The organism is Sediminibacterium sp. FW305-C-49 (assembly GCF_058231085.1).
Window position 1 is genome coordinate 288,358 of the sequence record NZ_JBIQXS010000002.1, and the last position, 461,373, is coordinate 749,730.

The following is a 461,373-nucleotide window of genomic DNA, read 5'->3' on the forward strand; positions in this document are numbered from 1 at the left end:
TGGCACAGTTACAGGCCCCCGCCGCTGAGCTGATCCGTAACCCCGACAGTTGGTACACCCACGCTTATGTGCGCCAGGGTTACACCAACAGAGGGCGATCGATAGGAGCAGGCATTGGTCCGGGTAGTAATAGTCAGACCATAGAACTAAGTTGGGTGAAGGGTCTGAGAAGGATAGGGATTCAATTCGAAAGGGTACGTTATAACAGTGATTTTTATTACCAGGCTTTTGAATACCTCCAGGATTTTCGCCGTCATTGGATTGATCTTGCAGGTATGGTGAAAGCCGACTGGCCCCTGGGTAGGGTATTTTTATCCGGTCAGATGGGTCTGATCCGGTCCTATAATTACCAGTGGCTCATCATTCAGGTTGATCCCAATAATTTCTTTGCTCCCGGAAATGAGTTTTTGAATTTTAGCGGGAAGTTGCAGGTCACGTATAGGTTTTAGCGATTAGCAGTTAGGTATTAGCAATTAGTGGTTGGGAAGAAGGGTATAGTGAAACATATCGGAAAGCCGAAGGCCTTTCTTTTTCCTCCTAGCCCCTAATTGCTAATACCTAACTGCTAATCCCACGATATTGTATTTTTTTATAATTTTACCCTTCAAGCATCGGTAAGATCCTGAATAGGGTCTTAGCTTTGAAATCCATATCCGTATGCGAAAATCGTTTAACCGGTATACTTTAATTCGCTATATCATCGATGCTCCTTTGGTTGGGATCAGTTATATACTGTCGTACCAACTAGATTCCGGTAACCGTTTACTCAGTAACAATATTCCCTCCTATTTACCCATTCTGCTGGCACTTTTAGTGTGGTACCTTTCTGCCTCTGTTTCTAAATTATACCGCGACCGACGTTCCAATAAATACTCTGAGGAGATTGTTTTTGTCATTTATACGCTGATCATCTATACCATTCTGTTAAGTTCTGTACTGTTTTTTTTACAGCAACAGGTTCAACACAGCAGGGTCTTTCTGGTATGGCATGCAGGTATGTTATTTCTATTCCTGTTTTTTACCAAGTATATCATCCGCAAATACCTGCACTCGGCACTTTTCCAGGGGCGTTTATATGATAATCTCCTGATTGTGGGGGTTACGCCTGCAGCATATGAGTTTTATGAAACCATCAATAAATACTATTACTATGGATACAAGTGTATAGGATTTATTGATGATCAGAAAAAAGCCATGAATGGTTGTATGTATTATGGTGGAATACAACAACTTTCAGGTGTATTACAAAAAGAAAAAGTAGATGAGGTTATTGTTGCGCTACCCAACCAGCAAAAAGAACAGATACAGGATTGCATAGAAGTATGTGATTATCATAAAGTACGTGTTCGTATTTTACCCGATATTCACCAGTACAGTTCCTCTTCTGTTCAGGTGAACAATATCGGGCAGCTTTCAGTCATCAGTATTCGCGAACTGCCACTTGATAAATGGGAGAATAAGTTATTAAAACAAAGTTTTGATGTACTGTTCGCTTTATTGTTTTTTTTACTGATCGGTTGGTGGTTATTACCACTGATTGCTACGATGATCAAAATAAGTTCGAAGGGGCCTGTATTTTTTAAACAGGAAAGATGGGGATTGAACAACCAAAAGATTACCTGTTATAAATTCAGAACCATGGTTGAAGAGAGTAGCGACACAGATGCTGATGGACGTTACCTGCAGGCCAGGAAAGACGATCCCCGTGTAACTAAAATTGGTGCACTGTTGCGCAAATCGAACCTCGATGAGTTGCCGCAGTTCTGGAATGTACTACTTGGCAATATGTCGGTGGTTGGACCAAGGCCGCACCCAACACCTCTTAATATTGAAGCCATGCATACTATTGATAATTATATGCAGCGTCATCTGGTGAAGCCGGGTATTACCGGGTGGGCCCAGGTGAATGGATGTCGTGGTGAAACACGTGAACCCGGATCCATGCAAAGAAGAGTAAATTTCGATCTATACTATATTCACCGTTGGACCTTCTGGCTCGATTGCCAGATTATTTTACAAACGATTATTAATATTTTCAGAGGTGATCAGAATGCTTATTAGGGGTTAGGACATTAGAGAAGCCTTCGGCTTTTTAATATATTTTTTATTACGCCTTTCTCCCTCACACCTAATACCTGGCATCTAACCCCAGCCCCCTCCATTTACTATGAAACATATTCTCGTTACTTTCTTCCTTCTCTTTTTTATCGTTACAGGAAACACGCAGGCTGTGTATGAGCAGCACAGGAGTGATATTTATGAATACCTGTATCGGATGGCGCAGAAAGGACTGGTTAAGTTTGACGACCAGATCAGGCCCTTAACAAGGGTGTACCTGGCAGGTTGTCTGGATTCACTGGCGCAGAAAACTAATTTGTTGACCAGGGTAGAGCGGGAGGAACTGTTATTTTATCAACGTGATTTTTCTGATCAGCAGGCCATCATGGGTACTGATACTGCAAAGGCACAGTTTTTCAAGACCGATTCATGGAAACGCTGGCGGGCATTGGTCGTTTCAGGAAAAGATTTTTTGATGCGTGTTGATCCGATTCTGAGTGGCGGGGGTATACTCGGTGGCGGAAGGTCTGTAAAAACCTATGGTTCGGGTGCACGATTATATGGGTATGCAGGGAAACACTGGGCCTGGCATCTTTCATTTCATGACATCACCGAAGAGGGTAAGGGAATTGATACATTACGTAATGAAAGTTCATTAACGGGTATTGTTGGAAAGATAGCAGCCAATAAAAAAAGTCACAATTTCAGCGAACTGCGGGGCGCTGTTTCTTACGCCTGGAAGCAAGGTGCCATTGCTTTTGGCCAGGATTATTTATTATGGGGTTATGGACAAAACGGAAGGGTTGTATTGTCTGATAAAGCACCCACTTACCCCTATCTGCGCTTCGATTTTCAACCGCTTCCCTGGCTCAAATTTAACTATACACATGCCTGGTTAAATTCTAACCTGATTGATTCGAACCGTAGTTATAATACCGGTAACTCGCCTTTTGGGGGAAGAAGAGATGTATTCGTTCCTAAATTTATGGCTTCACATAGTTTGCAGTTTACGCCGGTTAAAGGATTGGATATTCACCTGGGAGAGTCGGTAGTGTACAGTGAGCGTTTACAGGCCGGCTATTTAATTCCTGTTGTTTTTTTCAAAGCATATGATCTGCTCAATAATAACGATAATATCAATGCAGGATCAAACGGTCAGTTGTTTTTACAATTGAGTTCCAGGAATCACCTGAAAAATACACACTTGTATGGTTCTGTTTTTGTGGATGAAATAAGGGTGGGCAGCTTATTCAACCGAACCAAAAGTAGAAACCAGTTGGGTTATACTCTAGGCTTCAATACAACGGATGTAGGATTGTCTTACCTTACCGTTGGTGTTGAATACACAAAGATTCGTCCGTTTGTGTACCGTAATTTACAACCAGCTCAAAATTATACCAATCATGATTATGTGATGGGCGACTGGATGGGTAGCAATGCGGATCGTTTATTGTTGTTTGCCAAATACACCCCCATTCCCCGTTTGAAATGGCTATTACGATATGAGTATGTTCGCAAGGGAGGTGCAGGTTCACTGGATCAGCAATATTTTCAGACCCCTCAGCCTGATTTTTTATTCAATCCAATATACAATGCTGCTTCCTGGTATATAGAAGCTAATTACCAATGGATACCAGGTTTTTATTTTTATACATCATACAGCAACAAAAGAAGAGAAGATCTCGTTTCCGGTAGCAGAAGCAATACTGCCTGGTGGAACCTTGGTTTTCAGTTTGGGCTTTAGGATAGGGTAGCTTTTAGCTATTAGGGGTTAGCTGTTAGGTATTAGGTGTTGGGAGGGGAGTAGAAAAATTTCATCTTTTTGATATGATGTACTTTAGCCATTCTTTCCCAAACCCCTAATACCTAACAGCTAATACCTAACCCCTAACAGCTAACTCCTGTCCCTATATAATTATTTAAACCGATATTTGCCATTATACCTAATATCAAGATGAAACAAATCATTCTTTTATTGTTTGTGTGCATGAGTGGTGTTTACCAGCAGGAACTATTGGCTCAACGAAGAATCGATAGAGTTGACCAGTTGTCTGATCAGCAGATTACCCAACTATGGCAACAGAGCCAGAAAGCGGGTATGACTGAAAATGATGCCATAAAAGAGCTTGTGAGAAGAGGGCTTGATCCCACGCAGGTGGATGCTTTGAAAAAGCGGTTGGTTAAATTACAGTCTTCTGGTAAAACTTCCTTTAACAAAGACAACCTTATTTCGGATACGGCTCGTTTTGTTCGCGACTCAACATGGAAATTTGAGATGCCGGATATACGTATTCCTTCACCCTATTATGGGTTCGATTTTTTTAATAACCCACTTTCCAGTTTTACACCCAATATTAATATGGCTACACCTGCCAATTATATTTTGGGACCGGGTGATGAACTGATTCTTAGTATTACGGGTTTAAATGAGCTGACTCATACACAGAAGATAAGCAGGGAAGGTAATTTTGAATTGCCACATGCCGGACTTATACAGTTAAACGGCCTGAGTATAGAGCAGGCCACTACCCGCATCAAAAACAAACTCCGTCTGCCTTATCCGGCACTTGCAAGCGGGCAATCACAATTATTGGTTACACTGGGTAATGTAAGAAGTGTAAGGGTTACGGTGATTGGAGAAGCCGAACGTCCGGGCGATTATACAGTATCATCATTGGCGGGTTTCTTCAATGTATTGTATTTGTCGGGAGGTCCGGCCAAAAATGGTTCGCTAAGGGCCATTGAATTGATTCGTAATAATAAACTGTTAGCAGTTATTGACTTTTATAAATTTCTACAGGAGGGGATATTGGATCAGGACATCCGTTTACAGGATCGGGATGTGATTCGTTTTCCTCTTTATGCCAAACATGTAACCATGAGTGGTGCAGTGAAAAGACCTTTTGTGTATGAATTGCTGGATAAAGAAACTATGGCAGATCTGTTTAAATATGCGGGGGGCTGGAGTGATAAGGCGGTGAGAGAGGTTGTAAAAGTAGCTCAGACAGATCCGAAGGGTATTGTATTCAGAGATGTTGCTGAACGTGATTTCAGTTATTTTATTCCCCGCAATGGCGACTCAGTTTTTGTAGAGCAGGTAAGCAATCGTTTTGTGAATCGGGTAATGATTTCAGGTGGGGTACAAAAACCAGGCAATTATGAACTCACCAGTGGGCTATCGCTTTTACAACTGATACAAAAAGCAAATGGCCTCAGAGAAGATGCATTTTTAAATCGCGGATATATACGTCGGCAGGCACCGGGTACTACAGAGCCTTTACTGGTTTCCTTTAGTGTGAAAGAGCTCTTGGCCGGAACTGAAAAAGACATACCCCTTTTCAGAGAAGATTCGGTGGTGATTCATACGCGTGGCGATCTTGAATCGGTGGTGTACATCACCGTTAATGGAAATGTGCAGAAACCCGGCACAATTGCTTTTCGTAAAGGGATGACACTGGAAGATGCTATCTTAATGTCGGGCGGTTTTACCAACGATGCAGCCACGCATAAAGTGGAAATTTCACGCCTTTCAAAGAATCGTGCAGATACACTTGCCAACCGTTTACTGAACATGATTACGGTGGCGGTTGATTCTGCCTTGTCTAAAAATACTTCCTCCTATTTACTGGAACCACTGGATTATATTTTTGTACCTAAGCTGCTCAACTATCAATCACTGGGTAGTGTTAAAATGAGAGGTGAAGTGCTGTATGAAGGCGACTATGTGCTCGAAAGAAGAGATGAAACCATCCAGGATGTGTTAAAGCGGGCAGGTGGTATTTCTCCTTTTGCTGCATTAAGTGATGTACAGGTATATAGAAACCAGCTAAGAGTAGCGACCAATAACCTGCTGGAAGGAAAAGAATCGCAGTTCGACAAATTTATATTGTTGCCCAATGACAGCATTTATATTCCACGCAGTGTTCCTTTTGTAGAGATTAAAGGAGCGGTATTTAATCCGCAAATTGTTAATCATTCGGATGCCAATTTCATGAGTTATATTTCAAGTGCAGGTGGTGTAACCGATAGTGGTAACCTGAAAAAAGCATACGTTCAGTACAGTAATGGGATGAATAAAAAAATTGGCAGATTTTTGTTTTTCAGAAGATATCCGAAAGTAACACCTGGTAGTAAAATTATTGTACCCGCAAGAACAGGCTCGGAGAGACGTGGACTTTCTGTTCTCGAAATATCTACCCTTGCAGGCACCTTGGCAACTGTGATTAGTTTAATTGCGGTGTTGAGGAGGTAGGAGTTAGGAGTTGGCTATGAGCTATTAGGGATTAGGAAGAGAGGCAGAATAAAATATATCCTTAAGCCAAAGGCTTTTCTATTATCCTCCTAATACGTAACTCCCAATAGCTAATTCCAAAAAAATCATAAATTAACATCAGCATGACGCAGGACCAACAGATAACAAGTACAGAAATGGAAGAAGAATCGTTTTCCTTATGGGGGCAATTCAAACAACTCTGGCATTGGATGCTGTATGCTTTGCAACAATGGAAATTATTATTGCTGGCGGCTCTTATAGGCGGATCAGCAGGACTTGCTTATACCTGGTGGAAACCAGTTTCATACAGGGCTAGTATTACTTTTGTAGTAGAAGAGTCGAAAGTGGGCGGGGGTGGATCTCTGATGTCTGCACTCGCAGGTCAGTTTGGGGTTGATATAGGTAATCTTTCAGGTGGAAACGGTGTTTTGTCTGGAGATAATGTTTTACAACTTTTAAAGAGTCCTTCATTAATTCGAAAAACTTTATTGTTGCCCATTGATCGTACAGGAAAAAAGTCGCTGGCAGATGAATATGTTGCGGTTTACGGGTTAAATAAAAAATGGGCGAAGAATAGCAAAATCGGGAAACCAATTTTCTTTGTGCCAAATAGTCTTACAAGGAGCAGGGTAGAAGATAGTTTGTTGCAGCAGGGCATCATTAAAAATATCCTTGAAAAGGAACTGGTTATTGCGAAACCGGATAAAAAACTTGGTTTTTTTGAACTGGCAGTATCAACCAGAAGTGAGATGCTGAGTGTGATTTTCTGTGAGCAATTATTAAAAGTGGCGACAGATTTTTATATCGATACCAAAACAAAAAGGCTTTCTACCAATGTGAAAAGACTCCAGGATAAAGCCGATAGTTTGTTATATGCATTAAACCGTAAAACATATTCTGCAGCAGATGCCAATCGTCAGTTGTTAGATTTAAATCCGGTATATGCTATACCCGAGGTGTCAGCAGAGATATCATCAAGAGATAAAGTAATTCAGGGAACGATTTATGCAGAAATAGTCAAAAACCTGGAAATCAGTAAAACCTCACTTATCCAGGAAACACCAACTGTGCAGATTGTGGATGCCCCGATATTACCGTTGAAAGATAATAAAACAGACTGGTGGAAAGGAGTATTAACCGGAGCTGCCTTGTTGGTATTTGTGAGTGGGGTATTGGTAGTGGCTTTGAAAGCAGGAGGGTAGGGCTTAGTTATTAGGGACTGAGAAGAGAGGCTGAATAAATATATCGTAAAGCCAAAGGTTTTTCTATTTTCCTCCTAATAGCTAATACCTAATCCCCAACCTTCTCCCCATCTTCTGCCGGATAATAATCGGGAAAAATGCCGGAGCTTCAATGAAATAACGTTTGAATAATCGGCGTGGTTCTTTGTAAAACCGGTAAAGCCATTCAAGACCATTCTTTTGCATAAAAGCAGGTGCACGATCAATTAAACCAGCTGCTACTTCAAAAGCACCACCTACACCAACTGCAACTTTTACATCAAGTCTGTGTAAGTGTTCCTGAATCCAAAAGTCTTGTTTGGGTGCAGTAAGACTCACCCACAAAATGTCAGGTTTTGCTTCATTAATCAGGCGAATTATTTTTTCATTTTCTTCTACAGAAAATCTTTCAGCAAAGGGTGGTGAGTACACCCCGCTAATGCGAATGCCCGGATATTTTTCTTCACTCTGTTTTCTGAGTTCTTCTGCTACTCCTTCTTTAGCCCCTAAAAAAAACTGGCTATGCTCTTGCTCATGGCAACGGGCAATATAGCGCGGCAACAAATCGAGCCCCGTTACCCTGCTTTTTAAAACCCCTTTCCCCAAAAACCTGGAGGCCCATATCAGTGGTACTCCATCGCATAAAGTGAGATCGGCGCTATTGTATAATTGTTGGAGCGACTGATTTCTATGTGCCCATACCACACAATTGACAGGTGTAACACAAACTCTTCTTTTTTCTCCTCTTACAATCCACTGATCAAATAAATGCATGGTCTCATCCAGCGACACCTGGCTGATACCGGTACCACCAATGTTTATTTTAGGTGCAACGGATTGATTCATGCAGGTTTGTTTTCGTCTTGTTTTTTCCACCATATTTCCAGCCACTCAGTTGTTTCTCTGATACCATCCGCTAATTGATAAGGAGGTTCTCCCAATATAGTGAAGGTTTTGTCCATTGGAGCAGGATTGTCTGTTGTCATGCTTTTATATCTCGACAAAGTGATCGGAAATCCAATGCCCATTTTTCTTAATGCCGAACCCGCCAAAGCCAACAGGTATACAAACCATGTTGGTACCACACGAACCGGTTTTTTAAGTATAGCTATTGAAAATGCATTGGTCCACTCATACATGTTCATAGGTCTGTCTCCTACATAAAATACCTGTCTTGCTATTGCGGTTTCATTTCTTCGCTCTATCAGCTGAATCATCTGCCAACAAATATTTCCCACATAGCCATATGACCGGATGACTTTTTTTCTTCCGGGATGTAAGTATTTCCCCTCTTTTAATACTTTCCAAAACTCATAAGGATATCTTAAATGAAATGGCCCCCAAATATTGGTGGGACGTATGATAGACCAATTGAAATGAAATCTTTCTTCCCTCAGTAATTGCTCTGATATTACTTTTGAAGTGCCATAAATAGTATGTGGTGCATAGTCTGTATCCGACGATGGATAACCCGGCGCCTGATTGACAAATTGGGTAGACGTGTGTAGGAGAAAGTCAACCTTGTTTTTTTCGCAGGCTTCAAAAATAATTTCTGCACCCCGGGTATTGGCTTTATAATCTTCCAATACATATTCAGGGTCGGTGCTGGTAAAAGACGCAAGATGAACAACAATTTCGGGCTGCCATTGGGTAAATAATGCATGTATAGCTTCTTCTTCCAGTAAATCGATTTTTGTCCAGATTTCGTTTGAATACAGGGGTATCTTAGGTGCAGCGGTATCTACCAGCATTACACTGTAAGGTGTTTTAATAGTAGTACGAAAGGAAAGAATCAGGTTGGTGCCAATAAAACCATTCGCTCCTGTTACAAGGAATTTGGTCATGCATTTGTTTTAAAGAAAGACAAAATTGAAGCTTCAAAAGTACTTATCGTGTACTTAGTTTCAAAATTGCTTCTGGCATTGGCTGCAAGTTGCTGATATAAGAGAGGATTAGCTACCAGTGTGAGGATGCTGTCGGCCATTTTATTGGTGTCGTGTATATCTGTCAGGTAGCCATTTAATCCGTTTGTTACCTGATCTGGTATACCTCTCCAGTTGGTGGCAATAACAGGTAGAGAAGCTGAGAAAGCTTCCAGTATAACAGTAGGGAAACTCTCTGACTCAAAATAACTGGGGAAAAGAAATACATGGGCCGATGCAAAAATTTCTTTTTTTACTTCCCCTGTTTGGATGCCTTCGTGTGTGAGTATTCCCTCCCGACAGGCAATGGCAATGGCTTCTTCTTCTTCTTCACCAAATATTTTTCCCATGATACGGCCGGTGATAGCTGGATTGATAGCGTGACATTGTCTGACAGTTGTAATAAAATCAAAAATACCCTTACTCTCACTGCATAAACCAGCAAATAAAACAATGAACTTATTTTGTTTTACTGGGTAAGCGGTTCTCCTGATATCTTCGACTCCGGATGGAATAATATGAATTTGTTTTGCTTTCAATGCCTTCGGGTCTTTTGTTCCTCTTTGGCTCAGACATATGGCATGTGCAGCGTGGTAGTAAACATACCGATAGATAGGTTGTAATAAAGGAGGAAAGCTTTCGTAGGTATCAGATAAACCACCTGCATGAAAATGAAATACCAGTTTCCGCTGCAATACCCGAATGGGAAGCAGCAAAATCATATCTCTATAGATTGCATTACGGGTAGGTCCGGCAGGAGGATAATAAACAATATGTGGCCGGTAGGTGATGAGGTAAAAAACTATCCTGATAAAAGTTGTAAATAAACGCCATGCTTTTGTGATATTGAACCTTCCCATATCATTGAGCTGGTCGCTGAAATGCAGACGTATGAAGCGGTGATTTACTTCCTGCTTCTGCAGTGTGGAGATGATTTTTTGAATATTGATGGCCTGTCCTCCAAAGGGAGGTGGTGTTTGTCCGATGATCAGTATTCTTTTATTCCAATGACTCAAACCTTGTTTATTTTTTAATTTTTCAAAGGTAGGGGTTAGGCGTTAGCTATTAGCTATCAGTTGTGAGGAGAACATTGAAAGCCTTAGGCTTCCAGATATGGTGTATGATACTATATTTCCTTTCCCATACCCAATCCCTAACGCATAATCCCCAACCCTTAACCCTAATAGCTAACTGCTAACTCCTTTCCTCACAGCCATCTCAAATACCTCAAGCAAAGAAGCTGCTGTTTTTTCCCAGGAAAAATCTTTCAATCTTTGATATCCTTTTTCTATCAGCATTGTCTGGAGTGAGGTGTCGTGAACCAATGTTTGCATTTTCAGGGCCATTTCTTCTACATTATAAGGGTCGAATGTAAGCACTGCATCTGCCCCTACTTCGGGTAAGCAGGTGTTGTTGGCTACCATTACAGGAACGCCAAATTGGAATGCTTCCAGCACAGGAATACCGAATCCTTCATTTACGGAAGGGAATACATAACAGGTAGCATTGCTGTATACGATATGTAATAACTCATCGGGTAAATAGCCGGGCATGATGACTTCATCCTGTAACTGAAGATCCTGTATGGTTTGTAAAATGTGGGCCGTATCATCTGAATGCATCTTGCCATTTCCTTTGCCAGCCAGAACCAACTTGAAAGCTGTATTACCTGCCTGTTTAAACAATTGAAATGCTTTGATAAGGGTAGTGAGGTTCTTTCTTTTCTCGAGTACACCTACATGTAATATATAAGGTGATCCCTTTTGTGTAGGCAGCCATTGTGGTATGGGGGTGTTGTCCTGTATAACGGGAATGGTTTTCGGACCCTGGTGTATGGCGATGATTTTATCGGGTGCAATACCTGTAAAATGCAGAACCCGCTCCCTGGCATAAGCTGTGGGTGTGATGATGAATGCTGAACGCTTAGCAGCGGGAATAGCAATGCGTTTAAAAAGTTGTAGCCAAATTCGATTACAATATTCAGGGTATTCAAAAAAGAAAGCATCATGAAATAACTGAACAGTAGTATAGTTGAGGTGGATATAGGGGGCGAAATAATCATTACAATAAACGATGTCACATTTTTTTCGCCAGGCTTTATAAGGCAATACAATTTGTTTCCATATTTGCTGGCGTACATGTTCTGTGATGAGCATGAACTTATTCCTGCCGGTGTAAACAGGAATGGAAGTATCAAAGAAATGAAATGTATGCGATGCTGTGTTGCCCAACAGTTTAAACTGTCGGCAAAGCTCTTCCAGTGTTGTTTTCTGTCCTGTTCTCGCCAGTCTGAGGTCGCGAATATCTATTCCTATCACCATCTGAATTGTATTTGATATTGATCATGATACCAGAGAAAAAAGCAGTAACATAACCAATGTAAAGATAAGATTCTGCTTCCGCTGTGAGCAATGGGATAATCATACCCAGTTTCAGCAAAGCTATAAATATGGCTATTTTTCTTGCCCTTCCTTTTCTTTGTCTGGCCATTTGCAAGGCTGTTTTTGTGAGTACTATGTAAATAGCTATATACAAAGCCATAGCTACCATACCCGCCTGAACAGCAATAATGATCAGCTGGTTTTCTCCTCCGATATTCTCTCCTGCAAAACCGGATATTCTTCCGGCCGATCCCATGCCATATCCCAAAGGATTTTTAAAAATGGCTTCTATGCCTTCAACCCATTGTAAAATATGATAAACACTGGATGAGTTGGTGAAATTGAGTGTGCCGATGATAAACTGGTATATATCATCACTGATGATGGTTAATGCGATGGCTACCATGAGCAGGCCCCCATAATGAATATAGGCAAGCCATTGTTTTCGTTTGGTAATGTAGGTGTATGCGTAAATAATAAAAAGATAACTGGCGAAGGACGCACGGGACAGCGCAAATACAATCGAACATACAGATGCCAGAAAAGCAATCAACAGGAAATTAGAAAGTTTTATTTTTTGTGTATTCGTGGTGGCGAGCGCAAGAATGGCACCAATACTTACCAGTGTACCGGCTGCATGGTCTAAAGGGTTGGCAAAGAAACTCGCAAATCGTTTGGGACCATCATTTTCCGCTTCGAAAGTCCAGTTGAGTCCATGATGCCCTGAAGGTTCCTGGTTCAGGAAATAGAACATATAATCTGCGTAGCCGGTAAATGTTTGAAAATGTGTATAAGTAAAAGCTTCCCAGATGACCAACAGGGCAGCCGGGATGGCTAATAAACAGCAATAGTGAAAATACTTGCTGAGGTTTATACGGGTCAGCTCAAAAAAACGACCTATGAAATAGAGGGTGGTAAAAAAAGCCATGTTTTTCATGGCTATCATTTTATCCTTGATACCATATTCCCCGATTGGTAAAATAACATATAGAAAGAGCCATGCAAGGTAGGCCAGAATTAACCAGTCGATAAAATACAGCTTAGGCTTTTTTTTCATGGAAAAGAGAACACTGGTGAGTGTAATCAGCACAATCAGTTCCTTGCAGGCCTGTAGAATCGGCACCCAACTTTTCAGGTTATATATGGTAAGGACGGATAGTGTGGTAATGTATACCGGAAGTGCAAAAATGATAAAGAGCAAAACATTTTCTGGTTTGCCTTTGATGATTCTCACCAGGGCAATGCAAAAAAGCAGAATATATATAACAGGGAATACAAACATGATTTATCGGGTGGGCTTAGCAGTAATGCTATAAGATAACCAGTTTTATAATGGCTGGTGTTGAATAGCACCCAGCAGACCATCTTTTACAGCGCTTACCACAGCTTTGAGTTTGTTGAATCTTCCTCTTATGGCAAAATACCCTATTATCATTGAAATGTAAAAAAAATTAGCCATGGCAGTTGTAATGATGGCATATGCTGGTGTATATTTCTTTAATATCCAGATCCTGTTTCGTTGATTATAATAATGGACCAGGGGATGTACATATCCTTCTTTTCCTTTGGTAGCAGTTTTATTCGACATCCCTGCAATATGATATATCAATGCATTTGGATGATATATCAGCCTGTATCCTCTTTTTGCAATCCTGAACGACAAATCCACATCTTCACTGTACATAAACATATTTTCAGCGAGTAAGCCAGTTTGTTGTAAAATGCTTGTCCGTGTGAGAAATGCACAACCGGTAATCCAGTCAACCTGTTTTATTTTCAAATCTGAATCGATGGGCGCACGTCCAACTCTTTTTGTGTATAAGAATCCCCACCATTTCGCATAAAATGAGCCGCTGTTCCAGATGTATGTTTTATTGTGTTCAAAATGGATGCGTGGCTGGATGGCGCCTGTTTCCGGGTGCTCTTCCATATAGGATACCAGGTGAGAAAGAAAATCGGGTTCAACAATGGTATCGTTATTCAGCATGAGGAGGTACCTGAATTCTTTTTGTAAAACATACCTGCAACCAATATTATTGCCTCCTGAGAAACCGGTATTGATGGGAGATCTGATTACTGTTATGTGTGGATATGCTTTCTCCAGAATATCGGCAGAGCCATCGGTTGAACCATTATCAACCAAGATTACTGAATGCTGTTCATAATCTAATGATTGGAGTGATTCAATACAATTTCTGGTCACTTCTAATCCATTCCAGTTAACTAGTATGATGGCTACAGTTGGGTGCATAAAAATTTACAATACGATGGTTGTGGTGTCGGTAATTACGATTTGTGTCCATGGTAACCTTGTAATAACTCCTGGTCAGTTAGTGTATAACCAGGCTCTTTTTTTCCCAGGAAAAACAAACCGCATGCAGCATCGTATGAACCTCCTTTACGGAAGTTATACAGATAGTCAACATATTTCAGCCAGAATACAAGAAAGCTACCTGCGAAGCTGAGTATTTTATCTGTTTTTTTGTTGCTGGCAAAAGCGGTAATAAAATAAAGTGCAGACCATGCCATGGCAGAACCTGCACCGGCAATAACACCACTGTATTCTTCCCGAAAAGATCTGAATAAACGTCTGTGCCCTAAATGTGTGAAACGATGAAAGTCGTATTTACCTCCATGTACCTGTTGCATAAAAGGTGTTTCGGCATAAATCATTCCTCCGGGTTTTAGTACACGTTGAATTTCTCTTACACATTGGAACGGATCAAGTACATGTTCCAGTACGGCCTGTGCAATTACCAGATCGAAACTCTCATCTTTAAATGGTATGGCATGGGCATCTAAAATAATATTGGTATTGGGGCCATGGGCTACATCGGATTCTACTAAAACGGTATCCGGGGGTAAGTGGTTTTTAAGTGAACCAATACCTTGTCCGTCAATACTCCCGCCAATGATCAATATTTTAGGTTGTTTTATGCCAGCGATTCGACTAGCCAGGTCAGCATAATTTTTTGTACTAACCCTGTTGAGGGTGATATCTGGTTTTAGTTTTTTGAGGAAACGTAAAACAGGGTTCTGATAGGTTTTAAAAAAAATATCCGGCGCACGCTGTATGGCAAAATCATTTACTTGAAATACAGGATTTTTGCAACTGATCATGATGGGAATATCGAAAAAAACCGGGAATTCACATCCGCATGATCCATTGCATTTTAATTGTTGGTTATTGATTTGTAAAGGTATTCTGCACTCAGGACATACCAGTATATCTTCAAATGCCCTATATCTCATTAGCTGGATGTTTGAAAGGATTTTGGGTGCAAAATAAGTTATTCTGCTTTTGGAACCACAGGAACGCCTGATCGACTGATAAAGTAGAGATAAAGTGGGATGCTGAATATCTCGCTGAGTATGGGGAAATAGCCAAATAAATTAGGATGCCCCCATTGGGCCAGTATTACAGATATGATAACTGATAAGCCCAAAAGAATCAGCGCAATCTTGAAAATATCATGGTACCTGTTTCGCAACAAGAGATCTGTAACATTGAGTGAATTAAGTGCAGCAACCAATGGTACGAGACAGATGGCCTGTAAAAAAGACGCACTTAATGCATCATTGGTGCCAGTTACCAGCCATACGAGTTGATTTGCGAATAGCACAAGCAGTAAGGCTACGATGAGAAATATAACCCATAGCAGCTTGCTTAATTTTTTTCTGAGCTGTAACCATGCAAGTGGGTTCTCCCGAAATATAATAGAGGCCCTGGGATACACCACATTAAAAAAAGAAATGATCAGCATTCGGAATGACCATACAAACTTGTCACACAGCGAATAAGCACCCAATAATATGGGGTTATCCATGGCTGATACGGTGAACAGAAAAAAAGACTGCTGCAGTTGTACGCAGATATTGTTGCCAGTAAGATAGAAATTCTCTCGTACATATTGCTTTAAAAAACCTGCGGATAAACTTGTATCAACTAACCGGTATTTTTTAATCAATACTAAACACAGGATAAAATAGCCGAGAGTACTTGTTAAACCCATTAAAAAATTTACCCAGATACTATCTTCAGGTACCTGTATGAAAAGAATAATCAAGAGAATAGACAATATTCTTGTAACCAGTGTGGTTATATTATACAATAATAATTTCTGCAACCCGACAAAAAAGAAAAAAGGATTGAGCATTTCACTTACAATGAGCATATGGGCGAAAAGTAAGTGATTGAAACTTTCCGTAATTAACCCGGTTTGTTTCAATGCGAACAGGCCCAACAGGCTTAGTAGAAAAAGACTGATTCTAACCAAATAAATACTATAAAAAACCTGAGAAAGTTTTGCTGGCTGATCTTTGTATAGCGCAATATCTTTTACACCCGATTGGTTGCTGCCATAATTAATAATGATAGATACCAAAGCCGCATATGATGCGGCTACCATGATTTGTCCGAATGCGGAAAGACCAACGATTCTTGTAATAACAGGTATGAGGATAATCTGGGTGAGTACATTGGCACCCTGTATAAAACTCAGGTGCATGAAACTGGATATAGCAGAAAAATTCCTCTTGATGAGGGATGCATATGTATTGTTGACTGACATGTAACGGTTCGCTGCTATTTATATGTAATGGCTGTGATACGAATATTATCGATCGACCAGCTTTTCAAACATAGGCTGTTTACCGGATTGGGTATATCGTTAAGCGCCAGTTGTAAGGCACCCTGGTGGGCGGTGGTATGTTCTATTTTATAATGAGCCGTTCCCTTCGCTGATCCGGCTCCTGAACAAACACCTGGCAGTGTGGCCCAGGAATTACTGAAAGCTTTATTACCCGTTATTCCTGTTGTATAGTTTGCTGGGAAAGACTGGTTGTGAGTCCCATTGGAGAAACTGGTGAGGTATATCTGGAAATTATTCAGTGTCATTTGCCATAAGTCGGGATAGGTTGCGCCAGGAGGTACATAATTACCTTCCCATTGATCGTGTATATAGAGATCGAATTCAATTTTAACAGCATTGTGTTCAGGAACCTGATCCAGTTGCAATACAATATAATTACTATTGAACCTGCCCAGCACTTTGGATTGATTAAAGGACATGATCTTGGAGGAATCGATTAATCCACTGGTGCCATAAATCATGATATTGTTCTTTTGACTGGTTTCAAAATCATTCAGGTAGATCACCTGTTTATCGGGAAGATTTTTAAAACAGGCACTAAAAAGGCAAGATGCCACCAATATTAAACAGCTTTGCCGGAGGAAAGAATTGCTGATCGTATACCTGTGCAAAATATGCTGTTGACCCTTCATGACTTGAAATTACGTAATCTGTAATGGTTTAACTGTTTTTATGTAAAATGAAGTCTCCTGCTAGTATTCGGGTGCTTCGATTTTCCAAGGCTTCGATTTGTCTACCGTTACTACAACTTCCAGTGCATCGCGAAAGAATGGGATTGAGTTGCCTGCCTTCATCAGCAGTTCCCTGATACGGCTTTTGAAGCCTGTATGGCCTTCGGGTAGTTTATAATAGAATTTACTGATGGATAGACTGAATCCGTCGCTCAGGGTATGGAAATAAGACCTGATTTCGCTGGAAGAGTACTCTTTCCAGTGATGTCCATACGTGACGGTTTTGAAAACAGCGTTTACGTCCATCCCAATGCCCCTTAACCTTAGCAGGTTGAAAAGCGTTTTTGCGATTGCATAGAGTGTGAGCGAGTTGGGTGTTGTTATATAAATCCTTCCATGATCTTTTACCAGTGTATGCACCCGCTTCCAGAAATTGATGGGGTTAAAAGTGATGTGTTCAAAAATTTCTGTGAATAAAATAAGGTCATATGCATCTTGTTCATTCGAAAGTGCATATAACTGCTCGAGGTTATTTTCTATCACTGGTTTCAGGTTGAACGCTTCAGCTCTTTCCTTTACATAAGAAAGATCCCAGAATTCTTTCACATCCATAGACACTACCTGGTATCCGAGGAGTGAAAGCAGGGCTGATGAATGTAAAAAATGACTGCCGATATCGAGTATCCTGCTTCCGGGCGCACAGATACGGGTTACCGTTTCGGCCATTTTTTTAAACCTGGATTGATGATAGTTGAAATAAATAAGATCATTGGCGTTTCCGGATTTGAAGGCCGCTTCTTTTATTTTGTTCAATGCCTCGTCAATCTGCATCATATTAGTGATTTTCATTCTGGGCGTGAAGGTAAGCGATATGAAACAAATGAACCCCCGGTGGTACTTTGTTAATTCATGCTGGAAAGTATGACGACTAAGGTGGTCTGCCCTTACCTTTGCAAAATATGGGAATTGGAATTCGAATTGTCAATAAGTCATCAAACAGCCATCCCGAATATGCTACTTCAGGGTCATCCGGAATGGATATCAGGGCTGCTATCGGAGAACCGGTTGTATTGCAACCATTGGAGCGCTTGCTGGTACCAACCGGACTTTTTGTAGCCATTCCTGAAGGTTATGAAATACAGATCCGTCCACGCAGCGGCCTGGCCATCAAACAGGGCATCACCTGTCTCAATACACCAGGAACCATTGATGCAGATTACAGGGGAGAAATTAAAGTGATACTCATTAACCTCTCTGCCGAAGAACAAACCATTCAACCAGGCGATCGTATTGCCCAGATGGTATTACAAAAAGTAGAAAAAATAGAATGGGTGGTAACAGATACATTGGATGAAACAGAAAGGGGGATAGGTGGGTTTGGCAGCACGGGGAAGATCTGATGATGCAGGATACAGGATCGCAGATGTCAGATGTCTGATGTCTGATTTAATGTTGGGTTTCGAATGGAACTATTTGTTGAGTTGAGGAATTTGGCTGTTAACAATTTTGTTGATTTATGAATGCTGTGTTTTTATGATGGTAAAACAAAATCAAGTAAGAAGAATGAATGGTAATATATCAACTGTGATTAAAAAACTTGCAGCTTGTAGCTTGAAGCTTGCAGCTTGCAGCTTCCTACTCTTCTCCTGCAAAACGGTTAAAAAAGTAGAACAGATCCAGGAAGCTATTACCAAAAAAGATACAGCCCAGGTAGTGGTGATCAAAGAAACACCTGTGGTAGATTCTGCCGCTATTGTTGCTGATATCATGAGCAAAGTGGCCAAGAATAAAATAGATTTTACCACTTTCAATGCCAAAATAAAAGTAGATTATGAAGGGGCCGAGAAAAACGATAATTACACCGTTTATCTCAGCATGAAAAAAGATAGTGTAATCATTATCAGGGTGAAAGGGTCTTTTTTAGGGATTTCTGCGGAAGGACTTCAGCTGAAAATCAATAAAGACAGTTTGATACTGGTGCGGAAAGTGGGTGAAAAATACGTCATGAACCGTTCTATCAGCTATTTACAGGAAGTAACGGAAATACCATTTGATTTTGCTACACTACAGGATATGCTTATCGGAAACCCTGTTTTCATGAGTAATAACCTTATTTCCTATAAAAACAGCAATACCCAGCTATTGGTTGTGATGGTGGGTGAATTGTTCAAACACCTGATTAACCTCGATAAAACAGATAACAGGGTACTATACAGTAAACTGGATGATGTAGATGTACAGCGCAACAGAACCTGCGATATTACATTCAGTAATTACCAGCCCCTGGGTAATTATCTCTTTGCCGCCAACCGGAAAATATCCATGGCTGAGAAGTCAAAATTGGATATTTCCCTTGATTTCAAGGAATTTACGTTAAATGATCCGTTAAAATACAATTTCGATCCACCGAAAAACTACAAGCGTAAGTAATTTACCACTAATTTATTCGTTATAAAGCTTGTTCATCTGACCCTGGTCCAAAATTGTCATCATGTTTAAATCTCTTTTTTGTTTTCTTGTTTCCTGTATCCTGGTAATTGGTGGCTATGCGCAACAAACCCGTGAGGAGTTGCAGAAGCAGGAGCAGGAGCTCAAAAAAGAACTGGCCGAACTGAACCAGTTGCTTTCCCAAACCCAGAAAAACAAGAAACTTTCATTGAGTCAGCTTGCGCTGATCAAACGCAAAGTGGCCATGCGCGAACAACTGGTGAACTCTATCAACAGGCAGATCAGGGATCTGGATAATACCATTTTTCTGAATGAAAGAGATATCTATCGCCTGAGAAGAGAGCTAGATACCCTTCGGGTGAAATATGCCAAAAGCATTGTATTTGCCTATAAAAACCGAAGCAGTTACGAGTATCTCAATTTCATCTTTTCTTCGAAGAGTTTTAATGATGCGATCAAGAGAATCACTTATCTGAAAAGCTATCGCCAGAACAGGGAAACACAGGCGGAAGCCATCATACAGTCTGAACAGTTACTCAAAACAAAGATCGAAGTATTGAGTAGCAACAAAAAAGAACGGATCACCACCCTAGAAAAACAGAGTGAACAACTGAAAGTGTTGCAGGACGATAAAAAAGCCCAGGATCAGGTAGTGGCCCAGTTAAAAGGGAAGGAGAAAGAATTATCTACACAGATTCAGAACAAGGAAAGACAGCGTCAGAAAATGCAACAGGCAGTTATGGCCATCATCAGAAGGGAAGCCGATGAAGCTGCAAAAAGAGCCAAACAAAAAGCGGCGGACGATGCTAAAAAAGCAGCGGCCAACAATACCAAACCTGCTGACGCATCTGCAAAAAACAATACAACAACCGGTACAACCAAAAACCCTGTTGTAAACGAGCCACTCGAAGCACGACCCGTTACAGACCGTCCTTATACACCTTTTGAATCTACGCCGGAAGGAAGGGAAACATCGATCCAGTTTGAGCAGAATAAAGGCCGTTTACCCTGGCCGGTAGACAAAGGGAATGTGTATGTGCCTTTTGGTATTTCTACAGTTCCCGGAACGAAAATCACACAGAAAAGTGATGGTATACAGATTGCGTTACCCGAAGGCTCTCCCGTTAAAAGTGTAGCCGATGGAGAAGTGGTTTATGCGAGTGAGATCAATGGCGATCTGGTTGTATTCGTTCGACATGGTAAATACTTCACATCCTATAACCAGTTATCTGGTATCTCGGTATCTGTTGGCCAGCAGGTAAAAGCAGGCTCCGTCATCGGCCGCTCCGGTAAGAGTATTGATGGCGAAGGCGCTATCATCTTCATGATCAACAATGAAAAAGGAACGTTGATGAATCCGGAGCATTGGCTCAAGCCGAGGAGATAATTTGGAAATTTGAGAATTTGGAAATTTGGAAATGGATGTTTCCCGAAATATGTTATCGCACCTTCAAGATGGATATTCATGTTTCATGCCCTGATAGGGCAATAAAACATTTCAAAATTTCCAAATTCTCAAATTTTCAAATTACTACTATCTTACAGCATGCAACAATACATCCTTTCCTTCGACCAGGGTACTACCAGTAGCCGGGCTATTGTGTTCGACCGTGCAGGTGCCATTTGTGCAGTGGCGCAGAAAGAGTTCAGACAAATTTTTCCGCAGCCGGGCTGGGTAGAACATGATGCCAATGAAATCTGGAGTACACAATTGGGCGTTGCCGCAGAAGCCATTACCAAAGCCGGACTTTCCGTACAACATATTGCAGCCATCGGTATCACCAACCAGCGTGAGACAACGGTTGTATGGGATAAGGCTACCGGGCAGCCTGTTCATCATGCCATTGTTTGGCAGGACAGGAGAACGGCTTCTATTTGCGATGAGTTGAAAGCCGCAGGTAAAGCTTCACTCATTCAGGAAAAGACAGGATTGATTATTGATGCTTATTTCTCCGCTACGAAAATCAGGTGGATACTCGATCATGTTCCCGGTGCAAGAGAAAAAGCGGAAAAAGGCGAACTCTGTTTTGGTACCATCGATACCTGGCTGGTATGGAAGCTGACCAATGGAAAAGTGCATGTAACCGATGTGTCGAATGCATCGCGTACTATGTTGTTTAATATTCATTCGCTTTCCTGGGATAACGATCTGCTCGAACTTTTTAATATTCCTAAAGCCATTCTTCCTGAAGTGAAAAGCAGCAGTGAAGTGTATGGCTATACACAGCATATTCTTACAGCTCATAATATTCCCATTGCAGGTATTGCCGGTGATCAGCAGGCTGCTTTATTTGGTCAGTTGTGTACACAGCCCGGCATGGTGAAGAACACCTATGGTACCGGCTGTTTTATGCTGATGAATACGGGCGAAAAAGCCGTGCCTTCTTCCAATCACCTGCTTACTACCATTGCATGGAAAATAAAAGGTGTTACGCATTATGCATTAGAAGGTAGCGTATTTATTGCAGGTGCAGTTGTGCAATGGCTTAGAGATGGGTTGGGTATCATCAGACAATCAAGCGAGGTTGAAACATTGGCCGCAACAGTAAAAGACAGTGAAGGTGTTTATGTGGTTCCCGCATTTGCAGGATTAGGTGCTCCTTACTGGAACCAACATGCACGTGGAACCATTACCGGTATTACCCGTGGCACTACTGCAGCTCACCTTGCAAGGGCTTCACTGGATAGTATTGCCTATCAAACGATGGATGTATTAAAAGCGATGGAAGCAGATGCCGGTATCGCCATAAAGGAACTGAGGGTAGACGGCGGCGCCACTGCTAACAATTTATTAATGCAGTTTCAGAGTGATTTATTGAATACAAAAGTGGTTCGTCCTACTATTGTGGAAACAACCGCTTTGGGAGCCGCTTATCTTGCCGGATTAGCAGTGGGCTATTGGACAAGTGTAGAAGATATTCAAGAACAATGGCAGGTTGACCGTTCTTTTTCTCCCGAAATGCCCGCAGCAGAAAGAGAACAGTTGGCAAGTGGATGGAAAAGAGCAGTAGGTGCAGCAGAATATGGAACAGAGGGGTAAGGTTAAGCTGCAAGCCACAAGCTACAAGGTTTTAAAATCCGACATCTGCGATCAGACATCTGACATCATATTTTCTCCTTTATGAACCGAGTCACACAATTGCAACAACTAAGAGAAGATATCCGCTGGGATATGGTAGTGATTGGTGGTGGGGCTACGGGTTTGGGTATAGCGGTGGATGCAGCATCGCGCGGATATAAAATTTTATTGGTTGAGCAATATGATTTTGGAAAGGGCACTTCCAGCAGATCAACCAAACTGGTACATGGCGGGGTACGCTACCTGGAGCATGGCAATATTAAACTGGTAAAAGAAGCCTTACGAGAGAGAGGGTGGTTGCTGAAAAATGCGCCTCATCTTACCTCTGTTCAACCCTTTGTGATACCTGTTAGAAACTGGTGGCAAAAATGGTATTATGGTCTGGGTTTAAGACTTTATGATCTGTTGTCGGGTAAACTTTCACTCGGACAAACAAAACTATTATCTGGGAAAGAAACGATGGCGTTATTGCCGGCACTTGATACAAAAAAAGTGAAGGGTGGTATACTGTATTACGATGGTCAGTTTGACGACAGCAGGTTATGTATTGATCTTGCTTCAACAGCCGTATTACATGGAGCCACATTGGTTAACTATTGCAAGGTGACCAGCCTGGTGAAAGAGAAGAAAAAAATAGTGGCAGTAAAAGTACAACTGCACAATAGTGAGGAAGAGCTGGAGATTAAAACCAAATCCGTTATTAATGCAACTGGTGTTTTCACCGATTATATTCTCCGGATGGATGATCCTGCTGCCGAGCAGATGGTGGATCCATCGCAGGGAATTCACCTGGTGGTAGATAAAATTCATTTTCCCGGAATACATGCATTGATGATTCCGAAAACAGATGATAAACGGGTTTTATTTGCTGTACCCTGGCATAATAAAGTGGTGATAGGTACTACTGATACACCTGTTGAAGATGTTACAGAAGAGCCGTTGGTGCTGGAAGAGGAAGTGGATTATATTCTTGAACACATCAACCGATACATTGATCCGGCCATTGATCGCTCTTCTATTTTATCTGTTTTTGCAGGGCTACGCCCATTGGTGCGTTCCAAAGAAGGAACCAGCACAGCACTGTTATCACGTGATCATACGATTATTGTATCTGTGAGTGGCCTGGTAACCATTACAGGAGGTAAGTGGACCACTTACCGGAAAATGGCACAGGATGCAGTTGACAATGCAGTGTTTATTTCAAAACAGGATAAACGTTTATGCATCACTACAAACCTGCCGATTGGTGATCCGATAGCAACCCAACAGAAAAAAGAAAACCTGGTGCATGAGCAACCAGAACTTGATCAGTTACTACATCCCGATTTTGCGTACAAATGGGTGGATGTGATATATGCAGTGCAACATGAAATGGCCATCACTGTTGAAGATGTACTGGCGAGAAGAACAAGGATACTTTTTTTGGATGCAAAAGCCGCCATGAATTGTATGGATATTGTCATTAACTTGATGCGTGAAACTTTAGGTGAATCGGAAGCCTGGGCCAGTGATCAGCGGAGTAGATTTCTCGATTTAGCAGAAGGATATTTATAGAAGGATGTTGGATTGCAGATGTCAGATGTCGGATGTCTGATTTGATAGAAGGGCTTATTAAAACTTGTGGCTTGCAGCTTAAAGCTTGTAGCTTAACTTTCTAATAGTAAACGATTGAAACTAACTATATGACAACATTTGTAGCTGAGTTGATTGGTACATCTCTTTTAGTTGTGATTGGAAATGGTGTGGTAGCCAATGTGGTGTTACCTAAAACGAAAGGACATGGAGGTGGATTGCTGGCCATCTGTTTTGGCTGGGGACTGGCAGTCTTTATTGGCGTATATGCCACCGCTTCGGTAAGCGGGGCGCATTTGAATCCGGCTGTTACTATTGCAATGGCCACAGCAGGAAAATTTTCATGGAATGATGTACCCATGTATTTAGCAGCCCAGTTATTAGGTGCTATGTTGGGCGCATTTTTAGTATGGGCTAGTTATCGCGAACATTTTAATGCATCCGATGATGCATCATTAAAGCTGGCCTCTTTTAGTACAGGTCCGTCTATCAGTAATCCTTTGCAAAATCTGTTTACAGAAATACTGGCAACGGCTGTATTTATTTTAGCGATTCTTTTCATGACCAAAGCCGACCATAGTCTTGGTTCATTAGATGCTTTGCCGGTAGCCCTGCTAGTAATGGGTATCGGACTCGGGTTGGGTGGTCCAACCGGATGGGCTATTAATCCTGCACGAGATCTTGGGCCACGAATTATGCACGCCATTCTTCCCATTAAAAATAAAGGTGCCAGTAACTGGAGCTATAGCTGGATACCGATGCTTGGGCCTATCATAGGAGCATTGATTGCAGTAATGCTGTATGAGGCTGTTAGTTGAGAGCTGCAAGCTTCAAGCTGCAAGCCACAAGTTTTTATAAGCCCTTCTATCAAATCAAACATCAGACATCAGACATCCGACATCAAACATTCGACATCTCACATCTGACATCTGCGATCTGCCATCAAACATTTCTCCTGAACGGCAGGTTGAAATAACTACTTTGGGTTTTACGCTTTCTTTGTTTGGCGGGGCGCTGGTATTCGTAGTAGTAAATTTTGAGTAGAATAATAAAATACGAGATCAGTAAAGGGCCGAAAATTAAACCGGTAATACCAAAATAATGAAGCCCCATAATAACACCCAATACGGTAATGATAGGATGTACATCGGCCATTTTTTTAGCCAGGAGAAATCGGACCACATTATCTAAGGTGCTCAGTAAGATGCCTCCCCATAAAAGTATAAAAATCCCCTGCCAGTTTTGTCCCATCACCAGCATATAAGCACCTATGGGTATCCATACAAGTCCTGTACCCACAATAGGAATAATAGATGCAAAACCAGTTACGACAGACCAAAAACCTGGGTCACTCATGCCGGTGATGAGAAAAGCAATGTAGGCAAATAAGCCTTGTATGACTGCTATCAATGGCAATCCTACCGCATTGCTGAATGTCTGAGACCGTAACTCGCTTCCAAAAAGAGCAATCTGGCTTCTTTTAAAAGGTAAAAACAGAAAAAGGGCTGCTTCCATCCGGTTGGCATTCATAATCATGAAGTATAAAAAGAAATACATCATGATAATTGAACTGAACAAATTAACGCTCTGGGTTAATGCGGAAGAAACAAAATTGGTTACATATACCTGCAGTTTGGCCATATTCTCAGCAGACAATAAACTAAACTGAAATTCTTTGAGGAGAAATTGATCGAGCTGAGAAAGCGGTTCCATCACCACGGAAAAATTTTTGGCAACCAGTGCAATCTCCTGGTACATCATGGTGCCCAGTACAGTGATGGGGAGTAAAATGATAAAAAATGAACTCAGTATCACGAGAATGGCTGCCCATGATCTCCGCCAGTTTTTGTTTTTTACGAGCCATTCAACGGGCTTTTTACTTAATACATAAAACATGATAGCTGCCAGGAAAGCGGTAAAAAATGCCATCAGGCTATACATCAGAAATACCCCTATGAAAAGGATGAATCCAAGGAAAATATACCGGTTGACCTTATGTTCAGGAGTATTTTGCATAGTGCTAAATTATAATATATTATTCCTTTTCTCAGTTAAAATACAGTTTTATCAGTGAAAGTAGAAAGCAGGGTTTGAGTTTTAAGCTTCAAGCTACAGGCTGCAAGCTTCAAGCTCAAGCCGCGGCAAAGAATGACCAATCGCCACATTTTCGGGTATGTCTGGCTTGAAGCTTGGAGCCTGGAGCTTGTGGCTTGCATCCACAGCCTTTTGTGGGTAAAATTTAGTTGATGGATTTGCCATTTTTTAGGGCTCATCCCCTTACCTTTGCCGCCAAATCGGAAAACCTGTTTTCCTTGCCCGTAAGGGTACATTTTTAAACCTAATTATATCTCCTGATATGGCTACAAAAGGTAAGATCAAACAGATCATCGGTGCGGTGGTTGACGTTCATTTTCCTGATAAAACTTTGCCTGAAATCTACAATGCACTTGAGATTTCGAAAGAAAGTGGTGAAAAACTGGTTCTCGAAGTGCAGCAGCACCTTGGTGAAGACAGTGTTCGTACCATCGCAATGGATGGTACCGAAGGCCTGGTACGTGGCATGGAAGTGATCGATACCGGTAAAGCAATTGCCATGCCTACAGGGGATGGCATTAACGGACGTTTATTCAATGTAACGGGTGATGCCATCGATGGTTTACCGCAGGTAAGCAAGGCCAATGGTCGTCCTATACATAATAAACCACCATTGTTTGAAAACCTGAGTACAGCTACAGAAGTACTGTTCACTGGTATCAAAGTAATTGACCTGATTGAACCTTATGCAAAAGGGGGGAAAATTGGTCTGTTTGGTGGTGCGGGTGTAGGTAAAACCGTATTGATCCAGGAGTTGATCAACAACATCGCGAAAGGTTATGGTGGTTTGTCGGTATTTGCCGGTGTGGGTGAGCGTACGCGTGAGGGGAACGATCTGCTGCGTGAAATGATTGAAGCAGGTATTATGAAATATGGTGATGCCTTTAAACATAGTATGGAAGAAGGTGGATGGGATCTGAGCAAAGTGGATATGGAAGGATTGAAAGATTCTAAAGCCACATTTGTGTTCGGTCAGATGAACGAACCTCCAGGAGCCCGCGCCCGTGTGGCTTTGTCTGGACTGACCATTGCCGAATATTTCCGTGATGGAGATGGTACAGGTAAAGGAAAAGACATCCTGTTCTTCGTAGATAATATCTTCCGTTTCACCCAGGCAGGTTCCGAGGTATCAGCTCTGTTGGGTCGTATGCCATCTGCGGTAGGTTACCAGCCTACACTGGCCACTGAAATGGGATTGATGCAGGAACGTATCACTTCAACCAAAAATGGTTCTATTACCTCTGTACAGGCGGTATATGTACCTGCGGATGACTTGACTGACCCTGCTCCTGCAACAACATTTGCCCACCTTGATGCCACTACGGTATTGAGCCGTAAGATTGCTGACTTAGGTATCTATCCTGCGGTGGATCCATTGGATTCAACTTCAAGGATCCTTACTCCGGCTATCGTTGGAGAAGCACATTATGAAACTGCTAACCGTGTAAAACTGATTTTGCAGCGTTACAAGGAACTACAGGATATCATCGCCATCCTTGGTATGGATGAGTTGAGTGAAGAAGATAAAATGACTGTACAGCGTGCACGTAAAGTACAGCGTTTCCTGAGCCAGCCATTCCACGTAGCTGAACAGTTTACAGGTCTGAAAGGAGTATTTGTAAGTATTGAAGATACCATCCGTGGTTTCAATGCCATCATGGATGGTGAAGTAGACGAATATCCTGAAGCAGCATTTAACCTGGTAGGTACACTGGAAGATGCGATGGAAAAAGGTAAGAAACTGTTGGAAGCAGCAAAGGGATAATTAATCAATTTGAAAATTTGAAGATTTGAAAATTCAGTTCACGTAATCTCAAAAGAGATTGTTCTACTGAGTAATTAAGTTCTTCATTTTCAAATTTTCAAATTCACAAATTTTCAAATTAATATGACCCTCGAAATATTAACACCCGAAAAAAAGCTGTATAGCGGAGAAGTTTACGGTATTCAATTACCCGGCATTACCGGATTATTTGAAGTACTCGATCAGCATGCTCCATTGGTAAGTGCTTTGGGGAAAGGAAATGTGAAAATTCTGAAAGACAAAAACAATACGGAACTCTATAGTATTCAGAGTGGATTTGTAGAAGTTTTGAACAATAAAGTTACCGTATTGGTTGAAGGTGCTGCTGCCTTATAAACAGCAATATTTTCAGTACAGCATTAAAAAAGTAAAGCTCCGGAAAACCGGAGCTTTTTTGTTTCCTGTAAAGGAAACGATCGGGGGTAATTACATTTCAATGGCCTGGGCCTTATACACAATATCCTTTATGATATTATCCAGCTCTTTGGACGACTGTTGCAGACATTGGTGAACATGAAGCTGGTATTCATTCATTTTTGATGTTTCAAATAAGGACAATAACCCAATGATATTGGCCAGCGGTTTCCTTACTTTATGCGACTGGGTCCAGGCAATGTTTTTTAATTGTTGATTTTGATCCTTTAACTTTTGTTCCGCTCTCTTCTTATCTGTGATGTCGTTACCGGCGGCCAACACACCTTGGATCTGACCATGCTGATCTCTCAACAATGTATTCCGCCAGGCAATGATTCTTTCGTTTCCATTTTTTTCAACGATGGTACGCTCATAATAATCCATGTACACGGCATCGCCAACCATGATCTTTTCAAAACTTTCCTTGTGTTCTTTTTGATTGGCTGCAGAAGAAAAAGTATCATACCAGTTTACTCCAATCAACTCTTCTTTTGTATACCCCGTAATTTTACAGCCATACTGATTGATTAAACGGATGTTTCCCTGCTGGTCGATTACAACAATGAGTGACTCTACCGCATCAATATATAATTCGGCGCGGTCACGTTCCTGTTTTAACCTGTTTTTTGTGAGCTGGTTCTCTGTAACATTCACACAGGTGCCAACCAGTTTTATCGCTTCTTTTTTCGAATTATAAATAACCTTATAATTCCCTTCTATATGATTGATTTTGTTATCCTCCGTAATAATTCTGAAATGAAACCTGCTTGATAAATCATGACTACTTTGAACAGGGTTGCTCACTATTTTTTCTATTGTATGCCAGTCATCAGGGTGAACAAGTTGAATAAAAGATAAAAGATTATACTTAAATGTACCCTCGCATATGCCCAGCAGAGTGTGCATGTTTTCATTCCAGATGATTTCACCACTGTTCAAATTGTATTCCCAGATGCCGTACGGAATTAATTCAGCCGACATGCTTAACTGTTCAGATTCATTGAAAGAAAACGGGTTTCTTTCTTCACGATATTGCTGACTATTTTTCTGTTTCATGTGCAATGAATGGGCAGTTTAAGTATTGGGAGACATCATGAGTTTAATCATCCGGGTAAAAGCCAGTTCATTGGCCCTTACATCTAAAAAGCAGGTAAAACGACCGTCTCTCTGTATCAGTTTTGAAGCAGTTACGATGTCGTCAGCCACAATTAATAGTTTCATCTGAGGGCCAATATGTGCCTGTAAAGTTTCGAAATGAATATAATCCTCTTCCCGCATCTCCAGTTGATGTATAATAAGTGGGGGGGTAGGGTATTCTCGCAGGGCCTGGATTAATTGTATTTCATCAACAATTGTTATGGCCGATAATGCAGGTACCTGTTCAGCCAGTAACTGGTGAAGACCTTTGGCAAAAAGTAAATGTTTGCTACAAATAAATACTGGTTCCATATGCATACAAAACTATTCTGTTGAATCGTTTTACATGGTAGAACCGCTTGTTATAGTCTTGTCGTTGCGGGTAAACTGTTTTTGTAGAACAAACCATGACAACATCAGATCAGTTGATGATCAATCGCATAGCGTATCAGGTCTGCATTATTGTTCATCTGCAATTTGGCAAGCACCCTGGTACGGTAAGTGCTGATGGTGGTAACACCCAATGATAACTGCTCGGCAATGTCTGAAACCTGGTTTCCCTTGGCAAGCAGAATAAAAATTTCATATTCTCTGTTCGATAAAAGTTCGTGTAAGGGAATGGAAGGATCGATACTTACCGTTTCTGCGAGCTTATCGGCAATGGCGGGAGAAATATATTTTTTACCGGTTAATACTTTTTTAATCGCTACCACCAGCTCATCTGTTGCTACGTCTTTGCTCATATATCCGGCTGCACCACTTTTCAGTGCCCTGATGGCATACTGTTCCTCAGGATGGATGCTGAGTATTAAAACGGGTGTTTTGGGATGACGTTGTTTAATATCCTGCACCACATCCAAACCACTTCTGCCCGGCATGGATAAATCTGAAATGATGATGTCCCATTCATCAGCGAGTGTTTTGGTGAGTACATCTTCGGCATCAATAGCTTCACCAATCAGTACATCAGGAAAAGCTTCAAGCAATATCTGTTTAAGCCCTTTTCTGATGACAGCATGGTCGTCAACTATTAATATCTTTAACATAAGAATCAGATATGGGGATGACAATTTTTAATGTGGTGCCCTTCTCTTTTTCACTTAACAAGGAAAAACTTCCTCCTAATATATAAGTTCTTTCTCTAATACCCAAAAGACCATATCCGCTCGATTTAATTGCCTGATCATCAATTCCTTTTCCATTGTCTTCAATCAGCAGTTCAATAAAAATACCGTCAGAAGATATGGTGCCGGTAATTTCTCCCGCATTCGCATGTTTAACAGCATTGTGAATGGCTTCCTGATAAATCCTGAAGAGACTTGTCGATTTTTCCGGACTTAAGTTGATCGTTCCAGTATGTGTAACCAGTTTTAATTGAATGGAAGGATACCGTTTCATCGTCTCCTGATTCAACCATTCTATAGCAGCAATCATGCCAAGGTCATCTAAAATGGCAGGTCTGAGATTGGATAATATTTTTCTAACCGAAATGATGGCGAGATCAATGGAATGACTGATTTCATTGATTTTTTCAATTAATGTTTGATCTGCCTCTGACATTTTTTTCCGAAGCCAATGCGCATCCATTTGTAAGCCGGTGAGTTGCTGGCCCAGGTCATCATGAATATCGCGGGCAATACTTTTTCGTTCTTCTTCTCTTACCTGTTGCAGATAGCCCGATAACCTTCTTAATTCTTCATTCGCTTCCTGCATTTGTTTTTCCTGCATTTTTCTTGCAGTAATGTCTTTCGTATAAATGGTTATGCCTTCTGATGAGGGGTAAACAGCATGAAGTACCCACTGGTTAAGGATTGCATCAAACTCTTCAAAACTTTTTTGCAACCGGCTCAACATACAGCCGTTGATTTCAGAAAAGAATTCAGCATTTTTTAACTCAGGCAAAACTTCCCAGATAACATTTCCTAAAAGATCAGTCACTTTTCGTTGAAACCTGTTGGCAGCACTTTGATTGATATAAATAAAACGAAAGCTGTTGTCTAGTGCAATGAAAGCATCTGAAATACTTTCAAGTATATCTGTAATCTGTGCTGTTTGGGTATCAACTTTTTCAGCGAGCTGTTTGTTTAACTGTTGTAGTTTCAGGTTGATCTCTTTTCGTTCGGTAATATCCCTGATGGATGCTGAAACAACAACCCCCATGGATGTTTTTACAGGAGCCAGACTTATTTCAACCGGTATAACCTGTTTAAGCTTCGTTAGGGCAAATAATTCAAGACCTTCACCCATCATACGGGCATGGGGCTGTTTGCTGTAATTCTCTCTGTGTTGTTTATGCTGATGCCTGTTTATTTCCGGTAATAAAATTTCAACAGATTGATTTAATAATTCAGCTTTACTATAACCGAATAATTTCTCAGCCTGTTTATTCATGATAATAATGAAACCGTTAGTATTTACAATAATATTGGCATCTGGAGCAGCATCAACAAGTGACTCAAAGTTCTCATAGTCGGTTTTTATCTGTTTTAACTCATTCCTGAAACGGCCTGCAAGTAAAATCAACAATACAACAGTACTTCCGATGATACTATATTGAATGATATTCAGTTTTTTGAAGGATGCCAGGTAATCTGCACGAAGTTGTTTAATATAAGCAGTCTGCTCATTTTGTATGGAAGCTGCAAAAAACCGGATCCGATCTGTGTATACCTTCCCTTCAGTAGCATTGTATCGTTGAATGGCTTCTGTTAATGGCAATGATTTTCTTAATTGCACCATCCGTGTAGAAAACTCCAGCCTTCTTATGGTAAAATGACAGATGGAATCAACAGAGGATTTAATTTTTTTCGGTGTAATGCGTCGCAGACTGTCCATGGCAGGATATATATTTATTTTGGCCTGCTCAAAGGGAGAGAGAAATATAGTGTCACCGGTAAGCATATAACCTCTGGCACCTGTTTCGTTATTCAGGGAAAGTGTTAGCAGATGCTCTGTTTGAGTAACTACCTGACTCGCTTCATCAATATGAAGAGAGAGCTGCTTCAGGTATTGTGTTTGTTTGATGGAAACAACAATAATGGTGGTAATAATGATGATCAGCAGCAGGAATCCCGTGAAAACTGTTTTAATGTTTTGTAGATTCATGATAGGCGACAAATGGTAGTGCCTGAAAATAGTAAATGAAACAAAAAATAAAAACTATAATTCTGCAGATTTTGTGCGTGCAATAATGGATTTAATCATGTCGTCCAGTTCTGTTGCAGATGTTTTGAGATATGGCAGCCATTGTTGTTCAGGTAACTCATTCTTTTTCAACTCATAAAGTTGTATCAGTCCCATAATATTGGCCACAGGTTTGCGGATTTCATGAGACTGCATCCAGGCAATTTTTTTTAATTGACTGTTCTGCTGTTCAAGCTTTTCCTGTAGAATCTGTTTTTCAGTGATGTCGTGATTGATGCCAATTAAACGAATAGGTTTATGGTTGGCGTTGCGGATACATTTTACATTCCCTGCAATAATTCTGATTTCTCCATTGGGTCTTACAATACGGAACTGTGCGAATAATGGGGAAGGCGAATGAATAATTTCCTGCATGGTATTGTCAACATCAACTACATCTTCCGGATGAACTCTTTTCTTAAAATCTTCTATCTGATTACTGAAATCCGTTTTGCTTACACCATAGATATCGAACATTTTATCGTCCCAGACTAGCCGGGTATTGGCAAAATCAAATTCCCAGACACCAAAGTTTAGTAAATGCGAAGCCAGCAAAAGCCGCTCGGCTTCTGAAAAAAAGAAGTGGTGGGGGTATTGCTCAGGTCTGGTCAACGCACTAATTCACCATAAGATAGCGTTTCTTATTGGTAAAGAAGCTTTAGTTTACCTTAAAAAAACAGTTTTTAATTGAGTTGTGGATCGATGGGGTAGTGTATCATCTGACTGTATTCACCTCCCAGATCAGCCAGTGCATGCTTCCAGATAGATGTAATTTCAGTATGAAAAACCAGGCTTTTGCTGGCGGGTCTGATGATCCAGCTTTTTTCATCCAGTTCACCCTGTAACTGTTGCTCGCCCCAGCCGCTATAACCTACAAAAAGTCGAAGCTCGTCAGGCGAAATTTCTTTATTCTGTAACAAGGTTAGTACTGCTGAAAAATCACCACCCCAAAATACATGATCAATAATCTCTATACTGCCTGGAATAAGATCGGGTCTGCGATGAAGAAAATGCAGGGTATCTTTTTGTACAGGCCCGCCTTCGAGTAGTGGTATGCGAAGTCCTTCTGCAGCTGGCATTACATCTTCCAATGTAACCTGAAGCTGTTTATTCAATACAAAGCCAAAACTGCCTTCATCCTGGTGCTCACAAAGGAGTACAACAGTACGCAGAAAATTGGGGTCCTTCAGGAAAGGATCGGATATCAGTAATATTCCGGGCTGTAATATATCCATAATGAAAAGTTAAGCTAAACATTTTATTCGGGCAAGCGCTAGGCAGGGCGTTAAAAAGCTGATAAACATTTAGATTGCCTGTTTGCCACTTGCCACAGACCATTATATTTGTGAGAATGAAGAAAACTTTCCCCGTTATCGTCATACTGATTACCCTTTCACTGTTTGGACTTTTTATTATTCAAAGTTCATGGCTCAATAATTTACTGGAAATCAGAAATACAGAGTTTAGGAGTAAGGTAGATAATGCAGGAGGAAGGGTGGCTTTAAAATTGAATGGAGCCGCAAAAAGTACACAATCGCTGCGTTTACCTAAAAGGGGTGGACTCTCTTTTAATTCAGATTTTCATCTGCACGTTTTAAAACCACCCACCATTGATCAGCGGTACAGCGTGCAGGATATTTCACGTATGATCCGCACCGAACTCGATACGGAAGGAATAAAAGACATCAATTTTGAATACGCCATCATTGCGCCCTCAGAAGATATAGAAATGTCGACCCGGAATTTTTCCAAAGAATACTGGGATACAGTGGTGAATCGCCGACATTATTTTGGGATTGTTCCGGAAAGCGGGTCGGATTTCGAAGGAATCAGTAGCATTGAAACTTTAGTGATTGTTGTGCCCGATTTCAAGAAACAGGTATGGGCTTCTCTTAAATGGGAACTGATAGGAGCTGCTGTCTTTATGCTCATTATCATAGCAGCTTTTTATGTAACAATACGCTCATTGCTGAACCAGAAAAAGTTGAGTGAAATCAAGAGTGATTTCATCAATAACATGACGCATGAATTCAAAACACCACTGGCAACCATATCTCTGGCGGTGGATGCGATCAGGAATGAAAAAGTACAGGCCGATGCTACAAAAATGAAATATTTCAGTGGCATCATTAAAGAAGAAAATATCCGCATGAACAAACATGTGGAAACCATTCTTCAGGCAGCTCTGATGGAGAAACAGGAATTAACATTAAATGTGATTCCGCTTCATGTTCATGAGGTGATACAACATGCACTCGACAACCATCAGCTACAGTTGCAGGATAAAGAAGGAGTGGTAGAATTGTACCTCAATGCCGCTCATGATCTGATTGAGGGCGATGAAGTGCATTTTACCAATATGATATCCAATCTGGTAGATAATGCAATCAAATACTCGAAAGACAAACCTGTTATTCGTATTACCACACACAGCACTGCTAAAAATATTTTGATTCGTGTGGAAGATAATGGTATTGGTATGAATAAAGAGTCGCTGAAACGCATTTTTGAAAAATTTTACCGGGCGCATACCGGCAACCTGCATAATGTAAAAGGGTTTGGCTTGGGTATGAGTTATGTAAAAACGGTGATTGATGCGCACAAAGGCAAAATAAAAGTAGACAGTACTTTGGGAAAGGGCAGCAGCTTTACACTTGAAGTGTCTTTAAAGAAGGGAAACGCGTAGGCGATGAGTGTTAGCTGCTAACTACTAGCTGCTAGCTGTAAGCTTTTTAGGAGAGGCTTCTCTTTAATCATTCCGCTATCAGCTAGTTGCTAGCAGCTAGTGGCTGGAAGCTGGTAGCTACTGCTCCACCCACAATAAACACCCATCACCATAACTCAGAAACCTGAAATCGTTACGGAGAGCGTAGTCATAAATTTTTCTCCAATCTGATCCTGTAATAGCAGCAACAAGTAATAACAAAGTAGATTGAGGTTGATGAAAATTAGTGATCAATCCACGAATGATCCTGAATCTGTAACCGGGGGCAATAATGATGCTCGTTTTGGTGATGACTCTTTCTATTTTTTTTACATTCATCCAGTCAAGCAGTGCAGTAAGTGCAGTTGTGGCATCTGTTTTAACATCGGCCTCATATGGATCCCATTGTCCCACGGTTAAATCGGATAAGCTGATACCTGGTTGTTGAATAATTTTTATGCCCAGCCAATACAAACTTTCAAGTGTACGAAGTGAAGTTGTGCCTACTGAAATGATGTTTTCCGTTAAGTGTGCAATAATCTCATGAATGGTTTCAACTGATACATCTATAAACTCAGCATGCATGGCATGTTCCTGCATTAGCGCTGCCTTAACAGGTTTGAATGTACCTGCACCCACGTGCAGGGTAACAAACGCAGTATGAATTGGTACTGCTTTTAGTGATTCAAGTAAGGATTCAGTAAAGTGTAAACCTGCGGTTGGGGCTGCCACTGAGCCATCATATTTTGCATAAACAGTCTGGTATCTTTCATGATCTGCTGTTTCAGCAGAACGGTTCATATAAGGAGGTAGTGGCAGATTCCCTGCAGCATGTAATACATCAGCAAAGGAAATGTCGGGATGGTCCCAGCTAAAAGAAATAATATAGGAGTCGTGCAACTGTTCAACTCTTTCTGCTGTAAGTAATACTGGAGAACCGTTGTATAAAAAAGATAAAGAGAGTGTAGGCTCTTTCCATTTTTTAGCACCACCTATCAGACATTTCCAGTAAACCCGATTCTTTTGCAACATGGCTGTGGTGATATCGGAATAGCGATCATCAGGTTCCAGACAAAATATTTCGATAACAGCACCGGTTTCTTTTTTGAAATACAAACGCGCTTCCACTACTTTGGTATTATTGAATACGAGCAAACTGTTGGGTGGAAGTACTGCAGGAAGTTTATTGTAAACGGAATCTGCTATTGCATGGTTTCGATAAACCAGTAATTTGCCCTGGTCTCTTTCCGCCAGCGGATAGCGGGCAATTTTTTCATCCGGTAAATCGTAAGTAAAATCCTTTATAGATAAATCTTTGGGATGCTTCATTGCAAGAAATTGAAACGGCAAAGTTAATGTTGAAGCGGCTTTAACGATACATCATTTCTTTCTTCGTACCATTTTTAAACCACTCCATTGTTCACTTACTGCACAAACTTTTACATCCACCCAACCGCTCGGTAATATGATTTCCCTGATGCGGTCTTCGGTGATATCAGTTGGAATGCCGGCCGATTTTTTGTACCAGGAAATCCAGATACAGCCTCCTTCCGCTATTTCTTTGCTGAGTTCCGGAAAAAGGAGTTTCAATTCATCCTGGTTTTTGACAAAACAATGGGTCAAGTCAACTGCCCCACTTTTTACCACCCGAAGGGGGAATGGACTCTCAATGATTCTTGTGTAGTCAGTAGGCGCCGCCACCAGCCTGATCCGGGTCTCAGCCCTTATTCCCAGCTTTTGCCATACCGGTTTACCGGAGTAACCAACTGCAACCATGTCGTATTTTTTAATGATTGATAGTCAGCCAAATAGATAGCTGATAAGTGTTTTATTTGGTTATCCACTCTTAATTCACACTAATCCACATTTCATTCACACCTCTTTTTTGTAAAAATTGCTGAAAATCAATGCTGTATTGGCGTGTAGCGAATTAAATTCTGTGGATAAATACAATCGCTCCAAATTCGGGTAGAAAGTGGGAAAAAGTGTTATTTTGTGTCAACAAGTGGTAATCTTAAAAATATTTATTCACCAATGACCGGATTTCACGGAGAATACGAAGCTACAGTTGACGCGAAAGGGCGTTTCCTGCTTCCGGGAGGACTGAAAAAACAGTTGCCGGAAGGGGAGAGCCGTTTCATACTCAGCCGTGGCTTTGAGAAATGTCTCACGTTGTATCCTTTAAAAAGTTGGGAAATAATTATTGCAAAGATCAGCCAGTTGAATGATTTCGACCCCAAGGTACGCCAATTCCGTCGTCAGTTTTTGGGTGGTGCAACAGAAATAGAGCTGGATAATGCCGGCCGTATGTTGTTACCTGCCTCACTGAAGGAATTCGCAGGCTTAAGCAAGGACATTATCCTCGCTGCAGCCCTTGACCGTTTCGAGATCTGGGATGCCGGTAAGTACAAACAGCTCTTTGAGGATTTCTCACCAGAAGCTTTCAGTAGCCTGGCGCAGGAAGTGATGACCGATAAAATTTGAAAATGAACGCAATTTGAAAATGAGGCAATTTGAAAATTTGAAAATGAATCATGTTGCTTTCAAACTCAACATTTGTTTCGTCCGTTTTCTTTCTCGGTCATTTCAATTTTCAAATTTTCAAATTTTCAAATTTCCAAATTGAATAAAGGTTATCACATCCCCGTCCTCTACAATGAAACACTGGAAGCATTGTCTATTCAGCCCGATGGTGTATATGTGGATTGCACTTTTGGGGGCGGTGGACATAGCAGGGGTATATTATCGCAGCTCGGCGAAAAAGGAAAACTTATTGCCTTCGATCAGGATGCCGATGCGCAACAAAATATTCCCGACGATCATCGAGTGGTATTTGTGCCACAGAATTTTCGTCACCTGCAACGCTTCCTTCGCTTGCATGAGATCACAACTGTAGATGGTATTCTCGCCGACCTGGGCGTAAGCAGTCACCAGTTCGACGAAGGTGACCGCGGCTTCTCTATTCGTTTCTCCGGCCCGCTGGATATGCGGATGGACAGACGACAGGCGGTCAGCGCAGCAGATATTGTGCGCAGCTATACCGAACAGCAATTGCACAAGCTGTTTGAACAATATGGCGAAGTCAGTAATTCAAAAACGCTGGCGCGACATATTACACAGCAACGTACCCATTTGCAGGTGCAGACCATTGAACAGTTTAAGGCACTGATCAGCCCAGTGGTGAAAGGAAATCCGAATAAGTATTTGGCTCAGGTATTCCAGGCGCTTCGTATGGAAGTAAACGATGAAATGGGGGCTTTGAAAGAAATGCTGCAGCAGGTTCCTGCTGTGCTTAAAACCGGTGGCCGTGTTGCCATCATCACCTTTCATTCCATAGAAGACAGGCTGGTAAAAAACTTTTTCCGGCAGGGGAGTTTCGACGAAACACCCGATAACCCCTTATTGTCTGTGGAGAAGGAACAAATATTAAAGCTGGTTACGAAAAAACCAATCACAGCAGCAGAAGAAGAGTTAAAACAAAATACAAGAAGCAGAAGTGCAAAACTAAGAGTGGCAGAAAGGGTGTGAAAGTGAATAGTGAGTAGTCGGTGGTGAGTTGTGGTTTCTCTTTTCGTCGAGGAATATTGGATCTGAAGGAATTGCGTAGAAGTGGTTGCAAAGAAATATAAATGTCAGAAACAGAAAAGATACAACAAGGTAAAAACCCGCTGAAAGGTTTATTCAATTATCAGTGGATACTGAAGAATATTCCATTCTTCCTTTTTTTATCTGTGTTGGCGGTGTTGTATATCGCAAATGGACATCTGGCAGACAAAACAATCAGGAATATCAATAATACAACCAAGGATCTGAAAGAACTACAATACCAATACAAGACGTTGAAGAGTGAAGTGATGTTTAAGAGTGAGGAACAGCAGGTGATAAAAGCAACCGAACCACTGGGGCTTAAAGTGATAAAGGAAACGCCTGTTAGGTTGAAGAGTGAGAGATAAAAGAGTGAATAGTGAGTGGTGAGTAGTCAGTAGTTGAAAAATATATAACCGTACCAGCTTGGAAGTAAAACGCGACATATTATGGAGAGTATACCTCAGTTATATACTGGTGGTGCTGGTATGCGTGGCCATTTTCGGTAAAGCGGTTTATATACAGCAGGTTGAGGGAAGTTACTGGAGAAGCATGAGCGACAGTCTGCACCAGCGTATCGATGAAATTGAAGCTGAACGTGGCACCATATATAGTGAAGATGGTCAGATGTTAAGTACCAGCATTCCGCAGTTTGATATCTATATGGACTTCCGTGTGGAATCGCTGAGGGCTAAAAACGGATTATTGTTCAGAGAAAATGTTGACTCGCTCAGTTATTACCTGGCTAACTTATTTGGCGATCAGAGCAAAGAAGATTACAAAGCATTACTCAAACAAGGATATAAAAACAATGACGCGTATTTCCTGCTGAAGAAAAAAATATCCTTCAGGGAATACGAGGAACTGCGCAGGTTTCCCCTTTTCAAATTGGGCAGGTATAAAAGTGGATTGATTGCCAATGAAAAAACGATTCGGCTCAATCCATATAAAATGCTGGCTTTCAGAACCATCGGCCTCGCAAGAGATGCTAATAAAGTAGGTCTGGAAATGACATACGACAGTATTCTCAAAGGCAGGAATGGAAAACAGTTGGTGCGTTCAATAGCAGGAGGTGTTTATGTGCCAGTAGATGCCGATACATATGAAATAGAACCGGAAACGGGAAAAGATATTGTGAGCACCATCGATGTGTTTATTCAGGAAGTAACAGAAAATGCTTTGATGAAAATGATGGTGAAGAATGAAGCTGAGTATGGAACGGCTATTGTGATGGAAACAAAAACCGGGAAAGTGAAGGCAGTGGCCAACCTCGGTAAAAGAAGTAACGGAGAATACTGGGAAGATTTCAATTATGCCATCAGTCCTTCAGAGCCAGGATCTACTTTCAAACTGGCTACTATGATCGCATTGCTGGAAGACAAGAAAGTAAATCTGAACCAGGGTGTTGACCTGGAAGGAGGTACATGGAAAGTAGCAGGGCAGGTAGTGTATGACAGTGAAAAGCATGGTCGCAATGTGGTTTCTGTAAAACAGGCATTTGAACTGAGTTCAAATGTAGGTATGGCAAAACTGGCAGTTGCGCATTATTCATCTAATCCATCACGCTTTATCAGTCACCTGAAAAAAATGCGGATGGATACATTGACCGGTATTGATTTAACCGGTGAACGTAAGTCTACTATTTTCAAGCCGGGACATAAACTCTGGGGTCCAACAACACTTCCATGGATGGCATTTGGTTATAACCTTTCTGTAAGTCCGTTACAAACACTGTCACTTTATAACGCCGTTGCAAACAATGGTAAAATGATGAAGCCATATCTCGTAAGTGCTGTGAAGGAAGAAGGTGTGTTACAGAAGGCTTTTTCACCTGTTGTGGTAGATGAAAAAATATGCAGTGATGAAACGCTTCGGCAATTACGCGAATGTCTGGAAGGAGTTTGTATAGCTGGTACTGCAGCCGGACTCTTCAAAGAAACACCTTATAAAGTAGCAGGTAAAACAGGAACAGCACTTGTGGCCAATGGTAACAGGGGTTATGCTGATAAAGTGTATCAATCTTCATTTGCAGGATATTTCCCAGCCGATGATCCTCAGTATACCTGTATTGTAGTGATCAAAAATAAACCACATGCAGCCGTTTACTATGGTGGTTCGGTTGCGGGTCCTGTGTTCAAAGAAATAGCCGACCGCTTGTACAGTACTTATGTGCGGGTGAATAATCTCGCCAAAAGATCAGTAGGAATTGATAGCAGCTATTTCGCGTATGCTGGTTTTAAAACAGACCTGACTACCGTGACCAAAAGACTAAATATTCCTTTTAAAGATTCCACCAGCAGGATTGATGAGTGGGTGGCAGTGAGTGGCAGAAATAAGATGATTACGCTGAATACAAAAGCGGTTACTAACAAATCAATGCCACAATTAACAGGTATGGGATTGAAAGATGTGGTATACCTGTGTGAAAACCTTGGACTAAAAGTACAGGTGCAGGGCAAAGGAAAAGTAGTGGCACAGTCGGTGCAGGCTGGACAACTAATTGCTAAAGGACAACTGATCAATATAGCACTCAATTAATATGACGAAACTACAGGACATATTATATAGGGTACACCTGAAACAGGTGCATGGCAGTACAGATATTACTGTTACAGGTATACAGATCGACTCCAGGAAATTGGAGGCGGGAAATGTATTTGTTGCCATAAAAGGTGCTTTGTCTGATGGACATGTGTTTATTGAAAAAGCCATTGCGGCAGGTGCAGTAGTTATTGTTTGTGAAAACATGCCACCATCATTACAGGATGGAGTAACATACCTGGAAGTAGTCGATTCACAGGAAGCGGTTGCTTATATGGCACACCAGTTTTATGATGAGCCTTCTGCAAAAATGAAACTCGTTGGTGTAACAGGAACGAATGGAAAGACAACTATTGCTACTGTGCTGTTTAAACTCTTTACAAGATTGGGTTATAAATGTGGATTAGTGAGTACGGTACAAAACCAGATTGGAGAAGAAATCATTCCATCCACACATACCACGCCTGATGCGGTGAGTTTGAATGCCTTGTTGAAACTGATGGCCGATGCCGGATGCAGTCATGTGTTTATGGAATGTAGCAGTCATGCCATACACCAGCATCGTATTACCGGTTTACAATTTGCAGGTGCATTGTTCAGTAATATCACACATGATCACCTAGATTATCATAAAACATTTGACGAGTATATCCGCGTAAAGAAATCATTTTTCGATCATTTGCCAGCATCAGCTTTTGCCATTTCGAACGCAGATGATAAACGTGGGGAAGTGATGCTACAGAATACCCAGGCCGCAAAATATATGTATAGCCTGAAAACAATGGCAGCCTTCAAGGGAAAGATACTGGAGAATGCACTCACCGGATTGATCATGACAGTAAATGAGAAAGAAGTTCATTTCAGGTTGATTGGAGAATTCAACGCTTACAACCTTTTAGCTGTATATGGTGCGGCAGTTTGTCTGGGTGAAGACAGCGAAGAAGTGCTGACCGCATTAAGTATGTTAAGCGGGGCTGAAGGAAGATTTGATTATGTCATCAGTAGCGGATTGGTCATTGGTATTGTTGACTATGCTCATACACCTGATGCATTGGAGAACGTATTAATGACCATTAAAAAATTAAGAAAGGGACATGAGCAGGTGATTACAGTGGTAGGATGTGGTGGTGACAGAGATAAAACCAAACGTCCTGTAATGGCCCAAACCGCATGTGACCTGAGTGACAGAGTGATTCTTACCAGCGATAATCCAAGAACAGAAGATCCTGAAGCGATACTGAAAGACATGGAAGCAGGATTGAGCAGTTCGGCAAGAAGAAAATATATCAGTATCACAGACAGGAAAGAAGCAATAAGAACAGCAGTAAGTTATGCAGGACCGGAAGATATTATTCTGGTAGCAGGTAAAGGGCATGAAAAATACCAGGATATAAAAGGGGTGAAATATCCTTTTGATGATAAACAGGTTTTACTAGAAATGTTTGCAGCACTTAATAAATAACAACAAAAACTAAACAACCTTATGCTGTACCAATTATTTACATGGCTGAAACAGGAGTTTAATGTGCCGGGTGCAGGTATGTTTCAGTTCCTGACATTCAGGATAGCCATGGCTGTATTGTTATCGCTGGTGATTGCAACAGTATACGGTAAACGTTTGATCCTGTTTTTACAGAAGAAACAAATTGGTGAAACAGTGAGAGAGCTCGGACTTCAAGGGGAGCACCTGAAAAAAGGTACACCAACCATGGGAGGTGTCATTATCCTCCTAAGCATATTAATACCCACTTTATTATTTGCCAATCTAGATAAAGTATATATCCGCTTAATGGTATTGTGTACTGTATGGCTCGGTATCATTGGATTTCTGGATGATTATTTTAAAATCAGGGCAAGAAAAGCTGCGCTGCAAAAAGGAGAATCGTACAAGAAAAAAGACAGTGACGGTCTGGCAGGGATCTCAAAAATTATTGGCCAGGTGGGTCTGGGTATTATTATTGGAACCACATTGTATTTCAGTAACGCCGTAACAGTAGAAAGAGAAATTATTTCAACGAATGTTCAGTTGCAGCAGGGTGAGCGGTTGGCTAAAGACACGAATGTGATTATAAGAACCATCAATGGCGTTGAAAGAAAGTATGTAAAAGTGAAAACGCCGATCACGACTATTCCATTTGTGAAAAATCATGAGTTTAATTACAGCAAATTAATCAGTTGGATGGGGGAAGGTGCAGAAAAGTATACATGGATCATTTATATACTGATCGTGACTTTTATTATCACTGCGGTGTCGAACGGAGCCAATATCACTGATGGATTAGATGGCCTGGCTGCGGGTGTAAGTGCCATCATCGGAGTGGCGTTGGGTGTGTTTATTTATGTAAGTGGGAACTACGTATTGGCCGATTACCTCAATGTAATGTATATACCCAACCTTGGTGAGCTATCCATATTTGTAGGTGCCTTTGTGGGAGCCTGTATCGGCTTTCTATGGTACAATGTATATCCAGCCCAGGTATTCATGGGTGACACCGGAAGTCTTGCATTAGGTGGAATCATCGCTTCATTAGCCATAATTGTTAGAAAAGAATTACTCATTCCTATTTTCTGTGGTGTATTCCTGGTAGAGCTGGTGAGTGTAATGCTCCAGGTAAGTTATTTCAAATACACCAAGAAAAAATTTGGTGAAGGAAAGAGAATATTTCTGATGAGTCCCTTACATCATCATTACCAGAAGAAAGGATTTCATGAAAATAAAATAGCTATCAGGTTCTGGATCGTAACAGTATTGTGTGTGGTGATGTCGATCCTGACCCTGAAAATGAGATAAAGAAATGAAGAAGCACAGACTGGTCATATTAGGTGGTGGGGAAAGTGGTGTAGGTGCAGCGTTGCTGGGTAAACAAAAAGGATATGAAGTGTTCCTGAGCGACGGAGGCCCCATCAAACCTAAATATGAAAAAGAGCTCCTTGACAATAAGATTGATTTTGAATCGGCGAAACATAGCCTTGATCTGATACTGAATGCAGACGAAGTGATGAAAAGCCCGGGCATACCCGAAAAAAACGAAGTGGTAAAAGCCATTCGTGCAAAAGGTATACCAGTGATCAGTGAAATAGAACTTGCCTATCGCTATAAAGGCGATAGCAAAATTGTAGCGATCACTGGAAGTAACGGCAAAAGTACTACGACTGCACTGATTTATCATATCTGTCAGACAGCAGGTTTGGATTGCGCCCTGGTAGGCAATATCGGGTATTCATTTGCCAAACAGGTAGCAGAAGATCCTAAAACGCTGTATGTAGCCGAGATCAGTTCATTTCAACTGGATGATATAAAAGATTTCCGTGCCGATGTAAGTGTGTTATTGAATATCACGGAAGATCACCTCGACAGGTATGAGTACAAGTTCGAGAACTATATCAACAGCAAGTTCAGGATCATTCAAAACCAGACTATGAATGATTATTTCATCTACTGTGAAGATGATGAAGTGATCATGGAAAAATTGAGACTACTAACCATCCATACTAACCCATTACCATTCTCTATGAAACACGAAGTAAAAAAAGGCGGCTACATCAAGGGCGACCAGATGATGCTAAGAATCCAGGAAGAAAGAGTAAGCATGAGTATTTACGATTTTGCCCTTAAGGGGAAACACAACAACTACAACACTATGGCTGCAGGAATTGCCGCTACCACTTTGGGTATCAGAAAAGAGAAGATCAGAGAAGCTGTGAAAAATTTCCACAGCCTCGAACATCGGATGGAATTTGTAGCCATGGTTCGTGGTGTTGAGTTTATCAACGACAGTAAAGCAACCAACGTGAACAGTACCTGGTATGCGCTGGAAAGTATGACAAAGCCAACCGTACTGATACTGGGCGGAACTGACAAGGGGAATGACTATTCGCTGATAGCCGAATTGGTAAAGGAAAAAGTGAAAGCTATTGTATGTATGGGTGTAGATAACAGTAAGATCATAGAAGCATTTAAAGATATAGTACCAGTAATTGTGGAAACCGATAGCGCAAAGAAAGCTGTAAACACATCATTCAAGTTGTCTGCAAAAGGCGATGTGGTGTTGTTGAGTCCGGCTTGTGCCAGTTTCGATCTGTTTAAAAACTACGAAGACCGTGGTGCGCAATTTAAGGATGCTGTGAAAGAATTGTAATAATGTGATGCAGGGTAATAAAATTGTTGCCCGAAAGGAATAATATATTATGCCAGAAGTAACCGATAGACTATTTTCTCAGATACCCAGTGTGGAAGGTGTACGCAGCCAGCTTGTTGACAGGGCAAGAGGCGATAAGTATATCTGGGGAATCGTATTGCTGTTATCGCTCATCTCAATACTGGTTGTCTATAGTGCAACAGGCTCGCTGGCTTATAAGATGTACAAGGGTAACACTAATATTTATTTATTTAAACAGGTTTCGTTTACAGTAGTAGGATTATTGTTGATCTATTTCCTGCATCGCATCAATTATTCTTTGTTTTCAAGGATTGCAACCATCTTGTTTTTATTGTCTATTCCTTTATTGATTTACACATTGTTCTTTGGTGCAAAAATAAATGAAGGTAGCAGGTGGATCAAATTACCCATCATTCACCTCACGGTGCAGACCAGCGATCTGGCAAAGCTTGCCTTATTTATGTATATCTCGAAACTGTTGAGTAAAAAACAGGAAGTAATCAAGGACTTCAAAAAAGGGTTTATTCCTGTTGTTACGCCGGTATTGATTATCTGTGCATTGATCATGCCGGCTAACCTGTCCAATGCGTTATTAACAGGAGCTACTTCTCTATTGCTGATGTTTATTGGAAGGGTAAGTCTTAAACATATTTTACTTACGATTGGTGTGGCATTGATACCAGTTGCTTTTATTGTTTCCGTAGCAGTAATGACGCATAAAAGCAAGGCAGCCAACAGTGATGTTGTAGTAGCAGAAAAAGCAAAATCAATTGGCCGTTTTGGAACATGGGTAAAACGTGTACAGGATTTTATTTATGCAAAAGAAGCGGAAGTGCCCTATCAGGTACAACAGGCGAAAATTGCGATAGCCAATGGAAGCGTGTTAATGGGGCTTGGTCCGGGTAACAGTCAGCAAAGAAATTTTCTTCCACAGGCATATAACGATTTCATTTATTCCATCATCATAGAAGAATATGGATTAATTGGTGGGGCCTTCATGATATTTATTTATCTCGTTTTTCTTTTCCGTTGTATACGCATCTTCCGTAAATGTCCATATGCATTTGGCGCATTTCTTGCGTTGGGACTGAGTTTTACATTAGTCATACAGGCAGTAGCGAATATGGCAGTAAATGTTAACCTGGTACCGGTAACAGGTGTAACACTTCCCCTGGTGAGTATGGGAGGAAGTTCTTTTTTGTTTACTTGTTGTGCGATTGGAATTGTATTGAGTGTGGCCCGCAATGTGGAGCAGATAGAAGGTAAGCCAGAGCCGGCACCATTAACAACACCCTTAACCACAACCGTAGCATAAAAATGGCAAAAAAGATCATCATAGCCGGAGGGGGAACGGGAGGACATATATTTCCTGCCATTGCCATTGCCAATGCCATAAAAAAGCTGGCGCCAGATACAGCATTCCTGTTTATTGGTGCATTAGGTAAAATGGAAATGGAAAAAGTGCCACAGGCTGGTTATACCATTGAGGGATTGGATATTGCAGGATTTAATCGTTCGAATATTTTTAAAAACATTTCACTTCCATTAAAACTCATCAGGAGTTTCTGGAAAGTAAAGAAACTGGTAAACCAGTTTCAACCGGATGCTGTGATTGGTGTTGGAGGTTATTCCACATTTCCGGTACTACGTTATGCGCAACAGAAAGGCATTCCTACGTTCATTCATGAAGCCAATTCATTTGCTGGCAAGAGTAATATGCTGTTAGGTGCAAGGGCTACCAAAATATTCGTGGCAACCGCGGGAATGGAAAAATTCTTTCCGGCAGATAAGCTGATGATTACCGGTAACCCGGTACGAAAAGCGATCGCCGGTATTGCCATATCGAAAGAAAAGGCGCTGGAAAGTTTTGGACTAGAAAATAATAAGACAACAATTCTGGTGATGGGCGGTAGTCTTGGTGCCAAAAGTATCAATGATGTGATTGCGGCACATGTACATGAATTCATTTCACTCGATATCCAGCTGATCTGGCAAACAGGAAAAAATAATGCTATTGCATATAAAGAAAGAGGGAAAGTTTTTTCAAATATATGGGTAGATGCATTCATTACAGAAATGGAGAAAGCATATGCGGCGGCCGATATTGTTGTGTCAAGAGCCGGAGCGATGTCCGTGGCAGAAATATGTGTAGTAAAAAAGCCGGCCATATTTGTTCCCTACCCGCATGCGGCAGAAGATCACCAGACGGTGAATGCCATGCACCTGGTAAATAAAGGAGCAGCTTTTATTGTAAAAGATCAGGACGCAGTAAAAGAACTTTTTTCAAAAATGGTAGCATTGGCAAAAGATAGTAACCAGCAGAACCAACTAAAAGAAAAAATAGCATCACTCGGAATAGCCAATGCCGATGAAGTGGTGGCAACAGAAATATTAAATACAATCGGTGGTTAAGTTAAACGACATACAGAAAATATATTTTATCGGTATCGGCGGTATCGGTATGAGTGCGCTTGCCCGTTATTTTAAAGCAAGAGGAACGCAAGTAAGCGGATATGACAAAACCAGTACCCCGCTTACGCGTGAACTGGAAGAGCAGGATATTGCTATTCATTATGAAGAAAGGGTAGACCTTATTCCCAAAGATGTAGATGCTGTTGTATACACACCTGCCATTCCTGCTGCTCATGCAGAATTGCAGTATTACCGTGATAACGGATACACCGTTGTAAAGCGTAGTGATGTGTTGCAATGGATTACAGAAGGATCATTTAATATCTGTGTAGGAGGAACGCATGGTAAAACAACAGTAACATCCATGATCGCACACCTCTTGCGTCATTCGGGTTATGGCTGTAATGCATTCCTGGGCGGAATAGCAGCCAACTACAATACCAATTTCTGGAGCAGTGAAAGAAATGTAGTAGTGGTAGAAGCAGATGAGTACGACAGAAGTTTCTTAAAACTGGTACCCGATATCGCAGTGGTAACAGCTATTGACCCTGATCACCTTGATATTTATGGTACCCCGCAGGAAGTAGAAAATGCTTTTGTGCAATTTGCGGGTAAAGTGAAACCTGGCGGTTGTCTGGTAACAAAAAAAGGATTGAGCAGAGAAACTGACCTGCAGGCAAGTCATAATTACAGGTACAGTTACAACGAGCCGGGTGCAGATGTAAAAGCGATTAACCTGCTGGTACAGAATGGTAGTTACAATTTTGATGTAAGTGGTCCGGGTTGGGTCATCAATGATATAACCCTTCATATGGGGGGATTGCACAATATTGAAAATGTGATTGCTGCCATAACGGTTGCTAAATATTTAAACATCGAAGACAATGCCATACGCGCGGCTGTAGCTGATTTCAAAGGTGTAAGAAGAAGGTTTGAATATGTGTTAAAAAATGAGGAGCATGTACTCATTGATGATTATGCACATCACCCTGAGGAACTACGTGCGCTGATCAGTGGTGTAAGAAGCATTTTCAGCGAACGGAAACTGACACTAATTTTTCAACCACACCTGTTCAGTCGCACCAACGATCTCGCCGATGGATTTGCGGAAAGCCTTGATATGGCCGATGAAGTCATACTGCTCCCTATCTACCCTGCACGTGAATTGCCTATGCCTGGAGTAACCAGTGCGTTGCTGACCGGTAAGATGAAACTGGCAGACAAACAATTGTTAGAAAAAGAGCAGATGCTTGACTGGATAAAAACAAACCGCCCATCATTGGTAGTCATGGCAGGTGCGGGCGATATAGATGCATTGGTGAAACCGGTGAAAACAATATTGGAACAATAAAAGAGATGAAGAAGGTTGAGTGGAAGAAAAGATTGATTCAGGCTGCATGGATACTGGCAGGAATTGGCACCGTGGTGCTGATGGGCGCAGCTATGCAGAAAAAGAACAAGAAAACCTGTACTGATATAAAGATTGAGATAACGGGTATTGAGGAGAATATGTTCATTGATGAGAAAGATATTCTAGAGTTGGTGAACCAAAAAAGGAAGGTAATCGGGGCACCTGTATCTATGTTGAATCTGCGATCCATGGAGACAGCATTGGAAAAGAATGCATGGGTAAAGAATGCTGAAATGTTTCTGGACAATCAACAGGTATTACAGATTCAGATAGATGAAAGGCAGCCGGTAGCAAGGGTGTTTACCATGCAGGGCGGATCATTCTACCTCGATAGTGCAGGAGTAAGACTTCCTTTAAGCGACAAGCTCAGTGCAAGGGTTCCCATGTTTACAGGCTTTCCGTCCGATAACCTAAAATTGTCGAAACCTGATAGTGCTTTGTTAAAAGATGTTGTAAAACTGGGTAGGTACATTCTCGCAGATTCTTTCTGGACCGCACAGGTGGCCCAGATTGATATTGAACCAGGAAGGCAGTTTGAACTGGTGCCCGTTTTCGGAGACCATGTAGTGAGTATTGGTAAAGCAGAAGACCTGGAAGCTAAATTCAATCGTTTATATACCTTCTATAAACAGGCCTGGTTGCAGCATGGTATACATTACTATGAGAAGATCAATGTGCAGTTCGATAAACAGGTAGTAGCTGTAAAGAAGGGCATGGGTGGTATAAAGCAGGATTCGTCTGCAGCACTGGAATTGATCAGGCAGATGACAGCACCGGCAGAAGATCTGTCAACAGTACTGGCAGAAAAAAATCAATCTATAAAGACTGATAGTGTTGCCAGACCTGCAGCGATTGTGCAAAAACCTGTTAAAGAAACTGTACCAACCAAAACTGTTACTAACATCAACAATAAAATAAATACGAAACCGTTATCGAAGAAGGCTGAGCAGAAAACAGTGTCGAAGCCTAAAGCGGTGATGAAGAAAACTGAGTAGATGTAGGTGAATAGTGAATGGTCAATGAGTAATATTTCCCATTCACCATTCACCATTCACGATCAACCATTGAGAAACAACTAAAACACATACCTTATGAATCACAATGAATCACCCATCATTGTTGGTCTGGACATCGGAACTACCAAAATCGCGGCCATAGCAGGTCGTAAAAATGAGTATGGCAAACTTGAAATACTCGGTTTTGGTCGTGCCAATAGCAGTGGTGTTCAACACGGACAGGTGTTGAACATCGATCAGACCATCAAAGCCATTCAACAGGCTTTGTTAAACTGTTATGAGAGTAATCCCGATCTTGAGATCAACGAAGTATATGTTGGTATTGCCGGGCATCATATCAAGAGCCTGCAAACCCGTGGCGACATGGTTCGTCAGGACCCTGAAACCGAAATCCAGCGTTGGGAAATTGATCAGTTGCTGAATAACCAGCGTAAGACTTTTATCCCCGCAGGTGATCAGATCATTGATGTGATTCCTCAGGATTTTCATGTGGATAATATCCAGAATATAAAAGATCCTGTTGGATATAATGGCGTGAAAGTGGGCGCAAATTTCCACATCATTACCGGCGACAGAAATGCCATCAGGAATATTCACCGTGCGGTAGACAGAAGTGGACTGAGCACCAAAGACTTGGTATTACAGCCGCTCGCATCTGCCAGTGCGGTAATGAGTGATATTGATATGGAAGCAGGTGTGGCTATCCTCGATATTGGTGGTGGTACCAGTGACCTGGCTGTTTTTTATGAAGGTATACTGAAACATACAGCGGTGATTCCATTTGGTGGTGAAAATATTACCAACGATATCCGTATGGGCTTGGGTGTACTGAAAAGTCAGGCAGAAGCGATGAAAGTACAGTTTGGTAGTGCATTGGCTGACGAAGCAAAAACAAATGCTTATATCACCATTCCCGGACTGAAAGGAATGCCGGCAAAAGAAATCAGCGTGAAAAACCTGGCGGCTATTATCCAGGCAAGAATGAGTGAGATACTGGATTTTGTAACCTATCACATTAAAACTGTAGGCCTAGACAGCCGTGCATTGAATGGTGGTATCATTCTTACCGGTGGTGGTTCACAGTTAAAACACCTGATACAGTTAACAGAATATACAACCGGCCTCAATGCAAGAATAGGATTGCCAAATGAGCACCTGGCGCCCAACCATATTGAGGAGCTGAAAAAACCTATGTACGCTACCTGTCTGGGTCTGATACTGAAAGGTTACAGCGATTACGACCACAAACACAAACAGTTTACTGAACAGTTTAAGAAAGTGGAAGTGCCAAGAAACCTGAAAGTGGAGACGCCGGAAATCGAAATTCCTGTAATGCAGGCTGTATCGGAAGTTGACGGCAATGCAAGAAAACAGAAGTTCTGGGATAAGTTTAAGAATAACCTGATCGATCTGTTTAAGGAAGAGGAAGACCAGGTAATAAAATAAAACACAGTTAACATACGTTTCCTATATACCGTCCCATTGAAAACTAAGTAATCTACTAACCCAACAAAAATGTTCTCTATGATTCACTTTGATCTTCCCAAACAGAAATCCTCCATCATCAAGGTACTTGGTGTGGGAGGCGGTGGAAGCAACGCCGTTAACTTCATGTTTGATCAGAATATCGAAGGTGTTGATTTTATTATCTGTAATACCGACGCCAAAGCCATCGAACAAAGCAAGATTCCCAATAAAATACAATTAGGTCCACACCTTACACAAGGACTTGGTGCCGGAGCCAATCCCGAAGTAGGAAAGAAAGCTACCGAAGAGTCGCTGGAAGAAATCAAACGCATACTCGAAGTGAATACCAAAATGGCATTCATTACAGTAGGTATGGGTGGTGGTACCGGAACAGGTGGTGCTCCTATTATTGCACAGATCTGTAAAGAACTGGGTATTCTTACGGTTGGTATTGTAACCACTCCTTTCGGATTTGAAGGTCCGCGCAGACAGTTACAGGCTGACGAAGGTATTCGTCAACTGAAACCATATGTAGATACTTTGCTGGTCATCAGTAACGATAAACTGCGTATCCAGTATGGCAACCTGAAAATGAAAGAAGCATTTTCTAAAGCAGATAATGTACTGGCAACTGCAGCAAAATGTATTACGGATGTAATCAATAGCCGTGGGCACATTATAGTTGACTTTGCCGATGTGTGCACTGTTATGAAAAATGGTGGTGTGGCCATATTGGGTAAAGCTGAGGTAGAAGGCGAAAACCGTGCACAATTGGCCATTGAAGAAGCATTGTCGTCTCCATTGCTGAATGATAATGATATCAGGGGTGCAAAATGGATACTCATTAATATCAATAGCGCAGAAGGTGATCATGAGTGTACAATGGATGAACTGGAGACCATCAATAATTTCCTGCGTATGCAGGCCGGAGAAGATACGGATGTAATTGTGGGTATGGGATATGATAATACACTGGATAAAAAAATCGGTATCACATTAATTGCTACCGGATTTGAACATAAAGACCCTTTTGCTAAGCCTGTTGAACAAAAAAAGCCTGAGCCCAAACAGGAGAAAATTGTTATGACCCTGGATGTTGAGCAGGCAGAAGTAAAACCCGTTCAGCAACCTGTGCAACAAACATTACCCCTGGAAGATAAAGATCCATTTGCTCCCAGAATGGAAGAAGTGCAGGAAGAGGCTCCGGTACTGAATTTCTTTGCCAGCACCGCTGTTGTTGAAGAAACAAAAATAGAAGAGGAGCCAGCAGAGAATTTCACCCTGCAGTTTGAATTAAGTACGGAAATAACAGAGGAAGTAGTAGTACCCGAATTACCTGAAGAGGAAGTACACGTAGTAAAAACAGTGGTGCAGGAAGAGTTGCTGCAGTTTAAAGTAAACGAACAGCCACAACAGCCTGTAACAACCATGTTCAGTAAACCCATGAATATTTATGCAGAGCCTGAAAAAACGGCACCTGCACCTGTTCAGGAATTAACGCCTGTTGCGCCGCCTGTAGTAGAAGAAAAACCTGTTGCACAGGAAGAAGAAATGATGATGCAACTGGTAGAAAAAGAAGAAAAACCAGTGCCGGTAGCGGTTGCACCACAAGCCAGCTTTATTGATGATTCGGTATTGGATGATGCGGAGGAGCAGAAAAGAAGAGCGGCTGAGCGTATCCAGAAACTGCGCAACCTTTCTTTTAACATGAACAATAATGCAGAAGCAAACAGTGAATTCGACAATGTACCTGCATATGTGAGAAGAAATATGGAACTCTTTGGAAATACCCTTACATCTGTAGAAGACTTTTACAGTAAATACACAGTAGGTAAGGATGAAAATAATCAGACACAGATTTCTACCATTAATACGTTTTTGGATGGAAAAAAGCCTGATTAGCGATTGCTTATCATAGATGTTTTAGCCTGGTGATTTTAGTTGTTGACCCCGACCCTTGTGTCGGGGTTCTTTTTTCAACTTTTATTGTCGGATATTTGTTGTATCAATAAACGACAATGGAAACAGTGCTCATTACCGGAGGAACAGGAATGCTGGGCCAGTACCTGACCCGTTTATTGATCGGCAAAGGGTATCGTGTATGCTGGCTAAGCCGGCGTGCAGGCGAAACAACAATACAGGGAAACAGGATCCAGTTATTTCAATGGGATATTGATGAACAACGGATTGATGAAAAAGCCATATCATCCGCAGATCATATCATACATCTTGCTGGGGCGGGTGTAGCAGAACAACGCTGGACCAACAAGAGAAAACAGGAGATACTGGATAGCAGAACCAAGACCAGTGCACTCATCGTAAAGGCATTACGCGAAATCCCCAATAAAGTCCAAACAGTGGTGAGTGCCTCCGCCATTGGCTGGTATGGCCCAGACCGTGCAGACAGTAAGAACCCATTTACAGAAGATATGCCATCATACCCTGGTTTTCTGGGCGATACCTGTAAAGCATGGGAAGAAAGTATTGCGCCGGTAACAGCATTAGGTAAAAGACTTGTAAGATTGAGAATTGGTATTGTATTAAGCGGAACAGGTGGTGCCATCACCGAATTTAAAAAGCCGATCAGACTAGGCATCATGCCCATATTCAGCTCTGGTAAACAAATGGTAAGCTGGATACATATTTATGACCTGTGCAACCTTTTCCTGTATGCAACAGAAAACAAAGCAATAGAAGGTGTGTACAATGCTGTAAGCCCTAATCCTGTATCCAGCAGGGGTTTGATGATGTCGTTAACACGAAGCATGGGTAAATCATGGGCGCTGCCTATACCCATTCCGGCATTTATGCTGAAAATATTATTGGGTGAGATGAGCATCGAAATACTCAAAAGTGCAACAGTCAGCAGCGGGAAAATAGATGCGGCAGGGTTTCAGTTTGCTTATCCTACCATTGATGAAGCCCTGGTGAATCTCTGATGTAGGATGTAGGATGTCTGATTTGTTTGTGTATCTCGTAACTAATAAAATCAGACATCCTACATCAGAAATCAAAGATCCCTCTTACTATGTACTCTGTAACAAATGATCCAGATAATAGCTGTAATGGCCAGCGTAAGGCCAATATGCATGGGAACGGCGTCTAATGCTTTCTGGTATTCTGCTTTCAGATCTTTGCCAAAATTGCCGATGAAGGCAGGAACAGGAATTAATCTGTCTGAAGCCTCGAATGGGAAAAATTTACCAATATCATTTTCCACCTGGTACTTAAACCATGATACAGCTATATTTTCAAGAATAAGGTAATGAAAAAAGAAAATGCCCAGTGCAATGAATGCTTTTTTGATCAGGTATCCAAGCAGGAAAGCAATAGAAAGCTGTGAAAATGTTTGTAGAAAAAATAGTGGGATGTATTCCAGTTGTTCATTCCAGCGGTAAAAATTTTTACTGTCTGTGTAAGAACCATACCCGATAGCTACTATGGCATAGGATAATGTGATAATACCGGTAACAATGAGTACATCACATAATTTGCTGGTAATAAAATTTTTCCTGCTCCATCCGTCAATGATATTCTGTCTGTGCGTACGGTAATTGTATTCATTGGTAACCAGCATGATCACCAGTATGGCGGGTAATACAATAAAAAATGAAGAGAAAAACGCTACGGTATGCCAGGTTTCCGGGAATGCATATGGATTGCCGAGGAACATCTTGGCAATAGCACCTGTTTCTTTTCCTTTGGTAATATCTTCATATACTTCAAGGAACATCAGGTTGATGCTCGGATAGGTTAATGCTACAATACCGAGCATCCACCAGAAAGCAGGGTATTTTTTAATTTTTAGCCATTCTATTTTTATAAGGGAAAGCATAATATCTTTTTTAGGATGAATTAGTCGTTGGTTAATTCAAAGAATTTGGTTTCAAGACTCTTCTTCTTTAATAACAATTGATTGAGTGTAACACCATGTTCAAAACAATGACGGTTCAGGTCTTCCATGCGGGCAGTACCCAACGGGAAGTACAACTCAAACAATTTACCATCCTGTTTCAAATGTGAGTGACCACGGAATCCTTCTAAAACAGATTTGAGTTTATCGGTGTCAGTAGCAGATATTTCAACAATATCTTCATTGGCCAATACCTCATCTACCTGTCCGGCAGTAAGCAATGTGCCTTTTTTAAGAATGGCCACATGGGTACAAACTTTCTCCACTTCATCGAGCAGGTGACTGGCCATGATGATGGTTTTACCTTCTCTTGCCAATTGTTTGATGAGTTCACGTATCTCAGCAATACCAACCGGATCGAGACCGTTGGTAGGTTCATCAAACACCAATACTTCAGGATTGCCAAGTAGAGCAGCACCAATCGCCAGCCTTTGTTTCATACCCAGACTATAGGTTTTGAACTTGCTTTTTTTCCTGGCAGATAATTTTACAATTTCCAAAACCCTGTCAATATCTGCTGCATCGCCACGGCCACTGATGGCCTGGGTAATATTCAGGTTATCTACCGCGGAGAGATAATGATAAAAATTAGGTGTTTCCAACAGTGAGCCAATCTGTTTTCTGGTTTCCGGAGAACCGGGTTTTCCAAACCAGGCATAATTGCCGGAGTTAGCTTGTAAAATATCGAGGATGATACTCAGCATGGTTGTCTTACCACTACCGTTTGGACCCAGGATACCAAAAACACAGCCCTGGGGAACATCAAACGATACATTGTTCAATGCCTGGATAGCACCATACCTTTTTGATATTCCCTGGATGGAGAGAACAGGTTGCATAAGCAGTTGTTAACGATGAATAATAATGATGCATTATTTGCACCAGCTTACCGAAGATACTCAGAATAGCATGAGAATGAAAGAAAAGGGATGATCAGTTTTTTACATGTACCAGCGGTAGTTGGGAGGGGCGGAATATTTTCCCTGCCCGGGATTTAGATTCTGGGCAGGGAAAGAAAGGATGGTTTAGTTTCTCAATGGTCTGCCACTTTTGAGCACACTTTGAATGCGTTCGAGTGTTTTTCTTTCGCCGCAAAGACTCAGGAAAGCTTCTCTTTCAAGATCAAGGAGGTATTGCTCTGTAACCAATGTGGGTTCGCTTAAATCGCCACCACACATCACATAAGCTAATTTCTTTGCAACCAGTGCATCATGATCTGTGGCATAATTACCTCTCCACATACCGTTGATACCTGCATACAAAGCGCCTAATGCTGAACGGCCCAGTACTTTAATATCGTTGCGTTGTACAGGTGTTGTGTATCCACTATCGGATAGTTCTATGACAGATTTTTTGGCTTCCGCCAGTCTTCTTCCCAGGTTCATTACAATTTCATCTGCGCCTTTTCTCAGGATACCCATTTCCACCGCTTCTAGTGCTGAAGTGGCCACTTTGGCTGTAGCAATCGATAAAAACCTGTTCTTTAATGTGATTGTTTCGGGTTCATCTTCATGCATGTCATCAGCGGCACGCAATACAAATTCTTTGGTACCACCACCACCGGGTATCAGTCCCACACCTAGTTCAACCAGGCCAATATAGGTTTCTGCTGCGGCACAGATTTTATCGGCATGCAGGTTCATTTCGCAACCACCGCCTAATGTAAGTCCATGAGGAGCGGTAACTACAGGTACAGAAGAATAGCGCACACGCATCATGGTATTTTGGAACATGCGTATGGCCATATCCAGTTCATCGTATTCCTGTTCAATGGCCAGCATAAATATCATACCCACATTGGCGCCTGCACTGAAATTGGCACCTTCATTACCAATGATCAATCCTTTGAATTTTTCTTCGGCAATGCCAATCGATTTATTAATACCTTCCAACACTTCACCACCTATACTGTTCATTTTGGTGCTCCATTCCAATCCTGCTACACCATCGCCAATATCATACAATCTGCAGGCACTGTTTTTCCAAACCAGTTTATCGCGGTGGTTATTCAGTACGAGGAAAGATTCTCCACCCGGAATGGCTTTGTATGTTTTGGATGACTGGTCATAAAACATCCTGCGGCCATTTTCTACTTTGTAGAAGCTTGTCGCGCCGGAGGCGAGCATGTCATCAATCCATTTGGCAACTTTATAACCAGCGGCTTTCATGGCTTTCACAGTGGCTTCAACACCAACTGTATCCCAGGATTCAAAAGCGCCAATCTCCCAGCCAAAACCAGCCATCATAGCATCGTCTACACGATAGATTTCATCACTGATTTCAGGAACACGGTGTGAGATATATGAAAACAGCGAAAAATGAAATGCACGGTAAAATTCACCTGCTTTATCAGGTGCTGCCGACAACATTTTAATTCTTTGTTTCAGGTCATCAACCGGTTTGGCAGCTTCAATACTTGCAAACTTGGGTTTATTGCGTGCACCATATTCCATGGTAGACAGGTTCAGTGTTTGAATCTCTTTACCTTCAGCCGATTTTATTTTTTTGAAGAAACCCTGTCCTGTTTTATCGCCCAGCCAGTTATTGGCAACAATTTTATCCAGCCATGCGGGGATATTGAAAATGTCTTTTGCTTCGTCATTCGGACAATTATCTGCAACACCTTTGGCCACTTTCACCAATGTATCAATACCCACTACATCGGCAGTTCGAAAAGTAGCTGATTTGGGTCGGCCGATGATGGGGCCTGTTAATGCATCAATCTCATCAATGCTTAGCCCCAGTTTATCCATGATATGAAAAATGCTCATGATACTGAATACGCCAATCCGGTTGGCAATAAATGCGGGTGTGTCTTTGCACAACACTGTCGTCTTACCAAGATAGAGATCGCCATACTGCATTAAGAAATCAACAATCTCAGGATCGGTATGGGGTGTAGGAATAATTTCAAGTAAACGCAGGTAACGGGGTGGATTGAAAAAGTGTGAGCCACAGAAATGTTTTTTGAAATCGTCACTTCTTCCTTCCGCCATCATATGAATGGGAATACCCGAAGTGTTGGAAGTAACCAATGTGCCGGGTTTACGAAACTGTTCAACTTTAGTATAAATCAGTTGTTTGATATCGAGTCTTTCCACCACCACTTCAATGATCCAGTCGCAAGTGGCAATATCTTTCATATTATCATCAAAGTTGCCGGTGGTAATTCTTTTTACCACCGCCTTTGAATAAACGGGTGATGGGTTGCTTTTGATGGCAGCCTGTAATGCATCGTTTACCAGTTTATTCCGTTCAGCGGGTTTGGTACTTTCTTCGGCGCCTTTTGCCACCATATCTAACAAAAGTACTTGTACACCAATGCCTGCAAAATGACAGGCTATACGTGAGCCCATAACACCACTACCCAATACTGCCACTTTTTTGATGGAACGTTTCATGTGTGTCTATTTATTGATTTTGGTCGCATAACATTCGCCGGTAAATACTTCAACTTATAACAGCTTTTGTTATGATTGATTTTCTGCTGGACGCCTAACCGTAAAATTAGTTAGTTATGCAACTATTTATATCGAAGGTAAGGGAATTTATTTTTATCCGGGAGGGTAGGGAGAGGGCAAAAAAATATCAAACAGCAGCGATACTGTTTGATATTGTGGCTCTTCAGTAGGATTACTTTGATTTGGGTATTTATTCTTCCGAAGGAGCCGCACCCTTGTATGCCATATACAGGCATCCGAGGTAAACAATTAAGAGTACGTAAACTAACATAATCGGGGGGGATTTTGTTTCTACAATTTATGATGAAAACCGCTAATTTATGTGAGGTTTAACAGTCCTTTTATTCACTATATGTGGATACCGGATGTAAAATACCTGATTTTTAGTGCCTTAGATGAATGTTAAGCTTCCCATCTTCCCGCCTGCTGTACCTGTAGCTTGTTGTATTATTACAACACTCAAATTTTATTATTGTTCTTAAAATCCTGCCACTTAACAATAATCGATTGAATTTGACCTGCTTTCAGTTATTTTTGTTTACATGGAACTCACGTCTGAATTGGTTGATCATCTGGCACATTTATCGAGACTGCATTTTGCAGACGAGGCTAAAAAAGAGATACAAAATGACCTTCAGAAAATGCTGGCATTTGTAGAGAAACTCTCTGAATTGAACACAGAGGGTATAGAGCCTATGTTGCATATGGGGCAGTCGTTTAATGTGTTGAGAGAAGATGAGGTGAAAGGATCAGTCGACAGACAAACCGCATTAAAAAATGCACCCGGTGCCAGTGACAGTTTTTTCAGGGTTCCCACAGTTATTCGAAAATAGATCGTTTAAATACAAAGTCAGCACATGTCAAACCAGGTGATCATCCGACTCGAAAACATCCAGAAAAGTTATTTTATGGGTAACCAGGCCATTCCTGTTCTGAAAGGAATTACACTGGATATACGTAAAAATGAATATGTAGCGTTGATGGGCCCTTCCGGCAGTGGTAAGAGTACATTGATGAATATACTGGGTTGTCTTGATTCACCTACCGGTGGTAAATATATATTGAACGAAAAAGACGTGAGTAAGATGGCCGATGATGACCTGGCCGAAGTACGCAATTCAGAAATTGGGTTTGTCTTTCAGCAATTCAATTTATTACCCAGACTGAGTGCCGCCGAAAATGTGGCACTTCCGTTGATTTATGCAGGGATCAGTAAAAAAGAGCGAATGGAACGATCACTGGCTGCACTGGAGAAAGTAGGACTTGCAGACAGAAGTCATCACAAATCAAACGAGCTCAGTGGTGGTCAGATACAGCGTGTGGCGATTGCGCGGGCATTGGTAAATAATCCATCCATACTACTCGCAGATGAACCTACCGGTAACCTCGATTCAAAAACATCGGTGGAAGTAATGGAAATATTTGGCAAGATTCAACAGGCCGGTAATACAGTTGTACTGGTAACCCATGAAGAAGATATTGCAGCCTATGCTCACCGGGTAGTGCGTTTGCGCGATGGATTGGTTGAAACAGATAAAACACGCAGCACGGCCATGGCACATTTGTCGTAACGGATGTTGATGGGTGCAGATTTTGTGGAGAGCTTTAACCGGCTCTCTTTTAGTAACTGAACCAATCAAATCTATTTTTGTTTTCACTTAGAACACAGTAACAATGGCACTAAAAATATATACCAAAACAGGTGATCTGGGTAAGACTTCTCTTATCGGGGGAACCAAAGTACCCAAAAGTCATATTCGTATAGAAACTTATGGTACGGTTGATGAACTGAACTCGCATATTGGTTTGGTAGGTGATTATTTTGATGAGCCACATACCCGTTCCATTCTCAAAGAAATACAGGATCGTTTATTTACCATCGGTTCTTCACTTGCCTGTGATCCGGAGAAAGAACCATTGATGAAAATGCCCGATCTGAAAGAAGCAGACATTACGGTGCTGGAAAAAGAGATTGATAAAATGAATGAAGTGCTACCACCGATGAAATTTTTTATTCTTCCCGGTGGACATATTGCTGTTTCTTCCACACATATAGCGCGTTGTGTTTGCAGAAGGGCAGAGCGTTGTTGTGTGAATATGCAGGAGCAGGATATTTTTGTTGATCCTTTAGTAATTAAATACCTCAACCGTTTAAGTGATTATCTCTTTGTCTTGTCCCGGTTTATGGCCCATCATTTAGGTGTGGCTGAAATAGCGTGGAAGCCAAGGGTGTAGACTGCTTTGAATTATGAAGCGTAATATAAGAATTCGATTTATTCACGATTGATCATTCATCCATTCACCTCCAAAGGAATCCTTCAGATATTCAGGAAATCACACAATTCTCCCGTCTTTCATATGCAGAATGCGATCGCTTAATGCAGCCAATTCCTCATTATGTGTTACGATCAAAAAAGTTTGCTGAAACTCTTGTCTCAGGGTACCAAAAAGTGCATGTAATTCGCGTGCATTGCTACTGTCGAGGTTGCCGGTAGGTTCATCCGCAAAAATAATATCAGGTTGATTGATGAGTGCCCTTGCCACCGCCACCCGTTGCTGTTCTCCGCCGGATAACTGGTTCGGTTTATTCTCCATCCGGTCACTTAACCCTAAAAGATCGAGTAATTCAGCGGCTCTTTTTTCCACATTTTTTTTGGGGGTACCGGCAATCCATCCGGGGATACATACATTCTCTATGGCCGAAAATTCGGGCAGGAGGTGGTGAAACTGAAACACAAAACCGATATGACGGTTCCGGAAGGCAGATAGTTTTTCGCCCTTTAAAAGGTCAACCTGCTGGTTACTGAGCCAGATGGAGCCGGTATCGGCCTTGTCCAGCGTCCCCAGAATATGCAATAAAGTACTTTTCCCGGCACCCGAAGAGCCCACAATACTCACCATTTCGCCTTTGGAGATGTCAATATCGACCCCTTTCAGTACTTCGAGTTGACCATATTTCCGGGTAATATTAACCGCTTTGAGCATGATTATCGCCTGTTTATCGCTCAAACTTAGCCTATATCAACCTTTTTTTAAACATTTCTTTACACAGGAAGTCGAACCACATTTGGTGGTATCGTATATACGGTTACATTTGCAAAAAATTAAAAGGTAAGTTATGTTCTGGACATTAGAATTGGCAAGTTACCTGGAAGAAGCTCCCTGGCCGGCCACAAAAGATGAATTGATCGATTATTCCATCCGTAGTGGTGCGCCTATTGAAGTGGTAGAAAACCTCCAGGAACTGGAAGACGAGGGTGAAGTGTACGAGAGCATAGAAGATATCTGGCCTGATTATCCAAGTCAGGAAGACTTCATGTTCAATGAAGATGAATATTAAGACCCGCTTTCAGGTTGAATAGATTAAAAAAAAATCCCGCCTCATAGTTAGAGGCGGGATTTTTTGTGCCATTAGCGATTAGCTATTAGCCTTTCTTCTTAAAAGTAAGTTTGAAATAAAACAGTACCAGCGTCAGCGCCAGCACTACCAGATTTGCTACGATTACCGGACCGCTTTCTATGGCAAAACCATATACCAGCCATACAATGGTGCTGGTAACAACAATGGTAATCATCCAGATACTCAGGTCTCCTACACTTTTCGATTGCCAGGATTTATATACCTGTGGAATAAAAGTTATGGAGGTGAGAAAGGAGCCAAGATAACCCACGATTTCGATCCAGCTCATAAACAATTTTTTGATGTAAGATGTCAGATCGCAGATGTAATCAAATCTGACATCTGCGATCTGACATCATAAAATTTTATTCTACTCCTAGTTTCGTCATCACATCCATACTCACCCCTGTGGTAGAATAGCCACCATCGTGGAAGAGATTTTGCATGGTTACCATGCGTGTGAGATCGGAGAAGAGGGTGATACAGTAGTTGGCACAATCTTCTGCACTGGCATTGCCCAAGGGTGCAATGGCATTGGCATAATCGAAGAAATCGCCAAAACCTTTGATACCTGAACCTGCTGTGGTTTTGGTAGGAGACTGCGATACGGTATTGATACGTACTTTTTTCTCCAGTCCGTAATGGTAACCAAAACTACGTGCAATAGATTCGAGCATGGCTTTAATATCGGCCATATCGGTATAGAAAGGATAGGTACGTTGCGCAGCAGCATAAGATAGCGCTACCACACTGCCCCATTCATTGATAGCATCTAATTTTTTTGCCACAGCCAGCATTTTATGAAGCGACATGGCTGATACATCAATGCCTTTCATGAAATACTCATAATTGGATTCAGTGTAAGGAATTTTTTTACGGATGTTCACACTCATGCCGATCGAGTGGAGTACAAAATCTATTTTACCACCCAATACTTCCTGCGACTGTGTAAACAGGGTAGTGAGTTCTTCAACGCTGGTAGCATCCGCAGGGATGATCTGTGAGTTGGTTTTCTCGGCCAGTTTATTGATTTCTCCCATACGCATGGCGATGGGGGCATTGGTTAATACAAAAGTTGCACCTTCTTCGTGTGCTTTTTCAGCCACTTTCCAGGCAATTGAATTTTCATCGAGGGCGCCGGTTATGATACCGCGTTTTCCTTTGAGCAGGTTATAAGCCATAATAATGCGTTTAAAAATGGTTTAGTAGGGGTAAAAGTATAGAATATCGGTTAAACCCTAATTCATCATCATTTCCCGGGCATTTTCCAGAGCGGCGGCAGTTGGCTTTTCTCCACTCAGCATACGGGCAATGGCAGTAATACGTTCGTCTGTATCCAATAAACGGATATTGGTCTTTACTGCATTTTCAACGATCTCCTTGTACACAAAGAAATGTGCATCGGCCTTGCCAGCTATCTGTGGCTGGTGGGTAATGCAGATGATCTGTCTTTTAGCAGCCATATTTTTCATGATCAGTCCCACCTGTTTGGCGGCTTCGCCGGAAATACCGGTATCAATTTCATCAAAAATCATGGTGGGCAGGTCGATGGATGCAGCTACCAGCGATTTAATACACAACATCAAACGACTCAATTCACCACCACTGGCCACTTTGCGAATGGGTTCAAAACGGTTGCTTTTGTTGGCATCGAAAAGAAAATCAATCTGGTCTTTTCCGTACTGCTGTAATGCGCTATCCTTTAAGTCTACTTTCAGTTTGGCATTGGGCATACCCACTTGTGTAAGTAGGCGGTTGACTTCCCCTTCAAGGGGTTTGATCTGCTGATGCCTTGCTTTTGACAGTTGTTCTGCAAGTTGTTCAGCCTGCTTGTATAAAGCCGCTACTTCTTTTTCTTTTGAAATAATGGTATCGTCAATATGTAAAACAGCTTCCAGCTTTTTTGACAATTCCTGTTGCAGTGCCAGCAATTCATTGGTATGTTGAAGTGCATGTTTTTTGAGTAATTTATACCCATCAGTGAGTCGCTGATTGATCCATTCAATTCTTTTTTCATCAAACTGAATATGGTCGTTTACATGGTCAATTTCACCCGCAATATCCTGTAACTCCACCTGTGTACTTTGTAAACGTACAATTACTGCTGCCAGGTCTTTGTGCATGTCTGCAAAAGGCTGTAATTGCTGGATCAATTGTTTGATGTTGGTAACAACCGGCAGTTCGCTTTCGCGTAACTCGTAAAATACTTTATTCAGGGCCGACTTAATACCTTCGGCGCTGCTCAATACTTTCAGTTCCTGGTCCAGTTCTTCCAGCTCATTTTCTTTGAATGATAATTCACTCAACTCATCAAATAAAAACTGGTGATAATCTGCTTCTTTAGTAAAAGCATTTTTCTGATTCTTCAACTGCTCCAGCTCTTTTGAGATCAACTGCCACTGCTGAAATATTTTTTTAAACTCGTTCAATACAGGTTCATTGCCCGCAAGTGCATCAAGTACTTTACGTTGAAAATCGCTGTCGCCCAATTCCAGTGTATCAAATTGCTGGTGAAGATCGACAAGCAGAGAAGCTAGTTGTTTTAATTGCTGAACGGTGGCAGGTGTATCGTTGATGAAAGCCCTTGATTTTCCATTGGCAGCAATTTCCCTGCGCAGTACCAGTTCATCATCAGCATCAAGTTCATGCTGTTGCAGAAATGACAATACTTCGGGTTTATGGTTTGTATGAAACACGCCCTCAATAAAACATTTTTTTGTGTTGTTCACTAAAACAGAACTGTCGGCTCTTTCGCCCAGTATCAGACTCAGTGCACCCATCAGGATACTTTTACCGGCACCAGTTTCGCCCGTAATAATATTCAGGTTATCGGAGAAATGAATCTCGATCTCATCAATGATGGCGTAGTTCTGTATGTGGAGCTTTGTAAGCATTGGTTTGGTCAATCGTGAATGGTCAATAGTGAATGGTGAATAGTGAGTGGTCAGTAATCATTTTTCACATCCCAACTCCTAATATCCGACATCCGACATCCGACATCCGACATCCTCCTTTCCCGCTGCAATTTATACAAAAGACTATTCCCCTTTACATCTCAATATCCCCGATTTGGCACGTTGATCGAGGGAATTTTTGTATTCATGGTCGCCCATATCGAGACAACGCTGGTAATACTGTATGGCCAGCGATTTTTGTCCCTTTGCTTCATATATCTGCGCTAATTGAACCGCGGCACGTGCACCATAATACTCTTTTCTGAATTCGCCCAGTCTTATAGCAGCGAGATAAGCATTGATGGCATCATTTTCACGCCCCAGATCGTCATAAATACGCGCTGCACGATAAACATATTCTAACCTGTCTTCTTCTTTATCAAAATCGGTTTCTGCTTTACCGTGTAATAATGCCAGTGCTTCACGATGATAGCCTCCATCATTGAGCAGACGGGCTTTTAATAAGAGCATATTGGGCCAGTAATTGGCTTTGGCATCTTTCAAGGCTTTTTTATCGGCATCAGAATCGGTGTTGCCCTTTGTTAACACCAGTTGTCTTGCTTTTTCTGCGGCGGCTGTATTTCCCTGTAAATAATAGCAAAGCCTTATTTTATCGTACACATCTTTTACATAAAAGTTGCCTTTGAATTTTTGTAAAAAACGTTCGAAATAGGGGATGGCTTCTTCAGGTTTAAGCTGGAACATTTTTACAAAACCCATTTCAAAATCCCAGATGGGAATATCGAGGTATTCATTTGAATGATTGCGGTTTTGAACTATTTGCTGGGTGAATGACGATTGTTTGTGGTTGAGACTGAGATTGGCCGCCATCCAGCCATATAAATGATTGTTGACGAGGTCGAGTTTTTTTTGCTGGATAAAACTGAGGGCCTCATCTTTTTTGTTATCCATGTAAAACAACAGGTATGGATAAATAAAGTATGCCTCATTGGTAAAAATTTTTGCAGAAGGGTCGCTACTGTTTACAAATGCCTGTACGGTTTTCAAACCTTCTGTAACAGAGCCCCGCATACCCAATACACCGGCCAGCCATTTATATCCTTTTGGAACGGTACCAATCATGGTTTGCAGGGTGCCATACATCAGGTCATCCGGAATAAAACGGGGAAAAGATTTTTTATTGTCTTTTAGCAATATCCAGGCCCGGCGTATATCCCAGCCTGCTTCCCACATTTTCCCGAACTTGATAGCCGAAGCAGCTTTGTGAACCCGAACAGTACTTAATGCGAAACGATAGTAGGGAGAATTGGTTGGTCCCTCTTCCAATATATCTATTCTCTCACTGAAACGGGGATATCTTATTTTGTAGTCGGCAGGGTTTTCATTTAGAAACAATATCAGGAAATCAATATAACTCTCCAGTACAACAGGAATCAGGTTTTCTGGATTTTGCAATCTTGCTTTTTGGATCAACTCCTGTCCATGTTCAATTTTTAACCTGGTTATCTCATAATATGCCTGCTGACAGAGCGCATTAAAATCGTACACTTTCTGGCTGATACTTGAAAGCGATAACAATATAAATATAACAAGTGTACTGGCCTGCTTCATGCAGCCCGAAAATAAGAAAGGACAGCCATATAGCTGTCCTTTCAAAGTATTTTAACGCAAGAGTATTTATTTAACCTCTACGCTGTCGTTCAGATCTGCATCTACCAGGATACGACCACAGTTTTCGCAAACAATGATCTTCTTGTGTAAACGAATTTCACTCTGACGCTGAGGCGGAATAGAGTTAAAGCAACCACCACATGCATCGCGCTCAACAGGCACTACAGACAAACCATTACGATAGCTTTTGCGGATGCGATCGTAGCTGTACAGAAGGCGATCATCAATATGACTGCGTGCTTCTGCACTTTGTTTGTTGAAATGTGTTTCTTCTTTCTCTGTATCGGCGATGATTTTTTCCAGTTCACCTTTTTTATGGTTCAGTACACCATCTTTAACGGCGATCTGTTTTTTAGCCGCTTCTAGCGCTTTTACTTTATCGGCCAGCTCTTCATTGGCATCACGGATATGTTTTTCAGCCAGTTTAATTTCCAACTGCTGCATTTCAATTTCCTTGTTGATGGCTTCAAATTCGCGGTTGTTCTTCACGTTTTCGCTCTGCTTCTCATATTTCGCAATCAGCGCTTCACTTTCTTTCATCGCAGTTTTTTTGCTTTCGATGAATTCAGTGATACCGTTGATCTCTTCTTCAACGCGGGTCTGGCGACTCTGTAAACCCTGGATCTCATCTTCCAGATCGCTTACTTCCATGGGAAGTTCACCCTTCAGAATCTGGATCTCATCCAGCTTGCTGTCGATCTTCTGCAGTTTGAGCAGATTAACCAGTTTTTCTTCAACCGAAAAGTCTTTAACGGAAGCCATATTGTATAAGTGGTTTATTGTATAATACTTGATTCCTGTGCCTTGATCCTTGAATCTTGTTAGTTTTCCCTTGTTTCCTCCCCGGTGAAGTAGTTCACCACATTGGTTTTTACCCCGGATTTGAGGACGGCAAAGGTAGGGAATTTAGCCTGTAAAACATCAATCAGCAGGTCGGTAGTATATTGTTCACTTTCCCAATGGCCAATATCGGCAATCAGTATCCGGTCATTGGCATCAAAAAACTCATGGTATTTGAAATCGGCTGAAATATAGATATCTGCCCCTTTTGCCACTGCTTTTCCGGTTAAAAAGCTGCCGGAACCACCACAAAGGGCCACTTTTTTGATTTTTTTGCCCAAAAATGGGGTGTGTCGTATGATTTTGAGACCAAAAGCCGTTTTCAGCATCTGAAAGAAGAAAATCTCATCCATGGCTTCGGGTAGTTCTCCTATGAGCCCGCTTCCAACCTCCTGATAATCATTCGATAAGCTAATTAAATCGTAAGCCACTTCTTCATAAGGATGGGCCTCGAAAAGTGCCGTAAGTACCTGCTGCTGACGCCAGGCAGGAAAAATGACCTCGACTTTTGTCTCAGGTTCAAAATGGGTTTTTCCGATCTCTCCAACATGTGGGTTACTGCCCTGTCCGGCCTGAAAACTGCCTGTTCCTTCAGCAGAAAAACTACAGTGACTATAGTTTCCAATATCTCCCGCACCAGCAGCAAACAAAGCGGTTCTCAGTTTTTCTGCCTGTGCATGCGGAACAAAACTGTATAATTTCATCAGTAAACCAGCTTTTGGGGCCAGTATTTTACGGTTGATGAGCCCCAGCTTATCTGCAATCCTGTTATTCACGCCATGAATCACATTGTCGAGGTTGGTATGAATGGCATAAATGGCAATATCCTGTTTAATAGCGGCGATCACCGCTTTTTCTACATAGTTTTTGCCATTCAGTTTTTTGAGTCCACCAAAAACGATGGGGTGATGAGCCACAACAAGATTACACCCCTTCTCCCTGGCTTCCAGTATAACGGCTTCAGTGGCATCAAGTGTACAAACAATACCCGTGCATTCCCATGAAGGGGAGCCGGTAATCAGTCCAGCATTATCGTAGCTTTCCTGTAATACGGGAGGGGCCAGTTGTTCGAGTACTTGTATGATATTATTAATCTTCATATTTGCTGATTGCTGACAGCAAGTTACCTTCATTCTATAATTGATGGTATGCAGGAAGGCGATTTTCTTTTTTATGACGGACAAATATTACGTTCAGACAGACTACTGATTTCACCCAATAACAGGTCGTACAGGTATGGCGATGGTTGTTTTGAAACCATTAAACTCCTCAATGGAAAAATACAATTGGCGAATTATCATTTTGAGCGACTGATTACTTCACTCGAACTGCTGCATTTTAAAAAGTCGGGCTATTTTACGGCAGCATGGCTGGAAAAACAGGTATTGGCTGTGGCCGAAAAAAACGGACACCTGGAAAATGCGAGAATACGACTTACCGTTACAAGAGGTGAGGGAGGGGTATATGATGAGCAGAATCAGTTTCCTTACCTGCTGATTCAAAGTTGGCCACTTTCTCCTACAACAGGTGAATTGAATGAAAATGGGTTGGTGATTGATATTTATAAAGATGCGCGGAAAGTAATTGATCGTTTCTCTGTGGTAAAAAGCAATAGTTACCTTCCTTATGTGATGGGCGCATTGTGGGCAAAGGAACAACAACTCAATGATGCCATTTTGTTGAATCCATTTGATCGTGTAGCTGATGCCACCATTGCCAATGTGTTTATCGTGAAAGATGGTCAAATAAAAACACCGGCACTAACGGAAGGGCCTGTGAATGGTGTAATGCGTCGTCATTTATTACAATTATTTCGGAAAGAAAATATTCCGGTAGAAGAAACAGCATTGACCGTGGATGATCTGCTGGAGGCTTCTGAAATCTTTTTAACCAATGTAATACATGGCATCAGGTGGGTAAAACAGTTGGGCAACAACAATTATAGCAACCTGCTCACACAAAAACTCTACCAACAACTCATCAAAACACCGGGCTAAAGATTTCTCCTTTATCTATTGAACCATTTGTTCCCGGGGGTGTTACAAACCTAAAACCTAACTCATGAAACCTCGTATACAGGTAATGTGGTTCCGCAGAGATCTTCGGTTGACTGACAATGCCGCACTCTATTATGCTTTGCGTACCGGTATTCCTGTATTACCCGTTTTTATTTTCGATAAAAATATCCTCGACCGGTTGGATGACAAAGCCGACAGAAGAGTGGAATTTATTCATGCAGCCATAACAGAAATGCAGGTACAGCTTTTGGGTATGGGAAGTACCATGGAAGTGTACCATGATTATCCGGTACCCGTTTTCAAGAAGTTACTTGAACGATACGATATAGTAACTGTTTTTACCAATCATGATTATGAACCCTATGCCAAAGAAAGAGATGCTGAAATGGCAGCATTACTCAAAGAACATGGTGTAGGTTTTACAACATACAAGGATCAGGTAATTTTTGAAAAAAGTGAGGTAGTAAAGGATGATACCAAACCTTATACGGTCTTCTCTCCCTATGCCAGAAAATGGCGGGCCAAACTCAACGACTTCTACCTGAAAGCCTATCCAACCGAAAAATATTTTACTAATTTTTACCAACAGAAATCAGTTGCCATTCCATCTTTGTTATCAATAGGTTTTACACCTGTGGATCTTCCATTTCCTTCCCGCCAACTGAAAGAAGCTGTTATCAGGCATTATGGTGAGAACAGGAATTTTCCCTCACTGGAAAATGGAACATCCAGAATGGGTGTACACCTGCGTTTTGGTACGGTAAGCATTCGTTACCTCGCACGCAAAGCGATGGAATGGAATGATGTATACCTGAACGAGTTGATCTGGAGGGATTTTTACCACGCCATCTTGTGGCATTTTCCACAGGTAGGCAAAGGCGCTTCATTTAAACCGGAATACGACAGGATTGAATGGAGAAACGATGAAACAGAATTTGCACACTGGTGTAACGGCACTACCGGATACCCGATTGTAGATGCAGGCATGCGTGAACTCAATACAACTGGTTATATGCACAACAGGGTACGTATGATTGTTGCTTCTTTTCTCACCAAACATTTACTCATCGACTGGCGATGGGGTGAAGCTTATTTCGCACAAAAACTACTCGATTTCGATCTGGCTGCTAATAATGGTGGATGGCAATGGGCCAGCAGCAGTGGTTGCGATGCAGCTCCCTATTTCCGTGTGTTCAATCCATCTTTGCAAACAGAAAAATTTGATAAAGACCTGCGTTATATCCGCAAATGGATTCCTGAACTGAATGAATTCAATTATCCTCAACCCATTGTACAGCATGAACTGGCGAGAAAGAGAGTGCTGGAAGTTTATGCCAAAGCGCTGAAAGGGCTATGAGCTTTAAGCTGCTAGCTATTAACCGCTAGCTTCCAGCCATTAATGAATAATTATTTAAAACGACGAAGCCGTGAACATGACCTGTTCACGGCTTCGTCATTTTTTGCTAGCAGCTAGTAGCTAACAGCTAGCAGCTTTCTACCGAAAGCTGATCAGCTCCACATCAAATATCAAAGTACAATTTGGTCCAATCTGCGCGCTTACCTGGCGATCGCCATAGGCAAGATGAGGTGGAATGAAGAAACGCCATTTACTGCCTGTTGGCATTAACTGTAAACCTTCTGTCCAGCCTTTGATAACCATGTTTAATGGGAAGGCTGCGGGGCGCCCACGTTGAACGGAACTGTCGAATATGGTCCCGTCAATGAGGGTGCCATGGTAATGACAGGTAACTTCATTGTGTGCTTTTGGTTTTTCGCCGGTACCTGAAGTAAGTACTTCGTATTGAAGACCACTTTCCAATGAGGTTACTTCAGGTCTTTGTTTATTAAGCTCGAGAAAATCCTGACCTGCTTTTAAATTAGCGGCGGCTTTTTCTGCTTTTAATTGTGCCAGTTGATCTGCTACTCCCATATACATTTTTTTGCGAAAATAACAAAGAGTTTCTAACCTGATCAATGTTATCTTATTGTAAACTTAGTATTAAGTTTTGCCATGGTGCTGGTGATTGCTGTTCTAAACTTTTAACATTGCCATCCCACAAACCAATTGCCATGACTCCCATCAATAATCAATACGGACAACCCGTTGCATACCTGCATTTGAATATTATTCTCAACATAGAGCAGGATCAGGTTCTTGGACTTATCCTGGGTAACTGTGTATTCGGCGAGGCGGAAGTGCCTGTCGGAAAATTTTTCAAAGACAGTTTCAGGAAAAAAAACGGAAAAATCATAGCCGAATTGGGAGAAGAAACATCTCCTGTGCGACCTTCCAATGAACCGGCCATACTAAAACAGGCCTGGGAAAAACTGGCAGCCGTAAAAAATCATCTTTGTATGTGGGTAGATGAAAAAGAGGAGTGGTCTGAAGAAGGGTTTACCGATTTTCTGCAAGTACAGGAACGGAGAGCTGTAGCAGTTTGATCATAGCACTATTCCATTTTCCGTCACTCCTAAAAAATAGTCAGGCAAGGTTATCCTTATGTTAGTAATACTTTATGTTAGTATGAACAAATATTCATCGAATCATTAAGTTTATGCTGAACTGTTTTTTCTGGTAATGAAAACAGAAACATTTGCAGTCTTAAAAACTGTTTATGAAATCTGTTTGTACCCGAATCCCCCCAAAACTATTGCTGCTGTTATGTTTTATGACAATAGCAGCTTTCTCTCAAGCACAAATTATAAGAGGTGTCATCAAAGACAGTGCATCAAATCCACTGGCTGGCGCAACTGTTCAACTCAAAGGTGCTGCACTTAAAACTGCTACCCTAACAGATGGATCTTTCTCATTGAACCTGAATGGTACTTCTCTCACAAGTGCTGTTTTATTGATTAGTTATACAGGTTACCAGGACAGGGAGATACCTGTGAAAGGACTTGATAACTTATCTATTCAATTAACAGAACAAAAAGAAGTGCTGCAGGAAGTAGTGGTAACTGCATTAGGTATCCGGAGGGAAGAAAAATCGCTGGGTTATGCAGCACAAACGGTAAAAGAAAATGCGGTAAAAGATGCCAAAACCAATAACTGGGTAAATACCTTGTCTGGAAAAGTAGCAGGATTAAATATACAGGGAACTGGATCGGGGCCAATGGGATCAGCAAGGGTAACCCTTCGCGGAGAGAATTCATTGAACCTCGATAATAACCAGGCGCTGATTATTATTGATGGTGTTCCTGTCAGCAGCAGAATTACGGGAACCGGATACAATGCTCACCTTGCAGCAGATGGTCCGGTTGATTTTGGTTCAGGTTTATCCGATATGAATCCTGATGATATTGATAAAATAACAGTATTGAAAGGCCCGGGAGCAACAGCATTGTATGGCAGCCGCGCAGCAGGTGGTGCCATCATCATTACTACTAAAACAGGTCAGCGTTCAGACAAAGGCATTGGTGTTACATTTAACAGCAACATAAGTGTTGACCAGGTAAATCGTTGGCCCGATTACCAGTTTGAATATGGTGAAGGAAGAACAAGTGCTTACTATTCTTATCTCGATGGTGCTGATGGTCCTAACACAAGTACCGGTGTGGCTGCAGGCAGAGCCTGGGGACCACGGTTTAATGGCCAGCAATATTTTCAATACAATCCCGATGCGCCAGATGGAAGACCGACTGTAAGAACACCATGGGTAGCACATAAAGATTATATCTCAGGGTTTTTCAAAACAGGTGTTACGATATCTAATAGTATTTCGATGGAAGGTGGTAATGATAAAGGATCGGCACGTTTATCGGTTACACATCTAAAAAATGACTGGATACTTCCCAATACAGGATTTGAAAGAATTAATGCAGCTTTATCTGTTTCGCAAAAAATATCAGATCGGTTGAAAATTACCGGTAAAGTAAATTATACCAATAAGCACAGCGACAATCTTCCTACAGCCGGATATAATAACCAGACAGTTATGTACTTCCTGATTATTGGCACAGCACCCAATATCAGACCGGAATGGTTCAAGCCTTATTGGGAACCCGGACTCGTGGGTGTTAAACAAAGAAATCCATTTAATCCCGGTCCGGATAATCCTTACCTCGATTTATATGAAATGCTGAATAAGATGAATAAACATGGTGTGATCGGCAATATAGCCGCTACCTACACCATCAACAAGAAGCTTGAACTGATGCTTCGTGCCGGTACTGATATGTCTTTTGAATTCCGTTCACAGCAGCGACCATTCAGTATGACAAAATACCCGCGCGGTATGTACCGCGAGCAAAACGTATTTAATTATGAAATGAATGCTGACTTCCTGTTGACTTATAAAGACAGGATTAATGATGACATTAATTATACGGTTTCAGGCGGTGGTAATGCCATGCGACAGACCTATGATTTTTCTGGTGCCTATGCAGACCAGCTTTCGCAACCCGGTATTTACCAGGTGTCGAATAGTCTTGATCCCGCAGTAGTAGATGCAGTGAAAACCAAGAAAGCCATCAATAGTGTGTATGGTTCAGCGCAGTTTTCATATAAAGAACAAATATTTCTGGATTTAACCGGAAGGAATGACTGGTCGAGTACATTGCCATTCAAAAACAATTCATTCTTCTATCCATCTGTAAGCACAAGTTTTTTACTGAGTGATATGTTTTCATTGCCTGCGCAGATTTCATTTGCCAAATTCAGGGCATCATGGGCACAGGTTGGTAATGATACCAGACCCTACCAGACCGATAAATATTATGACCGTATTTACGGTAACAGTTTTACCAATCCATCAACCTTATTTAACACTGACCTGAAGCCGGAAATCACCACCAGCTACGAAGCTGGTTTAGACCTGCGTTTCTTCAAAGGAAGATTAGGTATTGATGTAGCGATGTATGATAATAAAAGCCGTAACCAGATATTGGCCATTCCTTTAGATCCTGTATCGGGCTATTCAAGTGCATTGGTAAATGCTGGTCTGATCAACAGCAAGGGCATTGAACTTACTTTAACAGGGAAACCGATTATTCGTAAAAATTTTGCGTGGACTACTACACTTACCTGGAGCCGTAACAGAAGTTATGTACGTGAACTGGCTGCAGGTATTACCAACCAGATTATTTATAGCCATGGTGGTAATGTAAGTATTGAAGCGAGGGTAGGTGGCCGAATGGGCGATTTATATGGCAGGGGTTTTCAGCGAACAGCAGATGGACAGATTATTTATTCAACGAATGGCTTGCCTGCACCGCTTGATCCGGTTGCAAAAAAATGGGGTAATGCTTTTGCGGACTGGAAAGCAGGATTGATGAATGAGTTTACCCTTGGCGATTTCAGAATCAGCATATTACTGGATGGCCAGAAAGGTGGTAGTATGTATTCTCAAACCAATCACAAAAATAACACACTTGGTAAAACAAAAGTAACATTACCCGGAAGAGACAATGGTATTGTAGGTGATGGAGTTGTATTCAACAGTGGAACGGGTAAATATGAAAAGAATACAGTGAATGTAGCGGCCAGTTCTTATTACGATAATATTTATGCCATCAGCAATGCAGAGATGAACATTTTTGATGCTTCTTTTCTCAAACTCAGAGAAGCAAGAGTAGAATTCAACTTGCCCAAGAGGGCCCTCGCTAAAATTGGCATCAGGCAAACAAGTGTGGCTGTTTACGGCCGCGATCTGTTTAATATTAACAGTTTCCCTGGTTTTGATCCGGAGGGAGGTAACCTCAACAGTGGTACACTTACGCCAGGTGTTGAATTGACACAGTTTCCATCAACCAGAAACATGGGTATCAACCTCACTTTTAAATTCTAATCTGAAAAAATATTCGTTATGAAAAAATATTCATTCAATTATTATATAATGCTGCTCATGCTGGTGCTGATGAGTAGCTGTGCCAAAAATTTTGAATCACTGAATACAGATCCCAACAGACCAAAAGAAGTGAATCCGGGGGTAATGCTGGCACAACTTCAATACAGAATTGTGAGTTCGTCTATTACCGCTTCAAGAAACTTTACGCATGAACTGATGCAGGTAGATGCTCCCCGCTCAAGTCCCGGCGGAACTGGATTGCATCGTTATGTGGTAAATCCCGGAGCAGGGGTGTGGAGTAATTTTTATTCCTATTTAACAGATATAGAAGACATCTACCGAATCGCGGACGAATTAAATGAACCTAATTATAAAGCCATTGCCCTGATCTATAAAGCATGGTCCTATTCTATTTTAACAGATCTGTATGGTGATGTTCCTTTTAGTGAAGCAACCAAAGCTACTGAGGGAAATTTTCAGCCCGCATTCGATAAACAGAAAGATATCTACACCAAAATATTAGCTGAACTCGAAACAGCAAATGAGCTTATTAATACCGGTAAGGCATTAACATACGGCGGCGACATGTTATACAATGCCAATGCTTTATCGGGAACGGTTAATCCGGGTATGGTAAAATGGAAACGTTTTTGTAATTCATTAAAACTTCGGTTGCTGCTAAGAATATCGAAGCGAAATGATGAGATTAATGTAAACAACCAGATTACTACAATGCTGGCAGATGCTGTAAAGTATCCCATGTTTGCTGCGAATGCAGACGAAGCAATATTTAAGTTCACAGGGTCTTTTCCTTATTTCAATCCATATTATAATGCAAGGCAGCTAGACTGGCGTGATGGTACTTATTTCACAAAATTCTTTATGGATAAAATGAATGCAGATAATGATCCGAGAAGAACGCTGTGGAGTACAACGGTAACCGTTGCTGGTGTTCCGTCATATGTTGGTATTGAAAGTGGCTATCCGGTAACGACTGAATACCAGGTAGGACGTAATTCGAGTTATAATGATGTATTGAAAACCTATATACCTATGGGTATTATGATGACATTGGCTGAGCTTGAATTTATCAAAGCTGAACTGGCAGTAAAAGGCTTTGTAACAGGCAGAACTGCAAAACAACATTATGATGCAGGTATAACAGCTTCTATGACTCAATGGGGTCTTGCCTTACCGGCAGGTTACCTTAACCAGCCAGGTGTAGCATATGATGCAACAGCAACAGCAGAGCAACAGATGGAAAGGATTATGCTGCAAAAATATTATGCCTATTTCTTTGTAGACTATCAGTCATGGTTTGAAAAAAGAAGAACAGGTTATCCCGTACTTCCGCGAGGTACTGGTATTCCATCTGAAAATAAATTTCCTAACAGAGTACCTTATCCAACTTATTTACAATCACTCAATGCGGCAAATCTTGCCAAAGCGGTTACGGCGATAGGAGGAGATAACAGTGATATCAAAGTGTGGTGGAATAAATAACCAGTCAAATGATAAATATGAAAAAGAACAGTTTATTAATAATGATATTACTTGTTTGCCTGCATGTTTCGGCACAGGTAGATACTTCGGTAAAAACCCTGATCGTTTTTTTTGATGGGTTAAGACCCGATTATATTACTCCTGAGTTGATGCCTAATGTTTATGCATTCAGCAAAAGAGGGTCGTATGGAAAACAACACCATAGTGTATTTCCTACCGTTACAAGGGTGAACTCTTCATCTTATTCAACCGGAAGTTACCCGGGTACAAATGGTATTATGGGTAATACGGTTTATTTCCCGCAGGTAAACCCTGTTAAAGGACTGAACACAGGAGATGCCAGTGAATTGAATAAAATTTCAGCAGCTACCAATGACCGGTTGTTAACGGCTGTTTCATTGGGTGAAGCATTGGAGTCTGTTGGTCAAAGAATGATGGTATTCAGTTCAGGCTCTACCGGACAGGCATTATTACAGAATCATAAAGTAGGTAATGGGGCGATTGTGAATACGTCAATGATATTGCCAGCTTCTTTTAAAGATCAGTTGACAAATGTATTGGGCCCTATTCCTGCACATGCTAAACCCAATAGCGCACAGCATAAATGGATTACTGATGCATTGATACAATTTGGTTTTGCTAACAACGGTCCATTGGTAAATGCTATCTGGTATTCAGACCCTGACGGTGCTGCACATAGTGATGGTATTGGTTCTGCAGCAGCGAATGCATCTATCAAATCTGTTGATGAACAATTTGGAAGAATCATCACTGCATTGGATGAGAAAGGACTACGTAACAAGGTAAATATTATCATTTCAACAGATCATGGATTTGTGACCAAGGCAGGTAAAATGGGTGTTGCAGAATTCCTGATTCAAAAGGGGTTAAAAAAAGACCGAGACTCTGATGATATCGTAGCGGCGGAAGGCGCCTTATACATCAAAAATCATGATGCTGAATTAATCCGTAAAGTAGTAGCTGCACTGCAACAGGAAGAATGGGTAGGTGCCATATTTACCAAAGCAGACAAAACGGGTGGCATGAAAGGTTGGGTACCTGGTACACTTTCATTTGATGCCATCCATTGGAATCATCCGGAAAGAGCCGCCGATATTCTGGTAGATGAAAACTGGAACGATGCAAAAAACAGTACAGGCTATGCAGGTACCAGTTATGCCCGTGGTGTTGCAGGTCATGGAGGATTTAGCCCATATGAAGTGCATATCGCTTTACTGGCAGATGGCCCATCATTTAAAAAAGCATTTGAGGGTAACCTGCCAACATCGAATGTTGACATAGCTCCAACGGTTTTATCAATTCACCATATTCCTGCACCTGCAACTATGCAGGGGAGAGCGTTTACTGAATTATTTGCCCGCTCAAAAACACAAACGGCAAATGCAAAAAAAGAACGTGTTGAAACCAGTACAGTTGTAAATGGGGTTACTTATAAATTGATGCTTGATATAAGTACAATTGGTAAATACAGGTATATCAACTATGCCAAAACAGAAAGAGTATTACAGTAGTTTTATAAGTGGACAGAAATGAAAAATGCGCCTGTAAAAATTGCAGGCGCATTTTTATTATAATGAATGGTATGATTTATTTGAGGGATGCCAAATCAATCACAAACCTGTATCGTACATCAGCTTTAATCATTCTTTCATAAGCTTCATTGATTTTTTGCATCGGAATTACTTCTACATCGGATACTATATTGTGTTCTGCACAGAAATCGAGCATCTCCTGGGTTTCTTTGATACCACCGATCATGGAGCCAAGAATACTTCTGCGTTTGGGTACCAAATCAAATGCAGGTACTTTGGAAGGCGATTCCGGAAGCCCAACAATAATCATGGTTCCATTTGTTTTCAACAGGTTCAGGTAAGTACTATATTCATGGTCAGCCGAAACAGTGTTGAGAATAAAATCAAAAGAGTTTTCCAGGCTCTTCATGGTATCCTTATTCGTAATAAGTGCAAAATGATGAGCACCTAATCTTTTGGCATCGGCTTCTTTGGAAGGAGACGTGCTGAGCATGGTTACTTCTGCACCAAAAGCAGCTGCGAATTTTACACCCATATGTCCAAGTCCGCCCAAACCAAATACGGCCACTTTATGTCCTTTCTTCACGCCCACATAACGCAGTGGTGAGTAGGTAGTAATACCTGCACAAAGCAGTGGCGCTACGCCCTCGAGCGGGAGTTTGTCGGAAATTTGAAGGGTATAATTTTCATCTACCACGATATTGGTGGAATAACCTCCGTAAGTAGGTGCATTGGTCACTCTTTCACGGCCGTTATAAGTACCCACCATACCTCCATCACAATACTGTTCCAGATCGTTTTTGCAGTTGTCGCAGGTGCGGCATGAATCAACAAAACAACCTACACCGGCAAGATCGCCTACTTTAAATTTGGTTACTTTATCTCCTACGCCAATAACCCTTCCCACAATTTCATGTCCCGGAACCATCGGGAAAATGGCTTTACCCCATTCTTCGCGTGCCTGGTGGATGTCTGAATGACAAACCCCGCAGTATAAAATATCAATATGTACATCATGTGGCCCGGGTTCTCTTCTTTCAAGTTGAAAGGGGGCGAGGGCCGCTTTGGGTGTTTCTGCTGCGTAAGCTTTGGTTGCTATCATGGGATTAATCTTTGTACGAAGTTAACAGCTTAAAAATGTTATCGTTCGCGCTTTGTTTTACTATAATGGGAAATAAATAGGGTTATTTCATATGGGCTGCCCAAAAATCAAGTGTTCTTTTCCAGGCAAGTTTTGCGGCTGCTTCATTGTACCTGGCACCTGAAGTGTCGTTATGGAAAGCATGGTTTACACCTTCATAAATATAAACCTCATACTTTATGTTATTTTTTTTCAATGCGTCTTCATAAGCTGGTATGCCCGCATTGATACGCTCATCCAAACCTCCATAATGCAACTGCAACGCTGCTTTTATTTTGGGAACATCAGCAGCATCGGCCTGTCTGCCATAAAAAGCAACGGCAGCTTTCAGGTCAGGTACATGCACAGCTAACTGGTTGACCAATGCGCCACCCCAGCAGAAACCTACACAACCAGTAAAGCCATTACAGTCTTTGCGGCTTTTTAAATAATCGAAACCTTTTACGAAGTTGATCAGGTTTTGTTTTGCATCAATTTTGCTGAATAGGTCTCTTGCCTGATCCTGATCTGTTGGTGTGCCGCCTGCAGCCGACAATGCATCGGGCGCTATGGCAACATAGCCTGCTTTTGCAGCACGGCGTGCCACATCACGAATATGATCATTCAGTCCCCGGTTTTCATGTATCACAATTACACCACCATATTTACCCTCTTTTTTTGGTCTGGCCAGGTAGGCTTTCATGGTTACACCACCTGCATCATATGTAATATCTTCTGTGATGAGTTCAATATCCTGTTCAGGAATGGTAGCAGCTACTGCGTAGTTGTTTTCAAGCATGGGTAGGATGGCCATGGCCGCAGTGGTGCTACCTGCAAGCAGGGCCAGTCGCTTTAAAAATACTTCGCGTGGTAAAGGTTTATGCGTGTACTCATCGTACAGATTAATGATTTCCTGCTTCATATGGGTATGGTTTGTATAAATATACCGATTGCCATTGGGCAGGCAAAACAGTTTACCGAATAAAAAAAGCTATCTGCCGAACCGGACAGATAGCTTATACGATATTGCTTGCTAAATAAGTTTATTGAACCAGGCTCGCCATTTTTGCAACGGGTAACTGTGCCGCAAGAGCCAACAGTTCAGCTTCGGTACTGTTGTTTATTTTCAAACTGAGCAATGCATTACTCATCGGAATTTCAAGACGATAAGCATTTTGTTCATCATCTTCTTTGGTTAACCTGGCTTTGTAATTACTCACTTTTACAATTTTTGTATTCGGATCGCCACCAAACCCCGCCAGCATAGGTGAGTTGATATAGGCATTGAGTGCATTGAGTAAAGGAGAATTGATCACCACATTCAAAGTGGCTTTTTTGGTAAACAATCCATATTTTTTCTCAATGGTAACGCCGGTAAACTGGCTGCTTCCTGACACATTTTCTTCTTTTGCAATAGCTTGAAGACTATCCATCGAAGCTGGAAACAATTTTAAAACTTCTTTGCCAATGGTAATATCAAGATCCTGCATCATTTGCAATAAAGCAAAATGTGCATCTTGTAATTTACCTGTATTGTAGCTGGTTTGTGCTGTAGTGATATTTTTTTTAAAATCCTGTGCATGCACCAGTGAAGTAACCAGTAATGCCAGGATGATTGTATAAGTCTTTTTCATTTGTATATGTTTACTATTGTTCACCCATTGTTTTTTTGATCGAGTCGATATCGAATTGCTGAACAGCGTCCATCATATCTTTTTCTGTAGTAAAATTGATTCCTTTCCAGGTAATCATACCAGCAGTACCCATTTGCATGAGGATGGTATAACCTTCTCTGTTTTCAAACTGTATAATGGCTTTGTTGCCTTTAAGCCTGATTTGTTTGGTGTTCTGTGTATCACCATTTGACTGAGTGGATGCAAAGCCAAAATACATGTCCAGTGCACCTGCATACATGGCATTGTTACCAATAAGAATGGACAATTGCTTATCGTCTTTCTGATAAATACGCTGTATGGTAAGGTTGGCCCAGCCATAACGGGCGCTCATTACCCTGTCTTCTGTAGAATCTTTTGGTAAACCGGCAATTTCGGCAGGAAGAGATTGTAATAGTTGCTTGCCGATTTGTAATTCCACACCCAGTAAAGCCTGCTGAACAGAAAAACGGGCTTCGCCAAACTGTTGTTTGTTATAGGCAAGATCGGCATCTGTTATCTGTTGTAAAACATCAGGTACTGTTGAATTCTTTAAGCCTTCGCCTGAGGTATTCACGGGTCTGCCATTTTTTGATGTAGCAATGGGGTTTGTGTTACCGGTATTGTTCCCAGTTGTATTGCCGGTACCTGTTTTGTCTGCCACTTTTTTGTCTAATACTTCCTCTGCTTTCTTTTCTACTTTGTCTTTGAGTTTTTTCAGAAAGCCTTGTGCGTTCGATTCAGTTTGTATGGCAAAAGCTGCACACACAAAAAGAATGGGTAATGATTTTTGTTTCATGTTGAAAATTTCGAAACACAAAACTATCATCGCATTTAGGCGAATGCAAACCATTCATGACGGTATATAACCGACTGTATCATCGCTTAACGTTGATATACAACAGATTAGAAATTTCATCACATAAATATGTGATACCAATCTGTTAGAAAAAATGTTTTTGGTCATCCATCTTTTTTGCATCTTTTTTTTGCTGTTCGATGTGCAGCAAATGATTTGCCTCAAGAAGTTTTTCCATGTACTCATATAATAAAAGGATAGAAGCTTTTTCTCTCTTGCTGAGTGTTTTGTTATAGCTACCAGTAACTGTGGCTTTCAGCCATTCCCATAACATTAGTTTCAGGTCGGGTAGATGGGCAAAATCAAATAATTCAGCAAGTACCAGTGTTGGTTTGGTCATTTCTTCTTTGGTTAAAGTCGAGAGTGCCGGCTCTTCCTGACGAATTTCCTGTTGCATAGTATTTTTTTAGAAAACTTTCAATACTTCTAACGCGAAGTGTTGCGGCAGATCACTTGCTTACGACATGGCGTTTTTCACTATTGACCTGTATTATGTTTATTTCTGCGGGTTTTCCCAGGCCAAATCAGGTATAAATACGTATTGCAGCATTTATATTTTGTTTTTTTCTTCGTAAGTATTCAATACCATAAAATTAAAAAATCATTTTCTATACACTTCTATCAGAATTCGTTCATTTTCTAAACATTTATTCACAATGACAGCACCTGAAAGATTCTATCAATTTATGGAACATAAACGTTTTCGTCCGAGATGGGTAGAAATGGAATGTGGGTTATCAAATGGCTATTTAGGTAAACAACGCAAAAACAAAGGCTCTTTTGGCGGAGCCATTTTACTCAGAATCGAAAAACGTTTTCCTGAATTAAATATCACCTGGTTACTTTCTGGTGAAGGCGAAATGCTCAACCCAATTTATCGCGAAGTGAAAATACAACCATTCAATACAGTTGAGGAGGAGTCCGCCACATACGGTTTAGTAATGCGCGAACTGGTACCATTATTGAAAAAACAGATCACCCAACTCGAAGCTGCCTTGCTTGATAAGCAGAAACTAATTGACATACTTGAGCAACGGTTAAAGTTGAACGAGCAATAAAATGTTATAAAAAAGTTGCCCGATCGGGCAACTTAAATTACTTTTGTATGAAAGACAACCAAAAAGTAAGACAGGTAGTTTTTTACCAGGATTATTTCGAACATTTTTTTCTTTTACAAAAACCGAAAGTGAAAGAAAAAATACTTTGGATCCTTGAGTTAATAGAAGATTTGTTGATGGTTCCCAAAACCTATTTAAAACACATTGAAAATACAGACGGGTTATATGAAGTAAGGGTTCAATCTTCAACAAATATTTTCAGGATATTTTGTTTTTTTGATGAAGACAGGGTGGTAGTGATAATAAACGGGTTTCAAAAGAAACAAAAAAAAAACGCCCGCAAAAGAAATGAATAAAGCACTTGAAATAAAAGAAGCATATGAAAGCGAAAAATAAACAGATGCTTACTTTAGAAAGACTTAAAGAAAAGCATTACGGAAAAAAAGGAACAGCGAAACGGGATCTGCTGGAAGCTGGGTATAAAAATTTCAAAACAGGAGTTCTCCTTCAGGAAGCACGTTTACGAAAAGGGTTAACCCAGGAAGAACTGGCTAACCGCGTAGGAACAACCAAATCCTATATTTCTAAAATTGAAAACGATGTAAAGGAAGTGCGGCTCTCAACCCTGCAAAGAATTGTGGAAGAAGGTTTTGGTGGAAAGCTATTACTGTCTATCCAGTTATAAAAAAGCCCTTCCATTTTGGAAGGGCTTTTTTATTGATGATCTTTCTTTTATTCTGTTACATAAGAGGAAACAGGCTCACAGGTACAGATCAGGTTTCTGTCACCATGTGTATTGTTTACCCTTGCCACACTTGGCCAGAATTTATTCTGGGTTACATAATACAGCGGGAATGCAGCCTGCTGGCGGCTGTATGCATGCTTCCATTCATCACTGCAAATAACAGCCTGTGTATGGGGCGCATTTTTAAGCGGGTTATCTGTTTTATCAGCTTTGCCTTCTTCAATGGCTTTTATTTCTTCATAAATAGAAATCAATGCATCACAGAAACGATCTAATTCGGCTTTGTCTTCACTTTCTGTGGGCTCAATCATAATGGTACCCGGAACAGGGAAGCTCATGGTAGGCGCATGGAAACCATAATCAATCAATCGTTTCGCTACATCTTCTGCTTCGATACCAGCACTTTGTTTGAAAGGACGTAAGTCAACAATAAATTCATGTGCACAAGTGCCATTTGTTCCGGTATACAATATTTTATAGTACTTCTTCAAACGCGCTTTCATGTAATTGGCATTCAATATCGCATATTCTGTAGAACGTCTGATACCCTCTTCGCCTAACATTTTAATGTAGCCATAGCTAATGAGGAGAATACTTGCAGAGCCATATTGAGCGGCACTCACAGCCAGTGCAGCATTACCCAGCACTGTATGGCCCGGTAAATAGGGCGCCAGTTTATCGTTTACACAAATAGGTCCCATACCAGGGCCACCACCACCATGTGGAATAGCAAATGTTTTATGGAGGTTGAGGTGACATACATCGGCACCAATCATACCCGGACTTGTTAATCCAACCTGTGCGTTCATATTTGCACCATCCATATATACCAGACCGCCATTCTCATGAATGATCTGGCAGATATCTTTGATGGTTTCTTCGAATACACCATGTGTAGATGGGTAAGTAACCATCAGGGCACCAAGACTGTCTTTGTATTGTTCTGCTTTTGCTTTCAGATCTGCTACATCAATATTTCCGGCATCATCACATTTTACGACTACTACTTTAAAGCCAGCCATTACAGCACTGGCTGGGTTGGTGCCGTGTGCACTGATAGGAATAAGTACCACATTTCTATGCGCTTCATTTCTTGCGGCATGATAGGCCCGAATGGTTAATAAACCAGCATACTCGCCCTGTGCACCACTATTGGGTTGCAGGCTGCAGGCAGTAAAGCCGGTTATTTTACACAAATAATCATTCAGTTCATTGACGATTTGCTGATAACCTTCTGTTTGTGAAGCAGGTGCAAAAGGGTGTAATCCTCCAAACTCAGGCCAGCTTACCGGAATCATCTCTGATGCTGCATTCAGTTTCATGGTACAGCTTCCGAGACTGATCATACTGGTATTCAAAGAAAGGTCTTTGTTTTCCAGTTGTTTGATATAACGCATCATCTGGCTCTCGCTACGATGTGTATTGAAAACAGGGTGCGTAAGATAGGCGGAAGTACGTGTAAGACCTGCAGCTAGCTGGTAACTATTATCGGATAATGAATTGTCAGCAACTGTTACTGCCGTTTTTCCCGTTGCTTTTGCAAAAATGCTGAGTATAGTATTGATATCACTTACACCAGTAGTTTCATCGATACTGATGATTACCCTATTCTTTTGGTAGAAGAAATTGGTTTCTGCAGCTTCTGCTGTTTTCCTGAGTACATCCACATCAACACCTGTAACAGATAGCGTATCGAAGTAACTTTTATTTACCTGTTCAATTCCCATCTGGGCAAGTCCATTCGACAAAGCTTTTGTGAGCAGGTGAACACGGGTAGCTATTTGCTGCAGACCTGTTGGGCCATGAAATACAGCATACATCGCTGCCATATTCGCCAGTAAAGCCTGAGCCGTACAAATATTTGAAGTGGCTTTTTCTCTTTTAATGTGTTGCTCTCTTGTCTGAAGCGCCATGCGTAATGCACGGTTACCCTGTGCATCAATACTTACACCAATCAGTCGGCCAGGCATTCCTCTTTTGAAATCGTCCTGGGTTGCAAAGAATGCAGCATGTGGTCCGCCATAACCCATCGGAACACCAAAACGTTGTGCGCTACCTACTGCAACATCGGCACCCAGTTCACCCGGAGGGGTGAGTAAGGTTAGTGCCAGCAGATCGGTAGCCATAATAACCAGACCATCAACACTGTGAACTTTTTCAATAAAGTTTCTATGGTCTTCTGCCGAACCTATGCTGTTGGGGTATTGTAATAAAGCACCGAAATAGGTTTCGTCAATATTTGCATGGTTGTAGTCACCGATAACAATTTCAATTCCTATTGGCTCTGCTCTTGTAACAAGCACATCGATGGTTTGCTGGAAAGTATGTTGATCAACAAAAAGTTTTGGTTTGCTGATAACATCGGTTTTGTTCACATGGTGAAAAATCATGGCCATGGCTTCGGCAGCAGCAGTGGCTTCATCCAGTAATGATGCATTGGAAATAGGAAGACCGGTCAAATCAGACACCATAGTCTGGAAATTGAGCAGGCTTTCAAGACGACCTTGCGAAATTTCAGCCTGGTATGGTGTGTATTGAGTGTACCATCCCGGATTTTCAAAAACATTGCGCAGAATTACGCTGGGAGTGATGGTGCCATAATATCCCTGACCAATATAGTTTTTGAATACTTTATTTTTTGAAGCTGTCTTTTTGAGTTCGCTGAGGTATTGGAATTCACTGATCGCAGCAGGCACACCCAAAGGCTTTTTAATACGAATGCTGTCAGGAACTGTTTTACTGATGAGTTCGTCCAGTGAACCTGTGCCAATAACTTCTAACATTTTACGTGTATCGGCTTCATTGGGTCCGATATGACGTGTTTGAAACTCTGCTGATTGTTGTTCAAAAAGATTCATATTCAGGAATGGCTTAAAATGGTGGTAAAAAACCGGTTTTAGAAGGCCGGGGTTTTAAACGCCGCAAAGGTAAGCTTCCACAACGGGAAAATTCATGTTTTGTTCACCCGGTTAATAAGCTGTGAATCAAATTGTTTCAATATTTTTAAAATCATAATATTGCACATGGAATCAACACATTGCGCTAACTGTGGAAGGGAACTGGCCCCGGATTTTAGCATTTGTCCGGGATGTGGTCAGAAAACCAGTATTCATCGGTTTACAATCCCTCATTTCCTTCATGAGTTTTTGCATGCATTTACACATGCCGATCGGGGAGCATTTGTATTACTGAAAGAATTAGCCATACGACCTGGAGTAGTACTACAGGAATATATCGTAGAAGGAAAAAGAAAAAAATACTTCAATCCATTTACTTTGTTGCTCATCATACTTGGTTTCTCAGTATTCATGAACTCTATTTTCCATCCTTTTCAGAAGAACCAATACATAACGCAGGCACAGATGGCAAACGCAAAGACGGAGGAAGCAAAAGCTATCTATCAGCGTATAACAGAAGGACAGGCAAAAGTGAATGCCTTTATGGAGAAAAAAACGAATATCATGACCTTTATAACCGCTCCGATTATGGCATTTGCTTTCTGGCTGGTTTTTAAGGGTAAAAAATTGAATTATGCAGAACACCTGGTGTCATATCTGATGTTAACCTCTGTGCTTTCATTGATCAGTACTCTTACATTTGTACCATTGCTGACTACTATACATAAGGATTGGATTCCGCTTTTGTTAGGCGCGAATTTATTGATACAAATAGTGTACACAACTTTTGCCTATACCAAACTTTTAAGACTGAAAGGATTCGTCAACATTCTCATGGTAGCGGCGGCAAATATATTAGGTATGTTTTTTACCATGCTAATGGTAGTGATCGCTACCATCGCATACTTTCTGCTAACCTGGTAAGCGTCTGAAACATACTATTATCTTTGCATAAATTCTTTTCATGCAGCAATGGGAAAAAATAAGTGCGGATCATCAAAAACAATACAAACAATTTCTGCAGCGTGCAGATAAGAATAAAGTATTGAAACAACTTCCCGATCTGCACGAAAAAGCTTTTGCAGAGATTGACTGTCTTACCTGCGCCAATTGCTGTAAAAACTATTCACCACGGTTTAAAACACCTGATATAAAACGGATCAGTAAGCTGTTGAAATTAAAGGAGAGTGCTTTTATCGACACTTACCTGGTGCTTGATACAGATGGCGATTATGTTACCAATACCAAACCCTGTCCATTTCTCGGTGCTGATAACTATTGTAGTATTTATGAAGATCGCCCATCAGACTGTAAACGTTTTCCATACACCAATGAAGATGTATTGATAAAGAGACCCGTTATCACACTAAAAAATTCAACTTTTTGTCCGGCAGTACACCATGTGTTAGAACATTTACTGAAGTCATAAACAGTTCCGGATTTTTTTGTATATTCTGGCCATTCCCTGAGCGCATTATTTATTTTAAAGATTGGACTATGGCACATTTACCGGTTTTAATTAAAGACCTGGCCCTTATTCTTGGAGCGGCAGCGGTAATTACATTGCTTTTTAAAAAATTTAAACAACCTGTTGTTCTGGGATATATAATAGCAGGTTTGATTGTAGGGCCCAATTTCAAACTCTTTCCCACCATTGGCGATGTCGAAGGCATAAAAATATGGGCTGAAATCGGTGTGGTGTTTCTTTTGTTTGCATTAGGACTTGAATTCAGTTTTAAAAAACTGGTAAAAGTGGGCGGCTCTGCTGCTATTACCGGAATCACTGAATTGTTGTGTATGATGTCGTTGGGTTATGGCATGGGTCAATTATTGGGTTGGTCAGCAATGGATAGTATGTTTTTAGGCGGTATTATAGCCATTTCCTCCACCACCATCATTTTTCGTGCTTTTGATGAACTCGGATTGAAAACAAAACAGTTTACCGGGCTGGTATTGGGTGTACTTGTTATTGAAGACCTGGTAGCTATTTTATTGATGGTATTATTATCAACCGTAGCAGTCAGTAAACAGTTTGAAGGAACACAAATGTTTTTATCGATTGGCAAACTGCTTTTTTTTCTTTGCCTCTGGTTCCTGATGGGTATTTTTTTGTTGCCTACTTTTTTCAAAAAGGTACAGAAATGGTTGAGTAGTGAAACGCTTTTGGTGATCTCACTCGCCCTTTGTCTGGGTATGGTAGTGTTAGCAGACCAGGTAGGTTTTTCTGCAGCGCTCGGCGCATTTATTATGGGCTCTATTCTGGCGGAAACAACACAGGCGCATAAGATTGAACACCTGGTTACTTCTGTAAAAGATTTATTCGGTGCTATTTTCTTTGTATCGGTTGGGATGTTGATTGACCCGGATATTCTGGTAGAATATGCATTACCGGTATTTCTGTTAACGATGGCTGTTATGCTGGGTAAGACCATATTTGTAACGACTGGTGCATTACTAGCTGCCCGCCCGTTGAAACAGGCAGTACAGGCTGGTACCAGCATGTCTCAAATTGGTGAGTTTTCATTTATTATTGCTACGCTTGGGGTATCGTTGAATGTAACCAGTTCTTATCTCTATCCGATTGCAGTAGGGGTATCGGTTATTACAACATTCACAACACCTTATATGATTAAACTGGCAGAACCACTGCATCAGTTTTTATTACGTGTGTTACCATCCAGGTGGATTACTGCTTTAGAAAAATACAGCAGCAGTTCGCAGATCATTGAAAGTGAAAGCAACTGGAAAAGATTGTTGCGTTTTTATATTCAGATCATCATTCTGAATGGTGTGATGATGATTGCACTCACTTTACTCATTGCTTATTTTCTTCAACCTTTTCTGTTGAAATATATACAGGAACCCATCACGGCAAAAATCATCAGCGCTTTGATCGGATTGATTGCCATGGCGCCTTTTATCTGGGCACTCACCGTAAAAAAAATGAACAAAAGTGCATACGCAGCTTTATGGCTCGATCGTAAGTACAGCCACGGCCCATTGGTGATGCTGGAAATTGCCCGCAATGCCATTGCAGTAGTGCTGGTAGGTTTTCTTTTACGTCAGCTTTTCGATTTCTGGATAACGGTTGGTGGTACACTTGCTGTTATGCTGATTATTGGTATTTTATTTCGCCAGCGATTACAAAGTTTTTACCAGCGGCTGGAAGATCGTTTTCTGCAAAACCTTCATGAAAAGGAATTACTGGAACAAAACAAAACACAGAGCCATTTATCACCCTGGGATGCACACCTTACCCAATACCGTATCAGCCCTCACGCTGCTTATATAGGTAAAACATTGGAAGAATTGCAATGGAGAGAATCTTACGGCATCAATGTGGCTTTTATTGAAAGGGGCAACAAAGTAATGTTTGCACCTGCAAGAACAGAAAAGATTTTCCCTTTTGATACGATTGGCGTGATTGGAACCGATCAGCAGATGCTGGAGTTTGGTAAAATTATGCTGGCCTATTCCGAAGAAGCCGATACGGAAAAAGAACTGGTAGAACTGGAAAAAATTGTGGTGGATGAACATACCCGCCTGAAAGGATTAACGATCCGTGAATCTGGTATCAGGGAAAAAACCAATGGACTGGTGGTAGGTATTGAAAGAAAAGGTGAACGTATTCTCAACCCATCTTCGTTTACACAATTAGAGTGGGATGATATTGTTTGGATTGTGGGGAATAGAAAGAAGATACAGCAGTTATATCATCCTTAATATGATTAGATTTTAAAACTATTGATTAACTCTTTAAAAAGATTTGATTTAATAGGACCTAAATCCTTTAATTTTTTTGAAGCGATAGCTTTTAGCTCTTGATAATTAGAGTGATAAAACTCAGTAACAGCAAAATAACGTTTGTTGTTTTTGATAAAGAAGAGATGTTCATATGTACCACTTTTGTAGTGTATGTTCACGGTGTAAAAGCCATCAAATTCTGTAAGATTTATCTCTTTCTCGCTTGTTAAACCTAATATTCTAGAGATTTTTATTGTATTGTCAAGAAAAGTGATAGAGTTGGTTTTTACATACACCTCAACTATCAAGATCCATATAAAAGATAGAAGAAGTAGTGGAATCCAAATAAGCTCAATGTCTAAAAAAAGGTCTATAGATTTTATAATTACAATAAAAAAGGTACAAAAACAGAAAACTACAGTAATTGATAAAAGGATTGCAGTAAACAAGCAAAATTTTGACTTTACTGGATCACTGTTTGTGTACATGTAGAATGTATTTTTCTTCAAAATAGGATTCAGGGAAAATCTTATCAACCGGCATCATCCTAGGCCTCAGACCGCTTTCAAAAATTTCCTGGGCAAGGTCGCCGCCCTTTAAACAGATAAGGCCATTGGCAATTTCCTGCTGGTGCCCTTTCTTCAATAAAGGTCCGGCCCATTGCCAAAGGTCTTTCAGAGGAGCAACAGCACGGGATACAGCAAAATCGAATTTCCTGTTTTTGATTTCTTCGGCCCTGCTGTGTTGGGTAGTAATATTTTTAATGCCCGCGCCTTCAGCAACGGCATCTACTACCTTTAATTTTTTAGCTATACTATCAACGAGGTGAAATTTTACTTCAGGAAAAAAAATGGCCAGTGGTACACCGGGGAAACCTCCACCACAGCCAATATCAATTACTTGGGTACCGGGTTCAAAATTTGCAATGGCGGCTATACTCAGTGAATGCAACACATGGTGCAGATAAATGCTGTCGATATCTTTTCTCGATATTACATTGATCTTAGCGTTCCATTCTTTGTATAATTCTTCCAGTGCCTCAAACTGCTGAATCTGATGCGGTGTAAAATCGCTGAAATATTTCAGGACTAATCCCAGTTTTTGCGGGGTGCTTTCCATATGGCAGGAACGGTAAAGATGAAATAAAAGAACATCCAGATATCAAAGAAAAGAAACCAGGGCCAGAGATCCTTCTCATTTAACTTCTTCATTGACTTATAAAGAACGACTGCCTGTAATAAAAAACGAACGCCAAATACAGCCAATGCCATCCACCAGTTGTAAAAAATGATGCTTACGGCCAGCAAGGGGTAGATCCAGAATAAAGAGAAGGAATACAACCCCAGTAAAAACTTATGAGACCCTTTGTAATAATTGCTGGTGGTATAGTGGCGATATTTCTGCGTCATCCAGTCACTCCATCTTGTTTTAGGTTCACTCAGGGTATGCGCATCTTTATCAATACAAATAGTGGTATTGTCGGGTCGTGCTACCTGGTTAATAAACAAATCATCATCGCCACTGGGTATCTGATTAATCGATGAAAATCCTTTGTTGCGAAGAAAAACATCTTTTTTATAACTCAGGTTCCTGCCCACACCCATATACGGGACACCGGCAAGGGCATATGATAAATATTGAATGGCCGTATGAAAGGTTTCAAAACGAATCAGTTTGTTGAGTAAACCTGGTTTTTTATGATAGGCGCCATAACCCAGTACAATTTCGGTTCCGTCTGTATAACATTCCTGCATTCTTTGAATCCAGTGTTCAGAAGCGGGTACGCAATCTGCATCGGTGAGCAAAAGAATTTCATGCCGGGCACTTTTAATACCCATTGATAAGGGGAATTTTTTTCCGCTGATCATTTTTGCTTCCTGTGTGAGTTCAATATAGTTGATGTTTTTGAACATTTTCTTGAACTCATCTACCAGGTATTTGGTATCGTCAGTAGAATTATCGTTTACCAAAACCACTTCATGCGTGGTTTTATATTGCTGAACCAATACACCGGGTAATGTTTTTACCAGGTTATGGGCCTCATCTCTTGCACAGATAACCACCGAAACAGCATGTTCAATAGATGTTTCTTTTTGTGGAGAATGAAAGAAGGCAAGGCGCTGGAAAAAGTACAGGTAATAAAACAACTGAATGGCAATAACAGCACAAAAGGCATAAAAGCAAATATCCCAGAGCAGAGTTGGTATGGTCATTTGGCAAAAATAAGGTTTGAATGAGCTATGTGTGAATGGAGTGTGGAGATGTGGAAAAGTCCGGAGGGAGTCCGAAAGACGGAAAGTCTGAAAGACCGAAAGAAAATTTTCACTGATTCGGGTTTCTACCGGACTTTCAGACTTTCCGTCTTTCCGACTTTCAACTACTTTTGCCGAATGGCGGCACTTATATTTGAACTGGAAACAACTTCGGCCAATAGCAGGGCAAGGGCAGGCAAGATCAAAACCGATCATGGCGAGATCCAGACACCCATTTTTATGCCCGTTGGTACAGTAGGCACGGTAAAAGCGGTTACGCAACAGCAGTTAAAAGATGATGTGGAGGCGCAGATCATTCTCGGTAATACCTATCATTTATACCTGCGTCCGGGTACAGAAGTATTGGAAGCTGCGGGTGGATTGCATCGTTTTAATGGATGGGACCGGCCAATATTAACGGATAGCGGAGGTTACCAGGTATTTTCTCTGGCCGCCAACCGAAAGATCAAGGAAGAAGGCGTCATGTTTCAATCGCATATTGATGGCAGCAAGCATTTGTTTTCACCCGAATCGGTCATGGATATCCAGCGAAGTATCGGAGCTGATATCATCATGGCATTTGATGAATGTCCGCCATACCCGAGTGAATATGCCTATGCCAAAAAAAGTATGGAGCTTACGCATCGCTGGCTTGACCGATGTGTACAAAGACTGGCTGAAACACCTGATAAATATGGGTACACGCAAAATCTTTTTCCCATTGTACAGGGTAGTACCTATAAAGACCTGCGTAAAGCATCCTGTGAATACATTGCATCAAAAGGCGCTGCAGGAAATGCCATTGGTGGATTGAGTGTAGGTGAGCCGGAAGAAATGATGTATGAGTTTACCGCGTTGTGTACAGAGCATCTGCCGCTTGATAAACCCCGTTACCTGATGGGTGTAGGAACCCCCTGGAACATACTGGAATGTATTGACAGAGGTATTGACATGTTTGATTGTGTAATGCCCACCCGCAATGGAAGGAATGGAATGATTTTTACAACAGAGGGGGTGGTGAATATCAAAAATAAAAAATGGGCTACTGATTTTTCTCCCATTGATCCGGGGCTGGATAATGAGATGAGCCGGTTTTATACAAAAGCCTACCTGCGCCATTTATTTGTGGCCGATGAAATATTGGGTATGCAATTGGCCAGTATTCAAAACCTGTCATTTTATCTGTGGCTGGTGGGCGAAGCCCGCCAACATATTCTTGCAGGCGATTTTGCTTCCTGGAAAGCCGGAATGGTTGAGCAGGTGAAAACAAGGAGGTGAGTTAATAGTCCATAGCTAATAGCCATTAACTATGGACTATGTCCTGCTTTAACATCCTTTTTTCTTCTCCAACACATCAACCCTGTATCTTTGACGGCATAAGCCGCTATGAAGAAATTAGACTGGTACATACTGAAGAAATTTTTGACCACTTTCTTTTTTGCTATTTTCCTTTTTGCGGTGATTGCTATTGTGGTTGATGTGAGTGAAAAAACAGATGATTTTGTGCGGTCGGGTTTATCGGTACAAAACATTATTACACAATATTATTACGGTTTTGTCCCCCATATTATTGCACTTCTGCTCCCGTTATTTGTATTTATTGCAGTCATATTTTTTACATCCAAAATGGCTGGCAGGAGTGAAATTATCGCCATATTAGCCAGCGGAACCAGTTACAACCGATGGTTAAGACCTTACTGGGTAGGTGGTGTTATTCTTGCATCAATATTATGGTTCGCCAATCAGTATGTGGTGCCAAGGGCCAACCAGATTCGCGGAAGTTTCGAGGCCAATTATATCGATAAAAACAGTAGCTATAATGCCCTGATCAGTACAAGCAGCTATATTTATTTGCGTATTGATTCTTTTACTTATGCAGGCATCTATGCATATGATACCCTTACAAAAAGAGGGGGGCCTTATTTTTCATTCACAGTAAAGAAAAACAAAGTAGTGGAAAACCTGCGGGCCGATCAGATTGTTTGGGATACAGCTACACGTAAGTGGAAGCTGGAATCATTACTGCAAAGAAAGATTACAGATAAAGGAGAAGAAGTTTCGCTGACAACGGAAAAGATAATGGCTTTTAATTTTAATCCACTAGACCTCAGTCGTGATAAATACACCAAGGATAAATTGACAACCCCTGAACTCGACCGGTTTATTGAACTGGAAGAATTAAGGGGCTCGGAGGGATTGAATGGTTTGAAAGTTGAGCGATACAGAAGAGATGCCACCTGTGTAACTGTCATTTTACTGACCCTGATCGGGGCCATTGTTGCGGGGAGAAAAGTGAGAGGCGGAAGTGGGGTACACCTGGCTGTAGGTTTTGTAACCGCGGCACTGTTTATTCTTACCGATCGTTTTTCAACCATCTTCTCCACGAAAGGTGATTTGCCGCCCCTGCTGGCCGCCTGGATACCCAATTTCATCTTCATTTTTGTGGTGATTTTCCTATATCGAAAGGCTCCCAAATGATTTTAACGGAGTTTACACAAGCTTCATGCTTTTTGTTTTGCTGAGCAGGCTAACAAGTGTTACCTTTAGCGGCCTGAAAAGCACCCTGAGCAAGACTTTTAATCATTTTTTTATAACGAACGCCATAGCTAAAATTTTACGAAATGGGAATCATTAAAGATCGATTCAAGGAAAAAGCAGATGCTGCCAATGCCGAGATCAAAGACATCCTGAAAACACACGGAAATAAAAAGATCGGAGAAGTTACCCTTGCACAGGCCTACCAGGGAATGAGAGGTATTACAGGGCTGGTAACTGAAACCAGTTTATTAGATGCACAGGAAGGTATTCGCTTCAGAGGTTATTCTATTCCAGAATTACAGCAACATTTACCAAAAGCACCGGGAGGAGGTGAACCTTTGCCGGAAGGATTATTCTACCTGATGCTGGTTGGCGAAATGCCGACCGAAGAAGATGCCAATCATATTACCAGCGTATGGCAGCGCCGCAGCCATGTGCCTACGCATGTATTTCAAACCATTGATGCATTACCCATCAGTACACACCCAATGACCATGTTTGTAACGGGTGTAATGGCTTTGCAGACAGAAAGTAATTTCGCTAAAGAGTATGCAAAGGGCATCAATAAAAAAGATTATTGGAATCCGGTGTACGACGATGCAATGGATCTGATTGCACGTTTACCTCGCATTGCAGCCTATATCTATCGCCGTAAATACAAAAACAACGAACATATTCACCCCAATGGTTTATTAGACTGGGCAGGTAACCTGGCCCATATGATGGGATATGATGATGAGAGCTTTAAAGAACTGATGCGTTTGTATATGACCATTCATGCTGATCATGAAGGTGGTAACGTATCGGCACATACCACCCACCTGGTGGGTTCAGCATTGAGCGATCCTTACCTGAGTTATGCTGCAGGTATGAACGGACTGGCAGGTCCTTTACACGGTCTGGCCAACCAGGAAGTGATTAAATGGATATTTGAAATGCAGGAACAACTGGGAACAGATGATCCAAGCAAGGAGCAGATTGCAGATTATGTACAGAAAACACTGTCTTCGGGGAAAGTGGTACCTGGTTATGGTCATGCAGTATTACGTAAAACCGATCCTCGTTTTACTGCCCAGATGGAGTTTGGTAAAAAACATATGGCCGATGACAAACTGGTCAACACCGTTTGGAAAGTATATGAAACCGTGCCACCCATTTTAGAATCATTAGGTAAAGTAAAAAATCCATGGCCCAATGTAGATGCACACAGCGGTGCATTATTGGTACACTACGGATTAGTGGAGTATGAATTCTATACCGTATTATTTGCCGTAAGCCGAGCGCTCGGCGTATTGGCAAGTCTTTGTTGGGACAGGGCTCTGGGTCTGCCCATCGAGCGTCCAAAATCTGTTACCACCGACGCCGTTAAGCAATGGCTGGATGGTAAGGGAGAGATTTGGGAATAAAGAATTTCAATATAAAAAAGAGAAAGTCCATAGCCAACTATGGACTTTCTCTTTTTTATCCCGTTTTGATTTTCTATTTTGAGGGAACTGAAACGAATTACCTATGGCAAAAGCAATAGCATCAAAAACAGCCACAAAAAAACCGGCAAAAAAAACTGCTACCAAAACGACAGTAAAAAAAACAGTTGCAAAAGCACCCGCTAAAAAAGCGGCGCCGGAAAAAAAGAAAAAGGAAATTAAGATCAAGTACGCCGATAAGTCGGCCGGGCAACCAGAACTGGTTCCCATTTTTGAGAACATCAGACAAATGCTGTTAACCTACCAGAAAGGTAGTCTGGAACTCGTAGGAGGGTATGGGGGTATGATGTGTCTGGTAAGTCAGAAGCCAGCCGTTATTCACGGACGCCAGCGCGATGAAGTCTGGTTTGCAGGCATCCTGGTGCAGAAAGGATATGTAGGCTTTTATTATATGCCCGTCTATGCACAACCGGAAATGAAAAGCGTATTCAAGCCTGAATTGCTCAAATGTCTGAAAGGCAAGAGTTGTTTTCATATTAAAAAGAATGATCCGGTTATAATGGCACAGATTAAGGAGTCGCTGAAAATTGGGTATGCGATGTATAAAGAGAGGGGGTGGTTGTAAACGGATTAAAAATTTTGCAGGAAACAGGTCAGCCCATACATTTGCAGTCCTGTAACGGGGAATTAGTTCAGTTGGCTAGAGCGTCCCGATGGTAATCGGGAAGGCCATATGTTTGGAAATTAAGGGGAATTAGCTCAGTTGGCTAGAGCGCTTGCATGGCATGCAAGAGGCCACCGGTTCGAATCCGGTATTCTCCACAATACAAAAGTCAGTCTTTAGGACTGACTTTTTTTATGCAACGAATGATTGCCTCTTTATAACACTTACTGATTGCAAGTTTCAAAGGTTTTCAACACATCGTGTATAATAGTTCCTTTATCTCTCACCATACCATACTACTTTAGAACCCGTATTTGGTTCCCGCATTGCGGGATTAAAAGGGAATCCCGTGTAATTCCGGAACTATCCCCGTAGCTGTAAGCTTCAATAACCTGTTTCATCTACAAGTCACTGCCCCGTTATCAGCGGGATGGGAAGGCAGACAACAGGGAAGTAAGTCAGAAGACCTGCCAACATCAAATTTAATTAGTAACGTAAGCTTTCGGAGGAAAAGCCGGTACTGAAATGACTGTTGCACATTGTGTACTTTTTTTCAGCTATCAGTATTTGCACTGCCGTGAGCATACAAAAAAAAGTATGCTATGGAACAAAACAATGAAATTCTCCTGAGGGAGAATAAGGATCGCTTTGTGATCCTGCCCATTAATTATCCCGCTATCTGGGAACAGTACAAAAGACATGAAGCCAGTTTCTGGACCGCAGAAGAAATTGACCTCAGTAATGATCTCAAAGACTGGGCATCTTTAAATGATGGGGAGCGTCATTTTATCAGCCATGTACTTGCTTTTTTTGCAGCCAGTGATGGTATTGTCAATGAAAATCTCGCCGTGAACTTCATGAGTGAAGTGCAGTTGCCCGAAGCCCGCTGTTTTTATGGGTTTCAGATCATGATGGAAAATATTCACAGCGAAACATATGCTTTGCTGATTGATACTTATGTAAAGGACCCTGTTGAAAAAGATAAACTCTTCCATGCAATCGAAACGGTTCCTGCTGTAAAAATGAAAGCAGAATGGGCACTTCGCTGGATTGAGAACGGAAATTTTGCTGAGCGTCTGGTCGCATTCGCAGCAGTAGAAGGTATTTTCTTCAGCGGCAGTTTCTGTTCCATCTTCTGGCTAAAAAAACGGGGACTCATGCCGGGACTAACTTTCAGCAATGAACTGATCAGCCGCGATGAAGGCCTGCATTGCGAGTTTGCCTGTTTATTGTACAGCATGCTGCAAAACAAACTCACACAGGAAGCAGTGTATGCCATCATTACCGATGCGGTAACTATCGAAAAACAATTCATCACAGAAGCGCTTCCTGTAAACCTGATAGGCATGAACGCGCAGTTGATGCAGCAATACATTGAATTTGTAGCCGATCGCTGGATCAGTGAACTCGGATATCCCAAACTCTATCATACCCATAACCCTTTCGATTTTATGGAAATGATTTCTCTGCAGGGTAAAACCAACTTTTTTGAAAAACGTGTGGGAGACTATCAGAAAGCAGGGGTAATGAGTGGCAAAGACAACCAGGTTTTTTCTACAGAAGAAGATTTCTAAAATATTTAAATCATCATCCTAAAAAATATTCTATGTATGTAATAAAAAGAAACGGAAAAAAAGAATCCGTCAAATTCGATAAAGTAACCGCACGTATTGAAAAACTATCGTACAGTTTGAGTCCGATCGTCAACGTGATTGATGTGGCAAAAAAAACCATTGAAGGTATTTTTGAAGGTGTGGCCACTACCGATCTTGATAACCTGGCCGCTGAAACAGCAGCATCATTAACCATTACGCACCCTGATTATGCGATACTGGCATCACGTATAGCAGTGAGTAACCTGCATAAGAATACCGTGAAATCTTTTTCAGCCACCATGCGCAAGCTGTATCATTATACAGATGAAGCTACCGGAAAAAAACTTCCGCTCATAGCAGATGATGTTATGCAGGTGATTGAAGAAAATGCAGACCTGTTAGACAGTACGATTATTTACGACAGGGATTATGGGTTTGACTATTTCGGATTTAAAACGCTGGAGAAATCATATCTCTTACGTATCAATGGGAAAGTGGCCGAACGACCACAGCATATGTATATGCGGGTAGCTGTGGGAATTCATAAAAATGATATTGATTCTGTCATTAAAACCTATCATTTAATGAGCGAACGCTGGTTCACCCATGCAACACCTACTCTGTTTAACGCAGGAACGCCAAAGCCACAGATGAGTAGTTGTTTCCTGCTTACCATGAAAGAAGACAGTATTGATGGTATTTATGATACGCTGAAACAAACGGCCAAAATTTCACAAAGTGCCGGAGGTATTGGCCTGTCAATTCATAATATAAGAGCAACAGGAAGTTATATCGGCGGTACCAACGGAACCAGTAATGGAATCATTCCGATGCTGCGTGTATTTAATGATACGGCCAGATATGTAGACCAGGGCGGTGGTAAACGTAAAGGTGCATTTGCCATTTACCTCGAACCCTGGCATGCAGATATTTTTGAGTTCCTGGATTTACGTAAAAACCATGGCAAAGAAGAATTGAGGGCCCGCGATTTGTTTTTTGCTTTGTGGATATCAGACCTTTTTATGAAACGTGTGGAAGCCAATGAGGAATGGAGTCTCTTCTGTCCAAATGAAGCACCCGGCTTGAGTGATTGCTGGGGTAGTGCATTCGATGAGTTATATACCCGCTATGAAACAGAAGGTAAAGCCAGAAAAAAAGTAAAGGCACAGGAACTCTGGTTTAAAATACTCGAATCACAGATTGAAACAGGAACACCTTATATGCTGTATAAAGATGCCGCCAACAGCAAAAGCAACCAGCAGAATATAGGCGCCATCAAAAGCAGCAATCTTTGTACGGAAATATTGGAATACACATCTCCCGAAGAAGTAGCCGTTTGTAACCTGGCATCGATTGCCTTGCCAAGATTTATAACAGAAGGGAAATTCGATCATCAGAAATTATATGAAGTCACATACCAGGTTACAAAAAACCTGAATGCGGTTATCGATGGAAATTATTATCCGGTAGAAGAAGCAAAATATTCCAATATGCGGCATCGGCCTATAGGACTTGGAGTGCAGGGATTAGCAGATACCTTTATTCTGCTTCGGCTTCCATTTGAAAGTGATCTGGCAAAACTGCTCAACAAAAATATATTTGAAACCATCTATTTCGCTGCCATGACGGCCAGCAAAGACCTGGCAAAAGAACAGGGCGCTTATGAAACATTTGCAGGCTCGCCATTGTCAAAGGGTATTTTTCAGTTCGATATGTGGAATGAAACACCCAGTGATCGTTGGGACTGGGAAACCCTTCGAAAAGAAGTGATACAGTATGGCACCCGCAACTCTTTGCTGGTAGCACCCATGCCAACGGCATCAACCTCACAGATATTTGGTAACAATGAATGTTTTGAACCATATACATCCAATATCTACACACGCAGGGTATTGAGTGGCGAGTTCATCATTGTAAATAAGCACTTGCTCAAAGACCTTGTTCAGCTTGGCTTGTGGAACAATAGCATGAAGAATAAAATAATTGCCGCAAACGGATCTATTCAGCATATTGAAGAAATACCGGCAGATATCAAAGAATTGTACAAAACAGTCTGGGAAATCAAACAACGCAGTATCATTGATATGGCGGCAGACAGGGGAGCCTATATATGCCAGTCGCAATCATTGAACCTGTTTATTGATAGTCCTACCATTTCAAAACTTACATCCATGCATTTTTATGGATGGAAAAAGGGATTAAAAACAGGCATGTATTATTTGCGCACACAGGCAGCAACACAGGCAGTTCAGTTTACGGTCGACAAACAAAAAGAAGCAGTTATAGAAGATCGGAGAATCCCGCTAACAGGTGTCTCTCCTGTAACGGGCAGTGATGTTGAACCAACAGTAGCTAATGGATCTTCCTGTTCAATGCAGGATGGATGTATCAGTTGTGGATCATAAAAGAAAGAGTGGAACATATATCTTGTTACATTTGAAACAAACCTGATTTATGAAATATATATTGATATTGTTCTGTTTTTTATCAGCCGGGTTTTCATATCCCGTTCAGCAATGCAGAACAGGGATTGATGGTACACATGTTGCTGATACCATTCCGGTAACGATGCCCGCCGTTTTTTTAGATGATTATGGTATCAGGTACACGATCAGCGACTCACTATGGATACAACATCCATCATCGCGATACCATATTTTACGTTGGGATAAGGAGAAGCAATACATCATTGCAAGGAATGATGCCCAGAACAAATCAGATGCAGGTCTTTATACAAGAATTGACTATATGAAGTTTACAGGAATGGAACCCTACACATGGGGGTTCTGTCTGAGTGTATATAAGGCAGTTTCTGATTCAATAGCAGAATTCGGCCCCAATAAAACTGACAGGTCTAACCCACGGAAAGGCTGTAACGGATTCCCGTTTTCAAGAATGAAAAAATCAGAGTAATAAGAAGAGCCTCGAAATGAGGCGGGATCAATAAAAAACATGCAGTCACAAACTGCATGTTTTTTATTGGATATAGGTATCCGGAAGGTTTTTTCCTGGATTTGTTAAAATACTGTTAATCGCTTTTAGCCTACCCAACGCTTTTTGATTGCTGGAGGGTATTCATAGTAATCAAGTAATCAAAAAAGCAAAAAATGAAACAGAATCGTATAGCCCGTGTATGGATGATTGTACTGATGATCGCTGCACTCGCTTCATGTACCAAAAAAGACCTGCCTGTACCTGTAACCAATCCCAACCAGCCACAGCATGGTGGCGGACACCAGCAGCCACAGCGGCTGACAATTAAAGTACAGGCCATCATCAGAATTGGTGATATTATTTACGATAATATTCCAGCCAGTTTTACCCTTACCAGCTACGACAGCAGTATGCAGCCACATATGCTTAATGTGAGACTGAAACCCGGCGTAAATGAAATCAGCATACCTGCTAATCATGTTCGCTACCATTTGTTGGTAAAAGAATGGAACCAGACCGATGAAATGACACTGGACCGTAACAATATCCGGGAAAATATTATTTACACCCTTGGTGGTGGCAGAGCAGCAAAGAAATTAAAGTATGAATTGCATGCTGTATTGGCGAATGGCACTTATCGAGCCGAGAGTAAAACAGAATACCAGTACGATGCCCAGGGAAAGCTGGTGAAAGTGCTACTCTTCAAGAAAAGAACAAATGGAGACATATATGTTGCCGTTACTGAAGACCTGATCTATAAGCAGGAAAAAGTAGCCGAAACAATTAAAAAAGATGAGAGTGGTAATGAAATCAGTAAACTCTATATCAGCTACGACCAGCAGGGAAAAATAAAATCTTTCAGACAAGTGAGGGCAGGTGAGGAAACAAATGCCACCGTTACTTATACCATGAAAACCGATGGCGTTGAAACCCAGATCAAGCATATCAACAGTAATGGTTGGGAAGATTATTACATGTTATCGCAGAAAGGCAACCAGATCAGACGGTCATCTGTTGCATCCAATAATATCAATGAATGGTCTGATTATGGTTATGATACAAATATTAATCCTTATATCCATATGAACTGGCCCGATATACGGATGTCGCGTCATTCAAAAAACAATATTAGCTGGACAGGAAAAGAATATTATTCAGGTAACCTCACACTGGATCCGGTTAAATACAGCTATGCTTATGATGGGGAAGGTTATCCTGTAAGTCTGGTAAAAGAATTCAGATCAGCGCAAACAGGCACTGTTTTAAACACTACGAAGACCACTTATCACTATTAATAACCCATGAACAGGGAAGAAGTTCCCTGTTCTTATGTCTCTTGATAATTTTGCAAACTGAAAAAAAATGAAAACATATATAACGATACTAACAGGCCTGGTTTTACTGGCCTCCTGCACAGCAGTTAAAATTGCCGTTCCAGAACAATTCAGCTCACAGGCAACTGCCATGAAAGTAGAAGGTTTGAACGGATGGAAGTTCAACGAACAACTGAGTTTTGGCAATTATGTTACCTCGTCTGTAAAAAGAGGATGGGATATTTCTAATGGTAGTCGCTTTTCAAGGTTCAGTCTGAAGGCAGAAGATATTATACTCAGCGGCTTCAATATTTATTCTGACAGGGAGAAATACAATGAGAAAAATCGCTTTCAGTATTCCATCCAGGATGCAAGTCTTGTAACAGAAGTGCTGGCGCAGGAAAGATTTTCAGAAAGTCAGATTGTGTATAAGTCGAATATGGATTGGCTGAATAACCTGAAAAGAACAGATAAATACGAATATGCATTTTCGGCAACTATTGTTCCATTGAATTTCAATAAAGGTGAAGTATGGTCGCTCACCATGCTGAATGAATTCGATGCAAAGAAAACCAAACAGAATGCATTTGAACGTCCGCAAACAAAAGACCTGGGTTATGTAACCAATGGTAAGGAGAAGATTGAAATAAAACCATTGTTTCTTACCAAACGGGTAACGGCATCTGGCAAAGAAGGCAAAGTATTGGGTGGTCCTATTCATACAGGTTATGAACTGCGTTGGGACGATGGTGTTGTAGGATTGATAGATATTATGGATAATAAAGTATGGATTGTAAATGACCTTGAACCAAAAGAAAAAATGATACTCTCTGCTGTAGCTTCAGCGATCCTTTTAAAAAGAAAACAGGATGTGTATACTGAAAGGTCTGATGGGATATAATTTATAACAAATGGAAAATAGTGTAATGGGTTAATGACAGAGGTTGGCTACGATACAGCATTATTGGTGCAGGATTGCATTGCAAACAAAAGAAAAGCGCAGGAAGCACTTTACCGTGAATTTTATGCTTTTGCAATGCATATTGCACTCCGTTATTCACGTGATGAATCTGATGCCGCCGATATCCTGAGTAATGCTTTCGTAAAAGTCTTCAAATACATTCATCATTTCGATCCAAAGAAAGGTTCATTGCATGGGTGGGTCAAAAAAATAGTTGTTAATGAAGGACTCGATCAGATAAAATCAAGAGAAAGGTTTAGTGAAAATGTTGAGTTGGAAACAGTGGAGGAGCCGGCAATAGACAACCGTGCTCTGCAGAAAATGGGTGCGGATGAATTGATGGAGCTGATCCAGAAATTACCCCCTGCTACACATGCTGTATTTGTGTTGTATGCTGTGGACGGATATACCCACAGAGAAATAGCCGAACAATTACAAATCAGCGAGGGTACATCGAAATGGCATTTAAGTGAAGCCAGAAAAAAATTACAACAAGCACTTTTAAAAACATGAATCATTTAACCACATACGAGCAACTGGTTGCAGAAAAACTGCAACAATTGCCTGTGCCCGATATGGCCGATGCCATCTGGGCGAGGATTGAGCAACAGCTCGATGTGGAAATGCCTGTAGACAAAACAGGCGACTCTCATAATGGGAACAGTTCATTGCCAGGTTTCCGGTTTCCCGGGAATATTATTTTTTATATTTTTCTTGCTGCATTGGTGAGTATTATTTTTTACCTCAATCGCCCCGATGAGCATAAAGAAACTTCCATCATTCCTTCTTCAAATCCAATAACTGTCCCCAAGGCTGATGATCAAATGCAAAAGAAATATTCCTCACCCGCAAAGCAGACAGAGAGTATTTATACAGATAAGGCCGATCTGCCTGTAGATCATATAATAGAGAATACTGCAACTGAAAAAGAACAACCCGTGATCACAAATCAGGTTGTTGAAGCAAAAGAAAATGAAACAGTAAAGAAGCAGGAATTACCTCCGTTGATAGAAACGGTTCAGAAAAAAACAAAGGCATCTATCCAGGATTCTTTTCCCAGGAAAACAAGGGGTGTAAAAGGAATTACATCTAATGATTACCGCATTGCACCAGTGCGGAAGGATAGTTTGTAATCGTTATTAACTTTTATGTGGGAATGATGATTTCTTAATCTGTCCGCTCCTGAAAAATAAATACCTTTCTGTTTCAATCTGATGGATATGAACAGAAAATATTTGTTGATGATTCTTTTTTTCGTTCAGTTATATGCGGTAAAAGCGCAAACGCTGATCACAGGTACGTTTAATGTTCGGTTAGAAACACCAAGAGATACCGGTAACCTCTGGACAGACAGGAAAGTGTATGTTGCTAACCTCGTACGTTTTCACGGGTTTGATCTTTTTGGGACACAGGAAGGGTTTAAAAATCAGTTAGACGATATTCAACAGCAACTACCAGAATATGCACGTTATGGTATTGGCAGGGATGACGGACAGTCGAAAGGAGAGCATTCAGCTATCTTTTACAAAAAAGACAGGTTTGAGTTATTAAAAAGCGGTGATTTCTGGTTGTCGGAAACACCGGAAAAACCAGGTTTTGGCTGGGATGCACGTATTAATCGGATCTGTTCCTGGGTGCAGCTAAAAGAAAAGAAAAGCGGAAAAACATTTTACTGTTTTAATGTACACTACGATCACCAGGCGATGGTGGCAAGAAGAGAAAGCAGCAAGCTAATACTGGCAAAAATAAAGCTGATAGCGGGTGATGCCCCAGTACTGTTAACAGGCGATTTTAATGGTAACCACGCAACTGAATGGTACCAGCTAATTGCCAATTCGGGAATATTGCGGGATACCTACAAAGAAGTGAAACATCCGTATGTAAACAATGGAACCTTTCAAAACTTCGGACGTAATTACACAACAGGCGATATCATTGATCATATTTTTGTTACGAGGCATTTTTCCGTAAAAAGATGGGGTGTTTTAACGGATTCTTACAATGGTAAGTTTCCATCCGATCATTTTCCCGTACTGGCTGAAATTCAGCTGGGGAAATAATTGACATCTTTCCTGTAAGAAATCGGGTATTGCCCCTACTAATCATTAAATTAGAAGCAGGTATCTGTCGATGCCTGCTTAAACATAAAACTGCATACCATGAGCTTTCTAATCGATTATGGCTGGATCATTGTAGTCATACTATTTATTTTCCTTTCGCTTGTAACTGTTAACCAGGGTACCATCGATGTAATTACCATGTTTGGTAAATACAGAAGAATACTTCGCCCCGGTTTGAATCTTAAAATACCTATTCTTGAACAGGTGTTTAAAACAGTAAGTATACAAAACCGATCAGTTGAACTGGAGTTTCAGGCGGTGACAATTGATCAGGCCAATGTGAATTTCAAAAGCATGTTGCTTTATTCTGTGATTAACCAGGATGAAGAAACCATCAAAAATGTAGCATTCAAATTCATCAGCGATAAAGATTTGATGCAGGCCCTGATCAGAACGGTTGAGGGTAGCATTCGTTCCTATGTAGCAACAAAACGTCAGGCTGAAATATTATTGCTGCGCAGAGAGATTGTTGAATTCGTAAAAGAACAGATTGATATATCACTGGAAGAATGGGGTTATCATTTACAGGATCTCCAGATCAACGACATCACATTTGATGCACGTATCATGGAAAGCATGAGTAAAGTGGTGGCCAGTAATAACCTGAAAGCCGCTGCTGAAAACGAAGGACAAGCTTTGCTGATCACCAAAACCAAAGCAGCAGAAGCCGAAGGTAATGCCATTAAAATTGCTGCAGAAGCAGAGCGTGAAGCTGCAAGATTGCGTGGTCAGGGTGTGGCATTGTTCCGCCAGGAAGTAGCAAGAGGTATGAGTCAGGCTGCAGAACAAATGAAACAGGCCAATCTGGATACCAATGTGATCCTTTTCAGTATGTGGACAGAAGCAGTGAAGAATTTTGCCGAATACGGAAAGGGCAATGTTATCTTTTTAGATGGCAGCGCACAGGGTATGGACAGAACCATGCAACAGATCATGGCCATGATGAAAGCAAAAGATATACCACCTGCATCTTAATTTTTATAGCCTTCTCTTTCCTTTACCTGCCCCGGATGTAAATCAGGGGCAGGTAAAGGAGAGAAAGGAGGTTCTTGTTAATGGTTCGTGAAAGCAGGCCTTTATGTGCAAAAGCTTTCCTAAAAAGCGCTCCCCGGGTAATTTTATTCACATGCACACCTTTCTTTTGCGTTAGGGTCTAATTTTAGCCTAACCCAAATTACCAGGTATGTTTCAATTATTGCAGACAGATACTTTACAACAGGTAACAAGTTCTGTTGCCGCAGCCGCTGAAAAGATTTCGATGTGGGACCTGCTTCAGAAAGGTGGCTGGATCATGTATCCCTTGTATGCATTGCTGGTAGTAGCCATATTTGTATTTGTAGAAAGACTGATGGCCATACGCCGTGCTTCCCGTATTGAACCTAATTTTATGAATATTATCCGCGACAATATTATGTCGGGTAATGTGCAGGCAGCAAGAAACCTTGCTAAAAATACCAATAACCCTGTTGCAAGAATGATCGACAAAGGGATCCAGCGTATTGGTAAACCACTTGATGCCATTGAAAAAAGTATGGAGAATGTAGGTAAACTGGAAATGTACAGCATGGAAAGAAACCTCAATATTCTTTCATTAATTGCCGGTATTGCTCCTATGTTTGGTTTCCTCGGTACTATTGTAGGTATGGTGCAATTGTTTTATGGCATTGCTTCAACAGGTGAATACACGCTGAATACGATTGCAGGTGGTATCTATACGAAAATGATTACATCGGCCACAGGTCTGATTATTGGGTTGATTGCCTATGTAGGTCACAATTTCCTGAGTACGCAGATCGATAAAACAGCCAATAAGATGGAGGCAGCGAGCGCTGAATTTATTGATATCCTCCAGGAACCCACCCGTTAATCAGGTCACCACAGTAAACAGATTGTATGAACATCAGAAAGCGATTAAGAACACATCCCGAAATGCATACAGGAGCTTTGAACGACATCCTGTTCATTCTGTTATTGTTCTTTCTGATTGTTTCTACACTAGCCAACCCGAATGTCATCAAGGTGTCGAACCCCAAAGCAAAAAGTGATACCCGGGCCAAACAAACGGTGGTCATTACAGTAGATAAAGACCAAAACCTTTATATCGGCTCTCAGCGTACAACAATCGAACAATTAGAAGCTGAATTGAAAGCTTACCTGTCGAAAGAAACAGAAAAACCTTCTGTCGTTATAAATGGAGACAGTACTTCTCATTTAGGCACTGCTATTAAAGTAATGCAGGTGATCAAGAAACTCGGAGCCACCCCGGTAATGGCTGTGGATAATTCGGGGCAGTAATAGGCTATACTAACTCAGCCAACACCATCCTGTCATTGTCATGCAGGTCTTGTCGGAGTATGGCTGTATAGCCGGCATTTTCAAAAACAGTACATACTTCAGTGCCTGATTGCTGGTTGATTTCGAGAAATACCAACCCCTTTTTTTTCAGGTGCGTTCTTCCGAATGCAGCTATTTTTCTGTAAAAAATCAAGGCATCATCATCAGGTACAAACAAAGCCAGATGCGGTTCATGGTTCAACACATGTGTTGCCATGGTTGCGCTTTCAGAATTTTTGATATAAGGAGGATTGCTCACAATGATATCAAATTGTGCAAGCGCTGACCAGTTTTGTTCATCGAGAAAATCCATTTGAATAAAATCAATCTCAGCCCCGAGTAATTTTGCATTTTCTTGAGCTACTTGTATGGCACCCGGGCTCAGGTCGGCCGCCTGTATATTCCAGAGCGGGAAATTTTTTTTGAGTGAAATGGGGATACAGCCCGATCCGGTTCCGATATCAAGTACAGATTTTGTTTCCGGATAGGCAACAGCTTTTATCCATTCAACCAATTCTTCTGTTTCAGGTCTGGGAATCAAAGTGTGTTCATTTACCAGAAAACGCAAACCTGCAAACCAGGCTTCTCCCAATACATACTGAACAGGCTTACCTGAAGCCAATTCCCTATTATAAACTGTGACTTGGCGAACTTGTTCGCTGGAAAGTTCTTGTTGCTTATGAATAGCCCTTTCCGTTCTGCTCATGCCGGTTATATGCTCCAATACCATATGGGTAATCTGTTCTGATTCCCTGTTATCATAGAACTGAACAAGGTTTTGTAACAAGTGCTCTTTGGCTTGTAAAAGGGTCATGCTGCAATGTTAAGCAGCATTTGGCTATTTTTGCCCTTTCGCATGACCGATCTTCATGAAGCATATATGTTCCGTTGTATTGAGCTGGCCCAACTGGGAGCAGGCTCTGTAGCACCAAACCCGATGGTAGGGGCAGTGCTGGTACACGATAACAGGATCATTGGTGAAGGCTGGCACCAGCAGTATGGAGGCCCACATGCAGAAGTAAACTGCATAAAAAGTGTTACAGAAGCTGATCGGGCATTTATTCCTTTTTCAACTTTGTATGTTTCACTGGAGCCATGTGCACATTATGGTAAAACACCACCCTGCACGAAACTGATCATCGAACAGCAAATTAAAAAACTAGTGATTGGTTGCAGGGACCCTTTTGAGGCGGTCAATGGAAAGGGTATTGAGCAATTGCAAAATGCAGGAATAGCATTAATGGTAAATGTGCTGGAAAAAGAATGCAAACAACTCAACCGTCGTTTTTTCAGTTTTCATCAATTGAACAGACCTTATATCGTACTGAAATGGGCGCAAACGGCTGATGGATATATCGCTTCAAATACATCGGAGAGATTACTGATTACACATGCTGATACCAATCGTATTGTGCATCAATGGAGAGCAGAAGAATCGGCCATACTTGTTGGAACAGCAACAGTATTAAAAGATAATCCATCACTTACCAACCGTTTATGGAGTGGTAAAAACCCTTTGCGAATGGTAATTGACAGAGAACTGCGCTTACCATTATCGCTGAATATGTTTCATGATGAATATCCTGTTATTGTATTTAACGAAGAAAAGGAAGGGCAGGAAGGAACAATTACATATGTACGGGTAGAGAAAGTATCATCAATCATTCATCAGATACTCTTGTATTGTTATCAAAAGCAGATACAAAGTATACTTGTTGAAGGAGGTGCAGCTTTATTACAGTCCTTTTTACAGGAAGGATATTGGGATGAACTTCGAACCATTACCAACCTGCAATTAAATACAGGTGTAGGGTTGAGGGCGCCTGCATTACCTGCTGCACAAATGTCAAACACCATGCATATAGGATATGATGAAATCAGATTTTATCATAACGATCAATCTCTTGCCCTATGATGATCTATTTAATTGGCAGTATTGTCTTAACCAGTTATCTCACTTTATCTTTTAAAGCCTGTCAGAAATATCGTGTAAATGTTTTCCAGGCTATTGTGTTCAATTATATTACCTGTGTCGTTACCGGTTCGCTGGTAAATGGTTCTTTTCCTGTTCATGCTACTAATATTGATATGCCCTGGTTTAAATGGGCCTGTATCATGGGAGCCATGTTTGTAAGCATCTTTAATGTAGTGGCATTAACAGCACAAAAAAACGGTGTGGCGGTTGCATCCGTGGCCAATAAATTATCTTTGATTATTCCGGTTATACTATCGGTCTATCTATACAATGAAACGGTAGCAGGCTGGAAAGCAGCAGGTGTTGTATTGGCATTGGCGGCAGTTGTGTTTACCTGTTATACGCCACGCTCAAATTCAACTGGTCAGGGTAAGCAAGGGCTTATGCTGTATATGTTGCCACTGGTCCTGTTTCTGAGTAGTGGACTTCTTGACGCGTTAATTAACCATGTTCAACTAACATATGTAACAGCAGAGAATAACAATGATTACCTGGTAAGCTCATTTTTCTCTGCAGCAACCATTGGTTCAGTATTATTATTGATACAGCTTCTAAGAAAGAAGCAGCAGTTTCAATGGAAAAGTCTTTTTGCAGGAGTGTTGATTGGTATTCCTAATTATTTCTCCATCTGGTGTCTTGTTCATTTCCTGAAAGAAAGCCCATGGCAAACCAGTGCGAGCATTCCTGTAAATAATATGGGAATAGTGTTGTTCAGTGCAATAGCTGCAGGGATATTATTTAAAGAACGTTTATCAAAAATCAATTGGCTGGGCATACTCTTATCGCTGCTGGCTATTTACCTGATTGCATTTGGAGATCAATTATGACTGAACAAGATTATTATCAGACCATAGATAAACCCGGATTTGCTGAATTCAAGGACAGGGGTAGCCGTTTTCTGGCTTATGCTTTTCCATTGAATGCTGTAGAAGATTTTAAGTTGCAGTTACAAAACCTGAAGAAAGAGCATCCCAAAGCCGTACACCACTGTTTTGCATACAGGATTGGACTCGATGGTAACCAGTTCAGGGTTAGTGATGATGGAGAACCTTCGGGTTCAGCAGGCAGGCCCATTCTGGGACAAATTGACAGCAAGGAATTGACCAATCTGTGTATCGTTGTGGTCAGATATTTTGGCGGAACATTGTTGGGCGTACCGGGATTGATTAACGCATATAAATCAGCAGCATCCATGGCTCTGCAACTGGTACCCGTAATACAGAAACCAGTTGAGGTTTTGTATGATCTGCAGTTTGACTATACAAAAATGAATGAAGTGATGATATTGGTAAAACAATATAACTGTTCAGTGTTGCTGCAGGAAATACAACTATTTTGTCACCTAAGAATTGGCATACCCAAAGCCAGATTGGAAGACATTTTATACAAGCTGAAAGACCTGCATACGGTTGAAATATCAAAAACTAAGCTTTCCCTGTAATCTTGTAAACGGCCAGACCGATTATTTCCTTTAATAACTCAGACCAGTTGCTTAGCAGCTTAGCGTCAGGGATAAGTAAGTCATCAAACGAAAATTTGCCTTCAATTACTTTGTAATCGCAGGGATAAGTTTCAAATGCAATCCCCGCTTTCTTAAATACTGCACTGGATCTTCGCATATGGAATGCGGATGTAATGACCAGAAAAGGAGGTTTGAGTTGTAATGAATCAATAATTTTTTTACTGAATATGGCATTCTCATAAGTATTCCTCGAAAGAGGTTCTACAATAATGTCTTTTTCAGGAACGGCATTGCTTACTAAAGCGTTTTTTAGGTATTCAGCTTCGGCCGGATAGTCGTATAATAAAGATCCACTTCCTCCCGTAAGCAATATTTTTTTAATTTTTCCTGTATGGTATAAAGTAGCTGTTTGAATAAACCTGTCTGATGAACTTCCGAAAAAACCTTCATTATACTTGTCGAACAGTACCATGCCCGTTAATAAAATGCCCACTTCATATTGTTCCTGTGCAGCTAATGTTTTTTTAGGGAACTGCCATGCAAGTGTAGCTTTTTTATATAACCATGGACTCGAAAAAATGATGGTAATACCAATCGTAAGAATTGTGAGCCTTCTTTTAAGTTTCGCAGATTTGGTAAAATATATCCAAATCAATAAAACCATGATCCATGTAAATGGAATCAATAAAAAAAACAATAGCTTGGAAAGAATAAAAAACATAAGCAGAAGTTAACAACAAAGGGATGAATAAAATTTCATCCCTTTGTCTTTTATTTTTTAAAACGTGCACCAACAACCAATTCTTTACTGCCAGGCGTATAAGTATAAAAACCTTCGCCTGATTTTACCCCAAGCTTACCTGCTGTTACCATATTTACCAGTAAAGGGCAGGGGGCATATTTGGGATTGCCGAAACCATCATGCAATACCTGGAGAATGCTCAAACATACATCCAGCCCAATAAAATCAGCCAATTGTAAAGGTCCCATCGGGTGAGCCATGCCCAATTTCATAATGGTATCGATGGCTTCTACATCGGCAATACCTTCGTATAAACTACAGATGGCTTCATTAATCATGGGCATCAGTATTTTATTGGCAATAAAACCGGGGTAGTCATTCACTACACATGGTACTTTACCCAATGCCTTACTGAGTTCAACAATCGTGTTACTTACTTCTGTTGTAGTGGCATACCCATTGATGATCTCCACCAGTTTCATAACTGGTACAGGATTCATGAAATGCATGCCAATTACTTTTTCAGGTCTTTTAGTAACTGCTGCAATTTTAGTGATGGAAATAGAAGAAGTATTGGAAGCAAGTATCGTATGCTCAGGAGCTGCTGCATCTAACTGACGAAAAATATTGAGCTTAAGTTCTGCATTTTCTGTGGCCGCTTCAACTACCAGATCGGCATTGGCTACCCCTTTTTTAATATCTGTTTCTGTAATCAGTCTTGCAATAGTAGCCGTTTTCTCTTCCTCTGTAATGATGGCTTTGGCAACCTGTCTGTCAAGATTTTTTGAAATAGTCTGTAATGCTTTTTCAAGCTGAGCTGCATTCACATCAATCAACTGAACCGAAAAGCCGTTCTGGGCAAATACATGCGCAATACCGTTACCCATGGTACCTGCTCCAATAACACTTACATTTTTAATTGGCATATATCAATCGTTTAGTATGCGCAAATGTAAAGCTGTGTGGTGTAACACAGTGAGCCTTGTGAGTCAAAATCAGTAAAATAGTCCCGGAAACTTAGTCTTTTCGCTTAAAATCACCTCTTTTCCAGGCTTTGATGAAGTCTGCCCAGGCAGCAGGGTTAAGGATATTCATAGGTGGTAACTGACCCGAATAGTAGTATTTATTGGCTTGTTGGCGAAGCTGGTAGTTAATAGCTTCCCTGCCATCAGCGGGCAAGCTGTTGATCAGGATTCTTCGTTGGGCCTCATCGGTATTTTTACGGGCAATTTCGTAAGCGTCATCAGAAATTTTGTTATTAACAAAATCACGCTCAAACTGCTCCCTTGTAGGTCTGGGTTTTAGAATGGTTGCCGGCAGATAAGCAGTGTCGCTTACCAATAATTGAATAACACTGTATTGATTATCAGTAAGATTTAAAGGGATTTCAATACTCCTATTCTTGAATCCAATACAGGAAAAAGTAATTCTGTCACCTTTCAAAACGGCGATGGAGAATACGCCGTCAGGGTTGGTAATGGTACCACGTCCCTTTCCTTCCACAATAATGCTGGCAGAGGGAATGGCGCGAAGGCTGTCGGCAGTCATCACTACACCATACAATTGCACCACCGAATCCCTGTACACATTCGCAGATTGCTGCGCAGTTGTTTTAACACAGGTCAGCAGTACGATAAGGCAGAAAAAAGAAATGCGTACAAATAATTTCATTGTTGTAAAAATACAAATGGTTTTCCCAAAATCGACAACAACCGGCTTAAGAGATTGTTGAAAACAAAATGAATTCTGACAAAGTAAGGCTGCGAGCGGTTAACTTTGCACCCTCATTGACTTTTTTAACAAAAACTTGCGTGATGACTGAAGCTGCAATATTAAATGCCCTGAGTAATGTGCAGGAGCCCGATTTGGGAAAGGATCTTGTGACGCTGAATATGATAAAAGATATTCAGATAAAAGATAATAATGTAAGTTTTACAATTGTCCTTACCACACCAGCCTGCCCCATGAAAGATATGATGCGGACAGCCAGCGAAAATGCGGTGAAATTACTGGTGAACAAAGAAGCTAAGGTCACGGTGAATTTCACTTCAAATACATCTACCACCCGAAAAGATAACCAGCAGGTATTATCGGGGGTGAAAAATATTATTGCAGTCGTGAGTGGAAAAGGTGGTGTAGGTAAGAGCACTGTCTCTGCAAACCTTGCACTGGCACTGGCAGAAGGTGGTGCCACTGTTGGATTAATGGATGCAGATATCTATGGACCTAGTGTCCCTATAATGTTTGGTGTACGGGGTGAGCGTCCGATGATGAAAGAAGTGAATGGTAAAGGAATGATTGTTCCCTTGGAAAAGTTTGGCATTAAGTTGATGAGTATAGGATTACTTGTAGATGAGAAGAATGCAGTAGTCTGGAGAGGTCCAATGGCCAGCAGCGCCATCAGACAGTTTGTAACCGATGTTGACTGGGGAGAACTGGATTATCTTGTTATCGACATGCCTCCGGGAACAGGTGATATTCACCTCACATTAATGCAAACGGTACCAGTTACCGGTGTTGTCATTGTTACTACACCACAGAATGTGGCGCTGGCCGATGCAAAAAAGGGAATAGCCATGTTTGGTCAGGCACAGATTAACGTACCTATTATAGGACTGGTGGAGAATATGGCTTATTTCACACCTGCGGAATTGCCCAATAATAAATACTATCTGTTTGGAAAAGATGGGGGCAAAAACCTGGCTGAGGAATACGATCTGCCATTTTTAGGACAGGTTCCATTGGTGCAGGATATCAGGGAAGGTGGAGACATCGGCGTACCAGCCATGGTTGGTAAAGATGAATTGAGTAAAGAAGCACTTCGCCATTTTGCTGCAAATGCGGTAAGAAATATAGCCATCAGGAATGCCAGCGTACCTCAAACAAAACCTGTACAGATAACAACTTAATAGCGGTCAGGAATTGGTATAAACGGTGAAGTAATTCAGATCAGACTTTGATAGTTTTGATGCTTCAAATTATTCACTACATGTACCATTTGCCAGATTATCAGGAAAAAGACAAGCAGCGTGTCTATGAATTCATACAGCAATATCCTTTTGCAACATTAATTGGAGTGGCCACAGATCAACAACCAGTGGCAACGCAAATACCAGTATTACCCAAAGAAAAAAACGGGAAACTATTTTTGCTAGGTCACATCATGAAACAGACCGATCACCACAAGGCATTTTTAGAAAATAATCAAGCACTCGTATTGTTTACAGGGCCACATGCTTATGTAAGTGCAAGTTGGTATGAAAATAAACAACAAGCTTCTACATGGAATTACATGACGGTACATGCAAAGGGAACAATACGTTATCTGCCCGACACAGATTTGCCAGCTATGCTTGATGAGCTGACTTCTTATTTTGAGAATAACCCATCTTCACCCTCTCTGTACAAAAATTTACCGGAAGCTTATCTTCAAAGACTGATGAAAGCTATTGTCGCTTTCGAAATAGAAGTGGAGCAAACCAACGCTGTTTTTAAGCTAAGCCAGAACAGGGACGAAAAAAGTTTTCAGCATATTCTCGAAAAACTGGAGACCGGTGATGCTAATGCACAAAGCATAGCAGCCGAAATGCGGAAAATACAGGTGGGTCTGTATAAACAATAATTTTAATTGGGGATTTAGCTGTAAAAAATTATTTTCAGATGGTAAAACCTTTTATCATGAGAAAAATAATAGGGATTGTTTTTGCTATATGTATTGTTCTGGGCAGCGATGCACAAATGGTTTCCATGTTGGGTGGAGGAGGAAATGAAAGAGCAGTGAAATCAAAGTCTGGATCATATTCCATGTCTCCACAGAAAAATATTGTTGAGAATACGGCAGGTTCAACAGAGCATTCAACATTATTAATGTTATTACAGTCAGCCGATCTGATTGAGACCCTGTCAGGCCCGGGCCCCTACACAGTATTTGCCCCAACAAATGAAGCATTTTCCAAAATTCCACAACCTGTTTTATCATCATTGTCAGATTCTGAAAACAAAAAGCAATTGGCTAAAACACTGGGTTTTCATGTTGTAGCCGGTAAACTGGATGCCGATGCTTTATCGAAAATGATAAAAGAAGCCGATGGAGCAGCTACACTTACAACATTGGCTGGTTTAACTTTGACCATCAGCAAAAAAGGCAAGAGGATAATATTGTCTGATGGTAAAACGGTACAGGCAACAATTATTGCGGCAGACATTACACAGACAAATGGAGTAATGCATGTAGTTGACAAAGTATTGCTTGTTCAATAATGACGGACATTGAATGAAATATAAAAACCTGGCCGCAAAGCCAGGTTTTTATATTTCATTCAAAAAATATGGGCAGAAAAAAACTGTAGTTGTTCCTCTCTCGTATGTGTATGGGTAAACAAATCAACCCAATACAATAAAAATTACAGTATGAAAAAGTTAGTTATTATGATCTGCGCTGCAGTTTCATTTAATGCTGCCATTGCACAGGAAAAAACAGTAGAAGTAGGTGGTGCACCTATGTATCCATCTAAAAATATTGTCGAGAATGCAGTGAATTCAAAAGATCACACAACGCTCGTGGCAGCAGTTAAAGCAGCCGGGCTGGTGGAGACATTGCAAGGGGCAGGGCCATTTACTGTTTTTGCACCTACCAATACCGCATTTGGAAAATTGCCAGCCGGTACTGTTGAGACACTGGTAAAACCAGAGAATAAAGCTACGCTTACAAAAATTCTCACTTACCATGTTGTAGCGGGAAAATATGATGCGGCAGCTATTGCTCAATTAATTAAAGAGGGTGGTGGTACAGCTACTTTAAAAACCGTTTCCGGAGGCAACCTGAAAGCATCAATGAAAGGCAAGAAGTTAATACTTACAGATGAGAAAGGAGCTGTGTCAACTGTAACCATTAGTAATGTGTACCAGAGCAATGGGGTGATTCACGTAATTGACAGTGTAGTATTACCTGGTTAGAGCATACAAATATTTTAAGCATATTAAAAGCCGGCAGATTTGCCGGCTTTTATGTTTGTAAGTCGGCTATTTTACTGCAACTTTGCCGCCAGCACCGGTATGAAAAAAATCATCATCACATTAGACGGGTTTTCCTCCTGCGGAAAAAGTACACTCGCAAGGCAATTAGCCAAAGAGTTGAACTATGTGTTTATCGACAGTGGGGCTATGTACAGGGCCATCACGCTGTATTTTATACGTGAACATATTGATTGCAGTGATACAGAGGAGGTAAAAAAAGCTTTGGCAGATATCAATCTCTCCTTTGAATACAACCCTATAACAGGTCAGAGTGATATGTACCTGAATGATGAAAATGTAGAGTTATTAATTCGTGAAATGATCGTAAGTGAGCGGGTGAGTGAAGTGGCAGCATTAAAAGAAGTGCGTGAATTTGGTGTAGCGCAACAGCAGCAGATGGGCACCAGGAAAGGCATTGTAATGGATGGTCGTGATATTGGCACTACCGTATTTCCTGATGCTGAACTGAAAATATTTGTTACGGCAGATCCTGCAGTAAGGGTAGAACGGAGATTTAAAGAGTTGTACGAGAAAAATCCGGCTATTACCATTGAAGAAGTAAAGCGAAACCTCGAAATGCGTGATTATGTAGATAGTAACCGGGAATTCAGTCCATTAAGACAGGCGGCCGATGCCATTGTATTGGATAACAGTGATCTTACAAGAGAAGAGCAGTTGGAGGTAGCTTTAAACTGGGCAAGAGAGAAAATAGCGCAGTAGTTTACACAGATAATTTTGGCCTTGAAAAGGCTTTATTAAGTATATTGCAAAAAAAAAGGGTCCCTCCGTGGAAACGGAACGACCTCTACGATTGCTTGCCATACGAAAATTCTTGAAGGGTTTTATCCCCGATATTTTAAACGCTTAATGCGTTGATTGCGATTGTTTGTTGTCTCTCTTCGATTGCCTTGCCGTATGAAATACGATTGCTTTCTGATGTAAAAGTAGAACACAGAATAAATGTAAAAAAGACAAGTTTAACCTGTTTTTCTTACGCTAAAAATGGATTCTATTGTCTGAAACCCTTTATTTTATTGGGTTTCTGGTTAAAATTGATATGATGCCCAACCGTACGCAGGACCCCTTATTTCAACTCATAAAGTCGCTCCAGAAATCGGAAAAACGACATTTCAAGCTCTATATCAAGAGAAATTCGGCCAAAGACGACCTTAAAATCATACAACTCTTTGATGCACTGGAGAAAATGAGCGATTTCGACGAGAAAAACCTGCTTAAAAAACTCGCTGGAATTGAAAAGCCACAATTGGCCAATCTCAAAACCCATTTATATAAACAACTTTTGTCGAGTCTCAGGCTGTTGAAGAGTACGGAGAGTATTGATATGCAGTTGCACGAACAACTCGATCATGCCCGTATACTTTACAACAAAGGATTGTATCACCAGAGCCTGAAAATACTGGATCGTGCAAAAGATATGGCACACCAATATCACCAGGACAGTTTTCTGATCCAGATTATTTCACTGGAGAAAAAAATTGAAACCTTACACATCACCAGGAGTATGCAGGACAGGGCAGAACAATTGACTCTGGAAGCCAATCTGGTGAATGATAAAAGAAAAATGATTACCCAACTTTCTAATCTTGCGTTACAATTGTATAGCTGGTATGTGAAAAATGGTCATGCTCGAAATGAGGCGGATGAAAAAGGCATCAAAGATTTTTTTAAATCACAATTACCGGTAAATGCTGATAAACTCCAGGGTTTTTATGAAAGACTTTATTTATACCAGAGTTATTGCTGGTATGCTTTTATCAGACAGGATTTCCTGATGTATTACCGTTACAGCCAGCAATGGCTGAATCTCTTCGAGGCTGAGCCGGCAATGATTGAAGTAGAGACCGGACATTATATCAAAGGTTTGCATAATTTATTGAATGCGCATTTCGATTTGCGTAACTTCAAAAAATTCGGAGAAGTGCTGACAAAGTTTGAATTGTTTGCGGCAACTGATCTTCCCAATAGACATGATATTTTCAGGGTACACAGCTTTATTTATATTACCAGTGCGAGACTGAATCAACACCTTATGCAGGGAATGTTTCAGGAAGGGTTGAAACTGGTGTCGCATATTGAGGCACAGCTTGCAGAAAACGCACTGTATATTGACCAGCACAGGGTACTCGTCTTTAATTATAAAATTGCCACCCTCTATTTTGGTAGCGGCGATTATAATACCTGTATTGATTACCTGAGAAGAATCATCAACGATCATGTGGACCTGCGTAATGATCTCCAGTGTTATGCACGATTACTTCACCTCATGGCGCACTATGAATTAGGTAATGCAGAGTTGATTGAAACATCGCTGATCAAATCGGTATACCGATTTATGGCCAAGATGGAGAACCTGACTGTGGTGGAAGAAGAAATGTTTCGCTTTCTTAGAAACTCTTTCCAGATGCCGGCTAAAGAAGTGAAAACGGCACTGAAAGATTTCCTGCAGAAGATAAAACACTATGAAAAGAACCGTTTTGAAACAAGAGCTTTTGCATACCTGGATGTGATTTCATGGGTAGAAAGTAAAGTATATGGTAAAACCATGAGTACCATTATTCATGATAAATACCTGGAGAGTAAAAGAAAATAAATGTAGCATTATATTATTCTTCGAAATAAACAAGACTTCCGCCGACCCATTCTTTGTCTTTGTTGTAGCGAACGCCAATCATTTTTCCTTTGCTTAACCTGGCCAGGTTATTGGTGGCAACGGGTCTTGCTTCACCATCTTTCCAGAAATAAAAAATACGTATCTCTACTTTAGCAGGTATATCAGGGGTTTGAATGATATCTGCATATTTCACTTTTCGCTGTAAAATCCAGTTTTCAGGATCCGTTACTTTAGTAATATCTTCTTTTGTTACATCAATCACCACCCCTTGTCCGGCAAAAGAGAATAGAGGTTTTAACACATACTGATCAAGGTCTTCCGGAATGGTATCAATTTCATTCAGGAAATAGGTTTTGGGAACATAGGGATGATCAATAAAAGGCAATGTGTATTTGCTGATACGGTAAAACCAGTTGGGATGCGGCACCCATTCAACATCAAGATCTTCCAGCAATAGTTTCCCTTTTTCCTGTATGGCTTCAGATTGCTGTTGCAGGTCATCAAAAATGATGCGGTTGTAGATTCTTTTTACCTGTATTTTTTTCCCTTCAGCATTGACATAAAATAATTGCTTTCCTTCCTGTATCAGTTCTGTTAAACATACCACCGGGATACCTGTGTACATACTGGTACAGTAAAAATCGATTTTTGTTTTTTGTTGATGCGGTAATATTTCCAGCAGTATCACATTTTCGGCTGCATGGTTACCAAGCAGGATTTCCCTTAACAAAGAAGTGTAGCTGTCGCGATGATAGCCATTCAGGTATGTACTGTATCCTTTAGGAACATTGAAATGACGGCGTGTTACTTCATCCTGCCAAACCTGGTAGCCAAACAAGGTAGGGAAGCCCTGCATTTCTATGAGTTGTGGTTCATATTCTCCGTTTTCGTTTTCACAGATGCCAAAATCGAAAGCAATAAAATGAGAATGTGCATTTTCATTCGGTACCCTTACATCGTTAGGAATGGCATGTGAAGTGAGTACATTAAAGTTGAATTGTGTGATGACATCCACAATACTTTCACAGGCACCAAGCACTTTTTCTTTAAAAGATCGATCTATGAATACAGGTGTTTCTGCTACACGGAACTCTATGGCACCCGGAAATAAACTGTTGAGGTCGGCTAAATATGCCTGGTATTGTTCAGCACTGAATTGCTGATTAAAATCCGCTCTGATGGAAGGAACCATAATTCTTCTTTAGGTCTCTGAAAATATAAAAACCTTTTGATAAGAAGAAGATATTTGCCCGGTGTAGCTATTAATTTATTATTTCTCAACAGCCAGCTCCTGTGTAGCAAGCTGAAGGAAATTGGGCAATACGGTTTTATAAGTGGTGAGAATTTTACCGGGATCCTGTAGCTGTTCCACCATACTTTGCCATTTTTCGGCACCGTGGTTCTCAATCACCGTTTGTTTTTTATCTTCTCTCATCAGGTACATGTGCATACCTGAGGCATCGGCTTCGGGATGAAACTGGGTGCCGATAAAATGATCATTAAATCGGATAGCCATAACGGCTCTTTCATAAGGTACATGGGGTCTGTTCTTTTCAATAGCAAGAATAGTAGCACCCATTTGGTGTAGTTTGTGAATATCGGGCTCAATTACCTGGTAGTCGCGGCTGTCTACACTATAAAAAGGATCGTTTAACCCATCAAAAATGGGCTCAGTGGTGCCGCCATCAAGCATATGAATGGGGAAAACTCCAAAAGCAGTGGATTTTCTTTTACAAACATTGCCAATGGCATAATGCCGGCAAATCAGTTGAAAACTATGACAGATAAAGAAAACATGTTTTTTGTCTGACTCTTGTGCAGAAAAATTCCAGGATTCGATATCGGCAAACCATTTGAAATAGGCGGTTTCCCATTTGCTGCCCTCCGATTCAAGTGGTGAGCCCGGACCGCCACTTGAAATATAAAGATCAAAACTAGTATCGGGAACAGCCAGTTGCTGGCGCACATCAAACTCTTCGTAGTAAAGATCAAAACCTCTCTGGTTACACCAGTCATGAATGATTTCTCTGATACAACGCATACCCTGATTAGCCTGACCTTCATACAGATCAAGAACGGCTATACGTATATGTTTTTGCTCACTCCATATATTCATCGGGACAAACTTAGGAATCTTTTTAAAATTGCTGATCTAAGATCTCTGATGTCGGATTTGTGAAACGCATAAAAAATCAGACATCAGACATCAGCCATCAGAGATAACTAAGATTCGTTTTTGGTGTCAGCGCCAGCAAACTGTGGTACATCAGTTTAATGGTTTCTTCAATATCACTTTTGTGTAACATTTCTACCGTGGTATGCATATAACGCAAAGGAATGGAAATCAGTACCGAAGGGCATCCGTCATTGGCATAGGCAAAACTATCCGTATCGGTACCGGTACTTCTGCTCAGTGTTCTGAACTGAACAGGTATTTTATTTTTTTCAGCTACATCTTCCACCAGTTTCAGGAGTTTGTTGTGAATGGCGGGTGCGTAAGCCAGTGAAGGTCCTTTACCACACTGGATATCGCCTTCAATGATTTTACTGATCATGGGTGTACTGGTATCATGTGTTACATCGGTAATGATGGCTACATCGGGTTTAATCCTGCGGGCAATCATTTCAGCACCTCTTAGTCCGATTTCTTCCTGAACGGCGTTTACCACATAGAGGGCAAAGGGTAATTTCTTTTTATTTTCTTTCAGCAGTCTTGCTACTTCAGCAATCATAAAACCGCCAACGCGGTTATCAAAAGCACGACCGATATAAAAATCATTTGCCAGCTCATCAAAGCCTTCCTGGTACGTAACAACCGCACCAATATGAATACCCAATGCTTCAACTTCTTTGCGGTTACGGGCACCGCAATCAAGACAAAGATTATCCACTTTTGGTTGTGGTTCTTTTGCATCGGGGTTGCTTAGTCTTGTGTGAATGGCCGGCCAGCCAAATACCGCTTTAACCGGTCCTTTTTTTCCATGAATCCAAACACGCATAGCCGGTGCGATCTGGTGATCAACTCCACCGTTTCTTTTCAGATAAATCAAACCCTGGTCGTTGATATAATTAACAAACCAGCTGATTTCGTCAGCGTGTGCTTCAATCACAACTTTAAAGGGTGCGGTTGGATTGATGACGCCTACTGCTGTGCCGTAGGGATCTGAGAAAAAACTGTCTGTATAAGGTTTTACGTATTCCATCCATATTTTCTGACCACTACTTTCAAAGCCTACCGGGGATGGCGTATTGATATAATTCTTCAAAAAATCGAGTGACTGACTGGTTAAAATAGACTTTGACTTTGTTTTTGTTACGGTCTTGGACTTGGCCATGCTGTATGATTTGAATGAATACTAAATGATGATGCAAACGGTTACCTGATGCCAATAAAGCTGCCTGTGATGCCACATAAGGCTTTAACAAGCATCAATCCGTCGATGATTGCAAGATAATAGAGAATGCTTTTACGACGGTGCATATGATAGGTTACAATTATCAACAAAATAAAGGGGAGGGTGTTGATGAGGATTCGTAAGGGAGGAAAAGTATGCGTAAAACCATAAGTGAGAAAAGTGCCCAGTCCGACCAAAGTCAGCGGTATGATGATAAAAAAAAGTGTTTTCCTGAGTCCGTACCGGACTACAAAAGTTTTCAATTCCTGGTTATGATCGGCCGCGTAATCCTTGATATCGAATAAAATACATAACATGGTAATAAACATGCCGTTTTTAATAAACAGCAGGGAGTGAAACATTTCAGGTTGGAAGGGGCGATTGTTTTCCAGGGCAGCAAAGAAGGCCGGGTAAATGGTAACAATACCTGCCCAGATAAATCCAATGACAAAAGGTTTGATCCAGCCAAGGGAGCGAAGACTTGAACCCCGGATAAACGGAATTCTGTCACCATAATACCAGATGGCCAGCAAAGGAAATACAGATAGCAATAACCAATGTCTGGTGGTAACCTGACTTATATGGTCTTTCCATTCTATCAATAAATAAAGCCCGATGAACATTGTTATCACTGTTAATACCCATTGCGATGTGTAGACCCACTTCTGCTGTTGTCTGTACCATTGATGGCGTGGGTTGATATTGGGCTGGTTGTTCTCACTGAGGTATGCATGTGTGTAGTAAAGCACTGTCGTACTAAAAAGAAGAAGGTAGAACAATGCATTATTCAACGGATAACCCTGTTGAAGATTGGCTTCAATGGCAAGTGCCACTACACAGCAGCCATAGAAATAGTTGCCAAAAAACAAATGATGAAAAAAACGTTCCGCAGATTTCAATAACAGCTTTTTAATGCTTTATTGCCGGGTTAGGAGAGAAAACAAATTATTTTAAAATAACAATATCGGGTGATACCACAGTATCACTTACGTTTTTGGCCTTGTCTCTTGTCCAGAAACGGAAAAAGCAGGTATCGTTTTTCGAGCAGGTAGGAATAACGGTATAATTACTGCCCGGAATGAAACCAGTACTATAACCCAATTCGAATACACCCTTCAGGTTACTGGTTGCTGTAAATGTTGGAATTTTGGCCCTGTCATTGAAGCTATTACACCCGTTTACTTTTGATATTTTCTGTACCCAGATACTATCCTGTACATCTCCTTCCTTGTCGGTAAATTCGATGGAAAAGATGATGGCAGAACCGCTGCCAAAGACTTTTCCGTTCACACTCTTAAACTCAAGCTGTGGGCGGGTAGTATAAGTATCTTTTTTACAGGCTGTAATGCCGAGTATAATTGCACTGAATATCAATAATTTTGCCTTCATTCGTTCTGCTTTCATTTCAAATTTAGTTAAAACATTACAATAGATGACCGGGTTACCGTTTGATGTTAACAATATTTTCTCTGTTTCGACCGGTCAGTTCGACACAGCCTGCATGGCTGTTTTCCGTTATCAGTATCAATTCAACCCTATTTATCAGAAATGGTGTGATATAATCGGTAAAACACCTGCTACTGTGGAGACACCCGGAGAGATTCCATCGTTGCCTGTATCATTTTTTAAGCAGGAGACGATTCTCACACAATATCCGGCTACCCATTATTTTGAAAGCAGTGGTACCACCCAAACCCAGAACAGCCGCCACTGGGTGCCAGACCTGGATTTGTACCGTCGAAGTTTTAACAAAGCTTTCGAACGCTTTTACGGTTCTGTTACCGACTGGTGTATACTGGCTTTGTTACCGGCTTACCTGGAGCGCCGGCATTCATCGCTGGTGATGATGGCAGATGAACTGATTAGGGATAGTAAACACCCACAAAGCGGTTTTTACCTGTACGATCATGAAAGGTTAAACAATACGCTGGCCCTGCTTGAAAAAAGTGGACAGAAAACACTTTTGCTGGGTGTAACATTTGCCCTGCTCGATTTTGCTGAAAGCTTTCCTCAGCAGTTGAAGCATACCATCGTCATGGAAACCGGGGGGATGAAGGGAAGACGAAAAGAAATGACGCGTAACGAAGTACACGGTATACTGAGCAACAAACTGGGCGTACATGCAGTACACTCAGAATACGGGATGACCGAATTATTGAGTCAGGCCTATTCAAAGGGAGAGGGGTTGTTTGAATGTCCGCCCTGGATGAAAATACTGGTTCGTGATGAAGAGGATCCACTGAGTCCGGGTACGATTGGAAGAGGGGTTATACAGGTAATCGATCTGGCCAATGTGTATAGCTGTTCTTTTATTACTACGGAAGATCTGGGGCAGGTTTATCCGGATGGCTGTTTTGAGGTATGGGGCCGACTGGATAACAGTGATATCAGGGGTTGCAGCCTCATGGTCGTATAGAATATTGCTATGTAAAATTTACTTTGGCAAATAGGGGTGTTTGCCATTATATTTGCAGCCCTGAAACCAGTAACCCATATTAAATTGGGTTCAAGATCACTGCCCAGGTGGCGAAATTGGTAGACGCACTGTGTTCAGGTCGCAGCGCCTTCACGGGTGTGCTGGTTCGAATCCAGTCCTGGGCACTTTTTAGAGACGGTCTTGGCCGTCTCTTTTTTTTGATCTTGTATAAAGATTGCCATTGCTTGTTCAGCATTCCAAAAGAGCAAAAAAACAACTATCTTGATAGAGCAATCATACAAGTTGTAAAAGGGTCAATGAAAATAGCCAGATACCTTTTTATTATTCTCCTGTTAACCGGCAATAGCTGGTCAGCTTGTGCTGCGGGCGATACTTTGCGTGTACAACTGAAATGGTGGCATCAGTTTCAGTTTGCTGGTTATTATGCGGCTGAAATCAAAGGTTATTATCAGCAGGAAGGTTTGAAAGTGAAACTGATACCCGGAGATCCTCAACATGCACCGGTTCCGGAAGTGTTATCCGGGAGAGCTGATTTTGGTATTACCGGCTCCGATTTGGTAGTAAATTATGCGAAAGGTGATCCGCTGATTGCTTTGGGGGCTATTTTCCAGCACTCACCTTATACCATTCTTTCTTTAAAAGAGAAAAATATTCATGTACCATCAGATCTTGTTGGCAAGAAACTAATGGCTTCACAGGACCAGGGTTGGACGGAGCTGAAAGCCGTATTTCTCAAAGAAGGTATTGATCCCGATTCTTTAAAACTGATTTCACATTCATGGAATAATTCAGATTTGGTGGATGGAAAGGCAGATGCTATTTCAGCATATATATCAGTTGAGATCAACCAATTGAGGAAAATGGGCGTGGAACCATCCTATATTCTACCCATTAATTATGGGATTGATTTTTACGGTGATATATTGTTTACCCGAAAAGTGATGGCCGATGCTGATCCTGTATCAATCAGCAAATTCAGGAAGGCAAGCTTTGCAGGTTGGGAATATGCTTTATCGCACACCGCAGAATTAGCTGATTTTATTTTAACACTTCCAGGTGTAAAAGAAAGAGGGGTAACCAAAGATGACCTCCTTGTGGAAGCGGAAGCCATGCGTAAACTGATTCTTCCCGATCTGGTTGAAATTGGTCACATGAACGAAGGCAGGTGGCGACATATTACCGATGTTCATCAAAAACTCGGCATCATCGAAAAACAACCCGATCTGACAGGTTTTTTATACGACGGAACAAAAAAAGTGTCTTCCAAATACCTAAGAAATGCAGCGTATGTATTGATAGCAATCTTGATGTTGTTACTGGTTTCCGTTCTGTATGGATTTTCATTGCGTAAAGCTGTAAGAAAAAGAACAGAAGAACTGGAGAGAGAAATAGCTGAAAGGGCAAACGCACAGCGTTTACTCATTATCAGTGAGCAGCGGCTTGAGATGGCTACAGTGGCAGCAGGTTTGGGTATCTGGGACTGGGATATCAAAACTGGGCAGGTATATTTTAATGATCAATGGAAAATGATGTTAGGATATGCACCTGATGAATTACCAAACAATATTGAAACATTTGAAAAGCTCCTGCATCCGAATGAAAAAGAACAGCTGATGGCTTTGCTGCATCAACACCTGGAAGGCAAGAGTAGTGTATACCAGGAAATGATACGGATGCGCACAAAAGACAAAAGATGGAAATGGGTTTTAACCATGAGTAAGGCCAGTATGCGGGACGAAGAAGGCAAAGCAATCCGGTTGTCGGGCATACACCTTGATATTGATGATATCAAACAAAAAGAAATTGAATTAAAAGAATTGACGCAGGAGCTCATGCACAGTAATAATGAGTTACAGCAATTTGCCTACATAACTTCTCATAATTTACGTGCGCCGGTTGCCAATCTGATCAGCCTTCTCGGATTATTTGATCGTACTCATCTTTCAGAAAGAAATACGGTATTCCTTGAAAAAATGGGCATCAGCGTTGAGCGTTTGCATGCTACATTAAATGATCTTAATGAAATACTATCATCAAGGATCAATAAGGCCGACAGAGATGATCACCTCGTATTTGCGGAAGAACTCAGCAAAGTGAAAGAACTTATTTCTGAAGAAATCAGGTTAAAAGAAGTGGTCATTCAGAGCGATTTTTCAAAAGTGCCTGAAATATTTTTCTCCCGGAAAGTGATACATAGTATTTTATTGAACCTGCTAACCAATGCCATTAAATACAGAAGACCGGGTGTACCACCTGTTATTCAGATTTACACGGAAGAAGACGGGGATTATGTAATACTATATGTAAAGGATAACGGCCTGGGAATTGACATGGAAAAATTTGGCAACAAAATATTTGGGCTCTATCAGCGTTTTCATGATAATAAAGACGGTAAAGGACTTGGTTTATATATTATCAAAAACCAGATTGAAGCATTGGAAGGAAAAATAGCCGTAGAAAGTATCGTGAACAAAGGCACCATGTTTCATGTGTTCTTGAAGAAAAAAAAGAGATTATATGAGTAGTGAGCCATATCATATTTTACTGGTTGATGATGATGATGTCACCAATTTTCTCAGCAGGGAAATGTTGCGGTTGTATATGGACGCCCCTAAAATTGATATTGCGTTAAATGGTCAGGAGGCGGTAGACTACCTGCTTGAAAGATCCGGTGAACCGGCCCGTCTTCCTAATCTTATTTTACTGGATATCAATATGCCGATAATGGATGGCTGGGATTTTCTGGCAGAATTCGACAAAATCAAGCGACCTGGATTTGAAAAAATCAATATTGTCATGTTTACCTCTTCTGTTTATTATGAGGACATTGACCGAGCCCGAACTTATGCGTCGGTGAGAAATATTTATTCAAAGCCACTGGATGAACAGAAGATCAGAGAAATTATTGCATCCAATCCCTGATCGCAGCATAATCAGTATGTTTTTTTTAATTATATGATTTATGTATTTTTCATAATTGATTGATTTTAATAGACTTTCCTATCTATTTGACATCAGCACCTCAAATCGATTGTTTAAAATTCAGTGTTTTTAACGGTATAATTCAGTGAATAAAACAGAGGATTCGCCTGCAAGCGAATGTATCTTGCACTCAGTAAATGATTCGAGAGGATTATTTCGCCATTATCCAGAAAAACCAAGAAAAATGTAATAATACGTTATTACATTTTTTCCATCGATCCAATTTCCTTTAGTATACAGAATCCTATATTCTACTGTAGAAACCAAGAGAATGGGGCAATTAGTTGCCCCATTCTCTATTTCAGACCCATTCTACACAAAAACTTTGGTGAATTAAGTATCGCAATAATTTAGTAATTTTCAGAAGGTAGTTGCTCCGGTCAGATTCAATTTTTATGTGTAATGAACCTTAATCAACCTGGTGTATCTGATTCATCTATACCTTTTAAAATATATAAGGGGAATAAAACAATAAAGCAGTATATAATTGCGTGTATAGTATATATTAGTGGCTTGTATAGCATAACTGATTTCTATTTCAACTGACTGACTAAAGGGAACTTAAATGAGAATATTGATTGCAGACGATCATAGCCTTATACGTGAGGGATTGCGGAAGATTTTATTGGAATCACTTCCCTTCGCTGAAGTGCATGATGTAGCTGATTCCGCGGATCTTTTTAAAAAAGCGATCAGTGAAAAATGGGATATCATTATCTCCGATATCAGTATGCCTGGTTATTCAGGAATTGAAATACTCAAACAAATCAAAGAGCACGCACCCAATACACCAGTATTGATGCTTAGCATGCATACTCCCGAACAATATGCGGTTCGCGCTATTAAGGCTGGTGCATCGGGTTATCTTACAAAAGAAAGTGCACCTTATGAACTCGTGAAAGCAGTACAGCAAATACTCAGTGGCAGAAAATATATTACAAGTGAGGTTGCAGAAGTATTAGCAGGTTCGCTGGAACAAAAAGACCAGCGCGCACCACACGAACAGTTATCAGATCGTGAATTTGAGGTATTTAAGATGATTGTTATGGGTAAAAGTATTTCTGAAATTGGTGAAATACTTTCGCTCAATGTAAATACCATCAGCACTTACAGAGCGAGGATCATGGATAAAATGAAATTGCATAACAATGCAGATCTCGTAAAATATGCTATCCAGAATAACCTGGTTTAATCCTTTTTAGCGAATACCAGCTACTGTGTAGTGATATAACTACAATTATTTCACAGGTCGTGTTATTGTAAGTCTTCAAAACAGAGGGGTTCTTTGTATAGAAATCAGGCTTTCCCCCCCTACTACTGGTTGTTTAATATAAATTCCACTATCCTTATTTAAAATCCATTTCAGTTTGGTGATATACCAATGTAAATGTATTTATCCTAGAAGAACCTTATAGTGATTAGCTATAAGAGCTTTGTGGCTTTAACCCTGCAAAGCTCTTTAAAATGATTATTCTAATGATGCCGTTATCCATTATGGTGGACAAAGCACTTAAAATATTACTGGTAGACGATTCTGAGTTTATCCTTCAACGTATTCAACATTTGTTGGAAGGAATGGACCGGGTTAAAGAAGTGCGAACTGCTACAAGCGCCGAAGAGGCAGATGAATGGATTGAGTCATTCAATCCATCACTTATTTTTTTAGACATCAACCTGCCCGGTAAGAACGGATTGCAGATGTTAAAAGACATACGCAGTAAAACTACAATTGACCCAACCATTGTCATTCTTACAAACAACACATTATCTGGTTACAGAACAGAATGTATGCAGGCTGGTGCTGATTATTTTCTTGATAAGGCCAAAGATTTTTCCTCTATACCCGATATCATTCATCAAACTTCTGAGAAACTCATTTCCAATTCCAGGTTCAACTAGTTTAGCAGTGTTATTCCTAAATTCCTAGTGCGGTTTTTAAACGGGTATATCCCGATTTACTTACAGGTAATCTTACACCAATACTGAGTATCGCTAAATGCCCGTCTTTTTCATAAGGGTCAATCCTGCTGATGAGATGCACATTCACCATATATGATCTGTGTATGCGTATGAAATGAGCAGCATCCATTTTTTGTTCAAAAAATTGCATGGTTTTGTTTTTCAGGAAAACACCTTCTGCGGTATGAATTTTTACATAATCATCAGCCGCTTCAAAGTATTGGACTTGCGCCGTAGGAATGATTTTGATTTTGCCATTGTCTTTCAGTACAATCCTGTTTTGCTGCTGTGCTGTATTGGAAACGGTATCAAGTAAGTCGCTGGTCCTGTTATGCTGTAATTGTTTTTCAGTTGAGTTCCATTTATCCATTGCTTTTATGAATCGCTCTTTGCTGAAGGGTTTCAGCAAATAATCGATAGCGTGGGCCTCAAAAGCTTTGATAGCAAATTCTTCAAATGCTGTGGCGAAAATGACCGCAGGTGGATTTTCAATCAATTCAAGCATTTCAAAACCGTTGATCTTGGGCATTTGTATATCTAAAATCACCAGGTCGGGCTGATGTTGCTGAATGGCTTTAACGCCTTCAAAACCGTCGCCGCATTCCTGTATCACTTCAATATCAGGATACGCCTGCAGGTATTCTTTTACAATGCTTCTGGCAAGCGGCTCGTCATCAATGATGATTAGTTTCATGCGTTCATTTTTATTGATTGTAGTTACATGGAATTCGCCAATGAATAATTTCCTTGCTGTTATATTTTGGTATGGCTCATTTCATGGTTGTATTGAGGGATAAGAATATAAGTGGTAAATAATTGATCTGTCTTATTGGTACGTATCAGATCCTGTCTGGCATATAATAAATACAATCTTCTTGCAATAGAAGCCAGTCCAAAGCCTGTACCCTGGGTAGCAATGGTAGTAGACGGGTCATATGGGTTTTCAATCATGATCTCCAGCATCTCTCTTTTTGTTCCATCAGCTTTGATCCTGATCAGTACTTCATCCGTGGTATCGTATAAGCCAAACTTTATCGCATTTTCAACCACTGGTTGCAGTAATAAAACAGGTATCTGCATAAGCGCAGCCTGTTCATCTATTTCAAGATTTGTTTGCAGCCTGTGTCCAAAACGTACTTTTTCGATATCGAGGTACAGTTGTAAATGATGTATTTCTTCCTGTAAACTAACCTGCTGGTGCTCTTCTTTTTTGAGCGTGCCCCTTAAAAAATCAGATAACTGCTGAATCATATGCCGGGCTTTCTCAGGTTGTGAGCCAGCGAGTGCACTGATAGAGTTGAGGCTGTTAAACAAAAAATGTGGTTGCAGTTGCTGACGTAGTTTTAATAATTCAGCATCTTTAGAAATTTTTTCTGCTTCCTCTTTCCGCTGTTCATTTTCCTGTTGTTCCAATAAAGTGTACCACAATAAACTGATCATCGACATACACCCGATCATCAGAAAACCCGTGATGTATCTGATGTAAAACGATTGACGCAGAAGTGTTACATAAACATCATCTTCTTTAAACCAGAATTTAAGAATGGTTCTCACCAAAAAAAGATAGAGACTGCTCAGTACAAGGCTGATAATAAGTATGTACCAGTATCTTTCCTTTCTTGGGAGGTAGTATTTCATATTATTTACTACCAGTAAACAAAAACAGGCCAATAAAAAATTCGAAGTAAATGCATCGGCCATTGATTGTAACAGACTGATCTGGTACTCCTGCAATACCCAGATATGTACAATGGTCCATACCAGCCACCAGGTAATAAAAGCCAAATAAAAACTTCGTCCTTTTGTAATGGGTGTTACCATAGGTTAGAGTGCTTGCAGAAACTGATCTGTACAAGTCGATAACAAATATCCTGCTTTTAACCGAACATCACGCTGGTACCTGTCAGCATCGTTTGGCAAACATAGTTGCGACAATACTTCTGCGCCATCAATCAATTGGTTTAGTTTATACAGTTCAGTTACATCCATGAAATACCAGTTGATCTGGTGAATGGTATGCTCATCAGCAATAAGTTGTTCCTGTTGACCAATTTGCTGTGCCTTATGAAAAGCATGAAGCAGATCATCGGCCTGAACCAGTCGCAGTTGCTCATCAAATTGAATGTTACCGGGATCAGATGGAGACTGAAACCTGTAAACGAGTTTTGCCAGGAACCATTCCATAAACAAGGTTTTGAATGGGTTGATTAATAGCTTTTGATTTCAATACCGCCGAATACGGATGTGCCACTCAGGATCAATACTTTGTCCGGATCGAATTTGCTGCCCGGAAGCAGGTTGCGTTTATCTTCTATACCGGCAAATACCGCTACTGTTTCTGAACGCACTTCCCAGTTTGGCGGAACCACCAGTTTGGCGCCACCAAAAACGATGGTTACTTCCAGAAAAACAGGCCCCTGTATATCGGCTTGTGAGAGATTGATCTGTGATCCACCCATAAAACAAACCACTTCACCACCCTTGAAATTTTTGGACGTCACCATTTTCTTCACTTCTCCAAAAACAGAAGTACTGTCGATCCGGTCCTCAGATGAAGGAGGAAATTCATTTTCATTTTCGTCCTTTTGTTTGGGTTTGAAATTGAAGAGAGGATCCTGGCTTAGTGAACTCATTTTCGGACGGAAGATGAATAATATACCAATTCCAATAATGAGACCAGGCCAGAGAAAACGGCGGATTTCCACATCTTTAATCAGCTCATCAGACAAAAAGAATAGTCCAACTGCAATCATGATAATCCATGAAACACCCCTGAATTTTACTTTAATACCAGATATTATACCTACCAGTACTATGATGGCCGACCAGTCGTACAACCAGGAAGGAATGTATACGCCCACTCTTTTCAGGAGTATAACTGCACCCACCAGGATTAAAATGATACCAGTGTAAAAACGATCATTTTGGCTTTTTATATCGAAACCTCTGTTTCTCATTGTTTATAATTTTCAACAAAACTATGCAGGCGCGATAAGGCGTAAAAGCAGAATTAGGTTATGAGATACAAAAGGGCGGTAAACGACGGGAAATGGTCGGTAAATGAATCGGGGTCTGTTTTACTGAGTGGGTTCACCGGCGCTTTTAGACTGCCAGCCAATCAGGAGTACACCAATAATAACAAGGATAGTACCAAAGATTTGTTCGGCGATAATAGATTCACCCAGGAAAAAATGAGCCTGTAAAATGGTAGACACAGGGCCTATGCTGGTAATGATCGCCACATTGTTACTGCCAATTTTTTTCATACCTACGCTCATCATAAACGAAGGTAAAACAGTTGCAACAATGGCAAGTGCAATACCATAACCAGCCAATGTTGTATCTATTTGAAAAGCGGTAGCAGGTTGCTGAAGAAGGTAATGAATAAAAATACCTGCAGTAGCTGTAAGCATTGCATAAGCCGTATAGCGGGTGGCACCCACACTGTTAACCAGCCTGCCCGTACCAACGAGGTAAAAAGAATAGGTAATGGCACACAAAAAAATCATGAAAGAGCCGTAAAAAAATTGCGGACCATATTGTGCTGATCGTATTTCTCCCCAATAAGCAATACCAATACCGATATAGGTTAGTACAAGAGCAATCACCTGTACCTTACTCAGTTTTGTTTTAAAATAAAATGTATTGATAAGTACGGCAAATGTTGGGTAGAGAAAAAGAATCAGTCGCTCCAAACCCGCTGAAACATATTGCAGACCAATAAAATCGAAAAGGCTACTCAGGTAATAACCAAAAATGCCCATCAGCATAATCCATATCCATTGTTTTTTTGTGAGTGCTTTTACCTGGTCTTTACGACCGGCAATCCATGCTGCAACTATATAAAAAGGGAGGGAGAACAGCATCCGCAAACTCAGTAATGTAAGCGCATCAACTTTTGTTTCCTGAAAAGCCAGCTTTACAAATATGGCTTTGGTAGAAAAAAATATGGCACCACCAATGGTAATGAGAAAACCAAGCAGACTTATTTTTTGGATCTGGTTGTTCACTTTTGATGGGTTATGGTCCATAGTTTATAGTCCATAGACTATAAACTATGGACTAACTATTATACACTCACATTGAAATCTCTCAATGCATCATTCAGGCTGGTTTTGAGATCGGTGCTGGCTTTGCGTTGACCAATGATAAGGGCACAACTTACCTGGTACTCGCCTGCATTGAATTTCTTGGTGTAGCTGCCTGGTATTACCACGCTTCTCGCTGGAACGCGACCTTTGTATTCAACAGGCTCAGCTCCGCTTACATCAATGATCTTGGTGGATTGTGTTAATACCACATTGGCACCCAATACAGCTTCTTTTTCAACTACCACACCCTCAACTACAATACACCTGCTGCCAATAAAACAACCGTCTTCAATAATTACAGGGCTGGCCTGCAGGGGTTCTAGTACACCACCAATACCTACACCACCACTCAGGTGAACGCCTTTACCAATCTGTGCACAGCTTCCTACAGTGGCCCATGTATCAACCATAGTACCTTCATCTACATAGGCGCCAATATTTACATAACTGGGCATGAGTACCACATTTTTAGCTATGTATGCACCATAACGTGCAACTGCATGTGGAACAGCTCTTACGCCCAGCTCTTTATAATTCGATTTCAGTAACATTTTGTCATAGAACTCAAAGGGAGGGATATTCCAGGTCTGCATTTGCTGGATGCCAAAATACATGAGGATAGCCTGTTTTACCCATTCATTTACTACCCATTTACCCTCTTCAGGCGAAGCTACTCGCAGACGCCCTTTATCTACTTCTTCAATAACGGCTCTAACAGCATCACTGTGTTTGCTGGCTTGTAAGAGTTCCCTGTTCAACCAGGCTTCTTCGATCAATGTTTTCAGTTCCATAACCATAAAATTTTTGCAAACATACAGGTTCATGACAAAGGTTGTATGATCGGCAGCATATTCGCTACAATTTGTACATTGCAACTGCGATGCTTCCATTTCAAAGCGATATTGATGCCTGCCTGGAAACACTGGAGAAAGGCGGTCTGATTCTCTATCCCACCGATACCATCTGGGGAATAGGCTGTGATGCAACAAACCCCGATGCCGTTGAAAAAATATTTCAGCTCAAACAAAGGTCTGCTCATAAAGCCATGATTGTATTGGTAGCTGATGAAAGAGATATTCTTCAATATGTAACACAACCCGATTTACAGGTGTTTGATTATGTAAAAGGAGTATCGGGCCCTATCACCGTTATTTATGACGGAGCCATTGGGCTGGCCGATGCTTTGCTGGGTGAAGATGGGTCAGCAGGTATCCGCATTACAACAGACCATTTTTGTAAGCACCTCATTAAAAGGTTCAGAAAGCCATTGGTAAGTACCTCCGCCAATATTTCGGGCTATCCTGCGCCTCAATCGTTCCAGGACATTGATCCCCTGATTAAGGAAGGGGTAGATTATGTGGTAAGGTACAGGCAGGCCGATGAAAACTACTATAAACCCTCCTCCGTGATAAAATGGGATAAAAATGGTGTTCTGACCATTATACGCCCATAATTGTGCATAACCCTGTGCGAAAATCGATTTTTCTGTTAATTACTTGTAGTTGAGCTAATTAGACCTTATTTGATACGATGTGGCAGGAATTTTGTTGAACTTATAGTTGTATTTGTTGTAATTAAATGCAAACTTAAAGTAAGAAAAGAACTGCAATGGCACGCGTAATCCTGGATGTACCAAATGATAAAATGCAGCCTTTTTTAAAGGCTATCCTCAACCTGGGGCTGGATCGTCATGCCATCAGCTCAAATAAGCCAGTAAGACGTACACTTTCTTCCCGCAACAGAAAAAATATACTCAAACATCTTTCCGGTAGTTTCTTACTCTTCGACTGGGAATTTTTCAGCAATGAGCTGGAATATGAATAGTCTTATTTCAAAAAGAAAGCTTTATAGTAGTTTTGTTAGATGCAGCGTATCCTGGTTATTCAAACTGCTTTTATTGGCGATGTTGTACTCGCAACAGGATTATTGGAAAAAATACACCAGCATTTTCCCGATGCCGTTATCGACATGGTAGTAAGGAAAGGTAATGAAGGTTTATTTACAGCACATCCTTTTTTGGAAACTATTCATATTTGGGATAAAAGGAAAAACAAATACAAACATTTACTCCAACTCCTTTTTTCCATCCGGAAAAAGAAATACGATATAGTAGTCAATGTGCAGCGTTATACGGCTACTGGTTTTTTAACAGCTTTCTCAGCAGCAAAAAAGACCATCGGGTTTGATAAAAATCCACTGAGTTTTTTGTTTACAGAGGTCATCAAGCATGATTTTTCAGGTGAAGGAGATGCTGTGCATGAAATACAAAGAAACCATGCACTGATTCGTTCTATTACGGATGAACAGGCTGCCAAACCCAGGTTATATCCTTCAAAATCAGATGAAGAACAGGTAGCTGTTTATCAAACCCAGCCATATATCTGTATTGCACCTGCTTCTGTCTGGTTTACCAAACAATATCCTGCAGAACGCTGGATAACCTTAATCAGGCAATTGCCAGCAAAATACAGGATCTATTTATTGGGGGCACCGGGAGACAAATCGCTGTGCAAATCCATAAAAGACCAATGTAATCGGGAAGTAATAAATCTTGCCGGTGAACTTTCGTTTTTAGCATCGGCTGCATTGATGAAAAAAGCGGTAATGAATTATGTGAATGATTCAGCACCCATGCATTTTGCATCTGCGGTAAATGCACCGGTAACTGCCGTGTACTGCTCTACCATACCAGCATTTGGATATGGCCCACTTTCCGATCAGTCATTTATGGTGGAAGCACCAGTGGCGTTAGATTGCAGACCCTGTGGATTTCATGGGCATGCACAATGTCCGCAGACACATTTCAATTGTGCCATGCAGATTCGGGTGGAACAATTGCTGGAAACACTTCCAACCACTTAAAACAGGAAAGGAATTACATTTGCAGCACATGGATATTGTTTGTACCGATAAGGAATCCCATATTTTTGAAACCATTGCCAAAGCAGCGGCATCACTCAACCTGCCCTGCTATCTCATTGGTGGTTTTGTGCGCGATAAACTGATAGGGCGTGCAACAAAAGATATCGATATTGTTTGTATTGGAGATGGTATTGCCCTGGCTCATGCAGTAGCCGGGTATTTCAAACCCAAACCACATGTTTCTTATTTTAAAACATTTGGCACGGCGCAAATAAAAATTGATGATCTCGAGATAGAATTTGTTGGTGCAAGAAAAGAGAGTTATACCGATAATAGCCGTAAACCAGATGTGTTACCCGGCACAATTGAAGACGACCAGAACCGACGTGATTTTACGATCAATGCATTGGCTATTAGTTTGAATGCTGCTGATTATGGAACATTGATCGATCCCTTCAATGGCAGACAGGCGCTTGACGATAAGATCATTGTAACACCGTTGGAGCCTTCGCAGACTTTTAGCGATGATCCATTGCGAATGATGAGGGCCATTCGTTTTGCGTCACAACTCAATTATACCATAGTTCCAGAAACACTGGCTGCTATTGAAAGCAATGTACACCGAATCAGTATTGTTTCGCAGGAACGTATTACCGATGAACTGAATAAAATAATGTTGTGTAAAAAGCCATCTGTTGGATGGGACCTTTTATTCAGAACAAAATTGTTACAGAAGATATTCCCCCAGATGGTTGAGTTATATGGGGCGGCTTATATTGATGGAATAGGGCATAAAGATAATTTCTACCATACCCTCCAGGTACTTGATAATATTGCAGAACATACAGATGATCTCTGGTTACGGTGGGCAGCTTTACTGCATGATATTGGTAAACCGGCTACCAAACGTTTTGAAGAGGGGCATGGCTGGACTTTTCATGGGCATGAAGTAGTAGGGGCGAGAATGGTTCCAAAAATATTTGCCAAACTGAAATTACCACTAAATGAAAAGATGAAACAGGTGCAAAAGCTGGTATTGCTGCATTTGCGCCCGATAAGTCTTACAAAAGAAAATATTACCGACAGCGCTATCCGCCGTTTGTTGTTTGATGCGGGTGAAGATATTGATGCGCTGATGCTATTGTGTTCGGCTGATATAACCAGCAAAAACAAATCCAAAGTAAAAAGATACCTGCAAAATTTTGAGCTGGTAAAACAACGATTGGCTGAAGTGGAAGATGCCGATAGGATCAGGAACTGGCAGCCACCGATTACGGGAGAAGTCATTATGCAGACATTTGGGTTAACCCCCGGACGGCAGGTAGGCATTATCAAAGATGCCATAAGGGAGGCGATCCTGGATGGCATTATCCCGAATGAATATGGGGCGGCAAGGGCATTTATGCTCGAGAAAGGGGCAGAACTGAACTTGCAGGCGGTAGAATAAATTGTATTTTAGCGTTCCGGATAGTACCAGATACTATCTTATTGATCAATAAAAGTATAAGCATACAGAATGGCGGTTTTAAAATTTCGGATTTACCTGGAAGAAGACGATGCGGTTTACCGTGATATTGTTATCAAACACACACAGCATTTTATCGATCTGCATTTTGCCATTCTGAAAGCATATGAGTTCGATCAGAAACACCAGGCCACATTTTTCCGTAGCAACGATAACTGGCAGCGTGGCCGTGAAATCAGTTTTGAAAAATACGACAAGACCTATGTGGCAGAACCATTATTGATGGCTGATACTACCATAGGGAGCGAGATCAGGGATACCAACCAGAAATTTGTATACCTCTATGATTTTGCCAAAAACTGGGTATTCCTGGTAGAACTCATCAATGTAAGTAAGGAAGAGAATGCCAAACTCAATTACCCTGCTGTATCAAGGGTAGAAGGTATCGGCCCGCAACAATATGGCACCAAGAGTTTACTGGGCGATAAGTTTGCGGATATAGAAGAGAAATACGATCTGACTGAAGCTGCAGATGGTTTCGGTGAAGAAGGAGAAGAGGGAGAAACAGACGCAGACGATACTGAAACGGAAGAAACCAACGAAGAAGAATTTTAATCATTTCTTTTCATAACTCCGGATTAAATGTGGAGTTATGAAAATGTTCAATATTTTATTTTGTCTTCACGCACCGTTATAATTATAGCCGGTCCCACTGCAGTCGGTAAAACGGCCGTAGCTATACAATTGGCACAACAGTTCAATACAGCAATTATTTCAGCCGATTCCAGACAATGTTATCGCGAGATGAATATTGGTGTAGCCAGACCTTCACCGGAAGAATTAGCGGCTGCACCACATCATTTTATAGCTTCTCATTCTATACAGGAAGATGTAAATGCTGGTGTTTTTGAACAATTTGCATTGGCCAAGATAGAAGCACTATTTGCTGCTCACCCGGTTGTTATCATGACCGGCGGCACAGGGCTTTATATAAAAGCATTCTGTGAAGGCATAGATGAAATGCCATCCATTCCAACTGTCATCAGGGAAGAAATTATTCATGCGTATAAAAAAAACGGGTTACTATGGTTACAGGAACAGGTGCAGCAAAAAGATCCCGTTTTCTGGCAAACTGCTGAACAACATAATCCGCAACGGCTGATGCGTGCGCTGGAATTTGTAGAAGCCACCGGAAAATCGATCAGCTTATTCCGGGCAGGAAAAAAAGCAGAGCGATCATTTCATATCATTAAGATAGGGCTTGAAATGCCAAGAGCATTGTTGAATGAGCGCATCAATCAAAGAGTAGATATCATGATGCAGTCGGGATTATTGGAAGAAGTGAAAAGCCTGTTTTCATTCCGTCACCTGAATGCCCTGCAAACAGTAGGTTACCAGGAAATATTTGAGTATATGGAAGGGAAAACAGATTTGAACAGGGCAGTGGAATTGATTAAACAACATACACGCCAATACGCCAAACGACAGATGACATGGTTTAAAAAAGACAACAGCATTCATTGGGTGAATGCTGTTGAAAAGATGGAAGAGCAGATCAAAGCTGTTCTTCAGTTATATCAGTTATAATGATGTCAGAACTTGAAACCAAAAGTCAACATCAGATTTCCTCTTGATCCGGTTTGTTCTGCAAAAGTGTTGGGTTTGTCATTCAATCTGTAAGCAAACTGAACATCGCGATTAAATGCGTGTGCATAGCCGAGGTCGATAAAAATACCTTTATTTCGGTAACCCAATCCGCCAGTAGCCATAATACGATGTGCTTTTAATTCACTGTCTTTATATGGACTTCCATAATAAGCACCACCCAGACGGAACATAACGGTGTGAAATTTCAGTTCACCGCCTAAACGGAAATTGATATTGCCTTTATACGTGTCTTTGATCACACTGTTCAGCATATTATAATAACTCACCAGCGCCTGGTCATTTTCATCTTCCGCAGAAAATCTTGATCCACGATAGTTTACATACTCAAGATCGGCACTGATAAAAGCCCTTTGTCTGCGGGTATCTTTAATTTCTCTGAATACATAACTGGCACTCACTATAGCACGCCATGGAGTAATAAGACTGTAATTGCTGTTACCCGGATTGCCGCTGTTCAGGTTGTCGCTTTTCTCTGAACGTAAGCCTGCATAGGTTTCTGTATTGGCTGTCATCGATGCACGTACCCGATCTTTAAAACTGATAAACTGTGGTGTATGAATGGCAAAGCCAATACGCCAGTAATCTTTGGGTTTATAAATGGTACCAATTTTAGCACCCAAACCCACGCCACGGGAAGTGAAATTTTCTTTGAATTCAAAATAACTGAACTGGTTATTCGGATCATTGGTAGCATCGGTTTCCCTGTATACCAAATCCCTCGTGTAAGAGATAACAGGAATGGTAAGACTACCACCCACATATAATTTGTCTTCCATGTTACCCGCCACTCCCAATGCTATTTCATGGTAACCTCCACGGGTAGTGGCATCGTAATGTTGGTTCACGCCTGTTGAAATGGGAACAAGACTTTGGTAACCGATAAAATTACCGGAAGCATTGTTGGCGGTGTCAATTAAGAATGTTCTGAATGCAAGAGAAGAACCAAAAATATAATTGCTTAATGCGGCATTGGTATCGGCCAGATCTCGTGTAAGTTCTTCGAGGTATTGTTCGGAGAAAGAACTCATGTTATTAAAACCTTTGAACTGTATCCTGTTATTGTAACTCGCTAACTGGTTAACAGAAATGGCGAAAGCACTGCTGGTCCATTTTCTGTTTTTCTTGTAATTACTACTCAGGATAAGACCCGATGCTCCGTAGCCAAAATTGTTTTTATTGTTGAGTGTATCTGAACCACGGTACTTGAATTTGTTATTGTTGAATAAGAAACCGGGTGATAAAACAAATTCATTGGTTTTAAACAAACCCAGACCTGCAGGGTTTACGTGGTTAGCGGTAATTTCTCCGCCTAATGATCCCATTACGCCACCTGTAGCAACGTTTCTAGCAGAACCATTTTGATTGAACCAGGCCATTCTTAGAGAATAATCCGGGTTTTGTGCTGTAGCAGAGAAGGTAATCAGTAGGGCGATAAAGGGTAGATATGATTTCATATTACAATGCGTTTGGGTATAGGTTTAGTAATGGTGCTTTGCACCTTGCTGTTATTGATGCTTCCAACGAAATATGGATTAATTGCCTCTGCCACCTCTTCCAGAGCTGGAGCTGCTTCCTGTACTTTTAACCCCTCCACTGTTTCCACCTGCATTACTGCTTGGTGTAGCGGTTGAGCCTGAACTGGTATTAGTGAAGCTTCTTACAGGTCTGTCAACTGAAGTTCCTGATGAAGAACCATTACTTCCCCCAGTAAATACTCTTTTCAGCAGGTTGCCAAAACTGTTATTGTTACCACCGGTATTTACAAAGGAGCCGGTTTTAGGATTGTAATACCCCTGATTATTATTGTTAAAACCTTTGGTATTTCTGTAAGCAGCCAGATTGCTACCCGATGTACTGCCGGTATAAAATTTAGGAGAAGCATATACAATTACCGTATACATAGGATTATTCCAGCCCCAGCCATAACCCAGACCTAACTGTGGTCTCCATCCCCCATAACCTAATCCGAGATTCCATGGATTATTCCATGTATATGTGTTCCAGTTATTGTATGGGTTGATGCAGTTGAAATCGTAACGGCTATTGTACCAGTAATCAAAATCATCAATACCAGACCAGCGGTTTCTGTTGGCCACTTTCATACGGAGGTAACGATCGTCTTGACTACTGATGTATTCTTCATAACGCTCCTGCTGTTCTTTGGCCTTGTCTTCTTCTCTTCTGCTCACGCCTTCACGGGCTGGTGAATAATAAACATCATCCGGTGTTTGCCCCGACTGGTAAGCCGTTGAGCAGCCGGACAATAGTCCGATGGTGAGTAATGAGCTGAGTAATGTTGTTTTCATAACTGAGGATTGACAAGGTTATATAATGTGAAGTTACATACATTTGCGCTGTTGTAAGCTTCATATGATTTGCGGCAATTAGTTTGCCAACTAACATCTGTAAGCAATGTATTTTGTTAAGAGAATTATAATATTTTATGAGTAAGGAAATCACTTCCCGGGAGCAGGACTATTCACAATGGTATAATGACCTTGTTTTAAAAGGAAGTCTGGCCGACTATAGTGCCGTTCGTGGTTGTATGGTTATCAAGCCATATGGTTTTGCCCTTTGGGAGAATATGCGCGATGTATTGGACCGTATGTTTAAGGAAACAGGGCACCAGAACGCTTATTTCCCTTTATTCATACCTAAGAGTCTGTTTGAAGCTGAAGAGAAGAATGCCGAAGGTTTTGCCAAGGAATGTGCAGTGGTAACGCATTATCGGTTAAAAACGGATCCCAACAATAAGGGAAAGCTTATTGTAGATCCGGAAGCCAGGCTTGAAGAAGAACTGGTAGTACGTCCAACAAGCGAAGCCATTATCTGGAATACATATAAAGGCTGGATACAATCGTATCGCGACCTGCCCATCCTTGTAAACCAGTGGGCCAATGTGGTTCGCTGGGAAATGCGTACACGTTTGTTTTTGCGTACAGCAGAGTTTTTATGGCAGGAAGGTCACACCGCACATGCAACCAAAGATGAAGCGATTGAAGAAACAGTAAAAATGCTGGATGTATATGCCGATTTTGTAGAGAACTGGATGGCTGTACCAGTTATTAAAGGTGTAAAAACACCCAATGAACGTTTTGCAGGTGCAGAAGATACCTATTGTATTGAAGCCATGATGCAGGATGGGAAAGCATTACAGGCAGGAACATCACATTTCCTGGGTCAGAATTTTGCCAAAGCATTCGATGTAAAATTCAGTGATAAAAACAACAAGCTCGAATATGTATGGGCTACCAGTTGGGGGGTGAGCACCAGATTGATTGGGGCACTGGTAATGGCACACAGCGATGATGATGGATTGATATTACCTCCAAGAATTGCCCCTATACAGGTAGTAATTGTGCCTATTTATAAAGGTGAAGAACAGAAAGCGAGAATAGATGAACGTGCTCGCCAGTTAATGGCCGAACTGAAAGCATTGGGTGTTACTGTGAAGTATGACGACAATGACAATACCCGACCCGGATGGAAATTTGCAGAATATGAAATGAAAGGGGTACCTGTTCGTATAGCTTTGGGCTTACGTGATCTGGAAAACAATGTGGCAGAAGTAGCCAGAAGAGATACCAAAGAAAAAAATACTGTATCACTTGATGGTCTTTCAACACATATCAAACAGTTACTCGAAGATATTCAGCAGAATATTTATAACAAGGCAAAACAATTTAGAGACGAACATATTACGCCGGCCAATAGCTGGGATGAATTTGTGGAATTACTCGATGGTAAGGGTGGCTTTATTGCTGCACATTGGGATGGAACCGCAGAAACTGAAGAGAAAATCAAAGAATTGACCAAAGCAACCATTCGTTGTATTCCTTTGAATAATACACCGGAAGAAGGTACTTGTATCTTAACAGGTAAACCATCTGTACAACGGGTATTATTTGCGAGGGCATATTAAATTAATAGCATTTAACTAGACCCGAGCAGCTTTCATGAAGCAAAAAGAAATACATCCCACCTTACAACCTTATCTCGACGGGAAAGTGATTTTATTGGATAAACCCATCAACTGGACTTCTTTTGATGTGGTCAAAAAAGTGCGTATTCTTACAAGGATATCCAAAGTAGGTCATGCTGGAACACTCGATCCACTGGCAACTGGATTGCTCATTGTATGTACCGGTAAATTCACCAAAAAGATCAATGAGTATATGGGTATGGAAAAAGAGTACACAGGTACTTTTACATTGGGAGCTACCACCGCTACTTACGATCTCGAGTCAACTCCTGAAAATATAAGGGATTACGCATATTTAACAGATGAGCAAATTCATGCAGCCACTTTACAGTTTACAGGTCCGATTATGCAGGTTCCGCCAGCACATTCAGCCATTAAAAAAGATGGCAAACCTGTTTATCTGGCAGCACGGAAAGGTCTGGAAGTAAAGCTGGAGCCACGTCCTGTGACCATTCATTCTTTTGTAATTGAAAAAATTGAATTACCTGTCGTGCATTTCAGAGTTGTATGTTCAACCGGAACCTATATCAGGAGTCTGGCACATGATTTTGGTGCAGCCTTAGGTGTAGGCGGTTATATGAGCAGCTTACGCAGAACACGTATTGGGGTATTCGAAGTAACAGATGCCGACGATCTTGTGTCTTTTGAAAAAACAATTGATGCATTGAAAACCGGATCATCAGAAGGGTAAGCCGATACCAAATTGCAGGGCTACATTTTTTACTTTCAACCCATTTGCTCTTGTTTCGGACCACACAAAATCTTTCAAGCTCATCCATCCGCCATTGGCACTTCTTGCGGGGTCTTTAACACGATATGCTACATCGAAACGTATAAGGAAATAAGAAAAATCGAATCGTAAACCTGTACCAATACCAATGGCAAGATCTCTGCCGAGATTGCTGATCGAAAATCTCGATTCAGGATCCTGTGCATTTCTTTTCAAATTCCAGATATTACCGATATCAGCAAATACAGCACTGCCTATTTTGAAAGAACCAAGCGATGCGAGCTGAAAACGGTATTCAATATTTGTTTCCAGTTGCATATCACCAAAACGGTCGCGGTAGCTGCTGATTACTGTATCACTAAAAACAGAACTTCCTAAACCTAACTGGCGCAATCCCCATGCACGCATACTGTAAGGCCCTCCGACAATAAATTGTTTAAAGAATGGGAGTGTTCTGCCGATGGTTGGATCGTTACTGTAATTATACCCGAACCCTGCAAATGCCCGATAGGCCAGTTCTGATTTAAGATACTGTACTCTCTGTCTGTATTCTGCTTCTGTTTTAATATAACGATAAATATTGTTTTTTAAACCAGGCAGTAAGCCAAATAAGCCGCCTGCTTCTTCAATACCAATTCGCAGGTAATGACTTTTGTTCCTGTTTTTAGGACTAATGGTGGTTCTGATAAAAGATAAACTCTGACTTACAATATTGCCTTCGTTAAACGATGCCTGTAAAAAAGGATTGTTTTTAATGAGGCTGTCGAGACCAGGTAATCTTTTAATACCATACAATTCAACATTCAGTGGTTTATACAACCATACATGATCCCCGTTTTTAACGGGTTTACGCCATTCGTATCCAATACTGGCTGTAAAAGAAGTGATGTTATAATAACTTTTTCGGTCTATATAGGAACTGCTCAGTGTGAATAAGGTTTTCTTATTCTCAAGGTTACGCAGCGAGCGCCAGTTGCCAAAAGGGGTAAGAATGCGTGGTAATATATAAGTATGACTTCCACTCAATAAAAAGGTTTGTAAAAGAGGGTTGTCCTGGCTCAGAAGATTTAGTTCCACACCGGCTCTTACTACAGACTGTTGTTGAACAGCCTGTCGCCACCTGTTTCTATTGGTATAACTGAGATTGGTTGAAATACCCAATGTGTTACCTGCAATTACATCCCCCGAATTTCTGCTTCCTTCCAGTTCTGCTGCCAGTGTTTGTTTGATGGCAGGTACCAAAAGAATATGCATATCAAGTGTATCATTGTCGCGTACACGCAAAATGGCATCGGCCTGTTGCCATGCGCCAAGCTGACCAAGCCTGTTGATAGTTTTATAATAATCGGCCTCATTGTATTTCTGACCTCTGCTCAGGTAAGTATGTTCACGCATAGGTCTGAAACGAAACAATCCTTTGTTGTACTTCATAATACCACTCCGGAATGTGTCTGTTTTAAAATCTTTCCTGCGGATCACACTGTCAGGAATATCTGCTATTCCCGTTTCAGGATAATAGTAAATATTTCCCATACTAAACTGACGAAGCTTGCTTGAGTCGAATATGGGTCTGTGCGTTAGGTTTATATCCCATGTTGGATTATCTCTCCTTCTTTTGGCCGACTGTGCAATAATTTCTGCCTGTCTAAAAGGGTCAAGCGTGAGGGGTAATAATTTGGTATCCAGTGTGTCAACCACAGCAATCAGATCGTCTCTGTTGAAATTATAGTATCCGTTCTGACGGAATAAATTCGTAAGCCTGTCGAGCTCATCACTGATAATCTGCTTTGTATAAGGCTTTCCTTTTTTTAAAAAACTTTCTGAGGTATTGGTTAATACGAGTGACTGTAATGTTGAATCTGAAAAATCATAAGAAACAGAATCGATACTGATGTTTTTCCCAACGGTGATATTCATAAACACATTGGCTCGTAGTTGTGTTTTAACAGTGTCAATTGAGACAGAATCTTTTAACCCACTATAAAAATATCCCTGACTATTCAGGTAAGCATTCATAAAGTTGATGGAGCGCCCAAGATTACTGCTATCGAATACAGGTGGGTTAATAAGCCTGTTTCGAAGAAGCCCCAGATATTTCTGAACGGTTCTGACCTGAAGACTATCTTCCCAATAATTCTGTAGTTCGGTTATTAGTCGTTTTTTCTCATCTTTGGGAAGCGTGTCGAGGATATTGATCTTATTACTGTAAACAAATGGTCTGTTTTCGGGATAATTGATCACTTTGATACGTTGCTGTTGAGAACAGGAGCTGAAAAGACCTGTAAACAGAAAAGCTGTTATAATAAATGCCAGTGAACCTCTTTTTCCGATCAAACGCATAGTAGATGTTAAGCAAGAATGAGCTCAAATATATCCAATCTTTATGCCAGAAAAAACAAAGGTCGGCTGAACGGCTATTCCTGGCAGAAGGAGTAAAACTGGCAGGTGAATTATTGGAATCGGGGTACCCGGTAAAAAGTATCTACGCTGTAGAGGAGTGGGAAGCACCTCGTACGAATGTCCCCATCACCCGGATTTCCGCTCTTGAACTGGGGAAAATCAGCACATTACAAACCCCCAACCAGGTGCTGCTGATCGCAGAGCAGCAGGAGCCGGGTCGTGAACCTGAACTGAAAAATCATTTTACACTGGTATTAGATGGTATACAGGACCCCGGGAACCTGGGTACTATCATACGCATTGCAGACTGGTTTGGGATAGACCAGATTATTGCCAGTAAGGATACCGTAGAACTGTATAATCCCAAAGTGATACAGTCAACCATGGGCAGTTTCCTGCGTGTTAAAATATGGTACCGCGATCTGGAAACGGTATTGGCACAAAAAGAAGTGCCGGTATACGGAGCCTTGTTGAATGGAATATCCATGTATACGACTGCTTCACCCAAAGAAGGAATATTAGTGATCGGCAATGAATCAAAAGGTATCCGCGAAACAATCCTTCCATTCATCAGTCATGCCATCACCATACCCAGAATAGGGAAGGCCGAATCGCTGAATGCTGCCGTGGCCACTGGCATACTTCTTTCACAACTAAGATCGCCGAAAAGCTGATCTACCTGAATTGGATGGCTTTTACCGGACTTATTTTTCTTACTAAAATGGAAGGCAGTAATAGTGCAGCATAACAAACCATTGCTGTTCCTGCGATCACTGCAAGCACCTGCCACCAGATGATTTCCATAGGGGCCTGCGATACATAATAAGAAGCTTCGTCCAGACTGATAAAACCGGTAAGCTGTTGCAGAAAGCAAATACCTATTCCCAGGAATGCTCCCAGACCAATACCTGTAACGGTAATGACCGACGCATGGTAAAGAAATATTTTCTGGATGGTCCAGTTGCTGGCACCCAGCGCTTTTAATACACCAATCATTCTTGTTCTTTCCAGAATGAGGATGAGTAAACAGGTGATGAGGTTGATGATGGCTACTGCCGACATCACAATAAAAATTACATCCCTGTTCACGTCCTGTATATCGAGCCAGTCGAAAATGTTGGGGTACACTTCACGAATGGTTCTGCTCATCCATTCAACAGGTAGGGTTGCAGATAGCATTTTACTGATGCTGTCCATCTGTTTATAATCATCCACAAAAATTTCATAACCACCGCTCTGGTCATCTCTCCAATCATTGATTCTCCTGATCAGTCTGAGGTCGCCCATAATGAAAAGTTTATCATACTCTTCAATGCCGGTTTTATAAATACCTTTTACAAGTAGCTTTCGATAGGTGCGGCTATCATCGATGGAAGAAACAAAATGTACTTTAACGGTATCATTTACTGCAATATTCAATTGGCTGGCCAGTGCTTTTGAAAGGATGATCTCTTTACTGTAACCACTGTCTGCAAAATTGATCCAGCTACCACTTTGCATAAATGGTTTGAGTGTGCTGCTGTCGTAACCCGCGTCAATCCCTTTTATCAATACACCTTCAATCTCATTTTTGTTTTCTATTACGGCCGACTTGGTAGCAAAATTCTGCACCCTGATCACGCCGGGCTGTATGCTGATGGTTTTCCGGATGGCACTATCCATGGTTAAGGGCGTTTCCTCGGCAATTAGCGATTTGCCCGCTTCATATTTCTGTACCCTTATATGTCCCCAGAAACTGAAAACTTTACCTGAAACAGTTTGTTGAAATCCGTTTACAAAAGCCAGTGTAACAATCATGGCCATTACACTAAGTGTGGTGGCTGCAATGGACAGGCGAATGATAAAGCGCGAAAAAGAATGTTGATGGTTAAAGGCAATTCTTTTAGCTATGTCGAAGGAAAGTCCCAAATGGCATGATTTTGGTAAAAATACGAACTGCGCATGAATGATCGGAACTAATAACGTCGGTGTTTCTGTATTGTATTATCTTGTATTCAGTTGAACCTTATTCAAGAGCTATGAATGGTCGTCTTTTTATATTGTCATTTGTTTTATTCCTGCATGATGCGGTGGCACAACGACAACCCGATCGTGTTTACATGGAAGGTATCAGAACAGTAAAGCTGTTTCAGCAGAATGACCAGCAGTCGATACCGCTGATCAGGCTGGGCAGTACCGATCAACTGGAGCTGCATTTTGATGATATGGCAGCCTATCCCCGGAACTTCTTTTATACCTACCAATTGTGCAATGCCGACTGGTCACCAGCTTTATTGAATCCCTTTGATTATATCCGTGGTTTTGTACAGAATCGGTTATCACAATACCGCATGTCGTCTATTGCACTCACCCGTTATATACATTACCAGACTCTTTTGCCTGAACGAAGTGCGGTACCTACCAAGAGCGGCAATTATCTGTTAAAAGTGTTCCTGGATGGAGATACATCCAAGCTGGCTTTTACCAAACGTATTATGGTAGTTGATGATAAAGTAGGAATCGGGGCAAGACTATCTCAACCATTTAATAACAGTCTTATACGCACCCATCAGAAATTACAGGTAACAGTGGCTACAAAAGACCTGAATGTGATGAGTCCACAGCAGCAGACCAAACTTGTTATTATCCAGAACAACAGATGGGATGATGCAGCAACAGGATTACAACCTGCTTTTATTCGCAACAATATGCTGGAGTATAATGGTGAACAGGATGCATTGTTCCCGGCAGGTAAAGAATACCGTTGGGCCGATCTTCGGAGCTTTCGTTTTTCAAGCGACCGGATCGACCGGATTGATAAAAACACACAACCCAATCATATCTATATCAAACCCGATCTGGTAAGAAACGACACGCGTTATGCTTTTTTTAACGACAGGAACGGATGGAATGAAATCAGTACCACAGAATCCATCAATCCCTGGTGGCAGGGCGATTATGCTTTTGTAGATTTTATGTTAATGCCACCCAATGCAAAACCATTTGCGGGAAAAGATGTGTTTATTACGGGAGAATTTACGGGTAACCAGGCGGGCGATAGTTCATTAATGGAGTTTGATACTGAAAAGGGGATCTATAAAAAAACACTTTTTCTGAAACAGGGTTATTACAGTTATAACTATGTAACAAAAGATAAAAACCGGGTCACAACAAAATCAGATCCCGCATTAACGGAAGGTAATTATTGGGAAACAGAAAATGAATACCTGATATTATTTTATTTCCGACCACTTAGCAGCCGACATGATGAACTGGTGGGTATTACCAGGTTGAATTCAAGAAATTTCGGTAGCGGATTTTAAACCTCATATATAACAAACAACTCCGCTAAACTCCACTTCTCCCTTTCTCTTTGTTAAATCCGTTCAGCAAATTTGTGTGCATGTTCAACGCGAGACATTTTTTAACAAAGAGAAGGGGAGAAGAGGGGTCGATTAATTTTCAGGGGGATTAAAATATGCGAATTGGCGGCTAATATATTTACACTCACAGGGTTAAATGGTGAAATGCCGGTTCAATAAAGCAAAAAATTAGGGAAAATAAGTGTCAACCCTTACTTTTGCACCGGCAGGTCTTACACGACCAGCTCCTGCTGAACCTCCCCAGGGCAGGAATGCAGCAAGGATAAGCGGTTGTAGCGGTGCGATGTGAGTAGCCTGCCATTTTTTTCCCCTTTCTCCCCTGAAGGGAAGACAAAGGGGATTTTAATTTTATATACTATGAAATTTTTTATCGACACCGGTAATCTCGCACAAATCAAAGAAGCCAACGATTTAGGTATCCTGGATGGTGTAACCACCAATCCATCACTGATGGCCAAAGAAGGCGTAAAAGGTGAGGAAGCCATTGCTAACCACTACAAAACCATTTGCGAACTCGTAGATGGAGATGTAAGTGCTGAAGTATTATCAACCGATTTTGCCACGATGGTAGAAGAAGGAAAAAAACTGGCAGCCATCCACCCCAATATCGTTGTAAAAGTTCCGATGATTAAAGATGGTGTAAAAGCCATCAAGTGGTTCACCGATAATGGTATTCGTACCAACTGTACACTGGTATTTTCTGCCGGACAGGCCATACTGGCTGCAAAAGCTGGCGCCACCTATGTATCTCCTTTTATCGGTCGTATTGACGATAGTGGTTGGGATGGTATGGAACTGATTGGTCAGATCCGTCATATTTATGATATCCAGGGATTCAAAACAGAAATCCTTGCAGCTTCTATCCGCAGTGCATTGCACATCACCAAAGCGGCAGAACTCGGAGCAGATGTTTGTACCTGCCCACTCGATTCAATCCTGGGTCTGTTAAAACATCCTTTGACTGATATCGGACTGGCCAAGTTCCTGGAAGACGCTAAAAAAATGTAATCATCTTTTTGAGTGAAATAGAGAAGCCGGATCATATGATCCGGTTTTTTTTACAGATTTTTCAATGCTTCTCTTTTACTCAGAGGAGCAAGTGTATGCCTGGCGACAAATTTTTTAACCCAGTCCGGATTTGTCTTTCCGTATTCCCGCAGGGCCCATCCAATGGCTTTCTGAATAAAAAATTCTTTTGAGTTGCTGCAATGGTTGATATACTTTGACAGCAGCAAAGTATCTGTATCTTTTTTTCTGAATTTCTGAAACATAATGCTGCTTCTTTGCAGCCATATGTTTGAAGAAAGATTCCATTTTTGTGTTACCGGTTGTATCTGTTCGGGATAAAGTTTGAAATAGGGATGTATCCAGTCGCTCGCAATGGTATCAACCGAATCCCACCAGCTTTGGTGAAGCAGTCCAAATTCGATGGTTGCAATGCTTTTTTTGTTCCATAGTTTTTTATGAAAAGCATAGAGTTCAATACCTGCATGGTGGAATTCGCGATAAGGGTGTTGAAAACATGCTTTAGTGATGGCTGTTAACTCGTTAAGATCTGTAAGCCTGTGATCATTAAAATACATCTTACAAAGTGATCTTCTTACAGGTGTTGTAATACCATAATGCTCAAATTGGTTGAGTAAGTATGCTTTTGCTTTTGAGGCCTGTTCCGGGTCAGCTTCCCGCTCAAAAGCTTCCTGTAGCGGTAAAAGATATTTATGCAACATGTGTTAGCTCAATCAGTCTTTTTTCTGTATTACTTTTTCTGGCGGCCTCCAGTATCTGCATAACGCGTATGCCATCTTTGGCCGAAACAGGATTATTGCCTTTTCCTGTAAGTGCATCGTATATACGGGCATAATAATGACCGTAATTGCCGGCGATGGTTGGTATTTTTTTCCGCTCTTCAATACCGTTGATCTTTGTATTCAATAGACCCATTTCCGAAACTGGTTCTTCACCCCAGTTCGGTTGGCCGGGTTTTTGTCCAGCCAGCAATACAGCTTCCTGTATATCTGCTCTTGATTTAATAAAGGAACCATTTAAACCATGAACAATAAAAGAAGGGATGGGCTCTTTTATCAACAGACTCGATTTTAATCGTACTCTGATAGAAGGGTAGTACAAAAGGAGGTCAATATAATCGTCAACCTTCGAATCGCGACGTAAGGTTCGTATATCAGCAAACACAGCGTCAGGCATACCAAACAGACATATGGCCTGGTCAATTAAATGTGGACCAAGATCATATAATAAACCTGCTCCAGGAGCTGCTGTTTCTTTATGCAGTTTCGGACTCAGTTCTTCTTTATACCGGTCGAAATGAAATTCAGCTTCATGCACGGGCCCTAATAAGCCATCGCTGATTACTTTTTGAACGGTCTGAAAATCACTGTCCCACCGGCGATTCTGGAAAACAGATAATAGCCTGTTCTTTTCCGTTGCCAAACGATCCAGTTCGATGGCTTCATCTACGGTAGTGGTAAATGCCTTCTCCACTATAACATGTTTATTGGCCCCCAACACTTTTTTTGCGTAATCAAAATGGGTTCCGGTTGGAGTATTTACAACGATGAGATCAATGCTTTCATCATCCAGTAATTCTTCCATTGTTCTGGCAATATGCACATATGGATATATAGCAGTTGATTCAGATCTTGTTCTTTCCCAGATGGCTTTAAGTTCAAAGCCAGGATGCAGGTGAATAAAGGGTGCATGAAAGACTTTGCCTGAAAGACCAAAAGACAATAAAGCAGTTTTGATGGTTTGCATAAGATTAGTTTACGATGCTCTTTAAAAATAAAAAACCTGCTTCAAAGAGCAGGTTTTTTATTTTTAATCTTATTGTACAGCGGGTTTTTCCCTGGCTTTCATTTTGTCCATATAACTGATACCATCAATGATCCATTTCTCTGCTGGTTTGCCCAAAAGATAATGTTCAAACCATTCGCGCTGGCGTTTCTGGTAATCAATCTGGTTTTCTTTTTTGGCCAGTCCATGATTTTCATCCGCATACACCAGCATTACATGCGGTTTTTCCATCCTGCGCATGGTACCATACATTTCAATACCCTGGTGCCAGTCAACAGCCCCGTCTTTATCACCAAATGCAACGAGTAAAGGTGCTTTTATTTTAGCAGCATTAAACATGGGAGAGTTGCGGATATGTTCCTGCGTACGCTCATACCACGGACCATCAAAACGCCCCTGACTGGTTTCAAAAATTTTCTGGTCAGGTGTGCCCGTGTTCCAGTAGATTGATAAAGACATACTGATAAGGTCTGTTAAAGGAGCGCCTGCACAGGCTGCTTTGAAAATATCTGTTTGTGTAATGATGAAAGAAGTCTGGTATGCACCCCAGCTATGACCCATTAAACCTACTTTGGTTTTATCGATCATACCTGTTTTCAACACTTCTTCTACTGCAGGTACCACACAGTTAACAGCACTCATACCTGGTTCGTTGGTATCATAAATAATATCGGGCCTGAATACAAAATAACCATTGCTGGTATAATTAGTGGTATTGTAAGCACTGCGTTCAGATGGTGTAACATAACCATGTACTGTATTGGATAAGAGTTCATAGATATAGACAATCATCGGATATTGCTTACCAGGCTCATAATTGGCAGGATAAAACAAAGCACCCTGCATTTTTTTTCCTTTCTTACTGGTGAAATTTACCAGTTCACTTTTACCCCAGTAAAAATCGGTTTGCTGGGGATTTGTACCCGTAATTTTTTTATTGTTACTGAAATCATCCGTAGCATATAGTTCCGGCGACAGGTTATAATCCTGTTTTACAAAGCTGAAACTATTCGCTTCAGCGGCTTTCGTGAGACGACCCACAGAAAGGTTTTCATAGATCAGCAGTTGTATATTGTTATTCTCCAGTTTGGCATAACCGAATTTCTTTGTTTTGTCGCCATACAAAGAAATGTAAATGGGCTTGCTGTCATCGAGATATGGGTATTCAAAATCTGTTCTGGTTACACGGTGTGTGATCTCGTCTTTCTCACCATTGGTAATTTTTCTGGCAGCACTCCCATCAGGTTTCAGCGCCCAGATATTGTATTCATCATACAGTAATACTTCCTTGTCATTTTTTAACCAGCCACCCATGCCAAACGGGGGTTTGCTGGCAGTATGGTCATCCCTGGTGTTCCAGAAAGCAGTCTTGATATTTTGGGTTAGGTTGCTGGTTTGCTGAGTGGCAATATTGTAGATCCACCAGTTCTTGTCGCGGAAGAAATACAGGTATTTACCATCAGGTGATGATTGCGGACCGGTAAAAAATCCGGAAAGCATTTTTTCGTACAGTAATTTTTCTTCTCCTGTTTTGGTATTTACAAGGTAGAAATCGGCATAGTCTTCCTTGAATGCAGGTTTGTATTTATTATTGGTGGAAGTAATAGCAAAGGCTTGGTTGCCACTTAACAGGGCAATAGGTGTATTTTCTTTGGCCAGTTGCAGAAACTGGTTACTGCCAATATTCCATACAGATAAATAACTCGCTTCCTTATCCTGACCAAAAGTAATTTTCTGTCTGGGTTGAATCTCAGGATCCTTCCAGTGCCAGATATCTACAGCGGCTAATTTATCATCGGGTTTGGCAACAGGTTTAGGAGCTTGTTTGGAACTGTCGCCCGACTTTTTTTCTTCTTTTTTGGGTTTGGCAGTCCATGTTTTAATGCCAAAAAAGAGTGCGCTCAGGTCATCACTTAATCTTGGGGTACTCCCATTGTGTACACGCATGTCTTTGGGGAAAGCTGCTGTCTGTTGCGGGTCGAATGTTTTGAGTGAAGGGTTATTGTACAGGTTTACGTAACCATGAACAGTAGCGCTTTCTTCTTCATAATCTTTGTTTTTAAAAGTTTTAAAGAAGGCAAAACCATCACCTTCACGATGCCAGTTGAGTTTGGAGAACTTCAATGTATCGCTTGCAATGATTTTCAGGCTGTAATTTTTCAGGTTCAGCAATTCTACCGCATTACCTGCTGTATTGGCTGATTCAACGATATAAGAGAGATAATCGGCTTTTTTGTTGAATGCATATTCAGTTACATTGCCAATGGTATGTGTGGTGCCATCGACCAGATTTTTTACCAGTAAAACACTGCCTTTGTCTTTATGCTCTTTCGGAGGGGCAAGGTATACGGCAAGAAATTTGCCGTCTTTTGAAAAACCAAAACGATTGATATTCTGCACTACTTCTTTTTTGCCGGTAGCAAGGTTGAGTAATCCCATTTTGTATTCAACGAGTCTGCTCTGTTCACGTAATTTTTCCGCCTCTTTAAAAGGGATACCAATGCGGTAAGCCACCCATTGGTTATCGCCGGAAAATTCAAAACTGGTAGCAAATTCCAGTTTATATACTTTATTTGTTTTGCGGTTAACGATAAAGAGTGTGTCATTGTCTTCCTGGATAGAAATCTGGTAGCCTACCCAGTTACCATCGGGCGACAAATCGGTGCTGCCAATCTGTTGCCATTTCCCGTAATCAGCAGCAGTGAGTTGTTTTTTCTGCTGTGCATAGGTTGTTGAACAGGTCACGGAAAAAATGACCAGAAGCAGTAATAGCGAATACCTCATGTTGTTAGTTTTATCCGGACAAGATAATAAAAAATGAGCCTTTATCTGATAAGACGTATAATTTGAAAAAAGAGTGACAAATCCCATTTCCGGCAAATTTTTTGTTAAAAAACAACGAAAATGAAAACCCTTTTGGGCATCTTTTGTTATCGTCGCAAGATTTGAAGCCCTATAAACACATGATTAAATAGCCATACATGAAGATTTTACTGATAGAGGATGAAGCTGCTGTCATCTCATTGATTGAGCGCGGGCTCAAAGAAAAAGGGCTGGAAGTGAGTGTGGCCATGGATGGAAACACTGGTTTGCAGATGATTCGCGACCACCAGTTTAACCTGGTCATTTTAGACATCATGCTCCCGGGGATGAATGGGATACAGATTTGTAAAGAAATCAGGTCGATGGGACTTGAGGTTCCCGTTCTGATGTTAACCGCTTTGGGCAGCACAGAAAATATTGTAACCGGTTTAGACAGCGGTGCAGACGACTATATGGTAAAACCTTTCAAAATAAATGAACTGATCGCCAGGGTGAATGCGCTTGGCAGAAGAACTTTCAGAAAACCTCAGGTGAGTGAGTCCCATATATTGCAAATCGCCAACCTGAAACTGGATACCGATGCTAAAATGGCTCTTCGCGATGATGAAATCATTTCACTTACCTCTACAGAATATAAATTACTCGAGTTTTTTATGAAGAACCAGTCGCGTGTACTTTCGCGTATGGAGATACTGGAAAATGTATGGGATATTGATTTTAATCTGGGTACCAATGTGGTAGATGTTTATGTGAACTACCTGCGAAAGAAAATAGATAAAAGCCGTGACAGCAAACTCATTCATACGATGATTGGTATGGGTTATATGATGAAGGAGAGTGCCTGATGAATATCCGCAATAAGATCACTACGCTTTTTACCATACTTACGGGCGGCATTATCCTGATGCTGAGTATTTTTATTTATCATTTCAGCAGTAAATCTGTCCAGAAAGAATTTTTTCATCGGTTATCTGTTCGCGGAGGTATTGCAGCACAGGCGCATTATGAGGAAGAGACATTAAGTGTCACCGTGTACAATGAAATCAGAGAGAAACATTTGCAACGTCTGCCCGAAGAGCGCGAATATTTTTTTGATAACCTGCCCAACAGAGATTCATTAAAAAAGCAGGGTATCATACTGCCGATTGGTTTCGAAAACCAGATGACACAAAATGTAAGAGTACAATTTATCATCGATAAAGTCTACTATGTAGCGATTCCTTATATCCACGAAGGAAAAAAATTTACTGTACTGATGTCTGCAAGGAATGAGTCAGGTGAACAGGCCATGAAAGATATGCGCCAGAATCTTTTCCTGGGAATATTGTTATCTGTCATTATTGTATTTGTTGTGGGACTTCTTTTTTCTGCAGAAATTGTAAACCCTATCTCCAATATGATCAGCCGGGTAAAAAAAATCAGTGCATCGAATCTGGACATGCGTTTACCAGAGCAGAGCGGAAAAGGAGAAATAGCGGGTCTCACACAAACTTTTAATGATATGCTCGACCGGCTGGAGACTTCATTCGAAACACAAAGAAATTTTGTGAACAAACTTTCTCATGAACTCCGGACACCGCTCACTGCCATTATTGGAGAAGCAGAGCTGGCGCTTGATAAGGAGAGAAACGCAGAAGAATACCAGCAGGCATTGGCTGTGATAGCACGGGAAGCTGATCAGTTACACCATCTCACCACGAGCTTGCTTGAGCTGGCACAGGCAGGTAATAGCGTGAACGAAGAATTTATGGGACATATCAGACTAGATGAGCTGGTATTGTCTGTAAAAAAACTGGTAGATTTTACTGATCCTCAAAACCATATCCATATCAATTTTGAAGAGTTACCTGATGATGAATCAAGGATCACGATATTCGGTAACCTGAACTTATTAAAACTGGCTATTACGAATGTGGTTCAAAATGCCTGTAAATATTCCGATAACGGAAAGGTGACGATATCGTTGCGGGCAACGGAAAAACAATGTATACTCGTGGTAGAAGACCGTGGTATTGGTATTCCCCCAAAAGAACTACGTTATATATTCGATCCCTTCTTCAGGGCATCCAATACTACTGCATATAAGGGCTATGGGGTGGGTCTTCCACTTGCGCAGAAAATCATCCGTATACATAGGGGTGAAATTAAATTCACTTCCATGGAAGGGGCTGGTACAAGGGCCGAAATGCGTTTCCCTATTCAGTCTTAACAGCTTAAGAGCCTGTTTTTCAACTTTTTAAAAATGTTGTTAGAGCGGCATTAGAATTTCCGGGCATTTCTAATACCATTCTTAGAAACTTCTAACTGCTTCTTAATTGTATCCTTAGATCGCTCCAATACCTGCCAGCTAGTTTTGCTTTTTATCACGAATCATCGTTTTAATCATCAAAAATCAAACAGGTATGAAAAAGATTATTATTCCGACGAGATGCACAGAACATGCGGTACATCTGTTTCGACTGGCCGCAAAATTGTACAGTAATGAAGGTTTTCACTGTACATTCCTGCAGGTGGTACCCATACCAGACAACGAAAGTGATCTTTTAACATTGGGTAGACAGCCCGATGGCTATATTTTTTCAGAAAATTCACTCAATAGTATAAAGGCAATAGAAGCTGAACATGTACAAGTGGTAAAAGGTTATAGCATCGACAGAATTTATGGTGATTCTCCGGCAGTATTCAAACAATATATACAGGAGTTTGGCGCGGATATGGTTTTTTATTCACGCGAAGAATGGCAGGAAGCACGCAAGGAACTGAACCTTGATGTGTTCAGAATGTTATGCCGCTCCCGTTGTCCGATCATGTATATCGCAAAATCTGATCTGGCCAACATATCAGAAGAGTTATTGCAACCACAAACAAGAGCCTACCATACAGCCCGCGAAATGTCTGAAGCTGTTTCATTGATCAATGCCACAAAAGATAGAGCAAACGAGATTCCTGAAGCGCTGGTTTATCAGTTTAATGCAGTAGAAAAAAAATTATCAGGGTTTTCAGATATGATGCAGTCTAAAGATATTCCAACCGTAAAAATGGGTAAGCTGTCCAGCTATTTTATGCGTGAACAAAGACTGGAACGAATACTCATGCAATCCAATGTATCACTGTTGTTGTTGACCATCTGATCAGATTAAAAGCAATTGAAAAGCAGACGTTATGTTATTGAAGGGAAAAGTTCCGGTAAAGTATATACTGGGTAAAATTAAATATGAGATCGTTCTCATTTCATTGTACACATCTACCATCTGGTACCTGAGTAAGGAATACAATATTCATGAACTCTCCATACCATTAGGGGTGCCAACTATTCTGGGTACAGTGTTGTCATTGTTGCTGGCATTCCGTTCGAACCAGGCATACGACAGGTGGTGGGAGGCCAGAATCATCTGGGGTTCTATTGTCAATGATTCCAGAACACTTACCAGACAGTTATTGTGTTTTGTACAAACAGGATACAACGACCCGGAGAAAAAACATTTTATCGATCGTTTTGTGAACCGGCAAATAGCATGGTGTTATAGTCTTGGAAAAAGTTTACGTGGGCTCGATCCTCTTGAAGGTTCTGCAAGGTTACTTACCAAAAAAGAAATCGCTTTTGTGAAAAATCACGACAGCGTTCCATATGCCTTACTGAACCTGCATGCAAAGGATCTGAAACTGGCACTGGAAGAAGGATGGATCAATGAATTTCAGCAGGTAGAGCTTGACGATACACTCAGCAGATTATGTGATGCCATGGGGAAATGTGAGCGAATCAAGAACACCGTATTCCCGATGACCTATAGTCTCTATATTCATTTCGCCCTTTATTTTTTTATTCTCTTATTACCTTTTGGTGTCATTGAATATGTAGGGGCAATAGAAATTCCGCTGGTCACCATTCTTGCATCTTTCTTTTTACTGATTGAAAGAATGGCCGTACACCTGCAGGATCCGTTCGAAAACCGTCCAACCGATACGCCGATGATGGCCATATCAAGAGGTATTGAAAGAAACCTGCGACAGATGATCAATGATGAAGATGTGCCGGAGAGAATGGTTGCGGAGAAGTATTATTTGATGTAGGGGAGGAGTCCGAAAGACAGAAAGTCCGTAAGACCGAAAGTAGGATGAAAATAGTAAGACCTCTGTGTAACTCTGTGCCGTACTCCGTTACCTCTGTGGTTAACCACGGAGTTTCACAGAGTATGACACAGCGTTACACGGAGGTCTTGTATATAAAAAAATCTTTCAGACTTCCGGTCTTCCCGTCTCCCGGACTTCTCTAAAACAACTTCAATCCATAATATCCAATAGCCGTAAACAGTGCACACCTGGTAAATACACCAAGACAACACCATACCAGTAATTTTTGTAAGGGTACATTAAAACCCACACCTACACCAATACTTACGGGAGCGCCAACGGTCATGGTACCGAAGAAACCCAGACCAATGATCCCATATTTTTCCCAGATGGTATAGATAAGCCCTGTTTTTGGTTTCTCAGGTTTGGGTTTACGATATTTGGCAAGAAAGGTTTTGATTTTATCACCTAAAAAAGTAGCTACAAATACACCCACCAGTCCACCTATCAGGCTGGCCAGGAAAATAACCCAGGCGGGCAGTCCAAAAGCAAAGCCGGCTGGAATGGCGGCATAAATTTCAAAAGTGGCAAGACCGGCAACGGTTAAAATCTTGAGTGTCATAGGCAGTAATCAGCATTTTCTTAAAGCCGTGAAAATAGGCAGAGATGATGGTTAAACACGGGTTTGAAAGATAATTGTTTGTGAAGGTTGTTTTTTATAGTTATCCCCGCGTTGTGAACAGAGGTAGGTTTCAGGAGGTAAAAGCTTGCATATACGCAAGCTGCTTTCTATTTTGTAGGAATAAATTATTATCCCCCTTAAAACGATTGCTTATGAACACCACAAAAATGTTGATTTCCGGTATTGCCGGAGGAATTGCTGCATTCTTTGCAGGATGGCTTATTTATGGAATGTTGTTAATGGATTTTATGGCCCAAAACAGTGGTACCGCCACTGGTGTAATGCGAGCTGAAGCCGATATGGTATGGTGGGCGCTGGTTGCCGGTAACCTGCTTACTGGTATTCTGTATTCTTACATTTTCAACCGTTGGGCCAATATCAGTACACTGTCGGCCGGACTTTCTGCTGGTGCGGTTATTGGCTTGATCATGGGAGCTGCTTTTGACCTTACCATGTATGGAACATCTAATATCCTGGCATTAAATGGTGTATGGGTTGATATTGCAGCTTCGGCTGTATTAGGTGCCATCACAGGTGCTGTTGTTGGCTGGGTAAATGGTATGGGCAAAAAAGCCTGATCAGTAGAATAGAACGCACATCTAAAAAGCGATCCGTACGGATCGCTTTTTTTGTTGACCGGTTTCGGCAAACAGGTATGAGTGTCTATCTTCCGATTTTATATTCTGTTATGAACCGCATCGACCGCCTGTTTAGCATCCTCACTTTTCTGCAATCAAAAAAATATGTGCCGGCAGAAAAGATTGCAGAAAAATTCAACCTCAGCGTAAGAACCGTATACCGCGATATAAAAGCACTGAACGAATCCGGTGTGCCCGTAAGTTTTGAGCAGGGCAGGGGGTATTTTATTGTGAATGGTTATTTCCTGCCGCCTGTTTCTTTTACAAGCGAAGAAGCCAATGCGCTATTACTTATGGAAGCAGTAGTCAATGGTTTTTCAGACCGGTCTATCCAGAAAAATTATTCCAGTGCATTGAATAAAGTGAAAAATGTATTACAGTCGACCCAGCAGGAAAAACTGGAAACACTGGCATCACGTATTCGTTTGCATGTGCCGGAGTGTATGACTTTACAGGTATCCTATCTCTCCGTGTTGCAGGAAGCCATTACCGGACGCACCATGATTCAGATTGCCTACCTCAACAAAAACCAGGAACCCAGTGTGCGGAAAGTAGAACCCATTGGGTTGATATTTTATGCATTGGCCTGGCACCTGATTGCCTGGTGCCATAAAAGAAATGGCTACCGCGATTTTAAAGTGGCCCGTATCCAGAAACTCACCAATACCGACACTCCGTTTATTCACCGGAAACATATTTCGCTCGACAGCTACATGAAAGATATTCCGGTAGAATACTGAGGGAACAGAGGAATAAGGAATATGGAATAAGAAATCAGGAAGTGGGTGTCTTTTCTATGTAACAACAAAATATTCCTTTCTCATTCCTTATTTCATGTTCCTTATTCCTCTGTTTTATACCCCAATCTATGCCCTAAACTTTTTTCAAACCGGCTGCCATAGGGTTGTCAGTACCCATCGGTTGTTTTGTGTTATCAATTAAAACAATCAATTATGACAATCATTCAAGCCTTCCAGCAGGAACTGGAAAACGAAGCAGTAGTAACCCGTAAAATGCTGGCCCTGGTACCCAACGACAAATACCAGTGGAAACCCCATTCTAAAAGTATGACCCTTCAGCAACTGGCCACCCACACGGCTGAACTGCCTACATGGATTGGTATGGTTCTAAACTCAGATGAACTTGATTTTGGATTGCACCCTTACAGCCCTAAGATCATTGAAAACACGGCAGATCTTATTGCGTATTTTGATGCCAGTCTGAAAGAAGGACGTGAGGAACTGAAAAATGCTGACCCTTCCAACCTATCAAAAAACTGGACACTCCGCAATGGCGAACAGATTTATACGGTGGAAACCAAGTATAGTTTTCTGCGCAGCACATTGAGCCAGATTATACACCACAGGGCACAACTGGGTGTTTACCTGCGCTTACTGGATATACCAATACCGGGTAGTTACGGTCCGAGTGCGGATGAGCATATGTAGAACGAAAATCCCCCGGCTAAATATGTCGGGGGATTAATTAGCATAATGATAAACGCTGTGTTACCTAAGAAATTAACTGTTTTATATTTCTGCTCACATTAATTGTGTGCATTTAATGCCGAAGTTTAACGAACAGAATGACTACTATAAAATGAGTACTACAAAGATTTATACATTTTCAGCCGTTTTAGAAATAATTGGGATGAATCCGTTTGTTTTTTTACCCGATAAAATCTTAAAATCTATTTTTGGTCAAGCAAAAACAGATAAAGGGGCTATTCCTGTAATAGTTACAATTGGAGAGAAATCCTTTAAGCAATCATTGGTGAAATACCGGGATGAATGGCGGCTCTATATTAATTCAGGCATGCTTAAAAATTCACCAAGGCGAATTGGAGAAATGCTTAAACTCTCAATAGCGTTTGACCCAATCGAAAGGCTAATAAAACCGCACCCTGGGTTTGTGCAAGCTTTGAATGATAATAGAGAAGCAAAAAAAGCATTCGATAATTTGCCTCCTTCTGTACAAAAAGAAATGATCAGGTATATATCTTTTCTAAAACGCGAGAATAGTATAGCTGAAAATATTATAAAAGCAATTGGCTTTTTAGAAGGCAGAAATAAATTTATTGGAAGAGAACCATTTATTAACAACTAAATAAAATACAATGAGCTTACAAACATCCATGACAAACAGTGTTGATTATAATATTTGGGTAACTGAACAATTGGTGAACTGGTTAAAAAATTATCCGGAAGCATTGTTGGAAAAAGACTGCCCGTCGAGTTTTAGCAGTATCGCCAAAACCCTGAAACATATCAGCGACACTCAATTATACTGGTCATCCATGATTCGCGAAACGCCAACACCAGCGTTTGATTATATGGCTACGGACGTAGATGTTCAAGTTGAAATTGAAAACTTGCTGAACGAAGCTAAAATTTTAGCAAGCTATGTAAAAGAAAATATCGAAGCCATGAATGAACCCCGTTTAATAGAATCGGAATGGTTTTCATCGAATTTCCCGAAGTATGAATACCTGCAACACCTGATGATTCATACAACCTATCATCGTGGTCAGATTGTTACGATTGGGCATAATGTAGGTATCTCAAAAGCGCCGATGCTGGACTATAATTTTTGGAATGTGATGCGGCAGCAAGCGAAGTAACCATTCCTAACATAGCGTCAATTTACTTTCTTTTAACAATTCGTTTCTGTATTCTGCATGGTCTAAATAAGTTTATATGAGTATCTTACCAATAAGCAAGTGAGCGGTCGTTTATCTCTCACTTGCTTTTATCAGGTAGCTATTTGGGCGAATAATTAAACCTTCTAACCTAAAAATGCAATTGCTCAAAACGATACGGCTTATTGGCAGCTTCTACCAGAACTTTCTACTGGCTTCCATCGTAATTACTATTTGTTGTCTAAGTATTTTCTGGAGCAATGGGTTTAGTAGTTTTATGGCTATTTTCTGGTTTAAAATACTCACACTGGCACTCACTTATTATTTTGTCAACAGTTATTATAGGAAATGGTATTACTATTATTTCAACCTGGGTATTTCTAAAGTGGTAATCTGGACTGTATCACTCTTTTTTGATCTAGCCATTTTTTTATTCCTCATTATTCTCATGAATAAAATTAGGTGATGCATATACTGGAAGCAGATGGTATTGAACTGGAGTTTAATGGGAGAAAAATCTTATCCAGTGTGTATTTGAAATGTGAGACAGGGAAAATAACCGGACTCCTGGGGAGAAATGGACAAGGCAAGAGCTGTCTGATGAACATTATCTACGGTAGTCTTGTTTGTGAAAAATCGGTTCGGTTTGATCATGTACCTCAAAAGTTTGCTTTCAGACAGCCCGATTTAATATCGTATCTCCCGCAATTCAATTTTATTCCCGGACGATTTTCTCTGAAAAGAGTATTCAAAGATTTTGAATTGAGTTATTCCGTATTTGAGCAACAGTTTCCTGAATTTGCTTCAAAGTACTCAACTGCATTGGGAAGTCTGTCAGGCGGAGAACGCAGACTGGTCGAGCTTTATGTGATACTGAAAACCAGGTCTCAGTTCGCCTTGCTGGATGAACCTTTTACACATTTGAATCCCATTCAAATTGAAAAGGTAAAAGAACTAATGCGGGAAGAGAAAAAACAAAAGGGTTTACTTATTACAGATCATATGTATAAACATGTGGTTGATGTTTGCGACAATCTGTATGTGCTGGCAAATGGAAGAACTCATTTAACTGGGAGTATGGAAGATATTGAAAGGCTCGGGTATGCAAAGGTGGAATGATTGGTACTTCCGTGTGTAAGTGTGTTTTTTATGGACTACATTTAGTATTATCTTTCATCTTAAATAACTATACATCGTTTTCAAATGAAAAACTTTGATGTTCCCAATTGGGTAATAATAATAGGAGCAGTCGGGCAAATGTTTACAGCTATTATTTATCCATACATACGCCATGTTGTGTTTGACTGGTATAATGATATCAAAAAACTAAAACCCTTAAATCAGGAAATAGCTAAAACATATGGCCGATATATTCAGGGATTAAATTTTTCTTTTGGTTTAATATCTCTGCTTCTGACCGATGAATTAAAGAATCAGACCGGGCTTGCAGTAGCAATTACTGGCTTGATTGCTGCTTATTGGACAGGAAAAGTCATTACGCAGTTTGCTTATTATCCGATGTATCAAATACCTAAGAAAATAATATTCCGGATTGGCGAAATTGGGATGAATCTTTTATTTATCACTTTTGCTATAGTTTTTATACTCTTGTTTATTACAAACTTGATTGGTTATTCAGCACATACTTAAGATTTCAGTTTACTTATAAATAAGTGACACTAATAAATAGAAATCCCCCGACAAAAATGCCGTGGGATTTTTAGTATTGAAAGAGGTTGGTAAATTAACCCGCCACCTGCTTACGTATAATATTCAACGCACCACCCGCTTTAAACCACTCAATTTGTTGTTGGTTGTATGTGTGGTTTACGCTGATACGGTCAGAAGAACCATCTGCATGATGTAATACAACGGTTAATGGCTCACCCGGTGCAAATGAAGTAAGACCTTCAATATCGATGGTATCGTCTTCCTGTATTTTTTCGTAATCGTTTTTATCTGCAAAAGTCAATGCCAGCATACCCTGTTTTTTCAGGTTGGTTTCGTGGATACGGGCAAATGATTTTACGAGGATGGCACGAACACCCAAGTGACGTGGCTCCATGGCTGCATGTTCCCTAGAAGAACCTTCACCATAGTTTTCATCACCTACTACGATAGAACCAATATTGGCTGCTTTATAAGCACGCTGTGTGGCTGGTACGGGACCATATGCACCAGTCAACTGGTTTTTAACGAGATCTGTTTTTTCATTGTAGAAATTCACAGCACCAATCAGCATATTGTTACTGATATTATCAAGGTGCCCGCGGAACTTCAGCCATGGACCTGCCATCGAAATATGGTCAGTCGTACATTTACCTTTTGCCTTGATGAGGAGTTTCAATCCTTTCAGGTCTGTTCCTTCCCAGGCTGCAAACGGATCAAGTAATTGTAAACGTTTAGAAGCCGGATCAACCGCTACCTGTACGCCACTTCCATCAGCAGCAGGAGCCTGGTAACCCGCATCTTCAACGGCAAAACCACGCTGTGGTAATTCCTGACCAGTAGGTTCATCCAGTTTAACCTGTTCTCCTTTTTCATTGGTGAGTGTATCGGTAATTGGATTAAAAGTAAGATCACCTGCAATCGCTAAAGCAGTTACCAATTCTGGTGATGCTACGAATGCCAGTGTATTTGGGTTGCCATCGGCACGTTTCGCAAAGTTTCTGTTGAAAGAGTGAACGATGGTATTGCGTTCTGCTTTTTCGGCACCCACACGATCCCACATACCGATACAGGGTCCGCAGGCATTGGCAAAAACAGTGGCACCAATTTCTCCGAAAATATCGAGGAAGCCATCACGCTCAATGGTATAACGAACCTGTTCGCTACCGGGTGTAATGGTGTATTGTGCTTTTGTTTTCAGTCCTTTTTCTTTTACCTGGCGTGCTAAACTTACAGCACGACTAATGTCTTCATAAGAACTGTTGGTACAGCTACCAATTAAGCCTACTTCAACTTTGGTAGGCCATCCGTTGGCGGCGGCCATTTCTTTCATTTTGGAAATAGGCGTAGCTAAATCTGGTGTGAATGGACCATTCAGGTGTGGCTCGAGTTCGCTGAGGTTAATTTCTATTACCTGGTCGAAATATTTTTCAGGAGAAGCATACACTTCAGGATCTGCATTGAGCGAATCTTTTACTTTGTCTGCCATAGCCGCAACTTCTTCACGACCTGTTGCTTTGAGGTAACGGCTCATGCTTTCATCGTAACCAAATGTTGAAGTGGTGGCACCAATTTCGGCACCCATATTACAGATGGTTCCTTTACCGGTACAGCTCATGGCGCTGGCACCTTCACCAAAATATTCTACGATGGCACCGGTTCCACCTTTTACGGTGAGAATACCTGCTACTTTCAGGATCACATCTTTAGGAGCTGTCCAGCCACTCAGTTTGCCTGTTAATTTAACACCAATCAGTTTGGGCCATTTCAGTTCCCATGGTAAACCGGCCATTACATCGCAGGCATCGGCACCACCTACACCAATGGCAATCATACCCAAACCACCGGCATTCACCGTGTGAGAGTCGGTACCAATCATCATACCACCGGGAAATGCATAGTTTTCCAATACTACCTGGTGAATAATACCAGCACCCGGTTTCCAGAAACCGATGCCATATTTATTGGATACAGAAGCGAGGAAGTCGTACACTTCTTTGCTTTCTGCATTGGCTACTTCAAGGTCTTTTTTAGCTTCCAGTTTAGCAGTAATGAGGTGATCGCAGTGTACAGTGGAAGGAACGGCTACTTTAGGTCTGCCGGCCTGCATAAACTGCAACAATGCCATTTGCGCCGTTGCATCCTGCATGGCTACGCGGTCGGGGGCAAAATCAACATATGATTTGCCTCTTTCAAAATTACTCAGTTGCTGATCTTTGTGCAGGTGTGCAAAAAGAATCTTCTCCGACAGGGTAAGCGGGCGTCCCAGCGCCTTACGTGCTGCATCAACCTTAGCGGGCATCTCAGCGTACACTTTCTTGATCATTTCAATGTCAAATGCCATGGAATATTAATTTTAGATGTATGATTTGGGATGTCTGATCTCTGATGTCAGATCTCAGATGTCAGATGGCAGATTGAGGGCCTGAAACAGGGTTCAATCAATATTATACCTCTGAGGCTGCGAATTTACGAAAAAAGGAGATAGCTTCTAGTCTATAGTCCATGGTTGATCGTTAATTGTCAGGAGGTTTTTTACCATGAACTATGGTCTATCGACCATGGATTACCTCCTTTTTCGCCAAAATTTTCTAATTTGCAGACAAAGCCCCCTTTAACAACAGTCTTGTATGCAAAAAATCAGAGAATTTCTTGAACTGAGGGCATTCGGTGTTTGTACTGCCATGGGTGAAAAACTGGGTATCGCCAGCTCCAGAATCAGGATGTGGTTTATCTATATTTCTTTTCTCACCATGGGATCACCCGTTATCATTTACATGATCCTTGCATTTTGGATCAATATCAAAAATTATATCCTCGCAGGCAGGAGAAATCCGTTGAGGAACTGGTGAAAAACAGAGGAATATCAAACAGAGGAACAGAGAAATTTCCAATGTTAGTTAAGCTGGAAATTTCTCTGTTCTTCTGTTTCTCTGTTCTACTGTTTAACTGCTCCTCTAAGTTTCACCAACTGTTCCAACAACGGTTTCAACAAATCAAGTTTCAACATATTAGCGCCATCGCTTTTGGCTACGGCGGGGTTGGGGTGGGTTTCTATGAATAAACCATCTGCTCCGGTAGCAATGGCTGCTTTGGCAATGGTACCGATGAGTTGAGGATTACCACCCGTTACACCTGTGGTCTGGTTGGGTTGTTGCAGTGAATGTGTACAGTCCATAATCACAGGGCAACCATGTTCCTGCATCCAGGGAATATTGCGATAGTCTACGACGAGATCCTGGTAGCCAAATGTGGTGCCACGTTCTGTGAGCATGATCTGGTTATTGCCGGCCAGTTTTATTTTATCAACTGCGAATTTCATGGATGGGCCACTGAGGAACTGCCCTTTTTTTACGTTGACTACTTTGCCCGTATCGGCAGCGGCGATCAATAAGTCAGTTTGTCTGCAGAGAAAAGCGGGTATCTGCAGAATATCAATAAACGGAGCGGCCATGGCTGCTTCATCGTGTGCATGAATATCTGATGTGGTGGGCAACTTGTAGGTTTCACCTACTTTTTTAATGAGCGATAAACCATTGTCGTCACCAATACCAGTGAACGATGATGCACTGGTACGATTGGCTTTTCTGTAACTCGCTTTAAACACATAGGGAATTCCGAGATCAGCACAAATTTTTGATACGGTATCGCCCACTTCCATTACCAGTTCTTCACTCTCAACTACACATGGACCTGCAATCAGGAAAAAGTTATTGGAATCGTATTGCTGATGTCTGAATAAATCTGCCAAATAAGCTGGAATCATGAAACTTGTTTAGGGGGTAAAATTACGGAATTGGAGGCGTGAATGGTCAAAAACGAATGGTCAATGATGAATCGTGAATATTAGCTGCTTAATTAACGATTCACCATTGACCATTCACGCCTCAAGATTCCTCTTTTTTCTCTTTCTTTGCTTCTCTAAAACAGGATTGCATGTCGCAGCAAAAAGAAAAAATACTGGTGATTGGCGCTTCGGGTCAGATTGGTGTTGAACTGACGATGGCGCTGAGAAAATTATATGGCAACAACAATGTAATCGCATCTGATTTACGTGAACAAAATCCTTTGCTGGAAGGTACAGGCCCCTATGTGAGTCTGGATGTAATGAACAAGGAAATGTTACATGTGCAGGTGATTCGTCAGAACATTACACAGATTTATCTCCTCGCAGCCATTCTTTCTGCTACAGGCGAAAAAAATCCGAACCTGGCCTGGCACCTTAATATGCAGGGGTTATTAAACGTACTCGATATTGCACGGGAAGAAAAGCTGACCAAAATTTACTGGCCCAGTAGTATCGCGGTGTTTGGCCCAACATCGCCCAAACAAAATTGTCCGCAACAAACCGTTATTGAACCGACCACTGTGTATGGTATCAGTAAATATGCGGGTGAGTTCTGGTGTAATTATTATTTCCAGCGCTATGGAGTGGATGTACGCAGTTTGCGTTATCCGGGACTCATCAGTTATAAATCAGCACCGGGTGGAGGCACGACCGATTATGCAGTGGAAATTTATCATGAAGCACTTGAACACGGTAAGTATAAATGTTTTTTGCAGGAAGACACGTATTTACCCATGATGTATATGCCAGATGCTATTCGTGCTACTATGGAACTGATGGAAGCGCCTACTGATAAAATCGGGGTAAGAACCTCTTATAATTTGTCGGGCATGAGTTTTTCACCCAAAGAAATAGGTGCAGAGATTGTTAAACATATACCAGGCTTTTCGATGAGTTATGCGCCCGATTATCGTCAGCAGATCGCCAATAGCTGGCCACAGAGTATTGATGACAGTGTGGCTACCCGCGACTGGGGCTGGAAACCTGAGTATGACCTGGCGAAAATGACAAAAGACATGTTAGAGAACCTGAAAAAATAAAAACAGGTGCAACGTTTTTCATCCTTTCGGTATCATATATATCGATTTGACACTGGAATCATTCCTGCAATCAATCAAATCTTTACCGGGGGGTAAACAAAAAGAGCCGCCATACTTGTATGGCGGCTCTTCTTTTATTAGTTGTTATATCATTAGAACCTGAATCCGATATTGATACCGGCTCCGCGGATTCCTGCCCATGGGCCATCAGCCTGTATGCTGGCTCCTGTGGAAGTAACCACCGCATTTTTAAACTTGAATGGTTTTGCATCAATACCATCTAATTCGGCTTTTACCGCGTCTCTTTCCTGCTGGGTATTGAAAGCTTTTGTTACCCTCAGGTCACCATTGCTGCTTCCGTAGTGCCCACCAATGATCCAGATATCCAAAGTCAGTACTTTGAAAATTCTGTGCTGGGTACCAAACATGATACCTCCACTGGTTGATTTGATTTTTCCGGCTACGGGTGCTTCATCGGTTACATTACCAGAACCATTGTTGTACGTGTACTTGATAGGAGCAGTAATGTCGAAAGATGCAAACCGTAAATAAGGTGCTACATAAAATCCTCTCAGGTTGCCTTTACCAAGATAAAATCTTATCTCTGGTGTAAAAGCGGTATTACCCATTTCAAATTTGTTGAAATTAAAGTCAGTGCCATCAACCAGACTTTCAAATGTGCTTTTGAATGGCAGACTACCTTTTGCCATTGTTCTGAAACCCAGTGAAGCAGAGATGCGTCCGGTAAGTTTTCTTTCATAGGTTATATGAAAGTTTTTAGCGACAAGTGAACTTAGGTTCAATTTAACGATGTTTTTCCCGCTCAATACAGGAACCTGCGCTTCCGATACAAACGGAATGCAGAGCAGAAGGACGAGCCATTTTTTCATACAGTTGGTTTTAGTGGTTACAGGATAGCTAAATCAGCTACCGTTTTATTCTCGAGTACTTTTAATGTATTATCTCTCACTTCAATCATCACTTTGTTCAGACCGCATTTTTTCTCATTGCAGTCATGGCATTTTTCATAGAAGTTAAGACTAACGCAAGGCAGTAATGCAATGGGACCTTCAATCAGTCGCATCACTTTTGCCAGGGGGATTTTATGGGGCTCTACATTGAAGAAATAACCTCCGCCTTTTCCTTTCTTGCTGTCTAATAATCCGGCTTTCTTTAATTCCAGCAGGATATTTTCTAAAAATTTCAGCGGAATTTTTTTCTTGCTGGCAATTTCAGCAATCAATATCGGGCCCTCTTTTTTGCGTTCGGCCATAAAGGTAAGGGCTTTAAACGCATATTGTGTTTTTTTTGACAGCATAAGGGGTTGATTGAGGGTATTTTCATTAATGGTGCAACGTTATATCATTCACCAAAAATGTTTTTCTTTACAAAGAAATCATTCTCATGCGAAAAATATCAAAACTTTCTTTATTTATTATCATAGCGACATGTTTTTGTATCGCCACTCAGGCGCAAATACTCAAAAGACCACGTGCGCTTGTATTTGGAAACCTTGCTTATGCAGATCCAACAGGCAGTGGACTGGATGCAAATTACCGAGCCGGAGTAGCCGGTGAATTTGGAGGCGGCCTCGGCCTCGGGAAAACCATCTTTACAGGAAGTGTGGGCTACCAGTTATTCAGCAGCAGGCCGGGTGTTGCTGCGGGTAACCTGCGTATAGTTCCTGTTAAAGTAGGGGTTCGGCGTTATTTAGTAGGTAGTATTTTTTTACAGGCGCATGGAGGAGTAGCCACACAGAGCTATGCTTATAGCGGTACCAAAGGTTCTTCTTTTGTGTATGAACTGGGTGGAGGACTAAAATTGTTGAAAATGCTTGAAATACAACTTACCACTAATAGTTGGAAACAACCTGCTTCATTCAGCAGATCGAATGCATGGTTTTTGAAAGCAGGCTGGTCGTTAAGGTTATAAGCCCAATACTTCTTTCATTCCCAATACACCCTGGTGTTTTATTGCATATTCGGCGGCAAGTATGGCACCACCTGCAAAACCTTTCCGGTTATGTGCAGTATGAATGATTTCAATATCATCAATGGGAGAGCTGTATTTTATTTTATGGGTACCTGGTGCCGGATCTATTCTTTCAGAAATAATAGCCAATTCATCTTCTTTTGTTGATGGAGTATTTACCCATTGCTTTTTTCTACTGATGGCTTCCATAATCTGTTCTGCCAAAGTAATAGCTGTTCCGCTTGGTGCATCTTTTTTCTGTGTGTGATGAATTTCTTCCATCGATACATCATAATCCGGATGCTTGCTCATGAGTTTGGCAAGTTGTGTATTGATTTCAAAGAAAAGATTCACCCCGATACTATAATTGCTGGCATATACCAGTGTACCTTTTTTTTGTTCACATAATTGACGGGCTGCTTCAAATTGATCTAACCAGCCTGTAGAGCCACATACAACAGGGATGCCCAGTTCCAGGCATTTCATCACATTATTGAAAGCGCTGTGCGGACTGGTAAATTCAATGGCTACATCTGCCCTGGCTGCATTTTCGGCATTGAGTTCATGCGCATTGTCCAGATCAATCTTTAACACAATCGTATGACCTTTTGCTACTGCAATTTCTTCAATGGCTTTTCCCATTTTTCCATAGCCAACTAAAATGATATTCATCTCCTTGAATTTTTATCGGATGTTCACTGGTTTTTTATTGGGTGTTTTGAGGTTCATCACTAACCCAAAGCCCGGCGATTTGGTTACCGGGTTAAAAGTAGGCGATACCTGCATGCTGAGGTCATTGCTTACATCAAAATGTTTGAGGTGCGCAAAAACAGTGGCATCTGCAATCTGTAATCCATAGGCAATCACAAACCATAAAATAGAATAGTCCCTGTCTCTCCTGAATGCATTCCGATAGCTTTGAACCGATGTAATGCTGAGACCCTGTAACTGCGGATCTATACGCCTGTAATCTGTACTGTCTTTTGTGGGTTCCATTGCCTTAAACAATGCTTCATAAGCAAACTTAGTTTTCTTATACATGCTATTGTTGTAGAAATAGGCAATGGTTGGAATGGCCAATATGCCATAAACCACAGGAATTTTCCAGTATTGTTTGTTATAAGCCTGTCCCCAGCCAGGTAATAATGCTTTGAGCGGAGCTTTCCTGGGATCGTGCGGTTTTTGTATTTTTTTTAAAGGTACAATACTGTCTTTTTTAATCGTTGTATCCCGCGAATTGAACGCACTGGTATTGGCCAACTGTTCTTTATCAGATTGCGCCTGCACTACGGAAACTCCGCTGCATAAGATCAAGCATAGTATGAGGAACCTGAATACACGCATGTAATTATTAACTCACCGTTACATTCATGGCATCAAGTATTTTATTCAGTTCTTCCAGTGAAAAATACTCGATGGTGATGCTGCCATACCCTTTTTTGTTATGAACCATTTTCACTTTGGTGGCAAAGTGCGATGCTAAATTATCTTCAATTTTTTTGTAAGCGGGTGGCAGGTCGGCTTTTGCAGAAGATTTAACAGTATCTGTTTTATCAGCCTGGTATAATTTGCGCACCAGCTCTTCAGTCTGGCGAACACTTAATCCTCGCTGCTGAATTTCTTTATAAACGAATAATTGTTTATCAACCGTATCAATATTCACGAGCGCGCGTGCATGACCCATGCTCAGGTTGCCGTTTCTTACGGCCAGTTGAATATCGGGTGGTAATTTGAGTAGGCGGATATAGTTGGTTACCGTACTTCTTTCTTTCCCCATTCTTTCAGCTACCTGTTCCTGGGTATAATCAAGCTCATCCATCATACGCTTATAACTCAATGCAATCTCCACTGCATTCAGGTTTTCGCGTTGTAAGTTTTCGAGTAAGGCCAGCTCCAGTAACTGTTGGTCATTGGCCTGGCGAATGTATACAGGCACATCTTTCAGTCCGGCCAGTTTTGCCGCACGAAAACGTCGTTCACCTGCAATCAATTGGTATTTATTACCCGCCAGTTTTGAAACCGTGAGAGGCTGAATAATATCATGCAGCTTTAATGATTCTGCCAGTTCTTTCAAGGCCTGTTCGTCAAAATCTCGACGGGGTTGTTTAGGGTTGATCTGGATATCGGCCAATGGAATACGGCTGCTATGGGTTACCTGTTCCACCACATCCGTTTTTAAAGCACCTGAAGTGGTCTTTAAATCGGCATCTATATTCTGCAATAAAGAGCGAAGCCCTTTACCAATGAGTTCTTTATTTTGTTTCGGGTTGGTCATGGTGTTTGTTTATGGTCCATGGTTTATAGTCAATGGCCAATACCTTTTCCTGCCATGGACTACTAACCATCAACTATGAACTACTCAATAATTCTTTCTTCGTTCGACATCTTTGTCAAACCGTTATTCTGCAATATCTCTTTCGCCAGGTTCAGGTAATTGATGGCTCCTTTACTTTCGGCATCATACAGAATAACTGGTTTACCTACACTGGGAGATTCACTCAAACGGGTATTACGATGAATGATGGTAGAAAATACCATTTCATCAAAATGTCTTCTTACTTCACTTACCACCTGGTTACACAAACGCAGACGACCATCGTACATGGTCATCAAAATACCTTCTATCTGTAATTCAGGATTTAAGCGGCTCTGCACAATTTTAATGGTATTCAATAATTTACCCAAACCTTCGAGGGCAAAAAACTCACACTGCACAGGAACGATGACACTATCAGATGCCACGAGTGAGTTTACAGTAATCAGACCAAGTGAAGGAGAGCAGTCGATGATGACAAAATCATATTTGTCTTTTACTGCATCCAGTATTCCTTTCATCACGTTTTCACGATTGGGGTAATTGATCATTTCAATTTCTGCACCCACCAGGTCTATATGTGAAGGAATGATATCAAGATTGGGGATCTCGCTTTTCAGAATGACGTCGGCCGCAACAACATTGTTTACCATGCAATCATACAGACTGCTGGTAATATTGTGCAGATCGAAACCCACACCTGTTGTGCTATTGGCCTGAGGGTCGGCATCCACCAAAAGTGTCTTAAATTCCAATACGGCCAGGCTCGCCGCCACATTAATGGCCGTGGTCGTTTTACCGACTCCTCCTTTCTGATTGGCAACTCCAATAATTCTCGCCATAATAGTCTGCTGTTCGTATTCAACGAACGTTTTATGTTTTAAAGGTCTATAGAAGCTCCGATAGCTGGTAAGTATAATTCCTTACCTCCGGCAGCAAACGACTGTCTCGCTGCTTCTGTATCAATTTTTATAAAACCAAATGTATCATAATGCACGCCCACTACACGTTTACACTGCACAAAATCGGCACATCGAGCGGCATCTGCTACATCCATCGTGAAATTATCGCCTATAGGCAGTACCGAAAAATCGAGTTTTGTCCAAACAGGAATCAGTTGCATATCAAGCGTTAGCGCTGTATCGCCACTGTAATAGAAATTGGCTTCATCTGTGATGAATAAAAATCCCATCGGATTACCTCCATAACTGCCATCGGGCAAACTACTGCTGTGTTGTGCCACCACACATTTCACCACACCAAAATCGAAGGACCATTTACCCCCCGTATTCATGGGATGTGTTTTGGTGATGCCCTGTTTATTCAGCCACTCATGAATTTCCCATGCAGCTACCACTGTGCAGCCGGTTCTTTTGGCTATGGCAACCGTATCAATGATATGATCTGTATGTCCATGCGACAGGAAAATATAATCGGCCTCAATACTGTTTACATCAATATCTTTTGCCAGTTCATTAAAGCTAATAAACGGGTCGAACAGGATTTTTTTCCCCTTCACTTCCACCTGAAAACAGGAATGTCCGTAATAAGTCAGTTTCATATCCGCCAAAGTTTTGAAGGATGCCAAAAATACGGTTTCGGGCACATCTTTTGAAAGAATCTTATCCATAGGAAGTAGCTGATGGCTAATAGTCCATGGTCCATAGTTTAGGGTTCCTTTTTTGGCTGATAATTTGTACAAAAGGGTCAAAGCATAAAATACCATGGGCTATGGACCATCGACCATGGACTATAGTCCTCAAAATGCAATATTTTCACCCTCTGTACGTCTACAAACACATTAAAACTTACACATGCGGAACGCCGGTACACTCTGGGTCATTGCTTTTATTATGTTATTACTGGATTTTTATGTATTCCAGGCGGTTAGAGTGGTAACACAAAACCTTTCCGAAAGGGTCCGGATGTGGGTCCACCTCGGGTATTGGATATTTTCAGTGCTGGCACTGCTGGCTCTTGTGTCTTTTCCCTATGTGCAGGCTTTGCAGCAATCAAGGTTTTACCGTAACTACATTTTTGCCATTTTGGTTGGATTATTTTTTGCCAAACTCATAGCCGCAGTCTTTTTCCTCACAGATGACCTTCGAAGAGTGGTTTTATGGCTGATGAGTAAGATATTCCCGGGTACAGGCGCTCAATACATGAGTAACAATGACGGTGGCATACCCCGATCCACTTTTTTAAGCTGGCTCGGATTGGGGCTCGGAAGCTCACTTTTTGGGACCCTGTTATATGGGTTCAGCAATAAATATAATTATCAGGTAAAACGTATAAAACTCAATTTCCCTAATCTGCCTGCTGCATTCAAAGGGTTAAAGCTGATACATATCAGCGATGTGCATAGTGGTAGTTTTCAGCATAAAAAAGCGGTGAATCACGGCATCGACCTCATTTTGCAACAGAATCCCGATCTGATTCTGTTTACGGGCGACCTGGTCAATGACCGCGCCAGTGAAATGAATGATTATAAAGAGGTGTTTGCCAGACTGAAAGCACCACTTGGGGTGTATAGTACCCTTGGAAACCATGATTATGGCGATTATGTTGCCTGGCCAACGCCCAGCGAAAAAGCAGCTAATCTGGACGCGCTAAAAAAAGTACATGCTGATATGGGGTGGCGACTGTTGATGAATGAACATGTAAAACTTGAACGGAATGGTGAACAGATCGCATTACTGGGTATTGAAAACTGGGGTGCAAAGGGGCGTTTTCCCAAGTATGGTAAAATGAATGAGGCTCATCCCGGCACAGAAAATATTCCTTTCAAAATTCTGATGAGTCATGATCCCAGCCATTGGGATGCACAGGTAAGAACCGAATACCCTGATATCGATCTTATGCTGGCCGGACACACACATGGAATGCAGTTTGGTATCGAAAACCCCTACTTTAAATGGAGTCCGGTTCAATGGATGTATAAACAGTGGGCAGGCTTATATGAAGAAGGCAAACAGAAATTATATGTTAACCGTGGGTTCGGTTTTATCGGATATCCCGGCAGGGTAGGGATATTGCCGGAGATTACGTTGATTGAATTGGCGTGAGGGGGTAACGTGAATGGTCAATGGTGAATCGTGAATAATTTTACATATTCACGATTCACCATTGACCATTCACGCCTGACTATAACTTTACCTGCATCACCACCCTCAAAAATTCCCATTCAATGGCGATGGCGGCATCTTTTCCGCTCTTTTCAACGAGATAAGTAAGTCGTTGTACCATCTTATCTTTTTTCACCGGTTTTACTTTTACCCTAACAAGGTCTTCTGCCTGGTTGTATTCATCGGCCAGGTGCTGCTTATTTCTGGAATTGATGATGATGGTCCATTCGTCTTTACCGGGAATGGTAAAGAGTGCATATTTCCCTTTGGGAATTTGTTTGCCGCCAATGCTGACGGCTGTTGAAAAATCGATGGTAGTGGCATTGTGTGCACCTGTAGCCCATACCTGATCGTAGGCTACTAATCCACCCCAGATCATTCTGCCTTTTACACCTGGCGATCCGTATTCAATATGAATATGTGTATCGCCAATGGTTTCCATGGCTACCCTTTTCGGACTGCTTTTCATGGTATCTTTTGCAATCAATCCTTTGTTTACACTATCGGCATACCCATTGCCAGATGCATGATTATGTTGGGCTTTGATGGTATTTGATAAGGTTGTGAGAACAAGAAAAAGCAGAAAAAACTGTTTCATAATGAAGTGATTTGTGCAAATAAACGAATAAAGAACTACCGTTTGCTGATCTTGTTTCGACTGATGTTTCGTTGCCGGGTACATTTAAACCGCTTGACGCCGGAGCTTCTCAGGAGGCTATGTTTGGTATTTCTGCCTTTCATTCTTTTCCTCCATAGCTGGAAACTGCTTTTTTTACTGTATTGGCGCATCAGTTCAATTACTTCCTGTTCCCTCAAACCAAACTGAAAATGAATGGCTTCAAAGGGGGTTCGGTCTTCCCAGGCCATTTCTATCATTCTGTCTATCTCTTTATCCGTTAAAAGTTCCATAAAGCTGTAACAATCGCAATAAAAAATCGTTGAAGGCGTTAGCAATTTGTCAATGTTTTTTGAGGTAAAAGACAACGAAATTGGACCTGGCTGCGTCTTGATTAGGAAGTTTGGCACGGTCATTGAAATAGGTAAGAAGAATAAAATAAACCTTATGAAGAAAGTATTATTAGCAGTGTTTGCGGTAACAGTGATTACCGCTTCATTACAGGCACAGGGTATCAGACTGGGAGCCAAAGTGGGCGCCAACCTTAACAAGATTTCAGGTCAGTCATTTAGCGATGGTTTCGATCTGGCTTACCATGTAGGTGGTTTCCTTGAAATAGACTTCAATAAAAAATGGGGTATCCAACCCGAAGTATTGTGGAGCCAGACAGCTACCAAACGTTCCAGCTTCAATACCATTTATGCAAGTGAAATAAACCCGCTGAACAGTGGAGAGAAAATAAAACTGGATTACCTGAGTATCCCTGTTTTATTCCGTTATAATGTGGGAGGTATTCTTACATTAAATCTGGGTCCGCAGTTCGGTATATTATTGAACCAGGATAAAACCCTGTTACAGAATGGCGAATCAGCATTTAAGAGTGGCGATTTCTCCATGGTGGCAGGCGGACAACTCAACTTTAAAGTTTTACGTATCTATGGCAGGTACAATATAGGTCTGCAGAATATCAATGATATCGATAATAAAGATAAATGGACTAACCAACAGATTCAGTTGGGTCTGGGGTTGAGGTTTTAAAATCCAATATCCATCAGGATTTTAAACCGCGGGGTAATCTTCTTTCGAAGGTTACCCTTTTTTATTCGGTATTGCTGAATGATAAAAGCAGTCAATATTTTCTGGAGTGTAACAAGTTTGCCGGTTGTTACTTCAGCTTAAATATTTTCTTCAATCCAGCCATCTGTTGCTTGAATGAAGTTAGTTCAGCCAATTGCTGTTTAATAAAGCTGTTGTCTTCGAGTTTACCCACCACTGCATTCATTTCTTCAAAACTTTCATATACCATTTTACGGTAAGGGTTTTGGTAATCTTTTGCCCTGGAGTCATGTATGCCTTTGGCCATCCATTCTTTGGTAGTCAGCACATCATTTAACAACTGCCCCAGCTTTTGTGTGTCGATTTTTTTAAGCGACCATTCCATGATTTCAGCCAGCGATGCCAGTGCATGTGTTCTTTTTTGAGCTGCGTATTTATTTCCAAGCTGGGTATAATGTGCATGCACTTCATCCCACGATTTTATTTTACCTGTCTTGATTTTTTCTTTTAGCAGCTTGTGTTCATCGGTTGTAATAAGCTGTCCGCCCAGGTTTATCCAGTCTGTTCTTTTAACTTTTGCAGGAAGAGCCGATTGTAAATCAGCAATGGAAAGTATTTTTTGTTCTTCCATCAAACTTAGCAAATGAATGGTTCCATAATAGCGGATGAGTTCGATAAACAGATGATAGGCAATACGTGCTTTTACAAGTATAACTTTTCGCTTACTGTTTTCAAATCCATCAAGTGTAATTTCCAGTTCGTCTACCAGCTTGTTGCCACTCAGTAATAATTGTTTACCGATTGTTGCTGCGTCTTCTTTGCCAAGTATTGTTTTACTGTTGTTTTGGCTGCGATGGTAGGCCCTCCCAGTAGCTTCTTCAATGATAGACAAGGAAGTAAACAACTCATTAATGGTGTCGGGGGCGAGATAATCGTATTCGATCTGTTGAATCCTTTCTGTTCTTTTATCCCTGTCAACATATTTCCATGCGTTTCTGGCCAGAGCATACATGTTATACAGGAACCAGTAACCCGGCATTACGACCAGTTGATCCTTGCTAACATCATTACTTACCAGAGAAAAAGGGAGTTTGATATTCAACTCTGCCGGGTAATCGCCCTTGGTTAAAATGGTAAAGCCGGCAAATACAGAATTGTGTTTAAGACTAACACAAAGTCCTGGCCAGAAACCACGACCCATGATCACTTCTCCGTCTGCGCCACGGCTATTATGGTTGGAGCCAATAGTGGCACCTGCGGCAATATTGCTTTGCCCCATCACCAATGCAGCACATAAGAATGAATTATTATGATGCTGTTCGTGCGCAGGGAATATCAATGAATTTAACACCTCACAGCAGGAGATGGTGGCATTATGACCGAGGTATGAGTTGATAAGTCTGGCACCATATTTCAATTGCGAATGTGAGGCCATGATAAAGCGTACCGCTTTTACACCATAAAACATTTTACAACCAAAACCAATGATGCCATTTACCGCTTCGCAACCTTCCCCAATCTGTGTACGACCTTCTTCACCGGAATTGATGGTAAGGTTTTTGAGTTTGTTCGCACCTTTGATGTAAGCATCTGTTCCGATCCATACATCTTTTACGATATTACAGTTTTTGATCACCGTACGATCACCTATCTTACCATAATAACCTCTTCTGTTATCGTAACGTGCTTCTGTAAATGTTCTGAATTTTTCCTGTAATAACGCATCACTTTTGTCCCTGCTCCATAAAAAAGCGTCGCCGGCGAGCATGCCATTAAACGGTAATACACGACGACCGGTATTTTCATTGCAGATCTCCATCCAGATCCTTACATCTTCCGATTCTCCTTCTTTGATAATGCCATTGCCAAATTTGGCATGGTTGGTAGAAACCAGTTCATTTACATTGGTAATGATGACTTCACTGCCAATGATATAATGGGAGAGATAGTTTACATTATCTACACAAACATTGTCTCCAAAATCGCAACTGATGATGGTGGAATTGTATAAACCCACAGGTACTTTCAGGTCACTGAAACCAAGACAGAAAGGTTCAAGTTTTCCGATACGAACGAGTCCAAAAAATTTGCAGTTCTTTACCAACTCAGGATTGAATGCATCCGATACCAGTATTTTGTTCCAGTCATCGCTGGTATTCCTGTTACGTACAAGCACTTCAATTTCATAAGCATTCAACATGCGATAGGCAATACCATTACGGTTTTGCATATTTCGCAGGTAATATTCATCCTTGCCTTTGGGCAGGTATTCACTACCCAGGAAATGATAACCCAGTGAAGAAAGCGGTGTTTTACTGATCTTGTTTTGTGCCATGCAGGATATTGATTTTGACGCTTCGGCGTTGAGATTATTCTACAGTTACACTTTTGGCAAGGTTTCTTGGTTTGTCAACATCAAGTCCTTTAGCCAGTCCTACATAGTAGCTTAGCAACTGCAGCGGAATGGTACTGAGTAAGGGTGCAATAACTTCATCTGTATCGGGAACAAACATCACATCATCGGCCATACCAGGAATAATATCATCGTTCACCGTAGCAACTGCTATGACTTTACCTTTTCTTGCTTTAATTTCCTGTACGTTCGAAACAATTTTTTCGTAGTAGGAATCTTTCGTTGCCACAAATACAACGGGTAAATTTTCATCAACCAATGCAATAGGACCGTGTTTCATTTCGGCGGCAGGATATCCTTCTGCATGGATGTAGGAAATTTCTTTCAATTTGAGCGCACCTTCCAGTGCTACCGGGAAATTGTATCCGCGACCAAGGAATAAAAAATCACTTGCGTCTTTGTATTTCTCTGCAATACGTTGTATGTTGGAAGTATCTGCAAGAATTTCTTTTACTTTTTCCGGAACAGCTTCCAGCTCTTTCATCAGCGAAAGATAACGGGTCTGGTCAATTGAACCCTTGGCATAACCAATCTTGAGTGCCATCATGGCAAGCACGGCCAACTGACCTGTAAAGGCTTTGGTACTCGCTACACCAATTTCAGGTCCGGCATGGGTATAAGCACCTGCATGACTCAATCTGGCGATACTGCTACCTACTGCATTTACCACACCAAAAATGAATGCACCTTTTTCTTTGGCACTTTCCAAAGCAACGAGTGTGTCTGCTGTTTCACCGCTTTGCGATATGGCAATGATGACATCGCCTTTATTTACAACGGGGTTTCTGTAGCGGAACTCTGATGCATACTCCACTTCTACAGGGATGCGACATAATTCTTCAATCTGGTATTCGGCAATTAAACCTGCATGCCAGCTTGTACCGCAGGCAACAATGAGTATACGTTGAGCATTCTTTAATGCTTCGATGTGGTTGTCAACCCCGCTCATGATGATTTGCCCGGTTTGTGGCAGCAATCTTCCTCTTAAACAATCGAAAATAGTATCGGGCTGTTCATGTATTTCTTTCAGCATGAAATGTTCATAGCCGCCTTTTTCAATAGCCGCCAGTTCCATATCGAGTTTGGTAATAAAAGGTGTTTGCTTTTCATTACCCAGGTTTTTCAGGATCAATTCATCAGCACGAACGATGGCTATTTCATAATCGTTTACATATACCACCTCTTTTGTGTATTCGATGATGGGCGAAGCGTCGCTGGCAAGAAAATGTTCTCCTTTGCCGATACCAATTACCAACGGACTACCTTTTCTGGCTGCAATGATGGTATCAGGATCATCTTTTGATATAAGCAGAATACAATAAGCACCTACAATACGTTTCAATGCAATGCGTAATGCTTCTTCGAGGGTAGAATCGTTGTTTTTTTTGATGTCTTCTATAAAATTCAACAATACTTCTGTATCGGTATCGCTTTTGAACTCATATCCTTTAGAAATGAGTTCTTGTTTGATATGTGCATAGTTTTCAATGATACCATTGTGTATCATGGCCAGTTCACCGCTTTGCGATACGTGGGGGTGTGCATTTCTGTCGCTGGGTTCACCATGTGTGGCCCAACGGGTATGACCAATGCCAATGTGCGAATGCACATCCTTACCTACAGTGGCTTCTTCCATTTCGGCCACTTTCCCTTTCTTTTTGTATACGTTGAGCTGGCCGTTGTTCAGCAGGGCAACGCCAGAACTGTCGTAACCGCGGTACTCCAGTCTTTTTAAACCTTTTACTACAACAGGGTAGGCTTCTCTATGGCCTATATATCCAACAATACCACACATAAATTTTCTCTTTAACGGGTAAATAATCAACGTTAACTTCCGGCATGAAAATTACGTTGGATTGCAAATATTCAACTTAAACTTAAATAAATTCAATGCATTACACATTTGATCTTTCAAAAGAATATACATTAGAAGACGATTGCGTTTTATTGCGACCTTTGAAAGTGGATGATTGCGACAATTTGCGGCATTTCTCCCTAAACGAACCTGAAATCTGGACATATTCTTCGCAAAAAGCAGCAGGAGAGGAGAACCTTAAAAAGTATATAGAATTTGCACTGAATGCCCGCAAAGCTGGAAATGAATATCCCTTTATCGTTTTCGATAAAAGAACACAGTCTTATGCTGGCAGTACACGCTATTATGATATACAGTTACAACACCTGACTTTACAACTTGGATTTACCTGGTATGGTAAAGCGTTCCAGGGTACTGGTCTGAATAAACACTGCAAATTTCTGCTCCTGCAGTTTGCCTTCGAAGAAATGGGAATGGAAAGAGTAGAATTCCGCGCCGATAATAACAATGCAAGAAGCATAGCAGCGATGAAAAGCATCGGTTGTACACCGGAAGGCGTATTGAGAAGCCATGCCATCAAAGCTGATGGCAGCCGTCGCGACTCAATTGTGCTGAGTATTCTGAAAAATGAATGGTTTGGTCATGTGAAGGAAAACCTCAGGAGGAAGATTGCAGATGTTTGATCTCAGATGTCAGATGTCAGATGTCAGATGTCAGATGTCTGATGTCTGATGTCTGATATAGGATAGAGCATGCAAGTTATGTTGATTTCATCCCTTGAGCCCTGTTTCTTATTCCCTATTCCTTATTTCTTTGTTTCTATACTTATTAATCGGTATTGTGTCTTTTCGCAGGTGGAGAATCGAATTATGTACGTATTTTTACATCGTAGACAGTAACCCCCCGCTGACTCAAATTTTTATTGTATGCAACAGCGGACCTTTATCAACAGCCCGGAAGATATCAGGGCAATAGCCGGAGAGATCAATATCTTCTCTTGTAAAAAACAAATCTTTAAAGTTCAGTTGAGCCAGCTAACCGAGGCGGAGAATTTTAAAGTGGAAAAAAAACTGGTTAGGTTTTATTCATTAGGACAGCATTCATTTTGGAACATACTGCCAGTCTACACCATTCTCGTATACCTGCTCATGGTATTTACCAGCATCATTCCTTATCATGAACTGGGCATTGTACCTACTATTCTTTTGTATGCTCCTTTTGCAATTGCTGCGATATTATTGTTGAGAATAGTGGCTACTTTATATGCCAAGCGATCATTACTTAAGCTGGCACAGGAATCAGCAAGTGATCCTGCTTTTATCTTTGGATAAAAAATGTTTTTGAATATTCGATTGATGAAAGTTCCATCTCAGCCGGTGGAACTTTTTTTTGACTAAATCTCTGCGTAACCCCGGTATTCTCTTGTTCTCTGCGGTGAATTGAATCGTATGTTCACCGCAGAGAACGAGAGCGCACAGAGGTTAAGCAGAGAATAGAATGAATGGCTAAAGCAATAAACCTTGCAGGAAGAAATAAGCAAAGCTGAAGTAAATAATCAGTCCTGTTACATCTACCAGTGTTGCAACAAAAGGCGCAGAAGAAACGGCAGGGTCGGCACCGAGTTTTTTCAGGAAGATAGGGAGCATGGAACCGGATAAGGTTCCCCATAATACCACACCAATTAGCGAGAATCCAACTGTAAAGGCAATCATCATCCAGTGTTCTCCATAAATTTCAGGAAAGAAAGAATGCCATACCGATACACGTATAAAACCAATAATACCTAATACGGCTCCTAATAATAAGCCACTCAATATTTCCCGTCTTAGTACCCGCCACCAGTCGCCAATGGTAATTTCACCCACTGCCATGGCCTGAATAATCAGTGTAGAAGCCTGCGAACCACTGTTACCACCACTCGAAATGATCAATGGAACAAATAAGGCGAGAACCACTGCTTTGGCAATCTCATCTTCAAAATACCCCATGGCGGTAGCAGTAAGCATTTCGCCAAGGAATAGTACAATCAACCAGCCTACACGTTTTCTGAAAAGCTTGAATAAAGGAATATCAAGGTAAGGTTCATTCAATGCTTCTGTACCACCAATTTTCTGCATGTCTTCACTGAACTCTTCATTGGCTACCCATAACATATCATCGATGGTAACAATACCCAATAGTATATTGTGATCATCCACCACCGGCAATGCCACACGGTTATTCATTTTAAATACCTGGTTGGCATGTTCCTGGTCGTCGTTTACATTGAGTGATACTACACGGCCATCAATGATTTCATCAATCCTTTTATCCGGAGCGGCAAGAATAACATCTCTGATCCTGATATCATCAATCAAAGCACCGCCTTCATCAATTACATAAATAACATCGATCGTTTCACTGTTTTTTCCAAATTTTCGGATGGTTGTAAATACTTCCGATACTGTATTATATGCATATATATACACATAATCGGGCGTCATCAATCTTCCCACACTGTCTTCCGGATACCCTAACATGGCCAGTGTAATCTTGCGTTCTTCCGGATCAAGTAATTTAATCAGGTCACGAATAGCGGCTTTGGGAAGTTCCTCCAGAAAGTCTGTACGGTCATCGGCAGGCAGTTCATTCAGAAGCTCGGCTGTTTTAGCAGATGGCAGTTCTTTTACAATATCTTTTTGCTGGGCAATGTCGAGAATCTTAAAAACACTGGCGGCCCTGTGGATGGCCATATTGGCAATGATCTGGGCTTCATATTCCGGGAAATCATTGATGAGTTCAGCCACATCACTGATATTCTGGTGATCAAGAAATTCCCTGATCTCCAGTTTATCTTCTTTTGCAATGAGCAATTCAAATTGCTCATTGATGCCGGGCTGTTCCAGTTCAAGTGACATGGGCGCAATTTACGTTGGAAAGGCCAATGGACAAACCCCGACACAATAAATAACGTATTTTAGAACCTGCAGATTATACATCAAATTTGTACTATGATACTTCCCATTCTTTCCATTGCGCCCTCGCCTGAACGTGGCCGTGGTGTTTTTACCACAGCAGATATTGAAACGGGAACAATTGTAGAAATATCACCGGTACTGGTGCTTGATCCGGAAGAGAGAAACAAAGTTGAACAAACCCTTTTGTTTGATTATATTTTTGAATGGGGTGATGACCTGAAAAGTGCATGTGTTGCATTGGGCTATTTATCGGTGTACAACCATTCCTATACAGCAAACTGTATTTATGAAATGGATTTTGAACATGAACTGATGCAGATCAGAACCGTAAAGCCTATTAAAGCGGGGGAAGAATTATTTATCAATTATAATGCAGACCCCGACGATGCAAAACCCATCTGGTTTGAAGCAAGCTGATATATTATGGATTACCAAACCTATTTACCCCAGGAAGAATTAACAGCTTTTGTAAAATGCTATTGGACATTGTCTGCCCAGGCATCAGCCACAGAAGAAAGACAGCGTATTGTACCGGATGGTTGTATGGAAATGATTTTTCACGCAGGTGATTTGTATCGACAGTATTTGCCGGATGCAACATCGATTCTTCAACCGAAGTATTTTATTTTCGGACAAATTACACGGCCACTGGAAATAGCGGCTACAGGGGAAACGAAAATTTTTGCTGTGCGTTTTCATCCGGAAGGTTGTCTGCCATTAATCAGTACGCCCATCCGGGAAATGGATAATAAAGCAGTTTCACTTGACTATTTATTTGGCGACTCTGGAAACATACTAGGAGAATCGGTATGTGCAGCAGAAAATGTTACGGACCAGATTACATTGGTCGAAAATTTTCTGTTGCAACAAATAAAAAGCCAGGAAACAAGTGATCGTATTGCAGCCTTAAGTGTACAAACACTGCTGGAACTAAAAGGACAACTAAGTGTAGATGAGCTGGCTGATCAGTTACAGGTGCACCGTAGGCAATTGGAAAGAAAATGTGCAGCAGCTATTGGGTTAAGTCCAAAACAGTTGGCTAAAATCATTCGCCTTCAGGCTACTTTGAAAATGATGAGTGAAGGTAAATATGCGCATCTTACAGAGCTGGCTTATGAAAACGGCTATTTTGATCAGGCACATTTTATCAAAGACTTCAAAGAATTTACAGGCGTAACACCAGGAGAGTTTTATGCAGGCCAGTTAAAAATGAGCCACTTATTCAGCGGAACCTGACAATTGTCGTGATTTTACAATTTTCATGACATAGATAGCTTCAGTTTTGATAAAAATTAAAGGATATGAATAAGCTTATCGTCATCATTACATTTTTACTGATTGGAAATGTAGTTATTGCACAACAAACCAAAGCCGTACAATGGATGTTGGGTGTGTGGAAAATTAGTACGCCACAGGGAACAGTCGTTGAAATATGGGAAACGAAAAACGACAGTACTTTACAAGGCAGAAGTGTATTTGTGAAATCAAATAATGATACCATTCCTCAGGAACGCATTGAAATGGCATTCAGAAATGGGGAATGGTTTTATATACCAACAGTAAGTAACCAGAATGAGGGTAAACCGGTTTCATTCAAAGTAATTTTTCTCAGGGCTAACGAGTTTGTAAGTGAAAACCCGGCGCATGATTTTCCGCAAAGAATTGCCTACCGTAGAATCAAGCAAAGCATGTATGCCAGTATCGAAGGAAAACGAAACGGCCGGTTCAGTAAACAGAATTTCGACTTTACAACAGAATAAACATTTTGAACGACTCTATCTAACCTTCCCTTCTCCCTTTCTCTTTGTTAAAAAAATCTTGTAAATAGATATGCTTAAATACCCGAAAAGCAATTAACAAAGAGAAGGGGAGAAGGGAAGGTTTTTAGTTGAGAATATCGTTGACGTTTTTACCGATGTTTTCAGCTATTCTTTGCATGGGTAAGTCATTGTCATCTTTGCCAAAAGGGTCTTCAATTTCTTCGGCAATTACTTCGAGACTCGCCAGTACATAAAAAATAAACACCACTACCGGTATGGTAAGCATACCAAGCGACAGGGCAAACCCAAGTGGCAAGGTGATGACATAAATAAAAATGAATTTTTTTATAAAAGCACTGTAAGAATAGGGAATGGGTGTGTTTTTAATACGTTCACAGGCACCACAGATATCGAGAAAGGATTGTAATTCATTATTCAGAAACAATAACTGGTAGTCGTTGATTTGTTTATCACGATACAGCAGGTTGATTTTATTCATCATAATCATCACCACCTGGTTGGGTATATGTTTGCTGGTATCGAAACCAACAATTTCTGGATGTGGACTGGAATCCAATGCCAGTCTTGTTTTTTCATTTTGTAAATGAGCCCTTAATTCATTGGCAAAAAGGGGTATAATTTTTTTAAAGAAAGCTCGGTTCTTATCATCGTCATTGGGTAATATGCTGTTGAGTTTTACGGCCAGGTTACGGCTGTTGTTAACAAGTGCTCCCCATAGTTTTCTTCCTTCCCACCAGCGATCATACGCAGTATTGGTTCTGAATACCAGCAGCATTGAAATGGCAAAACCCAGCAAGCTGTGCATAATCGTAATATTCTTTGCATGACTGCTTTCTGAAAGTTTCAGATAGTTGGCTTCGAGGTAAACAATGCCCCATGAATAAAAACCAATAAAAATGAGTAAAGGAAATAGTTGCCGGATGGTTTCTGTTTTGTGAAACGTAAACAGAAAACGCATCCAGTCTTTAGGGTTATAGCTGATCATACAATAAAAATAGTGATCCGAGCCCACTCTTGTATACTGGGGGTAACAAAACCTTAATATTGGCCTTAGATGGCTATGGCAGAATTTCGCAGAAACCGTCAGCTTGCACCAGCAACATGCTTTACTGAAACAATCTTTTGGCCGGCATTTCCAATGGGGAGTAGCCATATCCGCCGCACAGAATGAAGGAGCCTGGAATATTGAAGGTCGTGGTCCATCTATCTGGGACCAGTTTGCCCGTAAACAAGGGAAAATAAAAGGAAGTGCAAAACCAAATACCTGCTGCGATTTTTATTATCGCTATAAAGATGATCTCATGCTGGTAAAAGCTATGGGGTTCAATAGTTTTCGCTTTTCCATTTCCTGGAGTCGCATATTACCCGAAGGTATGGGAAGGGTAAACAAAGAGGGTATTACTTTTTATAACCGTGTTATTGATGAATGTTTACAGTTAGGACTAACACCATATGTTACTTTATATCATTGGGATCTGCCACTGGCTTTACATAAAGAAGGTGGCTGGATAAGTCACCAGATGCTCAAATGGTTTACCCGTTTTGTGAATGTATGTACAGAATCGTTTGGCGATCGGGTGAAGAACTGGATTGTTTTAAATGAGCCCATGGGTTTTACTTCATTGGGCTATATGATCGGTAAACATGCACCGGGTAAAACAGGGTTGAGTAATTTTTTACCAGCAGTACACAATGCTGTCTTGTGCCAGGCAGAAGGCGGGAGGCTGATAAGAGCTGCTGTTTCCAGGGCAAATATCGGTACCAGTTTTTCCTGTAGTGAAGTGGTACCGTTTACACAGAAAGAAGAAGATATCAAAGCCGCAAAGAGAGTCGATATTTTACTGAACCGTCTATTTATTGAACCTCTATTGGGCAGGGGCTATCCACAAGAACCGGGTTTTACACTGCTTGATAAATTACATCTCCATAACAAAGCATGGAAGTATACGGAACGCATGCAGTTCAATTTTGATTTTATAGGGATTCAGAATTATTTCAGCACCACTGTAAAATACAATCCGCTCATTCCCTATATACAGGCATCTGAAGTAAAGGCGGTAGCAAGAAAAGTGCCGCATACCGATATGGGCTGGGAAGTAAATGCAGATAGCTTTTACCGGATGATCAAACGATTCTGGTTATATGGTGGCGTGAAAGAAATCATGATTACAGAGAGTGGTGCATTTTATAAAGACCAGTTGATCAACGGAGTGATTGACGATACCAAACGCATCGATTATTTTCAACAATACCTTAATGCCTTATTAAGAGCTAAAAAAGAAGGGGTGAATGTTGGTGGGTATTTCGCATGGACACTCACCGATAATTTTGAATGGGCAGAAGGATACCATGCCAGGTTTGGACTGGTACATGTAGATTTTAATACCCAGTTGCGCACCATCAAGCAGTCAGGCTACTGGTTTCGGGATTTTCTGCACGATAAATCCTAAAAACAACTACTCTCAGCAGGTTTCTGTAAGTTTGATGCTACCAAAAACCAAACAGATGCGTAGCCTCCTGATTTTTTCCTTGATACTGCTTGTTGCATTCTCAGATAGTAAAGCACAATCAAAATTTGTTGTTCCTTTTCATACTGCCTATGCAACTACTCAGAATACATATAAGGCAAACAGGCCAACTACAAGAAAAGATGTGCTGTTATGGTCCGATACAGCAACACAACTCCGCTTTTTTGTACATAATTCCAAAACAGGCGAGTTGCATATTGCATTGAATGCCCTTTCGCTGAAAGCTGCTAAACAACTAACACTTGCAGTAAAGGGGAAGAAGATGAATATGACCGTACCGGTAAATATTTCGACAAAAGAAATGAAAATCGGAACGGTACAGTTGACTGATACAGGATTTGTGGAATTGGTATTGTCTGCTAAGAAATTATTACCGGGTGCTTTGGGGATTGGAAACCTTGTTTTATCTGGTCCTGCTTCGGAAGGGTTGCGTTTTAATACAAAAGAAAGATTGAATGCCGCATCGGTTCATCTTCGTTATCCATTGGCTGATTCCATTAAAGCCATCAGTTTTTATAATGAAATAACAATCCCGCAGGGCTATGACCCTTTGTATAGTTATTATATGGCGACTGGTTTTTCGAGAGGCTATTTTGGTATACAGGTTAACAGTGAAAAAGAACGACGTGTCATTTTTTCCGTATGGGATGCAGGTAATGAAGCCATTGATCGCGGCAAAGTAGCTGACTCCAATAAAGTAAAACTACTCGCCAAAGGTGATGCTGTTGTGACCAATGATTTTGGGAACGAAGGTACAGGTGGACATAGTCATTGGGTGTACAATTGGAAAGCAGGAGAAACTTATCGCTTTCTGGTTACAGCACTTGCCGACAGTGCTTCTCAAACCACTATTTATACCGGGTACTTTTTTGTTCCCGAATTACAACGCTGGAAACTGATCGCTGCTTTCAGGGCTCCAAAAGATGGTAATACACTGAATAAACTCTATTCCTTCAATGAAAATTTTGTGGGAGACAATGGTCACCTGCAACGTAAGGCATTATTTGGTAACCAGTGGGTACAACAGCAGCGTGGTGGTCGATGGGTGGCATTAACAGATGCCATTTTTATAACTGATGCAACAGGCAGGGCAGGTGATCGCTTTGATTATGGAGCAGGTGTTACAGGGGAGCAGTTTTATTTATGGAACGGCGGATTCAAAGAACAGGAAGCAAAACAGAACGATCAGTTTAAAAGACCCAACACCAATAAAGCACCGGTAATTGATTATACAAAAGATGCAGACAGTCTCGCACAAGCCAAAAAAGACATACAGGAAATAGCAGATGCTGTAAAGAGCGGAAAGATAGATACAACGGGAAGCGTTGAATCGGTATACTATCATATTTTACAACCCGGTACCGGCGAATATGTATCGGTAACAGATACGGTAACGGTTCATTACAAAGGAACATTACTGACAGACGGAAGCATGTTTGACCAGACCCGCGATAATCCCGCTGTATTTCCTTTGCGCCGACTCATACGTGGGTGGCAACTTGTTTTACCTAAATGCAGGGTTGGGGGTAAGATCCGGGTAATCATTCCATCTGCACAGGCTTATGGCATGAGAACACGCAGTAAAGACATTCCACCCAATAAAGTGCTGGTATTCGATATTGAAGTAGTGGCCACGAAAAAAATGTGAGGGGTGAAGAGAGCAGGTAATTGACATTTTATGCAGGTTTGATGGAAAGCGCTTGCAAGCGCGGGAAAAGCTGTTTATCTTAAGACTATCTACTTCTCAACGATAAACCTTGCGTATGAAAGCTGCCCGTCAACTTACCATCGCAATGCTGACACTTGCCGTTATTGCAGCATTGTATAGTGGTTACAGCCTGATCACAGACCCAACAGGCTCTTCACTTGGTATTCCTTTTTATTGGCTCAACGGTACCATGTTCAAAGATTTTGCCACACCCGGCTGGATCATTTTATTGGCCATTGGTGTACTAGGAATCATTACAATCGCTACAGTCGTAAAAAGAATCAGACATTTTCATCTGCTGGTCATTGTACAAGGATCAGTCATCTGTATTTTAGTCATCGCACAGATGATTATTATCGGAGAAGAAAACATGCTTCAATACCTTTTCCTCATGATGGGCATGGCCATCGCTATTGTAGGTGGTTTGTTAAGTCAGGCAGATAAGAAAGCAGAAAATAAGAAATAAGAAATATGAAATAAGGAATAAGAAAGTATAAAATCTTACTTACTCATTTCATATTTCTTATTCCTTATTTCTCTGTTCCTCTCCCAGTGCGAGGTAAACACCATTGGTCCATCCAAACCCATCCTGGTTGGGGTATTCGCCACCACCGGCTTTGGTATGTATATCTTTTACATTGTACTTCTCCATCATTTTTCCTGTTTCTGCGTAGGTGGTTTCATTTAAGTGCATCCATCTTCTTTTGATTTCATCTGCTAGCGTCTGATGCTGGTAATTACTTAATCCTTTATAAGCAACCCATTGCAAAGGAGCCCATCCGTTGGGTGCATCCCATTGCTGCCCGGTTTGAAGGGTAGTGGTTAATACACCCCCAGCCGAAAGTAATTGTTGTTTGATCATCACAGCTACAGCATCTGCCTGCTGTTCATCAGCAATACCAAGAAACAATGGAAAGCAGCCGGCCATGGTAATGCGATCGGTATTTTTTAGCTGTTTGATGTGGTAGTCAAAATAAAATCCCTGATCCTTATTCCAGCAATAATGCTGAATGGCTTTATAACGGCTGTCTATTTTTTTTGTGAAAAGTTGTACAGCTTCCTCATTTTTTTTATGGAGGTAGCAGTACAATAATGTTTTTTCAAGGTTCAGTAACAAACAATTCAAATCAACCGGAACCAGGTCGGTAGTCTGAATTGTATGCATGTGTTTTTCATCTTCAAACCATCGGCTGCTGAAATCCCATCCCGATTCAGCAGCGGCCCTGATATGTCTGTACACTTCCTGTGGATCTTTATTGGCTGCTTTAGCCACATGCAGGTCTTCAACATATGCTTCAGGTCTGGGTGAAGGATCATCATCCCAATACCTGTTTAAGATAGAACCATCCGGCATCAGCACTACTCTTCGAAAAGTGCTGGTTTCGGGGGAAACCTTATCTGCCCCATCCATCCAGAAAGCATATTCTTTTTCAAGTGCCGGTAAATATTCATCAAGTACAGAATGGCCTTTGGCTGCATCTAACAAGCTCACCATTAAACTGAAAAACGGAGGCTGCGATCTACTGATATAATACGTTCTGTTGCCATTGGGTATATGTCCTATGGCATGAATAAGGCTGGCAAAATTTTTAACCATATTTTCAATCAAATCAAACCTGCCACTCACTTGTAGCCCAAGCATGGTAAAATAACTGTCCCAGTAATAAATTTCCCTGAACCTGCCTCCGGGAACAATATAAGGATAGGGTAATTCAATGAGTGTGCCTCCGGATTTTGCAGGGTCTCTTTGCAAAACATGCCAGAGCTCATTCAAATGAATGTTGATGGGTTTCTTTTCAGAAAAATATTCCTCCTGTGTGGCATCAGGCAGTTGAAAATATTGTTGTACAAATGTGAGCAGATTAAAAGAGGGTAAATCTTTTTGGGCGTTGTATTCTTTCAGTATACTGTCAGTACTGTCTTTTGGGATACTGTCTACAAAATATTTGGAATCGGGAAATATGCCAGCAGTCTGTACATCTTCATACAGGGGAGACAAGGAACTGATATGAAAATATGCATCATTCATATTAAGCCTTTTTTGTTTTCTGCTGCAGCCTGTAAAAAATGAATAAACAAACCACAAGAATGGCCATTGGTATCAGTGAAAAATAAAAAGCCTGTTTGCCATCATAATGCTCAAAAATATTTCCGGTGATGATAGAGCCGGTGGTTCCACCCAGCGCTGAGAAAATAATGATCAGCCCCGACATCAATCCATGTTGTTTAACAGGCAACGTGCTTAAAATAACAGAGTTAACAGCAGGATAAATGGGTGCCAGTAATAAACCGATCATAGGAAATACAAAGGCGGCAATAGGTGCCGTGGCCCAGCCCGTAATAGGCTGTCCGGTTGTTTTTTCTGCCAGTGGAATAGCAACCAGTACCAATACGGCAGCCAGTATAAGACATGAAATCAATACTACCAGCCAGTTTAATTTTTTAAGTACCAGCCCGGCAAAAAAACGACCCAGTGCAGTAGAGCCTGCCAGAATACTCGCCATCTGTATACTTAAGGCAGCAGGTAAGAGCAACACCTTATTATTAAAAGTAGGTAACCAGCTCATGATGCTCTGTTCAATCAGCACATAAAAAAAGGCGCAGAGCACAAATACCAGAACAATGGGTTTAACCATGAGGCTAAACATGTCTGCAAACTCATCGAACATAGATTTTCGTTCTTTGGCCTGAATGGAAGATTCATCCAATGAAGCCGACCAGAGCAATAAAAAAGCAAGCAATGAAATACCTCCTAATAGATAATACACATTCAGCCAGGCAGTAGATTGAGGATTGGTATCATCAACAAAATAACTGAAAATGAAATACCCGGTGAGGATACCCACCATAAAAAAAGATTCAATAAAATTCATCAGGCTGATATGTTCCTTTTCATTTTTGGTGACCAAGCCAATGGTGCTGTACACCGACATTTTGATCAGCGCAAAGGAAGAGCCTACGGCAGCAAACAATAGTTTGGTGGTAAAAAAGCTGGCCGTAAATGGCATGATAAAACAAATGATGCTGATGAAGCCTAATGCAATAAGCATGGCATTCTTATAACCAATGCGAACGATATAGGAAGAAATGAGAAAAGAAACAATGGCGATACTCAGATCCTTAAAGGCTTCCAGCACAGAAGCAGCGCCTTCGGTTACGCCAAAATTTTGTTGTACCTGAAGTATCACGGTTCCTACACTGTTGAGTAATATGGCAAAAACAAAATAGTTGAGAAACAGCGATGTTTTTATTTTCCAGTTTTGCATATAGAAGTATTAAGCAGTTTATTGTTGAGCGGGAATCAGTTTTAAACAAACAGGATTGGGTACTTCCACCTGCCTGAGCATTTGTTGTAATAACCCTGTTTCTTTATTAACACGATAGATGACAATATTATTGGTCTTCTGATTGGCTACCAGTATAAAATTGCCATTGGGCGCAATGATAAAATTCCGGGGTCCGGCTCCCGGTACAGCCTGGTAACCCTTTGCAGTAAGTTTACCTGTATTCTGATCAATGGAAAAAATAGCCAGGTTGTTTTCATCGCCCCGATTCGAAGCATATAAAAATTTTCCGTCCGGAGACACATGAATATCTGCACTACCCGGCTGCCCCATATAATCGGCGGGATGTGTGGCAATATTTTGAATGCCCGTCATAAACCCATTATTGTAACGGTATGCTTTGATGCTGCCTGTTAATTCTTCCAGTACATATACAAAACGCTGATTGGGGTGAAAGTCAAGATGTCTTGGTCCGCTGCCCGGTGCAGAAGCTGCAAAAGGCATGGCAGCAGGCTTCAGTGGTTTTTTGAGCAAAGGATTAAACTGGTAAAGCATCACTTTATCGGTACCGAGGTCGGGGGTCAGTATGTATTTATCATCCGGTGAAAAGAAAGTGGCATGTACATGTGGTTTATCCTGCCTTGTTTTATTGACACTGCTGCCTGAGTGTTGAATCAATTGCGCATAATGTTGTAATCCGCCTTCTTTGTTAACAGGGAAAGCTGCCAGGTTACCACCGGTATAATTACCCACCACCACCCATTTTCCGGTTTTATCTACAGTAACAAAACAGGGATGATCTCCACCACTGGGCTGTGCATTGATAAAATACAACTGACCTGTGGCCTGGTCAAAATCATAAGCACTTACATAACCGGGTTGTTCACCACCGGTTTCATTCACAGCATACAACTTGGTACCATCGGGCGATAAAGAAAGAAAAGAGGGATTGGTAGCGCTGTCGGTACTGCTTACCCATTGCACTTCGCCGTTTTGTGAGTTGAAGCGGAATACATAAATGCCCTTGCTTTTCCCGGAAGTATAAGTGCCTACAAACAGGTAATGATCCTGTGCCAGCAAACCAATGCAGAACAGGCATAGAAAAGCAGCAATCGCGAGTCTCATAAAGGGTTGGGTTTGCTCTAAGATAAAGATTTCAGTGCTTTATGCAATAGCAATTCATCTCCCTGAAACCTTTGCGTTCTCTTCTCTGCGGTGTACTTCCCCGACTTTTCACCGCAGAGAAGGGAGGAAATAGAGTTTTCGCAGCGGAAGGAGGTATTAACATACTTGTAGACCAGACTATATTTATATTTGTAAAATCAATTTCTCCTATGAAAAAAATGTTTCTCTATATGTCAGTTTTATTTGCAGCCTGTTCGGGTGGTCCTTCAACAACATTAAAAACAGGTGACTGGCAGGGAAAACTGTTGCGTGAAGATGGCAATCATATTGTATTCAATTTTGAGGTAAAACAGTTGAATGATTCCATTAGCTGGGTCATCAAAAACGGGGAGGAGCAAATTGAAGTAACCGATATTTTACTCAATGGCGATTCCATACTGGTGCATATGCCCGTTTTTGAATCCTCTTTCAAACTGGTAAAAGAAGGCAATGACAAATTAAAAGGAACCTGGACCAAAGCCGGGTCAACCGGTTTTATTGATATGCCTTTTGAGGCAGTGGCTGGCACAGATGAAAGATTCAGCGTAAACAAGAATGCTGACAAAAATATTGCAGGAAAATGGGCCGTAACATTTTTCAGGGCCGATGGTTCTCCCAGACCTGCGATTGCTGAGTTTGTACAAAAAGGCAATGAACTCTCCGGTACTTTTATTGCACCTAGTGGCGACTATCGCTATCTGCAAGGTGTGGTAGATGGCGACTCTTTAAAACTATCCACTTTTGATGGTAGTCATGCCTATTTTTTCAAAGCGCATATCAATAGTGACAGTTCCATCAGCAAGGGATTTTATTATTCCGGAGCCAGCAGCATAGAACCATGGGAAGCAGTAAAAAATGATACCGTGACTTTACCCGATGCCGGGGCCATGTTTATGAAAGAGGGAGAAGAGAAACTCAATTTCAGTTTTCCTGATCTCAATGGGAAACAGGTATCTATACAGGATGCAAGATTCAAAGATAAAGTGGTGATTGTACAGATCATGGGATCATGGTGCCCGAATTGTATGGATGAAACGGCATTTCTTAGTTCATTCTATAAAAAGAACAAAGACAGGGGTGTGGAGATTGTGTCGCTGGCCTATGAATACTATGAAGATTTTAACCTGGCCGTGAACAGCATCAAAAAGTTCCAGAAAAAATTTGATGTTCAGTATCCTATGCTGGTAACAGGTGTAACAGTGTCTGATACTTTGCGCACCGAAAAAACCTTACCACAGCTCACCAAAATAAAATACTTCCCCTCCACCATCTTTATTGGTAAGAATGGTAAAGTGGCAAAAATACATGCCGGTTTTGAAGGACCGGGAACGGGAAAGCGACATGAGACATTGAAGAAAGAGTTTGAAGAGACAGTGGAAGGATTGTTGAAGCAATAACTATAATTCTAACCTTTGATGTTCGATTTACTCGAATAAGAAAGCCATCCGCCTCAGGCGGATGGCTTTCTTATTAATGAACTGAATTTTATTTCGCTCCCTTCACATACTTATCTAACCACTGTTGCTGTTCCCACAAAGTATGCAATACATTTTCCTTCCCACGATAACCATGTGCTTCATAAGGCAGGAACACAAAACGAACGGTTCCGCCATGGCCTTTGATTGCTGCATATAAACGTTCGCTGTTGATAGGATAGGTGCCGGTATTATCATCACTGTCGCCATGAATTAAGAGGATCGGCGTTTTAATTTTATCGGCATAACTAAACGGACTCATTTCATAATACAACTGTGGCGCCTGCCAGTAAGTACGATCCTCATTCTGGAAACCAAAAGGCGTCAACGTACGGTTATATGCACCACTTCTTGCCACACCGGCTTTAAACAGGTTGGTATGCGCCAGCAGATTAGCGGTCATGAAAGCACCGTAACTGTGTCCACCTACACCTACACGGTTTTTGTCAGCCACACCCAGACCAGATAAATGACCGATGGCTGCTTCTGCATTCATCTTTAACTGTGCAATAAAATTGTCATTGGGTTTTTTGTCGGCAGAAGTTGCTACAATAGGCATTTCAGCATTATCGAGCACAGCATAACCCTGCGTTACATAATAAATAGGAGAGCCCCAGCTTAAGCTGGTAAAACGGTACTGGCTTCCACGAATCTGTGCAGCATCAGCAGCACTGTTGAATTCTCTTGGATAAGCCCAGATGATCAGCGGCAGTGGACCATCTTTGTCTTTATTGTATCCTTTGGGTAAATACAGATCGCCGGTGAGGTCAACACCATCGGCTCTTTTGTATTTTACTTTTTCTTTTTTTACCCCTTCCAGTTGCGGATATGGATTGCTGAATTGTGTGATGGCTTTATCGGCAATACGAAGTACCAGATTCTTAATATAATAGTTGGGTACATCAGTCTGCGATTCTCTGCGCGTTAATAAAACCAGTTTATCGGCATCCAACACTTCATTCACTGTTTCATACACACCTTCCTGGCAGCGCCAGATGATATCATTCTTTTTAGTGGCCAGGTCAAACTTGGAAAGAAAAGGAAGATCACCTTTGGCAGAAGCACCTGTGGTATTGTTCATCAGAATTTTTGTTCCGTTATCTGTGGTCTGGATCACAGGTCTGCCAAATTTATTGCGTGTTAAAACAGGAGAACCCGGATTATTATAGGCATCGGTCTGGTTTCTTTCCATCAATAATTCAAGTGAACCGTTGCTGCTGTTATACCTGCTCACACGAATGGTTTGTTTTGATCTTAATACTTCCTGCACCATGGCCAATGTTTCATTGCCCCAGGTGGTACCCGCATAACGTGTTTTGGTTTTGAACAACTCTTTCGCCTCACCGGTAAAAGGTGCGCTTAATGCATAAACGGCATCATGGTATTCTACCTGTTTTTTAATCAAACCACTATCCAAAGGCATGGCCCAGGTAATGGTTGCTGCTTCATCATCGCGCCAGTCGAAACCTCTTGGTACATTTTGTGTGTTATCGTAACCGGAAGGTGTTCCTTCAGAAGAAGGTAATTCAGCCAATACTTTTACCACTTTACCAGTTAAATCAGTAATGCTGATGGTAGAAGGAAATCCATTGGCCGTTACGAGATAAGAGAAAGGTTTACGGATGGTTCTTACCATCATGTATTTTTTATCGGGTGATAAACTGAAAGTTGAAACAATACCGGGTTTACCCAACACTGTTTCTACCCCGTTTTTGTTTTGAATGAGTTGCCCCATGGCATAAAACTCAAACAGCTGTTCATCAAAAGGCGATTTGATCAGGTCCTGATAAGTAGGACTCGGCGCCGCTTTACCCAGGTTCTGCTGAATGGTTGGACCCTTTGGTGTAATAGGTCTTTTGGGTGCATTGGCCGCAGATTGTGTAGCGGCTTTGTAGATGATGGTATTGTCATCAACCCAGGTATAAGAAGTACCCAGCACCGTATTCAATGCTTGTTTATTGATCCTGGTTGCTTTTTTTGTAGCAACATCAATCACATATAAATCAACACGTGAACCAGTGGTATGTGTGAAAGCAATTTTTGTTTCTGAAGGATTCCAGCTCACACCACCTGCCAGTAAATTAGCGGGTAAGCCCGTTACCTGTGAACTTTGTCCCGATTTAATGTTCTGCAGTGTGAAATTATTGATGAAATTCTGTCTGCTCGGAGAAAAATTATTCGGGTTGATACGCAGACCAGCCACACGTAATTCAGGCTGACCCAATTCTTCAACTGTTGGATAACTGTTTCGTTCACTGAGCAGCATCCATTCTGCTTTTCCGTCGATACTCACTGAAGGTGTGGGTTTGGCCAGCAGCAGTTCCATCACTTCTTTGGCAGGTGTACGATAGGTATTGTCGTCCTGGGCATATACAGCAGTTACACTGAAGCCCAGCATCAACAAACCGAAGAACAATTTTTTCATAGCGTTCTATTTTAGTTGGTGGTTTTTATTTTTAGTCCGGGAGACCGGAAGTCAGCGAGTCGGAAAGACCGAAAGATGTTTTTAAATGAGTTGATCATCTTTCGGACTTCCGGTCTTTCCGACTTTCGGTCTTCTTGGTCTTCACTGATACACACGCACATAATCAACAATCATCTGTTGCGGATACACTTTTTCATCTACGCCTTTTTGTCCGCCCCAGGAGCCGCCCACCGCAATATTGAGCAGGAGGTGAAAGGGTTTGTCAAACGGCCATGCATCGTTACCGCTATGTTCGTTTTTAAAACTGAAATAAGGTTTATTGTCAACAAACATGGTAATGGTTTCTTTATCCCATTCCAGTGCATACACATGAAATTTTTCGCTGCAATCAGGAACTGATACGGTTCCTGTTTTTTGGGTGCCGATACTGTGAAAATATTTTTTGGTATGTGCCGATGCATGAATGGTCCCCTGGTTATACCCCACATGTTCCATGATATCTATTTCGCCATCATCGGGCCAGGTAATTTTTGGGGTGCTGGCCAGCATCCAGATGGCGGGCCAGGTGCCCACCCCTTTGGGTAGTTTGGCGCGTACTTCAATACGGCCATAGGTCCAGTCGCCCTTGCCCTTGGTTACCAATCTTGCAGAACTGTATGTATTATCGCCTATCTGTTCCTTGTGCGCCTCAATAATCAGAAAGCCTTTTTCCACCCTGGCGTTGCGTGTATTCTTAGACGTATAGTATTGTAATTCATTGTTACCCCAGCCATGACCGCCCACATCATAGTTCCATTTGGTAGAATCGGGGAGACCGTTAACCGAAAACTCATCGCGCCAGACCAGTTTTCTTTGCTGCCCCATTGCAGTGGAAGAGGCAAGCAATACCAGGAGAAAAAAGGATAATTTTCGCATGTGTACTGTGTTTGGGGAGATGAAAGTTAGGGAATCCCGGGTAGTTGTGTATGGGTAATGGATGATCGGGCGAAAAAAATTTGCGTACGAACGGCATTGACTGTATTTTTGCCCTCTCATGAAACAATTTGCGCATATCCACCATCATCATTACTTACCCAGAGGGTAGGCTGTTGGTGTTATGTGCTGATCATAAACATTAAAGGGCTTACCAACAGGTGAGCCCTTTTTATTTTAACGCAGAACTATGAAACTAAAATTAGCGATCCAGAAAAGCGGCCGTTTGCACGATGATTCCATTCGTTTGTTGAAGGAATGTGGTATCGATATCAGCAATGGTGTAAACAAACTGAAAGCAGAAGCCTCCAATTTCCCCCTCGAAGTATATTTTTTGAGGGATGATGATATTCCGCAGTATGTAGAAGATGCGGTGGCCGATATTGGATTTGTGGGTGAGAACGTGGTGTACGAAAAAAAGAAAAAGCTCACCGTGGTAGAAAAACTGGGTTTTGGTAAATGCCGGCTGAGTATGGCCGTTCGCAGGGGTGAGCAATATAAAGATGCTTCCTTCCTCGAAGGCAAAAGAATTGCTACCAGCTATCCGGTCATTGTTGAATCCTTTCTGCGTGAAAAAGGAGTAAAAGCAGAGATTCATGAAATCAGTGGCAGCGTGGAGATAGCACCCGGTATTGGTTTGGCCGATGCCATCTGCGATCTGGTAAGCAGCGGTTCAACTCTGTTCATGAATGGTTTGCAGGAAGCAGAAACCATCCTGCAATCGCAGGCCGTATTGATACGGAACAATGAACTCGATCCTGCAAAAGTGCAGTTAATTGATCGGCTCCTGTTTCGTATACAGTCGGTTAAAAAAGCAAAGAACAATAAGTATATCCTGTTGAATGCACCCAACGATAAACTGAAAGAAATCATTGCATTGTTACCGGGAATGAAAAGCCCTACTGTATTACCGCTGGCCGATCCGGGTTGGAGCAGTGTACACAGTGTGTTGAATGAAAATGATTTCTGGGATATCATTGAACAACTCAAAGCAGCAGGCGCACAGGGTATACTGGTAGTGCCCATTGAAAAAATGATTGTTTAGTACATGAAAAGTGAAAGGAGGGATTATTTCTGTTTACAGACTTGTAAAAGATCATCCAAAGCTAAAGGCTAAAAGCTAAATGCTCATAAGTTAAACTATATGAAACGAATAGAATATCCATCACGCCAGCAATGGCAGGAACTGCTGCAAAGACCGGTTATTGATACCGCCACTTTACAACAACAGGTAAAAGCTGTTATGGATGTGGTAAAACAGGATGGCGATAAAGCAGTACTTCAATTCACCAAACAGTTTGATGGTGTACAGTTGGAGAGTATGGAACTGAAAGAAGCAGCTATTGCGCAAATCATTGAACTGGTTCCCGATGATTTAAAACGCGCCATTAAACAGGCAGCACATAATATCCGCACTTTTCATGAACAGCAAAAAACAGCGGTGGAAGTAATAGAAACCATGAAAGGTGTTCGTTGCTGGAGAAAGGCGGTGGGTATTGAAAAAGTAGGTCTCTATATTCCCGGTGGCACAGCTCCATTATTTTCTACCATTCTCATGCTGGGCATACCTGCACAGTTAGCAGGTTGCAAAGAAGTGATCCTTTGTTCGCCGCCCGATAAAAACGGCCAACTACATCCTGCTATTGTGTATGCTGCCAACCTGGTAGGCATCACAAAAATTTTCAGCATCGGCGGTGTACAAGCCATTGCGGCTATGGCTTATGGCACTGAAACAGTTCCAAAAGTGTATAAAATATTTGGTCCGGGTAACCAGTATGTCACCTGCGCCAAACAACTGATACAGCAGGATGGAATTGCGATTGATATGCCCGCCGGACCCAGTGAAGTTTGTGTACTAGCAGATGCTTCGGCTAACCCGGCTTTTGTGGCGGCCGATTTACTGAGTCAGGCTGAACATGGATCTGATAGCCAGGTATTATTGGTGAGTACAGATACAACACTGGTTGATGCAGTAATGAAGGAACTGGAAATACAGTTAGAACATTTGCCCAGAAAAGAAATGGCAGCCAAAGCACTCGCCAACAGCAAAGCCATCATTGTAAAAGAACTAAACGAAGCCATTGACCTGGTCAATGAATATGCTGCAGAACACCTGATTATTTCCTGTGAAAATGATGAACTGATGGCTGACAAAATCATCAACGCGGGTTCTGTGTTTCTGGGTCATTATTCACCGGAGAGTGTGGGTGATTATGCCAGTGGCACCAATCATACCCTGCCCACCAATGGTTTTGCAAAAGCCTATAGTGGTGTGAGTCTCGATTCTTTTGTAAAAAAGATCACTTATCAAAAACTCAGCAAAGAAGGATTGGCAGGTATTGCATCAACCGTTGCAACCATGGCAGCGGCTGAGGGATTGGAGGCGCACAGAAACGCAGTACTCATCAGGCAATAAATTTTTAAAATGACAAGTAAGCTATTATATGTTTAACCTGGAACAACTTATAAGAGACAATATCAAAAAACTGAAACCCTATTCTTCAGCGCGTGATGAATTTAGCGGAGAAGCCAAAGTGTTTCTGGATGCCAATGAAAACAGTCTGGGATCGCCATTAACCAAATGGTATAACCGTTATCCCGATCCGCACCAACAGACCGTTAAACAAAAACTGAGTACCATAAAAGGTGTTGGCGCTGAACATATTTTTTTGGGAAATGGCAGTGATGAATGTATTGATATATTGTTCCGCTGTTTCTGTGAACCGGGAAAAGATAATGTACTCATCTGTCCACCCACCTATGGCATGTATGAAGTAAGTGCCCATATCAATGACGTAGAAATACGAAAAGCACCCTTGTTGCCCGATTTCCAGCTTGACCTGGTTCATATGGAAAACCTCACCGATGCACATACAAAAATCATCTGGCTCTGTTCGCCCAATAACCCAACGGGGAATTCACTGAACAGAACAGATATTGAAATGGTATTGAATAATTTCAACGGCATTGTTGTCATTGATGAAGCCTATATCAATTTTGCACAACAGAAATCATTTGTACAGGAACTTACTGAATACCCTAACCTGGTGGTGTTACAAACACTGAGCAAAGCCTGGGGACTTGCAGGACTTCGGTTAGGGATGGCTTTTGCTTCGCAGTCTATCATAGAAGTGATGAATAAAGTGAAGCCGCCATATAATATTAACCAGTCGACACAGGAACTAGTATTAAAAGCATTGGAGGAAGTAGGACAGGTAAATGATATGATTAAAATACTGGTGGATATGCGGAATGCATTAACAGCAGTATTTGAATCGATGCCAACAGTAGAAAAAGTGTATCCTTCCGATGCCAATTTTATATTGGTGAAAATTGCCGATGCCAGAAAGATATACAAGTTTTTATTGACGAAAGGTATTGTACTCAGGGACAGAAGTAATGTTGAATTGTGTGAAAACTGTCTGCGGATTACCATCGGCACCGAAAAGGAGAACACCGATTTGGTCGATGCCATGCAGGATTGGTACTCTTCACCGACAAACTGAGTAAATCTGTGTTTTCATTTGTAATTTTAATTCAAATTCAAACAGTATATGAAAAAAAGGGCTCTGTTTTCTTTCGCCATCTTTTGTGCAGCGGTCAACATTGTTGCAGCAAATGATTCTACCATTGCTACGGCTAAAAAGTTAGTAGCTGATCCGGTAAATGCAGGTTTAAAAACACCCGCTGGTTTTTCAGCTTCTATTGTTGCTGATAATCTGGGTCGCGCGAGGCATATTGTTGCCACACAACAGGGCGGTTTATATGTGAAGCTGGAACGTTTGAAAGAAGGAAAAGGCATTGTTTACCTGCATGATACTGATGGTGATGGTAAAATGGAAATCAGTAAAACCTTTGCCAATTATTATGGAACAGGTATAGCGATAAAAAATGGTTATCTCTATGCTTCTTCAGACCAGGATGTGTACAGGTATAAACTGGATGATAAGGGAAATGTAATAGATGCAGAAAATCCACAACGAATTGTAAAAGGTTTGTGGGATAAACGTCAACATGCATCAAAATCACTGGCACTTGATGATGCGGGTAATATTTATGTAAATATTGGTGCGCCATCTAACTCATGTCAGGAAGTAGACAGAACCAAAGGTTCCAAAGGAATGAATCCATGTCCGATACTGGATTCTGCGGGTGGTATCTGGCAGTTTAAAGTAGACCAGGCAGATCAGGGATACCATAATGGTGTTCGTTATGCTACGGGTTTAAGAAATGTGGTTGGACTTGACTGGAATAGACATGAAAACAAATTATATGTTACCATGCATGGCCGTGATATGCTGTACACTTTGTATCCTGATATGTTTGATACCACTGTGAGTGCAGAACTTCCTTCAGAAACTTTGTATGCAATTAACAAAGGCGATAATGCAGGATGGCCTTATGTGTATTATGATCATTTTCAGCAAAAGAAAATATTGGCGCCAGAATATGGTGGTGATGGAAAGAAAACAGGGGGCGAAAATGCTATTGATCCTTTAATAGGCTTCCCGGCACATATGGGACCCAATGCTTTGTTGTTTTATACCGGTAATCAGTTTCCTGAAAAATACAAGCAGGGTGCTTTTATTGCTTTTCATGGTTCATGGAATCGCTCACCTTTACCACAGGAAGGTTATTATGTGGTATTTGTACCATTTAAAAATGGCAAACCCAGTGGTAAATGGGAAGTGTTTGCAGATGGTTTTTCAGGAACTGGCGTGGTGAAAAATCCAAGAGATGCTCAGCACAGACCCTGCGGACTTACACAGGGCCCAGATGGGTCATTGTATGTGTCAGATGATGTAAAAGGAACCATTTATAAAATCAGTTATCCGTCAAAATAAGCGTACATGAAGTTTGTTTATAGTTTGATTATTTTATTGATCAGTAGTGCATTTGTATTACCGGAAAAGAAAACTGTTGTGATTCAGCCTCCTTTAAAAGCTTCTTTGGAGAGAGGTAAAACAGTGTACCTGCAGAGATGTATGGCCTGTCACCAGGCCGATGGGGGTGGTGTTCCAAGACTAAATCCGCCATTGGATGCAGCATCAAAAGTCAAAGGCAATGATAAGCTTTATCTGGTACGCGTTATTGTAAAAGGGATGACGGAAAGGGTTGAACTGGATGGGGAGTATTATGACAACAATATGTCTGCTAATCCGGATCTGACCGATGCGCAGATTGCAGATGTATTAACCTATATCAGGAATAGCTGGAGCAATAAAGCATCTGCTGTTACCCCCGCAGAAGTAAAAGCAGCGCGTGTAAAAATTAAGTAAGAAAATGAAACCAGTATTATTTATAGATCGTGACGGTGTAGTGTTACAGGAACCTCCGGAAGATTTTCAGATTGATCGTATTGACAAGACTGTATTTGTAAAAGGGAGTATTACTGCTTTATCGCAGATTGCTGCATCATTTGATTATTACAAAGTGATGGTTACAAATCAGGATGGTTTGGGAACAGACAGTTATCCTGAGACAGATTTCTTTCCTTATCATGATCTCATGATCCGTACACTGGCAGGAGAGGGTTTTGTATTTGATGAGATGATCATCGACCGGACTTTTGCGGCAGACAATCAGCCTACACGTAAACCAGGTACAGCCTTGCTGCAACATTTTTTTGATGCATCGAAATTCGATCTGACCAATTCTTATGTTATTGGAGACAGGTGGAGCGATATACAGTTAGCCAAAAACCTGGGTTGTAAAGCCATCTATTTAAAATCGCCCCTGCATTCTCTTACAGCAGAACAGGAAGCGGAACTCCGTTCAACCATTGCTTTAGAGACAGATGACTGGAAAATAATCTACAGTTTTTTAAAACTTGGTTTGCGAAAAGTGCAGCATGAACGTAATACCAATGAAACAAAAATCAGTATCAACCTGAATCTTGATGGTACCGGTGTATCGTCTATTCATACTGGTATTGGATTCTTTGATCATATGCTCGACCAGATTGCCAGACATGGTCAGATTGATCTTACCATTGAAACAAAAGGCGATCTTCATATTGACGAACACCATACCATTGAAGACACGGGGATTGCATTGGGAGAAGCATTTGCCAAAGCCTTGATAGATAAAAGGGGGATGGAAAGATATGGCTTTGCCTTGCCTATGGATGAGGCTGATGCCAAAGTACTCATTGATTTCGGTGGGAGAAACTGGTTGGTATGGAATGCCGAATTTAAAAGAGAAAAAATTGGTGAAATGCCAACGGAAATGTTTTTTCATTTCTTCAAATCGTTCAGTGATGCCGCTAAATGTAACCTGAATATTGAATGCAAGGGAGAGAATGAACACCATAAAATTGAAGCCATTTTCAAAGCCTTTGCCAAGTCGATCAGGATGGCTGTAAGGCGGGATCCTTTCTCCAATCATTTTCCTTCTACAAAAGGGGTACTGTAATAGCTATTAAAATAATGTCAACAAAATAGGCTGCCAGAAAATGAGCAGCCTATTTTCCTTTACCAGAAAGTATAATCCGTAAAGTGTGTATCATGATTTTGAAATCGAGCAGGAGTGAAGCATTTTCAATGTAGATCAGGTCGTATTTCATTCGCTGGATCATTTCATCAATATTACTGGCATAGCCAAACTGCACCATGCCCCAGGAGGTGAGTCCGGGCTTTACTTTCAGCAGGTAACGGTAATAAGGTGTTTGTTGCAGTATCTGGTCGATATACACTTTCCGTTCTGGTCTTGGTCCAATCAGACTCATATCACCAGTGAGAATATTCCAGAGTTGTGGTAATTCATCGAGCCTCCATTTACGCATAATTTTGCCCCATGCTGTAATACGTGAATCATGATCACTGGATAAAGCAGGGCCATCTTTTTCTGCGTCATCAACCATGCTCCTGAATTTATAAATGGTAAATGGTTTGCCATTGTAACCTATTCTCTCCTGGGCATAAATGACAGGTCCGTTTGATGAAAACTTTGTACGGATGGCAATCAACAGAAGAAAGGGCGAAAGTAAGATCAATCCGCAAACTGCTACAAGTACATCTGTAATACGTTTGATATTCTGCTGCCAGGCGCTGAGTGGATTGGTGCGCAGGTCAATTAAGGAAGCGGTAAAAATATTATTGGTTTTTACAGAGCCGGAAACAATGTCAAGCGTATCCGCTACCAGCTTGATGTCTACTTCTTTTTCGGTGAGTGTATAAACCAACTCATCAATCAGTGTATGATCTTTTTTCTCCAGTGCCAGTATTACTTTTTCTACCTGGTACTGTTGTATGATACTGTTCAGTTCTTCTGTTGAGCCAAGTCTTGGAATCCATTTACTCAGGCCATTGCTTGTTTTCTGCTCATGTGTTACAAAACCTACTACCTGCATACCGAGGTAGTGAAAGTTTTTGATTACTTCATGATACACTTTTACAGCTTCTTTGTTATTACCAATAATCAGTGTATTAAAACGAATATGTCCGTTCAGGATAGATTTTTTAATGAGTAACAGTACAATGCTTCTGTCTATGGCAAAGAGGATGAAATGAACAAGAAAAAAAACAGTGAAGAAGATGAAAAAATCAGGATGTCTCCAAAATTCAAATACAATGATGGCCATACTCCCAATAACAGTTTGAATAAAGGTTTCTGTTATTTCATTGAGCCTCGATTTTTCGTATAAAGATTTCTGGTAAGTGCCTGATAAACCGAAAACCAATAACCATATGCAGGCTATTCCTACAGAGCGTATAATATCTTTTTTTGCCGGCTGTTCTGTTATACCAGGGAGAAGGAAATAAAAAAACAATACTGAACCAGCGATGGCAAAAAGGAAGTCGGAAAAAATATACCAACTGATTTGTTTCTTTTTGCCTTGCATGTGTTACACCAGTATACTGGTATTATTGATTTTGTCCAATATCTGGTGCGCCACTTCCATGGCAAGGAAGCCGTCGATTTCACTTACCACGGTAGGTTTATTATTGAGGATAGCATCTACAAAAGATTCCAGTTCCAGTTTAATGGCATTGGCCTGGGGAACAATGGGGTTTGCAATGGCAATGGTTTTCTTGCCGTTTTGGGTATCGATGTCAAAAGAAAAAACATTCTGGTCATCCGGCTGTTTGAGTTTAATGATCTCTGTTTTTTTCTCCAGGAAATCAATACCTATATAGGCATCTTTCTGAAACAGTCTCATCTTGCGCATTTTTTTCATACTGATACGACTGCTGGTAAGATTGGCCACACAGCCATTGTTAAATTCAATGCGAACGTTGGCTATATCGGGTGTTTCAGTCATAACGGCCACGCCACTTGCAGAAATGTTTTTTACATCACTTTTTACGAGGCTCAGAATAATGTCGATATCATGGATCATGAGGTCAAGGATCACACTCACTTCGGTACCCCTTGGATTGAACTGTGCCAACCTGTGTACTTCAATAAACATCGGATTGAGGTTCATGTCCTGTATGGCCATATAGGCAGGGTTGAAACGCTCTACATGTCCAACCTGCATTTTTACATTGGCTTCCCGAACGATGTTGACAAGATCGCGACCCTCTTGTATGGTATGGGCCAGTGGTTTTTCTACAAACACATGTTTGCCTTTCCGGATGGCCATCATACAGATATCAAAATGATGGTCTGTAGGCGTAATAACATCAATGATATCGCAGGCATCCATTAATTTTTCTTCATCGGAAAACCTTTTCAAACCGTATTCCTCTACTGCAATACGGGCATTATCATTATTGGGGTCGAAAAAGCCAACCAGCTTCACGTCTTTGATCTCTTTCCAGTTGTTCAGGTGAAACTTACCCAGGTGTCCAACGCCGAAAACGCCTACTTTAAGCATAGCAAAAGATGTATTTAATAGGTAAAGATAAATAATAGCCGCCCCCAAAAGCGTGTAAATTGCCTTATGTGGATATCCTGTCGGGTGAACCAGTCATTCTTTCCGGCTCCTGAAATCTTACTTAATATTGTAGATTCCCGGAATGCCAATGAGAATCAGGCATTGCCCTAAACAAAGTTAGCAGATGAATGCAGTGATATATAGTCTAATAGTAGTGATTGCATATCCGTATGCCATATATCCTGTACTCTCATTTTTGATCAGCCGGTTTAAGCCTGTAAAGCAATATCCGCCTTATTATCCGTCTGTTACTGTACTGATAGCCGCTTATAACGAGATAGGTTATATCAGTGAAAAGCTGGAGAATACTTTTGCATTGGATTACCCTCCAGATTTATTGCAGGTTATTGTGGTAACTGATGGATCAACAGATGGAACAGATAAGGTAGTGGCAGCTGAAAAAAGAGCCCTGTTATTACATCATCCTGTCCGAAAAGGGAAAGCTGCAGCTATTAACAGTGCAATCGGAAAAATTGAATCGGATATAGTCGTCTGTACAGATGCCAATACAATGTTGAATAAGGAAGCGTTGGTTGAACTGGTCAAATATTTTCAGGATCCACTCATTGGAGCGGTAGCCGGGGAGAAGCGGGTGATAACAACAGACAGTAAAGGAGGTACTGTTGTTGAAGGTTTTTACTGGAAGTATGAATCGAAGCTCAGGCAATATGATTCACGGGCATTTTCTATCACCGGAGCCGCCGGAGAATTATATGCCATTCGTCGTGCATACCTGGAAATGGTTCCCGCTGATACCATTTGTGAGGATATGCTCATAACAATGCAGCTAATTGAAAAGGGTAAAAGAGTGGTATATGAACCAGGGGCACATGGAACAGAAAAAATGTCGGAGACGATTGCTGATGAGTGGAAAAGAAAATTAAGGATTGCAGCGGGTAGCATACAATTCCTGCAACGTATGAAGTTGCTGCAATTTTGTAACAATTATTCCTATGCTGCATTTCAGTTTATCAGCCGGAAACTTTTCAGATGGCTGGTTGTTCCTTATGCGATGATGATATTGTTGGTTGCAGGATTACTGCAGTTTTTTCAAACAGACAGTTCATGGATATTTTTCATCTGCATGATGCAGTTTATTTTTTATGGCTGGGCATTGTTGGGCTGGCTTTTTAGCAGGTTCAAACGACTACCGGGACTCTTCTTTTTTCCTTTTTATTTTTTGATGGCAAATGCAGCAATCATTGTAGGAACCTGTCAATACCTCGGAGGTAAGTCATTTGTTTTATGGGAGCGGGTTAAAAGGGCTTAATGATATGCACATAAAAAAACTCCCGGTAACACATACCGGGAGTTTTTTATGTATAGGAACAAAACTGAATTAATATCCAGGATTCTGAACCAGGTTTTTATTGGCACCCAATACATTTTCAGGAATAGGCAATGCCCATTCTCTGGCAGTTGAAGCAAGGTTACAAGCGCCTGATGATGAAACAGAAGTTCCACAAGGTGTACCACGGGCAATGGTACGAGTGGTTCTTTTCAGGTCAAAGAAACGGTGGCCTTCACCAAACATTTCTCTTCTTCTTTCATCAGCAATAGCATTGATCAATGCAGTGCCAGTTAATACTACCGGAGTATAACCGGAAATACGTGCAGCACGCAGAGCATTCAGATCAGCAAGTGCAGTCACTTCATTGGCACCACCCAAACGGGCATTTGCTTCAGCACGGATCAGGTACATTTCACCACTACGAAGCGCAATGAAATTAGCATTACCATCTACCAATGTATTTTTACCTCTGTATTTGGTAATCGCCAGGTTTGGTGTTGGATTACCAGCAGCAGGAACATTTGTAAAATAAGCCTGGTAACGCAGGTCATTGCTTTGAATCAATCCCGTATTTCCAGCAATTGTTGCAATATCTGGAGATGGTCTGAAATAGTTACGGTTACTTGTTGCAAAGAACGCAAGGAAAGTAGGACCAGACTGACCAGCTTCAAACTGAACATTCCAGATGATTTCACCTCTATCGGTTTGTTTGTACATACCTGTAAATGCAGTCTGTGTAGTTGCCAACGGACGACCATTCAGTGCATTTGTTGCGGCAGTAGCAGCTTCTGCCCAGTTACCGGCATAGAGGTTTACTCTTGCCAATAATGCGTAAGCAGCATTGCGATCAAGGAAAGGTCTTGTTAAACCAGTTGCTGGGTTTACAGCCTGGTCAACATTTCCTAACAATGTAACAGCCTGGTTCAGATCAGCAAAAATATTATCATAGAAATCTTTGTTATTGCTACGAACAGGTTTTACTGAAGTAGAAACGGTGAAATCTTTGATATAAGGCATTGCCAGATCTGCTGTACTGCTACGGTCGTATTTTACAGCGAAATAACGGAACAGGTCAAAATGGGCCATAGCGCGTAAAGCATAAGCCTGACCTTTGATTCTGTTTGCCTGACCCTGGTTGTTGGCATTGGTAAATTTGTCAACATCTCTCAGGATAATATTAGCATGCGCAATGGTACTATAAGGTGCAGAATATAAATTGAATATCTGGCCTGTTGACGAGTTATACAGAAAGTCGGCCATAGTTCTTGAGTTGGCCAGTGTTTCCGCAGCAACCTCATAAAGGTTATCACTCATTACATCCGGCATCAGCGCCCATCCGGCACCGGTACCACTACCAGATCCAAAATAGTCAGCAGCTCTTAAAGATCCGTATGCGCCTGTTAACACTTCTTCCACCTGTTTCATGCTGGAAGGATTACTCAAGGCATCCAGTGAGAATTGGGGAGTCAGTTCAATGACTTCCTTTTTTGAACACCCCTGCACCAATGTAAATGCTGCAAAGGCGACGATTGTATTTTTTATAATCTTGTTATACATATTATGCATTTTGATTGGTGATTAGAATCCAATATTCAAGCCGATGGTTGTTTGTACCAGTGCTGGGTATTGTGCACCCACCAGCGATGTTCCTGTTGCTTCAGGATCGAAGCCCTGGAATTTGGTACCAGTCCACCAGTTCTGACCCTGAACAAATACACGTGCAGAGCGAAGACCTGTTTTGGCCAACAATTTAGCCGGAACAGTATAACCTAAGGTTACGTTACGTAATCTCCAGAAACTGCCATCTTCGAGGAAGAAAGTAGTTTGTGTCTGGTAAGGGTTAGCTGGGCCTAATGTGGTAGCACCTGCTGTAGGTCTTGGAATATTGGTAATATCACCTGGATTTCTCCATTCTTTCAGCATTTCAACCCACATATTATCATAGAAATAAGTTGGGTTTACAACGTTGTTTTTATCGTTGTTGTACTGAACCCTGCTCAGGAAGAAGTTCAACTGGGCACTCAGGTCGAAACCTTTGTAAGACCATGATGATGTGATACCGCCAAACCAAGGGGCATCTGAAGTACCCTGGTACACTTTATCATTTGGTGTGTACACCATGGTAGTGCTTTTATCTTTTTTCTGATATTGGGCATTGCCATTTGCAGGGTTAACACCAGCATATGGAACGAGGTATAAAGTATTCACTGGTTTTCCTTCTTTCAGGATAGTGATACCAGATACAACTGAGTCTGTTGGCAGATCCAGAATTCTGTTCTGGTTATAAGTAAGGTTAGCAGCGATAGTCCATGTGAAATCCTTTGTTTTCAATACATCACCACGTAATGATATTTCAATACCGCGGTTACGTAAGCTACCAAAGTTACTTGGGATGCTGGCGAATCCACTGATAGCCGGATCGATTGGTAATGCATAGAACAGATCAAGTGTTTTTCTGTCGTACAATTCAATGCTACCACTCAGTCTTCTTTTCAGAATAGCGAAGTCGATACCAAAATTGATGGTACGGTTGGTTTCCCAACGATAGTCTAAGTTACCTGGAGATCCGGGAGACCATCCGCTAACACCTGCATAGGTAGAACGGCCAAGGATTGGAATAGGGAAGTCACCAGCCTGTGTATTGTTGTTACCGGTTGTACCAATACTTGCACGTACACGAAGGTCATCAAACAACTTGCTGTTCTCCATGAATTTTTCTGAAGAAGCAACCCATGTAACACCCACTGAACCGAAATTGGCGAAACGGTTGTTTACACCAAAACGTGATGAACCATCACGACGGCCTACTAAGGTTACATAGTATTTGCTGTCGTAACCATAGTTGAATATACCAAAGTATGACAGGATACCGTTTCTGGTACCACCACCACCAATGGCAGGAATATAGTTGGCATTGGCAGTACTACCTGCAGTTAAACCAGCTTCATTGGTGAAACCATTGGTAAAACCATAACCGGTAAAACCAAAGTTTCTTGAATCGTTTTTAACCACTTCTGTGAAAATGCCACCATCAAATTCGTGTTTGCCGAAGTTCTTCTTGTAGTTAAGAGAAGTTGTTCCAGTATAACGGAAATTCCAGGCACTGTTTCTGTTGAGAGAGCCGTTACGAGCCTGCGCACCTGCGGTACGAGGATCGTTGAATGTAGTTGATTCATTATTGGTATAATCGATACCCCAGTTCGTTCTGGCCGATAAACCTTTCAGGAATGGAAAATGGAATTCCAGGTAAGTAGTTGCTACCGTCTTTAACTGGATTGAATTGTTATAGTCCAGAAAAAGTTCCATAGCTCCGTTAGGCTGACCAGAATAGAGGTAACCTGCACCACCCAATTGCTGAAAATCACCTGTTCTTGGATCCCTGTCACGCTCATAAGGGTTAGACCAGCGAATAGCGTTCAATGGAGTTGCAATACCTGTGTTGGCTTCACCAGTTTGTACCAGTTTAGAGAAACCTGCCTGCAGGTTTACACCAAAACGCCAGTTTTTAATAGTGTTGTCCACGTTGATACGAGCTGTATAACGTTTTAAGCCAGTGGTACGAACAATACCTTCCTGATCCATATATGACAATGAAGCAAAGAATTTACTGGTTGCACTACCACCACTTGCACTGATCATATGCTGATGAGTCATACCTGTCTGCATCAAAGCGTCTTTCCAGCTAAAGTTTACTTTACGTAAGCTGTCGGCTTCAGCAGTCGTCCAGCCATAAGGGTTACCACGCTGTAATTCATAGGTAATTTTCTGATCGCTGTTCATCATTACCAGGCGATCCTGCGGCAATGAGCTCCATCCCACTTGAGCATCATAGTTCAGTTGCAGTGCTCCTGCACGACCGCGACGGGTAGTGATTACGATTACGCCATTTGCACCACGAGAACCGTACATAGCAGTAGCTACCGCATCTTTCAACAGTTCAACACGTTCAAAATCGCCCTGGTTAAGGCTGGAGAAATCGGCAGCAGTAATTTCAATACCATCCATAATATATAATGGTACGTTACCACCGCTGATTGAACCATTACCACGGATACGTACTACAGCGTTGGAACCAGGCTGACCACTGTTTGCCACTACTGAAACACCCGAAGCCTGACCCTGGAGGGCCTGGTCGAATGAACCAAAAGGTTGTTTCTTCACTTCATCAGAAGATACATTGGCAATGGCACCAGAGAATTTCTTACGCTGGATGCTGGTATAACCCGTTACAACTACTTCTGATACACTGTTTGCATCGGCAGTCGTTAAGGTAATGGATAAAGCACTTCCGGTGAGTGTTACAGTACGGTCATTATAACCGATAGAAGTAACCACAATAGAAGTAGTGGCCGTTGGTACAGCAACCGAAAAGTCGCCACTTGCACTGGTGGCGCCAACTGGTTTGCCATTGGCACTGATGGTAGCACCTGAAACAGGCGTACCATTCGATTCTGTTACCTTACCGGTAACAGTTTTGTTTTGAGCGAATGTGGATGCAGTAAAAAGCATCAACACCGTCAGTAGTGATACAAGTTTTCTCATTTGTCCAATTTTTAAAAGTTTAGGCTTGTTACATAAAATGTAGTGGGTACATTTTGTTTAGGTGATGGAAAATTTTTAAATGTCTATAATGTTATTTGTTTTGATGTTCATTCAAACTGATACCACGAAATGATTTCAAGGTTGAATCAATATATGCTTTGATGAAATGCAATTACCATGCTTAGCGCAATGATTTTTGTTACAGGCAACCGTCTGCTTCTTCCCACACATCAGTTGTTTAATAGGCCTCATCGAAGTAACAGCACCTTAAATAAGACCACCAGCGGGTAAAAGTGCTGCTTTAATAGGTGTAAATGTTAATAAAAGATTAATGCGATCAAAAAAAGAAATAAATTTTATTTTATTCTATGTATAATAACAATAATTTGTTTGTGTTACAGGTTATTTTTTTTGATATAATTATTTATTTCCCCCTCTTTTTGTGGACTATCGGCATGTAAAAAATGAACAAAATACCAGATAAGTCATCTTTTAAGCTCAGTATCTTCTTGAAACCTTACGGTGAAAACACCGGCTTTTTTACAAAAAATACCGTTTTTTCCACATTGAATTAACAGTTAATATGCAATTGATTACTAACGTTTTGTAATCCCTGCTAACCCCAAAACGAAAACGTATGAAAAAAAAATTACGCATTTTCCTCGGCATTTTATCAATTGTATTACTTAGTACCACTACAAAGGCTCAAACGAATTACTACGTTTCTGCTTCCGGTGGGGATAACCTGAACGATGGATTAAGTCCGGCAACTGCAAAAGCCAGCATCGCTGGAGCCGTTGCTGCCGCAACATCCGGCGACATTATTCATATAGGTGCCGGAACTTATGTTCAAACTACTACCATTCAATTAAATAAATCGCTGACACTGCAGCCAGCAGGTAATCCGGGTTCTGTTACTATTCAAACCAGTGGAGGATCTTATCTCTTTTTAGTGACCGCAGCACAAGTGTCTATCCGTCATCTCATTATTACAAAAACAGATGATTCTCCCAGCCATAACCTGATTGGTGTTCAAGCCAATAATTTTGAACTGACTGGATGCACCATCAGTGGACAGTATGCCATGACGGGTGGAAATGTTTCACGGGCACTGGAAATATCTGGTGGACTCACCGGGCTGAATGTTCATGATAATACAATCTATAATCTTCGTCAGCCAGGTTATATCAATAATAATGTAACAGGTACAATTGCTAACAATCGGGTATACGGAACCCGTGGCTGGGTTGTATTATCAGATTGTGCAGTAAGTTTTACCGGTAACCAGTGGGGTAGCGGTACAACTGCCAATTATTATGATATTGCTATCCTGAATGCTGCTTTGAACAAGTACACAGATATTGCAGCAGTAAGCGCAGCAAATAATAATGCGAACATAGAAAATCAGCACAGCTCATATGGGTCACCGGTATTGTCCAATGTATATGTTGATGCTTCTTATACAGGTGTTACCAAAAATGGTTCTGTACGTGAACCATACACAACAATTACACAGGCTATTCCGCGTGTGGCAGCAGGTGGTAAAGTTATCGTAGCACCCGGAACTTATACAGGTAATCTGACTATTAATAAGCAGGGAATCAGTTTGATTTCTACAGGAGGTGCCAGTGTAACCTATATCCAGTCATCCATTACAGCTCAAAATACAATTGCACTTACCTCAGGCATCAATAATGTCACTATTGGCGCACCAGGAAAAGGGTTTACTATTACAGGCTTTGATAGTAATGGGCAAATTGAAACAGGTGCTATTTATTTATTGGGAAGTCATACCAATATCAAAATAGAAGGAAATGAAATTGTAGCCAATGGGGAACACGGTATTGGTTCTAATTTCAATACTGCTATTGACAATATCATCATCAACCAGAATACATTCTCCGGTAAAACATTTACAGGAGCAGAGCCAGGTGGTTGTGGTTCCAGTACTCAGTTCACGGCTGGTAATAATGTGCCAAGACAACTGGTGGTTTTGGGTGGTAGCAATACGGTAACCAATTCAAAGAATATAACTTTTACCAACAACAGGATCATTGGTACGACTGGTGGTTATAACAGTGCTTCTGGCTGTTACCAGGGTAATACACAAATAACGATTGATGTAATCGGTGCATTCATCTCAGGAAATATTTTTGATGGTGTTACAACAACTGGTTCAAGTTTAAGAACAAGAGGCAATGCCACATCAATCAGTTGTAATACTTTTTACAACAGAAACCTGGGTGAAAAAGCTACACATATTTTCTTCTTCGACCAGGATCCATTAACGGGAGCAGTACCCAATACCATCCATGGTGTGCTTGAGTCTAATGCATTTCCGGGAGGCGGAACAGGTTTTATTGCCGGCAATATTGCCGGTAATGCAGGAACTTATTTTATTTACAGGGATACCGTTCAGGCAACAACAGTCAATGCAGCATTGGGTAATTCACTTCCCATGGCCAATGGGTTCTCGGGACTCGCAACTTTTATCCGACCATTATTTGACCACAGCGTAGTAAATGATGCGGATGCCTGCGGAGGAACAGTAGCACTTGAAATGCCTGAAACCTACAGTGCATGTGGAAACACAGCTTCTGTAACAAGAGATTTTCAGGGTTCATTCTTCCCGATAGGTACCACAAAAGTAACATGGACCATTACCGATATCAATGGAAATACAGACACTGCTTCACAGTATGTAACAGTCATTGATAACCAACCACCAACTGTGGAAGCTGTTGCTGCAACTACAGTTTGTTATAATGCTCAAGGTAATTACCAGGTGCCTCAACTGGTAGCTACAGATAATTGCGGAATTTATTCGGTATCCTATGTTATCACAGGAGCCACCAACAGAACAGGCAACGGATTTGATGCCAGTGGTCATTTTAATGTCGGAACATCTGCGGTTACATTTACCGTGATGGATGTAAATGGTAACATTAAAACTACAACATTCAATGTGGTGGTTGCGGCAGCTACAGCTACAGGTTATACTGTCAGCAATGCAAACGCATTCTGTAATCAACTGGTACTAACAGCAAATGCTGCTCCGGGTGCAAGTTATACCTGGAAGCAGGGAACAGCCATAGTATCTACACAACAAACCCTGAGTCTTGGTTTAACCAACGCCGATGGTGTATATGAATTAACCACTACCAATGCGAATGGCTGTGCTTCTTCTCCGGCTACATATACTTATAACAAACAATCAGTTGCAGGTAACTACACTATTCTTGTTGCAGATCAGGTAAAATTGGGTGCAGGCAATAAAGTAGTAACAGGCAGCGTAGGTGTTATGAGTAGTTTTGGAAAAGCCATATTTGAGCAAAACAGTTCAGTAACCGGAGCAGGTGCATTTGTAAAAGCACCAAGAGTCTTGAGATATGGAACTGGTGTTAATCTGGCTACTGTTATAACTGGTATCGCAAATGTTACCCTTCCTGTGATGAAATTTAATACAGCATCAACAAAAAGTCTTCGTAACTATACCGTAAACAGGAATACCACTACTACTGTAACAGGTAATTATGCTGATCTTACGATTAAAGAAAATGCCAATGTCATTTTAACTGGCGACAACTTTAAGAAAATTCAGCTAGCGGCTGGAGCCAGCATACAGTTTACCGCTTCAGTTATTAATATTGCTGAACTGATTATAGAATCAGGCACCAACTCGTCTAATACCACTGTTCGTTTTGCTACAGATGCAGAAGTGAGAATCAGTAATAAGGTACAATTGCAATCGAACACAAGGATCAATCCTGATCAAAGAAAAGTTACCTTCTATATGGGTGATGGTAATAAAGATGATGAACGTTTTGGTGTTACCGGAACCAATATACAGTTTACCGGAAATGTGTACCTGCCAAACGGATTGATGAAGCTGAGCCAGGACGGAAGGGGTAGTAGCACTGCATCTAATGTCTTTATGACTGGCTTCTTTATTACGGAAGACCTGGAAAGCAATATTCCCAATGTAACCTGGAACAGTTATACATGTGGTAACGGTGTAACAACTGTTTCGAGTGGATGGACTTCTTCACAGTTCGCATCAGCAGAAAACAAAACAGCGGAAGAAAGCTTTACTGTGAAAGTGATTGGTAATCCATCTACCAGCTATTTCATACTGCAATTACAAAGCAGCAGCCAGGCACCTGTTCAGATCAGGGTAACGGATGCTACTGGCAGGATGGTAGAAGCGAAAGCAAATAATAATGCGAATAGCACTGTTCAGATTGGACAAGATTTCAAACCGGGTATTTACTATGCTGAATTACAACAAGGCTCAAGCCGTAAAGTGGTTCAGTTGATGAAACTGCGTTAATCCCCCTCGCCATACCAATTGCTTAATGCCTGAGGCCCGCCATTTGGCGGGCCTCTTTTTTTCTTTGCGGGTTATATCTCCACGCATTCTTTTCAGTGGTGAACCTTGTCAGGATAATCATCCCTGAAAAAGTAGAGTGCAGCGTTATTGCCCAAGAGATTATTTTTTATTTTGGAAAGACTGAATATGTGCTGCTACTTCTACCATAGGAGCAATAAGAATATCTTTTTCATTTTGTTTGAGGTAAGTTAAAAACTGGCGGTGGGCGCTAAGAGACACATCCAACCCATTTCCCCCACCTACACCATGAAAAAGAATAACCAATAAAGAATTGGTAGCTACTGCTTTTTTTACCCATCCAATCATTTCTTCAGCAGAATGATTGTTCACCATATAACAATCAACATTGTAGAGATCGATCTCATTGATCGTATGCATCTGATTTCTTACAGCCCTGGCCGCCACAAAATCTTTTTTCATACCATGAATAAAAGAAGAGTCGCCAATTTTCATATCACCGCAGGTATAAGCAAATGTTCTTTTGGTTTTGCCATCCAGTGCCTGTAGAAACAGATTGGTCATGCGGGTTTCATCAATCATCTGCTGAACAGTATAAGTCCTCATGTCATATTCGGGTTTTACCCATTCTCTGCCTTTACCTCCAACGCAGGGGTGAAACAGTGTATGATTACCTAATTCATGGCCTTTTTTATCAAGACTTTTCCATTCACTCATTCGCTTCTGTACCGAGTTGGAAAAGGCCGTGACATAAAAACTCGCTTTGAGTCCAAGTGAATCAAGTACAGGTGCGGCATTGTCGAGATGCTGATCAATGGCATCATCATACGTAATCACTACAGCGCATTTTTTCCCCTGCCAGGGTTGCGTATAAGCGGTAAATGAAACGTTTATCAGCAAAAGACAGTATAAGTATTTCATAAGGCGCGTAGTTTACGTATTGACTGACGATTGTTGGTATTAATTTATTTAATTTCCATTACAACTACACTGAATGGAGGAAGGGTGAGTTTTAACTCATCGCCTGTTAATACAAATTTATCAAAACTGACAGGAGTAACAGTACCAGGTTTTTCGAATGTATTATGGTCCTGGATTTTTGATGAACTTAATATTCTGCCACTTACTTTTTTTGCATTAATATCTCCCAGTTTGATACTGATGGTTTGGTCTTTGGTAGCATGAATATTTACAAGCGATACGTGTACACTGCCGTTTCTGTCTTTTGAGGCGGAAGCTGAAACAGCCTGTAATTTTTTACCACCCATAATATAGTCCTCACTATTCACTGTCAGAGGTATCATTACCGCGTCCTGGTGAACATTGTACATTTCCATAACGTGGTAAGTGGGGGTGAGAATCAGTTTTTCTTCTTTGGTAAGTATCACCGCTTGTAACACATTTACAATTTGTGCAAGGTTGGCCATGCGAACACGGTCGGCGTGATTATGGAAAATATTCAGTGACAAGCCAGCAATCATCGCATCGCGCATGGTATTTTGCTGGTAAAGAAAATTTTTATTGGTGCCGGGTTCTACTTCATACCAGCCACCCCATTCATCTACAATGAGTGCAACCTTCTTTTTTGGATCATACTTATCCATTACCTCACTGTTCTTGGTAATAAATCTTTCCATGCGCCAGGCCTGTTCCATGGTTTGGAAATATTCCTGTTCTGAAAATTGTGTAGCCGATCCTTTAGCCGACCAGTTAATAACAGAATAGTGATGCACTGAAAGACCTTCTATCAGTTTTAAAGGGATATCCCGCATCACTGTTTCAGTCCAGTTATAATCTTCAGAACCCGGACCAACGGCAATGCGAAACAGTTTTTCTGTGTTCCCATAATTAGTGATATGTGTTGCATATTTTCTGTATTCGCTTACATACTGACTGGCAGTCATATTGCCACCACAGTCCCATGATTCATTACCCACTCCCCAGTATTTTACATGCCAGGGGGTAGCCCTGCCATTTTTTGCACGTAAATCTGTGAGGTAACTACTACCATTTGCATGGTTAACATATTTTACCCAATCTGAGGATTCCTGAACCGTTCCGCTTCCCATGTTTAAAGCCAGATAAGGTTCTGCTTTTATCATGTCGCAGAGTTCAAGAAATTCATGTGTGCCAAAACCATTGTTTTCACGCACATTACCCCATGCTACATTTTCCGTATGTTTTCTTTGAGCTTTCGGACCAATGCCATCCATCCAGTGATATCCATCCGCAAAACAGCCCCCCGGCCAGCGTAGCACACCTACTTTTAATTTCTTTAGTGCATCTACTATATCTGTCCGTATGCCATTTTTATTGGGAATCTTTTTGTTGTCGCCTACATACAATCCATCATATACACAATGGCCAAGGTGTTCAGCAAAATGACCATAGATATTTTTACTGATGGTATCTTTTGCCATGGCAGGCTGCAATGCAATACTATTTTGAGCGCTAACGGCCGATAAAAAAATACTGCTGCATAAAATGAATTGTAGTTTTATTTTCTTCATGTTTGTTGAATTGAATATGGAATAATGGTTATTGTGCTGCTTTTTTCTCATAGTTCAGGAAACGACTGGCCCATGGAATAAAATATTTGAAGTTGGGTGCATCTGTATGACCACCATCATGCTGCCGCCAGGCAAGTTGACCATCCATTAACCCGGTTAGTACGGCCGGCATTTTTTCTTTAAGATAATCATTTGATACACCTATATCTTTTGCACCTAATAATTTGAAAACAGAGCCGGCCGCAACTGTTGCCATATAGCTACCAGTCTGATCGAGCCATCTGGCATCACCTTTTTCAGGTATGCCGTAACTGATGAAAGTAAGTCTGGGTGCAGCTAATGCAATTAATCCATGTGAGTCTGTAGTAAGATCGCAACCAGTTTTGGTGCCGAAGCCTGATTCTGATGCACCAAATTTTAAATAATTTCCTGCCATCCAATGATATTCACCGCTACTGGTAAGACTTTCAACAGCTTCTCCAAAGATTCGTCTGTGTAAAGTAGCCCCCCCTTTTCCGGAAGAGCCAATCAATCCAACTGCAAACCGTTGATCAAAAGCAAGTGTAACCAATGCTGCTTTACCGTAACGGGAGACACCCTCAATACCGACTTTTTTTGCATCAACCAATGAATCTTTTTCGAGATAGTCCAAAGCGCGGGAAGCACCCCATGCCCAGGCTCTTAACGCACCCCAGTCATCTGGTTGACGGGGTTGTCCTTTGTTTACCAAACCAATGATTCCTTTGGTTAATCCAGCACCATTATCTGCCTGTATGCTGTTGGGTTCAATTGTCAGATAGCCCCATCCGGCTGCCAGCAGTTGTTCTGTTGGAGATGGGTCTCCGGGAGGAGGCACAGCAAATGGGTTTGCACCTGGAAGTCTGGTAATAGGTGAATAAGCAGGATAACGATCAAAAATAACTTTCATGGAAGGGTCATTTTTGATCATCAGCTCCTTAAAGGCATTATTTATTTTTTCAAGGTCAGCAGGAGAGGGTTGTGCAGGTGCTGGAAAAGAAGGGAAACCAAACATCATTAAAATCGGTACCGGTCCTTTTACATTGGTAGGAACAACAAGCATCATATTGATATCTACATTTAACAGAGGGTATTCACTGTTATCAACATGACCTATAATTTGTTTAACAATAGCCGGTGTTCTCCCGATAAATTCCCTGTCGGTAATTTTTACCTTCCAGTTCACGGATGGGATTTTTGCGGGAAGTCGACCATAGATTTCCTTTTCAATATCTTCAACCAGTTCTGGTCTTCTTTCTTTCCACCAAATGTCTGAACTGCTTACTTTCTTACCAGATTTGGTCATCAACAGATCAGGTAATTCCGGACAGGGGTTGGCTTTTGCCTCATCGTAGTTGGCAGGATTTGCTGCATTTTCATTGGCATTTGGACCAGGCCTGAGTTTTTTAATACCCAATTGCTGCATCATATGCTGATGATCCTGTTGTGCTGTAAAATTTACTGGTTTTGGATATTTACTACTGTCAATAACAGGTGTCTGAGCATTTGTGCCATGAACAAACACTATGAGTAGGGTAAGTAATATTGTTTTTTTCATCGGAATTTTATTTTGCTATCTGTGAACCTGTTCCATTTGTAGGCATTACTGATCCGTTCTGAATGGGGAAGCAGGTAGCCCTTCTTTGTTATATAAATTCGGATGTACGGGATTATCAGCCCACGCATAACGTACATACATAGGCTGAGCAATCTCGTCGCTCCAAACAATGACTTTATTGCCTTCAATTTTTGCTTTAGCCCATACAAATTTTTTATCGGCACCTGCAATGGCAAAATCGCCAGGCTCTTCATCATCGTTGGTGATCAATCCACTTCCAATATGATCAAAACTGATGATGATTTTATTCCCTTCAACTGTTGCCGTTTTGTACATCGGGCCTGAGTGAATTATATTTTCACCATAGGCAAGTCTTAATGCACCAAGGGCAAGTCTTTCACCCACATCCTTTTTATTGTCTGGGTGAATATCATTCCATTCTCCCAGATCAATGGTTACTGCCATAGCACTATTAGGCGCACTTAAAGCTTTGAATTGCGACTCTCTTAACATGGCCCAGCCACTTTCTGCTGGGAGATAGTTATAATCCATAAACCCAGGTAACTGTGCATATAGAAATGGCAGTGTACCCTGGTTCCATTTATTGCGCCAGTCATTCATGAGTGCAATCATCAACTTTTCATATTCTGCAGGGCGTCCTGTATTGGCTTCACCCTGGTACCAGCAAAACCCTTTGATGGTATAATTAATTTCAGGTGCAACCATGGCATTATAAATGGCTGCTGGCTGGTTTTGTGCATTGATACCCCCACCTCCTCCAAAGCTGCCGGGCGTAACGGGTCTGTATACAAGTCCAACTTTGTACTGCCAGTATCCTTTTAAGTCAACGGTATCAGTTCCAGAAAAAATGCAATAGGGTTTATCGGGTACAAAACCGCCTTTACCATTGGTATTGGTAACGCGAATGACAAAAATATTTTTGCCTGCTTTTAAAATATTGGCAGGAACTGCATACCTGCGCTGTGGATATTGATAAGTAGTATTACCCACCTGCTTGCCATTGATGTATAGTTCATCAGCATCAACAGCTCTTCCCAGAAATACCCTCGCCTGCTTACCAGCCATAGAAGCAGGAATGTCTATTTCACGCCGATACCAAACAACACCATTCAGGTCTTTTACTCCCTGATCTTCCCAATATCCGGGGATATTGATTGTGCGCCATCCTTTGGGTACATAGGATGGATCAAACCATTTTAATGCGCCTGTTAATCCGGCATCTGGTGGAGGTACAGGCCGATTGACATTACCTGTGGGTCTCCTGTTCAAACTATTCAGATAGGCAGTGTCTTTATTTTTTAATATGGTATTACTAAGTGTTGAAAAATCTTTTAAGCCTTCTTCACTTGTCCAGGCTTCAATGGGTGTTCCTCCAACACTGGAGTTAATGATACCAATAGGAATTTTATATCGTTCATAAATTTTTTTTGCAAAAAAATAGGCTACTGCAGAAAAGGGCCGAACATCTTCACCTACCGCAGACTTCCAGTTGCCGGCGGGGAGATCATTTTGGGCCCCTCTTAAGCTGGTTAATGTAGGAATCCAAAACTGTCTGATATCGGGATGATTGGCTTCAGCAATATCTTTCGCATAAGTTACGTCATGGATATTCAGTTGATGCACCATGTTTGACTGGCCACTAAAAAACCAAACATCTCCTACCAGAATATCTTTCAATACAATTTTACTTTTTCCGCTGAGTTCCATGGTATAAGGACCTCCGGCTTTCGTTGGGAGCAATTGAAAGAGCCATTTACCATCTGTATCAGCTTTTGTCTGGTATTTTTTGCCATTGAAACTTGCTGTAATGTTCTCGTTAGGAGAGGCCCATCCCCAGATATTTACTTTTGTATCTCTTTGTAAAATCATACTGTCTCTAACCAGTCGCGGTAGTTTTATTTGTGCAGTGGCTACAGTTGAAAAGATAGATATGATGAGGAGCGTTATGATATTATTTTTCATGCATAATTATTTTTTTGCAGCAAGTGCAAGGGCGGTAGTAGTGGTATAATATTTTGCCAGCATATTGGGTACTTCCCAGGCAGGCATGTTTTTATGTTTTAAATAATTCAGGTAGTTTTCGGTTACTCGTGCAAAATGAGCTTCGTGCCCCTCTTTCAGTGCATCAGGTATTTTTAGTATCCAGCCTTTTGTAGATTTTACCAGTAGGAGACCAGGATATTTTACAGTAAGTTTTTGTATTGCTTCTGAGAGTGTTGAATTGTAGTTTGGATTTTGCACAACCGGCTCAATATATAATACAGGCTGATACGCTTCCTCTTTTCCCTGACGAATGATAAGATTGGCTTTTGTTCCTCTCATAATAGAGTAATGGGTATCTCCGGTTCCCTCAGGTGCTTTATAGTTCCAGGTGACAGATGTTTTTGCATGTATCCCTTTAATCGTATAGTTGATTTCACCATTGGAGAAAACATTAGCGACAGTGTCTGTCACTACAGGCTGAAGAAAAGAAGGGAATTCAGTTAACTTGGTAATGGCGCTAAACTGACTCAAAGTAACTGGTGTTGACCACCGTCTGGCTTTTAGTACATCAATATCTTTTGTATAATTGATGATGGTTTCAGGAAAACATTCCCATTGCACGAGGTCAACCAGATGTGTCATCACATCAACAATGCCTTCACCCTGTTGTGATACATCTAAAAACCAGGCTGGACGAGTAAGCACATTGCCAGATACGAATTTGTAAAAATGATGTACACTCTCTTTGGTAATGGCAGGGTTGTTAATAGTTCCTTTTTCGAGCACTCCAAAAATATCAGGTATCATAGACAATTCCCTTTGCAGGATTGTATTGATCTCAAACCGCTCTGTCATGATATCATAAAGTAGTACCTTGTTTTTGTCGGCAACTTCAAAAGCCTGTTTTAACTTTGTAAAGCCAGCGGCATCAATCACCATTGGTTTGTCGGCTAATACATGAAACCCGTTTTGAAGTGCTGCTAAAATATAATCTGTCTTCTTTTGATTATTGCCGCTCAGTACTACCACATTTCCTTTTTTGTCAGCCATCATTCTTTCAAAAAAATCTGACCCGGTATATACCTGTTCATTCCATTGTGTGGGGTTGTCTATTCTCTTGTTATAACCGGTAATTCTGTCGAGATGGAGTTGCAAATCCTTGCCCTCTGGCGCATATACATGTACGACAGAGTCCACATCAGGATACATTTTTTTCTGTACAAGCGCGGCATGAAAATGACCCGGATCGACTGTAATCAGTTGAAAAGGTTTTTGATTAACTTTTCCAGATTCACTGCAAGAGGTAATCATTAGTATAAGACATAATGCGGGAATGATATTTTTTTTCATTTCATTATTCTTTTACTTCATATTTTTTTCTCTGTGGCCGACTCAACATTGCATTGGCTTCTGCATCGTTCCTGAATTTTTCTGTTTTGGGATCCCAGTACAGTTTTCTTTTCAGTTTCATGGCAATATGATGAAGCAAACAGGCTGAGCAGGCGCGATGCGCTTCTTCAACAGGTGCAATGGTTGCTTTGTTATCTCTGATGGCTTCGAGCCAGTTGCCATGATGTTCTTTACTTACTGTAAAACGGAATTCGTTTTCACCAATAACAGATGTCAGTAACGATGGATCACTTGCGTCTAATCTTTTTGCCCTTTCACCGGGTTTGGTAGGATCGGTTGAAGTAACCTGGTAATCGCCTCTGGAAACAAAAATCCACCCCTTGGTACCTTCGAATTTTATTCCATTTGGAAATTCATTGCTCACAATCATGGTAACACCATTGGCGTATTTGGCACCTGTTTTAAATATGCCGTGTACATCCCATAACCCACCAGTAGCAAACTCTGCTTTGTCGCACCAGATCTCTACCGGTCCGCTTGTTTCCATTCCCATACCCCAGTGTGCACTGTCAATATGATGAGCGCCCCAGCCTGTAATCATTCCTGCGCCAAACTGTTCGCAACGCAGCCATCCCGGGCGATCATAACCTGATTGTGGATGAACTCTGTCAACTGTATAATACACTTCGGGAGTAGACGCCAGCCATAAATCGTAGTCGAGATTGGAAGGAACAGCCATTTGTTCTTTGTTGCCACCAGCAGGATCTCCCGGTAAACCCACATAAACAGTTTTCAAATCACCAATCCTGCCATTTCTTACCAGCTCTGCTGCATAACGAAACTGTTCGCTACTTCTTTGCTGGCTTCCAATCTGGAATTTCACACCGCTTTTGGTAACTACATTGCTGATGATTCTTCCTTCAGCAATAGTGAGAGAAGCAGGTTTTTGCATATAAATATGTTTACCCGCTCTTGCTGCTGCAGCACCAATCATAGCATGTGTATGATCAGGCGTACTGATCAGGACAGCGTCAATATCTTTATTCTGTAATATTTCCCGATAATCAGTGTACAGTTTTACGCCATCATATGGGGTGCCATTTTTTCTGGTATAAAAATCGTTGACCAGTTTTTTTCCTTCTTCGGCACGTTTGCTGTCAAGATCGCAAACTGCCATCAGTTGCGCGTAATCATATTGCCATACACCCGGCATATCGTGTATTCTTGCTATTCTTCCGCTACCGATGGCGGCAACATTTATACGGTTACTTGGGGCGTTTTTTCCAAATACACTGTTGGGAACGATGGATGGGAATGCCATAATCGCTGAGGCTTTCAGTGAATTGCTGAGGAATGCTCTGCGTGATTGCTTACTTTTTTTCATCCTGTGTTGATTTATGTGATGAATATGATCAGCCATGCAACAATGAAACGCCATTGCCGCAACATGATGTACAACACAAATTCATGTGGTTCTATTGCAATTCCTGCAATAATAAAACCAGTCTCAACTCTTTATCCGATGTGGTAACTATTTCACTTCAGTCACATATGACTGCCATGCTTTTTCTGCTTTAACCGCATCGGTTTTTCCGTTAAAAACCACCAACCTGTATTTTAGTATATATGTCTTGCCGGGCTCTAATAACCAGTCTTTATCTTTTGTAGGTGCAAAATTCACAAAAACATCACCACGTCCGCCATTTGCTTTCTTATCCCATATTCTCAAGGGTTCCGGATGGTTGTAGTTGGATGGATGAGATAACATAATGATACCACCTTCGTTATTGTCAGGCAGTGATCCATAAGTAATGATCCACCTCGCTTTTGTGTTATCGGTATTGTCTCGGCTTTTACCTTCCGATGTTAACATTTCAGAATTGTCTTTAGTCCAGTATTCTGTGGCGCGCCAACCGAGGCCTGCATACCTGTATGCGACAATCAGCAGTGGGCTTTCAGTAGCACAGCGCATTTCAGAAACAATGTCAACGATGTATGAGTTTTCTTTCTCATTAAATGAATGCACTTTTACTGTTTGCCATTCATTCAATGCTACTTTTTCAGTGCCATCTTTTTTGAAAACAATATGTTCGTGCAAAGCAGTATATGATGCGAGATCTGTTGTATTTTTCTGAGAAGTAAACTTCGCAAACCGAACCGTCCCTTTCCGTCCTTTGATATTCCAGAAATCAATGGTGTCCTTTTCAAACACGGTATGTGTCCATGGATTCCATATGCCGTAGTGATGATAATGATCGGGTGGCTGAATCCGTGTTAATGTTTGCCCTTTAGGTGTATTAAGCGGATGAATAAAACCACTTCGTTTATAATTCGTATCCTGACCGGCAGGTGGGTATACGGTTTTGAACTGGTAGGTCAATAATGTTTGCTGACCATAACGAATATGCAGCGCATCAGTTAACTCCAGGTTTAACTTGCCTTTAGTATTTTGTGCGAAACAGGTAGTAGTTGCAGAAAATGAAAGAACAGTACCCGTAATAAGGGTGATCAGGAGGATACGTTTCATAATGTTTTTTTGATATGATCGTCTGTTATAAAATTTGTATGGTGCTGCTTATCACATTGCTGGTTGATCTTGTTTTAATATCCGGCTGTCCACCACCAACACTGATCTTCACTTTTCCTTTTGGCAGATAACTATTGCCGGTTTTTTCATTTACCAGTGCAAGATCTTCGGGTCTGACTGTAAAACTGACCGTTCTGCTTTCACCTGCTTTCAGCATGATACGCTGAAAACCCTTCAAAGCACGAACCGGTGTTTTACCCTTGCTTTGCTGGTGAGTTACATACAACTGAACAACTTCTTCTCCATTTACCAACCCTGTATTTTTTACCAGCACACTCAGTTTAACGGGTTTATTGCTGCTAACAGTTGCAGGCAGTTTTAGTCCCTCGTAATTGAAAGTGGTATAGCTTAATCCATATCCAAAAGGGTAGAGGGCTTCACCACGGAAATAACGATAGGTTCTACCCTCCATGGAATAATCTGTAAAACCCGGCAGGTCACTGTCTTTTTCATAAAAGGTAACAGGTAAACGACCGGCCGGATTATAGTCGCCAAACAATACGTCGGCAATGGCTGTGCCTGCACTTTGCCCCCCATACCAGGCATTTACAATGGCAGGTATATTATTGCTTTCCCAGGGAGTGGCAATGGCACTTCCCGTCATCATGACAAAAACAACGGGCTTGCCTGTAGTCTGAAGAGATTTAAGCAAAGCTGTTTGAACAGCTGGTAACTGTATTGTAGTGCGGTCACCTCCATTGAAGCCCGGATAATCTACCCGCATTTCTTCACCTTCGAGTTGTGGTGAAATGCCACCTGCAAATACTATGGCATCTGCATTCGAAAGCCTTGCTGCCAAACTATTAAAATTGGTTTTCTCAAAGTTACCCGTGCGTAGTCTCACATTTGCTTTGCCATCTCCCTGCCAGTATTCAAGTACAATATGATAGACTGAATCTTTTTTTGTTTTTAAACGATGTGAACGAGCGCCCCATCTGTTCCGCTGCCAGGCATTAATAACTTCTTTATTATTGATGATAAAACGATAACCATCATCGGCTTCAATTTCTAAACTGATCTCACCATCATTATTGGCTGTAAATGTTGTACTGTAACGCGCAGAAAAATGATTGGCTTTAATGCCATCCACCACAGCTTCTCCTTCCTGCCAGAAATGATCAATGTTTTTTTCTGTTTTTATAGCAACAGGAGAACCACTTAGCTCACGGTTATTAAAATACTCAGCCTTGAATCCCTGCTGACCTTCCCATGTAAACTGGCTGAACTGGTCATTGTACACCAGTAAAGTATCATTGGTGAAATTGATGGCTTTTTCATAAATCACTTCCACGTCAGACCCAAGTTTGTCTTTAATACCCTGTAACAGGGTCACTACTTTAGACGGAACACCATTATAGTTTCCAAGAACGGCAATACCATTATCCGCATTTGGACCAACAACAGCAATCCGTTTTATCTTTTTGGAAAGAGGTAATGTGTGTTGCTCGTTTCTTAATAATACTATGGATTGCTGTGCCATTTTCAATGCATGTGCCTGGTGTGCGGGTGCTTCGAGGGCGGATGCTGGTGTTTGTGCATAGGGTACAATAGACGGGGGGTCGAACATGCCCAGCTTAAATCTTGTTGTAAATAATCTTTTTAAAGAAATATCCAGTTGAGATTCCTTCATGAGACCTTGTTTTACTGCATCGATCAGTGTTTTGTAGACTGTTTGTCCGCATTCAAGATCTGTTCCGTGTAATACGGCGTCTACTGCAGATTCAGTAGCATTTTTATGTGTTTTATGGTATTTGTAAAAATCATCAATGGCCCAACAGTCGCTGGTAACATAACCTGTAAACTTCCATTGCTTGCGGAGAATATCATTCATTAAAAGATCGTTCCCGCAACATGGTTGTGTGTTTACGGCATTATAGGCACACATTACACCTTCAACATTTGCTTTTGTAATCAGTTCTTTAAAAGCAGGCAGATAGGTATCCCATAGGTCATACGCAGTCGGGTTAAAATTATCTGAGTGTCTTGATGGTTCCGGTCCACTGTGTACGGCAAAATGTTTGGCACAGGCGGCAGCTTTTAAATACTTGGGATCGTTGCCTTGTAACCCTCTTACAAAAGCAGCGCCGAGATAAGTGGTAAGAAAAGGATCTTCTCCATATGTTTCCTGTCCACGACCCCAGCGCGGGTCTCTGAAAATATTGATATTAGGTGTCCAGTAGGTGAGCCCAAGATAACGTTCATTGGTTTTATTTTCCTGAATGGCTTTGTTGTGTACTGCCCTTCCTTCAATGGCTGAATAATCTGCCATCTGTTTGAGCGAATTAGTATCCCAGGTGGCGGCCATGGCAATCGCCTGCGGGTAAGATGTGACGCGATAGGGTGTTCTGGCCACGCCATGTAATACTTCGTTCCACCAGTCGTATGCGGGAATACCCAATCTCGGAATGGCTGGTGTGGCATTCAGCATCTGCGCTACTTTTTCTTCCAGGGTTAAACGTTTCACCACATCATTCACCCTTTGCTCCATGGGTAATTGATGATTCCACATTGGAAAGGATTTATACTCCTGTGTAAAACCATGTAAAGTGGAAAACACAAGTGCTATGGCAGCCATCTTTTTCATAAGCAGCGAATTGAATATTTTATTTATACACGTCGTCGTTATTTTTTAATTCAAACCAGTTGTATAAAGCGTTGTTGTCTGAAGGTTTGCCGTTTGATGTGGCATACATGGCATAAACACATCCCACAAAACCTCCAGCCGATTTTGTACTTAAATACCTTGCATCAACATTGTCCAGCAATAATGTCCATGTATCTTTTTGTGTGCCAAAATAAAAAGCATACTGGTCTGTTTTCGCTTCAACCTTGAAATAGATTTCTTTTTCTGCGCCAATGCTGAGTGGAATTGTTTTCACCAATGAATCCCCTTTGAAAAGTTCTATCACTTCTTTTCCTTCTTTCAGTGATTTACAGAGGAAGTAATGTGTTTTTTCATTCTGGAATAATAACAGACCTGCTTTTTCATGATCAGCTTTTGGAGTAAATTGTATGGCTGTTGCTGCATATCCTTTTAAATGTGGCTGATGAAAGGATACAAAGGATGGATTACCTTTTCCGGCAACTGTTTCAGGCTGTAATTGTAATGATAAAGAACCGGTTTTTTTGGTGAGACTATACCATTCCGAACGAACTGTTCTCAAAAACTGGTAACGAACATCCAAAGAAGGTTGATTGAAATCATCTTTAAAATAGTAGTTCCCATTGAAAGGCGCTCGTTTCGTATCTGCTTTTGCGTTAATCGCGTAGCTGTATTTTACTTCATCGCCACCAAGATCAAACTCAGGCCAACCATCTTTCCATACAACAGGCGCCATGAATGTTTCCCGCCCGGTATTATAATAATCATCTTCATAAGGCCTGCAGGCAAGAAATATCCCCCACCATTTGCCATCTTTTCCTTCTACAAAATCGGCATGACCTGCTGTGGTAACAGGATTTTTTCTTTTAGGGTCAAGTTGTCTTTGTGTAAGAATCGGATTCTTTTCATAAGAAATAAAAGGTCCTTCGGGTGATTTACTCCTGAATACTACTTCGGAGTGATTATACCCTGTTCCTCCCTCGGCACAGATCAGGTAATACCAGCCATCTTTTTTAATAAAATGGGGACCTTCAATCCATACAGGCTTTTTGGCCATATCGGTACCGCCATTGATGAGTAATTTTTCTTCACCTACAACTTTCAGATTTACAGGATCAAATTCAAACATCCGTATGGTGCGATGACCATCGTGCATGGATTTATTATTGGGTGGAATGCTATTGAAAACAATATAGGCTTTGCCATTGTCATCAAAAAACAAGGAAGGATCAATGCCATTAACCTGTGGAAGTTTTACAGGGTTGCTCCAGGGGCCTTTTGGATCTTTAGCAGTAATAACGAAATTGCCCAGCTTACTTACTTCTGTGCATACAATATAAAATGTTCCGTTATGATAGGAGATGGCGGGAGCAAACAATCCTCTGGATACACCCGCACCATCTAGGTTTAATTGTTCTGGTCGGTTCATGGCATAACCGATCTGTTTCCAGTTCAGCAGGTCTTTGCTATGAAATAGCGGAAGCCCCGGATAATAAGCAAAAGAAGAGTTTACAATATAATAATCATCACCAGCCCTGCATATACTTGGATCAGGGTAATAACCTGCAAGAATAGGATTCTGAAACGATTGGGCAGATGTTGTCAGTACAATACTACTGAATACTATAACGGCTAAGACTCTTCTGATCATTCTTGTGAACTTTTGTTTTAAAGTTTATATGGTTGAATGGTTTGAATAAATCCATTCTGGTCGTGAATCAATTCAGTTACTTTAACACTTCGTAAATGTGTAACACCTTTGCTCAGGCTGCTGTCGTGATAGAATAGGTACCACTTACCTTCGAACGCACAGATTGAATGATGAGAGGTCCATCCAACAACAGGTTCCAATATTCTTCCTCCATAGGTAAATGGCCCATAAGGATTGTCGCCTATCGCATAACAGAGAAAGTGTGTATCACCAGTAGAATAGGAGAAATAATATTTACCATTGTATTTGTGTATCCAGCTTGCTTCAAAGAATCGTCTGTCTTTATCACCTGCTAAAAGCTGGTTACCCTTCTCATCGAGAATGATTACATCTTTTGGTTTTTCAGCAAAAGAAAGCAAGTCATCACTTAACCGTGCAATTTTGGCGCAGAGTGCAGGTTCGTGATCTTCTGGCAGGTGTATCAATGGACCTTCACCTTCAGCCTGAAAGGAACCTGTTCTCCAGCGTTGTAACTGTCCGCCCCATATACCACCGAAGTACATATAATACTTGCCATCCTCATCCTGAAATACTGCGGGATCAATTGAAAAACTATCAGGTATGGCTGTGGGTTCAGGTATGAAAGGGCCGTCAGGTGATGAACCTGTGGCCACACCTATCCTGAAAATTCCATCATGGTCTTTTGCAGGAAAGAAAAGATAATAGCGTCCATTTTTTTCAGCTGCATCCGGGGCCCACATTTGTTTATCGGCCCAGGGCACATCTCTTACATGAAGTGCCACGCCATGATCTTTGGCAGGAGAAAGTGGCGTATCCATGGAGAGTACATGATAGTCTTCCATGGCAAAATGACTGCCTAAATCATCAAACGGAGTATCATTTTCTACATCGTGTGATGGATAGATGTATACCCTGCCATTAAATACATGTGCTGATGGATCAGCGGTATAGATATGGGTTACCAGTGGTTTTGAAATAGCTTTCTGGTTTAGTTCATCAAAATCAATATGATCAATAGCATCTTCTGGCATACTAAATAAGTTTATGCTTTACGTCTTTCTTTTAAATCTGTTTCAATTCGTGTTTCCATTGATTTGTTGATTTCATAAAAAAACAATAACCCTGCACCAACCAGAAACGGGATGGCCGGGAAAACACTTACCAATAATTTAGTGCCATTAATGGCCGATGCTGTTTGTACCGCATCGCTATTGGGTACATAATCGAATAAGTTGAGGATGGCAGTTAATAAGGCGCTGCCAATACTTAACCCTGCTTTTAAACCAACCATCATAGCAGAAAAAATGATAGCAGTGGCGCGTCTGTTATTTTTCCATTCACTATAATCTGCTACATCTGCAATCATGGCCCACAACAATGGAATGGTAATGCCATAAAAAAAGCCATGTAGTATTTGTGAGATAAACATGAGTGCTACTGAAGTGGGAGGGAAAAAAATAAAGGCAAGGATAAAAAGTGTTGAGATAAACAGTGTTACCCCAAATACATCTCTTTTGCCATATTTGTCTGCATAGTGTTTAGATAACGTGATGCCAAAAATCATAAAAATAATGCCACCTGCATTGAATAGACCAAATCCTGCTGAGACAGGATCTTCACCAAAAAAATTCATCCCTATGCCAGATAAGAAATCAGTAATTGGTGCAACAAAACCTGTAAGACTTGCTTTGTCTACATAGTTTTTGAAGTAATACACATACGAACCACCTTTCATAGCTAATGTAATAAACACCAGCGTAGTAAGTGTCAGCATAATTACCCACGGTCTGTTTCTGAAAAGGTCGCCAAGGTCTTCCTTTAAACTCGATTTTTGTTCCGGTTTGGGTACAATACGTTCCCTTGTGGTCAAAAAAGTAATGATCAGCATAACAGTGCCAATCACTGACAGCCAGGTCATGACAGTTTCAATCCCTGCAGCTTTATTTCCATTACCCACTGTTTCAATTATCGGTAGCATAAATACCTGAACAAAAAACTGAGCAAACATGACAGCTACAAAACGATAGGCAGACATGCTGTTGCGTTCTTTCATATCGCCAATGATTACACCACTTAAAGCTGAATAGGGGAGGTTATTAGCCGCATATAAAAGCAACAAAAGTGTATACGTAATAACGGCATAAATCACTTTTCCTTTATAAGAGAAATCGGGTGTGCTGAAAGCCAGTAAGGCAATGACGCCAAGAGGTACTGCTGTCCATAATATCCATGGTCTGAACTTGCCCCATCTTGAAACTGTTCTGTCTGCAATGGCGCCAATGATCGGATTAAAAACAAATGCCGCAACGAGTCCAACAGTAAGCATCAGGGCAGATGCATGACTGGTTTCAAGTCCATATATATCTGTATAGAAATAGGCGAGATAGGTCATCAGTGTCTGAAACACCAGGTTAGCGGCAAGATCACCAAGGCTATAACCTATTTTTTCGAGTACGGATAATTTGGTGGTGGATGATTGATTCATATGGCTTGTTTAAAAGGATGAAATCCTTATTTATTTTTTGTTCCGATCACTTTATAATAAGCAAGTTTTGGATTGAATTCGCGATCGAACAGTAATGGATAATTGGTTCTTCCTCTTACAGGCCAGTCGTTCAACCAGCTTTGACCATCATTAACTCCCCAGAAAGTAACCCTGGTTACTTTGTCTTTGTGTTTTAGGAAAAGTTTGAACAATGCTTCATAGTCATTGGCCAGTTGCTGCTGTACGCTATCCGGTAAACCATTGGTGTATGGGTTTAACGCAGGATTACTTGCCACACGCTGATTTACATCAGCCCCCTGAAAACTTCTGGGTAATACTTCAATATCAAGCTCCGTAAACATTACTTTCAATCCCATCGCAGCATATTGAAGAATGCTCTCTTCAATATCTTTAAACGGTACTTTGCCTACATGCCAGTGCCCTTGTATGCCGACACCGTCAATTCGCACACCTGCATCTTGGATTTTTTTCATCAACGCAATACATCCTGCTCTTTTAGCGGGTTGCTCATTGTTGTAATCGTTATAATACAATTCTGTTTTGGGTGAAGCGATGGCAGCCAGACGAAAAGCTTCTGTTACGAAATCATCACCAAGTCTACTCAGGAAAATTGATTTGCGCATGGTGCCGTCCTCATTCAGCGCTTCGTTCACAACATCCCATGAAAATATTTTTCCCTTATACCGTCCAGCAACTGTATTAATATGATTAGTGAAAAAAGTCCGAAATGAATCAACACTCTTTATGTTTCTTGCAAATGCTGGTAATTGGCTATGCCATACAAGTGTATGCCCATTGATCTTAATATTGTTCTTTTGTCCATATGCGATCATTTTATCAGCCAGGTCGAAATTATATACATCCCATTGTGGATGAATGATCTCGGCTTTCATGATATTTTCCGGTGTGGCCATATTAAAATGTTGCAGTATGAGAGCATTTGCTTTTGCGTCTCTTTCTTCAATCTGTGCTGCGCTCATGGCAGTACCGATTCCAAAATCTTTGGCGAATATTTTTTTGAGAGAAGATTTCTCCTGTGCTTGTAACAATTGTAAGGCAAATAAGAATGCGACAAATGTTAAAGCGATGCTATAACGGATGGTTCTGTTTTTGTATATCATGGCACTAGTTTTTGTTAGGTTGATAAAGGGTTTCTGTGGGTCCGAGATAACTTGGCAGGTTGTTGCCAAAATCGGCTACTATTTTTTGCAGCACCACTGTTGGGTCAACCATCCAGTATTTGATACTGTGTTTTCCCGGCGTACTAATATTGTGCTTGGTTGATTTGATAATAATGTTCTCAGACACCCATTTATTCCAGATACCTGTTCCGGTATTCTTGTCTTCTTTGTTGATACTGATAATCTGCGGTGCTTCATCATCTACTGAAATCGCATAGGATAAACCATTTTCTGTATTCTGTAAATTCAGGGTAGGAGAGAAATAGGCATTAATGGTGAATGTTCCCTTGCTACTTGTATAAATATCATACGAAACAAATGGGCTGCCTGGCCCGGGCTGCTGACTGGCAGCAGCAACGGGCATTACAGTAAGGGCGGAACCGGTTCTGCCTAAATCTGGAATAACTGTCCATGTTATGCCGTTACTGCTATGAATACTTGTATAGTGATCGGCAGCAATAGAAATACCTCTTTGGGAATCCTCATAAAACACATTTCCTTTCACGCCAGACGGAACTGCTGAGCGGAAAGCAATAACAGGTGTTTCATCCTGTGGCACTTTTATTGAGTCTGCGGGGACATAGCGAACCAACGGCATACGTTGTCTGTTGGGTTGCTGCCAGTACGTATAACCAATATGTGTCTGGCTCATCATATGGTTCCATTTGCCATTGTTGAGTCTGTGGTATTCAAGCGTAATCAGTGAATCCTGCTGGTACAATGTTTTTACTTTCTCTGCATACTGATTGGCGATCACATGTTTTTTTGCATAAGCCTGTTGGTTTAATGCTACATGATAGTACATGTCGTAAAGATTACTACAGGCTTTAACAGGATGTAACACCAGTTGAAAAAATGCATCTCTTTTGTCAGCAGGTAATTTTGTATTGATAAGCTCTGCTCTCTGCAAAAGCGCTTTGTATTCAGTTACTACACTTGGCCATTCCTGGTAATTGAAACTATAGGTATTGGCATCAAGGAGCTCAGGTTTCCTTCTTCCATTGTATTTACCATATTTGGTCATGATATCAGCAATCTCTTTGGCGTACTGATTTCCAAATTGAGCACTTGCCCATTGAATACTATATGGTTCAAGATCTTTGGCTTTAATGCGCTCAGGATCCCAGGCATAATCGAGGAAAAAGGAAATGGGATATTCCATGGGTTTGATGTCTCCCACATTTACGATCCAGATTTCTCTGGCATTGTACTGCCATGCAAGGTGCATCTGTTCCCATATTCTTGGTAAGGGGTTGGTATTTACCCACTTGTAATTTCTGGGGCCACCAACATAATCAAAATGATAATAAATACCGTATCCGCCTTTTCTGGGTGCTTCTTTTACACTGGGTAACCGACGGATATTACCCCAGTTATCATCGCATAATAAAAGTGTTACGTCATCAGGCACCCGCATGCCTTTGTCATAATAATCCTGCACCTCTTTGTACAGCGCCCATAACTGGGGTGTTTCACTGGCAGGTTTCTGTGATACATCTGTAATAATTTCTCTCTGGTCTTTTACAATTCTTTCCAGCAAAGCAGTGGCAGTTTGTCTCGACATCGGCTCGTCACCATCACCACGCATACCTACCGTTACAATTTTTTCATTGGTGGCCCTTTTCATTCCGTTGCGCCAGAATTCTTTCAGTTTTGCTTCATTGCTGTCATAGTTCCATTTGCCGGTGCCATGTCTTCTCCATTCATCATGTGCACGCATCAGTGGTTCATGATGGGATGTACCAATAACAATACCATATTTTTTGGCTACTTCAATATTTAGTGAGTCATCATCATAAAATGCATTTCCCCACATGGCAGGCCAGATATAATTTCCTTTTAGGCGAAGAATGAGTTCAAATACCTTTTCATATAGTTTGTGATTGAAGCCACCGAATTGCTCTTTTGTCCAACCCGAAAGGGCCGGAGCTTCATCGTTAATAAAAATGCCTCGGTATTTTACTTTGGGGGCATCGGTAATTGATAGATTTTTCCTGATAAAAACGGTGTTCTTTTTCTCTACAGGAACATCCGCCCACCAATACCAGGGAGATACGCCCAATTGTTTGGAAAATTCAAATACACCAAATGCTACGCCCCTTCTGTCTGCACCTGCAATAACAATTGCATGGCCAACTCCTTTCACAGGACTGCTGATGGTTTGAATATGATAAGCTTCCCATTTATTTAAAATCTGTTTGTTGTTAACCTGCTTTTTTGCTTCCATTGATTGAAGTAAGGCAGAGTGATCAATGGTGCCAAGCAAGATCAGTGTTCCCGCTTTTGCAGGAATGGTGGAAGTGATGTCAGCAACATGACCGGTTACGGCTTTAATATCTTTTTGTAAAAGTGTTGCGGTTAAGTGAACAAGTGGGTCTTCTGATTTGTCGACATAAATAACCACATCCCCTAAGGCAAAACTATTGGGACCTGCTTTTGATGAGAAAATGGCCTGGCCTGTTAATGTAACAGACAGTATAATGCCAAACAGAAGAAGTGTTGTTCTTTTCATACAATAATTTTAAAAACCAATACTGTTACCCCCATCTACAGGTAGTACAACACCTGTTATATATTTTGCAGCATCACTTGCCAAAAAATAAGCAGCTTCACCTATGTCGGTGGGTTGTCCCATTACACCCATTGGTGTTCTACTAAATACTTTTGCTTTTCTTTCAGGATCACTATCCAATGCTTTGGCGGTCATGTCGGAATAAATAAATCCGGGAGCTATCGCATTTACCCGAATACCTTTTGGCGATAACTCAACAGCCATGGCCCTTGTCATACCATCAATAGCTGTCTTACTTGCAGAATAGGCAATTACTTTAGGTAATCCATATTGTGCAGCCATGGAACTGATATTAATGATAGAACCGGTTTCTCTTGTTAGCATATGTTTAACTACTTCACGGCTTATAGCAAATACAGCCGACACATTTGTAGTAAGTATGCGTTGGAACTCTTCATCGGTTACTTCTGTAAAAACTTTTTTCATATTGATGCCTGCATTGTTCACGAGAATATCTATCTTGCCAAAGCGGCTTACAATATCTGTTACCACGGCAGGAATGGAAGAAAGATTGCTCAGGTCGCAACTGATCGCATGCGCGCTGTTGCCTAATTTCTCTTTTGCCAGCGAAAGTTTCTCTATATCACGACCTATAATAATTGTTTCAATGCCATGCTGAACAAATTTTTCTGCAATGGCGAAACCAAGTCCGGAGCCACCTCCGGTAACAACCGCTATCTTTTTATCAGTTGACATAAGCTTATTTTTTATTTTATCGCATACTAATTTCCAGGGGCTAGTGGAAAACGTAGGCTCTTATAATAATCGAGTGTTTTATCAGGTCGCTGGTATTGATCAGGTATGGGTTTTCTACTGAATGTCTGAAAGTACAATAAACAGGCATTCCTCCACCATACCGCTTCGTCATACTGAACATTCAACAACATTTGCACTTGTTCAAATCTTTGCTCGTCAATATACGGCTTGAGTTTACTCCAGGATAGCTGCATTATTTTTACTTTAGCAGCACCGGTATAATAATTATAGCATAACTCATCCCATAATGATCTGCCACTTTTCATTTTGAAAGTCCAGGGAACATGGTGAAACCAGAGCAGGTTTTTTTCTTCACAGGTTTCCATTGTCTCCCATATTTTTCTTGCTTCAGGATGGTATTGTACGAGTGCATTGCTACCGGTAGCTGTTCGGTTAAATCCTATACCAATACTGTCTGCTTTGTGGTAGTACACGGGATTCCAGTCAGGTCTGTTCAGGTTATTCACCCATGGGGCAGGACCATAATGATGACCAGTGCCCATGATATGATGCAGGCCGATTGGATTGGAATATTGTACAAAAATGTCTCTGCTTTCCATCATTAGCTGTGTTGCAGTTTGAAGAAAGACGGAATTGTTCGAATAAGTCATGCGTAACCACTCCTCTGCAATTTTTTCGGAAGTGAGTGAATGATCCCATGCAAGTCGACCAAGTGCATACCAGTTAGCCTGAGCAAACGGATGCCCACACCAGTTAATATCCGTACCAATATTGGCAACACCGGTCATTCCTGTGAGTGTCTGATTTTTATTGAAGCTGCCATCTAATACTTTAGCAACAGTGCTTCCTTTTCCATTTGTATAAGTATCACTATCCAGACATTCTTTAAACAAAGGTCCGAGATAAACAAGGTTGGTGGCTTGTCCGAGGTATTCCTGTGTAACCTGGAACTCCATCATCAAAGGTGTTTTGGGCATGGCTCCAAACATGGGATGGAAGGGCTCACGGGGCATAAAGTCAATCGCTCCGTTTTTAACCTGTACCATTACATTTTTGTTGAAAGCACCATCCAGCGGCACAAATTCATCATAAGCCTGTTTATGTCTGTCAACATTTTTTTCTGCACTATACACAAAAGCGCGCCACATGATAATACCATTAAATGGAGCCACAGCTTCAGCCAGCATATTGGCACCATCAGTGTGAGTTCTTTTATAATCCTGTGGACCGGGTTGGCCTTCACTGTTGGCTTTCACGACAAAGCCACCAAAATCCGGTACGTACTGATAAATCTCTTTTACTTTATCCTTCCACCACTGTCTTACTTTATCGTCTAAGGGATCAGCGGTTTTTAATCCTCCAATTTCAATAGGAGCACTGAACCTGGCAGTTAGGTATACTTTAATACCATAAGGTCTGAATACATCGGCCAATGCTTTTACTTTTTCGAGATAATTTTTTGTAAGAATAGTAGCATTGGCATTCACATTGGTTAGTACAGTGCCGTTAATGCCAATGGAGGCGTTGGCTCTTGCGTAATCTTTATAACGGGGGTCAATATAACCGGGTAGTGTATGCCAGTTCCATAATGAAAATCCGGCATAACCTCTTTCCACCGTTCTGTTCATGTTGTCCCAATGATTCAACATCCTCAGTTTAACTTTCGGCGCAGATACGATCTGGAGATTACTGATAGGTTGTTCGGTTTGAACCAGGCGCAGAAAATGAAATACACCATATAATATGGCTTTGTCTGATTGTCCGGCTATGATGATACGCTTTTGTCCGTTGATGATTTTTGTCAGCAGGATAAATCCTTCTTCACCTGTTTGCGAAGCCCATTCATTTACACCTGTAAGAGCGAGTACTGGAGATGAATATCTGGCGGCAATGATAGAAATAGCAGGTGAAGTAGGGGCGGCTGGTAAAATTTTCTTCAGCAACATAGCTGATAAACCCTTGGCTAATTCTTCTTTGGCAATCCTCATGGTTTCTGACGAACCATCAAAATAAAAATTGCTGATCTGTTGCTGGTAGCCGCTAAGTAATGTTTTATTTTGAACAGGCTGGTAGCGCAACCATAATTCGTATCCTGTTTCAGCTTTCGGCTGGAAATGAATACATATAAGCAAACAGATAAGAAGTGATTTTTTCATGTTATGGCAGCAACTTGTTTGATGATTATTTTTTTCGCAGTGATGAACCCCTGATGATGAGATTCGATCGTATGACAATGGTGTTGGTATGTTTTATGTTTGACAAGCCTTTCAAATGATTAATCAGGTTTCTGGCGGCAATTTCTCCCATATCGATACCCGGATAATCAATGGTACTGAGTTGTGGTTCAATGATTTTTCCAATGGCATCGTTGTTAAATCCAATGATGGCAATATCTTCCGGGATACGAACACCGTGTTCTTTCAGTGTTTGCATGCAAACTGCTGCTGAAAAATCGTTGGTAATAAAAGCGCCATCGGGTAAAGGGTTCATCTTAAGTATTTCCATAGCCGCTTCCACACCGCATTGTTCACTCAGGTCTTTGATGAGTACGTATTTTTTATTGAAAGGAATATTGTTGTCGTACAATGCATCTGCATACCCTTTATGTCGTTGTGCATATACATTTCGTTTGAGGCTGGCCGTTACCAATACAATTCTTTTGCAGCCCTGTTCAATGAGGTGTTGTGTGGCCTGGTAACCACATTTGTAATTATCGATAATCACTTTGGTGCTTTCTCCTTTTTCTTCAACACGGTCAAAGAAGATCACGGGAATCCCTTTTTCTTCAAAAAGAGCATAGTGGGAAAGATCGGCAGTATCGAAAGCAAGAGAGGCAATCAGTCCGTCTACTCTTTTATGAAAAAGGTTGACGGCATTGGAGGCTTCTTTCACCGAACTTTCTGAAGAGTGGGCAATAATCAGGTCATAACCGGCTTCAGTCGTTACTTTTTCGATACCGGCTAGTACGGAAGTGATAAAGTTACTGTTCAATTCATGTACAAGTACGCCGATGGTATTGGTTTTTTGCTTGCGAAGGTTGCTGGCAAAATTGTTATGTCTGTATCCGAGTTCTCTTGCGGTTTCTTGTATCCTTTTGCGGGTATTTTTATTGATTGCAGGATGATCTTGTAAGCCACGACTCACAGTTGCGGATGATAGCTCAAGTTTTTGAGCAATATCATAGATAGTGACTTCTTTTTTCGTTTTCATATTGCAATCGGTTGTATAAAAATCGCAAAAAATAATTAAAATCAAACTTTAGTTTTTATAGCAACAAAGTTTAATGGAGGAAATCAATGCCTGATGGTACTTCAAAGCAGAACTTTTCAAAATTTACCATTTCCTGGTAGACGAAATGCTTATTTGTGTTAAAAAAAAGTATCCCTTTCTCAGCCATCATATGGAATGAAATACCCTGAAAATGCTTTGATATCAGCTATTATGTCACTTTTGTGTCGTTAGCAAATAATTAACGGCAATTTTCAGGACTGAGAGTGGGGCTACTTGTTAGCAAATGAACTTTTGACGATTTTTTAGGGGGATTGGTCCGTTTGTGTTGGCCGGGTTACCAGCCGTGCCTGATTTGGTAGCAGGGAAAAACGGGTTTTTTTTGTAAAAAAATTGCAATCGGTTACATTTTTTGACAATTTCTCCTATATTCGTCTTAGAATGACGGAAAACCGTTCAAATCATGTCTGAAATTGCCTGCTGTTATATGAGAAAGCGGAAACTGCTACACAGTAATTTATGTTCATTATCCCAGAACAGATTCCCTTCCCTTATTACCGTATCGTCAATTTTTGCGGGTTTGTCTCAATTGTACGGAGAAAGTATATGAGCAAGAAAACGGTGTGATTTCTTATCATATAGGAATAAAACTGAAAATATTGAGGGCTCAACCCCATTCAAGTCTGTTCTCAATGCCTGAAAATAGAATTGAATGCTGATTGATTTCTCTGAACAGGGTTGGTTATTAGCATTATAAGGGTCAGTGACAAATGTGGTTTGTTTGTATACTGACTGAGATCGGCAAGGGGAGTTAGGCGTTTACTCTCCTTGCTTTTTTGAATTTGTGGCGCTGTAACCATAACCCCTTATATGCGTTTAAGGTTTCATTCCTCTGGGTGAAATCGCTTGAAAATGAATATTAACGCTTGTTTGTTTTGATACAAAGGTTCTGGCTGATGCTTGCATCAGCGTTGTTTCTAGTATCTTGATCATCATTAATTACTGAAGGAATGTTATTACTAGGTATAGATGTAGGAACTTCTTCTGTGAAGGTGTCAGTTGTCGATGCAGCCACACATCAATGTGTAGCCTCGGCTCATTATCCCGAAACAGAAGCAGAAATCATCACACCATATCCTGGCTGGGCTGAACAGAGTCCGGATCAGTGGTGGGAATATGTAAAACAGGCGATACTGAAATGTAATACTGCCGGAGACTATGATCCGCAAGACATATCAGCTATAGGCATCGCATACCAGATGCATGGATTGGTGCTCATAGATAAGGACGGACATGTACTGCGTAATGCGATCATCTGGTGCGATAGCAGAGCCGTTGATACGGGCAACAAAGCGTTTGATGAAATCGGCAGGGAATATTGTTTGAGCCAACTCCTTAATTCGCCGGGAAATTTTACCGCAAGCAAACTGGCATGGGTCAAAGAAAATGAACCTGCTGTTTATGAAAGGATCAATAAGATTATGTTGCCGGGAGATTTCATTGCATTTAAAATGACCGGTGATATCACCACTACCAACTCTGCATTATCGGAAGGTATTTTTTGGGATTTTAAGAAAGAGGGCTTGTCACCCGATATCATGAACTATTTTGGGTTTGACAATGCTCTTATTCCAACCATACAACCTTTATTTTCTGCGCACGGATATTTGAAAGAGTCTGTAGCTTCACGTTTGTCATTAAAGCAAGGCATCCCGGTTGCGTATAAAGCTGGTGATCAACCCAATAATGCTTTATCACTCAATGTAATGGAACCAGGGGAAGTGGCTGCTACAGCAGGTACTTCAGGTGTTATATATGGTGTTGGCGATGAACTTGGTTATGATCCTTATTCGCGTATCAATAGTTTCGCTCATGTAAATCATAGTGAAGCACTCAGGCGTATCGGTATTCTTTTATGCATCAACGGAACGGGTATTTTCAACCGATGGATCAGAACGGTTACTGGTGCTGCCCAGTCTTATGCAACACTGAATGAAGCTGCTGCATCAGTACCTATTGGCGCAGATGGTTTACTGGCCATTCCATTTGGTAATGGTGCAGAAAGAATGTTGAATAACCAGATCGTAGGGGCACATTTTGAACAGATTGATTTAAACATACATGGTATAGCACATATGGTAAGAGCGGTGCAGGAAGGTATTGCTTTTTCTTTCCGTTATGGTCTTGATATCATGCGCGAAAACGGTATGAATCCGCAGGTTGTACGTGCATCAAAGGCTAATCTTTTTCTGAGTGATGTATTTACAAAAGCATTTGCCGGCGTGAACCAGGTAGCTGTGGAGTTTTATGAAGGTGATGGCAGTTATGGTGCAGCAATTGGTGCAGGAATAGGATCGGGTGTATTTGCCAATACAGCCGAAGCTGCATCAGGTAGAAAAGCAATGGGGCAGGTTACTCCATCTCATACTGGTCTTTATGAAGAACGTTATGGTGCATGGAAAGAATCACTGGAAACAAAGATTGCTGTATTAAAACAGCAGGAAAAAATTCCCGTTCATTAAAACATTTTTATTGTTCATACATTTATTCAAGAATTATGTCAATCGTATTAGGTCAACAAGAGTATTTTAAAGGTATCGGCCAGATCAGGTATGAAGGCGTGGAATCAGATAACCCGCTGGCATATCGTTGGTACGATGAAAATAAAGTGGTGTCAGGAAAAACCATGAAAGAATGGTTGCGTTTTGCCTGTGCTTACTGGCACAGCTTCTGCGGCAATGGTGCAGATCCTTTTGGGGAGCCTACACATATTTTTCCCTGGGACAGCAAAACAGATGCTGTAGAACGTGCAAAGGATAAAGCAGATGCCGCATTTGAATTCATGACCAAACTGGGTCTTCCTTTTTATTGTTTTCATGATGTAGATGCAGTTGATTTTGGGAATGATGTAGTGGAAAATGAAAAAAGATTGCAGGCCATCAGTGAATACTTTGCCCAAAAGCAAAAAGCCAGTGGCATTCAACTTTTATGGGGAACAGCCAACCTGTTTTCCAACAGACGTTATATGAATGGAGCTGCTACAAATCCCGATTTTCATGTGTTGGCACATGGTGGAGCACAGGTAAAAGCAGCACTGGATGCAACCATTGCATTGGGTGGACAAAACTATGTGTTCTGGGGAGGACGTGAAGGGTACATGAGTTTGCTGAATACCAATATGAAACGTGAGAAAGAACATATGGCTCGCTTTCTTCATACAGCAAAAGATTATGCCCGTAAGCAAGGATTTAAAGGTACTTTCTTTATTGAGCCTAAACCCTGTGAGCCAAGTAAACACCAATACGATTATGACAGCGAAACTGTGATTGGTTTCTTACGCCAGTTTGATTTATTGAATGACTTCAAACTGAATATCGAAGTAAACCATGCAACACTTGCCGGACATACTTTCCAGCATGAATTACAAACGGCGGCTGATACAGGTATGCTGGGTTCTATCGACGCAAATAGAGGAGATTACCAGAATGGATGGGATACGGATCAGTTTCCGAATAATATCAATGAACTGGCGGAAGCTATGCTGGTAATTGTTGAAGCAGGTGGCTTTGCTGGAGGTGGTATTAACTTTGATGCTAAAATCAGAAGGAACAGTACCGATGCGGCCGATCTTTTTCACGCACATATTGGTGGTATCGATACCTTTGCTAGGGCACTGGTAGTAGCAGATAAAGTATTAAACCTTTCTGATTACAAAAAAATAAGAACAGAAAGATATGCTTCTTTTGATAGCGGAAAAGGAAAGGATTTTGAAGCAGGTAAACTGAATCTGGAAGACTTAAGAAATTATGCCATAGAACAAGGTGAACCAGCAGTACGAAGTGGCAGACAGGAATACCTGGAGAACCTGATTAATCGTTATATCTGATCAACCTAAACAGATCATACACCTAAACCTGTGATGCGGTTGAAGAAAATTAAACTTCAACCGCATCTTTTGTTTCATACCTAATTGTACATTATGTTAATGCATCAGACCATGCGTTGGTTCGGACCTCAGGATGTGGTTCGTTTGTCGGATATAAGACAGGCAGGTTGTGCGGGCGTTGTAACAGCACTGCATCATATACCTGTTGGAGAAGTCTGGACGATAGATGAAATCAACAAAAGAAAAAAAATGATTGAAGAAGCCGGCATGAGCTGGACTGTGGTTGAAAGTCTGCCGGTTAGTGAAGACATTAAAAAACAGAATGGTCAATACCTTATGCATATTGCGAACTACAAAACAAGTTTGCAAAATCTGTCTGCCTGTGGCATAAAAGTAATCACTTATAATTTTATGCCTATCCTTGATTGGTTAAGAACAGATGTATCTTATTCCATGCCCGATGGCAGTAAGGCCTTGTATTTTAACAGGCTTGCATTTATTGCATTCGATCTCTATCTCCTCAACAGACCCGGTGCAAAAGATGAACATAGTAAAGAAGACCAGGAAGCTGCTGCTGCTCTCTTGTCAAAAATGAGCAAAGAAGAGCAGGAAGCTTTATTCCACAATCTTTTATTGGGACTTCCCGGAAGTGATGAAGCATTTACACCACAACAGGTGCTTGATGCTTTGGAAACTTATGCAGGCATTGATGCGGATACATTAAGACAGCATCTTGTATATTTTTTACAAGAAGTCATACCTGTAGCAGAAGGATGTGGGCTAAAGATGGCCATTCACCCCGACGACCCGCCTTATCCTGTATTGGGTTTGCCCCGCATTGTAAGCACGGAAGCTGATGCTGCTTTCTTATTAGGTGTAGTTGATTCGGAAGCCAATGGATTGTGTTTCTGTACGGGCTCTTATGGTGCACGCGCAGACAATGATATTGTCAGCATGCTTAAACGTTTTGGTGACCGTGTACATTTCCTGCACTTGCGAAATACAAAAAGAGATCCAGCAGGTAATTTTTATGAAGCTGCCCATCTTGCAGGTGATACAGATATGTATGCAGTGATTAAAGAAGTATTGCAAATACAACAACGAAGAAATATATCAATCCCCATGCGACCCGATCACGGTCACCAGATGCTCGACGACCTGAATAAAAAAACATACCCGGGGTACTCTGCTATTGGCCGTTTAAAAGGACTGGCTGAGTTAAGAGGAGTGGAGTATGCACTCAGTAAAATGGGTACATAAAATCCTGAAGTGTATACCATATTTTTGTATATGCGTAATACAACCAAATTAAAAGCTGTTTTACAACATTACCACATCGATCTCTCTATGAATGATCAGGAAATGATGGTTGTAAACCTGTTTCATAAGGAAACCGGTGATGCGATGACTTTTGAAGACAATTCTTACAGTAAGCTCATCAGCAAAGCCTATTCTTACATGAACAAACAATTGAAAGCAACACCCAACAAATCCTAATTTCTTCTTGCAGGTCTTACATTCTTTCCGTGATACACATCAGCAGGAATTTTATGTCCCCAGTAAACCTCGTCGAGTAAAGCATACAAATCCGGGTCATACGCTTTCAGGTCATCGGGCGACTGGATACGGGTATTGCCATCATAAAATTCATAGTTCGACCAGAACCACCATTGCGTGCCTTCTGCCCAATACTCAGCAACCGTATTGATGGCATACTGGCCTTTGTACATTCCCTTTTCTTTTGCATTTGTATAAGCGGTATTGATGCGTCGCAGCATGGCAGTATCCGCTACACGCATGGCACTCATAATATTATGGCTGAATTCATGCACTAAAATATTTTCACCATAATAACGTGTGCCTGCATACCCTAAAATATTTTCTTCGGCACAAGATGTAATAGTACCGCCCATGCCACGGGCTCTTCTGTTCCAGTATTCTCTGTCTGTCATGCTGGCAATACCACCGGGTTTATCGTAGTTTTCTCTTTCTCCGGGAGTAAGGCGGCGATCTTCTTTGGTAGGTTTTTTCCAGTTACTTCTTTCGGGTAGATCCGTTTCCATTTCAGTTTCTGCCATAATCAACAAACGGGCACCCTGCTTTACCAGTGCTGCGCGGATATCGGTACGTTTTAATAACATGTAATTGATGATATCTCTGGCAACCAATAAAGCATCATCAGGTACTTTGTGGGAAGACACAACAGGGATGCCAAATGCATCAGTATATTTTTTGTAAAAACTATCGAGTTTAAGTTCGACTGGCGGTGTCGAGATAACAGCTTGCGAAAAACTTTGAACCAACTTTCGGCGTGGATTCTCAGATGCTGACTGGCAATAGCTAACCAGTGTAAAGCATGTAAGAAAAGAAGAAAATAATATTTTTTGCATAACAACAGGTATCTATGACTCCGAAAATAATAGCTGTTCCTGCAATATGGGTGCTGATAATTAACCATGTGTTTGCAGTTATTGATTAGTAAATGATTGTAATACAGTATTATCTTTCGGTGACGAATGGTATCTCATAAAAAAAAGGGCCCTACGGTGGGCCCTTTCACGCTTAAACTATAAACCCCTATTGAACGATTATTTTTTGACTATAACGGCGTATGCCATCTGTTACCATTATTAAATAAGATCCTTTAACCAGTTTCTTTTGTAATTTGATTTGCCTGTTTACAGGCTCAATTCTATTACCGATAAAAACGGTTCTTCCTGAAATATCAGAAAGCTGAACTGCAACATGCTTTTTTTGATCCATCCACGCGGCGGGTAACAAAATGGTAATTGGACTAGACCCGTTTGATGGATTGGGGTACACCAACATTTCATTGGTCGTATGATCCCTCTTCACTTTTTCTTCTTTTAACAGTAAAGCCATTGATACTACTGTTTCAGATGATGAACTTACTGACGCTGGCTCTCTGATAACGATCTTATCTATAAAGGGAGCATCTGCGCCGGTAGGTCTGAACTCAATACTGTTATTACCCTGAACCAATGCCATTTCAATCGTTTTTATTTTTGGTGACCCTCCTGCAAAACACCAGGCTCCTGAGGTTATAAAACTCTGGGTACTGAATGTCTGCCCGTTTAATGAAACACGCATGTTACGATCGGTACCGGAGATATAGTAGACGTCTACAAGATAATTGCCTGCATTTGCAGTGAGTATATCATTGAAGCGAATAGCATTGCTGGCCGAGGCTCCCATATTTACTAATGCACCGTTTGATGAAGTGGTACAGGCTACGATGGCATTAGAACCGGCTAACTCTGCAGTTTCTGCTTCAAGTGACAAGCCGCTAATCGGGGCTCTTTCCAGTTTTATCTTATCGATAAAAGGAGCATCTCCATTGAAAGGAGTAATATCAATAGTATTGGCACCTCTTTTCAGAATAACTGTGATTTGAAAAATTGCCGGACTGCCATTATTAAAACACCAACCTCCTGATATAGCAGCAGTTTGTCTGGCCAGAACAGTGCCATTCACGATCAATCGGAAAGGCCTAGCCACAGCACTGATATAAGAAACTTTCAACGTATAGGCACCTGCAGATTCGGCGATGATTTGATTAAACCGAACCCCATTGCTGTTTACATTAAAAAGATTCACCTGCTTACCATTGGAAGAAGTGGCACATGTTACGATACTGGCGGCGCCAAGAATAGTAGCATCTTCCGCTTCAAACTCGAGGCGAGCGGAGAGTAAGAGTACATTGGGATCTGTTGTTTCTGGTAATTTTCCTTTACTGGCAACAGCTACTCTGTCTATAGCAACGGAACCACTGGCAATGGCTATTTTTACCGTATGCTCACCTGATGCAAGAAAATAGGTAAGACTTCTTTCTTCGTTAGGATAACTGAAATGGAATTTTTTCCAATACCATTCATACGTATTATTACCCAGGTCGTTCCACTTTCTGAATGGTTCATTGTCAACAGCTATCCATAAACTATTTTCTCCGGTAGCCAGCGCCTGAAGCTTGGCCCAGATATCATATTCGTCGGCTTGTTGAATATTGAAAGAGAAAGAAAGTATTTTGTCAGTTCCTTCTGGCATATCAACACTGCTTATTCCGGCATCACTAGATGCATACGCGCCTCCCTTTGCATTAGCAGTGGTTTTTGTACTCCAGTGAATTCCTTTTGTTCCAGCCTCAGCTTCCTGTATACTAAGAAAATCAGTGGCAGCAAGTCCCCAACGAATTGAAGCTGGTTCGCAATAACCGCTGTCTTTTTTATATTGGTCAAGGTTTTGTGATTCACTAACAATCGCAATCTGGTCGAGTAGTATATTAGAGTTGGGAAATTCGAGCGTAAGTCTGTGTTTACCTTCTCCCAGATCATAAAATCTTGGTACCTGAAACCAGGCGAATGTACTGCTGTTGAAGGGGGTGATCTGTTCGGTTGTTTTTCCATCCATTCCAAAACGCAATGAAGCAGTACCACCGGAAGAAGAGGAACGTATCCAGATGCGGTAAGTGCCGGCATTTGCAAGATCGAAATTAAGTTGAAGCTGTTTTGCAATAGTAGTAGCTCCGGGTAGGTTGTCATCACCTCTGATATAAAATCCATTTGAAGCATTGGTATTAGACAATACATTCCATTTGTTCCCCAGGTTGTCGTTGCATTCTGCTTCGAATATCAAAGTATTCGAAGCGGTTGCAATAAAAGGCAAATCAAGACCCAGGTTATTCGGACACTCCATAGTTGACTCATCAATAGAAGGCACAGACTGATGGCTTTTATAGAACTCGCCAATATTGGTAAGTGAGCTGTCTGCATTAAAATAGTAAGCTGGCTCTACCTGATTTTGTGCATTGGCAGGATTGGGTTGAAAATATGCATAACGCTCTACAAACCTCAACGTGTCGAGATAAGGCAAGGCAAGGCGTAAAAAAGCTTCCTGTGTGGCATTCCCCCTGTTTGGATTGGCATTAAATTCTGTAATCCAAACCGGAATCTGATAAATGCGATACACATTCTCGAGATAACTTTTGAAGCGGTTGAAAATTTGCTCAGCACTTGCATTCGGACTACTTGCCGGATTGCTTCCCCAATCGTACCAGTGTACGGCAACAAAATCGAAACGAACATTTTTTTCTTTGGCAATTCTTGCAAATTCCAATAACCAGGTAGTAGGTCCGTTTTCTCTGGGTGCAGGTGATCCCAGGCGAACACCAACCGACATCAGGTTTTCATAATAAGCAACGGCAACACCGGGCTGACAAAGATTGTTGAATTGACCTGATTCGCCACTGCAGTTATCTGATTCATTAAAGCCAAGCAGATGTGTGATTTTCTTCTTTCTTATCAACTCATTGATGGAGGCAGGCGATGCTGCACCTGAACCCCAAGCCATGGGCACATACTCATAATTTGGTTGAGAGTTGCTTCCTAATCCCCAATTATAATACCATCCTGCATCCAATTGTGGATAGGCATATCCTGTTCCTTTCTTTGTAACCCAGTTCCAGGGTATTACCCTGATAAAACTGATATTACCCTGAAGTGCTACATCAACCATATTCACAGTAAGGTCAGCTTCAGAAGCAATGTATACTTTACTTTTACCGGTGCCATTACTGTTGATGGCAACGGTTGCCATGAATCCTCTTTTCAGGATAAAAGATCCTGTACTATTATCCAGCCCACCTGGAATGTTAGCGCCACTATAAATAATGTCTTCATTTAAACCTGCTGAGTTCCCTTGCTGGTTGGCAGCTCCGAAAATGGTTAGCGTTTTAAAGCTGGCAGCATATGGACGAATCAGAGAGCCGGTTTGATAATATTGTTGTACACGAAAATGATGATCAAGACTACCGCTTGCATTCTGCACCCAAATATTTCCAAGTCTTTGTTGCAGTTGATCAGGGTTTTGTTGATGTATATACACCCATGAAGCAGTATCCAGAAAATTCAGTATCAGTTGATTTGAAAAAGTACCGGAACGGAAATGAACTGTGCTTTCCTTCGTTGCAGATAAAACACCGGCAGTTATGCTGCCATCCTGTATATCTAATTGGGTATTAACTAAAGTCAGCCCTTTCTGTGCACAGGCAAAAACAATATTTCCGCTGGCAGTTACATTACCCGATTCGATGAACATATTATAATCTATAGGAAGCCCGGGTGTTAAGGAACCTTCTTTAGGATGTTTATCAGATACCGTATCCTGTTTGCCACGACAAATTGAATACGGAAAGGAATTGGAACCGGGTAAACATACCGGTTCAGTAGGGGACTCTGTTTTCCCTTTTGCTTTGCCAGGAGGATTTGGTTTTTCATTGCTGAGTCGCCAGTTGTTTTCATTGAAAAAATCAGCATTTATTTCACCAGTCCAATACAAATACCTTGATGATGCATTGCAAGGATTTTGTGCATTAGACATGGATAAGCCTGCGCCGATAAAGAAAAGCAATAGCAGGCTCCGTACACAATTTTTGTTGAATGAGGAATGCTTTTTCATAGCAAGCTGTTTTTGGAGTTTGGTATCTTCAAATGTATTTTCCTATTCAGAAATCATAGAGGGAGTAGCAGGTCATAAAAGAGGCTTATTTGTTTTATTTCTCATAAAGCTGCGTATCTGAGAAATATAGACAGGATATAGAATGGAAATTTTCATTTGCAACAATTACGCCTCATCATTGAACAGATTGTTCTTTAGACAGACCTGATGTTGAACTACTTTCATCACGCAGATGTAAAAGATGAAACAGATCAACACAGAAACGCCATCATCTTTCATAAATATTTCTCTGCTAAATCACTGTATCACTTAAAATGAGCTATATGAACAGAAATATTTTATGTCTATGTATACTGTTAGGGATCACTAATGTGGGTATTACACAAATCCGGGTGCCATCTTTCTTCAATGACCACATGGTGTTGCAGCAAAAAGATTCTGTTTTTATTTGGGGTACCGATCTGGCAAAAAAAACGATTGTTGTAACCGGTAGCTGGGGTAAATCTTCCTCTGTCATTGCAAATGATAAAGGGGAATGGCGCCTAAAACTTGCCACAACAGAAGCAGGCGGCCCATATACTTTACGTATAAAGGGGAGTAACGAGTTATTGTTTCGGGATGTATTACTGGGCGAGGTTTGGTTTTGTTCAGGACAGTCAAATATGGAAATGCCGATCAAAGGTTTTGCCGGACAACCTGTAATAGGAAGTAACGAAGCCATTTTGCAATCGGCAAATAAACAGATCAGATTTTTTAATACACCTAAAACGGCTGTGCTGAACCCTGCAACAGATATCAAAGGATCGTGGAAGCAGGCAGAACCTTCAGCTACAGGAAATTTTAGTGCAGCAGCTTATTTTTTTGCAAAAAAAATTCAAGGTAGCCTGGGAGTGCCTGTAGGTATTATTCAGTCTGCATGGGGAGCCTCAACAGTTGAAAGTTGGATGGATCGTATGTCGCTGGCTTCATTTCCGCACAATATTATTCCAGATACTTTACCGGCTATTACCCCTAATAAAGTACCAACCATCATGTTTAATTCCATGCTTTCACCCTATATCGGATATACAATTAAAGGAGTGCTTTGGTACCAGGGGGAAGGCAATAGAGAAAACGCGTACGAATACCAGTCGCTTTTTACATCTATGATCAGTTTGTGGAGGAGTAAATGGAAACAGGGCGATTTTCCTTTTTATTTTGTACAAATTGCTCCATTTGAAGGAGGGAAAGTCAATGCCGCTTTTTTAAGAGAAGCTCAACTCAAAACAATGCAAACTGTTCCGCAAACGGGTATGGTGGTTACATTGGATATAGGAGACAGAACCATTATTCATCCATCTCAAAAAGAACAGGTAGGCAATAGATTGGCTTATTGGGCTCTGGGAAAAACCTATGGTATGAAAGGCATTGAATATAGCGGCCCTGTTCTTAAAAATTATAGCAGAACAAACGATGGCCGTATGCTGTTACATTTTGAGTACTGTGAAAACGGATTAACCAGTTTCGGAAAAACCTTGTCAGGGTTTGAAATAGCGGGCGAAGACAGCGTTTTTTATCCAGCTACTGCTTTGATTGACAGGGATAACCCAAAATTGATTCGTGTATGGAATGATAATATCAAAAAACCAATAAGCGTTCGTTATGCATTTAAAAACTGGACGGAAGCTTTTTTGTTTAATACCAGCGGATTGCCAGCCTCCTCTTTCAGAACTGATACATGGTAAGCGGATATGTCAGTCTTGAAAATATTATATACCAGTAGCTTTAGGAGCTTATTATTTGAATTGAATCACCCTCTTTTTTGACAAACCTGTCCCGGACATTTTTTACAGCTACATATAAATTTGAAATTTAATACCATCTGAGGGTAATTAAATATTCGGAAACTCAGTTAGTAACGAATCATGCCAACAGCTTACCTATGAAAAAAATATCTTTTTTGTTTTGTCTGCTTTGTATTGGCACAGCCCAATATACATGGTCGGCCAACTACTATATCAATTCTGCAAAAGGCAATGATAGTAATACAGGAACCAGTATTGCGTTTGCATGGAAATCGGTGGCGCCACTCAAAAATATTTTACTTCAACCCGGTGATTCCATTCTTTTTGCAGCAGGATTAAAGTATTCAGGTATGTTAACGTTGGAAAATGTGAAAGGAACAGCTCAACGCCCTGTTACTGTTACCGCGTATCCTTATCTTAATGATACAACAAAACCTGTTCTTGATGCAGCGAGTGATCTTAATTCTCTCCTGATAAAAAATTCTTCTCATATTCATGTTGCTCATCTGTCATTTACGGCCATACAACCAATTTCAGGTGAACGTCATTCGAAGTCAGAGATGCGATGTGGTATTCTCGTAGAAATAACCAAGGATGAAGTATACGAGGATATTATACTCAACGATGTGATGGTGCATGATGTATATTATCATCAGCCTGGTTTTGCACGAACAGCTGCTGAAACCAAATCGGCGAATGGTACGCAGAGTTATGGATGGGGGATACGATTTATCAATCATGCTGAGAAAGGCAGATTACAAAAGATCCAGGTAACAGCCGCAACAATTTATAATGTATGTCATACCGGCTTAAAATTTACTGCCCGAGCAAAGGGTATAACAGATGTTGAAATAGATCACAATGAAGTATACCAGACAGGAGGCCCTGGCATGCAATTTTCAGGGGTAAGTGAAGCTCATATTCACCATAATAACATTCATCATTCCGGATCAACCCGTGATAGCAGAAACTGGGGCCGTGGCAGCGGTTTATGGACCTGGAGTTGTTCTGATATACTGATTGAGTATAATCGGTTTGAAAATGCAAATGGGCCAGGAGATTCAGCAGGTGTACATATTGATTTCAATTGTAGTCACGTAATTATACAATACAACCTGAGCGCAAATAATGCAGGAGGTTTTTGTGAAATATTGGGTAATAATTATAACTGTGCTTACCGATACAATATCAGCATCAATGATGGTTACCGTATAAAAGGTGTAAATGGAGCGTTTCAGGAAGGGAAAATTTTCTGGCTAAGTGGTTACCAGGGAGATAAACTAAAACCAACGGGTCCATTCAATAGCTACTTCTATAATAATACCATTTATGTGGCTAAAGGGATAATTCCAAAAATAGCAGTAAGCTCAACTGCCAAAGGAATGCTGATCATGAATAATATATTTTGTTTTGAAGATTCTGCTATTCAGGTAGCCGGAGATCAGTTTAAAACGGATGCTAATATGGATCAGCTTAATAATGCTTTATTCAGGAACAATCTCTTTTTGCATAGGAATAACTGGCCCGCTGCATCATTGCTTCAGGATATAGCGCCTGCAATTGCTGACCCGGGTTTTCTAAAGAAAGGTGGACTTGCTCTAAAAGATTATACACCGGGTAATAAAAAAGTAATTACTGATAAAGGTCTCGAAGTTTCGCTGATACCGGGTGATACACTTGGGTTAAAAAAAGGGCTGAAAATGAAGACAGATATTTTGGGCAATAAAATAAAAGGTAAACCCGATATAGGTGCGATTGAATTGCAATAGTAAAAAATATACACAAGTAATGATTCTTTATTGACCAAACAGATGATTGATATTGAAATACACACCATGGAAAAGACAAGAACTCCGTATCAAGGAAACCCTGTAAGTGAGGTGTTCTATAAAAAGCGATCACTGTATTTAATACTGATGTTAGGGTTATGCTTTTTATGTTTTATAACTGTAAAGGCCCAACCTAAACCCAATATCATTATCATGCTTATTGATGATGCTGGTTATACAGATTTTGGTTTTATGGGGTCTAAAGATTTACAAACTCCCCGGTTGGATGAACTGGCGAGTACATCAGTTCGTTTTACTGATGCGCATGTTACGGCAACTGTTTGTAGTCCATCAAGAGCCGGATTACTCACCGGCCGTTACCAGCAACGCTTCGGGTATGAGTGTAACGAAGGAGATGGATACACAGGTATTGATACAAAACAAATATTGATGCCCGAACGACTAAAGACTGCGGGTTATAAGACTGCGGCTTTTGGTAAATGGCACCTGGGTTTTAATCCAGATCAGCATCCTTTAAGCATGGGATTTCAATATTACTATGGCTTTCTAAGCGGTGGTAGGAGTTATTTTTTCAAACCCGAGAAAGATGACCGCGTTGGTGCAAAAAATGCGTTGATTGAAAATCAGCAACAGGTAAAATTTGAAGGATACCTGACAGATGTTTTAGGAGAAAAAGCGGCTGATTTTATTCACCAAAACAAACAACAACCATTCTTTATGTACTGGGCCCCCAATGCAGTCCACACACCGATGGAAGCCAGTCAGAGCGATATGGAAAAATTTAAAGGGCATCCCCGTCAAAAGCTGGCAGCCATGACCTGGGCATTAGACAGAGCAGTTGGTACTATTATTGACGCATTGAAACAGGAGAACCTGCTCGATAATACATTGATTTTTTTCCTGAGTGATAATGGAGGAGCGCATAATAACCAGTCGGACAATTTTCCTTTGAAAGGATTTAAAGGAAACAAATATGAGGCAGGTCACCGGATTCCTTTTCTCGTGCATTGGCCTAAACAGTGGAAAGGGGGGAGTCGTTTTGACAGACTTAGCTCTTCGTTGGATATATTTCCAACAGCGCTGGAAGCAGCAGGTGTTAAAAACAAGGAAACTGATTTACTAGACGGAGTGAGCTTGGTTCCCTACCTGAAAAATGAAAACAAAGGTTCGCCACATGCTCAGTTGGTATGGAGAAAAGATGCGGCGGCGGCTGTCAGGTGGAACCAGTACAAATTAATTCAAGTCAGGGGACTTGGAGACAAAATGTATGACCTGAATAGTGATCTGAGGGAAACCAACGATATTAAAGACCAAAAGCCTTCGATTTATCAGTATATGAAAAAAAGATTAAGTGAGTGGGAGAAAGATAAAATAATGCCTCTATGGACAGAAGGTGCTGTATGGGATAGTATTACACAGATGATTCATGAGGATCTGATGAGTAATAAAAAAGTAAGGGTAAAAAATCCGGAAGAACTGGAACAGTTTCGTTCAATGAAAAAGAAGAATTGAATTCGATAAATCAAACAAAAAATGTTTACAAAACAAAAACAGCAAAGAATAGCCAAGCATAATCAGCGGCTGGGAATAAAACTGGCAATAATTTATCTGTTATTGATTCTTTTATTTATTTTTCTGATTGTTTTAATATAATACCCTTAGCAAATTTTGGTCATCTGTTCTAGCTGACAGGGAAATGTGAGGGTGCAACCATAATTCTTCGAATTGCTATCTGCCGTCATTAAATATACTTGTTTATTGATCCTGTCGGGCATTTCTATAGCCATACCTGCACAATACAGTGGATCATTCATCAGTATCTCCGAAGCACTCGTTAATAATGAAGTAACATCTGTTATACAGGATAAAAACGGATTTATCTGGTTGGGGACACGTGGTGGATTACAGCGATTTGACGGATATGAAATGAATTTGCTTAAAAACGATTTTGGAAAAGGAAATAATCTGCTCAGCCAGTCGATAGAAGTATTACAAAATGGGAAGCAACACAATATATGGATCGGAACAAAATCCGGAGGTCTGAGTTCCTATCATTTGAAAACAGGTAAAATTACCAACTACATAAACCGTGCAGCCGGCAAAAACGGGTTTAATGGAGACTATATTTTATCCATACTTGATGCCAACGAAGAAAAATTGCTGATTGGAACCTGGAAGGGTTTTCAATACATGAACAAAAAGAATCGGGAATTCACCATTATCAATACAATTTGGAAAACATTTGATATTCAAAGTGATGGAGGAACAGGCTATTGGTTGGCAACCAGCCAGGGCTTGAAACATATCAACCAGCAATTGCAAAATGATTATTCCAATGATTTTGGTAAACCCGGTATTAATATTACTTCCATTGTAAAAGATGTGAAACGTAATTGTTTGTGGCTCGGAACCTGGGATCAGGGACTAATAAAATTCGATTTAACAAATAAAACCTTTATCAGTTATCGCCACGAAGAGAAAGACCGGTACTCACTTAGTTCTAACAACACCTATCGTTTATTACTTGATTCAAAAGGTGCCATTTGGGTAGGCACATGGGGAGGAGGTTTGAACAGGTTAAACCCTGAAGCAGGTACGTTTGAGAAGATAGAACTGAATATTCCTGGATTATATACAAATGATAATCAGATCATACTTACTATCATGGAAGATCCGTCCGGCTTATTATGGGTTGGTACGGATGGTGCAGGCGTCTTTAAGTTTGATTTACATCAAAAGAAATTCATCAATATCGGATACGAAAAAAAGGGGAATGGGTTAGAGGCCAGCACACATGTTTTATCTGTTTTTGTAGATCGTTATCATAAGTTATGGATAGGAACAAAAGGGGGAGGTATTCATTATTCGAATGACTGGAAACAGTTTCAAACATTAAACTTTTCTCAAAAGCCAATTTCTTATCCGGGCACAACGGTATATGAATGTCGTTCTTTTCTGGAAGCAGATGGTTATTTGTGGATAGCTACCAATAAGGGATTAATCAGAATAGAGAACAAAGAAAAAGGGGCAGGGAAACACGATCTCTTTGTTCCGGACCGACAGAACAAATATTCCATTAGTGGAAGGAAAATTAATGCACTCGTAAAAGATGCGAACGGTAAAATATGGATTGGGACCCAGGAAAACGGGTTAAGTTGCATTGTTGGTTATGATAAGAATAAACTGCCCATATTTAAAAATTATCTTCCCGATTTCGGCAATAAAAATGCTTTACAAAATGAAAGAGTGAGCAGTTTATTAATCGACACAAAAAAAAGATTATGGGTCGGTACATACAAGGGTCTGCATTTATATAAGCCCGAGTCAGATCATTTTCAGGCGTTCTTACAAACAGGAGAAATCAATAAGAGTATCAGCAACAATACTGTGTTATGTCTGACCGAAGATGAGAAAGGTAATATATGGGTGGGTACGCAATCGGGGCTGAATAAAATAACGGCTGTTAATGACGAAAAAATGGAAGTTGCAGCTTATACAGTAAGGGATGGTATTCCTAATGATTACATACATGCTGTTTTACCTGATTCAAAGGGTTATATATGGGCAACAACGAATAAAGGAATCATCAGGATATGTAGAGATAAAAATAGTTTTGCAGTATTTGACAAGCGAGACGGGATACGATCGGTTGTTTTTTCGGAAAATGCTTCGTTTAAAGATCCGGAAGGCAGATTATTCTTTGGGGGACTCGAGGGCGTAACCTTTTTTTACCCGGATAGTATTGAGATCAATCGATTTACTCCGCCTATTTATTTTACCAATCTTACAATTAACAATCGCCCATATGAGTTCGGCAAAATAGATTCCGATAGTACAATCCTGGATAAACCTTTTTATGAAACGGAAGGAATTACACTCAATCATGAGGAGAATATTTTCTCTATTGAGTTTGCTGCTCTTGATTATCATGCACCTGATAAGAACGAGTATATGTATAAGCTGGAGGGATTTAATAAGGATTGGGTAAATGCGGGCAACAGCAGATTGGTTTCTTTCACCAATTTAAAAGCGGGTACGTATTACCTGAAAGTAAAAGCTACGAATAGTGATAAAATCTGGAACACGCAATTTAGACAATTAAAAATAAACATATTACCTCCGCCCTGGAAAACCTGGTGGGCCTATTCAATATATGTGTGCATTTTCCTTTTACTCTTATGGGCAACCAGATACCTGGGGCTTAGACAGGCCGCTCTTAAAAACCAGTTGATCCTGTCGAGGGTAGAGAGACAGCAGGAGAAAAAATTATCGGATTATAAGGAACAGTTGTTTACCAATATTTCTCATGAGTTCCGCACACCTTTAACGTTGATTCTTGGACCACTGGAAGATCTATTACAAAGAAAAAAACTTGAAACCCTGGTAGAGAAAAACCTGAAGCTGATACAAAAACAATCGAAGCGAATGCTTCGTATGGTGAACCAGTTGCTTGATTTTCAGAAGGCTGAAGCGGGTAGTATTCGTTTGACAGCTCAACCGGGAGAAATAGTTTCTTTCTGTTATGATGTCTTTTCTCTTTTTGAAGAGGAAGCCAAAAGAAAAAATTTACAGTACTCATTTGAGTCAGATGAAAAATATTTATCTTTTACTTTCGATCATAATAAACTTGAGATTGTTGTTTTTAATATGTTGTCTAATGCGTTCAAGTTTACTCCAGCCGGCGAAAAAATTACATTATCCATAAAGCGTTTAGATCAGCAAACTTGTCAGATCATAGTACAGGATACAGGGATGGGTATCCCTATTAATGAGCAGAAAGATATATTCAATCGTTTTTTCAGAGGTAAGAAGGAGGATGCTACCACCATTTCAGGAACAGGAATAGGTCTTTCTTTTGTGAAGGAACTGGTAGCTTTACACGGTGGATCAATTGCGGTTGAAAGCGATGGGGTTAAAGGGAGTATCTTCACTGTAACACTACCTGATCAGGTAAGTACAGAATCAGCAATCCTTCAAACAGACGGATCGAATATTAATAATGCCAATCAATTAGTAGAAACATCTGTAAATCCAATAGCCATGCAAGAAGAAACGGAACAGTTTGCAAACGAAACAGAGCAGCCTATCATTCTTGTCGTTGAAGACGAATCTGATATGCTGCAATACATTTATGATATTATAAGCCCTTCTTTTAAAGTGGTTACTGCTGTTAATGGTGTAGAAGGCTTGCAAAAAGCTATGGAAACCATTCCGGACCTCGTGGTGAGCGATGTAATGATGCCTGAGATGGATGGAATTGAATTGTGTAAAAAACTAAAATCTGATAAAGTAACATCGCATATACCAATTGTTCTTCTCACAGCATTGTCTGATATGGCACATCACCTGCAAGGAATAAGGGAGGGTGCAGATGTGTATCTGCCCAAGCCATTTAATTCTCAGTTACTGCTGGTGCATATTCATAACCTGATCAATTCCAGAAATTTGCTAAAAGAATTGTATGCAAGAAAAATATTTCTGGGATCCAGCAATTTTGAAATTCAGTCATTTGAAGAAGAGTTTCTCTTTAAACTGGTAAAACTGGTGGAAGATAATATTTCCAATAGCCAGTTTAATAACGATGAACTGGCAAACCTCATGTTCATGAGCAGGTCAACTTTTTACAGAAAACTAAAAGCGGTTACCGGGATGTCAGGAAACGAATTTATACGAACTACAAGACTCAATTATGCCGCAAAACTCTTATCCAGTGGTAAATACTCAGTAACAGAAGCCGCTTTTGAAGCCGGGTTTAATGATATCAAGTATTTCAGAAAACGTTTTCAGGATCAATTTGGTGTTACACCTTCTGAATACAAGTAAAGGGCATTAGTGCGGGGCCGGGTATTTGCTACAAACGACCCCTTAATTTGAAAATTACAGGTCTTTCTGATGTAATAATTTTAGCAAGTGCATTGATAATACCATATTATTCTTTGTGGATCTAACCATATGATTTTTAAAAAATGGAAAAAAAGATTGTTGCTGCCTTGTCTACCAGTATAGTATTACATAAAACCAGGAAAATGAAGAAGATTAACTGTCTATTACTCTTCATATTGTGCCTGCTGTTACCGTTTGTAACAGTAAAGGGACAAAATGCTGCTACGTTAAAACCCAATATTATACTGATCTATACCGACGATCTGGGTTATGGAGACCTTGGCAGTTATGGAACATCAACTATTCCCACACCCAACTTAGACAGGTTGGCCAAATCAGGAGTTCGGTTTACCAATGCACATGCTACATCTGCCACCTGTACGCCTTCGCGCTTCTCTTTATTAACAGGAAAATATGCATGGAGGAAAGAAGGTACAGGTATAGCGCCGGGTGATGCATCACTCATTATACCACTAGCCACTAAAACATTACCTGGAATGTTGCAAAAAGCCGGATACCATACTGCCGTAATTGGCAAATGGCACCTTGGATTGGGTGATGAAAAAGGAGCAGACTGGAATGGAAAAATTACACCGGGGCCAAATGAGATCGGGTTCAACTATTCTTTTCTGATTCCTGCAACAGGTGACAGGGTGCCTTGTGTATTTGTAGAAAACAATTATGTGGTCAATCTCGATAAAAATGATCCCATAATAGTAAGTTACAAAGCACCGGTAGATCCATCAGCACCCACAGGAAAAGCAAATCCTGAATTACTGAAAATGCATCCTTCACATGGACATGATATGACCATTGTAAACGGCATAAGTAGAATAGGATATATGACGGGTGGAAAAGCGGCACTATGGAAAGATGAAGATTTTGCGGATATACTGGTGCAGAAAGCAAATGCATACATCTTGCAACAAAAGAAAAATCCTTTCTTTTTATACTTCTCTACCCACGATATTCATGTACCCAGAGTGGCACATCCACGTTTTGCAGGGAAAAGCGGTAAAGGACCAAGAGGTGATGTTTTATTGCAATTGGACTGGACCGTAGGAGAAATTGAAAAGACATTAAAGGCAAATGGATTACTGGAGAACACTCTTATTATTTTCTCAAGTGATAATGGCCAGGTAATAGATGATGGCTATAAAGACGATGCTGTAGAAAAATTAGGCGACCATAAACCCAATGGTATATATAGAGGTGGCAAGTACAGTGCTTTTGAAGCCGGGACACGGGTGCCGATGATTGTAAGCTGGAAAAACGTAATTGAAAGCGGTAAAGTTAATAACGCCCTCTTTAGCCAGATTGATCTTTACGCCAGCCTGGCCAGTTTAACAGGTGTTACCATTGAAGAGGGACAGGCACCTGACAGCAAGAATAATTTACCAGTTCTTTTAAATAAGAGTGAAGTGCCCCGTACTTTTTTGGTAGAACAGTCATTGAATTCTACATTGTCACTTATTATTGGAGACTGGAAATATATTGAACCGTCTAAAGGACCTGCTATCAATAAAGATACCAATACAGAATTAGGTAATCTACCACAGCCACAGTTGTATGATTTGTCAAAAGATCCGGGTGAAACAAAAAACCTGGCAGATCAGTTTCCGGGTAAGGCAAGTGAGATGAAGCTGATGCTTGATTTGATCAAACAAAATAAAAAATGACCGTAAGAAAGGAATTAAGTAATATTTGCCACAAGCTGCAGTTAACTTTTTTTTTGTTGATGCTGGTGTATATGTTTACAGTGTCCTGTAATTCACAAACTCAAGATACACCAGATCAAAACAAAAAAACTGAACTGTTGAGCTGTGTTCAGGTTCCTGTTCGTTTTGGAGCAAAGCCCGGTGATGCCGGTATTCTGGTGTTTAAAGATGATCCATCATCATCAGAAATGGTATTAATTCCCGCTGGAAAATTTGAGATGGGTGGCGACAATGATCAGGCTTCACCAGACGAGTACCCCAAACATACTGTAGGGATTGATTCATTTTATATGGATGTTACAGAAGTAACAAATGCACAGTTTCAGAAATTTGTTGAAGCAACCGGATATATCACAACGGCAGAGCGTAAACCTGACTGGAATGAACTAAAAAAAACCTTACCACCCGGTACACCTAAACCAGATGAGTCATTATTAGTACCGGCTTCTCTGGTGTTTAAGCCTGCAAATGGCCCTGTCGATTTACAGGATTATTCACAGTGGTGGAGTTGGGTAGAAGGTGCCAATTGGAAACACCCGGAAGGTCCGGGCAGTAATTTAAAAGGAAAAGAAAATTATCCGGTTGTTCATGTAAGCTGGTATGATGCCATGGCTTATTGTAAATGGGCGCGCAAAAGACTGCCTACAGAAGCAGAATGGGAATATGCAGCAAGAGGTGGTATGTTGAATAATATTTATCCCTGGGGAAATGAACATATACATAAAGGTCAGCCTAAAGCAAATAGTTGGGAAGGGAACTTTCCTTACAGCAACGAACAAAAAGATGGCAGTTATAAACTGGCACCTGTGAAAAATTATATCTGCAACCAGTATGGATTATTTGATATGGCAGGTAATGTGTGGGAATGGTGTAGCGATTGGTACGATCATAATTACTATCATTCATTGGATAAAAAAATGACCAGCAACCCAAAAGGTCCGACCAAAAGTTATGATCCGGCTGAACCATTTGCCGCTAAAAAAACATTAAGAGGCGGAAGTTTCATGTGTAATGATAGTTATTGCAGTGGTTATCGTGTAGCACGAAGAATGAAGAGCAGTCCTGATACCGGACTGGAACATACAGGTTTCAGGTGTGTAAGAGAGGTAAAGGGTAAACACGCGGACGCCGGTACAAAGAAAAATTAGGATGAAAAATTATGTATAAAGCAAGCTTTATTTCTAGTGTCATATTCTTTTTTTGCTTTGCTGTATCGGCACAAACGCAAAAGAAGAAACCTAATATTGTGATCATACTCGCCGATGATCTGGGATGGTCTGATTTGTCCTGTTATGGAAGTAGTTTTTATGAAACGCCAAATCTTGATAAGATAGCTTCAAAGGGAATAATGTTTACACAGGGCTATGCCGCAAGCCCGGTATGCAGCCCCACCAGGGCAAGTATATTGACTGGGAAATATCCAAATAAAACAGGTGTTACTGATTGGATTAAAGGAAGGCAGGAGGGCGGTAAAGCAAGACCTTATGAAAAATTGATTGGCCCTGAAACAGCTTACCAGCTTCCATTAGAGGAAAAGACAATAGGGGAGTATGCACAGGACAATGGGTACAAAACTTTTTTTGCAGGCAAATGGCATTTAGGTGAAACAGAAAACACCTGGCCTGAGTACAATGGATTTCCCATCAATAAAGGTGGATGGAGTAAAGGAGGACCTACAGGAAGAATCAACGACAGTACTGGCGGTTATTTTCCACCCTATCATAATCCAAGATTAGCAGATGGCCCCAAAGGAGAATACCTGACGAATCGTTTAACCGAAGAATGTTTACAATTTCTGGATGCTCAGCAGGATGAACCTTTTTTACTGTTTTATTCTTTGTATGCTGTACATAATCCATTACAGGCCCCGGATAGTCTGGTGAAGAAATATAAAAACAAACAGCAACAATTGGGTATACAGCCATCTCAGCGATTTGCAAAAGATGAACCATGGATGAAACATGAAAATGAATGGAAAAGAAGGCTGGTGCAGGATCATCCTGTGTACGCAGCGATGGTAGAGAATATGGATTGGAATATCGGAAGACTGCTGAGTAAACTGGAGCAGTTGGGTATTGATGAGAATACATTGATCATTTTTACTTCTGATAACGGAGGATTAAGTACAGCAGAAGGAAGTCCGACAACCAATACACCACTCAGGGCTGGGAAAGGCTGGCTTTATGAAGGAGGTATTCGAGTACCGATGATACTATACTGGAAGGGAAAAATGAAAGGACAGCAAATTGTAACAACCCCTGTCATTTCAAATGATATCTATGCCACAGTAGCAAAAGCCATCAATCAACAGTATGTATCCAGAGGTATTGATGCTGTCGACCTGCTTCAGTTACAAACAGCCAAAGAAAAAGCGGAAAGAGATCTATTCTGGCATTATCCGCATTATAGTAACCAGGGAGGAAAGCCCGGTTCTGCTGTACGGGAAGGAAATTATAAGCTTATTTATCACTATGAAGATGCCAGTAGTGAACTATATGATCTGGCAAGTGATTTTGCTGAAAAAAATAATATCATTTCAACGCATACAGACATAGCTGAAAAGATGAAGGCTAAGCTTTTTAAATGGCTGGAAGAAACTAAATCGTTATTGCCAAAGAAAAATCCCGGATATATCAATCCAGATACGAGAATCAAATAGTATTTTTTTAAATAACAACTTTGTTTAACAAAAGCAGTGCTTTATGGGGTTGCTTCAACAAACCAGACCTTTAATGTACTAATATCCTTAATTAGAGGTCTTAAAATGTTATGAACTGAATACACCTCTTTTTTGGTGCAACCGCATACCAGTGAAGTAAAATAAAGTTATTTACTTAGTCTTTGTAAAAAATAAGCCTAAACCAAAACAAATAACGATGCTTTTGCCAAAACGAAACCTACGTCCCAGAATAGGTTTATTCATTTTCCTTCTGTTTGTTTCTGTTACTGTTTTTTCGCAGGCTGTTACTGTAAGTGGCAGCGTTGTGAATGCTGCAGATAACTCGCCTTTAGCGGGGGTATCTGTTCAGGAATCCGGGAATAGCAAAGGAACTACTACCAACCAGAAAGGGGAGTTTACTTTAACCGTATCAAAGTCAAAACCTGTATTGGTATTTAGTTATGTGGGCTTTCAAACCAATACCATTACATGGGATGGTGCTGCTGCAATTAAAATTATAATGGATCCTGTTGCATCAACATTACAGGATGTAGTGGTGGTAGGTTATGGTGTGCAGAAAAAAATTAACCAGACAGGTGCTGTACAAACGATGAAACTCGATGATGCAGTGAACCAGCCGGTTACTAATTCCGGTCAGCTCATGTATGGAAAATTTTCTGGTGTACAGATTACACAGGGAAGCGGGTTACCAGGTGCTGATGCCTCATCCGTAACCATCAGAGGTGTAGGAACATTTGGATCAACTGCACCCTTGGTGGTTATTGATAATATTCAATACACGGGTCTGGAAACTTTTAATAATTTATCTCCGGCTGATATAGAATCTATCTCTGTTTTAAAAGACGCTTCTGCAAGTGCTATTTATGGTGCAAGAGCGGCAAATGGTGTAATTGTGGTTACCACCAAAAAAGGCAAGAGCGGATCCATGAATGTGGTGTATAATAGCTACACTGGTTTCCAGAAAGCAACAGTAGTGCCTAAATACCTTGACGCAGTTAACTATGCTAAACTTAAGAACGAAAGAGATATTAACCAGAATGGAACCACAGCGCCTATCCGTTATTCTGATGCAGAAATACAATCTATGGCAGATGGTACTGATCGCGACAGGTACGCAAATACAAACTGGGCAAAAGAAATTCTTCGCAATGCACCTATTCAGAGTCATTACATCGCCTTTTCCGGAGGAACAGAAAAACTAACTTATCGCGCATCACTGGCATACCTTGGTCAGGAAGCAATTGTAAAAGGTAAGTTCAAATCGGATCGTTATAATATTTCACTGAATATTAATTCAAAGCTGAAAGACTGGTTGACGATTTCCAATGTAACAAATGCTTACTGGACTAAATTCAAAGGCCCGGTAGGTGGTCCGGATGCCATCACTGGTGAGACAGGCATTATTAACCAGTTTCAGCGATCTGCACCTACTGTGCCTGTTTACTATTCAAATGGTGAATACGGGGTGGTGGATGGTTCTTACTTAAAAGTAAATGCCAGCTTCCCGATTACACACCCGATCAGAAGGGGGTTCCTTGGAGATTATAAAAGCGACGAGATTAATATATCCGATCGATTTGGGATAAAAGTTGACTTTACCAAAGAACTTTCGTTTGAAACAAGCGGAAGTGTGAACCTGAATTATTCGAATGTGTCTAATTTCAGTCCAACCGCTAATTTATACGACTGGGCTGGTAACCTCGTACAACAGAATGCGGTGAATTCACTTACCAATAATACCAGTTTTAATTACAGATTGCTGAATGAAAATCTTCTTCGCTACAACAAGAAATTTGGTACGAAACATGATTTATCTGTTTTATTGGGACATTCACTCATCTACAACAGAAATGATGGTTTTTCAGGTTCATTGCAGGGCTTTCCATCCAATGCCATCCAGGAGTTTGATGGTGGCGGAGTGCTGAATCCAAGTGTTTCAGGTAGTGCTGCTGAAGAAGCTGTGCAGTCCTTCTTTTCAAGAATCAATTATGGTTACGACGGTAAATACCTTTTCGAATTCAATATCAGAAGAGATGGCTCTTCAAAATTTGGTCCTTCAAACCGGTATGCTACATTCCCATCAGCATCTGCCGGATGGAGAATTATCGAAGAACCATTTATGAAAAAACTAAGTTGGTTATCTGATCTGAAACTGAGAGGAAGCTGGGGTATTACGGGTAACGACAATATTGGTAACTATATTTTTGATCAGACCTATAATACAGGATTGGATTATTACCTGGGAACAAACACCATTGTGGGTGCAGTTGCGGTAACCAGACTGGCCAATCAAACCATCACATGGGAAACCGTTGAACAATTTGATATTGGACTCGATGCAGGCCTGTTCCGGAATCGACTCACTTTATCTGCAGACTATTTTGAAAGAAAAAGTACAGATGTGTTGTATGGTAATTTCCCGATACCGAGTACCATCGGTGTAACCAATCTGGCTGCTCAGAATGCAGCAAGTATGTTGAACAGGGGGATAGAATTTTCTGCTAACTACCGTGGAGCTTCTAAAGGATTTAATTACAGCATTGGTGCAAGCCTGAGTAAGTTCGCTGATAATAAAGTAACAGGGCTGGGCGATAAAGGATTAGAAACCATTAATGCGGAAAGCATTGTAAGAATAGGTTCACCTTTTAATGCGTATTACGGCTATCAAATTTTAGGCATATTTCAATCTGCCGCCGATGTAACAGCCGCTCCCAGACAGTTTGGAAGCGTAAGAACGGCACCCGGCGATTTTCAGTATGCTGATTTATCTGGCCCTGGTGGAAAACCTGATGGTGTGATTGATGCATTCGACAGAACAGTAATTGGTAATCCTTTCCCTACCATGCTTTATAACTTCAATACAAACCTGAGCTATAAGGGAGTAGATATGAGTATTCTTTTTGAAGGCGTGAGTGGTATCGACAGATTACTGAACGACAACGGACAGTTGCCATTTGAAGGGGACCGGAATAATGTACTGACTTACTGGATCGATAGATGGACACCTGCAAACCCATCAATTAAATTACCAAGAGTGGGTGGACAAAATAACCAGGTGCCTTCTACATTTTATATTGAAGATGCATCCTACCTGCGGTTGAAAAATCTGGAACTGGGTTATACATTACCGGTTTCCATGACACAAAAATTTGGAGTATCGAAACTCAGGTTTTACCTGGGAGCACAAAACCTGCTCACGATTACCAAAATGAAAAACTTTGATCCGGAAAGGGCAAGAGGAGGAAATACAGATCAGTTAACACCACTCTATAAAGTTTACACATTTGGCGTAAATCTTAAATTCTAATTCTAATGAAAAAGCTAATCATCATAATTGTAGTTTTTGTATTAACAGGTTGTTCAAAGAGCTTCCTGGATAAACGATCACTCACTCAGCTCGGAGAAGCGAGTTTCTGGAAAACCGAACAGGATGCCGTATTGGGCGTAAATGGTATCTATGAAGTATTGCAGGACCGTATTCTGTATAGCGGTAACCTGAATGGAAATGCAGGCATGCCTATGTACGATACTTTTGGGGATAATGCCTATAATTCTTTCAAGTTCGAAGGCCCCGGAAATTTTATGGCGGCTAATATTGATCCATCTAATGCTTTTTTCAGTGCATTATGGTCATCACTCTACAAAGGTATTGCAAGAGCCAACAACGCACTGGAGAATATCGAAAAAATTCCTGCCGCGAATATTTCAGATTCCAGTAAAAAGGCGTTGAGAGGACAGGCACTCTTTCTTCGATCATTATTCTATTCTCATTTAGCTGTTTATTTTCAAGATGCTCCATTGGTATTAAAAGTGCAGACGCTTGACGAAGCATATGTTATGAAAAATACCTACCAGGAATTATCAACCCAGATTATTGCAGACCTTAAAACAGCAATAACATTATTGCCGGTTAGTTATACTGCCAATCAGTATGGTTATGCCACCAGGGGTGCAGCTCTTGGGTTATTGGCCAGATTTCAATTATACAATAAGGACTATCAGGGTGTGATGGAGTCTACGAACACATTGCTAACATTGGGATATACACTTAATAGCAGTTACACACAGCTATTTACAGAGCAAGGAGAGTTTTCAAAGGAAATTCTTTTTTCAGTAAGATTTTCCCAGGATGCATCTGATAATGGCGAGTTATTCTCAGGCACTTTTCTGGCGGCACCTAAAGTAGACCAGCAGCCCATGCCGAATCTGGTAAGGGATTATTATTGTACCGATGGAAGACCCATTACTACATCACCTTTATATAATGCATCCAACCCCAAAGCAAACAGAGATTCAAGACTAGCGGCATCTATTTATTTCAGGAATGATATTTTTATTACAGATCTGAACAGACCGTTTACCGGGAATACAGCTACAGGATTTGGTTTGAAAAAATATATCCGTGCTGCTTCTTCAGCAACTGGTATTGGTGTATTTAATCCAGGTGGACAGGATTTTATTGTACTGCGTTATGCCGATATATTATTGATGAGAGCAGAAGCCATGGTAGAACTGAACCAGCTTTCAGGTGTGTACGCACTGGTTAACCAGGTAAGAGTAAGATCTGGTATGCCTACCGTTGAAGCTGCCGAAGGAACTGGACTGAGCCAGGCTGTTTTAAGAGACGTTGTGCGACACGAAAGAAGGGTAGAACTTGCTTTTGAAGGACTTCGATTCTATGATTTAAAAAGATGGGGAACCATTCAACAGTCTTTCCAAAGAGTAGCAGTAGATAATATAGCAGGTTATGGTGCAACATATCGTAATGCGAAATCTGAAGTGTTCCCGATTCCTTTAAGTGAATTAAATGCCAATGCCAAACTGATACAACACCCGGCATGGCAATAAATAATCAGGTTCTGTGAAATATATATTGGTAGTACCGGTTCAGTACAACTTCGTAGTTGTAATACTGGATTATTACTCAATAACGAACCGGACATATTTAGTCATAAACTATTTAGCAGAAAAAAAAGTACAGGTTAATGCCTTCTATTTTAGAAGGATGGTATTAACCTGTGCCATACCAAACCAGCATGAATAAAGTTACAGACAGAATCAGGTCCGCATTCAAGGAATCCTTCGACGATGCCGGTGAGCCTTTAGTAGTGCGTTCACCCGGAAGAGTAAATATCATCGGAGAACATACCGATTATAATAGCGGATTTGTATTACCTGCTGCAATTGATAAAGCTGCCTATATAGGTATTTCGTTGCGCAAAGACAATGAAATACATCTGGTGGCTGATGATTTGAATGAAAAATTTTCAATTAACGTCGATGACTTAAAACCCATCGGCGATGTTAGCTGGCCCAATTATATGTTAGGTGCTGCTGCGCAGTTCAGAGACATGAATAATCAATTTCAAGGGTTTAATGCTTTGCTCACCAGCGATGTGCCTATTGGAGCAGGGCTTTCATCATCCGCAGCGGTAGAATGTGCTACCGTATTTGCATTAAATGAACTGTTGTCAACAAGCATTGACAGAGTAGACATGGTGAAAATGGCACAGAAAGCCGAACATGAATTTGCCGGAGTGATGTGTGGCATCATGGATCAGTTTGCTTCAATGATGGGTAAAAAAGATCATGTGATTAAACTCGATTGCCGGTCACTGTCGTATGAATATGTGCCTTTTTATTTAAAAGGGGTTAAGCTGTTGCTGTTAAATACAAACGTGAAACATTCACTGGCCTCCTCCGAATACAATACACGCAGACAGGAATGTGATATGGCTGTTGAAATAGTACAACAGCAAGAGCCTGAGGTAAAATCATTAAGGGATGTTTCGGAAGGGATGCTTAAGCAGTATCTGGCTGCGGATCACCCGCTGATCTATCAGCGAAGTTTATTTGTTGCTCAGGAGATTAAAAGATTGGAAGAAGGTTGTACGGATTTGCAGCACGGGAATCTCACAGCCCTGGGTAAGAAAATGTTTGATACACATGATGGATTAAGCCGTATGTATGATGTGAGTTGTAAGGAATTGGACTGGCTCATCGATTTTGTAAAAAACAGAAAAGAAGTGATTGGTGCCAGGATGATGGGTGGCGGTTTTGGTGGATGCACCATTAACCTGGTAAAGGAAAGTGAAATAGACCGGTTGTTGTCAGAGATCACACCGGCTTATGAAGCCGAAATGCAGCTTCCATTAAGTAGTTATATCGCATCCATTGAAAATGGAACCGAAATAGTTCAATATTGAAATCATGCAGCATTTTGATTTAAAAGAACATTCACATACCCGCTACAATATTCTTACTGGTGACTGGGTATTGGTATCTCCTCATCGCACAAAAAGACCATGGCAGGGGAAGGTTGAAACTGTAAGCAACAGTGAAAGACCTGCATACGATCCTGCATGTTATTTATGCCCGGGCAATAAAAGAGCAGATGGCAGCTCAAACCCGCTATACGTTGAACCATTCACTTTTACCAATGATTTCTCAGCGTTATTGCCAGATACGCCAGAAGGTGCTATAAATATAAATGACCTGATTAAAGCAGACAGTGCAAAAGGGAAATGCAGGGTAATCAGTTTTTCACCCGATCATAGCCTCACCTTGCCACTGTTGAGTGAAGAACAGCTATATAAAGTGGTTGAATGCTGGTGTAATGAATTTACAGCTATTGCTGCAGATCCAACCATTGCGTATATACAGATATTCGAGAATAAGGGCGATATCATGGGGTGTTCAAACCCACATCCACATGGACAGATATGGTCGCAGAATGCTATTCCATTGGAGATATATAAGGAAACGCTTCAGCAACAAAAGTTTTATCAGGAAAAACAGCAAAGTCTTCTTTCCAGCTACATGGAACTGGAACTGGAACTGAAAGAACGAGTTGTTATCGAAAACGAAGACTTTGTGGTATTGGTTCCGTTCTGGGCAATATGGCCGTATGAAACAATTTTGATCAGCAAAAGACATGTGATGTATGTTGATCAACTTACGAACGCAGAAAGAAAATCATTTGCAAGTATTATTAAAAAAATTACCACGAGATACGATAATCTCTTCAATATATCATTTCCTTATTCTGCGGGTATTCATCAGGCACCTGTAAACGATGGAAAACACCCTGAATGGCATCTGCACATGCATTTTTACCCACCCTTGCTTCGATCAGCAACAGTTAAAAAATTTATGGTGGGGTATGAGATGATGGCGAATCCACAACGTGATATCACGCCGGAATTTGCAGCCGCCAGGTTAAGGGAAATGACTGAAATACATTATACACAAGTGAACAGATAAATGATGCCTAAAATTTTGGTAACCGGTGGAATGGGTTTTATCGGATCACATACTGTGGTTGAGCTGATACAGTCAGGTTATGAAGTAGTCGTAGCAGACGATTTAAGCAATGCTGAAAATTTTATCCTGGACAGAATAGAAACCATAACAGGAAAACGACCTGTATTTTACCAGGTTGATGTGACGGATAAGCAATCAGTTCGTCATCTTTTCAGCACTGAAAAAAATATTGAGCTGGTGATTCATTTTGCAGCTTATAAAGCTGTAGGGGAATCATATCACCAGCCCCTTAAATACTATAGGAATAATTTAATATCACTCGTAACTGTTCTGGAGACAATGCAGGAGTTTCATTGTAACGGAATGGTGTTCTCCTCCTCTGCAACTGTGTACGGTGATCCGGATCAGGTACCTGTACGTGAAGAAGCTCCGTTAAAAAAAACACTTTCTGCTTACGGAAGTACCAAACAAATGGGTGAAGATATTCTCGAAAAGACGGCTGCTGCAGGTTTGATGAATGTGATATCACTTCGTTATTTCAATCCTGTCGGGGCTCATTCTTCGGCTTTGATTGGGGAATTACCCAAAGGAGTACCCAATAACCTGATGCCATACATCACACAGGTAGCAGCGGGTGTGAGAAAACAATTAACGGTATTTGGGCATGACTATGATACAGTAGATGGTACATGTATAAGAGATTATATCCATGTTGTAGACCTGGCAAAAGCACATGTGAAATCATGTCACAAGTTACTGGGGTTTCAAAATAAAGATTCATATGAAGTGTATAATATAGCAACGGGTAAAGGCATATCCGTTTTTGAATTAATCAAAGCATTTGAACAATACAATCAGGTGAAAGTGAATTATGTTTTTGGAGAAAGACGTATGGGTGATGCAATGGTTTTATATGCCGACCCGGCAAAAGCCAAAACCGGTTTAGGGTGGGAAGCAGAACTCGGGCTTAAGGAAATGGTTAGTTCAGCATGGGCATGGCAAAAAAATATTGTTGATACAAATATGTAATACTAATCACATGAAACTGCAAATCATCGATTACCTCATCATTGCCATTTATTTTCTGTTCGTAATAGCCATTGGTTATATGCTCAAGAAGAAAGTGAAAACCGGAAATGATTTTCTGATGAGCAACCGTAGTATTCCATTATGGATCACTTCGCTCGCTTTTATTTCAGCAAATTTAGGTGCACAGGAGGTCTTGGGAATGGCAGCCAATGGTGTAAAATATGGATTATATACAGCTCATTTTTACTGGTTAGGTGCGGCACTTGCCATGATTTTTCTCGGCATTTTTATGATGCCGTTTTATTATGGCAGTAAAGCAAGATCTGTACCTGAATACCTGGCTTTAAGATTTGATGAAAAAACAAGGGGATTGAATGCCATTTCCTTTGCTGTAATGACGGTATTCTCATCAGGGGTATCATTGTATGCCTTGGCCATGTTATTACAGATTACACTGGGATGGGATTTTGACCTGTCTATTTTTCTTGCAGCAGGTATTGTGCTTATTTATACTTTTCTGGGTGGACTAACCAGCGCTGTTTACAATGAAGTGTTGCAGTTCTTTTTGATTGTACTGGGTATAGCACCACTTATTATATTGGGCATGGATAAAGCAGGAGGTGTTCAGGGTATTATTGCCAATGTAGAAGATGCAAAATTGCATATATGGAAGGGAATGGGCAACGCTGCCACCAATCCAATGGGAGTTGATGCTTTTAGCCTGGTGTTTGGTCTCGGCTTTGTGCTGGCATTTGGATATTGGTGTACCGATTTCCTGGTGGTACAGCGAGCCATGATTGCAAAAAACCTCAACGAAGCACAGCGAACACCCATTATTGCGAGCATGCCAAAGATTATGATGCCCGTCATTGTAATTTTACCCGGTATTATTTTACTGGCGCTGCAAAATCAATACAGCGGCTATGAATTGCCTGTAAATGCATCCGGCGATACCGATTACAATATGGCATTGCCTGTATTATTATCAAAATTGTACCCCAACGGCATACTTGGAATTGGAGTTACTGCATTAATTGCATCTTTCATGTCGGGAATGGCGGGTAATGTAACGGCCTTCAATACTGTATTTACATTCGATATTTACCAGGCATACATTAAAAAGAATGCATCCGATAAACATTATTTGTTTGTTGGAAAAGCCTCTACAATAGTTGGTATTCTTATATCCATTGGAACAGCTTATATAGCCCGCAGCTTTAACAGTATCATGGATTTATTACAACTGGTGTTCAGTTTTGTGAACGCCCCATTATTTGCTACTTTTTTCCTGGGAATGTTTTGGAAAAGAGCAACGGCAAATGGCGCATTCTTTGGTTTGCTGGGAGGAACAATGGCGGCTGCCATTACACATGGGTTAACCACAGCAGAAGGCAAAGGGGGATGGATTGCCAATATTCATCAGTATTATTCAGGAACAAGTCATGCATTTAATATCGCCTGGATTTCTTTTGTTGTTTGCTTTATCATCACAGCTTTGGTGAGTTTGGTTACAAAACCAAAACCCGAAGAAAGCCTGGTAGGGTTGGTGTATAGCCTCACAAAACAGGAAAAAAGCAAAGAAAAAATCTGGTATAAGAACCCACTCATCATTGGTATTATTTTACTCGTAGTTACACTGGTACTGAATATTATATTTTATTAACCTTTTATTCTCCGTCTATGAAAAAACTGTTTGATCTCCGTTTTGTCATTGGTCTTTTTTTTCTGAGTATGGGAGTAATACTCATCACCTATCATTTTATAGCAGTAACAAATGCGTCTATGCATCCAACGGTGAATAAGTGGAGTGGTTTGGTATATCTTGTTTTTGGCATCATTATGATACGTCTTTCTTATTCCCATGCCTCCACATCAGAAGACTGAAGCGATTGTTCTACAAGCTTACCCTGCAGTGAAGTATAAAAAAAGATGATTGAGTAAAATCAATCATCTTTTATGCAAGAGTTTGATATTATAATATCTCTGGTTACTTAGAGAGGTATTGTTTAACAGATTGATGTAAACCACTACTTAGTGGTACTACAGGCAAGCGTACTTCATTCTGAATTAAACCCTGTTCAAACATAAATGCCTTAACACCAGATGGATTGTTTTCTGCAAACATCAGGTCATAGGCTTTTAAGAGGGGATCATTCAGTTGCTTGGCTGTTGTAAAGTCATGCTTCAATGCCGCACGAACCATATCGGAGAATTGTTTTGGGAAAGCATTGGCAGCAACACTGATAACACCATCCATACCACAGGCAATCTGAGCCATGGCAAGGGCATCATCGCCACTTACAACCAGAAAGTCTGATGGTTTATCGCGAAGGATTTCCATACACTGAACCATATCGCCACTGGCTTCTTTCATACCTGCTACATTGGCTATTTCATGCGCCAGTCGTAGGGTAGTAGCTGCACTCATATTGCGACCTGTTCTTCCCGGTACATTATATAAAATAACGGGTTTAGGCGATGCTTCAGCTACAGCTTTATAATGCTGAAAAATACCTTCCTGTGATGGTTTGTTATAATAAGGGGCCGCACTTAAAACGGCAGCCGCTTTATCCAGCGGAAAATAGCCTAGATCCTTCACTACTTCATTGGTACTGTTACCACCTACACCAACTACTACAGGAACACGTCCTGCTACTTTTTCAAAAGTATAGTTAACAATGTCCTTCTTCTCCTGTTTCTCAAGGGTGGGGGTTTCTCCGGTTGTTCCTAAAGTGATGAGATATTCTACCCCTCCACCAATCATAGCATCGATTACCTTACCCAGTGCATCAAAATCTACACTCAGGTCTTTATTAAAAGGTGTTACCAATGCTACCCCCGTTCCTCTCAATTGTGTTTGTAAAGACATTATCAAGACTCTTTTAAATGATGAAACTTACTTTCTTATTTTTTATTCCTTATTCCTTATTGGACATTTCTACCCCACTTCTTCCCAGAATCCCATCTTACCATATTTCTCAATACGGTTATTGATGCGTTGTGCCGGATCAATATTCCTGATTTCAGCCAGGGCTTTTACCAGGTACGATTTTAAAATATCAGCCGCTTCTGTATAATCCCAGTGTGCACCACCCAAAGGTTCATGCACAATTTCATCCACCAGTCCAAAACCCTTCATATCTGTAGCGGTGAGACGTAACTGTTCTGCTGCTGTTTCTTTTTTGTCCCAACTGCGCCAGAGAATGGAGCTACAGCTTTCAGGAGAGATAACGGTGTACCAGGTATTTTCCATCATCAGCACTTTATCGCCCACGCCAATACCCAGGGCACCACCCGAAGCACCTTCGCCGATGATCACTACAATCACGGGAACTTTCAGGCGAATCATTTCATAAATATTACGGGCAATGGCTTCACCCTGTCCACGCTCTTCTGCTTCTAATCCGGGGAAGGCACCCGGTGTATCTACCAGACAAATAACAGGTTTATTGAATTTTTCAGCCAGGCGCATAAGGCGTAATGCTTTTCGGTAACCTTCCGGATTGGCCATACCGAAATTGCGTAACTGGCGCAGTTTGGTATTGGTACCTTTCTGCTGACCAATAAACATCACAGTTTCTCCATCGAGTTTCGCAAAACCACCTACCATGGCTTTATCATCTTTAAAATTGCGGTCGCCATGGAGCTCTACAAAATCGGTACACATTTTATCGATGTACTTGAGTGTGTAGGGTCTGTCGGGGTGACGGCTCAATTGTACACGCTGCCAGGGTGTAAGGTGCCTGGTGATCTCTTTTCTTTTTTCAATGATAGAGTCCTCCAGTTGCTGGATGGTATTGGTGTAATCTATTTTAGGGTTCTTCTCGGCCAGTTTTTTGGTATCCTCAATTTGTTCGTACAGTTCCTTGATAGGGTTCTCGAAATCAAGGAATTGTCTGTTTGGGTATTGGGGCATAATGATCGTTTAGAGCGGTAAAATTAGGGGTTCAGATTTTTTCCTGAAAAGATTTGTTTATGAAAAGTCTTTACCCTTATCTTTGCCGTCCCGAAAACGGACTGAAAAGGATGTTTTTGAGGGTTTGGATCGGTAGTTCAGTTGGTTAGAATGCCGCCCTGTCACGGCGGAGGTCGCGGGTTCGAGTCCCGTCCGGTCCGCTCAGCTAAAAAAGCTGAAACCTTTGTGGGACGCTCAATGTAGCGTCCCACTTGCTTTTAAGGGAACCATGTTCCTCCTTCAAAAGTGGATTTATGTGTTATTGTGTGTGTTTTTCTGCATGATTTACCACACCCGTATCACTACCACACCACACCCAAAAAAGGAGAACATGAATAACTACAACATCTACCCGATTATTTTATCGTGGAAAACGAACAAGCAAGGCCTGGCGCCGATCGCAATCAGTTTTGATTTCAATAACAAGAAAATTGCCCAAAAGGCCACAGGCAAAAAGATCCCTCCGCAAATGTGGGATGCCGGTCAAAAACGGGTAAAGAGTAGTTACCAGGATGCTGTATTTATAAATGAAGTAATAGAGCTGCAACTGCGAAATCATAGAAGCTTTTTTCTGCGCAGGGAAGCCATGCAGTTGCCTATAAACAAGGAAATTATTCTACAATACGCAAGCCTTGAAAAGGGACTGCAGAGTTTTATTGACTATGCAGAATGGGTGATAGAAAACAAGCGCTTAAAAGATGGGAATCCGTATTCTGAAGATACTAAGCGTAGGTATAGGGATGAGGTAAAACGATTGGCAGAATATCAAGCAGAAATCGAGTTTAATAAAATTACAGTTGAGTGGCTTTTATCTTACAAATCCTACCTGCAGGATCCTCATGGAATAAAAAGAAAGGCCTTGCACCCTAATAGTATATGGAAAACATTTTCCTTTATGCAGATGGTGTATAAGGAAGCAATCAAAAACGGAATCATACTACCAGATAATAATCCATTCCCAAAATTCGGAGTCGGAACTTATGAGCAAGATGACGAAAAGATAAAGTGGCTTGAGCTGGACCAGGTTCAGAAGATTGAGGACACTCTGAATGAAAAGCGATATATAATGGAAGATATTACGTATCGCATTGGATGGAGATATCTGGCTATGTGTGTAACAGGTATGCGTATAAGTGATGCAATGCTCCTTGATGATATGATGTTTAATGATGCCGGAGACCTGGTATTCAAGCCGCATAAGACGAGACGTTATAATAACAAAGCTCAGGTGCCTATTGGAAATGAACGGCAGAGGAGATACATGGATAAAACCCTTTCTCTTCCTCTGCCGTCATCTGATGGGAAAAAATACCGTACTACATTCAACAATCACTTAAAGTTAATAGCTGCACATGCGGGACTATCGGTACATTTAACCTCTCACGTTGGCAGACATACAATGGGTTCTTTCCTTGTAGACGCCAACATCGAGGATGCTGCTGCAAAAGCAATTCTTGGCGTTAAAAGCGACAGAACTTTAAAGGTCTACCGGCATTTGAAACAATCAAAGCTGCATAGTGAAGCATCTAAACTCAATAACATTATGTGATCAGAGTACTATATCATTATCTGCAAAGCTGTAATAGCTATTCAGGCCGATGATAAGATGATCAACCAATTTAATCCCCAATAAATCGCATCCGTCTTTTACCCTCTGAGTTGTAACCTTGTCCCGTTCGCTTGGCTGGGTTTTGCCGGTTGTGTGGTTGTGGGCAATAATGATTTTTGTAGAACGGCTTGCAAGGGCAAGGCCATACAACAAAGCCTCATCAAAGTCACAAGAGCGATAAGATCCTGCTGCAAGAATCTTACATCCATGAAACAGTCTTGCGTTATTCATGAAGATAGCATAAACCTTTTCCTGCAAGTAGATGCTATCTTCCCAATAACGGGAAAACAAAGAGAATGCTTCATGGCTGTCTTTGACATACAAGTCAGTGGCCAGTGGTTTGAAGTCAACAGTCAACTGAGGTAGTTGTGCCTCCAATGGGAATAACTGAGGCGCCTGTGCGTTGTTTCGCTTCATTGTTGCTTAGAATTTAAGGGTTAGCAAAAGCGGGGGGATAACAATATAACACTCAACGAGTTAACTACAATGCCACCCATAAATCTTAGCATAAATTATAGTCTAAACAAAAAAAGGGGGTTAATATTAATTAACCCCCTTTATCATCAGTTTTTTTGCTGCGATTGCTGCCTTTGCTGTTGCATCACATACATGTAATACTGGTAATACTGCGCAAGTGGCTGCTGCAGTTCTTCTACCTGCTTTTTACTGAGGCCACCATTTGAATTATCCAGGTACTGATAATTGGCCACTATCCATTGGAGCGGAACCACAAGAGCAACCGAACCCTGTTTGTATTGCTTAGCAATTTCACGAACAACACCGGCATCGAGGTAAACAAATTTATCGCCATCCTGAATTGCCAACATACCGGCTGCGTTAATTCTTAATGTGTCGCTTTCTGGATGTGCATTAACAGATACTTTACCATCTCTGGTTGCCATCATTAACATTGGCTGTGAACCACCCCCTTTAGATGGCAATACTTTCGCAAAAGGCTCTAACTTCATTGTAGAGTCATTTACATCTTTTTTTGTCTGTGCGAATGTTGTCAATGCAAGTGTGGCCGCTATGGCCAGAAGGATTGTTTTTTTCATATTGTTGTTTTAATTGGTAACTGATGCTGTTATGGTTACTGTTGTATTGGATGGCGTCTGAGTACCGGTGTCTATATCGGTGTCGCTTGAATTACTGGAGCTGAATGAATACCCGCCAGTAATTACAACGGAATTGGTATAACCATCCGTTCCTGTTTTGGCCAAATACACACGAATAGTATCACCGGGGTCGAATGATATTGTTCCTGAGTCTGAAAAATCACGGCTCAATACAATTGATCCATTCTTGTATATGTAAAGTGTCGTGTATATGCTTCCGGCACTATTATCAAACGACCAGTTGACGTTGTAGCTACACCCTCCAACAGTCGAGATTGTATTGCTTCCATTCATCTGTATAGGCTTCGATCCAGTGTTTGAATAAACCCACTGATCTGTGTCGTCTACTATAAACTGATAATATCTTCCAGAAGAGAGTATGTAAAGAGTTGAACTTGCTGCCAATGTAGAGGAGCTGCTATACACTGTGACCGGGTATGACCTGGTACCAGAACACGCATCTGATGCAGAAGCGAACCCGCCAGAAAATCCATCAGCGTAGTAAACAGTGTGGCTATATATCGTTGTGCATGTATGACAATAGCCATACCAGTCTGTTAATTTAACCTGGCCGGTGAATGGTGGCAGGTATGGGCTGTAAGGATTAAGAGGCGCATAAACGCCATCCCGTGCATTGTCGAGGCTGAAATTTGCCTGAGATGGTACACCAAGCTCCGCCCGGATCATGTCCATAGTTATCTCCCCGGAAGTGGGCAAACCGACATATACTCTCTTGAATGAAAACGCTGCACAGATCGCAATGAAAGCGATCAGAAGACTACCTTTTATCCAGTTCATATTTAAGTTCTTTGATTGCTTGAATTAATAGGGGGATCAGCCTTTCGTACTTAACGGCTTTGTAACCGTTTGGCCTGGTTATCACGGCTTCGGGCATAATGATTTCTATCTCCTGTGCCAACACACCATAATCATGGCCACTGTACACATCTTGTTTGCTGTTCCAGTCATACGAGTAGCCGCCTATACGTTCTACAGTCGCTAATGCGTTTGTGATTGATCTGATATTATTTTTTAATCGGCGATCAGAAGTTGAATAGGCAATTACATCACCGGTTGCAGTAATCGTACCACCTGCTGATAAGTTTGCGACAGATGCTCCGTTAACAGTCCAAGAAAAACCTTTACCAGTTGGATTTTTGAAAGTCATATAATCACCACCAGACCCGCCGTTTATATCTGTATTATTTCTTACTTCACTATTTGCGCCCCAACTTGAAGAAGTTAATACCAAAAGCCCCGTTGCGCCGGATGCCTGTAAATAACCTGATACTAAGTAGTTTGATACAGTAACAACACCTGCGGAAGATATCGCAAGTCTTACGGTACTTGATCCATCAACTGCAAATTTAAAGCCTCTACCTGTTTCTGCTAAAAACGAGAAATCTGTAGTCCCATCACCTAAAGCCCAGTTGCCTGTTCCGTAAGCACCAAAACGTGTACCGGATGAAAATAATTCAGCACGACCACTACCGTTAGCAGAAGCTGCATCAAGTTTCAAATTTTGTGCTAAAAGTTGCCCATTAAACTGCCCTATACTACTTCCATCGTCTGTGGTTGTGTTGACAAGGAATCTTCTCCCACCAGTAAATCTCGCCATCTCCCCCCATGCAGAACCATTATAGTTCCAAAATGCAAGTATTGAAGCTGCGCTCGGTGTTTCAGGAAAAATAATACCTATTTGGCCGGAAGCGTCATACCCAAAACCAACACCTCTGTAATCTGTTTTATCCTGAAGCACTCTTGAAACATTATAAGCAGTACCGCCAATTAATGCTCCGGCCCCAACTGTTTCAAGCTTAACATTTGGCGAAGTAGTACCTATGCCTACGTTGCCATTTATATACATGTTTCTTGAAAACCAGCCATCTCTTATTCTTAAAGACGAAGAACCGACATCGTATGCGTTATCCACATTGCCAACAATATCCCCCTTTAATCTTACCTCTGTTGCGTTTGATGTTATACGTGTAAAATCAAAAGTCGTTCCACTCAATGCACCTGTAAGCGTGCCGCCTGTTAACGGCAAATAAGCTGTTGAAGTGTACGCATTAGAACCAAGTCCTAAAAACGATTGAACAGTTGAAGCAGGGGCGTATTTAATGTTATTACTTCCATCAAAAACAATCATATTGTTTATTGAGGAAGCTGAACCCTGCCAATCCACGCTGAATGTACTTGTTCCGTCATTAAGTGAACGGGAATATCCGGTTGTATTTTGATTGAATTGCGGTACCGACTGCGTAACTGTTCCGCCGTCTTGCTGCGTGAGTGTTAATGTAGAGGCTGAAAATGTTATTGAATTGATCTTATCGTTATATGCTGCATCCCAATTTGTTTGCGATGATGTTGTTGGAATTGAATAACCAGATTGTAAAGAAACCGCCAAAGTTCCGCTGGTGGTAATTGGAGAACCGGAAACGGTTAATCCTGTTGGCAACGTTAATCCAACACTTGTAACTGTGCCAACGCTCCATGATCTGTTGGCTGTAAGATCGTATGTAGTGCCATTGATAGTAATTGTTCGACTGGCCATCGCATAACCAGCACTTGCATGATTACCCCATGAATATGCTGTATTCCAGTTACCCGAATTATTCGTTGTGCTGTACCAGGTGGATGCCGTATAAACAGGATCAGCTTCGCTCGATGGAGTAAGTAATTGCACCCAGTTGCTTAATGTACTTGCTGGCTCCGCTTGCAGTATATACGACTTATCATTGTCTGTCCTTACAGCCACATCACCCATCTGTGCAGATAGTGCAAGCATGGCCGCCTGGCTATTTACAACAAAGGTTTCTACCAAAGCCAATGAAGGAATAGTTGAAGTGGGTAGCTTGCCTGATCCATCCAGCTTTACTAACTGATTGGCCGCATTGAAGCTATTACCTTGAAGCGTGACATTCCCCGATAGCCTGGCATCAGGAAGAGTACCGGAACCGATATTGGAAGCATTCGTAGCATCCGTATTTGGTACATTGGATAAACCAACAGCAGCTTTATCTAATGTTTGCCAGCTCTTATCACCCCTCCAGTATTGGCCAGTAGTACCAGCCGTAATCAACGGCTCCTTTGTCTGTATTCGTGCCTGTAATGCAGCGAGTGAATCTATTGTTCGGCTAATAGTTGTATAAATACTTGCAGCATCCGTTATGGCCAGCTTGGTGTTAATACCGGCTCTTAAATTGAACAGGGAATCAATAAAGCGCAAGGATCGCACATACCCAGGATTAAGCATTGCGGATGTATCCGAAATATTTAGTTTCAGATCTATCTGAGATTTTAGATAGATCGAATCGAGCTGAACCTTGTACCTGGTTGCAAGAGTATCAGGATTGTAACCGAGCACAGAAACTATATCATCATGAGTTAGAACAGCGTTGACATTATTCCTGCCCATAAATGTCTGTAAGTATCCACTCACCAGAGACTCCCACTTAGTAGCAGTCTTATAGTAAAGAGAGCCATTTAAATACGCGAATGAGCCCTCCAGTTTTACAGTAACAGTGTCTGAAGGAAGCATCAATAATTTCTGTGGCCAGATACTTCTTACTCTCTGATCATTATTAATGACCGGTGTCCACTGCGGGGTAAATTGTCCAAATGCAGAAGCGCATGAGATCAGCGCTACCAGAAAAAAAATAATCCGCTTCATAACGATATTTTAATTTTTAGAAATGCCCAGGGTAGAAACCCCGGGCCAAAAACAAAACAAATGCTTGAGAAAAACCTATTTTGCTGAATCGCTACTACCAGTAGTGCGATCGGTTATATATCTTAATATCACAGCAGCTCCAACTTGTTTACTTATTGCCTTTGGGTCAAACACACCATCTTTTACAAACTTTCCCTTACTATAGTAATTGGTTCCAGACCAGAGATAAGGTGTATATATTCCACGCTTAGCGTAACCAAGGCCGTTGTATCTCTCCAAACGAGAAAGCATTCTTTCCAAAGACCAGGATGTTTGAACATGACACCCTTTTAAATGCAATGCATCTATGGCACTTTCCAAAAAAGTATAAGGAGCTTTCACACCGTTCATTGGCTCAGCTATGGGTCTGCCGGCAGGTACATTAACTGTGCGCCTTACAAGGCTGTCTCCATTATGCAGGTGCTTTGATGCAGTACCGCCAGCCTCCATTACATCAAGGATACCAACGAAGTACCATGGCATACGGGCATTAACACGATCAGCGATCGCCTGATAAATTCTGCGCTTAGAAAATAGCTGTGCTTCAATCTGCAAGGCAACGCCTGCCCATTCAGGACGAATAACCATCTTGTTCCATAAGTCATGATAAATACCCTCTATTAATTTAATTGATGCCATTGTTGTCTTTGGGTTTAGGTTTATTATCCCTGGTATACCAAAAAAAGAAGATGAATCCTCCAGCGATCAAATAGAAATACCATGGTATCCTTTTTTTATTCACTTCTGTACCATCAGCTTTTTTCTGCAGGTGAGCGCTGTCAGAATTCTTAGACGCAGAACTATCGGTAGTTATTCCATAATTGATACTGGTCCGATTAATGAAGCTATCTGTATAAAGTATTCGCTTCTTTAAGTATGTAATAACACTATCTTTTGTGGTCCTTATCGTATCAAACAATTCAATTGTTTTTACATGATACTCGTTTACTTCAGAATAAACGGTCGAGGTATCAATCTTTGTTACCCTTACAGTATCTGTAATTACGACACGAGCATTATCTATCTTGATAGTGCTTTTAGTGCGTTTGGTAACATTGCAGGATGAAAGAATGATACCAGTTATAAATAGTGCCAGCGCAACAAAAATTATTGCCAGCCATGGTTTAAGATGATGATTAATCTGTCTCATACAGTCGTCTCCTTATTAACCTGATCGCTCTTCTCTTCGAGTTTAACGACCGGGTTGGTTTTAATTTGGAATGTTAGAATGGAAAGCAGAGGCTTTATAAGATACCTGCTGAATGGGGTAGTCTTATCTACAGCATAGATGTTCTCGAGCACAGATGTACACTCGATAAAAATGATAAAAGCAACCAATCCGTTTGTCAAATAAGAAATTACCGGACCAATTTGGGCAAGATCTTCATTCTTTGCAGCCACATACTTTAGCCCTACACCTACGATTACAGCACCTCCGTATTGTAAGAACTTAACAACTGTTTTTCGATAACCTTCACTGGTTCGTGCCTTATGTAGAATTACGGCTTTTAATATACCAGTAAGAAAATCAATGCCGATTGCAATACCCATTATTACCAAAAGATCAATGCTTGGCAAGATGTTCAGACGAACATTCAAAAAAGTAAAGGCGCCGGCAAAAAGTAGTGTAGTTTTCATGTTTTGTGTGTTAAGATGATTTTTCATGTCCCCTGTTTTAAGTGAGGAATGTTGTTACTATTTATTGTTAAATGATCCGATAAGCATTTCTGTTAACGTTCTGCGGTCTCGCCTCAGCTCCTCCATTTGACGTAGATGTTTTAGCATTACCTGGTGTTTGCGGTACCATTACAGACCTATCATTCGCATTATCTGAAAGACCGTGTGCGTCGCCTGTATTTATATTATGTGTGTGTGCAAGGTTTTGACTTGCTTGTCTGGTACCAGAATACCGATCGCCCGATGAACGTTCAGTATCGATATCACCGTTAGGGTCAGTACTGCGAATGAATAAGCCTCCACTATCAGGAAGCCAGAACTTCCCATTTACGTTATCAATAGCAAACTTTGCAATATCATTTGCTGCTGGTGTTGCGGGATAGGTATAAGTACCAAGCTGCCCCACTGGTATTCCATTCACATACCATCCAAAGAATCTTGGATAGTCAGCCTGGTTAAACCATCCACCTGTTTCTGCTATTCCATTTATTGGGGCTTTATCACTATACACTATCTCACCAATGCGATTGAAGTCGCCATCTGCCCACAGCACATGGAGCGCAGAACCTTTCTTCATTACGCAGATTATCTCATCTTTACCCAGATATAGCTTATCTCTATCAGCGCCCAGGAAACGGCAAGATGTGCCGGCAGGCAGGACTATAGCCATATATCTCTGAGTGCCTGCAGATCGTGTACTGAATCCGAACAAGGTACTATCAGGAATAGAGGCAAATGCAGGCAACGTGAGGGTCAGAATATTTGCACTACTGGCTGATTCAATTAGTTTATTGAAGTCTGTTGTAGCGATCGTTTCATCTGCACTTTTTGAAATGATATCAGAAAATATTGCCTTACCGGTAACAGTAACCTGCTGTGTAGCTTTTTTTGACACTATCACATACCAGCGATCATCAGCGTTGAACACCTCTCCATTTAGTAGCCTGAATCCACCTGTAACTATCAGCTCCCATTCATCGAGAATATTCCTTGGACCAATACCACGCTGAAAAACCATCATTGAATTGACGTTAACAAGGGACGTGTTATTATATTCACTCGTTCCCTGAGCTGGATCATTCTCGCCTGCACCATCTACTACAATCTCATGATATTCGAATGAATTACTACTGATAAGACCGACATCAATGATAAATGTAGAAAGCAATGTTCCGACAGTGGCGCCACCAGGGGTTTCGTAAAAATCAAAGTAGTGTGGTACCGGATTCAGATCATCTATTATGATATCACGCTGAGTAGGATGCGGGGCATCATAAAGCATGTTGGCGGATTCGACAAGGGGGTTTGACACCTCGCGGGCAATTATTCGCAGTTTCTGCGAAATACTCACCTGACCAATTGAAAATTTTGCATTTGCCATAAAACAAAAAAGGCCAGCTTCACTATTAAAGTGAGCTGACCTTATTTAGGTTCTAAAATTTTTTACCAGTAAGTCTATTAGATGCTTTACTCCAGTTCTATTATCGGTACCACGCTGTTGCCGCCAAATCCTTTACTTTCTACATCGTGCACCAGCAGAAGCTTTTTAGTATTGTCTCCGGAGCTGAGGAAGACCTTGCTATCTCTTCGCAAAGCTTCTCTTACATCTATTGAGTAACCGAACATTGGATAGCCTTCTTCTTCTTTTACTTCCCACTTAGCCCCCTCTGCTTTTGCTATCAGCTTGCCATCGCAGGAAACATTGTCACATCCAAGTATCCAGTTCAACTTATCGCCCATTTCAGGTGGAATACCTGCAGATCCTCCACACTCCAGTTTAAATGTTCTGAATGGCTTACTATTAAGAATAGTTTGATTCATTGCCTGATCTTCATACAACACATCTTTACTTGCCGGAGCGAAACCTGTAAGATAACCTTGCACTCGCATTGAAAAAAGTATTCCTGTTTCAAAAATAACTCCACCATAGAACGAATTGTTCTGGTACTCCAAAAGTAAGGTATCTTCTACGCTTTCAATAATCTCAAAACGGTTTGATTGTAACGTCTTTTGCACAGGAGATCCGCATTCAATCTTAATATAATACTCTCCGGGCTCAATACCAGTGAGCGGAATCAGTGCTTCATAGACACGCATCAATGGGTTATACTTATTCTTCAGCTTGTATAACAAAGATTGAGACACGACAACCTGGTTCTCGCAGTCGTATAGTGTTACTTGTATGGGATCGTAATTGCTCTCAATCTGTATTTTTATGATATCATTAGCAGTCCACACTTGATTAAATCGAACACTTTGCTGAAATCCGAGTACCCTATCCTCGATCTGGTAATCGTCGATCTGCTTAGTAGCATAACGAGGATCCTGATCCATATTCTCATCTATGAAGTTCAGGGGGTTGAGATAAGGAACAAATAATTGATTTGCCATTATGGTAGTTTGTTTAAGTCATTATCAGGAGCAGCCATCAGGGTGAATGTGGCTATATCGTTTCCTTTTACCGGTATCTTACTTGTCATAGGGAAGCCTTTCCATAACTGACCATATTCATCCTCGAATGAATAACAATCGGCAGAAACCCCGAGCAGATCGTTGCCCAAATCACTCTCAATTTCAAACTGGATGGGGTAGAATAGGGGAGAGTCCAATTGACTGATAGCCTGATCAGCGTTTTCCTGAACAGTAACACTGTTTCGTATTTTTTTAACCAGGTAGTTTTTATCACCGGTACTAAATTCAATGTTTTGATTTTCACGGCCCCAACAGATGGAACGCAAATAATTTCCATGTTTCTTGAGTAATGACTTTGGTGTCATATCCTCAAGATTAAAAACACTGTCAGGAGCGATCAATCCTGTTACGCTTGTGTAAGGTACCCGGTATAGGTTGTATGATCCATCCGGATTTACACTATCACGATCAATCCGGACAATAAACACACTGTTATCACTGCTTGTATCACTTGTGTCTTTACCATCTGTGCTTATACGCAGGAATTCAAGGCCATAACAATCAGCTCTGTAATCACTTACAATACTGAGTATGTTGTTTATTCTGGTGAATGGCAGATTGTAAACCTGAGTGCAGTTAAAGTCTTGTTTACCATTGATAGAAAGATTACCATTTGATTGATTGGGATATCCAATTTTTAGACTTACGGCCAGTATATCTGTGCGAATAGACCATTTGAAACTACGAACGCGACCAAGATGAACTGGGTTTGAATACTTAAAATATTCAGCTTTTGGCTTGATCTCAAAAGCATTATCAGTAGCATTCATGCCAACATTCAACAATGTATTTACCGAATTAAAATACTTCTGCATGGTAGTTTTTATAACCGCACTCTCCAATCCCCGAACAGCATCTCCAGATATAAGTATGTAATCGTCATTTTCCTGCAATAAAGATGATACAGCCTGGTATACACTACTACTCATCTTTGCAGTAAGCTCGGCGAACACATCATATAAGGTACGGCCGTAGATGACACTTGCATTGTAACGTGTGTTAAATTGGAAAACGATATCTGTCTGCAGGTATTTTAAAGGACTGGATGTAAAAAACCCTCCTGTTGAAGTGTTATTGAAAATAAGAAACAATTTATCCCCTGCCTGCAGGTGAATATTACCAGTAATAGGTAGGTCCACCGTAGTCATGCCATTGATTACGTAATTATTCGCAACCTGGAATATCATGTGGTATGGATTTCCGGAGATAGACCTGCTTACTGAAAAAAATATTGATACGGTATTTGGAATCGGGTTATTATTCTGTATTGTCAGCTTGCCAGAAGCGGATATGATTATGTCTTTCTGCGATGTAAAAAAATAGTTTGAACTGTTCTTTACATAGTTGTCAATATCTGTGGCCACATTACTTTGAAAGATTGACTCATACTGTTGATCTGATTTGTAAATACCCACAGAATCGCCATCCTCATTTATAAATACAAGTGGGATAGTATAGGTACGTAGGTTGCTTGTTATCTCAACTACAGCAAACTTTAAGGAATCTGTGAACTCTATCCCATCCATATTTACCGCTACAGCTCCGGGGGTGTTTTTGTTACACGGGATCTCATATTCACTATTGATTTTATTGGCAAGCAGTTTTACTGGACCGCCTTCAATCTGCTTGATGTTCATTTTGTAACCATCATTCGAATCACTTCGCCTGCAGGTAGTAAAGTCAAGTTCGTTACCATGTAGGTATTTGTATAAGTACACATATTCATCTCCCTCGATCTGCAGGGTTCGGATATAAATTTCAAAAGTGCAGCCAGATTCAATTCCAACGCCGCTTTTCAACAGAAGTGAGCGAATTATCTCTGCTCCATCATACACAAAGCCAAGGTCATCAGAAGAGAAAGTCCGGGCAACGCCAAACAGGTTCATGTTTCGCTTCTCTTCCTTAAATATTTTATCCCAACTATCAGGAGAAAAATTGAGTGCAACCGGAGTAGCTTGCGTCTTCATTATATTATTCTCCCAATAATAGTAAAGCCCCGTATCGGGGTTTTTTAGCATAAATATGTATTCGGGTCCTGGCATTAAAATTGGGTTTGGTCATTGATCCAAGAAAGCGTGTCTTGTGCACTTTTAACTACAGCTCTAATATCCCCTTTGCTTGAGTTTAGGTGTAACTCCTTTTTGTTTGCAATAGCGGCCCTGGTTAATCTCCCTTCTCGTTTGGCAGTGTCTACCATTTCTTTCATGTACCGGTCATTATTTACGAGGCTGTAATCAAAATTCACTGTTTTGTTTAAGGCATTATTAAAAGCATGATCTCTCCACTTATCAATGGATGAGTAGATTCGATCGCCAGAACCGACGTAGGTAAGTGTGTCGGTATCAGGTGTTACTTCTATTCTTCCATCCTCACGCTCAATCACCTCATGCTTGCCACCATCTCCGACGAACGCAAAACCTTCATAATTATCATCTTTACCAGTAGCATACTTAGGAATCGGCTTAGCAAATAATGCCGCAAGTTGGGCAGCACCTACAGCGATGGTAATTGGTATTTGAGCCGCGGCTACTGCTGCATATGGAGCTGTAAGCGGATTAGATAACAATACCGCAATATTGGCCTTAATCTTCGCAATTGCCTCTACCGTAGAAGTCGCAATCTGGAAGCCTTTAAAATCTCGCTCAAACCTTGCAGCTTGTTGATCAAGTTGTCTTTGACGAAGAACAGCCTGGGCTTTTTCCGCATCAGCTTTAGCAGTAATAACAGAAATAGCTGCTGCCTTATCCTGTTCATTAACAATTGTCTGATTGGCAAGCTCAATATCCTTTTGCTTCTTTGCCTCAGTTGCATCGATCTGGTCCTGAATCGCATTTTTCTGGGCCTCAAAACTACCAGATACCAGTTCACTTATCAGGCTGGTCAGAGAACTATACAGATCAGTATAGAGCTGTTTCAGCTTAGTGGTTTCTGCTGTAGCAACCGCTATATTGGCATCTGAAAGCTGCTTACGAAGATCTGCGAGTTTCTGTTCTGCATTTGCTCTTTCGGTTGTACCATCTTTGTAAAGAGAAATCAGTCGTTCGGCTTCTGCAATTCCGTTCTCAATAGCCTGGTTAGTATACTTGAGTTCTATAGCAGAACGTTGTCTACCATACTCCTCAACAGTCAGGTTTTTCTTTTGAAGTTGCCCATTCAACGCTATTATCTCATCTGCAAATGCAGTCGCTGTAGCTTCAGCTTGTTGGGCTGTCTGCAACTGTTGTTTTGCGAGACGTTTTTGGAAGGCCTCTTCTTCATCTTTTGCAGCTTTTTCCAGATCACTTTTAATCAACTCGGTTCGCTTCCTTCCACTTGACTTAGTTAACTCGAGTAATTGAATCTCAGCATTGGTCTCTATCAACAGGCGTTGCTTGGTCAGTCCTTTGAGAACCTCGTTTCTCTCCTTATCGGTGAGCTTACGCTGCAGGATGGATTCTTTATCAGCCACTGCCTGATCTTCCAATGCTTTGATCGCAAAATTCTTCTCTCCAGTGATAATCTGAGCCCTTATATCAGAAGCCTTCTCAAGCGCATCGAGGCGATCATTCAATGTTCTCTCCTCATTATCAACAACAAATTCATTTGCTTTCTGCAAATACTCCAGGTTGGCCTGGGTTATCTTGAAATTCGCCTCCAGTTCTTTTCGCTTACTCTCATTATTAAACTTGGATAACTGGTCCTGAATCTGCTTCAGTTTGTCAGCCAGCTTCTTCGCTTCTTGACTGATCCGATTATTGTTTTCAATATTATTAACTGCGATCTGGTTCTGCTTGTCCTTTATCTGCTCGGTGACATCGGTCATGAATGCCGCATATTCTTCCTGAGTAGCAAAATCAGCCTTGGTAAATGAAGCCCTCTTAGTGTATAGATTATTGATTTCTTCTTGTAAAACTGCCTGTTCTTTCAAATAGGCCCCTTGTTTATTACCACTGGCATCCAGAAGCGCAGCTTCGCGACGTAATTGATTCAATCCATTCTCCTTTGCATTGCGAAATTTCTCACTCATATCAATTACATCCTGCAATCTGTTGCGGAAATCTTTGAGTTTTTCGTTCAATTTTTCCTGTGCTTCAGCCTGGTCTTCTGTTGCATCAGATGCTTCAATAGCGGCTTCGGTAAATGAGGTCAATAAAAAAAGCACGGCCCCAATACCCGTTAAGAGAAGAGCGGTTCTTAAAGCTTTAGCGGCAGCAGTCGTGCCAGCCATGGCAAAGGTGAGTACCCCTTGCGCTGCAGCAGCAATTTTTGTTTTTGTCGCATAAAATAATTGAATAGCTGCACCCTCTTTCTGCAAAGCATTTACAGTCGCCTGTACGCCTTGAACAATGGCCATGACAGCCATTAGCTTTTGCATCTGTTTTTGCAGATCCTCGTTCTCATCTCCGAAGAGCGCAGCGGCACCGGTGGCAGCTCCATACATTCCCGCAAGCGCCTGAGCTGATTGAAGCAGGCCATCAAAAACAAAAGTATCAGAGCCCACTGATTTTTGAGTAGCCTTCAGATCAGCAAATGAATCACGCAGCTTTCCATTCTCGAGTATTAATTCACGGACGATCTCTGAATCTTCTCCGTATATCTGCGATAACTGTTCTATCGCAACCTGGTTCTCTTTGATCTCCTGACGCATCGAGACAAATCCACCAGCAGTACTGTTCAATATCTCATTTAACAAAGCCTCTTCTTGCTGCAATCTCTCCAGCACATTCGCATTAGCATTCCCTGAGTTTGTAAACTCATCCATTTTACTTTTTACTTCGCGAAGGGCACTCTCTAACACTTTCACAGACCCTGAGTAGTTACCTACATTTCGCCCAAATCTATTTGTTCCCTGTTCAAGCTGATTAAGTTCAGTACTAACTGCCATGATAGTCTTCTGCAGGTCTTTACCAATAGCAGAGGACCTGTCATCCTTGCTCAGATTATCATACTCTTTATTCAATCTGATAAGTGTTGCTCTTAACTGCTCAAGAGAGCCGGCAGCAGCATTTTCTTCACGGACCTGGTTCTTTAGTTCAGCATTACGCTGACGCAACAGTTCCTTTTCTTCGGCAAGCATTTTAGCCTGTTGGCTCTCCAGGGCCATTCTTTTCCTGTATGTTTCTTCTACCTGGTTGCTGATTTTAATAAGCTCATCCTCCTCCGTCTTCAATTTCTTAACACTATCAGCCACCTGCTTGAATGTTTTATCTGCATTCATGTCCAGCTTCACTGCCTTGATACGCAGGAATTGATCATACACAGCTTTTAACTGTGTAGTCATAAAGTCTGTATCGTCCTTGATCGTTTTCCGGTCAATGTACCTATCTATGAGCTCCTCTGACATGATGATGCTTTTTTAAGTGTTCTATGTAATCATTGAGCCTCTTGATTCGTTCGCAGAATTCAAACGTGCTGATCGTATCAGCTATGACATACCTGGCATGGTCACTAAGTGTAATAAGTATAGATTGGAAATACGCGACGGAAACCTCATTTTTACCGCTTTTAGCTTTTTTCTCGAAAGCCTCCTGCATAGATGCAAGACTGATTTTTTTTAGATCAATGCGAAGTTTCAAGGCCTTGCTTCTGTTAAGGCATTTTTGCAGATATCCCTGATAGGTTTTCTGGTCATTCCAATCAAATGGGAACTTGCTGCCTACCATCTGATTAAGTTCATCGGCAAGTGGTTTGTAATAACCTCTCATTAAGGCGTTTGCGGCGATATTGATACACTCAAGTGTTGACTCCATCTTAGCCACTTCTTTTACAAGCGATATGTATAGACGGTGCTCATTGTTACCAATTGCCTCGGCATATTCAATTTTTATTACTTCCCATGCATTAATCAGATCTTCTGCAGACGGGAACCCTTCGATAGTGAGAGCAGAATAATTTTTATTAACAGATACTTCGATGAATATTCGAAGTGGGAGTTCATGGATATTGCGATACCACCTGCACGATTGGGTATTGCTGGGAGATGGCGATGTCGTACTCGATGTAGTTAAAATCGAGTCCCTCTTGGTAGACAATAACTGTTTTCTTTTCCCTAACCGCATACTGTTTGGCTTTGGCGATCATTGATTCTAATTTCTCGTTTAAACCACGTCCAGAATTGAAGCAGTGCTCGCAGCTCATTTATTTTATTTTAAGGCCGGTTGCGGCCTGTATTCCTTTAGAGAAGGCTGGACGAAGAGCATTGTCCAGATACTCGCGCTTATATGGTATTGAAAGACCGTAAATACTTCCGTTTCTTTTACTATACTTCTCCTCGAGATCTTCTCCCTTTTCATCGGTACTTCCATAGCTTAACTTTCCATCACTTCCCACATTCACATAAACACCTTCTTGAAAAGCACCGGTTACCCTTAAATCTGGCACTCCATATCCCGGAAGCGGATTCATGGCATTCTTCATCTCTGCATATTCTTCGCTCTGATACGATGGTCCTATCTCGCTTCCGTCACTTCTGATACCCTTGTTCATTTGCTCTACGTTGATATCAGCCAGGGCATCCTTTGTCTGCTCTACCGACACTAATGCTATTGCATCAGTATCGAGCTTGCGGAACCTATCATATAGTGCTTTGATTGTTGACATTTGTAAAAAGGGAAGGGAAGCGATAATAAAACCGCTTCCCGTGATTGTTATTCACCAATAACCGCCCCTTGTCCATCTTCTTCATCAGGAAGATCCTTATCGGAAGAAGAACAAAGTTTACGTAGCTCTTTGAGCTTATCTGTCTTGTTAGGGTCCCCTTCAAACCATCCAGAAGCCTCAGCCTCTTCTTTTAGTTTAGTGATGGTCAAACCAGCAATAAACGACTTGTTGAAATAGATACCCTCGAAGTTGATAAACATGGTTTTAGATTTAAAGGTTATCAACTATTATTTTGTCAGGATCACCGGCAACAGCTCGATCTCAGGAACGCTACCCGCATCTAACTGTGCAGGTGTAGGACCAGACAGTTTGATTTTTGTTCCTGCATCGAGTGCATTAAACGCAGTGCTATCGAATGTAACAGTTAGCGCCTTGAGCGTTGAATCCACAGCTATTGATGTAATGGTCAAAGATGTGGTATAACCTGTACCGGTACCCGCTGAGAAACTCGCAGAAAGGGCAGCGATTGCAACACCAAAATCATCGTAAATGTTCTTACCACCTGCCAGGTTAGCTGTATCAACGATCATTGATACCTTATATACATTCGAAGCCTTGGATATATAAGTGAGCTGGGCATCGATAAGGCCTACGATATCATCGATATCGCTATTAGCGCAATCCATGTAGTAGGACTGGTCAACATACTCAGCTACGTCAAGGATAGACAGTGTGAAGGTGATAACACCTTCTTCCACATTCTGTCCAGTAGCCGCTTTACCACCGGAAAAGAACAGTTTTGCCTTATAGCCAATGAAGTTTGTACCTGTTTTCGTTCCCCACCAAGTACCGTTTGCATCATATTCAAGCACGCGAACAGTGGTGTTGTTGAACTTACGCAATTGTTTGAGCAATGCAGCACTGCCAAACATTTTTACGGTGTAAACAGGACGCCCTTCACGCAGCACTACAGAGAAGCCCTGATTCAGTGAACCGGAAGCATTGGCTTCTGAATTGTCGGCGATGTCTTCTGCGCTGCCCAGGATGAATAATTTATTTGCAGATGCTTTTGGGAGCTTGGCATTAGCGACAAGCTTCGAATGGAATGTTGATTCATCTGCGTAATCTGCTGATGCAACCGCACCGTTAAAGATGCCGATTTTTCTCAGCACTCCTTTTGATTTAGCGCACAGCACATCTCCTGTATTGGCGCCTACGCTGCCGCATAATGATAAACTCATGATTGAAATTTTTTATCGGGTTAACAATTTTTATTTGGATCGAACATTAAAGTGAAATTGATCCTGAAACAATGAATGGGATGCATGTCCACAACCTTAAGAGAATTGTTTTCATAAGATCCCGGGTACTCCTTCAGCACATTCTCCAGATACATCTCTACACTATCAACACGAAAACCAAATGAATAACGTCCGATAGCTTCGAGTACATCTGCCCTCACCTCCTGATCTGCACGATCAGTACGCGATGGTTTCAATTTGGAAAGGTTCACGAAGAATACAAGATGCACACCGGTCATATTGGCTGTTGAGATACCGATTTTGCTATCAGTTCCGAAGAATGAAATAGCATCAACCTTGTCATCCCAGTAAACATCAGTATAGTTGTTATTAGCCGAATACAGCTCTGCCACATAACCTTTGTCACGCTTGTTGCGATAGCAACGTGGATAGCTTTTGTAAGTCACTGTATTTGGCCACTTAGCAACTACGTGGTCATGTATGCGTTTCTGTAGTGCCTGCACATACCAATCGATACCTTGCGGGCTTTGTTTCTGTATCATCATATATCTGCCACGTTTACTGTTTGTACATTAGGTGTCCGGAAAAAGGTTTTTCGTACCCGCTCATACTCTAATTGTATGCGTTTACTCAACCCAGTCGTGTTTGAGGCATTACTGATCGGAGCTGTGCCATGTAAATCCATGTAAGCCATTAGTTTGTCTACATTATCCTTTAGCAGACGCTCACCGCCGTTAGACCTGGTTGCATTGGATATGATCTCAATTACCATGGCTGCCATCTGTAATCCTATTAATTCATCGAACAGATTTGCTTTACGTACAATTTTCAGGGTGTAATCTTTGAAAGAGCTCACTTCGAGATTAATGCCATAAGGGAAGCCACTTTCAATTATCTGGTTGCGATCAAAATTGATTTCACCAGTTATTTTTTTGGAGCCAAACGGACACGCACTAAACATGTGCGTTTTATTCCAACAAGCAACCTGCTCGCGAATTGCCCTGGCACCGCCAAGCTCGTCCTGAAAGTATCCAAAATAGAAGATGCCACCTTTTGCATTATCATCGATGTATTTGAGAAGCAGGTTTGTGATTGAGATAACCTTCTGATCACCGGCTGTAACAGTAACCTGCTGGTCCCAGATCTTACCTTTCCGACCATCTTTGAACAAATACAGGTTGAATGTCGCATCGCTGTCAAACAGCAACGCTACACTGTCAATTTGTGTAGCGTAATCAAAAGCGTGGGCGACATTGATTTTGTAACCGACAAATAATCCGTTGTTATCAATGGGCTGGTCCAGAGTACCTTCCCGATCAAAAAGTAATACCTGTTCAATATACTCGGGTTCACGTAAAACATTGTTCACGCTTCTCATGATGACCGAATTCTGCAGACTGGAAAGCCAGCTATTATAATTCTGATCCGTTATTGCAGGATCAGAGACTACATCATAAAGATTCTTTGCATTTACCAGTGCGTGGAAGTCATCAAAATATCTACCGGATGTAGCTCTCTTATTGTCATCAGAAAGAGTCAAGAAGCCTGTCTGTGTCGGCTGTCTCCATCCGATACGACCAGACAATGCTTCTGTGACTTTTGCGACAGAAAAAGAATTACTATATCCGGTAGGTGCTGACATGATATCGTTGTTTCAGTTGGTTATTCAGTGTTATACTTTCGGAACGCATACCAGATCTTAAGGGGAGCTGATACCGTTGCAGTACTGACCGGAAGAACCAGGTAATTAACAAATGGTGGACTCGTAACTGTAAACGTTGCAGTATGCGTATATCCTTCCGAATTGGCACCGAATGCCGTTCCCGCAACCCCTGCTGGAACTGCCGAATAACTGGCACTATCAACAAGAACATAGGTACGACTCGGACCGGATCTGAACAGATACGCCTTGCCTGTTAACGATCCGCTTGCTTGTTTGAGTACTACCTGAATACCCAAACTTGCAAAGCCTCCAGTTACTTTGATAATCTTGGCCACAGAATCAGCATTGGTAAGCGTATCACCCGCAACTGTGGGTAAATATGTTCCCGTTGAATACTGCGTCTGCGCATGAGAGATCACCGGTGCCGCAAAAGCACAGACACCAATGATCAAATAAGTGATGAACTTTTTCATCTGTATCAAAATTGAAAAGTGAATAATTGGTTTACCAGGTTACCAGCTTACAATTGTGCAGCTTGGTACACAACTGATTCGTTGGCAGTGGTTAATGGTGGCAGTACCCATCCGATAGTCAGTGAAAGCTCTGCTTCCAATACCTCATCCTGAACACCACCGCCCTGAGCGCTGCCATCGGCACGTTCAGTGTATGCGTGGAAATCCAAAGTGAGTCCGCTACCCAATGGGTCAGCAATAACACCATAGCCACCCAATGTGGAGTCATAATCTCCCTTTCCCTGGCGGTTTGCTGGATCATTCCACGGCAAGCCAGCAAAGCTGTTGGCAGGCATGATTAATGCTGCACCATTGGCATAATTACCCGGATCGATATCTTCTGTGGTTTCAGCGATATTGAGGTCACGGAATTGGAAAGACAGGTTTGTGTTGTTGGCAGTACCCTGGTTGCCTAAGAATTCAGCTTTGCGGTATTGAATGCTGTCGGCCAGAATATCGAACTGGCCACGGTAGTTCTGCTTGCGCATGAATGATGCAATATTTTGGAAGAACACCTTATCATCACCAGCGGCTATCTCAAGAGCAGAAGTACCGGCATTCCAATTACCTGCTCCGCCAGTAGCTGGCGCTGCTAACTGACAACGATTACTTTGCAGATGTGCCAAAGCCAGTGTTCCTGCACGGCTGTGAATGTTCTGAGCTGATTCCATCAACTCATGAGCCAACTGTTCAGCATAAGGGAAGATATTACTCTGGCCCTGCTTCAGATAGATGGTGAATGGCTCCACAATCCTGATCCACGACAGTGTTACTTCAGCAGAATCAGCTTTTGTACCGGTATGGTTGTGCGCCTTAGCTGTTTGCGCAGAAGCGGCACGTTTGGTTTTGATGTAGGCCTTAACAGGGCGATTGTCTTTTAACCGCAAATCCTGATGTGTGGGGATAGTAACGCTGGTATTTTTAAGAGCCAGCATGAGCGCAGGGTTTTGTTTTCTCCTGAGCTCTGGTGTTTCAAACTGTGGAATGAAACGAGCTTGTGCGGCGAGTAATGCCGAAGCGGTATAATTTGCCATTTTAAAGAGGTTGTGAAAAAGCCGAGCACCGCTCGAATGCCTTGAGGCACCGCCTCTATCTTGCTTGGGAAACCTTCCCGATTTGCTTGGAGCAACCTGCTCCGTTGATGTAAAACTATTGATTTTATGAATAAACCAAAGATTTTTTTTGTGCCAGCATAAAAAAGCCCCGCATAAGCGAGGCTATTTTTATTCTATGAACAAGTGGTAGGGGCTGATTTATTCTTTCATATCGAAGTCCTTATTCTCTTTTACAAGCTGCTCCAGTTCGGCTGCGAATTCCTGGCCTTGTATACTCTTGCCCTCTGCCGTGTATTTTTCTTTCAAACCTTTCAGGCTTGTAATTGCGGCACCTGCAGGTACATCCTTTCCTCCGCGACCTCCGCCACCGGCTGGTGCGACCTCTACCCACTTTCGCTCATCGAAGATATTAGGAATAGCTTCTTCAAGTGTGAGAGGATCTTGCGTATTTACTTTACGCATCACCTGGCCGTCTTTTTTCACCTGTGTCTTACCATCCACTTCTTCGAATGATACCATGCTTTTGATAAGAGTCAAATACTCTCCATCAGTCAGTGAACCTGCCCTGTTTTTTGGGAAAAGGGAAATAAGTTTTGCATCAAGTGTCGCCTGAGAAGCAGCGGTTTGAGCAGCAGCAACGGCCTTTTCCATATCTGAATTCTTTGTTTGCAATAGAGTTACTTGCTCAGTGAGCTGTGTAACACGGGCATCAGGCTGAATCTTTGCATCTTTGACAGCCTTGTCAACTATTGCGGCCGCTACTTTTACCGGGTCCTTTCCGATACCCTCTTCAATACCTGCAGCGGTTCGAACTTCTTTAATGCCCAGCTCTTTTCCTGTGCTAATTCCTTCATTGCGTTTATTGTTGTCGCGTGTCGTGATCTCTTCAGTAGTAAAAACTGATAGACCTTCAGGAATAGTAACATCAACCTCCTGCTCTGCTTTGATAGCTGCTTCCAGATCAGCTACCGGTACCTTAGTAAGCGCAGCGATTTTTTCGATTGTTTCTTTCTTAAGTGCCATAACGGTTATTGGTTTAATAAGTTAATTAGTAGTTTACGATTTAGGATACAGCCTGAGGTTAGTGTTTTCGCTTTGCGAATTAAGCAACTCGGCTCTTTCACTGCTGATCCTGGTCTCTCTGATTTTCTTCAGTTTATCAAAACCAATGAGCTTATTACCAATACGTTTACCGGTAGCGTCGGTTACTTCTTTGTACTTCGCTTCAACGCTCCATTCCTCATACATGTCCCCAACTGGTGATTTTTTTTCTTCACCAGGGGATGATGAATTGCCAGAACCAGGTTCACCACTTTCACCTGCAATTGCTGTAAGGATTGCTGTAACTTCCTCGGGAGTGTAGGCTTTTTCATCCTGAGAGATAGCATCACTGATTTCCTGTTCAGAGGCGCCGTTTAATTTGAGTGCGCTGTATTTTTCTACAGCGGCTTTTTTTCTGAAGTGATTCATGATTTTGTATTTAAGTGATTAATGAATGACTATTTATTGTTCAAGAACAGGAGCAGGATCTGGTTCTTTCTTAATTTCCTGCGCTACCATCTTTTGTGCATCCTCAGGTGTTATACCAAACAGTATCTCCAATATATTCTGCTTACTTACTTTGTCAATATTTGGATCACCGAGTATCAGTTGCAAAGACTGCGTGCCACCTACTCCAAGTTTCACGGCCAGAGGAGTCTTATCATCTTTGCGGTCATCACTTTCAGATATCTTAATAACATAAGCGGTAAGACTTTGCTTCAGTTGATCAGATGTTTTCACTATAAGATCTGTCTTTGTCATCGTAGCAAGCCAATCACCGAAGTAGCACTTTCGTTGTTTTTCAAGTGGGATTACTGGCCAGTCAATGATATCAGAAACGGAATAATGGACCATTGGCTCGATACTCATCAGTTTTATTTTAATGGCCATTGCTAATGGATCACCATTGTACTTGGTTTCATAAAACTCAACGAGCATATCATCCAGAATGCCTACAGGTGCCCCCTTCTGCCTTGCATCAGTATAACGTTGCCATATAGCATCAGGGCTTTCTATAAGATACCTGCGGCCATAGTTAATAGAAGAGCCTTGATACCCAGGGCGCAGTTCGACGCCTATTTTAAAGTCAATTATAAACTTGTGTCTCTTCTCTGCAGATTCTGATACTGAGCTTAACCGGTCCTGTACTGGTTGGACATCGAGGAACGAAGCTGTTGCAGTTTCTGGTTGCTTGCTTCCATCAGAAGGAGCCTGTTTTCGATGTGTCCCCCATAAGGTAAATGTCATAGCATCCTCAAGAGCTTCGAGATCACTGGTCACCAGTTCGAAGTATATCTTCGATGGTTCTACATATCCAGCAACATTAGGTGTTACGATTGGGGTCTCTTTGCTATCCGGGTAAGACATCAGCTTTACATCGCTAACCTTGGTCATCAGTTTCTTACCTGTCCCTTTGCAAGACTGGCATTCTTTTGAATCTACATAGCTGGTACCCTTGCATGTTATGCAGTCATCAGCATACTCCCAGTACTTTGGGAAGCCATGCAGGAATTCATGTGTTACTTTGATTGACCCTTTAAGTAAGAAATGATTAGCCAGGTCAATGACATCATTAAACATTGACAGGTAGCAATCTTGCATTTCCGGATCAGCAATATCGCTATTCAATATAGCCGGCACAACCATAAAGTAGTTAGGGTAGGTGTGATCTTTTAAGATGGTTATGTTACCATCATCTACCCGAACATAATAATCGAATGCATCATCAATTATTCGATAAACAGTCCACGATTCGTCAATGTTAACCTTCTTCTTTTCTGACTTGCTGACACTGAATACAACGTACTCCATGTGCACACCCCTTGGCATTCCTTCAACAATTGATGTAGAGCTTTTATAAGTAGGGTACACACTGCCAGTGTTATCGATCTCCATAAAGATCATACCCATGGGATCATCGAGGAAGTGAGGCTTCCAATACGATTCTATCCATTTCTTGCAACTCAATCCATCACGCACATCAGCAGCCAGGGATGAGGCGCGCTTATCTTGCTGATCTCCCATATTGTAATAGATAGAACCGCCACGAGCAGAGAAAACCTTGTCTATTGGACGGGAGAGACGAGAGAACAGATCCTTATTGCTCTTTGCGTACTTCACACGTTCCTTACGCATAGCCTCTTTTTCATAGCCGTCAATGGTCTGCAGCTTTGCCTCCATATTGGTACCATAAAAATGGGTGCACAGCTCCTTGTTAAAGGACTGTGCTCTCGACCATAACGCACTATTGGGCTTGGTCGTAAGGATCGTTTTGATTTGCGGTTCGGTAAGTATCATATTTAACCGGAGACTGAGCCTCCGCCTCTTTTATTTTTTGCCTTGTATTGAGCGAATAAATGCTCCAGGCACTTGGTTATGAAATAACGTTTCGCATCAGAGAAATGTCCGTGCGGCTCATAGGTGATGTTAGTAGCAGGATCCTTTTCTTTTGGCTTCACCATACCACCATCTGGATTCTCTTTTACAGTTATGTAATCATCAATTGAAACTTTGCAATGATCACCGATGATAATGGTCCATCCATATAGACTGAACTCATACATCTCATTAATGAATGCTGCGCTGAGTGCTACCTGAGGGTGCGCCTTAGCAACCCTACTGATAACCGTATAACCTTCCTTCCTAAGCACTTCAGTGAACTTGTCAAAGAATGATTTGCTATTCTCATCCACTGTGGAACGCTTACCACCAGAAGGGTCTCCATACAGGAATATCACATCTTCATGTCCGATTGATCTCAGCCACTCTGCAGTTTTCTTAGCTGATTTAGGGGCGTTGTTATCAGGAGTTTTGCATGGCAGCTCGTGTATCTGTTTTAGCTGCTTATCCTCGTTATTAACTTGCCAGCAACTGACAGTAACATACGGGTTGACATTTTCATCTACTGATAAATGAACGGGACCAGGTGTGTACTTCAGTGGCTTTATGTGCCGTGTTTCATCAAATTGTTTCCAGAACTCTCCACCGGTCCGGATGATACCACGTTCGCCATTTGCATAAACTCGATAAAAATTTGGACGATACAGACGGTCCCATTCAAAGTCATCCAGTGCCTCACGGTCTATATATCCGTATTTCTTTTTTGGGTGACCTACCATCCAGAAATTATCCCGATAAGTGATTTTCATCCATACAGAATTACCCTTCTTGTTTATACGCTTAAAAGCAAACTGAGTATTGAGCTGGGTATACCTGGTCGGAGCTTTTACTTTTAACGGCATGTCTATCCATTCATCCAAATCCAACCAATCCTTATACTGCCACATCTGAGAGCTGATCGGATTCCAATCGCAGATAAACTTTTGATTGGGTCTTCCACGTAGACGTTTACGAAGCTGGTCCCATAGCTGTGAGGATTGTTGACTCCACTCGTTACAATAGATGATATCATAGTCTTCAATCCCCTTTACATTTTCCTCATCATCCAAACCCCTGAACCTTATCTGTGCATCTTTGTAAGGGTATTTGATAATGAACTCAAGCGGTTTTAGGTACCGGCCAAGTTGAAGGCGAGTATATGATGCCTTATAGCTCTTGTAGACACTGTCTTTAATGTGTGCACCGAAGCGTCGGAAACACATGGTGCTACGACCTGTCTCGATCATGTGTATCAACGTAGCATCAGCAATACTGAATGTTTTTGAAGCACCTGAACCACCTTCAATGTAGATATATCTGATTTTGGGGTCGTCAAGTAATGGGCGAAGATGCCAGAAGACTGGATTGAATAAGTCAGTATTGAAAACGTATTCTGCCATATATAAAAATGGCCGGACAGCTCCTTGATATTAAAAGGAACTTCCGGCCTTCATTGAGACTCTTTTGATTAATTGATCTTCTTGCTGGTTGTTGTTAAAGAACCTACGATATAATTCATTTGCCCACACTTACTGCACTTACAAGCTATCACTTCTACATTGCCAGAAACATCCATCAGCCGATGATTGCAGTTAAAACACCTGCGTTGCGACAGATCGAGACTCTGTAATTCTTTTGGTAATGTGGGTAATGCCCTCTGCAAAACGATTGATTTATCAACAAAATAAATGGTTGTTTGCTAATTCTTGTGGAAAACTTATTCACCCTTCTTGAAAACCGATAGATGTAATACCCGGCAAGTCTACTTCAGCGGTAAATACAGGCTTGCCTTCAACACGGTCCAACACCTCACGCATGGCCACCGTATCACCATTCGCAGCTTTACGCAGAAGAGCCATTACGATAATGTCTTTGGTGGGATTCTTGACCTTAAACTTTCGCTTCTGGCCTGATTCTACGTCTATTCCCTCCATGATAATCTCATTCGGTCCTTCCAAATTCTTGATGATCAGTTCTGTCATGAACTTGGTAGACTTTCTTTTGTTTTCCGGTTGGTAATCAGCAGAGAATCTTTTACCCAGGTTCCTGATATTAGGATTCCCTCTTTTTCCTCCTTTGGTTTGGGCTTTAGCCATAGCCGTTTTATTGTCGGGTTCTCCACAAATTTAGGAACATTCATTGATTTTACTCAGGTCTCCACTCTTTTGACCATCCCGACTCAGTAACAATGTCTGTTTTTGGTATTCCTTTACGGTTAGCAAGACGATACACCTCTTCTGATTCCATGCCATATTCCAGACAGATATACTCAAGTGATTTACCCTGCTTCAAAAGGATTTCTATGATATCAGCCATACCCAGGACAGTGTGAGTTCCTTTTACCCGGTTCATGCGAACGGTAGTTGCAATATGATCTACTCCTGATGGGAATACTATTGGGACCATTCCATCGGTAAGGGAATAAACTGAAGGTTTGCCTGATGTCTTATACCGGTGGAAGCCGTCAATGATGGTGTAACGATCTTTTTTTTCGTTATCGGTAAGTCCTTCAATATGCACATCCAGTGGTAATACACAGATAGGGAAGAGCCAACCATCTTTAACAATGGATTCTACCAGAAGATTCATTTCTGGAGGAGCCATTTTATTCGGATTGTAAAGATTGGGGTTCAGTTGGTCCCTGTGCACCCACAATATTTTACTAATAGGCTGGTTCTGGATTCTTTCTTCGAGAGGTAATTTATTTTCCATAGAGTTTTTTTGCTTCTTCGAGTGAAATACCAAGTTTATCAAGCTGCTTCATTCCTTCTCCGACCATATTCTGCGACTGTCGACCCTTAAAGTCTCCTTTCTGGGCGATCTTAGCAAAGAATTTCCATGACGCACCGGTGAGTGGATTCGGTTCTTCATCAGGTACCAGATTATTAGATTTGGAATAATGCTGTCGAATCAAGCGGTTTACATTTTCCTTTATCATGTCTTGATATTCCGGATCGTAGTTATTGATCAGTATATCGAAGTACTGCTTCCATGTTTTTCCTTCCGGTTTTTCCCAATTGCTGTATAGTTCAGTGTTAGCATAACGCCAAGCCGTGGCCACCCCTTTCACGCGATGAATCATCTTATGCCACAATTCAGGAAAACATTCTGCATATACCCATAGTCCTCTTAAAGGTTCTTCACCGTAGGGCGGGCAAACACGTTGATGAAGCAGTTTGCTATGTAATTGAGTTTTGTTGAATATGTCGTATGTGCGATTGTAGTCCAGGTCCTGCTGTTCTACCAGTTTCCAAACATCTTCACTGCTCCAGTCGTAAATAGGGAAAGCCCGATATGAGTTTTTAAACTCTGCAGAGGTGGTAAGAAATGCGTCGTTGCGCTTGGTGGCAATAATCCTGAAACGTCTCAGGCTTTCCTGGGTGCGAATACCGGTGAGCCAACAGACCTTTCCGTGTTCCGGTCCATAAATCGAGGGCAGCCATTCCTGAAAGGTCTGACCAAAGGTGAATGCTGGATGTTCGGTTATGGCACACTCTGGAAGATCCCTGACCCACAGATCCTTTTCTTCCGGGTGCCAGCAATACCAGAACGGTTGCTCATTGCTGCATGCGTTTCGATGCTGTACCGGTAGACAAAACCATTCGAGGAATACATCCGGGTTCTTTCTTACCCTTTCCACGTACTCAATGGTAGGGGGATGGATCGCTTCTTCATCTACAAAGCAAGCATGCACCGGTAGTTTGTTGAGTTCCCTTGCTACTTCAATTGTGAGGTTGAGTACTGCCGTACTATCCTTGCCCCCGGAAAAGGAGACAACAACCTTATCGAAGTTTTTATAGCAATAACGGATACGGTCTTTTGCAGCTTCATATACGTTCCGTTCCGTATATTGCTTTTTTCTGACTTTCATTGCCATGGTTACTTCGTTCTGATATCATCAATGTGTTTTGCGGAGACCCCATCAACGATCGTTCTGTTGATCATTGGATGATCTTCATCCTGTGGACCGAAGTCTGAATCTGGATGGTATGCAATGACATCCATGGTGCCATCAAATGTTCGGAAGCAATGAGAGCCGACAGGATACTCCTTACCATCCTGTCCTGAAGCATTAGCGCCTGTTTCCTGATGGATGATAAATATCTGTCCGGGGAACAGTGGAATGTTTCCGAAGGGCGTAATACATTCACCATGGCCACGGGCGACCAATCCTACCCTGATAGATGGGTGGGTGTGCATAGTCTGGCTAATGCCGGCAGGGAAATGCAGGTGATTTAAACAAGGGTCTCCCAGCTTTACGGGTGGTATGAGTAGAGAATCCGTGCATCCATCAATATATTTCAATCTTCCCTTTGTTTCAATGGGCCCACCAATGAAAAAAACACCCTCAAACCCCACTCTTTCAATGATAATGGATTTCGACCCTTCTCCACCTTGTATGTAATTATCCTTTTCCGTGGTACATGCATAATAGTTTTTTGGCACAGGGAAACGGCCATTGATGTATGACAACCCATCAAACTGGAAAATGTAATAGGTAGAACCTGGTCGAAAGTGCATGATGTTATTTCCGACAACCGTATGAAGTCTGGTTGGGTATGCACTTAAAGTTTGGTCATGGAGCTGGCCGTCCTTCCATTGGAAGGCTGAAAAAGAGGGATTCATGTGTGATTGATTTATTTAGTGAAAGAATTTACGAGATGCATGAGAGCCTCTTCGAGTTTTTCAAATTGGTTTTGTTGTCGAATGATGTTTAGCGTATCGAGGAGCTGCAGTTTGTTATCGTGTAACATAACAAGCTCAAATACCGAATACTCGTTGTCGGTAGCTGATGGTGCCTTTGTGATTTGACCTGGGATATTGCCGGACGTACTTAGCAATTCTGGCATATCAATATTAAAGTCGGGAATAACAATATTCCAACTATTGACCAGATCTGCCCCGAAGTGTTCTGAAAGCTTCGGAATATCCCATAGTCCGGAATGGTAATTATCGAGAATGATAAACTTTTGTTTCTGCTCATCGGTAAGATGATCGGCAAAAAGCAACCATGTACCAGGTAACTCCTGATATCCGAGTTCCTTTAATGCTTTGTAACGCTGTTCTCCGGCCAGGATAGTGAGATCGTTTTTGGCATTCAGGACGATCGGATTTACAGTCATGATCTCAGGATCACGCTCGAGAGAGTTTTTAAGTTTATCAAATTCATCGTCAGATATTTTACGCGGGTTCTTCGGGTTAGGTTTCAACTGCGATAATTTGATATTATCCTTACTCATAATTTCCCATTCTATGCAGTCAAAAGTATATGGATGTAAAAGAAAAACCCGGCAATTTGATGCCGGGTAAAAATGTCTTCTGTCATCATTCAAAATCAATGACTTATAACTCTGAAACTTATTTATAGGTTTCTTTCTCTGGGCCCGACGAATGGAACGCCGAGCCATTCAAAAAACTCTTCTTCACTCTGCCAGGCGGGAGGTGTCTCAGACTCGAGGTTGAGGCAGAACCATCCACTATCCTTTTTGATGCAATGCCTCTGCAGGCGGAGTCCGGCATTTGTTGTGCCGCACCATCCTTTAGTAACCCATCCGGCAGCAATGACATTGGCTGAATACTCTGCTGATCCGGTCCGGATGGCATACATACGGAAATAATCTTCCGGGCGAGGGGTAAATAGATCCAGAATCATATCTACTCCCTTTAGCTTGATCTTCATCTGCCTGCCGTCTGGCTCACCGAGTAGTATACTTTCGGTAATCTGTGCCAGAGCCTGATGATAACCTGGTACTATTTTCCATTCGCCACCGCCAAAGAGGTCCGTCTGTTTGAACTCTCGAGCTGGCTGACAGACGATCTCGATGTCTTTTACTTCGAGCTTCTCCCTTCTGATACTGCCGGCAATGTGAATGCGATCAGGGACACAGTGAGGCGTGAGCAGTTCGACAATTCTGTCAGCGATCGGCTTTGCTTTGTAGTAGTTCATTCTTCCACAGGTTTAAGATTATAGTGCTTCATGATTTGTTCGAGCGTGTCAAACGTTGGTGGGTTATCGCTACCATCTTCGATAGTTATCGATTGACTGAACACGTCACCATTCTTTATTCCTCGTCTGTTTGGGAGGAATGAGGATTTGTGTATTTTACAGTCATGTAGCCTGTGACCTGGTTGATCGATCTTCCCCTCATAAATATTGATCGAACCGTTTGAAGCGTCAATATGGGTTACACGTTGGAAATCTTTTACTTTCAGTTTCATAATCAGTGCTCTAAAATTTTGACGAGATAAGTGAATTGCCACCAACGATTGCCAGTTATTCTTGCCGGGGGTAACAAGTGTTGTGGTGTTTGAATGGATCCTCTATGTAAACCCGTTTGCATTTCAGCAAGGCCCAATACTACACAGTAATACCGCCGCTTCCCTTTGGTAAAAAATCGCTTATCGCCAGTTCGCAAAACTTCATACGTTATCAACGGTCCGTTGAGTTCTTTGTTTAACTTGCAGCCATAAGTTCCGCGACTCTTGTCCATCCGTTTTGTGGTGGCAAAAAACTCGTATCCGACCGGTAGCAGTTTACCCAGATTTGGCTTTCGTGTATCCATAATGATCAATATTGGCCCATGGCTTCTTTAAACGCAGCTCCCAATTCCTGAAAGCCCTCTGTTGTTCCACCAGGCATATCGGGATGTCTCAACTTGGCAAGTCTTTTGTATGCGGATTCAACCTCATCAAAAGATTTTGGCTTTTCTGTGAACTCCATTACCGTCCACCATGGTTTCTTGTGTGGAACTATTATCGATGACGGTAGTGCCGTAAAGCCAGTGAAGGCACGTTCGAGAAATTCACTAACACCCCAACGTTCCATTCCACGCAAAGCCTCTATCCCTTTTCCTAATGCGTATAGGTTCTCCCAAACTTTATTGTACTGATCACAGCACATAGAAACCTGCTTCCCTTTGTATTTGAAATAAATAGCAACACCTGGATCATCAATCTTACGGTTTAACTCATCCGCATAAAGCATTCCGTCTTTTCGCAGACGGAGGTTTGTGCTTACAATAATATCTTTCGCACCGAGCCGTTCCAGTTCCTTTCTCAAAAACTGCTGGGCCTTATCGTAAGTCTGTTTGAATTGTGACCACAGACGATTGTTTGTTCTTTTGTAACCAGCAGGCCAGCAAAGTGGGTAGGCTTCTATTGTATTACTTTCCATTATTTACTGATTTTTAATTTTGATGATTTACTCACGGATATTCCGATTCAATAGTTCCGGGTTTTCAAATATGTTACCAACGATCTCACAATCACTCATCTCGTCTTCTGAGAAGGGATAAAATTCACCAGTGGTCTCCCCGATCCATCCAAAACTTCCGTTTCGGAATGTTATATGGTGGTAAGTTTCACCATTGCCGGCATCTTCCACAGGATCTTCATGCTCGCATTTTACAATGTGACCATCGAACATCATGTTTCCGTTCTTATCAGGCATTTCTGATGATTGAAGAATGATCACTTCACTGGGCGCCATGAACATCCATGGCACTCTTTCACCACCGGGCCACTGAGTGTAATCGTGTCCATAAACATTTCTTGCTGTGTCAGCGGTGAATCCAATTGCACAGTCATGATATACTGCTACATTATGAATCATTTTTTTGCGTTGGATATCCCAAGCGTTGAACTGAATTTTTCTTTTCATGTTTAATTTTGATTTGAAAGTTTTACAAATTCTACTTCGTCGTTCGCTATCTCTTTGCCGTAATATTTTCCATTACCTCGCTTTTTAGTAGGATTCCAAAACCCGGCATTCGGCCAGCAGTGGGTTACAACATCACCGTTTTTCAGTTTTATATCCTGCATCTCTTTCTGGTAATTGCCATCATACGGCTGCCATTCCTTTGTTAGTATCATGAGTATTGTTTTAATAATCGAGATCGATATTCCAAAATCCCTGCTTTCCCTTAGCAGGAATAGGGTAGTCAAACTTTATAGGATTAGCAAACAGCCAACCGAATCGTCCTGATGAAAAATCACCGAATGCAATCTGTTCTTCCCAACTACCTGAACCATCTTCTGATAACTCAATACCACCTTCTTTGCATGACAGATAGAAGTCTGCATCAGAACAGGCCTTCATATTCACCTTTCCAATTATGGCCCCGAATGGCAGCTTATCATAAGCCTGGCCACCATCAATGTATTTTCTGAACGGGTCCTGATAACAGAGCTCCCTACAGGAAACCTTATCTCTACCGGTACCATAATACTTTCCTAAGCTGGCATGAATCAGCAGCTCACCACGGAAGGGTGTTTCCCAGCTCCGGGTTTCTATTTTCTTTGCGCCCAGGACTACAAGTGTTGCCCACGGCTGGAGTAATGAAATGACTGTCATAGAATAATGCTTAATGGGTAACTAATTACATTGACTGATGGTGGAGCACACTCCGATAGTTCTTTTTTGAACTGATCGTGTATATCTGAAGACTCGCCTGCAGATACAGCCACCCGGTGAATAAAGCAATGAACTTCAACACCACTTTCGGTTTTACCTTCCCATATTCGGCAAGGCAATCCGTTCACCTCTACTATTTTCGTTGTACTCTCGATTGTAATTTTCATAAATTCAATAGTGTTTTTAAGTCAGATAAAAAGTTCTTATAGTTCAAGGCTGTGTATCGAAACACCCGCCATCCTTTCGATTGTGCCAGATTATACTTTTCTGTATCTATGGTGTATCCTTTGACATTTGTATGTCTCGAGAACTTGCCAACTATACCCTCATACTCAAATGCTATCTTATGTTCCTTCAATGTGATATCAAACTTGAATCTCCTTTTATCATCAAACCTATACTCAGATTCAAACGGTATACCCAGTACCGTTAACCACTGTTTCATTTCCAGTAACTGAGGAGCTGTCGGCTTAGCTTTACGTTTCTTCTTCGCTTTTTCCGGAGTTATGCCCTTTACCTTCACCCCATTTGTGGCCAGTCGTTGAATATCCTTTTCCGTCCATCGCTTGCTCATGCTCGTTAATTTTATCAGTTATCGCAATCCCTCTTTTTATTCCATTACCAAATGCATCTTCCCAAAACAGTTCGATCAATCTCTCCGGAACATTATATCTCCACAGTCGTTTCTTCCATCGGTCCAGATTGTTCACCTGAACTGGTTTAAGAGGAAGATCAAAACGAGGCCTCTCAGTATCAGCTAATTTTCTTTCTGGCATATCAATCATTTTAAAACGGTAACTCTTCCGATTCATCCTCCTTTTGTGACCAGCCCGCAGCCTCCGGAGCTCTCGGTATCAATCCTGCTTCATCACCCATTGCTACATATTGCTGCGTTTGCCAATCAAACCTGTAACTACTAAAACCCAATTCACCAAGCCAGTTGAAACGGATCTTCTGCCGGTAGATATCAACCACACCTGTTTCAAAATCACGGTAAACCGAAACCCCGTTATCTGTCATGTTGTAGAAATCTGCAGAGCCGCTGACACTGTACATCGTTGGCACCTCATACTTTTCCTTACCCCTCACTTTCACCTTCTTCATCTTCGTTGGGTGGGCCACCAGAATAATGTGCACTCCATTAGTCTTCGCGCCATAGCTGAGCTGGTTAAGAGCCTCTCGAGTGTAGTCGAGATCATTGCCGCTTTTTGGTTTGGCATGACGGAGTTTATTCCACGGGTCGATCAGCAGGCCTTTAACACCCAGGCGCAGGACCATGTCCCTCAGTTTATCCATCACACCTGGTACCGATATATCCACTTCGTTTTCGTTGATGAAGAAGAAATGATCATTGATAAAATCGATCGCCATAAGCAGGTCCCGGTCTGTCATTCTAAAAGCCGGATCATCTCTCTTTGCAAAACTTTTCCTCGAATATTTCTGTGCAAGTTTTGTTACGTGCAGACTCACGGGCTGATTCTCTGGAGAAAGGATAGCCCATTTCCACCCGTGCTTTCTACTGATCTCTACCATCCACCAGTCTACCACCTCGCTCTTACCGGACCCGGGTATACCGGTAACGGTGGTTATCTGACCCAGCATCAACTGCAGTTTATTTTCAATACCCGGTACCGGTATATCGTACCCATTCGGATAACCATGCTCGTAAAACGAAATCACATCATCAGCCAGATCATGAGCTGTGAGGATTCCCTCCAACGGCCACTGGGTTGCCTCATCGATCATTTTTTTTACTGCTTCTTTCCCGTGCTTAGTCAGAACCTCATTCGCATCCTTGCAGCCATCTGGATAGGATACCTTCCAACACCGGTCATATCCTAACCTGCGAGCAAGTTCATCGCGAAGGGAGACGCCAGCATCATCATCGTCGGTCATCAGGATAATCTTGCGGATGTTTTTAAAATCCTCCCAGCAGTTATCCAGATACTCAAGTTTCGCATTCCCCTTGCTGGCGCCATTGGGTACACTGATCGAATTGTAGACGCCTGCTTCATGGCACGATAAACAGTCTAACTCACCTTCAACGATCACGCATTCGGTTTCTTCTTTGATCGAATCGATATTGTAGAAGATCAACTCGGCTCCGGATTCCATTTTAAAATCCTTTCCTTGCGCTCGATACTTGATGTTAACCAGTTTATCTGCCCGGTAGTAATTGAAGCAAATGGTAGGCACCTTAGCCTGAGCCTTGGGCATCCATTCTACTGCCTCGGTAACCTTAAAGCGCAGAAGCGTGTTATTGCTGATCGCCCTTTTTGTTTCAAACCACGCTATTGTTCCGGGCGCCAGTTTTTCCAGTCTGGCCACCGGACGTGTAAATTCTTTCTTTTCAATTTTTACTGGCCCCTGGTATACTTTCCCAGACCAGTTGCAATCCGGGTGATGACATTTCCACCAGCCATCATCGATATTGACGGACAGGCATGGGTCTTTTTTATTCTTGCGGGTATGGCTACACTTTGGGCAAGTCAGCTTATGGGTGCCGGCTGTCCTGCTCTTAAGGTTAATACCCTGTTCTTCTAAAAGTTGTGCATTCGTCATGTTACAGTACCATTGTTTTTACTTCGCCATTGTTTCCATGATCACCTTCGCGATCTTTTTGCATGCGATTCCAGTTGAGTAAAGTCAGGTAAGCCGACCGATTCTTTTTGAGCAGCGGTTTCCAGTTATGCATCTTTATCAGAAGTTGTTGAATAGATTCTGCCGTGTAATTCTTTTGCTTGAGTTTCAGGTATTGTTCGATGGAAAAAGGCTCTTCCATCTTTGCCACCATCGGAGCATATTTGAGGATCCATTCGGTAAAGAGTTTGAATTTGGCTTGTTCCTCAGGAGTGTGGTTTTTAGAATCGTCAGATTCGGTAACTATACTCTTATCTACTCTTCTTTTCTTTACTTTACTTTTATTTGGGGATTGTTCCGTGGAATTAACTATTTCTTCCGTGGAAGAATTGAATTTTTCCGTGGAAATAAGCAAAATTCGATGATTATAGGGCAGATTAGGGATGTCCTCATGCACCAGAACGAGGTCATCTATCAGCTCGATATCAGTGCCCTTTCTTCTGCGTTCTTCCGTCGCTTTTAGGTAGGTTAACTGGATGCGGTCACTGGTCAGAACCTGGTACTTTTGGTAGATTCCCTTATCGAATAAATCCCTTCTGAGACACCCCTCAATAACCCCTCTGACTTTATCCATGGGTAAGCGGCAGCTCTCAGAGCCGAACAGCTCCAGATCATCGTTATCCCTTGTGTCGTAATAATAGCCTTTGACCTTATAAATCCTGTCAAGCAGGCAGGACCATATCCAATATCCATCTGCTCCAAACTCATTAAAAACGAGCCTGATTTTAGGATGGGAGGTATGATCAGCTTCCATGCTGTAGTAAAATATTCCGGGTTCTTTCTTTCTGGCCATGGGAGGTAGTGGCTTTGGTTAATTCTTTTTTCTTCTCTGGCTAATCGCCTGAAAACGCATCTTCTCAATATTGATGATGGCGTTTACATTGTTGTTAATACACGTCGCCTGTGGGATATAAGTTGGGTCTGCCTGCACCTTTACGATGTTATCCTCCAGTAATGCTATCATTTTATCAGCCCTGGATACGCTTGCTTCAACCTCCTTGTCGGTGTTGTCAACAACTGCAGGTAATACACTAACCGGTTGGTCATAAGGCTGAAATTCATCCAGAAAGGGGATAATAGAATCATACGACCTTTTGAAATTTTTGATATTTGTTTTCACCGTAACTTCCTCTTCAGTACCGTTATCGGTAAATTCGAGTATGCAGTGGATCTTACCACCGTAGATGAAGGTTTTACCTTTCATCTCCTCAAGCCTGGTTGTTGTTCTTTTGCTTAGCATCGATTTTTCTTTTTAGTTGAATTTGTTTGCGTTTCAATTCGATAATTGGAGATCCGCTCTCCAGTAGTTTTTTTCTTAATTCAGGATCGTTGTGTGTTATGAGGCCTGCGATATATGCATTAGAAAGATTGGTACTGCCTGAATTCCTTTTGAGATTCTCACGTCTTGTGATCAATTCGAGGTTTGATAGTTTACAATTCAGTGAGTCGCCATCTTTGAACCATAAGCAGTGACCGGGAGGGATTTTGCCATGCTTTTTCTCCCAGACGTGGATATGATATAGCTTCCATTTTCCAAGGCTGATTCGGATATATTTGTAAGTGCGGCCACCTTTTCGATCCGGATGATCATATCGAATACTTATAACATCATCCTTATCCTTAGTATTGTGAGGAAGGTTACCCTTCTTGAACCTGGTTGCTTTTGTTTTTTCAATGGCCTCAGGACTCATATAATCTCTCTGTTTCATTCCTTTGTTTGGCGGAGTCGAACCTGGTTTGATCTGGCCATCTTTCTTCCTTTGCTCGATAATCCTCTTTGGAATTTTCAGTCCGAGTTTCTTTAACCTTCCTCTTACATAGGTATGCGACTTACCAATTTTTTCTGCAAGCCTTTTCTCTGGAGTTGACAGGTAGTCACGTTTTAGTATTGAATCGTAATGATGCTCTTTTTTGCTATAGGTTTCCAGTATCGCATCACGCTTAAACTCCAGTTGTTTTTTCTTTGAAACCCTAAGTTTGTTTAATCGCATAAACCTTTGAACTGCAGTAGCGCTAACTCCAAGGTGTCTGGCCATAGATTTACCGCTAACAGTTTTGTAATTCTGAGTGATATATTTCTCAGCCTTCTTTGTGATCACTTGTCTGGGCATATCTGCTGTTTTAGGGATTCTCTGCGCTTATTTTCCTCTCGAATCAGTTTGTCAACTTCAAGACTCGCCTTGTACTCCTTTTCAGCCGCCCCGTGGATGAAGCGTTTCTTATCATAGTGGTGCCGGCGCATAGCCAGCACCTTCTGAAAGAAAGCCTCATACCACTGCAGACGGTCTTGGGGGGACATAACTACTTTTTAACTGTTTTCTTTACGGGAACTTTTTTTGCAGGTTTTTTAACGGCCTGTTTCTTCACAGCTTTTTTGGGAGCAGCTTTCTTAGGTACTGTTGCTTTTTCCTCTTTCATCAACTCTTTTCGCTTTGCTTCCAGAGCTGCAATTTTCTTCTCTGCGTTATTCTTCCGCTTCTCAGCAATTGCATTCTGATCTGAAATTGATTTTTCCAGTTTCTCAGGGAAGTATTCATTAGCTATTTTTATACACAATTGCGCTTCATCATCATTATCATATCCCTTAAAAAGTATAGAAGGTGGAAGAGTGGCCAGCATGAAAAAGCGTAGCATTCTACCCAGAGTTTCCGTTGATACATCGGACCTCTTTTTTACGTCAGGAAGTTTGAATGCTTTTCTGAATTTTTCAGTTTGATGATAATCCAGTTTGTTAAGCAATGACTCTACTAAACCATTCATTTCAGCTTGGGAGAGAGTTCCAGGTTTATCAAGGTGCTTTTCTGGATTGAATTCTCCCTTGATGTTATCCCAAATCTTATTCTGATCAATTTCAGCGCTTCTTTTCAGCCTGTCACGGATCGAGGAAATCTCCCCTTTTATATCATCAGCGCCTGCAGTTTTCTCTTCTCCTGCTTTGCCACTTTTCGATGATGACTTTGCAGTCATTTCAACATAGATGTATTTGCCCTGGTTAGATCCATCTACTACAAATGCTTTTTTGTACTTACCGGTCGCGATCTTTTTGTCATACGCTTCCTTTTCTTTTTGTTCGTCCTTCAGGTACTGCTCGTACTGCTTTTTTACTTCCTCGTCAGTGTCTTCTTCATAGCAAAACTCTTCCTTGTATTCTGATATCGGTAAATTTGGATCCGGGGCTTCAATCGCTTTACAGTCGCCATTATACCAAGAGCAGTTCAGAACCTGTAGACCTTCTGTTCTTAATTTTTTGGCAACATCAGAGCTGCTGTTTTGGGTTACCAGAATAATAGTAGCATCTTCTTTTGCGATTTTTAATTCACGGTCAAAGTGTATATCAGATTTGTGTGTGAAGCAGGAAATGTTATTACAGATTGCAGCTTCGTCCGACTCAGGGAAAAGTTTGCTTACGGCAGAATTGAAGGGACACTTAGAGCAGGGACCTGCTTTTTTATCCAGAGTTTCATCGTTTAGATCAAACGATGCTTCCCGCAGCTTGCCCAGATACTTGTTGTAAGAATAATGACTGAGTGCAAAACTTCTGGTATCGCTTCCACTCATTTGATCCTTGTACATTTCCGCTTGAGTCTTGGCCGGCAACGAGGCAACCTTAAGCGCATCGCTAATGCTCATGCGATTGTCGAAACACACTTTCTGCCATTTATCTATCAGCTCGTTGAGTTTCATTCTCTGCTTGATATAGGTAACGCTTTTGCCTACCTTGGCAGCCACATCATTCATGCTGTATTTTCCGCTTTCAACTGCTGCTTTGATAGCCACAGCTTCTTCCATTGGGTGTACATCTTCACGCTGGAAATTCTCGATCAGTTGCATCTCTCTTACTTCCTGATCGGACAGCTCACGGATTATCGCAGGAATAGAGCCTCTTTGTGCAAAAACAGCTTGCACCATGCGTGAAGCCCGGTAACGTCTTTCGCCACAAACGATCTCGTATTTATCACCCTTTTGCCTTACAAGAATAGGCTGTAATACACCCTTCTCACGGATGCTTTCTGATAGTTCGATAGTCTTCGCTTCGTCAAAAGACTTTCGTGGGTTGGTTGGTGATGGTACCACACTGTTCAGCGGTATCATCTTGAAATTTGGTTCGGTCATTGTATTTGAGTTTTTGATTGACTAATTATTTTTTCCCGTTGAAATCCATCTCACCAGGTGCTACACCGTATTCACCATTGAGATATTTGCGCAGTTCGTCTTCACAAGTATCTATGCATTCCTGCAGGTCCTTGTGAAACACATAGGACTCATCTTCAAGCCTGATGTTTTGGGTGTTGAAGCCCATAGGGTCACCGCTTTTCAGTGTCCGGACTACATAGATTTTCACCGTAGGGTCTTCCTCACTGCCGCCTATGCTGAATCCTGTTACTCTGAAATCTTTAACCAGGTCTGGGTTGTAGTTGGTGATATCCTGTATGATGGCCGATGGAATAAACTCGCATTTTACAGCCGCATGTACGGCCAATGAAGCAAACGCTTCTTTGAGTTGTTTCCGGGGCTCATTGCAATCTTCTTTAGTCAGGCTGGCGATCTTACTATCAGCGCTTACCTGTTCTGTATAAGTGATCTCAATGGTCTGACCCTTCTTGCCCTCTTTTAGGATTTTACCCCCTTTGATTACTACGTGACTCATGTTTGTTATTTGAAGTGATTGAATAATTATTCGCAGGTGTTGGTATCATCGAACCTTCTCCAGTTGATCCATCCCCGGGGTGTTTTAAAACCCCATACACGGCACTTCCTGAATGTGATTACGAACGTCCAGACTGGCTGATGTATCTCCAGACGGTGGGTGTATTTCGCATGCCGGTACAGAATTGACCACCGGCCATAAATCCTTGATCCTTTCGGAGTATGCTCTACATAGGAACCCCACATCAGGAAAGTGATAAAGGCCCATGGGTGATCGTGCATACAGCTATGGTCGGAGGAAATGAGCTTGTGTATCTTAACACTGAATGCTTTGCATTCAAACAGGTTCCACCTGATTAGCAATGGGATGCCACCTCTTGTGATTGTTTTTTTGGGTTTGAAAAACTTCATGCTATTCGATTTCTTAAGATTTAGAATAATTGTATTTGGTTTCGCTTGTTGACTTTCAGGGCTTCAACTGTTTCCACCCCCTCAGCCTTCATCGTTTCCTTTAACCTTTGCACAAATCGTGTTTGTCCTGGGCCAGACTCGTAATAGCAAGGAATAAGATGGCTTCCGTAGGGAACTCTCGAGATATGCCAGCTCTTCCAGTGTTCCATTGTTATCGAATTCATCCAAGCCACTTCTCCTTTCATGCTGTTCAGCATCATGTTAATGACTGTCATTTTGCAGCAATTCAGATCGATGTCTGAGCCATAAAACACCAACCTTCTGTTAATCTTAGCAGCGGATAATAACGTCCGACCAGAACCACACGCTGGATCGCAGACATCTTTCCCGTCCGGTATATCATCGTCAATAGTGATAGCGGCCATGAAATCTGTAATCGTTTCCGGGGTAAAAAACTGCCCCTTGAACTTGTTACCAAAGTGTTCCATGAAATAATCTCCGAATGGATCATGAAACCCGGCACCATCATTATTGGCTATATCGGCAATTGCTACATAGGCCTCTGCAAAGAGCTGTTGGTGTTCCTTTTTAGGATATTTTTTCTCCAGTTCTGCGAAGTGCTCCGGCTTTAAATCCTGCCACCGGAGCATTAGCAGACTGTAATCGAGGAAGTCTTCAAAGACACTCCATTTGCTATTTGTGTAGGACAGGCTTTCAATAGCTTTCGCAAACGTTTTCTCAGCGGCTGCCCTGGTTCTTAACTGTTGCTCCACTTTTTTTTAAAGGGTTGCGAGATCTGGCAGTTGGATAACTCCAAGCCTTACAAGTTCGAAAAAGCCTTCTCTACATGCCTGCACATCTGCAAGTGCATTGTGTGCACCTTCGAAGTCTTTACCAAACAAACTGCGATACATTTCTTCCAGCTTTGGCCATTTGTATCCGCTTCCTTTTGGGTTAGGTATTTTACAATGACTGGTTGCTTTAATCATTGTATCTATTTTATGCAATCCACTTCTTGGGGTAATGCCGGCACGAATAAGTTCTGCCCAGGTAATGCGATGGTCAAAATTCAGGTTGTGAGCAACAAGTACGTCAGTCACTACAATATCAGCCATGAAGGAGGTTAATACTTCCAAAATCGGTAAACCTTCTTTTTCGCTACGCTCAGTTGAATAACCGTTATCTATCCAGAATTTTTCTGCTGGTACCACCCATCCATCTGGTTTAATCATTGAGTAGTTGGATGATTCTACTGTCCCGTTTTCGTCAGCAAGCTCCCAAGCAAGTGACATAATGCGTGGCCATTTCTCTACATCCTCATAGGATGCTTTGTAGTCTTTTGGCAGACCAATAGTCTCGGTGTCGAAAAATAAAATTTTCATTTGTTTTGATTGTTTGATGATGATTGATTGGTTGATAGTCTGGTGTAGATGGCTCGTTGAGCAGTATCGCTCAGAGATTGCAGCGGCATGGGGGCTTTATCGCTGCCGGTGGAAGGGGAGTAAACTTCAACGATAACTACGAGCCTATCTTTGATTCTCTTAATCTCGTGGATGTATAGCGTATCTGTTTCCCTTTTCACTTTAACCTCAGGTGAGAATGTTACTTTCTCTCCAGTCCGGTTCTTATTGTTCTCAAATGCCACGAGCATCTGATCAATTGTCGGGGTATAACTCACCCAGGACAGTTTTGTGTTGGTTGGTTTTTGCATTCTGAATCGCGGGGTTTAAAAATCCAGTTCGGGTTGATTTAATGCAGGTTTGAGATAGTTCCAGAATTGCCTGTTTTCGATATAATCAAGAAAGTCGCTGATCAGTGTGATGATCTGATCCTGCATGCCATCATATCGCAGACAGGGGATAGGATCATGGGCAATGAAGCTGACATCGGGCAATACAACCGGTGATTGTACAGGAAGGGATTTAAAACCTTTCACTTCGAATACATCGTATTGGAATTCGTCCAGATCAAGCATATCGAGGTATAACTTCCATTGAACACTCGGCAGATAATCATCTGGTGAAACCGATCTGAATTTTGTTTTTCCATCATGCACCATTCGTCCCTCGAGTCCGTCAACACGGCCAGTAATTTGTATGGGCCCAAATTGTGGCGTGTGATACACTTTATCTACTGGCACCTCATGTGTCATGAGTGGGTGCGAAGCATGATAATTGATTCCGGGTAAGGCCTGCTCCATGGTAAAAGCCCACAGCATTTTTTCAGCCGTTACTGATACGATGTTTTCATGGACCATGTAGTCACCTTCAAGGATCTTATGGTATGCACTACCTGTTTTTGTTTTATCGTTACCCTTGAACTCTCCTTTGAGTGTAGCGATCAGGTTTGCTTCGGTGTCATAGGGTGTTGTAGCATCCATAAACCTCCGGAAGGATTCAAGCGTAGTAGCTGATATTCTATACATGAGTTCTGTTTTATGGATAAGCCCTGCCATCAGGGACTTATCCTGATGATTGAATTATATGAGCCTGATTGACTCATCTTCTTTGATCTCTACACCTGGTATTTCACGAACACCTCCAGTGATAGCTTTTCTGATTGCTGACTCATCAACGATCAAATATTCACGGGGAACCTGGGCTATATCTTTGATCTCGAATACCCAACGCTTGGTTGTACCCTTTGCCTTAAATGAAGTACCAGTAGGAACATAGGATGGTGCAGATACAGTTGTTTTCAGCGCTTCAACTTTTTGTTCTACTTCCTTCACATCTTCTTCACTACCAAAAGCATTAAGCAGTTCCATTTCCTCGGTAATCAGAGCAGCTTGTTGGGAGTTAATCCGGGTGATCTGTTCGCTATAGGATGCAATCAGATTATTCCATACAACAGGGTCTGTATTCTCAATCTCCCTGTTGGTTACGGTACCAATACCATCTCGAACGAAAGCTGCACTGTCGCCATTAGGTGTGAAACCCAACTGCGCCAACTGACCCTGACGGGCTGTAACCATTTCCTGATGCAGGCGCTTTTTTTCTTCCTGCTGGAATTTCAGGACCGCAGCTTTCACTTCAGCTATCTTAACTGATATAGGGGTAACCAATTCTTTGTGATACTTGCTGATTTCGTCCGATGCTGTTTTGAAAGGCCTGTATAACTGCTCTTTCTTATCATCGATAGCCTTGATGGTATCATTGGCATCCTTGGCAGCTTGCAGCGCAAGTGTGGCAGTTGCTTCGTCCTTAATATCTAAGAATGTAGAAAGGTGCTGAACCACTGATTCTTTAGCAGCTTTAGCAAGATCAAACTTGGTTAGATCCGCTGTTACACTCTGCGCCTCCCCCTCTTTTATTTTAGAAGGGGATATGATTGTTATAGTTGACATGTTGATTTTTTTGTGTGAGGAAATTGGTTATCAGAAATCTGCAACTACAACAGGTGGTTGATCAGTGAATGTTTCTCCGGGGATTGCATTTTTCAGCCCAGGATCATTATCAGTTGGGTGTGCTGTCGCAGCTACGGGAGCGGGGGCGAGAAACAGCTTATTCACCTTATCAAAAGTCCATTTGTTGGCATCCTGAATCTTTTTGATTGCATCCTGATCAGGCTTTGTGAGCTGCATGGGGGCAGTCTGAAAGAACTGCAATGCTTCATTAAGCTTGCCCACTTCTGTGATGTCAGCTACAAGTGTTCTCGCTTTCTCACGAACGGTATTCAGCAGTTGAACGATCAAAGATTTGGGCAGGGTTGCAACCTGTTCAACAATTGGCTTTAAGGATTCAAAGGAAGTGGCTTCCCCAACCAGGTTGTTGTATTTTTCAATCTGTAACATTGCTTCCCTTTGCTCTTCTGACATGGCAGCAATTGCAGTCTTTACTCCCTTGATGATATCAGACATGAATGTTTTGAATTCAGTGGCAGATTTATCCGGAATGATGGCTTCCGGGAGATTTGCGGTGTTCTTTCCAACCGTCGTATCTGTGGGCGACCATTGGATAACTGACTGGTTATTCTTTGTGGAAACAAAACCGATCTGATCAGCCACTCTGAGCATCAGGTTGTAGCTCTGGCCGGTTACATCCGGGATCACTTTTTTAGTGTCTTCATCTTTCTTTGCGTGAGCAATGATGATCACATCTACATTCTCTGCTCTACGTGCATTGAGGAAGCGTTTAAATTCATCCCCGATAGCACCATAGGCCTGCAGTTTATTCTTACCTAATTTATAGTCCTGTTTTACAACATGGACCATCAGGAAGTCGTCCAGTGCAGCTTTGGCAGTATCGATGACGATTGTTTTGTATTTTCCGAACAGGCCTTCCTGCTCGTACTTTAATACTTCCTGCCAATCGTCAACAATGATTACATCCTTACGGCCCCAACTACGTGCCACACCACGATCGAAGTCAATAAGTAATGGTTCTTCTGCTGTGTGAGCAATGGAGGTTTTCTTTACGCCGGGTTCTCCATAGTACCCGATCACTACTGATCTCTCAGGTAGTGCTTCATTTGCTTTTAATAAAGGCATTTTGTTTTGTTTTATATAAAAAATTGAGTGACTTTTTAAAGGGACAGGGATAGAAATCCCCGTCCGGACTTTTAATACTAACCCTTGACATCTTCAACAGAGACTGGACTGCTTCTGAATTCATCAATCAGTTTGTCTCTGGTTTTAATAGCATTACTGACCGCCGGAAATTTCTCAGCAAGACCGTGAGGCCATGTATCCTGAGCCAACTTGATCAGGTCGTTTAGCGATTCAATGATTTTTAGCTTTTCCATACTATGCACTTGTACTTGTTTGAGTTTTATAATTCAGTAAGGCCTTACGACTATATTGCCAGTTCTTGCCCTTAGTGTTTCTGAATGCAATTGAGATTGATCCTGCTTTTACTGCTTTGCGAAGAGTTCTTCCATCCTTATAACCTAACATACCTGCAGCAGTTGTTTCATCCACCCAGGTATCATCTACCTTGTTTTTTAAGATCAGCTTAGCCAGATCGCCGATTATCTTTTCGAGATTGTCAATCTTCTTATGCTGTTGCTGTATCAGTGTAAGTAATTCGCTCATGGTTAATTGAGTTTTGCAGCTACTCTGAAATAGATGTCTTTTGCACGAAGCAGGTCTTCCATTGAAACTGGGTGCCTCATGTAAGGGTTAGCTTTCACCATTTTAGCTATCATGTGCATGATGGCACCAGCAGGCATTGGTACGATTTTCACTTTTTTACTCATCGCTTTTGATTGCTTGATTAATAAGTGCGTTTACGCTGTTTAATTCAGCCACTGCGATTGCTGCATTTGCTACGTCGCTGAACAACTCTTCTGAACCTTTTAGATTCCAAAGGGCAATAGGGCCTGTGGTAGATACACTATGAATGAAGGGCGTTACCCTTTCAGTACCGATGTTTAATACTTCTGCATGTACGTTCAGCACGGCTCTGACATCTGAGTGTTGTAAGTGTTTATCAGGCACCTGGTATTGAAATGTGAACTTCATAGATGCTAATTGAATTGATTAATTAGGTTGGCTTGTCTTTGCTTGATTTCCTCGTGCAGCTCTTCCTTGTTCACGTAGTAACTTGTGATCAGGTTGACTACATCAGTAGTGCAGGAGTATTGGCGGGTAAGAAAGTTCCTCATCTGCTCTGCAGAGTAACCTTTGCCATTTCGCAATTCAGCTTCTTTTGACAGTTTCGACAGTTTTGCATTGTCGCTACCCTCGTAGAGTCCTTTCTTCTTTAAAGCCTCGAGGTATTCTTTGCTGATTGATGTTGTTACGCTCATAGTACGTGGGGTTATATTGTTTGTTCCAATAATTGCATTTCTGATTGATGTTCAGTCCATCGGTCTGACGCTTCTCTTTCTGCTGCGCCGTTTTCAAACTCTTCTGTTTCACTTGTTGAAGAATACCGAGATGAACTTTCGGGGATGTAGAACAATCCGTATTTCGTTAACCTGCGTGAACTCGCAGGTCGTATATCTTGGTTTTGTCCAGTTTTTTGCATTAGATTTGTTTTGTTTTTGTATCTGTGTACAAATATATTCACAGTTTTGACAAAAAATGTATCAATGACTACTTTTTTTGAACATATTTATCCACATGGCTGAAAAAGAGGAAATCTGGAAAGAACAGGCTTTAAGACTAAAGTCCTTTATGAATCACTATAACTGGATGTCTGCCAGGCAGTTAGCCCTTAAAATAGACATGGAGCCATCTCAGTTAAGTAGAATTATAAGGGGGGATAATGGTTTGCCCCGGAACCGGGCAGAACAAATAGGGGCTTTGAATGGAGTTTCTCCAGAATGGCTTTTACATGGGAAAGAGCCGATCCCCGAATGGTTTGTTTCACAAAAAACGGTTTCAGGTGGGAACAAAAATGTACACGATGTGGACTTTCCTTTTCATGCTGCTCGTTTTGTAATAAAAGAGGTCCGTAAGGCTTTAGATATATCACATGAGACATTTGGAAAACGTATTCAGCGATCCAAAGACCTTATGTTACGAATGGAAAGAGGGGACCGGAGTGTTACAATGTTATCCTGGGTGCTGTTAATGAATTATCTCAGAAACATGGCCAATGAAGACTGGGAAAAAGTAAAGCACATTTTTGAAGAAAGAGAATGGGAAAAAGCCGGTTTTGATGACGATGAGGATGATGAAGATTACCGCCGAATAGGAAGAGGAGACGAGAGTCAGATTGAACTTCTGAAATCAATTATAGCAGAGAAAAATCAGACCATTGAACAAAAAGACAACATTATAAAACAACTTCAATCCTTAACATCAAAACAGTAGTTATGAAAAGACTGCTTTTAGCCATACTGTTATTACCGACAGTTACGCGCGCTCAAAATTTATTCGAGGGCATAATGCCAATGCGGGATGGGAAAGTTAACTATACAGAAATAATCACTTTGGATAGTGCATCGAAGGATCAGCTATATATGCGAGGCAAAAAATTTATTGTTAGTGAGTTCAACTCTGGTAAGGATGTAATACAGATAGATGACAAAGAGTCTGGAGAATTGATTGGTAAGGGATATTTCGATGTCAACTGGAACTTTCATAAAACGTCAACCATGGTCATTAAGGTTTGGTTTCAGACAAAGCTCTCTTTAAAAAATAATAGGGCCCGCATTCAGCTTACAGATATTTTCATAGAACATCCGGCCACTCCAGGCAGACAGTCTTCCATTGATGGTTATGCAAATGTTCCCAACGCTAAAGAGATTTTTGAAAAATGCGATACTCAACTCAAGGCGATAATAGCAAAAGCAAAAATGGCTCTAAAACAGGAAACAACTGATAACTGGTAATATGAGCAAATCAATCGAAGATACGGTCCGCGAAAGAGTCTTGGAAGCCATTGAGCAGGAGTTTAAGGAGGTAGGCGAATACAAGAAGATAATGGAAAGCATCGGTGAAGTACAGCAGGTCCATTCGCAATTCAAGAGCGGTAGACGATACCCTACGTTCAGAACGATAGTCATGCTTCACCAAGTGTATGGATATAATCTGAATTGGCTCTTATTAGGCAAGGCGCCAAGAAAAGCAAAGGAGAAAGACCCCCTTAAGCAACTCGATGATCTGGAGAACCAGTTACATGATTTGAGGGCCCGGTTTAAAGCACAACAGTAGCTCTTTAAATAGAATATTGGGAATGGTAAGCTCCAGAATCTACCACACCCACAAAATACAAGCATAGTCCCAGTAATGGTTTTAGCGTATTTGACGAGTCCCGTCCGGTCCGCAGAAAGTCTCAGCTACATAAGCTGGGACTTTTTTGTTTATGGCCTATTATGTTTATATCATACAAAGTCTGAAGGATGGTAGTTTTTACAAGGGATTTACAGAAAATCCTTTGCAAAGGCTTGAACAACATAACAATAAAGAATCTCACTATACTGCAGCAAAAACACCCTGGAAGCTGGTTTATGTTGAAAAAATGAGCTCAAAAAAAGAAGCATTGGTTCGGGAGAAAAACATGAAAAAAGCTACCATTGAAAGGATACAGGCTTTGATTACACTTCCTAAAAATATTGTAACCCAATTCAAATAAAGAATGCCGGCCTGTCATCCCCACAGTATTGTGGGGACGGGTTCGAGTCCCGTCCGGTCCGCAGAAAGTCTCAGCTACATAAGCTGGGACTTTTTTGTTTATGGCTGAATTCGTTTAAGATTCAGACATTTCATTTCCCCGGACTGGATTTCCATCCTATGTAGTATGATAACGAATAATTTTAATTCGTATCTTTTCCTCAAACCCTAACAATGACCAATAACCTAACTGCCGAAAAATGGAGAATATCTTCCATTGATATCCTCCGCGGACTCGTTATGATCATCATGGCACTTGACCATGTGCGCGATTTCTTTCATATCTCAGCCATGGTAGAAGATCCTACCAACCTGAATACCACCACACCTACTTTATTTTTTACCCGCTGGATTACACATTACTGTGCACCCATTTTTGTTTTCTTATCGGGTACATCCGCTTTTTTATCCGGACAGAAGAAGACCAAAAAAGAATTGTCTTCTTTCCTGTTAAAACGTGGATTGTTTTTGATGGTACTGGAAATAGTGGTCATTAATTTTTTGATTGTATTCGATCCGCTCTATCGTTTTATCGGCTTACAGGTAATCTGGGTCATTGGGTTGTCGATGGTTATTTTATCTTTCTTATTGTACCTGCCTTTGCGTGTACTGTTTATCATAGGTATTGTAATGGTGGCCGGACATAATATGCTCGATGGTTTCAATTACAATAACATGAATGAAATTCCTTTCTGGCATGCTTTCTTTCACCAGCAAATGTTTACCAGTTATGCAGAAGGAAGATTTTTTGCTGTGTTATATCCACTGATACCCTGGCCGGGAGTAATGTTGCTGGGTTATTGTATGGGTGCATGGTATGTAAAAGAATTTGATGCTGCCAAACGCAAACGTTTATTACTTGGATGGGGATTAACTACCATTGCAGCTTTTTTTGTACTTCGCTGGCTCAATGTATATGGTGATCTCGTACCATGGTCTACACAGAAAGATAATACCATGACGATTATCTCTTTCTTCAACGTAACCAAATACCCGCCTTCCTTATTGTATTTGTGTATGACATTAGGTCCGGCTTTGTTATTATTGATCTGGCTCGAAAAAGTAAAAGCTGGCTGGACAAATGTGGTAAGCGTTTATGGTCGCGTACCGATGTTTTATTACCTACTGCATTTCTTTACCATTCATGTGCTTTGCATTGTTGCGTTCTTTGCTACAGGCAGACCTCTTAGCGATATGGCAGCCGGTAATTTTGCTTTCCGACCCAATGACTTCGGATTCACTTTACCAATAGTATACCTGATATGGATTGCAGTAGTAGCAGGTCTTTACCCCTTATGCAAACGATACGATACGTTTAAAATGCATAATAAAAGATGGTGGACGGGATATTTGTAGTCGTGAATGGTCAATGGTCAAGCGTGAGTGAAAAATGTTTTTTGAGTAAGCAATAATCTCACTTGTAACAAAGTTTTCATTATTGACCATTGACCATTGACCATTGACCATTGACCATTGACTATTTCAATTTTTCCTTTATCTCATTCAGCTTCATCAAGGCTTCTACAGGTGTGAGTCTGTTGATATCGATTTCGTTGAGTGTTTTGCGGATATCGTCAAAGGTTTCCGAGTGTGCATCAAAAATAGAGAGCTGCATCTTCGGGCCACTGATTTCTTTAACAGCCTGCTGTAATCTCTCTTTCTGACTTCCGGTCTTTCTGTCTTCCGGACTTTCATCAACATGTTTCTCCTCCAGTTGTACCAAAATTTCATTGGCTCTCTGAATCAGTTCAGGAGGCATGCCCGCCATCTTGGCCACGTGAATACCAAAACTATGTGTACTGCCACCCGGCGCCAGTTTACGGAGGAAAATGATTTTATTGCCTACTTCTTTATTGGTTACATGAAAGTTTTTTACGCGGGGTAATTTCTCTTCCAGTTCATTCAGTTCGTGATAGTGTGTGGCAAATAAAGTTTTGGGGGCATGTGTAGAGCCGTGTAAATATTCTACAATACTCCAGGCAATGGATATACCATCGTAGGTTGAAGTGCCTCTTCCAATTTCATCGAGCAATACCAGGCTTCTGCCCGAAATATTATTAATGATACTGGCCGTTTCATTCATCTCTACCATAAAAGTAGATTCACCACCACTCAGGTTATCACTGGCACCCACACGGGTAAAAATTTTATCGGTAAGTGGTACTTTGGCAACGGAAGCAGGTACAAAACTTCCGATATGTGTCATCAAAGTAATGAGTGCAGTCTGTCGGAGAATGGCACTCTTACCACTCATATTGGGTCCTGTAAGAATGATGATCTGTTGTGCTGAAGGATCTAAAATAATATCGTTGGTAATATAGGTTTCTCCCGGTGGAAGATTTCTTTCGATAACAGGATGGCGACTGTCTTTTAAATCGAGTACATGCCCTTCATGTAGTTCCGGTTTTTTATATTGATAGAGCAAAGCTGTTTCTGCAAAAGAAATCAGGCAATCTAATTGTGCCAGTACCTGTGCATTCTGCTGTATGGCGGCAATATGGGGTTGAAGGTCCTGTAATAAAAGATCATATAGTTCCAGCTCAATGGCCAGTATTTTATCTTCTGCACCTACAATCTTCTCTTCGTATTCTTTTAACTCAGGTGTGATATACCGTTCTGCATTGGCCAGCGTTTGTTTGCGTATCCAGTCTGCGGGTACTTTGTTTTTATGTGAGTTGGTTACTTCAAGATAATACCCAAACACATTATTGAAACTGATTTTTAAAGAGGAAATACCTGTTCTTTCTGCCTCACGCTGTTGTATGTTGATGAGGAATTCTTTGCCGCCTGTAGCTATGTTCCGAAGCTGGTCGAGCTCTGCATGAACACCCGCTCTGAATACCTCACCTTTATTAGCAGCAACAGGTGGATTATCTGTTAAAGATGCAGTGATAGATGCAATAAGCGAAGGGCAGGGGTTTAACAATTGTGCCGCATGCAGTAGTAAAGGATCGGTTGCTGTACTGCAATGTTCTTTAATGGATGCCACCTGCTGTAACCCTCTGGCCAGTTGTAATACTTCTCTGGGGTTTATTTTTTTATTGGGTACTTTACCCACCAGCCGCTCAATATCTCCACAATGTTCTATAGCCTGCAGAAGCTGTTTGCGTGTTTCTGTGTGCAATAAAAAATATTCAACCGTATTGAGCCTTTCCCTGATTTTGACAGCATCTTTTAAAGGAAAGATCAGCCATCTTCTCAACAACCTTGCACCCATGGGACTCACGGTATGATCTATTACTTTCAGCAGGCTGTTGCCGTTTTCGGTTCCGGTGCTGAGTATTTCGAGGTTACGGATGGTGAAGCGATCCATCCATAAAAAATCATCCCGCTCAATTCTTTGAATGGAACTGATGTGTTGCAGGTTGGGATGTTCTGTTTCTTTCAGGTAATATAAGATAGCACCTGCCGCAACAAGTCCCTTTGATAAATGCTCTACACCAAAACCTTTTAAGGTATGGGTTTGGAAATGTTTGAGTAAGCTTTCTGTTGTAAAAGCTTCATCAAATATCCAGCTCTCCATGGTATAAGTGTAGAATCGGTTGCCATGGGTTTCTTTAAAAGCTTTCTGGTAGTTTCGCTGGAAAATAACTTCGGCTGGTTTAAGACCCTGCAGGAGATTGTCGATGTATTCATCATTCCCTTCTGCAATAAAAAATTCCCCGGTGGAGATATCTAGAAAAGCAATACCTGTTTCTGTATCTGTATAGTGAATGGCGGCCAGAAAATTATTACTGGCCTGGTCGAGTAGTTTGTCGTTGGTGGCCACACCGGGGGTAACCATTTCGGTAACACCTCTTTTTACAATACCTTTTACTGTTTTGGGATCTTCCAACTGGTCGCAGATGGCTACGCGATGACCTGCTTTTACCAGTTTGTGTAAATAGGTATCCAGTGCATGATGCGGGAAACCTGCTAATTCGCTGGAGGAGGCAGCGCCATTGTTTCTTTTGGTAAGTGTAATACCCAATACACGCGAAGCAATTATGGCATCTTCTCCAAAAGTCTCATAAAAATCTCCCACCCTGAACAACAAAATGGCATCAGGATATTTCTGTTTGATGGCCCTGTGTTGTTGCATTAAAGGTGTGTCAGCCGCGGATTTTGCCATAGGAGCAAATATAGAATTTGAAAATGAGTTAATTTGAAAATTTGAAAATGAAAATGGGCTTTTTGCATAGCAAAAAGCCCATCAGATGCCATATTGTAATTTTCAAATTAGCACATTTTCAAATTCATCAATTACCTAGTTCCTTGGTTTGGGCATAGCCTTACGTGGCAGCTTCGCATCGCGCTGGGCGGTGTTGTAGGTGAAGGCTGCTACAATGGTAGCTATTTGTTTGAGATCATCTGCAATCAGGTGATCATATACATCCATATTGCTGTGGTGTGTACGGGTATCGTATTCAATAGGATCCTGTATAAACTGGAAACCTGGTAATCCAACACCATCAAATGCCTGGTGATCGGTACCGCCTGTATTGCTGATGGTTACAGTAGTGGCACCCAGATCTTTGAAAGGTTCTAACCATGCACTGAAAATGGCTTTACACTCTGCATTACCCTGTAAATAAATACCGCGAATTTTTCCGGTACCATTGTCGATATTGTAATAAGCGGAGAATTTTTCGTGTGCAGGTAAAGTCTGCATGGTAGCCGGATCAGCAAAAGTTTTCTTTACATAATTGCGTGAACCCAGCAAGCCCTGTTCTTCACCACTCCATAAACCGATACGGATGGTTCTTTTGGGCTGAACACCCAATGTTTTCAGGATACGCATGGCTTCCATCATTACAGCAGAACCAGAAGCATTGTCTGTTGCACCGGTACCTGACTGCCATGAATCGAGGTGGGCGCCAATCATTACAATTTCATCTTTCAATGCTGGGTCTGTACCAGGAATTTCAGCGATCACATTATAACCCTGCAGGTCTTTGGTCTGGAATTTTGTTTTTACATCTACATCCATTTTAACAGGGGTACCTGATTTAACTAAACGTAAAATGGTATTATAATCTTCAATACCCAGTGCCATATCAAGGAAATTCTCAGGATCTGTTCCTTTATAAGCACCGCCACCCTGGGCAAAAATGGTTCCGTCGTGGTTACGTGTGCTGGTTGTAAACATACCAACAGCACCTTCTTTCTGCGCCATCATTTTCAATAATGCCAATGCTCTTACCGCAGGATTAGGTGTTCCCCTGAATCCACCACCGCCACCGGGTCCGGCAGGATTAGCAGGAGGAAGTGTTGCTGCCGCCATTCTGGCTAACTGAGAATCTGTATAACGAACTGCATCTGCCCTGAAACTGTGTTTATATTCGGTAAGCTGGTCAACAATCAGAATTTTATTTTTCAACTGACCCTTATATGCTTCAATCTGAGCAGAATCTTTAACGGTAACCACCAATACCTCTCCATTTTTTAAACCCTTTGTTCCGGCGGTCCATGTTTTGGGCCAGGCAAGAATGGGTTTATAATAAGGAGCAGTTACGGCTACATACATTTTTTCCAAATCCCATCCTTTACCAAATTCACCCCATGGGTCGATCGTGGCATTGGATACGCCCCAGCCGGTGAGTGCTTCTTTTGCATAATTGGCGGCACGGGCATAACCGGCAGAATTGGTAAGACGGTTACCACTTTTATCGGTTAAATTGAAGGCTATGTCCATTACCTGTGAACGTTGTAATCCTTCTTCACGGATTTTCTTCATCATCTCCAGGTCGACTTTCTCCTGCGCCATTGCAGTCATTGGCATACTCAGGGCCAGTAACCAGGCATAACGGTTTAATTTTCTCATATTGGTTGGTTTATGGTTATCAGACCATGGTCTATAGTCAATGCACCATGGTCAAAAAGGACGGTTAATTTACTTATTCTGCTACAATTGGCCATCACCATTATTTGAATGGTTGAGTTTACCTTTGCCGGATGCGAAAACTAAGCATGGAAGAGCTGGGCCGTAAATCGGTGGCAGCATTTAAGGAAGCGGAAAAAAACAAGGTAATGGTTGTACTCGATAATATCCGCAGTATGCATAATGTAGGAAGTGTGTTTCGTTCTGCAGATGCTTTTCTGGTAGAAGGTATCTGTTTATGCGGTTATACCCCTCAGCCACCTCATCGCGATATTCATAAAACAGCTTTGGGTGCCACTGAAACCATTGACTGGATACACCTGCCCACTACTTTGGAAGCGGTACAACAACTGAAAGAAAAAGGCTATAAAGTGTTTGCATTAGAACAGGTGGAAGGAAGTATACCACTGGATCAGTTTAAGACAGACAACTTTTTTCCGTTGGCTATTGTATTAGGTAATGAAGTTGAAGGCGTTGATGCTGAAGTATTGAAGCTATGCGATGGCTGTATTGAAATACCCCAGTTTGGCATGAAACACTCATTGAATGTTTCAGTAGCTGCAGGGATTGTTTTATGGGAACTGGTGAGAGGGAAGAGGTAGGATGGCAGATATCAGATGTTAGATTTCTGATGTCGGATGTCTGATTTAGAGTTCGATATTGGATATTCGTTATTCTTGTTCCTTGATACTTGAATCTTATCTAATCTTTTTTATGACTGTTATCAAAAATTACCTGAGCCTTGTAAAATTTTCCCATACCATTTTTGCATTGCCCTTTGCGATGATAGGGCTGGTGCTGGGTTTTAAACAGGCTGCTGTATTGCCTTCGGGCTGGTTACAGCAGCAGTTGGGCGACAGGATTCATCCTTATGTGATCAGTTTAGTACTGGTACTGATTTGTATGGTAACGGCACGTAGTGCTGCGATGGCTTTTAACCGTTATCTTGATCGGCAATTCGATGCAAAAAACCCGCGTACCGCCATTCGTGAAATACCGCGTGGTATTATTTCTCCCAATAGCGCGTTACGTTTTGTGATTTTTAATAGCGGTTTGTTTATACTTGCTACATGGTTTATTAATCCCATTTGCTTTTACCTGTCGCCGGTAGCCTTATTCGTGATTCTTTTTTATAGCTATACTAAAAGATTTACAATGTTTTGTCACCTGGTACTTGGACTAGGCCTCTCGCTTGCACCTATCGGGGCTTATTTGGCGGTTACAGGTGAATTTGCTGTTTTACCGATTCTTTTTTCACTGGCAGTTATTTTCTGGGTGAGTGGTTTTGATATTATTTATGCCATGCAGGACGTAGAGTTCGACCAGTCGCAAAAATTATATTCTATTCCATCTGTGTTGGGAAAGAAAAAAGCGCTATGGGTATCAATGCTGTTACATGTCTTGAGTGCGGGATGTATCATTGCAGCAGGTTTTAATGGTTCTTTTCACTGGATTTACTGGATAGCCACTGCTGTATTCTCAGGTATGCTGATCTATCAGCACTCCATTGTAAAACCCAATGACCTCAGTAAAGTAAATATTGCTTTTATGACTGCGAATGGAATAGCCAGTGTGGTTTTTGGCATGCTGGTGATAGCTGCATTGTTATTGGGGTGAATGCTGCAATAAATCAAAAATCAAAATTAAAAAGTCAAAACAAAGAAAGGTGGTACAATAAACAAAGCTGCTGTTTAGTTTTCCTTACCGACATCCGACATCCGACATCCGACATCCGACATCCGACATCCGACATCCGACATCCGACATCCGACATCCTTTCCCTAAATTCGCAGTACCGACTTTCGGACTTTCCCGACTTCCGGTCTCGCAAATGGCAAGAATACTCTGCATAGATTATGGCGGTAAAAGAACCGGAATTGCGGTAACTGATCCTTTGCAGATCATTGCCAGTGCATTAACCACCATTCCTACCAAAGAGCTCATTGTTTTCCTGAAAAAATATACGCAACAGGAAGAAGTTGAACTGATTCTCATAGGTGAACCACTTGGTCTCGACGATAAGCCAACCCATGCTACACCATTGGTTAAAAAAGCCATCCAGCAATTAAAAAAAGAATTTCCCTCCGTTCCTATTGTTACGGTAGATGAACGCTATACCAGTAAAATGGCTTCCCGGGCCATGATCGATATGGGTATGAAGAAAAAAGATCGCCAGAATAAGGGAAATGTTGACCAGATAGCGGCTACTATTATGTTACAGGAGTATATGGAGAGAAGTCAAAAGTAAAAGACTCCTTCTGAGAATTTTCACTTTCTCTTACCATCCCCATTTGCTGGTTGCCCAAATTCGGGGTATTTTCGCAGATTATTAAATACGGATGATTCAATGATACTACCTATTGTAGCCTACGGGGCACAGGTTCTCAGAAAGAAAGGAACGGAAATAACAGCCGAATATCCCGGCCTCTCAAAACTGATTGAAGATATGTGGGAAACCATGTATGCCAGTAATGGGGTGGGATTGGCTGCGCCACAGATCAATAAAGATATTCGGTTATTTGTGGTAGACAGTGCGCAAATTTTTGAACACCAGGAAGCAGAAGATAAAGGGAAATATCCTGATGAACCCGGCATTAAACGTGTGTTTATCAATGCACGAATTAAATCACTTGCCGGTGAAGAGTGGCCCTATAATGAAGGATGCCTGAGTATTCCCAATATACGTGAAGATGTATTTCGTGCGGAAGAAGTAGAATTGGAGTATATGAATGAGCAGTTTGAACCGCAGGTGGAAACATTTAAAGGGATTACCGCACGTGTAATTTTACATGAGTACGATCATATAGAAGGTAAATTGTTTATCGATTATCTTAAACCACTACGCAAGAAAATGTTACAGGGTAAGCTGAATGATATCAGCAAAGGAAAAGCAAGAGTGGATTATAAAATGATCTTCATTAAATGATACGTACACTATCTGTTATTGTCATTAGTTTTATTGCAGTCACTACGCTGAAAGCACAGGATACTGCTGTAGTGATCGATAACCAGGCATTTACTTTGTCGGAAGTGGTGGTGCGTAATAATTTTGATTATAAAAGATTACTTACGCAAATAAAAGAAGATACATCCTTTTATAAAGCCTTCCGAAACCTGCGCATCCTGGGTTTTACTTCCTATAACGATATAAAAATGCTGGATAAAAAAGGCGCTGTAAAAGCATCTTTGTACAGTAAAACAAGACAAAACAGGGCAGATGGGTGCAGAACAATGGATATCCTGGAAGAAAAAATAACAGGTGATTTCTACGACAATAAAAAAGAGTTCAATTATACCACACCTGAATTGTATGCCGGTCTTTTTTTTACAACAGGCAAAGTTTGTGGGGAGGATAATATTGTAAAAGGCCGGGTAAGAAGTACCAGTAACAAAAAGGGAATGGAAAAACACAAGGAACAATTAAAAATGTTGTTCTTCAATCCGGGGAAGAAAATACCAGGCATTCCTTTTATTGGCAATAAACTCGATCTCTACGATGATGATGCGCATAAATTATATGATTACCGTCTCGACCTTGAAGAGTACAAAGGACAGCTCTGTTATGTGTTTTCCATTACACCAAAAGAAAAACTTGGAGAGAAAAGCGACAGGGTAGTGGTAGATCAAATGACCACCTGGTTTGACCAGAAAACACTGGAAGTGATGGGACGTAATTATTCGCTGAGCTATAAAGCTTTCGTATACGATTTCAATGTGCAGATGGAAGTAGAGATGGGCAAATTTGAAGGGCTAACCGTTCCCAAAATTCTCCGCTATAAGGGTAATTGGGATGCTATGTTAAAGAAAAGGGAACGGGCTGTTTTCACAGCTACTTTATTTGATTTCAAAAAATAAGGATCGCTTTTGACGATCCTTATATAAAATCCCACACCCTTGTAATCCTATAAGTTGTTGATATAAGCGAGTATATCTGAAAGACTTTTCTTTTGCGGTTCTATCTTATACACATTATTCGTTCCCACATCATTCACCAGACGGGTTCCCAGGTATAAATCGGTGCCTAATCTTGAAAAACTCAGGATCCTGATCTTCGCCCCTTTGGGAATACGCATGGTAGTAAAACTTCTTGACCTGTATTCTGCGGTAAGGTTCACCACTATTTTCTGGTTCTCAAATACGGCATATACCACGGTGTTTTTATTGGTGAAATTCTGTGGCAGGTAAGCGAAAATATTGATATGTGGCAAACTACTGTCGATATAACGGTTGGCAGCAGTCCATCTTAATTGTGTGGTGGTAAGTTCATACCCTTTTAATGGGTTACCCAACGAATCCTGTCCCTGCCAGGTTTTGATCCAACTGGTATCTGTATGCCTTGTCCAGGTATGTAAAGTATCAATGCCGCTTGAAATAAAAGGAAGTGTTTCTCTTGCATGGAATACCTGCATATTGGTTTTAGGTTCTTCTGTATCAGCAAAACGTACTGTAATGGAGGCATTGGGTGCCAGTGTTAATTCCTGACCATTTTTAACAACGCGCATAAAAAAACCACCACCACTTTCTACAAGGTAACCAGCCGATGTAGTGGGTTTGAAGAACTTGATAAAATCACCTTTCTTTTTCAACCTGAAAAATTCTAGTCTCACTTTTCCGGTGGCAACTGTTCCTGAATTTTTTTCAGTGAAAGAGGCTGCAGGGATACGGATAGAGATATAATCTTTCAGTGTAATGGTATCGCCAAGGGTACAATCAAAAGTGTCAATGATGAGATCAGGTAAGAACTGGTTGGCCAGTTGGTGTATGGGGGCATTACCAGGTGTGGTACTAGCCCATACTGTATCATTACGAGGATCCCCGGGGTAGGTGGTAAAATTGTCTGACAGTTCTTTTTTACAGGCTGTAAAGAAGAAGAGCATTACAATCGCTGAGATGAATACATTCTTTTTCATAATCATTTCTTATCGCTTCAACAATAAGATACTGTTGTGTTTTTATTCGTTGCCTGTTACTTTCTGTTTAAGTTATACCTTAAGCCAATCGATAATCCTCCCAAACTGAATTTTTGTTGATAGGAAGCCTGTGCATTGGTAATGCCTGAAAGATTATACCTGAAATAAGGTTCAAAAAACAACTGTGTATTCTCACCCATTCTCTTTAATACACTAATACCCCCATATAAACCCAGGCCAATATTATTTTTATACACCTGGTTACTTCCTTTGCTGATGGGTACTGCAGCCATGCTGCTGTCGAGTATCACACCCTGGTACCAGGATGAAATATTAAAAACAACACCGGCATTAATGCCAAACTGCAGGTTATCATTGCCAAACTGATAGCCAACAGTAACAGGAATATCAAAGCTGCGGTAACGGTTTTTGATGGAATTGGTTTTATAACCTACCTGCTGTACTGTACTCGTATCTGTAACTCTTAATGTGTCACCCGGGCCCCGAATAATGGTTCTGACCGAAATAACTGTGATGGTTTTTACTTCATCTTCTGTACGATAGGTGAATTTCTCATTGATCTGTGTATACTGAACACCTGTTTTTACAAGAAAATTATCGGTGATGGGTTTCACGAGACGAACACCTGCTGAATAACCTAAACGCATACTTTCACTGCTGTCTTTTTTTGCCAGATATTGTGTTGTGGCAGATCTGTTTTCAATGCTCTTGAAAGCAATATCAGGTGACACATATACTTCTGCAAACCAGTCTGTGTTCCGGACTTTATAGGGGGGGCAAATAATAATGTTTTTGTATTTTTTCGAGTAGGCACTGCTGATCTGCTCTTTTTGCATCAGTCCACTCAATCCAAAATTTGCTTTACCCAGTGAAAGGGTATTGCCTGGCTCGAAATTGCCGGCGAAAGTAACAGGGTAAACCATTGCTTCCTCGCTAATGTCAGTAGTAGCTACGGTATTATTTGTTTCATTTTTAGCGAGTTCAGCAGAACGAATAAAGGGAACAGCAATACTGTTTCGGTTTGCTTTGCCCAATGCCTGTAATGATTCGATACTGCCTTGTGTTATGCTCTTTCTGTTATTATTGCTGATATTGATATTGTTGATGCTTTTTGTGGCAGCCATATTTTCTACGCGGGCGTTTGTAGCATTGCCTGAAGACGAAGAGGTGGCTTCATTTTTATCTGCGGCGGTGAATCCCTTTGTTACAGATAGTTTAGATGAAGCAGTGGCTTCCGGTTGTTCTGGATCTGTATTTGTTTTATTGATGATAGTAGCCTGCGATTCTTCATTGTTTGCAGGCTGGTTGTTTGGGTTGTTGGTAAGAGAATTGTCTTTTTCAGTAAGTGTAGATGTGCCAGTTGTAGAACCTGTCTGTGCCACAGTATTCTGCCCTGTTGTGCTGCTGCCGGTAGCATCATCACTGAATATAAAATAACCTGTTACGGAGCCGGCCAGTATCAGCAGGGCGAGCAGTGGCAGGCCCCAACGGAATTTTCTGGGGATGATAATGCCTTTGCGGTCATCATCATCTTTGGCAGGGTTCACTTTATCCCACAACCCAGCCGGCACAGGCGCAGAATGGTCGTGGAGTTTAGCCCTGACGAAATTGTCAAATTGATTATCGGTCATTTTATACAGCAATTTTTTGCAATTGTAGGATTTGTTGTTGCAGCATCTTCCGCGCCTTTACTAACTGGCTGCGGCTGGTGCCGGGTTGTATATGTAGCATTTCTGCGATTTCTTCATGACTATAGCCCTCAATCACATTCAGGTTAAATACCAGCCTGTAGCCATCGGGTAACTGGTTAATCAGTTTCATCAGGTCTTCTTCACCGAGATGGGTATAAGCACTTGCTTCCACCTGAGGGCCACTGCTGCTGTGATCGTCAATATCCTTAAACTTCATTTTCTTGCGCTCGAGATGGCGGATAGCAGTGTTGACCACAATACGCCTGATCCAGCCCTCAAAGGACCCTTCAAACTTGAACTGGCCGATATACTGGAAAACTTTGATAAAGGCATCCTGGATCATGTCCTCAGCCTCCATGGCGTCATTGGCATAGCGAAGGCATACGCCCATCATCTTACCGGCATACTTTTCAAAAAGCATGCGCTGGCAACTGTTATCCTGCCTGATACAGCCTCTAATCAGATCATGTTCTGTCACCTGCGGGGTAGTTTAGTGGGTTGACGTCGCTTACATAGATACCACTTTATGCTGTATTGTTGCCCGGAATGGGACGAATTTTGCACGAAAAATAGACAAAACCCGGGCAGAGACCCAGGTTTTAATTGAGAAAGAAGCCTTAAAATTTAAAAATCCGACAGTTGAGCAGGTTATTTCCAGGTGAGTTGCAGCAATGAAACACCCTGTCTGGGCAGTTCCATCTGAATTTCTGCAACATGATTATTCAGTTTCACCGTTTTAGGTTTCTCGAGTAGACTCAACTGGCCTGCTTTTTCCAGTTCTTTGATCTGTTCAGGACTGGGTTGTTGCGGCGACCCCATTTTTTTCCAGACCTCATAAGAATTGCTGTGTTTGTCATCAATCCGGTAATGGGTGAGCAGGGCTTTTTTAGCCGGAATATTTTTAATGGTTACGGAAACAGGTGATGCAGGTGCAGGAAGGTCATCATCGTGGTAATTCCAGACCATTATGCTGGCTGTTTTTTGTTCGTAACTGGCCAGGGCATTGATATCGGCTTCCCTTCTCACACTTGAATCGCGCACGCGTAAAAAATCATAGGCCATATTGCCGCTTACTTCTAACCGCTGACCACCCATTTTTCCATACATCCTGAATACGTTCAATACCGGCTTATCAACACCATTGGTAGCCAGGTCGCGGAAACCATGAAACCAGGGCTGGTCTTCAAATTCAAATGCCCATGAAACCGCACCGATAAAATTGATTTTATAATAGTCAGCCAGTTCATATTTGCGTGCAAAAGCAGCAGCCGTATAGCTCGAAAACATGGTGCCATTTCTATAAGCGTTTTCAGGATTGGTATGCATGCCACAAGCCGCACATCCTTCCGGATCAGATTCACCAATAATAATAGGAAGATGTTTTAATTCGGGGAAAGACGATACCAGCTCAAAACCATTATTAACTGCCCGCATCTGGGTACCAAGATTCATCCTGACATGTCCTCTCACAACACTCGGTGCACCTTTGGCATGAAAGGTAATAAAGTCGAGTGGGGCGCCTATTTTTCCTGTTACATAATTGGTATCTCTCAATACATGTTGCAGAAATCCTTCCAGCAAGCGATAACCCGATAAACGACCGAGCGGACCCGTACCATCCACACCCCCCACTTTAGCAGTTGGCAATGCTCTTTTGATGGCATCAGCCGTATAATCATACAATTTAAAAAACTCCTGTCTTGTTCCTCTCCAGTAAGCCAGGTCGGGTTCGTTCCAGAGTTCCCAGTACCATGATTCTACTTCTGCTTTACCATAACGTTCAACAGAATGTTTTACCCATTCAAATACCAGTGCGGCCCACTTCTTATAATCTTTGGGAGGATAGGCCCAGCCGGTATAAATACTTCCATAAGGGTCGCCCGGTTTCCAGTTGTGGCGGTAAGGTTCTGGTTTGGTGGATAGCGCCTGCGGCATAAAACCTACTTCTGCCATGGGCTTGATGCCTCTTGCCAGGTAAGTATCAAAAATACTATCAACGATTTTCCAGTTATAAATCGGGTTGCCGTTTGCATCTTCTGTATAGGCATTGGTAGAACCCCATTTAAAAGAGGCTGATCCATCGCCTGTGGTAAGCATATTGTGTGCGCGGAAATAAACAGGAACAGATGGTTTGATCTGTCCTAGCGCTGTCAGTAATTTTTTTCCATCTTTCATGTACGCATAATTCGGTTCATCACATCCGAACCAGGCCCATACAGGTTCCATTTTCCCTTTTACTTTGTTCAGATCAACACTGATTGAAACTGCCTGTTGTGCCTGTATTTGCAGAGCAGAAAGCAGTATTACTGTTAGGAGCAGGGGAATGTTTTTTTTCATGTGATGCTTATGAGAGATTAAAATCGTCAAAATGACACTTAAAATTTTCTTTAATCGGTCAGCTTACAGGAATTTCCGGTATTAACCGGGTTCCTGTTTAAGCTTTATCCGATAAACTGCAGGAAAGGGTCAGACGGCAAGGGTGAGGAACTGGTCGTGTATATAATCAACCACTTCCACCAGGTTCTGGTTTTTATTGAATACAGCTAATTGTCTGTCTGCCCCGGTACCATGTTCAAAAATATTGGCTACATAATTGAGTGCAGGTCTGCTACCCAGGTCATCGGCCACATCATCTACAAAATCAAGCAGTTCCATGATGAGGGTTTTGGTATCGGCCTCAGTTTCTTTTCCGAAATCAATCAGTGTTCCATCAATACCGTACCTGCTGGCCCGCCATTTATTTTCATTGATGAGCGAACGCTGGTACATCATGAAATTGAGGTTCTGTGTTCGGAGTTTATAAATTTTGGCGCAAATGGCCTGAAACAATGCGGCAATGGCAATGGTTTCGTTGATGGTCATGGGCACATCGCAAATACGGAACTCTACTGTATTGAAGAATGGATGTACACGAATATCCCACCAGATCTTTTTCGCATTATCAATACAGTTGGTTTTGATGAGGAGGTTCACATAGCTTTCATACGCTTCAATGCTCTCAAAAAAATCGGGAATACCTGTGCGAGGAAACTTATCGAATACTTTGGTGCGAAAAGATTTATAACCTGTTTTTCTTCCTTCCCAGAAAGGGGAGTTGGTACTGAGTGCATAAACGTGCGGTAGAAAATACCTGGCCGTATTGGCAATATGAATGGCCATTCTACGGTCTTCCATACCCACATGAACATGTAAGCCAAAAATCAGGTTACTGCGGGCAGCTTCCTGGAGTTCATTTACAATCTGGTTATAGCGAACATGATCGGTAATGAGCTGGTTTTCCCAATGACTGAATGGGTGTGTACCTGATGCGGCTACCCAGAGACCCAGGTCACCTGCTACATTTGCAATGGTACCACGTAAGGCTGCCACATCATTAAATGCTTCTTCAATGTTTCGGCAGATATCAGTGCCTACTTCTACCACAGCCTGATGCATTTCGGCTTTTACTTTGTCTTTCAGGATCTTTTGTCCTTCCAAAACAATTTTTTGCTCATGGCTTTTTAATTCGCGGCTTTGCGGATCAATCACCATGTATTCTTCTTCCACGCCTAAAGTAAAATGCGAATAGTTCATATGTCCCATCAGATGAGTTTTTGTTTGGCACTGCTGCGTTTAATGTATTCTCCCCAGGTGAGGTTATCGGCTCCGTCTACCTGTGCCTGTGCTTTTTCAATGGCGTAAGTGGCTGCGGTTTCAACTACCCAGTCAAAATTCTCCTGACCAACACTTTTCAGGTCTGCATCAGGTGCAGGATTACAGAAATCAATGGCATAAGGAACACCATCACGAAGAGCCAGCTCTACGGTATTAAAATCATAACCGAGATAACGGTTGATGCGTAACACAATATCTTCCATTTGTTTCAGTCGCTCTGCCGATGGTTTGAAATCGGCTACATAGCGCAGATGGTGTGGATTGCGTGGCTCATAAGACATGATACGTACATATTTACCGCCAATACAATAACAACGGTAATATTCTTCAAAAACAATTTCTTCCTGTAACAGCATCACCAGTTCGCCTGTTTCACTGTGTTTCTCAAAGAAATCTTCCATACTGGTGAGCTTGTACACATTTTTCCATCCGCCACCTGCAAAGGGTTTCATGTAGGCCGGAAAACCAACATAACCGAAAATACCATCCCAGTCTAATGGATATGCCAGGTTACTGAATGACTGATCAGATGTATCGGCGGGCAGATCGCGGGAAGGGAGGATAACCGTTTTAGGAACGGGTACATTTATTTTGGTGGCGAGACAGTTATTAAAAAATTTTTCATCGGCACTCCACCAGAATGGATTGTTGATGACGGCCGTGCCACAAAGAGCTGCATTTTTCAGGAAAGCCCTGTAAAAGGGAACGTCCTGGCTAATTCGGTCAACGATCACCGCATATCCACTGGCTTCGCCCTGCATTACTTTGTCGATCCTCACAGGTTCGGCAACAATACCGGGAATATTCTTACTATTGATACGCTCCACAAAGGCCATCGGAAAACTTCTTTCCTGCCCGAATAAGATGCCGATCTTTTTCATAAGTCAGTTATTTGTTTTCAATTTAATCAGAATTTTTGAAATTAAGTGGGTAAGTCAGAAAGTCCGTGAGACCGAAAGTCTGAAAGAAAGATGGTGTTGAGATAAAATGCTTCGGACTTCCGGACTTTCCGACTTTCGGTCTTCCCGTCTTCCTCACTTTCCCCTATTTTTGAAACATGACCGAAGTGAGAACTGAATCGAGCCTGACGGCTATTTGTTTAACCCAGCACCTGTTTCATTCAGAATATCTTGAACGGGAAGTGACGATTGATGTTTATTTGCCTTTACAATACCAGCCACATGAGCAATTGAGTTTGCTGTTGATTAATGATGGGCAGGACCTGCCGAAAATGCCTTTTGATGAAATTTTGGATGGATTGACCGCAGCAGGTAAAATTGCTCCCATGATTTGTGTAGCCATTCATTGTGGACCCGATAGAAAAATGGAATATGGAACGGCATATGCTGCAGATTATAAGGGCCGTGGTGCAAAAGCTGGGTTGTATACCAAGTTTATTTTTGATGAACTGCTTCCTTTTATCCGCAAGACCTGTCAGATACCTTCTTTTAAAGACAAATCATTTGCGGGGTTTTCATTGGGAGCACTGAGTGCCATGGACATAGTATGGAACAATCCCAGTGAATTTAACCGTGTAGGTATTTTCAGTGGGTCATTGTGGTGGAGAAGAAAAGGGTATGAGGATGGATATGAGGATGAGAAAGACAGACTCATGCATTTACAGATTCGTAAAGGTGGCTTTTATCCATGGCTGAGAACTTTTATTCAATGTGGTTTATTGGATGAAGCAGCAGACAGAAACAACAATGGCGTTATAGATAGTATTGATGATGCGCTTGATTTGATTATAGAACTAAAAGCCAAAGGCTATACCGACGAACATATTCATTACCTCGAACTCGAAGAGGGAAAACATGATGTAGCTACCTGGGCGAAAGCGTTTCCGGATTTTTTGAAATGGGGATGGGGAAGGGAGGAATAATGAATCGTGAATGATGAATGGTCAATGAAATAATCGGGAACGAGCAATAAACTTTATTGCGATCAGGATCCCCCTTTACTGACTACTGACTACAAAAAAGCCATCCGCCTCAGGCGGATGGCTTTTTTACTATCAGTTCTAATGTTGATTAGAAGTTAAATCTCAGACCCAACTGGCTGATCCATCTTGCAGCATAAGCAGCATTGGTAGAAGTGCTTATATTGAATGGTGTTCTGATGTTTGGATTGAAACGGAATTGAGGAGTCAAATTGGTAGCACTTACATAACCTGCAAACTGTAACAATGCGAAGTTGTCATTTGCCATAAAGTAAGTACGTCCCCAGTTTCTGTTCAGCATATTACCAAAGTTAAACACGTCGTAAGTCAATTGGAACTGGTAACGTCTGTTGCCAATTTTCAGGTTGAAATCCTGTTGAATTTTCAAATCCAGAATATTGGTGAAAGGAAGACGACTGCCATTTCTTTCTGCAAACTTACCACGATTACCACTGAGGTATTTATCGTTGGCAATATATGCTTCCAATGCATCTTTTTGTTGTTGAGGAGTAGCTGTAACACCACCACCAGTTACAAAAGTCATTCCAGCTAATTCAGCAGAAGTTGGAATATAGATCAGGTCATTCGTACCGCCTGTACCATCATCACGTACCATTGAACCTACACCATTTACATAACTGAATGGGTTTCCAGACTGACCAGTATAAACCAGCGTAACGGTAGTAGCCAGTTTTTTGTCAGCATATTCAAATTTCTTGCTTACGTAAGCAAAGATTCTGTGACCTGCACTGAAATCGGAAGTTGAACGGGTAATAAAGTTACGACCGTTTACAGTTTCCATAAATCTCCACTGACTTTGGTTAACAGAACTGGTACCATCATTGATGGCAGTTGCATTACCAAATGAATAGCTCAGATCGAATCCAAAACCATTGCGCGTACGTTTAGCCACAGATGCTGTAAAGTTGAAACCAAAACCTTTAGGACCATCGTTATTGCTTAACAGCATGGCATTATCGTACGGATTAGAACCATCAGGATTCAAAGGAATGCGGGCGTTATTTGTAGTAACATAAACATTTCTGCTACCAGGGCCTACAGACTTTTCTGTAGGAGGTAAGATATTAATGTTGGTATAGTATATCTCGTTCATGTTCTGTGTGAAGATACCTTCAACACTACCAGACCAGCCATCTCCGAATTTCTTGTCAACCGCTAATGAAGTTCTGAAAATTTTTGGAGTGCTGAATTCAGCAGCCGTTAAATTCAATGGTCCTTTGGTGATACCTGCACCAACTTCTGCAGCAGTCCACTGTCCGTTTGGATTAGATCTGAAACGGATCGTGTTTGTCAGCTGTGTAGCGTTGGCTGTATAACCACCGATGAAGATACCGTTGTTGTTAAAGATACCACCTGGCCATACCAGTGGAATACGTCCCACAAACATTCCCAATCCACCACGTACCACGACGTTTTCTTCAGGAATTTTATACGTAAATCCAAATCTTGGAGAGAAGGCGATAGGTACTTTTGGTGATACACCGGAACGTGCACCTTTGAGATCATAATACTGAGAGAATTTAGGGATTGCTACAGTATTGGTATAGGTATCTGTCCATGGCTGGCTTAATACTTTGAAATAATCAGCTCTCAAACCAAAACTCAGAGTAAGGTTATCAGACGCTCTCATTTCATCGTTGATGAACAAGGAACCTTTGGCCATCATAAATTTGGCTGCGGCAGAGGTATTATCACCTTTTCCTGCATCAATGTTTGAAAAACCATAGGTATAAGCCTGGGGTCTTGCATTGGTAAGGAAATCGTTCAGGTTAGAATAAGTGTAGTTACCAAATGTGTTTTGGATAAATGCGTTATATACTTTGTTGAATTCCCAGTCAACACCCACTTTCAGCGAATGTTTACCCAGCGTGAATTTGAATTCGTCATATACAGACCAGTTTTTCTGGGTTAACAGGTTAACTGTTGAACTGTTATCAGGTCCGAATACGATCGCACCAGAACCATCATTGATACGAACACGTGGAAAATCCTGACCAATCGGGCTACGATCATCCAATACGTCGGTGAACGTGATTAACAATTTATTACTTGAACTTTTACCTACCAGACTCTTCAATTCAGCAGAAGTTGAATTGGTTCTTGTAGGGAAACGGTGTCCATTATTATAAAAGTTAATGATACCGGTACCGCTGGTTGATGTATTGAGACGTTCAGCTTTGGTGTAACGGTTACTAACCGATAATTTATGTCTGTCGCTGATGTTCCAGTCGATACGAGCAGTTATACGATCCGCGGATACTTCTTCCGTATTGTCTAAGAAACCACCTGGCTCATAACCAAAATTTGTCCTCAGGGTGTTAGCCAGTGAATTAATGGCGGCTAGACCTGCAGAACCGTTGGTATTACCAGCATACTGACTAAAGTCAAATGGTTGAGGGCGAACATCTCTTTGAAGATCTACGTTGATAAAGTAGAACAATTTATTTTTAGTAATTGCTCCACCTACACGGAAACCATAAGTTTTTTTGCTGAAATCAGATAATCTGGTAGCTGCAGATTTCAAACCAGTTGGTGTTTTACCAGCCAGTTTTTCATTCTGTAAGAAATAGTAAACAGAACCTTCTGTTTTATTGGTACCTGAACGGGTAATGGCATTGATACCACCACCTACGAAGTTACCCAACGAAGCATCAAATGGAGAAATCACCACCTGGAACTGGTCAACCGCATCAATTGAAATCGGTGCAATAGCAGCCTGACCGCCATTGGTACCTGATGCTGATAAACCAAATACATCGTTATTCACAGCGCCATCCACATAGAATGAATTATAACGGTTGTTCTGACCTGCAATGGTTACGGCACCTTCTGAAGCACCCAGTTTAGCCTGAGGAACAGCACGGAGGTAATCGTAAATATTACGTCCTACGGTAGGCAGGTTAGCCATTTTATCGCGGCCAATGATGGTTTCAGAACCACCTTTACCAGAAGCTTCGGTAGTTCTGCGTAAAGCAGTTACAGTTACTTCACCGAGATTGTTGCTTTTGGGAGCCAACGCAACATCCAGTTTAAAAGACTCACCCAGGCTCAGGTAAATCTCTGTTTTTTTCTCATTCGCATAGTTAACGAATGATACTTCTACTGAATATGGACCACCGGGGTTCATATTGCTGATGTCGAAACGACCACCTGTACGGCTTTGAACACGATAAACGGTACCGGTAGGCTCATGGGTTGCTGTTACGGTTGCACCAACCAGGATTTCTCCTGTATTGGTTTTTACAGTACCACTCATGCTACTGGTGGTGCTCTGTGCCAGTGTAAGTACCGGCATCAGTAAAACCGCAATTACAAATTGCAAGAGTCTTTTACTTAGCATAATGTTAATTTTTCAGTTGCAAAGAAAATGAATTATTGGCTTAGATATTCAACAGAATGTTAACAAAATATTGCCAGAACGGGTATTTCAGGCCATTTCTCGAATCTTGTTGTGTTTTTCGATGGTAAATGCTGTTTTTCATAGAAAATCAACTGTTTTTAGTCAAAAAATAACCCTCATTCCCAAATAGGTAAACCTGTTTGGCACATCGGGTGTAATTTTGCGCTGATGGAACAGTTCATACTTAACAGGATAGAGGATGCTATTCAGGACATCCGTGAAGGTAAAATGGTGATTGTGGTAGATGATGAAGACCGCGAAAATGAAGGAGATTTTATCATAGCGGCACGCCATGCAACACCCGAAGTGATCAATTTTATGAGCAAGGAAGGAAGGGGTCTGATTTGCGCTGCCCTAACCGAAGAACGTTGCAAAGAGCTGGACCTCAGTCCAATGGTAAGCTCCAATACTTCTCTGCATGAAACAGCTTTTACCGTTTCGGTGGACCTGATTGGACAAGGAACTACAACGGGTATATCTGCACAGGATCGTTCAAAAACCATACAGGCATTGATTCATCCCGATACCAAACCCGGCGACTTGGGCAGACCCGGTCATATTTTTCCACTCAGGGCAAAAGATGGCGGGGTATTACGCAGAACAGGGCATACAGAAGCCACAGTTGATTTAGCAAGACTGGCAGGATTGGAACCCGCCGGTGTATTGGTGGAAGTGATGAATGAAGATGGTACCATGGCCCGGTTACCACAATTGATGGAAATTGCTAAACGATTCTCCCTGAAAATCATCTCTATCAAAGACCTCATCGATTATCGCATGAAACGCGACTCGCTTATTGAAGAGCTGGTACGTGTAGATATGCCCACCAAATATGGCCAGTTTGATCTGGTAGCTTTCAAAGAAAAAACAAGCGGTGCAGAACACCTGGCTTTGATAAAAGGAGAGTGGAAAGAAGGGGAAGCCGTACTAACGCGTGTACACAGCAGTTGTTTTACCGGAGATATCTTGGGCAGCTTCCGTTGCGATTGCGGCGAACAGTTACAAAAAGCTATGAGAATGGTGGAAGCCGAAGGCAAAGGAGTAATACTCTACATGAACCAGGAAGGACGCGGTATTGGTCTCATCAATAAATTAAAAGCATACAAACTCCAGGAAGAAGGAATGGATACTGTAGAAGCCAACCTGCACCTGGGTTTTGGCATGGATGAGCGCGATTATGGTGTTGGCGCACAAATACTTCGTAAGCTCGGCATTTCAAAACTCAAACTCATGAGCAATAACCCACGCAAACGTGCCGGGTTAAAAGGCTATGGCCTTGAAATAGTTGATATTGTTCCCATCGAAATATCTCCCAATCCCCACAACGAAAAATACCTGAAAACCAAGAGAGATAAACTGGGGCATGAAATACTCGAGGAGGATGTATGATGGCAGATGTATGATCTCAGATGTCGGATTTGGGTTTCAAATCTTCTATCATAAATCTGACATCCGACATCTGCCATCATACATCCTACATTTTATCTTCTTCCCTGTCCGTACTCCTGTTCCTCTTTCTCGTGTTCCTTGTCATAAGCCCTGATGATGGCTTTCACGAGTCGGTGACGAACCACATCTTCCTCATTTAATTCAATATGCGCAATACCATCGATCTGTTGTAAGATGCGTGTGGCTTTTTCAAGACCGCTTCTCATGTTTCTTGGCAGGTCAATCTGAGTTGGATCGCCTGTAATAATGGCTTTTGCATTGGCACCAATACGCGTAAGGAACATTTTCAACTGAAGATCGTTGGTGTTTTGTGCCTCATCGAGAATGATGAATGCATTATCGAGCGTACGACCCCGCATATAAGCCAGTGGCGCAATTTCAATGGTACGTGTACTCATATAATACCCGAGTTTATCGGCGGGAATCATATCATCGAGTGCATCGTACAAGGGGCGCAGGTAGGGATCAATTTTTTCTTTGAGATCGCCGGGCAGAAAACCCAAACTTTCTCCCGCTTCCACAGCCGGACGTGTAAGAATAATTTTCTTTACCAGTTTATTCTTTAATGCACGTACCGCTAATGCAACGGCCGTATAAGTTTTACCGGTACCGGCCGGACCAATGGCAAAAACGATATCGTTTTTATCGGCAGCAGTTACCATTCTTTTCTGGTTCTGTGTACGGGCACGAACAGTTTTGCCATTCGGGCCGAAAACCAGAATATCATTGGGATTGCGGTCAACAAAATTGTCAACTGTTTCTGCGTCGTCTCCGCCTAATATCTGTTCAAAATAATTTTCGCTGAGGTGGCCGTTTCTTTCGAGGTACTGAATAATAAGATCAATTTTTTCTTTTGCTGATTCAATCTGTTCCGGGGCCCCGCTTAGTTTAATTTGTGTCCCGCGGGAGAGGATCTTTAATAATGGGAATTTCTTTTTCAGCAAATCTAACTTTCCGTTGTTCACGCCAAAGAATTCGATGGGGTTAACGGTTTCGAGGTTAATGATTGTCTCTGTCAAATCTGTTTCTGTTTTAGGTTCACGGAATCATGGAATACTTAACCAAACCATCCTTCTCAAATTTAATTTGTTATGTATGAGAATTCCTAATACATATTATGCACAGGTGTGGATAGGTTGCTCCATCAAATTTCCTGAATTGTCTTACGGGGCGGTGTGAAGATTGTGTGAAGTTTTGAGGAGGAGCTTGTGGATAGTCAATGCTCAATCGTCAATCGTGAATGGTGAATAACGTGTAAAGTAAAATTCACCATTCACGATTCACGTACTACAACGCCTTCAACGCTGCAATAGTAGCAATAGGGTCTTCAGAACGGAAAACGGTATTGCCTGCAACCAATACATCGGCACCTGCATTAAGGATGGATTTTGCATTATCGAGCGTAACACCTCCGTCTATTTCAATATGTGTATGCAGATTTTTCTCTGTAATCATTTTCCTGAGGGTGCGAATTTTTTCCAGTGTTTGTGGAATGAATTGCTGTCCGCCAAAACCAGGGTTCACACTCATGAGGCAAACCAGGTCAATATCATGTAACACATCGGCCAGTAAATGAACTGGTGTGTGTGGATTCAATGCCACACCTGTTCTCATGCTCAGCGATTTAATCTGCTGCAGGTTACGGTGTAAATGAGTACAGGCTTCGTAGTGAACAGTAAGGATATCTGCTCCTGCTTTTTTAAATGCCTCCGCATATTTTCCGGGCTCTACAATCATCAGGTGTACATCACAGATTTTCGTGGTGGCTTTCCTGATATGTTCAATGACGGGTAATCCAAAACTGATATTGGGTACAAAAGAACCATCCATTACATCGAGGTGAAACCAGTCGGCCCTGCTTTCATTCAGCATGGCACAGTCTTTATGCAGGTTTAAAAAATCGGCACTCAGTAAAGATGGGGCTATGATGGGCATAATTGATATTTAAAGTTGCAAAACTGCTGTATTTTAATGGCCTGCACGAATATTTTATTACACATTTTCTGCGGGTTATGCACCCAGTCTCTTCAATGCTTCGCTGGCTTCTTTAATAGCCGGGTCCAGTACCAATGCTTTCTGGTATTGTAATATGGCTTTTCCTTTTTCACCCTTTGCTTCAAAACATTTTGCCAGCCAGTAACTGGCATCTGCATAAGTGGGTCTTACTTCCAGTGCACTTTCAAAAATGCTGATGGCTTTATCAGGCTGTTTGCTATCGTAAAACAGGAACCCTTTTTCCATATAGGCTTCCATATACTGGTAATCGTTTCCGATACAGCGATCAAAAGATGCCATGGCTTTTACTATCTCACCTGTTCTGGCAAAATAAACACCTTTTATAAAGCTGGTATGCGCCAGGTATTCGCGTCCTAACCTTAATGATTCCACTTCATCACAAATTTCAATGGCCTGTACATTCTTTTTTTCTGCGAGTAAGTTGGCCATACCCAACAGCGCATGCGGTGAGGGGTAAATACGGGCTGCTACCTGGTAACAATGCAATGCCATAGAGGTATCCATGGCTTTTTCGCTCAACTGGGCTTTATGAAACCAGATACCGAAATTGGCACTGTCTCTTATAATCAGTGAATCCATTTGTGCGAGCGCCAATGGTAATGCACCTGCACTATCCAGTACATTTACCAGTTGCACCCTTAATGAAATGCTGTCTGGATACTGGTTTACAGCTTCTAATAATGGTTTGGCCTGGGCAGGTATTTCTACTTCCTTCACCACATTTTTTTGCTCCTGTTGCTGACAGGCGGCGAATAAGAAAAATAGTATGATTGGGGTCCATTTCATACTGCAAACATACTACAGCAGCCGCTTCTGAAGGAGAACCGTCTGTTGTAAGCATGTGAAAAATGCTAGGGTGTCCGAAGCCCGGTAAGTCTGTCTACCTGATACCATGACAATTCTTTGACAATTTCAAAGGCTGATTCTGGATACTTTTGCGCCAGATTTTTTTATATGAAAAGAATATTATCCATCACATTTTCATTTATTGCCAGTATAACTGTTGCACTGGCTCAGCCTGCATTCAGTGACAGCGTTCATTTTGCGGGTGAAAAACATTTCAGTAATGTTCAGCAACTTACTTTCGGCGGCGATAATGCAGAAGCTTACTGGAGTTACGACGGCAAGTATATCATCTTTCAAAAAACATATGCCAAAGAAGGCATTCCCTGCGACCAGATTTATATTGGTAAAGTACCCACCAAACCCGGTGAAAAATTTGCCCCCAAACTGGTAAGTACCGGTAAGGGCAGAACTACCTGTGCTTATTTCCTGCCAGATGGTAAACATATCATTTACGCATCAACACATTTGGGTAGCAGTGAATGTCCGCCAACACCCGATCGTGCAAAATATGGTAACCGTTATATCTGGCCACTGTACAGCAGTTACGATATTTTCATGGCTGATACCAGTGGAAAAATTGTGAAACAACTCACTACTGCAAAAGGGTATGATGCTGAAGCAACCCTGTCGCCCGACGGGAAAAAAATGATCTATTGCAGCGATAAAGATGGCGACCTCGAATTATATGTGATGGATCTGGCCAGCGGACAAGAAAAAAGAATTACCAATATGCTTGGCTACGATGGTGGTGCCTGGTTTAGTCCTGATGGAAAAAAAATTGTCTGGAGAGCCAGCAGACCCAAAACCGATGCGGAGATCAAAGAATATAAAGCGTTACTGGCAGAAGGAATGGTAGCACCAACCAATATGGAAGTATGGGTAGCCAACGCCGATGGATCGGATGCAAAACAAATTACCAGTTTAGGGCAAGCCAACTGGGCTCCCAATTTTACACCCGACAACAAGCATATTATTTTTTGCAGCAACCATGAATACAAAAGAGGCTTTCCCTTCAATATGTATCTGACAGACATCAATGGTAAGGGATTGGAAAAAATAAGCCGTGATAAAGGATTTGATGCTTTCCCGATGTTCAGTCCCAATGGAAAGAAAATCATTTTTGCATCAAACAGGAACAATGGAGGAACAAGAGATACCAATCTGTTTATTGCAGACTGGAAAGATTAATTTTACTATGAACAAACCATATCAGGCGGGCCCAACAGGGCCCGCTTTTTTTATATGGAGTATTCACAAAATCTTCATCCATAAGCTGAGGCAGCTTTCCTACATTTGAATCTTATTAATTGTATCAATCCATGAAACGGGTATTATTTTTTTCGTTTATTGCCGTTACGGTTTCCTGTACTGCACAAAAAAATCAACAGAAAATGTCTTTTGCTAAAAATCCTGTGGTAGCGCATCGTGGCGCTTTCAAGGCAAAGAGCCTGCCGGAAAATTCAATTGCAGGATTAAGGAATGCGATTAGTATGCGCTGTACAGGGTCCGAGTTTGATATATGGATGACAGCAGATGATTCGCTGGTCGTTAACCATGATCCTAAGTTTCATGAACTGCCGATTGAACAAACAAAGTATGCTGATCTTTTGCAGTTTACATTGTCTAATGGAGAAAAAATACCAACACTATACGAATACCTTTCTCAAGGGTTGAAAAATAATAAAGAAACCCGGCTGGTATTGGAAATAAAACCATCTACTGTAAGCAAGGAAAGGGGGAGGATAGTGGCAGAAAAAGCATGGAAACAGGTGCAGGCACTGAAAGCCGCTCATGCCACTACTTATATCAGTTTTGATCTCGGTATACTCACCCGCATTTTAGAGCTGGAACCCCAGGCGCCTACACAATATTTAAATGGCGATAAAACACCTGAAGAATTAAAAGCATTGGGTGTTATTGGTGCTGATTATCATTTCAGTGTATTTAAAAAAAATCCAGACTGGATTGACAGGGCTAAAAAAGCAGGCATCATACTGAATGCGTGGACGGTTAACAGTAAGGAAGATTTACAATGGGCACTGGATAATCGTTTTGATTTTATTACAACGAACGAACCAGAACTGTTGTTTGAATTGTTAAAGGGAAGATAGTTGATGGTCCATGGCAAGAGCTCTACTATAGGCCATCAGCTATAAGCTATTCACTTCTTTCCCTATCTTGCAGTAACTAAAATAAAATCATATGGATACCGGACTGCTTCATTTGCACAACCTGCTTCGCTGGGTGATATTAATTCTATTGCTAGTCTCTATTGCCAAAGCCTGGAGCGGATGGCAAAACAAAAAAGTTTTTTCTCCTGCCGACAAAAAAACATGGTTGTTTACCATGATTGCAGGACATACCACATTGTTACTTGGACTTTACCAGTGGGCCGCTGGCCGTTATGGTTTTTTTACAACTACTTTACCAGAAGGTGTTAGCATGATGAAAGACAAGTTCTTTCGCTTCTATTGGTTAGAACACCCGCTTACCATGGTATTGGCTATTGTATTTCTTACCATGGCACATGGTATGTCTAAAAAAGCAGTGAGTGATGAAGTGAAGTATAAAAAAGCATTTTTCTTTTTCCTGATAGCGCTCTTACTTATTCTGGCAGGTGTGCCCTGGCCTTTCAGAGGCGAACCCATTGCGAGAGGATTGGTTCCGGGGATGTAATTAACGAATTTTAAAATTTGAAAATGTGCTAATTTGAAAATGAAGAAGGGGGATTTTCTCCTTATTTTCAAATTAGCACATTTTCAAATTATAACGAAAACGGTAACTTAATCTTATACCTGAACCTTGTTCCGAATTGCTGCTCCAGTTTTAATACTTCTTTTGTTTTTTTACTGATCCAGAAAATTTCTTTGTTGTTGTTGTCATTGTGCTCGAGTAACCAACAATCTGCTTCCTGTCCGTCTAAGCCCGGTAATTTTCCGCTTCCTGTAACAGCATACGCTACCCATTTTGGTTGTTGTGATCCAGGGTCATAAAAATTGATCATAAACGTGGCATTGTTTTTATAAGGCAGTTGAGGGAATACTTCCAGATCGAGATGCCAGTTTAAGGTATACTGAGTAAGGGCTGTATCGAATGCCTGGCGAATCCTTTTTGTTCTGGCAGCAGTATCAGCTGCTGTAATTTTTTTATCGTTGATGCTTGCTTCACCTGTAAGAAAATTAAAACTGGTACTGCCCCTTTGTCTCCACCAGGACTGGTGATATAAACTACGAAAGTCTTTGGCATCTGAAACAGAAACGGTGGTATGCATAATACTGTCTTTGTCTTCCCATACCTGCTTTATTTCAATGGCATCTCTTCCTTCGTATTTTTTTCTTTCGATATGTCTCGACCAGATATTAAACATGGTACGTGGGCTATCGGCTCCCATCTTAAAGTACACCAGCCAGCGATGGGTGCCAGGTATGAGTACTTTGGTATTCACCCGGTTCGGCTGAATGTAAATGGTGTCGTTTTTTTGGGAAAAGACAGAACAAACAGGTAAAAGTGTTGCCAGAAGCAGAAATGTAATCGGGTTCATGTTTTTGTTGTAAATGTGCTTTTGTTTTCGGGTTCATACAATGCAGATTAAACAATTGACAGGTTCTGTTTAATCTATTAGCAGAAAAGCCGGAAAATGAGATCTATTGAAAAAAAATACCCATTGGTTGAAAGGATATGATACTGATTGATTTCCCTGTAGCTTTGAAACATGCAACTGATCGGACGAAAATGGAGTTTTACACAAATCCAGTGGTTAATCTGGGTACTTTTGTTTGGCATTAATGTGCTGATCCTGTTTCATTTTGATACTCTTTTGCAGGCGATCGGTTATTCTGTGATCATGGTCAGCTCTTATATGGCCATTGTGTATGGAAATGCTGCCTGGTTGATCCCCAGGTTTTATATGCGCCAGCAAAAACTTATTTATGTATTGCTTGTATTAGTTTTACTGATCACTGTTGCATTGTACAGATCCGGAGTATCATGGTGGTTTTACAATGCTTTTTTAACATCAAAGCCAGAGGATTTCCGATGGACTAGTATATTTGGCACATTGGTTTCAGGAGTACTGATTTATTTCACCAGTGTACTTTTTTATATTTCGATCAGATATTTTCAATTACAAAAGCAGCAGGAGGTTTTAGAAAAAAAGCAGGTTGAGACGGAGTTAAATCTATTGAAGGCACAGGTACAACCACATTTTTTATTCAACTCCCTGAACAATATTTATTTCTACGCACAAAGGGAGTCGCCGGTTACTGCAGCTATGCTTGAAAAGCTTTCACAAATCATGCGTTATTTTGTAGATGAAGCTCCCAAAGACCTAATTTCATTACAAACAGAGCTTTTATTTATTCATAATTACATAGAGCTGGAGAAAACAAGGATGCGTTATCCGCTGACAGTATCAGTAAATGAAAAAGGAGATACCGCAAATGTACAGTTGCCTCCCATGCTCATCATACCATTGGTGGAAAATGTATTTAAACACGGCATTGATAAAAGAAAAGAAGATAATTTTATTGTGATCGATATTGAGAACAAAGGTGATCATCTGGTAGTAACTGTAAAAAACAGGATTGCAGATATCGGAACAAAGGAGCAAAGCGGAAAAGGATTGATGAACCTGAGAAGCCGGATGCAGTTATTGTATCATGATAAAAGCAGTCTGAAAGCAGAACCAGATGACGCATTTACCTTCACTGCTATTTTAAGTATACCCTTATGAGTACAAAAATCAGTTGTCTCATTATTGAAGATGAACCACCAGCTATGCAGTTGCTGGAAGATTATATGCGGAAATTACCCATGCTGGAGCTTAAGGGAAAATTCTATGATGCCATTGAAGCACTTGAATTCCTGAAAAAAAACAGTGTTGATGTTATTTTCCTGGACATCAACCTCCCGGCTTTATCAGGGCTTGAAATGGCAGCATTGATACCCAGAGAACAGAAAATTATTTTCACCACTGCTTATGCAGAACATGCGCTGGATAGTTTTTCTTTTCATGTAATTGATTACCTGTTAAAGCCCATTTCTTTTAAAAGGTTTTTACAGGCTATCCAAAAATTGCAGTTACATATTTTACCCCAACCACTCAAAGATGTATCCGGCCCTAAGCAAGATGATATTCTGTTCATAAAAACGGGCAGAACAGTGATCAGGATTCAAATGGCAGATATTATCTATGTAGAGGCGCATAAAGAGTACCTCTGTATTCATACGAGTCAGCAGAAACACCTGGTGTATAAGAGGATGAAAGAAATGGCAGCCTCTTTACCCGATTGTTTTGTGCGGATTCATAACTCATATATCGTAAACCTTCAGCATGTACAAAAAATGGGTCAGCAGTTGGTTGAAGTCGCAGGACGGGAACTGCCGGTAAGTGCAGGGTATAAAGAAACATTTCAGCAGCATATTCAACAACATATGATGTAATACTGTAAAAACAGATCATGAAAACAATCTACTTCTTTATCAAAGCCTGGTTGCTGGTAGGTGTGCTGGATATATTGGCAGCCATGCTATCATTCTATTTATCGACCGGTAAATCCCCAATGATTGTATTGAAATTTATTGCCAGTGCTGTTTCAGGAGCAGAAGCTTATGCCGGAGGGGTGACAAGTATTTTACTGGGAATTGCATTACATTTCCTGGTTGCATTTTTGTTTACGCTTTGCTTTTTTCTGCTGTACAAGCCTTTGAATTTGTATCGTTACAATAGCTACCTGGTAGGAATGGTATATGGTATTTTTATATGGCTGGTAATGAACAAACTGGTATTGCCCATGACATCGGTAAAACATCAGCCATTCAAATGGCTGGAAGCAGTGAAGGCAATGCTGATACTCATTACCATGATAGGCTTACCACTTGCTTTTGTGTTGAAGAAGAAACACAACAGCCAATAACAGGTAGGCTGTTTATACCTGCACTTGTTTCATTACTTCAATAAACTGTTTCATTTCATCCATGGTTCCTACGCTGGCCCTGGCCCATTTGCCATGGATATAGTTGGATGACCTGAGGAAAATATTTTTCTGTAACATATCTGCGGCAAAATCTCCTTTATAGTTAGGAATAGGGAAGAAGAGAAAATTGGTATAGGATTTTACCACATCAATCTTCATGGCTTTTAAAGCATTATAAGTATATTCTCTTGCGGCTGCATTTTTTTCTTTACTCAATTTCTGCCATCCAGGGTCTTTGAGACTTGCAAGCGCAGCGCTCATCGACAAGGCAGACATAGCCATTTGCGTACGGATAAAATAGTTATCAGCAAGCGGTTTAATCAAAGAAGCATGTCCGATAACCCAGCCAATACGCAAACCCGCCATGGCATGAATTTTCGAGAAAGTGCCAATCACAAAAACTTTAGGGTGCTTTTCAATCAACTGTAACATTGATTCATTATCGGGTGCATCCAGAAAATCAACATATGCTTCATCTACACCTACGTAGGCTTTTTTAGATGCTTCTATACAAAAGTTTTTTAAAGAAGCGGATGAAACAATAGTACTGCTGGGATTAGCAGGATTACAGATATACACAAGAGAAGTGTCATCATCTACTTCTTTTAACATGGCCGGAAGATCATGTTTCTGATCAATGGTCAGAGGAACTTCCACCACTTTCTGTCCCAGCATTTTTGCAGTAGCAGGTAGAATACCAAAAGTGGGGTTGGCTGTTACGAGTTTGCCCTTGTTGAAATACCGTGGTAATAATCCTAAAGCTTCTCCCGAACCAGCCGTTACCAATACCTGGTCTTCATTAACACCATAATGTGCAGCGAGCTGCTTCTTGAAATCTTTCAGGTTGGTATGGTTATACTGGTAACGGTGAGCTTCTCCCAAAGCAGCCAGCAAAGCTTCACGTGCCTTCGGCGAAATACCGTAGGGGTTTTCATTCGAACTCAGGTTAATTAATCCGTCTGCAGCACCATAATTTCGGAGAATACCTTCTTCATTACCCATACCAAGAGAGGGTAATCTTAATCCCATGCCGATAGCAGCCATGGAACCGAATCTTAATAAATCGCGGCGATTGAGTGAAGCAGACATATCAGTATGATTTTGGAGACTGAAAAGATACAAAAGATAGATGAAGTTTAGCCACAGATTTATTGCCTGAAGCGAACGAATCTGTGGCTAACACATTATTTGTTCACCCTTGAAAATATCTTACTTACAATTTTCCATTCCCCATTAATCTTGAGCATGTTCATGTAATCGTAAAGAATCACGGTGTCTGTCTCAATTTTAATTTTGGCATTTGCCGCAGTGCCTTCAATATTGAGCGACTGGATACCAATGGTTCTTTTGCCGGGACCGGAGCCGGCTTTTACACGGGTAATATAATCAGCAATGGGCACATCCTTGAATTCACCCGTACTGATGTCTACATATTTCATAAAAGCACTCGGATGAAAAGCTTTCTCCACACGATCCCCAACGCCACTCATATAGTTCTCCAGACAGGCTTTTACTGCAGCTTCTTCAGGATTGGTTTGTGCCATGGTAAAATTTTGCAGGGAACAAAACAGTAAAGCGCTTAGTAACAGACGTAAAAATGTTGCATGCATAGTGGTATGTTTTAGTTGCCTAATATAGTATCCTGGTATAAGCATATAGCTGTTAAATTGGGATGAGCGGCCAAAAAACTACTGTGGGGGCTGGGAAAGATTACTGCTTACCTTGTTCCGAGTTCTATTACCTGGCAGTTTTTCATGTCTTTGCCTTCAATATCAATCTTTACCAGTGTTCGTACTTTATGCCAGCCTTGTTTGCCGGCAGCCCCGGGGTTAATATGGAGGCATCGTAAGGTTTCATCGAACATGATTTTCAGGATATGCGAATGTCCGCTGATGAATAGCTGAGGTTTCCCTGAAATAATAAGCGGTTTTGAACGGCTATTGTATTTAGGAGGATAACCACCTATATGCAACATCATCACTTTTACATCTTCACAAACCCATTCTAATAGTTCCGGGTAAACAGAACGGATATCCTGACCGTCAATGTTTCCATACACACCGCGAAGTGGTTTAAACTGACGTAATTGTTCAGCTACTGCATCGTTGCCAAAATCGCCGGCATGCCATATTTCATCACAGTCTTTAAAATGTTGAAATACAGCATCGTCGAGATACCCATGTGTGTCTGATATAATGCCGATTCTTTTCATCTATGCATCAACTTTATCATCCTGAATCAGTTGTTCAAATAGTAATAAAACACCCGGGACCTGCACCGCCTCTTTCTTAAACGCTGTAAAACTAAAAAAACGGATGGCTTCAATTTCAGCATTTACGATCGGAGTAGATTTGAGTGTATAAAGAAAGCAATCCTGCTCCATCATCACAGTAGGTTGTTCTCCGTAGGCAGGCGCCGAAATATGGCAATAAAAATTCAGTTCTTCTGGTGAGATATTGATGGAGAGTTCCTCTTTAATTTCCCTGATGAGGGCTGAAACGGCATCTTCACCCTTATCCAGTTTACCTCCGGGTAGGTAGAAAGCCTGTTTTCGCTTACTGTATGCCAGCAATAGTTTACGATCCTCCAACACTACGAGTCCCGCTGTGTGTAATTTTTTACTTACATCATTCATAAACTTTGCTAATTTCACTCAGAGATTGCAACCTATGCCATTTAAACGAAATTTTACTTACTGGATCGATAAACGCGCATGGAAATATTATTTCCTGATGCTCTCCCTTGCACTCGTGGAATACTAATGCCCCTGCGTAAACTCCTCTTTCTCCGCCGCTCTGCGGTGAATAAAATATTGGGTTTACCACAACGACAATGAATCCTGTTTCCTGTAACCTGTAATTTTATTTTATGCCACACTATCATACATTAGGCACCATACCTCATAAACGTCACACACAGTTTCGAAAAACTGATGGGTCATTATATTCAGAGCAATTGTTTTCAACGGAAGGCTTTAGCAATGATTATTCATTATTGTATCATCATTACCCACCTACGCAAATCATTCATACGGATGAGCCGGTAAATGTACAGCCAAGGGTAGCAGAAGAAAAAATGCTGAAACACAGAAGCTTTGAAGGCTTTAATATAAAATCCGAAAACGATTATCTCAAAAGCCGTAAACCTGTTCTTGTAAACAATGATTGTCATATTGTACTCGCTGCACCTAGAGAGAGTATGACCGGTTATTTCTACAAAAATGCAGATGCAGATGAAATGATCTTTATACATGAAGGAAGTGGTGTGCTCCTTTCGCAATATGGGCAGTTGCCTTTTGCTTATGGTGATTACCTTGTCATTCCAAGAGGCACCATTTACCAGATCAAATTCGATACACCTGAGAACAGGTTGTTGATTGTAGAAAGTTTTAGTCCGATCCGTTATCCCAAACGTTATGTAAGCAAATACGGACAGCTACTGGAACATGCGCCATTTTGTGAGCGTGATATCCGCACACCCCAAAACCTTCTGAGTTTTGATGAAGCAGGTGATTTCCTTATCCAGACTAAAAAGAAAGGAATACAGTATGGGCTTCATTATGCACACCATCCATTTGATGTGGTAGGATGGGATGGCTATTGTTATCCGTTTGCATTCAGTATACATGATTTTGAGCCCATTACCGGAAGGGTGCACCAGCCGCCACCGGTACACCAGACTTTTGAGGCGCACAATTTTGTGGTATGTAGTTTTTGTCCGAGGTTGTACGACTATCATCCCGATGCCATACCTGCGCCATATAACCACAGCAATATTGATAGTGATGAAGTGTTGTACTATGTTGATGGTGATTTTATGAGCCGGAAGAATGTAACAAGAGGAATGATCACGTTACATCCGGCCGGTATTCCACATGGTCCGCACCCAGGCGCAGTGGAAAAAAGTATTGGTAAGAAAGAAACGCAGGAGCTGGCTGTAATGGTCGATACTTTCCATCCTTTACAACTAACCGTGGAAGCCCTGGAAATTGAAAACCCCGGGTATACTATGAGTTGGGCGGAATAAGGAGGCGTGAATCGTCAATGGTGAATGCGTAATATAGATTGTTTCAAATAATTGTATTAATTTTTCAAGACATTCACCTTTGACGATTCACCATTCACGCCATGATGAAAGCCTACGAAAACATCAATGCCTATATCGCCGATTTTCCGGCCGATAAACAGAAGCTGCTGAAGCAGATGAGGGCTATCATTCAAAAAGCCGTACCAAAAGCAGTAGAGAAAATCAGTTATGGCATGCCCTGTTTCTTCCAGGAGGGTAATCTGGTATATTTTGCGGCGATGAAAAACCATATCGGGTTTTATCCGACATCATCCGGCGTGTTGAATTTTGAAAAAGAACTTGAAAAATATGTTACTTCAAAAGGTGCTATCCAATTCCCGCTGGATAAGCCATTGCCGGTCAAACTCATTACCATGATTGTAAAATTCAGGCTACTGGAAAACCTGGAAAAAGCAGCACTAAAAAAGAAGACCTCCAAAAAATAAATACTTTTTCTGTGACCTTCTGTGTCTTCAGGGCTATGAACTTCCGCTGAATCATTTATTGCCACTGAAGACACGGAGGAACACTGGCAAGGGCTTATTTAATAAAATCTTTCAGACTTTCGGACTTCCCGTCTCCCGGACTTTCTTCCAATTCAAAAATTCCTTAACTTATGCTCCTAAAACGAATTGCCATATGATTAAATTCAGCGACATTAAAATCGGGGACTACGTATTGGCGGAATATGAGGGAAAAATGTGGGAGGGGGAAGTAGTCCGCCTGAACGGAGATGAAAAACAGGTTTGTGTACAGACAGATGTACAGGAATTCTGGTTTAGTACCGATCACCTGCATCCGCTTCCGCTCAATGAAGATGCATTGTTGAAACTCAGTTTTGCCAAACAACCCAACGACGATGGTTCTGTGAAATATATGAAGGGGTCGTTTCGACTGGTCACACCACAATCTGGAGATTTTTCGAAGATTGAAATGTGGTACCGGGAAGACAGGAGACATCACCCAGATGTGCATTATGTACACCAGTTGCAAAATCATTATTTGGATATGACCAAAATCCATCTTACCAGAGATCCTATGTAATTCTGGTAAAACCAGTGTGAGGACGCCTGTTGTTGGCGTCCTTTTTTGTTGGAGTACTTCAACAGATAGTTACCGCAATTCATCGTTTATGTATCTTGTTGATAAATTCAGGCACATGCGTTCTGCTTTTTTACTGGCTTTCTTTTTCCTAAGTTCATTGCAACTGATGGCCCAGCGTTTTGGAGGTAACCCTTCACGTCAGCGATGGAAACAGATTGATACCGATACGGTAAGAGTCATATTCCCGGAAGGCAATGAAAAACAGGCACAGAAAATTGCAAGGATAGTGCATGGGTTGCAACAAAATAACCTCAATACTTTAGGCCCTGAGCTACGCAAAGTAAACATGGTCTTACAACACCGCAGTCTTTTTTCAAATGCTTATGTAGGACTCGCACCTTTCAGGAGCGAATTCTATACTACTGCTCCCCAGAGTGCTTTTGAACTCGGCGCATACGACTGGGTCAATAACCTCGCCATTCATGAATACAGACATGTACAGCAGTATGGTAATTTCAAAAAAGGATTATCTAAACTGGCATCGGTTATTTTGGGTGAAGAGGGGCAGGCAGTAGCCAATGCAGCAAGTATCCCTGACTGGTTTTTTGAAGGAGATGCAGTATATAGTGAAACGCAGTTAACAGAACAGGGCAGAGGTAAATTGCCTGAGTTCTTTAATGGTTATATGTCATTGCACCGTTCAGCTAAGCAATACAGTTATATGAAACTGCGCAATGGTTCTTTGAGACATTATGTACCTAATCATTATGATCTTGGTTATTTGCTGGTGGCTTATGGCCGTAAACAATATGGGGATGATATCTGGCAAAAAGTAACCAATGATGCTGCGCGTTTTAAACCACTGATTTATCCATTCCAGGGTGCTATCAAAAAACATACAGGTGTATCTTTTGACCAGTTTGTCAATAATGCATTGGGGTATTTTAGATCCCAGTGGAACCTCCCGGCTACAGAAGAACCGGACTGGATCACCAGCACGGAAAAAAACAATGTCTTAAACTATCGCTTTCCCTACCTTATGGAAGACGGTTCCATTCTTACACTGCAAAACAGTTATACAGCCGTTCCAACTTTTACCAAAGTATTACCCGGAGGTACAAAAGCAAATATCAGGGTGAGAGATATTGCCATCGATGCTTATTACTCGTACCGGAATAATAAGATTGTATATACCAGTTATCGTCCCGATATACGCTGGGGCAATGTAGAAACCAATACCCTGAAAATTTTTGACCTTATTTCACAAACAGAACAGGTTGTTCGAACAGGTACACGTTTATTTTCTCCTGATATTTCTTCCGACCTGAAAAAAATACTGGCCATCGACATGCATACCGATGGGGGTAGTTCAATGGTAAAAGTTGATGTGGTAACCGGAAAGACCGACACCATTTTTTCATCAAACGATAAAGTGTATTCTTATCCGCGTTTTGGGAAAAATGAAAATGGTTTTTATGCTGTTCACAGACTGTTAAATGGAGATATGGGAATTAGCTGGTACAACAGTTCGGGGAAAAATGAAAGAGCAATAATGGCGAGCGCCAATCGTGTCATCGGTTATTTACAGCTGCAGGGGGATACACTTTTATTTACCAATACATTTCAGGGACGTGATGAACTCTGGAGTATCATTGATGATGGAACAAATGTAAAAGGTCCATTCAGACTGGCTTCCTATCCAACCGGTATTTACCAGGCTGTATTAAGGGAAGGAAAACTGGTAGGTTCCGTTTTTACGGCGGATGGATTCAGACTGGCATCTTTTGTTCCAAAATGGGAACAGGCCCCGGTTGAGCATGTAATGCAACCATTATACACAGGTAACAGTATTTCATCAGCAGGTTTTGGATTTAGTGAAAACCTGAAGGCAAGAGATTTCAGCGTAAGTCCGTATAAAAAAATTAAAAAGTTGATCAATATTCATAGCTGGCGTCCGTATTATGACCGTCCGGAATATTCCTTTACACTTTACGGAGAAAATGTGTTGAATACTTTCTTAACGGAATTGGCGTATACATATAATGAAAATGAGGGCAGTCATAAAGTAGGACTCGATATGGCTTATGGGGGAAGTTTTATACAAAGAATATATGGAGCCAATAAAACCTGGCAACGATCGGCTTATCTTAACCGCGACACATTGGTGCATTGGGATGAACTGTCGGCATATGCCGGCTTGCGTATACCATTGAACCTCACATCCGGCAGGAATTATCGAAGTCTGGTTTTTCAATCGACTTTTAATACCAACTCGGTAAAATGGACTGGCATTGCCAAAAACCTGTTGAAAGATGCCAGTGTAAATTACCTTGATTTTAGTGTATCCTATTCAGCCCAGTCGCAAAAGGCCCTAAGGCAAATATTCCCGAGATGGGGGCATGCCGTTTCTACCCGGTACCGAACGGCGCTGGGAAAAACCAATGCGTGGCAGATGTTGGTAAGTGGGGCTATTTATCTGCCCGGACTTGGCCCAACCCATAATCTGGTGTTTACGGGTGCCATACAAAGCAGAGATACCCTGAACCAGTATATATTCTCAGATAATTTCCCTTTTTCCAGGGGATACCGTTCGGTCAATTTCCCAAGAGCCTATAAAATCGGGGTGAATTATCATTTTCCCCTGCTGTATCCAGATTGGGGTTTTGGGCAATTGGTTTACTTTCAGCGGGTACGGATGAATGTCTTTTATGACCAGTCTGTGGGGAAAAGCCTCAGAACGGGCCGGAAATTTCATTTTGGAACGATGGGGGGCGAATTGATGTTCGATACAAAATGGTGGAACCAGGAGCCGGTTAGTTTCGGGTTAAGGTTTAGCCGACTGCTCGACCAGCAGTTTAGTGGACCCACATCGGCCAATTATTGGGAAATTATTCTGCCGGTGGCCCTGTTCAGATGAGTTATATTTGCCTTTATAAGGGGCTAAGGGCCACTATTTTACCCTATTTTCCACAAAATCGGGAATTTTTTCCCCGAAATTTTCATATTTCCATTGCAAACTAATATCTTTGCAGCCCCAAAAATAGTATGTCGAAACAACCGCTGATTAAACAAGATGGAGTAATTCTGGAAGCCCTGAGCAATGCTATGTTCCGGGTGAAGTTGGAAAATGGCCATGAAATCCTGGCCACCATCTCAGGTAAAATGAGGATGCATTACATCAGAATTTTACCGGGTGATAAAGTAGGGGTTGAGATGAGTCCATACGATTTAAGCCGGGGAAGGATCATTTTCAGATACAAGTAAACATTTGCGGAACGCTGTCGGCTCATGCTGAAAGCCGGAAGCAGTAAAGCGATAAATAATAAAGCAATGAAAGTCAGAGCTTCAATCAAAAAGCGTAGTGCAGATTGCAAGATCGTGAAGAGAAAGGGCAAGTTGTACGTGATTAACAAAAAGAATCCCCGTTACAAACAACGTCAGGGATAATTTCATGTACTGTTAACCGATCCCGGTTGATGGTACCAGTATTTAAGTATTAAATTAAAATCAGAATATGGCTCGTATTGCCGGTATTGATTTACCAAAAAACAAAAGAGGCGAAATTGGTCTGACCTACATTTTTGGTATCGGTCGTTCAACTGCTCAGTATATCTTAACCCAAGCTGGTATTGACTTAGATAAGAAAGTACATGAGTGGAATGATGATGAGCAGACTGCTATCCGTAACATCATTAACAATGAGTTTAAGGTAGAAGGTGCGTTGCGTAGTGAAGTATCAATGAATATCAAGCGTTTGCTGGATATCGCCTGCTATCGTGGCTTACGTCACCGTAAAGGGTTGCCTGTTCGTGGTCAGCGTACCAAAACAAACAGCCGTACCAGAAAAGGTAAGCGTAAAACAGTTGCCGGTAAGAAGAAGGCACCTAAGAAATAAATGATTGCATGATGCTGGAATGGTTTCATTTCAGCATCATGTTGTTATACAAATCCTCTACAGCTTGGATAATCCACCTCAGGTGGGAAGGAGAGTGTAGCGGTTTCCGCCCAGGGCGGAATTTTTCATTGTTAAACCAATCCCGATCTGATCGGGACGACTACCTCAAAAAACAAACATGGCAAAACCACAAAAAGCGCAGAACAGTGCAAAAGCTGCTGCCAAAAAAAGAGTAGTAAAAGTAGATGCGGCTGGTGAAGTACGTATTTCTGCTACTTTCAACAACATCATTATCAGCTTTACCAACAAAAGCGGTCAGGTAATCAGTTGGAGCAGTGCTGGTAAAATGGGTTTTAAGGGATCAAAAAAGAACACTCCATATGCGGCCCAAATGGCTGCTGCCGATGCTGCTAAAGTAGCAATGGAAGCTGGCCTGAAACGCGTAGATGTATTTGTAAAAGGTCCGGGTGCCGGTCGTGAAGGAGCTATCCGCTCTATTTCTCAATCAGGTATCGAAGTTATATCTATCAAAGATGTAACCCCATTGCCACACAATGGTTGCAGACCTCCTAAGCAGAGAAGAGTTTAATTGAATGTAGGATCTAAGATGGCTGATGTCGGATTTGTTATAATACATCCGACATCAGCCATCAGACATCCTCAATTTAAAATAGGGTTCGGTATCAATTTTAGATTTTTAAGATACCGGATCGTCATTAAAAAATCGCAAAACAAAACAAATGGCACGTTACACTGGTCCAAAGACCAAAATCTCCAGAATCTTCGGTGAACCTATCCTGGGCAATGGCAAATGGTTAGGTAAGAACAGCAACCCTCCAGGTCAGCATGGTGCTGCCCGTAAACGTAAAAGCTTAGGCGAATACGCTTTACAGTTGAGAGAGAAGCAAAAAGCTAAATACACTTATGGTGTATTAGAGCGTCAGTTCCGTAAAACATTTGAAGAAGCAGCCCGCTTAAAAGGTGTTACCGGTGAAAACCTGATCAAATTACTGGAAGCTCGTCTGGATAATACTGTATTCCGTATGGGATTAACAGCCAGCCGTCCTGAAGCACGTCAGTTGGTAAACCACAAACATATCACTGTAAACGGTGAAGTAATGAATGTACCTTCTTACTCTTGTAAGCCAGGTGATATCATTGCTTACAAACCAAAAAGTGCAGACAATTCTTCTATCGTTAGCAAGACCCGTGGTAAAAACCCTAAGTTTAGCTGGCTCGACTGGAACGAATCTGAGAAGAAAGGTACCTTTATTACCTACCCAGAGCGTGAGAATGTTCCTGAGAACATCAAGGAACAACTGATCGTCGAATTGTATTCTAAATAATGAGTAGGTAGTAGTGAGCAGTGAGTATAAACTCACTACTCACTATTCACTACTGACTTATTAATATTCGGAAATCAATAATGGTTTCCACCACCAATCAAGTAAAAAACCAAGTTTTAATATGGCCATATTAAGCTTCCAGAAACCCGACAAAATCGTTTTACAAAAAGCAACTGATTTTGAAGGTCAATTTGAATTCCGTCCATTAGAACCAGGTTATGGTCTCACCATTGGTAATGCACTGAGAAGGGTATTACTGAGTTCTTTGGAAGGATATGCAATCGTAGGTATCAAAATCGAGGGTGTAGACCACGAGTTTGCTACCATGAAAGGTGTAACAGAAGATGTTACCGAAATCATCCTGAACCTGAAGCAGGTACGTTTCAAGAAGCATGTAGAGCATGATGTAGCCACTGAAAAGATCAGCCTTTCTATCAAAAACCGTACTGAATTTACAGCGGGTATGTTGGGAGAGGTTTCACAGCATTTTCAGGTAATGAATCCTGAGCTGGTGATCTGTACCATGGATTCTTCTGCTAAAATGGATATTGAACTCACCATTTCACGTGGTCGTGGTTATATTCCTGCTGAAGAAAACAAAGTAAAAGATGCGCCATTTGGATATATCGCAATCGATTCTATTCACACACCCATCAAGAACGTGAAATACGGGATTGAGAACTATCGTGTGGAGCAGCGTACCGATTACGAAAAATTGATCCTCGATGTAGCTACCGATGGAACCATCCATCCGGAAGATGCAGTAAAACAGGCATCACGTATCCTGATTCAGCACCTGATGATCATCACCGATGAAAACATCACTTTCGATAACAAAGAAGACAAGAAAGAAGATGTGGTTGATGAGCATGTATTGCAACTGCGTAAAGTATTGAAAACACCACTCGAAGACCTCGATCTTTCTGTACGTGCTTTCAACTGTCTGAAAGCCGCCAAGATCAACAGTCTGAGCGAACTGGTACAATACGAGCAGGAAGACCTGATGAAATTCAGAAACTTCGGTCAGAAATCACTCTCAGAAATTGAGCAGGTGTTAACTGAACGTGGTCTGAGTTTTGGAATGGATCTGAATAAATTAGGATTGGATAACTTAGACAATTAAGCTTCAAGCCGCAAGCTTCAAGCCACAAGCAAATTTTACTTGTAGCTTGAAGCTTGTAGCTGAAAGCTATTACTCACATCCTGCAATTCCTGACACGGTGCAGGGTATAAAAACAACAAGTCATGCGTCACGGAGACAAAATCAACAACCTGGGTCGTAAGAAAGCACACAGGGAAGCATTACTGGCCAATCTGGCTAGTCAACTGATCACACACAAACGTATCGTCACTACTTTGGCTAAAGCTAAAGCACTGAGAACATATGTTGAGCCGTTGATCACCAAAACAAAAAAGTCTGATAACAAAGAAACCATCATGCACCAGCATAGAGTGGTGTTCAGCTATCTGCAAGACAAAAGCGCTGTGAAAGAACTGTTCACAGTAGTAGGTCCAAAAGTAGCTAGCCGCCCAGGTGGTTATACCCGTATCCTGAAACTCGGCATTCGTCCGGGTGACAATGCGGAGAAAGCAATGATTGAACTGGTAGACTTCAACGAAATTTATGGTAAGACTGCTGCCCAGGCTGTTGAACCTGCCAAGAAAACTCGTCGTAGCCGTGCAACAACCAAGAAAGCCGAAGCAGCTCCAGCCGCTGAAGCACCTGCAGTTGAAACACCTGCTGCCGAAGAAACTCCTTCAACCGATAAAGCAGCTGAATAATTGGAAAAACAGTTTCTATATAAGAAAGCAAGACTTAACCGTCTTGCTTTTTTTATGTGTTCGCCAGAAAAAACAAGTGTGTGAAACTTTATTCCGGTAGATTAACCAACAATTCTTTTTTTTGCACCGTAAAACCGTAAACAATTATGCCCCAATCAAAACAACCCGCCATTCTGGTACTGGCCGATGGTCATGTCTTTTATGGACATGCATTTGGTAAAACAGGTACCACTACGGGAGAAATTTGTTTTAATACCGGTATGACCGGCTACCAGGAAGTTTTTACTGACCCCAGTTATACCGGTCAGGTACTCATCATGAATAACGTGCATATTGGTAATTATGGCGTGAAAGAAACAGATGTGGAAAGCAGTAGCGTGAAGATACATGGACTTATTGCCCGTAATCTGGAGGAACAATTCAGCCGTATACAGGCCGACAATAACCTGAATGATTACCTGGTGACCAACCAGATTGTTGCGATCGACAATATTGATACCCGTGCATTGGTAGCCCATATCCGTACAAAAGGTGCCATGAACTGTATTATCTCGTCTGAGATCATGGATGTGGAGGAGTTAAAGAAGCAATTAGCAAATGTACCCGATATGGATGGTCTTGAACTGGCCAGTACAGTAAGTACAACAGAAGAGTATGAAATGGGTGACAGCAATGCACCTGTAAAAGTTGCTGTACTCGATTTCGGTGTAAAAAAACATATCCTTCAATGCCTGGTAGACAGGGGAGCGCATATACGCGTGCATCCTGCAAAAACACCACTGAGTAGGCTGAAAGAGTTTAACCCCAATGGCTATTTCATTTCCAATGGCCCGGGCGATCCTGCCGCCATGGATTATGCAGTTACCACTGTGAAAGATCTGTTGAATGAAAACAAGCCTGTGTTTGGTATTTGTCTTGGACACCAGTTACTGGCATTGGCGAATGATATTCCTACATTTAAAATGCACCATGGTCACAGGGGACTGAACCACCCGGTAAAAAACATTATCACTGGTCAATGCGAGATTACCACACAAAACCATGGTTTTGGGGTAGATCCGGAAGCGGTGAAGAATCACCCAAATGTTGAGATTACCCATGTGAACCTGAATGACCAGTCAATAGAGGGAATCAGGTTAAAAGACAAACCAGCTTTCAGCGTACAATATCATCCTGAAAGTACGCCGGGTCCACACGATAGCAGGTATTTGTTTGACAATTTCCTGGATATGATTAAAGAGCGAATGAATTAAGTGTTGAAGCTATAATTAAGAATGGCCATGGATCAGTGTATGATCTGTGGCCGTTTTTTTTAGTAACTTCGGTAGATGAAGATTGCCATTATCAATGGACCTAATTTGAATTTACTTGGTAAAAGAGAGACTGATATTTATGGAAACATGTCTTTCGATGAATATTTTTCTTCCTTACAGTTGTTATTTCCCCAGGTTCAACTTACTTATTTTCAAAGCAATATTGAGGGGGAACTGATTGATGAAATTCAAAAACTAGGATTCAGTTTTGATGGCATCGTTCTCAATCCGGGTGGGTATACACATACATCAGTAGCATTGGGTGACGCCATTGCTGCGATTAAAACACCGGTGGTAGAAGTTCATATCAGTAATGTACATGCACGTGAGGAATTCAGAAAGTTATCGCACGTTTCAGGAAAATCGGCAGGAAGTATCATTGGTTTAGGATTGAAAGGGTATGAGCTGGCCATTCTATGGCTGCTGGGTAAATCCTGATCTCTTGGTACGGTCTTTGCATTTTCAGCAACATCATGTATCAATCATATAGCAGAAAAGTTTTTTGGCTGATTGTCATCAGCACCATTCTCAAGTTACTGGTTGCAGGATTCCTGGAACTGGGTAACGATGAAGTGTATTATTGGACTTATGCGATACAACCAGACTGGAATCATTTCGATCATCCGCCAATGGTGGGCTGGCTTATCAGAATGACTACATTGAACCTATGGTGGGTTAATGAAGTAACAGTTAGGGCCGGAGCTATTATTTGTGCAGCACTCTCCACCTGGATCGTTTTTAAATTGGGTAAACTGCTCGACAGCGAGAGGCTGGGATGGCTTGCTGCATTGATTTATACCCTATCTGTTTATACAGGTTTTATAGCAGGCCTGTTTATTCTTCCCGACTCTCCTCAGATGTTGTTTTGGGTGGCTTCCTTATACCTGATGGCGTATATCCTGTTAAAACGGGAAGAAGAAAACCTGAGTATCTGGTTATTGCTTGGCTTCACCATTGGTCTTGCAGCATTGAGTAAGGTACACGGGTTGTATTTGTGGGCAGGTTTTGGAGCTTTCCTATTGTTTACAAGAATACAATGGTTAACCAACTGGCGTTTGTATGTGGGTGTACTGGTAACGCTCATTTGTATCAGCCCAATTATTTATTGGAATATTACAAATGATTTTATCACTTACCGATTTCATTCAGCCAGGGTTACGAATACCAGCCTGCAATGGGATATGTTGGGTAGAGAAATAGCAGGGGAAGCATTATACCAGCACCCTTTTCTTTTTATATTGATTTTATTATCCCTGTTTGGTATTGTAACAAATCGTATTCGTTTTGCCAGAAAACGTATCAGGAAATGGCTATTGTGGATGAGTATTCCCATGATTATTTTATTCTGGGGCATTTCATTGTTCAATCCTACTTTGCCACATTGGGCGGGACCGGCTTATATTCCGCTGTATTTTATGGCTGCCATGTATCTGCAGCAACGTACAAATAAAAATTTTCCACTGTGGATACAATCCTCTTTTGTGTTACTAGTAGTGATATTGACGGCAGGAATTATTCTTGTTCGTTTTTCACCAGTAAACTTTGGTAGCCAGCAAAAAGAAAATTATGGGGAATACTGTCCAACACTTGATCTTTCTGGATGGCGTAACATGAGTTTACAGTTTGATCAATTATACAAAGCCGATATGGCTTCCGGGCATATGGATAAAGATGCTGTTTTGCTCACCCATAAATGGTTTCCGGGTGGCCATCTTGAATTTTATACGGCAAGAAAAAGCAGTATAAAACTGATTGGTATTGGTGAATTACAAGACCTTCACAAATTTGCATGGCTCAATAAAGATCGTGGCGATTTACAGAAAGGAGCGGATGCGTATTATATTCTTGCTTCGAATCTGCCTTATGATGTAAAATCCAATCTTGGAAAATATTTTAGCAGCATCGAGGAGCCTGTCATCATCAACCAGGTAAGAGCAGGAAAAGTGGTTCGTTATTTTTATGTGTACCGTTTGAGAAATGCAGTTCAAACCGTTCCCTCATTACTACCTTAATTATTGTTTTCCACCTGCAGTTTGTGTGCTGTCGGTTGGCGATTTGAATTGAATATCTTGTGGTTTAGTAGCAAATAAGTTATCGAAATCTTTCCGATAGGAGATGCTGGCGCCAAAACGGTTGCGTCTGCCGATTCCATTTCCAGATATATCAAGGCTGTTTTTACTAAACAGGATGGCTCTGAGTTTACGATCTTTAGAAAGAATGAATTCAATATTCAAGTCGGGTAGCCATTGTAAAGCCCCATTTGTTACAGCTGTTGAATTCCCTACATTGAAATCAAGATCACCCCCAAAAGTTATTTTCATTTTATCCTGGAAGAAGCTCTTGCCTAATCTGAAATTCACTCTTGATCTGTCAATGGAGTTGGAATTAATGGCGCCGCCAACTGGGCCACTACCATTGGTAATTTCATTATTACTGTACCATGATGTTCCCAAATCAAAATGCAGACTTTTATCTCCCGTTAACTTATACAGAAAATTAGAGAACATTTTATTGATCTCTTTGGTTAATATTTGAGAAAGCGTATTGGCACCAATAGTAGTAAGTGAGTTATTGGCGGCATTTCCACCACCATTTCCTACGCTTGGTGGTGCAAACGTGTTAAACACAATCAGAAAAGAAACCTGTTTAAGGATTTCATTTTCATCTTTCTCCAGTCTGGTAATATATTGCGACAGTTCATTATCGCTTTTAACCGGACTTCCCTGAGGAAAATCCAATTTGAAACTGATATCCGGTGCATTTAGTTTGCCACGTAAAGCAGCAATTACATATACCTCGCCACGATAACCTTTTGCGGTGCCACTCACATTAATATTAGAGACAAGATCGTATAATGCAATTCTCTCAGCAGTGTACTGTGCATCTATACGTATGTCAGCTTTAAAAGGATCACCCGTCCATTCTATATAGTTGCCTGCATCCGGTTTCAAAATAAATGGCTTTCTGATAACGGACTGGAAATTGAAATCATAGTTTCCTCTTTCAATATTATATTTACCCCGGATACTTAAGGGCTCCGTTGTGCCAGCCCTTATTCTTAAAGTGCCATTACCTGTAGCTTTGATTACATCCCCGGTAAGATCATCCAGTATCACATCAATCTGTGCTTTATTAGTAGCAGTCAGGTTAAGGTCAACAGATAAATTAAAACCTGATTTCTTTTTTTCATTTACCATCTCTGTACCATATTCCTTAAACACAATAAAGTCGGCACTGCCACTTTCCCTGCTGATGGAATTAGGAATATAGATGTGTGAACTATCTGTTGATGTAGCTTTAAGTGTCATCTTTGCATTTGATTCTGGACCCTTTAAGGATAGTTCAGCACTTCCTATTGCTGTACCGTAAAATTGTTGGTTGTCTTTTAGCTTTGTATCAATTAATAAAAGTTGGGAAGTTTTAAGGTCAAAATCAAAAGCCATATTCTTAAAACCTTTTTCATACAGTTTTCCAGCAACAATTCCTGTATTGTTAAATTTATCCTTGATCGCAAATACTCCAAAATCAATACCATCGTCTTCGAAACGTATGTCTGCTGAATCAATGGTATAATATACCTGTGTATAATCAACTTTCAAACCTGCATTGAATAATTTTACCCTTCCTGACAGGGCAAGATTTGCAGCGTCACCGGCAATAGATAATTTGCCTTTTGCCTGACCAGACAAATCTGAAAAAATACCTTTGAGAAACTGGTTGAGTAAACCCACTTTCGTATCGTTAAGATTAATGTCTGTATTAAGTGGATTGCCAATGGAGTCTTTGAGGTTATAAGAACCTTTGGCAGAAAAATCAAATCCCGGATTGGGAGAACTGATATCAAAAGGAATTAAACCAGTTTTGCTGTTATAACCTGTTTTAATTTTTACGAGACCCACAGAGTCGTCATCCAACCTGAATTGTTCTGCGGTAAGCTCTGCATCTGCATTGAATTTTCCAAAGAAATCGCGTAATACAATTTCGCCACTGGTAATACCTTCCATCCTCGGACTTTTTACAAAAAGAGAAGTAAGGTCACCTAATACTACATTCCTGAGTTTTACCAGCAGGTTATTGGTATTACCGCCGTCCTCTTCTTCTGTTTCTACAACGATTTCCTGGAAGCCCTGTGTGAATTTTACATTTTCAGCCAATACAAAATTTTTCCTGATCACCAGTTCGCCTTCTTTTTCCAGGTTCCATTTTTTTGTATTGAGTACAAAGGAGGAGGGGAGAAACTGAATCCTTGCACCATCTGCCAGTGTATATACTTCTGCATTCAGATTGGCATCATTCAATGTATTGTCTGCACTTGTTTTTATGGAAACAAATGAGCGGTCATCCTGTGCCCTTACTGAAAATTTTGTACCCGGAAAACTAATGCTGTCACCTATCGTAATAGTGGTAATATCACCAGTGAGTGAAAGCGTATCAAGGTTTCCGCTACCTTTTAATTGGACTGCGTTGAAAGCATATTTGTCAATCTTACCAAAGGGGATATTAGCAGTTATTTGTAAATCATTGTTTCTTGTATCAATACTACCATAAAGGGAAGCATCATTAAAACCAGAAAAGCTTTTGCTTGCAATCTGCAAGTATGGTTCAATATAGTTGGTATTGATACGAACATTAAAGCGCTGATTTTGTGGAAGACTTTTGGGCTGTGGAACGTACACCGGATAATAATGGTGCAGAAAGGATTGAATGCTGGCAGGTAATTCAAGAATGCTGAACTGTCCTTTGATTTCTGCATTGAATTCATTACTGCCTACCCGTAAAATTTTAGTGCTGTCGTCCTGTACAGAAGTGATGTTTAAAGAATCAAAACTGATCTTTGTTGTTTCATCTTTTACAGCAGCATTCAGAAACTTGGCTGTGCCTAAGAAGTTATCAATGTTGGTTCCGGTAAAATTGGCATCTAATAAACCTGTTACTTCCAGATGGTCTTTAATAAAATGGAGTGCCTTTAAGTTAGATTGTACCAGGTCACCTACCACGTTAAAACTGGGCACTTCTTTCGAGAAATCAATTTCTACAGATGTGGTGAAATTCAGATTCGGATCGTCGATCTCCAGTTCACCTGTAAATGCTTTTTTCTGAAAAGTTCCATTGGTAATAATATTTGAATAAGTATAATTTTTGAATTCAAGGGAATCAATACTTCCTTTCAGTGTTGTTCTGATTTTATCAATCGCAAAACTACTACCCTCTATTTCTCCTTTGAAATTAACCAGCCCGAGTGAACTGGTATTTAAGAAACGACCAATATTAAAGCGCGTTGTTTCAAGATTACCCTTATAAGTAGGCTCTCCCTTGGATGGGAGTTTAAGACTTAAATTGGTTTTCAATCCTCCTAATTCCGTACTGAATACGCCAGTTGTTACAAAATTCTTTACTGTACCCTTAAAATTTCCCCTGTAAATCACATTTCCAAGTTCGGCAAGGTTGGGTTCTTTTATTTCCTTCAATGAAGGAATAAAACTAACCAGGTCATTGTAATTGGTAGACACTACACCATTGCTAAAACTGATTTGTGTACTGTTGATATCTGGCAAACCCTTCATAGAAAGACCGCCTGAAATATTGGTTTTATTTCCAATCCTCGCAAAGAGCCTGTCGATGTTGAAATTGGCAACAGTGCCTTTATAATGTCCGGAGAGATCAATATTCCGTTTCAATTGGTTGAGTTCAGGTGCGAAAAAGGCAATATCATCACTGTTGATTTTTGCTTCCCGGAAATAAGCATCCATCACAACCTTTTCTATATAGTCGCCAAAGTCTTTGTTGAAGTCGGTAAACTTCATGGCATAATAATTCCCGATCCTGCTTTTATTTGTTCTTAAGTCGAGGGAGGCAAGCTCCATGATCTGTGGGGTAAACCTGAATTTTGTCTTTAGCTTCTGTAACTGGAACCCGCTTCTGTCTTTGACAGATAGATCAATATCGGCACGAAGTGTGTCTTTTATAAATGATACCTGTTTGAGTGTTCCGTTTAATTTGCTTAACTGGATATGCGATCCGTCGAAATGGGCCAAAGGTTTTTGCTCATTGCCATCAATAAAGATGCGTCCGTTTGTCATCTGAAGCAGCTTTGCTTTGATGTGCATATTACCTGCATTAAACTGCAGGCCTGTATCATCGACTAATGATGGCTGCCTGTTTTTTCTTAAGGCATCTGGACGAAGTCCTTTAAAGCCCTGTATGGCAAACAGTGGTTGATCCAGTTTAATATCATCAATCAGGAAAACATTTTTTTTAAAATCAACCCTTTCGGCAGTTAATACCATGCTCGCTATTTCCAGCGTCATTTTCTCACCCACCCATCGGTCGTTTTTAACCAGCCTGATATTTTTTAAATCAATCTTTTTCAGATCGAGTTCCATGCCTCCACTTTTTTTATCTCCTGAAGAAGGGGAAGAAAAATGGTCAACGATATACTGGTAGTTCCAGACACTGTCTTTTCTGTTGAGTTTAATTACGGCATCTTCAAGACCGGCAAAACGCAAAACAGCCTTTTCTTTCAGAAAGAACCAATCGGTAATACGAACTTTCAGGCTGCCTGCATAGAGGAGTGTATCGCGGGAGCGGTCGCGCACCAATACTCCTTCCATATTCAAACGATTGAAAAGGCCGATGCTTACATGTTTAATCCTTACTTCTGTACCAAGTGATTTGGAAATTCGGTTGGTAGCTATGCCAACCAATGTATTCTGGACATAATCTGTTTGAATAGCGATAAAGATCAATAAGACCAGGGCAAGAATCACTAATAAAGTACGTCTTAATATTTTCAGGGTTCGCTTCAGAACAGAATGAGTTTATCACAAATTTAAAGAATACCGTTCTGAGTGCAAATTCGGTACCAAAGTCGTTAAAACCACGATAAATCTCTTTAATTCATCAGATTAGTTGATTCAATGCGGCATATTGGAGTAACATGATGGTTTTTCCATCTTTTATTTCGCCTGTTTCCATCATTTTCAGGGCTTTTGTAAAAGGAATTTCCAATACTTCAATATTCTCCTGTTCTTCAGCAACCCCGCCACCTTCCGATACTTTCATGTCTTTGGTGTAAGAAGCTACAAAAAAGTATAGAATCTCTGTTACCGATCCAGGCGACATATAAGCCTCAAATACTTTTTTTACATCGGATACTTTATAACCCGTTTCCTCCTCCGTTTCCCTTTTGATACAATCTTCTGGGTTATCCTGGTCCAATAAACCGGCACATGTTTCTATCAGCATTCCTGTTTCGTTGCCATTGATGAAACTGGGTAACCGAAACTGGCGGGTCAGTATTACTGTTCCCTTTTCCTTGTTATACAGCAAAATGGTGGCTCCATTTCCACGGTCATATGCTTCCCGCTGTTGTTTTTTCCAGGTGCCATTTTTTTCGAGCACTTCATAGTGAATCTTTTTGAGAATATACCAGTTATCGGAAAGAATTTCTGTATCAATAATCCGTACAGTAGGTTGCATGCAAATAATTTATTTAGCTGAATGTTGTTGTGCCTGTTTTACAGCATCAAGATATGATTGGCTACCACCTTTTGGAATACTTAATGATTTCCAGGAAGTATCACGAATCATTCTGCCGATGTAAACGATTTGTCCGACATGGTAAGGATAATGTGCCAGTTGCCTGAGCATGGCGTCATAAACAGTAAGAGGTTCAGTACGTATGGTTACTGTTTTTATAAGATCGTCTGGTTGAAGACCCTCGAGGGTGTTTAAAAGGCAATCCCAGCCTGCATTCCAGAAGGAGAGCAGGTCTTCTTTACTCATAACAGTAGTTTCAAATTCGGCATCACGTTTTCTCCATTCTTTTTCACCATCTTCTGTAAGGAAGTTGGTCCACCTGCTTAACATATTACCATACATATGTTGTATGATGACAGCAATACTATTGCTCTCACCAGTTGGCTGGTAAAAAAAATCTTTCTCCTCTAACTGTGCAAAAGTATTGTCGCCAAGCTCTTTATAGTATTTAAACCTTTTGATACAATCTTTTAAAAAACCGGATTCAAAATGCATAATCAATCATTCTTTGGAGGGTTAAAAACCGGCAACAGAATCATCGCCTCTTTTGTCGGCAACTGCTTCACGTAAACCATTGTTGAGAATACGTATACCTTCTGTTCTGCCGATGGGGTTTCTTTCTTTGATCTTGTATCCCATGGCTTCCAGTTGTTTCTTTGTTTCAGTAAGGAAATCTTTTTCTATGGTCACCTCATCCGGTAACCACTGGTGATGAAATTTCGGCTTATTGATGGCATTGTCAAGATCCATTTTAAAATCAATCAGGTTAACCAGTGCCTGGAATACAGAAGTAGGGATGGTGGTTCCTCCAGGTGTACCAATGGTCAGGTATGGCTTTTTATTTTTTAATACCAGTGTAGGAGTCATAGAACTCAACATCCGTTTTCCGGGAACAATGGCATTTGCTTCACCACCCAATGCCCCGTACATGTTGGGTACACCTGGTTTTACGCTAAAATCATCCATTTCATTGTTGAGTAAAAAACCGGCACCACCTACCACAGTTCTGCTGCCGTAGCCGCCATTTAATGTGGTGGTAACAGCTACCAGATTACCAAATGCATCAATCACGCTCAGGTGGGTAGTTTCTTCACTTTGCTGAATCAGTCCGGCTTTTGTTTGTGAACTGTTACCGGCTTTTTCAGGATGATAATCCTGCATACGTTTCGACAGATAAGTTTCACTGATGAGTGTATCAACAGGAACTTTCCAGAAATCAGGATCACCAAGGTGTTCGGCACGATCGGCATAAGCTCTTCTTTCTGCTTCAATCATTAACTGAACACTTTTAGGAGTTTGAAATCCGTAACTACTTACTGGGAATTTTTCAATCATCTTCAACATTTGCGCAATCAGGATACCGCCACTACTTGGCGGAGAAAAACTAATGATCTGATGTCCGCGATAATCAAATTGAATGGGCTCACGTAGTTTAGCCGTATAACCTTTCAGGTCATTATAAGAGATGATGCCTTTCCCTCTCTGCATTTCTTCTACGATCAATTTTGCGGTTTCACCTCCGTAAAATCCCTGTGCTCCATTTTTCTGCATACGTCTTAAAGTCGCTGCCAGTTCTTTCTGGATTAAAGTATCACCGGCTTTCCATTTTTCTGTTTTTACAAAAGCAGTAGTCCTCGTGTTGTATTTAAGCAATGATTCCCTGGTGCCATTCAGCGAAACGGCTTCTCTTTCAGAAATCACAAAGCCTTTTTCTGCCAGGTCAATGGCGGGTTGTATGAGTTTGGCAAATGGAAGTTTTGCATATGGAAGAGTGGCAAATAATCCCGCTACAGTACCAGGTATACCCGATGCGAGGTGTCCGTTCTGGGAGAGAGAAATTTTTGCATTCCCGTTTTCATCCAGGTACATATCTCTGTTAGCGGCAGCAGGGGCTGCTTCGCGGTAATCGAGACCAATCAGTTCTCCATCCCTTTTCCGGGCAAGTAAAAATCCGCCACCACCAAGGTTGCCGGCTGCAGGGTATACTACAGCCAAAGCTAATTGTGTAGCGATGGCAGCATCAAATGCATTACCACCCTGTTTCATCATCATAGCGCCCACTTGACTGGCCAATGGATGAGCACTGGATACAGCCGCCTTCTGGTAGCTTGCTTTTTTTACAATGCTATATTTATAAGGATCAATTGCTTTCCCCGCTCCAACAATTGAAGGAACGGATTGAGCAGTTACTGCAGTTGACAGAAGTAAAATGCCTGAAAAACGCCACCATTTTTTCATAGCAGAAAATTAACACTTTTGGTAGATAACTTACCCTTAAACAGGAACTGTCTGTATAAAAAAATGACAGAATCTTGCCAGATACCTCTATTCTTCCCTACTTTCACGACTCATTTATCGTAATATGAAACGTTTTATTTCTTTTTTATCATGTCTGTTGCTGGTATCCGCAACATTTGCGCAAAATGTACCTAGCCCTGAAAATTACCTGGGTTATAAAATTGGTACACGTTATACCCGTCACCACAAGATTGTGGAATATTTTAATGCTGTTGCCAAAGCAAGACCCGATATGGTGAAGCTGGAGCAGTACGGTCTCACCAATGAAGGCCGCGAACTGATGCTGGCTTTTGTGGGTACACCAGAGAATATGCAAAAACTGGAAGCCATCCGATTGAATAATCTGAGACTGGCTGGTGTAAGTCGCGATAAAGCCTCGCCAGTTTTGGAAGGTGCACCTGCCATCGTTTGGCTGAGTTATAATGTGCATGGCAATGAGCCTTCTTCTTCAGAAGCAGCATTGCTTATGATTCATGCATTAACCGATCCATCCAATACCAAAACAAAAGAGTGGTTAAAAAATACCATCGTGGTGGTTGATCCCTGTATCAATCCCGATGGCCGCGACCGTTATGTCAACTGGTTCAACTCAATGGTGGGCGACAAACTGAATGCACATCCCATGGCCAGAGAACATGCAGAGCCCTGGCCCGGGGGAAGAAGCAATCATTATAATTTCGATCTCAACCGTGACTGGGCCTGGCAAACACAGGTGGAAACACAACAGCGCTTAAAAAAATACAATGCATGGTTACCACAGGTACATGTTGATTTTCATGAACAGGGATACAATTCACCCTATTACTTTGCCCCGGCAGCCCAGCCTTTCCATGAAGTTATTACAACCTGGCAGCGCGATTTTCAGGAGTTGATTGGTAGAAATAACGCATCTTATTTTGATAAGAATGGCTGGTTGTTCTTCACCAAAGAAAGTTTCGATTTGTTATACCCAGCCTATGGCGATAGTTATCCTATTTATAATGGAGCAATTGGGATGACTTACGAACAAGGTGGTCATAGCAGAGGTGGTTTAGGTGTTGTTACTTCTGATGGCGATACACTTACGCTGGTTGACCGCGCCACACATCATTTTACAACTGGCTTATCTACTGTAGAAACATCGAGCAGGAATCATCAAAAACTGATGACTGAGTTTAAAAAATATTTTGATGATGGTCGCTCAGGTAAAATAGGTGAATACAAAACCTATGTGTTAACAGCATCCGATCAACACAAATTAAATGCAGTGATCAGTCTGCTTGAAAAAAATGGGATTGAATGGGGAACTGTAAGTAATAAAAACTTTAAAGGCTATAACTACTTCACCGGTAAGGAAGAAACTTTTGCGGATGAAGGATTTAATATCGCAGTAAGTGCGCATCAGCCCAAAGCGGTAATGGCAAAAGTACTGTTAGAGCCTAAAACCATTGTGAATGATTCAAATACGTACGACATCACTACATGGTCGCTTCCCTATGCATATGGCGTAAAAGGGTATGCAGTGAAAGAAAAACTGGATCTGGGTAACGACTGGAAACAGCCTGTAGTACAGTCAGTAAATTCATCTTATGGTTTATTGATTCCTTATACATCTTTTAATAGTGCCAAACTGCTGGCTGAATTATTAAAGAATAATGTAAAAGTGCGCTTTGCAGAAAAACCATTCAAGTACAGAAATAAAAATTATGATCGCGGTACGTTGATTGTTTTGAAAACAGGAAACGGAAATGTGAACTGGAATGCTGTTACCAATGCAGCTTGTGCAAAATTCGCCATACAGGCAGATGTAGTAGAAACCGGGTTCATGGACCAGGGTGCCGATTTTGGGTCATCCGATATTAAAAATATCAGCGAAGCGCCAAAAGTAGCATTGCTTACCGGCGACCAGGCTTCCTCATTAGGTGCAGGTGAAGTATGGCATTATTTTGAAAGAATGCTCGACTATCCATTAACACTGATCAATGGCGCAGACCTGGGTCGTATTAACCTGAAAGATTTCAATGTAATTATTGCTCCTGATGGATTTTTCCGCGCCTTTGGTGAAAAAGCTACGGCAGATCGATTAAAAGATTTTGTACGTGGCGGTGGTAAAATCATTGCATTGGAAGGGTCGGTTTCTGCCATGGCAACTGAGTGGGGACTGAAAACAAAGACTGATAAAGATGAAGAAAAAGGAGACTATCTGGATGTAAAAAAATATGGAGAGCGGGAGCGTAGTTACCTGCCAAACGCCATTCCGGGAGCCATCTTTAAAATGGACCTCGATAATACACATCCATTAGGATTTGGTTATCCTGACTTTTATTATACGCTGAAACAGGATGGCACTCTGTATGAATTTATGAAAGGTGGATGGAATGTTGGTGTGTTGAAAAAAGAAGGATATGTAACCGGAGTAGCCGGAACCAAAGTAAAAAATAAACTGAAAGATGGTATGCTGTTCGGTGTACAGAATATGGGATCAGGATCTGTGGTGTTCCTCACAGAAAATCCATTGTTCAGGAATTTCTGGGAAAATGGTAAACTTTTAATTGCGAATGCTGTTTTCTTAGTAGGACAATAAAATGGAAGGCCGTCCCGATTTAATCGGGACGGTTTTTTTATACACCTGCCATATGCCTAAAATCAGGATCAGAAAGATCATGAAAACAACAGGGATTGTATTGTTACTTATACTCGCTACCTGGGTAATTGTAGGGGAGAGTTGTATGAAATTCAGGATCAGTGATGAAGTGGCCATTGAAAGGTTTCATAAAGCAGGCGTGCCACTTACGATTCGCCGGTTGAATGTAAATCACCGCACACTCCATTATACCAAAACAGGAAACGACAGTTTCCCCAGCATTGTATTTGTACATGGTTCTCCGGGTTCATGGGATGCTTTTGAAGGATACATGAGAGATTCTGTATTGTTGAAGAAATACAGAATGATAGCTGTTGATCGCCCGGGTTTTGGGTACAGTGATTTTAAGGATGCATTGAATTTGCAGGATCAGTCATTGATCATAAACGCTTTGTTTGCAAAAGAGGAGAATGGCAAACCCGTATACCTTGTTGGTCATTCACTGGGTGGTCCGTTGATTGTTCAGATGGCAGTTGACAAACCCGGATATTTTGACGCACTGGTAATTCTCGCCGGTTCAATCGACCCCAAACAGGAACAACCAGAGAAATGGCGCCCTTTTTTAATGAATAATCCACTTAAATTCCTGGTGCCAGGTGCTATGCGCCCATCCAATGATGAATTATGGTACCTGAAAAAAGACCTGAAAATACTGGCTCCTCAAATGTCAAAAGTGCATACAAGAATATTTGTGGTACATGGCGATAAAGATGTGTTGGTGCCTTATGCCAATATGAACTTTGCGGTTAAAACCTTCTCCAATGCCCGTAGCCTTGATACACTTACCCTTCCCGGTGCCAATCATTTTATTCCCTGGAGCCATTACAAGGCGGTAAGGTCGGTATTGCTGAAGCTATAACCCTTCACCGATTTTTGTTTGAATGGTGTGGCATATGATGATTCAGCCTTTATCTTCGTTAGCACCATTCCTGTCGTATGAAAAAAAATTGCACTCTTTTTTTATTGTTCAACTGGTTTTTTATCGGCGTAATACAAGCGCAGATTGCTCCTGTAACAGCCAGTTCTGCCGATATATACCAGCAGTTAAAAAAACTGAATGTACTGGGTTCTGTTTTATACATCGCAGCACATCCAGACGACGAGAACAATGGTTTGCTCCCTTATCTCGCCAAAGAAAAACTTTACCGTACGGCGTACCTGAGTTTGACAAGAGGCGATGGTGGTCAGAACCTGATCGGTCCTGAGCAGGGTATTGAACTGGGTATGATCAGAACACATGAACTGATGGCGGCAAGAGCCATTGATGGTTCGGAACAATATTTTACAAGGGCATATGAATTTGGGTTTAGTAAAAGTTCAGAAGAAGCTTTGCGTGTATGGGACAGGAATCAGGTACTGGCAGATGTGGTTTGGATGATTCGTTCATTACAACCCGATATTATCATCGCCCGCTTTCCGCCCGATGCAAGAGCAGGTCATGGTCACCATGCTGCTTCCGCCATTATTGCAAATGAAGCTTATGCTGCTGCAGCAGACTCCACAAAATTTACAGAGCAGTTTAAATATGGCGTGAAGCCATGGAAGGCAAAACGTTTACTGTGGAATACTTTCAACTTTGGCCGAACAAATACGATCAGCGAAAACCAGTTGAAGGTGGAAGTGGGTGCCTATAATCCCTTACTTGGTAAAAGTTATGGTGAATTAGGCGGTGAAGCAAGAAGTATGCACAAAAGTCAGGCAGAAGGCAGACCTAGAAGAAGAGGTGAAGTGTTTGAATATTTTGTACATGTAGCCGGAGATTCTGCCAGGGCAGATATTATGGATGATGTGAATATAGGCTGGTCGAGGCTAAAGCAAGGCAAAGAAGTAACACTGGTTAACTCTGAAGGTAAAGAGAGAAAAGTGCAACTGTCTACAGAAGCTGATATTAATCAGATTCAAAACAGCATTCAGACAATTATTGATCAGTACGATTTTAAGCGACCTCAGCAATCAGTACCCGAACTTGTTAAGTTGTATAAACAAATGTATAATAAAATGCCAACTGGTGCATGGCGTTCTCAGAAGTTGAAAGAAGTGCAGGAGATTATTGAATATGCATCGGGCTTATTTATAGAAGCGTTTACGCAACAAGAGACGGCCTTAAGGGGCGATAGCATTCGGGTAAATTTCTTTGCAAATAAACGAAGTGATGTAAATGCAAGCATCAGATCAATGCGTTTCATGGGTGCAGAAGATACGGTTGTCATGCAGGCGATGGAAAAAAACAGAAATTATCAATACACACGCATACTGCTGGCAGATAAAGGACCTGAGCATACCCAACCCTATTGGCTTCGTCAAACAAAAGCAAGGGACGGTATGTTTGTGGTAGACGATCAGCAGGATATTGGCAAATCATGGAGTGATCCGGTTTTTAGTGTGGTATTTGATATCGAAATAGAAGGTGTTCGATTTCAGGTACAGAGGCCTGTGATGTATAAGTATGTGGATGCAGAACGGGGAGAATTATATCAGCCATTTATCATTGTTCCGCATGTTGAAATATATATGGGGTCAACAGTTATTTTAACGAATGTAAGAGATGAGAAGGGGATAAACAGAGCTGATTCGATGCTTCATATCTTGTATCGTTCAAATTTTTCACAACAGAACGTAACAACTACATTAAACATCAGACAGGAAGCCATAAAGCCGGTATTCAGCAGGGAACAACGGAATTTTGTAAAAGGGCAGCGGCAAATCGTAAATGTGCCTTTGGACAAAGTATATAATCCAGCAGCAGCAGCTCAGTATCTGGAAGCCACCATCAGTATAGTGCCGCCGGGTGGTCGTACCTTGAATTTCTCGGATTATTTTAAATCGATTCGGTATCATCATATCCCGAATATCAGTTACGCTTTCCGGGATCATGTGAAAATGTTGAAAGAAGAAATAAAAGTAAGAGGAAAAAAAGTTGGATTCATACCAGGCTCTGGTGATATGATGCCTGAAGCATTAAAACAAATGGGCTATGAAGTGAAAGAATTGGGTGATGCGGATATTACCGATGATAACCTGCGTGAGTTTGATGCCATTGTAACCGGTGTAAGAGCCTATAACCTTCATGAATGGCTCACCAGCAAATATGATGTGATGATGCGCTATGTGGAAAGAGGCGGTAACCTGATTGTACAGTATAACAGGAACCAGGGTGGTATATCTTCCCCGAAGATTGGCCCGTATCCGTTTCAGATATCATCTAATCGTGTTACAGAAGAAGATGCAGAAGTACGATTTGCGATACCCGATCATACAGTATTGAATTTTCCGAATAAAATCAGCAGCAATGATTTTATTGGCTGGGTACAGGAAAGAAGTACTTACCAGGCTGATCAGGCAGATGGTCGTTACCAGTCTCCATTATCTATGAATGATACAGGAGAAAAAGCCAGTACCGGAAGTTTGATTACAACAGCTTATGGAAAAGGTAACTTTGCTTATGTAAGTCTGGTCATGTTCAGACAATTACCAGCGGGTAATCCTGGTGCGTTTAAAATCTTAGCAAATCTTTTGGCCATGCCCAAACACTAATATATGAAACAGAGAAGACAGATAGGTGTGGTTACCATTATTTTGATTGGTGTTGGGGTAGGCCTGCTGATTAAAAATGTAAAGATCGGATTGTTGATAGGTCTTGCCTTGGGTTTATTTGCGGGTAGTTTAATCAGGAACAGGTAATCATAATATGTCATCATGGAACCAAAAGAAAAAATACCTTTTTTTAGGAGTTGGAAAAGCTGGTACCTGTTTGTACTGCTTTTTTTACTGGGGCTGATTGTTTTGTTTCAATGGCTTACTAAAACCTATGCATGAGTACAATAGACTGGATTGTTTTAGTGATTACCCTTGTGGGAATCATTACATATGGTTTATATAAAAGCAGAACGAGTAAAAATCTCGAAGGCTATTTTCTGAGCAACAGGAGTATGCCATGGTATCTTGTATTGTTGAGTATCATGGGAACACAGGCCAGTGCCATTACATTTTTATCGGCACCCGGACAGGCATTTACCGATGGGATGCGTTTTGTACAATACTATTTTGGTTTGCCGCTGGCAATGATTATACTTTGTATCACATTTGTGCCGCTGTTCAATAAGCTGAAATTATTTACGGCCTATGAGTTTCTGGAAAAAAGATTTGATCTGAAAACCAGAACATTTACTTCTTTTCTTTTCCTGCTCTCACGTGGTCTTTCAACGGGTATCAGTATTTATGCTCCTTCTATTATACTTTCTTCCTTGATGGGCTGGGATATTTTCTGGACAAATATTGTCATGGGGGGTATGTTGATTATTTATACTGTAACTGGTGGTGCCAAAGCAGTAGCATATACCCAACAACTTCAGTTGATGATCATTTTTGCCGGCATGTTTGTAGCAGGGTATCTTATCGTTGATTATTTGCCCGAGGGCGTGGGTTTTAGTGAAGCATTAAAAGTAAGTGGTGCATCAGGTAAACTCAATGTTATTACAACCGGTATTACAGAAAATGGGTTCGACTGGAAAGACAGATACAACCTCATCAGCGGGGTCATTGGCGGTTTTTTTCTGGCGCTCTCTTATTTTGGTACCGACCAATCACAGGTGGGTAGGTACCTTACTGCAAAAGATACAACCGAGAGCAGGTTGGGACTGCTGATGAATGGACTTGTAAAAGTGCCCATGCAATTCCTGATTCTTTTATTGGGAGCGTTATTGTTTACTTTTTATCAATTCAATCCATCACCTGTTTTTTTTAATAAGGCTGTAGAGGAAAAAGCGATGCAGACTTCTTATAAAGATGAGCTTGCCCTGATAAAAAAAAGATTTGATACATACCAGGTTCAGCAGCAGGAGTGGAGCCGGTTGTATACAGTAGAAAACAAGGAAACATATAAAGATAGTATTGCAAATGGCTCTCAAAAGTTAGCGGCTATTCAGAAAGAGTATAAAACCGTGCTGGCAAAAGCCAGTCCGGGAGCCGATACAAATGACACCAATTATATTTTTCTTCGTTTTGTGGTAGACTTCTTACCAAAGGGGTTGGTTGGTCTTTTAATTGCTATTATTTTCCTGGCAGCCTGGGGTTCTATTGCAGCAGCATTAAACTCACTGGCATCCTGTACCATGATTGATTTCCATCAAAGGCTGCGCGGCATTCAATCGGATAATACAAATGCTGAACAAAGCGCATTGGAATATAAGCAGTCAAAATATTATACACTTGCCTGGGGTGTCTTCTGTATTATCACCGCAGAGTTTGCATCGGGCATGGGGAGTTTGATTGAAGCAGTGAATGTGTTGGGCTCATTGTTTTATGGTGTGATATTGGGTATCTTCCTCGTAGCCTTCTATATGAAACAAGTAAAGGCCAATGCAGTTTTTGCAGCAGCTATTATTGGTGAACTGGTGGTAATTGCTTTCTTTTTACTCGACAGGTACAATGTAATAGGCCTTGGATTTTTATGGTTGAATGTGGTAGGTGCATTGGCGGTCGTATTATTGAGTGCCCTCTTTCAGTTGTTTCAAAGAAGGGTTGCGTAACAACGATTTCATTTGCTGAAGGGCAGTCTGGTTAAGCTGAATCAACCTTTCCGATGTGTTAAATGCTTCTGATTACTAAAGTGTTTTCAATACGTATAAATACCTGATTTTCCCTAAAAATCAGTATCATCGTAACATGAGCGATCGTTTTACAATTGTACCCTGGGCGAAGTCAGCTTCTATATATGAAGTAAACATAAGGCAATATACCCGCGAAGGGAGCTTTACTGCTTTTGCAGCGCATCTGCCACGATTAAAAGAAATGGGCATTGATATACTCTGGCTGATGCCTGTTACTCCAATCAGTGTAGCTGAAAGGCAAGGCTCATTGGGTAGTTATTACGCCTGCAGCAGTTATACAGATATCAACCCCGAATTTGGTACCAAAGCAGATTTTCATGCGTTGGTGGAACAGGCACATGCTTTGGATATGAAACTGATCATCGACTGGGTGGCTAACCATACCGGCTGCGATCATCATTGGACAAACGAACACGCTGAATGGTATGTAAAAGATGAGGATGGAAATTTCACGGAGAGAAATGGCTGGAAAGATGTGATTGATCTTGATTTCAACCAAACGCTTATGCGCCAGGCAATGATCAGCGCTATGCAATACTGGGTGAAGGAATTTGATATTGATGGATTCCGTTGCGACATGGCTCATCTCGTACCCCTTGATTTCTGGATAGAGGCGAGAACAGCCTGTGATGCCATCAAGCCATTATACTGGCTGGCAGAATGTGAAGAAGTAAATTATCACCAGGCTTTTGATACCAGTTATGCCTGGTGGTGGATGCATACAACAGAAAAATTTGTAAAAGGAGAAGCTGGTCTGCACGACGTACGTGAAGTATTGCATGCCTACACTCAATATCCTAAGAATGCAAGCAAGTTGTTTTTCACCAGTAATCATGATGAAAACAGTTGGAACGGAACAGAATATGAAAAATATGGGATCTGCGCTAAAGCCTGGGCAGTATTTACCTGTACCTGGCAGGGAATACCGTTGGTATATAGCGGACAGGAAAACCCCAATCTCAAACGACTGGCTTTTTTTGATAAGGACCTGATTGAGTGGAAAACAGAACCATCATTACACGATTTTTACCATCGGCTGCTGCTGCTGCATAAAAACAATATGGCATTATCAGATGGGGAAACTTTTATTTTGCCAACCAACTCCTCATTTGTAATGGCTTATTTACGGAAAAAAGCAGATGAACTTGTGTTGGTATTATTAAACCTTTCAGAAAAAGAAAGGATCAGCATGCATATAGCACATGAGTGGTTGAATGGTAAGTTCAAACAATTATTTTCTGATATAACCTATACATTTTCCGGAACGGAGCAGTACGAATTATTACCCGGTGATTTTTTGGTGTATGTGAAACAGCACCCATAAAAAAAGCGAATGAATTTCATTCGCTTTTTTTATGAATAGTATCTTATTGGTTATTCTCTCGATAAATTAAGTGGGTAAGTATAACTTCCTTCAAAACCAGGATAAATACCTTCAAGTCTTACAACACCACCACCTTTGAGGGAAGATAATACCTCCTGTAACTCTTCAATATTTTTTACTTCACGTCCGTTAACACCAGTAATCACAAAGCCATCCTGCATCCTGCTTTTACCTAATAAACCAGTGCCTACTTTTCTTACACGAACACCGCCTTTAATATCGTTGGCGGTGGCCAGGCTTTTATCGATGTTTTCGAGTTCACCTCCCAGTTGCTCAATGGCAGAAGCAGTTTTTACAATTTCAGTAGTACCCACTTTGTTTTTCAATGTAATATTTACAGTACTTTCCTTTCCTGAACGTTTATAACTCACGCTGATTTTATCGCCGGGTTTATACAATGCTACCTGTTCCTGCAATTCAGCCCCATTGGTAACCAGGTTGCCATTTACTTTGGTAACAAGGTCGCCTTTCTTTAAGCCTGCTGCTGCAGCAGCACCTCCTTCAGGAACACCGGTAATATATACACCTTCACCTTCTTTGATAGAAGTGCCGAGTTCTTTTTCCAATGCTAATTTCTGGTCATCAGACAAGTTTTCACTTGGATAGTTAATACCGATATATGCACGTTGAACCGTACCGAATTTCACAATATCTGTAACAATCTTTTTTACAATATTTACCGGGATGGCATAAGAATAACCTGCATAAGAACCTGTAGGAGAAGCTATGGCTGAATTAATCCCAATCAGTTCACCAGAGGTATTGATGAGTGCACCACCACTGTTGCCAGAGTTTACAGCAGCATCTGTTTGTATGAATGATTCAACAGGGCTCTGACTTTGACGACTGTTGATACCAATAGATCTTGATTTAGCACTTACAATACCTGCGGTAACTGTTGCATCAAGGTTCAAAGGATAACCAATGGCAAGTACCCACTGACCCAGTTTTACTTCATCACTGTTGCCATATACCAGGTAAGGAAGTGCTTTCCCTTCAACTTTAATAACGGCAATATCGCTGCTGGGGTCTGTACCTACCAGTGTTGCTTTGTAAGATTTCTTATTGGCCAGTGTTACATTAATTTCATCTGCACCATCTATCACGTGGTTATTGGTAATGATATAACCATCTTCGGTAATTAAAACACCACTTCCGCTTGCTCGTTGCTCAGGTATCACACGGGGACCACCAAAGAAGTCACCAAAATCATCTCCGAACAAATCAGCAAAAGGGTTGCTGCGCTGACGCTGTGTATTACTTACCTGACGGGCCTTTGTTTTTGTTTTAATATGCACTACTGCAGGTGTAGCACTGGTAGCTGCAGGCGTAAAATCGATGGTTGCACCTGCATTATTGTTTTTATCAAAAAAACCGGCATAATTAACCGGAAGCTTGCCGGCTTCCTGTACACCTGCACGCTGGTAATCGTTGTATTTACCAAAGCCCCAGACACTGAGGACAGCTGTGGTGGCACTAATGGCAACCACGGCTAAAATGTTCTTAAGATTCATATGCATGGTCTTTAAAATTTGAATGATACTTTTAAATCAAAAAATATGCCTTTCAGACAGCAAATAAACAAAGCTGTTTAATTGACAGTTTACCACTGACAGTATTTAACAAATGTTTTACGGCAATCCTCGTAGATCAGGCCGTAGTCAACCTTAAAGTTACTTGATTATCCGCATATTAGCGCCGATGCTGTCTACCTGAAAAATGACTGTTTGCGGATTATTTTGAGTCGAGCTGCTGTAAAAAAGCCATGGTATCAACCCCATCGGCATAATCTGTCAGTTTTGGCTGCTGAGCCTGACCAAATGGAATAAATCCATGTCCAACCACGCATTGTATGTCTGTATTGCCCTCCAATTGTTCAGGTAAAGCTTTTTTGTCGGTATAAAAACGATAATGAACCTGGCTTACGGGTGAGAATGGGGAACTGTTTTCTGTGAGGATGACTGTATCATTATTCATGTAATACTTGTTTCCCATGATTAACAGGGCCAGGTGATAATCGTAATTATGTTTGTATTTGTGGTAATCCATCAGGTAAGCATATTTTTTTAATGCCTCTAACAGTGGAACAAAATCATACCCTTCAGGAACATATAACTGGGTGATGTTCCGACAACCCAGACCAAAATACAATTGAATATCATCGGCAAGTAATGACAGTTCTTCGGTTGTTTCTGATCCATCGAGTACGGCAACTGAAGTTCTGTTTTTGCGGATGATGTTGGGGTATTTGCCAAAATAGTATTCGAAATACCTGCCCGAATTATTTGAACCTGTGGCTATATAAGCATCACAGCCTTTTAATTGCTCGGCAAATGAAACATGGTTCTGAACAGTAATTTCCCATTCGTACATTTTCTTCACCAGGTGTTTGATGAGCCACTCATCTTTTGAGGATGTTTTGATGACCATGGCATGCCCGCTGATAAATACCGAAAGAAAATCATGGAAACCAACAAGCGGAATATTCCCTGCCATTACAATACCCACTGTTTTGGGTTGCAGGAGTGTATCTTTTACTTCATAGCTTTTGGCCCAGTTCGTTAAAAGATCTGCCCGGAGAAACTGGTGGGCTATTTGTTGAATGGAACGGTCCAGGAACTCGGGAATAAACCATGCGTTTTCTCTATAAGCCCTCTCCTGAAGCGCCAGCCATTCCTCCTCCTTACTTAACATATATTCGCCTAAACGGGCCAGTAACTGAATTCGTTCTTGTAAAATCATTTGTCAACCGTATTTTTGGAAAGCAAATGTAGAATCACTAACTCAACAAACCCATTTATATGGCCATCAAAATAACCGAAGAATGTATCAATTGCGGCGCCTGTGAGCCCGAATGTCCCAATAATGCCATTTATGAAGGTGGCGTGGAATGGGCCATTTCGGACGGAACCACCATCAAAGGAAACTTTACCCTGATGGATGGAACTGCTGTAGATGCCGACCAGCGTTTTGAACCCATTAGTGTTGATACTTACTATATTACACCTAACAAGTGTACCGAATGTCAGGGTTTTCATGAAGAACCACAATGTGCAGCGGTTTGTCCGGTAGACTGTTGCGTACCCGATGAAATGTACCAGGAAACAGTAGAAGAACTGTTGGCGAAGAAAGAGAAAATGCACATTTAATGCACAGGTAGTTGTGCTAAACTTTTCCCTGAAAAGCTTGCAGCTGCCGGAAAAACGTTTTAGTTTAGTACTACAATCATTGTTGTATCTGAACATACGACAACTAGTAACGGCGGGTGATATTTCCCGTCAACGTGAGGTGAAGAGACGGGTAGTTTCTTCACCTTTTTTATGGCAGATATCAGATGTCAGATGGCAGATGTCTGATTTATTTTTATAACAGACATCTGCCATCTGACATCCAACAATTGCTCTCCCTATCTTTGTTGAAAACCTGCAAAATCATCATGAAGAAAAAACTGGCATTGGTTACGGGTGGATTAAGTGGAGAAGCCCAGATTAGTTATAAAAGTGCTGTTACAGTTGGTAATCATCTCGACAGAGATTTATTCGATGTATATAAAATCGATATTAACGCTGCCGGCTGGTGGTATGAGGCAGCTAATGGAGAAAAATCGAAAGTGAATCGGGACGATTTCTCTATCAACGATAATGGAAATATCATTCATTTTGATGTAGTCTTATTATGTATTCACGGAACACCGGGTGAAGACGGTAAACTGCAGGGCTATTTTGATATGCTGGGTTTACCCTACACAAGTTGTGATGCTGCTACTTCTGCATTAACCATGAACAAACGTTATACGGTGGCCGTTGTTTCTTTTAGTGGAATCAATGTTGCTAAATCGCTGCACCTGTTTAAACATACACCTGTTACACCTGCGCATATACTTCAGCAATTACGGTTGCCGGTATTTGTAAAACCCAATAGTGGTGGAAGCAGTATTGGAATGAGTAAGGTAAACACCGAGGAAGAACTTCCAATGGCTTTGGAAAAAGGTTTTAAAGAAGATAGCCAGTTACTGGTAGAAGAATTTATCAGCGGCCGCGAGTTTACCATTGGTGTTTTTAAATCTGACGGAAATATCCAGGTATTACCCATCACAGAAATTGAAACAAAGAATGAGTTCTTTGATTTTGAAGCCAAATACCAGGGCAAAAGTGTTGAAACCACACCTGCTCAGATAGATGATCACATGAAGGACCAACTCGAAGCAGCAGCCAAACGTGTGTATGAAGTATTGAATTGCCGGGGTGTGGTACGGATTGATTTTATTTATGATAGTACCCTGCAGCAGCCTTATATGCTCGAGGTAAATACCGTGCCAGGTCAGAGTGACGCCAGCGTAATTCCACAGCAGGTGAGGGCAAAAGGATGGTCGCTGAAAGATTTTTATACGGCAGTGGTGAAAGAAGCGCTTCGTTAAAATTTGAAAAAATAAGGGCCAAAGAACAGGTACACAAAGGGAATACTTTAACTTGTTTAATATTCTGCAGATAAATTTTAGGTTTGCACCGAAGCATGAAACAGTTCATACAGAAAATAACCGAAAAACCCCTTTGGGTGAATATGCTCGCCGGATTAGGTATTATACTGATCCTGATCATTTTATTCTTCTCTTTATTGGGGTGGATTACTGGTTATGGTAATACCGCCAAAGTGCCATCTGTAACCGGACAGGAAATAACAGCAGCTACCCAGATGTTGGAACAGGCAGGGTTTGAAGTAGCCATACAGGATTCTGTGTATGTAGATAGTATTCCTAAACTGGCAGTGGTGCGTCAGACACCAGAGGCCGATGCAACCGTTAAATCGGGCAGAACCATTTACCTGACCGTTAACCGTATGGTGCCACCACAGGTAGAAATGCCCAGCCTGATCGGATATTCAGTGAAGAGTGCAGAACTATACTTGCAGAGTCTTCAGTTAAAAATGGGAACCATTACCTACAAGCCCGATATTGCCAGAAACTCTGTATTGGAACAACTCTATAATGGAGTAGCTATAAAAGAAGGTGATAAAGTGCCACTGGGAGCCACCATTAATTTTGTCCTAGGAAGTGGATTAGGTGGGAACGAGATGGATGTTCCCAATTTGATTGGTATGACCCTGCTGGAAGCCCGGTCATATTTATCGAGCATGAGTATCAATGTAGGCGCAATAGTGGCAGTAGGTTCTATTCGCGATTCTGCTACAGCATTTGTAGTTAGACAATCACCGGAATATTTATCTGACATGATAGATGATGCCGGTAACCGCACACCCAATAAAATTCGCCAGGGACAATTGATGGATATTTATATCAGCAATGTTGCTCCAATCCGCGATACAGGAAGAATTATTCCTCCTCCCAACCAAAACTAACCAATAGTATCTCTTTTATTATGCAAACAATTACTGTAGAAGAACTCAAGGCAAAACTGGATAATGGTGAAACGCTTCACCTTGTTGATGTAAGAGAACCACATGAACATGCCGAATTTAATATTGGTGGAATTCTGCTGCCATTAGGCAAAGTTCAAACCATGCAAGTAGATGATATTGAAGACCTGAAAGACGAAACCGTTTATGTATACTGTCGCAGTGGAAACAGAAGCGGACAGGCCTGTCTCATCCTCGGAACCATGGGCTACCAACATGTTGTTAATGTAACAGGTGGTATGCTGGCGTGGCAGGAGAAGAATAAATAAGAAACAGAGGAATAAGGAACAGAGAAATAAGAAAGGAGAATTGCCCTCACTTTCTTATTTCTCTGTTCCTTATTTCTTATTCCTCTGTTTAGAACTTCAGATTCACTGCAACCATAAAATTCCTTCCTGCCATCGGGTAGTAGCCATTATCGGTATAAAATACCCCGCCACTTGTATAGCTATAGCTGTAACCATTGGGTTCATAAAGTTTGTTAAACAGGTTATTGATCTGTCCGATAATTTGTACCTGTTTGAATACTTTATGACTAAAGCTATAAGATACACGAAGGTCCTGTGTGGCAAATGCCTTCAGTTCACTTCTTTTTAACTGGCTGTTATCCATATACTGTTTGCCAACATATTTACCAATTAAACCAAGTTCGAATTGTTTTGTGGGATAGAACATGATTTGTGATCCGCCAATGGTTGCAGGTGAAAAAGAAATATCGGTATTCTTTCTTTGTACGGCATCCTGGTTGCCCGAGTCGTAATTGTCTGTGTATTCGGTGAAGGACTTGATTTTGTTTTTACTCAGGGTAAGATTTCCTCCCACAGATAACCATTCAGCAGGTCTCCACCCCGCCTGTAACTCTATACCCAGGCGATAACTTTTCGGAACATTGAAACGGGTATAAGCCCCTACATCATTAATCTGACCGGTTAAAACCAACTGGTTTACATAATTCATATAGTAGAGGTTCGCGGCAAAATGGTAGTTGCTTTTTTTGTATTCAATACCCAACTCAAGGTCCTGTAATTTTTCTGACCTGGGTTGATTGCTAACGCCCGCTTCAAAATCATCCCTGTTAGGTTCTTTCTGACCAATGGCATAACTAATAAAAGCCTGCCAGTTATTTTTTCTGTAAGTGAAACCAATTTTCGGGTTAAAGAAATTAAAATCCCTGTTTACCACTAAAGACGGGTTGTTCTGAAACCCTCTCATGTCATGTGATACGTTCCGATACTGTATATCAATAAAACCAAAAAAGTGATCGGTAAAACGTTGTTGCCATTTGGCAAATAGATTGGCGTCTTTTTTTAGTGCCGGATTATCGTAATAACGGTAACCCGCCACTGCTGTGCCTGTCTGTAACCATGGTAATGTACCATAATGATCACCTACATACGTGCTCCATCCACCACCGAGTGTAAATTCATTTCCTTTTTTACGGTATTGCAAAGAAATATTCTGCCCATAGAAATAATTATTCAGCCAGCGCTGGCGAACAAGATCAGTGCGTGTAACCGGAGTGCCATTTACAATCGGGTCGGGTAATCCATAGTTTGAAAAACGCTGGTTGGCTTTGTATTCTTCATAATAACCGTAACCTCTGGTTAAAAAAGCAGCAGTTTGCAAAGACCAGGTACTGCTAAATGCATGGTTGAAAAATAACTGGTAATGAGTTTGTGTATAATTATCTGTTTGATCATCATAAGGTGTCCCTGGTTTTTCAGTTCCTGCCGGGTTATTGGTACGATCGGTTGTTAACAACGACTGCGAAACACCATACCAGGCCTGGTAAGTTTTTTCTTTGCCACTGAACACATTGAAACGAAGTGATGATTGCCGGCTGAGCCATGCTCCGCTGATATAAAATGATTTCAGATCACTGCTGGCACGGTCAATATAGCCATCACTCTGTATAGTACTGACACGCGCATCAAGTGTAAAATGTTTACCCAGTAAACCTGTACCAGCTTTCAGGGTATGTTTCCGCGTATTAAAAGAGCCAAAACTGTTGTTGAATTCAGTATAGGCTTTTTCATTGAACTCATTGGTCGATAAATTGATGGTAGCGCCAAATGCTGCGGCACCATTGGAAGAAGTTCCCACTCCACGTTGCACCTGAATACTGTTTACAGATGAAGAAAAATCAGGGAGGTTCACAAAAAATGTTCCCAGACTTTCCGCATCATTGTAGGGTATGCCATTCAGTGTCACATTGATACGTGTTGCATCGGTACCACGGATACGGATACCGGTGTATCCTATACCATTGCCGGCATCGGAGTTAATAACAACAGAAGGGGTCTGGTTTAACAGGAAAGGAATATCCTGACCAAGATTGTTTTTCACAATTTCTTCCTTTCCAAGATTGGTTTTGGCAAAAGGAGCTTTATCTGCAGCACGGATTGATCTTACTTCCAGCGGCTGCAAAAACAAACTGCCGGGTTCGAGTTCAATACTCATTTCATTGTTCTGTGAAACAGCAGAAAGATCGATTTCTTTGTTACGATACCCCAGGCTTTTTACCCATAAAACGGATTTCACCGATCCGGCCCAGGTGAGTGAGAAACGGCCGTTTCCATCGGTAGTGGTTTGAAAATTGTTGACCGATACCAATGCACCGGCTACAGGTTGTTGATTGGTTCTGTCGGTTACGGTACCGCGAACCAGGTTTTTGTTTTGCCCAGATACGAGCAGGATGAGGAATGTCAGCGACATTGTTCCCAAAAACTTTTTCATTTTAATGGTTTAAAAGTTTACAAATGGGAACAGGGAACAGCTAATAGGAGAGAGGTACGACCAAAAATGTACGCCTTCCCTTCGCAGGAATTACCCTGTTCAGGTTCAACGGGTATTATCTCAGCCCTCCCGCCATTGGCGGGGAGCACCCCGAGGAATGATCTGGTGTAAAAGTACTGAATGTGGATATTATCCCCAACTGTAACTTTAAACGATGATACCCGTTACACACAAAACCCCCGTTATGAAGCGCATACTTATACTTTTAATGGTATTCACTGCAACAGTACCTGTAATGGCTCAGGTAGAAAAGAACCTGGTACACGATGGTAATGCCGAAGTGCGAAATCTCAAGGGATACACAGCTATCGATGTGTCGAGTGCCATAGATCTTTACCTGTCGCAGGGTACAGAAGATGCAGTGGCTGTAAGTGCCAGTTCCGATGAAATAATTACCAGGATACGCACCGAAATGCGTGGTAATACCCTTCGTATTTATTTTGATGGTAAGGGGCTGAACTGGAAAAAATGGGGTAACCATAAGATGAAAGCCTATGTTACTTTCAAACAACTCAACAGTATTGAAGCCAGCGGTGCCTGTAATGTAAAAGTAACCGGCAAGATCAGACAGGAGCAATTGAAGATTGAAATGTCTGGGGCAAGCGATTTCAAAGGCGATGTAGAAGTAGCTGACCTTAAACTGGAAGCCAGCGGTGCATCACGTATTACCGTAAACGGCTCAGTGAAAATGCTGGGCGTGAATGCCAATGGAGCAAGTGATATCCGTGGATACGACATCAGTGCCGAACAGTGTAAAGTAGATGCTTCAGGCGCATCGGTGGTAAGGGTAACCGTGAACAAAGAATTGAATGCAACTGCCAGTGGGGCCAGTGCTATTTACTATAAAGGTCAAGGATTGATCAGAGATATCAATACCAGCGGAGGTGCTACTGTGAAGCGTAAATCCGATGATTAATTAAATAATATTTGGAAGAGAAGTTCCCCGCCCCTACCTTTGCACCCCATTACATCGCGAGGTAGAGCAGCGGTAGCTCGTCGGGCTCATAACCCGAAGGTCGGAGGTTCGATCCCTTCCCTCGCAACAGAAAAATCGAAAGGCCTCAGATTGGAGGCCTTTTGTATTAAAAAGGTATAATTTTGAGTCAGAATGACTCGTAATTCGGCTAGGGGCTTCTCTGGATACTGAATAATAAAAGATGCGGGTTTTATAAGGATCATTTTCACATCTTGTTGTTTCGTTCTCATCTGAGTTTCCTCTTTCCGTCTTCCGGACATTCCGACTTCCCAACTTATTATGAAATCAGGATTTGTCAACATATTTGGTCGCCCCAATGCCGGTAAAAGCACTTTACTTAATGCATTGGTGGGAGAGAAAATGGCAATTGTATCGCCCAGGGTCCAGACCACCCGCCACCGGATCAAAGCATTTTTGAACAAACCGGGAGCATACCAGATCATTTTTTCCGATACACCGGGTATCATCGATCCAAAGTACAAGCTTCATGAGCGAATGATGTCCTCGGTAAAAAGTGCCATGGAAGATGCCGACCTCGCCCTGCTGATGGTGGAAGCCAATGACGATTTCCAGGAATGTGACAAAATATTCAGCAGACTCCGGTTAAAAGTACCTGCCATAGTTGTACTCAATAAAATCGATACAGCCGCCAATGGCAAGATTGCAGAAGCGGAAGCTTTTTTTGCAGGTAAAACCTACTGCAGGCAATTGGTCAAAATTTCAGCCCTTCAGAAAGTTCATCTGCAAAAATTGCTGGATGCGGTCCTTTCATTTTTACCCGAAGCAGCTCCTTTTTATAGTGAGGATGACCTGAGCGATCTGCCTACCAAGTTTTTTGTAGGGGAGATGGTGCGGGAGAAAATTTACCAGTTGTTTGGAGATGAGATACCCTATCATACTGCTGTGATGGTGAATGAGTTTAAAGAGAAAGAGCAGTTGGTAAAGATCCAGGCCGATATCATCGTTCAAAGGGAAAGCCAGAAAGCCATCATTATTGGTGAAAAAGGTAAGATGATCAGGGAAGTGGGTACGCTGGCAAGGGCAGATATCGAAGCATTTATTGGTCAGAAAGTGTTCCTCGAACTCTTTGTGAAAGTAAGACCTAAATGGAGGGATAATGAAATGCAGTTAAATGAATATGGATATCAATAATTTGATAATCATTTATTTAGAATAATTACTTAATTATTTAGTGTAGTAAAAAATACAATTATGGGTTATACAGTTGCAATTGTGGGACGACCTAATGTGGGGAAGAGCACTTTTTTTAATCGCTTGCTAGAAACAAGGAAAGCCATTGTGGATGATATCAGCGGGGTTACCCGCGACAGGCAGTATGGTATGGCTGATTGGAATGGTAAAGTATTCAACCTGATCGATACAGGAGGATTTGTACCGAATACAGAAGATATCTTTGAAAAGGAGATCAGAAAACAGGTAAAGATTGCCATCGATGAGGCGAATGCTATCGTGTTTATGGTAGATGTAGCCACGGGTATAACTGACCTGGATGAAGCGATGGCCGATATGCTGCGTCGCACCACCAAACCTGTATATGTGGTTGTCAATAAGGTGGACAATGGTACCCGCGAGCTGGAAGCAACTGAATTTTATAGTTTAGGTTTCGCTCATAACTTCTTCATTAGCAGTATTTCAGGTAGTGGAACTGGAGAGGTGATGGATGCGATAGCAGCCGGTATTTCCCCCGAGGATTCTGAAGACACAACCAAGGATGATGGTTTACCCAAGTTTGCCATCATCGGCCAGCCAAACGTTGGAAAATCATCTTTGCTGAATGCATTGATCGGCGAAGAGCGGACCATCGTGAGCGATATAGCAGGTACAACCCGCGATACGATTCATACCCATTATAAGCTCTTTCAAAAAGAGTTTATGCTGATCGATACAGCAGGAATCCGTAAAAAGAGTAAAGAGAAAGATGATCTGGAGTTTTATTCCATCATCAGGGCCATTAAAGCCATGGATGAGGCTGATGTATGCCTGCTGGTACTCGATGCCGATAAAGGAATCACTGCCCAGGATGTAACCATTTTTAGTTTGGCTACCCGCAAGGGGAAAGGTATAGTGGTATTGGTAAATAAGTGGGATCTTGTTGAAAAAGAGACAAATACAGCACGTGATTATGAAAAAACTTTAAAGAAGAGGATCGCCCCATTTACTGATGTGCCTGTTTTATTTATTTCTGTAAAAGATAAAACCAGGATTTTCAAAGCTATCGAAATAGCGCTGGAAGTGTATGAGAACAAGAAGCGAAAAATACCAACATCTCAGTTGAACGATATCATGCTGAAAGCAGTTCAGGCATACCATGCACCTGTAGTAAGGGGAAATACGGTAAAAATTAAATATGTGACACAATTGCCTACAGTGGTACCATCTTTTGCGTTTTTTACCAATTATCCCGATGATATTAAACAGCCATACCGTAATTATCTGGAAAATCAACTGCGAACAAGCTTCAATTTCAAGGGAGTGCCGATTCGGATATTTTTCAGGAAGAAGTAAAAAAAGCTGTTAAAAGTTTGCAAAAGACAATTTGACCATTATCTTTGCGCCCAAACAAAAAATTTTAAAAACAAGTACAATGAAAAAAGTATTCGCAATTTTAGCTGTTGCAGGTTTCTTCGCTGCATGTAACTCTGGTGAAACAACTGAAACTCCAGCTGCTGACACAACTGCAACTGTAGCTCCTGCTGCTGCTGACACAACTGCTGCTGCTGACACTACAGCAAAAGCTGCTGACACAACTGCTGCTCCAGCTGCTCACTAGTAGTATTTGTTTTTAGACAATATTACTTCTTGCAAGAAGCTTTTCCCGATCGCATCGGGATTAAAAGGTCTCCCGCCTCTGGCGGGAGATTTTTTTTGCGACAGTTTGTACCGATCTTCCCTTTTTTAGACGCATGGCATCAATATTGACTTATTTTTGCCGACTTACCTCATCGGTAATGGATTGACTATTCATGTCAATCTGGCTTAAGATTGAAAACACAATATGTTGAACGAGAAACTTTTTTTTAGGTCCGAAGACGATACAGACTTTATGCCCATTATACCCATCAATGAAAATGATGGTGATTTTGACAAGGATACAGTCATTCCAGATACACTTCCCATATTGCCACTGCGTAACACGGTACTTTTTCCGGGTGTGGTATTGCCTATCACAGTAGGAAGAGATAAAAGTATCAAAGCGGTAAACGAGGCTTATAAAAGCGATAAACTGATCGGTGTACTGGCACAGAAAGATGTGAATGTTGAAGATCCAGAGCCTAAAGACCTCTGTGCCATTGGTACCATCGCCAAGATCGTCAAACTCATCAAAATGCCGGATGGGGGTACTACCATCATCATACAGGGTAAGAAAAGATTTGAACTGCTGAATATGGTTTCAGAAGACCCTTATTTCAGGGCTTCCATACGTATGCTGGCAGATGATGAAGTGCCTGTACAGGAAGACTTTAATGCTATTGTAAGCAGTATCAAGGATCTGGCAACCCAAATCATACAGTTGTCGCCCAACCTGCCTACCGAGGCATCCATTATCCTCAAAAACATTGAGAACCCGTCCTTCCTCATCAATTTTGTGAGTAGCAACCTCAACAGCGATCTGTCTGAAAAACAGGGACTGCTCGAAATACATGATATCCATCAGCGAGCCGAAAAACTCATCCACATACTTCAGCGTGAACTTCAGTTTGCAGAACTCAAGGATAAAGTGACCAATAAAACCCGCACTGAAATAGACAAGCAACAGCGTGATTATTTTCTTCAGCAGCAACTGAAAAGCATCAAGGAGGAACTTGGCGGCGACACCAATGAGCGTGAGATAGCAGAGATGAAGAAAAAAGCCGAAGGGAAAAAATGGCCAGATACAGCCAAAAACCTTTTCAAATCGGGTATTGAGAAACTGGAAAGAATGCACCCCAGTACACCTGATTACTCAGTCGTGTACAATCACCTCGACCTGATGCTCGACCTCCCATGGGATGAACATACAAATGATAATTATGACCTCAAAAATGCCAAAAAGGTATTAGATATTGACCATTATGGCATGTCGAAGATCAAGAGCAGGATCCTCGAATACCTGGCTGTATTAAAGCTGAAGGGTGATATGAAAAGCCCGATTCTTTGTTTCCTTGGACCTCCCGGTATTGGTAAGACATCTTTGGGTCGCTCCATCGCCCATGCTATCGGACGTAAATATGTTCGTTTGAGTCTGGGTGGAATGCATGATGAAAGCGAAATACGTGGTCATCGCAAAACCTATATCGGTGCCATGCCCGGACGTATTCTACAGAATATCCGAAAATGCAAGTCATCGAACCCGGTGATGATACTGGATGAAATTGATAAGATTGGCAACGATTTCCGTGGTGATCCATCATCAGCCTTACTGGAAGTACTCGATCCGGAACAGAATAACAGTTTCTATGATAATTACCTGGAACTGGAATACGACCTCAGCAAGGTATTGTTTATTGCCACAGCCAATAATATCCAGAACATACAACCTGCCTTACGCGATCGACTCGAGATCATTGATTTGAGCGGGTATGCGGTAGAAGAAAAAGTAGAGATAGCCAAACGACATCTGCTCCCCAAACAAAAAGAAGCACATGGTCTGGGAAAAGTGAATGTGAAGATGAATGATAAAGTGATTGAAAAGATCATTGAAAACTATACAAGGGAAAGCGGTGTTCGGGAACTTGACAGACAACTGGCATCCATTATGCGGTACCAGGCAAAAGAGCTGGCTATTAAAAACAAACTCAAAACAACTTTAACGGCTGTAGATATAGAGAAAATACTCGGACACGCCAGATACAGCAACGAAATTTATAAAACAGCCAATATGCCCGGAGTGGCGGTTGGTCTGGCCTGGACTTATGTGGGTGGCGATATACTGTTTATTGAAACCATTCTCGGAGAAGGTAAAGGCGATCTTAAGCTGACCGGTAATCTGGGTAATGTAATGAAGGAAAGTGCCAGTACAGCACTCAGCTATCTGCAGGCCAATGCCCGAAAATATGGGATAGATCCGGATGAGTTTGGAAAGAAGTCCATTCACATACATGTACCGGAGGGTGCCGTACCGAAAGACGGTCCAAGCGCTGGTATTACCATGCTAACCTCTCTTGCATCTGCATTTACAGGCAGAAAAGTGAAACCTTATCTGGCCATGACAGGTGAAATCACCCTACGTGGGCAGGTATTGCCCGTAGGAGGTATCAAAGAAAAAGTGCTGGCAGCCAAAAGAGCAGGGTTAAAAGAAATCATTCTCTGTTCGCAAAACGAGAAAGATGTGAAGGAAATAGAAGGAGATTTTATCCGCGGTGTTCAGTTCCATTATGTAAAAACCATGCAACAGGTAGTAGATATTGCACTGGTATAACATTAAAATTTATGCGATGGCTAAACTATTGGCCGTTGTACTTGTTATTTAAACATCAACATTTTCTTCATGTTGGTTGTTTTAAGGGTTAAAATCCCCCATCTCCATGGGGGATTCTTTTTTTTATATAACTTAATCTAGCTCCCTTTCTCTTAATAGCCTTTCACAAATAGTAAACTTCACTATTGCTTAATTATAGTTAACAAAGAGAAAGGGAGAAGAGGGGATTTCGATGAGTATAAACATCTAATAAAATTGCCTCTTCCTCATCTTTCTTCCCTCAGTTACATTAGTTTTGACTGTATTGAAATGCAGATTTTTTATAGTGATTAGCTTATGCCTGATGGGGCATATAAGTGTCGCCCAGACCTTGGGTGGCAACGCTGTATTTAATTTCCTCAAACAACCCAATACTGCCCAGTTGTCTGCATTGGGTGGCCTCAATATTTCTATACCGGGAAAAGACGTGGGAATGACTTTCCATAATCCTGCATTGCTCAGAAAAGAAATGCACCAGCAACTCAATACCTCTTTTAATGCATTTGTGGCAGGTATCAGTAATTATAGTCTTACAGGAGCCTGGCATTTGGAAGATGCAAAAACCAATATAGGGGTCGGGGTCAATTATTTTAATTACGGGAATATTGACCAAACAGATGCTTCGGGGAATATATCCGGCAGTTTTAGACCCAGGGATTATGTGGTTCAGGTAATGGCTTCACGTAGTCATAAAGAGAAATGGTGGTATGGTGCTACATTGAAATTTATCCATTCGGGTTATGGACAATACCGATCTTCCGGCATGGCCATGGATGTGGCATTAAACTACCATGATGAAGAGAAAGGCTTACAGGCAGGTATTGTCGTAAAAAATATGGGTACCCAGATCAGTACCTATGACGGTTCGGGCAGAAAGGAAGAACTGCCTTTTGATGTACAGATGGGTATTACTAAAAGACTGGAAAAAGCGCCTGTTCAGTTTTCGTTAAGCCTTCACAACCTGCACCGGTTCAATAATTTTTACAACGATACCAGTTTCAGGGCAGGGGAGGGTGACGATGATTTCACCAAAAAGAGTACACTCCAAAAAATATTCAATCATGTGGTAATAGCCGCACAGTTTTTCCCGCATGAAAAAATTGAATTCACAACAGGGTATCATTTTCAACGCAGGAATGATTTGAATGGATTTAACATCAGCAATGGACTGAATGGCTTTACGCTGGGTACTGCAGTAGTGCTGCCTAAGGTACATATTCGATATGCGACAGGATTTTACCAGCGACAACTCTTTCACCAGTTCTCACTCAACTTTAATCTGAAAGGTAATGCTCTTTAATATCGCATTAATAATTCCTGAAATCGGTCTACAAACTGCGCTACATGAAAGCCGTCCATCAACGCATGGTGTACATGAACAGATACGGGCATTTGCTGAACAGCATTTTGTTCTGTCATTTTTCCAAAAGTGATTTTCGGACATGAATCTTTGTAGCTAAAACAGCGTGCATGCGAAATAGCCGTAAAGTTCAACCAGGGAATGGAAGAATAATGAATAACATTTTCACCTGAAATGGCTGGAATCAGTCCTGTTGAATTACGCACTTCTTCAATGATTTTTTTTGCGTTTGAGCTGAATGCAATGAAATCGGGATGGTAATCTATGTAGGAAAAACCAAAACTACCATCGGGTCTGTCAATAGTAGCAGAAGCATTAATCTGGTCATATACAAATACCTGATCCTGCTCAATGATATAACGAAAGGGTTCCGTTTCATTGGCTGCTTTTAAAGAGGCATGCAGGTAATACAGAAAAAAAGAATAGCCTTTTTCTTTACAAATTCGGTAGGCATGTCCGCAGTTGATAGGGACAGTAACACCAAAAAAAGGTTCTTCAAAGCGACTAAAAAACCGGAATTGATCTTTCCGGCTCCACTGATCGATGTCTAATAAGGTTTTCATTTCAATAAGAAAGCTAAAACGTCTTTAATGGATGTTACTTGTTTGAAATTCGCATGTTCAATGTCCTTGTCAATGGTTTCATGTGCCCAGGTAGTATGATAGGGGATATGAACGGCATGACCACCCAGTTCCAATACAGGCAGCACATCTGACTTTAGTGAATTTCCCAGCATCATAAATTCAGCCGGTTGAATGTCGAGGTGCTTCAGCAGTTTCTGGTAATCAGCTTCTTTCTTTTCAGACATGATTTCGATGTGATGGAAATAATGTTCCAAACCAGATTTTCTCAATTTCCTTTCCTGGTCGAGCAGATCACCTTTGGTGGCAACCACCAGTTTATATTTTCCCTGTAATGCCTGCAATACATCTTCTACATCGTCTAGTAATACAATTGGTTTTTCGAGCAGCCCTTTGCCTAATGCAATAATTTTTTCAATCACATCTACCTTGATGGTTTTATTGGAAAGTTCCATGGCGGCTTCAATCATACTCAGCATAAAACCTTTTACACCATAACCATACAGATTGATGTTCCTTATTTCCATTTGTAACAACTCACGGGCAACAGAATGATGCGGCATATAATCTTCCAGTAATTCACAAAACCTGTCTTCGGTTTCCCTGAAATAAGGTTCATTTACCCAAAGGGTATCATCGGCATCAAAGGCAATCACTTTTATTTCACTCATAACATTCCAGTATATCTTTATTTTTCTCCACCGGGCTTCTTGGGTAAAACAGCTTTTGGTTTATCAGCAGGTGAGGGTGGTGTTCCTTTCCCGTCTTTTTTCTCTGGTGTTTTTGGAGGATTGATTTTAATATCAGATTCCGGCGCAATATCTTCCAGTTTAATGTTCTGAGGCACTTCATAATCCTGTGACGTACCTGTTCCAACATCTTCACCTTCACCACCTAAAATAGGAGTAGAGTCGTTCAGGTAATCAATGATCAGGTCATTGCTCATCACTTCTGGTTTTACAAACCGGGCACTCTTGTCTATTCCACAATTAGGGTCCGATGCAGCTTTGCTAAAGAAATAAGCCCAGATAGGCATGGCCGCACGACCACCCTGTCCCCATGCACTCTCTTTATTAAAATGGATGAAACGATCGTCGGCACCAACCCATGCACCTGCCATCAGTTGTGGTGTATAACCCATGAACCAGCCATCGCTGTTTTCATTGGTAGTACCTGTTTTGGCGGCCATTTCAACAGAAGGCATGCCATAACCCCAGATACCACGACCTGTACCTACCTGTACTGTTCCCTGCATCATTTTCACTACAGAGTAAGCGGTCACTTCGCTGATGACTTCTTTTCTTTTGGGCGTGAAAGTAGCCAGAACATTGCCATTCCTGTCCTCAATACGGGCAATGTACATGGGTTTTACATTAAAGCCTCTGCCAGGGAACATGCTAAAACCCTGCATCATTTCATACAGAGAAATTTCACAGGAACCGAGGGCAATAGATGGATAAGGTTCTATTTTGGTTTTAAAATCGCAGCGCTCCAGAAAATTTACCAATCGTTTTGCACCATTGTTACCTTCGCTGTCTAACTGTTTCATGATATAGGCCGATGCACAGTTACGTGAAAACGCCAATGCAGAAGCCATAGGCATAGCACCGCCCTGACATGATCGGCTCGTAGCAGGAACCATCCCGTATCCCCCAAAACTCTGTTGTTCATCATACACAGTAGTGTTCGGTGTAAACCCAGCTTCTTCAATGGCAAGGCTATACAAGAGTGGTTTCATGGTTGAACCAACCTGGCGTTTGGTATTGAAGTTTACGTGATCGTATTTGAATGTTTTAAAACCAATACCACCTACCCATGCTTTGATTTCACCAGTTAATGGATCCATCACCATAAAACCAGCCTGTAACATCTGGCGATGATAACGGATAGAATCATATGGCGTCATCAAAGTATCGGTTTCCCGGTTATTGTTCCAGGCAAAAATGCGCATGGGTACTTTTTCATAGAAGGTTTTTTTGATCTCTTCATCTTTTAAACCATCACGATCCAGGTTTTTCCAGCGGTCACTTTGTTTCATCGCAGCTTCCAGCACGTTCTCATATCCTTTCCAGATCGATTTGTTTTTAATATTTGCCTGACCATTAAACAGTTTCTGCATAAAATTCATATGCTTGGCCACTGCTTCTTCTGCATATTGTTGCATACGGGGATTAATGGTGGTATAAATTTTTAAACCATCCCTGTACAGGTTATAATTGTCGCCGTTGTTCTTTTTATTTTCCTTGCACCATTTCTTCATCTCTTCGGCCAGTATCATACGGAAATAGGGGCCTAGACCTGCTGTCTCATCCAGCTTCTTATAATTCAGTTCAATCGGTTTTCTTTTCAGGATATTTGCTTCTGCCTCGGTCAGGTATTCATTACGAACCATCTGGCTAATCACTGTATTCCTTCTGTCGAGAGCCAGTTTTGGATTACGCCGCGGATTATAAATGGTGGCTCCTTTCAGCATGCCAATTAAAACCGCCGACTCTTCAATATTCAGTCTGTCAGGTTCTTTCTGAAAAAAAGTTTTGGAAGCGTTTCTGATACCGTAAACATTATCGCTGAATGCAACGGTATTCAGGTATAAAGTGAGTATTTCTTCTTTGGTGAAATTGCGTTCCAGTTTGATGGCAATAATCGACTCTTTGATCTTCTGTATCATCCGCAGGAAAATATTCCGAGTACTCCAGTTATCGGTAAACAGGTTTTTGGCTGTTTGCATGGTAATGGTACTGGCACCACCATCGCGACCTAAAAATACGAGTGCACGGCCCAATGAACGGGGGTCAACACCGCTGTGATTGTAAAATCGTTCATCTTCGGTAGCAACCAGTGCATTGATCACATGCTTGCTGATATCCTGGTATTTTACATTGATTCTGTCTTCTCCATTCAGGTAGTATTTACCCATCAATGTGCCATCCTGTGCATACACCTGGCTGGCCAGTGATGCAGAAGGGTTCTCTATATCATCAATGGAGGGCATACTGCCTAGCCATCCCCAGTTAATCATGAGCAGGAATAAAATACCCCCACCAAGTGTCCAGAAAAAAATGCGCCAGAAAATGCGAACGGGTTTTGACATAACAATCCACTATTGGTTCATAATAATGATGCGTAAAACTAAAGAAGAGTTAGTGAAGCAGTGCTTCCCACTCGTTAAAATTTATCGGGTAATGCTTTTTGCATAAATGCCCTGTATGCTGCGATATCTTTTTTGTTTTGCAAAATCCTCAGGTTGGCCGGACTAATAATCTGGAATCCATATTTATCTGCACTTAACCAGGGTAATATCCTGCTGGCTGCCTGGGGTTTCACGAGGTCTGTATAACTTACCGCATCACTGGCCGAAGGGAAGGGGCCTACCAGTAATAACTGTACTTCAGGTACAATTGTTATGGTATTGATGGGTAAACGACGATTATAGAATCGCTCCTGGTTAAAGCGGTTAAAAGCATTGCGGGCTTCTCCCACAAACATACCATCTACCTTATTGAGTACAATAACGGCGTATTGGGTATCGGTGGGTACAAATTCATATTCGGGTTCTGCCAGTGTGAGTGTAGATTTAACAGCATTGGTTAAATTAACGCCTGCAGGCTGTTTTATTTCTTTTGGCGCCGGAGCTGCGGTGTTTGAACTGTCTTTCTTTGGTATGGTATTCACGATAGAAGCCGGTCCGGTAAGATCAATACCCCTGGTAACCGTTTCTGCGGGTCTTTCAACAGATAAATCGGACAGGTATTTCTCAATCTCTTCTCTTCTTTTTAATACATCGATCATCGTCACCGCTTTTTCAGCGAGGGGAGAAGAGGGGAAATTGGTTATCAGTTGCTCGAGCCTGTTAATGGCAACGCTGTCTGTTTTTTGTTTGATATAATAGATCGATTCAATGTACAGGAGTTGAGCTGTCCATTTTGAATTTCTCTGTTGTTGTTCTGCCTGTTTTTTCGCCTGAATGGCTGCTTCAAATTTACCTTCAATAAAGAGATTGTATACGTTGGCATATGTAAGTTCAGATGGATCTTTTTTATTTGAAGTGGAAGTGTTTTGTAGAAACTTACTGTCGGCAAAAGTTTTGGTAAAAGCATTTTGTAATGAATCTGCAGCGGCCAGGTTATTGGTTTTACGGTAACACTGTATCAGGTTAAAGCTTGCTTCTTCGGCTTCAGCAGTACGCGGAAAACGTCTGAGTAACTCTTCATACACTTCAATGGCAGAAGGATAATCATCCAGCTGTTCCTGGAATATTTTTCCATTTTCCAGCAAACCACGGATGATCATGGTATTCGACAATTCTTTCTGCTCTTCAGTAAGCGGAATAGTATTTTGTAATGCTTCTAAACTAAGCTCCTGTTTTTTGGAATCTGTTTTATTATCTGCTGAAACGATGGCCTGGTTTTGAGCAGGAATAACTTTGTCAACCGCCGATTGTCTGCGCCAGTTGTCTACATTAGGTCTGGTACCCCAGCGTCTGTTGAACTCGCCTAAACCACGACTGCGTAAATTGCTGTTGAGAAAATAAAATTCAGCTCCATTGTTGTTGAATAAATCAGCAGGCTGGTTGCTGCCAGCAGCAGGGAGATCGGAGCCAAATGAAGTTTCATCTGTCTCTTTCAAACCACTTTCTTTTCTTAACTGGCGAAGTATTTTTTTGAGTAAAGCCGTTCTTTCAGCTTCAGGCAGTGCTGCTATTTTTTGTACACTGTCTTCCCTGCTGATGTTTTCTTCATTCATGGCAATCAACTGCAAAGCAGGTTTTCTTGTATTGATCCTTTCCTGCTCTTTTTCTTTTACCATGTTCACCTGTACACTGTCATAAAAGCTGTATGATTGACTGTATTCTTTTCGATCGTAATTCAGATCGCCGAGTAAGAGAAAACTTTCCTGTTTTTGTAATGGATTATCGTTGCTGAAAGACACACTTTTTAGTAGCCATTGCTGTGCAGCGGTATAATTTTTCCTGCTGAGTTCCAGTTTGGCAGCGGCATAATAAATGATATCGCGGTAAACATCATATTTGTCTTTTTTGGCCATTTTCAGTAATTCGTTCAGGTTTTCCTGAAGGGCATTGTCTTTATCACCGGTAGAGAGGGCCGCAATATTGAGTCTTGCATACACTTCCATGAAAGGATCGGTCGAAAACTTAACGGCAGTCTGGTAAGATTGAATGGCGTCTTTATCCTTTCCTGCCAGATCGTATAATTGTCCGGCGAGGTAATAAGACCTGGCTTTTGCCATATGATCGTTCCCTTTTTTCAAAGCACGTACCAGGTAATTGGCTGCACTGTCGTATGCATTGAGCTTATAAAAAAGATAAGCACTCAATTCATCCAACTCTGGTTGTAAACGGGTGGGAAAGAGAGCATCACTTCTGAGCAGTGCAAGCAAACCCGCCGCTTCAGCGGCTTTATCCTGTTCAATAAAAGTTCTCGTCATCCATATGAAACTCTCATTCCTGCTGGGCAGGGTTGTAGTGAGTTTTTTCCAGAGCGTTCTTTTTTCATTGGTGGAAATGGAAAATACACCGCCTGCATTACTGGCATTACTGCCGATGGGAATATCATATCCTTCATCCTTGGGTGCAAATGCATAGTTGATGTACTGGAATACCATCTGTGCAGAGTCGAAATCTTTTCTGAGTAAATAGGCTTTACCCATCAGCATGTAGAGGTTGTCGACCCAGTCACTGCGAAGATCATGTAAGAGAATGCCGGCTGTGCATTTGTATAAAACGGTATCTATCTGGTCCTGGGCAGTGGTCTCCAGGTCATAATCATAAAATGACAGCAATTGTGTGTAATCGTCCCTGTGCGATTCACTGGCCCTTTCAAGGATTTCATTGAGCCGCTGATTGGCATTGAAATAGTAGTTGAAATGGGTAACGGTATTGTTGTAAATCCTTTTAGGAAGCGTAAACTTTTTATTACCCGATTTTTCGGCAGGTAATGTCCTGTTTTCGTAGGGTTTATCTTTTTTTAGTTCAATGGTTGTATAAGGCTGTGCCATGCTTTTCAGGCTGAAAAAAAGCAGTAGGGCAACCGTATATGGGACCGGAATCATCCGGGAAAATATGAATCTGGAATTACTGTGCATAAAAACAGTTTAAAAATACAGTTATTTCCCGATCAGCGATGGGTAAAACAGGATTCATCGTTACCTTTAACCAGATTTTACAGTATGGCCAGCTCAGAGAACAATAATAACCTCAAACGTATCCGTAACAACTATCGCCTGGTGGTGATGAATGATGATACTTATGAGGAAGTGGTCACTTTCAGGTTATCGCGATTGAGTGTTTATATAGGGTTGAGTACCGTTTTTGTCATCCTGGTCGGACTTACGATTGCGCTGATTGCTTTTTCTCCTTTGAAATATTATATACCGGGTTACGGAACCAAGGAAAGCCGGACAGCGTTACAGGTATTAAAAATGAGAACTGATTCGCTCGAACAGGCTATCAGGTATAAAGAACAATATATAGACGGGGTAAAAAAAGTGCTTTCAGGCAATACACCCTCCTCGCTTGATACGATTGCCCTCAATATCCCGAAAGCAGATATATCCAATGAATAAGGATCGCCAACCCCGTTCCATTTTTCAATATGCTGGTCTGGCCACACAATGGGTTATTGTATTGGTGACAACCGTATATTTGGGAAAATGGCTGGATGAAAAATGGGCTTTCAAACAGGCTTTTTTGATCTGGTTATTACCACTTCTTTCATTGGTAGGCCTGATGATTAAACTCGTCAGGGATACTTCAAAAAAATGATACCAGTTTATGACACAAACCATTAAACCTTTATTGTTTCTTTTCCTGGGTATCAATATACTCGTGCTTTTAGGTAAAGAAAAGTTAGGGGCTGCCGGTATTCAATTTGAAGTTGTTACTGTTGCTAATATTCTTTTGTTTTTGTTTACACTGATCGGTTTGCTCTTACAGATCAAAGCCTCATCCAATAAAAACCCCAATGCTATTGTAAGGGCCGTAATGGCAGGAATGGGTATTAAACTCATTGGTTTTGCCACAGCCTTGCTCATTTATATTTCCATTGCAGGAAAGGATAAAAGCAACCTGTCGATCTATGTTTCGCTGGGTTTGTATTTTATTTATACCTGGCTGGAAGTACGTTTATTTCTGAAGCAGAACCCTAAAAAGAATGCCCAAAGCTGAACACCCGATGCAGGCTTTGGCTGCATTTCTCCCCGAAGGTAGCTTTGAACAGGTGGTCGCATATATCCAGCGATACAAAGTACATCTTACCATCACTAAAAAAAGAAAATCAGTGCTGGGCGATTACAGGCATGCCGGAATTGGCAAAAACCATCGAATAACGGTTAATGGAGACCTCAACAAATATGAGTTCCTTATTACTTTACTACATGAACTTGCCCATCTGCTAACATTCGAACAATACAAACATAGGGTAGAAGCACATGGACTGGAATGGAAGAGTTTTTACAGCACTTTACTTGTCGATTTTGTAAGAATGGGCGTGTTTCCTGAAGACATCAGTATAGCACTAAAACGCTCCATCATGAACCCGGCTGCTACGGCCAATGGGGAAACAGATTTATTACTGGTACTTCGTAAATACAATACAAAGCAAACCGGACTGATACCTGTGGCAGAAATTCCTGCAGGAAAATTATTCCAAACAGAGAATGGCCGTGTTTTTATGAAAGGAGCACTTCGAAGAAAAAGATTTGAGTGTGTGGAAGTAAAAAGCGGGCTTCGTTATTCCTTCAGTGCCGTAACAGAAGTTAGGCTTATTGAAATTTCAACTGTATAAAAGAATGATGCTAGCTACAAGCCACAAGCTTCAAGCTTCAAGAGTATTAAAACTACTTGTAGCTTGAAGCTTGCAGCTTGAGGCTTGTAACAAAAAAAGCCCCGGCTAAAATGCCGGGGCTTTTTTTTGTTAGATTTATTTTAAGCTACTGCTTTCTTCACCAGTGCCGCTGCTTCGCTTAATTCGATGGCAGACTGTACTTTCAATCCACTTTCATCGATCAGTTTTTTTGCTTCAACAGCATTGGTGCCCTGTAAACGAACAATAATGGGGATATTGATATTACCCAGTTTATTGTAAGCTTCAATTACACCCGCTGCAACACGGTCGCAACGAACGATACCACCAAATATATTGATAAGAATAGCTTTTACATTGGGATCCTTCATAATGATACGGAAACCTGCTTCCACTGTTTGTGCATTGGCAGTACCACCTACATCCAGAAAGTTGGCGGGCTCACCACCACTTAACTTAATCATGTCCATAGTGGCCATGGCCAGTCCGGCTCCATTTACCATACAACCTACATTACCATCCAGTTTTACAAAGTTCAGGTTGTATTGACCTGCTTCCACTTCTGTAGGGTCTTCCTCTGTTACATCTCTCAATGCAGCAGTATCAGCGTGACGCATCAGGGCGTTATCATCAATATTCATTTTACAATCCACCGCAATGATTTTTTCATCACTGGTTTTGAAAAGTGGATTGATTTCGAGCATGCCACAATCTAACCCAACATAGGCATTGTATAAATTGGTCACGAATTTTACGCAGCTTTTAAATGCTTCACCACTTAATCCGAGGTTAAAGGCAATTTTTCTTGCCTGGAAACCCTGTAAGCCACCACCGGGGTGTACCCATTCTTTGAAAATCTTCTCAGGGGTATTATGTGCAACTTCTTCAATATCCATACCGCCTTCGGTGCTGTACATGATTACATTCATGCCTTTTGCACGGTCGAGCAGGATAGAGAGATAAAATTCTTTAACGGGATTTGGGCCGGGATAATACACATCCTGGGCTACCAGTATTTTGTTTACTTTTTTACCTGCAGCACCGGTTTGAATGGTTACCAGGGTGCCGCCCAGTATGTTTTTGGCAATACTGGCCACATCTTCCACGCTTTTAGCCACTGCTACACCACGCTGTTCTGTACCCTCAATTTTACCCTTACCACGGCCACCCGCATGTATCTGGGCCTTGATTACAGCAAAATTATTGCCGGTTTGGGTCTTAATTTGACGATAAGCTTCCTCAGCGGCCATTACTGTATCAACCGCAATACCTTCCTGCACAGGTACATTGTATTTTTTAAGGAGTTCCTTGGCTTGATATTCGTGAAGATTCATACTCGAAAAAAATTTTTGCGAAGATAAGCGAATCAGCCATTCAGATTTATGGAGAATTATTATTGTTGTAACATTAATTTTACTATTTTTATGACGCTCTAAAACTGTAAAACAATTAAATCATGAAAAAATTAGTCCTTACCCTGGTAAGTGCCGCCATGATCATTGGCGTTTCTTCTTTCACTTTACTGAAGAAAAAAGCTCCAGTAACTTTAAATGTTACCGAAAAAAGCCGCATTGACTGGATCGGCTCTAAAGCCGCTGATTTTCATACCGGTAGCTTTTCTCTTAAAAGTGGATCGGTTCAAATAGATAATGGCAAATTAACAGGTGGTTCATTTGTCATTGACCTGGCTAACCTGAAAGTAACCGATGCATCGGGCGATCGCCTGGCAGGTCACCTGAAAAGTGCCGACTTCTTTGATGTAGCTAAGTTTGCGGAAGCTACTTATACCATCAACACCGTAAATTATACGAGTGATACCAATTGCGAAATCAATGGTACACTTTCATTGAAAGGTGCAAGCATTCCGGTAAAATTCAATGCCAATATCCGCAGCGCAAGCGAAAAAGGATTCTTTGGTCAGGCATATTTCAGCGTAGACAGAACTACATTTGGTGTACTGTATAAAGGACCATCTAATGATGTTCAGTTAGCGATTCACTTGTATGCAAAATAGTATCAACAAACATACTTTCAAAAGGAGACCATTTGGTCTCCTTTTTTTATGTCAATACTGACTTATTTTTAGGGTATGTACCGATTATGCCTTCTTGTTTTTTTATTTGTGGCATGCAGAACAGTTGCACCATTGAAGATGATTCATGGATTAGGCGGCTCTTCATTTTACAATACCGCTGCTGCTTTTCAATGGAAACAGCGCGATTCAATGGCTTTACAATTATTATCGGACGGTAATATGCCTTCTTTTTTAAATCGTTTTGTAGCCATTCACACACGCATGAAGGATGAAAAAGGCAAAACCATTAAGGCAACCTATTATGTAACATCCGATTATCTTTCAATCGGAAATGATGATGACTGGGCAAGGATTCCGCTGACACCACAAACAGCACAACTGATTGCAGACCGATACAATTGTTTCCTGCCTACCCGTAAAATGGTGAATGATATATACCAACATGCCAGCGTGAAACTTGAACCTTTGCCCATGTTTGCATTCAGAGACAGTACAGTGACCATGTGGCAACATCACCTGATGATTGAAGGACAGCGAAAGGGTAGGAAGGGATTGATTGCAGGAATAAAGAAAGATGTGGTGATCAGTCCCAAACTCAGGGCAAATGGTAAAAACGACAGGGTAGCTATTTATGGATGGCATAGATCGAACGGACAACCTATTCAGCCATTATATACCGGACATGTAAACTGGTACGTTGATTACAGCCATGGTATTCGCCTGGTGTATCAAACTATTTGGGTAAATGGCAAAGCCATGCATTACAAAGAGGTGTTGAATAACTCATCTCTGAAAAACCTGCTATGTGATGAAGATATATGCGATTATTTCAGCTACTGAAAATTACAGGTAACGTTCCTCAATAACAGACTGATGATGCAGCATATGACCAAAAATAATATAGGCCAGTGCATTGGCTGTCATCCTGTTTCCACTGGCCACACCTGCATGGGCTAATTGTTCTGGCTGAAGCGATTGTAAAAGAAGATCTGTTGATTTTCTTACAGCAAGAAACTCTTCTTTGATGGAGGCAAAAGACCTGTTTGCCGCATTTGCATTTTCGGCATAACTGTTTTCATCAAAAGATGCCAGTGGTGTTTCGTCTTTACGTGCAATACGCAGTAAACGATACGACATGATTCTTTCCGTATCAACAACATGTTGTAACAAATCTTTCAAAGTCCATTTGCCGGGTGCATACGCATAGTCGGCTTTTGTTTCGGGCAAACCTGTATAAAAAGCTTCCAATGCTTTTCCATGTTGTTCTGCCAGTTTTGATGCTGACTCGACATTTACTTTACCAATATATCCTTGAAAATAGGGAGGGAAATCACCTGCTTGTGGTCTGCTCATGTTATTGTGCTTTATGCTTTTTGGCAACAGCCGGTTTAGACTCGTTATGGCTGATGTTGGCATTGTTAAATTGCTCTGCTGCAACAACAGCATTATAAGCATTTACAATACCACCGGTTTTGGATAATGTTGTGAAAGGTACAATATCAGCTTTAGCACCAGGTTTGAAACATAGGTTGGTGGTGTCAGGTATCCAGACAGATTTCTCTATGATCTTTTTTACCTGTATAGCCGATAAGTGAGGATAATAAGAACGTAATAAAGCCGCAATACCACTTACAATCGGGGTAGACATACTCGTTCCCTGCTGGTTGCCATATTGATTGCCGCCAGGCATGGTAGAATAGATTTTTACACCGGGTGCAAAAACATCCACTTTTTCTTTTCCGTAATTGCTGAATTCTGCTGTGAGGCTTCCGCTGATTTTAGGATCACTGCTGGCACCTACTGTAATAAAATTACCCGCTACTGTGTTCCATTGTTTTAGCCAGGGATTGGGGAATACTTCCTTTTCATCAATATTAGCACCTTCATTGCCCGATGAGTGTAATACCAGCACATCTTTTGTTTCCGCATAACGGATGGCACTGTCGACCCATGCTTTTTCAGGTGAAAAAGATTTACCAAAACTCATATTGATTACTTTGGCGCCATTGTCAACTGCATAACGGATGGCAAGTGCAATATCTTTATCGTATTCATCACCATCGGGTACAACGCGTAGCATCATGATACGAACATTATCAGCAACGCCATCAATACCAATACCATTATTTCGCTGAGCAGCAATTAAACCACTTACATGGGTGCCGTGGTCTGGGTCTGGCCCCATTACATCTGCATTGCCATAGAAGCGATCGGCAAGACTATAATAGTTGTCTCCGATGACTTCAGCACGGTAATCTTTTGGGGCTTTTTCTTTTGATTCAAAAACCGATTTTTTCCCGTCAATATATTCTTCGAGCTGAGAAAGCAGTACGGTGTTTTTTTCTTCTGCATCGAGACCAATCATTTTCATGCAGGTGAGAAAGCCCATTTTGGCTTCTTTACCCATTCGGCTTACCGGCTGAAATTTTTCCAATTTTTCGAAATTGTACTCATCGCAACCCATTTCCTGGCGAAGAATTTTATCGTGCTTTTTTAGCGCTTTTGCGGTTACCTCCACGAACATGAGCTCCATTTGCTCTTCTGCACTGAAGTTAAGTTCGTTCAGTGCTTTTTTCCAAAGTGCAAACTGGTCGCGTTCTTTTTCCGTCATTTCTTCCGGGTTCAGTACCCTGTCGGAGAACTGGTTTTTCCAGCGATGAAAAATGCGTGAACGTTCATCGGCTGCTTTCTTAATGTTTCTGCCGTCTTTATTGCCCAGAAAGTTCCATCCATATACATCATCAATATAACCATTGCCATCATCATCAATTCCATTACCGGGAATTTCTTTGGGGTTGCGCCATAAAATAGGTTTCAGGTCCTCGTGTGTAGTGTCGATACCCGAATCGAGAACAGCTACAATAACAGGTTGTGCTTTTTTGTTGCTGTTGCGGAGAAAATCGTAGGCCTTATTCAGACTGATACCATAGAATGAGTCTTTGGCAATATCCATCTGGTACCATGTTTTTGGTACTTGCTGTGCATATGCATGGCCTGAAACAATCACGAGTGGCAGTGCCACTAATCTTAGTATCCCACGAAGCATTGAAAGTATATTTTTACTATCCTCACAAATTTCCGTAATGATAATGAAAATTTAACCGCTGTTCTCTTTTTTAGGATAATCTTGGCGATGCCCTAATTGTTTTTTAAGCAGGGAAGAACCTTTTTTAGTTTTCCTTAACATTTTGGGTGCCAAAGCCTGTTAAATGATTATTGAACAATCCTCAGGTAGGCCTTCCATGGTCCCACATCATCCTTAAACTGATGAGCCAATATCCTTGATAGCTGGCTGATATGGTTTAGGTCGTGTACAACCCAGGTAGTCAGCAATTGCCCCAATGTTACTTCTCCCAATGCCGGATGAATAGCCATTCTCCTGTCATCTTCTTTTGATAGATTCATCCCTTTTAATGTTACTATATTTTCTTTTCTCAGTTGCTCAAAAATAGTGAGTAATGCCTGCAATGTTTTACCCTTGCTGTCTTCATATTGTGCAAAGCGGTCGAAGGGTTGAAAGGTTTTATCTGTGCTGTCTGATAAACAAATGTTTAGCCTTGGTATCCAATCTGTCTTCTCTCCATGGATCAGATGACCAACCACATCGAATGGCGACCAGGTTTCGGGACCTTCATTGGCATGTACCAGTTGATCGGGTAATCCGTCGAGCATATTGCGAAGAATTTGTGGGGTCCGGTTGAGTAGATCTACGGCCTCAGTAACAGGTATCGGCATTGTGAAAGAATTGTATTACTGAATATACTAATTACTTTTTCTTTTTTCTTGGAAATGAGAAGTGAGATTCAGGCAGAGGTATTTGAAATGTTACTATTTCGGATGATTGGCTTTAATATTTTGACTGGCGAGCCGAACTGTTTCTTCCAATCTTTTGGTGCGTGTAGCTTCCTTTTTTGCGTTTAAAATCCATTCCAGTATACCTCTTTTTGAGGAACGGGAAAATGTGTTAAAGTTTTTCCAGGCAGTTTTATTTTTTTGAAACAAAGCTTTGAGGTCATCGGGAATAGTGATGGCTTCAACGTCATCTAATGCATTCCATGTTCCATTTTGTTGGGCTGTTGTTATTGCCAAGAGGCCGGCCTGTTCCATTTTCCCAGCAGCTATAAGACGCTCTACTTTGTCGCGGTTTACTTTGCTCCATTTACTTTTGGGGTTCCTCTGGGCAAAAAACTGGTAGTAACTATCTTCGTCTTTTTTGTTTGGTTTACTGTCAATCCACCCGAAACAAAGGGCTTCATCTACTGCTTCCGGATAGTAAACACTTGGAATACCAGAATTCTTTTTATAAATAATGAGCCATACAGATTTTTCCTTCTGGTGATTTTTTTTCAGCCAGTTCCGCCATGCCTGTTGGTTTTTGGCGTAAAATGTTTGTATGCCATTTTTTAATTCCATGAACTAAATGATGGTATATATAACAATTGCTCAGATAAAAAGTGGATGATTATAAATCAAATTTAATGCCCTGTGCCAGCGGCAACTGCGTGCTCCAGTTGATGGTATTGGTTTGTCGGCGCATATATGCTTTCCATGCATCGCTGCCACTTTCGCGTCCACCGCCGGTTTCTTTCTCACCACCAAATGCACCACCGATTTCTGCACCACTGGTACCAATATTTACATTGGCAATACCACAGTCGCTGCCAGCATGAGAAAGAAACTGTTCTGATTCGCGCATGTTCAAAGTCATGATGGCGGAAGAAAGTCCTTGCGGAACTCCGTTCTGTAATGCAATAGCTTCTTCAATGGTTGCATACTTCATGATATAAAGAATAGGTGCAAAAGTCTCATGTTGTACCACTGGAAGGTGATTACCAGCTTCAGCAATACAGGGCTTTACATAACAACCACTTTCATAATTTTTTCCTTCCAGGACACCACCTTCCACAATAAATTTTCCTCCCTGTTGTTTACAGTCGTCAATCGATTTCAGGTAAAGTTCAACGGCATCTTTATCAATCAATGGGCCTACATGGTTATGGGTATCCAATGGATTACCTATCCTGAGTTGCCCATAAGCTTTTACCAGTTTTTCTTTGAATATCTCATAAACCGATTCATGAATAATGAGTCTGCGTGTAGTAGTGCAACGTTGTCCGGCTGTACCAACTGCACCAAAAACACAACCAATCAATGCCATATCCAGATCGGCTTCTTTGGAAATAATAATGGCATTGTTACCCCCCAGTTCAAGAATGGTTTTGCCAAGTCTGGCACCAACGGTTGCAGCCACCAGTTTACCCATACGGGTTGAACCTGTAGCAGATACCAGCGGTATCCTTGTATCCTTACTCAACCATTCACCCACTTCTCTTCCGCCTTGTACAAGACAGTTTACGCCTTCAGGAACATTATTTTTCTTGAATACTTCTGCTATAATATTTTGTACCGCAATACCACAAAGTGGCGTTTTTTCACTGGGCTTCCAGATAGTAGTGTTACCACAAACCCAAGCCAAAGCAGCATTCCAGCTCCATACGGCTACGGGGAAGTTGAATGCAGAAATAATGCCTACCACACCCATCGGGTGCCATTGCTCGTACATGCGGTGCTTGGGTCTTTCACTGTGCATGGTAAGACCATGCAACTGCCGGGATAGACCTACTGCAAAATCGCAGATATCAATCATTTCCTGCACTTCGCCATAACCTTCCTGTAGACTTTTACCCATTTCATAACTCACCAGTTTGCCTAAAGGTTCTTTGTATTGGCGTAATGCTTCACCTACCTGCCTTACCACTTCTCCTCTTTTTGGAGCTGGCCACATACGCCAGCTTTGAAATGCGTTGACCGCAGCCTGCATCACTGTTTCGTATGCTTTGGGGTCTGACGACTGAACGCTGGCTGTTTTATTACCATCAACGGGTGAATAGGAATCGATGATGGCTGCCTGACTGCTGATCCAGTTTGTACCTGTTGAAGCGCCGCTATTTTGAGGTTGAATACCGAGTATTTGTAAAAAATCCATGCAGGTTAATTTACTGCAAAGGTAAAGAAATCATTTCCAGTGAGGATAGGAGTAAGTTTGAAATAAAAAAGTATCACCTTGTTGAGAACAACGTTGTGATACTTTTATTATCTAAAACCCTGCATGAAACGCCTTTCAGCATTTACAATATAAAAATACTATGCAGGTTAACCGATTGCAAGACCAGATAGGTGAGTGCCTGCTTTCAATCGGGGAATTTTATTTGGTTTTGGAGATTTCCAGTAATTGATCATAAACCGAACTGTAGCTGCTGCCGATAGGTATTTCTTTCCCTGCAATCCAGACTTTTGATTTACTGAATTTTTCAATTTTTGCGAGTGGAATAATGAAGGAGCGATGTACCCTTACAAAATCTCTGGGTGGGAGTTTTTCCTGAATGCTTTTTAACGTCATTAAAGTAAGCACAGGATTAGGTTTGATGTAAATTTTGATATAATCATCCAATGCTTCAATCAGGTCAATATCTTTCAGATTCACCTTCATAATCTCGTAATTCACTTTGATAAAGAGTGAATTGAGTTGCACTTCCTGTGAACTTAAAAACTCAATATATTCTTTGGCCTTGTAACAGGCTTTCAGAAAGCGGTCGTATTCAAAAGGCTTCAACAGATAATCGACCGCATCTACATTAAAGCCTTCCACTGCAAAATCTTTATAGGCTGTAGTGAATATTACGGGCGGCTTCTCCAGTAAATTTTTGTAAAACTGTATGCCTGTTATATCAGGCATCTGTATATCGAGGAAAAGCAGGTCTATTTTATTTGCCTGCATGTAACTGATGGCTTCATCGGTGTTGGTAAATGTTTTTTCAAGTTTCAGGAATGAAATTTTTGCACAGTACTCCTGAATGAGTTGCAGTGCTAATGGTTCATCATCTATGGCTATACAGTGTATCATGTTGTGATCTCCAGTTTTACGACATAAGTCTTGTTCTCAATAGTAGTGCTTAACTGATGTTTGTCGGGATACATCAGTTCAAGCCGGCGTTTAACATTGTTGATGCCTATTCCGGTATTCTCCATCAGGTTACTTTCAGAAGCAACAATATTATTGCTGGCATGGAAAAGTATTTTATTACCCTCTGTATGAATGGTGATATCAATATTGGATGACTCCTTGGTACTTACGCCATATTTGAAAGCATTCTCCACAAAAGGAATAAAGATGAGTGGTGCAATAAGCATTGTTTCAATATCGCCGGTAGCAGAAAAGTTCAATTTTACCTTGTCTGTTAAACGAACCTGTTGTAGTTCAATAAAATTATGAATAAAATCTACCTCGTTTCTCAAAGGAACCAGGTCGCGTTCTGTTTCTGTGAGTATATAGCGCATGATGGATGATAATTTCATCACAGCAGGAGCTGTTTTTTCACTTCTTACCACAGCCAGTGAATAGATATTGTTTAAGGTATTGAAAAAGAAATGCGGGTTTACCTGCGATTTGAGAAAGGATAATTCTGTGTTCAGTTTTTCGTTCTCTGTTTCCTTTCTTGTTCTTTCTGTTTTCAGCCATCGTTGCGTTACAGAAATACAGGTGCCAAATGCAAATACCAGCAGAAATAATACGGTATTGTAAGGATCTGCAATAGGTCTTGCCCTTCTTGGAGCCCTTGTTAACTTTGGAACACCTTTGAAGTCAGGGTTTCTGATAAATTCATTGTTTTGCCTGATAAACTCAGGTTCTACAAGGAAATTCGCAATTTCTTTTGGTAAAAAAAGGAATGCACCCAGACACACAGCGATGGATAAAATATACCAGCCCCATTTTTTGTTAATGAGTAAACGGGGCACCAATACATGTGTATTGAAATAATAGAAAAGAACAATGAAAATATTATTACAGATGATGGTGGTGAGCATATTATCGCTCATGCTGAATTCCCTTAACCTGGGGAAGAAAACAAGATAGGGCACAAAAAAGAAACAGGCCCATGCCACCATGTGTGTGAATATCGTTATGAGTGTTTTATCGTTTCGCAAAGTGTGGTTGAAGTTGTGTGAATGAATATACCTTATGTTTAATACAAGTATTGTTTTCTATGCCGGGTTTAGAAGCATATTTTCAGACCAGAACGAAAATAAATCTCACCAGTATGCATATCGACTTTTCCGCTAACATGCCTTCCTATCACTGATCTTATTCAAATCTATCCTTCCCTCACCAATTTAGAAAAATGTTTTGGGTGAACAATCAATAACCATCGGTAAATCCTTAATACGATTCTTTTTCAGAGGGGAAGTCGCCCGTTTTAACGTCTGAAATATATTGAGTTATAGCGGTATGTATCTGTTCCTGTAAATTGAGGTATTGTCGTAAAAAACGGGGTTTGAACATATTGTTGATGCCCAGCATGTCGTGCATCACCAGTACCTGCCCGTTACAACCTGCACCGGCACCAATACCGATGGTCGGAATACTTAATGCGGCACTTACTTCCGTAGCAAGGCTGGCTGGTATTTTCTCGAGTACAATGGCATAACAACCTGCTTCCTGTAACAACAGCGCATCTTTTTTCAGCTTGTCAGCTTCAGCTTCTTCTTTCGCCCTAACATTATAAGTACCAAATTTGTAGATCGACTGAGGCGTTAAACCCAAATGCCCCATTACCGGAATACCTGCCGATACTATACGCTGTATACTTTCAAGTACTTCTGCACCGCCTTCCAGTTTAATGGAATGCCCGCCGCTTTCTTTCATGATGCGGATGGCAGAAGCAAGGGCAACATCAGAATTGGACTGGTAGGAACCAAAGGGCATATCTACTACCACCAATGAACGGTTAATACCTCTTACCACACATTGTGCATGATAGATCATCTGGTCCAGCGTAATGGGAACGGTTGTTTCATGTCCAGCCATCACATTACTGGCACTATCGCCCACCAATACCACATCAATACCTGCTTCGTCAAATAAGCGGGCAAATGAATAATCATAAGCGGTGATCATGGATATTTTTTCACCTGCTGTCTTCATTTTCAACAGGGTATGGGTGGTGATTTTCTTGATTTCCTTCTGAACTGACATTTGCTTGTTTTTAGCTTGAACAGAACTGCAAAGTAGGCAGTTTTTTGAGGATTCCCTTCGGTGTAAGGTAATAGCTTGTTAAAATGAATTCGGTACGGCTATGTACCATGGGTTTTGAGCAGTGGGTATACTCTCCCGGTAATTTTCAATCGCCCAAAGCTCTTAACTCACAGACCTAACTAGCTGAACTTTTCTGTAATTCACCATACAGATGCTGGATAAGGCCGTCGGCGAGACCTATTTTAGGGACGTATATTTCATCGGCATCGGCCCAACGCATGGCATTGATGTATATCTGCAGGGCAGGTACAATTACATCGGCACGGTCTTCTCTTAGTTTGTAAATATTGATACGGTCTTCCAGTGAAAAACTGGAAATCTCTTTGTAATAATCTTTCAGCAAATCAAGGGACAAAGGTTTCCCATCTTTTTTCTTGCTGAGTGAAAATACTTTGTTGATATTTCCACCAGTACCAATGGCCACGATTTTTTTAAATCCCTTTGTTTTGTTTTTGATGATGTCTTTCATCTCATTCCAGTGCATTTCATCCACCATATCTTTTAGCAGGCGGATAGTGCCAATATTGAATGACTGTTTGAATACCAGCTTGTCATCAGCAAAAAAAGTAAGCTCGGTACTGCCGCCGCCCACATCAATGTAGAGATAACTGTGGTCGGTATCCATATTCTCAGCTACATGGTTCTCATAAATAATGGAAGCTTCCAGATCGCCACTGATGATTTCAATATTCAGCCCTGTTTCGAGTTTTATTTTTCTGATGAGATCGGCACTGTTACGCGCATCGCGCATGGCACTGGTGGCACAGGCAATGGTATGTTGTACACCATAAGCATTGATGAGATGACCATAGGCTTTCATGGTCTGAAGTACCATACCTCTCTTTTCCTTGGAGATTTCACCCTTTTCAAATACATCAAACCCCAAACGCAAAGGAACACGAACAAGGTTGAGTTTGTTGAATCTTGGTTTGCCTTCGGCATCATGACTGATCTCAGAAATGAGTAGTCTTGCAGCGTTACTTCCTATATCAATGGCGGCCAGCCTCACTATTAGCTATGTTTTTCCGGTGGAGGTAATGATAAGTCTCAATCTGAGAACGTATCTTCTTTTTACCTGCGGAAGGTACATAGTTGTTGCTTAATTCCTTGTCCAACACCCTGGCCTTCACGTTGTCTCTTAATTGAATGTGGATAATCTCTTTTAATTCATTCCTGATATCGGGATCATTTACCGGTACAGCGGCTTCAATACGATGGTCAAGGTTTCTCACCATCCAGTCGGCACTCGAAATAAATATTTTCTCTTTTCCTCCGTTATGGAAAATAAGCACGCGGGCATGTTCCAGGTATTCATCAACAATGCTCACGGCTTTGATGGGCTGTTTGAATTTTTTATGGTCAATCACTGCACAAAAAATACCTCTGACGACCATTTGTATTTCTACCCCTGCTGCTGCTGCTGCATACAATTTCTCGATCAGCCTCGCATCACTCAATGAATTGAGTTTTAATGTTATGCCAGCAGGTTTTCCGGCTTTGGCAGCTTTTATTTCTTTATTGATAAGCGCATCCAGTTCACGGCGCATATTGTTTGGGCAAACCATCAATGTTTTACAATGGCTCAATTGAGCAGCACCCGTTTTCCAGTTTTCGAGATAATGAAAAATGCGGTTGATATCGGCCATGATCATCCTGTTGGCAGTGAGCAAACAGTGATCGCCATATACATGTGCTGTTTTTTCATTCAGGTTGCCGGTACTTACGAAACCATACTGAACGATTTTGTTGCCCTTTCTTTTTTTAATGATACAGAGTTTGGCATGTACTTTCATTTTAGGAACACCCAGCAATACCTGTACACCTTCTTCTTCCAGTATATCTTTCCATTCCAGGTTGGCTTCTTCATCAAACCTGGCTTTTAGTTCAAGCATTACAATTACTTGTTTGCCATTTCTGGCAGCGTTGATCAATGCATTGATGACTTTTGAATCGGATGCAAGACGATAAGCTGTAATCTTAATCGATTGTACATCAGGGTCCATCGCGGCTTCGCGCAGCAAATCAATCACGGCATGAAAAGAATGGTAGGGGAAATGCAGCATCACATCTTTTTTCAATACCATTTCAGTTACCCGGACACGACCATGAAAGGCAGGATGTATCAATGGTTCACGTCTGGTGTTTTTAGTGCCAAACACATCGGGGAAATCCATGAAATGCCTGAAGTTATGGATACGTCCACCCGGAATAATATTACTCTTCCTGTTCAGACTCAAACGCCTGATGAGGTATTCGAGTAAGCCGGCATCCATTTCCTTGTCGTAAACAAAACGTACGGGTTTTCCTTTGCGTCTGTTCTTTAATCCCTTTTCTATTTTTTCCACAAAAGTGGTACTTACGTCATTGTCAATATCAATTTCTGCATCTTTTGTAACCTTGAACACATGCGCTTCAAAATAATCGTAATCGAAATAGGTAAATATTTCAGGTAGGTTATAACGAATTACGTCTTCCAGCAAAATGATATGGTTTTCTCCAGCTTTAGAAGGCAACTGTATAAAACGACCAACATCTTTTGAGGGTATTTCAATCAATGCATATTTCTGGTTGTATGCCGAATTTTTTTTGCGCATCACGACACCCAGGTAAATGCTTTTATCGCGCAGGTAGGGTAGTTGTGGCAGGCTCTCAATCATCAGTGGAATGATGTTGGAACGGACTTTATCATCAAAGAAGTTGCGAACAAAATGTTTCTGTTCTTTGGAGAGTTGGTTTTCGTTAACAAGGAAAATTTTTTCTTTCTTTAGTTCTTTCAGAATACCCTCCCATATCCTGTTGAATTCATTTTGCTGGTTCAGCACAACGGTCTGGATTTGGTCAATAATGGATTGAGGATCTTCTTCCATATGCATGTTCAGCTTCCGTCTTTTATCGGCATATTCCACCATGCGTTTTAAAGTGGCCACACGTACCCGGAAGAATTCATCGGTGTTATTGGAAAAAATACCCAGAAAGCGAATCCTTTCTTTCAAGGGTACACTAGGGTCGTTGGCTTCCTGTAATACCCTTCCATTAAAACTAAGCCAGCTTATATCGCGTTGAATGAGTTGTTTCTTCACAAATGACAGAATTGATGCTTCAATTCATCAAATATAAAAAAGCAGAGGAGAGAGCAATGTTAAGTTTCGTACAATTTGAAAATTTGAAATATGCTAATTTGAAAATTGATATACTTTTTCTTTCATTTTCAAATGCTCAAATTGCCACATTTTCAAATTAAGAATAGGACTGCTTGATATGCTGAATAATTCCTGTCGTTGAAAACCCTTCTACAATCGGGTTGATCACTACACGTCCTCCATTAGCAATGACTTCTTTGGAACCAACGATTTGATCTATGGTATAGTCGCCACCTTTAACCAGTACGTCTGGTAAAATAGCAGTAATGAGCTGCTGGGGTGTGTCTTCATCGAATACGACTACTGCATCTGTTACTGCAAGATTGGCCAGGATTAGGGCCCTGCTGTGTTCGTTATTAACGGGGCGGTCTGGTCCCTTCAGTTTTTTTACACTTTTATCACTGTTCACGCCTACGATCAGGTAATCTGCTTCTTTTGCAGCGGCGCTCAGAGAAAAAATATGCCCTTCATGAAGTATGTCGAAACAGCCATTGGTAAAAGCCACGGTTTTGCCAATGGCGCGCCAGGCAGCAACTCTTGCCAATAACTGAGGTAAACTCATCACTTTTGCATCGATGGCATTAACGGCTCTCATGGGTAGTTTTACTTTTATTATAAACAGGGAATAACAGTAGACTTATTACACCTAATAATACAACGATCAGGAATTGGGCAAACCATTGAAGGGTACCATTAGCAAAGCCAATCTCAAAGGGTACGCCGTTTTCTTCCAAAACCTTAGCGATAAAAAATGCAAAAGCACCAATACCACCCGGTGTTACAATCATGCCAATGCTTCCAAATGCCAATGCACCCAACGCTGCTCCCATGCCTAAATGAGCTGTTCCTTCAGTAGCCATCAGTCCAACCCAGGTTCCGGCAGCATATAAAATCCAGATGAGTGCGGAGTAAAGAATAAATAGTCCTTTTTGTTTCAGGCGTCTTATACTGATTAGTCCTTCCCACACACCAGCTACAATTTTCTTGATCACTATCACGATTTTCAGGTGTGCGAATTGCTTAAACCAAACCCTGATGGCAATGACCAATACGATAAGGATACCCGCGAAAATGAGTAATGCGGTAATCGAAACATTTTCTCCTTTTTTGAAAAGTTGCCCGATGAGTTCATTGCCATATTCTGCCAGTATATCGGACTGAGTAACCATGGTGAGTATAAAAACAATACCCAGTGAAACCACATCAACTGCCCTTTCTGCTACAATGGTGCCCACCAGTTTTTCGGCAGGCACTTTTTCATAACGGGCCAGGAATGTACATTTCAATACTTCTCCCAAACGGGGAATGGCGAGGTTGGCCAGATAGCCGATCATTACAGCAAAGAAAGTATTGGCAACACGTGGCTGATAACCCATGGGTTGCATGAGTATTTTCCAGCGCAGGGCACGAACAAGATGACTGAGGGCAAGGATGATGAAAACAGGAATCAATAACCAGTAATTAGCAGTTGATAAACTCTGTTTAAACTCCCCCCATTTGTTATCGGGTATTTGTCGAAAACTCCACCAAACCAGGAACAACCCCAATCCGAGAAAGACCGCATATTTGGCAAAGGAGAGGAGTCGTTTTTTCATGGCCGATCAGGTTACAAAATTAAACAGGAGCGTTGGGTACTAAAGTAATACTACAGCTTATTTCCTTCTTTCGGAAATACTACCCAGGGCTTAAATTGTTTAGCGGCTTCGAAATCCATAGTAGCATAAGAAATGATAACCACCAGGTCGCCTACGGCTCCTCTGCGGGCAGCAGGTCCGTTCAAACAAACAACACCACTTCCTCTTTTACCCTTGATAATATAGGTTTCAAGACGTTCTCCGTTGTTTACATTCACCACCTGAATCTTTTCATTCTCGATAAAATTGGCGGCATCCATTAGGTCCTCATCGAGGGTAAGGCTTCCCACATAATGTAAGTTCGCCTCGGTGATAACGGCGCGGTGTATTTTCGACTTCAGTACTTCAATTTGCATAGTGGGCGCAAAAATAGTTACTTCTTTGGATCTTGCCTCTAATCTCCTGTCAGAGAAATGTTATCTATTAATCGCACACCAGACAGAAAAGCGGCTGCAAGCGCTACAAGCGGTGTTTGTCCGTTCCAATCAACAACAGGTTCAAGACTTTGTGCATCTGCTATGCTGATGTAGTCTACTTTTTCAAAACCTGCATCCAAAACCATTTTTTCCGCCTTTGAAGCAATATCTACAACGAAACCAGGCTGGATGGTTGCTTTAATCCACCGAAGCGTTCGGTAAATAGCGATAGCTTTTTCCCTGTCGGCTTCAGATAAACGTAGGTTCCTGCTGCTCATAGCCAGTCCGCTTGTTTCCCGCATAGTAGGTACAATTTGTAGACTTACCTGTTTACCGGTCTGTCGAATCAGTTCGGCAATGACCATGCATTGCTGGTAGTCTTTCCGACCCAGAAAAAGCTGATCGGGTTCTACAATGCTTAAAAGTCTGTCAACCACCTGACATACCCCCTGGAAATGTCCGGGACGGTATTTTCCTTCCAGGTATGTCTCGAGTGTTCCGAGGTTGTAGTGTTTCTTTTGAAAGTCATCGGCGTAGATTTCTGTTACTTCCGGGAGAAACAAAACATCACAACCTTCCTGTTCCAGTAACCTGATATCCTGTTCAATGGTTACCGGATATTGTTGATAATCAGCAGGATCGTTAAACTGGGTAGGGTTTACAAAAATGCTGGAGACGGTGAACCCTGTATTTTCTTTGGATACCCTGATGAGGGAGAGATGTCCGGCATGTAATGCCCCCATGGTAGGTACAAAGCCCATAGAAAGACCAGAAGAGCGCTTGTTGATTATATATTTTTTTAATTCATTTATCGTTTTAAAGAGAATCATAGCCGGGTGGTTTGTGGCTGTTTTAGTGAGGAAATGTTATTCAACTATATTTTTCGTACCTTCGCCCACTCATTTTACGCTTCCCGCATATAAACTAGGCGCAAGGATGTCAACAAAGAAAAGAATTTTATTCATAGCCACGGAGATGTCACCCTACCTCGAATTAACAGAATTCGCAGAGGTAATCAATAAACTGGCTATCAAGAGTAATGATGGTGGTTTAGAGGTAAGATGTATCATGCCCAGATTTGGCGTGATCAACGAACGCAGACATCGTTTACATGAAGTTGTTCGACTTTCGGGGATCAATGTTTCGGTTGATAATGATGATTATCCCCTTCAGATTAAAGTAGCGTCATTACCCAATGCCCGTTTGCAGGTTTATTTCCTCGAGAATGAGGATTTCTTCAAGCGCAAGCAGATTTTCCATGACGATGATGAAACATGGTTTGAAGACAATGCATTACGTACCGTGTTTTTCTGTAAAGGAGCGCTTGAAACCGTGAAAAAGTTCGGCTGGCCGCCTGATATCATTCATTGCAGTGGCTGGATGACGGGACTGATTCCTGCCTACATTAAAACCGCATATAAAAAAGAACCCGTATTTGGCAACAGTAAAGTGGTGTTTACCATTGGAGAAAATACGTTCAAAGAGAAACTGGGGTCCGATTTTCTAAAGCAGGCGGTGATCAATGCCAATATTAAAGAAAAGGATCTGGAAGCGTTTAAAGAAGCTAATAATACTGCCCTGTTTAAAGGTGGAGCCAGCTTTGCTGACGCAATTACTTTCGGCGCTGAAAAAATAGACAAAAAACTGGTAGACGAGTTCGCCAAAGTAAAAGGAAAGAAAGTAGTTCCCTTCAAAGGATGGGATTCTGATTTAACAGAGTATTTAGAATTGTACAACGACCTTGCGGGCAAGTAATCCACTACAAACATGCGTTTATTTTCGACACTACGTAATACATTTATTTTCTGTATTATTTCGGGAAGCCTCTTTACTGGTTGTACCAGGATTACTTCTACTGAATTAGGTGGTGGTTTAATACCCCCAATTGATGGTGTATTCACAAAAGATACCATCCTGGATGTGATTACTGATACCTATAATGAAAATGACACTACCAGAATTTACAAAGGAGATGTTCACGTACTAGGGGCCATTACCAATGACCCGATTTTTGGTCGCACTACAGCTTCCATGTTTTTTGAACTATCACCCACTTTTTTCCCTTTTTATATACCAGGACATAAAGACAGTGTTCGCATAGATTCTGCTGTATTGATTTTAGGATACAATGGTTTTTATGGTGATTCAACACAGCCATTGCGTTTAACCGTATCAGAAATAGACCAGAGTACTTTATTGGACAGGAGTCGTTTATATCCGGTAAACTATCCAAGTGTAAAGCCTGTAAGTATAGGAGGACAGTTGGCTTCACCTCTTTCAGTGGATATCCGCAGATTGGGCGATACGGTGAAAAACAGATTTGAAACAGCCACCAACCAAATCAGGATAAGGCTTAGAAATGATGTGGCACAGCGATTTATACAAACCTACGATTCAACGAATGCATATAAGTCAGATTCCATTTTCAGAACTTATTTTGCAGGGTTTGCATTAACGGCTGATCAGAATGCTCCTGCTAATGCATTGCTTCGCATCAGCCTTTCAGACACCAATACCAAATTTGCATTATACTATAGTTCAAGTTCAACTGGGGCCACCAAAAGAGATACATCTGTTAACTATTTCAGGTTTAATACATTGTCGAGTGGGGATGCAAATTTTGTAACGAGAAACAGGGCGGGAAGTCAGGTGGCGAATTATATTACTACGAATAACAACCCCAAATCAGATTCATTGGTGTATGTTCAAACATCACCAGGTACCACTGTGAGGGTAAGAATTCCCGGATTGGCTTCACTTAGTAACAGGATCATTCACCGGGCTGAACTGATCGCCGAACAGGTTCCTGATGATGCCAACCTGCTTACCATTGACCAACAAATGAGTGCGCCCCGATATTTATTGCTGAGTGTATACGATTCTGTAAAGAATAGTAAGCGTAACGTTCGCAACGATTATATCTTTTCAACAGACGGGCCGAATATCACAGACTTTGGCGGATTTGCCTTTTATAAAACTACACAGGGTTATAATCGCGTAACATCTTACACTTTTAATATGAGCCGCTATGTGCAGGGTATCATATCAAGAAAAGATACGTCGCATTTATTGCAGCTATCGGCACCAGGTAATGATTCCATCTACTACACAAATCCATACCCCAATCCGAATACCCAGTTACTCTATTACCTGAATCCAACCATTGGTAACGACCCAGCTAACGGCAGGGTAAGACTAGGGGGCGGAACACATTCCAGATTCAGGATGAGAATGCGGATTATTTTCTCCCGTATCTAAATCTGTGTTTGCATTATATTTGCACACAATTTAAAATAATTATATGCCTTATTTATTTACTTCTGAAAGCGTATCTGAAGGACATCCGGATAAAGTAGCCGATCAGATATCTGATGCACTAATTGATAATTTTTTAGCATTCGATGCTCAATCTAAAGTAGCATGTGAAACACTGGTAACAACCGGACAGGTAGTGTTGGCCGGTGAAGTAAAATCGAAGGCGTATTTGGATGTACAGGAAATTGCCCGTGGTGTGATCCGTAAAATCGGATATACCAAGAGTGAATATATGTTTGAAGCCAATAGCTGTGGTATCCTTTCAGCGATCCATGAGCAGTCGGCAGATATCAATCAGGGAGTAGATAAAAAGAAAAAAGAAGAGCAGGGAGCCGGCGACCAGGGAATGATGTTTGGTTATGCCAGCAATGAAACAGAAGATTATATGCCACTGGCACTTGACCTTGCCCATAAAATCCTGATTGAACTGGCTGCACTGAGAAGAGAGAATAAACAAATTAAATACCTGCGTCCTGATGCGAAGAGCCAGGTTACATTAGAGTATGATGATAATAACCAGCCGGTAAGAATTGATGCGATCGTTGTATCAACACAGCACGATGATTTTGACAGTGAAGCAAAAATGCTGGCGAAAATCAAATCCGATATCATCAATATCCTGATCCCCCGTGTAAAAAGCAAGTACAAGAAGTACGCAAAACTGTTCAACAACAATATCAAATACCATATCAACCCAACAGGGAAGTTTGTGATTGGTGGTCCACACGGAGATACCGGATTAACCGGCCGTAAAATTATTGTAGATACTTATGGTGGTAAAGGTGCACACGGTGGTGGCGCATTCAGTGGTAAAGATCCCAGTAAAGTAGACCGTTCTGCCGCTTATGCAACCCGTCATATTGCGAAGAACCTGGTAGCTGCTGGTGTAGCAAGTGAGGTTCTGGTACAGGTTTCTTATGCAATTGGTGTGGCACAGCCAACCAGTATCAATGTGAATACTTATGGTACTGCCAAAGTGAACCTGACCGATGGTCAGATTGCAAAAATCGTAGAAGGTTTGTTCGATATGCGTCCATACTTTATTGAGCAGCGTCTGAAACTGCGCAGCCCGATATACAGTGAAACAGCAGCTTACGGACATATGGGTCGTAAGAGCGAAGTGGTTACCAAAACCTTTAAATCGCCTGATGGTAAAGAGAAGAAAGTAAAAGTGGAACTGTTTACCTGGGAGAAACTCGATTATGTATCCAAAGTGAAAAAAGCTTTTGGATTGAAATAGAAAAGATCAATACCCTTAAAGAAAGGCCCCCGTAAACCGGGGGCCTTTCTTTAAGGGTATTGCCGCTGTAAAACTTCATTCTAAAAAGAATAGTATGGAAAAAAATCCCTGGTCAACCTTACATTCCAAAACCATTTACGATAATAAATGGATCACGGTGATAGAAGATGAAGTGATCAATCCTAAAGGAGGTTCGGGTATTTACGGGAAAGTACATTTTAAAAACATGGCCATCGGTATCGTAGCCATGGATGAGCAACAAAACATCTGGCTTGTAGGTCAGTACAGGTATACATTACATGCGTATAGCTGGGAAATACCGGAAGGTGGAAGCCCAAATACTGAAAACCCTTTGGATGGCGCCCAAAGAGAATTAAAAGAAGAAACAGGACTGGTAGCAGCAGCATGGCAGGAATTATTCCGTATGCATTTGTCGAATTCGGTCAGCGATGAACTTGCCATTATTTACCTGGCCACCGGTTTAACACAGGAAGAGGCTGCACCAGAAGAGACCGAGGAACTGCGCCTGCAAAAGCTATCTATTGATCAGGCATATGAGATGGTAGAAAGAAGTGAGATTACTGATTCGATCAGTGTGGCAGCCATTACAAAAATCAAATTAATGCGTTTGCAGGGAAAACTGATATAGTACATTTGCATATGGCAATCAAACAAAGCGCGCTGATTATTGGACGGCAGCCCCTGGTAGAGGCAATAGAAACGGGCAGGCCGGTTGACAAAATATTAATGCAGAAAAATATTTCAGGCGATGCCATTGCCATCATCAGGCAACTGGCCAGGGAAAAGAATATTCCCATACAAATGGTTCCGCAGGAAAAATTACATTCCCTCACAAGAGCCAATCATCAGGGTGTTATTGCATTTGCTGCATTGGTTCAGTATATGGACCTGCAGCAGGTAATTGATCATGTGGTGTCGAACGGCGAAGTGCCTCTGTTTATCATGCTGGATGGCGTAACCGATGTACGCAATATCGGCGCCATTGCCAGAAGTGCACATTGCTGTGGTGCACAGGCACTGGTAATTCCCGACAAAGGAGTAGGAGCATTGAATGAAGAAGCCATGAAAAGTAGTGCAGGGGCACTGGAACATATACATGTATGCCGTGTAAACAGTTTATTAAAAGCAGTTGATACACTGCACCTGAATGGCATACAGGTATTCACCAGTGAGATGCGGGCTGATAAAAAAGTGTATGAACTGCAAATGCAGGAGCCCTGTTGTGTAATCATGGGTGATGAAGGCAAAGGTGTACAGCCTTACCTCGCAAAAGCAGCCGATGCATTCTTTACGATACCCATGGCCAATAAATTCGATTCCTTTAATGTATCGGTAGCAACCGGTATTGTTTTATACGAAGCCATGAAACAAAGAATAGAAAAAGTATAGTTAGCCCTTTATGGAATCTGCCAGTGAAACCATACAACTGATCGAATGCCCGCGTGATGCCATGCAGGGCTGGCCACATTTTATTCCCACAAACATAAAAATCAGTTACCTCAACCAGTTATTGCAGGTAGGGTTTGATACACTTGATTTTGGCAGTTTTGTTTCATCCAAAGCGATCCCACAGATGGCAGATACAAAGGAAGTGGTTGGGCAACTACAACTACATCATTCCTCCACAAAACTGCTTGCCATTGTTGCCAATCAAAGAGGGGCAGAAGAAGCGCTGGTATATGATGAAATCAGTTACCTGGGTTTTCCATTTTCGATTTCTCCTACATTTCAGCAAAAGAATACCAATAGCAGCATGGAAGAAAGTTTCGACCGTGTAAAAGCAATACAGGAAAACTGTCTTACAGCCGGCAAAGAGCTGGTATTATACCTGAGCATGGGTTTTGGAAATCCTTATGGTGATCCTTATAATGAAGATATTTTGTTGCAGTGGGCAGAAGCGATGGTAAAACAGGGAATTGGTATTATCTCTCTTGCAGATACAGTTGGTTTAGCTTCGCCAGAACAAATTCGTTTTGCACTCAGCACTTTGATACCTCAATACCCTTCCGTAAGTTTTGGTGTTCATCTGCATTCAACAGCTACCAACTGGAAAGATAAACTGGAAGCCGCATATACATCGGGATGTAAAAGATTTGATGGTGCTTTGAAAGGAATCGGTGGCTGTCCAATGGCACAGGATGAACTGGTAGGTAATATGGATACAGAAAAAATGATTCCTTATTTCCAGGAAAAAGGCCTGCTCCATCAACTCAACACAAATGCTTTGATGGAAAGCAGTAAGCAAGCCGGTAAAATTTTTCAGTAAGTCTATGAAATTTCATTACGAATTTGATATCAAACCACCCGCAAAACAGATACAGCATCAGCATTCCATGGTATTGCTTGGGTCCTGTTTTACAGAAAATATGGGCGAAAAATTGCGGAAGCATAAGTTTCAGGTAACAGAAAACCCGCATGGTATATTGTTTAACCCCATCAGTGTAACAGATGCAGTGACTCAGTATATCGAACAAACAGTTTACACCGAATCTGACCTGTTCTCATATAACGAATGCTGGCACAGCTGGAAACACCATAGCCGTTTTTCGGGTATTACCGCAGATGAGGCATTGCAAAAAATAAATAGATCAATCCGTGATACCCATATCGCATTAAAAAAAGCCAGTCATGTGATGATTACGCTGGGATCGGCATGGGTATATATGCTCACAGAAAAGGCGCAGAACTACAAGCAGGGTACAGTAGCTGCCAATAACCACAAAGCACCTGCCGACTGGTTCTCAAAAAAACTGCTCAGCACCGAAGAAGTACTGCGGGTATTGGATAATATGATTCACCGGTTGTTTCATTTCAATCCGCAACTTCAGATCATTTTTACCATCAGTCCTGTTCGTCATTTACGTGAAGGTGTCATTGAAAACAATAAGAGCAAAGCGGTATTGATACAGGCTATTCATCACCTGGTAGAAAAGTTTGAGAAGTTGTATTATTTCCCTGCATATGAATTGGTGATCGATGATTTACGTGATTATCGTTTTTATGCAGAAGATCTGGTGCATCCCAATTTCCATGCTACACAATATGTATGGGAGAAATTTGTACATGCCTGTATGCCGGATGAAACAAAGAGCCTGTTAAAAGAAATTGCGACTGTAAACCTGGCTGTTCAGCATAAGCCATTCAATCCATCGACAGTACAGCATCAGCAATTTTTAAAAACATACCAGCAGAAAACAAAAGAATTACAACAATTACATCCTTATTTAAACTGGGAGGCTGAACTACATTTTTTTGCTGAAAATATCCGATAGCATTATTAGTGAATACGGTCGCCCCTTAGTTCCATTTCCTGGATGATGGATGCTTCATAGCTGAGCCACTGTTTCCAGCGCACGCGAACTTTTTCTTTGTCGATATACAGTTCAGACAACTCTATAAACAAAGTATAATGGCCTGCTTCGCTTTCCATAAAACGGCGATAGAAGTTACACATGTACTTATCATCCAGCCCTTCGCTGAGTCTTTTAAATCGCTCACAACTTCTTGCTTCAATTAATGCCATGGTGAGCATCTGATCAAGAAATCTGCCTTCCTCATCGCCTCCCTTTTGCTGAAATTCAAGCAGCTTGTTTACATATTTATCTTTTCTCTGTGTGCCCAGTTGAAGTCCTCTTTTGTGCAGTTCATTGAGTACAAGTCTGAAATGCCCCCATTCTTCTGTAACAATCGGTGATAACTGTTTTACGAGTTCTACTTTTTGAGAGTAGCGTTGTATCAGCGAAATGCAGGTAAGGGCTGCTTTTTGTTCGCAATAAGCATGATCTGTAAGAATAGCTTCAAGACTGATACTGGCAAGGTCTACCCAACGAGGATCGGTTGGTAAATGAAGCCCGAGTATATTTTTGGTGTGATCAGAGAGTTCCATAGTGCTGATTGGGTTGCAAAATACTCAGGAAATATCAATTGCCGTACAATACAGCTTTAAAACAAATTGCTTTAGTTTTACCACTATGTATCCCGATGATTTTTTACGGCGTAAACTGGATGAACGAATAGCCAGGCAATCACTCAGAAGTCTTCGTTATTCGAAAGGCATGATCGATTTCTGTTCGAATGATTACCTGGGAATCGCCCACCATCATTTGCTCAAAACATCGGATGCTGCTGATTTGGCGACTGGTTCCACCGGATCAAGATTATTAGCAGGTCACTATCCTTTATTGGAGCAGACCGAAGAACAGATAGCGGCATTTCATGCCGCTGATACAGCACTTATTTTTAATTCAGGATACGATGCCAATCTGGGTCTACTCGCATCCGTTCCTCAAAAAGGAGATACGATTTTATATGACCAGCTTTCTCATGCTTCCATACGAGACGGGATAAGATTATCCTTTGCCCAATCTTTTTCTTTTGCGCATAATGATTTAGCTGATTTGCGTAAAAAATTACAACAGACAACCGGAAACATTTTTATTGTTACCGAATCTGTATTTAGTATGGATGGAGATATTTGTCCGCTGCAGGAATTGGTCGATATAGCAAAAGAGCATAATGCCCACCTGATCATCGATGAAGCACATGCAACGGGTGTGGTAGGCGAACAAGGAGAGGGGCTGGTACAAATGCTGGGATTGCAGTCGGCTATATTTGCACGGGTACATACATTTGGAAAAGCTTGTGGATGCCATGGAGCTGTTGTATTAGGTTCTGAACAATTACGAACCTATCTGATTAATTTTTCGCGTAGCCTGATTTATTCAACAGCTCTTCCTGAACATGCAGTTGCCATGATTAGAGAATCTTACCGGTTATTCCCTGCTATGCATGCAGAAAGAAAACACCTGGCACAGTTGATTGATATTTTTCAGCAGGCGTCACTGTGTTATAAAAAACTTGTCTCATCAACACCTGTCCAGGGTATAGTTGTACCGGGTAACCAGGCCGTTAAAGAGCTGGCCGGAAAACTTCAGCAGGAAGGCTTCGATATTCGCCCGATTTTATACCCCACCGTGCCGGAAGGAAAAGAAAGACTTCGCATTGTAATGCATGCCTACAATACGGTTGAAGAACTTCAGCGTTTGTTGACTTTCCTGATCTGATCCTAAGTATATCGAAGTATGGTTATGTAAAATACCTTATATTCATTTTCAAATATTGGCTAATGAGAATCGTTCCATTTCTTGTTTCAGCAATTGGTACAACAGCTTTGATTGTTGTATTGAATACACAGTTACCGGTGGGGGGAAGTAAAACACCTAGACTGGGTTATTTTCTTTCTCCCCAACAGGGATTCTGGCAAAATGCTGAGCCTGTAAATGCATCACAACAAGCGAATATAAAACTCGCCGGTTTAAAAGGGAAAGTGGATGTGTATATGGATGAAAGACTGGTGCCACATATTTATGCAGAAAATGATGTGGATGCATATTACACACAGGGTTACCTGCATGCCAAATACAGGTTATGGCAGATGGAATTTCAGACACATGTGGCTGCCGGTAGGCTCAGTGAGATAGTAGGGCCGGACAGAATTGATACGGATAAATTCTTCCGCAGAATGGGAATGGTATATGCGGCCGAAAAAACGATGAAGGAAGCTTCAAAAAACAAAGACATCAAAGCAGCTATTGAAGCTTATGCAGAAGGTGTGAATGATTATATCAAAAAGCTGGCACCCGAGCAGATTCCTTTTGAATATAAATTACTTGATTATAAACCAGAAGCCTGGACACCTGAAAAAACTTACCTGTTTCTCATGTTCATGTCATACGATCTCACTGCAAGAGGTGTAACAAATGACCTGAAAATGACCAATGCAAAAAACTATTTCGGGTATGAAGATTTTGATCAGTTGTATACAAATGTGCAGGACTCACTTGATCCGATTGTTCCAAAAGGAACGGCTTATGCACCGGCAGCAATAACGGTAACAGCGCCTACCAGTGTAGATTCTCTATACTACGGAAAAACAAGTAATGGAGGTACGGCTGCGGCGCCGCTTGTTCCCGATAAAAACAATGGAAGCAACAACTGGGCAGTATCTGGTAGTAAAACGGCAAGTGGCAGACCTATGCTGGCCAATGACCCTCATCTGGGTCTTAACCTGCCTTCTCTCTGGTATGAGGTACAAATCACTACACCCACTCACAGCACCTATGGAGCCAGTTTCCCGGGATCACCCGCTGTTATCATCGGCTTCAACGATAGCATTGCATGGGGTGTAACCAACGCAGGAAGAGATGTGATTGATTATTACGACATGAAGTTCAAAGACAGTACACTGGAGCAATATTGGTACAATGGCGTATGGAATAAGGCCGATGTAAAAGAAGAAGTTATCAAAGTAAAAGGTAAGCCGGATGTAATTGATCATGTAGCTTATACAGCATTTGGTCCGGTCATGTATGATGCCTCTTATAAAAATGAAAGTACCAAAGGGAAATACCTGGCCCTGAAATGGACAGCCCATGATGGTGGACAGGGTTTGCAGACATTTTATGATTTGAACAGGGCGAAAAATTTCGATGATTATCTCAACGCCATTCATAAATGGACGTGTCCAGGGCAGAATTTTGTTTTTGCTTCTAAAACAGGTGATATTGCCATCAAACAACAAGGTGCATTTGTGGCCAGATGGAACAGACAGGGTGATTTTATTATGCCCGGAGAAGACAACCAGTATATGTGGCAAGGTATTATTCCCAACTCGGAAAACCCAATGATGAAAAACCCGGAAAGAGGTTTTGTGAGTAGTGCCAATCAGAAATCGGCAGATGATCGTTATCCTTATTATCTGGGTGCAGCAAGTGATTTTCCTGTTTATCGTGGTGTGATCATCAATAAAAAACTGGCTGCCATGAATAATATTACGGCAGCAGATATACAACAGATGCAGACAGACAATTACAATGTGTTTGCAGAAATGGCAAGACCAGCTTTACTAAAATTCATCAATGAATCATCACTTACGGCAGAAGAAAGAAAATATATCGGGATCTTAAAAAACTGGAACCTGCGAAATGATATTGGTGAACAGGGAGCAACCGTATTCAGGGCCATTTGGGACAGCTTAGAAATAGCCATCTGGAAAGATGAATTTGATCGTGCTCCTTTGCCTATGCCCTGGCCCGATGAACCTATTTTACTTGATATTATGTTACGTGATAGTGTCTATTATTTTGCCGATAATGCAAATACCCCAGATCAAACAGAAACCTTACATGATGCGGTAACTACTGCTATTCAACAAGCTACAAAAGCCTGCGTGGAACTGGAGAAAAAGGGAGAACTGGCATGGGGTAAATTCAAAGACACAAGGATCAATCACTTATTGAAGATCGACCCGTTGAGCCGCTTACATCTTCCCATTGGAGGCGGTGTGCATATCATTAATGCAACCACCAAAACACATGGACCCAGTTGGCGTATGATTGTGCATATGACAGATGAAATTGAAGCTTATGGGGTATATCCGGGTGGACAAAGCGGTAATCCTGGTAGCAAGTACTATGATAATTTTGTGGATACATGGGCATCCGGAAAATATTACCGGATATTGTTTCTCAAAAAAGAAGCGGCCGAAAAAAGTACCCAGATGAAATGGCACCTGAAATTCACTAACAGCTAAACTTTTGATAATGAAATTTTTATCTGCATTGCTGTTAACAGCATTACTGGCTTTCGCAACAGGTTTGTATGGAGTATTACCCTGGTGGAGTTTTGCTGTTACATCATTCATTGTGGCAATGGCCATTCACCAAAAAGCAGGGAAGGCTTTTTTAGCCGGGTTTACAGGATTGTTTTTACTGTGGAGTATACTCGCTTTTCTGATGGATAGTGCTAATGAACATATACTGTCGACTAAAGTAGCTACGATTTTACCATTGGGCGGATCATATTGGGTATTGATCCTGTTAACAGGATTGATTGGCGGACTGGTATCCGGACTGGCAGCGCTTACAGGCAGTTATTTACGACAGTCATCCAAACCACAGCAGTAAAGCATAATAGCTATTAATTATTCGTTAAAGCATGGATATATAAGTGCTTATGTAATGAAAAGCAGACTGCTGCAACTTATTTTCGTTGCAACTCAGCCTACATGAAACCACTACTGCTTTTCACACTACTAACTATTTTTAGTTATACTGGTTATACCCAAACCATCAATGGCACGATTACCGATTCAAAAAATGAAGTACTTCCGTTTTCTTCTGTGGTCGTAAAAGGAACTACACAGGGCGCTTCCGCAAACAGTAAAGGATTTTATTCCATTCAATTGCAGCCTGGTACTTATACACTGGTATGCCAGTACATAGGATATAAATCAGTAGAGAAAAAAGTTACGCTTGAAAGGGGAAGAAATATAACAATCGATTTTCAACTTGAACCGCAGCAGTACAGCTTACAGGACGTAACTGTAAATACAAATGGAGAAGATCCGGCTTATGAAATAATTCGGAAAGCCATCAGTAAAAGAACAGAACACCTCAGGGAAGTAAAAAAATTTACGGCAGATGTTTACCTGAAAGGGCAAATGCAGTTGCGTGATTATCCAAATCGATTCTTTGGACAGAAAATAGACTTTGAAGATGGAGATTCCAGCAAACGAAAAATGTTGTTTCTGTCAGAAACCATTGCAAAATATTCTGTTGAAGAACCCAATAAAGAAAAAATTGAAGTTGTTTCTACCAAGGTAAGCGGAAGAAGTAATGCATTTGGTTTTAGCAGTCCACAGATCATTTCTTTTTACAACAATACCATACAGGTAGGGGAAGACCTGAATCCACGCGGATTTATTTCACCGATTGCATCCAATGCGCTCTCTTTTTACCGGTATAAATTTGAAGGAACTTTTTATGAAAATGGCGTAGAGATCAGCAGAATCAAAGTGATGCCACGCAGAAAATATGAGCCCTTGTTCCAGGGCTATATCAATATCATTGAAAATGAATGGCGTATACATAGCCTCAGGCTAAATCTTGTTCGTGAGCAGCAGATGCAGTTCCTCGATACGCTGGTGGTAGAGCAATTATATGTACCAACAGGAAATTTGTGGGTCATCAAAAACCAGGTAATCTATCCATCCGGTAAAATTTTTGGCTTCGATTTTTTTGGAAGTTTTGTACAGGTGTATGATCGGTTTAACCTGAACCCGGTATTTGCAAAAAAGTATTTTGATAATACGATTATCAAAGTGTATGACAGCGCCAATAAAAAAACAATGGCTTACTGGGATAGCATCAGACCACTTCCATTACTGAAAGAAGAAGTGCTGGACTATAAGAAAAAAGACAGCCTGGAACAGGTGAGAAAAGATCCAAGGTATATGGATTCTGTCGATAGAAAACGAAATAAAATTTCGCTTGCAGGGATTTTACTTGGAGGGCAATCTATTAGTATACAAAAGAAAAAAGTATTCATAAACTTTGATCCGCTGATCAATACATTTAATTACAATACAGTGGAGGGAGGTGTGTTGCATTTCTCTCCCACCTGGAGCAAACGTTTTGATGAAACCAGCAGGAAGTCATTGCAGATTACACCATACTTCAGATATGGCTTTGCGAACAAACATTTCAATACCCATGTAACTGGCAGATATAATTTTGGTAAAAAGTATTTCAATAGTATTAGTATTTCGGGTGGAAGAAGAGTGTTTCAGTACAATAATGCAGACCCAATTACCTCCAGAATTAATACCTATACTACACTTTTGTATGAGAACAATCATTTGAAAATGTATGAGGCTAATTTCCTGCGTCTTAATTATTCGGCAGGAATTGGTAACGGACTCACTTTTGCAGCAGGTTTTCAGTTTCAGGATCGGTTTGGGTTAAATAATCTGGCAGATCCTGTAAGTTGGAAAAATATTGCAGGCAGAAATTTTACGCCTAATTACCCTATTGATCTTACCAACACAATAATGCCACGTAACCAGTCGGCCACATTTACAGCAGGCTTAACCTGGAGACCTGGGGGAAAGTACATTGAATTACCTGATCGCAAAATTGGAATCGGTTCAGATTTTCCAACCTTTAATTTTTCAGTAACACATGCAGTAAAAGGATTGATGGGCAGCGATGCAGATTTTACCAAATGGCGATTGGCTGTTTCAGATGACCTTGATCTTAAACTTGGAGGAAAGTTGAGTTATCGTGGTTCAATTGGTGGTTTCCTCAGTGCTAAGCAGGTTTATATTCCGGATTATACACATTTCCAGGGTAATCAGACTGTTTTGGCAAATGATCCGCTCAGTGGTTTTCAACTCGCACCTTATTATCGTTATAGTAACACATCGAAATTTTATGCTACAGCTAATGTAGAGTATCATCTCAATGGATTATTGTCGAATAAAATTCCTGGATTCAGAAGGTTAAACTGGTTCTTTGTAACCGGAGCAAATATGTTGTACACACAAAAGGGGAAAAACTATTACGAAACATTTTTTGGGGTCGAGAATATTTTGAAATTTGTAAGAGTTGATTTTGTTCAGGGCTTTGAAACAAACGGGCCATCGCCAAGAGGTGTTAGGTTAACGATTCCTTTATTTACAGACGGGAGGGGAAATGATTGATTTGTAAATGCCATAAACTGGTAAGTGTAGCAATCAGATAATTGTATGATAGGCAGGGTTGCCAATAAAGCTTAACTTGTTAATATTAATAATTCATTCCTACATGAAACCTGTATCTGTTTTAATGCTGCTTGCAACAGCTATTGTATCTGCCTGTAATAGTTCAAGACAAAATAGTGATAGTAGTGAATTGTTTGTTGCATTGCCCGACAGTGCACAGGCTATTTCGTTATTGGGCGACACTTTGTATCCATCATCGCCCTATGCAACCGGTTCTTCAAAATATGATACGGCTAAAATGAATTACCAGGCTTCGCCAGACAATATTGATAATATTATCTGGTATGGAAGATGGACGGGTTATAAGGGCGATTTCAGGGAAGCAATACGCATATACACGGAAGGCATTTCCAAATTTCCGGAAGACGCAAGATTGTATCGGCATCGGGGGCATCGTTATATTTCCATCCGCGAATTCGACAGGGCCATAGCCGATTTTGAAAAAGCGGCAGGTTTGATTGAAGGAAAGAAAGATGAAATAGAACCTGATGGACAGCCCAATGCTTTTAATATTCCTATTGGGTCGCTTCATTCCAATATCTGGTATCATCTTGGACTTGCCTATTATCTAAAGAATGATCTTGCAAAAGCGTTACCCGTTTATGAGCGGGCGGTACGTGAATCGAACAACGATGATAAGCTAACATCAACCACGCATTGGTTGTATATGACACTTCGTTTGTTGGGTAAGAAAGAAGAAGCTGATAAAATACTTGAACCCATAAAGCCGGGAATGAATATCATCGAGAACAAAGCATACCACCAGTTATGTTTATTATACAAAGGATTGCTGCCTGTGGATTCGTTAACGGGTGAAACAGGTTCTGCCAGTAGTAACGATGCGGTGGCATATGGTGTAGCTAACTGGTATTATTACAATGGGAATCAGGAAAAAGCCAAGGAATTGTATGAGCAGATACTTAAAGGAAAAATATGGGCATCTTTCGGTTATATAGCTGCGGAAGCTGATTATGTAAGACGCTTCAAAAAATAGGATGTAGGATGTCAGATGGCAGATATCAGATTTCAAATCCGACATCCGACATCAGAGATCCGCCATTTCCTCCTATCTTTGTATCGATTTTGACCACCCTGCAAGTGGTTCCATTATTCATGGATTCCGCCCCCTAGGCGGGACTGAAATTTGATAAGTATGCCTGTTTTACACAACCGTGTTTCCAACGAAGAGTTGAAACAACATTTGATGGAAGAATCTTTCCATCGTATTACCATTAGTTTTTACCAGTATTTCCCGGTACAGAATCCGCAAGAATTCAGGGATGAATTGTACAAGCAATTAAATGCCTTACAGGTATTTGGCCGTATTTATGTTGCAAGGGAAGGTATCAATGCCCAAATCAGCGTTCCGGAACATCATATGGATGCGTTTCGTGCTTATCTCTACAGCATTGAGCCATTGAATGGCTTGCGTCTGAATATTGCGGTAGATGATGATGGAAAAAGTTTTTGGGTATTGAAAATAAAAGTACGCGATAAAATTGTGGCAGATGGTATTGATGATCCTGCGTTCAGCATGGTAAATAAAGGGAAATATGTAAATGCTGAGCAGATGAATGAACTGCTGAAACAGCCCGATACCATTGTGATTGATATGCGTAATCATTACGAATATGAAGTAGGACATTTTGAAAAGGCAATTGAAATACCATCCGATACTTTTCGCGACCAGTTACCCATGGCTGTTGAGATGATGCAGGGTAATGAAGAAAAGAATATCATCATGTACTGTACAGGAGGTATAAGGTGTGAAAAAGCAAGTGCTTACATGTTGCACAAAGGATTTAAAAATGTGTTTCACCTGGAAGGCGGTATAATCAATTATGCGCGACAGGCAAAAGAAGCTGAACTTGAAAGTAAATTCATTGGTAAGAATTTTGTTTTCGACAACCGGTTGGGAGAAAGAATTACAGATGATATCATTGCAAAATGTCACCAATGTGGAAAGCCTGCCGATACGCATACCAACTGTAAAAACAATGGATGCCACCTGTTATTTATTCAATGCGAATCCTGTGCGGCTGCATATGATGGATGTTGCAGTTCGGCCTGTAAGGATACCATTCACATGCCTGTAGAACGACAGAAAGAATTGAGAAAGGGGATAGAAAACGGACAAAATATTTTCAACAAAAGTAGGATAAGACTGAGACCAAAGCTTGGTAAAGAGTGAATATAGAATGATGAATGTCAAATATCCAACTTCAAAGACAATGTATTTCTATATTGGATATTTAACATTCATCATTCTATATTTATGTAAGGGCTCCCAATGTTTTTAAAGAGGAACTTACGGAAGCAATAATTTCTTCATCAGAAGGTTGTTGGGGAACAAAGCTTTTTCCTGTTACTTTTTCGAAAAGTTCAATGTATCGTTTGCTGATGGTATCGATCCAGTCAGGTGTCATTTCAGGAACGGTTTGTCCTTCTTTACCCATAAAGTTGTTGGCAATCAACCATTCTCTTACAAATTCCTTACTGAGTTGCTTTTGTTTTTCTCCTGTGCCCTGTCTTTCTTCAAATCCATCAGCATAAAAATAACGCGAAGAGTCGGGGGTGTGTACCTCATCCATCAGATAAATGGTATCGCCTATTTTGCCGAATTCATATTTTGTGTCTGCAAGAATCAATCCTTGACGGGCAGCGATTTCTTTTCCGCGAGCGAACAATTGTAAAGCATAGGTCTCCAGTATTTGCCAGTCGTTGGCGCTCACCAATCCCTGACGAATAATTTCTTCTTTGGAAATGTCTTCGTCATGTCCTTCTGCAGCTTTGGTGGAAGGGGTAATGATGGGTTGAGGGAAGAAATCATTTTCTTTCAAACCCTCTGGCATGGTCACACCACATAATAGCCTTTGTCCTGAAGCATAAGTGCGCCATGCATGTCCAACCACATTACCACGCACCACCATTTCTATTTTAAAGGGCGCACATTTTTTACCTATGGATACATTCGGTGCAGGTACAGCCATCAGCCAATTAGGGCAGATGTCGCGGGTAGCGTCAAGCATGTATGCTGCAATCTGGTTTAAAACCTGTCCTTTATAAGGGATAGGTTTGGGTAATATTACATCAAAAGCAGATATGCGATTACTGGCAATCATCACCAGCCAGTTTTGGCCAATGGTATATACGTCTCTTACTTTTCCGTGGTAAATATTCGTTTGCTGGGGGAACTGGAGGCTGCTCATGCAGCAAAATTAGCTAGTGGCTTGAATAATAAAGCGTAACGCAGTTCGTTTTTCTTAACAGATAGCTGGTTTTGTGGACAAATTAAATTTTTGCATAAAACTAACAATTGCTATTTTGCTGATAATAAATACTAAATCTTGCCAAAATGAGAAGATTCTACAGTAAATGTCTGTATGCGGCCTTGGCTACAGCCATAACCATCCCCGTGATGGCCCAGCAGACAACTACCGTTTCAGGTAGTGTTAAAAATGCAAGTTCCAAAGAGGCGCTCTCAGCAGTTTCTGTTACAATTAAAGGTGGTACAGTAGGAACATTTACCGATGATAAGGGTAATTTCCGATTTACAACCGTACAGAAACCGCCATTTACTTTAGTCATCTCATCTGTGGGGTATGCCAGTAAAGAAGTGTCGGTGAAAGGGGCAAATGATGTTGTCACAGTTGACCTGACACCTTCGTTTACGCTTGGTGATGAAGTGGTGGTATCAGCATCAAGGGTTCCGGAAAGAATTCTTGAATCACCTGTATCCATCGAAAGAATCAGTACTGCGGCTATCCGCAATACTCCTCAGTTAAGTTACTACGACATGTTAACCAACCTGAAAGGTGTGGATGTTGTAACGGCAAGTTTAACTTTCAGAAGTGTGGGTACACGTGGTTTCAACAGCAGCGGTAATACCAGGTTAAACCAGTTGGTAGATGGTATGGATAATCAGGCTCCCGGTTTGAACTTTTCAGTAGGTAGTGTCATTGGATTGAGTGAACTCGATGTTGAAAATATGGAATTACTACCCGGTGCATCTTCCGCCCTGTATGGACCTGGAGGGATGAACGGAACTGTATTGATTAACAGTAAAAATCCCTTTAAATATCAAGGTTTTAGTTTTCAGATCAAGCAGGGTATCAACCATATTGATGGTAAATATCGTGGTGCTGCACCAGTTTATGACTGGAGTCTCAGATGGGCAAAAAAATTGTCTGATAAGTTAGCCTTTAAAATTAATGCCCAGTTTTTACAGGCACAGGATTGGCTGGCAGATCAGGGTGAAAACTATTCACGCACACTGGTTACACAGAACGGGTTTAAAATTCCGGGATCAAGAGCTACCGATCCAAACTATGATGGAGTGAATTATTATGGTGATGAGACATCTCAAACCATGAGTGGAATCGCTTCTCAGGTATTCGCTGCAGCCGGACTTACTTCAGGGCAGTTAGCTGCTTTCAATGGATTTCTGGCCGCTAATCCTGGTGCAAGACTTGCCCAGTTCAATGGATTCCTGAATCTGGCGGGTGCAGGTGCATTGGTCACAGCTGGTGTTTCTCCTCTGATATATGGTGCTTCTCCTTCCAGAAATTTATTAGGTAATCAGGCTGTAAGCAGAACTGGTTACTATGAGTCTGATGTAATTGATCCTACTACTGTAAACATGAAGTTAACAGGAGGTGTACACTATAAATTAACAGATAAAATTGAAGCATCTTTTAATGCCTATTTCGGAACCGGTAATTCTGTTTATACGGGTAGTGACCGTTATTCCTTAAAGGATTTGAGAATTGCGCAGTTTAAATATGAGTTGAAACATAAGAACTGGTATGCCAGGTATTATTCAACCCACGAAAATGCAGGTAATTCTTTTAATGCAACTATCACGACCAGACTATTTAACGAAGCATGGAAACCAAGTTCAGCCTGGTATCCGCAATATATTGCTGCCTATGTAACATTTATGGATAATGGTGGTGATTTTACGACTTCGAATAATCTTGCACGCGCCATAGCAGATCAGGGCCGCCCAACTGGTTTTATCGGCAACTCAGCCCTTTTCCAGTCTATTGCAAGAAAACCTATTTCTCAAGGTGGTGGTTTGTTCCTCGATCGCTCTCGTTTAAAAGTATTTGATGGTCAATATAACCTTACAGAAGACTTAGGATTATCAAAAACAAATACAGACTGGCTTATTGGTGTAAGTGCTAAGCAATATCAGTTGAATTCAGAAGGTACATTGTTTGCTGATACTGCAGGTGCTATTAAAATCAATGAATTTGGAGCATACACGCAGGTATCACAACGCTTCTTTAATGATGTACTTAAATTAACTGTATCTGGCCGGTATGATAAGAATACCAATTTTAAAGGACGTTTTACACCAAGAGCGTCTGCTGTTATAAAACTGGCCAAGGATCATAATCTTCGTTTTTCTTATCAAACCGCTTACCGTTTCCCAACCACACAGAATCAGTGGATTAACTTAACAGTAGGAGCAGGAACTCGTTTGATTGGTGGATTACCTCAGTTACGCAACTTCTACAAGTTCAGCACCAATCCAGTATTTACCTTACCTAGTGTGCAGGCATTCGGAGCAAGTGTTGTAGCTGGTTCACCTAATCCAAATCTGTTACAACAACAGACTTTTGGTGAATTTAAACCCGAGTCTATGCGTTCATTTGAAGTAGGTTATAAGGGCTTGATAGCACAAAAACTTCTTATCGATGTGTATGCTTATTGGGGGCGTTACAAAGACTTCTTGAGCTCAGTTGTTGCCATGCAGTCTAGAAATGCGACATTCAATCCTGCGGATCTACTTAATGCAAATACAAGAATTGCCTATAGCGTTTCCGTAAACGCTCCTGGTGAAGTGAGTACATCTGGTTGGGGTGCTTCTGTTGAGTATTTATTACCAAAAAATTTCTCTTTCACCGGTAATTTATACCACGATGAGATTGGTGCCTTGCCTACAGGATTCGTATCGTACTTCAATACACCGAAATATCGGGTAAATATGGCACTCAATAATAGCGGTTTCGGAAAGGATAAACGTTATGGATTTAGTATTCAGTACAGATGGGCTAATTCATTCTTGTACGAAGGTACTTTTGGTACAGGAGTAGTGCCATATATGAGAACTGTTGATGCTATGGTTAGTTATAAATTCCCTGCAACGAAATCAATTATTAAGGTTGGTGGAACCAATATTTTTAATAATTATTACCGCAGCGGCTGGGGTAATCCAAGCATAGGTGGTCTTTACTATGTAAGCTTCGGCTGGAACGTGTTCTAAGTCTTGGAATATAAATATTCAATAAAGCATAAAGAATGAGAAAGCGTAAGCTTTCTCATTCTTGTTTTAAGGTCTGTAAGCCCCATTTTTCGCCCGGAATCTGCCTCTTCTTTCATTTTTCTTATTCCTTGGAATCCTATATTTTTGCTCCTCATTTAACAAACAGATATGATGCGTTCAATAGCTTTCAGAGAGGCTCTCAGAGAGGCCATGAGTGAGGAGATGAGAAGAGACGAGCGGGTGTTTCTGATGGGAGAAGAAGTAGCAGAGTACAACGGGGCCTATAAAGTAAGCCAGGGAATGCTGGCCGAATTCGGTGCCAAAAGAGTCATCGATACACCCATCGCTGAACTCGGTTTTGCAGCCGTAGCAGTGGGCGCCGCCCAAAACGGACTTCGCCCTATCGTAGAATTCATGACCTGGAATTTTGGGGTACTGGCCATGGATCAGATCCTGAATACAGCCTCAAAAATGCTAGCCATGAGTGGTGGTCAGATTGGTTGTCCGATTGTATTTCGTGGTCCCAATGGAAGTGCCGGTCAGTTAGGAGCACAACACTCGACTGCTTTTGAAAGTTATTATGCCAATATTCCAGGTTTGAAAGTGGTTTCTCCTTCCAATGGCTACGATGCCAAAGGATTGCTGAAACAGGCCATCCGCTACGAAGAAGATCCGGTAATGTTTATGGAAAGTGAAGTAATGTATGGTGATAAAAGCGATGTACCGGATGAAGAATATTATATTCCACTCGGTAAGGCCGATATAAAAAGAGCCGGTCGTGATGTAACC

At 41.3% G+C, this 461,373-nt stretch carries 411 protein-coding genes, 4 tRNA genes, 1 other RNA gene and 2 riboswitches (2 of these 418 cut by a window edge); of the genes, 212 read left to right on the forward strand and 204 right to left on the reverse strand.

Annotated elements, in window-relative coordinates; genetic code table 11:
• The 5 genes from ACH3Z1_RS08630 to ACH3Z1_RS08650 all read left to right on the forward strand — a co-directional run.
• A protein-coding gene (locus ACH3Z1_RS08630) for a capsule assembly Wzi family protein (protein WP_490821497.1) crosses the window boundary here: on the forward strand, window positions 1-449 show its 3' end. The gene continues 1,189 nt to the left of window position 1, outside the view; only the last 449 of its 1,638 coding nucleotides appear in the window; the start codon falls outside the window, past its left edge; its stop codon occupies window positions 447-449.
• 208 nt (window positions 450-657) lie between these two features.
• Complete coding sequence (locus tag ACH3Z1_RS08635) at window positions 658-2,061, forward strand: undecaprenyl-phosphate glucose phosphotransferase (RefSeq protein ID WP_490821498.1); 1,404 nt, start codon at window positions 658-660, stop codon at window positions 2,059-2,061.
• 106 nt (window positions 2,062-2,167) lie between these two features.
• On the forward strand, window positions 2,168-3,802 hold the full coding sequence (locus ACH3Z1_RS08640; RefSeq protein ID WP_490821500.1) for a capsule assembly Wzi family protein: 1,635 nt from the start codon (window positions 2,168-2,170) through the stop codon (window positions 3,800-3,802).
• Between the two features lie 210 nt (window positions 3,803-4,012).
• Window positions 4,013-6,310, forward strand: coding sequence for an SLBB domain-containing protein (locus ACH3Z1_RS08645; RefSeq protein ID WP_490821503.1), 2,298 nt, complete (start codon window positions 4,013-4,015; stop codon window positions 6,308-6,310).
• Between the two features lie 143 nt (window positions 6,311-6,453).
• A complete protein-coding gene (locus tag ACH3Z1_RS08650) occupies window positions 6,454-7,533 on the forward strand; it encodes a hypothetical protein (RefSeq protein ID WP_490821506.1) in 1,080 nt (359 codons plus the stop codon).
• A gap of 81 nt (window positions 7,534-7,614) precedes the next feature.
• Here the strand turns inward: ACH3Z1_RS08650 and ACH3Z1_RS08655 are convergent, their stop codons facing one another.
• The 10 genes from ACH3Z1_RS08655 to ACH3Z1_RS08700 all read right to left on the reverse strand — a co-directional run bounded on the left by ACH3Z1_RS08655 (window position 7,615) and on the right by ACH3Z1_RS08700 (window position 18,011).
• On the reverse strand, window positions 7,615-8,397 hold the full coding sequence (locus ACH3Z1_RS08655) for a WecB/TagA/CpsF family glycosyltransferase (protein ID WP_490821509.1): 783 nt from the start codon (window positions 8,395-8,397) through the stop codon (window positions 7,615-7,617).
• Complete coding sequence (locus tag ACH3Z1_RS08660; RefSeq protein ID WP_490821512.1) at window positions 8,394-9,395, reverse strand: NAD-dependent epimerase/dehydratase family protein; 1,002 nt, start codon at window positions 9,393-9,395, stop codon at window positions 8,394-8,396. The genes ACH3Z1_RS08655 and ACH3Z1_RS08660 overlap by 4 nt, the downstream gene beginning before the upstream one ends.
• On the reverse strand, window positions 9,392-10,489 hold the full coding sequence (locus ACH3Z1_RS08665; protein ID WP_490821515.1) for a glycosyltransferase family 4 protein: 1,098 nt from the start codon (window positions 10,487-10,489) through the stop codon (window positions 9,392-9,394). The genes ACH3Z1_RS08660 and ACH3Z1_RS08665 overlap by 4 nt, the downstream gene beginning before the upstream one ends.
• A 171-nt stretch (window positions 10,490-10,660) precedes the next feature.
• The gene (locus tag ACH3Z1_RS08670; protein WP_490821517.1) at window positions 10,661-11,794 is read right to left on the reverse strand and encodes a glycosyltransferase family 4 protein; all 1,134 of its coding nucleotides are present in this window, start codon (window positions 11,792-11,794) and stop codon (window positions 10,661-10,663) included.
• Window positions 11,709-13,055 carry a hypothetical protein gene (locus ACH3Z1_RS08675; RefSeq protein WP_490821519.1) on the reverse strand — a complete coding sequence of 449 codons (1,347 nt, stop codon included), beginning with the start codon at window positions 13,053-13,055 and terminating at the stop codon, window positions 11,709-11,711. Before ACH3Z1_RS08675 ends, ACH3Z1_RS08670 begins: the two co-directional genes overlap by 86 nt.
• Before the next feature lie 126 nt (window positions 13,056-13,181).
• Window positions 13,182-14,105: a glycosyltransferase family 2 protein gene (locus tag ACH3Z1_RS08680; RefSeq protein ID WP_490821520.1), complete on the reverse strand. Its 924-nt coding sequence runs from the start codon at window positions 14,103-14,105 to the stop codon at window positions 13,182-13,184.
• A gap of 35 nt (window positions 14,106-14,140) precedes the next feature.
• Entirely contained in the window at window positions 14,141-15,106 is a 966-nt protein-coding gene (locus ACH3Z1_RS08685) for a methyltransferase domain-containing protein (protein ID WP_490821522.1), read from the reverse strand.
• Between the two features lie 38 nt (window positions 15,107-15,144).
• Window positions 15,145-16,425: a lipopolysaccharide biosynthesis protein gene (locus ACH3Z1_RS08690; RefSeq protein ID WP_490821524.1), complete on the reverse strand. Its 1,281-nt coding sequence runs from the start codon at window positions 16,423-16,425 to the stop codon at window positions 15,145-15,147.
• Window positions 16,426-16,439: 14 nt separating this feature from the next.
• Complete coding sequence (locus ACH3Z1_RS08695; RefSeq protein ID WP_490821526.1) at window positions 16,440-17,138, reverse strand: hypothetical protein; 699 nt, start codon at window positions 17,136-17,138, stop codon at window positions 16,440-16,442.
• Window positions 17,139-17,198: 60 nt separating this feature from the next.
• Window positions 17,199-18,011 (reverse strand): class I SAM-dependent methyltransferase, encoded by an 813-nt coding sequence (locus tag ACH3Z1_RS08700; protein ID WP_490821529.1) that lies wholly within the window; start codon window positions 18,009-18,011, stop codon window positions 17,199-17,201.
• A 125-nt stretch (window positions 18,012-18,136) separates the two neighbouring features.
• On the opposite strand from ACH3Z1_RS08700, the gene dut reads away from it, so the two are divergent.
• The 6 genes from dut (at window position 18,137) to ACH3Z1_RS08730 (ending at window position 25,094) form a co-directional block, all read left to right on the forward strand.
• Window positions 18,137-18,577: a dUTP diphosphatase gene (dut, locus tag ACH3Z1_RS08705; protein WP_490821531.1), complete on the forward strand. Its 441-nt coding sequence runs from the start codon at window positions 18,137-18,139 to the stop codon at window positions 18,575-18,577.
• 211 nt (window positions 18,578-18,788) lie between these two features.
• Window positions 18,789-19,607: a lipoprotein insertase outer membrane protein LolB1 gene (gene lolB1 / locus ACH3Z1_RS08710; RefSeq protein ID WP_490821534.1), complete on the forward strand. Its 819-nt coding sequence runs from the start codon at window positions 18,789-18,791 to the stop codon at window positions 19,605-19,607.
• A 61-nt stretch (window positions 19,608-19,668) separates the two neighbouring features.
• On the forward strand, window positions 19,669-21,012 hold the full coding sequence (locus ACH3Z1_RS08715; protein ID WP_490821537.1) for a murein hydrolase activator EnvC family protein: 1,344 nt from the start codon (window positions 19,669-19,671) through the stop codon (window positions 21,010-21,012).
• 159 nt (window positions 21,013-21,171) lie between these two features.
• Window positions 21,172-22,665, forward strand: coding sequence for a glycerol kinase GlpK (gene glpK / locus ACH3Z1_RS08720; RefSeq protein WP_490821539.1), 1,494 nt, complete (start codon window positions 21,172-21,174; stop codon window positions 22,663-22,665).
• A gap of 81 nt (window positions 22,666-22,746) precedes the next feature.
• Window positions 22,747-24,258: a glycerol-3-phosphate dehydrogenase/oxidase gene (locus tag ACH3Z1_RS08725; protein ID WP_490821542.1), complete on the forward strand. Its 1,512-nt coding sequence runs from the start codon at window positions 22,747-22,749 to the stop codon at window positions 24,256-24,258.
• A 128-nt stretch (window positions 24,259-24,386) separates the two neighbouring features.
• Window positions 24,387-25,094 (forward strand): MIP/aquaporin family protein, encoded by a 708-nt coding sequence (locus ACH3Z1_RS08730; protein ID WP_490821543.1) that lies wholly within the window; start codon window positions 24,387-24,389, stop codon window positions 25,092-25,094.
• 124 nt (window positions 25,095-25,218) lie between these two features.
• On the opposite strand, the gene ACH3Z1_RS08735 is transcribed toward ACH3Z1_RS08730, so the two are convergent.
• The gene (locus ACH3Z1_RS08735; RefSeq protein ID WP_490821544.1) at window positions 25,219-26,292 is read right to left on the reverse strand and encodes an AI-2E family transporter; all 1,074 of its coding nucleotides are present in this window, start codon (window positions 26,290-26,292) and stop codon (window positions 25,219-25,221) included.
• 340 nt (window positions 26,293-26,632) lie between these two features.
• Here ACH3Z1_RS08735 and atpD point away from each other — a divergent pair, with 340 nt between their 5' ends.
• On the forward strand, window positions 26,633-28,135 hold the full coding sequence (gene atpD, locus ACH3Z1_RS08740) for a F0F1 ATP synthase subunit beta (protein ID WP_490821545.1): 1,503 nt from the start codon (window positions 26,633-26,635) through the stop codon (window positions 28,133-28,135).
• 123 nt (window positions 28,136-28,258) lie between these two features.
• Window positions 28,259-28,510 carry an ATP synthase F1 subunit epsilon gene (atpC, locus tag ACH3Z1_RS08745; RefSeq protein ID WP_490821546.1) on the forward strand — a complete coding sequence of 84 codons (252 nt, stop codon included), beginning with the start codon at window positions 28,259-28,261 and terminating at the stop codon, window positions 28,508-28,510.
• A gap of 90 nt (window positions 28,511-28,600) precedes the next feature.
• Here the strand turns inward: atpC and ACH3Z1_RS08750 are convergent, their stop codons facing one another.
• From ACH3Z1_RS08750 to ACH3Z1_RS08775, 6 genes are all read right to left on the reverse strand, one after another.
• Window positions 28,601-29,644 (reverse strand): PAS domain S-box protein, encoded by a 1,044-nt coding sequence (locus ACH3Z1_RS08750; RefSeq protein ID WP_490821547.1) that lies wholly within the window; start codon window positions 29,642-29,644, stop codon window positions 28,601-28,603.
• Window positions 29,645-29,662: 18 nt separating this feature from the next.
• Window positions 29,663-30,037 (reverse strand): hypothetical protein, encoded by a 375-nt coding sequence (locus ACH3Z1_RS08755; protein WP_490821548.1) that lies wholly within the window; start codon window positions 30,035-30,037, stop codon window positions 29,663-29,665.
• Window positions 30,038-30,141: 104 nt separating this feature from the next.
• Complete coding sequence (locus ACH3Z1_RS08760) at window positions 30,142-30,771, reverse strand: response regulator (protein WP_490821549.1); 630 nt, start codon at window positions 30,769-30,771, stop codon at window positions 30,142-30,144.
• On the reverse strand, window positions 30,749-32,830 hold the full coding sequence (locus ACH3Z1_RS08765) for a PAS domain S-box protein (RefSeq protein ID WP_490821550.1): 2,082 nt from the start codon (window positions 32,828-32,830) through the stop codon (window positions 30,749-30,751). Before ACH3Z1_RS08765 ends, ACH3Z1_RS08760 begins: the two co-directional genes overlap by 23 nt.
• A 54-nt stretch (window positions 32,831-32,884) precedes the next feature.
• Complete coding sequence (locus ACH3Z1_RS08770) at window positions 32,885-33,520, reverse strand: PAS domain-containing protein (RefSeq protein WP_490821551.1); 636 nt, start codon at window positions 33,518-33,520, stop codon at window positions 32,885-32,887.
• Window positions 33,521-33,591: 71 nt separating this feature from the next.
• Window positions 33,592-34,143, reverse strand: a complete 552-nt coding sequence (locus tag ACH3Z1_RS08775) for a YqgE/AlgH family protein (RefSeq protein WP_490821552.1) — start codon at window positions 34,141-34,143, stop codon at window positions 33,592-33,594.
• A gap of 116 nt (window positions 34,144-34,259) precedes the next feature.
• Here ACH3Z1_RS08775 and ACH3Z1_RS08780 point away from each other — a divergent pair, with 116 nt between their 5' ends.
• Complete coding sequence (locus ACH3Z1_RS08780; RefSeq protein ID WP_490821553.1) at window positions 34,260-35,594, forward strand: sensor histidine kinase; 1,335 nt, start codon at window positions 34,260-34,262, stop codon at window positions 35,592-35,594.
• Between the two features lie 117 nt (window positions 35,595-35,711).
• Here ACH3Z1_RS08780 and ACH3Z1_RS08785 read toward each other — a convergent pair whose 3' ends face one another.
• Entirely contained in the window at window positions 35,712-36,941 is a 1,230-nt protein-coding gene (locus ACH3Z1_RS08785; RefSeq protein WP_490821554.1) for an S-adenosylmethionine:tRNA ribosyltransferase-isomerase, read from the reverse strand.
• Window positions 36,942-36,992: 51 nt separating this feature from the next.
• Window positions 36,993-37,388: a hypothetical protein gene (locus ACH3Z1_RS08790; protein WP_490821555.1), complete on the reverse strand. Its 396-nt coding sequence runs from the start codon at window positions 37,386-37,388 to the stop codon at window positions 36,993-36,995.
• A gap of 258 nt (window positions 37,389-37,646) precedes the next feature.
• Here ACH3Z1_RS08790 and mraZ point away from each other — a divergent pair, with 258 nt between their 5' ends.
• The 14 genes from mraZ (at window position 37,647) to ACH3Z1_RS08860 (ending at window position 55,143) form a co-directional block, all read left to right on the forward strand.
• Window positions 37,647-38,096, forward strand: a complete 450-nt coding sequence (gene mraZ, locus ACH3Z1_RS08795; protein ID WP_490821556.1) for a division/cell wall cluster transcriptional repressor MraZ — start codon at window positions 37,647-37,649, stop codon at window positions 38,094-38,096.
• A gap of 138 nt (window positions 38,097-38,234) precedes the next feature.
• Entirely contained in the window at window positions 38,235-39,140 is a 906-nt protein-coding gene (rsmH, locus tag ACH3Z1_RS08800; RefSeq protein ID WP_490821557.1) for a 16S rRNA (cytosine(1402)-N(4))-methyltransferase RsmH, read from the forward strand.
• A gap of 101 nt (window positions 39,141-39,241) precedes the next feature.
• Window positions 39,242-39,565, forward strand: a complete 324-nt coding sequence (locus ACH3Z1_RS08805) for an FtsL-like putative cell division protein (protein ID WP_490821558.1) — start codon at window positions 39,242-39,244, stop codon at window positions 39,563-39,565.
• Window positions 39,566-39,623: 58 nt separating this feature from the next.
• Window positions 39,624-41,735 carry a penicillin-binding protein gene (locus ACH3Z1_RS08810; RefSeq protein ID WP_490821559.1) on the forward strand — a complete coding sequence of 704 codons (2,112 nt, stop codon included), beginning with the start codon at window positions 39,624-39,626 and terminating at the stop codon, window positions 41,733-41,735.
• 1 nt (window position 41,736) lies between these two features.
• The gene (locus ACH3Z1_RS08815; protein ID WP_490821560.1) at window positions 41,737-43,200 is read left to right on the forward strand and encodes a UDP-N-acetylmuramoyl-L-alanyl-D-glutamate--2,6-diaminopimelate ligase; all 1,464 of its coding nucleotides are present in this window, start codon (window positions 41,737-41,739) and stop codon (window positions 43,198-43,200) included.
• Window positions 43,201-43,221: 21 nt separating this feature from the next.
• On the forward strand, window positions 43,222-44,529 hold the full coding sequence (mraY, locus tag ACH3Z1_RS08820) for a phospho-N-acetylmuramoyl-pentapeptide-transferase (RefSeq protein ID WP_490821561.1): 1,308 nt from the start codon (window positions 43,222-43,224) through the stop codon (window positions 44,527-44,529).
• 4 nt (window positions 44,530-44,533) lie between these two features.
• Entirely contained in the window at window positions 44,534-45,877 is a 1,344-nt protein-coding gene (murD, locus tag ACH3Z1_RS08825) for a UDP-N-acetylmuramoyl-L-alanine--D-glutamate ligase (RefSeq protein ID WP_490821562.1), read from the forward strand.
• A gap of 49 nt (window positions 45,878-45,926) precedes the next feature.
• Window positions 45,927-47,213, forward strand: coding sequence for an FtsW/RodA/SpoVE family cell cycle protein (locus ACH3Z1_RS08830; RefSeq protein WP_490821563.1), 1,287 nt, complete (start codon window positions 45,927-45,929; stop codon window positions 47,211-47,213).
• Between the two features lie 2 nt (window positions 47,214-47,215).
• Window positions 47,216-48,310 carry an undecaprenyldiphospho-muramoylpentapeptide beta-N-acetylglucosaminyltransferase gene (gene murG, locus ACH3Z1_RS08835; RefSeq protein ID WP_490821564.1) on the forward strand — a complete coding sequence of 365 codons (1,095 nt, stop codon included), beginning with the start codon at window positions 47,216-47,218 and terminating at the stop codon, window positions 48,308-48,310.
• The gene (murC, locus tag ACH3Z1_RS08840) at window positions 48,303-49,661 is read left to right on the forward strand and encodes a UDP-N-acetylmuramate--L-alanine ligase (RefSeq protein WP_490821565.1); all 1,359 of its coding nucleotides are present in this window, start codon (window positions 48,303-48,305) and stop codon (window positions 49,659-49,661) included. Before murG ends, murC begins: the two co-directional genes overlap by 8 nt.
• A gap of 5 nt (window positions 49,662-49,666) precedes the next feature.
• Window positions 49,667-50,716, forward strand: coding sequence for a cell division protein FtsQ/DivIB (locus ACH3Z1_RS08845; RefSeq protein WP_490821566.1), 1,050 nt, complete (start codon window positions 49,667-49,669; stop codon window positions 50,714-50,716).
• Between the two features lie 96 nt (window positions 50,717-50,812).
• Window positions 50,813-52,183, forward strand: a complete 1,371-nt coding sequence (gene ftsA, locus ACH3Z1_RS08850) for a cell division protein FtsA (protein ID WP_490821567.1) — start codon at window positions 50,813-50,815, stop codon at window positions 52,181-52,183.
• A gap of 78 nt (window positions 52,184-52,261) precedes the next feature.
• A complete protein-coding gene (gene ftsZ / locus ACH3Z1_RS08855; RefSeq protein ID WP_490821568.1) occupies window positions 52,262-54,106 on the forward strand; it encodes a cell division protein FtsZ in 1,845 nt (614 codons plus the stop codon).
• A gap of 116 nt (window positions 54,107-54,222) precedes the next feature.
• Window positions 54,223-55,143, forward strand: a complete 921-nt coding sequence (locus ACH3Z1_RS08860) for a TIGR01777 family oxidoreductase (RefSeq protein WP_490821569.1) — start codon at window positions 54,223-54,225, stop codon at window positions 55,141-55,143.
• Window positions 55,144-55,214: 71 nt separating this feature from the next.
• Here ACH3Z1_RS08860 and ACH3Z1_RS08865 read toward each other — a convergent pair whose 3' ends face one another.
• The 3 genes from ACH3Z1_RS08865 to ACH3Z1_RS08875 all read right to left on the reverse strand — a co-directional run bounded on the left by ACH3Z1_RS08865 (window position 55,215) and on the right by ACH3Z1_RS08875 (window position 59,518).
• The gene (locus ACH3Z1_RS08865) at window positions 55,215-56,039 is read right to left on the reverse strand and encodes a DUF2705 family protein (RefSeq protein WP_490821570.1); all 825 of its coding nucleotides are present in this window, start codon (window positions 56,037-56,039) and stop codon (window positions 55,215-55,217) included.
• A gap of 20 nt (window positions 56,040-56,059) precedes the next feature.
• Window positions 56,060-56,956: an ABC transporter ATP-binding protein gene (locus tag ACH3Z1_RS08870; protein WP_490821571.1), complete on the reverse strand. Its 897-nt coding sequence runs from the start codon at window positions 56,954-56,956 to the stop codon at window positions 56,060-56,062.
• 186 nt (window positions 56,957-57,142) lie between these two features.
• Window positions 57,143-59,518 (reverse strand): 3-hydroxyacyl-CoA dehydrogenase/enoyl-CoA hydratase family protein, encoded by a 2,376-nt coding sequence (locus tag ACH3Z1_RS08875; protein WP_490821572.1) that lies wholly within the window; start codon window positions 59,516-59,518, stop codon window positions 57,143-57,145.
• A gap of 602 nt (window positions 59,519-60,120) precedes the next feature.
• On the opposite strand from ACH3Z1_RS08875, the gene gatC reads away from it, so the two are divergent.
• The 3 genes from gatC to ACH3Z1_RS08890 all read left to right on the forward strand — a co-directional run bounded on the left by gatC (window position 60,121) and on the right by ACH3Z1_RS08890 (window position 61,813).
• Complete coding sequence (gene gatC, locus ACH3Z1_RS08880; protein WP_490821573.1) at window positions 60,121-60,411, forward strand: Asp-tRNA(Asn)/Glu-tRNA(Gln) amidotransferase subunit GatC; 291 nt, start codon at window positions 60,121-60,123, stop codon at window positions 60,409-60,411.
• 24 nt (window positions 60,412-60,435) lie between these two features.
• Window positions 60,436-61,149 (forward strand): ABC transporter ATP-binding protein, encoded by a 714-nt coding sequence (locus ACH3Z1_RS08885; RefSeq protein WP_490821574.1) that lies wholly within the window; start codon window positions 60,436-60,438, stop codon window positions 61,147-61,149.
• A 103-nt stretch (window positions 61,150-61,252) separates the two neighbouring features.
• Window positions 61,253-61,813 carry a cob(I)yrinic acid a,c-diamide adenosyltransferase gene (locus tag ACH3Z1_RS08890; RefSeq protein WP_490821575.1) on the forward strand — a complete coding sequence of 187 codons (561 nt, stop codon included), beginning with the start codon at window positions 61,253-61,255 and terminating at the stop codon, window positions 61,811-61,813.
• Window positions 61,814-61,912: 99 nt separating this feature from the next.
• Here ACH3Z1_RS08890 and ACH3Z1_RS08895 read toward each other — a convergent pair whose 3' ends face one another.
• Window positions 61,913-62,563 (reverse strand): ABC transporter ATP-binding protein, encoded by a 651-nt coding sequence (locus ACH3Z1_RS08895; RefSeq protein ID WP_490821576.1) that lies wholly within the window; start codon window positions 62,561-62,563, stop codon window positions 61,913-61,915.
• A gap of 133 nt (window positions 62,564-62,696) precedes the next feature.
• Here ACH3Z1_RS08895 and ACH3Z1_RS08900 point away from each other — a divergent pair, with 133 nt between their 5' ends.
• Entirely contained in the window at window positions 62,697-62,918 is a 222-nt protein-coding gene (locus ACH3Z1_RS08900; RefSeq protein ID WP_026767946.1) for a DUF2795 domain-containing protein, read from the forward strand.
• Window positions 62,919-63,003: 85 nt separating this feature from the next.
• On the opposite strand, the gene ACH3Z1_RS08905 is transcribed toward ACH3Z1_RS08900, so the two are convergent.
• The 6 genes from ACH3Z1_RS08905 to ACH3Z1_RS08930 form a co-directional block, all read right to left on the reverse strand.
• Window positions 63,004-63,267: a SemiSWEET family sugar transporter gene (locus tag ACH3Z1_RS08905; protein WP_490821577.1), complete on the reverse strand. Its 264-nt coding sequence runs from the start codon at window positions 63,265-63,267 to the stop codon at window positions 63,004-63,006.
• 76 nt (window positions 63,268-63,343) lie between these two features.
• Window positions 63,344-64,159: an enoyl-ACP reductase FabI gene (locus ACH3Z1_RS08910; RefSeq protein WP_133474859.1), complete on the reverse strand. Its 816-nt coding sequence runs from the start codon at window positions 64,157-64,159 to the stop codon at window positions 63,344-63,346.
• A gap of 57 nt (window positions 64,160-64,216) precedes the next feature.
• Window positions 64,217-65,872, reverse strand: a complete 1,656-nt coding sequence (gene recN / locus ACH3Z1_RS08915) for a DNA repair protein RecN (protein WP_490821578.1) — start codon at window positions 65,870-65,872, stop codon at window positions 64,217-64,219.
• A 144-nt stretch (window positions 65,873-66,016) separates the two neighbouring features.
• Window positions 66,017-67,504 carry a tetratricopeptide repeat protein gene (locus ACH3Z1_RS08920; RefSeq protein WP_490821579.1) on the reverse strand — a complete coding sequence of 496 codons (1,488 nt, stop codon included), beginning with the start codon at window positions 67,502-67,504 and terminating at the stop codon, window positions 66,017-66,019.
• Between the two features lie 66 nt (window positions 67,505-67,570).
• On the reverse strand, window positions 67,571-68,326 hold the full coding sequence (locus ACH3Z1_RS08925; RefSeq protein WP_490821580.1) for a zinc ribbon domain-containing protein: 756 nt from the start codon (window positions 68,324-68,326) through the stop codon (window positions 67,571-67,573).
• Between the two features lie 59 nt (window positions 68,327-68,385).
• A complete protein-coding gene (locus tag ACH3Z1_RS08930; RefSeq protein ID WP_490821581.1) occupies window positions 68,386-69,504 on the reverse strand; it encodes a Nif3-like dinuclear metal center hexameric protein in 1,119 nt (372 codons plus the stop codon).
• A gap of 9 nt (window positions 69,505-69,513) precedes the next feature.
• Between ACH3Z1_RS08930 and ACH3Z1_RS08935 the strand changes: the two genes are divergently transcribed.
• Window positions 69,514-70,401: an aminotransferase class IV gene (locus ACH3Z1_RS08935; protein ID WP_490821582.1), complete on the forward strand. Its 888-nt coding sequence runs from the start codon at window positions 69,514-69,516 to the stop codon at window positions 70,399-70,401.
• A gap of 64 nt (window positions 70,402-70,465) precedes the next feature.
• A complete protein-coding gene (locus tag ACH3Z1_RS08940) occupies window positions 70,466-71,779 on the forward strand; it encodes a cryptochrome/photolyase family protein (RefSeq protein ID WP_490821583.1) in 1,314 nt (437 codons plus the stop codon).
• 138 nt (window positions 71,780-71,917) lie between these two features.
• On the opposite strand, the gene ACH3Z1_RS08945 is transcribed toward ACH3Z1_RS08940, so the two are convergent.
• Complete coding sequence (locus ACH3Z1_RS08945) at window positions 71,918-72,352, reverse strand: FKBP-type peptidyl-prolyl cis-trans isomerase (RefSeq protein ID WP_490821584.1); 435 nt, start codon at window positions 72,350-72,352, stop codon at window positions 71,918-71,920.
• Window positions 72,353-72,492: 140 nt separating this feature from the next.
• Between ACH3Z1_RS08945 and ACH3Z1_RS08950 the strand changes: the two genes are divergently transcribed.
• The 4 genes from ACH3Z1_RS08950 (at window position 72,493) to ACH3Z1_RS08965 (ending at window position 79,243) form a co-directional block, all read left to right on the forward strand.
• Complete coding sequence (locus ACH3Z1_RS08950; protein ID WP_490821585.1) at window positions 72,493-72,864, forward strand: hypothetical protein; 372 nt, start codon at window positions 72,493-72,495, stop codon at window positions 72,862-72,864.
• A gap of 227 nt (window positions 72,865-73,091) precedes the next feature.
• Complete coding sequence (locus tag ACH3Z1_RS08955) at window positions 73,092-76,208, forward strand: SusC/RagA family TonB-linked outer membrane protein (protein ID WP_490821586.1); 3,117 nt, start codon at window positions 73,092-73,094, stop codon at window positions 76,206-76,208.
• 18 nt (window positions 76,209-76,226) lie between these two features.
• On the forward strand, window positions 76,227-77,711 hold the full coding sequence (locus ACH3Z1_RS08960; RefSeq protein ID WP_490821587.1) for a SusD/RagB family nutrient-binding outer membrane lipoprotein: 1,485 nt from the start codon (window positions 76,227-76,229) through the stop codon (window positions 77,709-77,711).
• A 17-nt stretch (window positions 77,712-77,728) separates the two neighbouring features.
• Entirely contained in the window at window positions 77,729-79,243 is a 1,515-nt protein-coding gene (locus ACH3Z1_RS08965; RefSeq protein ID WP_490821588.1) for an alkaline phosphatase family protein, read from the forward strand.
• Between the two features lie 76 nt (window positions 79,244-79,319).
• Here ACH3Z1_RS08965 and ACH3Z1_RS08970 read toward each other — a convergent pair whose 3' ends face one another.
• From ACH3Z1_RS08970 to ACH3Z1_RS08990, 5 genes are all read right to left on the reverse strand, one after another.
• The gene (locus ACH3Z1_RS08970) at window positions 79,320-80,366 is read right to left on the reverse strand and encodes an NAD(P)-dependent alcohol dehydrogenase (protein ID WP_490821589.1); all 1,047 of its coding nucleotides are present in this window, start codon (window positions 80,364-80,366) and stop codon (window positions 79,320-79,322) included.
• An 82-nt stretch (window positions 80,367-80,448) separates the two neighbouring features.
• Window positions 80,449-81,306: a dienelactone hydrolase family protein gene (locus ACH3Z1_RS08975; RefSeq protein WP_490821590.1), complete on the reverse strand. Its 858-nt coding sequence runs from the start codon at window positions 81,304-81,306 to the stop codon at window positions 80,449-80,451.
• 121 nt (window positions 81,307-81,427) lie between these two features.
• Window positions 81,428-82,018 (reverse strand): hypothetical protein, encoded by a 591-nt coding sequence (locus ACH3Z1_RS08980; protein ID WP_490821591.1) that lies wholly within the window; start codon window positions 82,016-82,018, stop codon window positions 81,428-81,430.
• A gap of 13 nt (window positions 82,019-82,031) precedes the next feature.
• Complete coding sequence (locus ACH3Z1_RS08985) at window positions 82,032-82,835, reverse strand: hypothetical protein (protein WP_490821592.1); 804 nt, start codon at window positions 82,833-82,835, stop codon at window positions 82,032-82,034.
• A gap of 145 nt (window positions 82,836-82,980) precedes the next feature.
• Window positions 82,981-83,292 (reverse strand): hypothetical protein, encoded by a 312-nt coding sequence (locus tag ACH3Z1_RS08990; protein WP_490821593.1) that lies wholly within the window; start codon window positions 83,290-83,292, stop codon window positions 82,981-82,983.
• A 259-nt stretch (window positions 83,293-83,551) separates the two neighbouring features.
• Between ACH3Z1_RS08990 and ACH3Z1_RS08995 the strand changes: the two genes are divergently transcribed.
• From ACH3Z1_RS08995 to ACH3Z1_RS09005, 3 genes are read left to right on the forward strand one after another with little or no spacing between them, the layout of a single operon-like run.
• Window positions 83,552-83,953 carry a hypothetical protein gene (locus tag ACH3Z1_RS08995; RefSeq protein WP_490821594.1) on the forward strand — a complete coding sequence of 134 codons (402 nt, stop codon included), beginning with the start codon at window positions 83,552-83,554 and terminating at the stop codon, window positions 83,951-83,953.
• Window positions 83,954-84,000: 47 nt separating this feature from the next.
• The gene (locus ACH3Z1_RS09000) at window positions 84,001-84,309 is read left to right on the forward strand and encodes a type II toxin-antitoxin system RelE/ParE family toxin (protein WP_490821595.1); all 309 of its coding nucleotides are present in this window, start codon (window positions 84,001-84,003) and stop codon (window positions 84,307-84,309) included.
• A gap of 23 nt (window positions 84,310-84,332) precedes the next feature.
• Complete coding sequence (locus ACH3Z1_RS09005) at window positions 84,333-84,638, forward strand: helix-turn-helix domain-containing protein (protein WP_490821596.1); 306 nt, start codon at window positions 84,333-84,335, stop codon at window positions 84,636-84,638.
• A gap of 47 nt (window positions 84,639-84,685) precedes the next feature.
• Here the strand turns inward: ACH3Z1_RS09005 and gcvP are convergent, their stop codons facing one another.
• On the reverse strand, window positions 84,686-87,556 hold the full coding sequence (gene gcvP, locus ACH3Z1_RS09010) for an aminomethyl-transferring glycine dehydrogenase (RefSeq protein ID WP_490821597.1): 2,871 nt from the start codon (window positions 87,554-87,556) through the stop codon (window positions 84,686-84,688).
• 165 nt (window positions 87,557-87,721) lie between these two features.
• Here gcvP and ACH3Z1_RS09015 point away from each other — a divergent pair, with 165 nt between their 5' ends.
• The 3 genes from ACH3Z1_RS09015 to ACH3Z1_RS09025 all read left to right on the forward strand — a co-directional run bounded on the left by ACH3Z1_RS09015 (window position 87,722) and on the right by ACH3Z1_RS09025 (window position 91,318).
• Window positions 87,722-88,519: a DUF3667 domain-containing protein gene (locus tag ACH3Z1_RS09015; RefSeq protein ID WP_490821598.1), complete on the forward strand. Its 798-nt coding sequence runs from the start codon at window positions 87,722-87,724 to the stop codon at window positions 88,517-88,519.
• 40 nt (window positions 88,520-88,559) lie between these two features.
• On the forward strand, window positions 88,560-89,024 hold the full coding sequence (locus ACH3Z1_RS09020; RefSeq protein ID WP_490821599.1) for a YkgJ family cysteine cluster protein: 465 nt from the start codon (window positions 88,560-88,562) through the stop codon (window positions 89,022-89,024).
• 68 nt (window positions 89,025-89,092) lie between these two features.
• The gene (locus ACH3Z1_RS09025; RefSeq protein WP_490821600.1) at window positions 89,093-91,318 is read left to right on the forward strand and encodes a monovalent cation:proton antiporter family protein; all 2,226 of its coding nucleotides are present in this window, start codon (window positions 89,093-89,095) and stop codon (window positions 91,316-91,318) included.
• A 5-nt stretch (window positions 91,319-91,323) separates the two neighbouring features.
• Here ACH3Z1_RS09025 and ACH3Z1_RS09030 read toward each other — a convergent pair whose 3' ends face one another.
• The 3 genes from ACH3Z1_RS09030 to ACH3Z1_RS09040 are packed head-to-tail and all read right to left on the reverse strand — an operon-like array spanning window position 91,324 to window position 93,552.
• Window positions 91,324-91,827, reverse strand: a complete 504-nt coding sequence (locus tag ACH3Z1_RS09030; protein ID WP_490821601.1) for a hypothetical protein — start codon at window positions 91,825-91,827, stop codon at window positions 91,324-91,326.
• A complete protein-coding gene (rsmG, locus tag ACH3Z1_RS09035) occupies window positions 91,811-92,458 on the reverse strand; it encodes a 16S rRNA (guanine(527)-N(7))-methyltransferase RsmG (RefSeq protein WP_490821602.1) in 648 nt (215 codons plus the stop codon). The genes ACH3Z1_RS09030 and rsmG overlap by 17 nt, the downstream gene beginning before the upstream one ends.
• Window positions 92,428-93,552, reverse strand: a complete 1,125-nt coding sequence (locus tag ACH3Z1_RS09040) for a glycosyltransferase (protein WP_490821603.1) — start codon at window positions 93,550-93,552, stop codon at window positions 92,428-92,430. The genes rsmG and ACH3Z1_RS09040 overlap by 31 nt, the downstream gene beginning before the upstream one ends.
• Before the next feature lie 177 nt (window positions 93,553-93,729).
• Here ACH3Z1_RS09040 and tgt point away from each other — a divergent pair, with 177 nt between their 5' ends.
• The 16 genes from tgt to ACH3Z1_RS09120 all read left to right on the forward strand — a co-directional run bounded on the left by tgt (window position 93,730) and on the right by ACH3Z1_RS09120 (window position 109,435).
• Window positions 93,730-94,869, forward strand: coding sequence for a tRNA guanosine(34) transglycosylase Tgt (gene tgt / locus ACH3Z1_RS09045; protein ID WP_490821604.1), 1,140 nt, complete (start codon window positions 93,730-93,732; stop codon window positions 94,867-94,869).
• 108 nt (window positions 94,870-94,977) lie between these two features.
• A complete protein-coding gene (locus ACH3Z1_RS09050; protein WP_490821605.1) occupies window positions 94,978-96,069 on the forward strand; it encodes an LptF/LptG family permease in 1,092 nt (363 codons plus the stop codon).
• A 143-nt stretch (window positions 96,070-96,212) separates the two neighbouring features.
• On the forward strand, window positions 96,213-97,535 hold the full coding sequence (locus ACH3Z1_RS09055) for a citrate (Si)-synthase, eukaryotic (RefSeq protein ID WP_490821606.1): 1,323 nt from the start codon (window positions 96,213-96,215) through the stop codon (window positions 97,533-97,535).
• A gap of 103 nt (window positions 97,536-97,638) precedes the next feature.
• The gene (locus tag ACH3Z1_RS09060) at window positions 97,639-98,178 is read left to right on the forward strand and encodes a hypothetical protein (protein ID WP_490821607.1); all 540 of its coding nucleotides are present in this window, start codon (window positions 97,639-97,641) and stop codon (window positions 98,176-98,178) included.
• A gap of 123 nt (window positions 98,179-98,301) precedes the next feature.
• Window positions 98,302-98,375 (forward strand) — tRNA-Ala (locus tag ACH3Z1_RS09065).
• 140 nt (window positions 98,376-98,515) lie between these two features.
• Window positions 98,516-98,706, forward strand: a riboswitch (cobalamin riboswitch).
• A gap of 113 nt (window positions 98,707-98,819) precedes the next feature.
• Window positions 98,820-99,791, forward strand: coding sequence for a ribonucleoside-diphosphate reductase small subunit (locus tag ACH3Z1_RS09070; RefSeq protein WP_490821608.1), 972 nt, complete (start codon window positions 98,820-98,822; stop codon window positions 99,789-99,791).
• 32 nt (window positions 99,792-99,823) lie between these two features.
• Window positions 99,824-102,217 carry a ribonucleoside-diphosphate reductase subunit alpha gene (locus tag ACH3Z1_RS09075; RefSeq protein ID WP_490821609.1) on the forward strand — a complete coding sequence of 798 codons (2,394 nt, stop codon included), beginning with the start codon at window positions 99,824-99,826 and terminating at the stop codon, window positions 102,215-102,217.
• Window positions 102,218-102,266: 49 nt separating this feature from the next.
• Entirely contained in the window at window positions 102,267-102,725 is a 459-nt protein-coding gene (locus ACH3Z1_RS09080) for a hypothetical protein (protein ID WP_490821610.1), read from the forward strand.
• Between the two features lie 194 nt (window positions 102,726-102,919).
• Window positions 102,920-104,041, forward strand: a complete 1,122-nt coding sequence (locus ACH3Z1_RS09085) for a hypothetical protein (RefSeq protein ID WP_490821611.1) — start codon at window positions 102,920-102,922, stop codon at window positions 104,039-104,041.
• A gap of 67 nt (window positions 104,042-104,108) precedes the next feature.
• On the forward strand, window positions 104,109-104,960 hold the full coding sequence (locus ACH3Z1_RS09090; protein ID WP_490821612.1) for a hypothetical protein: 852 nt from the start codon (window positions 104,109-104,111) through the stop codon (window positions 104,958-104,960).
• A gap of 33 nt (window positions 104,961-104,993) precedes the next feature.
• Window positions 104,994-105,533 (forward strand): RNA polymerase sigma factor, encoded by a 540-nt coding sequence (locus tag ACH3Z1_RS09095; RefSeq protein ID WP_490821613.1) that lies wholly within the window; start codon window positions 104,994-104,996, stop codon window positions 105,531-105,533.
• Entirely contained in the window at window positions 105,530-106,153 is a 624-nt protein-coding gene (locus ACH3Z1_RS09100; RefSeq protein WP_490821614.1) for a hypothetical protein, read from the forward strand. The genes ACH3Z1_RS09095 and ACH3Z1_RS09100 overlap by 4 nt, the downstream gene beginning before the upstream one ends.
• Before the next feature lie 87 nt (window positions 106,154-106,240).
• Window positions 106,241-107,080 (forward strand): endonuclease/exonuclease/phosphatase family protein, encoded by an 840-nt coding sequence (locus ACH3Z1_RS09105; protein WP_490821615.1) that lies wholly within the window; start codon window positions 106,241-106,243, stop codon window positions 107,078-107,080.
• Between the two features lie 99 nt (window positions 107,081-107,179).
• On the forward strand, window positions 107,180-108,115 hold the full coding sequence (locus ACH3Z1_RS09110) for an SPFH domain-containing protein (RefSeq protein WP_490821616.1): 936 nt from the start codon (window positions 107,180-107,182) through the stop codon (window positions 108,113-108,115).
• A gap of 208 nt (window positions 108,116-108,323) precedes the next feature.
• Window positions 108,324-109,007 carry a MotA/TolQ/ExbB proton channel family protein gene (locus tag ACH3Z1_RS09115; protein WP_490821617.1) on the forward strand — a complete coding sequence of 228 codons (684 nt, stop codon included), beginning with the start codon at window positions 108,324-108,326 and terminating at the stop codon, window positions 109,005-109,007.
• Between the two features lie 26 nt (window positions 109,008-109,033).
• Window positions 109,034-109,435, forward strand: coding sequence for an ExbD/TolR family protein (locus ACH3Z1_RS09120; protein WP_490821618.1), 402 nt, complete (start codon window positions 109,034-109,036; stop codon window positions 109,433-109,435).
• Between the two features lie 4 nt (window positions 109,436-109,439).
• Here ACH3Z1_RS09120 and prmC read toward each other — a convergent pair whose 3' ends face one another.
• Window positions 109,440-110,288 (reverse strand): peptide chain release factor N(5)-glutamine methyltransferase, encoded by an 849-nt coding sequence (prmC, locus tag ACH3Z1_RS09125; RefSeq protein ID WP_490821619.1) that lies wholly within the window; start codon window positions 110,286-110,288, stop codon window positions 109,440-109,442.
• 42 nt (window positions 110,289-110,330) lie between these two features.
• Between prmC and ribD the strand changes: the two genes are divergently transcribed.
• Genes ribD through ACH3Z1_RS09140 form a run of 3 tightly spaced genes read left to right on the forward strand, consistent with a single transcriptional unit; the run spans window position 110,331 to window position 112,890 of the window.
• Entirely contained in the window at window positions 110,331-111,389 is a 1,059-nt protein-coding gene (gene ribD, locus ACH3Z1_RS09130; protein WP_490821620.1) for a bifunctional diaminohydroxyphosphoribosylaminopyrimidine deaminase/5-amino-6-(5-phosphoribosylamino)uracil reductase RibD, read from the forward strand.
• Window positions 111,386-112,276, forward strand: a complete 891-nt coding sequence (locus ACH3Z1_RS09135; protein WP_490821621.1) for an EamA family transporter — start codon at window positions 111,386-111,388, stop codon at window positions 112,274-112,276. Before ribD ends, ACH3Z1_RS09135 begins: the two co-directional genes overlap by 4 nt.
• Complete coding sequence (locus tag ACH3Z1_RS09140) at window positions 112,273-112,890, forward strand: IMPACT family protein (protein WP_490821622.1); 618 nt, start codon at window positions 112,273-112,275, stop codon at window positions 112,888-112,890. Before ACH3Z1_RS09135 ends, ACH3Z1_RS09140 begins: the two co-directional genes overlap by 4 nt.
• On the opposite strand, the gene ACH3Z1_RS09145 is transcribed toward ACH3Z1_RS09140, so the two are convergent.
• The 3 genes from ACH3Z1_RS09145 to ACH3Z1_RS09155 form a co-directional block, all read right to left on the reverse strand.
• Window positions 112,874-113,632, reverse strand: coding sequence for a YdcF family protein (locus tag ACH3Z1_RS09145; protein WP_490821623.1), 759 nt, complete (start codon window positions 113,630-113,632; stop codon window positions 112,874-112,876). The genes ACH3Z1_RS09140 and ACH3Z1_RS09145 overlap by 17 nt on opposite strands.
• A 50-nt stretch (window positions 113,633-113,682) precedes the next feature.
• Window positions 113,683-114,579 carry a 3-hydroxybutyryl-CoA dehydrogenase gene (locus ACH3Z1_RS09150; RefSeq protein WP_490821624.1) on the reverse strand — a complete coding sequence of 299 codons (897 nt, stop codon included), beginning with the start codon at window positions 114,577-114,579 and terminating at the stop codon, window positions 113,683-113,685.
• Between the two features lie 91 nt (window positions 114,580-114,670).
• Complete coding sequence (locus tag ACH3Z1_RS09155; protein ID WP_490821625.1) at window positions 114,671-115,324, reverse strand: carboxypeptidase-like regulatory domain-containing protein; 654 nt, start codon at window positions 115,322-115,324, stop codon at window positions 114,671-114,673.
• A 143-nt stretch (window positions 115,325-115,467) separates the two neighbouring features.
• Between ACH3Z1_RS09155 and ACH3Z1_RS09160 the strand changes: the two genes are divergently transcribed.
• From ACH3Z1_RS09160 to ACH3Z1_RS09185, 6 genes are all read left to right on the forward strand, one after another.
• A complete protein-coding gene (locus ACH3Z1_RS09160) occupies window positions 115,468-116,562 on the forward strand; it encodes an Mrp/NBP35 family ATP-binding protein (RefSeq protein WP_490821626.1) in 1,095 nt (364 codons plus the stop codon).
• An 80-nt stretch (window positions 116,563-116,642) separates the two neighbouring features.
• Window positions 116,643-117,275 (forward strand): FMN-binding negative transcriptional regulator, encoded by a 633-nt coding sequence (locus tag ACH3Z1_RS09165; protein ID WP_490821627.1) that lies wholly within the window; start codon window positions 116,643-116,645, stop codon window positions 117,273-117,275.
• 56 nt (window positions 117,276-117,331) lie between these two features.
• Entirely contained in the window at window positions 117,332-117,913 is a 582-nt protein-coding gene (locus ACH3Z1_RS09170; RefSeq protein WP_490821628.1) for a fasciclin domain-containing protein, read from the forward strand.
• A gap of 150 nt (window positions 117,914-118,063) precedes the next feature.
• On the forward strand, window positions 118,064-118,609 hold the full coding sequence (locus ACH3Z1_RS09175; RefSeq protein WP_490821629.1) for a fasciclin domain-containing protein: 546 nt from the start codon (window positions 118,064-118,066) through the stop codon (window positions 118,607-118,609).
• 99 nt (window positions 118,610-118,708) lie between these two features.
• The gene (gene cmk, locus ACH3Z1_RS09180; RefSeq protein ID WP_490821630.1) at window positions 118,709-119,389 is read left to right on the forward strand and encodes a (d)CMP kinase; all 681 of its coding nucleotides are present in this window, start codon (window positions 118,709-118,711) and stop codon (window positions 119,387-119,389) included.
• A gap of 292 nt (window positions 119,390-119,681) precedes the next feature.
• Window positions 119,682-121,280 (forward strand): hypothetical protein, encoded by a 1,599-nt coding sequence (locus ACH3Z1_RS09185; RefSeq protein WP_490821631.1) that lies wholly within the window; start codon window positions 119,682-119,684, stop codon window positions 121,278-121,280.
• Between the two features lie 13 nt (window positions 121,281-121,293).
• On the opposite strand, the gene ACH3Z1_RS09190 is transcribed toward ACH3Z1_RS09185, so the two are convergent.
• From ACH3Z1_RS09190 to ACH3Z1_RS09210, 5 genes are all read right to left on the reverse strand, one after another.
• Window positions 121,294-122,493 (reverse strand): hypothetical protein, encoded by a 1,200-nt coding sequence (locus tag ACH3Z1_RS09190; protein ID WP_490821632.1) that lies wholly within the window; start codon window positions 122,491-122,493, stop codon window positions 121,294-121,296.
• A 78-nt stretch (window positions 122,494-122,571) separates the two neighbouring features.
• Window positions 122,572-123,417 carry a type 1 glutamine amidotransferase gene (locus tag ACH3Z1_RS09195; protein WP_490821633.1) on the reverse strand — a complete coding sequence of 282 codons (846 nt, stop codon included), beginning with the start codon at window positions 123,415-123,417 and terminating at the stop codon, window positions 122,572-122,574.
• A 97-nt stretch (window positions 123,418-123,514) separates the two neighbouring features.
• Window positions 123,515-124,636 (reverse strand): M42 family metallopeptidase, encoded by a 1,122-nt coding sequence (locus ACH3Z1_RS09200; RefSeq protein WP_490821634.1) that lies wholly within the window; start codon window positions 124,634-124,636, stop codon window positions 123,515-123,517.
• 41 nt (window positions 124,637-124,677) lie between these two features.
• On the reverse strand, window positions 124,678-125,595 hold the full coding sequence (locus ACH3Z1_RS09205; RefSeq protein ID WP_490821635.1) for a UbiA prenyltransferase family protein: 918 nt from the start codon (window positions 125,593-125,595) through the stop codon (window positions 124,678-124,680).
• A 46-nt stretch (window positions 125,596-125,641) separates the two neighbouring features.
• On the reverse strand, window positions 125,642-126,100 hold the full coding sequence (locus tag ACH3Z1_RS09210) for a hypothetical protein (RefSeq protein WP_490821636.1): 459 nt from the start codon (window positions 126,098-126,100) through the stop codon (window positions 125,642-125,644).
• A 28-nt stretch (window positions 126,101-126,128) separates the two neighbouring features.
• Here ACH3Z1_RS09210 and ACH3Z1_RS09215 point away from each other — a divergent pair, with 28 nt between their 5' ends.
• The 6 genes from ACH3Z1_RS09215 (at window position 126,129) to ACH3Z1_RS09240 (ending at window position 132,014) form a co-directional block, all read left to right on the forward strand.
• Window positions 126,129-127,112 (forward strand): long-chain-fatty-acid--protein ligase, encoded by a 984-nt coding sequence (locus ACH3Z1_RS09215; protein ID WP_490821637.1) that lies wholly within the window; start codon window positions 126,129-126,131, stop codon window positions 127,110-127,112.
• Window positions 127,113-127,213: 101 nt separating this feature from the next.
• Window positions 127,214-127,297 (forward strand) — tRNA-Leu (locus tag ACH3Z1_RS09220).
• Window positions 127,298-127,429: 132 nt separating this feature from the next.
• Window positions 127,430-129,658, forward strand: coding sequence for an ABC transporter substrate-binding protein (locus tag ACH3Z1_RS09225; protein WP_490821638.1), 2,229 nt, complete (start codon window positions 127,430-127,432; stop codon window positions 129,656-129,658).
• Window positions 129,651-130,055 carry a response regulator gene (locus tag ACH3Z1_RS09230; RefSeq protein ID WP_490821639.1) on the forward strand — a complete coding sequence of 135 codons (405 nt, stop codon included), beginning with the start codon at window positions 129,651-129,653 and terminating at the stop codon, window positions 130,053-130,055. The genes ACH3Z1_RS09225 and ACH3Z1_RS09230 overlap by 8 nt, the downstream gene beginning before the upstream one ends.
• 625 nt (window positions 130,056-130,680) lie before the next feature.
• On the forward strand, window positions 130,681-131,307 hold the full coding sequence (locus tag ACH3Z1_RS09235; protein WP_294994151.1) for a response regulator: 627 nt from the start codon (window positions 130,681-130,683) through the stop codon (window positions 131,305-131,307).
• A 272-nt stretch (window positions 131,308-131,579) separates the two neighbouring features.
• Window positions 131,580-132,014 (forward strand): response regulator, encoded by a 435-nt coding sequence (locus tag ACH3Z1_RS09240; protein ID WP_490821640.1) that lies wholly within the window; start codon window positions 131,580-131,582, stop codon window positions 132,012-132,014.
• Window positions 132,015-132,030: 16 nt separating this feature from the next.
• On the opposite strand, the gene ACH3Z1_RS09245 is transcribed toward ACH3Z1_RS09240, so the two are convergent.
• From ACH3Z1_RS09245 to ACH3Z1_RS09270, 6 genes are all read right to left on the reverse strand, one after another.
• Window positions 132,031-132,768, reverse strand: coding sequence for a LytR/AlgR family response regulator transcription factor (locus ACH3Z1_RS09245; RefSeq protein WP_490821641.1), 738 nt, complete (start codon window positions 132,766-132,768; stop codon window positions 132,031-132,033).
• A 59-nt stretch (window positions 132,769-132,827) separates the two neighbouring features.
• A complete protein-coding gene (locus ACH3Z1_RS09250) occupies window positions 132,828-133,895 on the reverse strand; it encodes a sensor histidine kinase (RefSeq protein WP_490821642.1) in 1,068 nt (355 codons plus the stop codon).
• Between the two features lie 3 nt (window positions 133,896-133,898).
• On the reverse strand, window positions 133,899-134,258 hold the full coding sequence (locus ACH3Z1_RS09255; protein ID WP_490821643.1) for a DUF4288 domain-containing protein: 360 nt from the start codon (window positions 134,256-134,258) through the stop codon (window positions 133,899-133,901).
• A gap of 23 nt (window positions 134,259-134,281) precedes the next feature.
• Complete coding sequence (locus ACH3Z1_RS09260) at window positions 134,282-135,031, reverse strand: LiaF transmembrane domain-containing protein (RefSeq protein ID WP_490821644.1); 750 nt, start codon at window positions 135,029-135,031, stop codon at window positions 134,282-134,284.
• Between the two features lie 120 nt (window positions 135,032-135,151).
• Window positions 135,152-136,084: a DMT family transporter gene (locus tag ACH3Z1_RS09265; RefSeq protein ID WP_490821645.1), complete on the reverse strand. Its 933-nt coding sequence runs from the start codon at window positions 136,082-136,084 to the stop codon at window positions 135,152-135,154.
• 59 nt (window positions 136,085-136,143) lie between these two features.
• Window positions 136,144-136,956, reverse strand: a complete 813-nt coding sequence (locus ACH3Z1_RS09270) for a 2,3,4,5-tetrahydropyridine-2,6-dicarboxylate N-succinyltransferase (RefSeq protein ID WP_490821646.1) — start codon at window positions 136,954-136,956, stop codon at window positions 136,144-136,146.
• Between the two features lie 89 nt (window positions 136,957-137,045).
• Here ACH3Z1_RS09270 and ACH3Z1_RS09275 point away from each other — a divergent pair, with 89 nt between their 5' ends.
• The 6 genes from ACH3Z1_RS09275 (at window position 137,046) to miaA (ending at window position 142,079) form a co-directional block, all read left to right on the forward strand.
• Window positions 137,046-137,618, forward strand: a complete 573-nt coding sequence (locus ACH3Z1_RS09275) for an L-threonylcarbamoyladenylate synthase (protein ID WP_490821647.1) — start codon at window positions 137,046-137,048, stop codon at window positions 137,616-137,618.
• Between the two features lie 155 nt (window positions 137,619-137,773).
• Entirely contained in the window at window positions 137,774-137,989 is a 216-nt protein-coding gene (locus tag ACH3Z1_RS09280) for a hypothetical protein (protein ID WP_490821648.1), read from the forward strand.
• Between the two features lie 39 nt (window positions 137,990-138,028).
• Entirely contained in the window at window positions 138,029-139,027 is a 999-nt protein-coding gene (locus tag ACH3Z1_RS09285) for a glycosyltransferase family 9 protein (RefSeq protein ID WP_490821649.1), read from the forward strand.
• Window positions 139,028-139,055: 28 nt separating this feature from the next.
• A complete protein-coding gene (locus tag ACH3Z1_RS09290) occupies window positions 139,056-140,474 on the forward strand; it encodes a CCA tRNA nucleotidyltransferase (RefSeq protein ID WP_490821650.1) in 1,419 nt (472 codons plus the stop codon).
• Between the two features lie 69 nt (window positions 140,475-140,543).
• Window positions 140,544-141,107 carry an IS1096 element passenger TnpR family protein gene (locus tag ACH3Z1_RS09295; RefSeq protein WP_490821651.1) on the forward strand — a complete coding sequence of 188 codons (564 nt, stop codon included), beginning with the start codon at window positions 140,544-140,546 and terminating at the stop codon, window positions 141,105-141,107.
• Window positions 141,108-141,167: 60 nt separating this feature from the next.
• On the forward strand, window positions 141,168-142,079 hold the full coding sequence (miaA, locus tag ACH3Z1_RS09300; RefSeq protein WP_490821652.1) for a tRNA (adenosine(37)-N6)-dimethylallyltransferase MiaA: 912 nt from the start codon (window positions 141,168-141,170) through the stop codon (window positions 142,077-142,079).
• A gap of 5 nt (window positions 142,080-142,084) precedes the next feature.
• Here miaA and ACH3Z1_RS09305 read toward each other — a convergent pair whose 3' ends face one another.
• Both ACH3Z1_RS09305 and ACH3Z1_RS09310 read right to left on the reverse strand, forming a co-directional pair.
• A complete protein-coding gene (locus tag ACH3Z1_RS09305) occupies window positions 142,085-143,614 on the reverse strand; it encodes an OmpP1/FadL family transporter (protein ID WP_490821653.1) in 1,530 nt (509 codons plus the stop codon).
• A 78-nt stretch (window positions 143,615-143,692) separates the two neighbouring features.
• Window positions 143,693-144,466: a hypothetical protein gene (locus ACH3Z1_RS09310; protein WP_490821654.1), complete on the reverse strand. Its 774-nt coding sequence runs from the start codon at window positions 144,464-144,466 to the stop codon at window positions 143,693-143,695.
• A gap of 137 nt (window positions 144,467-144,603) precedes the next feature.
• Between ACH3Z1_RS09310 and proS the strand changes: the two genes are divergently transcribed.
• Window positions 144,604-146,082 carry a proline--tRNA ligase gene (gene proS, locus ACH3Z1_RS09315; protein ID WP_490821655.1) on the forward strand — a complete coding sequence of 493 codons (1,479 nt, stop codon included), beginning with the start codon at window positions 144,604-144,606 and terminating at the stop codon, window positions 146,080-146,082.
• A 34-nt stretch (window positions 146,083-146,116) separates the two neighbouring features.
• Complete coding sequence (truB, locus tag ACH3Z1_RS09320; protein ID WP_490821656.1) at window positions 146,117-146,833, forward strand: tRNA pseudouridine(55) synthase TruB; 717 nt, start codon at window positions 146,117-146,119, stop codon at window positions 146,831-146,833.
• Here truB and ACH3Z1_RS09325 read toward each other — a convergent pair.
• Window positions 146,822-149,212, reverse strand: coding sequence for a BamA/TamA family outer membrane protein (locus ACH3Z1_RS09325; RefSeq protein WP_490821657.1), 2,391 nt, complete (start codon window positions 149,210-149,212; stop codon window positions 146,822-146,824). The genes truB and ACH3Z1_RS09325 overlap by 12 nt on opposite strands.
• Before the next feature lie 5 nt (window positions 149,213-149,217).
• On the opposite strand from ACH3Z1_RS09325, the gene ACH3Z1_RS09330 reads away from it, so the two are divergent.
• Window positions 149,218-149,946, forward strand: a complete 729-nt coding sequence (locus ACH3Z1_RS09330; RefSeq protein ID WP_490821658.1) for an RNA methyltransferase — start codon at window positions 149,218-149,220, stop codon at window positions 149,944-149,946.
• A gap of 1 nt (window position 149,947) precedes the next feature.
• Here ACH3Z1_RS09330 and ACH3Z1_RS09335 read toward each other — a convergent pair whose 3' ends face one another.
• A complete protein-coding gene (locus tag ACH3Z1_RS09335; protein ID WP_490821659.1) occupies window positions 149,948-151,180 on the reverse strand; it encodes an ABC transporter permease in 1,233 nt (410 codons plus the stop codon).
• Window positions 151,181-151,290: 110 nt separating this feature from the next.
• On the opposite strand from ACH3Z1_RS09335, the gene ACH3Z1_RS09340 reads away from it, so the two are divergent.
• The 3 genes from ACH3Z1_RS09340 (at window position 151,291) to fsa (ending at window position 153,642) form a co-directional block, all read left to right on the forward strand.
• Window positions 151,291-152,574, forward strand: a complete 1,284-nt coding sequence (locus ACH3Z1_RS09340) for a type IX secretion system plug protein (RefSeq protein WP_490821660.1) — start codon at window positions 151,291-151,293, stop codon at window positions 152,572-152,574.
• A 263-nt stretch (window positions 152,575-152,837) separates the two neighbouring features.
• Window positions 152,838-152,937, forward strand: an RNA gene (ffs, locus tag ACH3Z1_RS09345) — signal recognition particle sRNA small type.
• A gap of 54 nt (window positions 152,938-152,991) precedes the next feature.
• A complete protein-coding gene (fsa, locus tag ACH3Z1_RS09350; RefSeq protein ID WP_490821661.1) occupies window positions 152,992-153,642 on the forward strand; it encodes a fructose-6-phosphate aldolase in 651 nt (216 codons plus the stop codon).
• A gap of 50 nt (window positions 153,643-153,692) precedes the next feature.
• Here fsa and ACH3Z1_RS09355 read toward each other — a convergent pair whose 3' ends face one another.
• The 3 genes from ACH3Z1_RS09355 to ACH3Z1_RS09365 all read right to left on the reverse strand — a co-directional run bounded on the left by ACH3Z1_RS09355 (window position 153,693) and on the right by ACH3Z1_RS09365 (window position 158,229).
• On the reverse strand, window positions 153,693-154,361 hold the full coding sequence (locus ACH3Z1_RS09355; RefSeq protein ID WP_490821662.1) for a DNA alkylation repair protein: 669 nt from the start codon (window positions 154,359-154,361) through the stop codon (window positions 153,693-153,695).
• The gene (locus ACH3Z1_RS09360; RefSeq protein ID WP_490821663.1) at window positions 154,351-155,406 is read right to left on the reverse strand and encodes an oxidoreductase; all 1,056 of its coding nucleotides are present in this window, start codon (window positions 155,404-155,406) and stop codon (window positions 154,351-154,353) included. The genes ACH3Z1_RS09355 and ACH3Z1_RS09360 overlap by 11 nt, the downstream gene beginning before the upstream one ends.
• A 69-nt stretch (window positions 155,407-155,475) precedes the next feature.
• Window positions 155,476-158,229: a S9 family peptidase gene (locus ACH3Z1_RS09365; protein ID WP_490821664.1), complete on the reverse strand. Its 2,754-nt coding sequence runs from the start codon at window positions 158,227-158,229 to the stop codon at window positions 155,476-155,478.
• 197 nt (window positions 158,230-158,426) lie between these two features.
• Here ACH3Z1_RS09365 and ACH3Z1_RS09370 point away from each other — a divergent pair, with 197 nt between their 5' ends.
• The 4 genes from ACH3Z1_RS09370 to ACH3Z1_RS09385 all read left to right on the forward strand — a co-directional run bounded on the left by ACH3Z1_RS09370 (window position 158,427) and on the right by ACH3Z1_RS09385 (window position 162,339).
• Window positions 158,427-159,113, forward strand: a complete 687-nt coding sequence (locus ACH3Z1_RS09370; RefSeq protein ID WP_490821665.1) for a response regulator transcription factor — start codon at window positions 158,427-158,429, stop codon at window positions 159,111-159,113.
• The gene (locus ACH3Z1_RS09375; RefSeq protein WP_490821666.1) at window positions 159,113-160,477 is read left to right on the forward strand and encodes a sensor histidine kinase; all 1,365 of its coding nucleotides are present in this window, start codon (window positions 159,113-159,115) and stop codon (window positions 160,475-160,477) included. Before ACH3Z1_RS09370 ends, ACH3Z1_RS09375 begins: the two co-directional genes overlap by 1 nt.
• A gap of 193 nt (window positions 160,478-160,670) precedes the next feature.
• Window positions 160,671-161,399: a hypothetical protein gene (locus tag ACH3Z1_RS09380; RefSeq protein WP_490821667.1), complete on the forward strand. Its 729-nt coding sequence runs from the start codon at window positions 160,671-160,673 to the stop codon at window positions 161,397-161,399.
• 31 nt (window positions 161,400-161,430) lie between these two features.
• Window positions 161,431-162,339 carry a bestrophin family protein gene (locus tag ACH3Z1_RS09385; RefSeq protein WP_490821668.1) on the forward strand — a complete coding sequence of 303 codons (909 nt, stop codon included), beginning with the start codon at window positions 161,431-161,433 and terminating at the stop codon, window positions 162,337-162,339.
• Window positions 162,340-162,538: 199 nt separating this feature from the next.
• Here ACH3Z1_RS09385 and ACH3Z1_RS09390 read toward each other — a convergent pair whose 3' ends face one another.
• Window positions 162,539-162,961, reverse strand: coding sequence for a hypothetical protein (locus tag ACH3Z1_RS09390; protein ID WP_490821669.1), 423 nt, complete (start codon window positions 162,959-162,961; stop codon window positions 162,539-162,541).
• 212 nt (window positions 162,962-163,173) lie between these two features.
• On the opposite strand from ACH3Z1_RS09390, the gene ACH3Z1_RS09395 reads away from it, so the two are divergent.
• From ACH3Z1_RS09395 to ACH3Z1_RS09430, 8 genes are all read left to right on the forward strand, one after another.
• Window positions 163,174-163,599, forward strand: coding sequence for a hypothetical protein (locus ACH3Z1_RS09395; RefSeq protein ID WP_490821670.1), 426 nt, complete (start codon window positions 163,174-163,176; stop codon window positions 163,597-163,599).
• A 110-nt stretch (window positions 163,600-163,709) separates the two neighbouring features.
• Window positions 163,710-164,399, forward strand: coding sequence for a helix-turn-helix transcriptional regulator (locus ACH3Z1_RS09400; protein WP_490821671.1), 690 nt, complete (start codon window positions 163,710-163,712; stop codon window positions 164,397-164,399).
• Between the two features lie 213 nt (window positions 164,400-164,612).
• Entirely contained in the window at window positions 164,613-165,107 is a 495-nt protein-coding gene (locus ACH3Z1_RS09405) for a DinB family protein (RefSeq protein ID WP_490821672.1), read from the forward strand.
• A gap of 151 nt (window positions 165,108-165,258) precedes the next feature.
• Complete coding sequence (locus tag ACH3Z1_RS09410; RefSeq protein ID WP_490821673.1) at window positions 165,259-165,765, forward strand: YdeI/OmpD-associated family protein; 507 nt, start codon at window positions 165,259-165,261, stop codon at window positions 165,763-165,765.
• 10 nt (window positions 165,766-165,775) lie between these two features.
• Window positions 165,776-166,279: a DinB family protein gene (locus ACH3Z1_RS09415; RefSeq protein ID WP_490821674.1), complete on the forward strand. Its 504-nt coding sequence runs from the start codon at window positions 165,776-165,778 to the stop codon at window positions 166,277-166,279.
• Between the two features lie 175 nt (window positions 166,280-166,454).
• Window positions 166,455-166,763: a hypothetical protein gene (locus ACH3Z1_RS09420; protein WP_490821675.1), complete on the forward strand. Its 309-nt coding sequence runs from the start codon at window positions 166,455-166,457 to the stop codon at window positions 166,761-166,763.
• The gene (locus tag ACH3Z1_RS09425) at window positions 166,763-167,416 is read left to right on the forward strand and encodes an ATP-binding cassette domain-containing protein (RefSeq protein WP_490821676.1); all 654 of its coding nucleotides are present in this window, start codon (window positions 166,763-166,765) and stop codon (window positions 167,414-167,416) included. The genes ACH3Z1_RS09420 and ACH3Z1_RS09425 overlap by 1 nt, the downstream gene beginning before the upstream one ends.
• An 84-nt stretch (window positions 167,417-167,500) precedes the next feature.
• The gene (locus ACH3Z1_RS09430) at window positions 167,501-167,947 is read left to right on the forward strand and encodes a hypothetical protein (protein ID WP_490821677.1); all 447 of its coding nucleotides are present in this window, start codon (window positions 167,501-167,503) and stop codon (window positions 167,945-167,947) included.
• Between the two features lie 94 nt (window positions 167,948-168,041).
• Here the strand turns inward: ACH3Z1_RS09430 and ACH3Z1_RS09435 are convergent, their stop codons facing one another.
• The gene (locus ACH3Z1_RS09435) at window positions 168,042-170,309 is read right to left on the reverse strand and encodes an aconitate hydratase (protein ID WP_490821678.1); all 2,268 of its coding nucleotides are present in this window, start codon (window positions 170,307-170,309) and stop codon (window positions 168,042-168,044) included.
• Window positions 170,310-170,595: 286 nt separating this feature from the next.
• Between ACH3Z1_RS09435 and ACH3Z1_RS09440 the strand changes: the two genes are divergently transcribed.
• Window positions 170,596-170,817: a PspC domain-containing protein gene (locus ACH3Z1_RS09440; protein WP_294994929.1), complete on the forward strand. Its 222-nt coding sequence runs from the start codon at window positions 170,596-170,598 to the stop codon at window positions 170,815-170,817.
• Window positions 170,818-170,903: 86 nt separating this feature from the next.
• On the opposite strand, the gene kdsA is transcribed toward ACH3Z1_RS09440, so the two are convergent.
• On the reverse strand, window positions 170,904-171,731 hold the full coding sequence (gene kdsA / locus ACH3Z1_RS09445) for a 3-deoxy-8-phosphooctulonate synthase (protein WP_490821679.1): 828 nt from the start codon (window positions 171,729-171,731) through the stop codon (window positions 170,904-170,906).
• Window positions 171,732-171,901: 170 nt separating this feature from the next.
• Here kdsA and ACH3Z1_RS09450 point away from each other — a divergent pair, with 170 nt between their 5' ends.
• Window positions 171,902-172,852: an NAD-dependent epimerase/dehydratase family protein gene (locus tag ACH3Z1_RS09450; RefSeq protein WP_490821680.1), complete on the forward strand. Its 951-nt coding sequence runs from the start codon at window positions 171,902-171,904 to the stop codon at window positions 172,850-172,852.
• Window positions 172,853-173,004: 152 nt separating this feature from the next.
• On the opposite strand, the gene ACH3Z1_RS09455 is transcribed toward ACH3Z1_RS09450, so the two are convergent.
• Both ACH3Z1_RS09455 and ACH3Z1_RS09460 read right to left on the reverse strand, forming a co-directional pair.
• Window positions 173,005-173,742: a hypothetical protein gene (locus ACH3Z1_RS09455; protein ID WP_490821681.1), complete on the reverse strand. Its 738-nt coding sequence runs from the start codon at window positions 173,740-173,742 to the stop codon at window positions 173,005-173,007.
• Between the two features lie 17 nt (window positions 173,743-173,759).
• Complete coding sequence (locus ACH3Z1_RS09460; protein WP_490821682.1) at window positions 173,760-174,170, reverse strand: RrF2 family transcriptional regulator; 411 nt, start codon at window positions 174,168-174,170, stop codon at window positions 173,760-173,762.
• 86 nt (window positions 174,171-174,256) lie between these two features.
• Here ACH3Z1_RS09460 and ACH3Z1_RS09465 point away from each other — a divergent pair, with 86 nt between their 5' ends.
• Window positions 174,257-174,784: a hypothetical protein gene (locus tag ACH3Z1_RS09465; RefSeq protein WP_490821683.1), complete on the forward strand. Its 528-nt coding sequence runs from the start codon at window positions 174,257-174,259 to the stop codon at window positions 174,782-174,784.
• Here ACH3Z1_RS09465 and dapB read toward each other — a convergent pair.
• The 5 genes from dapB to ACH3Z1_RS09490 all read right to left on the reverse strand — a co-directional run bounded on the left by dapB (window position 174,779) and on the right by ACH3Z1_RS09490 (window position 178,767).
• Window positions 174,779-175,495 (reverse strand): 4-hydroxy-tetrahydrodipicolinate reductase, encoded by a 717-nt coding sequence (dapB, locus tag ACH3Z1_RS09470; protein ID WP_490821684.1) that lies wholly within the window; start codon window positions 175,493-175,495, stop codon window positions 174,779-174,781. The two genes, ACH3Z1_RS09465 and dapB, sit on opposite strands and share 6 nt — an antisense overlap.
• 12 nt (window positions 175,496-175,507) lie before the next feature.
• A complete protein-coding gene (locus ACH3Z1_RS09475) occupies window positions 175,508-176,167 on the reverse strand; it encodes a DUF5683 domain-containing protein (protein ID WP_490821685.1) in 660 nt (219 codons plus the stop codon).
• 7 nt (window positions 176,168-176,174) lie between these two features.
• The gene (locus tag ACH3Z1_RS09480; protein ID WP_490821686.1) at window positions 176,175-177,098 is read right to left on the reverse strand and encodes a ParB/RepB/Spo0J family partition protein; all 924 of its coding nucleotides are present in this window, start codon (window positions 177,096-177,098) and stop codon (window positions 176,175-176,177) included.
• 80 nt (window positions 177,099-177,178) lie between these two features.
• A complete protein-coding gene (locus ACH3Z1_RS09485; protein WP_490821687.1) occupies window positions 177,179-177,979 on the reverse strand; it encodes a ParA family protein in 801 nt (266 codons plus the stop codon).
• 38 nt (window positions 177,980-178,017) lie between these two features.
• Window positions 178,018-178,767 (reverse strand): metal-dependent hydrolase, encoded by a 750-nt coding sequence (locus ACH3Z1_RS09490; protein ID WP_490821688.1) that lies wholly within the window; start codon window positions 178,765-178,767, stop codon window positions 178,018-178,020.
• A 184-nt stretch (window positions 178,768-178,951) separates the two neighbouring features.
• Between ACH3Z1_RS09490 and ACH3Z1_RS09495 the strand changes: the two genes are divergently transcribed.
• A complete protein-coding gene (locus ACH3Z1_RS09495) occupies window positions 178,952-180,202 on the forward strand; it encodes a metallophosphoesterase (protein WP_490821689.1) in 1,251 nt (416 codons plus the stop codon).
• Between the two features lie 79 nt (window positions 180,203-180,281).
• Here the strand turns inward: ACH3Z1_RS09495 and ACH3Z1_RS09500 are convergent, their stop codons facing one another.
• Complete coding sequence (locus ACH3Z1_RS09500) at window positions 180,282-180,860, reverse strand: DUF2911 domain-containing protein (protein ID WP_490821690.1); 579 nt, start codon at window positions 180,858-180,860, stop codon at window positions 180,282-180,284.
• A 35-nt stretch (window positions 180,861-180,895) separates the two neighbouring features.
• Window positions 180,896-181,171, reverse strand: coding sequence for a TIGR03643 family protein (locus tag ACH3Z1_RS09505; RefSeq protein ID WP_490821691.1), 276 nt, complete (start codon window positions 181,169-181,171; stop codon window positions 180,896-180,898).
• A 154-nt stretch (window positions 181,172-181,325) separates the two neighbouring features.
• On the opposite strand from ACH3Z1_RS09505, the gene ACH3Z1_RS09510 reads away from it, so the two are divergent.
• Entirely contained in the window at window positions 181,326-181,916 is a 591-nt protein-coding gene (locus tag ACH3Z1_RS09510) for a porin family protein (protein ID WP_490821692.1), read from the forward strand.
• A gap of 127 nt (window positions 181,917-182,043) precedes the next feature.
• Here the strand turns inward: ACH3Z1_RS09510 and ACH3Z1_RS09515 are convergent, their stop codons facing one another.
• On the reverse strand, window positions 182,044-184,269 hold the full coding sequence (locus ACH3Z1_RS09515) for a DUF4954 family protein (protein ID WP_490821693.1): 2,226 nt from the start codon (window positions 184,267-184,269) through the stop codon (window positions 182,044-182,046).
• A gap of 34 nt (window positions 184,270-184,303) precedes the next feature.
• On the reverse strand, window positions 184,304-186,142 hold the full coding sequence (glmS, locus tag ACH3Z1_RS09520) for a glutamine--fructose-6-phosphate transaminase (isomerizing) (RefSeq protein WP_490821694.1): 1,839 nt from the start codon (window positions 186,140-186,142) through the stop codon (window positions 184,304-184,306).
• Window positions 186,143-186,237: 95 nt separating this feature from the next.
• Here glmS and ACH3Z1_RS09525 point away from each other — a divergent pair, with 95 nt between their 5' ends.
• The gene (locus ACH3Z1_RS09525) at window positions 186,238-186,846 is read left to right on the forward strand and encodes a GNAT family N-acetyltransferase (protein WP_490821695.1); all 609 of its coding nucleotides are present in this window, start codon (window positions 186,238-186,240) and stop codon (window positions 186,844-186,846) included.
• A 243-nt stretch (window positions 186,847-187,089) separates the two neighbouring features.
• Window positions 187,090-187,494: a hypothetical protein gene (locus ACH3Z1_RS09530; protein WP_490821696.1), complete on the forward strand. Its 405-nt coding sequence runs from the start codon at window positions 187,090-187,092 to the stop codon at window positions 187,492-187,494.
• Between the two features lie 174 nt (window positions 187,495-187,668).
• Here the strand turns inward: ACH3Z1_RS09530 and mgtE are convergent, their stop codons facing one another.
• On the reverse strand, window positions 187,669-189,060 hold the full coding sequence (mgtE, locus tag ACH3Z1_RS09535) for a magnesium transporter (protein WP_490821697.1): 1,392 nt from the start codon (window positions 189,058-189,060) through the stop codon (window positions 187,669-187,671).
• 93 nt (window positions 189,061-189,153) lie between these two features.
• Here mgtE and ACH3Z1_RS09540 point away from each other — a divergent pair, with 93 nt between their 5' ends.
• The 3 genes from ACH3Z1_RS09540 (at window position 189,154) to ACH3Z1_RS09550 (ending at window position 190,880) form a co-directional block, all read left to right on the forward strand.
• On the forward strand, window positions 189,154-189,537 hold the full coding sequence (locus tag ACH3Z1_RS09540; protein ID WP_490821698.1) for an SET domain-containing protein: 384 nt from the start codon (window positions 189,154-189,156) through the stop codon (window positions 189,535-189,537).
• Between the two features lie 6 nt (window positions 189,538-189,543).
• Complete coding sequence (locus ACH3Z1_RS09545; protein ID WP_490821699.1) at window positions 189,544-190,356, forward strand: DUF6597 domain-containing transcriptional factor; 813 nt, start codon at window positions 189,544-189,546, stop codon at window positions 190,354-190,356.
• 65 nt (window positions 190,357-190,421) lie between these two features.
• Window positions 190,422-190,880 carry a DUF6265 family protein gene (locus ACH3Z1_RS09550; RefSeq protein WP_490821700.1) on the forward strand — a complete coding sequence of 153 codons (459 nt, stop codon included), beginning with the start codon at window positions 190,422-190,424 and terminating at the stop codon, window positions 190,878-190,880.
• Window positions 190,881-191,004: 124 nt separating this feature from the next.
• Here the strand turns inward: ACH3Z1_RS09550 and ACH3Z1_RS09555 are convergent, their stop codons facing one another.
• The gene (locus tag ACH3Z1_RS09555) at window positions 191,005-191,886 is read right to left on the reverse strand and encodes a bestrophin family protein (protein ID WP_490821701.1); all 882 of its coding nucleotides are present in this window, start codon (window positions 191,884-191,886) and stop codon (window positions 191,005-191,007) included.
• A 103-nt stretch (window positions 191,887-191,989) separates the two neighbouring features.
• On the opposite strand from ACH3Z1_RS09555, the gene ACH3Z1_RS09560 reads away from it, so the two are divergent.
• The 3 genes from ACH3Z1_RS09560 (at window position 191,990) to ACH3Z1_RS09570 (ending at window position 195,603) form a co-directional block, all read left to right on the forward strand.
• Complete coding sequence (locus tag ACH3Z1_RS09560) at window positions 191,990-193,351, forward strand: GH1 family beta-glucosidase (RefSeq protein ID WP_490821702.1); 1,362 nt, start codon at window positions 191,990-191,992, stop codon at window positions 193,349-193,351.
• A gap of 55 nt (window positions 193,352-193,406) precedes the next feature.
• Window positions 193,407-195,077, forward strand: a complete 1,671-nt coding sequence (locus ACH3Z1_RS09565; RefSeq protein WP_490821703.1) for a DUF3472 domain-containing protein — start codon at window positions 193,407-193,409, stop codon at window positions 195,075-195,077.
• A 115-nt stretch (window positions 195,078-195,192) separates the two neighbouring features.
• Entirely contained in the window at window positions 195,193-195,603 is a 411-nt protein-coding gene (locus ACH3Z1_RS09570; protein WP_490821704.1) for a hypothetical protein, read from the forward strand.
• Window positions 195,604-195,660: 57 nt separating this feature from the next.
• Here ACH3Z1_RS09570 and treF read toward each other — a convergent pair whose 3' ends face one another.
• The 3 genes from treF to ACH3Z1_RS09585 are packed head-to-tail and all read right to left on the reverse strand — an operon-like array spanning window position 195,661 to window position 199,546.
• Complete coding sequence (gene treF / locus ACH3Z1_RS09575) at window positions 195,661-197,166, reverse strand: alpha,alpha-trehalase TreF (protein WP_490821705.1); 1,506 nt, start codon at window positions 197,164-197,166, stop codon at window positions 195,661-195,663.
• Between the two features lies 1 nt (window position 197,167).
• Complete coding sequence (locus ACH3Z1_RS09580; protein ID WP_490821706.1) at window positions 197,168-198,403, reverse strand: MFS transporter; 1,236 nt, start codon at window positions 198,401-198,403, stop codon at window positions 197,168-197,170.
• 18 nt (window positions 198,404-198,421) lie between these two features.
• Window positions 198,422-199,546: a lactonase family protein gene (locus tag ACH3Z1_RS09585; RefSeq protein ID WP_490821707.1), complete on the reverse strand. Its 1,125-nt coding sequence runs from the start codon at window positions 199,544-199,546 to the stop codon at window positions 198,422-198,424.
• A gap of 230 nt (window positions 199,547-199,776) precedes the next feature.
• On the opposite strand from ACH3Z1_RS09585, the gene ACH3Z1_RS09590 reads away from it, so the two are divergent.
• The gene (locus ACH3Z1_RS09590; RefSeq protein WP_490821708.1) at window positions 199,777-200,982 is read left to right on the forward strand and encodes a peroxiredoxin family protein; all 1,206 of its coding nucleotides are present in this window, start codon (window positions 199,777-199,779) and stop codon (window positions 200,980-200,982) included.
• Between the two features lie 88 nt (window positions 200,983-201,070).
• Here ACH3Z1_RS09590 and ACH3Z1_RS09595 read toward each other — a convergent pair whose 3' ends face one another.
• Both ACH3Z1_RS09595 and ACH3Z1_RS09600 read right to left on the reverse strand, forming a co-directional pair.
• Entirely contained in the window at window positions 201,071-203,485 is a 2,415-nt protein-coding gene (locus ACH3Z1_RS09595) for a S9 family peptidase (RefSeq protein WP_490821709.1), read from the reverse strand.
• A 141-nt stretch (window positions 203,486-203,626) separates the two neighbouring features.
• Complete coding sequence (locus ACH3Z1_RS09600) at window positions 203,627-204,400, reverse strand: glycoside hydrolase family 16 protein (RefSeq protein ID WP_490821710.1); 774 nt, start codon at window positions 204,398-204,400, stop codon at window positions 203,627-203,629.
• Between the two features lie 247 nt (window positions 204,401-204,647).
• On the opposite strand from ACH3Z1_RS09600, the gene hisG reads away from it, so the two are divergent.
• The 6 genes from hisG (at window position 204,648) to hisB (ending at window position 210,871) form a co-directional block, all read left to right on the forward strand.
• A complete protein-coding gene (gene hisG, locus ACH3Z1_RS09605) occupies window positions 204,648-205,502 on the forward strand; it encodes an ATP phosphoribosyltransferase (protein WP_490821711.1) in 855 nt (284 codons plus the stop codon).
• Between the two features lie 99 nt (window positions 205,503-205,601).
• Complete coding sequence (gene hisD, locus ACH3Z1_RS09610) at window positions 205,602-206,873, forward strand: histidinol dehydrogenase (RefSeq protein WP_490821712.1); 1,272 nt, start codon at window positions 205,602-205,604, stop codon at window positions 206,871-206,873.
• Between the two features lie 28 nt (window positions 206,874-206,901).
• Entirely contained in the window at window positions 206,902-207,963 is a 1,062-nt protein-coding gene (gene hisC, locus ACH3Z1_RS09615) for a histidinol-phosphate transaminase (RefSeq protein ID WP_490821713.1), read from the forward strand.
• A gap of 48 nt (window positions 207,964-208,011) precedes the next feature.
• Window positions 208,012-209,301: a PQQ-dependent sugar dehydrogenase gene (locus ACH3Z1_RS09620; protein ID WP_490821714.1), complete on the forward strand. Its 1,290-nt coding sequence runs from the start codon at window positions 208,012-208,014 to the stop codon at window positions 209,299-209,301.
• A 6-nt stretch (window positions 209,302-209,307) separates the two neighbouring features.
• The gene (locus ACH3Z1_RS09625) at window positions 209,308-209,736 is read left to right on the forward strand and encodes a c-type cytochrome (RefSeq protein WP_490821715.1); all 429 of its coding nucleotides are present in this window, start codon (window positions 209,308-209,310) and stop codon (window positions 209,734-209,736) included.
• A gap of 4 nt (window positions 209,737-209,740) precedes the next feature.
• The gene (hisB, locus tag ACH3Z1_RS09630; protein WP_490821716.1) at window positions 209,741-210,871 is read left to right on the forward strand and encodes a bifunctional histidinol-phosphatase/imidazoleglycerol-phosphate dehydratase HisB; all 1,131 of its coding nucleotides are present in this window, start codon (window positions 209,741-209,743) and stop codon (window positions 210,869-210,871) included.
• Between the two features lie 49 nt (window positions 210,872-210,920).
• Here the strand turns inward: hisB and ACH3Z1_RS09635 are convergent, their stop codons facing one another.
• Both ACH3Z1_RS09635 and ACH3Z1_RS09640 read right to left on the reverse strand, forming a co-directional pair.
• Complete coding sequence (locus tag ACH3Z1_RS09635) at window positions 210,921-212,300, reverse strand: sugar transferase (RefSeq protein ID WP_490821717.1); 1,380 nt, start codon at window positions 212,298-212,300, stop codon at window positions 210,921-210,923.
• Window positions 212,301-212,303: 3 nt separating this feature from the next.
• Window positions 212,304-213,278: a Gfo/Idh/MocA family protein gene (locus tag ACH3Z1_RS09640; RefSeq protein ID WP_490821718.1), complete on the reverse strand. Its 975-nt coding sequence runs from the start codon at window positions 213,276-213,278 to the stop codon at window positions 212,304-212,306.
• A 184-nt stretch (window positions 213,279-213,462) separates the two neighbouring features.
• Between ACH3Z1_RS09640 and ACH3Z1_RS09645 the strand changes: the two genes are divergently transcribed.
• The gene (locus ACH3Z1_RS09645) at window positions 213,463-214,608 is read left to right on the forward strand and encodes a glycosyltransferase family 2 protein (RefSeq protein ID WP_490821719.1); all 1,146 of its coding nucleotides are present in this window, start codon (window positions 213,463-213,465) and stop codon (window positions 214,606-214,608) included.
• 69 nt (window positions 214,609-214,677) lie between these two features.
• Here the strand turns inward: ACH3Z1_RS09645 and ACH3Z1_RS09650 are convergent, their stop codons facing one another.
• Together ACH3Z1_RS09650 and ACH3Z1_RS09655 are read right to left on the reverse strand one after the other, a co-directional pair.
• Complete coding sequence (locus ACH3Z1_RS09650; protein WP_490821720.1) at window positions 214,678-216,186, reverse strand: RagB/SusD family nutrient uptake outer membrane protein; 1,509 nt, start codon at window positions 216,184-216,186, stop codon at window positions 214,678-214,680.
• A gap of 21 nt (window positions 216,187-216,207) precedes the next feature.
• Window positions 216,208-219,171, reverse strand: coding sequence for a SusC/RagA family TonB-linked outer membrane protein (locus ACH3Z1_RS09655; protein ID WP_490821721.1), 2,964 nt, complete (start codon window positions 219,169-219,171; stop codon window positions 216,208-216,210).
• A 637-nt stretch (window positions 219,172-219,808) separates the two neighbouring features.
• Here ACH3Z1_RS09655 and ACH3Z1_RS09660 point away from each other — a divergent pair.
• Complete coding sequence (locus ACH3Z1_RS09660; protein WP_490821722.1) at window positions 219,809-223,501, forward strand: HYR domain-containing protein; 3,693 nt, start codon at window positions 219,809-219,811, stop codon at window positions 223,499-223,501.
• Between the two features lie 159 nt (window positions 223,502-223,660).
• On the opposite strand, the gene ACH3Z1_RS09665 is transcribed toward ACH3Z1_RS09660, so the two are convergent.
• The 16 genes from ACH3Z1_RS09665 to ACH3Z1_RS09740 all read right to left on the reverse strand — a co-directional run bounded on the left by ACH3Z1_RS09665 (window position 223,661) and on the right by ACH3Z1_RS09740 (window position 248,006).
• On the reverse strand, window positions 223,661-224,440 hold the full coding sequence (locus ACH3Z1_RS09665) for a polysaccharide deacetylase family protein (protein ID WP_490821723.1): 780 nt from the start codon (window positions 224,438-224,440) through the stop codon (window positions 223,661-223,663).
• A gap of 44 nt (window positions 224,441-224,484) precedes the next feature.
• Window positions 224,485-226,029, reverse strand: coding sequence for an alpha-N-arabinofuranosidase (locus ACH3Z1_RS09670; protein ID WP_490821724.1), 1,545 nt, complete (start codon window positions 226,027-226,029; stop codon window positions 224,485-224,487).
• A gap of 28 nt (window positions 226,030-226,057) precedes the next feature.
• Window positions 226,058-227,605 (reverse strand): glucuronyl esterase domain-containing protein, encoded by a 1,548-nt coding sequence (locus tag ACH3Z1_RS09675; RefSeq protein WP_490821725.1) that lies wholly within the window; start codon window positions 227,603-227,605, stop codon window positions 226,058-226,060.
• 45 nt (window positions 227,606-227,650) lie between these two features.
• Window positions 227,651-229,588: a sialate O-acetylesterase gene (locus ACH3Z1_RS09680; RefSeq protein ID WP_490821726.1), complete on the reverse strand. Its 1,938-nt coding sequence runs from the start codon at window positions 229,586-229,588 to the stop codon at window positions 227,651-227,653.
• 6 nt (window positions 229,589-229,594) lie between these two features.
• Window positions 229,595-230,959, reverse strand: a complete 1,365-nt coding sequence (locus ACH3Z1_RS09685) for a putative oxidoreductase C-terminal domain-containing protein (protein ID WP_490821727.1) — start codon at window positions 230,957-230,959, stop codon at window positions 229,595-229,597.
• 4 nt (window positions 230,960-230,963) lie between these two features.
• Window positions 230,964-232,343 (reverse strand): Gfo/Idh/MocA family protein, encoded by a 1,380-nt coding sequence (locus tag ACH3Z1_RS09690; protein WP_490821728.1) that lies wholly within the window; start codon window positions 232,341-232,343, stop codon window positions 230,964-230,966.
• A gap of 147 nt (window positions 232,344-232,490) precedes the next feature.
• Complete coding sequence (locus tag ACH3Z1_RS09695) at window positions 232,491-233,486, reverse strand: DUF6807 domain-containing protein (RefSeq protein ID WP_490821729.1); 996 nt, start codon at window positions 233,484-233,486, stop codon at window positions 232,491-232,493.
• Between the two features lie 25 nt (window positions 233,487-233,511).
• Window positions 233,512-236,130 carry a glycoside hydrolase family 3 C-terminal domain-containing protein gene (locus tag ACH3Z1_RS09700; RefSeq protein WP_490821730.1) on the reverse strand — a complete coding sequence of 873 codons (2,619 nt, stop codon included), beginning with the start codon at window positions 236,128-236,130 and terminating at the stop codon, window positions 233,512-233,514.
• A gap of 19 nt (window positions 236,131-236,149) precedes the next feature.
• Complete coding sequence (locus ACH3Z1_RS09705; protein ID WP_490821731.1) at window positions 236,150-237,799, reverse strand: glycoside hydrolase family 43 protein; 1,650 nt, start codon at window positions 237,797-237,799, stop codon at window positions 236,150-236,152.
• Between the two features lie 17 nt (window positions 237,800-237,816).
• Window positions 237,817-238,851, reverse strand: a complete 1,035-nt coding sequence (locus tag ACH3Z1_RS09710) for a glycoside hydrolase family 43 protein (protein WP_490821732.1) — start codon at window positions 238,849-238,851, stop codon at window positions 237,817-237,819.
• Between the two features lie 11 nt (window positions 238,852-238,862).
• Window positions 238,863-240,305, reverse strand: coding sequence for an MFS transporter (locus ACH3Z1_RS09715; protein WP_490821733.1), 1,443 nt, complete (start codon window positions 240,303-240,305; stop codon window positions 238,863-238,865).
• A gap of 26 nt (window positions 240,306-240,331) precedes the next feature.
• Window positions 240,332-241,447 carry an endo-1,4-beta-xylanase gene (locus tag ACH3Z1_RS09720; protein WP_490821734.1) on the reverse strand — a complete coding sequence of 372 codons (1,116 nt, stop codon included), beginning with the start codon at window positions 241,445-241,447 and terminating at the stop codon, window positions 240,332-240,334.
• Between the two features lie 4 nt (window positions 241,448-241,451).
• On the reverse strand, window positions 241,452-244,019 hold the full coding sequence (locus tag ACH3Z1_RS09725; protein WP_490821735.1) for a glycosyl hydrolase 115 family protein: 2,568 nt from the start codon (window positions 244,017-244,019) through the stop codon (window positions 241,452-241,454).
• A 9-nt stretch (window positions 244,020-244,028) separates the two neighbouring features.
• The gene (locus tag ACH3Z1_RS09730; RefSeq protein WP_490821736.1) at window positions 244,029-244,775 is read right to left on the reverse strand and encodes an SDR family NAD(P)-dependent oxidoreductase; all 747 of its coding nucleotides are present in this window, start codon (window positions 244,773-244,775) and stop codon (window positions 244,029-244,031) included.
• A 26-nt stretch (window positions 244,776-244,801) separates the two neighbouring features.
• Window positions 244,802-246,952, reverse strand: a complete 2,151-nt coding sequence (locus tag ACH3Z1_RS09735) for an alpha-glucuronidase family glycosyl hydrolase (protein ID WP_490821737.1) — start codon at window positions 246,950-246,952, stop codon at window positions 244,802-244,804.
• A gap of 25 nt (window positions 246,953-246,977) precedes the next feature.
• Window positions 246,978-248,006 (reverse strand): LacI family DNA-binding transcriptional regulator, encoded by a 1,029-nt coding sequence (locus ACH3Z1_RS09740; RefSeq protein WP_490821738.1) that lies wholly within the window; start codon window positions 248,004-248,006, stop codon window positions 246,978-246,980.
• A 1,028-nt stretch (window positions 248,007-249,034) separates the two neighbouring features.
• On the opposite strand from ACH3Z1_RS09740, the gene ACH3Z1_RS09745 reads away from it, so the two are divergent.
• The 4 genes from ACH3Z1_RS09745 to ACH3Z1_RS09760 all read left to right on the forward strand — a co-directional run bounded on the left by ACH3Z1_RS09745 (window position 249,035) and on the right by ACH3Z1_RS09760 (window position 253,407).
• Complete coding sequence (locus ACH3Z1_RS09745; protein WP_490821739.1) at window positions 249,035-250,546, forward strand: xylulokinase; 1,512 nt, start codon at window positions 249,035-249,037, stop codon at window positions 250,544-250,546.
• A 35-nt stretch (window positions 250,547-250,581) separates the two neighbouring features.
• Entirely contained in the window at window positions 250,582-251,910 is a 1,329-nt protein-coding gene (gene xylA / locus ACH3Z1_RS09750; RefSeq protein WP_490821740.1) for a xylose isomerase, read from the forward strand.
• Between the two features lie 93 nt (window positions 251,911-252,003).
• Window positions 252,004-253,170, forward strand: a complete 1,167-nt coding sequence (uxuA, locus tag ACH3Z1_RS09755) for a mannonate dehydratase (protein WP_490821741.1) — start codon at window positions 252,004-252,006, stop codon at window positions 253,168-253,170.
• A gap of 30 nt (window positions 253,171-253,200) precedes the next feature.
• Window positions 253,201-253,407 carry a hypothetical protein gene (locus ACH3Z1_RS09760; RefSeq protein WP_490821742.1) on the forward strand — a complete coding sequence of 69 codons (207 nt, stop codon included), beginning with the start codon at window positions 253,201-253,203 and terminating at the stop codon, window positions 253,405-253,407.
• On the opposite strand, the gene ACH3Z1_RS09765 is transcribed toward ACH3Z1_RS09760, so the two are convergent.
• Entirely contained in the window at window positions 253,404-254,300 is an 897-nt protein-coding gene (locus ACH3Z1_RS09765; protein WP_490821743.1) for a hypothetical protein, read from the reverse strand. The genes ACH3Z1_RS09760 and ACH3Z1_RS09765 overlap by 4 nt on opposite strands.
• 187 nt (window positions 254,301-254,487) lie before the next feature.
• Window positions 254,488-258,384: a glycosyl hydrolase gene (locus ACH3Z1_RS09770; RefSeq protein WP_490821744.1), complete on the reverse strand. Its 3,897-nt coding sequence runs from the start codon at window positions 258,382-258,384 to the stop codon at window positions 254,488-254,490.
• A gap of 323 nt (window positions 258,385-258,707) precedes the next feature.
• Between ACH3Z1_RS09770 and ACH3Z1_RS09775 the strand changes: the two genes are divergently transcribed.
• The 14 genes from ACH3Z1_RS09775 (at window position 258,708) to ACH3Z1_RS09840 (ending at window position 282,415) form a co-directional block, all read left to right on the forward strand.
• The gene (locus ACH3Z1_RS09775; RefSeq protein ID WP_490821745.1) at window positions 258,708-260,108 is read left to right on the forward strand and encodes a sialate O-acetylesterase; all 1,401 of its coding nucleotides are present in this window, start codon (window positions 258,708-258,710) and stop codon (window positions 260,106-260,108) included.
• A 197-nt stretch (window positions 260,109-260,305) separates the two neighbouring features.
• Window positions 260,306-261,937, forward strand: a complete 1,632-nt coding sequence (locus ACH3Z1_RS09780; RefSeq protein WP_490821746.1) for a right-handed parallel beta-helix repeat-containing protein — start codon at window positions 260,306-260,308, stop codon at window positions 261,935-261,937.
• 147 nt (window positions 261,938-262,084) lie between these two features.
• A complete protein-coding gene (locus tag ACH3Z1_RS09785; protein WP_490821747.1) occupies window positions 262,085-263,470 on the forward strand; it encodes a sulfatase-like hydrolase/transferase in 1,386 nt (461 codons plus the stop codon).
• Window positions 263,471-263,683: 213 nt separating this feature from the next.
• Window positions 263,684-267,781 carry a hybrid sensor histidine kinase/response regulator transcription factor gene (locus ACH3Z1_RS09790; protein WP_490821748.1) on the forward strand — a complete coding sequence of 1,366 codons (4,098 nt, stop codon included), beginning with the start codon at window positions 263,684-263,686 and terminating at the stop codon, window positions 267,779-267,781.
• Window positions 267,782-267,984: 203 nt separating this feature from the next.
• Complete coding sequence (locus tag ACH3Z1_RS09795) at window positions 267,985-269,520, forward strand: sulfatase family protein (RefSeq protein WP_490821749.1); 1,536 nt, start codon at window positions 267,985-267,987, stop codon at window positions 269,518-269,520.
• A gap of 137 nt (window positions 269,521-269,657) precedes the next feature.
• Complete coding sequence (locus tag ACH3Z1_RS09800; protein ID WP_490821750.1) at window positions 269,658-270,707, forward strand: formylglycine-generating enzyme family protein; 1,050 nt, start codon at window positions 269,658-269,660, stop codon at window positions 270,705-270,707.
• Between the two features lie 98 nt (window positions 270,708-270,805).
• Complete coding sequence (locus ACH3Z1_RS09805) at window positions 270,806-272,218, forward strand: sulfatase (protein WP_490821751.1); 1,413 nt, start codon at window positions 270,806-270,808, stop codon at window positions 272,216-272,218.
• A 217-nt stretch (window positions 272,219-272,435) separates the two neighbouring features.
• Entirely contained in the window at window positions 272,436-275,546 is a 3,111-nt protein-coding gene (locus ACH3Z1_RS09810) for a SusC/RagA family TonB-linked outer membrane protein (protein ID WP_490821752.1), read from the forward strand.
• A 5-nt stretch (window positions 275,547-275,551) separates the two neighbouring features.
• Entirely contained in the window at window positions 275,552-277,087 is a 1,536-nt protein-coding gene (locus ACH3Z1_RS09815; protein WP_490821753.1) for a RagB/SusD family nutrient uptake outer membrane protein, read from the forward strand.
• 188 nt (window positions 277,088-277,275) lie between these two features.
• Window positions 277,276-278,445, forward strand: coding sequence for a galactokinase (galK, locus tag ACH3Z1_RS09820; RefSeq protein ID WP_490821754.1), 1,170 nt, complete (start codon window positions 277,276-277,278; stop codon window positions 278,443-278,445).
• 4 nt (window positions 278,446-278,449) lie between these two features.
• Window positions 278,450-279,502, forward strand: a complete 1,053-nt coding sequence (locus ACH3Z1_RS09825) for a UDP-glucose--hexose-1-phosphate uridylyltransferase (RefSeq protein WP_490821755.1) — start codon at window positions 278,450-278,452, stop codon at window positions 279,500-279,502.
• A 3-nt stretch (window positions 279,503-279,505) separates the two neighbouring features.
• Entirely contained in the window at window positions 279,506-280,531 is a 1,026-nt protein-coding gene (gene galE / locus ACH3Z1_RS09830) for a UDP-glucose 4-epimerase GalE (RefSeq protein ID WP_490821756.1), read from the forward strand.
• Window positions 280,532-280,541: 10 nt separating this feature from the next.
• Window positions 280,542-282,194, forward strand: coding sequence for a sodium:solute symporter family protein (locus ACH3Z1_RS09835; RefSeq protein ID WP_490821757.1), 1,653 nt, complete (start codon window positions 280,542-280,544; stop codon window positions 282,192-282,194).
• A gap of 17 nt (window positions 282,195-282,211) precedes the next feature.
• On the forward strand, window positions 282,212-282,415 hold the full coding sequence (locus ACH3Z1_RS09840) for a hypothetical protein (RefSeq protein WP_490821758.1): 204 nt from the start codon (window positions 282,212-282,214) through the stop codon (window positions 282,413-282,415).
• A gap of 103 nt (window positions 282,416-282,518) precedes the next feature.
• On the opposite strand, the gene dapA is transcribed toward ACH3Z1_RS09840, so the two are convergent.
• Together dapA and ACH3Z1_RS09850 are read right to left on the reverse strand one after the other, a co-directional pair.
• Window positions 282,519-283,400, reverse strand: a complete 882-nt coding sequence (dapA, locus tag ACH3Z1_RS09845) for a 4-hydroxy-tetrahydrodipicolinate synthase (protein ID WP_490821759.1) — start codon at window positions 283,398-283,400, stop codon at window positions 282,519-282,521.
• Between the two features lie 69 nt (window positions 283,401-283,469).
• Complete coding sequence (locus tag ACH3Z1_RS09850; protein ID WP_490821760.1) at window positions 283,470-284,447, reverse strand: acetyl-CoA carboxylase carboxyltransferase subunit alpha; 978 nt, start codon at window positions 284,445-284,447, stop codon at window positions 283,470-283,472.
• Window positions 284,448-284,573: 126 nt separating this feature from the next.
• Here ACH3Z1_RS09850 and ACH3Z1_RS09855 point away from each other — a divergent pair.
• A tRNA-Asp gene (locus tag ACH3Z1_RS09855) sits at window positions 284,574-284,647 on the forward strand.
• 170 nt (window positions 284,648-284,817) lie between these two features.
• On the forward strand, window positions 284,818-286,035 hold the full coding sequence (locus ACH3Z1_RS09860; protein ID WP_490821761.1) for a phage integrase SAM-like domain-containing protein: 1,218 nt from the start codon (window positions 284,818-284,820) through the stop codon (window positions 286,033-286,035).
• Here ACH3Z1_RS09860 and ACH3Z1_RS09865 read toward each other — a convergent pair whose 3' ends face one another.
• The 12 genes from ACH3Z1_RS09865 to ACH3Z1_RS09920 form a co-directional block, all read right to left on the reverse strand.
• Complete coding sequence (locus ACH3Z1_RS09865) at window positions 286,036-286,512, reverse strand: JAB domain-containing protein (RefSeq protein ID WP_490821762.1); 477 nt, start codon at window positions 286,510-286,512, stop codon at window positions 286,036-286,038.
• Between the two features lie 146 nt (window positions 286,513-286,658).
• Window positions 286,659-287,150: a hypothetical protein gene (locus ACH3Z1_RS09870; protein WP_490821763.1), complete on the reverse strand. Its 492-nt coding sequence runs from the start codon at window positions 287,148-287,150 to the stop codon at window positions 286,659-286,661.
• 9 nt (window positions 287,151-287,159) lie between these two features.
• Entirely contained in the window at window positions 287,160-288,008 is an 849-nt protein-coding gene (locus ACH3Z1_RS09875) for a hypothetical protein (RefSeq protein WP_490821764.1), read from the reverse strand.
• Window positions 287,989-290,883 (reverse strand): tail fiber domain-containing protein, encoded by a 2,895-nt coding sequence (locus ACH3Z1_RS09880; RefSeq protein ID WP_490821765.1) that lies wholly within the window; start codon window positions 290,881-290,883, stop codon window positions 287,989-287,991. The genes ACH3Z1_RS09875 and ACH3Z1_RS09880 overlap by 20 nt, the downstream gene beginning before the upstream one ends.
• A gap of 75 nt (window positions 290,884-290,958) precedes the next feature.
• Entirely contained in the window at window positions 290,959-291,561 is a 603-nt protein-coding gene (locus ACH3Z1_RS09885; RefSeq protein WP_490821766.1) for a hypothetical protein, read from the reverse strand.
• On the reverse strand, window positions 291,548-292,072 hold the full coding sequence (locus ACH3Z1_RS09890; RefSeq protein ID WP_490821767.1) for a hypothetical protein: 525 nt from the start codon (window positions 292,070-292,072) through the stop codon (window positions 291,548-291,550). Before ACH3Z1_RS09890 ends, ACH3Z1_RS09885 begins: the two co-directional genes overlap by 14 nt.
• The gene (locus tag ACH3Z1_RS09895; protein ID WP_490821768.1) at window positions 292,069-292,587 is read right to left on the reverse strand and encodes a phage holin family protein; all 519 of its coding nucleotides are present in this window, start codon (window positions 292,585-292,587) and stop codon (window positions 292,069-292,071) included. The genes ACH3Z1_RS09890 and ACH3Z1_RS09895 overlap by 4 nt, the downstream gene beginning before the upstream one ends.
• Before the next feature lie 40 nt (window positions 292,588-292,627).
• Window positions 292,628-293,980: a hypothetical protein gene (locus ACH3Z1_RS09900; RefSeq protein ID WP_490821769.1), complete on the reverse strand. Its 1,353-nt coding sequence runs from the start codon at window positions 293,978-293,980 to the stop codon at window positions 292,628-292,630.
• Between the two features lie 86 nt (window positions 293,981-294,066).
• A complete protein-coding gene (locus ACH3Z1_RS09905; protein WP_490821770.1) occupies window positions 294,067-294,990 on the reverse strand; it encodes a hypothetical protein in 924 nt (307 codons plus the stop codon).
• Window positions 294,990-297,038 carry a hypothetical protein gene (locus ACH3Z1_RS09910; protein ID WP_490821771.1) on the reverse strand — a complete coding sequence of 683 codons (2,049 nt, stop codon included), beginning with the start codon at window positions 297,036-297,038 and terminating at the stop codon, window positions 294,990-294,992. Before ACH3Z1_RS09910 ends, ACH3Z1_RS09905 begins: the two co-directional genes overlap by 1 nt.
• A 74-nt stretch (window positions 297,039-297,112) precedes the next feature.
• On the reverse strand, window positions 297,113-300,394 hold the full coding sequence (locus ACH3Z1_RS09915) for a coiled-coil domain-containing protein (protein ID WP_490821772.1): 3,282 nt from the start codon (window positions 300,392-300,394) through the stop codon (window positions 297,113-297,115).
• On the reverse strand, window positions 300,372-300,800 hold the full coding sequence (locus ACH3Z1_RS09920; protein WP_490821773.1) for a hypothetical protein: 429 nt from the start codon (window positions 300,798-300,800) through the stop codon (window positions 300,372-300,374). The genes ACH3Z1_RS09915 and ACH3Z1_RS09920 overlap by 23 nt, the downstream gene beginning before the upstream one ends.
• Before the next feature lie 163 nt (window positions 300,801-300,963).
• On the opposite strand from ACH3Z1_RS09920, the gene ACH3Z1_RS09925 reads away from it, so the two are divergent.
• Entirely contained in the window at window positions 300,964-301,134 is a 171-nt protein-coding gene (locus tag ACH3Z1_RS09925; RefSeq protein ID WP_490821774.1) for a hypothetical protein, read from the forward strand.
• Between the two features lie 54 nt (window positions 301,135-301,188).
• On the opposite strand, the gene ACH3Z1_RS09930 is transcribed toward ACH3Z1_RS09925, so the two are convergent.
• The 41 genes from ACH3Z1_RS09930 to ACH3Z1_RS10130 form a co-directional block, all read right to left on the reverse strand.
• On the reverse strand, window positions 301,189-301,650 hold the full coding sequence (locus tag ACH3Z1_RS09930; RefSeq protein ID WP_490821775.1) for a hypothetical protein: 462 nt from the start codon (window positions 301,648-301,650) through the stop codon (window positions 301,189-301,191).
• A gap of 47 nt (window positions 301,651-301,697) precedes the next feature.
• Complete coding sequence (locus tag ACH3Z1_RS09935) at window positions 301,698-301,910, reverse strand: hypothetical protein (protein ID WP_490821776.1); 213 nt, start codon at window positions 301,908-301,910, stop codon at window positions 301,698-301,700.
• Between the two features lie 27 nt (window positions 301,911-301,937).
• Window positions 301,938-302,891 (reverse strand): hypothetical protein, encoded by a 954-nt coding sequence (locus ACH3Z1_RS09940; protein ID WP_490821777.1) that lies wholly within the window; start codon window positions 302,889-302,891, stop codon window positions 301,938-301,940.
• Window positions 302,892-302,911: 20 nt separating this feature from the next.
• Window positions 302,912-303,457: a hypothetical protein gene (locus tag ACH3Z1_RS09945; protein WP_490821778.1), complete on the reverse strand. Its 546-nt coding sequence runs from the start codon at window positions 303,455-303,457 to the stop codon at window positions 302,912-302,914.
• Entirely contained in the window at window positions 303,454-304,554 is a 1,101-nt protein-coding gene (locus ACH3Z1_RS09950) for a hypothetical protein (protein WP_490821779.1), read from the reverse strand. Before ACH3Z1_RS09950 ends, ACH3Z1_RS09945 begins: the two co-directional genes overlap by 4 nt.
• Window positions 304,555-304,574: 20 nt before the next feature.
• On the reverse strand, window positions 304,575-305,048 hold the full coding sequence (locus ACH3Z1_RS09955) for a hypothetical protein (protein WP_490821780.1): 474 nt from the start codon (window positions 305,046-305,048) through the stop codon (window positions 304,575-304,577).
• Between the two features lie 47 nt (window positions 305,049-305,095).
• Window positions 305,096-306,121 carry a hypothetical protein gene (locus tag ACH3Z1_RS09960; protein WP_490821781.1) on the reverse strand — a complete coding sequence of 342 codons (1,026 nt, stop codon included), beginning with the start codon at window positions 306,119-306,121 and terminating at the stop codon, window positions 305,096-305,098.
• A gap of 219 nt (window positions 306,122-306,340) precedes the next feature.
• Window positions 306,341-307,165: a hypothetical protein gene (locus ACH3Z1_RS09965; RefSeq protein ID WP_490821782.1), complete on the reverse strand. Its 825-nt coding sequence runs from the start codon at window positions 307,163-307,165 to the stop codon at window positions 306,341-306,343.
• A 33-nt stretch (window positions 307,166-307,198) separates the two neighbouring features.
• Window positions 307,199-307,612: a hypothetical protein gene (locus ACH3Z1_RS09970; protein ID WP_490821783.1), complete on the reverse strand. Its 414-nt coding sequence runs from the start codon at window positions 307,610-307,612 to the stop codon at window positions 307,199-307,201.
• 33 nt (window positions 307,613-307,645) lie between these two features.
• Window positions 307,646-309,364 (reverse strand): hypothetical protein, encoded by a 1,719-nt coding sequence (locus ACH3Z1_RS09975; protein ID WP_490821784.1) that lies wholly within the window; start codon window positions 309,362-309,364, stop codon window positions 307,646-307,648.
• A 119-nt stretch (window positions 309,365-309,483) separates the two neighbouring features.
• Complete coding sequence (locus ACH3Z1_RS09980) at window positions 309,484-310,962, reverse strand: phage terminase large subunit (protein WP_490821785.1); 1,479 nt, start codon at window positions 310,960-310,962, stop codon at window positions 309,484-309,486.
• Between the two features lie 321 nt (window positions 310,963-311,283).
• A complete protein-coding gene (locus tag ACH3Z1_RS09985) occupies window positions 311,284-311,658 on the reverse strand; it encodes a hypothetical protein (RefSeq protein ID WP_490821786.1) in 375 nt (124 codons plus the stop codon).
• Between the two features lie 49 nt (window positions 311,659-311,707).
• Entirely contained in the window at window positions 311,708-312,274 is a 567-nt protein-coding gene (locus ACH3Z1_RS09990; protein ID WP_490821787.1) for a ParB N-terminal domain-containing protein, read from the reverse strand.
• Complete coding sequence (locus ACH3Z1_RS09995) at window positions 312,264-313,433, reverse strand: phosphoadenosine phosphosulfate reductase domain-containing protein (protein WP_490821788.1); 1,170 nt, start codon at window positions 313,431-313,433, stop codon at window positions 312,264-312,266. The genes ACH3Z1_RS09990 and ACH3Z1_RS09995 overlap by 11 nt, the downstream gene beginning before the upstream one ends.
• Window positions 313,434-313,441: 8 nt before the next feature.
• Entirely contained in the window at window positions 313,442-314,083 is a 642-nt protein-coding gene (locus ACH3Z1_RS10000; protein ID WP_490821789.1) for a hypothetical protein, read from the reverse strand.
• 116 nt (window positions 314,084-314,199) lie between these two features.
• Window positions 314,200-314,802: a ParB N-terminal domain-containing protein gene (locus ACH3Z1_RS10005; RefSeq protein ID WP_490821790.1), complete on the reverse strand. Its 603-nt coding sequence runs from the start codon at window positions 314,800-314,802 to the stop codon at window positions 314,200-314,202.
• Window positions 314,803-314,924: 122 nt separating this feature from the next.
• The gene (locus ACH3Z1_RS10010; protein ID WP_490821791.1) at window positions 314,925-315,509 is read right to left on the reverse strand and encodes a hypothetical protein; all 585 of its coding nucleotides are present in this window, start codon (window positions 315,507-315,509) and stop codon (window positions 314,925-314,927) included.
• A gap of 621 nt (window positions 315,510-316,130) precedes the next feature.
• Complete coding sequence (locus ACH3Z1_RS10015; RefSeq protein ID WP_490821792.1) at window positions 316,131-316,736, reverse strand: J domain-containing protein; 606 nt, start codon at window positions 316,734-316,736, stop codon at window positions 316,131-316,133.
• 27 nt (window positions 316,737-316,763) lie between these two features.
• Window positions 316,764-317,222, reverse strand: a complete 459-nt coding sequence (locus ACH3Z1_RS10020; RefSeq protein ID WP_490821793.1) for a YopX family protein — start codon at window positions 317,220-317,222, stop codon at window positions 316,764-316,766.
• 2 nt (window positions 317,223-317,224) lie between these two features.
• Window positions 317,225-317,434, reverse strand: a complete 210-nt coding sequence (locus tag ACH3Z1_RS10025; RefSeq protein WP_490821794.1) for a hypothetical protein — start codon at window positions 317,432-317,434, stop codon at window positions 317,225-317,227.
• A gap of 10 nt (window positions 317,435-317,444) precedes the next feature.
• Window positions 317,445-317,915, reverse strand: coding sequence for an ASCH domain-containing protein (locus tag ACH3Z1_RS10030; protein WP_490821795.1), 471 nt, complete (start codon window positions 317,913-317,915; stop codon window positions 317,445-317,447).
• A gap of 536 nt (window positions 317,916-318,451) precedes the next feature.
• Window positions 318,452-318,751, reverse strand: a complete 300-nt coding sequence (locus tag ACH3Z1_RS10035) for a hypothetical protein (RefSeq protein WP_490821796.1) — start codon at window positions 318,749-318,751, stop codon at window positions 318,452-318,454.
• Window positions 318,752-318,761: 10 nt separating this feature from the next.
• Window positions 318,762-320,537 (reverse strand): toprim domain-containing protein, encoded by a 1,776-nt coding sequence (locus ACH3Z1_RS10040; protein ID WP_490821797.1) that lies wholly within the window; start codon window positions 320,535-320,537, stop codon window positions 318,762-318,764.
• A 1-nt stretch (window position 320,538) separates the two neighbouring features.
• Entirely contained in the window at window positions 320,539-321,408 is an 870-nt protein-coding gene (locus tag ACH3Z1_RS10045) for a DUF4373 domain-containing protein (RefSeq protein ID WP_490821798.1), read from the reverse strand.
• Window positions 321,409-321,426: 18 nt separating this feature from the next.
• Window positions 321,427-321,819 (reverse strand): hypothetical protein, encoded by a 393-nt coding sequence (locus ACH3Z1_RS10050; protein WP_490821799.1) that lies wholly within the window; start codon window positions 321,817-321,819, stop codon window positions 321,427-321,429.
• A 4-nt stretch (window positions 321,820-321,823) separates the two neighbouring features.
• Complete coding sequence (locus ACH3Z1_RS10055; protein WP_490821800.1) at window positions 321,824-322,714, reverse strand: HNH endonuclease signature motif containing protein; 891 nt, start codon at window positions 322,712-322,714, stop codon at window positions 321,824-321,826.
• Window positions 322,715-322,916: 202 nt separating this feature from the next.
• Window positions 322,917-324,728, reverse strand: a complete 1,812-nt coding sequence (locus tag ACH3Z1_RS10060; protein WP_490821801.1) for a ParB/RepB/Spo0J family partition protein — start codon at window positions 324,726-324,728, stop codon at window positions 322,917-322,919.
• Between the two features lie 25 nt (window positions 324,729-324,753).
• Window positions 324,754-325,263, reverse strand: a complete 510-nt coding sequence (locus ACH3Z1_RS10065) for a hypothetical protein (protein ID WP_490821802.1) — start codon at window positions 325,261-325,263, stop codon at window positions 324,754-324,756.
• Between the two features lie 26 nt (window positions 325,264-325,289).
• Complete coding sequence (locus tag ACH3Z1_RS10070; RefSeq protein WP_490821803.1) at window positions 325,290-325,673, reverse strand: hypothetical protein; 384 nt, start codon at window positions 325,671-325,673, stop codon at window positions 325,290-325,292.
• Window positions 325,674-325,693: 20 nt separating this feature from the next.
• On the reverse strand, window positions 325,694-326,446 hold the full coding sequence (locus ACH3Z1_RS10075) for an N-6 DNA methylase (protein ID WP_490821804.1): 753 nt from the start codon (window positions 326,444-326,446) through the stop codon (window positions 325,694-325,696).
• A gap of 6 nt (window positions 326,447-326,452) precedes the next feature.
• A complete protein-coding gene (locus tag ACH3Z1_RS10080; protein ID WP_490821805.1) occupies window positions 326,453-327,055 on the reverse strand; it encodes a 3'-5' exonuclease in 603 nt (200 codons plus the stop codon).
• Window positions 327,052-327,384, reverse strand: a complete 333-nt coding sequence (locus tag ACH3Z1_RS10085; protein WP_490821806.1) for a hypothetical protein — start codon at window positions 327,382-327,384, stop codon at window positions 327,052-327,054. Before ACH3Z1_RS10085 ends, ACH3Z1_RS10080 begins: the two co-directional genes overlap by 4 nt.
• 15 nt (window positions 327,385-327,399) lie before the next feature.
• Window positions 327,400-328,098, reverse strand: coding sequence for a hypothetical protein (locus ACH3Z1_RS10090; RefSeq protein ID WP_490821807.1), 699 nt, complete (start codon window positions 328,096-328,098; stop codon window positions 327,400-327,402).
• Window positions 328,099-328,152: 54 nt separating this feature from the next.
• A complete protein-coding gene (locus tag ACH3Z1_RS10095; protein ID WP_490821808.1) occupies window positions 328,153-329,019 on the reverse strand; it encodes a hypothetical protein in 867 nt (288 codons plus the stop codon).
• A gap of 30 nt (window positions 329,020-329,049) precedes the next feature.
• A complete protein-coding gene (locus ACH3Z1_RS10100) occupies window positions 329,050-330,162 on the reverse strand; it encodes an ATP-binding protein (protein ID WP_490821809.1) in 1,113 nt (370 codons plus the stop codon).
• A 77-nt stretch (window positions 330,163-330,239) separates the two neighbouring features.
• Window positions 330,240-330,416 carry a hypothetical protein gene (locus tag ACH3Z1_RS10105; RefSeq protein WP_490821810.1) on the reverse strand — a complete coding sequence of 59 codons (177 nt, stop codon included), beginning with the start codon at window positions 330,414-330,416 and terminating at the stop codon, window positions 330,240-330,242.
• Between the two features lies 1 nt (window position 330,417).
• The gene (locus ACH3Z1_RS10110; RefSeq protein ID WP_490821811.1) at window positions 330,418-330,705 is read right to left on the reverse strand and encodes a hypothetical protein; all 288 of its coding nucleotides are present in this window, start codon (window positions 330,703-330,705) and stop codon (window positions 330,418-330,420) included.
• Between the two features lie 2 nt (window positions 330,706-330,707).
• Window positions 330,708-330,869, reverse strand: coding sequence for a hypothetical protein (locus ACH3Z1_RS10115; protein WP_490821812.1), 162 nt, complete (start codon window positions 330,867-330,869; stop codon window positions 330,708-330,710).
• Window positions 330,862-331,134: a hypothetical protein gene (locus ACH3Z1_RS10120; RefSeq protein WP_490821813.1), complete on the reverse strand. Its 273-nt coding sequence runs from the start codon at window positions 331,132-331,134 to the stop codon at window positions 330,862-330,864. Before ACH3Z1_RS10120 ends, ACH3Z1_RS10115 begins: the two co-directional genes overlap by 8 nt.
• 5 nt (window positions 331,135-331,139) lie before the next feature.
• On the reverse strand, window positions 331,140-331,421 hold the full coding sequence (locus ACH3Z1_RS10125) for a hypothetical protein (protein WP_490821814.1): 282 nt from the start codon (window positions 331,419-331,421) through the stop codon (window positions 331,140-331,142).
• 11 nt (window positions 331,422-331,432) lie between these two features.
• Complete coding sequence (locus ACH3Z1_RS10130) at window positions 331,433-331,642, reverse strand: hypothetical protein (RefSeq protein WP_490821815.1); 210 nt, start codon at window positions 331,640-331,642, stop codon at window positions 331,433-331,435.
• Window positions 331,643-331,737: 95 nt separating this feature from the next.
• Here ACH3Z1_RS10130 and ACH3Z1_RS10135 point away from each other — a divergent pair, with 95 nt between their 5' ends.
• From ACH3Z1_RS10135 to ACH3Z1_RS10155, 5 genes are all read left to right on the forward strand, one after another.
• Window positions 331,738-332,433 carry a helix-turn-helix domain-containing protein gene (locus ACH3Z1_RS10135; RefSeq protein ID WP_490821816.1) on the forward strand — a complete coding sequence of 232 codons (696 nt, stop codon included), beginning with the start codon at window positions 331,738-331,740 and terminating at the stop codon, window positions 332,431-332,433.
• Between the two features lie 2 nt (window positions 332,434-332,435).
• On the forward strand, window positions 332,436-332,954 hold the full coding sequence (locus tag ACH3Z1_RS10140) for a DUF4468 domain-containing protein (protein WP_490821817.1): 519 nt from the start codon (window positions 332,436-332,438) through the stop codon (window positions 332,952-332,954).
• A gap of 1 nt (window position 332,955) precedes the next feature.
• Window positions 332,956-333,276, forward strand: a complete 321-nt coding sequence (locus ACH3Z1_RS10145) for a hypothetical protein (RefSeq protein WP_490821818.1) — start codon at window positions 332,956-332,958, stop codon at window positions 333,274-333,276.
• 151 nt (window positions 333,277-333,427) lie between these two features.
• Window positions 333,428-333,697 carry a GIY-YIG nuclease family protein gene (locus tag ACH3Z1_RS10150; protein WP_490821819.1) on the forward strand — a complete coding sequence of 90 codons (270 nt, stop codon included), beginning with the start codon at window positions 333,428-333,430 and terminating at the stop codon, window positions 333,695-333,697.
• Window positions 333,698-333,909: 212 nt separating this feature from the next.
• Window positions 333,910-335,091: an acetyltransferase domain-containing protein gene (locus ACH3Z1_RS10155; RefSeq protein WP_490821820.1), complete on the forward strand. Its 1,182-nt coding sequence runs from the start codon at window positions 333,910-333,912 to the stop codon at window positions 335,089-335,091.
• Window positions 335,092-335,212: 121 nt separating this feature from the next.
• Here the strand turns inward: ACH3Z1_RS10155 and mutS are convergent, their stop codons facing one another.
• Window positions 335,213-337,846, reverse strand: a complete 2,634-nt coding sequence (gene mutS / locus ACH3Z1_RS10160; protein WP_490821821.1) for a DNA mismatch repair protein MutS — start codon at window positions 337,844-337,846, stop codon at window positions 335,213-335,215.
• A 135-nt stretch (window positions 337,847-337,981) separates the two neighbouring features.
• Entirely contained in the window at window positions 337,982-339,538 is a 1,557-nt protein-coding gene (locus tag ACH3Z1_RS10165; protein WP_490821822.1) for a M28 family metallopeptidase, read from the reverse strand.
• Window positions 339,539-339,669: 131 nt separating this feature from the next.
• On the opposite strand from ACH3Z1_RS10165, the gene ACH3Z1_RS10170 reads away from it, so the two are divergent.
• The 5 genes from ACH3Z1_RS10170 (at window position 339,670) to ACH3Z1_RS10190 (ending at window position 343,450) form a co-directional block, all read left to right on the forward strand.
• Window positions 339,670-340,197, forward strand: coding sequence for an RNA methyltransferase (locus tag ACH3Z1_RS10170; RefSeq protein WP_490821823.1), 528 nt, complete (start codon window positions 339,670-339,672; stop codon window positions 340,195-340,197).
• 112 nt (window positions 340,198-340,309) lie between these two features.
• On the forward strand, window positions 340,310-341,212 hold the full coding sequence (locus ACH3Z1_RS10175) for a UbiA-like polyprenyltransferase (RefSeq protein ID WP_490821824.1): 903 nt from the start codon (window positions 340,310-340,312) through the stop codon (window positions 341,210-341,212).
• Between the two features lie 214 nt (window positions 341,213-341,426).
• Window positions 341,427-341,843, forward strand: coding sequence for a Holliday junction resolvase RuvX (ruvX, locus tag ACH3Z1_RS10180; protein WP_490821825.1), 417 nt, complete (start codon window positions 341,427-341,429; stop codon window positions 341,841-341,843).
• A gap of 99 nt (window positions 341,844-341,942) precedes the next feature.
• Window positions 341,943-342,521 (forward strand): peptide deformylase, encoded by a 579-nt coding sequence (gene def / locus ACH3Z1_RS10185; RefSeq protein WP_490821826.1) that lies wholly within the window; start codon window positions 341,943-341,945, stop codon window positions 342,519-342,521.
• Window positions 342,518-343,450 carry a hypothetical protein gene (locus tag ACH3Z1_RS10190; RefSeq protein WP_490821827.1) on the forward strand — a complete coding sequence of 311 codons (933 nt, stop codon included), beginning with the start codon at window positions 342,518-342,520 and terminating at the stop codon, window positions 343,448-343,450. Before def ends, ACH3Z1_RS10190 begins: the two co-directional genes overlap by 4 nt.
• Before the next feature lie 47 nt (window positions 343,451-343,497).
• Here the strand turns inward: ACH3Z1_RS10190 and ACH3Z1_RS10195 are convergent, their stop codons facing one another.
• The 6 genes from ACH3Z1_RS10195 to ACH3Z1_RS10220 all read right to left on the reverse strand — a co-directional run bounded on the left by ACH3Z1_RS10195 (window position 343,498) and on the right by ACH3Z1_RS10220 (window position 350,752).
• On the reverse strand, window positions 343,498-344,505 hold the full coding sequence (locus tag ACH3Z1_RS10195) for a hypothetical protein (protein WP_490821828.1): 1,008 nt from the start codon (window positions 344,503-344,505) through the stop codon (window positions 343,498-343,500).
• 56 nt (window positions 344,506-344,561) lie between these two features.
• On the reverse strand, window positions 344,562-346,157 hold the full coding sequence (locus ACH3Z1_RS10200; protein WP_490821829.1) for a porin family protein: 1,596 nt from the start codon (window positions 346,155-346,157) through the stop codon (window positions 344,562-344,564).
• A 1-nt stretch (window position 346,158) separates the two neighbouring features.
• Entirely contained in the window at window positions 346,159-346,695 is a 537-nt protein-coding gene (locus ACH3Z1_RS10205; RefSeq protein ID WP_490821830.1) for an RNA polymerase sigma factor, read from the reverse strand.
• A 170-nt stretch (window positions 346,696-346,865) separates the two neighbouring features.
• Entirely contained in the window at window positions 346,866-348,554 is a 1,689-nt protein-coding gene (locus ACH3Z1_RS10210; RefSeq protein ID WP_490821831.1) for a GH39 family glycosyl hydrolase, read from the reverse strand.
• Between the two features lie 129 nt (window positions 348,555-348,683).
• Complete coding sequence (locus ACH3Z1_RS10215) at window positions 348,684-349,799, reverse strand: carboxylate-amine ligase (RefSeq protein ID WP_490821832.1); 1,116 nt, start codon at window positions 349,797-349,799, stop codon at window positions 348,684-348,686.
• The gene (locus tag ACH3Z1_RS10220) at window positions 349,799-350,752 is read right to left on the reverse strand and encodes an ATP-grasp domain-containing protein (protein ID WP_490821833.1); all 954 of its coding nucleotides are present in this window, start codon (window positions 350,750-350,752) and stop codon (window positions 349,799-349,801) included. Before ACH3Z1_RS10220 ends, ACH3Z1_RS10215 begins: the two co-directional genes overlap by 1 nt.
• Window positions 350,753-350,928: 176 nt before the next feature.
• Here ACH3Z1_RS10220 and ACH3Z1_RS10225 point away from each other — a divergent pair, with 176 nt between their 5' ends.
• Complete coding sequence (locus tag ACH3Z1_RS10225) at window positions 350,929-351,753, forward strand: alpha/beta hydrolase (RefSeq protein WP_490821834.1); 825 nt, start codon at window positions 350,929-350,931, stop codon at window positions 351,751-351,753.
• A gap of 148 nt (window positions 351,754-351,901) precedes the next feature.
• Here the strand turns inward: ACH3Z1_RS10225 and ACH3Z1_RS10230 are convergent, their stop codons facing one another.
• Window positions 351,902-355,171 carry a TonB-dependent receptor gene (locus ACH3Z1_RS10230; RefSeq protein WP_490821835.1) on the reverse strand — a complete coding sequence of 1,090 codons (3,270 nt, stop codon included), beginning with the start codon at window positions 355,169-355,171 and terminating at the stop codon, window positions 351,902-351,904.
• Window positions 355,172-355,399: 228 nt separating this feature from the next.
• On the opposite strand from ACH3Z1_RS10230, the gene ACH3Z1_RS10235 reads away from it, so the two are divergent.
• Window positions 355,400-356,620, forward strand: coding sequence for a bifunctional 3,4-dihydroxy-2-butanone-4-phosphate synthase/GTP cyclohydrolase II (locus tag ACH3Z1_RS10235; protein ID WP_490821836.1), 1,221 nt, complete (start codon window positions 355,400-355,402; stop codon window positions 356,618-356,620).
• A gap of 92 nt (window positions 356,621-356,712) precedes the next feature.
• Here ACH3Z1_RS10235 and ACH3Z1_RS10240 read toward each other — a convergent pair whose 3' ends face one another.
• The 3 genes from ACH3Z1_RS10240 to ACH3Z1_RS10250 form a co-directional block, all read right to left on the reverse strand.
• Window positions 356,713-357,699 carry a PhoH family protein gene (locus ACH3Z1_RS10240; protein WP_490821837.1) on the reverse strand — a complete coding sequence of 329 codons (987 nt, stop codon included), beginning with the start codon at window positions 357,697-357,699 and terminating at the stop codon, window positions 356,713-356,715.
• Between the two features lie 268 nt (window positions 357,700-357,967).
• Window positions 357,968-358,615: a ribulose-phosphate 3-epimerase gene (gene rpe, locus ACH3Z1_RS10245; RefSeq protein ID WP_490821838.1), complete on the reverse strand. Its 648-nt coding sequence runs from the start codon at window positions 358,613-358,615 to the stop codon at window positions 357,968-357,970.
• Window positions 358,616-358,690: 75 nt separating this feature from the next.
• On the reverse strand, window positions 358,691-359,482 hold the full coding sequence (locus ACH3Z1_RS10250; RefSeq protein ID WP_490821839.1) for a tetratricopeptide repeat protein: 792 nt from the start codon (window positions 359,480-359,482) through the stop codon (window positions 358,691-358,693).
• Window positions 359,483-359,650: 168 nt separating this feature from the next.
• Between ACH3Z1_RS10250 and ACH3Z1_RS10255 the strand changes: the two genes are divergently transcribed.
• The 3 genes from ACH3Z1_RS10255 (at window position 359,651) to ACH3Z1_RS10265 (ending at window position 362,218) form a co-directional block, all read left to right on the forward strand.
• The gene (locus tag ACH3Z1_RS10255) at window positions 359,651-360,730 is read left to right on the forward strand and encodes a TolB family protein (RefSeq protein ID WP_490821840.1); all 1,080 of its coding nucleotides are present in this window, start codon (window positions 359,651-359,653) and stop codon (window positions 360,728-360,730) included.
• Between the two features lie 131 nt (window positions 360,731-360,861).
• Window positions 360,862-361,653, forward strand: a complete 792-nt coding sequence (locus ACH3Z1_RS10260; RefSeq protein ID WP_490821841.1) for a glycerophosphodiester phosphodiesterase — start codon at window positions 360,862-360,864, stop codon at window positions 361,651-361,653.
• 91 nt (window positions 361,654-361,744) lie between these two features.
• Window positions 361,745-362,218, forward strand: a complete 474-nt coding sequence (locus ACH3Z1_RS10265; RefSeq protein WP_490821842.1) for a hypothetical protein — start codon at window positions 361,745-361,747, stop codon at window positions 362,216-362,218.
• Window positions 362,219-362,306: 88 nt separating this feature from the next.
• Here ACH3Z1_RS10265 and ACH3Z1_RS10270 read toward each other — a convergent pair whose 3' ends face one another.
• Window positions 362,307-363,083, reverse strand: coding sequence for a DUF3108 domain-containing protein (locus ACH3Z1_RS10270; protein ID WP_490821843.1), 777 nt, complete (start codon window positions 363,081-363,083; stop codon window positions 362,307-362,309).
• A gap of 171 nt (window positions 363,084-363,254) precedes the next feature.
• On the opposite strand from ACH3Z1_RS10270, the gene ACH3Z1_RS10275 reads away from it, so the two are divergent.
• Genes ACH3Z1_RS10275 through ACH3Z1_RS10285 form a run of 3 tightly spaced genes read left to right on the forward strand, consistent with a single transcriptional unit; the run spans window position 363,255 to window position 365,457 of the window.
• Window positions 363,255-364,274: a sensor histidine kinase gene (locus ACH3Z1_RS10275; RefSeq protein ID WP_490821844.1), complete on the forward strand. Its 1,020-nt coding sequence runs from the start codon at window positions 363,255-363,257 to the stop codon at window positions 364,272-364,274.
• Entirely contained in the window at window positions 364,271-364,984 is a 714-nt protein-coding gene (locus tag ACH3Z1_RS10280; protein ID WP_490821845.1) for a LytR/AlgR family response regulator transcription factor, read from the forward strand. Before ACH3Z1_RS10275 ends, ACH3Z1_RS10280 begins: the two co-directional genes overlap by 4 nt.
• A 17-nt stretch (window positions 364,985-365,001) precedes the next feature.
• The gene (locus ACH3Z1_RS10285) at window positions 365,002-365,457 is read left to right on the forward strand and encodes a hypothetical protein (protein WP_490821846.1); all 456 of its coding nucleotides are present in this window, start codon (window positions 365,002-365,004) and stop codon (window positions 365,455-365,457) included.
• A gap of 12 nt (window positions 365,458-365,469) precedes the next feature.
• On the opposite strand, the gene ACH3Z1_RS10290 is transcribed toward ACH3Z1_RS10285, so the two are convergent.
• The 4 genes from ACH3Z1_RS10290 to ACH3Z1_RS10305 form a co-directional block, all read right to left on the reverse strand.
• Window positions 365,470-366,606 (reverse strand): pyridoxal phosphate-dependent aminotransferase, encoded by a 1,137-nt coding sequence (locus tag ACH3Z1_RS10290; RefSeq protein WP_490821847.1) that lies wholly within the window; start codon window positions 366,604-366,606, stop codon window positions 365,470-365,472.
• A gap of 95 nt (window positions 366,607-366,701) precedes the next feature.
• Window positions 366,702-367,127, reverse strand: a complete 426-nt coding sequence (locus ACH3Z1_RS10295) for a nuclear transport factor 2 family protein (protein ID WP_490821848.1) — start codon at window positions 367,125-367,127, stop codon at window positions 366,702-366,704.
• Between the two features lie 107 nt (window positions 367,128-367,234).
• A complete protein-coding gene (locus ACH3Z1_RS10300) occupies window positions 367,235-367,729 on the reverse strand; it encodes a metallophosphoesterase family protein (RefSeq protein ID WP_490821849.1) in 495 nt (164 codons plus the stop codon).
• Window positions 367,730-368,152: an NUDIX hydrolase gene (locus ACH3Z1_RS10305; protein ID WP_490821850.1), complete on the reverse strand. Its 423-nt coding sequence runs from the start codon at window positions 368,150-368,152 to the stop codon at window positions 367,730-367,732.
• A 233-nt stretch (window positions 368,153-368,385) separates the two neighbouring features.
• Between ACH3Z1_RS10305 and ACH3Z1_RS10310 the strand changes: the two genes are divergently transcribed.
• From ACH3Z1_RS10310 to ACH3Z1_RS10375, 14 genes are all read left to right on the forward strand, one after another.
• Window positions 368,386-369,543, forward strand: a complete 1,158-nt coding sequence (locus ACH3Z1_RS10310; protein ID WP_490821851.1) for a homogentisate 1,2-dioxygenase — start codon at window positions 368,386-368,388, stop codon at window positions 369,541-369,543.
• Between the two features lie 101 nt (window positions 369,544-369,644).
• Window positions 369,645-370,028 carry an iron chaperone gene (locus tag ACH3Z1_RS10315; RefSeq protein ID WP_490821852.1) on the forward strand — a complete coding sequence of 128 codons (384 nt, stop codon included), beginning with the start codon at window positions 369,645-369,647 and terminating at the stop codon, window positions 370,026-370,028.
• Between the two features lie 193 nt (window positions 370,029-370,221).
• Window positions 370,222-370,626 (forward strand): hypothetical protein, encoded by a 405-nt coding sequence (locus ACH3Z1_RS10320; protein WP_490821853.1) that lies wholly within the window; start codon window positions 370,222-370,224, stop codon window positions 370,624-370,626.
• A gap of 115 nt (window positions 370,627-370,741) precedes the next feature.
• Window positions 370,742-373,543, forward strand: a complete 2,802-nt coding sequence (locus ACH3Z1_RS10325) for a hypothetical protein (RefSeq protein WP_490821854.1) — start codon at window positions 370,742-370,744, stop codon at window positions 373,541-373,543.
• Between the two features lie 128 nt (window positions 373,544-373,671).
• The gene (gene infA / locus ACH3Z1_RS10330) at window positions 373,672-373,890 is read left to right on the forward strand and encodes a translation initiation factor IF-1 (RefSeq protein ID WP_026752042.1); all 219 of its coding nucleotides are present in this window, start codon (window positions 373,672-373,674) and stop codon (window positions 373,888-373,890) included.
• A 66-nt stretch (window positions 373,891-373,956) separates the two neighbouring features.
• A complete protein-coding gene (gene ykgO, locus ACH3Z1_RS10335; protein WP_026774906.1) occupies window positions 373,957-374,073 on the forward strand; it encodes a type B 50S ribosomal protein L36 in 117 nt (38 codons plus the stop codon).
• Between the two features lie 67 nt (window positions 374,074-374,140).
• A complete protein-coding gene (gene rpsM / locus ACH3Z1_RS10340; protein WP_490821855.1) occupies window positions 374,141-374,521 on the forward strand; it encodes a 30S ribosomal protein S13 in 381 nt (126 codons plus the stop codon).
• Between the two features lie 178 nt (window positions 374,522-374,699).
• Window positions 374,700-375,110, forward strand: coding sequence for a 30S ribosomal protein S11 (gene rpsK / locus ACH3Z1_RS10345; RefSeq protein WP_490821856.1), 411 nt, complete (start codon window positions 374,700-374,702; stop codon window positions 375,108-375,110).
• A gap of 151 nt (window positions 375,111-375,261) precedes the next feature.
• Entirely contained in the window at window positions 375,262-375,867 is a 606-nt protein-coding gene (gene rpsD / locus ACH3Z1_RS10350) for a 30S ribosomal protein S4 (RefSeq protein WP_490821857.1), read from the forward strand.
• 121 nt (window positions 375,868-375,988) lie between these two features.
• Window positions 375,989-376,990: a DNA-directed RNA polymerase subunit alpha gene (locus ACH3Z1_RS10355; RefSeq protein WP_490821858.1), complete on the forward strand. Its 1,002-nt coding sequence runs from the start codon at window positions 375,989-375,991 to the stop codon at window positions 376,988-376,990.
• Window positions 376,991-377,112: 122 nt separating this feature from the next.
• A complete protein-coding gene (gene rplQ / locus ACH3Z1_RS10360) occupies window positions 377,113-377,649 on the forward strand; it encodes a 50S ribosomal protein L17 (RefSeq protein WP_490821859.1) in 537 nt (178 codons plus the stop codon).
• 146 nt (window positions 377,650-377,795) lie between these two features.
• Complete coding sequence (carA, locus tag ACH3Z1_RS10365) at window positions 377,796-378,902, forward strand: glutamine-hydrolyzing carbamoyl-phosphate synthase small subunit (protein WP_490821860.1); 1,107 nt, start codon at window positions 377,796-377,798, stop codon at window positions 378,900-378,902.
• 75 nt (window positions 378,903-378,977) lie between these two features.
• A complete protein-coding gene (aroQ, locus tag ACH3Z1_RS10370; protein WP_490821861.1) occupies window positions 378,978-379,400 on the forward strand; it encodes a type II 3-dehydroquinate dehydratase in 423 nt (140 codons plus the stop codon).
• 35 nt (window positions 379,401-379,435) lie between these two features.
• Window positions 379,436-380,974 (forward strand): ArnT family glycosyltransferase, encoded by a 1,539-nt coding sequence (locus tag ACH3Z1_RS10375; protein ID WP_490821862.1) that lies wholly within the window; start codon window positions 379,436-379,438, stop codon window positions 380,972-380,974.
• Here ACH3Z1_RS10375 and ACH3Z1_RS10380 read toward each other — a convergent pair whose 3' ends face one another.
• From ACH3Z1_RS10380 to ggt, 4 genes are all read right to left on the reverse strand, one after another.
• Window positions 380,975-385,573, reverse strand: coding sequence for a hypothetical protein (locus tag ACH3Z1_RS10380; RefSeq protein WP_490821863.1), 4,599 nt, complete (start codon window positions 385,571-385,573; stop codon window positions 380,975-380,977). It abuts the gene before it with no gap.
• A 289-nt stretch (window positions 385,574-385,862) separates the two neighbouring features.
• Complete coding sequence (gene nudK / locus ACH3Z1_RS10385) at window positions 385,863-386,441, reverse strand: GDP-mannose pyrophosphatase NudK (RefSeq protein WP_490821864.1); 579 nt, start codon at window positions 386,439-386,441, stop codon at window positions 385,863-385,865.
• 9 nt (window positions 386,442-386,450) lie between these two features.
• Window positions 386,451-386,996, reverse strand: a complete 546-nt coding sequence (locus ACH3Z1_RS10390; protein ID WP_490821865.1) for a DUF1572 family protein — start codon at window positions 386,994-386,996, stop codon at window positions 386,451-386,453.
• Window positions 386,997-387,017: 21 nt separating this feature from the next.
• A complete protein-coding gene (gene ggt / locus ACH3Z1_RS10395; protein WP_490821866.1) occupies window positions 387,018-388,739 on the reverse strand; it encodes a gamma-glutamyltransferase in 1,722 nt (573 codons plus the stop codon).
• A gap of 124 nt (window positions 388,740-388,863) precedes the next feature.
• Here ggt and ACH3Z1_RS10400 point away from each other — a divergent pair, with 124 nt between their 5' ends.
• From ACH3Z1_RS10400 to ACH3Z1_RS10425, 6 genes are all read left to right on the forward strand, one after another.
• Window positions 388,864-391,362 carry a M14 family metallopeptidase gene (locus tag ACH3Z1_RS10400; RefSeq protein WP_490821867.1) on the forward strand — a complete coding sequence of 833 codons (2,499 nt, stop codon included), beginning with the start codon at window positions 388,864-388,866 and terminating at the stop codon, window positions 391,360-391,362.
• Window positions 391,363-391,414: 52 nt separating this feature from the next.
• Window positions 391,415-392,281 (forward strand): alpha/beta fold hydrolase, encoded by an 867-nt coding sequence (locus ACH3Z1_RS10405; RefSeq protein ID WP_490821868.1) that lies wholly within the window; start codon window positions 391,415-391,417, stop codon window positions 392,279-392,281.
• Between the two features lie 77 nt (window positions 392,282-392,358).
• The gene (locus tag ACH3Z1_RS10410; RefSeq protein ID WP_490821869.1) at window positions 392,359-394,956 is read left to right on the forward strand and encodes a PIG-L family deacetylase; all 2,598 of its coding nucleotides are present in this window, start codon (window positions 392,359-392,361) and stop codon (window positions 394,954-394,956) included.
• Between the two features lie 3 nt (window positions 394,957-394,959).
• Window positions 394,960-395,103, forward strand: a complete 144-nt coding sequence (locus ACH3Z1_RS10415; protein ID WP_490821870.1) for a hypothetical protein — start codon at window positions 394,960-394,962, stop codon at window positions 395,101-395,103.
• 131 nt (window positions 395,104-395,234) lie between these two features.
• The gene (locus ACH3Z1_RS10420; RefSeq protein ID WP_490821871.1) at window positions 395,235-396,950 is read left to right on the forward strand and encodes a sodium:solute symporter family protein; all 1,716 of its coding nucleotides are present in this window, start codon (window positions 395,235-395,237) and stop codon (window positions 396,948-396,950) included.
• A gap of 136 nt (window positions 396,951-397,086) precedes the next feature.
• Window positions 397,087-398,355, forward strand: a complete 1,269-nt coding sequence (locus ACH3Z1_RS10425; protein ID WP_490821872.1) for an alpha-amylase family glycosyl hydrolase — start codon at window positions 397,087-397,089, stop codon at window positions 398,353-398,355.
• Window positions 398,356-398,405: 50 nt separating this feature from the next.
• Here ACH3Z1_RS10425 and ACH3Z1_RS10430 read toward each other — a convergent pair whose 3' ends face one another.
• Together ACH3Z1_RS10430 and ACH3Z1_RS10435 are read right to left on the reverse strand one after the other, a co-directional pair.
• A complete protein-coding gene (locus tag ACH3Z1_RS10430) occupies window positions 398,406-399,929 on the reverse strand; it encodes a trypsin-like peptidase domain-containing protein (RefSeq protein ID WP_490821873.1) in 1,524 nt (507 codons plus the stop codon).
• Window positions 399,930-400,149: 220 nt separating this feature from the next.
• Window positions 400,150-401,157: an acyl-CoA reductase gene (locus ACH3Z1_RS10435; protein WP_490821875.1), complete on the reverse strand. Its 1,008-nt coding sequence runs from the start codon at window positions 401,155-401,157 to the stop codon at window positions 400,150-400,152.
• Window positions 401,158-401,216: 59 nt separating this feature from the next.
• On the opposite strand from ACH3Z1_RS10435, the gene ACH3Z1_RS10440 reads away from it, so the two are divergent.
• The 4 genes from ACH3Z1_RS10440 to ACH3Z1_RS10455 all read left to right on the forward strand — a co-directional run bounded on the left by ACH3Z1_RS10440 (window position 401,217) and on the right by ACH3Z1_RS10455 (window position 404,096).
• The gene (locus ACH3Z1_RS10440; protein ID WP_490821876.1) at window positions 401,217-401,564 is read left to right on the forward strand and encodes a 4Fe-4S dicluster domain-containing protein; all 348 of its coding nucleotides are present in this window, start codon (window positions 401,217-401,219) and stop codon (window positions 401,562-401,564) included.
• A gap of 287 nt (window positions 401,565-401,851) precedes the next feature.
• A complete protein-coding gene (locus tag ACH3Z1_RS10445; RefSeq protein ID WP_490821878.1) occupies window positions 401,852-402,832 on the forward strand; it encodes a D-alanine--D-alanine ligase in 981 nt (326 codons plus the stop codon).
• Between the two features lie 95 nt (window positions 402,833-402,927).
• On the forward strand, window positions 402,928-403,770 hold the full coding sequence (locus ACH3Z1_RS10450; protein ID WP_490821879.1) for a PASTA domain-containing protein: 843 nt from the start codon (window positions 402,928-402,930) through the stop codon (window positions 403,768-403,770).
• 20 nt (window positions 403,771-403,790) lie between these two features.
• Window positions 403,791-404,096: a rhodanese-like domain-containing protein gene (locus ACH3Z1_RS10455; protein WP_490821881.1), complete on the forward strand. Its 306-nt coding sequence runs from the start codon at window positions 403,791-403,793 to the stop codon at window positions 404,094-404,096.
• A gap of 88 nt (window positions 404,097-404,184) precedes the next feature.
• Here the strand turns inward: ACH3Z1_RS10455 and ACH3Z1_RS10460 are convergent, their stop codons facing one another.
• Complete coding sequence (locus ACH3Z1_RS10460) at window positions 404,185-406,563, reverse strand: TonB-dependent receptor (RefSeq protein ID WP_490821882.1); 2,379 nt, start codon at window positions 406,561-406,563, stop codon at window positions 404,185-404,187.
• Between the two features lie 59 nt (window positions 406,564-406,622).
• Window positions 406,623-406,726: riboswitch (TPP riboswitch) on the reverse strand.
• Between the two features lie 81 nt (window positions 406,727-406,807).
• Between ACH3Z1_RS10460 and ACH3Z1_RS10465 the strand changes: the two genes are divergently transcribed.
• The 7 genes from ACH3Z1_RS10465 to porQ all read left to right on the forward strand — a co-directional run bounded on the left by ACH3Z1_RS10465 (window position 406,808) and on the right by porQ (window position 414,357).
• Window positions 406,808-407,539, forward strand: coding sequence for a head GIN domain-containing protein (locus ACH3Z1_RS10465; protein ID WP_490821884.1), 732 nt, complete (start codon window positions 406,808-406,810; stop codon window positions 407,537-407,539).
• A gap of 55 nt (window positions 407,540-407,594) precedes the next feature.
• Window positions 407,595-407,666 (forward strand) — tRNA-Met (locus ACH3Z1_RS10470).
• Window positions 407,667-407,878: 212 nt separating this feature from the next.
• Entirely contained in the window at window positions 407,879-408,751 is an 873-nt protein-coding gene (gene era, locus ACH3Z1_RS10475) for a GTPase Era (RefSeq protein WP_490821886.1), read from the forward strand.
• Between the two features lie 60 nt (window positions 408,752-408,811).
• Window positions 408,812-410,125 carry a ribosome biogenesis GTPase Der gene (gene der / locus ACH3Z1_RS10480; RefSeq protein ID WP_490821888.1) on the forward strand — a complete coding sequence of 438 codons (1,314 nt, stop codon included), beginning with the start codon at window positions 408,812-408,814 and terminating at the stop codon, window positions 410,123-410,125.
• 31 nt (window positions 410,126-410,156) lie between these two features.
• Window positions 410,157-410,390, forward strand: a complete 234-nt coding sequence (locus tag ACH3Z1_RS10485; protein ID WP_490821889.1) for a hypothetical protein — start codon at window positions 410,157-410,159, stop codon at window positions 410,388-410,390.
• A gap of 273 nt (window positions 410,391-410,663) precedes the next feature.
• Window positions 410,664-413,018: an endopeptidase La gene (gene lon, locus ACH3Z1_RS10490; protein ID WP_490821891.1), complete on the forward strand. Its 2,355-nt coding sequence runs from the start codon at window positions 410,664-410,666 to the stop codon at window positions 413,016-413,018.
• 325 nt (window positions 413,019-413,343) lie between these two features.
• The gene (porQ, locus tag ACH3Z1_RS10495) at window positions 413,344-414,357 is read left to right on the forward strand and encodes a type IX secretion system protein PorQ (protein WP_490821893.1); all 1,014 of its coding nucleotides are present in this window, start codon (window positions 413,344-413,346) and stop codon (window positions 414,355-414,357) included.
• Here porQ and ACH3Z1_RS10500 read toward each other — a convergent pair.
• The 4 genes from ACH3Z1_RS10500 to porW form a co-directional block, all read right to left on the reverse strand.
• Window positions 414,354-414,980 (reverse strand): CatA-like O-acetyltransferase, encoded by a 627-nt coding sequence (locus ACH3Z1_RS10500; RefSeq protein WP_490821895.1) that lies wholly within the window; start codon window positions 414,978-414,980, stop codon window positions 414,354-414,356. The two genes, porQ and ACH3Z1_RS10500, sit on opposite strands and share 4 nt — an antisense overlap.
• Window positions 414,977-415,669 carry an HAD family hydrolase gene (locus tag ACH3Z1_RS10505; protein ID WP_490821897.1) on the reverse strand — a complete coding sequence of 231 codons (693 nt, stop codon included), beginning with the start codon at window positions 415,667-415,669 and terminating at the stop codon, window positions 414,977-414,979. The genes ACH3Z1_RS10500 and ACH3Z1_RS10505 overlap by 4 nt, the downstream gene beginning before the upstream one ends.
• 17 nt (window positions 415,670-415,686) lie before the next feature.
• Window positions 415,687-418,089 carry a transglycosylase domain-containing protein gene (locus ACH3Z1_RS10510; RefSeq protein ID WP_490821898.1) on the reverse strand — a complete coding sequence of 801 codons (2,403 nt, stop codon included), beginning with the start codon at window positions 418,087-418,089 and terminating at the stop codon, window positions 415,687-415,689.
• Between the two features lie 74 nt (window positions 418,090-418,163).
• A complete protein-coding gene (gene porW / locus ACH3Z1_RS10515) occupies window positions 418,164-421,013 on the reverse strand; it encodes a type IX secretion system periplasmic lipoprotein PorW/SprE (protein WP_490821899.1) in 2,850 nt (949 codons plus the stop codon).
• A gap of 81 nt (window positions 421,014-421,094) precedes the next feature.
• Here porW and ACH3Z1_RS10520 point away from each other — a divergent pair, with 81 nt between their 5' ends.
• From ACH3Z1_RS10520 to ACH3Z1_RS10535, 4 genes are read left to right on the forward strand one after another with little or no spacing between them, the layout of a single operon-like run.
• Complete coding sequence (locus ACH3Z1_RS10520; protein WP_490821901.1) at window positions 421,095-421,580, forward strand: hypothetical protein; 486 nt, start codon at window positions 421,095-421,097, stop codon at window positions 421,578-421,580.
• The gene (locus ACH3Z1_RS10525; RefSeq protein ID WP_490821903.1) at window positions 421,573-421,779 is read left to right on the forward strand and encodes a hypothetical protein; all 207 of its coding nucleotides are present in this window, start codon (window positions 421,573-421,575) and stop codon (window positions 421,777-421,779) included. Before ACH3Z1_RS10520 ends, ACH3Z1_RS10525 begins: the two co-directional genes overlap by 8 nt.
• Before the next feature lie 9 nt (window positions 421,780-421,788).
• Entirely contained in the window at window positions 421,789-422,181 is a 393-nt protein-coding gene (locus ACH3Z1_RS10530; protein ID WP_490821905.1) for a hypothetical protein, read from the forward strand.
• A complete protein-coding gene (locus ACH3Z1_RS10535; protein WP_490821906.1) occupies window positions 422,168-422,800 on the forward strand; it encodes a SprT-like domain-containing protein in 633 nt (210 codons plus the stop codon). The genes ACH3Z1_RS10530 and ACH3Z1_RS10535 overlap by 14 nt, the downstream gene beginning before the upstream one ends.
• A gap of 140 nt (window positions 422,801-422,940) precedes the next feature.
• On the opposite strand, the gene sucC is transcribed toward ACH3Z1_RS10535, so the two are convergent.
• The gene (gene sucC, locus ACH3Z1_RS10540) at window positions 422,941-424,152 is read right to left on the reverse strand and encodes an ADP-forming succinate--CoA ligase subunit beta (protein WP_490821907.1); all 1,212 of its coding nucleotides are present in this window, start codon (window positions 424,150-424,152) and stop codon (window positions 422,941-422,943) included.
• A 122-nt stretch (window positions 424,153-424,274) separates the two neighbouring features.
• Here sucC and ACH3Z1_RS10545 point away from each other — a divergent pair, with 122 nt between their 5' ends.
• Together ACH3Z1_RS10545 and ACH3Z1_RS10550 are read left to right on the forward strand one after the other, a co-directional pair.
• Window positions 424,275-424,832 carry a YceI family protein gene (locus ACH3Z1_RS10545; protein ID WP_490821908.1) on the forward strand — a complete coding sequence of 186 codons (558 nt, stop codon included), beginning with the start codon at window positions 424,275-424,277 and terminating at the stop codon, window positions 424,830-424,832.
• 75 nt (window positions 424,833-424,907) lie between these two features.
• Window positions 424,908-425,693, forward strand: a complete 786-nt coding sequence (locus ACH3Z1_RS10550) for a hypothetical protein (protein ID WP_490821910.1) — start codon at window positions 424,908-424,910, stop codon at window positions 425,691-425,693.
• A 3-nt stretch (window positions 425,694-425,696) separates the two neighbouring features.
• Here ACH3Z1_RS10550 and ACH3Z1_RS10555 read toward each other — a convergent pair whose 3' ends face one another.
• The 14 genes from ACH3Z1_RS10555 to panC form a co-directional block, all read right to left on the reverse strand.
• On the reverse strand, window positions 425,697-426,206 hold the full coding sequence (locus tag ACH3Z1_RS10555) for a DinB family protein (RefSeq protein ID WP_490821912.1): 510 nt from the start codon (window positions 426,204-426,206) through the stop codon (window positions 425,697-425,699).
• A 1-nt stretch (window position 426,207) separates the two neighbouring features.
• Window positions 426,208-427,899, reverse strand: coding sequence for a S8 family peptidase (locus tag ACH3Z1_RS10560; RefSeq protein WP_490821914.1), 1,692 nt, complete (start codon window positions 427,897-427,899; stop codon window positions 426,208-426,210).
• 167 nt (window positions 427,900-428,066) lie between these two features.
• Window positions 428,067-428,588 (reverse strand): DinB family protein, encoded by a 522-nt coding sequence (locus ACH3Z1_RS10565; RefSeq protein ID WP_490821916.1) that lies wholly within the window; start codon window positions 428,586-428,588, stop codon window positions 428,067-428,069.
• A 93-nt stretch (window positions 428,589-428,681) separates the two neighbouring features.
• Window positions 428,682-429,266, reverse strand: coding sequence for a YdeI/OmpD-associated family protein (locus tag ACH3Z1_RS10570; RefSeq protein WP_490821917.1), 585 nt, complete (start codon window positions 429,264-429,266; stop codon window positions 428,682-428,684).
• A 49-nt stretch (window positions 429,267-429,315) separates the two neighbouring features.
• Entirely contained in the window at window positions 429,316-430,839 is a 1,524-nt protein-coding gene (amaB, locus tag ACH3Z1_RS10575) for an L-piperidine-6-carboxylate dehydrogenase (RefSeq protein WP_490821919.1), read from the reverse strand.
• A gap of 219 nt (window positions 430,840-431,058) precedes the next feature.
• Complete coding sequence (locus tag ACH3Z1_RS10580; protein ID WP_490821920.1) at window positions 431,059-431,757, reverse strand: LytR/AlgR family response regulator transcription factor; 699 nt, start codon at window positions 431,755-431,757, stop codon at window positions 431,059-431,061.
• Window positions 431,754-432,839, reverse strand: a complete 1,086-nt coding sequence (locus ACH3Z1_RS10585) for a sensor histidine kinase (protein WP_490821921.1) — start codon at window positions 432,837-432,839, stop codon at window positions 431,754-431,756. Before ACH3Z1_RS10585 ends, ACH3Z1_RS10580 begins: the two co-directional genes overlap by 4 nt.
• Window positions 432,840-433,071: 232 nt before the next feature.
• The gene (gene panB, locus ACH3Z1_RS10590) at window positions 433,072-433,887 is read right to left on the reverse strand and encodes a 3-methyl-2-oxobutanoate hydroxymethyltransferase (protein WP_490821922.1); all 816 of its coding nucleotides are present in this window, start codon (window positions 433,885-433,887) and stop codon (window positions 433,072-433,074) included.
• A gap of 175 nt (window positions 433,888-434,062) precedes the next feature.
• Window positions 434,063-434,956 (reverse strand): Ppx/GppA phosphatase family protein, encoded by an 894-nt coding sequence (locus ACH3Z1_RS10595; protein ID WP_490821923.1) that lies wholly within the window; start codon window positions 434,954-434,956, stop codon window positions 434,063-434,065.
• On the reverse strand, window positions 434,937-437,027 hold the full coding sequence (gene ppk1 / locus ACH3Z1_RS10600; RefSeq protein WP_490821924.1) for a polyphosphate kinase 1: 2,091 nt from the start codon (window positions 437,025-437,027) through the stop codon (window positions 434,937-434,939). The genes ACH3Z1_RS10595 and ppk1 overlap by 20 nt, the downstream gene beginning before the upstream one ends.
• Before the next feature lie 157 nt (window positions 437,028-437,184).
• Entirely contained in the window at window positions 437,185-437,682 is a 498-nt protein-coding gene (rfaE2, locus tag ACH3Z1_RS10605) for a D-glycero-beta-D-manno-heptose 1-phosphate adenylyltransferase (protein WP_490821925.1), read from the reverse strand.
• Window positions 437,669-438,682, reverse strand: a complete 1,014-nt coding sequence (locus ACH3Z1_RS10610; RefSeq protein WP_490821927.1) for a lysylphosphatidylglycerol synthase transmembrane domain-containing protein — start codon at window positions 438,680-438,682, stop codon at window positions 437,669-437,671. Before ACH3Z1_RS10610 ends, rfaE2 begins: the two co-directional genes overlap by 14 nt.
• A gap of 50 nt (window positions 438,683-438,732) precedes the next feature.
• Window positions 438,733-439,077 (reverse strand): aspartate 1-decarboxylase, encoded by a 345-nt coding sequence (gene panD / locus ACH3Z1_RS10615; protein ID WP_133472874.1) that lies wholly within the window; start codon window positions 439,075-439,077, stop codon window positions 438,733-438,735.
• A gap of 38 nt (window positions 439,078-439,115) precedes the next feature.
• Entirely contained in the window at window positions 439,116-439,967 is an 852-nt protein-coding gene (gene panC, locus ACH3Z1_RS10620) for a pantoate--beta-alanine ligase (protein WP_490821928.1), read from the reverse strand.
• A gap of 106 nt (window positions 439,968-440,073) precedes the next feature.
• On the opposite strand from panC, the gene ACH3Z1_RS10625 reads away from it, so the two are divergent.
• The 7 genes from ACH3Z1_RS10625 (at window position 440,074) to ACH3Z1_RS10655 (ending at window position 446,985) form a co-directional block, all read left to right on the forward strand.
• Window positions 440,074-440,892, forward strand: a complete 819-nt coding sequence (locus ACH3Z1_RS10625) for a glycogen/starch synthase (protein ID WP_490821930.1) — start codon at window positions 440,074-440,076, stop codon at window positions 440,890-440,892.
• Between the two features lie 12 nt (window positions 440,893-440,904).
• A complete protein-coding gene (locus ACH3Z1_RS10630) occupies window positions 440,905-442,395 on the forward strand; it encodes a DUF4270 family protein (RefSeq protein WP_490821931.1) in 1,491 nt (496 codons plus the stop codon).
• Window positions 442,396-442,438: 43 nt separating this feature from the next.
• Window positions 442,439-443,692: a methionine adenosyltransferase gene (gene metK, locus ACH3Z1_RS10635; protein ID WP_490821933.1), complete on the forward strand. Its 1,254-nt coding sequence runs from the start codon at window positions 442,439-442,441 to the stop codon at window positions 443,690-443,692.
• 94 nt (window positions 443,693-443,786) lie between these two features.
• Window positions 443,787-444,341, forward strand: a complete 555-nt coding sequence (locus ACH3Z1_RS10640) for an NUDIX domain-containing protein (protein WP_490821934.1) — start codon at window positions 443,787-443,789, stop codon at window positions 444,339-444,341.
• Window positions 444,342-444,352: 11 nt separating this feature from the next.
• Entirely contained in the window at window positions 444,353-445,102 is a 750-nt protein-coding gene (gene rlmB / locus ACH3Z1_RS10645) for a 23S rRNA (guanosine(2251)-2'-O)-methyltransferase RlmB (protein WP_490821935.1), read from the forward strand.
• Between the two features lie 10 nt (window positions 445,103-445,112).
• Window positions 445,113-445,979: a hydroxymethylglutaryl-CoA lyase gene (locus tag ACH3Z1_RS10650; protein WP_490821936.1), complete on the forward strand. Its 867-nt coding sequence runs from the start codon at window positions 445,113-445,115 to the stop codon at window positions 445,977-445,979.
• A 4-nt stretch (window positions 445,980-445,983) separates the two neighbouring features.
• The gene (locus tag ACH3Z1_RS10655) at window positions 445,984-446,985 is read left to right on the forward strand and encodes a GSCFA domain-containing protein (RefSeq protein ID WP_490821937.1); all 1,002 of its coding nucleotides are present in this window, start codon (window positions 445,984-445,986) and stop codon (window positions 446,983-446,985) included.
• 5 nt (window positions 446,986-446,990) lie between these two features.
• Here the strand turns inward: ACH3Z1_RS10655 and ACH3Z1_RS10660 are convergent, their stop codons facing one another.
• On the reverse strand, window positions 446,991-447,599 hold the full coding sequence (locus ACH3Z1_RS10660; protein WP_490821938.1) for a MiaE family protein: 609 nt from the start codon (window positions 447,597-447,599) through the stop codon (window positions 446,991-446,993).
• Window positions 447,600-447,684: 85 nt separating this feature from the next.
• Between ACH3Z1_RS10660 and ACH3Z1_RS10665 the strand changes: the two genes are divergently transcribed.
• The 6 genes from ACH3Z1_RS10665 to trhO all read left to right on the forward strand — a co-directional run bounded on the left by ACH3Z1_RS10665 (window position 447,685) and on the right by trhO (window position 456,504).
• Entirely contained in the window at window positions 447,685-448,776 is a 1,092-nt protein-coding gene (locus ACH3Z1_RS10665; protein ID WP_490821939.1) for an aminotransferase class I/II-fold pyridoxal phosphate-dependent enzyme, read from the forward strand.
• Between the two features lie 62 nt (window positions 448,777-448,838).
• Window positions 448,839-451,304: a penicillin acylase family protein gene (locus ACH3Z1_RS10670; protein ID WP_490821940.1), complete on the forward strand. Its 2,466-nt coding sequence runs from the start codon at window positions 448,839-448,841 to the stop codon at window positions 451,302-451,304.
• Window positions 451,305-451,314: 10 nt separating this feature from the next.
• The gene (locus tag ACH3Z1_RS10675) at window positions 451,315-451,677 is read left to right on the forward strand and encodes a hypothetical protein (RefSeq protein ID WP_490821941.1); all 363 of its coding nucleotides are present in this window, start codon (window positions 451,315-451,317) and stop codon (window positions 451,675-451,677) included.
• 101 nt (window positions 451,678-451,778) lie between these two features.
• Window positions 451,779-454,253 (forward strand): DUF5686 and carboxypeptidase regulatory-like domain-containing protein, encoded by a 2,475-nt coding sequence (locus tag ACH3Z1_RS10680; protein ID WP_490821942.1) that lies wholly within the window; start codon window positions 451,779-451,781, stop codon window positions 454,251-454,253.
• Between the two features lie 103 nt (window positions 454,254-454,356).
• Window positions 454,357-455,307: a tetratricopeptide repeat protein gene (locus ACH3Z1_RS10685; protein WP_490821944.1), complete on the forward strand. Its 951-nt coding sequence runs from the start codon at window positions 454,357-454,359 to the stop codon at window positions 455,305-455,307.
• 159 nt (window positions 455,308-455,466) lie between these two features.
• On the forward strand, window positions 455,467-456,504 hold the full coding sequence (gene trhO / locus ACH3Z1_RS10690; RefSeq protein ID WP_490821945.1) for an oxygen-dependent tRNA uridine(34) hydroxylase TrhO: 1,038 nt from the start codon (window positions 455,467-455,469) through the stop codon (window positions 456,502-456,504).
• An 82-nt stretch (window positions 456,505-456,586) separates the two neighbouring features.
• On the opposite strand, the gene ACH3Z1_RS10695 is transcribed toward trhO, so the two are convergent.
• The gene (locus ACH3Z1_RS10695) at window positions 456,587-457,522 is read right to left on the reverse strand and encodes a phosphoribosylaminoimidazolesuccinocarboxamide synthase (RefSeq protein ID WP_490821946.1); all 936 of its coding nucleotides are present in this window, start codon (window positions 457,520-457,522) and stop codon (window positions 456,587-456,589) included.
• 146 nt (window positions 457,523-457,668) lie between these two features.
• Here ACH3Z1_RS10695 and ACH3Z1_RS10700 point away from each other — a divergent pair, with 146 nt between their 5' ends.
• A complete protein-coding gene (locus tag ACH3Z1_RS10700; protein ID WP_490821947.1) occupies window positions 457,669-460,584 on the forward strand; it encodes a TonB-dependent receptor domain-containing protein in 2,916 nt (971 codons plus the stop codon).
• 168 nt (window positions 460,585-460,752) lie between these two features.
• Window positions 460,753-461,373, forward strand: partial view of a pyruvate dehydrogenase complex E1 component subunit beta gene (locus ACH3Z1_RS10705; protein WP_490821948.1) — the 5' portion only. It continues 369 nt past the right edge of the window; only the first 621 of its 990 coding nucleotides appear in the window; it begins with the start codon at window positions 460,753-460,755; the stop codon falls past the right edge of the window.

Coding starts and splice junctions, on each gene's coding strand:
- ACH3Z1_RS08635 (WP_490821498.1), top strand. CDS start 658: ATGCGAAAATCGTTTAACCGGTATACTTTAATTCGCTATATCATCGAT.
- ACH3Z1_RS08640 (WP_490821500.1), top strand. CDS start 2,168: ATGAAACATATTCTCGTTACTTTCTTCCTTCTCTTTTTTATCGTTACA.
- ACH3Z1_RS08645 (WP_490821503.1), top strand. CDS start 4,013: ATGAAACAAATCATTCTTTTATTGTTTGTGTGCATGAGTGGTGTTTAC.
- ACH3Z1_RS08650 (WP_490821506.1), top strand. CDS start 6,454: ATGACGCAGGACCAACAGATAACAAGTACAGAAATGGAAGAAGAATCG.
- ACH3Z1_RS08655 (WP_490821509.1), bottom strand. CDS start 8,397: ATGAATCAATCCGTTGCACCTAAAATAAACATTGGTGGTACCGGTATC.
- ACH3Z1_RS08660 (WP_490821512.1), bottom strand. CDS start 9,395: ATGACCAAATTCCTTGTAACAGGAGCGAATGGTTTTATTGGCACCAAC.
- ACH3Z1_RS08670 (WP_490821517.1), bottom strand. CDS start 11,794: ATGGTGATAGGAATAGATATTCGCGACCTCAGACTGGCGAGAACAGGA.
- ACH3Z1_RS08680 (WP_490821520.1), bottom strand. CDS start 14,105: ATGCACCCAACTGTAGCCATCATACTAGTTAACTGGAATGGATTAGAA.
- ACH3Z1_RS08685 (WP_490821522.1), bottom strand. CDS start 15,106: ATGAGATATAGGGCATTTGAAGATATACTGGTATGTCCTGAGTGCAGA.
- ACH3Z1_RS08690 (WP_490821524.1), bottom strand. CDS start 16,425: ATGTCAGTCAACAATACATATGCATCCCTCATCAAGAGGAATTTTTCT.
- ACH3Z1_RS08695 (WP_490821526.1), bottom strand. CDS start 17,138: ATGAAGGGTCAACAGCATATTTTGCACAGGTATACGATCAGCAATTCT.
- ACH3Z1_RS08700 (WP_490821529.1), bottom strand. CDS start 18,011: ATGATGCAGATTGACGAGGCATTGAACAAAATAAAAGAAGCGGCCTTC.
- dut (WP_490821531.1), top strand. CDS start 18,137: ATGGGAATTGGAATTCGAATTGTCAATAAGTCATCAAACAGCCATCCC.
- ACH3Z1_RS08715 (WP_490821537.1), top strand. CDS start 19,669: ATGTTTAAATCTCTTTTTTGTTTTCTTGTTTCCTGTATCCTGGTAATT.
- glpK (WP_490821539.1), top strand. CDS start 21,172: ATGCAACAATACATCCTTTCCTTCGACCAGGGTACTACCAGTAGCCGG.
- ACH3Z1_RS08725 (WP_490821542.1), top strand. CDS start 22,747: ATGAACCGAGTCACACAATTGCAACAACTAAGAGAAGATATCCGCTGG.
- ACH3Z1_RS08730 (WP_490821543.1), top strand. CDS start 24,387: ATGACAACATTTGTAGCTGAGTTGATTGGTACATCTCTTTTAGTTGTG.
- ACH3Z1_RS08735 (WP_490821544.1), bottom strand. CDS start 26,292: ATGCAAAATACTCCTGAACATAAGGTCAACCGGTATATTTTCCTTGGA.
- atpD (WP_490821545.1), top strand. CDS start 26,633: ATGGCTACAAAAGGTAAGATCAAACAGATCATCGGTGCGGTGGTTGAC.
- atpC (WP_490821546.1), top strand. CDS start 28,259: ATGACCCTCGAAATATTAACACCCGAAAAAAAGCTGTATAGCGGAGAA.
- ACH3Z1_RS08750 (WP_490821547.1), bottom strand. CDS start 29,644: ATGAAACAGAAAAATAGTCAGCAATATCGTGAAGAAAGAAACCCGTTT.
- ACH3Z1_RS08755 (WP_490821548.1), bottom strand. CDS start 30,037: ATGGAACCAGTATTTATTTGTAGCAAACATTTACTTTTTGCCAAAGGT.
- ACH3Z1_RS08760 (WP_490821549.1), bottom strand. CDS start 30,771: ATGTTAAAGATATTAATAGTTGACGACCATGCTGTCATCAGAAAAGGG.
- ACH3Z1_RS08765 (WP_490821550.1), bottom strand. CDS start 32,830: ATGAATCTACAAAACATTAAAACAGTTTTCACGGGATTCCTGCTGCTG.
- ACH3Z1_RS08775 (WP_490821552.1), bottom strand. CDS start 34,143: ATGGATATATTACAGCCCGGAATATTACTGATATCCGATCCTTTCCTG.
- ACH3Z1_RS08780 (WP_490821553.1), top strand. CDS start 34,260: ATGAAGAAAACTTTCCCCGTTATCGTCATACTGATTACCCTTTCACTG.
- ACH3Z1_RS08785 (WP_490821554.1), bottom strand. CDS start 36,941: ATGAAGCATCCCAAAGATTTATCTATAAAGGATTTTACTTACGATTTA.
- ACH3Z1_RS08790 (WP_490821555.1), bottom strand. CDS start 37,388: ATGGTTGCAGTTGGTTACTCCGGTAAACCGGTATGGCAAAAGCTGGGA.
- mraZ (WP_490821556.1), top strand. CDS start 37,647: ATGACCGGATTTCACGGAGAATACGAAGCTACAGTTGACGCGAAAGGG.
- ACH3Z1_RS08805 (WP_490821558.1), top strand. CDS start 39,242: ATGTCAGAAACAGAAAAGATACAACAAGGTAAAAACCCGCTGAAAGGT.
- ACH3Z1_RS08815 (WP_490821560.1), top strand. CDS start 41,737: ATGACGAAACTACAGGACATATTATATAGGGTACACCTGAAACAGGTG.
- mraY (WP_490821561.1), top strand. CDS start 43,222: ATGCTGTACCAATTATTTACATGGCTGAAACAGGAGTTTAATGTGCCG.
- murD (WP_490821562.1), top strand. CDS start 44,534: ATGAAGAAGCACAGACTGGTCATATTAGGTGGTGGGGAAAGTGGTGTA.
- ACH3Z1_RS08830 (WP_490821563.1), top strand. CDS start 45,927: ATGCCAGAAGTAACCGATAGACTATTTTCTCAGATACCCAGTGTGGAA.
- murG (WP_490821564.1), top strand. CDS start 47,216: ATGGCAAAAAAGATCATCATAGCCGGAGGGGGAACGGGAGGACATATA.
- ACH3Z1_RS08845 (WP_490821566.1), top strand. CDS start 49,667: ATGAAGAAGGTTGAGTGGAAGAAAAGATTGATTCAGGCTGCATGGATA.
- ftsA (WP_490821567.1), top strand. CDS start 50,813: ATGAATCACAATGAATCACCCATCATTGTTGGTCTGGACATCGGAACT.
- ftsZ (WP_490821568.1), top strand. CDS start 52,262: ATGATTCACTTTGATCTTCCCAAACAGAAATCCTCCATCATCAAGGTA.
- ACH3Z1_RS08860 (WP_490821569.1), top strand. CDS start 54,223: ATGGAAACAGTGCTCATTACCGGAGGAACAGGAATGCTGGGCCAGTAC.
- ACH3Z1_RS08865 (WP_490821570.1), bottom strand. CDS start 56,039: ATGCTTTCCCTTATAAAAATAGAATGGCTAAAAATTAAAAAATACCCT.
- ACH3Z1_RS08870 (WP_490821571.1), bottom strand. CDS start 56,956: ATGCAACCTGTTCTCTCCATCCAGGGAATATCAAAAAGGTATGGTGCT.
- ACH3Z1_RS08875 (WP_490821572.1), bottom strand. CDS start 59,518: ATGAAACGTTCCATCAAAAAAGTGGCAGTATTGGGTAGTGGTGTTATG.
- gatC (WP_490821573.1), top strand. CDS start 60,121: ATGGAACTCACGTCTGAATTGGTTGATCATCTGGCACATTTATCGAGA.
- ACH3Z1_RS08885 (WP_490821574.1), top strand. CDS start 60,436: ATGTCAAACCAGGTGATCATCCGACTCGAAAACATCCAGAAAAGTTAT.
- ACH3Z1_RS08890 (WP_490821575.1), top strand. CDS start 61,253: ATGGCACTAAAAATATATACCAAAACAGGTGATCTGGGTAAGACTTCT.
- ACH3Z1_RS08895 (WP_490821576.1), bottom strand. CDS start 62,563: ATGCTCAAAGCGGTTAATATTACCCGGAAATATGGTCAACTCGAAGTA.
- ACH3Z1_RS08900 (WP_026767946.1), top strand. CDS start 62,697: ATGTTCTGGACATTAGAATTGGCAAGTTACCTGGAAGAAGCTCCCTGG.
- ACH3Z1_RS08905 (WP_490821577.1), bottom strand. CDS start 63,267: ATGAGCTGGATCGAAATCGTGGGTTATCTTGGCTCCTTTCTCACCTCC.
- ACH3Z1_RS08910 (WP_133474859.1), bottom strand. CDS start 64,159: ATGGCTTATAACCTGCTCAAAGGAAAACGCGGTATCATAACCGGCGCC.
- recN (WP_490821578.1), bottom strand. CDS start 65,872: ATGCTTACAAAGCTCCACATACAGAACTACGCCATCATTGATGAGATC.
- ACH3Z1_RS08920 (WP_490821579.1), bottom strand. CDS start 67,504: ATGAAGCAGGCCAGTACACTTGTTATATTTATATTGTTATCGCTTTCA.
- ACH3Z1_RS08925 (WP_490821580.1), bottom strand. CDS start 68,326: ATGGCTTCCGTTAAAGACTTTTCGGTTGAAGAAAAACTGGTTAATCTG.
- ACH3Z1_RS08930 (WP_490821581.1), bottom strand. CDS start 69,504: ATGAAGATTAATAATATCATACAAGTACTCGAACAACTGGCCCCTCCC.
- ACH3Z1_RS08940 (WP_490821583.1), top strand. CDS start 70,466: ATGAAACCTCGTATACAGGTAATGTGGTTCCGCAGAGATCTTCGGTTG.
- ACH3Z1_RS08945 (WP_490821584.1), bottom strand. CDS start 72,352: ATGGGAGTAGCAGATCAACTGGCACAATTAAAAGCAGAAAAAGCCGCC.
- ACH3Z1_RS08950 (WP_490821585.1), top strand. CDS start 72,493: ATGACTCCCATCAATAATCAATACGGACAACCCGTTGCATACCTGCAT.
- ACH3Z1_RS08955 (WP_490821586.1), top strand. CDS start 73,092: ATGACAATAGCAGCTTTCTCTCAAGCACAAATTATAAGAGGTGTCATC.
- ACH3Z1_RS08960 (WP_490821587.1), top strand. CDS start 76,227: ATGAAAAAATATTCATTCAATTATTATATAATGCTGCTCATGCTGGTG.
- ACH3Z1_RS08965 (WP_490821588.1), top strand. CDS start 77,729: ATGAAAAAGAACAGTTTATTAATAATGATATTACTTGTTTGCCTGCAT.
- ACH3Z1_RS08970 (WP_490821589.1), bottom strand. CDS start 80,366: ATGATAGCAACCAAAGCTTACGCAGCAGAAACACCCAAAGCGGCCCTC.
- ACH3Z1_RS08975 (WP_490821590.1), bottom strand. CDS start 81,306: ATGAAGCAGGAAATCATTAATCTGTACGATGAGTACACGCATAAACCT.
- ACH3Z1_RS08980 (WP_490821591.1), bottom strand. CDS start 82,018: ATGAAAAAGACTTATACAATCATCCTGGCATTACTGGTTACTTCACTG.
- ACH3Z1_RS08985 (WP_490821592.1), bottom strand. CDS start 82,835: ATGAAACAAAAATCATTACCCATTCTTTTTGTGTGTGCAGCTTTTGCC.
- ACH3Z1_RS08990 (WP_490821593.1), bottom strand. CDS start 83,292: ATGCAACAGGAAATTCGTCAGGAAGAGCCGGCACTCTCGACTTTAACC.
- ACH3Z1_RS08995 (WP_490821594.1), top strand. CDS start 83,552: ATGACAGCACCTGAAAGATTCTATCAATTTATGGAACATAAACGTTTT.
- ACH3Z1_RS09000 (WP_490821595.1), top strand. CDS start 84,001: ATGAAAGACAACCAAAAAGTAAGACAGGTAGTTTTTTACCAGGATTAT.
- ACH3Z1_RS09005 (WP_490821596.1), top strand. CDS start 84,333: ATGAAAGCGAAAAATAAACAGATGCTTACTTTAGAAAGACTTAAAGAA.
- gcvP (WP_490821597.1), bottom strand. CDS start 87,556: ATGAATCTTTTTGAACAACAATCAGCAGAGTTTCAAACACGTCATATC.
- ACH3Z1_RS09015 (WP_490821598.1), top strand. CDS start 87,722: ATGGAATCAACACATTGCGCTAACTGTGGAAGGGAACTGGCCCCGGAT.
- ACH3Z1_RS09020 (WP_490821599.1), top strand. CDS start 88,560: ATGCAGCAATGGGAAAAAATAAGTGCGGATCATCAAAAACAATACAAA.
- ACH3Z1_RS09025 (WP_490821600.1), top strand. CDS start 89,093: ATGGCACATTTACCGGTTTTAATTAAAGACCTGGCCCTTATTCTTGGA.
- ACH3Z1_RS09030 (WP_490821601.1), bottom strand. CDS start 91,827: ATGTACACAAACAGTGATCCAGTAAAGTCAAAATTTTGCTTGTTTACT.
- rsmG (WP_490821602.1), bottom strand. CDS start 92,458: ATGGAAAGCACCCCGCAAAAACTGGGATTAGTCCTGAAATATTTCAGC.
- ACH3Z1_RS09040 (WP_490821603.1), bottom strand. CDS start 93,552: ATGACCATACCAACTCTGCTCTGGGATATTTGCTTTTATGCCTTTTGT.
- tgt (WP_490821604.1), top strand. CDS start 93,730: ATGGCGGCACTTATATTTGAACTGGAAACAACTTCGGCCAATAGCAGG.
- ACH3Z1_RS09050 (WP_490821605.1), top strand. CDS start 94,978: ATGAAGAAATTAGACTGGTACATACTGAAGAAATTTTTGACCACTTTC.
- ACH3Z1_RS09055 (WP_490821606.1), top strand. CDS start 96,213: ATGGGAATCATTAAAGATCGATTCAAGGAAAAAGCAGATGCTGCCAAT.
- ACH3Z1_RS09060 (WP_490821607.1), top strand. CDS start 97,639: ATGGCAAAAGCAATAGCATCAAAAACAGCCACAAAAAAACCGGCAAAA.
- ACH3Z1_RS09070 (WP_490821608.1), top strand. CDS start 98,820: ATGGAACAAAACAATGAAATTCTCCTGAGGGAGAATAAGGATCGCTTT.
- ACH3Z1_RS09075 (WP_490821609.1), top strand. CDS start 99,824: ATGTATGTAATAAAAAGAAACGGAAAAAAAGAATCCGTCAAATTCGAT.
- ACH3Z1_RS09080 (WP_490821610.1), top strand. CDS start 102,267: ATGAAATATATATTGATATTGTTCTGTTTTTTATCAGCCGGGTTTTCA.
- ACH3Z1_RS09085 (WP_490821611.1), top strand. CDS start 102,920: ATGAAACAGAATCGTATAGCCCGTGTATGGATGATTGTACTGATGATC.
- ACH3Z1_RS09090 (WP_490821612.1), top strand. CDS start 104,109: ATGAAAACATATATAACGATACTAACAGGCCTGGTTTTACTGGCCTCC.
- ACH3Z1_RS09095 (WP_490821613.1), top strand. CDS start 104,994: ATGACAGAGGTTGGCTACGATACAGCATTATTGGTGCAGGATTGCATT.
- ACH3Z1_RS09100 (WP_490821614.1), top strand. CDS start 105,530: ATGAATCATTTAACCACATACGAGCAACTGGTTGCAGAAAAACTGCAA.
- ACH3Z1_RS09105 (WP_490821615.1), top strand. CDS start 106,241: ATGAACAGAAAATATTTGTTGATGATTCTTTTTTTCGTTCAGTTATAT.
- ACH3Z1_RS09110 (WP_490821616.1), top strand. CDS start 107,180: ATGAGCTTTCTAATCGATTATGGCTGGATCATTGTAGTCATACTATTT.
- ACH3Z1_RS09115 (WP_490821617.1), top strand. CDS start 108,324: ATGTTTCAATTATTGCAGACAGATACTTTACAACAGGTAACAAGTTCT.
- ACH3Z1_RS09120 (WP_490821618.1), top strand. CDS start 109,034: ATGAACATCAGAAAGCGATTAAGAACACATCCCGAAATGCATACAGGA.
- prmC (WP_490821619.1), bottom strand. CDS start 110,288: ATGACCCTTTTACAAGCCAAAGAGCACTTGTTACAAAACCTTGTTCAG.
- ribD (WP_490821620.1), top strand. CDS start 110,331: ATGACCGATCTTCATGAAGCATATATGTTCCGTTGTATTGAGCTGGCC.
- ACH3Z1_RS09135 (WP_490821621.1), top strand. CDS start 111,386: ATGATGATCTATTTAATTGGCAGTATTGTCTTAACCAGTTATCTCACT.
- ACH3Z1_RS09140 (WP_490821622.1), top strand. CDS start 112,273: ATGACTGAACAAGATTATTATCAGACCATAGATAAACCCGGATTTGCT.
- ACH3Z1_RS09145 (WP_490821623.1), bottom strand. CDS start 113,632: ATGTTTTTTATTCTTTCCAAGCTATTGTTTTTTTTATTGATTCCATTT.
- ACH3Z1_RS09150 (WP_490821624.1), bottom strand. CDS start 114,579: ATGCCAATTAAAAATGTAAGTGTTATTGGAGCAGGTACCATGGGTAAC.
- ACH3Z1_RS09155 (WP_490821625.1), bottom strand. CDS start 115,324: ATGAAATTATTTGTACGCATTTCTTTTTTCTGCCTTATCGTACTGCTG.
- ACH3Z1_RS09160 (WP_490821626.1), top strand. CDS start 115,468: ATGACTGAAGCTGCAATATTAAATGCCCTGAGTAATGTGCAGGAGCCC.
- ACH3Z1_RS09165 (WP_490821627.1), top strand. CDS start 116,643: ATGTACCATTTGCCAGATTATCAGGAAAAAGACAAGCAGCGTGTCTAT.
- ACH3Z1_RS09170 (WP_490821628.1), top strand. CDS start 117,332: ATGAGAAAAATAATAGGGATTGTTTTTGCTATATGTATTGTTCTGGGC.
- ACH3Z1_RS09175 (WP_490821629.1), top strand. CDS start 118,064: ATGAAAAAGTTAGTTATTATGATCTGCGCTGCAGTTTCATTTAATGCT.
- cmk (WP_490821630.1), top strand. CDS start 118,709: ATGAAAAAAATCATCATCACATTAGACGGGTTTTCCTCCTGCGGAAAA.
- ACH3Z1_RS09190 (WP_490821632.1), bottom strand. CDS start 122,493: ATGGTTCCTTCCATCAGAGCGGATTTTAATCAGCAATTCAGTGCTGAA.
- ACH3Z1_RS09195 (WP_490821633.1), bottom strand. CDS start 123,417: ATGAATATATGGAGTGAGCAAAAACATATACGTATAGCCGTTCTTGAT.
- ACH3Z1_RS09200 (WP_490821634.1), bottom strand. CDS start 124,636: ATGGCCAAGTCCAAGACCGTAACAAAAACAAAGTCAAAGTCTATTTTA.
- ACH3Z1_RS09210 (WP_490821636.1), bottom strand. CDS start 126,100: ATGAAAGCAGAACGAATGAAGGCAAAATTATTGATATTCAGTGCAATT.
- ACH3Z1_RS09215 (WP_490821637.1), top strand. CDS start 126,129: ATGACCGGGTTACCGTTTGATGTTAACAATATTTTCTCTGTTTCGACC.
- ACH3Z1_RS09225 (WP_490821638.1), top strand. CDS start 127,430: ATGAAAATAGCCAGATACCTTTTTATTATTCTCCTGTTAACCGGCAAT.
- ACH3Z1_RS09230 (WP_490821639.1), top strand. CDS start 129,651: ATGAGTAGTGAGCCATATCATATTTTACTGGTTGATGATGATGATGTC.
- ACH3Z1_RS09235 (WP_294994151.1), top strand. CDS start 130,681: ATGAGAATATTGATTGCAGACGATCATAGCCTTATACGTGAGGGATTG.
- ACH3Z1_RS09240 (WP_490821640.1), top strand. CDS start 131,580: ATGATTATTCTAATGATGCCGTTATCCATTATGGTGGACAAAGCACTT.
- ACH3Z1_RS09245 (WP_490821641.1), bottom strand. CDS start 132,768: ATGAAACTAATCATCATTGATGACGAGCCGCTTGCCAGAAGCATTGTA.
- ACH3Z1_RS09250 (WP_490821642.1), bottom strand. CDS start 133,895: ATGGTAACACCCATTACAAAAGGACGAAGTTTTTATTTGGCTTTTATT.
- ACH3Z1_RS09255 (WP_490821643.1), bottom strand. CDS start 134,258: ATGGAATGGTTCCTGGCAAAACTCGTTTACAGGTTTCAGTCTCCATCT.
- ACH3Z1_RS09260 (WP_490821644.1), bottom strand. CDS start 135,031: ATGAGAAACAGAGGTTTCGATATAAAAAGCCAAAATGATCGTTTTTAC.
- ACH3Z1_RS09270 (WP_490821646.1), bottom strand. CDS start 136,956: ATGGAACTGAAAACATTGATCGAAGAAGCCTGGTTGAACAGGGAACTC.
- ACH3Z1_RS09275 (WP_490821647.1), top strand. CDS start 137,046: ATGCTTCCATTTCAAAGCGATATTGATGCCTGCCTGGAAACACTGGAG.
- ACH3Z1_RS09280 (WP_490821648.1), top strand. CDS start 137,774: ATGGCACGCGTAATCCTGGATGTACCAAATGATAAAATGCAGCCTTTT.
- ACH3Z1_RS09285 (WP_490821649.1), top strand. CDS start 138,029: ATGCAGCGTATCCTGGTTATTCAAACTGCTTTTATTGGCGATGTTGTA.
- ACH3Z1_RS09290 (WP_490821650.1), top strand. CDS start 139,056: ATGGATATTGTTTGTACCGATAAGGAATCCCATATTTTTGAAACCATT.
- ACH3Z1_RS09295 (WP_490821651.1), top strand. CDS start 140,544: ATGGCGGTTTTAAAATTTCGGATTTACCTGGAAGAAGACGATGCGGTT.
- ACH3Z1_RS09305 (WP_490821653.1), bottom strand. CDS start 143,614: ATGAAATCATATCTACCCTTTATCGCCCTACTGATTACCTTCTCTGCT.
- ACH3Z1_RS09310 (WP_490821654.1), bottom strand. CDS start 144,466: ATGAAAACAACATTACTCAGCTCATTACTCACCATCGGACTATTGTCC.
- proS (WP_490821655.1), top strand. CDS start 144,604: ATGAGTAAGGAAATCACTTCCCGGGAGCAGGACTATTCACAATGGTAT.
- truB (WP_490821656.1), top strand. CDS start 146,117: ATGAAGCAAAAAGAAATACATCCCACCTTACAACCTTATCTCGACGGG.
- ACH3Z1_RS09325 (WP_490821657.1), bottom strand. CDS start 149,212: ATGCGTTTGATCGGAAAAAGAGGTTCACTGGCATTTATTATAACAGCT.
- ACH3Z1_RS09330 (WP_490821658.1), top strand. CDS start 149,218: ATGTTAAGCAAGAATGAGCTCAAATATATCCAATCTTTATGCCAGAAA.
- ACH3Z1_RS09340 (WP_490821660.1), top strand. CDS start 151,291: ATGAATGGTCGTCTTTTTATATTGTCATTTGTTTTATTCCTGCATGAT.
- fsa (WP_490821661.1), top strand. CDS start 152,992: ATGAAATTTTTTATCGACACCGGTAATCTCGCACAAATCAAAGAAGCC.
- ACH3Z1_RS09355 (WP_490821662.1), bottom strand. CDS start 154,361: ATGTTGCATAAATATCTTTTACCGCTACAGGAAGCTTTTGAGCGGGAA.
- ACH3Z1_RS09360 (WP_490821663.1), bottom strand. CDS start 155,406: ATGCAAACCATCAAAACTGCTTTATTGTCTTTTGGTCTTTCAGGCAAA.
- ACH3Z1_RS09365 (WP_490821664.1), bottom strand. CDS start 158,229: ATGAGGTATTCGCTATTACTGCTTCTGGTCATTTTTTCCGTGACCTGT.
- ACH3Z1_RS09370 (WP_490821665.1), top strand. CDS start 158,427: ATGAAGATTTTACTGATAGAGGATGAAGCTGCTGTCATCTCATTGATT.
- ACH3Z1_RS09375 (WP_490821666.1), top strand. CDS start 159,113: ATGAATATCCGCAATAAGATCACTACGCTTTTTACCATACTTACGGGC.
- ACH3Z1_RS09380 (WP_490821667.1), top strand. CDS start 160,671: ATGAAAAAGATTATTATTCCGACGAGATGCACAGAACATGCGGTACAT.
- ACH3Z1_RS09385 (WP_490821668.1), top strand. CDS start 161,431: ATGTTATTGAAGGGAAAAGTTCCGGTAAAGTATATACTGGGTAAAATT.
- ACH3Z1_RS09390 (WP_490821669.1), bottom strand. CDS start 162,961: ATGACACTCAAGATTTTAACCGTTGCCGGTCTTGCCACTTTTGAAATT.
- ACH3Z1_RS09395 (WP_490821670.1), top strand. CDS start 163,174: ATGAACACCACAAAAATGTTGATTTCCGGTATTGCCGGAGGAATTGCT.
- ACH3Z1_RS09400 (WP_490821671.1), top strand. CDS start 163,710: ATGAACCGCATCGACCGCCTGTTTAGCATCCTCACTTTTCTGCAATCA.
- ACH3Z1_RS09405 (WP_490821672.1), top strand. CDS start 164,613: ATGACAATCATTCAAGCCTTCCAGCAGGAACTGGAAAACGAAGCAGTA.
- ACH3Z1_RS09410 (WP_490821673.1), top strand. CDS start 165,259: ATGAGTACTACAAAGATTTATACATTTTCAGCCGTTTTAGAAATAATT.
- ACH3Z1_RS09415 (WP_490821674.1), top strand. CDS start 165,776: ATGAGCTTACAAACATCCATGACAAACAGTGTTGATTATAATATTTGG.
- ACH3Z1_RS09420 (WP_490821675.1), top strand. CDS start 166,455: ATGCAATTGCTCAAAACGATACGGCTTATTGGCAGCTTCTACCAGAAC.
- ACH3Z1_RS09425 (WP_490821676.1), top strand. CDS start 166,763: ATGCATATACTGGAAGCAGATGGTATTGAACTGGAGTTTAATGGGAGA.
- ACH3Z1_RS09430 (WP_490821677.1), top strand. CDS start 167,501: ATGAAAAACTTTGATGTTCCCAATTGGGTAATAATAATAGGAGCAGTC.
- ACH3Z1_RS09435 (WP_490821678.1), bottom strand. CDS start 170,309: ATGGCATTTGACATTGAAATGATCAAGAAAGTGTACGCTGAGATGCCC.
- ACH3Z1_RS09440 (WP_294994929.1), top strand. CDS start 170,596: ATGCAAAAAATCAGAGAATTTCTTGAACTGAGGGCATTCGGTGTTTGT.
- kdsA (WP_490821679.1), bottom strand. CDS start 171,731: ATGATTCCAGCTTATTTGGCAGATTTATTCAGACATCAGCAATACGAT.
- ACH3Z1_RS09450 (WP_490821680.1), top strand. CDS start 171,902: ATGTCGCAGCAAAAAGAAAAAATACTGGTGATTGGCGCTTCGGGTCAG.
- ACH3Z1_RS09455 (WP_490821681.1), bottom strand. CDS start 173,742: ATGAAAAAATGGCTCGTCCTTCTGCTCTGCATTCCGTTTGTATCGGAA.
- ACH3Z1_RS09460 (WP_490821682.1), bottom strand. CDS start 174,170: ATGCTGTCAAAAAAAACACAATATGCGTTTAAAGCCCTTACCTTTATG.
- ACH3Z1_RS09465 (WP_490821683.1), top strand. CDS start 174,257: ATGCGAAAAATATCAAAACTTTCTTTATTTATTATCATAGCGACATGT.
- dapB (WP_490821684.1), bottom strand. CDS start 175,495: ATGAATATCATTTTAGTTGGCTATGGAAAAATGGGAAAAGCCATTGAA.
- ACH3Z1_RS09475 (WP_490821685.1), bottom strand. CDS start 176,167: ATGCGTGTATTCAGGTTCCTCATACTATGCTTGATCTTATGCAGCGGA.
- ACH3Z1_RS09480 (WP_490821686.1), bottom strand. CDS start 177,098: ATGACCAACCCGAAACAAAATAAAGAACTCATTGGTAAAGGGCTTCGC.
- ACH3Z1_RS09485 (WP_490821687.1), bottom strand. CDS start 177,979: ATGGCGAGAATTATTGGAGTTGCCAATCAGAAAGGAGGAGTCGGTAAA.
- ACH3Z1_RS09490 (WP_490821688.1), bottom strand. CDS start 178,767: ATGGATAAGATTCTTTCAAAAGATGTGCCCGAAACCGTATTTTTGGCA.
- ACH3Z1_RS09495 (WP_490821689.1), top strand. CDS start 178,952: ATGCGGAACGCCGGTACACTCTGGGTCATTGCTTTTATTATGTTATTA.
- ACH3Z1_RS09500 (WP_490821690.1), bottom strand. CDS start 180,860: ATGAAACAGTTTTTTCTGCTTTTTCTTGTTCTCACAACCTTATCAAAT.
- ACH3Z1_RS09505 (WP_490821691.1), bottom strand. CDS start 181,171: ATGGAACTTTTAACGGATAAAGAGATAGACAGAATGATAGAAATGGCC.
- ACH3Z1_RS09510 (WP_490821692.1), top strand. CDS start 181,326: ATGAAGAAAGTATTATTAGCAGTGTTTGCGGTAACAGTGATTACCGCT.
- ACH3Z1_RS09515 (WP_490821693.1), bottom strand. CDS start 184,269: ATGGCACAAAACAAGATCAGTAAAACACCGCTTTCTTCACTGGGTTAT.
- glmS (WP_490821694.1), bottom strand. CDS start 186,142: ATGTGTGGTATTGTTGGATATATAGGCCATAGAGAAGCCTACCCTGTT.
- ACH3Z1_RS09525 (WP_490821695.1), top strand. CDS start 186,238: ATGCATTACACATTTGATCTTTCAAAAGAATATACATTAGAAGACGAT.
- ACH3Z1_RS09530 (WP_490821696.1), top strand. CDS start 187,090: ATGCAACAGCGGACCTTTATCAACAGCCCGGAAGATATCAGGGCAATA.
- mgtE (WP_490821697.1), bottom strand. CDS start 189,060: ATGTCACTTGAACTGGAACAGCCCGGCATCAATGAGCAATTTGAATTG.
- ACH3Z1_RS09540 (WP_490821698.1), top strand. CDS start 189,154: ATGATACTTCCCATTCTTTCCATTGCGCCCTCGCCTGAACGTGGCCGT.
- ACH3Z1_RS09545 (WP_490821699.1), top strand. CDS start 189,544: ATGGATTACCAAACCTATTTACCCCAGGAAGAATTAACAGCTTTTGTA.
- ACH3Z1_RS09550 (WP_490821700.1), top strand. CDS start 190,422: ATGAATAAGCTTATCGTCATCATTACATTTTTACTGATTGGAAATGTA.
- ACH3Z1_RS09555 (WP_490821701.1), bottom strand. CDS start 191,886: ATGATCAGCTATAACCCTAAAGACTGGATGCGTTTTCTGTTTACGTTT.
- ACH3Z1_RS09565 (WP_490821703.1), top strand. CDS start 193,407: ATGCGTAGCCTCCTGATTTTTTCCTTGATACTGCTTGTTGCATTCTCA.
- ACH3Z1_RS09570 (WP_490821704.1), top strand. CDS start 195,193: ATGAAAGCTGCCCGTCAACTTACCATCGCAATGCTGACACTTGCCGTT.
- treF (WP_490821705.1), bottom strand. CDS start 197,166: ATGAATGATGCATATTTTCATATCAGTTCCTTGTCTCCCCTGTATGAA.
- ACH3Z1_RS09580 (WP_490821706.1), bottom strand. CDS start 198,403: ATGCAAAACTGGAAAATAAAAACATCGCTGTTTCTCAACTATTTTGTT.
- ACH3Z1_RS09585 (WP_490821707.1), bottom strand. CDS start 199,546: ATGAGACTCGCGATTGCTGCTTTTCTATGCCTGTTCTGCATTGGTTTG.
- ACH3Z1_RS09590 (WP_490821708.1), top strand. CDS start 199,777: ATGTCAGTTTTATTTGCAGCCTGTTCGGGTGGTCCTTCAACAACATTA.
- ACH3Z1_RS09595 (WP_490821709.1), bottom strand. CDS start 203,485: ATGAAAAAATTGTTCTTCGGTTTGTTGATGCTGGGCTTCAGTGTAACT.
- ACH3Z1_RS09600 (WP_490821710.1), bottom strand. CDS start 204,400: ATGCGAAAATTATCCTTTTTTCTCCTGGTATTGCTTGCCTCTTCCACT.
- hisG (WP_490821711.1), top strand. CDS start 204,648: ATGAAACTAAAATTAGCGATCCAGAAAAGCGGCCGTTTGCACGATGAT.
- hisD (WP_490821712.1), top strand. CDS start 205,602: ATGAAACGAATAGAATATCCATCACGCCAGCAATGGCAGGAACTGCTG.
- hisC (WP_490821713.1), top strand. CDS start 206,902: ATGTTTAACCTGGAACAACTTATAAGAGACAATATCAAAAAACTGAAA.
- ACH3Z1_RS09620 (WP_490821714.1), top strand. CDS start 208,012: ATGAAAAAAAGGGCTCTGTTTTCTTTCGCCATCTTTTGTGCAGCGGTC.
- ACH3Z1_RS09625 (WP_490821715.1), top strand. CDS start 209,308: ATGAAGTTTGTTTATAGTTTGATTATTTTATTGATCAGTAGTGCATTT.
- hisB (WP_490821716.1), top strand. CDS start 209,741: ATGAAACCAGTATTATTTATAGATCGTGACGGTGTAGTGTTACAGGAA.
- ACH3Z1_RS09635 (WP_490821717.1), bottom strand. CDS start 212,300: ATGCAAGGCAAAAAGAAACAAATCAGTTGGTATATTTTTTCCGACTTC.
- ACH3Z1_RS09640 (WP_490821718.1), bottom strand. CDS start 213,278: ATGCTTAAAGTAGGCGTTTTCGGCGTTGGACACCTGGGTAAGTTTCAC.
- ACH3Z1_RS09645 (WP_490821719.1), top strand. CDS start 213,463: ATGAATGCAGTGATATATAGTCTAATAGTAGTGATTGCATATCCGTAT.
- ACH3Z1_RS09650 (WP_490821720.1), bottom strand. CDS start 216,186: ATGTATAACAAGATTATAAAAAATACAATCGTCGCCTTTGCAGCATTT.
- ACH3Z1_RS09655 (WP_490821721.1), bottom strand. CDS start 219,171: ATGAGAAAACTTGTATCACTACTGACGGTGTTGATGCTTTTTACTGCA.
- ACH3Z1_RS09660 (WP_490821722.1), top strand. CDS start 219,809: ATGAAAAAAAAATTACGCATTTTCCTCGGCATTTTATCAATTGTATTA.
- ACH3Z1_RS09665 (WP_490821723.1), bottom strand. CDS start 224,440: ATGAAATACTTATACTGTCTTTTGCTGATAAACGTTTCATTTACCGCT.
- ACH3Z1_RS09670 (WP_490821724.1), bottom strand. CDS start 226,029: ATGAAGAAAATAAAACTACAATTCATTTTATGCAGCAGTATTTTTTTA.
- ACH3Z1_RS09675 (WP_490821725.1), bottom strand. CDS start 227,605: ATGAAAAAAACAATATTACTTACCCTACTCATAGTGTTTGTTCATGGC.
- ACH3Z1_RS09680 (WP_490821726.1), bottom strand. CDS start 229,588: ATGAAAAATAATATCATAACGCTCCTCATCATATCTATCTTTTCAACT.
- ACH3Z1_RS09685 (WP_490821727.1), bottom strand. CDS start 230,959: ATGAAAAAAAATATCATTCCCGCATTATGTCTTATACTAATGATTACC.
- ACH3Z1_RS09690 (WP_490821728.1), bottom strand. CDS start 232,343: ATGAAAAAAAGTAAGCAATCACGCAGAGCATTCCTCAGCAATTCACTG.
- ACH3Z1_RS09695 (WP_490821729.1), bottom strand. CDS start 233,486: ATGAAACGTATCCTCCTGATCACCCTTATTACGGGTACTGTTCTTTCA.
- ACH3Z1_RS09700 (WP_490821730.1), bottom strand. CDS start 236,130: ATGAAAAAGATGGCTGCCATAGCACTTGTGTTTTCCACTTTACATGGT.
- ACH3Z1_RS09705 (WP_490821731.1), bottom strand. CDS start 237,799: ATGATCAGAAGAGTCTTAGCCGTTATAGTATTCAGTAGTATTGTACTG.
- ACH3Z1_RS09710 (WP_490821732.1), bottom strand. CDS start 238,851: ATGCCAGAAGATGCTATTGATCATATTGATTTTGATGAACTAAACCAG.
- ACH3Z1_RS09715 (WP_490821733.1), bottom strand. CDS start 240,305: ATGAATCAATCATCCACCACCAAATTATCCGTACTCGAAAAAATAGGT.
- ACH3Z1_RS09720 (WP_490821734.1), bottom strand. CDS start 241,447: ATGATATACAAAAACAGAACCATCCGTTATAGCATCGCTTTAACATTT.
- ACH3Z1_RS09725 (WP_490821735.1), bottom strand. CDS start 244,019: ATGAAAAGAACAACACTTCTTCTGTTTGGCATTATACTGTCTGTTACA.
- ACH3Z1_RS09730 (WP_490821736.1), bottom strand. CDS start 244,775: ATGTCAACTGATAAAAAGATAGCGGTTGTTACCGGAGGTGGCTCCGGA.
- ACH3Z1_RS09735 (WP_490821737.1), bottom strand. CDS start 246,952: ATGAAAAAATCACTTCTTATCTGTTTGCTTATATGTATTCATTTCCAG.
- ACH3Z1_RS09740 (WP_490821738.1), bottom strand. CDS start 248,006: ATGAAAACGAAAAAAGAAGTCACTATCTATGATATTGCTCAAAAACTT.
- ACH3Z1_RS09745 (WP_490821739.1), top strand. CDS start 249,035: ATGTTATTACTAGGTATAGATGTAGGAACTTCTTCTGTGAAGGTGTCA.
- xylA (WP_490821740.1), top strand. CDS start 250,582: ATGTCAATCGTATTAGGTCAACAAGAGTATTTTAAAGGTATCGGCCAG.
- uxuA (WP_490821741.1), top strand. CDS start 252,004: ATGTTAATGCATCAGACCATGCGTTGGTTCGGACCTCAGGATGTGGTT.
- ACH3Z1_RS09760 (WP_490821742.1), top strand. CDS start 253,201: ATGCGTAATACAACCAAATTAAAAGCTGTTTTACAACATTACCACATC.
- ACH3Z1_RS09765 (WP_490821743.1), bottom strand. CDS start 254,300: ATGCAAAAAATATTATTTTCTTCTTTTCTTACATGCTTTACACTGGTT.
- ACH3Z1_RS09770 (WP_490821744.1), bottom strand. CDS start 258,384: ATGAAAAAGCATTCCTCATTCAACAAAAATTGTGTACGGAGCCTGCTA.
- ACH3Z1_RS09775 (WP_490821745.1), top strand. CDS start 258,708: ATGAACAGAAATATTTTATGTCTATGTATACTGTTAGGGATCACTAAT.
- ACH3Z1_RS09780 (WP_490821746.1), top strand. CDS start 260,306: ATGAAAAAAATATCTTTTTTGTTTTGTCTGCTTTGTATTGGCACAGCC.
- ACH3Z1_RS09785 (WP_490821747.1), top strand. CDS start 262,085: ATGTTAGGGTTATGCTTTTTATGTTTTATAACTGTAAAGGCCCAACCT.
- ACH3Z1_RS09795 (WP_490821749.1), top strand. CDS start 267,985: ATGAAGAAGATTAACTGTCTATTACTCTTCATATTGTGCCTGCTGTTA.
- ACH3Z1_RS09810 (WP_490821752.1), top strand. CDS start 272,436: ATGCTTTTGCCAAAACGAAACCTACGTCCCAGAATAGGTTTATTCATT.
- ACH3Z1_RS09815 (WP_490821753.1), top strand. CDS start 275,552: ATGAAAAAGCTAATCATCATAATTGTAGTTTTTGTATTAACAGGTTGT.
- galK (WP_490821754.1), top strand. CDS start 277,276: ATGAATAAAGTTACAGACAGAATCAGGTCCGCATTCAAGGAATCCTTC.
- ACH3Z1_RS09825 (WP_490821755.1), top strand. CDS start 278,450: ATGCAGCATTTTGATTTAAAAGAACATTCACATACCCGCTACAATATT.
- galE (WP_490821756.1), top strand. CDS start 279,506: ATGCCTAAAATTTTGGTAACCGGTGGAATGGGTTTTATCGGATCACAT.
- ACH3Z1_RS09835 (WP_490821757.1), top strand. CDS start 280,542: ATGAAACTGCAAATCATCGATTACCTCATCATTGCCATTTATTTTCTG.
- ACH3Z1_RS09840 (WP_490821758.1), top strand. CDS start 282,212: ATGAAAAAACTGTTTGATCTCCGTTTTGTCATTGGTCTTTTTTTTCTG.
- dapA (WP_490821759.1), bottom strand. CDS start 283,400: ATGTCTTTACAAACACAATTGAGAGGAACGGGGGTAGCATTGGTAACA.
- ACH3Z1_RS09850 (WP_490821760.1), bottom strand. CDS start 284,447: ATGCCCCAATACCCAAACAGACAATTCCTTGATTTCGAGAACCCTATC.
- ACH3Z1_RS09860 (WP_490821761.1), top strand. CDS start 284,818: ATGAATAACTACAACATCTACCCGATTATTTTATCGTGGAAAACGAAC.
- ACH3Z1_RS09865 (WP_490821762.1), bottom strand. CDS start 286,512: ATGAAGCGAAACAACGCACAGGCGCCTCAGTTATTCCCATTGGAGGCA.
- ACH3Z1_RS09870 (WP_490821763.1), bottom strand. CDS start 287,150: ATGAAAAAAACAATCCTTCTGGCCATAGCGGCCACACTTGCATTGACA.
- ACH3Z1_RS09875 (WP_490821764.1), bottom strand. CDS start 288,008: ATGAACTGGATAAAAGGTAGTCTTCTGATCGCTTTCATTGCGATCTGT.
- ACH3Z1_RS09880 (WP_490821765.1), bottom strand. CDS start 290,883: ATGAAGCGGATTATTTTTTTTCTGGTAGCGCTGATCTCATGCGCTTCT.
- ACH3Z1_RS09885 (WP_490821766.1), bottom strand. CDS start 291,561: ATGGCATCAATTAAATTAATAGAGGGTATTTATCATGACTTATGGAAC.
- ACH3Z1_RS09890 (WP_490821767.1), bottom strand. CDS start 292,072: ATGAGACAGATTAATCATCATCTTAAACCATGGCTGGCAATAATTTTT.
- ACH3Z1_RS09895 (WP_490821768.1), bottom strand. CDS start 292,587: ATGAAAAATCATCTTAACACACAAAACATGAAAACTACACTACTTTTT.
- ACH3Z1_RS09900 (WP_490821769.1), bottom strand. CDS start 293,980: ATGGCAAATGCAAAATTTTCAATTGGTCAGGTGAGTATTTCGCAGAAA.
- ACH3Z1_RS09905 (WP_490821770.1), bottom strand. CDS start 294,990: ATGGCAAATCAATTATTTGTTCCTTATCTCAACCCCCTGAACTTCATA.
- ACH3Z1_RS09910 (WP_490821771.1), bottom strand. CDS start 297,038: ATGAAGACGCAAGCTACTCCGGTTGCACTCAATTTTTCTCCTGATAGT.
- ACH3Z1_RS09915 (WP_490821772.1), bottom strand. CDS start 300,394: ATGTCAGAGGAGCTCATAGATAGGTACATTGACCGGAAAACGATCAAG.
- ACH3Z1_RS09920 (WP_490821773.1), bottom strand. CDS start 300,800: ATGGAGTCAACACTTGAGTGTATCAATATCGCCGCAAACGCCTTAATG.
- ACH3Z1_RS09925 (WP_490821774.1), top strand. CDS start 300,964: ATGAATATTCGAAGTGGGAGTTCATGGATATTGCGATACCACCTGCAC.
- ACH3Z1_RS09930 (WP_490821775.1), bottom strand. CDS start 301,650: ATGTCAACAATCAAAGCACTATATGATAGGTTCCGCAAGCTCGATACT.
- ACH3Z1_RS09935 (WP_490821776.1), bottom strand. CDS start 301,910: ATGTTTATCAACTTCGAGGGTATCTATTTCAACAAGTCGTTTATTGCT.
- ACH3Z1_RS09940 (WP_490821777.1), bottom strand. CDS start 302,891: ATGAGTTTATCATTATGCGGCAGCGTAGGCGCCAATACAGGAGATGTG.
- ACH3Z1_RS09945 (WP_490821778.1), bottom strand. CDS start 303,457: ATGATGATACAGAAACAAAGCCCGCAAGGTATCGATTGGTATGTGCAG.
- ACH3Z1_RS09950 (WP_490821779.1), bottom strand. CDS start 304,554: ATGTCAGCACCTACCGGATATAGTAATTCTTTTTCTGTCGCAAAAGTC.
- ACH3Z1_RS09955 (WP_490821780.1), bottom strand. CDS start 305,048: ATGAAAAAGTTCATCACTTATTTGATCATTGGTGTCTGTGCTTTTGCG.
- ACH3Z1_RS09960 (WP_490821781.1), bottom strand. CDS start 306,121: ATGGCAAATTATACCGCTTCGGCATTACTCGCCGCACAAGCTCGTTTC.
- ACH3Z1_RS09965 (WP_490821782.1), bottom strand. CDS start 307,165: ATGGCACTTAAGAAAGAAACAATCGAAAAAATCGCTGCGCTTACTAAG.
- ACH3Z1_RS09970 (WP_490821783.1), bottom strand. CDS start 307,612: ATGAATCACTTCAGAAAAAAAGCCGCTGTAGAAAAATACAGCGCACTC.
- ACH3Z1_RS09975 (WP_490821784.1), bottom strand. CDS start 309,364: ATGGAGGCAAAGCTGCAGACCATTGACGGCTATGAAAAAGAGGCTATG.
- ACH3Z1_RS09980 (WP_490821785.1), bottom strand. CDS start 310,962: ATGGCAGAATACGTTTTCAATACTGACTTATTCAATCCAGTCTTCTGG.
- ACH3Z1_RS09985 (WP_490821786.1), bottom strand. CDS start 311,658: ATGGCTAAAGCCCAAACCAAAGGAGGAAAAAGAGGGAATCCTAATATC.
- ACH3Z1_RS09990 (WP_490821787.1), bottom strand. CDS start 312,274: ATGGAAAATAAATTACCTCTCGAAGAAAGAATCCAGAACCAGCCTATT.
- ACH3Z1_RS09995 (WP_490821788.1), bottom strand. CDS start 313,433: ATGAAAGTCAGAAAAAAGCAATATACGGAACGGAACGTATATGAAGCT.
- ACH3Z1_RS10000 (WP_490821789.1), bottom strand. CDS start 314,083: ATGCACTTTCGACCAGGTTCTACCTATTACATTTTCCAGTTTGATGGG.
- ACH3Z1_RS10005 (WP_490821790.1), bottom strand. CDS start 314,802: ATGAGTAAGGATAATATCAAATTATCGCAGTTGAAACCTAACCCGAAG.
- ACH3Z1_RS10010 (WP_490821791.1), bottom strand. CDS start 315,509: ATGAACTACTACAAAGCAAAGCCGATCGCTGACAGAATTGTCGAACTG.
- ACH3Z1_RS10015 (WP_490821792.1), bottom strand. CDS start 316,736: ATGGAAAGTAATACAATAGAAGCCTACCCACTTTGCTGGCCTGCTGGT.
- ACH3Z1_RS10020 (WP_490821793.1), bottom strand. CDS start 317,222: ATGAAAAGAAAAATTCAGTTCAACGCTTGGGATATCCAACGCAAAAAA.
- ACH3Z1_RS10025 (WP_490821794.1), bottom strand. CDS start 317,434: ATGATACTAACAAAGGAATGGCAGCCGTATGATGGCAATTACCAGAAA.
- ACH3Z1_RS10030 (WP_490821795.1), bottom strand. CDS start 317,915: ATGACAGTCATTTCATTACTCCAGCCGTGGGCAACACTTGTAGTCCTG.
- ACH3Z1_RS10035 (WP_490821796.1), bottom strand. CDS start 318,751: ATGCCAGAAAGAAAATTAGCTGATACTGAGAGGCCTCGTTTTGATCTT.
- ACH3Z1_RS10040 (WP_490821797.1), bottom strand. CDS start 320,537: ATGACGAATGCACAACTTTTAGAAGAACAGGGTATTAACCTTAAGAGC.
- ACH3Z1_RS10045 (WP_490821798.1), bottom strand. CDS start 321,408: ATGGCCAGAAAGAAAGAACCCGGAATATTTTACTACAGCATGGAAGCT.
- ACH3Z1_RS10050 (WP_490821799.1), bottom strand. CDS start 321,819: ATGAAAGGTAAAACCTTCATCTACGGTGGTAAGATCCACTGCATACTC.
- ACH3Z1_RS10060 (WP_490821801.1), bottom strand. CDS start 324,728: ATGACCGAACCAAATTTCAAGATGATACCGCTGAACAGTGTGGTACCA.
- ACH3Z1_RS10065 (WP_490821802.1), bottom strand. CDS start 325,263: ATGAGTCACGTAGTAATCAAAGGGGGTAAAATCCTAAAAGAGGGCAAG.
- ACH3Z1_RS10070 (WP_490821803.1), bottom strand. CDS start 325,673: ATGAAGTTTTTCAAACCCAAAAAAACAATCACAAGAGGTGGCATCCCA.
- ACH3Z1_RS10080 (WP_490821805.1), bottom strand. CDS start 327,055: ATGAAAATTTTATTTTTCGACACCGAGACTATTGGTCTGCCAAAAGAC.
- ACH3Z1_RS10085 (WP_490821806.1), bottom strand. CDS start 327,384: ATGCAAAAACCAACCAACACAAAACTGTCCTGGGTGAGTTATACCCCG.
- ACH3Z1_RS10090 (WP_490821807.1), bottom strand. CDS start 328,098: ATGTATAGAATATCAGCTACTACGCTTGAATCCTTCCGGAGGTTTATG.
- ACH3Z1_RS10095 (WP_490821808.1), bottom strand. CDS start 329,019: ATGTCAACTATAACAATCATATCCCCTTCTAAAATAAAAGAGGGGGAG.
- ACH3Z1_RS10100 (WP_490821809.1), bottom strand. CDS start 330,162: ATGCCTTTATTAAAAGCAAATGAAGCACTACCTGAGAGATCAGTAGTG.
- ACH3Z1_RS10105 (WP_490821810.1), bottom strand. CDS start 330,416: ATGGAAAAGCTAAAAATCATTGAATCGCTAAACGACCTGATCAAGTTG.
- ACH3Z1_RS10110 (WP_490821811.1), bottom strand. CDS start 330,705: ATGAGCGAATTACTTACACTGATACAGCAACAGCATAAGAAGATTGAC.
- ACH3Z1_RS10115 (WP_490821812.1), bottom strand. CDS start 330,869: ATGAGTAAAAAAGTGAAAATCGTACCAATGCCTGCTGGTGCCATCATG.
- ACH3Z1_RS10120 (WP_490821813.1), bottom strand. CDS start 331,134: ATGAAGTTCACATTTCAATACCAGGTGCCTGATAAACACTTACAACAC.
- ACH3Z1_RS10125 (WP_490821814.1), bottom strand. CDS start 331,421: ATGAGCGTAACAACATCAATCAGCAAAGAATACCTCGAGGCTTTAAAG.
- ACH3Z1_RS10130 (WP_490821815.1), bottom strand. CDS start 331,642: ATGCAAAAAACTGGACAAAACCAAGATATACGACCTGCGAGTTCACGC.
- ACH3Z1_RS10135 (WP_490821816.1), top strand. CDS start 331,738: ATGGCTGAAAAAGAGGAAATCTGGAAAGAACAGGCTTTAAGACTAAAG.
- ACH3Z1_RS10140 (WP_490821817.1), top strand. CDS start 332,436: ATGAAAAGACTGCTTTTAGCCATACTGTTATTACCGACAGTTACGCGC.
- ACH3Z1_RS10145 (WP_490821818.1), top strand. CDS start 332,956: ATGAGCAAATCAATCGAAGATACGGTCCGCGAAAGAGTCTTGGAAGCC.
- ACH3Z1_RS10150 (WP_490821819.1), top strand. CDS start 333,428: ATGGCCTATTATGTTTATATCATACAAAGTCTGAAGGATGGTAGTTTT.
- ACH3Z1_RS10155 (WP_490821820.1), top strand. CDS start 333,910: ATGACCAATAACCTAACTGCCGAAAAATGGAGAATATCTTCCATTGAT.
- mutS (WP_490821821.1), bottom strand. CDS start 337,846: ATGGCAAAATCCGCGGCTGACACACCTTTAATGCAACAACACAGGGCC.
- ACH3Z1_RS10165 (WP_490821822.1), bottom strand. CDS start 339,538: ATGAGAAAATTAAACCGTTATGCCTGGTTACTGGCCCTGAGTATGCCA.
- ACH3Z1_RS10170 (WP_490821823.1), top strand. CDS start 339,670: ATGCGAAAACTAAGCATGGAAGAGCTGGGCCGTAAATCGGTGGCAGCA.
- ACH3Z1_RS10175 (WP_490821824.1), top strand. CDS start 340,310: ATGACTGTTATCAAAAATTACCTGAGCCTTGTAAAATTTTCCCATACC.
- ruvX (WP_490821825.1), top strand. CDS start 341,427: ATGGCAAGAATACTCTGCATAGATTATGGCGGTAAAAGAACCGGAATT.
- def (WP_490821826.1), top strand. CDS start 341,943: ATGATACTACCTATTGTAGCCTACGGGGCACAGGTTCTCAGAAAGAAA.
- ACH3Z1_RS10190 (WP_490821827.1), top strand. CDS start 342,518: ATGATACGTACACTATCTGTTATTGTCATTAGTTTTATTGCAGTCACT.
- ACH3Z1_RS10195 (WP_490821828.1), bottom strand. CDS start 344,505: ATGAAAAAGAATGTATTCATCTCAGCGATTGTAATGCTCTTCTTCTTT.
- ACH3Z1_RS10200 (WP_490821829.1), bottom strand. CDS start 346,157: ATGACCGATAATCAATTTGACAATTTCGTCAGGGCTAAACTCCACGAC.
- ACH3Z1_RS10210 (WP_490821831.1), bottom strand. CDS start 348,554: ATGAAAAAAAACATTCCCCTGCTCCTAACAGTAATACTGCTTTCTGCT.
- ACH3Z1_RS10215 (WP_490821832.1), bottom strand. CDS start 349,799: ATGGGACATATGAACTATTCGCATTTTACTTTAGGCGTGGAAGAAGAA.
- ACH3Z1_RS10220 (WP_490821833.1), bottom strand. CDS start 350,752: ATGAAAAAGATCGGCATCTTATTCGGGCAGGAAAGAAGTTTTCCGATG.
- ACH3Z1_RS10225 (WP_490821834.1), top strand. CDS start 350,929: ATGACCGAAGTGAGAACTGAATCGAGCCTGACGGCTATTTGTTTAACC.
- ACH3Z1_RS10230 (WP_490821835.1), bottom strand. CDS start 355,171: ATGCTAAGTAAAAGACTCTTGCAATTTGTAATTGCGGTTTTACTGATG.
- ACH3Z1_RS10235 (WP_490821836.1), top strand. CDS start 355,400: ATGGAACAGTTCATACTTAACAGGATAGAGGATGCTATTCAGGACATC.
- rpe (WP_490821838.1), bottom strand. CDS start 358,615: ATGCCCATCATAGCCCCATCTTTACTGAGTGCCGATTTTTTAAACCTG.
- ACH3Z1_RS10250 (WP_490821839.1), bottom strand. CDS start 359,482: ATGAAATGGACCCCAATCATACTATTTTTCTTATTCGCCGCCTGTCAG.
- ACH3Z1_RS10255 (WP_490821840.1), top strand. CDS start 359,651: ATGAAAAGAATATTATCCATCACATTTTCATTTATTGCCAGTATAACT.
- ACH3Z1_RS10260 (WP_490821841.1), top strand. CDS start 360,862: ATGAAACGGGTATTATTTTTTTCGTTTATTGCCGTTACGGTTTCCTGT.
- ACH3Z1_RS10265 (WP_490821842.1), top strand. CDS start 361,745: ATGGATACCGGACTGCTTCATTTGCACAACCTGCTTCGCTGGGTGATA.
- ACH3Z1_RS10270 (WP_490821843.1), bottom strand. CDS start 363,083: ATGAACCCGATTACATTTCTGCTTCTGGCAACACTTTTACCTGTTTGT.
- ACH3Z1_RS10275 (WP_490821844.1), top strand. CDS start 363,255: ATGCAACTGATCGGACGAAAATGGAGTTTTACACAAATCCAGTGGTTA.
- ACH3Z1_RS10280 (WP_490821845.1), top strand. CDS start 364,271: ATGAGTACAAAAATCAGTTGTCTCATTATTGAAGATGAACCACCAGCT.
- ACH3Z1_RS10285 (WP_490821846.1), top strand. CDS start 365,002: ATGAAAACAATCTACTTCTTTATCAAAGCCTGGTTGCTGGTAGGTGTG.
- ACH3Z1_RS10290 (WP_490821847.1), bottom strand. CDS start 366,606: ATGTCTGCTTCACTCAATCGCCGCGATTTATTAAGATTCGGTTCCATG.
- ACH3Z1_RS10295 (WP_490821848.1), bottom strand. CDS start 367,127: ATGCATGCAACATTTTTACGTCTGTTACTAAGCGCTTTACTGTTTTGT.
- ACH3Z1_RS10300 (WP_490821849.1), bottom strand. CDS start 367,729: ATGAAAAGAATCGGCATTATATCAGACACACATGGGTATCTCGACGAT.
- ACH3Z1_RS10305 (WP_490821850.1), bottom strand. CDS start 368,152: ATGAATGATGTAAGTAAAAAATTACACACAGCGGGACTCGTAGTGTTG.
- ACH3Z1_RS10310 (WP_490821851.1), top strand. CDS start 368,386: ATGCCACACTATCATACATTAGGCACCATACCTCATAAACGTCACACA.
- ACH3Z1_RS10315 (WP_490821852.1), top strand. CDS start 369,645: ATGATGAAAGCCTACGAAAACATCAATGCCTATATCGCCGATTTTCCG.
- ACH3Z1_RS10320 (WP_490821853.1), top strand. CDS start 370,222: ATGATTAAATTCAGCGACATTAAAATCGGGGACTACGTATTGGCGGAA.
- ACH3Z1_RS10325 (WP_490821854.1), top strand. CDS start 370,742: ATGCGTTCTGCTTTTTTACTGGCTTTCTTTTTCCTAAGTTCATTGCAA.
- infA (WP_026752042.1), top strand. CDS start 373,672: ATGTCGAAACAACCGCTGATTAAACAAGATGGAGTAATTCTGGAAGCC.
- ykgO (WP_026774906.1), top strand. CDS start 373,957: ATGAAAGTCAGAGCTTCAATCAAAAAGCGTAGTGCAGATTGCAAGATC.
- rpsM (WP_490821855.1), top strand. CDS start 374,141: ATGGCTCGTATTGCCGGTATTGATTTACCAAAAAACAAAAGAGGCGAA.
- rpsK (WP_490821856.1), top strand. CDS start 374,700: ATGGCAAAACCACAAAAAGCGCAGAACAGTGCAAAAGCTGCTGCCAAA.
- rpsD (WP_490821857.1), top strand. CDS start 375,262: ATGGCACGTTACACTGGTCCAAAGACCAAAATCTCCAGAATCTTCGGT.
- ACH3Z1_RS10355 (WP_490821858.1), top strand. CDS start 375,989: ATGGCCATATTAAGCTTCCAGAAACCCGACAAAATCGTTTTACAAAAA.
- rplQ (WP_490821859.1), top strand. CDS start 377,113: ATGCGTCACGGAGACAAAATCAACAACCTGGGTCGTAAGAAAGCACAC.
- carA (WP_490821860.1), top strand. CDS start 377,796: ATGCCCCAATCAAAACAACCCGCCATTCTGGTACTGGCCGATGGTCAT.
- aroQ (WP_490821861.1), top strand. CDS start 378,978: ATGAAGATTGCCATTATCAATGGACCTAATTTGAATTTACTTGGTAAA.
- ACH3Z1_RS10375 (WP_490821862.1), top strand. CDS start 379,436: ATGTATCAATCATATAGCAGAAAAGTTTTTTGGCTGATTGTCATCAGC.
- ACH3Z1_RS10380 (WP_490821863.1), bottom strand. CDS start 385,573: ATGGAAGGAGTATTGGTGCGCGACCGCTCCCGCGATACACTCCTCTAT.
- nudK (WP_490821864.1), bottom strand. CDS start 386,441: ATGCAACCTACTGTACGGATTATTGATACAGAAATTCTTTCCGATAAC.
- ACH3Z1_RS10390 (WP_490821865.1), bottom strand. CDS start 386,996: ATGCATTTTGAATCCGGTTTTTTAAAAGATTGTATCAAAAGGTTTAAA.
- ggt (WP_490821866.1), bottom strand. CDS start 388,739: ATGAAAAAATGGTGGCGTTTTTCAGGCATTTTACTTCTGTCAACTGCA.
- ACH3Z1_RS10400 (WP_490821867.1), top strand. CDS start 388,864: ATGAAACGTTTTATTTCTTTTTTATCATGTCTGTTGCTGGTATCCGCA.
- ACH3Z1_RS10405 (WP_490821868.1), top strand. CDS start 391,415: ATGCCTAAAATCAGGATCAGAAAGATCATGAAAACAACAGGGATTGTA.
- ACH3Z1_RS10410 (WP_490821869.1), top strand. CDS start 392,359: ATGAAAAAAAATTGCACTCTTTTTTTATTGTTCAACTGGTTTTTTATC.
- ACH3Z1_RS10415 (WP_490821870.1), top strand. CDS start 394,960: ATGAAACAGAGAAGACAGATAGGTGTGGTTACCATTATTTTGATTGGT.
- ACH3Z1_RS10420 (WP_490821871.1), top strand. CDS start 395,235: ATGAGTACAATAGACTGGATTGTTTTAGTGATTACCCTTGTGGGAATC.
- ACH3Z1_RS10425 (WP_490821872.1), top strand. CDS start 397,087: ATGAGCGATCGTTTTACAATTGTACCCTGGGCGAAGTCAGCTTCTATA.
- ACH3Z1_RS10430 (WP_490821873.1), bottom strand. CDS start 399,929: ATGAATCTTAAGAACATTTTAGCCGTGGTTGCCATTAGTGCCACCACA.
- ACH3Z1_RS10435 (WP_490821875.1), bottom strand. CDS start 401,157: ATGATTTTACAAGAACGAATTCAGTTACTGGCCCGTTTAGGCGAATAT.
- ACH3Z1_RS10440 (WP_490821876.1), top strand. CDS start 401,217: ATGGCCATCAAAATAACCGAAGAATGTATCAATTGCGGCGCCTGTGAG.
- ACH3Z1_RS10445 (WP_490821878.1), top strand. CDS start 401,852: ATGAAGAAAAAACTGGCATTGGTTACGGGTGGATTAAGTGGAGAAGCC.
- ACH3Z1_RS10450 (WP_490821879.1), top strand. CDS start 402,928: ATGAAACAGTTCATACAGAAAATAACCGAAAAACCCCTTTGGGTGAAT.
- ACH3Z1_RS10455 (WP_490821881.1), top strand. CDS start 403,791: ATGCAAACAATTACTGTAGAAGAACTCAAGGCAAAACTGGATAATGGT.
- ACH3Z1_RS10460 (WP_490821882.1), bottom strand. CDS start 406,563: ATGAAAAAGTTTTTGGGAACAATGTCGCTGACATTCCTCATCCTGCTC.
- ACH3Z1_RS10465 (WP_490821884.1), top strand. CDS start 406,808: ATGAAGCGCATACTTATACTTTTAATGGTATTCACTGCAACAGTACCT.
- era (WP_490821886.1), top strand. CDS start 407,879: ATGAAATCAGGATTTGTCAACATATTTGGTCGCCCCAATGCCGGTAAA.
- der (WP_490821888.1), top strand. CDS start 408,812: ATGGGTTATACAGTTGCAATTGTGGGACGACCTAATGTGGGGAAGAGC.
- lon (WP_490821891.1), top strand. CDS start 410,664: ATGCCCATTATACCCATCAATGAAAATGATGGTGATTTTGACAAGGAT.
- ACH3Z1_RS10500 (WP_490821895.1), bottom strand. CDS start 414,980: ATGAAAACCTTATTAGACATCGATCAGTGGAGCCGGAAAGATCAATTC.
- ACH3Z1_RS10505 (WP_490821897.1), bottom strand. CDS start 415,669: ATGAGTGAAATAAAAGTGATTGCCTTTGATGCCGATGATACCCTTTGG.
- ACH3Z1_RS10510 (WP_490821898.1), bottom strand. CDS start 418,089: ATGTCAAAACCCGTTCGCATTTTCTGGCGCATTTTTTTCTGGACACTT.
- porW (WP_490821899.1), bottom strand. CDS start 421,013: ATGGCACAGCCTTATACAACCATTGAACTAAAAAAAGATAAACCCTAC.
- ACH3Z1_RS10525 (WP_490821903.1), top strand. CDS start 421,573: ATGAATAAGGATCGCCAACCCCGTTCCATTTTTCAATATGCTGGTCTG.
- ACH3Z1_RS10530 (WP_490821905.1), top strand. CDS start 421,789: ATGACACAAACCATTAAACCTTTATTGTTTCTTTTCCTGGGTATCAAT.
- ACH3Z1_RS10535 (WP_490821906.1), top strand. CDS start 422,168: ATGCCCAAAGCTGAACACCCGATGCAGGCTTTGGCTGCATTTCTCCCC.
- sucC (WP_490821907.1), bottom strand. CDS start 424,152: ATGAATCTTCACGAATATCAAGCCAAGGAACTCCTTAAAAAATACAAT.
- ACH3Z1_RS10545 (WP_490821908.1), top strand. CDS start 424,275: ATGAAAAAATTAGTCCTTACCCTGGTAAGTGCCGCCATGATCATTGGC.
- ACH3Z1_RS10550 (WP_490821910.1), top strand. CDS start 424,908: ATGTACCGATTATGCCTTCTTGTTTTTTTATTTGTGGCATGCAGAACA.
- ACH3Z1_RS10555 (WP_490821912.1), bottom strand. CDS start 426,206: ATGAGCAGACCACAAGCAGGTGATTTCCCTCCCTATTTTCAAGGATAT.
- ACH3Z1_RS10560 (WP_490821914.1), bottom strand. CDS start 427,899: ATGCTTCGTGGGATACTAAGATTAGTGGCACTGCCACTCGTGATTGTT.
- ACH3Z1_RS10565 (WP_490821916.1), bottom strand. CDS start 428,588: ATGCCGATACCTGTTACTGAGGCCGTAGATCTACTCAACCGGACCCCA.
- ACH3Z1_RS10570 (WP_490821917.1), bottom strand. CDS start 429,266: ATGGAATTAAAAAATGGCATACAAACATTTTACGCCAAAAACCAACAG.
- amaB (WP_490821919.1), bottom strand. CDS start 430,839: ATGGATTTTTTACAAATACTCGGTATTCAACCTCAAAATAGCGGCGCT.
- ACH3Z1_RS10580 (WP_490821920.1), bottom strand. CDS start 431,757: ATGATACACTGTATAGCCATAGATGATGAACCATTAGCACTGCAACTC.
- panB (WP_490821922.1), bottom strand. CDS start 433,887: ATGTCAGTTCAGAAGGAAATCAAGAAAATCACCACCCATACCCTGTTG.
- rfaE2 (WP_490821925.1), bottom strand. CDS start 437,682: ATGAGAGCCGTTAATGCCATCGATGCAAAAGTGATGAGTTTACCTCAG.
- ACH3Z1_RS10610 (WP_490821927.1), bottom strand. CDS start 438,682: ATGAAAAAACGACTCCTCTCCTTTGCCAAATATGCGGTCTTTCTCGGA.
- panD (WP_133472874.1), bottom strand. CDS start 439,077: ATGCAAATTGAAGTACTGAAGTCGAAAATACACCGCGCCGTTATCACC.
- panC (WP_490821928.1), bottom strand. CDS start 439,967: ATGATTCTCTTTAAAACGATAAATGAATTAAAAAAATATATAATCAAC.
- ACH3Z1_RS10625 (WP_490821930.1), top strand. CDS start 440,074: ATGTCAACAAAGAAAAGAATTTTATTCATAGCCACGGAGATGTCACCC.
- ACH3Z1_RS10630 (WP_490821931.1), top strand. CDS start 440,905: ATGCGTTTATTTTCGACACTACGTAATACATTTATTTTCTGTATTATT.
- metK (WP_490821933.1), top strand. CDS start 442,439: ATGCCTTATTTATTTACTTCTGAAAGCGTATCTGAAGGACATCCGGAT.
- ACH3Z1_RS10640 (WP_490821934.1), top strand. CDS start 443,787: ATGGAAAAAAATCCCTGGTCAACCTTACATTCCAAAACCATTTACGAT.
- rlmB (WP_490821935.1), top strand. CDS start 444,353: ATGGCAATCAAACAAAGCGCGCTGATTATTGGACGGCAGCCCCTGGTA.
- ACH3Z1_RS10650 (WP_490821936.1), top strand. CDS start 445,113: ATGGAATCTGCCAGTGAAACCATACAACTGATCGAATGCCCGCGTGAT.
- ACH3Z1_RS10655 (WP_490821937.1), top strand. CDS start 445,984: ATGAAATTTCATTACGAATTTGATATCAAACCACCCGCAAAACAGATA.
- ACH3Z1_RS10660 (WP_490821938.1), bottom strand. CDS start 447,599: ATGGAACTCTCTGATCACACCAAAAATATACTCGGGCTTCATTTACCA.
- ACH3Z1_RS10665 (WP_490821939.1), top strand. CDS start 447,685: ATGTATCCCGATGATTTTTTACGGCGTAAACTGGATGAACGAATAGCC.
- ACH3Z1_RS10670 (WP_490821940.1), top strand. CDS start 448,839: ATGAGAATCGTTCCATTTCTTGTTTCAGCAATTGGTACAACAGCTTTG.
- ACH3Z1_RS10675 (WP_490821941.1), top strand. CDS start 451,315: ATGAAATTTTTATCTGCATTGCTGTTAACAGCATTACTGGCTTTCGCA.
- ACH3Z1_RS10680 (WP_490821942.1), top strand. CDS start 451,779: ATGAAACCACTACTGCTTTTCACACTACTAACTATTTTTAGTTATACT.
- ACH3Z1_RS10685 (WP_490821944.1), top strand. CDS start 454,357: ATGAAACCTGTATCTGTTTTAATGCTGCTTGCAACAGCTATTGTATCT.
- trhO (WP_490821945.1), top strand. CDS start 455,467: ATGCCTGTTTTACACAACCGTGTTTCCAACGAAGAGTTGAAACAACAT.
- ACH3Z1_RS10695 (WP_490821946.1), bottom strand. CDS start 457,522: ATGAGCAGCCTCCAGTTCCCCCAGCAAACGAATATTTACCACGGAAAA.
- ACH3Z1_RS10700 (WP_490821947.1), top strand. CDS start 457,669: ATGAGAAGATTCTACAGTAAATGTCTGTATGCGGCCTTGGCTACAGCC.